We start from the raw sequence: 450,286 nt of genomic DNA, 5'->3' as shown, positions 1-450,286 counted from the left end.
GCTGGCCGCGGTGCCCGGCACCAGCGCGAGCAGCACGAGGCCCATGGTGGCCGGCACGCTGCGCGCCTGCCGCAGCGAGGGCAGGGGGCTGTCGAGGAAGCGCGGCTCGCGGCTCATGCCGCCCCCCCGCGGCCGTCGCCGCCGCCATCCTTGCCGGCATCGCCACGCCGGGCGCGGGCCTTGGCCAGGGCCCGGGCAGCGGCGCTGGAGAGCCGCTTCGTGCGGTCTTCCGCATCGGCGCGGGCCTGTGCTTCCGCCTCGCGCTCCAGCCGCGCCGTGCGTGCCTCGAAGCGCTGCTTCGCCGCCTCGGCCTGGCGCTGCCGGAAGCGGTGCTCGCGCTCGGCCTCGCGGGCGGCGCGGAAGCCGGCACTCAGCGGGATCGCGCTCGGGCACACCACGTCGCAGGCGGCGCATTCCACGCAGGCCATCAGGCCGAGCGCCAGCGCCCCGCTGCGGTCGCGGGCCTGCAGCCGGGCATGCAGCTGCTGGGGCAGCAGCCGGGCCGGGCATACCCCGGCGCAGTCGCCGCAGCGGATGCAGGGCCGGGGCGGGGACGCGGGCGGTGCCGGCCAGGCAGTGAGGGCGATGGTGGTCTTGCCGATCGCCACCTCGGCATCCGGCAGCACCGTTCCCATCATCGGCCCACCGGCCCGCAGCACCAGGGCCTCGAGCGCCCAGCCGCCGGCCGCCTTCGCGAGCCAGTGCGCCGGCGTGCCGATCGCCACCTCCCACACCCCGGCGCCGCGCAGGCCCGGGCCGCCGGCGGTGACGAGACGCGAGACCAGCGGCTCGCCATCGCGCACGGCGCGCAGGGCTGCTACCGCCGTGGCCACGTTCTGCACCAGCACGCCGTGCTGGCGCGGCAGCTCGCCCTCCGGCAGCTCGAGGCCGGCCACGGCGAGGATCAGCGAGCGCTCGGCGCCGGCCGGGTAGCGGTCGGGCAGCACCACGAGGCGGCGGGCGGCCTCCTCGCCGGCCGCGGCGAGGGCCTGCCGCGCCGCGGCGATCGCCGCCTCCATCCCGGCCTCCAGGGCCAGCACCCAGTCACCAGCACCGCAGCAGCGCGCCAGCAGATGCGCCGCCTGCACGAGGTCGCCGGCATGGTGCTGCACCAGCGCGGCATCGCTGGCCACCACCGGTTCGCACTCGGCGCCGTTGAGGATCAGCAGGCGGCGCGCGGCGGCGAGTTTGTCGGCGGCGGGAAAACCGGCGCCGCCGAGGCCCGCCACCCCGGCCTCGGCCAGGCGTTCCAGCACGGCCTCTGCCGGCGTGCCCAGCGGATCGAGCGGTGGCAGGCGCCATGCCTCATCCGTGTCCCCGGTCTCGACCTCGACCAGCACGTGCAGGGCTTCGGGCCGGCCGGGTAGGGCGGTGGGGCCGGGCTCGATGGCCCGCACCCGGCCACCGGCCGGGCTGTGCACCGCCGCGCCCAGCGCCCCTGCCGGCACCCGGCCGAGCGGCTGGAAGCGGGCCACCCGCTCGCCCACCGCCACGCAGGGCTCGCAGGGCAGGCCGGCATGCTGCAGCAGGGGCACCCGCAGCACCGGGGGCAGCGGCAGGCGCGCGATGCCCGCCGCCGCCGGCTTCCACCCGGGCAGGGAAAGGCCTCCGGGGAAGCGGGGCAGGCCCATTCGCGCTCAGCGGCCGGTGAAGTTCGGCGTGCGCTTGGCGAGGAAGGCGCCGGTGCCTTCCTTCATGTCCTCGGTGGAGAAGGCGAGGGCGAAGCCCTGGGTCTCGTAGTCGAGGCCGGTGTCGATGCCGGCCTCGCCGCCCAGCAGCACGGCGTCGAGGATGCCGCGCAGGGCCTGCGGGGCGGCCCGGGCCAGCTGCTCGGCGAGGGCGAAGGTGGTGGCCTCCAGCTCGGCCGCCGGCACCACGCGGTTGACGATGCCGAGCTGCAGCGCGCGCTCGGCGCCGATGGGCGCGCCCAGCAGGCAGAGTTCCAGGGTGGCGGCGCGGCCGGCGAGGCGCAGCAGGCGCTGGGTGCCGCCGAAGCCCGGAATCAGGCCGAGGTTGATCTCGGGCTGTCCTACCTTGGCGCTGTCGGCGGCGAGGCGCAGGTGGCAGGCCATGGCGAGTTCCAGCCCGCCGCCCAGGGCGAAGCCGTTCAACATGGCGATGACCGGCTTGCCGAGGCGCTCGATGCGCGTCATCAGGGCCTGGCCGTGGCGGGAGAAATCCCGCGCCTGCACCGGCGTGAGGCCATTCATCTCGGCGATGTCGGCGCCGGCCACGAAGGCCTTCGGGCCGGCCCCGGTCAGCACCACCGCGCGCACCGAGGCCTCCCCGGCCGCCGCGGCGAAGGCCGCGTGCAGTTCGGTGAGCGTCTCGCGGTTGAGGGCGTTGAGCTTGTCGGGGCGGTTGACCGTGATGAGGCGGACGGCGCCGCGGTCTTCGGTTAGCAGGGTGTTAAACGGCATGCTCGCTCCGCGCGGGCTGTGGATAAGGGTGCGTCCGGGCCCGGAACGTCAGTGGCGATTCAGGCCCCCCGCCGCTATTCTACGTCGCCCTCGAGGCCGGCCCACGGCCTCGAACCGTTTGTGGGGCGGTGCCCCACGCCCTACGTCCCGCTGGAGACCTTGATGATCGTGCGCGTCCTTGCCGTTGCCCTTGCTGCCGCCGTCGCCACCGCCGCGACCGCGCAGGCCCCCGCCAACGCCGGTGCCCAGCAGGCTCCGCAGCAGATCCCCCAGCCCGACAAGAACACCCTGAGCTACGCGCTCGGCTTCGATGCCGGCTACTCGATCGTCAATGCCAAGGCCGACGTCGACATCAACCAGGTCATCCGCGGCCTGCAGGATGCCTACAACAAGCGCCAGCCGGCCTATCCCGAGGAGAACATGGCCCGCGCCGTGGCCTGGCTGCAGCAGAAGGTGCAGCAGGAGGCGATGGCCGAGTTCCAGAAGGCCGCCACCGAGAACAAGGCCAAGTCGGATGCCTTCCTCGCCGCCAACCGCGCCAAGCCGGGGGTGACCGTGCTGCCCTCGGGCGTGCAGTACCGGGTGATCGACGCCGGCACCGGCGCCCGTCCCACCGCTGCCAGCGAGGTGCAGCTGCACTTCCGCTACTCGCTGCACACCGGCCAGGAGCTGGCCAACACCTACGCCTCGCCGAATGCCCAGCCGGCCACCTTCAAGGTCGAGCAGTTCCCGATCGCCGGCGTGCGCGAAGTGCTGCCGCTGATGCCGGCCGGTTCGCGCTGGGAGATCTTCGTGCCCTCCGACAAGGCCTTCGGCAACGACCCGCGCTCGCCGGTGGGCCCGGGCCAGGCCCTGGTGTTCGACCTCAAGCTGGTCAACGTCAAGTAAGCGTCCCGTCGACGCCACGAGGCAGGGCGTCGCTCGCGCGGCGCCCTGTTTTCGTTTCCGTTCCCGTCCTCTTCGCTGCGCCCATGTCCACGCCCATCCTCAGCCCCTGCATCGGCATCTGCAGCCTCGACGAGGAGGGGTACTGCGAGGGCTGTTTCCGCACCGGCGAGGAGATCGCCGGCTGGGCGGCGATGAGCGAGGCCGAGCGCTGCCGCTGGATGGACGAGGTGCTGCCCGAGCGGGAAGCCCGCCGCGGTGCCTGAGGCCCTGCTGCCGCCGGAGCCCGGGCGCTGGCGCCAGGCCCTGCACCCGCTGCGGCCGGCGCCCACGATGCCGCCCTGGAACCTGCCGGCCCTGGCCGACCTGCTGCCGCCCGCGCCACTGGTGCCCGCCGCCGTGGTGGTGGGCCTGCGCCCACGGGACGGGGAGTGGCGGGTGCTGCTCACCCGCCGGCCCGAGACCCTGCGCCAGCACGCCGGGCAGGTGAGCTTCCCCGGCGGGCGCCTCGATGCCGCCGATGCCGACCCGCTGGCCGCGGCCCTGCGTGAGACCGAGGAGGAGGTGGGTCTGCCCGCCAGCGCCATCGAACCCTTAGGCTGGCTCGATCCCTTCGCCACCATCACCGGCTTCCATGTCTGGCCCCTGGTGGCCCTGCTCGATCCGGTGCAGCCCCTGCGGCCCAACGCCGCTGAAGTGGCCGAGGCCTTCGAGGTGCCGCTCGCCTTCCTGCTCGACCCGGCCAATGCCCGCGAGGTGGTGGTGGAATGGCGTGGCCAGGGCCGCCGTCTCACCGAGTTCCACTGGGGCGGGCACCGCATCTGGGGGGCGACCGCGGCGATGCTGGTGAACCTGCGCGAGCGTTTGCAGGCGGCCGGGGCCGGCTGAATACTCCGGGCCTGCTGCTACGAGGAACCGCCATGGCCGCGCCCGCCGATCCCGAGCCCGCCCCGCTGATCGACGTAGCCGGCCTGCGCGCCAGGCTGGGCGAGCCGGGGCTGCGCCTGCTCGATGCCCGGTTCGATCTTGCCGACCCCGAGGCCGGCCTGCGCGCCTTCCTTGCCGGGCATCTGCCCGGCGCCCGCTACGTGCATCTCGAGCGCGAGCTCTCCGGCCATGGCCGGCCCGCCAGCGAGGGGCGCCATCCCCTGCCTGCGCCCGACGCCTTCGCCACCACCCTGGCCCGGCTCGGCATCACCCCGGCCACGCCGGTGGTGGTCTACGACGCGGCCGGCGGCGCCCTGGCCGCGGCCCGTGCCTGGTGGCTGCTGCGCTGGATGGGACATCCGCGGGTGCAGGTGCTGGATGGCGGCTGGCAGGCCTGGTGTGCGGCCGGCGGACCGGTGGCCAGCGGGCCGGAGCCGGCGGTGGAGCCGGCGGCCGGAACGCCGCGCTGGCGCCCCGGCAGCCTGCCGGTGCTCGGAGCCGCGGCGGTGGCCGCCCTCGCCCCCGGGCAGATACTGGTCGATGCCCGGGCCCCGGAGCGCTACCGGGGGGAAGTGGAGCCGATCGACCGCCGGGCCGGGCATATCCCGGGAGCGATCAACCGCCCCTTCGCCGACAACCTCGAGGCCGGCCGCTTCAAGTCGCCGGAGCGCCTGCGTGCGGAATGGAGGGCGCTACTGCCCGCGGGCGCGCAGCCGGTGCTCTACTGCGGGTCGGGCGTGACCGCCTGCCACAACGCGCTGGCGCTCGTGCTGGCCGGATTCCCGGCGCCGGCGCTGTTCCCGCCCTCGTGGTCGGGCTGGATCGCAGACCCGGCGCACCCGGTGGCCTGAAGGGCCTCAGAAACCCAGCACCAGGTTCGTCGTGAACAGGGTGTCGGTCTTCTTCAGGGTCTCGGGCACCTCGGTGCTGTGGCGCACCTGGTAGGCCGCCTTCAGCGCCAGACGCTCGGTCATCTTCACCGTCAGCCCGAGGTCGTTCTTGAGGAAGGCCGAGCCGCCGCCGCTTTCCACCAGCAGGTCGTTGCCCAGCGTGGTGTTGGCCCCGAGGCGCTGGCTGTAGGCAAGGGTGCCACGCAGCACGGTGTCGGTTTCGGCCGGCACTGCCTCGGCCACCGGCGGCTGGCCCACCCAGCGATCGACCGGCTGCACCCGGCGCAGACCCGGGCCGGCCTCGACCATCAGGCTCAGGTCTTCGCGGTCGAAGAAGGCATAGCCAAAGCCGCCCGAGAACACCGTCTGCCAGCGGAAGGCGGCGAAGTCATCGTCCTCGTGGCGCAGGGCGCCGAAGCTGTAGGCCTTCTCGCTGAAGCGATAGCCGAACTTGCTGCCGGCCTCGTACCGGTTGGCCGAGAGCGCATCGTTCGATTCGGCGCGCAGGGCCGCGGCCTCCAGGGTGTAGAACCAGCGCTCCATTTCCCGCTTGAAACGGAACTTGCCGTTCAGCGTCTCGCTGTCGGCATTGCCGCTGGCGATGGCGAGGCCGAGTTCGGCCGAACCCGACCAGCTCTTCGCTCCGGCAAGGCCGGGCAGGGCGAGCAGGGCGGCGGCGAAAAGCAGGCAGGGGCGGGCGGTCATGCAGGGTCTCCAGCGGCCGGGCAAACGCCCGAAACGCCCCAGCCTAGGCGGCGGGCGTGGAATCGGCGATGAACTGCCGGTATCGCGCCTGCAACCGTATGCAGGCCGGCGGCAGCGGGCGGGGGGTTCCACCGGCCCTGCAGGCGCGCTAGTCTCGCCCTGCTGTTCAGGACTCCCATGCGTATGACGCCCCGTTTCCTGACCGTGCAACGGCCTTTCCACCGGCCCTTCCACCGTCATCCCGCCACCGCTGTGCTGTTGCCCGTGCGCCGTCGCGGTGGCGCGTCTTCCGTGGGTTTCCGTCGATTCCTTCCCGTGCTGGCCGCTCTGGCCGGCCTGTCCGTTCCCGACGTTTTCCCCCACCCACGGAGTGCTCCATGCGCGTTCTCGCCTGCGACGGTATCCACGAAGACGGCCTGACCCTGCTGCGCGAGGCCGGCTGGTCGGTCAAGACCGCCGATGCCATCAAGGACCCCGGTACGCTTTCGCGTGCCCTTGCCGATGTGGACATCCTCATCGTCCGCTCGGCCACCAAGGTGCCGGCCGAGGCCCTGGTCCATGCCAGCCACCTCAAGGTGATCGGCCGTGCCGGCGCCGGCGTCGACACCATCGATGTCGAGGCTGCCACCGACCGCGGCATCGCGGTGATGAACGCGCCGGATGGCAATACCCTGGCCGCCGCCGAGCAGGCGCTGGCCCTGCTGTTCGCCCTGGCCCGCCACGTGCCGGCCGCCGATGCCGGGATGAAGGCCGGGCTGTGGCCGAAGAACGGCCTCACCGGCTTCGAGCTGGAGGGCAAGCGCCTCGGCGTGATCGGCCTTGGCCGCATCGGCAGCACGGTGGCGCGCAAGGCCCGCGGCATCGGCATGGAGGTGGCGGCCTACGACCCCTTCCTGCCGCCGGCCGCCGCCGCCAAGACCGCGGTGCCGATGATGGAGCTGGAGGCCCTGCTGGCCTGGGCCGACATCATCACCCTGCACATCCCGCGCACCCGGGAGACCACCAACCTGCTCAGTGCCGAGCGGCTGGCGAAGATGAAGCGCGGCGCCTACCTCATCAATGCCGCGCGCGGCGGCCTGGTGGACGAGGAGGCGCTGCTGCGGCTGGTGGAGGAGGGGCATCTGGCCGGCGCCGGCCTCGATACCTTCGCCACCGAGCCGCTGCCCGAGGATTCACCGCTGCGGGCCTGCAAGAAGCTGGTGCTGGCCCCGCACCTCGGCGCCAGCACCTCGGAGGCCCAGCAGGCGGTCAGCACCATCCTGGCGCGGCAGATCATCGATTTCGTCACCACCGGCGCGGTGGCGGGCTGCGTGAACCTGCCGCCGCTCTCGGCCGAGGCCGCGCGCGAGATCGGGCCCTGGATGCCGCTGATGACGGCGCTGGGCAAGCTCGCCGCGCGCCTGGTGCCGGCGCCCTCGCGGCTCGACATCACCTATGCCGGGCGCACCGAGGCGCTGGATCCCAAGCCGCTCACCCGCCTGCTCACCGCTGCCGTGCTCGGCAGCGCCTCCGGCCGGGTGACGCCGGTGAACGCGCTGGCCGAGGCCGCGGCGCGTGGCCTCACCGTGGCCGAGACGGTGGGCGGCGATGGCGATGGCTTCGACCGCCTGCTCAAGCTGCGCATCGAGGGCGCCCAGGGAGTGCGCGAGCTCGAGGCCACCCTGCACCGTGGCCCGCGCGTGGTGCGCCTCGATGGCGTGGAGCTGGATTTCGACCCGAGCGCGCACTTCCTCATCATGCGCAACGAAGACCAGCCCGGCGTGGTGGGCAAGCTCGGCACCGGGCTCGGCGAGGCCGGGGTCAACATCATCAACTTCTCGCTCGGCGCCACCGGCGGGGGGCAGGCCGTGGCGGCGATCACCGTCGATCGCGAAGTGCCCGAGGCCACGCTGGCGCGGCTGCGTGCCATTCCCGGCATCCTCAGCCTGGAGATGGTGTGATGCGCGTGCTGCTCGCCCGCCACGGGGAAACGCCGTGGAACGCCGAGGGCCGCTACCAGGGCCAGATCGACATCCCGCTCTCGCCCGTCGGCGAGAAGCAGGCGGCGCTGCTGTCGGAGCGCCTCGCCGAGGTCCGCATCACCCGCGCCGTGGCCTCGCCCCTGTCGCGGGCAAGGCGCACCGCCGAGATCGCGTTGGGGCCGGCGCGGGCCGGCCAGTTGCTGCTGGAGCCCGAGCTGATGGAGATCGCCCACGGCACCTGGGAAGGCAAGCTCGCCAGCGAGATCCGCGCCGAGGATGGCGAGCGCCTCGCCGCCTGGCGCGAGGCGCCGGAAACGGTGTTGATGCCGGGGCCCGGCGGCGAGTCGCTGCCGATGGTGCTGGAGCGGGCCTGGCGTGGTTTCACCCGCGCCTGCGAAGGGCTCGGCGACGGGGACACGCTGCTGGTGGTGGCGCATGACGCGGTGAACCGCGTGCTGCTCTGCCGCATGCTCGGCATCCCGCTGCGCCGGGTCTGGGGCTTCCGCCAGGCCCCGACCACCCTGAACCTGCTCGAGGGTCCCTCCGTCGAGGCGCTGGAGGTGGTGCGGCTCAATGACTGCGCCCACCACACCCCGCTGTTCGGCGAAGCGGTGCACCGGGCGCTGTAGCTCAGGGCAGGGCGGCGGCCACCACCGGCGCCGCCCAGCGCGGGACCTCGCGCAGGCCCTCGGGGGGCGGCCAGCGCAGGCGGCCGTCCTCGATCCGCGCCACCCGGCGCGGCGGCCGCAACGGCTCGCCCTCGGGCACCTCGGTGGAGTTGTCGAACACCTCGATCGCCACCGCGTGCGGCACCAGGCGCACGAGGTTGGCCATCGAGCGCAGCCAGCGCTCGCGGATGCGCGCGGCCGGGATGTCGTGCCCGCCGTGGCGCACCCGCAGGGCCACGCGGGCGAGATGGCGCTCGACGCTGTCGAGGCCGACGTACCAGACCAGCACGTCGTGGCTGCGGGCGGCCTCGATCAGCGTGGCGGTGACGCTGCGGCCCCCCAGCGTGGTCTCGAAGGCGAAGCTGCGCCCGAGGCGGATCGCCTCGTGCAGGCGTCGCTGCCCTTCGGCCCAGGCCTCCGCATCGGCGGCCTCGCGCGGCCGGCCGGCGGCCTGCAGGGCCCGCGACCAGTCGTCCGGGTTGAACCAGTCGAGGCCGGCTTCGCGCAGCACCTGACCGCCCAGCGAACTCTTGCCTCCGCCGTTTACTCCGGCGAGGACATAGAGCACCGGGCGCCGGCTCAGAAGCGGCTCCCTGCCGTCGGGCCGGGCTCGAAGCGGCCTTCGCGGTCGAAGGCCGCGCGCAGGCGCTGGGCCGCATCTGGGGCCGCGAGGGCCGCCAGCCGGGCATCGAACTGGCGGCTGAGGCCGTCCAGCAGGGCGCGGTCGGCGGCCTCGGCGCGGGCGACCAGGGCGGCATAGGCGGCGGGATCGAGCAGCACGGCCTCGACCCGGTCGTGGCTGGTCAACGCCAGCGCCCCGTGGGCGCGCAGCCGCGCCTTCGCCGTGGACCAGTCGCGGCGGACGGTGGTGGCCGGCAGGGGCTCGAGGCCTTCGGCCGGGCCGGCATCGCGGACCTTCAGCAGGGGCATGACACACCTTCCGAGGAGTGTGCCTGCATTCTGCGCCAGAAATGCAGAAGGCGCAAATTGCGTTGATTGCAATCCGCTGGCTGGCCCTGACGGCCCCGCCGCCGCCGCGGCTAGCATCGGCACATGGACACCCTGACCCTCACCTTCGGCATCCTCGCCGCGGTCATCCTCTTCCTCTACGGCCTGCAGGGCTTCGCCCGCGAGGTGCAGGCGCATGGCCAGGCCACCCTGCAGGCCTGGTTCGGCAAGGTCACCCGGCATCGCGTGCCGGGCTTCCTGCTGGGCGCCCTCGCCACCGCGGTGGTGCAGTCCTCCAGCGCCATCTCCTCGATCGCGGTGGCCCTGGTCGGTTCCGGCGTGATCGGCTTCCGCCAGAGCCTGCCGGTGCTGTTCGGCGCCAACGTGGGCACCACCGCCACGGCCTGGCTGGTGGCCTTCAAGCTCACCGGCCTCGGGCCCTTCTTCCTGGTGATCGGCGGCCTGCTCTCGATGCTGCCGGGGCGCATGCAGGTGGTGGGCAAGAGCCTGTTCTACTTCGGCTTCATCTTCTTCAGCCTGGGCCTGATCTCGCAGTCGCTGGCGCCGCTGCAGGCCTCGCCGGCCTTCGCCGCCTGGCTGCAGGTGGTGGAGAGCCCCTGGGCCGGGGTGCTGGCCGGCATGGTGATCACCCTCGCGGTGCAGTCCTCCAGTGTCACCACCGGGCTCATCATCGTGCTGGTGCAGCAGGGGCTGATGGGCGCCGACGTGGCGATCGCGGTGGTGATCGGCGCCAACCTCGGCTCCACCGGCACCGCCCTGCTCGCCAGCCTGCCGCTGCAGCGCGAGGCGCACCGCGCCGCGCTGGCCAACCTGCTGTTCAACGTCGGCGGGCTGCTGCTCTGGGCGCCCTTCATCCCGTGGCTGGCGCGGGCGATCACCGGGGCGATGGAAACGCCGGCGATGGCGGTGGCCATGGCCCACGTGCTGTTCAATCTCTCGACCGCCCTGCTGTTCCTCGTGCTGCTGCGGCCCTTTGCCGCGGTGGTCGACCGGCTGCTGCCGCCGCGGCCGGCCACCTCGCCGGCCTGAAGGCCATCAGGGCACGGGCCGGCCCCGCGCTACCTGCCACACGGCGTACCAGAGATCGGCCGGCAGGGGGCGCTCCACCGCGCGCACGGCGGCGGCGAGGCGCTCGGGGCGGGTGCTGCCCAGCACCACCCGGGTGCCGGGCAGGCTGGCCACCCAGCGAAGCAGCAGGCCGGCGCGGTCGAGCCCGGCCTCGGCGGCCAGCGCGTCCAGGGCCGGGCCGCGGGCCTCGTCGGCGAGCAGGGCGCCCCCGCCCAGCGGCGACCAGGCCTGCACCTCGGCCCCGAGGGCGCGGCTGGCGGCATGGCTGCCGTCCTCCAGCGCGGTCGAGGCGGCGGCGCTGAGCTCGATCTGGTGCGCGGCCACCGGCAGGTGGGCATGCACGAGGGCCAGCGCCGGAGCAGGGAAGTTGGATACGCCGAAGGCCTGCAGCCGGCCGCGGTCGCGCTCCTTTGCCACCCAGTCGGCGAGGGCGGCGGGCGCGAGGCGCGGGTCGAAGCGGTGCAGCATCAGGGTGTCGACCGAGTCGCTGCCCAGATCGCGCTGGGTCTGTTCGAAGGCCGTGGCGAGATGCGCCGGCGAGAGATCGTAGTGCTGTACGCCGCGTGGATTACCGGGGCTCGTCGGCAGCACGATGCCGAGCTTGGCGATCAGGTGCAGGCGTGGCCGCAGGCCGGGGTCGTGGGCGAGGGCGGCCCCGACCAGGGGCGTGGTGGTATGGCCGCTGTAGATGTCGGCGAGGTCGAGGGTGTCGATGCCGAGCTCCAGCGCCGCGGCGAGCAGGCGCGCCACCTCGGCGGGGGCGAGGCGGGCGCCCCACTCGCCGAAGCGCATCGAGCCGAGGATCAGGGGCGGAGGGGACATGCGGCGATAATGGCCGCCCGCACTCGCTTCGTGAACCCATGCCGCTTCCGCTCTCCGACTGGCTCCTCCGCATCCAGCAGCAGCATCCGCAGGCGATCGCCCTGGGCCTCGAGCGGGTGCGGGCGGTGGCGGATGCCCTGGGCCTTGGCCGGCCTGCGCCCTGCGTGATCACCGTGGGCGGCACCAATGGCAAGGGCAGCACGGTGGCCTTCCTCGAGGCCATCGCAAGGGCCGCCGGGCTGCGGGTGGGCACCTACACCTCGCCACACCTGTGGCGCTTCAACGAGCGCATCCGCATCGACGGCGTGGAAGCGACCGATGCGGCGATCGTCGCGGCCTTCGAGCGCATCGATGCCGCGCGCGGCGATACCCCGCTCACCTACTTCGAGTACGCCACGCTGGCGGCGCTCGAACTGTTCGGTCGCGCCGGCCTCGACCTCGTCCTGCTCGAGGTGGGCATGGGCGGGCGGCTGGATGCCACCAACCTCGTCGATGCCGACGTGGCGGTGATCACCACGGTGGACCTCGACCACATGGAATACCTCGGGCCCGACCGCGAGCGCATCGGCGAGGAGAAGGCCGGCATCCTGCGCGCCGGCCGGCCCTGCGTGCTCGGCGAGAAGGACCCGCCGAGCAGCGTGCTGCGCCGCGCCTATGCCCTGGGGGCCATCGCCATCCGCGGCCACAGCGACTACCTCATCGACCGCCACCCCGACCACTGGGTCTGGCGCGAGCCAGGCTTCGCGCTTCCCCTGCCGTACCCGGCGCTGGCCGCGCCGGCCCAGCTCGACAATGCCGCGGCGGCGGTGGCGGCCCTGCGCGCCTCGGGCCTGCCCATCGGTGAGGCAGCCTTCGCCCGCGGGGTGGCCGAGGCCCGGCTGCCGGGGCGCCTGCAGCGCCTCGGCGAGCGCCCGGAGGTGGTGGCCGACGTGGCCCACAACCCGCAGGGCGCGCGGCAGCTGGCGGCCTGGCTGGCGGCGCACCCGGCGCCGACCCGGGCGGTGTTCTCGGCGCTCGGCGACAAGGACATCGAGGGCGTCGTTGCGCCCCTGCTGCCGCACATCGTGGCCTGGCACCTCGGACCGATCACCGATGCCGGGCCGCGTGGGCTCGATGGGGCCGAACTCGAGCGCCGGGTGCGCGCCGGCGGGGCGACCGAGGTCGTGTCGCATCCCAGCCTGATGGCGGCACTGCAGGCCGCCCGCGCCGCGGCCGGCGCGGAGGGCCGGGTGCTGGTGTTCGGCAGCTTCCACACCGTGGCGGCACTCGCGGCCCCGCCTGCCGACTGAATCCCCTCGCGGGGCAGGGCGGGCCGGGGGCGGCGAACGCCTATAATCACGCGTCCCTTAAGCGCGGGTTCTCGATGGACGTCAAGCTCAAGCAGCGGTTGATCGGCGCAGTGGTGCTCGGTGCCCTTGCGGTGATCTTCGTGCCCATGATCGTGCTCGGCCCGGAGTCGAAAGGCGCCGCCGAAGCCACCCGGGTGCCGATCGAGGTGCCGCCGCAGCCGCAGGGCGAGTTCGTGACCCGCGAGATCCCGCTCGGCCCCGCCGTGCCGGTGCCGACGCCGGACGCGCAGGGCGTGAGCCGTCCCGCGGGCGATGACCCGAATGCCCTCGCCACCGTCGATGCCTCGGCCAGCGTGGCGCCGCGCGTCGATGCCCTCGATGAGGCAGCGCCGGTGGCCGTGGATGCCGCCACCGGGCAGCCGGTGGCCGGTCCGGCGGCTCCGGCGCCCGCGCCCCCGTCTTCGGGCAGCCCGGCAGCAAGGCCTGCCGAGGCCGCGACTCCGGCCCTTGCCGGGGCCGTGCCCGCGGCGCCTGCCACGCCGCCGACGCCGGTACCTGCACCGACGGCCAGCCCGGCCCCGGTGGCCGCCACGGCGCGCCCGGCACCGGCAGGCAGCTTCATGGTGGCTGCCGGCACCTTCGCCAGCGCCGCCAATGCCGAGGCCCTGGTGGCCCGCCTGGTCTCGGCCGGGCTGCCGGCCACCACCGAGCCGGCGCAGATCAACGGCCAGCCGGCCACCCGGGTCAAGGTCGGGCCCTTCGCCGACCGTGCTGCCGCCGAGGCTGCCCGGGTGCGTACCGCCGCGATCGCCGGCGCCGCGGCCTCGGTAGTGTCCGCCGATGCCCCGGCGACGCGCACGGTGTCCACGGCCCCCCGGCCGGCAGGCGAGGCGCCGCGGGCCGCGGTGGTGGACCGGGGCTTTGCCGTGCAGCTCGGCGCCTTCTCCAGCCAGGCCGATGCCCAGGCCCTGGTGGCGCGCGCCCGCGGGGCCGGCTTCGTCGCCTTCGAGCAGCGCGTGCCCACCGCCAGCGGTCCGCTCTGGCGGGTGCGCCTCGGCCCGGTGGCCGACCGGCCGGCGGCCGAGCGCCTCAAGGGCGATGCCCAAGGCCGTCTCGGCATCGCCGGCAACGTCGTTCCCCATCCGTGAACGAGGCCGATGCCCTGATCCTCGTGGTGGTGGGGCTGTCTGCCCTGCTGGGCGCGGTGCGCGGCATGCTCACCGAGGTGCTCTCCCTGCTGCTCTGGGGGGCGGCCTTCTGGCTCGCCTTCGTGGGCGGCGAGGCGCTGGCGGGCGAACTGCATGGCATCGAGTCGCCGGCCCTGCGAAGCCTGGCCGGGCATCTCGGCCTGTTCGTGCTGGTGCTGCTGGTCGGCAACATCCTCATCTGGCTGCTGCGCACCCTCGTGCACGGGGCCGGGCTCTCGGGCACCGACCGCCTGCTTGGCTTCGGCTTTGGCGTGGCCCGGGGGCTTGCCGTGGTGCTGGCCGGGGTGCTGGTGGCCGGCTTCACCCCGGCCCTGCATGGCCCGGTCTGGCAGGGCTCGGCCCTCCTGCCCCTGTTCGAAGGCCCCCGGCTCTGGCTGGCTGCGCGCCTGCCCGAGATCGAGGTGAAGGCGGCCGAGCCCGCCGCGCTCGCCGCGGCCCGGCCGGTGCTCGAGGGCGCGGTACCCAAGGCGACCTACGATTTCCTCGTTCCGGCCCCCCGGCCCGCGCCCGCGCGGGAGCCGGCGGCCCAGACCCCAGACGCTCCGGAGACCCCCTGAATGTGCGGAATCATCGGCATCGTCGGCCGCAGCGACGTGGCCGCGAGGCTCCATGACGGCCTGACGGTGCTGCAGCACCGCGGCCAGGATGCCGCCGGCATGGCCACCATCGACGGTTCGCGCTTCCGCCTGCACAAGGGCACCGGCCTGGTGGCCGACGTATTCGCCCGCAGCGGCGTGCAGGAACTCACCGGCCGCCTCGGTATCGGCCACTGCCGCTACCCCACGGCGGGCTCGGCCGGCTCCGACGAGGCCCAGCCCTTCTACACCAGCGCGCCCTACGGCATCGCGCTGGCCCACAACGGCAACCTCATCAACACCGAATCGCTGCGCCGCGAGGTGTTCGAGCAGGACCGCCGCCATGTCAACACCACCTCCGATTCCGAGGTGCTGATGCACGTGCTGGCCCATGAGCTGGCAGTGCGCGGGCCGCTCGGCCCGGAAGCGGCGCTGGCGGCGGTGGGAGCGGTGCACCGCCGTGCCCGCGGCGGGTATGCCGTGGTGGCGCTGGTGATGGGCCTCGGCCTCGTTGCCTTCCGCGACCCCAACGGCATCCGCCCGCTGGTGCTCGGCCGGCGCGAGACCCCGGAAGGCGAGGAATGGGCGCTGGCCTCGGAGTCGGTGGCGCTCGACCTGCTCGGTTTCACCCTCGTGCGCGACGTGCGTCCCGGCGAGGCCATCGTGGTCACCGAGCGCGGCGAACTGCATGCCGAGGTGGTGGCCGAACCCGGCCGCTTCGCGCCCTGCATCTTCGAGTTCGTGTACTTCGCCCGGCCCGATTCGATGATCGACACCGTCTCGGTGCACAAGGCGCGCATGCGCATGGGCCAGAAGCTCGGCGAGAAGATCCTGCGCCTCTGGCCGGAGCACGACATCGACACCGTCATCCCGATCCCCGATTCCTCCCGCGACGCGGCACTGGAACTGGCCAACACCATCGGCGTGAAGTACCGCGAGGGCTTCGTCAAGAACCGCTACGTCGGCCGTACCTTCATCATGCCGGGGCAGGCGCTGCGCACGAAGTCGGTGCGGCGCAAGCTGAACCCGATCCCGCTGGAGTTCCGCAACCGCGTGGTGCTGCTGGTGGACGATTCCATCGTGCGCGGCACCACCAGCCAGCAGATCGTGCAGATGGCGCGCGAGGCCGGGGCGAAGAAGGTCTATCTCGCCTCCGCCGCGCCGCCGGTACGCCATCCCAACATCTATGGCATCGACATGCCGGCCGCCGAGGAACTGGTGGCGCATGGCCGCAGCGAGGCGGAGATCCAGCAGTTCCTGGGCTGCGACTGGCTGGTCTACCAGGACCTGGAAGACCTCGAGGCGGCGGTGGCGGGGCCAAAGCAGCGGATCAGCGGCTTTGATACGTCCTGCTTCTCCGGCGAATACGTCACCGGGGTGGAGCCGGGCTATTTCGAGCGGCTCCGCGGCGAGCGCGGCGATGCCGCGAGGGCCGCCCGCGGCGGCTGAGGCGATGGGCATGGCGGTCAGGGCCGAAGGGCAGGGCGGGGCGCGGGAGCTTTACGCGGCCGCGGCCGAGTGCCTTGCTACGGCCGATCCGCAGGAGAAATGCGCGAAGACCCGGGCCTATGCCGCGGCCTTCTTCGAAGGCCGCCTGCCCCTCGATCCCGAGGCGCCGCCCCCCGCGCCGATCCGCTTTCCCGGCCGCCCCGAACGGCCGCGCCTCGTGCATCCCAAGCACCTGCCCAAGCGGGGGCTCGGCAGCCTTGCGGGGCGGGCGGCCTTCCTGCATGCCATCGCCCATATCGAGCTCAATGCGGTCGATCTCGCCTGGGACGCGGTGTACCGCTTCCGCGATTTTCCCCCGGGCTTCGCCGAGGACTTCGTGCGCACCGCCGACGACGAGGCCCGGCATTTCCAGCTGCTGGCCGCGCGCCTTGCCGAGCTTGGCCATGCCTACGGCGATTTCGACGCCCACAACGGCCTGTGGGAGATGGCGGAGAAGACCGCCCACAGCGCGCTGGCGCGCATGGCCCTGGTGCCGCGGGTGCTGGAAGCCCGGGGGCTCGACGTGACGCCGGGCCTGATCGCGCGCCTGCGCGACGTGGGAGACATGGAGAGCATCGCGGTGCTGGAGGTGATCCTGCGCGAGGAGGTGGCGCACGTGGCCGCCGGTTCACGCTGGTTCCGCTGGCTCTGCGAGCAGGAGGGCCGGAAGCCCTGGCCGACCTTCGCCGGCCTCGTCCGCGCCTACGGCTCGCAGGCGGTGCGCGGGCCCTTCAACCTCGAGGCCCGGCGCGCCGCCGGCTTCGACGAGGAAGAGATCGCCGCCCTGCCGGGTCTGGCCGAGGGCTGAGGCCGCCTGCGGACTTGCTCAGGCCACGCCGCCGAGGGCGAAGCCCGCGGCATCCACCCGCAGCACCGAGCCCTGTTCGTACCAGTCGCCGAGCACGATGCGCTGGCCCTCGCTGCCGTCTGGCAGGGCCACGGGGTAGACGCCCGGGCGGTGGGTATGGCCGTGGATCATCCGTCGCACGCCGTGCAGGGCCATCAGTCGTGCCACTTCCGCCGGCGTGACATCGCCGATGCTTTCCTCGCGGCCCGACTGCGCGGCGGCGCTGGCCTTCCGCGCCTGCGCGGCGAAGGCGCGGCGTGCGGCCAGCGGCTGGGCGAGGAAGCCCTGTTGCCAGGCCGGGTCGCGCACCTGGCGCCGGAAGGCCTGGTAGGCGTGGTCGTCGAGGCAGAGCAGGTCGCCGTGCAGCAGCAGGGTCGGTTCGCCGGCGAGCAGGATCACCGCCGGGTCGGGCAGCAGGGTCCAGCCGGCCTTCGCGGCGTAGTCCGGGCCGACGAGGAAATCGCGGTTGCCGCGCTGGAAGAACACCGGCACGCCGGAGTCGCGCAGCGCGCGGGTGGCCGTGGCCACCCGGGTGGCGATCTCGCCATCGTCGTCGTCGCCGATGAAGGCCTCGAACAGGTCGCCGAGCAGATACACCGCCTCGGCCCCGCGCGCCTCGGTGGCGAGGAAGCGCTCGAACAGCGCGGTGATCTGCGGGCGCTCCGGGTCGAGGTGCAGGTCGGAGAGGAAGAGCAGGCTCATGGCCTCACCTCCTCCAGCCGGCTGGCGCGCTCGATCACGACCGGCATCTTCGGCACCCGCGAGGGGAAGGGGCCGGCCGGCCCGGTCTCGACGGCCGCGATGCGGTCGAGCACCTCCATGCCTTCCACCACCTCGCCGAATACCGCGTAGCCGGCACCGGTATCGCCGGCCCCCGGCACCGGATCGAACTGCGGGTTGTCGGCAAGATTGATGAAGAACTGCAGGGTGGCCGAGCCGGCGTCGTCCGGGCGGCGTGCCGCGGCCAGGCTGCCGCGGCGGTTCGGCAGGCCATTGCCGGCCTCGTTGGGAATGGGCGCGCGCTCGGGCTTGGGCTGCAGGTCGGGCGTGTAGGCGCCGCCCTGCACCAGCACGCCGGGAATCACCCGGTGGAACACCGTGCCGTTGTAGTGGCCGGCATCGACATAGGCGAGGAAGTTGGCCACCGTCGCCGGGGCGCGCTCGGCGTCCAGGGCCAGCACGATCCGGCCGAGGCTGGTCTCGAGCGCCACCCGCAGCGGGGCCGGGCGTGGCGCCGGGGCCTCGGGAGCGGCGTCCGTGGCGGGCGGCCCGGCCGTCTGGGCCCGCAGGGCGGAGGGCAGGGGCAGGGCGGCGAGCAGGGCCGCCAGGACGAGGGCGGCGGCGGGAATACGCATCCGGGAGCCTTGGGGCAGGACAGCCCGGGGATTATGCGGTTGCCCTGGCGAAGTACACTAGCGCCCCTCCGCGCCGGCCCCGGCGCGGTTCCTGTTTCCGACGCCGCCCGCCACCATGACCTGCCGCACCCGTTTCGCTCCCAGTCCCACCGGATACCTGCACATCGGCGGGGCGCGCACCGCGCTCTACTGCTGGCTCGAGGCCCGGGCCCGCGGCGGCCAGTTCGTGCTGCGGGTGGAGGACACCGACCAGGAGCGCAGCACGCCGGAGGCGGTGCAGGCCATCCTCGAGGGCATGGCCTGGCTCGGGCTCGAGGCCGACGAAGGCCCGGTATTCCAGACCCAGCGCCTCGAGCGCTACCGCCAGGTGGCCTCGGAACTGGTGCAGGCCGGCAAGGCCTACTACGCCTACGAGACCAAGGAAGAGATCCAGGCCATGCGCGATGCCGCCATGGCCGCGGGCATCAAGCCCCGCTACTCGGGCAGGTACCGCACGGAGAACGCGCCTTACCGCGACGATCCGAACCGGGTCATCCGCTTCCGCAACCCGGAGGCGGGAAGCGTGGTGTTCCACGATGCGGTGAAGGGCCGCATCGAGTGGGCCAATGCCGAGCTCGACGACCTCGTGATCCTGCGCTCCGACGACTATCCCACCTACAACTTCGCGGTGGTGGTGGACGATCTCGACATGCGCATCACCGACGTGATCCGCGGCGACGACCACGTCAACAACACCCCGCGCCAGATCAACATCTACGAGGCCCTCGGGGCCCGGCCGCCGCGCTTTGCCCACCTGCCGATGATCCTCGGCCCCGACGGCACCAAGCTCTCGAAGCGCCACGGCGCGGTGAGCGTGATGCAGTGGCGCGACGACGGCTACCTGCCGCATGCCCTGCTGAACTATCTGGTGCGCCTCGGCTGGTCGCATGGCGACCAGGAGATCTTCTCGATCGCCGACATGATCCGCCTGTTCCGGGTGGAGGACGTGAACCACAGCGCCTCGCGCTTCGACCGCGACAAGCTCGACTGGCTGAACCAGCACTACTTCAAGACCGATGATCCGGCGGCCACCGCCGTGCACCTGGAATGGCACCTGCGCGCCCAGGGCCTCGACCCGGCGCGCGGACCGAAGCCCGCCGAAGTGGTGGTGGCCCTGGCCGAGCGCTGCAAGACCCTGAAGGAAATGGCCGAGCGCGCCCGCGTCTGGTATGCCCCGCTCGCCGCCTATGACGAGGCGGCGGTGGAGAAGCACCTGGTGGCCGCCGCCGCGGCCCCGCTTGCCGAGGCGCGCGGGCGTCTTGCCACCCAGGCCGAGTGGACCCCGGCCGCCGTGCAGCAGAGCCTCGCCGAGGCCGTGGCAGCGCTCGGCATCGGCATGGGCAAGCTGGCCCAGCCCCTGCGCGTGGCCATCACCGGCACCCAGGTCTCGCCCTCGATCGAGCACACGGTCTACCTCGCCGGCCGCGACGAGGCCCTGAGGCGCATCGATGCGGCGCTGGAAAAGATCGCCGCGCGCACGTCCTGAAGGCAGCGGCCGCGCTAGGCTGGAGGCCATGGCCAAGGACCGCTGCGCCCACCCCGAGCTGCATGCCCACGGCGCCGCCGCCTACGTGCGGGCGGTGGAGGCCGCCTGCCGCGAGCGCCGGCTGAATCTCACGCCGATCCGCGCCGAGGCCCTGCGCCGCATCGCCGAGGCCGGCAAGCCGGTGAAGGCCTACGAACTGCTGGAGCTGATGCGCGGCGGGCCCGGGGCCTCGGCCCCGCCAACGGTCTACCGGGCCCTCGAGTTCCTGCTCAGCCACGGCTTCATCCACCGGCTCGCCTCGATCAACGCTTTCCTCGCCTGCCACCACCCGGCCGCCGGCCACGTGGTGCCGATCCTGATCTGCGAACGCTGCGAGCAGGCCCAGGAGCTGGAGGACGAGAGCCTGGCCGCTGGCCTCCGGGCCATGGCCGAGGCACAGGGCTTCCAGCCGCGCTCGGCCTACCTCGAGATGCTGGGCGTCTGCGCCCGCTGCGCCGGGGGGGCGGCATGAGGCGGCACCGCCTCGCCCTGGCGCTGCTGGCCCTGCTGGCCGGCAGTGCCGTAGCCCAGGACTTCCCGGTCGATCCGCCGCGCCGCGCCACCTCCGTGGGCCAGACGCCACCGCCCCTGCTCGCCCTGCCGGCGGGCGAGCCGCCCGCCGCCGAGCTGATCACGCCCTTCCAGCTGCTCGACCACTTCGTACTGCCGGGCACCCGCCAGCGCCTGCAGTGGCGCCCGCCCGACGGCCTCGCCCGCGGCGAGATCCCGAGCCCCATCATCGTTGCCCATGGCGCCCTGCCGGGGCCGGTGCTCTGCCTGGTGGCCGGCATCCATGGCGACGAGCTCAACGGCATCGAGGTGGTGCGGCGCATCGCCGAGGAGGTCGATCCGACCCGCCTCGAGGGCACGCTGGTGGCCGCGCCCATCGTCAACGTCTTCGGCTTCAGCCGCGGCAGCCGCTACCTGCCCGACCGCCGCGACCTCAACCGCCATTTCCCGGGCAGCCGCAGCGGCAGCATCGCCTCGCGCATGGCGCATGGCTTCTTCAACGACATCGTGCGTCGCTGCGATGCCGTGGTGGATTTCCACACCGGCTCCTTCCAGCGCGCCAACCTGCCGCAGGTGCGCGCCGATCTCTCGAACCCGGACGTGCTGGAGTTCACCCGCGGCTTCGGCGGTGCCCTGGTGCTGCACAGTCAGGGCTCGCGCGGCATGCTGCGCCTCGCCGCCGTGGCGGCCGGCATCCCCGCCGTCACCTTCGAGGTAGGCGGGCCACAGTTCCTCGAGGAAGAACACATCGCCGCGGCGGCCGAGACCATCCGCGCCCTGATGCATGCCATGGGGCTCTTGCCGCAGGAGGAACGCAACGGCAAGGCCACGCCGCCGCAGGCCATCTACCAGGGCTCGCGCTGGGTGCGCACCAATGCCGGTGGTTTCTTCTTTGCCGAAGTGAAGCTGGGCGAGCGGGTGCGCCCGGGGCAGCGCCTCGGCTGGGTGGTCGATCCGCTCACCAATACGCGCACCGAAATCCTCTCGCCCTTCGACGGGCGGGTGATCGGCAAGGCGCTGGACCAGCAGGTGCTGCCGGGCTATGCCGCCTTCCACATCGGGCGGCACACCAGTGAACAGCAGGCTGCCCTCGAGGCGGCGGAAGGAGCGGGCACGGCCGAGTCGGACGAGGAGGAAGATCCCGCCGACCGGCCGGCCGCCGACGCCGACCCCGAACGCGAGTAAGGGGCCGGCGGGGCGCTGCGCGTCAGAAGAAGACGCGCAGGCCGGCGGTGAGATTGCGGCCCATCAGCGGGGCCACGTCCTTCAGGAACGAGGTGTGCAGCCGGGCCTCGCGGTCGGTGAGGTTGCTGCCCTTGAGGTAGGCTTCCCAGCCGAAGGTGCGGGTGTCCCAGTGGTAGCTGAGCTGGGCGTTCACGAGGGTGAAACCGTCGGTGGGATCCTCGCCCGCGGCCACGCGATCCTGCTCGCGGTAGTGCACCGCGCCGAGGCCGGCACGCCAGGCGTCCAGCGCCCAGCCCAGCTCGGCGCCGAAGCGGCCCGGGGCGACGCGCGGCAGGTTGCCGCCGTCCTCGAGCCTCCCGCGCACGCCGTCGGCAAAGCCGCGCAGGGTCCAGGTGCCATTGGCCCCCTCGGCCAGGGTGGCGGTGGCCTCCAGCTCCCAGCCGGTGAAGCGGGCGTCGTCCTGCACCCACAGGCGCACCGGCAGCTCGTCGATCTCGAGGCCGGTGTCGGCCAGGTAGATGAAGTCCTTGAAGCGGGTCTGGTAGACCGCGGCGCGGGCGCGCAGACGCTCGGTATGCCAGTGGGCGCCCAGCTCGGCGCGGCGGGCCGTCTCCTCGTCCAGCCACGGGTCGCCGATCTCGTAGGTCGAGGTGGCGAGGTGGGCGCCTTCCGCATACAGCTCCTCGGCCGAGGGTGCGCGCTCGGCGCGGTCGAGGTTCAGGGTGAAATGCCAAGCCTCGACCGGGGCCCAGCGCAGGCCGAGCGAGCCGCTGTTGGTGCGGAAGTCGCGGGCGGCGAGGCCATCGGTCATCTTCACGTCGATGCGATCGTGGCGGGCGCCGAGCTCGAGCTTGAAGTCGCCGAAGCTGCGCTCCTGCAGCAGGAACAGGCCGCGGTCGCGGGTGAGGGTGGAGGGCACGTAGGCCTCGTCGCCGTCAGCCACGAAGTCGCGCTCGCCATACTGCAGGCCGAAGGCGCCGTTCCAGCCGGCGAACTCCTTCTGCACCGCCTCGAGGCGCAGTTCCAGCGCATCGTTGAGGAAGCGGGTGGCGATCTCGTTCTCCTCGATTTCGGTGTGGCGGTAATCGTTGAAGGCGCCGCGCAGGCTCAGCTGCTGGAATGGCCCGAGGTCGTTCATGCCGAGGCGGAAGTCGCTGCGGGTCTGGTCGAGCTTGATCAGCACCGCTTCCTCGTGGTCGTGGCCGTGGCCGCCTTCATGGCCATGGCCGGGCACGCCGTAGTCGGTCTCGAAGGAGGACAGCGAGGCGCCCCAGAAGAAGCGCTCGCCGAGGAAGGACAGGCCACCGGCGGCGGCGCGGGTGCTGGTGGCGCTGCTCTCCAGCGTACCTTCTGGGGTCTCGATGTCGTCGGTCTCGCGCAGCAGGCCGTCGAGGTGCCAGGCGAAGGGGCCGCTGCCGCCGTCGAGGCGGAACAGGCCGGCGGATTCGTTGTTGGCGCTGCCGGCGCGCAGTTCGGCGCGGCCGGAGATGAAGCGCTCGGCGCGCTCGGTGGGCAGGCGGCGGTCGACCACGTTCACCGCGCCGCCGATCGCGCCATTGCCGAAGAACAGGTTGGCCGGGCCTTTCAGCACCTCGATGCCGTCGGCGAGGAAGGGCTCGATCGAGACCGCATGGTCGGCGCTTACCGTCGAGGCATCGAGGGCACCGAGGCCATTGGCCAGCACCTGCACGCGGGCGCCGTCGAGGCCGCGGATGATCGGGCGGCCCACGCCCGGGCCGAACCAGCTCGACTGCACGCCGGGTAGCGAGGCCACGGTCTCGCCCAGAGTGGCCTCCCGGCGCTCGTCCAGGGCGATGCCGGTGAGCACCTCGGCCGGGCGGGCCAGTTCGTCGAGCGCCGTCTTCAGCGGCGTGGCCGTGACCGTCACCTCGTCCAGAGTGCGGGCCTCCTCGCGGGCCTTGTGCGGATGGCCGTCGGCGGCGAGGGCCGGCTGGACGAGGGCGGCGAGGATGCCGAGGGCGAGGGCATTGCGGGTCAGCGGTCGGGACATGGACTCCACCGTGGGTTGGGGAACGAAGCCTGACATGTTATAGTGTTTCGCCTCTGCTTCAAGACCGGCCCTCTGCCATGGCGCATGCCGCCCCCGATCCCCATTCCCCCGTCGAACGCCGCGGCCGCTGGTACGACCGCCTCGGCGCCTTCGTCGCCACCCTCTGCGCGATCCACTGCGCCGGCCTGCCTTTCGTGATGGCCCTGCTGCCGGCCCTCGGCCTCGAGTTCCTCGCCAGCCACGCCTTCGAGGGCATCTTCTTCGTCTGGACCCTGGTGTTCGCCGTGCTCTCGGTGGGCCATAGCCTGCGCCAGCACGGCCGCTTCCATGCCTGGGGGCTGCTGCTCGCCGGCCTTGCCCTGCTGGGCCTGGAACGCCTGGTGCCGGCCATCCATGACAACGAGCTCCTGCATGCCCTGGTGATGACCGCCGCCGGCATCCTGGTGGCCTGGGCCCACCTGCGCAATCTGCGGCGTGCCCATCCGCCGGCCTGTGGTGTTAGACTCGCGCCCCTTTCCGATCCCTCGAATCAGCATCCAGGAGTGTCCCATGGGTAAGGGTGACCGCAAGACGGCCAAAGGCAAGCGCTACAACGCGTCCTACGGCAATGCGCGTCCGCGCAAGGCGCTGGCCGGCTCGGCCGTTGCGGGCAAGGCCGCCGCGCCGGCCAAGGCCGCGGTGAAGAAGGTCGCCGCCAAGAAGGCGCCGGCCAAGAAGGCCTCGGCCTGAGCCCGGCGGCGCCTTGGCGCCGCCCTCTGCTCCGAACCACGCCCCGCCCCGTGCGGGGCGTCGTCGTTCAGGGGCGCCCCGCCACCCGCCGCCCCTCCACCCAGACGCCCAAGGCCGCAGGGCCGCCCAGCCAGTAGGCGAGTTCGGCCGGGTGGCGCAGGGGCCAGAGGGCGAGGTCGGCGCGCAGGCCCGGGGCCAGCCGGCCGCGGTCGGCGAGGCCGAGCGCCTGCGCGGCGACGTGGGTGGCCCCGCGCAGGGCCTCTTCCGGGGTCAACTGGAAGTGGGTGCAAGCGAGCGACATCGCCAGCGTCAGCGATTGCAGGGGCGAAGTGCCGGGATTGAGATCCGTGCTCACCGCCATCGGTACGCCGAGGCGGCGGCAGGCCTCGATCGGCGGGCGCCGGGTCTCGCGCAGCACGTGGAAGCTGCCGGGCAGCAGCACGGCCACCGTGCCGGCCCGGGCCATGGCGGCCACGGCGGCCTCGTCGGTGTATTCCAGATGGTCGGCAGAAAGACCTCGGTACTCGGCCACCAGGGCTGCGGCGCCGGAGTCGGAGAGCTGGTCGGCGTGCAGTTTCACCGGCAGGCCGAGGGCGCGGGCGGCCTCGAACATGCGCCGGGTCTGCGCCGGGCTGAAGGCGATGCGCTCGCAGAAGGCGTCCACGGCGTCCACCAGCCCCTCGGCGTGCAGGCCAGGCAGCCAGGCGCAGGCGGCGTCCAGATAGTCGTCGGGGCGGCCGGCGTACTCGGGGGGCAGGGCGTGGGCGGCGAGATAGGTGGTGCGCACCGACAGGCCCAGCCGTTCGCCGAGGCGGCGCGCCACGCGCAGCATCTTCGCCTCGCTGCCGGCATCGAGGCCGTAGCCGGACTTGATCTCGACCGTGGTGCAGCCCCCGGCCAGCAGGGCCTGGGCGCGCGGCAGCGATTCTTCGAGCAGCCGGGCCTCGTCGGCCTCGCGGGTGGCGCGCACGGTGGAGAGGATGCCGCCGCCGGCGCGGGCGATGGCCTCGTAACTCACCCCCTGCAGGCGCTGCTCGAACTCGCCGGCGCGGTTGCCGGCGAACACGAGGTGGGTGTGGCAGTCGACGAGGCCCGGGGTGAGCAGGGCACCGCCGCCGTCCACCCGCTCGAGGCCGGCGAAGGTGGCGGGGAGGGCCGCTTCCGCGCCACACCAGGCGATGCGGCCTTCGACGACGGCCAGTGCTCCCGCCTCGACGGGCTGCCAGCCCCCGGGGCCGTCGAGGCTGACGAGGCGGACGTGGTGCAGCAGGAAGGCGGCCATCGGTGTCACGGCAGGGAGCAGGCCCGCTAGCATAGCGGGCCCGTTCCGATCGCCGCCCGCGCGGCCCGACACCTGCCGATGAACCTTCCCCTCGCCCATGCCCAGGGCCCGCACTGGCGGGTGCCCGGCATCGCCAACCTGCATTCGCATGCCTTCCAGCGGGCGATGGCAGGGATGGCCGAGCGCCAGGGCAGCGAGGCCGACAGCTTCTGGACCTGGCGCGAGCTGATGTACCGCTTCGCCGCGGCACTGACGCCGGAGGATGTGCGCGCCATTGCCACCCAGCTCTATGTCGAGATGCTGGAGGCCGGCTACACCAGCGTCTGCGAGTTCCACTACCTGCACCATGGGCCCGAAGGACGCCCCTATGCCCCTCCCACGGCGATGGCCGAGGCGGTGCTGGAGGCGGCGCGGGAGACCGGCATCCGCCTCACCCTGCTGCCGGTGCTCTACCAGCGCGGCGGCTTCGATGGCCGGCCGCTGGCGCCGCGGCAGCAGCGCTTCTTCCACGACACCGGGGCCTTCCTGCGCCTGCTGGAAGCGCTCGAGGCCCATGCCTTCCCCGGCCTGCGCCTCGGTCTTGCCTTCCACAGCCTCAGGGCGGTGGACGTGGCGACGATGCGCGAGGTGCTGGCGGCCCGCGGCGCGGCCTCCGGCCCCATCCATCTCCACATCGCCGAGCAGCAGGCCGAGGTGGCGGACTGCCTTGCCCACCATGGGCGCCGCCCGGTGGCCTACCTGCTGGACGAACTGCCGGTGGATGCGTGCTGGACCCTGGTGCATGCCACCCACCTCGATGCCGAGGAAGTGCGTGGCCTCGCCGCCAGCGGCGCCACCGTGGCCCTGTGCCCGAGCACCGAAGGCAATCTCGGCGACGGCCTGTTCCCGCTGCGCGCCTTCCTCGCGGCCGGCGGGCGTTACGGCATCGGCTCGGACAGCCATGTCTCGGTCTCGCCGGTGGAGGACCTGCGCTGGCTGGAGTACGGCCAGCGCCTGCTCGAGCAGAAGCGCAACCGCGCGGTGATGGGGCCGGGCAGCACGGCCGCGGCCATGTTGCAGGCCGTGGCCGTCTCGGCCCCGGCGGCCACCGGCTTCGCTGCCGGGACCCTGGCCGAGGACTACCTGCTACTGGACGGCGAGGCCCCGGCCCTTGCCGCGGCCTCGGCGGAGGACGTGCCCGACCGCTGGCTGTTCTGCGGCAACCGGCCGCTGGTGCGCGAGGTCTGGGTGGCGGGGCGGCAGGTGGTGGCCGAGGGCCGGCACCCACTGCGCGAGCGCGCCGCCCGCGACTACGCCGCCACGCTGAAGCGCCTGCTGGCGTAGCGGCGGTCGCGCAGCTCGCTGGCGGCGGCGATCACGTCCCCGAGTACCCCAGCGGCGGTGATGGCCGGGCCGGCGCCGGGACCGCCGAGCCAGAGCGGGCGTTCCTGCTGCAGCTCGGTTTCGATGCGCACCAGGTTCTGCCCGGCGGGCAGGGCGGCGAAGGGGTGCTGGGCCGGCAGGCGGCGCAGGCCCACCCGGGCGCCGGCGCTCCCCACCTCGGCCAGCATCACGTAGCGCTCGCCGGCGGCGAGGGCCGCCTCGATCGCCGCGCGCCAGCGGCGGTCTTCGGCGGCGAGGAAGGCCGCTTCGTTGGTTTGCGGCGGGGGCGGGGCGCAGAAAGGCTCGACCTCGAGGGCCTCGTTCTCCAGCTCGAAACCCGCCACCCGGGCCAGCACCAGCAGTTTCCGGGCGAGGTCTTCGGCGCGCAGGTCCTCGAAGGGGTCGGGCTCGGTGTATCCGAGCCGCCGCGCCTCGGCGAGCGCGGCGGAGAAGGCCTCGCCGGCGTGCAGGCGCTCCAGCAGGAAGCTCAGCGAGCCGGAGAGCACGCCCTGCACCGAATGCACGCGCTCGCCGCGCAGCACGATCTCCTGCAGCGGGCCTAGGAGCGGAATGGCCGCGCCCACCGTGGTCTCGAAGCGGTAGGGGGCGCCCTGCGCCTGGGCCAGCTGGCGCAGCCGGCGGTAGAAGGCGAGCGGCCGGGCATTGGCGCGTTTGTTGGCGGTGGCGATCCCCACCCCGGCCGCCAGCCACTCCGGGTAGCGGTCGGCGATGGCCTCGGCGGCCGTGCAGTCCACCACCACGGTGGGCGTGGCCGCGGGCTCGCGCAGGCGGGCGAACAGGGCCTCGCGCTCCGCCTCGCCGTAGGGGCGCAGCCGCGCCTCGACCTCGGCCGGGGGCAGGCCCTCGAGGTCGAAGGCGAGCCCCCGGCGGTCGAAGGTGGCCAGCAGTCGCAGGTCGAGGCCGGCGCGGGCCCCGAGGGCCGCCTGCTGGGCCGCGAGCTGCTGGCGGAAGGCGCTGCCGACCTGGCCGCGGGTGCCGATCAGCACCAGGTCGATGCGCGCGGAAGACGAGGGGGGACAGGGGGGCATGATGGGCCTCGGATCAATAAATCGCTCAATCAAGATGAAGCGATATATTAATCCGGGGAAGTGAATTTTCGGCATGAGTGCGGCCTACGCGCCCTGCCGGGGCGCGCAGCACCGCCGATACCGTGGTTCAGTCGTAGCGCTTCAGCTGCTCGCGCCCCTCGCCCTCGAGGCGTTCCGGGGCGGCGGCGCGGGCCAGCATATGCGAGGCCACCGGCAGGGTGGCCATCAGCAGGCCCATGATGGCGAGGATGCGCCACCACCATTCGATGCTTGGGTTCCACAGGCCCACGGCCAGCAGCAGGAAACCCAGCGCCAGGGTGGCGGCCTTGGTGGCGGCGTGCTGGCGCGAGAGCGCATCGGGCAGGGTGAACAGGCCGAGCGCGGCCACTGCCAGCAGGCCAAGGCCGAGCAGCAGCGAGAGCGAGGCGAGCAGGCTCATCGGCCCCCTCCGGTGCGTTCCACCACCCGCGCCCAGACCACGGTGGCGACGAAGCCCACGAGGGCGAGGCCGAGCGCGATGTCGAGGAACAGCACGCGCCCGGTGGCGAGGGCCATGGCCGCGGTGAGGGCGAGGCTGGCCGAGAACACGATGTCGAGCGCCACCACCCGGTCGGCGGGAGTGGGCCCGCGCACCAGGCGCAGCAGGGCGAGCAGCAGGGCGAAGGCGCAGGCGGCGATGATCCAGAGCGGGGCGGTGCCGGCGTCAGGCATGGCGGTCCTCCGGGAACAGGGCCAGCAGCGGGCGTTCGAAATGGTGGCGGATGCCGGCGATGGCGGCTTCCGGGTCGCGGCCGTCGAGCATGTGCAGCAGGAGCTCGCGGCGGACGGGGTCGATGTCGAGGGTGGTGGTGCCCGGTGTGAGGCTGATCAGGCTGCCGAGGATGGCCGCGCCGCGCTCGTCCATCGGGCCGTAGCCCATGCGCACGAACACCGGCACCGGGCGGCGGCGGGGGCGGACGATCTGCCAGGCGGTGTCGAAGCCGGCGACCAGCACCTGCACGAGGAAGCGCAGCAGCAGCGCGAGGGCGATGGCGAGCCGCGTCATGGGCGCTCCTCCATGGCCGCGGCGGCGGCCTGGGCGATGGCATTGAGGCCATCGGGGGCGAAGCCGATCAGCAGGGTCAGGCCGGCCAGCACCGCCACCACCGCCACGGCAGTGCGGGGCAGGGGCGCGGTGGCCACCGCGCGGCCCTCGGGCGCCGGTTTCCAGAAGCCTTCCATCCAGACCTTCATCATCGAGTACAGGGTGAGGAAGCCCACCACCAGGGCCATCGCGCCCCAGAGGTAGTGCGCGCTGGCGAAGCTCTCGCGCACCACCATGAACTTCGCCCAGAAGCCGGAGAGCGGCGGGATGCCCACCAGCGACAGGGCTGGCACCAGGAACAGCAGGCCGAGCCAGGGGTGGGTCTTCCACAGGCCGCCGCTCTGGCGCAGGTCGAAGCTGCCGGTGAGACGGAACATCAGCGCGGCGATCAGGAACAGGTTCGCCTTCACGATGATGTGGTGGACGATGTAGAAGGTCGTGGCCGCCTTGCCCTCGCGGCTGTCGAGGGCGATGGCGAGCAGCATGTAGCCGATCTGGCTGATGATGTGGAAGGTGAGGATGCGGCGGATGTCCCAGTGGAAGGCCGCGCCCAGCACGCCCACCAGCATGGTGGCCATGGCCACGAGGCCAAGGCCCTCGAAGGCGATGGCGGGAAGATCGGGGATCACCTCGCCCCAGACCCTGAGCAGGGCGTACACGCCCACCTTGGTGAGCAGGCCGGCGAACAGCGCCAGCACCGGCGTGGGCAGCACGTGGTAGCTGGCGGGCAGCCAGCCGAACAGCGGGAAGGCGCCGGCCTTCAGCAGGAAGCCGAGGGCGAGGGCGAGGCCCAGCGCCAGCCGTTCGTTGGCCGGCAGCGCGGCCAGCGCCGGCTGCAGGGCGGCGAAGTTGAGGTGCCCGGTGCGGGCGTAGAGCCAGGCGATGGCGGCGAGGAAGAGCAGGGTGCCGAAGGCATTGAGCAGGAAATACTTGAAAGCCGCTTCCTGCGCCGCTGCGCCGCGCTGGTGGATGAACAGGCCCACCGCCGCCACCAGCATCACCTCGAACCAGACGTAGAGGTTGAACAGATCGCCGGTGAGGAAAGCGCCACACACGCCCGCCAGCAACAGGTGCAGCAGCGGGTGCAGGGTGTCGGTTTCCTCGGCGGCATCCACCCCGGCCCACTGGTAGCTGAGGCAGGCCGCGCCCATCAGGGCCGAGACCGCCACCATGGCCGCGCCGAGCGGGTCAGCGACGAAGACGATGGCGAAGGGCAGGGCCCAGTCGCCGAAGGCCATGCCGAGCGGCCCCTCGGCCATCACCCGCGCCAGCAGCACGAGGGCGGCCGCGAGCAGGGCGAAGGCGCCCACAAGGCTCACCGCCGGGGCGAAGCGGCGCGGCAGTACGCCGGCCAGGAGGCCGGTGCCGAGCGGCAGCAGCAGCGGAAGCACGACGAGGGCGGCGCTCATTCCGTTGCCTCCATCGGCAGCGGCTTGCCGTCGGCGCCGACGCCGGGCTCGGTGCGCGTGAGGGCATCCACGCCGTCGGCGCCGCTGTCCTCGCGCAGGGCCACGGCCAGCACCAGCGCGAGGCAGGTGAGGGCAAAGCCGATGACGATGGCGGTCAGCACCAGGGCCTGCGGCAGCGGGTTGGCCGCGGCCTCCAGTACCTCGGCGCCGGCCGGCACCAGCGGCGGGGACACCGGGCCGATGCGGCCGCTGGCGAACAGCAGCAGGTTCACCGCCGCCCCGAGCAGGGACAGCCCCACCACCGCGCGCAGCAGGTCACGCGAGAGCAGGAGATAGATGCCGGAGGCCACGAGGCTGGCGATGCCGAGCACGAGGAGCAGGCTCATGCCGTTTCCTCCTCGAGGCCGAGGGCCTTGGCGCAGATCGCGCCCAGACCGCCCCAGACGGCGAAGTACACGCCGATGTCGAACAGCAGCACGGTGGAGAGCTTCACGCCCAGCAGGTCTCCCCAGAGGTGGGTCATGTAGGGCTCGCCCAGCAGCAGCGCCGGCACGCCGCTCAGCAGCGAGAGCAGCACGCCGAGGCAGGCGAGGCGCAGGGGCGGCAGCGGCAGACCGCGCAGGGCTGCGTCGCCGCCGCGGGTGATGGCCACCAGCGAGGTGGCGGTGACCGCCACCATGCCGCCGATGAAGCCGCCGCCCGGATTGTTGTGGCCGCGCAGCAGCAGCCATACCGAAGCGAGCAGGATCACGGGGTGGAGCAGGCGGGTGGCCTGCACCAGCAGCACGCTCTGGCGTTTCATGCCCGGCCCTCCTTCCTGGCCCGCAGCAGCCGCATCAGCAGCGGCAACAGGGCGAGGGCGGCGGCGGCCACCACGGCGATCTCGCCCAGGGTGTCCACGGCGCGGAAGTCGACGAGGATGACGTTCACCACGTTCTGGCCATGGGCCTCGGGCACGCTGGTGCGGCCGAAGTACTCGGCCAGCGCGCCGTCCTGCGGCAGGGCGGTGGTGGCGAGCAGCAGCACCGCGCAGGCGGCGCCCGAGGCCAGGGCCACGGCGGCGCGCAGGGCGCGGCGCGGGGCCGGGGTGCTGGCCGGACGGCGGGCGCGGCTGAAGCGGATGATCAGCACCGAGGCGACGACGATGAAGGCCACTTCCACCGTGAACTGGGTGAGGGCCACGTCAGGCGCGCCGGCGAACAGGAACACCAGCGCCGAGGCCAGGCCGGAGAAACCGCTGCACAGCAGCAGGAGCAGGGGCGAGCGCGGCAGCAGCACCAGCAGCGAGACCACCACCAGCAGCAGGCCGCCCAGCGCGATGCCCGGATGCTCGCCCAGCAGCGGCAGGCCGGCGGGCAGGGCCGGTGAGACCAGCCAGGCCGCGAGCAGCAGCCCGGCAGCGCAGGCGGCCGCCGTCATCAGCAGGTAGTCGTCGAGGCGGCCATTCTGCACCCGGCGGGTGAGGGCGCCGGCGGCGGCGGGGATGGCGGCAAGGCCACGGGCATACCAGGCCGGCATCGACAGCGGCTCGAGTTTCGCGAACACCCGCTCCAGTACGTCGTGCAGCCGGTCCCAGGCGAGATAGAGGCCGATGCCCGCGGCCACGGCGAAGCCCACGGTGCCGAGCATGCTGGGCTCGAAGGCATCGCCGGCCTCGTCGCCGAAGCCCGGCGGGCGCATGGCCGCGGCGGCCGGATCGAGCAGCGGGGCCGCGAGCTGGTCGGGGAAGAGACCGAGCAGGATGCCCAGCGCGGCGGCGATGATCGGCGGCCAGCGCATGGTCCAGCCGGCCTCGTGGATCTCCGGGAAGGCATTCGCCGAGCGCTGGTGCCAGAACACCCGGTAGGCGGCCACGCCGGCCACCGCCACGGCGATCGCCGAGACGCCCACACTGCTGTAGCTCACCCAGGCCCAGGCCTCGCTCTCGAATTTCGCCGCCTTGATCAGGGTCTTGGCCGCGTAGCCGAGGGAGAAGGGCATGCCGGCCATCGAGGCGGCGGCGAGCAGGGCGGCGGCGGCGGTCCAGGGCATGCGCGGAGCAAGGCCGCAGACGCGGTCGATGTTGCGCGTGCCGGTGCAGTGGTCGACGTTGCCAGCCACGAAGAACAGCGGCGCCTTGTACAGGGCGTGGGCCAGCAGGAAGGCGGCCACCGCGCCGGCCGGCGCCGGCCCGGGCAGGCCGATCAGCATCACCAGGGTGCCGAGCGCGGAGACCGTGGACCAGGCCAGGATGCGTTTCAGGTCGCGCTCGCGTAGGGCCAGCACCATCGACCAGAAAGCGGTGATGGCGCCGACCACGATCAGCGGGTTGGTCCACCAGTCGCGGTCGCCCACGGTCGGGTCGAAGCGTGCCAGCAGGTACACGCCCAGCTTCACCATGGTGGCCGAGTGCAGGTAGGCCGAGACCGGGGTGGGGGCGGCCATGGCATTCGGCAGCCAGAAGTGGAAGGGCAGCTGCGCCGACTTGGTCGCGGCGCCAAGGCCCATCAGCAGGAAGGCCCAGGGCGTGAGTGGATGGTCCTGCCAGCCGGTGTCGCTGGCCAACAGGCCGCTGATCGAGTAGCTGCCGGCCACCTCGCCCAGCAGCACCACGCCGGCCAGCAGGGCAAGCCCGCCGCCGGCCGTCACCATCAGCGCCTGCTGCGCCGATTTCCGTGCCGATTCGTACTCGTGCTTGAAGCCCACCAGCAGGAAGGAGGCGAGGCTGGTCGCTTCCCAGAACACCAGCAGGAGCAGCAGGTGGTCGGCGCTCACGGTGCCGGCCATGGCCACCATGAACACCAGCAGGGTGGCGAACAGCCGGCCGCGCTGGGCCACGCCGGCCATATAGCCGGCGGCATAGACGAAGACCAGGGTGCCGATGCCGCCGATCAGGGCCAGCATCAGCAGGGCAAGACCGTCGATCCTGAAGGCGGCGGCCACGCCGAGTCCCGGGGCCCAGTCCCAGGTCCAGGCGAGTTCCTCGCCCACGACGAGCGAGCGCCAGAGCACGAAGACGAACAGGGCGAACGGCGCCGAGGCCGTAAGGATCCAGCGGCTGGTGGCGGCGGTGTGGGTGGGGGCGTGGGCGGTTACGGGCGTCATTCCCTGGCAGGGCCGATGGCTCAAACACCCGAGTATACCGATCGATGTGAAAGCGCCCGTGTTCGCGTTCACCTGGTCTCCATCCGCGGGGCATAATGCGCGACCTTCGGATGGTGGACCCGATGCTGAGCCTGATGCTCGCCGCGCCCTTCCTCGCGGCCTTCCTCCTCGTGCTGATGCCCGGTGCCGGGCGCGCCCGTTCGGCCCTGGTCGCCGGTGTCGGCGCCCTCGTGGGCCTGACCGCTCTGACCGCCCTGGCGCCGGCGGTGTTCGCCGGCGAGGTGCTGCGGACCAGCGTGGAATGGATGCCGCAGGTGGGGCTCGCGCTCTCGCTGCGGCTCGACGGGTTTGCCTGGATGTTCGCCCTGCTGGTTCTGGGCATCGGCGCGCTGGTGGTGCTCTACGCCCACTGGTACCTCGCCGAGGACGATCCGCCGCGGCGCTTCTTCGCCACGCTCTCGCTGTTCATGGGGGCGATGCTGGGCGTGGTGGTCTCCGGCAACCTGCTGCTGATGGTGGTGTTCTGGGAGCTCACCTCGATCGCCTCCTTCCTGCTGATCGGCTTCTGGAACGGCGAGCGTGATGCCCGCCGCGGCGCACGCATGGCGCTGGCCATCACCGGGGCCGGCGGACTGGCCCTGCTGGCCGGCGTGCTGATGCTGGGCCGCATCGCCGGCAGCTTCGAGCTGGACGTGGTGCTCGCCTCCGCTGAGCGCCTGCAGGCCCATCCGCTCTACCTGCCGGCCCTGGCCTGCGTGCTGCTCGGCGCCTTCACCAAGTCGGCGCAGTTCCCCTTCCACTTCTGGCTGCCGCATGCCATGGCGGCGCCCACGCCGGTCTCGGCCTACCTGCACTCGGCCACCATGGTGAAGTGCGGCGTGTTCCTGCTGGCGCGCCTGCACCCGGCGCTGGCCGGCAGCGAGGAATGGTTCCTGGTGGTGAGCGGCATCGGGCTCGCCACCCTGCTGGTGGGCAGCTTCCTCGCCATCTTCCAGCAGGACCTGAAGGGGCTGCTGGCCTACTCGACCATCAGCCACCTCGGCCTCATCACCCTGCTGTTCGGCATGGGCACGCCGATGGCCCTGGTGGCCGGCGTGTTCCACATCCTCAACCACGCCACTTTCAAGGCCAGCCTGTTCATGGCCGCCGGCATCATCGACCATGAGACCGGCACCCGCGATTTCCGCCGCCTGCACGGGCTGGCCAAGTACATGCCCATCACTGCCGCGCTCGCCGTGGTGGCCTCGCTGGCGATGGCCGGCGTGCCGCTGTTCAACGGCTTCCTCTCGAAGGAGATGTTCCTCACCGAGACCCTGAACGTGCCCCGGGTGGCGGGCCTGCACCTGCTGATCCCGGGGCTTTCGGTGCTGGCGGCGGCCTTCTCGGTGGCCTATTCGATCCGCTTCATCAAGGTGTTCTTCGGCGGCGAGCCGAAGTGCGAGGGCGGCATGCCGCACGAGCCGCCGCGTTTCATGCGCGTGCCGGTGGAAGTGCTGGTGCTGATCGTGCTGGCGGTGGGCCTGCTGCCCAACCTCACCATCGGCGAGCTGCTCGCCGTCGGCGCGGCCGGTGCGCTCGGCGCGCCGCTGCCCGAGTACCACCTCGCCATCTGGCATGGCTTCAACCTGCCTTTCGTGATGAGCCTGCTCGGCCTCGTCGGCGGCGCGGCGCTCTGGGCGGTCCTGCATCGCGCCGGCGCCCTGCACGAGGACCCGCGCGCCTCCTATGGCAGGCGCGGCTTCGATCGCTTCGTCGCGGCCCTGGTCGCGGTCTCCCGCGCCATCACCCGGCGTCTCGCCGTCGACCGCCTGCCGGCCTATCTCGGCTGGATGGTGCTGGTACTGATCGTGGCCGCCGCGGTGGCCTTTGCCGAAGGATCGCCGGCCGGCCCGCGCTCCGGCATCGAATCCACGCCCACCGGCATCGTGCTCTGGGCGATCGGCCTCGCCGCCGCCCTGGCCGTGGCCGTGCGCTACCGGCAGCGCGTGTTCGCGGTGCTGGCCGCGGGCTTCGTCGGCCTCGTGGTCGCGCTCACCTTCCTCGTGCTCTCGGCGCCCGACCTCGCGCTCACCCAGCTGCTGGTGGAGGCGCTCTCCCTGCTGCTCCTGCTGCTGGCCCTGCGCTACCTGCCGCAGGAGGCGCCGCCCGAGCGGCGCCCCCTGCGCGCCGCCTGGCATGGCCTGCTGGCCGTGGGCTCAGGCCTCGGGGTGGGGGCGCTCGCCTACGCCCTGCTCACCCGGCCCAGCACCAGCATCTCGGAGTACTACCTGCGCACCGCGGTGCCGGAGGGCGGCGGCACCAACGTGGTCAACGTCATCCTCGTCGACTACCGCGCCCTCGATACCCTGGGCGAGATCAGCGTGGTCGGCATCGTCGGCCTGATCGTGGCGGCCCTGCTGGCCCGCGCCCGGCCGCAGGCCCTGGCACCCGAGGGCAGGGGGCGGCGCCGGCCCACCCTGATGCTGCAGGTGGCGGCGCAGTGGCTGCTGCCGCTCGGCATGGTGGTGTCGGTGTACTTCTTCCTGCGTGGCCACAACGCCCCGGGCGGCGGCTTCATCGCCGCGCTGGCCCTGGTCTCGGCGCTCTACCTGCATACCGTGGGCCATGGCTCGGCGCAGGCGGAGAAGCATTTCCCGCTCGACTGGACCGCCTGGATCGGCTGGGGCCTGCTCCTTGCCATCGCCACCGGCCTCGGCGCCTTCGCCTTCGGCCATCCCTTCCTCACCAGCAGCACCCCTCACCTCACCCTGCCGCTGATCGGCGAGCTGCATCTCGCCAGCGCCATGGCCTTCGACACCGGGGTCTACCTCGTGGTCACCGGCTCGGTGATGCTCACCCTGGTGCTGCTCACGCGCCTGCTGCGCTCGGAGCCGAACGCATGAGCATCGAATTCCTCCTCGCCTCCGGCATCGCCGTGCTCACCGCGGCGGCAGTCTGGCTGGTGCTGCGCGCCCGCACCTTCGACGTGATCCTCGGCCTCACCCTGATGACCTATGCGGTCAACCTGTTCCTGCTGGCCTCGGGGCGGGTGATGGCCGGCAAGCCGCCGATCATCCGCGACGGCGCCGCGCCGCTGCTCTCGCAGTATGCCGATCCGCTGCCGCAGGCCCTGGTGCTCACCGCCATCGTCATCAGCATGGCGATGACGGCCTTAGTGCTGGTGCTGGCCCTGCAGGGCCGCAGCCTGCTCGGCAGCGACCATGTGGACGGCAGGGAGCCGCGCCGATGAGCGGGATGGCGCAGCACATCGCCGTGCTTCCAGTGCTGGTGCCGCTGATCGCGGCGGCGGTGCTGGTGGTGCTGCACCGCTCGCCGCTCGGCTGGCGGCGCTTCCTCTCCTTCGCGGCCACGCTGGTGATGGGCCTCGTGGTGGCAGGCCTGGCGCTCGCCGTCGAGGCCCAGGGCCTGCTGGTCTACCAGGTGGGCAACTGGCCCTCGGCAGTGGGCATCGTGTTCCTGGCCGACCGGCTCTCGGTGCTGATGCTGGGCCTGCTGGTGCTGCTGGCGCTGGCAAGCCAGCTGTTCGCCGCCGGGGCCCGCGAGGATGCCGGTGGCCTGCATTTCCACGGCCTGTTCCAGCTGCAGCTCGCCGGGCTTGCGGGGGCCTTCCTCACCCACGATCTCTTCAACCTGTTCGTATTCTTCGAAGTGCTGCTGGCCGCCAGCTACGGCCTGCTGTTGCACGGCCAGGGCGGCGAGCGCCTGCGCCAGGGCTTCCACTACGTGGTGCTGAACCTCGTCGCCTCCTCGCTGTTCCTGCTGGCGGTGGGCGTGTTCTACGGCGTGCTGGGCACGGTGAACCTGAGTGATCTTTCGGCGCGCATCGCCGCCGCCCCGGCCGAAGCCGTGCCCCTGCTGCGCGCCGCGGCCCTGCTGCTGCTGGCGGTGTTCGCGCTCAAGGGGGCGATCCTGCCGCTGTACTTCTGGCTGCCGCGCACCTATGCCGCGGCCCCGGCCTCGGCGGCGATCCTGTTCGCCATCATGACCAAGCTCGGCCTCTACGCCCTGCTGCGGGTGTACGGCCTGCTGGCCGGTGACGATGCCGGCGTGCTCTCGCCGATGGTGGGGCCGGTGCTGTTCTGGGCCGGCGCCGGCACGGTGCTGCTGGCCGCGCTGGGCGCGCTGGCGGCCGCCAAGCTGAGGCCGCTGCTCGGCTACCTCGTGGTCGGCTCGGCCGGCGTGCTGGCCATGGCGCTTGGCCTCGGCAGCGTGCAGGGCGTGGCCGCCGGCCTGTTCTACCTCGTGCATTCGACCCTGGCCATGGCCGCCTTCTTCCTGCTCGCCGACTGGGTGCGCCGCACCCGCCGCGGTGGCGATGCGCTCGAGCGTGTCGCTGCGATGCCGCGCATGGCCATGATGGGCGGGCTCTTCCTGGTGCTGGCGGTGGCTGCGGCCGGCCTGCCGCCGCTGGGCGGCTTCCTCGGCAAGGCCCTGCTGCTCGCCTATGCGGAACCGGTGGGGCAGGGCGCGGTGCTCTGGACCGTGGTGCTCGTCGCCAGCTTCCTCACCCTGCTGGCCCTGGCCCGTGCCGGCAGCCGCCTGTTCTGGCAGGGGCGCGAAGCGCCGGACGGCACCCTGCCGGTGCCGCCGCCGGCCGCTGCCGAGCGGCTGGCCCTGCTCCTGCTGCTCACTGCGCTGCTGGGGGTGGCCGTGCAGGCGGCCGCGCTCACCGATTACGTCGCCGGCAGCGCGGCCCAGCTCGCCGGGGTCGAGCATTACCGTGAGGTGGTGCTCGGCCGCACGCCCCTGCCCACCACGGTGCCGAACTGAATGGATGCCGTTTACCCCTACCTCGTGCTGCGCCTCGCGATCTTCGCGGTCTGGGTGCTGCTCAACGGGTTTTCCGCCGGGCAGCTCCTGCTCGGTCTGTTCCTCGCCTGGGGCATCCCGCGGCTCCTGCCGCCGCCGGTGCTGCCCTCGCCGCGGCTCGCCGCGCCGCTCACCGCGCTCCGGCTGGCCCTGCGGGTGCTGCACGACATCGTCAAGGCCAACCTCGAGATCGCCGTGCGCATCCTCGGGCCGGAATCGCGTATCCGCCCGGCCTGGGTCTGGGTACCGCTCGACATCGAATCGCCACAGGGCATCGCCCTGTTCGCCTCGATCATCACCATGACGCCCGGCACCCTGAGCTGCGAGGTCAGCGAAGACCGCCGCTGGCTGCTGGTGCACGCCTTCCACGCCGAGGACCCGCAGGCCGTGGCGGCCGAGGTGAAGACGCGCTACGAGGCGCCGCTGATGGAGATCTTCCCGTGATCACCCTGCTCGTCCTGCCCTGGGTGGCCGGGGCCTTCGCCCTGGCCCTGCTGTTCGCCCTGCTGCGCCTGCTGCGCGGCCCCAGCCTGGTCGACTGCCTGCTGGCCCTCGACACGCTCTACATCACCGCGCTGGCGCTGCTGATCGCCGTGGGCCTGTACCGCGGCAATGCCACCTACTTCGAATCGGCCCTGCTGATCGCCCTGTTCGGCTTCGTCGGCACCGTGGCCGCGGCCCGTTACATCAAGCGTGGGAGCATCGCCGAATGACCGACATCCCGCTCTGGCTCGACCTGCTGGTGGCCGCCCTGCTGGTGGCCGGCGCCGGTTTCACCCTGGTGGGCGCCTTCGGCCTGCTCAAGCTCGGCGACCTGCTCAAGCGCCTGCACGGGCCCACCAAGGCCAGCACCCTCGGCGTCGGCCTCTCGCTGCTGGCCTCGATGCTCTGGTTCGCCTGGGAGGGCAACTGGACCGGCCGCGAGTTCCTCGTTACCGCCTTCGTCTTCGTCACCGCCCCGGTCTCGGCACACCTCATGGTGACGGCGGCGATGCGGGTGGTGCCGGGCTGCGCTCCGCCACCGCGCCCTGTGCCGCCGCAGGACTGAGCCGTAGCGCCGCGGCGGTGGCCGCGGCATCGCCGTCTCCCACCATCGGCGGCAGGCCGAGCAGGGTGAGCAACAGCGGGTGCACGTCGGTGGCGTGAATCGGCGGCAGCCGGGTGCCCGGCACGATGCGCGGCCCGCGGGCGAGGAAGACCGCCCGCATGCTCGGCAGCTCCGGCGCATAGCCATGTGCTCCACGGCTGATGCTGCCGCCCTGGGCGAGCCGGGCGGCATGGGTGAGGTGCACGCCCTCGTCGGCCTGGCAGACGATCGGCGGGATGCGCGGGTGGCGGCCGAAGCGCCATGCCGGCGGCAGGGCCTCGCGGCGCCAGCACTCGAAACCCTCGTGGCGGCCGAGCAGGGCGGCCTCGATCTCGGCCTCGCGGCCCGGGCGCGGGGCGATGCCGGCCACTTCGCCACTCGTCACCACCTCATCCTCGTGCAGCATCACCCGGGCATCGAGCCGGCGCGGATGGGCCACGTCCACCTCGGCCATGCCGTGGTCGGAGACCAGCACGATGTCCACCGAATCGAACAGGCCGCGCTCGCGCAGGCCCTGCTCCAGCCGCGCCAGCGCGGCGTCGATCGCGGCCAGCGCCGCCGCGGCCTCGTCACTGTCCGGGCCATGGGCATGGCTGGCCTCGTCGAAGGCGGCGAAATAGAGCGTGATGAAGTGCGGCCGCCGCGATTCTTTGCGGTCCAGCCAGCCGAGCACGCGGTCGACGCGCGCCTCGTGCGGCATGTCGCCGGCATAGGGCAGCCAGTCGTTCGGGCGCAGACCGCGGATGCGTGCCTCGCTGCCGGGCCAGAACAGGGTGGCGCTGCGCAGGCCGGCGCGGCGCGCGGTGACCCAGAGCGGTTCGGCGCCCTCGTACCAGCGGCCGTCGCTCACCGCCGCGCGCAGCGAGAGCCGGAAGGGCCCGAGCTCGGGATCGAGCATGCGGTTGCCGACGATGCCGTGGCGGTCCGGCACCAGGCCGGTCACCAGGGTGTAGTGGTTGGGGAAGGTGAGGGTGGGGTAGGCCGGCGTCATCCACTCCGCCCACGCGCCTTCCGCCCGCCAGCGCAGCAGGGTGGGCGGGGCGAGGCGTTCGAGGCGCTCGGGATGCAGGCCGTCGATGCCGATGAGCAGCACCGTGGGCCGTTCGACGGCCGGCTGAGCGGTGGGGGCCGCGGCCGGGTGGCGGGCCGGCAGGCCGAGCAGCAGAAGGGCGAGCAGGAAGGCGGTGGCGCGGAAGGCGGGAACGGACACGGGAACGGAGCGATGCAGCGGACAGGGGGGGGGAGGGTAGGCGAGGCGGGGTTACGGGGCCGTGTCCATGGCATCGGACTGCCGCCTTCGCAGCCGTACAATCACGCTTTCCCCGCACAGGATGCCGCCGCGTGTCTTCGCCCCGCCACGACCCCTCCCGCGTCATCCGCGCTCCGCGCGGTTCCCAGAAACGCTGCAAGAGCTGGCTCACCGAGGCCGCTTTGCGCATGCTGATGAACAACCTCGATCCGGACGTGGCCGAGGATCCGGCCTCGCTGGTGGTCTATGGCGGCATCGGCCGCGCGGCCCGCGACTGGGCGAGTTTCGACCGGATCGTCGAGGTGCTGGAACGGCTCGAGGACGACCAGACCCTGCTGGTGCAGAGCGGCAAGCCGGTGGGCGTGTTCCCCACCCATCCCGATGCGCCGCGGGTGCTGATCGCCAACTCCAACCTGGTGCCGCACTGGGCCACCTGGCAGCACTTCAATGAGCTCGATGCAAAAGGCCTTGCCATGTACGGCCAGATGACGGCCGGCTCGTGGATCTACATCGGTTCGCAGGGCATCGTGCAGGGCACTTACGAGACCTTTGCCGAGATGGGGCGCCAGCACTACGGTGGTGACCTTTCCGGCAAGTGGATCCTCACCGCGGGCCTGGGCGGCATGGGCGGTGCGCAGCCGCTGGCCGCCACCATGGCCGGTGCCTGCATGCTCGCCATCGAATGCCGGCAGAGCCGCATCGACATGCGCCTGCGCACCCGCTACGTCGATGAACAGGCCACCGACCTCGATGACGCGCTCGCCCGCATCGAGCGCTATTGCGCCGAAGGCAAGGCGCGCTCGGTCGCATTGCTCGGCAATGCGGCGGAGATCCTGCCCGAGCTGGTGCGCCGCGGCGTGCGCCCGGACGCCGTCACCGACCAGACTTCGGCCCACGACCCGCTGCACGGCTACCTGCCCGCCGGCTGGACGGTGGAACGCTGGCTCGACGAGCAGAAGCACGCCCCGGAGCGGGTGATCGAGGCCGCCAAGCATTCGATGCGCCTCCACGTGGAGGCCATGCTGCACTTCGAAGACCAGGGCATCCCGGTCTTCGACTATGGCAACAACCTGCGCCAGATGGCGAAGGAAGCCGGCTGCACCGACGCCTTCGACTTCCCCGGTTTCGTGCCGGCCTACATCCGCCCGCTGTTCTGCCGCGGCATCGGCCCCTTCCGCTGGGTGGCGCTCTCCGGCGACCCGGAGGACATCGCCAGGACCGATGCCAAGGTGAAGGAACTCATCCCGAACGACCCGCACCTGCACCGCTGGCTCGACATGGCGAAGGAGCGCATCGCCTTCCAGGGCCTGCCGGCGCGCATCTGCTGGGTGGGCCTGGGCGACCGCCACCGCCTCGGCCTTGCCTTCAATGAAATGGTGCGGAATGGCGAACTGAAGGCCCCGATCGTGATCGGCCGCGACCACCTCGATTCCGGCAGCGTGGCGAGCCCGAACCGCGAGACCGAGGCGATGCTGGACGGCTCCGATGCCGTCTCCGACTGGCCGCTGCTGAACGCCATGCTCAACGTCGCCGGCGGCGCGACCTGGGTCTCGCTGCACCACGGCGGCGGCGTGGGCATGGGCTTCTCGCAGCACAGCGGCGTGGTCATCGTCTGCGATGGCAGCGAGGCCGCCGACCGCCGCCTCGCCCGCGTGCTCTGGAACGACCCCGGCACCGGCGTGATGCGCCATGCCGACGCGGGCTACGACATCGCCAGGGCCTGCGCGAAGGAGAAGGGGTTGGACCTGCCGATGCTGTGAGCGGCGATCAGGCCGCGGCGCCCGGGCGCCGCGGCACCGCCTCGGCGTCCAGCAGCTTCTCCACCCGGGCGAAGACCTCGAAGCGCGAGAAGGGTTTCTTCATGAAGTCGTCGGCGCCGATGCGCTGGGCGTAGAACTGCTCGGTGGCCTGCTCGTTGCCGCTCATCATGATGACCGGGATGGCGCGGGTGGCCTCGTCGCGGCGGATGCGGCGCAGGGCCTCGAAGCCGTTCATGCCCGGAAGCACGATGTCGAGGAAGATGATTTCCGGCGGGTTGGCGGCGATCTTCGCCAGCCCGGTCTCGGCATCGGCGGCGGTGTCGAGCTGGTAGCGGTTCTGCAGCAGCATGCGCGCCAGCGCCGCGGTGACGGTGGCCGAGTCGTCGATGATCAGGGCGCGGGTGCCGTCGCGGGCGCAGCGGCGGTCCGACTGCCGGCGCTCGATGCCGTTCGGCGGCCCCTTGGCCTCCTGCTCGAGTTCCGAGCGGTTCACGGCGTCCTCGGGATTCCCCGAGGGGGTGGACTGGGCGAGGAAGCGCTTGAGGCGGTCGATCAGGTTCACGGGGGGCTCCCTGCAGGGCCGGGGGGGGGGGGAAGCCTCGCATGCGAGGCGGCACTTGGAAAGCGGCGGGTACACGGCCCGCCGCGAGCCGGCTCAGCGCCGCGCCTTGCTGGCCGGGGCGGCCTTCTTCACCGAAGCCTTCTTTGTTGCGGCGGTCTTCCCGGCCGCAGCCGCTTTCTTCGCCGTGGCCTTCTTTGCTGCGGCAGCGGTCTTGGCCGGCGCGGCCTTGCGGGCGGAGGCCGCCTTCTTTGCCGGAGCCTTCTTCGCCGAGGCGGCCTGCTTTTCCACCGTCTTCGCCGGCCCGGCTTTCACCCCGAGATAGGCCAGCACCTCCTCGGCATGGCCCTCCGGGCTCACCTTGGCCCACACCTTCTCGATGCGCCCTTCGGCATCCACCACGAAGGTGGCGCGGGCCACGCCCATGTAGGTCTTGCCGTACATGCTCTTCTGCACCCAGACGCCGAGCGCCTTCAGCAGGGTGAGCTCCGGGTCGGCGAGCAGGGGGAAGTTCAGCTGGTACTTCGCGGCGAACTTCTGGTGCGAGGCGTCGGTGTCGGCCGAGACGCCGAACACCGGCACCCGGATGCCGTCGAAGCGCGGCATCTGGTCGCGGAAGCCGCAGGCTTCCTTGGTGCACCCCGGAGTGTCGTCCTTGGGATAGAAGTAGAGCACGTAGCGCTGGCCGCGCAGGCCCTCGGCGGTGACCACGCGGCCATCGCTGGCCTTGAGCGAGAAGTCCGGGATCGAAGCACCAACATCGAGCATGGGTCACACCTCGGGGACGAAAGCGACTCCCGATTATGCCCTGTCATGCGCGATTCAGGGATGCCATGGCTCAGCCCGGCGGGCGGCGCACCGGCAGGGGCACGTTGCACAGGTCGATGTGGCCGGCCTGCCGCAGGTACCAGGCATCGCGGCGGTTGCGCCGGGCCTCCACCAGGGCGGCGAAGCTCGGGCCTTCGGTAGAGAGGCGCTCGATACGCGGCCGCTCCGCCTCCGGCAAGGCCGAGACGAGGGCGATGCGGCGGATCGGGGTGCGCAGGGCGGGCTGGGCGTAGAAGCCGCCCGGCGCGAGGCTGCGCGGCAGGGCGGAGAGCAGGTGCATGCCCTCCAGCACCCGGCCCACGGCCGTGATGTTGAGATCGAGCTGGCGCGGCGACTGGCCGATCACCACGTAGAGCTGGCTGCCATTGCTGGAGTCCGGAGCGTTGCCGCGCCCGGCGCCGACGGTGCCGTAGCAGTGCGCCAGCCACTGCCGGCCCGAGGCAGGATCGCGGCCCACGGGAAAGCCCTCGCTGAAGCCCACCTGCGGCGCCCAGCCGTCCACGTCGGGCAGCCGGGTGAAGGGCAGGCCGTCGATTTCGGTGCTGAACTCGGCGGGCAGCCGTTCGCGGGCGCTGCCCAGCGGACGGCGTTTTTCCGGGTCGTCCGCGTCCGCATCGCCCCACTGCACCACGAAGTTGTCCTGCACGCGGTGGATGCCAAGGCCGTCGAAATAGCCCTCGCGCGCCAGTGTGCGGAGATTGGCCACGTGCTCCGGAGCGTGCGCCGGCGAGAGCTCGATCAGCACCGTGCCGGTATCGAGGGTCAGCACCAGCAGGTTGTCCGGATCGGGGCGGACCCATTCGGCGGCGGGTGCGGCGGCGAGGATCTCGTCCATGGTGCGCGGCGGCGCCGGGTTCGCCAGACCGTGGGCGGCGATGCCGAGGGCGAGGCTGGTGACGCTGGCATTCAGTAGACGCCGGCGCGTTCGCATGGCGGAGGAGAAGGACATTGGAAGCACTCCTGGTCGACGGCCGGGCCGCGGATGCCCCGATTGGGCCGCAGGGACGGGGCCGGGGGCAAGCGCGGGGGCTCAGGCCTCCTGCATCGTCGCCAGCTGTTCCCGCCATTCGCCGAGCACCCGCTCCCAGTGCCGGCGCTCGGCGAACTGCGGGAAGGCGGCGGGGAAGGCCGGGTCGTCCCAGCGCCGCGCCACCCAGGCGTGGAAATGCACGATGCGCAGGGCACGCAGGGCCTCGATCAGCGGAAGTTCGCCGCGGTCGAACTCGCAGAAGCGCTCGTAGCCGGCCATGAGTACTTCCAGCTGGCGCTCGCGGCGGCGCGGCTCGGGATCGAGCAGCATCCACAGGTCCTGCACCGCAGGGCCGCCGCGGGCATCGTCGAAATCGACGAGATGCGGCCGGCCCTCGCGCCAGAGCACGTTGCCGGGATGCAGATCACCATGCAGGCGGCGCGCTCGCGCAGGATGGGCCTCGAAGGCGGCCTCCACGGCGTCCAGCAGGGCAGCACCGGTGTCCTCGAAGGCGGCGTGCAGGGCGGGCTCGATCCAGGGGCCGTCGAGCAGGGTATCGAGCGCGGCCCAGCCGAGCGGTTCGACCGCGATCGCCTCGCGGTGGACGAAAGGACGGCGGGCACCCACGGCATGCAGCCGTCCCAGGGTTTCGCCAAGGGCCTTCAGCACCTCCTCGCGGTCCATCTCCGGCGCATGCCCGCCCTGCAGCGGGAACAGGGCGAAGCGCAGGCCGTCGGCGCGGTGCAGGGTTGCGCCGGAAAGGCGCAGTGGCGGCACGACCGAGAGGCCTTCCTCGAAGAGTTCCTCGGTGAAGGCATGCTCCTCGAGGATCTGCGCCTCGCTCCAGCGCCCGGGGCGGTAGAACTTCGCCACCACCGGCGGGCCGTCCTCGCGGCCCACGCGGAACACCCGGTTCTCGTAGCTGTTGAGCGCCAGCACCCGGCCGTCGCAGGCCAGCCCGAGCGACTCCACCGCGTCCACCACCGCCTCCGGCGTCAGCCCGGCGAACGGCGGCATGGCCTCAGGCCCGCTCCAGCGCGGTGGCCTGGCCGGCCAGCGCCGGCGAGAGCCAGCAGTGCTGGCCGAGGGCGGTGAAGCCGGCCCGCGCCAGGGCCCTGCGGTAGAAGGCCGCCGGGCGGTGCAGGAAGCCTTCGAAATCCCCCTCCACCTCGCCGCCCGCCACGTCTTCGGCGGTGTAGGTCTCGAGGAAGGCAAGACCGCCGCACAGGGCGGCGAGGCCGGGCAGGCCGGCGCGCAGTTCGGCATCGGGCACGTAGTGCAGCACGTCGGCGCAGACCAGCAGGTCGACCGGGGGACAGGGGCGCAGGGTGGCAAGATCGCCGAAGCGGGCCTGGCGCAGGTTGCGCGTGCGACCGAAACGCTGCACGGCATAGTCGCTGGGATCGAGCCCGAGGTAGCGCAGCCGCGGTCGCAGGCGCAGCAGCGGCCCGCGCCAGGCGCCTTCGCCGCAGCCCACGTCGAGCACGCTGCGCACCGGGTGGCCGAGCATGGCCTCGGTGGCGGCCAGGGCCAGGGCCACCGTGCGTTCAAGGCGGGCGCGCGAGCGCTTGCCGGCTCCCGGGGCGCGGTACCAGCGGTCGAAATAGGCGCGGTCGTAGGACTTCATGGGGCCGGGTGGCGAACGGGGCGGGCAGTGTAGGGCAGGCGGGGCGGCCATGCGGCGTGGTGGTGCTGGCGCCGGCAACGGCCTGCTGGTCAAATCGCGGGGTGAACCCGACTCCCCTGCGGCGCCAGTACGCCGATCCCGCCATCCCGCCGGTCCGGCGCCGCGAACTCTGGGCCTGGGCCGGGTTCGATTTCGCCAACTCCGGCTACACCACGGTCGTCATCACCGCGATCTTCAATGCCTACTTCGTGGGCGTGGTGGCCGGGGGCGCGCCCTGGGCCACCTTCGCCTGGACGGTGGCGCTCTCGGTCTCCTACCTGCTGGTGATGGCCAGTGCGCCGATCCTTGGCCTGTATGCCGATGCCCATGCCCGCAAGAAGCGGCTCCTCGTCGTCTCCACCGTGGCCTGCGCGGCCGGAACGGCGGCGCTCTGGCTCGTCGGGCCGGGCGAGGTGCCGCTGGCCCTGGCGCTGGTGGTGCTCACCAACACCGCCTTTGGCATCGGCGAGAACCTGATCGCGGCCTTCCTGCCGGAACTGGCGGAGGAGGAAGGCATGGGGCGGCTCTCCGGCTATGGCTGGGGCCTGGGCTATGTGGGGGCGGTGCTGCTGCTCGGCGCCTGCCTGTGGTGGGTGCAGGGCGCGGCCGGCCGCGGCAGCGACACCGGCACGGCGGTGCGCGAGACCCTGCTGCTCACCGGCGCTACCGTGCTGCTGGCAGCCCTGCCCACCTTCCTGCTGGTGCGCGAGCGCGTGCGCGCCGCGCCGGTGGCCTTCGCGGCACTGTGGCAGGCCTCGCTGGCACGCTGGCGCGGCATGCTGGGCGGGGCCTCGGACCTGCCGCAGCTGCGGCGCTTCCTCGCCTGCCTCGTGGCCTACCAGGCCGGGGTGGGCACGGTGATCGCGATTGCCGCCATCTACACCCAGCAGGCGCTCGGCTTCAGCACCGCCGAGAGCATCCAGCTCATCCTCGTGGTGAACGTCACCGCGGCGCTGGGGGCCATTGCCTTTGGCCATCTGCAGGACCGGCTCGGCCATCGGGCCACACTCTCGCTCTCGCTCTGCGGCTGGCTGCTGGCGATCGGCCTGCTCGCCGTCTCGGAGGCCCGGCCGGTGGTGTGGGCGGCGGCGAACCTCGCCGGCATCTGCATGGGCGCGAGCCAGTCGGCCGGGCGGGCGCTGGTGGGCGCCTTCTGCCCGCGCGGCCGCGAGGCCGAGGTCTTCGGACTCTGGGGCATCGCGGTAAAGGCTTCGATGGTGCTGGGGCCGCTCGCCTATGGCGCGATCAGCTGGGCCTCGGGCGGCCGGCACACCCTGGCCCTGCTCGCCACCGCCCTGTTCTTCCTCGCCGGCCTTGTGCTGCTGGCCCGGGTCGATGTGGCCCAGGGGAGGCGGGAAGCCGGACTCCAGGGCGCAAGGTGAAGATTTCTTCATGCAACCACTGTCAATCGGCGTCAAACGCGCTAGATTGGGGTCACGTCTACTGGGGTGAGGAGGGGTGCATGAACGCTTCCGGGTCCACCCGAGCGCTGCCTGCGGGCCTCGTCCCGGCGCCGCCTGCGGCCCTGCCGCCGGCCGCGCTCGACCTGCCGCCTCCGCTCACCGCCCGTCAGCAGCGTCGCGCTCGGCTCGTGGCCCGGCTCGCCCGGCGCCGCGCCGGCTTCCTGCTGCTGCACGTCGCGCTCGGCCTCGCTGGCTGGGGGCTGGTGCTCCTCGCCACCACCGGAGCGGCGGCGCTCATCCGCTGAGCGCGACCTCCCCCTGCTGCTGCAGGGCCCACATCGCGGCGTAGCGGCCGCCTGCCGCCAGCAGGGCCTGGTGGGTACCGCGCTCGACGATGCGCCCTGCCTCCATCACCAGGATCTGGTCGGCCTCCATCACCGTCGACAGGCGGTGGGCGATCACCAGCGTGGTGCGGCCCTCGGCGATGCGCGCGAGTTCGGCCTGGATCGCCCGCTCCGAGCGTGAGTCGAGGGCCGAGGTGGCCTCGTCGAAGATCAGGATCGCCGGGTCTTTCAGTAGGGCGCGGGCGATGGCCACGCGCTGCTTCTCGCCACCACTGAGCTTCAGGCCGCGCTCGCCCACTTCGCTCTCATGGCCGTCGGGCAGGGCGCGGATGAAGGTATCGATGTGCGCTGCCCGGGCCGCGGCCTCCACTTCGGCATCGCTGGCGTCGGGGCGGCCGTAGCGGATGTTGTAGCGGATGCTGTCGTTGAACAGCACGGTGTCCTGCGGAACGATACCGATCGCCGCGCGCAGTGAAGACTGGGTGAGCGAGCGAAGGTCTTGGCCGTCGATCTCGATGGCACCGGCATCGACATCGTAGAAGCGGTAGAGCAGGCGGGCGAGGGTGGACTTGCCGCTACCAGAATGGCCGACCACCGCCACCGTCTCGCCGGGGGCGATCTCGAAGTCGATGTCGTGGAGGATGGTGCGGCGGGCGTCGTAGCCGAAGCGCACGCCACGGAAACGCACCCGCGGGCGGCGGGTGGCAAGCACCGTGGCACCGGGGCGGTCCTGCACGTCGAGCGGCTCGTCCAGCAGGCCGAACAGCTTCTCGATGTTGGTGAGCGCCTGCTTCACCTCGCGGTACATCATGCCAAGGTAGTTCAGCGGGGCCGAGAGCTGTAGCAGGTAGGCGTTCACCAGTACGAGATCGCCGAGGCTCAGACTGCCCTCCACCACCCCGGCCGCCGCGCGCCACATCAGAGCGGTGACGCCGATGGCCACGATCGCCGCCTGGCCGAGGTTGAGCCCCCCGAGAGTCTTCAGACTCTTCACCTGCGCCTCCTCCACCGTGCGCAGGCTGGCGTCGTAGCGCCGTGCCTCGTGCTCCTCGTTGTTGAAGTACTTCACCGTCTCGTAGTTGAGCAGCGCGTCCACCGCCCGGGTACTGCTCGCCGATTCGGCGTCGATGGCGGCGCGGTAGAAGCGCGTGCGCCACTCGGTGACACGGAAGGTCCAGAGCGCGTAGACGGCGATGGTGCCGAGGGTGATGGCAGCGAAGCCCCAGTCGTAGAGCCAGACCAGCACCACCGTCACCAGCAGCACCTCGAGCAGGGTGGGCAGGATGGTGTAGAGCGTCCAGTCGAGCAGGTCGGAGATGGCGCTGCCGCCGCGCTCCACGTCGCGGGCGATGCCGCCGGTCTTGCGGTCGAGATGGAAGCGCAGCGAGAGCGCGTGCAGGTGGCGGAACACCTTGAGCTGCACGGTGCGTGCCGAGCGCGCCATCACCCGGGCGAAGACGATCTGCCGCAGTTCGGTGAACAGGGTGGAGGCGAGCCGCGCACCGCCGTAGGCCAGCAGCAGGCCGGCCGGCAGGGCCAGGGCGGTGGCGGGCGCACCCAGCGCATCGACGATGCGCTTGAGCAGCATCGGCACGCCGAGCAGGGCCAGTTTGGCCAGCACCAGACAGGCCAGGGCGATGAGGATGCGTCGCCAGTAGGGCGCGAGGAAGGGAAGCAGGTCGCGCAATACGAGGGCGACAGTGCCGTCGCCGCGGGCGGAGGACGGGGTATTCATGGCCCATTCTGGCAAGGAAGCAGCCGTCATGGGGTGCCCGCGTAGAATCGGCCGATGCCTCCTGCCGCCCCGCCTTCGCGCTTGCGCCTGGCCCTCGTGCTCGGCGCCCTGGCCATGTTCGGCCCCTTCTCGATCGACACCGTGTTCCCGGCCTTCGCAGCGATGGCGAAGGACCTCGGCAGCACGCCGCTGGCGATCCAGCAGACCATCAGCAGCTACCTCGTTGGCTATGGCCTGATGTCGCTGTTCCACGGCGCCATCTCCGACGCGCTCGGGCGGCGGCCGGTGATCCTCGCCGGCATCCTGGTGTTCACCTTGGCCTCGGTGGGCTGCGCGCTGAGCCCCGACCTCCCGACCCTGCTCGCCTTCCGTTTCCTGCAAGGCCTGTCGGCGGGCGTTGGCCTGATCGTGGGCCGCGCGGTGATCCGCGATGCGGTGGACGGCGAGGACGCGCAGCGGCTGATGAGCCAGGTATCGATGATCTTCAGCATCGCCCCGGCGCTGGCGCCGATCGTGGGCGGCTGGATCCTCGGCGTCGGCGACTGGCACGCGATCTTCTGGTTCCTCGCCGGCTTCGGCGCCCTCATCGGCCTGATGGTGCGCTTCGCCCTGCCGGAGACGCACCCGCCGGAGAAACGCCTGCCCCTGCATGCCGGGCTTCTCGTCGCCAACTATGCCGCCATGCTGCGCCACCGGCGCTTTCTCTGGCTGGTGACGGTGACCACACTGAACTTCGCCGCCCTGTTCCTCTACATCAGCTCGGCGCCGGTCTTCGTGCTGCAGCACCTCGGCATGGGCGAGCGCGACTTCGGCTGGTTCTTCGTGCCGGTGATCGGCGGCATGCTGGCCGGCGCCTTTGCCACCGGCCGGGCAGCGGGCCGGTTCCGGCCGCGGCAGATGGTGCTGGCGGGTTTCGGCGTCGGTCTTGCCGGCCTGTGCCTCAATCTCGCCTATGCCGGCCTGGCCCCGGCGTTTGCCTATCCCTGGGCCGTGCTGCCGCTGGTGCTGGTGTCCTTCGGCATCGCCCTGGTGTTCCCGCAGCTCATGCTGCAGATGCTCGATCTCTATCCGGCGCAGCGCGGCAGCGCCTCCTCGATGCAGGCCTTCCTCTCGCTGATGTTCCAGGCCGGCGTGGCCGGCCTGCTCTCGCCGCTGCTGTCCGCCTCGCCGGCCCGTCTCGCCCTGGCGGCGCTGGCGCTGGGCGGCGCCGCCCTGCTGCTCTGGGCCTGGGGCGACGCGGTGCTGCTGCGCCGTGCCGCCCCTGCCGGATGAGGACTTTCCCGGCGCTCAGCGCGCCGGCCAGCCGCAGGCCTTGCCGCGGTTCTGTTCTTCCAGCCAGGCCTTGAGCGGCGCGAAGTACTCCAGCACCGCCGAGGCGTCCATCCGCTCGCCGCCGGTCAGTTCCTTCAGGGTCTTCTGCCAGGGCTGGCTGGCCCCGGCCTGCATCATCGCCCAGTAGCGGCGCCCGGCCTCCGGGTTGCCGGCGAAGCTGCACTCGTGCAGCGGCCCCGTGTGTCCGGCGGCATCGCACAGCGCCTTGTAGAACTGGAACTGCAGCACGTGGGAGAGGAAGTAGCGGGTGTAGGGCGTATTGCCCGGCACGTGGTACTTCGCCCCGGGGTCGAAGAAGTCCTCGCCGCGCGGCGTGGCCGGGGCCACGCCCTGGTACTTCGCCTTCAGCTCCCACCAGGCGCTGTTGTAGCGCTCGGGCGGGATCGAGCCGTCGAACACGCCCCAGCGCCAGCGGTCGATCAGCAGGCCGAAGGGCATGAAGGCCACCTTGGCCAGCGCCATGCGCATCTGTGCGTTGATGGTGGCCTCGCGGCTCACCTCGGCCTCGCCCACGAGGCCGACCGACTGCAGGTACTTTGGCGTCATCGAGAGCACGATGGTGTCGCCGATGGCCTCGTGGAAGCCGTCGTGGGCGCCGGTCTGGAAGGACAGCGGCTGGTCCTTGTAGGCGAGGTAGTAATAGATGTGGCCGAGCTCGTGGTAGATGGTGGTGAGGTCGGTCTCGTTCGGCTCGATGCACATCTTCATGCGCACGTCCGAGGCATCGGGGTTCATCTGCCAGGCGCTGGCATGGCAGACCACCTCGCGGTCACGCGGGCGCAGGAACTGCGATTTTTCGTAGAAGCTCTCCGGCAGGGCCGGCATGCCAAGCCCGGTGTAGAAGCTCTCGGCCAGGCGGGTCATGGCGATGGCCGTCTCCATCGCCGCCTGGCGCTCGGCCTCGGCCTGCTGTGCCGGCGTCGGGTCCTTGAGCGCGGCCAGCGCTTTTTCCACCCGTTCGCGGTGCTGGCGCTCGAGCGTGCTGGTGACATCGAGCTTCGCCGCCTTCGGATAGGGCTGCAGAAGCTCCCAGAGGTTGCTCCAGTCCTGCTGCCAGAGGTTGCCGGTGAGGTGGGCCGGGATCATGCCGTCCACCTGCCCGCGCTCGCGGCCGTAGCGTTCCACCAGCTTCTCGCGGGTGTAGCACTGCAGCTGCTCGTAGAGCGGCCGCACCTGGTCCCAGAGGCGGTCGGTCTCGGCGGCGAAGGCATCGGCCGGCATGTCGTAGCCGGAGCGCCACATGGCGCCGGTATCGGCATAGCCCATCGCCCGCGCGCCCTCGTTCGTCAGCTCGACGAAGCGCACGTAGTCGCGGCGCATCGGCACCGAAATGGTGTGCCAGCCTTCCCAGGCCTCGAGCTGGGCCTCGTAATCGCGGTTGCTGGCGAGGGTCTGGCTGATCTGGCCGATGTTCTGGCAGACCTTCGCCGGGCCCTCGCCCCGGCACCACTGCCCGGCGCCATAGGCCTGCTCGAGGCGGGTGGCGATGGTGGCGAGTTCGCGCAGCCGCGCCGGATCGCGCGGGGCCGGCATGGCGGTGGAGAGCTTGAGCAGGGCCAGGGTGCGGGCGCTGGCCGCCGACATCGGCTGGCCCTCGAAGCGCCGCGCCTCCTCCACCAGGGCATTGAGCCGCCCGAGGCCGCGCTCGCTCACCAGCGAGGCGATGCGGGCGGTGTCGTCATTGATGTAGGTCTGCGAGAGCCAGGCGGCCGAAGTCCCTTCCTCGAAGTGTTCGGCGAAGGTGGCGTTCACCCGCGCGGCGAACTGGTCGGCGGTTTCCCGGGGCGGGACGGCGGTGGCGGGCAGGGCGCAGAGGGCGGCAAGGCTGGCCGCAAGCAGGCGGGGACGCAGGCGCATGGCAGAAGGGCGGGTAGAAAGGGTGCGCCGAGGCTAGGGCAGGGCCTGCACGGCCACAAGTGTCATCCGGCGACGACGCGGTTCCGGCCTTCCGCCTTGGCACGGTACAGCGCCGCATCGGCCCGGCGCAGCAGGGCCTCCAGGCCTTCCCGGCCCGCGGCCACCCCGATGCTGAGCTGTACCGGTACCGGCTCGCCGTCGTCCGCCCGCCATGGCCGCGCCGCCGCCGTGGCGCGCAGGGTCTCGGCGAGCGCGAGGGCCTCTTCCATCCCGGCGCCGGGCAGCAGCACCGCAAATTCCTCGCCCCCGAGCCGGGCCGCCAGCCGGCCCGCGGGCAGGGCGGCCCGGAATACCTGCCCGGCATGCGCCAGGGCAGCATCGCCGCCGGCATGGCCGAAGCGGTCGTTGATGGCCTTGAAGTGGTCGATGTCGACCATCAGCAGCGCCAGCGCCGTTCCCTCGGGGATCGCGCGGGCCTGCTCGAAGAAGGCGTGCCGGCTGGCCAGCCGGGTGAGAGCATCGACCTCGAGGGCGAAGCGCAGGCGGCGGTTCACCGCATCCATGGTGGAGAGCAGCATGCCCAGGGTGCCGAGGATCAGCCCGAGCGTGGCGGCGGCAAGGAAGACCACGTTCGCCGTGGTCGGATTGTCCATCAGCAGCACGGCCCGAAGATCGCCGAAGGCCACGAGGCTGGTGCGGAAGGCCACGGCGAGCGCCTCCAGCCCGAGCCCGGCAAGCAGCAGGCCGCGGGCGAGCGGCATGCGTTTGCGCCGGTCGCTGGCCGCCCAGTAGAAGGCGAGGCAGAACATCAGCACGATGTTCGGCCAGTTGAGCAGGCGCCCGAGCCGGAGGTCGCCGCCGAGGTGCGCCGCGGCGAGGAAGGCGAGCCAGGCCGCCGCGGCCCAGGCGGCGAAGAGGCCGATGCGCGGCTGCCGGCCGCTGCCCCAGCCCACCGATACCAGCACCAGCACCACCCAGGCGAGGAAGCAGGCATTGGCCAGCGCGATGGTGAGGGCCGTGGTGGGCAGGCTGACCAGCAGCAGCTGGTTCAGGCCGGCCACCAGCATGGCCACGCCCCAGAGCCACAGGGCGCGGTCGCGCTCGCGCAGGCCGCCAGCCACGCCGATCGCCACCAGGCCGAGCAGGCTCGGGATGAAGGCGCCGAAGACGAGCAGCGTGTCGCGGTCGAGCGGCATGGGCGGGCGGGGTACTCCCTCCGGCGGCGGCCGGTATTCCCCCGCAGGCTAGCCCCGGCCGGAGCGCTTCGCCAGCAGGCTGGCGGCCGCCGAGCCGGCGATCACCAGCCCGGCGCCGGTCCAGCCGGCGAGTCCGAGGCGTTCCGGGGCGATCAGCGTGGGCCAGAGCGCGTGCGTGGCGGCCACCGCGCCGATGCACAGCACCGGCGTGGTGGCGAGGATGGCGGAGACGCGCGAGGCCTCCCAGTGCGCCAGGGCCTCGGCGAAGGCGCCGTAGGCCACCAGGGTGTTGAGCGCGCAGTAGGCGAGCAGGCTGGCATGCAGGGCATCGAGGCCGGCGAGCCGCGCAGGATCGGCGAAGGGCCAGAGCAGCAGGGCCGAGAGCACGTAGACGGCCCAGAGGATCGAGGGCGAGGAAAGCCGCAGCAGCAGCTGCTTTTGCAGCAGCGCATAGCCGGCCCAGACCACCGCCGCCAGCACCACCAGCCCGGCGCCCAGCGCGTACCGGTCGCCATGCCCGGCGTTCTGCTCGAGGAAGAAGGCGAGCAGGCCGACGACGATCAGCAGCAGGCCTACCCACTGCGCCCGCGAGAAACGTTCGCGGAACACCACGATGCCGCCCAGGGCCATCAGCAGCGGGGCGAGCTGGATCAGCAGCTGGGCATTGCCTGGCGTGGTGAACTGCACGCCGAGCAGGTAGAACACGTAGTTGCCGAGCAGCAGGAGGCCGGCGCCGAGCAGCATCGCCCAGTGCCGCCGCGACAGCGCCCGGTAGGGCGCAATGGCCTGCCCTTTCCAGGCCAGCCAGGCGCCCATCAGCAAGGCCGCCACGAGGAAGCGGAACCAGGTGAGGGTGATCGCATCCACCTGCTCCAGGGTGAGCTTGAGCGCCACCGGCAGGGTGGCCCAGCAGGCCGCGGTGACGAGGGCGAGCAGCAGGCCGAGCTTCCAGCGGCCGGAGGAGGCGTGCAGGCTCATGCTGCCTGCTGTCCGCTGGCATGCCCGGTGGGCAGCAGGCCGGCGAGGTGCGGCAGGGAGGCCAGATGGGCCGCGGCGTCCTCGGCATCGCGTTCGAACCACGCTTGCGCCGACCCCAGGCGGAAGCTGTAGCCCCAGGCATCCATGTCGGCGAAGGCCTGCGCGCGGCCGAAGCCCGGAAGCGCGTCGGCGAGCAGCAGTTGCAGGTAGCACACCGCATCCTCGTCGCGCTGGGTGTCGGCGGCGTCGGTGTGGATGGCGGCGCGACGTTCCGGCGGCATCACCATCAGGTGCCCGGCCTCGTGCAGCAGGGAATGCACCGGGGTGTCGGCGCGGGCATATACCCTGTGACCGATGATGCCGGCCTCGCTCCCGCCCCAGTAGCTGCCGGGGATGGGGTCGCCCGCGGGCACGGCCACCAGTTCCAGGCCGAAGCGGGCGAGCAGGCGGCGCGGGGCCTCCCAGCCGATGTCGGAGAGCAGGCGCACGGAGGGGGTCGGGCCAGACATGCCAGGGGGCCCGCGGTGGCCGCGGGCCTGGGGCTCAGGGCGTGCGGTCGGGCAGGGAGACGGAGATGTCGAGCACGTCGTGCTCGCCGTCCTTCACCAGATCGACCTTCACCGCATCGACGTCGACATTGACGTACTTGCGGATCACTTCCAGCAGTTCGCGCTGCAGCAGCGGCAGGTAGTCCGGCCCGCCGCGGGTGGTGCGTTCCTGCGCCACGATGATGCGCAGACGCTCCTTGGCGAGGTTGGCGCTGCTCGGCTTCTTGCTGGTGAGGAAATCGAAGAGGCCCATGTTCAGCCCCCGAAGATCTTGGCGAAGAAACCCTTCTTCTCGGCCGTGGTGAAGCGCATCGGGCGGTCCTCGCCGAGCAGGCGGGCCACCGCATCGGCATAGGCCTGGCCGGCGGCGCTCTGCTCGTCGAGGATCACCGGGTTACCGGCGTTCGAGGCCTGCAGCACGTCGGGCGATTCGGGGATGACCCCGATCACCTTGAGGCCGAGGATTTCCTCGACATCGGCGATCGAGAGCATCTCGCCCTTCTCCACGCGCTCCGGGTTGTAGCGGGTGAGCAGCAGATGCTCGGTGATGCGCTCGCCTTTCTCGGCCTTCTGGGTCTTGCTCTGCAGCAGGCCGAGGATGCGGTCGGAGTCGCGCACCGAGGACACCTCCGGGTTCACCACGACGAGCGCGCGGTCGGCGAAGTACATGGCGAGGAAGGCGCCCTTCTCGATGCCCGCCGGGCTGTCGCAGACGATGTACTCGAAGCCGTCGGCGGCGAGGTCCTTCAGCACCTTTTCCACGCCCTCCTTGGTCAGGGCGTCCTTGTCGCGGGTCTGCGAGGCCGCCAGCACGTAGAGGTTGTCGAAGCGCTTGTCCTTGATCAGCGCCTGCTTCAGCGTGGCCTCGCCGTGCACGACGTTGACGAAGTCGTACACCACGCGGCGTTCGCAGCCCATGATCAGGTCGAGGTTGCGCAGGCCGACGTCGAAGTCGATGACGGCGGTCTTCTTGCCGGCGCGGGCAAGGCCCATGGCGATGCTGGCGGACGTGGTGGTCTTGCCCACGCCGCCCTTGCCCGAGGTGATGACGAGGATTTCAGCCAAGGTCGTGTCTCCGTGTGGGGCCGGCCTTCAGGCCAGCGGCTGGATCTGCAGGATGTCGTTCTCGTCGAGCCAGACCTGCACCGGCTTGCCGTGCAGGGCCTTCGGCACGTCGTCGAGCACCTTGTAGTGCCCGGCGATGGCCACGAGTTCGGCATGGAACTCGCGGCAGAAGATGCGCGCGCCGGTGAAGCCGGAGGCCCCGGCCAGGGCGCGGCCGCGCAGGGCGCCGTAGACGTGGATCGAGCCGTCGGCCAGCAGCTCGGCCCCGGCGCCGACGCTGGACAGCACGGTGAGGTCGCGGTTCACGGCCAGCAGCTGCTGGCCGGAGCGCACCGGCAGGGCGTGCACCAGGCCGGGCTCGGCCTCGGCCACGGGCGCCGGTGCGGCCGGGGCGGGGGGCGGCGCGGGCGCGGCAGGACGGGCGGCCAGCGCGGCATCGGTCATGGCGTCGGCGCCGGCGCGCTCGTACTGGGCGCGGAACTTCGCCAGCACCGGCAGGCCGAGGCGCTCGGCGAGGGCATCGTTCTCCGGGGTGCCGTAGGCCAGGGCCACCGGGTGCACGCCGGCGGCGGCCAGGGCCTCGACCAGGGCGCGGGCCGTGGCTTCGTCGGGCAGGCGCGGCAGGGCGCCGAAATCGAGGATCACCGCGGCGCGGGCGAACAGCTTCGGCGCCCGCTCGACGCGCTCGCGCATCTCGGCGGCGAGGCGCGGCAGGTCGAGGCTGCGGATCCGCAGGTTGGCGATGCCGACCTGGCCGAACTTCAGCTCGCCGGCCGGCTCGTAGTCGGGGAGGGGGGCGGTACTCGCCATGGGCTCAGGTTCCGGTGTCTCGGGCGGGGACGCGCGAGGGACGCTGCCGCGGCGCCAGCCAGGGTTCGTCGGGCAGCCGCTCGCCATAGGTGGCGGCGATCCACTCGTGGCTGCAGAGCTCCTTCATCAGCATGCAGGCGCGCAGCCCGGTGCCGTCCATGGTCTGCTGTCCGACCTCGCGGAAGCCGAAGCTGCCGTGGAACAGCAGGGCAGGGTCGTAGCCCACGCCGAGGAAGACCTCGCAGCACAGCTTCGCCCAGCGTGGCTCGGCGAAGCTCATCACGTCGGCATAGAAGGCGCGGCCCCGGCCGCCGCCGCGGCGCGGGGCGGCGATCACGATGCGGTCGATGTAGAGGAAGTTCTCGTAGCGCTCGCGGAACCAGCGGAAATTCGGGCTGTCGTGCGGGGCCCTGTCGCTGAAGCCGACGAGGAAGCCGGTGACCACGCCGTCCTGCTCCATCACCCGGAAGTAGTCGGCCTCGTTCCAGAAGAAACGCACCTTCTCCGCGTCCATCGGCAGGATGGAGGGACCCGCCGAGTTGTTGATCGCCGTCACGAGGTCCAGCTCGTGTTCGCGCACGTCGCGGATCAGGATCGGCACGCCTCGTCCTCCGGGCAGGCAGTAGAACAAGCGCCCAGTATCGCATGGGCGCCCCGGGGGAAGGGGGCGTGACTTCCGGGGGGCGGGCGGGGCGCCGGGGGAGGCTAGGATGCCGGCATGCTGCCGCGCCTCACCCATGCCACGCTGCTGCGCTATGCCGGCCTGTTCACCTGGGCCATGGTGGGCATTGGGCTTGCCATGAACATCCTGTTCGTGGCCGAGTTCGGCCCGCCCCGCCTGCGGCTGGCGGCCGTGGTCCTGCCGGTGCTGGTCTACCTTGCCTTCGGCCTCGCCTTCTGGGCCGCCACCCGGGTGCTCGGCCCCGGGCGCGGCTACCTCCTGCCCCTGCTGCTGATGCTGGTGATGGCCGGCTCGGCCATCGGCGTGAGCGCGCTCACCGGTACCGGGCTCGGCGCCATCCTGATGATGGTGATGGCGGCGGTGGTGCCCTGGCTGCTGCCCGGCTGGCCCGGGGTGGCCTGGATGGTGCTGCAGCACCTGCCGCTGGTGTACGTGTTCATGCGCGGCATGGAGTTCTCGCTGCTCGAGGCGCTGATGCAGTCGCTGCTCTATGTCGGGGTGTCCGGCTTCGTCTACGTGGCGGGGCTCGTGGCCAAGCAGCAGGCCGAGGCCCGCGAGGAGCAGCGCCGCCTCAATGCCGAGCTGCGCGCCACCCGCTCGCTGCTGGCCGACAGCGCCCGGGTGGGCGAGCGCCTGCGGATCTCGCGCGAGCTGCACGACCTGCTCGGCCACCACCTCACGGCCCTCAGCCTCAACCTCGAGGTGGCAGGTCACCTCACCGAGGGGCGGGCGCAGGAGCACGTGCGTCAAGCCCATACCCTGGCCCGATTGCTGCTCACTGACGTGCGCGAGGCGGTGAGTGCCATGCGCGGCGATGACCGCATCGACCTCGCGGCCGCCCTGCGCACCCTGGTCGAGGGCGTGCCGGCCCTGCAGGTCGAGCTCGACATCGCCTCGCCGCTGGCCCTCGACGACCCGGAGCGCGCCCACGTGCTGCTGCGCTGCACCCAGGAAGTGCTCACCAATGCCATCCGCCACGCCAATGCCGGGCGTCTCTGGCTGCGCCTGGCGCGCGAGGGCGATGCGCTGCGGCTGGTGGCCCGCGACGATGGCATGGGCAGCGAATCCTTCACCCCGGGCAATGGCCTTTCCGGCATGCGCGAGCGGCTGCGTGCCGTGGGCGGCCAGCTGTCGGTGAGCACGGCTCCCGGCCAGGGGTTCACCATCGACATCCACATCCCTCTCGAGGCCCCCGCATGATCCGCGTGATGCTCGTCGACGACCAGACCCTGGTGCGCCAGGGCGTGCGTTCCCTGCTCGAACTGGCCGACGGCATCGCCGTGGTGGCCGAGGCCGCCGACGGCCAGCAGGCGGTGGAGAAAGTGCCCGAAGTGGCCCCGGACGTGCTACTGATGGACATGCGTATGCCGGTGATGAGCGGCCTGGACGCCCTGCGGACGCTGGCCGCCAGGGGGCAGCTGCCGCCCACCATCATCCTCACCACCTTCGACGACGACCAGCTGGTACTGGCGGGCATCAAGCTGGGGGCCAAGGGCTACCTGCTGAAGGACGTGTCGCTGGACCAGCTCGTCTCCGCCATCCAGACCGTGGCGGCGGGCGGCTCGCTGGTGCAGCCGGTGGTCACGGCCCGCCTGCTCTCCGGCCTGGAGGGCTTGCAGACCGAGTTCCACAGCCTGGAGCAGCCCGACCCGCTCACCGAGCGCGAGACCGAGATCCTGCGCCTGATGGCCGGGGGGTTCTCGAACAAGGAGATCGCCAATTCGCTCGGGGTGGCCGAGGGCACGATCAAGAACCACGTCTCCAACATCCTCTCCAAGCTCGGGGTGCGCGACCGCACCCGTGCCGTGCTCAAGGCCTTCGAGTTGAAGCTGGTGTGACGGCGTTCGCGCCGGGGGTACCTGCCGCCGCCGTGACCGCGCTGTTGCCGGCCATGCCGTGCTGCTATCCTCTGCCGCTCCCCGGGGCGGCGCAGGCCATCCCGGGCCGATCCCCGGAGAGTATGAATGGCCCGATTCCTTGAACTCGTCGTCGCGCTGGTCCTGGTCGCCATCGTCGGCGTCGTGGTGGGTTTTTCCCTGCCCAAGCACCGCAGCTTCTCGCACTCGGTCGAAACCAACCGGCCGATCAACGTCGCCTTCGACATGCTGAACGGGTTCCAGCGCTTCAATGACTGGAACACCATGAGCCTGATCGACCCGAACGTGAAGTTCACTCTGAGTGGCCCGGCCTCCGGCGTGGGCGCCCGGCTCGAGTTCGAGTCGAAGAACCCGCGCATCGGCAAGGGCAGCTGGGAGATCACCGAGAGCATCCCGGGCGAGCGCATCGTGTTCCGCGTGGAAGACGGCGCCATGGGCCACAACAAGACCATGCGCTTCACCTTCGAGCGCGCCGGCCGCCAGCAGCGCAACGTCAGGATCACCCAGCGCTACCGCGTGGAGTATGGCAACAACCTGATCGGCCGCTACGCCGGCATGTACGTGGCCGCCAACGTCGGCAAGCGCATCCAGTCGGGCCTGCGCCTGCTCTCCAACGCCCTGGCCGGCATCCCGCGCGTCGACTACACCCTCTACGACCACCCGCTGCGCGTGGTCGAGGTGCCGGCGATGAACGCCCTCAAGGTGGATGTCACCGCGCCGCTGCGCGACGATGGCGTGGCCATCTCCATGACCAACCAGCTGAAGTGGATGGACCGCGTCATGGAGGAGAGCGGCTTCGTCAAGGACGGCCCGCTGCGCATCGTCACCATCGACCGCAGCTCCGAGGCCTATACCTTCACCATGCTGCTGCCGGTGCGCGAGAAGGGCGCCGAGGAAGGGGCCTCGCGCGCCGCCACGGTGGCCGAGCTGCCGGTGCTGAAGGCCAAGGTCACCGGCGAGGGCAACCAGGTGGAGCTGGTGCAGGTGCCGCCGATGCTGGCCGCCAACACCAAGTGGGTGGGGCCCGCCCCGGGCCTGCAGCGCGTGCGCGACACCCTGCGCGCCTGGGCGATGGTGCGCGGCTACGCCCTCGAGCCGGGCCAGGGCTTCGACGACTACAAGGTCGCGATCCCCGACATGCTCAGCATGGAGGCGGAGTTCGAGTCCTACCTCCCGCTGAAGCAGGATCGCTGATGCTTCCGACCGAGGCGGGCCACGAGCCCGCCTCGGCGTTTCCGGGGGCGGGAACTCCGCGCCGCCGGGGCTGTCCATCGCGTGCCGCGGCGCGCGAGCCGCAACGGGCCAAGCAATGATCGAAGTGGAACAGTTGACCAAGCGCTTCGGTGCGCTGGTCGCCGTGGAGGGTCTCGATTTCCGGGTCTGCCCGGGCGAGGTGGTGGCGCTCCTGGGGCCGAACGGCGCCGGCAAGTCCACCACCATGAAGATGATCGCCGGCTTCCTCGCCCCTGACGGCGGGCGGGTGCGCGTGGCCGGGCATGACGTGGCCGGCGACGGCCTCGCCGCCCGCCGGGCGCTGGGCTATCTGCCCGAAGGGGCGCCCGGGTACGGCGAGATGGAAGTGCTCGATTTCCTCGGTTTCGTGGCCGACGTGCGGGGGCTTTCCGGCGAGCGGCGCCGCGAACGCACCGGATACGTGGTCGAGCGCCTGCAGCTCGGCCGCGTGCTGCGCCAGCCGCTCGACACGCTCTCCAAGGGCTTCCGCCGCCGCGTCGGTTTCGCCGCGGCCATCCTCCACGACCCGCCGGTGCTGCTGCTCGATGAGCCCACCGATGGCCTCGATCCGAACCAGAAGCACGAGGTGCGCGGCCTGATCCAGTCGCTGGCCCGCGAGCGCACCATCATGCTCTCCACCCACCTTCTGGAGGAGGTGGAAGCCATCGCCACCCGCGCCCTGGTGATCGCCGGCGGCCGCCTGCGTGCCGACCATACGCCGGCCGAGCTGCTGGCCCGTTCGCGCTATCACGGCGCGCTCTCCTTCCGCGCCCCCGACAGCGTGGCCGCGGTGGCGGCGCTGGACGGCCTGGTGGCCCCTGCCGATACCGAGGTGGAACCCCGCGAGGGCCGGGTATTCCTGCTGTCGCGGGCCCGCCCGCTGGATCCCGGGGCGGTGGCGGCACGGCTTTCCGGGCGCGGCGTGGCCTTCTCCGACCTGCGCGTGGAGCGCGGCCGCCTCGACGACGTGTTCCGTGCCCTGACCCTCGGGGAGGCCGCATGAGCCCGCTGCTTGCCGTGGCCCGCCGCGAGTTCGCGGCTTATTTCGCCTCGCCGCTGGCGGCGGTGTTCGTCGTGCTGTTCGTGGCGGTGGCCGCGGCGCTGGCCTTCTACCTTGGCGGCCTGTTCGAGCGCGGACAGGCCGACCTGCAGCCCTTCTTCGCCTTCCACCCCTGGCTCTACCTCTTTCTCGTACCCGCGGTGGGCATGCGCCTCTGGGCCGAGGAGCGCAAGTCGGGCACCCTGGAGCTGCTGCTCACCCTGCCGCTCGCGCCCTGGCAGGCGGTGCTGGGCAAGTTCCTCGCCGGCTGGGCCCTGCTCGGCGTGGCCCTGGCGCTCACCACGCCGCTGTGGTGGACCATCAGCTGGCTTGGCGACCCCGACCACGGCGTGGTGCTGGCGAGCTACCTCGGCAGCTGGCTGCTCGCCGGCGCCATGCTCGCGGTGGGCAGCGCGCTCTCGGCCGCCACCCGCAGCCAGGTCGTGGCCTTCGTGGTGACGGTGGTGGTCTGTTTCCTGATGCTGCTCGCCGGCTACCCGCTGGTGCAGGACGCGGTGCAGGGCTGGGCGCCACGGGCCGCCATCGAGGCGGTGGCGCAGCTCAGCTTCCTCACCCACTTCCAGGCCATCCAGCGCGGCGTGCTCGACCTGCGCGACGTGCTGTTCTTCCTGTTCTCGATCACGGCCTGGCTGCTGGCCACGGTCGTCATCCTCGATGCCAAGAAGGCCGGCTGACGCATGAATCCCGTTCGCTTCCGCCGATCGCTCTGGGCGCTGCCCGCCATCGCCCTCGGCTTCCTGCTGCTGGTGGCGGTGTCCACCGTGGCCCTGCGCGGTGCCCGCATCGATCTCACCCAGGCCCGCGAGCACACGCTCTCGCCTGCCACCCTGGAGCTGCTGCGCGGCATCGAGGAGCCGGTCACCCTGCGCCTGTACTTCTCGGAGCGTGCCTCGTCCGACTTCCCGCAGGTGCGCGCCTATGCCCAGCGGGTGCGCGAGCTGCTGCTGGAGATCGCCGCCCGCTCCGCGGGCAAGGTGCGGGTGGAGGTGGTCGATCCCGAGCCCTTCTCGGAGGAGGAAGACCGGGCGGTGGCGCAGGGGCTCACCGCGGTTCCGCAGCCGCGTGGTGGCAACTTCTTCTTCGGCATCGTCGGCAGCAACAGCACCGATGGCGAGCTGCCCATTCCCTTCCTGCAGGCCGAGCGCGAGGCCTTCCTCGAATACAACCTCGCCAAGCTGATCGCCGCGCTCACCGTGGAGGCGCGTCCGGTGGTGGCGCTCTACTCCGGCCTGCCCATGGCCCCGGCCTTCGATCCTGCGGCTGGCGCGCCTTCGCCGGGCTGGGTGGTGGACCAGCAGCTGCGCGAGCTGTTCGACCTGCGCCGCCTCGAGCCGGGCTTCACCAGCATCGATCCGGAGGTGCAGCTGCTGATGCTGGTGCACCCGCGCGAGCTCTCCGAGGACTCGCTCTATGCCATCGACCAGTTCGCCCTGCGCGGCGGGCGGGTGCTGCTGTTCGTCGATCCCGATGCCGAGCACCAGCCTTCCGACGATCCGCTGGGCGGCGATCCTGCCGGCAGCCGCACCTCCAGCCTCGAGCCGCTCCTGGCGGCCTGGGGCATCGACTACGATCCTGCCCGGATCGTTGCCGACCCGGGCTCCGCGCTCTCGGTGCAGACCCGCGAGGGCGGCCCGCGCGAACCGCTCATCACCCTGCTCGGGCTGGGACCGGAGGCGATGTCCGGCGAGGACATCGTGACCGCGCAGATGGACCTGGTGAACGTCTCCAGTGCCGGCGTGCTGCGGCCGCGCGAGGGGGCCAGCACCCGCTTCGAGACCCTGCTGCGTACTTCCTCGCAGAGCGGCGAGCTGCCGGTGAGCCTGCTCGGCGGCGTTACCGCCACGCCGGCCAACCTGCTGCGCGCCTTCCGCGCCGAGGGCGGGCCGCGCACGGTCGCCGCCCGGCTCTCCGGCCCCATCGCCACCGCCTTTCCCGGGCGCAAGGGCGAAGGCCATCGCGAGCGCAGCGAAGCCGATTTCCAGGCCATCGTGGTGGCCGATACCGACCTGCTCGCCGATGCCTTCTGGGTCAATACCGTGCCCGGCATGCCGGCCCTGAGCGAGCCCTTCGCCAACAACGGCGATTTCGTCTACAACGCGGTGGAGAACCTGAGTGGCAAGGCCGGCCTGATCGCCCTGCGCACCCGGGCGGTGGCCTCGCGGCCCTTCCACCGGGTCGAGGCCCTGCGCCGCAACGCGGCGCAGGAGTTCCTGCAGACCGAGCAGCAGCTGCGCGAGCGGCTCGCCGATCTCGAGCGCAAGCTCACTGCCCTGCAGCGCGGCGAGGACGGCGGCGGCCTCGGGCCGGAGCAGCAGGCCGAGCTGCTGCGCTTCCAGCAGGAGAAGGCCGACGTGCGCCTGCAGCTGCGCGAGGTGCAGCGCCAGCTCAATGCCGACATCGACGCGCTGTCCGGCACCCTGCGTTTCCTCAACATCGTGCTGGTGCCGGCCTTCGTGGCCTTCCTGTTCCTGCTGGGCGGGCTCATCCGCCTGCAGCGCCGGCGCCGCGCCCTCGGCTGAGCGAGGCGCTGCCGCATGCCGTGCTCCATTCCGCGCTCCCCGGCCTTCGCGCTGGCCCTGGCCGGGCTGCTCGCGGCCTGCACGAAGGCGCCGGAGCCCGAGCCCCTGGTGCCCGGGCTGGCCGCGGCCCTGGCCGACCTGCCGGCCGTGGTGGTGGAGCAGGGCGGCGAGACCCTGCGGATGGAGCGGGCAGGCCCGCACTGGCGCCTGCCGGAGGCGGCCTGGCGGGCCGACCGCCGCTGGCTGCAGCCCCTGCTGCTGGGCCTGGCCGAAGCGCGCTGCGACGAGCCGCGGACGGCCGATCCCGGCCGCTTCGCCCGCATCGGCGTGGACTGGCCGCCTGCGGCCGAGGCATCGCCGGGGGCAGCCTTCGCCCGTCCCACGGCGCGCATCCGCCTTGCCGTGGCAGGCCGCGAGTGGGCCGTGGTGGTGGGGCACCCGCATCCGCGCGGCGGCACCTACGTGCGGGTGGAGGGCGCGGCCCACAGCTGCCTTAGCTTCACTGACCTGCGGCTGCCGGCGCGCCCTGGCGAGTGGCTCGATCCACGGCTGTGGCAGTGGCCGCCCTCCGAACTGCGCACGCTTTCGGTGGAAGACCCCGGCCAGCCGCCGCTGCGCCTGGTGCAGCGCGAGGGCCGCTTCCTGCCCGAGGGCGCGCTGCTGGCGCTCTCGCCCCTGCCCGATGCCCTCGCCGCCGCGGCCTCGGCGCCGCGCCAGCAGGGCCTGCGGCCGCGCAGCGAGCTGGAGCCCGCCACTGGCGAGGCCGCCCCGGTGCGCCGGCTGCGGCTCGAGCATGTCGATGGCCGCCGCTACGGCCTTGCCCTGTACCGCGAGGGGGCGCGGATCTGGGCCGTGGTGGAAGAGGCCCCGGAGGCCGAGCGCGACGAGTTCGCCCGGCGTGCCTTCGAGCTGCCGCCCGACGTCGCCACGCCCCTGCTCACCGCCCTCGACGCCCTGCGCGGCTGAAGCCGATGCCGCGCGGATTCGACCTCGATGCCGCCCGCCGCCACCTCGCCCGGCGTGACCCGGCACTCGGGCGCTGGCTGCGGCGCGTGGGACCGATCGATCCCGAGGGCTGGCGCCGCCCCTTCGAGCCGGTGGACGCGCTGGCCCGCTCGATCCTCTACCAGCAGCTCTCCGGCAAGGCCGCCGCCACCATCGTCGCCCGCGTCGAGGCCGCGGCGGCTGCCCGCCGTCTCGATGCCGCGGCGCTTGGCCGGCTGGACGACGCCACGCTGCGCGCCTGCGGGGTATCGGGGAACAAGGTGCAGGCCCTGCGCGACCTCTGCCGCCACCATGCCGCCGGCACCGTGCCCAGCGCACGGCGCATGGCCAGCATGGACGATGCCGAGCTCGTGGAACGGCTCACCCAGGTGCGCGGCATTGGCCGCTGGACGGTGGAGATGCTGCTGATCTTCCGCTTGGGCCGCCCCGACGTGCTGCCGGTGGACGATCTTGGCGTGCGCAAGGGCGCGCAGGTGCTGGATGGCCTCGAGGCCCTGCCGGCGCCCAGGGCCCTGCTGGCCCGCGGCGAGGCCTGGGCGCCGTTCCGCACCCTGGCGAGCCTCGTGCTCTGGCGGATGGCCGATGGCGAGGGCGTGGTCGAACCGGCGAAGGTGAAGCGCTCGGCTGACTGAGGCGGCGAGCCGCTGTCCGGAAGGGCTCAGGCCTCGTAGCGCACCGCCACCACGATGAAGCGCGTGGGCCCGGCGGGCAGGGGCGCCTCGAACTCCTCGTCGACGCGTTTCTTCAGGGCGGCGCGGGCCAGCGGCGAGTCGATGCTGATCCAGCCCCTGGCCGCATCGATCTCGTCCGGGCCGACGATGCGATAGGTGGCCTGTGTGCCATCGTCTTCGCGCTCCAGGGTGACCCAGGCGCCGAAGAACACGGCCTCGGGGTCGGAAGGCCGCCCCTCCACCACCTTCAGCACCTCGATGCGCTTGGCGAGGTAGCGCACCCGCCGGTCGATCTCGCCGAGCTGCTTTTTCCGGTAGGTGTATTCCGCATTCTCCGAGCGGTCGCCCTCGGCGGCGGCGGCGGCCAGGGCCTTCACCACCTCGGGGCGGCGTACCCGCCACAGCTCGTCGAGTTCGGCCTTGAGGCGCTCGAAGCCCTCGCGGGTGACGAGCGCCGTGGATGGCCCCTGCGGTGGCCGCCAGCGACCCATGCCGGTGTCAGCCCGCCTGGCCGGCGCCCGCGGTGGGCAGGTAGTGGAGCGGGGAATCCGGGCCGATCGGCAGTTCCAGCCAGATCCAGACGCCGAACATCGCGCTCCAGCCGACGAGGAACACCAGCGAGTAGGGCAGCATCGTCGCCACCAGGGTGCCGATGCCGGCCTTGGGCTCGTAGCGCTGGAAGAAGGCGATGATCAGGGCGAAGTAGCTCATCATCGGCGAGATGATGTTGGTCACGCTGTCGCCGACGCGATAGGCCACCTGGGTCATCTCCGGCGAGTAGCCGAGCAGCATGAACATCGGCACGAACACCGGGGCCATCAGCGCCCACTTCGCCGAGGCCGAGCCCATGAACAGGTTCACGGTGGCGGTGAGCAGGATGAAGCAGATGAACAGCGGGATGGTGGGCAGGTTCATGGCCTTCAGGAACTCGGCGCCCTCCACCGCGAAGATCAGGCCGAGCTGGGTCCAGTTGAAGAAGGCCACGAACTGGGCGGCGAAGAACACTAGCACCAGGTAGCCGCCGAGGGTGGCCATGCTGGCCGACATGCCCTTGATCACGTCGTTGTCGGAGCGGATGGTGCCGGCGCCGATGCCGAAGGCGATGCCGGCGAGCACGCCGTAGAGGAAGATGATCACCACCACGCCGCTGAGCAGGGGCGAGCGCAGGATGTCCTGCTTGTCATCCAGCAGGAAGCCCGAGCCCGGGACCTGCGGCAGCTGTAGCACGCTGCCGAACAGCTCGAGGCTGGCGCCGTGCGCGGGGTAGCCGCCCCAGACGACGAGGGCGGTGAAGGCCAGCACGGTGACGATGGCATAGCGCATGCCACGGCGCTCGGCCGGGCTTAAGGCCTGGTCGTCCGGCCTGGCATCGGCGGCCAGGGTGAGTGAGGGCAGGTCGGCTCCGGCGAAGCGCGGGGCCACGATCTTCTCGGTGACGAACCAGCCGAGCAGGGTGATCACCGGCGTCGAGGCGATCATGAAGTACCAGTTCGCCAGCGGGCTTACGGTGTAGTCGTGGTCGACGATCCGCGCCGCTTCCTGCGAGAGGCCGGAGAGCAGCGGGTCGATGGTGCCGATCAGCAGGTTGGCCGAATAGCCGCCCGAGACGCCGGCGAACACCGCGGCCATGCCGAGGATGGGGTGGCGGCCGGCGGAGAGGAAGATCAGCGCGCCGAGCGGTACCAGCAGTACATAGCCGATCTCGCTCGCCATGTTCGACATCACGCCGGCGAAGACCAGCACCGGCGTCAACAGGAAGCGCGGGGCCGAGAGCACCAGCAGGCGCAGCGAGGCGCCGATCAGGCCGGAGTGCTCGGCCACGCCGATGCCGATCAGCGCCACCAGCACCACGCCCAGGGGGGCGAAGCCGGTGAAGTTGGTGACGGCCCCGGTGAGCATGCGGTGCAGGCCGTCGATGCTGAGCAGGTTGACCGGGGTGACGGTCGCGCCGGTGGAGGGGTGGGCCACGCTCAGTTCCGCCAGCGAGGCGAGCCAGGAGAGCAGCACCACCACGAGCGCCAGCACCGCGAACAGGGTGGCCGGGTGGGGCAGGGCGTTGCCGCCGCGCTCGACGATGGTGAGGAAGCGGTCGATCGCGCCCTTGCGCGGGGCGGCGGCGCCGGGCTCCGGCGTCGGGCTGCCGGTGGTGGTCTGGCTCATGCGGACGGTGGTCCTGTTCGGTTCAAACTCCCGATTGTGCCGCAGCCCGGGCCGCGCGGGCGGCTTCGGCGAGGCGCGGCAGGCCGGCGCGTTCGGCGGCCTCGATCAGCGGCCCCCAGTCGGCGGGATCGGGCAGGGTGAGGGTGGGATCGAGCTCGAGGCATTCCTGCAGCAGCGCGAGCGCGCCGCGGGCGTCGTTCTCCAGCACCCTCTGGTGCAGCCACTGCCGCCCGTGCGCGAGCAGGGCGGCGCGGTCGCCGCGGCGTCGCAGCAGGGTCCGGTACTGCCGGTGCAGGGTGGCCGAGACCGCGCGCTCGCGGAGCTCGGCGTCCAGCGCGGCGAAGGCCTCGTCCTGCCTGCCGGCAGCGAGCAGGGCGTCGATCTCGTCCTCCAGCCGGTGGTCCCGGCTCAGGCGCAGGCGCTCCGGCTCCTCCGGGCCTTCGGGGCTGAAGCCCAGCGCGTCGCGGTACTGGAACACCAGCCGGCCGCAGACATGCGCCGCCATGAAGAGCACCCACAGCGCCAGCGCCATCGACACCATGGCCCCGAAGAAGGGCGGCAGCATGCGGTCGAGCCAGCCGGCGCCGGAGAGGCCCAGCGCGAGGCTGGTCCACACCATCGCCACGGCGCCGAGGTAGGGCAGGCCGATCCGCAGCAGCACCTCGACCCAGAACACCGGATTGATCGCGCGTCGCATCTGCTCGTCGATGGCCAGTGACATCGCTACCAGGGGCAGCACCAGGGCCATCAGCAGGCGCCAGGCGGTGGCGGCCGCCGCTGGGGCGAAGGACTGCAGGGCGAGATGCACCACGGCGAAGACCAGCAGCAGGACGAGGAAGGCGAACACCGCCCGGTCGCCGAGGTCCATGCCGAAGCGGGGAGGCTTGCGATGGCCGTGGGCCGAGTCACGCAGGACCTCCAGCGCGTGCTTCGGCACCGCCAGCAGCAGGAACAGGCTGACGAACAGGCCGATCACCGGCAGGACCTGCATCGAGGCGAGCACCGACAGTGCGCCGATCACCACCCCATTGCTTCTCTCCAACGGGTAGCGGGCCACGGCCGGCAGGTCGCGCCACCACGGGGGCAGGTCCTCGAGGCCGCGGCGGTAGGCCTCGCCCCGTCCCTTCATCGCCGCCCGCCGATCAGGCCGCCCAGCAGGCCGCGGAGCAGCTGCCGCCCGAGCTGGTTGCCGACGGTGCGGGCGGCGGACTTCGCCATCGCCTCGACCGCGCCCTGGCGGCGGCCCGTGCCCCAGAGGAAGTCGCTCACCGCGCTGCTGCTCTTCGCAGCCGGGGGCGCCGCGGTGCCGCGTCCTGCCGGGGCGTTCGTGCTTCCTGCCGGGGCGGGCGAGGCGCTGGCCTGTGCTGCGCGGGCGGCCAGCACCTCGAAGGCCGACTCGCGGTTCAGTGGGGCGTCGTACTTGCCGCCGAGCCCGCTCTGCGCCCGCAGCGCGGCGCGTTCGGCGGGGCTGATGGCGCCAAGCCGGCAGCCGGGCGGGGCCATCCGGGTGCGTTCCACCGGCATCGGCCGCCCGCCGGCCTGCAGGGTGGAGACGAGGGCCTCGCCCACGCCCAGCTCCGAGATCACCCGCGCCACGTCGAGCGCCGGGTTGGGGACGAAGGTCTCGGCGGCGGTGCGCACGGCCTTCTGGTCGCGCGGGGTGAAGGCGCGCAGGGCGTGCTGGATGCGGTGGCCGAGCTGGGAGAGCACCACGTCGGGGATGTCGCTGGGGCTCTGGGTGCAGAAGTACACGCCCACGCCCTTGGAGCGGATGAGCCGCACCACCTGCTCGATGCGCTGCTGCAGCGAGGGCGGGCAGTCGGCGAACAGCAGGTGCGCCTCGTCGAAGACGAAGACCAGCTTCGGTTTGTCGAGGTCGCCCACCTCTGGCAGCTGCTCGAACAGCTCGGAGAGCAGCCAGAGCAGGAAGCTGGCGTAGAGCCGAGGCTTGAGCACCAGGGTCTCGGCGGCGATCACATTGACCATGCCGCGGCCGTCGGCGGCAGAGCGCATCAGGTCCGGCAGCTCGATGGCCGGCTCGCCGAGCAGGCTGCGGGCGCCTTCCTGCTCGAACTTCAGCAGGGCGCGCTGCAGGGCGGCGAGGCTCTGTGGCGAGACGAGGCCATAGGCCTTCGACACCGCCTCGCGCTGCTCGCCGATATGGGCCAGCACGGCGCGCAGGTCGTCGAGGTCGAGCAGCAGCAGGCCCTCGGCATCGGCCAGGGCGAAGGCGATGTCGAGCACGCCGGCCTGGGCCTCCGAGAGTTCGAGGATGCGCGAGAGCAGCAGGGGACCGATCTCGCTCACCGTGGTGCGCAGCGGGTGGCCCTGCTGGCCGAACAGGTCCCAGAAGGTGACCGGCAGGCCGTCGAAGGCCATGCCTTCGAGGCCGATCTCCATGAGGCGCTGCTCGATGCGCGGATTCATCGTGCCGGGCAGGCCGAGGCCCGCCACGTCGCCCTTCACGTCGGCGATGATCACCGGCACCCCGGCCTTCGAGAAGCCTTCCACGAGGCGCAGCACCGAGACGGTCTTGCCGGTGCCGGTGGCGCCGGCGATCAGTCCGTGGCGGTTGCCGAGGCGCAGCGGCAGGGTGATGGGGCCGGCATCGCAGGCGCCGAGCAGCAGGGCGTCATCGGGGAGGGCGGTCATGGTTCGCGTCCTGACGGGGGCGTTCGCGAGTGTAGGCGGCGTGGAATGGGCGCGGCCAGCGCTTGAGGCAGGGGGAGGGCGGGGCTAGGCTGCAAGGCCTTCGTTCCCTGCGGTTCTTCCCGGATGTTCCTGCGTTTCCTGCCCCTCGCCCTTGCCTCGGCCCTTCTCTTCGTTCCTGCGTCGCCCTCGGTGGCGGCTCCGGCGGGGGCCGACCCTGGCGCCGAGGCCGAGCACGAAGGCGTCTATTCGGCGTTCGAGGAGGCGGGGAAGGCCTACCGCGAGGCCATTGCGCAGGCAGCCGCGGGGGATCGCCGCGGCGGGCGGCGGGCGGCGCAGCGGGCACTCGAGCGCATGCTGGATGCGGTGGACGCCTGCGCCCGCGCCACCGGCTGCGACCGCGAGCGCCTGATGGCGCGCTTCGATGCCCTGATGGGCGGCGGCGTGCGGGTGGCCGGCGAAGAGCAGGGGCGCGAGGAGACGGTGGAAGCGATGCCGGCAGAGGCCGGATCGCCGGTGCTGGCGGCGTTCCCGGAGGCCGGAAGCACGCTCACCCAGCTCAATGGCCGCGACCTGCGCGAGCTCATCGTGCACAACGAGGCGGTGCGCGCGGCCATGGCGGAATGGCTGACCACGCTGCGTCCGCAGCTCATCAATGCCCATGAGCAGTACCAGTACCTGCGTTTCCTGATGTGGCCGGAGTACGAGCGGGCGGGCCTGCCCGAGGCCCTGCTGTTCGCCATCATGGCCCGCGAGTCCGGTGGGCGCGTGCACGCCATCTCGCCGGCCGGTGCGGCCGGCCTGATGCAGTTCATGCCGGCCACCGGACGGCGCTTCGGCCTTGGCTGGGCCGAGGGCTTCGATACCCGCTTCGACCCGCAGCTCGCCGCACGCGCCAGCGTGCAGTATCTCAACGAGCGCTTCGCCGAGCTGGGCCACGACCTCGAACTGGCGCTGGCGGCCTACAACGGCGGCGAGGGCCGGGTGGGACGCCTCGCGCGGCAGCATCCCGGCAAGGGCTTCTGGGACCGCAACGTCTACGATGCCCTGCCGAAGGAAACCCGCGATTACGTGCCCTACATCCTGGCAGCGGCCTGGCTGTTCTTGCACCCCGAGGACTACGGCCTCGAGTTTCCGCGGGTGAACGGCGCCGCCACCCTGCTGGCCCTGCGCCAGCCGGCCTCGATCAACCAGCTCACCATCTGCCTTGGCAATGGCGGCACGCGTTACGGCTGGTTCCGTGCCCTGCGCAACCTCAATCCGCGCTGGCTGCCGGAAGCGGAACTCCCGGCCGGCACCGAGCTGCGGGTGCCGGTGGACGTGGTGCCACTCTACGAACGCCACTGCCTCGAGGGCGAGCGCGCCACGCAGGCGCTTGCTCTGGTGCAGGCCCGCAAGCCCGGCCCGCCGCCCGCCCTCGCCGGCGCGGCGTCCGGCCTGCGCCCAAGCCAGCGCTACACCGTGCGTGCCGGCGATACGCTGAGCGCGATTGCCCGCCGCCACGGCTGCGACGTGGCAGCCGTGGCGCGTGCCAACGGCCTGCGCGCACCCTATGCCCTGCGGCCCGGCCAGCACCTGCGGCTGGACGGCTGCCGGGCCTGAGGCAGCGGGTGGCCGTGGCCACCGTCCGCCTTCTCCTCGCCGGTCTCGCCATCTCGGCGCTCGCCTATGCGGCGCTGCTCGGGCTGCTCTATCTCAAGCAGCGCAGCCTGCTGTTCTATCCGCAGTTCACCCGCAACCCGCCCCTGGCCCCGGATTTCGAACTGCCGGTGGAGGGCGCCGTACTGCGTGGCTGGGTGGTGAACCCCGGCTGCGGCCCGGCCCTGCTGTATTTCGGCGGCAATGGCGAGGATGTGTCGCTGGCCCGCGACGAGGTGGCGCGCTGGGCTCCCGGCCACACCGGTTACCTCGTCTCCTACCGCGGCTACGGACACAGCAGCGGCGAACCCTCCGAGGCCGCGCTGGCGGCCGATGCCAAGGCCCTGTTCGACCACGTGGCAGCCCGCCACGCGGCGGTGGACGTGTTCGGGCGCAGTCTCGGTAGCGGCGTGGCGGTGCATGTGGCCGCCGCGCGGCCGGTGCGCCGGCTTGCGTTGGTCACGCCCTTCGACAGCGTGCTTCGCGTGGGACAGGCGCATTACCCGTGGGCGCCGCTGCCCTGGCTGCTGCGCGATCCCTTCGAGAGCTGGCGCCGCGCGCCCCGGCTCATCATGCCGACCCTGGTGGTGATCGCCGGGGAGGACGACGTGATCCCGCCCCGACACAGCGAGGCCCTGGTGGCGGCCCTGCCACGCCCTCCCGAACGGCTGTACCTGCCGCGGGCCCAGCACAGCAATGTGCAGGTATTCCCGGAGTATGCGGCGGCGCTGCGGGCCTTCTTCGGAGCGGAAGCCGGATGCTGATCGCGCTGGCCGGCCTGCCGGGGGCGGGCAAGTCCACGCTGGCGCGCGGGCTGCAGGCAAGCCTGCAGGCCGAGATCGTCTCCCGCGACAGCATCCGGCTCTCGCAGTTCCCGGACTGGGAGGAGGCAGCGGCGAAGCGGGCGGCCTTCGAGATCGTGCATCTCGATGCCGCGATGCTGCTGCGTGCGGGCGCCACCGTCATCGTCGATGGCGCCACCCTGGCGCGGGCGGCCGAGCGCCAGACCCTGCGCGAGCTGGCGGCGGGCATCGGGGTGCCGTTCTGCCTCCTTTGGCTGGACCTGCCTGCCGCGCTGGCGGCGATCCGCATCGCCGGCGACCGGAACGAGGCGCCGGCCGACCGGGTGCCGGCACTCGCCCATGCCGTGGCGCAGCGCTTCGAAGCACCGCAGGCGGCGGAGGGCGCGCTGCGTCTGGACGCCCGCCAGCCCGCCGGCGCCGTACTGGAGCAGGCCCTGGCAGCGATCCGCGCCATGCGGGCTGGACACGAAATGGCCGCCGCCAAAAAAGCACGGGCCCGGCCGGGAGGCTGGAACCCTTGATTCTGCTGGTGCCGGACGTGGGACTCGAACCCACACGCTTTTGAGGGCGGCGGATTTTGAGTCCGCTGCGTCTACCGATTCCGCCAGTCCGGCTGGCAGACGAAGTATAGCCGGCCCCTGCCGGCACCGTGCCTGGCCGCAGGCATCGGTGTTCAGTGTTCGAGGAACTCCCGCACCGCGGGTCCGAAGCGGGCGAGATCGACGAGGAAGGCGTCGTGGCCCTGCGGCGAGGGCAGGGGGAGGAAGCGGCTGTCCGTGCCGCCGCGGCGGAACCCTTCGGCGATCTGCTCCTGCTGCTGCAGCGGGAACAGGATGTCGGTATGCACGCCGATCGCCAGTGCCTGCTCGAGCCGCACCGTCGAAAGCGCGGCGATCACCTTGGCATCCTCGTCGCCGCCGTCGCCGCGCACGCTGCCCGGCGCGTAGTCGGCGGCGTCGAACCAGTCCATCGAGCGCGAGAGGTAAAGGTAGCTGTTCGGGTCGAACTGGCGCACGAAGCGGCGGGCATGGCCCTCGAGGTAGCGCTCCACCTCGAACTCCGGGCCGAAAGGATCATCCTCGCGGCATTCGGCCTCGAACTTCACCCGGCCGAAGCGGCCGTCCCACTCCATGGCCGAGCGGTAGGTGATGACGCCCAGCTTGCGTGCCATGCGCATCCCGTTTTCGGGGTAGCGCGTCTCGTCGTAGCGGCCCTCGTTCCAGTTCGGGTCGAGACGGATGGCCTCGCGCTGCAGCGAGCGGATGGCGATGGAAAAGGGCAGGGAGCGGGCGCTGCCGCTGATGTTGACGTGGCGGCGGGCGATGCCGGGGTGGCGCAGCAGCAGGGCGAGCGCGCTCATGCCGCCCATCGAGTTGCCGATCACGGTGTCGAGGCGCTCGATGCCGAGGGCGCGCACGAGGTGGGCGGCGGCATCGGCGCCGTCCTCGATGCTGAGGTCGGGAAAGCGCAGGCGGTAGGGTTCGCCATCGTCGGGATGCGGCGAGGCTGCGCCGGTCGAGCCCTTGCAGCTGCCCAGCGGGTTCACGCAGATCACGAACCAGCGTCCGGTGTCGATCGGCTTGCCGGGGCCGAGCATGCCTTCCCACCAGCCCGGTTCGGGATTGCCGGCATTGCTGGCGGCATGGGCATTCGGCGAGAGCCCCGGCAGGATCAGCAGGGCGTTGTCCCGCGCCGCATTCAGCGTCCCCCAGGTCTCATAGGCGAGGCGCGCGCCATGCAGCGTGCCACCGCGCCGCATCGGGAAGGGCGAGGGCAGGGCGAAGAAGCGGGTGCCCGGCGGGATGAACTCGCTCATGGGCCGAAGGTCGGCGCGCGTGCGGCATCGGTGGGCGTCTCGCTGCGGGCGAGGCGCAGGCGGATCGGCCCCGCGCTGGCGACCTCCACCACCACCGGCGCGGCCACCAGGTCGCCGGCCTCGGGCTGCACCGCGCCGGAGCGGGCGAAGCGGGCCGAGACCTCGACCTTCGGCGTGGCCGAGAGCGTGGCCGTGGGCATCAGCCGGTCCTCGTCGCTCAGGCTCACCGTGAGCGGCAGGCGGGCCGCCGGAATCCGCTTCGCCGCCACCGGCGGGCCTGCGGCCTCGGCATTGCGGGCGAAGACGAAGAGCACGGCCTGCGGCGGCAGGGTGGCGAGGTCCGCCGGGTCGGCCTCCAGGGTGACCTGGAGCGTGCGAGAAGCGGCGGCCGGGGGCGCGGCCGGGGCCTCCGGCGCTGCCTCTGCCGGCGGCAGCCCGGCCATGCGGCGGGCGCCGTCGATCTGCTCGCGCAGGGCCTCGGCGGTGGCGGCGTCCACCTGCGGCAGCAGGGCTTCCCAGCGGGTCACGGCGCCGGCGGCGTCGCCGGACTGCAGGGCGGCGATGCCGCGGAACCACAGCGCGCGCTGGTGGTTCGGCACCTTGGCCAGCGCTTCGTCGAGCAGGGCCGTGGCTTCGGCACCGAAATGCCGCTCCTCGTTGGCGAGTGACATGGCTTCCGCCGTTTCCACCAGCAGGTCGGTCTCGTGCGGCGCGATCGCCAGGGCGCGGCGGAAGGCCTGGGCCGAGGCGGCGAAATGCGCCATGGCCTCGTCGAAGCGGCCGGCGGCGGCGGTCTCGCGGCCCTGGTTCTTGCGGGTACGGCCAAGCAGCACCCAGCCCTCGAGGCTCTCCGGCTCGCGCTGCAGGCGGCGCTCCAGCTGTGCTACGGCCTCCTCGATGGTGCGCGGCGGGGCGCGGTTGCCGGGGTCCAGTGCATCGGGCGTGCCAAAGCGCAGATAGAGCAGGCCGGCAGCGAGCGGCAGGGCGATGGCGAGCACGATGGCACTGCGCCGTGCCGTGCTCCACAGGGCGGGTAGCACGAAGGCGAGGGCAAGGGCCACGAGGGCGGCGGCGCCCAGCAGGAATGCAGTCATCGGGTCACCATTCCTGGGAATCGTCCGGGGGCGGCTGGGCGGGCGCGGTGGCGCGCTGCCGGCGCACGATGGCCACCAGTACACCCGCTCCGGCCAGGAGCAGGAGGACGGGGCCGAACCACAGGGCCCAGGTCACCGGCTTCACCTGCGGGCGGTAGAGGATGAAATCGCCGTAGCGGGCCTGGAACCAGGCCTTGATCTCGGCATCCGACTTGCCCTCGCGGATCAGCACCAGCACCTGCTGCCGCATGTCGTCGGCCACGCCGGCCGGCGAATCGGAGAGCGACTGGTTCTGGCACATCACGCAGCGCAGCTCGCGGGCGATGGCGCGGTAGCGCGCCTCCTCCTCGGCATCGCGGAAGTCCTTCGGATGCAGGGCGACGGCGCCGGCGGCGAAGGCCAGTAGCAGGGCAGCGAGCAGGGTCTGCCAGATGCGGCGGGTCATGGGCCGGTCTCCAGCGCCGAAAGCCGCGGCAGTAGCTCGCGCTGCACCACCTCGGGCGTGACCGGACCCACATGCTTCCAGCGCACGGTGCCCGTGGCATCGACGAGGAAGGTCTCCGGAGCGCCGTAGATGCCCCAGTCGATGGCGGCCCGGCCCTCCACGTCGGCGATGATGCGGTGGAAGGGGTCGCCGAACTGCGCCAGCCAGCGTGCGGCATCGGCGGGGTCGTCCTTGTAGTTGTAGCCCACCACCATGATCCGGCCGCTGCGCGCCAGCTCGGCGATCACCGGGTGTTCGATGCGGCAGCTCGCGCACCAGCTCGCCCAGATGTTGAGCAGGTAGGGCCTGCCGAGCAGGTCGGCGCGGGTGACGGTGGTATCGGGGTCACGGAAGTCCGGCAGGGCGAAATCGGGTGCCGGCCGGCCGATCAGCGGCGACTGGATCTCGGTCTGGGTCTTGCCGGCATTCATCACCACGCCCACGCCGAGCAGCGCGGCGAGCGCAGCGAACAGCAGCAGGGGCAGCCAGCGGCCCATCAGCGCAGGGCCTCCGCCCCGTCCTTCACCGGTTTGCGGAAGCGGCGGTCGAAGGCCACCACGAAGGCGCCGATGGCCATCATCAGGGCGCCGAACCAGATCCAGCGGATGAAAGGCTTCACGTAGAGCCGCAAGGCCCATTCCCCTTTCTCTGCATCGAGGGGGTCGCCGAGGGCGACGTAGACATCGCGGAACAGTCCGGCATCGTAGCTGGCCTCGGTCATCACCTGCCGGGCGGCATTGTAGAAGCGCTTCTCGGGCTTCAGCACCGCCACCTCGCGGCCCTCGCGGAACAGGCGCACGGTGGCCACGTCGGCGTCGTAGTTGGGGCCGCGCTCGGCCGCCACGCCCTCGAAGGCGAAGGTGTACTCGCGCACCTCGAAGCGCATGCCCGGGCGGGCGGCCACGTCGCGCTCCACCATGGTGCTCTCCAGCACCAGCACGCCGATCACGAACACCCCGATGCCGGCATGCGCCAGCAGCATGCCCACCATCTCGGCGGTGAGACGTTGGCGCTGCAGCGTGAGGCGCCGCCACAGGAACACCCCGGTACCGGCCAGCACCCACAGCCCGCCGCCGATGCCGGCCGCGGTCTTGAAGGTGCCGGCCGGCCAGGTCAGCGCCACCAGCACGAGGGCGATGAAGGCCAGCGCGAACCAGGGCGCCATCAGCCGCCCCAAGGCCCCGGCGTCCTCGCGGCCCCAGCGGGCCAGCGGGCCGAAGGGCAGCAGCAGCACCAGCGGCGCCATCAGCAGGGTGAACATCAGGCCGAAGTAGGGCGGGCCCACCGAGATCTGCCCCAGCTTCAGCGCATCGACCAGCAGCGGGAACAGGGTGCCGAGCAGCACCATGGCGGTGGCGGCGGTGAGCAGCAGGTTGTTGGCGAGGATCAGGGTCTCGCGCGAGCTGCCGGCGAAGGGCTGGGCCTGCAGGTTGCGCGGCGCGCGGGTGGCGTAGAGCGCCAGCGAGCCGCCGACCACGGCCACGAGGAAGCCGAGGATGTACAGGCCGCGCTCGGGATCGCTGGCGAAGGCATGCACCGAGGTGAGCACGCCGGAGCGCACCAGGAAGGTGCCGAGCAGGGAGAGCGAGAAGGCGGCGATGGCGAGCAGCAAGGTCCAGCCATGGAAGCTGCCGCGCTTCTCGGCGGTGGCCTGCGAGTGCAGCAGGGCGGCGCCGACCAGCCAGGGCATGAAGCTGGCGTTCTCCACCGGGTCCCAGAACCACCAACCGCCCCAGCCGAGCTCGTAGTAGGCCCAGTAGCTGCCGAGGCCGATGCCGAGGGTGAGGAACCCCCAGGCGACATTGGTCCAAGGCCGCGACCAACGCACCCACTGCGCGTCCACGCGGCCGTCGAGCAGGGCGGCCACCGCGAAGGCGAAGGCCACGGCGAAGCCGACGTAGCCGGTGTAGAGCAGGGGCGGGTGGAATATCAGCCCGGGGTCCTGCAGCAGGGGGTTCAGGTCCTGCCCGGTGCTGGCGGCCGGCAGCAGGCGCTCGAAGGGATTGGAGGTGAAGGCGGTGAAGCTGAGGAAGCCCACGCTCACGAGGCCCATCACCGCCAGCACGCGGGAGACCACCGGCAGCGGCAGGGAGCGCGAGAAGCGCGCCACTGCCGCGATCCAGACAGCGAGGATCAGCACCCAGAGCAGCAGGGAGCCCTCGTGCCCGCCCCACACGCCGCTGATCTGGTACATCGTCGGCAGGTCGATGTGCGAATTACGAGCGACGTAGGCCACCGACAGGTCATGGTCGATGAAGGCCCAGGTGAGCAGGGCATAGCTGATGCCGATCAGCAGGAGCTGCCCGTAGGCCAGCGGCCGGGCGATCCGCATCCAGGGCTCGATGCCCCGGTGTGCGCCCAGCAGGGGCAGCACCGCCAGCGCGGTGGCGAGCAGGAGGGAGAGCAGCAGGGCGAGGTTGCCGAGTTCGGGCAGCATCGGTCAGGCGCCCGATTCGGGTCGCGCAGCGCCGGTGTTGGCGCTGTCCGGTGCGGGGCTGGAGTCGGCGGGCGTGGCCATGTCGGCATCGACCTCGCCCTCGGCGGCCGGTGCCGACGCGGCGGCGGCTGCTTCCTTGGCCTTGGCCGCGGCGATGGCATCGGCCACTTCCTTCGGCATGTACTGCTCGTCGTGCTTGGCCAGCACCTCGTCGGCCACCAGCACGCCGTCGCGGATGCGACCGGTGGCGATCACGCTGGTGCCCTCGCGGAACATGTCCGGCAGGATGCCGTCGTAGACCACCGGGAAATCATTGAAGCGGTCGGTGACCTTGAAGCCGACGCGCAGCGAGCCGGTCTCGCGCTGCACGCTGCCCTCGAGCAGGATGCCGCCCAGGCGGAACCGTGCCTCCTCGGGCACCTTCCCGGCCAGCACCTCGGTGGGCGAATGCAGGAAAGTGATGTTGCGCTGCAGGGCCCAGACGATCAGGGCGGTGCCGGCGGCACCGGCCAGCAGCACGAGGAGGACGGTCCAGAGGCGGCGGAGGCGGACGGGATTCATGGCGTGTCGGGAGAGGCTTTGGAACGCTGCTCGCGCCGGCGGATGGCGCGCAGCAGCGCAGTGAACCGGTACCGCGGCAGCAGGGCATCGACGGCCAGCATCACGGCGAAGAAGGCGTAGGCGGCGGCCACGAACCAGCCGTGCAGGTGTTCCATCAGCGGACCTCCGCGGCCAGGGCCCGGGCCCAGGGCTGGGCGTTCTCGTGCTCGAGGTTCATGGCCCGGGCGCGCTGCAGCAGCGAGCCCACGTACCAGGCCTTGGTGGCCAGCACCCCGAGCACCAGCGGCCAGAGCATCGAGGGATGCATCTGCGACTCCCCGCGCACGATGCTGATCGTGCGGCCCTGGTGCAGGCTGTTCCACCAGTCCACCGAGAAATGCACGATCGGCACGTTCACGAGGCCGATGAGGGCGAGGAAGCAGGCGGCGCGGGCGGCGGCGCGGCGGTCCTCGATGGCACCGTGCAGCGCGATGACGCCAAGGTAGAGGAAGAACATCACCAGCATCGAGGTGAGCCTGGGGTCCCACTCCCACCAGGTGCCCCAGGTGGGGCGGCCCCAGATCGCGCCGGTGACGAGGGTGATGGCGGCGAAGATCGCGCCCACCGGCGCGCTGGAGACCGCCAGTACCTCGCAGAGCTTGATCCGCCAGACGAGGGCGATGAAGGCCTGCACCGCCATGGCGATGAAGATCGACATCGCCGCCCAGGCCGCCGGCACGTGCACGTAGAGGATGCGGAAGGCATCGCCCTGCTTGTAGTCGGTGGGCACCACGAACAGGCCGCCGTAGACCGCCGGCAGCAGCAGCGCGAGGGCGATGCCGAAGCACCATGGCACCCAGCGGGCGGCGAAGCGGTCGAAGTTCGGCGGCGAGCCGGTGCGGTGGAACCAGAGCAGCAGGGCGTTCATGCGTGGGTGATCCGGAGGGCCGCCGCCGCCGCGAGCGGCGCCAGCACCAGGGCGAGCACGAGGCCGCCGGCCAGCAGCAGCAGGGCGCCGGCCGGGTCGAAGCCTTGGGCGGCGGCCGCCACGCTGCCCGCGCCGAAGACCAGCACCGGCACGTAGAGCGGCAGGACGAGCAGGGGCAGCAGGATACCAGAGCGCCTCAGGCCCACCGTGAGCCCCGCGACGACGGCGCCGACCAGGCTGAGCAGCGGGGTGCCGAGCAGCAGCGAGCCGAGCAGCACCGGCAGCAGGCCCGGGCCGAGTTGCAGCATCTCGGCCAACAGGGGCGAGAGCAGGATCAGGGGCAGGGCGGTGGTCAGCCAGTGCACGAGGATGCGCACCGCCAGCAGCAGGGCGAGCGGCGCCGGGGAGAGCAGCATCTGCTCCAGCGTGCCGTCCTCGGCATCGCCCCGGTACAGGGCGTCGAGCCCCAGCACGCCGGCCAGCAGCACGCAGACCCAGACGATGCCGGCGGCCAGCGGGGTGAGTTTCCCCGGCTCCGAGCCGAGGGCGAGCGGGAACAGGCTGGCCACCATCAGGGCGAAGAGCAGGGGCTGCAGGGCATCGCCGCGGCGCGCCCAGACGAGCCTGAGATCGCGTCGCAGCTGGGCGGCAGCCACCGCGGCGGGGCCGGGCTGGGCCTGGAGGGGGGCATCGGCACCGTTCATCCGGTCCGCCCCGTGTCCATGTCCAGGGTCCGTACCCGGCCGGGCGGGGCGGCGTAGGCGCCGTGGGTGGTGATGAAGGCCGCGCCCCCGGCTGCGGTATGGGCCTCGACCAGACGGTCGACGAGGGCGATGCCCTCGAGGTCGAGGTTGGCATAGGGCTCGTCCATCAGCCAGAGCCGCCCGGGATGCAGCGAGAGCCGGGCCAGGGCGAGGCGCTTGTTCTGCCCGGCGCTCATCCGGCCGGGCGGGGTGTCCTCGTAGCCGGCGAGTCCGACCCGCGCCAGGGCGGCCTCCAGCGCCTGCAGAGGGACTGCCCGGCCCTGCAGCAGGGCGGCATAGCGCAGGTTCTCGAGGGCCGGAAGCTCGGCCTTGTGTCCCGGGCGGTGGGCAAGGAAGCCGCAGTGGCGGGCCAGGTGGCGGCCATCCACCGGCCGGCCGTCGAGGGCCGCGCTGCCCGCCGTGGCCTCCAGCAGCCCGGCGAGCACCCGCAGCAGGGTGGTCTTGCCGGCCCCATTGCCGCCGCGCACCAGCAGGGCCTCGCCGGCGAAGACCTCGATGTCGAGGGGGCCGAAGATCCGGTCCTGGTTGCGGTGGTAGGTGAGGCCCCGGGCGACGAGCAGGGGCGCCGCGGCGCGTGTCATGCGGCGCGATGCTATCGGCCGGGGGCGGTGGAAGTCCATGCGGGTCTCATGCCCCTGCGGCAGGATGGATTTCCGCTTCCGCGCGGATACACTCGGTCTGGTTTCCTCCCCCCCTCGGATTTTCCCCCATGCGCTACCTCGCCCTCGCCGCCGCCATCGCGCTGGCGCTCCCGCCTGCCGTCTCCGTCGATGCCCGGGGGCCCGGTCTCCCGGCCGAGGCCATGGCCAGGGCGGACTCGCGTTCGACCTACCTCGTGAGCTTCGTCGAGCCGGCGGCGCCGCAGTTCCGCGGCTTCCAGGCCAAGGACGGAAAGCGCCCGGCGCTGGCTCCGGTGTCGATCGCGGTCACCGGCCAGCCCAAGTACGATCCGGCCCGCCCCGAGGCGCAGGCCTATCTCGACTATCTTGGCGACCTGCGCGAGCAGCGCCTCGCTGCGGCTTCCTCCCTGCTGGGCCGCCCGCTCGAGCCGCTGTTCGTCTACGAGCATGCCCTGAATGGCGTCGCCCTCGAACTCACCGCCGGGGAGGCGCAGCGTCTCGCCGGCCTGCCTGGCGTGCGTGCCGTCACGCCGGATTTCGAACGCTTCGCCCTCACCGACCGCGGCCCGGCCTGGATCAAGGCGCCCGATCTCTGGTCGGGGGCGGCCGGCGTCACCAGCCGGGGCGAGAGCATCGTGGTCGGTGTGATCGACTCCGGGGTGAATGCCACCCATCCCTCCTTTGCCGCCGTCTCGGGCAGCTTCACGCATTCCAATCCGAAGGGCCGTTTCTTTGGCTGGTGCGTTGCCAACCCCGCCAGCTGCAATACCAAGCTGATCGGCCTGTACGATTTCGTTGCCGGCGGCTCCAACGGTACCGGCGCCAGCGGCGCCGACCCCGATGGCCACGGAACCCATGTCGCCAGCACCGCCGTCGGCAACCCGGTGAATTCCACCTTCAGCGGCCAGCCGGTCACCATCAGCGGCGTGGCGCCGCGCGCCAACCTGATTTCCTACCGCGGCTGCGGCTCCACCCCCGACAACCGGTCCTGCGGCTCCGGGGCCCGCCTGGTCGCCTCGATCAACCAGGCGATCGCGGACGGGGTGGATGTCATCAACTACTCGATCGGCGGCAGCGCCTACGACCCCTGGCTGACGGTGGGGGGGGCGATCAACTCGGATACCGAAGCCTTTCTCGCCGCCCGCGAGGCCGGCATCGTCGTGGCGGCCGCGGCCGGCAACGAGGGCCCCAATCCGGGCACGCTGGGTTCGCCGGCGAACTCGCCCTGGGTGCTGGGGGTGGCCTCGGTCACCCACAACCGCAGCGGGCAGGGGGATGTGCTCGCCAGCAGCAGCGGTCGGGGTCCTGTCGTGCCCAGGAACGTGATCAAGCCCGACGTGGCTGCCCCGGGTGTCCAGATCCGGGCCGCCAGCAACACCGACAACGGCGTCCGCCAGATGAGCGGCACCTCCATGGCCTCGCCGCACGTGGCCGGTGCCGCGGCCCTGCTCAAGGCTGCCCGGCCCGGCTGGAATGCCGACCAGATCATTTCGGCCCTGATGCTCACGGCCCGCCCGGACACCGTGGTCGATGCCAACTTCACGCCGTCCAATCCCCATCAGCGGGGCGCCGGCACCCTCGACCTGTCCCTGGCGGTGAATGCCTCCCTGGCGCTGCGTCATGCCGCGGATGCCTTCCGCAACGCCAATGCCGGCAATGCCTCGGCCCTGAACCTGCCCTCGCTGGCGGCGGAGAACTGCGTCGATTCCTGCACGCTCACCCGCAGCTTCTCCGCCATGCCGGGCACCAGCGGCGGGACTTACCAGGTCATCGTCAACATGCCCGCGGACGTGGTGACCACCGGCACGCCATCCAGCCTCGTGGTGCCGGCCGGCGGAGCGGGCGCGAACATCGGCTTCCGGTTCGCCGCCGCCAGCAATGCCACCCTGAACGAGTGGAAGTACGGCTCGGTGACGCTTCGCCGCTCGGGCGGCGGCACGCCCGACCTGCGCCTGCCGGTGGCGATCTACCTGTCCTCGGGTACCGTACCGCCGCTGCAGGAGCGGAACGTCAGCGGCGAGCGCGGCTATGTCGACTTCGAACTCGGTGGAATCATCTCCCTGCCCAACGCCCGTTTCGGCTCGACCGAGCTCGCGGCACCGGAGGTGCGCGAGCAGGCGCTGGCCCAGGACAGCAACCGTACAAGCCCTTACGACAACCTCTCCGACGGGGTCACCTTCCTCACCCGCACGGTCAACTTCAATGACGGCCAGACCCGGACCGTGACCGTGCAGGGGTTCCTGCGCCCTGCGGCAACGCCGGGGGCCCAGGACCTCGACCTCTTCATGGGCATCGACGCCAATGGCAATGGCCAGCCGGATGAAGCCGAGGAACAGTGCGAGAGCATCAGCCCGGGGGCGGTCGAGTCCTGCACGCTCACCTTCACCCACTTCGGCAACAACGTGCCGGTGCGGGTCTGGGCGCTGGCCCAGAACTACCAGGCCAGCGCCGCTGGAGCGAGCGACCCGGTACGGCTGGAACTGGTGGCCATCGACAGCCGCCCCTCGGCGCGTCAGAAGGCCACCGGCCCCGGCAACGTGCCTTCGAACACCGCCTTCAAGGCCCGCCTCGTCTACGACGATCCCGGCTTCCTGCCAGGGCAGTCGCGCTATGGCTTCCTGCTGGTCGACCGGGGGCCGGGCCAGAACGCGATCCGCGTGCCCTTCAAGCTCAACCGCACTTCGTCCACGCCGGCGCCCTTCGCGCTCTCGGCCGGGGTCGACCGCAACGTGGTGCTGCCGGCCAATGCCGCGCACGAATACCTGTTCATCGACGTGCCGGCCGGCGCCACCCAGCTCGTCGCCACCACCAGCAGCGCCGCCAATGTCGATCTCTACCTCGCGCGCACGCCGGCCCCGGTGCCCAGCGAGGAGCTGCCCAGCATCGCCGCCGCCCCGGCCCGTGGCAGTGCCAATGCCAGCGCCACCACGCCCGGCGGCAACGAGACGATCACGGTGAACAACCCGGCCCCGGGCCGCTGGTACATCACCCCGGTGAACACCACCGGCAGTCCGGCCGAGGTGGTGGTGCGGGCCAGTGTCAGCGGCACGGCGCCCAGCATCCGTCCCGGCGGCTATTTCAATCCAGGACGCTCCGGCCACGGCCTGTTCCTGTTCCCGGCGCCGCCGGTGCTGGCCGGCGTCTGGTACGCCTACGAGGAGGATGGCTCGCCCACCTGGTACTACATCCAGGCCGATGCCCCGGGAGCCAATGGCATCTGGCCGGGCGTGCTCTACCGCAGCGCCTGGAATGGCTCGGCGAACGTGCTGGTGGAGGTGGGCACCCTGATCGTCACCCCGACCGCCACCGACGAGTTCACCTTCACCTACAACCTCGATGGCCAGACCGGCTCCGAGGCCTTCCGCAGCATGGGCGGCGGCTGCCCCAGCTTCGCTGGCGCACCGCTGAACGTGAGCTCGCACTGGTTCAACCCGGCGCGTTCGGGCAGCGGGTACAGCGTGCTCATGTACCCGAACTACGAGTTCATCGCCTCCTTCGTGTATGACGGGCTCGGCCGTCCGCGCTTCCTGCTGATGGAGCGCAACAGCTTCGGCGGCGCCACGGCGAGCGGCGCGCTCGAGCAGCTCACCGGGTTCTGCCCGCTCTGCCCGCGCAGCGGCAATCCCAGCCGTACGCCGATCGGCACGCTCTCGCGCAGCTTCGCAAATGGCACCTTCACCAACATCACCCTCAACGGCACCTACGTGAACGGTGTCCCCGGTAGCTGGAGTGCAAACGAGTCGGTGCGGTTGCTCGATCCCAACGCATCCCCCTCCAGCCTGCGGGGTTGCCCGTAAGGAGAACGCCATGCGCCTGCCACGCCGCCACCTCCTTGCCACCGGTCTTGCGCTGGCCCTGGGGGGCGGCGCGGCGACCGTCGCCGGGGCTGAGGAACCGGCGGAGGCTGGCGGGGTGACGGCGGGCGAGCGCTGGATCGTCCGCTTCGAGGAGCCGGCGCTCGCCTCCTATGCCGGCGGCGTGGTGGCGAAGCGTGGCGGCATGGCGCTGGCGGCCACCTCGCCACTCGCCACCGGGGCGGCCCGGCTGGACGTGCAGGCGCCGGCCTCGGTGGCCTACCTCGCCGAGCTGGCGCAGCGCCGCGAGTCGCGGCTCGCCGAGGCCTCGCGGCGCCTGGGCCGCGCCCTGCAGCCGGTGTTCGTCTACGACGTGGTGCTGAATGGCGTGGCGCTCGAACTCGATGCGGCGGAAGCGGCCGTGCTTGCCCGGGTGCCCGGCGTGGTGGCGGTCGAGCGCGAGCGCATCGAGCGCCCGCAGGACGATGTCGCCACGGCCTGGATCAAGGCCCCGGAGCTGTGGTCGGGCGCGGCGGGCATCGCCGCGCGCGGCGCCGGGGTGGTGGTGGGCGTGATCGATACCGGCATCAATCCCTCGCATCCTTCCTTCGCCGCGGTCTCGCCCACGGATGGCTATGTGCACAGCAATCCGAAGGGGCGGTTCTTCGGTCTGTGCGCCAGCGGGCAGGCGGGCTGCAATGCCAAGCTGATCGGCATCTGGGACTTTTCCACCGGCAGCGGCGATGCGGAGGCCAACAATGGCCTCGACCTCGATGGCCATGGCTCGCACGTGGCCGGCACGGCGGTGGGCAATCCGGTGGACCGGGTACGCAGCTTCCCCGGCGGCGGCACGCTGAACTACCAGATCCGCGGCGTGGCGCCACGCGCCAACCTGATTTCCTACAAGGCCTGCGAGAAGGACAGCTGCGCGGGCAGCTGGACGCTCGCGGCCCTGAACCAGGCGGTGGCCGACGGCGTCGACGTCATCAACTACTCGATCGGCGGCGGCAACGTGAACCCCTGGGGCAACAGCAATGCCCTGGCCATGCTCGATGCCCGCAATGCCGGCATCGTGGTGGCGGTGGCCGCCGGCAACCGCGGGCCGGACGTGGCCACGGTGACCAGCCCGAGCGATGCGCCCTGGGTGCTTTCGGTAGCCAACACCACGCATGGGCGCCGCTTCGTCAATCGCGTGCGCTTCTCGGGCGGCGGCCTGCCGCTGCCGGGAGGCGGCGTGCTGGAAGGCGAGGGGCTCACCGGCGGCACCGGCCCGGCGCCGCTGGCCCGCGACCCCCTGCATCCGCTGTGCAGCCAGGGCAGCGGCGATACCACGCTGCCGGTGACCGGCGCGAGCAACCCTTGGGGGCCGGGGCGCTGGAATGGTGAGATCGTGGTCTGCGACCGCGGGGTCCAGGCCCGGGTGGCGAAGAGCAACAACGTCCGGCTCTCGGGTGGCAGCGGCACCCTGCTGCTCAATACCGCGGCCGAGGGCGAATCCACCGTCGCCGACGAGCACAGCATCCCCACCGTGCACCTCGGCTACGAGGCCGGGCAGGCCGTGCTGCAGTGGCTGGCTTCCGGCGCCGGGCACCGCGCCGCGATCGATGGGGTCAGCGCCGAGGTGCAGCCCGTCTTCGCCGACGTGCTCAACGGCAGCAGCGGCCGGGGACCGTCCAGTGCCGTGCCTGCGGTGCTGAAGCCGGATCTCGCCGCTCCCGGCACCAGCATCCTTTCGGCCGCCCACCAGGGCAGCGGCGATGCCACCCTGACCGGCACCTCGATGGCCTCGCCGCATGTGGCCGGCGCCGCTGCCCTGCTGCGTTCCGCCCACCCGGCCTGGCGTGCCGACCAGATCATCTCCGCCCTCGTCACCACCGCCCGTCCGGCCGTGCGGCGTGATGCCTCCGGGGCTGCCGCCCACCCCCACGAGCAGGGGGGCGGGGTGATCGATCTTTCCCGTGCCGTGCGCGCCGCGCTGGCCCTCGAGGTGCCGGCGGGACAGTTCTCCGGTGGCAGCCTGGCGCCCGCCGCCCTCAACCTGCCCTCCCTGGTCTTCGACAACTGCGAACCGGCCTGCGCGCCGCTCAGCCGCCGGGTCACCGATCTCGCGGGCGGCGGCAGCTATGCCGTGGAGTTCGAACTGCCGGCCGGGGTGAGCCTCAGCAGCTCCACCAGCGGCTTTGCCCTTGCCGCCGGCGCCTCGCAGACCCTGCAGTTCTCGGCCCGCATCGACGATCCCGGCCTCTACGGGCGCTGGGTGTACGGCGCCATCGTGCTGCGCCGTACCAGCGGCGATGGCCGCCCGGATACCCGCCTGCCCGTGGCCCTGCGCGCCCCGGTCTCGGGCCTGCCCGGGCCGCAGAGCCGCTCGCTGGCGAGCGACCAGGGCCATTTCGACGTGCTGCTGCCGGGGCTCTCCCTGCCCCTGCCGCGGGCCCGGTTCGCCGGCACGGCCCTGGTGGGCCTGACCACCACCCCCTATACGCTCGGCCCCGATCCCACCCCGACCCAGCGCTACGACAACCTCAGCAACGGTGTCGGCTGGCATCTCATCACCGTGCCCTCGCTGGGGCAGCCGGCCCGCTATCGCATCGAGATCGACCTGCAGGTGCCGGGCGGCACCCAGACCTCGCTGCTGGTGGGCAATGGCGGCAGCCCGGGGTCGCGCAACCAGCTGTGCGAGTCGGCCACGCGCTGCGTGCTCGAGGTCGAGCATCCCGGCACCGGGGGCGCGCGCAGTTACTGGGCGATGGTGTGGAACCGCAGCGGCACGGGCAGTTTCACCGTCACCCACAGCGTGCTGCCGCTGGTGCCGGCCGCCGGGGATGCGCCGGCGCGGCTGGTGCTCACCGGGCCGGGCACTGCAGCCCCGAACGAGGCGTCGGCCCTGCGTGTCGGCTGGATCGATCCTCATGCCCAGCCGGGGGAGGTGCGCCGGGGGGCGCTGCTGGTGTATGCCGCCCCGGGCGAGCAGCCGATGGGCGTGGTGCCCTACACCTTCACCCGCGTGGCCGGCCCAATGGCGCCGCTGGCCCTGGCGAACGACCGGCCGCAGGCCTTCACCCTGCCGCCGGGAGGCAGCCACGAACTGCTGTTCATCGATGTGCCGTCTGGCAGCAGCGAGCTCGTGGTCGAAACCTCGGCGGCGGCCAGCCATGACCTGTTCCTTGCCCTGCGCCCCTGGGCGGCCCTGCCGGACACCGATTCCGGCATCCTGCCGGCCCCGCCGCGCAGCGAGGCCCTGCGCAGCGCCACCGGTCCCGGGGGCAGCAAGCGCATCAGCATCTCCCAGCCCACGCCGGGGCGCTGGTATCTCACCCCGGTGAACACCAGCGGCCAGCCCCTGACGCTGGAGGTGCGGGCCAGGATCCAGGCCGTGGCCCCGGAAGTGCGCCCTGGCGGGTACTTCAACACCGGTCGCTCCGGGCACGGGCTGTTCCTCTATCCGGCCGGCAGCGAGATCGCCGGGGTCTGGTTCACCTACCTGCAGGACGGCACGCCGACCTGGTACTACCTGCAGGGGCCGCAGCCCGGCGCGGATGGGCTCTGGCGCACCCCGATCTACCGCAGCGCCTGGGACGGGACACGCAATCACCTGAGCATCGTCGGCGAGGGCAGGCTCACCCCGGTGCAGCGTGACCGCTTCCGCTGGACCTATACCCTCGATGGGCAGACCGGCTCGGAGCCTTTCCTGCCCTTCGGCCGCGGCTGTCCGACGGTGGCGGGCGGCACGCCGGATGCCAGCGGCAACTGGTTCGACCCGGTGCGCGCCGGCACCGGCTACAGCGTGCAGCTCTTCCCGGTGGCCGAGTTCTATGCGGCCTTCATCTACGATGCCCGAGGCGTGCCGCGGTTCATCGCCGCACAGATCGACAGCGGCAGCAATGCCGCCGTCGAGACCCTGCCGGCCCTGCAGTACAACGGTTTCTGCCCGCTCTGCCCGCGCCTTGGCGAACCCGTGAAGCGGGCCTTCGGCAGCCTCGTGCGCACCTATGAGGGCGGAGTGCTGCGCCGCATCCGCCTGCAGGGCAGCTTCGGCGCCGGAGTGGCCGGCAGCTGGGACGTGGACGACGCCGTGATCCCGCTCGGCGGCCTGCAGGGCTGCGCCATCGACTGAGGCGGCGCGCGCTGCGTTTATCATCGCCGGCCGGCCTCGTGCCGGCCCCTTCGTTTCCGGGCATCCGCATGCAGATCGACACCAAGTTGCCGAAGGTCGGCACCACCATCTTCACCGTGATGAGCGTGCTCGCCGCCGAGCACGGGGCCGTGAACCTCGGCCAGGGCTTCCCCGATTTCGAGGTGCCATCGCCGCTGCGCGAGGCCCTGGCCCGCGCCATGGCGGAAGGCAGGAACCAGTACGCCCATATGGCCGGGGTGCCGGCCCTGCGCCAGGCCATCGCCGACAAGACCCTGCGCTGCTACGGCTACCGGCCGGACCCGGAGACCGAGATCACCGTGACATCCGGCGCCAGCGAGGCGATCTTCGATGCCATCGCCGCCGTCGTCCGCCCCGGCGAGGAGGTGATCGTCCTCGACCCCTGCTACGACTGCTACGAGCCGGCCATCGATCTTGCCGGCGGCCGTGCGGTGCATGTCCCGCTCGATCCGGCCACCTTCGCCGTGGACTGGCCCGCGGTGCGTGCCGCGGTGACGCCGAAGACCCGGCTGTTCCTGTTCAACACGCCGCACAATCCCTCGGGGGCGATGTTCGACGCCGGCGACATCGCCGAGCTGAAGCGCTTCGTGGCCGATTTCCCGCAGGTGCTGCTGCTCTCCGACGAGGTCTACGAGCACATCGTGTTCGACGGCCGCATCCACGAGAGCGTGCTGCGCCATCCCGAGCTTGCCGCGCGCGCCTTCGTCATCAGCAGTTTTGGCAAGACCTATCACTGCACCGGCTGGAAGGTCGGCTACTGCGTGGCGCCGCCCGCGCTCACCGCCGAGTTCCGCAAGGTGCACCAGTACAACACCTTCTGCACCTTCACCCCGGCGCAGTGGGCCTTTGCCGAGATGATCGAGAAGTTCCCTGAGCACTACGAGGAACTGGGCGCCTTCTACCAGGCCAAGCGCGACCGCTTCGCGGCCCAGCTCTCCACGACCAGGCTGAAGCCCCTGCCGGTGCCGGGGGGCTACTTCCAGCTCGTCGATTACTCGGCGGTGAGCGATCTCGACGATCTCGCGTTCTGCCGCTGGCTCACCATCGAGAAGGGCGTCACCGCCATCCCGTTGTCGCCGTTCTACGAGCGGCCCCCCGCGGGCCAGCGCCTGGCGCGCCTGTGCTTCGCCAAGAACGAGGCCACGCTGGATGCCGCCATCGAGCGGCTGGCGAAGCTTTGAGGCCGCGCTGATGAGCGAAGCCGCGTCCTCGAACGGGCCGGACCGTGACCTGCGCGTCGCCCTGGTGCAGGGCGACACCCGCTGGCACGACCCGGCGGGCAACCGCGCCTACTACGGCGGGCTGATCGCGCCGCTCGCCGGCCGCAGCGATCTTGTGGTGCTGCCGGAGACCTTCACCTCGGGCTTCAGCAACGAGGCGCTGGCGAGCGCCGAGGACATGCAGGGCCCGACCGTGGTCTGGATCCGGGAGCAGGCGAGGGCGCTCGATGCCGCCGTCTGCGGCAGCGTGCAGCTGCGGGTGGAGGGCGCGCAGGCCGAAGCGGAAGGCATCGCGCCGGGTGTCTACAACCGCCTGCTGTTCGCCACGCCGGAGGGCGGCCTCGTGCACTACGACAAGCGCCACCTGTTCCGCATGGCGAAGGAACACGAGCGCTATGCGGCCGGTGGCCGGCGCGTGTTCGTCGACTGGCGCGGCTGGCGGATCTTCCTGCAGGTCTGCTACGACCTGCGCTTCCCGGTGTACCTCCGCAACCGCTTCGACGCCACCCGCCCGGGCGCCTTCGACTACGACCTCGCGCTCTTCGTGGCGAACTGGCCGGCGGCCCGGGCATACGCCTGGACGACCCTGCTGCGCGCCCGCGCCATCGAGAACCTGGCCTGCGTGGTCGGCGTGAACCGTGTGGGCACCGACGGCAATGGCATTGCCTACCGCGGCGATTCCGCCGCGCTGGATCCGCTCGGTCAGCCGCTGGTCGAGGGCGATGCCGGGGAGCGCGTGCTGGAAGCGGTGCTCAGCGCCGAACAGCTCCGCGGACACCGCGAGCGCTTCCCGGCGCAGCTCGATGCCGACGACTTCGTGTTGCGCGACTGACGATGCGGCCGGGCTTCCAGATCCGCCACTGGGCCGCGCTCGCCCCGGGCCTGCGCGAGGCCGGGGACTGGCAGGCCTGGGCGCGTCATCCCGTGCCCCCCGCGGGGGCGCTGGAGGCGCCGCTGGCAGCGATGCCGGCGATGCAGCGCCGGCGCGTGGAGCGCGTCGGCCGTCTCGCTCTGGAAGTGGCCTATGCGGTGGACGGGCAGGGCGAGGCTCCCGATTTCGCCCGCCGCCCCATGGTCTTCGCCTCCCGCCATGGCGATGTGCTGCGCAGCGTGGGCCTGCTCGAGGCCCTGGACCGGGGCGAGCCGCTCTCGCCCACCCAGTTCGGGCTCTCGGTGCACAACGCCGTGGCCGCGCAGTACGGCATCGCCCGCGGCAGCACGGCCCCCTACAGCGCCGTGGCGGGGGGGCGCTGCAGTGCCGAAGCCGGACTCTGGGAGGCGCTGGCCTACCTCGACGAAGGCCATGACGAGGTGCTGCTGGTGGTTTTCGACGAGCCGCCGCCGGCCCTGTTCGCCCGCGATGCCGACGAGCCCGCCATCCCCTTCGCCTGGGCGCTGCGGATCGCGCCGGCCGCCGCCGGCGGGTTCCAGCTCCAGCCCGGGGCAGGGGCGGGGGAGATCGCTGCCCCCGAGGGGGCGGACCTGCCGCACGGGCTGGCCGTGCTGGCCTACCTGCTCGCCCCGACGGCGGCCTGGGCGGTCGAGGCCGATGACGGGGGCTGGTGCTGGCGGCATGCGGGCTGAGCTCGACCGGGCCTGGCGCATTCTCGCCACGGGCTTCAGTTTCCTGAGCTTCGGCCTCGGCGGGCTGCTGCTCTGGGCCTTCGTCTTTCCCTGGATCCGCTGGCGCCATCGCCACGATCCGCTGACCCGCCGCCTGGCCGCCCGGCGGGTGGTGCAGCGCAGCTTCGCCGCCTTCATCGAGGGCATGCGCCGCTTGGGCGTGCTCACCTACGAGTTCCACGGCGAGGAGAAGCTGGCCCGGCCGGGCCTGCTGGTGCTGGCCAACCACCCGACCCTGATCGACGTGGTGTTCCTGATCTCGCGCCTGCCGAACGCCGACTGCGTGGTGCGCGCCGGGCTCTTCTCCAATCCCTTCACCCGCGGGCCGGTGCGCGCCACCGACTACATCAGCAATGCCGGCGGCCCGGAACTGGTGGAGGACTGCATCCGCTCGGTCCGGGCCGGCAGCTGCCTCGTCATCTTTCCCGAGGGCACCCGCACCCGTCCCGGACAGCCGCCGGTGCTCCAGCGGGGTGCGGCCAACATCGCCGTACGTGGGGGGATCGACATCACTCCGGTGACGATCCGCTGCGATCCGCCCACCCTGAGCAAGGGCCTGCCCTGGTATCGGGTGCCAACACGCCGTTTTCACGTTACGATTCGGGTGCATGACGACATTTCCGTCACGTCCCTGACCGATCCGGGACGGGGAGAGGCCGTGCAGGCCCGGGATGTCACGGACTGGCTGAAGCGGTTTTTCTTCGAGGGTGGAGCGGATGGACGCACTGGTACGGGAGATCAAGGAACTGATCATCGAGTCGCTGGCGCTGGAGGACCTTCGGGTGGAGGACATCGATAGCAGCGCTCCTCTGTTCGTGGACGGCCTCGGGCTGGACTCGATCGACGCCCTCGAACTCGGCCTCGCCCTGCAGAAGCGCTTCGGGGTGCAGCTCTCCGCCGACGCCGCCGACAACCGCCGGCATTTCGCCTCGGTCGACAGCCTGGCGGCCTTCATCACCGCCCAGCGCGCCGCCTGATTCCGCAGGGAGCCCCGGCCATGACCCAGGACCAGATCTTCGAGCGGATCGTGCAGATCCTCGGCGAGACCTTCGGCATCGAGGCCGAGCGCGTCAGCCGCAGCGCGCGGCTCGGCGACGACCTCGACATCGACAGCATCGACGCGGTGGACCTCATCGTGCAGCTAAAGCCGATGATCGGCAGCAACCTCCGCCCGGAGGCCTTCAAGTCGGTGCGGACGGTCGGCGATGTCGTCGACGTGGTGCATTCGATGATGCACGCCACGGCCTGAGCCGCGTTCCCGTGTGGGTGGCGCTCACGGCGCTGGTGACCCTGGCCTATCCGCTGGTGGTCTACTGGGGCCTCGGCCATTGGGAACCGCGCGTGCTGGCCGGCCTCCTGGTGCTGGTGGCCCTGCTGCGCGCCTTTGCCAGCCGCGACCGGCTGTGGCGGGTGGCGGCGCTGGGGGCTGCCGCGCTGGCGCTCGTCTCGATGCTCGGCAATGCCCTGCTGCCGCTGAAGCTCTACCCGGTGCTGGTGAACGCGGTGCTGCTCGCGGTCTTCCTCTACAGCCTGCGGCATCCGCCGACGGTGATCGAGCGCCTGGCGCGCCTGCGCGAGCCGGCACTGCCCGAGCGCGGCGTGCGCTACACCCGCGGCGTGACCCGGGTCTGGGCGGGCTTCTTCGCCTTCAACGGCAGTATCGCGCTCGGCACCGCCCTGTTCGCCAGCGAGGCGGTGTGGGCCCTGTACAACGGTCTCGTCGCCTACGGGCTGATGGGCCTGCTGTTCGCCGGCGAATGGCTGGTGCGGCAGCGGGTGCGACGGGGGATCGGGGCATGAGCCGCCCGCGCCCCCTCGCCGACGTGGTCCGTGGCAGCGACGGGGCCTTCGGGCAGGCGGTGGCGCGCTCGGCCAGCGAGGCTGCCCGCGGGCCGATGGACCTCGCCCTGTTCGAGCCCGATCCCCTGCGTTTTGCCGCCGCCCTGCTCGGGGCCTGGCGGGCCGGCCGGCGGGTCTGGCTGGCCCCGGACCGGCAGCCGGCCACGCTGGCCGCCCTGCGGGCCGCGGGCGTGGCCCTCTGGGAACCCGGCGAGGCGGGAATCGATGCCGCCGGGCCGGCGCCGGCCTCGCCGATGGCGGACGCGGCCCTCGATCCGCAGCGCGAGTGCCTGGTGCTCTTCACCTCCGGCTCCACCGGGGCTCCCGAGCCCATCGGCAAGTCCCTGCGCCAGTTGGATGCCGAGATCGTGGCCCTCGAGGCCGTGTTCGGCCCCCGGATGGGAGGCGCGCGGGTGCTGGGCAGCGTCTCGCACCAGCACATCTACGGGCTGCTGTTCCGGGTGCTCTGGCCGCTGGCCTGCGGCCGCGACTTCGCCACGCCCCGGCTCGAGTTCCCCAGCCAGTGGCCGGCGCTGGCCGGGGCAGGGGAGGTACTGGTGACCACGCCCTCGGTGCTGGCGCAGTGGCCGGAGGCCGCTGCCCGCCCGGCGCCCCGGCGGGTGTTCTCGTCCGGCGGCCCCCTGCCGCCCGAGGTGGCCGAACGCGCTGCCCGGCACTTCGGCGCCCCGGTGCTGGAAGTGTTCGGCAGCACCGAGACCGGCGGCATCGCCTGGCGTGAGGCCAGCCCCGGCGCGGCCTGGCAGGCCCTGCCCGGGGTGGAGTGGCGGATCGAGGATGGGCGGCTCTGGCTGCGTTCGCCGCATCTGCCGGATCCGGCCGTCTGGCGCGACACCGCCGACCGCGCCGCCCCGGGCCCGGAGGGCGGTTTCCGCCTGCTCGGACGCGCCGACCGCATCGCCAAGATCGGCGAGAAGCGGGTCTCGCTGGACGGGCTGGAGCGGCAGCTTCTCGGCACCGGCCTGCTCGCCGAGGCGCGGGCCCTGCTGGTGCCGGGCCTGAAGCGGGCGCTGGCGGTGGTGGCGGTGCCCGATGCCGCGGGCCGCGCCCTGTGGCAGGCCGGCGGGCGGCGGCGCCTCGCCGCGGAGCTTCGGCATCGCCTGCTGGCCGAACGCGAGCCGGCCCAGGTGCCGCGGCACTGGCGCTTCGTGGCGACCCTGCCGCGCAATGCCCAGGGCAAGGTCACCGAGGCGGCACTGGCCGCCCTGTTCCGGCCCGGCGAACCGGAGCGCCTCGCGCGCTCGCGGGAGGGGAACGTGGCTTGCCTCAGCCTGCGCGTGCCCGAGGACCTGCGCTTCTTCGACGGCCACTTCGATGCCGCGCCGGTGGTGCCCGGGGTGGTGCTGCTCGACTGGGCGATCGCCAGCGCGGCCGAGGCCTTCGGCCATGTCCCGGCGCTCGGCGGGCTCGAGGTGCTGAAGTTCCAGCAGCTGGTGACGCCCGGCGCCATCCTGCAGCTGCGATTGGAGGCCGGGCCGGTGCCGGGCCTGGTCACGTTCCGCTACGAATCGGCGCTGGGCAGCCATGCCAGCGGCCGGTTGCGCTTCGCCGTGGGGGGCGAGGCATGAGCGGCATCCGGCCGATGGTGGTGATCCCGGTCTACGACCACGAGCATGCGATCGGCCATATGGTGGCGGCCGTGCGCCGCCACGGGCTGCCCTGCCTGCTGGTGGACGACGGCTCCTCGCCGCCCTGTGCCCGCGTGCTCGATGCCCTGGCCGCGGGCGACGAGGGGGTGCACCTCGAGCGCCTGCCGCAGAACCGCGGCAAGGGCGGGGCGGTGATGGCCGGCCTGCGCGCGGCGGCCCGCCTCGGGGCCAGCCATGCGGTGCAGATCGACGCCGACGGCCAGCACGATCCGGCGGATCTCCCGGCCTTCCTCGCCCTCGCCGAACGCCATCCGGAAGCCATCGTCTGCGGCGTGCCGCGCTACGACGCCTCGGTGCCGAAGGCGCGGCTCTATGGCCGCTACCTCACCCATGTCTGGGTGTGGATCAACACACTGAGCCTCGACATCCGCGATTCGATGTGCGGCTTCCGTGTCTATCCCCTGGCGTCGGTGCTGCCGCTCATCGAGGCCGAGGCGCCGGGCGAACGCATGGATTTCGACCCCGAGGTGCTGGTGCGCGCGCACTGGCGCGGCATCCCGGTGGTGAACCGCGAGACGCGGGTGACCTATCCGCTGGACGGCGTCTCGCACTTCGACGTGCTGCGCGACAACCTGCGCATCTCGGCCATGCATGCCCGGCTGTTCCTCGGCATGCTCCTGCGTCTGCCGCGCCTGCTCTGGCGCCGGGTGGCCGGATGAGCCTGGCCGCATCGCCACCGGCGCGGCCGGCCCCGCACTGGGCGCGGCTCGGCGAGAGCACCTTCGTGGCCGGGGTGTGGTTCCTCTACGGCTGTTACCGGCTGTTCGGGCGCTGGCCCTTCCGCCTGCTGCTGCTGCCGGTGGTGGCCTGGTACTGGGCCACGCGGCGGCTGGCGCGCAGGGCCTCGGCGGACTATCTCGGCCGCCTCGCCGCGGCCACCGGCCAGCCGCGCGCGGCGGGCAGCTTCGCCCACCTGTTCCGCTTCGCCGACACCCTGCTCGACAAGCTGGTGGCCACCAGCGGCCGCCTGCCGCGCGGCGCGGTGCGCTTCGAGGGCGCCGGCCATGTCGAGGCCCTGCTCGAGGCCGGCCGCGGCGGGCTCTTCCTCACCGCCCACATGGGCTGCCTCGAGGCCATGCAGGCGGCGGCCGGCTGGCGGCGCGGCCTGCGCATCACCATCCTCGTGCATACCGCGCATGCCGAACGCTTCAACCGGGTGCTGGAACGGCTGAACCCGGGTGGCCAGGTGCGGCTCCTGCAGGTCACGGCCCTGGGCCCGGAGCTGGCCCTCGATCTCGCCCGGCGGGTGGAGGCGGGCGAGTTCCTCGCCATCGCCGCCGACCGGGTGCCGCTGCAGGGCGATCGCGTGGTGCGGGTGCCCTTCCTCGGCCAGCCGGCGCCGTTCCCGGCCGGGCCCTACCTCGTGGCCTCGCTGCTGCAGTGCCCGGTGTTCACCCTCACCTGTACACGCGCCGCCGATGGGCGGGCCTACGAGGCCCGCATCGCGCCCTTCGCCGAACGCATCGTGCTGCCGCGGGCGCGCCGCGAGGCCGCACTCGCGGAACAGGCCGCCCGCTTCGCCGCCACGCTCGAGGCCGCCTGCCGGCGCTCGCCGCTCGACTGGTTCAACTTCTATCCGTTCTGGGATCAAGCCACCGATGGACGCCCGCCCGCGCCCTGACCTTCCCGCCATTCCCGTCGGCGAGCGCCCGCTCGCCATCGGCGAGGTGGCCGCCATCGCCGGGGGCCATGCCCGCGTCCGGCTCTCGGACGATGCCGCCTTCACCGCGCGCATCGAGCGCGGCGCCGCCTTCGTCGAGCGCCTGATCGCCGAGGATGGCGTGATCTACGGCGTCACCACCGGCTACGGCGACAGCTGCACCGTGGCCATCCCGCCGGCCCTGGTGAACGAGCTGCCGCACCACCTCTTCACCTACCACGGCTGCGGCGCCGGCCGCCTGCTCACGCCGGAGGAGACGCGCGCGGTGCTGGTGGCGCGGCTGGTCTCGCTGGCCCGCGGGATGTCCGGCGTCAGCCTCGGCCTCCTCCGGCAGATCGAGGCCTTCCTGCACCACGACCTGCTGCCGCGGATTCCCGCCGAGGGCTCGGTGGGGGCGAGCGGCGACCTCACGCCCCTGTCCTACCTCGCCGCCGCCCTCTGCGGCGAGCGCGAGGTGTGGCTGGCCGGCGAGGTGCTGCCCGCGGCCGAGGCCCTGCGCCGCGTCGGCCTTGCGCCGCTGCGCCTCAGGCCCAAGGAAGGCCTGGCGCTGATGAACGGCACCGCGGTGATGACCGGGCTGGCCTGCCTCGCCTTCGAGCGCGCCCGCTACCTCGCCGCGCTCGCCACCCGGATCACGGCGCTGAACGTGTTCGCCAGCGCCGGCAACGCTCACCACTTCGACGAGGGACTGTTCGCCGCCAAGCCGCACCCGGGGCAGGGCCGGGTGGCGGCGCGCCTGCGCGAGGACCTGGCCTCCGACCGCCCGCCGCGCAACGAACAGCGGCTGCAGGACCGCTACTCGCTGCGCTGCGCCCCGCACGTGATCGGCGTGCTCGAGGACGCGCTCGATCTCGTGCGCGGCCTGATCGAGACCGAGCTCAACAGCGCCAACGACAACCCGCTGATCGACCCCGACCGCGAGACCGTGCTGCATGGCGGGCACTTCTACGGCGGGCACATCGCCTTCGCGATGGACAGCCTGAAGAACGCCATCGCCAACGTCGCCGACCTGCTCGACCGCCAGCTCGCCCTGCTGGTCGATGCCCGCTACAGCCATGGCCTGCCGGCGAACCTCTCGGCCTCGACGGGCCCGCGGGCGGCGATCAACCATGGCCTGAAGGCGGTGCAGATCAGCGTCTCGGCCTGGACCGCGGAGGCCCTGAAGCAGACGATGCCGGCCTCGGTGTTCTCGCGCTCCACCGAGTGCCACAACCAGGACAAGGTGAGCATGGGTACCATCGCCGCCCGCGACTGCCTGCGCGTGCTCGAGCTTTCCGAGCAGGTGGCCGCGGCCCTGCTGCTGGCCGCCCGCCAGGGCGTGGCGCTCCGCCAGCGCCTCGAGCCCGGCCATGCCCTGCCGGCGCCGCTGGCCGCCATGCAGGCCGAGCTCGAGGAACGCATTCCCCTGATCGAAGAGGACCGCGCGCTCGATGGCGAACTGTCCGCCCTCGTCGCCGCCATCCGCCAGCGTGCCTGGAGGCTGTATGCGTCCTGAGTGGAGCCATGTGGTCGAGTTGAGCCCGGCCTTCCACGACCTCGACCCGATGGGCATCGTCTGGCACGGCCATTACTTCAAGTACTTCGAGATCGCCCGCTGCGCCCTGCTGCAGCGCCTCGACTACGACTACGAGCAGATGCGCGACAGCGGCTATGCCTGGCCGGTGGTGGACCTGCGCACCAAGTACATCCGCCCGCTGCGGTACGGGCAGGCCCTGCAGGTGGAGGCGCGCATCACCGAATGGGAGAACCGCCTGCGGGTGGACTACCTGATCCGCGACCGCGCAAGCGGCCTCGTGCACACCCGGGCGCATACCCTGCAGGTGGCGGTGGAACTCGCCAGCGGCGAGCTGCAACTCGTGACACCGGCGGTGTTCCGCGAGCGGCTGGGGGTGGCGGGATGAGCCGTCGTGCGTCGGCGCTGCTCGCCGCGCTCCTGCTCTGCCCGCTGGCAGGGGCGGCCGCGTCGCCGCCGGTCACGGAGCCGGTGGCGTCCGCCTTGCCGGTATCGCCGGCCGCCGTGCTTCGCGCCGGCTTCGTGCAGGAGCGCCGGCTGCCGGGCTTCCGCCAGCCGCTGCGCTCGGAGGGCGAACTGCTGCTGGTGCGCGGGGAGGGCCTGCGCTGGGAGGTGCGGGCGCCTTTCCCCAGCACCACGATCCTGCAGCGCGGCCGGCTGCGCCTGCGTGATGCCGAGGGGCGGGAGCAGGCCCCGGGGGCAGAAGCCGGGGCGGGCCTGGCGCGGCTGCTGCAGTCGCTGCTGGAGGCCCTGCTCTCGGCCGACCGCAAGGCCCTGGCGGAGCATTTCGTGGTGGAGGAGGCCCCTGCGCCGCGCGAGGGCGCCTGGGCCCTCGTGCTGACACCGAGCGACCCCCTGCTGGCCGCGGCCTTCCGCCGCATCGCGGTGGAGGGCGCTGCGCAGGTGGAGCGCCTCCGCCTCGAGGAACGCGAGGGCGCCGAAGTGCGCCTGCGCTTCCACGACACCCGCACCCTGCCGGTGGCAGGGGACGCCGAGCGCCGCGCCCTTGACTGAGGCCGGGCGCCACCGCTGGCAGCAGGGGCTGGCCGCCGCCTGGGGCCTGGCCGTGCTGGCGCTGGCCGTCGGGCTTTGGCAGTTCCTGCGCGCGCCGGCGCTCGACACCGACGTACTGGCGCTGCTGCCCACGGAGCAGCGCGATGCCCGCATCGCCCAGGCCGCCGAGGCGGTGGCCGGGCAGGGCACGGGCGAGCTGTTGTTCCTGCTGCGCTCCTCCGATGCAGCGGCGGCGCGGCAGGCGGCTGCGGTCCTGCGCGGGGTGCTGCACGAGCGCCACCTGCCGCTCGAGGAGCTCGTCGCGGCCCTGCCGGCGGCCGGGGCCCTCGATGTGTTGCGCCCCTGGCAGCGCGGGCTGGTGGCCGAGGCCCTGCGCGAGCCTTTGCGTTCGCGGCCGGCGGAGGACTGGGCCGAGGCCGCCCTGGCGCGGCTCTATTCGCCGCTCGCGTTCGCGCCGGGGCCGGGCGTGCTCGAAGACCCGCTGGGCCTCGCCTCGGCCTGGTGGCAGGCGCGGGCGCGCGGGCTCTCGTTCACCCAGGGCGAGTGGCAGCGGTCGTTCGCGGACGGGAGCGAGGCCGTGCTGCTGCGCTTCCGCCATGCCGGGGGCGCGTTCCGGGTGGATGGGGGAAGCCCGCTGGCCGGGGCGGTCAAGGAGGCGCGGGAGCGGATCGCCGCCCTCGATGGCGCGCCGGTGGCCCTGCTGGCGGCGGGCGTGCCCCTGATCGCCGAGGCCGCCGCCGCGCAGGCGGCCGCCGAGATGAACACCATCGGCCTTGGCTCCCTGCTGGCCGTGGTGCTGCTCGTCGCCCTGTGCTTCCGCAGCCCGCTTCCGGTGCTGCTGGTGGGCAGCTCCCTACTGGTCGGCGTGGGCGCCGCCCTGGTGGTCACCGGCTGGGTGTTCGGCGAGGTGCATGTGCTCACCCTGGTCTTCGGCGCCAGCCTCGTCGGCGTGGCCGAGGACTACGGCATCCATTACTTTGCTGCCCGGCAGGGCGACCCCGCGCGCCCGGGCATCGCCCAGCTCGACCACCTGCTGCCGGGCCTGCTGCTCGCTCTTGCCACCAGCGTGCTCGCCTATGCCGCGATCGGCCTCGCGCCTTTTCCGGGCCTGCGGCAGATGGCGCTGTTCTCGGCGGTGGGCCTACTGGCGGCCTTCCTCACCGTGGCCTGCTGGTTCCCGCTGTGGCCGAAGCGGGCCCCGGCGCCGTCCGGGCTCTCGCGCCGGGTGTCGCAAAGCCTCGCCGCCTGGCCGCGGCTTGGCGGAGGGGGCTGGGCTTCGCGCCGGTTCGCCCCGGCGCTGCTGCTGGGCACGCTGGCCATCGCCATCGCCGGCCTGTTCCAGCTGCGGGCCGACGACCAGCTGCGCGCGCTGCAGGGCGTGCCGGCGGGCGTGCTGGAGGAGCAGCAGGCGCTGGCCCGGCTGCTCGACCTGCCGAGCCCGGCGCAGTTCTTCCTCGTCGAGGCCGCGGACACCGAAGCCCTGCTGCAGCGCGAGGAGGCGCTCATCGAGGGGCTACGCCGGCTTCGCCATGAGGGCCTGCTGAGTGGCTGGCAGGCGCTGGCCGAGGCCGTGCCTTCGGCGCAGCGCCAGCGCGAGGACCGGGAGGTGGTGGCCGCACTCGAATCGGCCGTGCGCCAGCGCCTGGGCGAAGCCCTGGGCCAGCCGCTGCCGGCCCCCGCCGCCGATGCCGCGGACGGCCCCGAGGCCGCGCTCGGGCTCCATGACTGGCTGGCCTCGCCGCTGTCGCAGGCGGAGCGCCCCCTGTGGCTCGGCGAGCAGGAGGGCCGCGTGGCCAGCCTGGTGCGGGTCTCCGGCATCGGCCCCGAAAGCCTGCCGGCGCTCGCGGCGCTCGCCGGCGAGGGCGTGCGCTGGGTCGACCGCAGCGCCGAGTACTCAGAGCTGCTCGCCCGCTACCGCGTGCAGATCCAGGGCTGGCTGGCGCTGGGCGTGGCCGGCGTGGCCCTGCTGCTGTGGCTGCGCTTCGGCCGCCGCGCCTGGCGGGCGCTCCTGCCGACCCTGCTCGCCGGGGCGCTGGCGCTCGGCGTGCAGGGCCTGCTCGGCGAGCCCCTGCAGCTGTTCAACGTGCTGGCCCTGATGCTGCTGCTCGGCGTCGGCATCGACTACGGCATCTTCCTGCTCGAGCATCAGGACGATGGTGCCAGCTGGCTTGCCGTGTCGCTGGGCGCGGCGAGCACGCTGCTCGCCTTCGGCCTGCTCGCGCTTTCGCAGACCCCGGCCCTGCACGGCTTCGGCCTGACCATGCTGGTCGGCGTCGGGGCGGTCTGGGCGCTCTCCCCGCTGTTCCGTCCACCGCCGCGGGATGCGGCGCTCCTCCTCCGTTCCAGGGATCCTTTCCATGCGTCATGAAACCGCCGACATCCTGATCATCGGCGCCGGTCCGGCCGGCGCCGTGGCCGCCGGCCTGCTGCGCAAGCAGGGCCGCGAGGTGCTGATCCTCGAGCGCGAGCAGTTCCCGCGCTTCTCCATCGGCGAGAGCCTGCTGCCGCAGAGCATGCAGTTCATCGAGGCTGCCGGCATGCTGCAGGACGTGGTGGAGGCCGGCTTCCAGTACAAGAACGGCGCCGCCTTCGTGCGTGGCGACCAGCGCACCTTCTTCGATTTCCGCGACAAGTTCAGCCCCGGCTGGGGCACCACCTACCAGGTGCAGCGCGCCGATTTCGACAAGGTGCTGGCCGATGCCGCCGAGCGCGCCGGGGCCCGGGTGCGCTACCGCCACGAGGTGATGGCGGTCGACCTGAACGGTGGCTCGCCCATCGTCACCGTGCGTGACAACAGCGAGGGCGCAACGCAGGGCGAGGTCTACCAGGTGCAGGCCCGCTTCCTGCTCGATGCCAGCGGCTTCGGGCGCATCCTGCCGCGGCTGCTGAAGCTCGAGACGCCCTCGCGCTTCCCCGCGCGCGGGGCGATCTTCACCCACGTCGCCGACGGCACCGCGCCGGGCAGCTGGGACCGCAACAAGATCCTGATCAGCGTGCATCCCGAGCACTGCGACATCTGGTACTGGACCATTCCCTTCTCGAACGGGCGCTGCTCGCTCGGCGTGGTGGCCGAGACCCAGGTGCTGGAACGCTATGCCGGCACCGAGACCGAGCGCCTCAAGGCCATCGTCGCCGAAGAGCCCGGGCTGCGTGCCCTGCTCGCCAACGCCACCTGGGATACGCCGGCACGCTCGATCATCGGCTACTCGGCCAACGTCAGTTCGCTGTGGGGCCCGGGCTTCGCCCTGCTCGGCAATGCCGGCGAGTTCCTCGACCCGGTGTTCTCCTCCGGCGTCACCATCGCCTTCAAGTCGGCGCATCTCGCGGCCACCTGCCTCGAGCGCCAGGCGCGCGGCGAGGCGGTGGACTGGCAGGCCGACTATGCCGACCCGCTGCGCCGCGGCGTGGATACGTTCCGCGCCTTCGTCGAGTCGTGGTACGCGGGCGGCTTCCAGAACATCATCTTCCACCCCACGCCCTCGCCCGACATCCGCCGCATGATCAGCGCCATCCTCGCCGGCTACGCCTGGGACCCGTCGAATCCCTACGTCGCCGACACCAAGCGCCGCCTTGCCGTGCTGGAGGAGCTGTGCAGCCGCTGAAGCCTCCGGCCGCCAGCGCCCCCTGCCGCCTGCCGGCCTCCGCCCTGCTGGCGGGCCTGTGCGCGCTGCTGCTGGCGGCCTGTGCCAGTGCGCCGCGGGGCGGGGCGCCATGGCCGCTCTCGCCGCGCGAGCTGCCGGCCCCCCTGCACCTGCAGCAGCAGCTGCGGATCGAGCGGGGCGGCGAGTCGCGCCAGTTCGAGGCCCTGCTGGAGGCCGATGCCGAGGCCGTGCAGCTTGCCGTGCTGGCGCTGGGGCAGGTGGCCCTGCGCCTGCGCTGGGATGGCGAGCGGCTCGAGGAATGGCGCGCCGCCTGGCTGCCGCCGCAGCCCGGGGGCCGGGACGTGCTGCAGGACCTGCAGTTCGCGCTCTGGCCGCTCGCCGCCCTTCGGCGTGCCGCCCCGCAGGGCTGGCGCGTGGAGGAGCAGGAGGGGCAGCGCACGGTGTGGCAGGGCAGGGCACTGGTGGCGCGGATCGGGGCCGGCGAGCCCGGGCACTGGCGCATCGAGCGGCCTCGGGCCGGCTACGTGCTGGAGATCCGCTCGGTGGCGGCGGAGGGCGCGCCATGAGCGGAAACGCCGCGGCCCGGGCGCCGGTCTACCTCAATGCCCTCGGCCTGTGCTGCGCGCTCGGTCCCCGGGCCGAGGTGGTGGCGGCACGCCTCTTCCGTGACGCGCCCGAGCCGGGCGTGCAGCCCTCCACGGCCTTCCTCGGGCGTCGGCTCATGGTGGGCGAGGTGCCCGGCGAACTGCCCACGCTCGACGAATACCCGCTGCCCCTGCGCGGCCGGAACAATGCCCTGCTGCGGCTGGCGCTGGACGATCTCGGCGCGGCCCTGCCGGCGGCGCTGGAGGGCGTGGCGCCGGAGCGCGTCGCCATCGTGCTCGGCAGCAGCACCTCGGGCATCGGCGAGACCGAGCGCGCCTTCCGGCAGCGGGACCTCCACGGCGGCCTGCCCGCCGACTTCCATTACGCGATGCAGGAGATGGGCATGCCGGCGCGCTTCCTCGCCCATGTGCTTGGATTGCCGCAGGCGGCGCAGAGCGTGATCTCCACCGCCTGCTCCTCGAGCGCCAAGGCGCTGGCTACCGCGGCCCGGTTGGTGCAGGGCGGGCGGGCCGACCTGGTGATCGCCGGCGGCGCCGATTCGCTCTGCGGCTTCACCCTGGCCGGGTTCTCGGCGCTGGAGGCGGTGTCGGAGGAGCGCTGCAATCCGTTCTCGGCGAACCGCCGCGGCATCAACATCGGCGAGGGCGCGGCGCTGTTCCTGGTCTCGCGCCGGCCCGGCCCGGTGCGACTCTGCGGCTGGGGCGAGAGCGCCGATGCCCACCACATGTCGGCGCCCGATCCGGCGGGGCGGGGCGCACGCCTCGCCATCGAGGCCGCCCTGCACGGCGCCGGCCTCGATGGCAAAGCCATCGACTACGTCAACCTGCATGGCACGGCTACGGCGCAGAACGATGCGATGGAGGCGCCGGTCAGCGCGGCGCTCTACGGCGCGCAGGTGCCGATGAGCTCCACGAAGCCACTCACCGGGCATGCCTTGGGCGCTGCAGGGGCGATCGAGGCGGGCTTGTGCTGGCTGATGCTGGCGCGCAACCCGGACGCCTGGCTGCTGCCCCAGCTCTGGGATGGCCACCCGGATCCGGCCCTGCCGCCGCTGCGCTTCGTCGCGCCCGGCGAGCGCGCCACGCGGCCGCTGCGCCATGTCGCCAGCCACAGCTTCGCCTTCGGCGGCAGCAATGCCGCGCTGGTTCTGGGGGCGGCATGAGCGAGCCGATCGCCCCGCTGATGCCCCATGCCCGCGGCATGTGCTGGCTGCATACCCTGCACGAGGCCAGCGAGGAGCATGTGCTGGCCGAGGCCTTGCCCGGCTTCGACCATCCCTTCGCGAGGCCGGAGGGCATCGCCATCTGGCATGGCCTCGAATACATGGCCCAGGCCGTGGCCGCCTGGGCCGGCTGGCAGGCCCGCCGGCGCGGCGAGCCGCCGGCCATCGGCTTCCTGCTCGGTACCCGGCGCTATGCCTTCGGGCCCTCGCATATCGCGCTCGACCGCCCGCTGCTCATCCGCGTGCGGCGCGAATTCTTCTCCGACAACGGCCTCGGGCAGTTCCGCTGCGAGCTGGAGCAAGGAGGGCAGGGTATCGCCAGTGCCTCGCTCTCCGTGTTCGAGCCGCCCGATGCCCAGGCCTTCCTGCAAGGAACCCCCAGCCCATGAGCTCCACCGACTCCCGGCGCACGGTGCTCGTCACCGGCGCCAGCCGCGGCATCGGCCGCGCCATTGCCGAACGCCTCGGCCGCGAAGGCTATGCCGTGGTCGTGCACTACCGCCGCGGCCAGGCCGAGGCCGAGGCCGTGGCCGGCCGCATCCGCGAGATGGGCGGCGAGGCGCGCCTGCTCGGCTTCGACGTGGCCGACCGCGCCGCGGCCGCGGCCGCCCTCACAGCCGACATCGAGGCCCACGGCGCCTACTACGGCGTGGTCTGCAATGCCGGCATCGCCCGCGACAACGCCTTCCCGGCCATGAGCGGCGAGGACTGGGATGCCGTCATCCACACCAATCTCGATGCCTTCTACAACGTGCTGAACCCGCTGGTGATGCCGATGGTGCGCCGGCGCGCCCCGGGGCGGATCATCACCCTCGCCTCGGTGTCCGGCCTCGTTGGCAACCGCGGGCAGGCCAACTACAGCGCGGCCAAGGCCGGCATCATCGGCGCCACCAAGGCACTGGCGGTCGAACTCGCCAAGCGCGCCATCACCGTGAACTGCATCGCGCCGGGCCTGATCGATACCGAGATGCTGAGTCCGGAGATCGTCGAGGAGGCCCTGGCCATGGTGCCGGCCCGCCGCCTCGGGCGCCCCGAGGAAGTGGCGGCGCTGGCGGCCTTCCTGCTCTCCGACGAGGCGGGCTACATCACCCGGCAGGTGATCTCGGTGAACGGAGGCATGGTCGGATGAAGCGGGTCGTCATCACCGGGGCAGGCGTGCTCTCGCCCCTGGGCCACGACTGGGCCAGCGTGCGCGCCCGCCTCGAAGCCCGCCGCAATGCGGTGCGGGTCTTCCCCGACTGGGCGCAGTACCACGGCCTCAATACCCGCATGGGCGTGCCTTGCGAGCCCTTCGAACTGCCGCCGCACTACAACCGCAAGACCACCCGCAGCATGGGGCGCGTGGCCCTGATGGCGGTGCGCGCCAGCGAGCTCGCGCTGGCCGATGCCGGCCTGCTCGACTCGCCCCTGCTGCGTTCCGGCAAGCTCGGCATCAGCTACGGCTCCTCGGCCGGAACGCCGGCCTCGATGAGCGATTTCGGCCGCATGGTGCTGGAGAAGACCACCGACACCATCAATGCCACCACCTACATCAAGATGATGGCGCACACCGCGCCGGTGAACATCGGGGTGTTCTTTGGCATCACCGGCCGCATCATCACCACCAGCAGCGCCTGCACCTCCGGCAGCCAGGGCATCGGCTATGCCTACGAGGCGATCCGATCGGGGCGGCAGGTGGCAATGCTCGCCGGAGGGGCGGAAGAGCTCGACGTCACCGACGCCGCGGTGTTCGACGTGCTGTTCGCCACCAGCTGCCGCAACGAGGCCCCGGAGGCCACGCCGCGGCCCTTCGACGCCAAGCGCGATGGCCTCGTGATCGGCGAGGGCGCCTGCACCCTGGTGCTGGAGGAGCTGGAGCATGCCCGGGCGCGCGGCGCCCGCATCCTCGCCGAGGTCGTCGGCTACGGCACCAATTCCGACGGCCAGCACGTGACCCAGCCGAACGCCGCCACCATGGCGCAGGCCATGCGCCTCGCCCTCGAGGATGCCGGCCTGCCGCCCGAGGCCATCGGCTACGTGGCAGCGCACGGCACCGCCACCGAGCATGGCGACATCGCCGAGAGCCTGGCCACGCAGGACGTCTTCGGGCCGCGCCTGCCGGTGAGCGCCCTGAAGAGCTATACCGGCCATACCCTCGGCGCCTGTGGCGCCCTCGAGAGCTGGGTGGCCGTGCAGATGATGCGCGAGGGCTGGTTCCATCCCACCCTGAACCTCACCGAGCCCGACCCGCGCTGCGGCGAGCTCGACTACCTCGTGGGCGAGGGGCGTCGCATCGATACCGAGTACGTCGTCAACAACAACTTCGCCTTCGGCGGCATCAACACCTCGCTGGTGTTCCGCCGCTGGCCCTGATCCCCCCGCCCCGGGGCGTCCAGGGCATCCACCACCCAACGGAGTGACCGATGCGTTCCATCCTGCTTCCTGCCCTCGTTCTCGCCGCCTGCGCCAGCAGCAGCGCCGATGCCCGCAACACCCGCCACGAGATCGATTTCGCCGCCACCGTGGAGCGTGGCCTGCGCGAGGGCGTGCTCGATGGCAGCGTGCGCTTCTTCCTCGCCGGGCAGGCGCATCCGGCGGTGCGACAGGCGCTCGGCAACGGCGCCAGCAGCCGCAAGACCAATGCCGCCAACAAGAGCGACGAGGAAGCCTGCCAGTGGGCCGCGCTCACCGTGCTCAAGGCCTTCCAGCAGCAGGCGAAGACCCGGGGGGCGAACGCGGTGGTGAACCTCGTGAGCAACTACGACCGCGTCGAGTTCCGCGGCGAGGGCACCTACGAGTGCCGCGCCGGCGCGATCATGGCCGGCGTGGCCCTGAAGGGCGAGTACGCCCTGCTCGCCGACTGAAGGCCTCAGTCGACGTCCGGGGCGCCTTCGGGCAGGCGCGGACCACGTCCGCCCCGGCCCGGACGGCGCTGGCCGCCACGCGGCCCTTCCTGTCCGGCCTTGCCGAAGGGGCGTTCGCCGCGCGGCCTGCGCGGCGGCGCCACCCGGGAGACGGTGTCCACGCCTTCCGGCACATACCAGCTGCGGAAGGCTCCCGAGGCGCTGTCGACGCCGCCGGCCACGGCCTTCGGTCCGCGGCCCTTGCCACCGAAGGGCTTGGCGCCGGGCCCAGCCTTGCCGGCCCCGGGCTTGCCCGGGCCGGCTTTCTTGCCAAAGGCCTTCTTGCCTGCCGACTTCCCGGCGTTCCGGGGAGCGCGGCCATCCACCGGCAGGTCGGCGCCCATCGGGCCGACGAAGGCCTTGGCCCCCTTCTTGCCGTAGACCTTGCCTCCGGGACGCCCGCGCCCCCGAGTCGGGCGCTCCTCGCGGAGGTGGTCGAAGCGGCGCAGTTCGCGCTCTTCCTGGTCGAGAGCGCCATTCACGTAGGCCGGGCCGCGCTGCTCGCGGCGCACCTCGATCGCCTGTTTCGCGGCCCGGCGCTGGCCGATCACCGGCTGCAGGGTGAGCACCGGGGCCTGGTCCGTCAGCCCGAACTGGCGGCGCAGGGCCTCCACCTGCCCGGCCGGCATCTCCATGCTCTGGCCGCGCAGCAGTTCGCGCGGCAGCACCACGCTGCCGTAGCGCACGCGCTTGAGGCGGCTCACGGTGAAGCCCTGGCTGTCCCAGAGGCGGCGCACCTCGCGGTTGCGGCCCTCCTTGATGACCACGCGGAACCAGGCGTGCGATTCACTGGCGCCGATGGCCTCGATCTCGTCGAACTTCGCCGGGCCGTCGTCGAGCTGCACACCTCGCTTCAGGCGCTCGATCACCGCTTCCGGCACTTCGCCGTGGATGCGGCAGACGTACTCGCGCTCGACGCCATTCGAGGGGTGCATCAGGGCATTGGCCAGCTCGCCATCGGTGGTGAGCAGGAGCAGGCCGGTGGTATTGATGTCGAGCCGGCCCACGGCGATCCAGCGCGCGCCCTTCAGCCGCGGCAGCGATTCGAAGATGGTCGGTCGGCCCTCGGGGTCCTCGCGGGTGGTCACCTGGCCTTCGGGCTTGTTGTAGAGCAGCACCGCCGGCGGCTCGGTGAGGGCGGTGGCCACGAAGGCCTTGCCGTCCAGCTCGATGCGGTCGCCGCCGCGCACGGTACGGCCCAGCTCGGCCACTTCGCCATTCACCCGCACGTCGCCGCGGGCGATGCGTTCCTCGAGCGAGCGGCGCGAGCCGAGGCCGGCCTGCGCCAGCACCTTGTGCAGGCGTTCTTCGATGGCCGGCGTGGCCGGCGGGGTCCCGCGCTTCAGCGAGAGGGTCTTGCGTTGGGTCTGGTCGTTCATCGGGATCAGGGCGCGTCATCGCCAAGGGCGGGCGCGCGTTCTTCGGGGAGGGGCTCGGACGCCGTCACGACGTCGTTGGTATCGCCCGCGTCATCGGCGACGGGGGCGGCTTCCCCGGCCGGAGAGCCGGGGGCGGAAGGGGCGGGCGCGGCTGTGCCGTCCGCCGGCATCGCCGCGGCGAGGGCCTGCACCGGCAGGGGCGCCTCGAGCGGCAGCTGCGGTTCCAGCTCGCCGATGTCGCGGATCTCCGACAGCGGCGGCAGTTCGTCCAGGGACTTCAGGTTGAAGTAGTCGAGGAAGGCGCGGGTGGTGCCGAACAGCGCCGGCCGGCCCGGCACGTCGCGGTGGCCGACCACCCGGATCCACTCGCGTTCCTCGAGCATCTTGATGATGTTGGCATTCACCGCCACGCCGCGGATCTGCTCGATCTCGCCGCGGGTGATCGGCTGGCGGTAGGCGATCAGGGCGAGCGTCTCGAGGGTGGCGCGGGTGTAGCGCTGCGGCCGCTCGGCGAACAGCCGCGAGACCCAGGGCTGCAGTTCGCGCTGCACCTGGAAGCGGAAGCCGGAGGCCACCTCGACCAGGGCCACGCCGCGCTGGGCGCAGGCCTCCTGCAGGGCGGCGATGGCCTGCTCGATGCTGCCGCGCGGCGCCGGCTCGTCCTCCGGGAACAGGGCGTAGAGCTGGGCCAGCGTGAGCGGCTGCGGCGAAGCCAGCAGGGCGGCCTCGACGATGCGCTCCACCAGGCGTCCGTCGGCGAGCGGTACTTCCTTCGGCGGCGGCTCGAGGGCGAAGTCGGCAGGGAGGTCTTCGGTACTCATCGTCACGCAGGAAAGAGGATCAGGCCGTGGCGAGGCCATCGTCGCCATCGGCGGGGAGGGCGGGCCCGGCATCTCCGTCGCCGGTTTCCATGCCGGCGGCCGGGCCGCCGTCCTTGTCGAGGCGCTCGGAGAGCGCCCGCACGTAGATCGGGGAGAGCGGCGCCTCCTGCACGATCTCGATCAGACGCTCCTTGGCCAGTTCGAGGATCGCGAGGAAGGTCACCACCACGCCCAGCCGCCCTTCCGCCGGCTCGAACAGGGTGGTGAAGCCGGTGAAGGCATCCGCCGAGAGCCGCCCCAGCACCTCGCCCATGCGCTGGCGCACGCTCAGGGCCTCGCGCTTGATGGCGTGGCGGCTGAACAGCTCGGCGCGCTTCAGGACGTCGCGCAGGGCCAGCAGCATCTCGCGCAGTTCCACCCGGGGCGGTTCGCTGCGCAGCGAGCGCTCGCCAGGATCGGCATGCGCCACCACGGTGTCGCGCTCCAGCCGGGGCAGGGCGTCGAGATCCTCGGCCGCCTTCTTGAAACGCTCGTATTCCTGCAGCCGGCGCACCAGCTCGGCGCGCGGGTCGGCCTCCACGCCTTCCTCGGCCGGCGGGCGCGGCAGCAGCATCCGCGACTTGATCTCGGCGAGGATGGCGGCCATCACCAGGTACTCGGCGGCGAGTTCGAAGCGCAGTTCCCGCATCACCTCGATGTAGCCGATGTACTGGCGGGTGATCTCGGCCACCGGGATGTCGAGGATGTCGAGGTTCTGCCGGCGGATCAGGTAGAGCAGCAGGTCGAGCGGGCCCTCGAAGGCCTCGAGGATCACCTCGAGCGCATCCGGCGGGATGTAGAGATCCTGCGGCATCTGCAGGATCGGCTGGCCGTGGACGATGGCCAGCGGCATTTCCTGCTGCTGCGGCGGCGTCGGGAAGACGTCGGCGGTGCTCGGCACGCTGTCGCTGGGGACCACGGGCCCTCCGGGGCACTGGGTGGCGGGAATGGGGCCGGGGTCAGCCGGCGTCCACGGCTTGGAATCCTTGGCGGACCACCTCGGGGGTGGGGCCGGTGCAGTCGATGATGCTGGTCGGCCCGGGCTCGCAGTGGCCGGCATCCAGCATCACGTCCACCGCCTGCAGCCAGTGCCCGGCGACTTCCTCGGCCTCGTGTCCGAGGAAGGCGGCCTCGTCGGCGTCCATCCCGGGCGGCCTTGGCGTGGCGGACAGCAGCACGCCGCCCGAGGCCTCCAGCAGCGCCTGCGCGACGGGATGGCCGGGGATACGGATGCCGATGTCGCGCCGCTTGCTTCGGCTGCCCTGCTTCAAGCGGTTCGGAAGCTGGCCGGAAGCCGGCAGGACGAAAGTGACCGGCCCGGGGCTCAGGCGGCGCAGCAGGCGGAAGGCCGGATCATCGAGCCTTGCAAACCGGCTGGCGTCGCTGATGGACCGGCAGCATAGGGTGAAGGGATGGTGCTTGTCCAGTTGCCGCAGGCGGCGCACCCGTTCCTCCGCCGCGAGGCCGTCCAGGGCCCAGACGAGGGCATAGCCGGCATCGGTGGGGCAGAGCACCAGGCCGCCGCCCTCCAGCGCGCGGGCGGCGCGGTCGATGTGGCGGGCATGCGGCGTGGCGGGATGGACCTCCAGCCGCTGGGCATCGCCGCGGACCACCTAGGGCCGCGTCCCGGGCATCGCCAGTGCCTGCATGCCGCTCAACGGCGGGGCGCGGCCGGCTTCTTGGCCAGTTCGTCCACCATCGGGCCGAACTCGATCGGCTCGGGCGGCGCGAGCGAGCGCACCCGGTCGCGGGCCTGCGGACGGCCGCCACTGCTCACCGAGGCGATGCTGAAGCGCTCCTGCACCGAGATCACCTGCACCTCGCCCACCGGGGTCTCGGTGGCGCCGAGCGAGATGCCGGTCTCGGGGTCGATCAGGGCCTCGCCGGGGCGGACCACGGCGAGGCGGTCGCCGACGTCGACCGTGCCGGTGCCGAGGTTGAGGTAGGCCTGGTTGCCCTCGACCTTGATGATGCTGCCGGTGGCCGGCTTGGCGCCGATCTGCTTGGCCAGCTCGAACACCGCCTCGTTGATCGAGGCCATCACCGCCTGGCCGATCGGGGTGCGCGAGTAGGCGCCGACGAAGCCCCCCAGGGCGCCACCGCCGCCGAGGGCAAGACCGCCGAAGGCGATGCCCGATTCCGTCACCGTGCGCTCGATCTGCTTGGTGAACACCACCTCGCTGGTGGTGGCGTCGATCAGGCGGATGTTCATGCCGAGCGAGGCCGAGCCGGATTTCACGTTGACGCCGCTGGCGAGCGCCCCGAGCCCACCCAGGCGGCTGCCGCCGAAGGCGTTCGCCAGGCCGCCCAGGTTGGTGGTCTGGGCGTTGGTGCCCGGGTCGTAGGCGGTGATCACCGCCTCCACGAGGTACTCGGCGCCGAGGATCTGGCCCATGCCGGCCGCCGAGGGCGTGGCCACCCGGCCGCTGGCGCCGAAGTCCTGCTCCTGCAGCACGTTGCCGATGGCCTGGCGCTCGACGAGGCGGAAGCGGCCGCTCTGGTTGAGGGCATCGGTGATCATGGCCTCGATGCCGTTCACCGGCACCGTGCGGTAGGCCCATTCGATGTTGCTCGAGCCGTACTGGTCCATGGCGGTGTAGCTCGCCACGGTCGAGGTGTTGTCGATCTTGCTCACCGCCACGCGGGCCTTGCGCCCGGCATAGGGCGACCAGCGCAGCTGCACGAGGCGCAGGGTGTTCACCGGGCCGAGGTCGCGGGGCAGGGCGATCTCCTGGCCGCCCACCGCGGAGTAGGCAAGCGGTTCGGCGGCCACGCCGGAGGCGGCGAGGCTTGCCAGGAAGGCGAGGAGCAGGGGGCGGAGCGGGGTGCGGAAGGACGGCATTCGGAGGCTCCCGGCAGGAGGCAGGGCAGGGGGGAAGACGTCTTCCGGCCAGTCTAGCCCAAGGCCTGCCGCCCGCTACACTGGACGGATGCCGACGAGCGCAATTCCTACCCGCCACTACCTCATCCTCGGACGCGATGCCGCGGGGACGGCCGAGCGCCGTGCCGTGGCCCGTCCGGCCCATCTCGCCCGCCTCGAGGCCCTGCGTGCCGAGGGGCGGCTCGTGCTGGCCGGTCCGCTGCCGGCCCGGGACGGCGTACCGCCGGCCGAGGGCGGGGCCCAGGGCAGCCTGATCGTGGCCGCCTTCGAGGACCTGGCCGCCGCCCGGGCCTGGGCCGAGGCCGATCCCTACGTGGCCGCCGGGGTCTATGCCGCGGTCGAGGTGCTGCCTTTCCAGCCGGTGCTGCCATGAGGCCGGAGGAGCGCGTGGCGGCCATCGAGGCGCGGCTGCGGGCCGCCCTGGCCCCGCTCGAGCTCGAGGTGCAGGACGAGAGCCACCGCCACCGCGGCCATGCCGGGGCGGCTGACGGGCGGGGGCATTTCGCCGTCCGCCTCGTCAGCGAGGCCTTCCGCGGCCAGCGGCCGCTGGCCCGCCACCGCCTGGTCTACGCGGCGCTCGGAAGCCTGATGGAGACGGACATCCATGCCCTCGCCATCCGGGCGTTCGCCCCCGGCGAGGGCGAGCCGCTAGACTGACCGGCCGTCCGATCCGGCCCCCGCCCCGCGCATGCGCCTGTCCACCATCAAGCTCGCCGGCTTCAAGAGCTTCGTCGACCCGACCACGCTGCACCTGCCCACCAACATGACCGGCATCGTCGGTCCGAACGGCTGCGGCAAGTCGAACATCATCGACGCGGTGCGCTGGGTGATGGGCGAGAGCTCGGCCAGCCGCCTGCGCGGCGATTCCCTGACCGACGTGATCTTCTCCGGCTCCTCCTCCCGGAAGCCGGTCTCGCAGGCCACGGTCGAGCTGATCTTCGACAACAGCGACCAGGCGATCGGCGGCGAGTTCGCCAAGTACAACGAGATCTCGGTGAAGCGCAGCGTCTCGCGCGACGGCCAGAGCAGCTACTTCCTCAATGGCGCGCGCTGCCGCCGCCGCGACATCACCGATCTCTTCCTCGGCACCGGCCTCGGGCCGCGCAGCTACTCGATCATCGAGCAAGGCATGATCTCGCAGGTGATCGAGGCCAAGCCCGAGGAGCTGCGGCTGTTCCTCGAGGAGGCGGCCGGCATCTCCAAGTACAAGGAGCGGCGCCGGGAGACCGAGAACCGGATCAAGAGCACGCGCGACAACCTCGACCGCCTGAACGACCTGCGCGAGGAGATCGACAAGCAGCTTGAGCACCTGAAGCGCCAGGCCCGTGCCGCCGAGCAGTACCAGGCCCTGCAGGCCGAACACCGCGAGAAGGACGCCCAGATGAAGGCGCTCGAGTACCGCCGCCTGCAGCGCGAGGCCGAGGCCCTGCACGCCGCCCTGCTGGAGGACGAGACGGCGCTGCAGGGGCTGCTGGCCGAGCAGCGCGCCGCCGAGGAGCAGGGCGAGCTCACCCGCGAGCAGCATGCCGAGGCCAGCCAGGCGCTCGGCCGGGCGCAGGCCGAGAGCTATCGCATCGGTGGCGAGCTGGCCCGCGTCGAACAGCAGATCCAGCACCAGCGCGAGCTGAAGCGCCGCCTCGAGACCGCCCGCGCCGAGGCCGACGAGGCACTGGCCGAAGTGTTACGCCACATCGAGGGCGATGCCGCCCAACTCGCGCAGCTCGAGGCGCAGGTGGCAGAGGCCGAGCCGCGGCTGGAGGCCCTGCGCGAAGGCGACGCCGAGCGCCAGGAGGTGCTGCGCGAGGCCGAGGCGCGGCTCGCCGACTGGCAGCGCCGCTGGGACGACTATGCCCGGGCCTATGCCGAGGCTTCGCGGGCGGCCGAGGTCGAGCGCACCAAGATCGAGTTTCTCGAGCGCCAGTCGCTGGAGGCCAACCGCCGCCGCGAGGCCCTGGCCACCGAGCGCGCTGGTCTCGACGTGACGGCCCTGCGTGAGGCCATGGACGCCCTGGCCCTCGAGCACGAGACCCGGCGTGCCCAGCTCGATACCCTCGCCGAGCAGCTGGAGGCGAAGAAGGCTGCCCTGCTGGAACTGCAGGAACGGCAGCGCCAGCAGCAGGCCGAACTGGCCGAAGTGCGCAAGGCGGCCCAGGCCGCGAAGGGGCGCATGGCCTCGCTGGAGGCCCTGCAGCATGCCGCGCTCGGGCAGGAGAAGAACGGGGCGCTGGACTGGCTGAAGGCGCAGGGCCTCGCCGACCTGCCGCGCCTCGGCGAGGTGCTCGAGGTCGAGCCGGGCTGGGAGACCGCGGTGGAGGCCGTGCTCGGCCACCTGCTGGAAGCGGTGGTGCACGACGACGTGGGCCGCCTGCGCGAGGCCCTGCCCGGGTTGGCGCAGGGCCGGGTCGCCCTGGTCGATGGCGATGCTTCCGGGCTCGTGGTGCCGGAGCACAGCCTGGCCGCCCGGGTGAAGGGGCCGCGTGCCATCCGCGCCCTGCTGGCCCCGCTGCGGGCCGTCGAGTCCCTCGGCGCGCCCGAGGCCGCGGCATTCCGCGCCAGTCTCGGCGAGGGCGAGTCGCTGATCGACCGTGCCGGGCTCTGGGAAGGCCGCGGTTGGCTGCGCTTCACCAAGAGCGGCGAAGCCCAGCAGGGCGCGCTGGCCCGTGAGCGCGAGATCCAGGAACTGCGCCAGCGCATCGCCGAGCTCGCCGCCCGCGAACAGAGCCTGGTCGAGGGACAGCATGCCCAGCGCGATGCCCTGCTGGTGGCCGAGCAGGCCCGCGAGGATGCCCAGCGCAGCCTCTACCTCGCCCATCGCAGCGTCTCCGAGATGGGCGGGCAGCTGCAGAGCCAGAAGGGGCGGCTGGAGAACGCCCAGGGGCGCCTGGCAGCCCTCGAGGCCGAGCTCGCCGAACTCGCCGCCGCGATGGAGGCCGCCCAGGCCGAGGTGCGCGAGGCGCGCGGGCGGCTCGAGGTGGCGACCGAGCGCATGGGCGAGCTCGAGGTCCAGCGCGGCATGCTGGAGAACGAGCGGCGGCTGTTCACCGAGCAGCGCGAGGCAGCCCGGGCCGCCGCCCGCGAAGCCCGCGAGGCCACCCACCAGCTGGCGCTGGCGCTCGAGGCCCAGCGCACCCGCATCAATGCCCTGAACCAGTCGCTCTCCCGCCTGCGCGCCCAGCAGGGGCAGCTCGCCAGCCGCCGCGACGAGCTCGCCGCGCAGCTGCAGGAGGGCGATACCCCGATCCATACCCTCGACGGCGAGCGCCAGCTGCTGCTCGAGCAGCGCCTGATCGCCGAGAAGGATCTCGCCGCCGCCCGCGCCGCCCTCGATGGCATCGAGCAGGAACTGCGCGGCTACGAGCACAGGCGCCAGCAGCGCGACCAGGCCGCGCTGGCCCAGCGCGAGCGCATCGCCCAGCGGCGCATGGAGGCGCAGGCCCTGGAGCTCAAGGCGCAGCAGCAGGCCGAAGCGATCGCCCATGCCGGCCTGGAACTCGAGGCGGTGCTGGCCGGCCTGCCGGACGGCGCCGATGCCGCCGCCTGGGCGCGTAGCCTCACCGAGCTGGAAGGGCGGATGCGCCGCCTGGAGCCGGTGAACCTCGCCGCCATCCAGGAATACGCCGAGCAGAGCGAGCGCAAGGCCTATCTCGATACCCAGAACGCCGACCTCGTGGCGGCGCTGGAGCAGCTCGAGGAGGCGATCCGCAAGATCGACCGCGAGACCCGCGGCCGCTTCAAGGAGACCTTCGACCGCGTCAATGCCGGCGTGCAGGAGCTGTTCCCGCGCCTGTTCGGCGGCGGCCACGCCTATCTCGAGCTCACCGGCGAGGACCTGCTCGACACCGGCGTGGCGATCATGGCCCGCCCGCCGGGCAAGCGCGTCTCCAACATCACCCTGCTCTCGGGCGGCGAGAAGGCGCTCACCGCGGTCTCGCTGGTATTCGCCATCTTCCGCCTGAACCCGGCGCCGTTCTGCCTGCTCGACGAGGTGGACGCGCCGCTCGACGAGGCGAACGTGGGCCGCTTCTGCGCCATGGTGAGCGAGATGAGCGAGAAGGTGCAGTTCCTTTTCGTCAGCCACAACAAGGCCACGATGGAAGCCGCCAAGCAGCTTGCCGGCGTCACCATGCGCGAGCCGGGCGTGTCGCGCCTCGTCTCGGTGGATCTGGCCGAGGCCACCCGCCTCGCCGGTGCGGCATAATCCGCGGCATCCCCGACCCAGCGACCCTGCCACGGAGCACCGCGGATGGACCTGTCCAGCCTGAGTGAAGCCACCATCCTGCGCCTCGCCATCGCTGGCGCCTTCCTCGTGCTGATCGTGGTCATCCTGCTCACCGGCCGCCGCAGGCCCGACCAGGGCGTGCGCCGCGAGCCGGAGGCCGCCAGCGAGCGCACCCGCGAGCTCGCCTCGGGCTTTCCCGGCGCCCTGCGCGAGGCCGCACGGCGCGAGCCCACGTTCGGCGAGGCCCTGGCCGTGGCCGACGGCGAGGGCCCGGAACTGGAGGCCGAGCGCGGCATCGCCATCGACGACCCGGCGCCTGCACCGCCCACCCGTTCGACCCTGGGGGCGCGGCCCGAGGCCGATTTCGACCGCATCGTCACCCTCTACCTCGCGGCCCGCGCCGGCGAGGTGCTGCATGGCAGCGACATCGTGGTGGCCTGCGAGAAGGCCGGCCTCGCCTATGGCCACATGGGCATCTTCCACCGGCTCGACGACAACCATCCGGAGCGCGGCCCGATCTTCAGCCTCGCCAATCTCGTCAAGCCCGGCTCCTTCGACCTTTCGCGCCTGGGCGAGATCCGCACGCCGGGCGTCAGCCTGTTCATGACCCTGCCGGGCCCGCTGCCGGCGCTGGATGCCTGGGAGACCCTGCTGCCGGCCGCCCAGCGCATGGCCGAGCTGCTGGATGCGGTGCTGCTCGACGAGGAGCGTAATGCGCTCGGCCGCCAGCGCATCGCCCACATCCGTGAAGAGATGCGCGCCTACGACCGCCGGCGCGAAGCCCAGAACCTCCGCCTCTGAAGGCCACGGGCGCTGCCCGCCAGGCCGCAACCCGCATGAGCGCCCCTGATCGCATCGACGAACTGCGCCGGCTGATCGCCGAGGCCGATCACGCCTACTACCAGCTCGACGCCCCGCTCGTCCCCGACGCCGAATACGACCGCTGGATGCGCGAGCTGCAGGCGCTCGAGGCCGCGCATCCGGAGTGTGTCACGCCGGATTCGCCGACCCAGCGGGTGGCCGGCGCGCCTGCCCCGGCCTTTGCCGAGGTGCGGCATGCCGTGCCGATGCTGAGCCTCGCCAACGCCTTCAGCGACGGGGAAGTGGCCGACTTCGTGCGCCGCGTCGTCGAAGCCACCGGCGAGACCGCGCCCGCCTTCTCGGTGGAGCCGAAGATCGATGGCCTTGCCATCAGCCTGCGCTACGAGCAGGGCCGGCTGGTACAGGGCGCCACCCGCGGCGATGGTGCCACCGGCGAGGACGTAGTGGCCAACCTGCGCACCATCCGGGTGATTCCGCTCGTCCTGCGCCGCACGCCCGGCCTGCCGCTGCCCGAGGTGCTGGAAGTGCGGGGCGAGGTCTACATGCCGAAGGCCGCCTTCGAACGCTTCAATGCCGAGGCCCTGGCGCGTGGCGAGAAGCCGCTCGCCAACCCGCGCAATGGTGCGGCGGGCTCGCTGCGCCAGCTCGATCCGCGCATCACCGCGAAGCGTCCGCTGGCCTTCTTCGCCTATGGCGTGGGCGAAGTGCGCGGCCTCGAGCTGCCGCCCACCCACTCGGCCCTGTTGCACCTGCTGGGCCGCTACGGCCTGCCGCTCTCGCCGGAGATCGACGTGGCCCTGGGCCTCGAGGGGCTGCTGGCCTATTACCGGCGCATCGGCGCGGCCCGCGATGCACTGCCCTACGACATCGATGGCGTGGTCTACAAGCTCGACCGCCGGGATCTCCAGGAGCGCATGGGCTTCGTCGCCCGGGCGCCGCGCTGGGCCATCGCCCACAAGTTCCCGGCGCAGGAGGAGCTCACCGTGCTGGAGGGCATCGACCTGCAGGTGGGCCGTACCGGCGCCATCACCCCGGTGGCACGGCTGCGGCCGGTGCGGGTGGGCGGGGTCACCGTCACCAATGCCACCCTGCACAATGCCGACCAGATCGCCAGGCTCGATGCCCGGGTGGGCGACACCGTGGTGGTGCGCCGCGCCGGCGACGTGATCCCGGAAGTGCTGCGGGTGCTGCACGAACGCCGCCCGCTCGCCGGTGACGGCACGCCGCTCTCGCCGCCCTTCGTGATGCCGGCGGCCTGCCCGGAGTGCGGCTCGGCCATCGAGCGTGCCGAGGGCGAGGCGGTGGCGCGCTGCACCGGCGGGCTTTACTGCCCGGCCCAGCGCAAGCAGGCGCTGATCCACTTCGCCTCGCGCCGGGCCATGGACATCGAGGGCCTGGGCGAGCGTCTCGTCGAGGATCTCGTCGACTTCGGCTATGTGCAGACGGTGGCCGACCTCTACCGCCTCGGCCTCGACGATCTCATCGCCATGAAGCGCCGCGCCGACGCGCGCGACGGCGTGACGCCGGAGACGGTGAAGCAGGGCAGGATCGCCACCCGCTGGGCCGAGAACCTGCTCGGCGGCATCGACCAGAGCCGTCGCACCACGCTGGAGCGCCTGCTCTTCGCACTCGGTATCCGCGATGTCGGCGAGGCCACGGCCAAGCAGCTGGCGCGCTGGTTCGGCAGCCTCGATGCGCTGATGGCCGCCAGCCTCGAGGAACTGCAGGCGGTGCCCGACGTCGGGCCGGTGGTCTCGCAGCGCCTCCACGGCTTTTTCGCCGAGCCGCACAATCGCGAGGTGATCGCCGCCCTGCGCGCCGCCGGCGTGCACTGGCCGGAAGGCCCGCCGCAGCGGGCCGCAGAGGGGCCATTGGCAGGCCGGACCGTGGTGCTCACCGGAGCGCTGGCCGCGCTGACCCGCGACGAGGCGGGCGCCCATCTCGAGGCCCTGGGCGCCAGGGTGGCGGGCAGCGTGTCGAAGAAGACCCATCTGGTGGTGGCGGGCGAGGCGGCCGGCGCCAAGCTCGACAAGGCCCGCGAGCTCGGCATCGAGATCTGGGACGAGGCCGCGCTGCTCGATTTCCTGCGCGTCCACGGGCGCTGGCCGCCGGCATGAGCGGGCAGGGCGGCGAGGACCTGGGGCGGCGCCACGCCGCGCTGCGGCTGCGGGCGCGGCTCTATGCCCTGCTGCGCGGCTTCTTCGCCGAGCGTGGCGTCACCGAGGTCGAGACCCCGATGCTGAGCCGCTTTGGCAACACCGATCCCAACATCGCCAGCTTCCATCTCGAGTTCAGCGGACCTTCGCAGGCCGGGCCGCGCCGGCGCTGGCTGCGCACCTCGCCGGAGTTTCCGCTCAAGCGTCTGCTCGCCGAGGGTTTCGGCGACTGCTACGAGCTGGGGCGGGTGTTCCGCGATGGCGAGGCCGGCGGCCGGCACAATCCGGAGTTCACCCTGCTCGAGTGGTACCGCGTGGGCTGGGACCACCACCGGCTGGCCGCCGAGACCGTCGAGCTGGTGCGCCAGGCCCTGGCCCTCGTGGGGCGTGCGCCGGCCTCGGTACGGGTGCTCGATTTCGCCAGCCTCTATCGCGAGGCCTTCGGCTTCGATCCGCACAGCGCCGATCCTGCCACCCTGCGGGCGGCGCTGGGTCCGGTGGAGATCGATCCTGCCGGCCTCGAGCGCGAGGACTGGCTGGACCTGCTGATGACCCACCGCCTGCAGCCCGGATTCGCCCGCGATGCCATTACCGTGGTGCACGACTGGCCGGCCGCGCAGTGCGCGCTGGCGCGGATCCGCCCGGGCTCCCCGCCGCTCGCCGAGCGCTTCGAGCTCTACCTGGGGCCGCTGGAACTCGCCAATGGCTACCACGAACTCACCGATGCCGCCGAGCAGCGCGCCCGCTTCGAACGCGACCTGGCGCGGCGGGCCGCGCGCGGTGCTCCGCTGCCGCCGATGGACGAGGCCCTGCTCGCCGCCCTGCCGGCCATGCCGGCCTGTGCCGGCGTGGCACTGGGCGTAGACCGGCTGATGATGGGCCTGCTCGGCACCGAGCGCATCGCCGAGGTGCTGGCCTTCGACTTCGCCCGGGCCTGAGCCGGCGCGCCGGCTGAACGGCCGGCATCGGCCCGCTTCGCCTGCCTCCGGGTTGCCTGGCGGTTCAGACCGTGCGCCCGAAGCTGTCGTGGCCCATCCCCTCATCGCCCGCCGCTCCGGAGGAATCGCCATGGCCCTGCTTCCTTCCCCGTCCGTCTTCCCGGTACTGGCCCTCGCGCTCCTGTCGGCCGGCGCCGTTGCCGCGCAGTACCGGAGCTATCCGGAACCCGACCATGTGCGCTGCGAAAGCCACGAGGGGCGGGTGGCGTTCTGCCCGCTCGATACCCGTGGCGGGGTCATGCTGGTGCGCCAGCACTCGCGGGCGCCCTGCATCGAGGGGCAGAGCTGGGGTGTGGACCGTCGCGGGGTGTGGGTGGCCGAAGGCTGCCGGGCCGAGTTCGAGAGTGCCGGCTGGCGCTCCTGGCCCGGCGACGGCGGGTATGGCGATGGGCGTGGTCCGCGCCATGGCCGGGGCTGGGGCGGGGGATACGGCTACGGCGAGGGTTACTGGTATGGCGCCAGCCCCTCGCGGGTGGTGCGTTGCGAATCGCACGAGGGCCGGCTGGCCTGGTGCCCGGTCGGCAGGGTGCGCGACATCCGCGTGCACCGGCAGCTCTCCCGGGCCGCCTGCCACGAGGGCCATAGCTGGGGCTGGGACCGCGGGAATCTCTGGGTCGACCGTGGCTGCCGCGCCGAATTCGCGCTCTGGTGAGCCTGCGCGACTGCCTAGCGTGTGCGTTTCCGTGCCGGCTTTCGTGGCGCGGCAGGAGGGGATGAGCGTGCCGCCTTCGCCGCCGCCGAGGCCACGCGCCCGGAGGCGCGCAGCACCTGCCCGCCCCAGGCGGCGGCCAGCTTCAGCGGCGGCAGGGCCATGGTCAGGGCCTCGGCGCTGAAGTCACGCAGCTTCGAGGGCGCGATCTCCAGCGCCTCGCCGAGCGGTGCGGGCAGCCAGTCCATGCCGGCCTTGCGCACCCGGCATACGGCATCGGCGTAGCGCCCGGCCGCCCAGGTGGTGGCCACCGCGCGCGCGGTCTCCAAGACCAGCGGCTCTACTGGCGTGTAGCGCAGCAGGGGCTGGATGAGCGGTGCGGGCAGCCATTCGCGCAGCAGCCCGCGCAGGCCGTCCTTGCGGGTGAGCGGGCTCAGCTTCGCCTGCGTCTCGGCCACCGCCAGCACGCTCTCCACCTCCCAGCGCGCCGGCTTCAGCCCGTGGCGCTCATAGACCGTGCGCACCAGGGCGCGCCGCACCGTGCCGGGTTCCATGGCATCGGCGGCGTCCATCAGGCGCTTCGGGATGAAGGGTCGCAGCAGCGGTAGGGTGTGCAGGGCCACGCCGATGGCGGCCCCGGCGCCGGCACGTACCGAGGCGGCATGCAGGCGGGCTTCGGTGCCTGCCGTGCTGGCAGGGGCGCGGGTCGCTCGCGTCGGGGTGCGGGGCATGCGGGTAGCATAGCCGCATGAGCCTCCACATCGATTACGACCGCTACGACCGCATCCGCCCGATCGACTGGCAGGGCGACCACCTGCGCCTGCTCGACCAGCGCCGGCTGCCCTTCGAGATGAGCTACCTGCGTTGCGACAGCGCCGCCGAGGTGGCACTGGCCATCCGCGAACTTGTGGTGCGCGGCGCTCCGGCCATCGGCATTGCCGCGGCCTGGGGCGTGGTGCTGGCCGGGCAGGGCATCGAGTCTGCCGACGGCGCCGAGGCAGAGCGGAGGCTGGCCCCGCAGCTCGAAGCCCTGAACGCCTCGCGGCCCACGGCGGTGAACCTGATGTGGGCGATCCGCCGCATGCGCGGCGCGCTGCGCGCCGCCGGCGCGGACTGGCTCGCCGTGATCGCCGCCGAGGCGGCGGCCATCGCCCGCGAGGACCTGGCGGCGAACCGCCACATGGGGCGGCTCGGGGCCGCCCTGATCGCCCCGGGCAGCGGCGTGCTCACCCATTGCAATACCGGCTCGCTGGCCACTGCCGGCTTCGGCACCGCGCTCGGCGTCATCCGTGCCGGCGTGGCCGAAGGGCGCATCGCCAGGGTGTACGCCGGCGAGACCCGGCCCTGGGGGCAGGGCGCCCGGCTCACCGCCTGGGAGCTGCAGCAGGACGGCATCCCGCCCACCCTGATCGCCGATTCCGCCGCCGCCCACCTGATGAAGACCGGCGCCGTGCAGTGGCTGATCGTCGGCGCCGACCGCATCTGCGCCAATGGCGACACCGCCAACAAGATCGGCACCTATGCCCACGCCATCGCCGCGAAACACCACGGGGTGAAGGTGATGGTGGTGGCCCCGGCCTCCACCGTGGACATGGCCACGCCGCAGGGCGAGGCCATCGAGATCGAGCTGCGCGAGGCCCGCGAGCTGCTGTACGCCGGCGGGCAGCGGGTGGTGGCCGAGGGCGTGGCGGCCTGGAACCCGGTGTTCGACGTGACCCCGGCCGGGCTGATCGACGTGATCGTGACCGAGAAGGGCCTGATCGAGCGGCCCGACGAGGCCCGGATGCGGGCCGTTTTCGCCTCGTAAGTGATTGATTTTCTGGAAAAACGGGCCGGCATCGCGGCCCCCGTTCTGGTACACTCGGGACTTTCGCCCAGCGCCTGAGTCCGATGTCCGATCTCGCCAAGGAAATCATCCCGGTCAACCTCGAAGACGAGATGCGCAAGAGCTACCTCGATTACGCCATGAGCGTGATCGTAGGCCGCGCGCTCCCCGACGTCCGGGACGGCCTGAAGCCGGTCCACCGCCGCGTGCTGTTCGCCATGGACGAGCTCGGCGCGCACAGCAACAAGCCTTACTACAAGTCGGCGCGCATCGTCGGCGACGTGATCGGCAAGTACCACCCGCACGGCGACACCGCGGTGTACGACACCCTGGTGCGCATGGCCCAGCCCTTCTCGCTGCGCTACATGCTGGTGGACGGCCAGGGCAACTTCGGCTCGGTGGACGGCGATGCACCTGCGGCCATGCGCTACACCGAGGCGCGCATGTCGCGCATCGCCCACCAGATGCTGGCCGACATCGACAAGGACACGGTCGATTTCCAGCCCAACTACGACGAGAAGGAACTCGAACCCACGGTGCTGCCGACGCGCTTCCCGAACCTGCTGGTGAACGGTTCGGCGGGCATCGCGGTGGGCATGGCGACCAACATCCCGCCGCACAACCTCGGTGAGGTGGTGGATGCCACCATCGCCCTGATCGACGATCCCGAGGCCAGCATCGCCGATCTGATGCAGTACATCCCGGGCCCGGATTTCCCCACCGGCGGCATCATCAATGGCGCCGCCGGCATCCACGCCGCCTACCACACCGGCCGCGGCCGGGTGCGGGTGCGCGCCAGGGCCGAGATCGAGGTGGCGGCGAACGACCGCGAGGCCATCGTGGTCACCGAACTGCCCTACCAGGTGAACAAGGCCCGGCTGATCGAGAAGATCGCCGAGCTGGTGAAGGAAAAGAAGATCGAGGGCATCTCGGAGCTGCGCGACGAGTCCGACAAGGACGGCATGCGCGTCTACATCGAGGTCAAGCGCGGCGAGTCGGCCGAGGTGGTGCTGAACAACCTCTACGCCCAGACGCCGATGGAGTCGGTGTTCGGCATCAACATGGTGGCCCTGGTCGATGGCCGGCCGCAGACCCTCAACCTCAAGCAGCTGCTCGAGGCCTTCGTGCGCCACCGCCGCGAGGTGGTGACCCGGCGCACCCTGTTCGAGCTGCGTAAGGCCCGCGAGCGCGCCCACATCCTCGAAGGCCTGACCGTCGCGCTGGCCAACATCGACGAGATGATCGAGCTCATCAAGACCTCGGAAAGCCCGGTGGTGGCGAAGGAGCGCATGCTCGCCCGCACCTGGGCGCCGGGCCTGGTCTCGGCCCTGCTGGCCGCCGCCGGCGCCGAGGCCTCGCGCCCCGAGGACCTGCTGCCGGGCTTCGGCCTGGTCGAGGGCGGCTACCGGCTCTCCGAGGCGCAGGCCAAGGAGATCCTCGAGATGCGCCTCTCGAAGCTCACCGGCCTCGAGCAGGACAAGCTCACCGACGAGTACAAGGCGCTTTTGGAGACCATCCGAGGTCTTATCGAGATCCTCGAGGATCCGCAGGTCCTGCTGCGGGTGATCCGCGACGAGCTGCTCGCGGTGAAGGAGGAGTTCAACGACCCCCGCCGCACCGAGATCCGCGCCAGCGAGGAGGACCTCGACGTCCTCGACCTGATCGCCCCCGAGGACGTGGTGGTCACGCTCTCCCATACCGGCTACATCAAGCGCCAGCCGGTCTCGGCCTACCGGGCGCAGCGCCGTGGCGGCAAGGGCCGCTCGGCCACGGCGGTGAAGGACGAGGACTTCGTCGAGCGGCTGTGGGTGGTGAACACCCACGATACCCTGCTCGCCTTCACCAGCGCCGGGCGGGTGTTCTGGCTCTCGGTGTACCAGCTCCCCGAGGCCGGCCCGAACGCCCGTGGCCGGCCGATCGTCAACTGGATCGCGCTGGAGGACGGCGAGAAGGTGCAGGCGGTGCTGCCGGTGCACGAGTACCGCGAGGACCGCTTCGCCTTCTTCGCCACCCGCAGCGGCACGGTGAAGAAGACCCCGCTCTCGGAGTTCGCCTTCCGCCTCGCCAAGGGCAAGATCGCCATCAACCTCGAGGAGGGCGATGCCCTGGTGGACGTGCAGGTCACCGATGGCAGCCGCGACGTGATGCTGTTCGCCAGCGGCGGCAAGGCGGTGCGCTTCTCCGAGGAGGAAGTGCGGCCGATGGGCCGCACCGCCACCGGCGTGCGCGGCATGAAGCTGGCCGAGGGCGACCGCGTGGTGGCCATGGTGGTGGTGGACGGCGAGGGCGACATCCTCACCGCCTCCGAGAACGGCTTCGGCAAGCGCACCGACGTGGCCGAGTACCCGCGCAAGGGCCGCGGCACCATGGGCGTGATCGCCCTGCAGACCAGCGAGCGCAATGGCGCGCTGGTGGGCGCCCTGCAGCTCTCCGAGAAGCATGACGTGATGCTGATCTCCGATCAGGGCACGATGGTGCGCACGCGTGCCGCCGAGATCGCCCAGGTGGGCCGCAACACCCAGGGCGTGACCCTGATGAAGGTGGCCCCCGGCGAGCGCCTGATCGCGCTCGAGTCGATCGAGGTGGTGGAGGGCGAGGGCGGCGAGCCGGGCGAGGGCGCCGAGGCCGTGACCACGCCGGATTCCGCCGTATGAGTCGTGCGCGCTGCCTGCTGCTGGGAGTGACATTGCTGCTGGGCGGCACGCTGGCAGCCCGGCCGACCGAGGGCGAAACCCTACCTGAGGCCGCGTCCGTCGGTCGCGGCGAGCCTGCCGATGCCCTCGTCGCCCGTGCCCGCGACGCGGTGATGCCGCACGTGGTCAGCATCCTCGTGGTGCGCGAGGACTTCGAGAACGGCGAGCCCAAGCTCAGTGTCTCGAGCGGCAGCGGCACGGTGATCAGCGCCGATGGGCATGTGCTCACCAATGCCCATGTCACCGACCGCGGCCGCAGCTTCCGCGTGGTATTCGGCGATGGCCGCGAGCGCGAGGCGCGGCTCGTCGGTCAGGATGCCGCCACCGATCTTGCCGTGCTGGAAGTGCAGGGCGAGCCGCGGCCGATGCCGCATGCCCGCTTCTCGCCGCGCCAGACCCTGCGGCCGGGCGAGACGGTGCTGGCGATGGGCGCGCCCTGGGGGCTGTCGAACTCGCTCAGCGTGGGGGTCGTGAACAATCCGCGGCGCCTGCTCGTCTCGCTGTTCGGCGACGAGGCCGAGTACGAGGATCGCATCGACCAGGACCTGCCCACCGGCCGCTACTACGCCTGGATCCAGCACGATGCCGCGATCGCGCCGGGCAATTCCGGCGGACCGCTTGTCGATCTCGAGGGCGGTATCGTCGGCGTGAATACCCGCGGCATGCTGTTCGGGGGCGATCTGGCCTTCGCCATCCCGGCCGTGGAGGCCGAAGCCGTCAGCCGCCAGCTCATCGCCGAGGGGCGCGTGCGCCGCAGCAGCCTCGGCCTGCGCCTGCGTTCTCTGCGTGGCAGCGGTGAGACGCGCGGCGTCTTCGTCAATGCCGTGGAGGCCGACGGTCCGGCGGCCCGCGCCGGGCTGCAGCCGGGCGAGCGCCTGCTCGCCATCGACGGCGTGGCGGTCGATGCCCCGCAGGGGGTGGACGTGCCCGCCATCCAGCGCAGACTCGCCGAGCTGCCGCCGGGGCGCGCGGTGGAGCTCCATCTCGCCGGCAGCCGTGGCGAGCGCCGCCTGCGGCTGGTGCCGGAGCCGGTGTCGGAGCCGCGCGGACAGAGCGCGGCCTTCGCTCCCTTCGGCATCGCCGTGCAGGCGCTCACTCCGGCCATGGGCCGCCAGCGCCGCCTGCCGGTATCGAGCGGGCTTCTGGTCACGAGCCTGCGGCCCGGCGGCCCGGCGGCCACGGCGCGCCCGCCGCTGCCGGCCGGTGCGGTGATCCTCTCGGTGGACGGTACGGCGGTGGCCACGCCGGCCGATCTCGCGCCCTGGGCCCGCTCCCGGCGCCCGGCGAAGCCGGTGGTGCTCGAATACCTCGCCGGCGGCGAACGGCGGCTGTCGGCGCTCACGCCGAACTGGCAGGACCGCCAGCGCGACCCGCTGCCGGAGCTGCCCAAGGCCTGGGCCGGGGTGGAGGTACAGCCCGTGCCTGCCTCCCTGGCCACCCTGCTCGGTCTTCCGGCGCCCGGCTTCCGCATCACCCGGCTCTATCCGGGCAGCGCCCTTGGCAAGGCCGGCGCCCGGGTGGGCGATCTGCTCACGGCGCTCGACGGCGCCCCGCTGGAGGCCCTGAACGACACCCGGGCCGAGCTCTTCGAGCAGCGGGTGCGCGAATCGGCCATCGGCGATGCCGTGCTGTTCGAGGGCTACCGTGACGGCCAGCCGCGGCAGTGGCGGGTCACCCTCGGGCCCTCGCCGGTGCCCGAGGCCGGATTGCGCAGCCTCGAACTCTCCCTGCTGCGGGCGCAGTTCCGCGAGCTCGGGTTCCACGACCGCGTGGAGCGCGAACTGCCGATGGACCAGGCCGGCGTGGTGGTGCAGGGCGTGGAAGCCGGCGGCGCCGCCGGCCTTGCCCACCTGCAGGCCGGCGACGTGCTGCTGCGGGTCGGTGGGCGGCGCGTCGATGGCCTCGATGCCCTGCGCCCGGCGCTGGAGGCCGCCCTGGCCGAGGGCGAGCGCGTGCCCCTCGAGATCCTCCGCCGGGGCGACCGGCGTATCGTCCACCTTGAACGCCGCTGGATCCCGGAGTCTCCCCGATGAAGCCCTTCGCCCTTCTCCTCGCCGCCTCGGTCCTCGTCTCGCCGCTTGCCCGCGCCGCCGAGACCGAGCCCCGCAGCGACTACACCGCGGCCTACCGCACCCTGGTCGAGCAGCGCGCCGCCAGCGTGGTGCCGGTGAAGTACGTGGTCACCGTTTCCGCCGGCGGGCAGGAACAGCGCAACGAGGACCGCACCCAGGGCGTGCTGGTGAGCGCCGACGGCCTGGTGCTGGTATCCGGCCGCGCAGTGAGCCTCGACCTCAGCGCCCTTGCCGGTGGCCGCGGGCCGGCCGGCGCGATCGTGGCCAATGCCAGCGAGTTCCGCGTGCGCCTGCCGGGCTCGGACGAGTGGCGGGTGGCCGACCTCGTGACCCGCGATACCGAGCTCGGCCTTGCCTGGCTGCGGGTGCGCGGGGCGAGCGGCCAGCCCTACATCGATTTTGGCAGCCTCTCGCAGCCGGCTCCCGGCCGGGTGTTCTACACCCTGCTGCGCACCTCCGACGAGTGGGGGGCGGTGCCGCTGGTGCGCCCCGGCATGATCCTCGGCGAGACCCGGGTGCCGCGCAGCTCGCTGCTGGTGGATGGCATGCCGGGCCTGGCCTTCGACGCCGAGGGCCGGCCCATGGGCTACGTCGATCTCGATCTCGCCGCCATGGCCCGCTCCCAGGGCCGGGGCTTCGGCTTCGACATGGCCGACATGGTGATGCACATGCTGCCGGCCCGCCGGGTGGCCGCCGCCACCCGGCTGGCGGCCAGCCTGCCGGTCGCGCCGGCGGAGGCGGCCGCTCCCCAGCCCTGAGCGCCCGGCCATGCCCGCGCTCTCGGTCTTCGTCACCACGTTCAACAACGCCCGTACCCTCGAGGCCTGCCTGGCCTCGGTGGCCTTCGCCGACGAGATCGTGGTGCTGGACTCCGGCAGCCGCGACGAGACGCTGGAGATCGCCCGGCGCCACGGAGCGCGCATCGAGCACCAGCCCTTCCTCGGCTATGGCCGGCAGAAGCAGCGGGCGCTTGAACTCTGCCGCCACCCCTGGGTGCTGCTGCTCGACGCTGACGAGGCGCTCTCGCCCCGGGCCCAGGCCGAGGTGCGGGCGCTGATGGCGGGCGCCCCGGAAGCTGCGGGCTACCGGTTCCCGCGTCATGAGCAGCGCTTCTGGCGCATGTGCCACCCCGGGGTGCGGCACAACCGCTTCCTGCGCCTGTTCGAGGCCGCCCGGGGCCGCATCAGCGAGGAGCCGGTGCATGCCGCTCCGGTGGTGGAGGGCAAGGTCGCCAGCCTGTCCGGCCCGCTCTACCACTTCGGCGAGACCAGCGTGCGGGTGAAGCTCGCCAAGGTCTCGGCCTATGCCGCCGGGCTGGTGCCGGCGAAGCGGGCCAGCGGCCGGCGCGCACGGCCCTGGATGATGCTGCTCTATCCGCCCTTCGTCTTCCTGCGGGCCTTCCTGTTCAAGCGCCTGTTCCTCGACGGCTGGGCCGGCTTCATCGCCGCCGTGGTGATGGCGCAGTACGCCTTCCTCAAGCACGCCCTGTGGTACGAGGCGGAATCCTTCGAACGCGAGGCGGGGCGCGGGATGCCCGAGGGCGCCCCTCCACCCCCGCCTCCGGAGCACGGCCGCGGCTGAGGGACCGGCCTCAGGCCGGCAGGTGCTCCAGCACGTACTCGGCGGAAGACACCCGGAACTCGCCGGGGGCCTCGACGTGCAGCTGGCGCACGATGCCATCCTCGGCATAGAGCGCGAAGCGCTTGGCGCGGATGCCCATGCCAAAGGCGCTGGCATCCAGTTCCAGCCCGAGGGCGCGGGCGAAGCTGCCATTGCCGTCCGAGAGCATGGCGATGCCCTCGGGCACGCAGGCGCTCCTGGCCCAGGCGTCCATCACGAAGGCATCGTTCACCGCCAGGCAGGCCACGTCGATGCCACGGGCGCGGAAGGCGTCGAGATGCTCGATGAAGCCCGGCAGGTGCTTTGCCGAGCAGGTCGGGGTGAAGGCCCCGGGCACCGCGAACAGCACCACCTTGCGGCCGGCGAAGAACTCGCGGGTGTCGATGGCCTGGATGCCGTCCTTGACGAGGTTGAGGGTGGCCTGGGGGATGGCGTCGCCGATCGCGATGGTCATGGGGGTGATCCGTGGGAAGGGGAGGGGCAGTGTAGCCGCCGGCGGTGATGCCGGTGTCCGCGCCGGCCCGGTGCGGCTGCTTGTTTCCTGCCGGCCCCGGCCCCATTAAGGTGCCGCCATGGAATTCAAGGATTACTACGCCGTATTGGGGGTCGACCCGGGAGCGGGCGATGCCGAGATCAAGCAGGCCTTCCGCCGGCTGGCGCGCAAGTACCATCCGGATGTCAGCAAGGAGGCCGGGGCCGAGGAGCGCTTCAAGGCCATCAACGAGGCCTACGAGGTGCTGCGCGACCGCGAGAAGCGCGCGCAGTACGACGCCCTGCGCGCCAGCGGCTTCCGCCCGGGCCAGGACTTCCGGCCGCCGCCCGGCTTCGAGGGCATGGGCGCCGGAGGCTTCGATTTCGGCGGGCCTTCGGCCTTCAGCGAGTTCTTCGAGGCCTTTTTCGGCGCCCGGGCGCGGCAGCGCCAGCCCCGTGGCACGGGCAAGGCCCGCGTCCGCGAGGACCTGCGGCTGTCCCTCGCAGTGCCGCTGGAGACGGCCTATGCCGGCGGCAGCCGGCGGATCGAGATCGAGGGGCGCACCCTCGAGGTCAAGATCCCGGCCGGCATCCGCGCCGGGCAGGTGATCCGGCTGGCCGGGCAGGGCCCCGGGGGCGGCGATGTGCTGCTCGAGGTGGAGTATGCCCCGCACCCGCAGTTCGAGGTGGATGGCCGCAACATCCTCTACGTGCTGCCCGTGGCGCCATGGGACGCGGTGCTGGGCACCACGGTGACGGTGCCCACCCTGGGCGGGCCGGTGGAACTCAAGGTGCCCAAGGATTCCGATGCCGGACGCAAGCTGCGGCTGAAGGGGCGGGGCCTTCCCGGCACGCCGCCCGGCGACCAGATCGTGGAGCTCGAGATCACCGCGCCGAAGCCCGAGACCGAGGCCCAGCGTTCGCTTTACCGGCAGATGGCGCTGGCCTTCGGCGGCGTGGCCTGAGAGCCGCCTACCCCACGGCGCCCGGAACGAAAGAAGCCCCGCGCGGGGCGGGGCTTCGGCAGGGCGGATCAGGGCGGCGGTCAGCCGCCGAGGGCGCCGTTGATCGCCTCGGTGAGCTGGGCGTCGGTGAAGGGCTTGGTGATGTAGGCCTTCGCGCCCTGGCGCATGCCCCAGACCTTGTCGGTCTCCTGGTCCTTGGTGGTGACCAGGATGATCGGGATGTGCCCGGTTTCCGGGTCCTTCGAGATCGCGCGGGTGGCCTGGAAGCCGTTGAGGTTCGGCATCACCACGTCCATCAGGATCAGGTCGGGACGCTGGGCCTTCGCGACTTCGACGCCGCTGGCGCCGTCCTCGGCGGTGATCGCTTCGTGCCCGAGCTTCTCGACGATGCGCTTCATGCTGACGAGCTGCGACGGCGAATCGTCGACGATCAGGATACGTGCCATGGAGGTCTCCAAGAGTGCTCCGGCGATTGTATGCCCCCTTGCGCCCGCGTGGGCAAGACGGCGGTCACAGGCCCGGCGCGCCTTCCGGGGCCGGGCGGTGGGCTCAGGGCAGGCGTACCAGGGTCCGCCCCCGCGAGTTGCCGGCCAGCATGTCCTCGAACACCGCCGGCAGCCCCTCCAGCCCCACCTCGCGGGTGGCCAGGGCCTCCAGATGGGCGGGCTTCCAGTCGGACGAAAGGCGGCGCCAGACCTCGTCGCGCTGGCCGCGGGCAGTGCCCGCCGAGGCCACGCCGATCAACGAGACCCCGCGGATGATGAAGGGCATCACCGAAGTGGCGAGCTCGGGGCTGGCGGCCAGCCCGGCCGTGGCGACATTGCCGTAGGGCGCGGTCTGGGCGAGCAGGGCGTGCAGCATCGGCCCGCCCACGTTGTCGAGGCCGCCGCCGAAGCGGGCGGAATCCATGGGCCGGGGGGTCGACAGGGCTTCCCGCCCCAGCACCTCGGCGGCCCCCAGCGAGCGCAGCCAGCCGGCCTGGTCGGCCTTGCCGCTGACCGCATGCACCGTATAGCCGGCGCGCGAGAAGATGGCGACGGCAAGACTGCCCACGCCGCCGCTGGCGCCGGTGACGGCCAGCGGGCCCAGGTCCGGATGCTGGTGGTTGTCCTGCATGCGCAGCAGGGCGAGCCCGGCGGTGAAGCCGGCGGTGCCGAGCACCATGGCCTCGCGCAGGCCGAGGCCGGCAGGCAGCGGGATGGCCCAGCGCGATTCCAGCCGTGCGTAGGCGGCATAGCCGCCGTCGCGGGTCTCTGAGAGCCCGCAGCCGGTGCACAGCACGGCATCACCCTCCCGGAAGGCCGGGTCGCGGCTCTGCACCACGTGGCCGGCCACGTCGATGCCGCCGACCAGCGGGAAGCGGCGCAGGATCTTGCCGCGTCCGGTACCGGCCAGTGCGTCCTTGTAGTTCACCGAGGAGTAGGCGGCCTTGATGACGATCTCACCCGGTGCGAGTTCGTCGATGGACAGCGACTCGATGCCGCTGCGGTAGCCGGCAGCGTCGCTGTGGATGCGGAAGGCGGGGAAGGTGGCGGGGATCGACATTGGGAGCTCGGCAGGCGGAAAACGACGGGGGCGCCCCGAAGGCGCCCCCGAAGTATCGCCGATCCTGGCGGATGCGCTTTTCAGTTCACCTTGTGGATCGCCCGCTTGTGCACGGCCATGGCGGCATCGTGCACGGCCTCGCTCATCGAGGGGTGGGCGTGGCAGATGCGCGCGAGGTCGTCGGCGCTGCCCTTGAACTCCATGGTCAGCACGCCCTCGTGCACCAGCTCCGAGACGTTGGCGCCGACGAGGTGCATGCCGAGCACGGTGTCGGTCTCCTCGTGGGCGATCACCTTCACGAAGCCGGCCAGCTCGGCCATGGCCACGGCGCGGCCCACGGCGGCGAAGGGGAAGGTGCCCACCTTGTAGGGGATGCCTTCGGCCTTGAGCTGCTCCTCGGTCTTGCCCACCCAGGCGATTTCCGGCTCGGTGTAGATCACCCAGGGGATGGTCTCGAAGTTGACGTGGCCCGGCAGGCCGGCGATCAGCTCGGCCACCGCGATGCCTTCCTCGAAGCCCTTGTGCGCCAGCATCGGGCCGCGCACGCAGTCGCCGATCGCCCAGACACCCTCCACGCCGGTGTGGCAGTGCTCGTCCACCACGATACGGCCGCGCTCGTCGAGCTGCACGCCGGTGCCTTCGGCCAGGAGGCCTCGGCTCGCAGCCTTGCGGCCCACGGCCACCAGCAGCCTGTCGAACACCAGGGTCTGCTCGCCCTTGGCGTCGGTGTAGGTGAGGCGTACCTCGCCCTTCTTCACTTCCGCCTTGGTGCACTTGGCGCCGAGGCGGATGTCGAGCCCCTGCTTCTGGAATTCCTTGAGTGCCACCCGGGCCACGTCGCGGTCGGCGGCGGCGAGGAAGTCGGGCAGGCCTTCGAGAATGGTGACCTGGGCGCCGAGGCGGTTCCACACGCTGCCGAGCTCGAGGCCGATCACGCCGGCGCCGATCACGCCGAGCCGCTTCGGCACTTCGGTGAAGTCGAGCGCGCCCACGTTGTCGACGATGTGGGTGCCGTCGAACCTGGCGAAGGGCAGTTCGATGGATTCGGAGCCGGCGGCGAGGATCACGTGCCTGCCTTCCAGCGTGACTTCGCTGCCATCGTGCTGCCTGACCAGCACCTTCCTGCCCGGTTGCAGCTGGCCGAAGCCGTAGAAGGCCGACACTTTGTTGGCCTTGAACAGCTGGGCGATGCCGCCGGTGAACTGCTTCACGATCTTGTCCTTGCGGCCGATCATGGTCGGGATGTCGATCGCAGCACCCTGGGTGCTGATGCCGTGCTCGCCGAAGAGATGGCCCAGGTTCCACCACTGGCGCGAGCTGTCGAGCAGGGCCTTGGACGGGATGCAGCCCACGCGCAGGCAGGTGCCGCCGAGCGCCGGCTTGCCGTCCTTGCCGAGGGCGGCGTCGATGCAGGCGGTCTTCAGGCCGAGCTGGGCGGCGCGGATGGCCGCGTGGTAGCCGGCCGGGCCGGCCCCGATCACGACGACATCGAATTGTTCGGACATGCGGAGAACCTCAGGAGAGAGTGGGGGAGGAGTGAGTAAAGGGTGGGGGTGCGAGGACCATGACTCGGCCCTCTCTACTCCCCACCCGTTTCTCCGTTACAGGCCCAGCAGCATCCGGTGCGGGTTCTCGAGCTGGTTCTTGATGTCGACCAGGAACTGCACCGCGTCCTTGCCGTCGATGATGCGGTGGTCGTAGCTGAGCGCGATGTACATCATCGGCGCGATCACCACCTGGCCGTTCTCGGCGATCGGCCGATCCTTGATGGCGTGCATGCCGAGGATGGCGCTCTGCGGCGGGTTCACGATCGGCGTGCTCATCAGCGAGCCGAAGGTGCCGCCATTGGTGATGGTGAAGGTGCCGCCCTGCAGGTCCTCGAGGCCCAGCTTGCCCTCGCGCGCCTTCTTGGCGTAGCCGGCGATGGCGGCCTCGATGTCGGCGAAGCCCATGCGCTCGACGTTGCGCAGCACCGGGGTTACCAGGCCCTTGTCGGTGGCCACGGCGATCGAGATGTCGGCATAGCCGTGATAGATGATGTCGTCGCCGTCGACCGAGGCATTGATGATCGGGAAGCGCTGCAGCGCGTTGGCGGCGGCCTTGGCGAAGAAGCTCATGAAGCCGAGCTTGATGCCGTGGGTCTTCTCGAACTGCTCGCCCATGGCCTTGCGCATGGCCATCACCTCGCGCAGGTTCACCTCGTTGAAGGAGGTGAGCATGGCGATGGAGTTCTTCGATTCCATCATCCGCTCGGCGATGCGCTTGCGCATGCGGGTCATCGGCACGCGCTCCTCGGGGCGCGCGCCGCCGCCCTTGGCGAAGTTCACCAGGTCTTCCTTAGTGACCATGCCGCGGCGGCCGGTACCGGCCACTTCGGCAGGATTGAGGTTGTTCTGCGCGGCGTAGAAGGCAGCCCCCGGCGGCAGGTCGGTCTCGGCCTTCGCGGCGGGCGCCGGGGCGGCGGCCTTCGCCGGCGCGGCGGCAGGGGGTTCCGCCTTGGCGGGGGCGGCCTCGGCCTTGGCCGGCGCCGCCTCGGGCTTGGCGGCCGGGGTGGCACCTTCCTCGACCAGGATCAGCAGCTGGTCGGAGGTGACGGTATCGCCCACCTTCACCTTCAGTTCCTTGACCACACCGTCGACGGTGGAAGGCACTTCCAGCACGACCTTGTCGGTCTCGAGGTCGACCAGGTTCTCGTCGCGGCGCACGGCCTCGCCCACCTTCTTGTGCAGGGCGGCGATCACGGCATCGGAGACGGATTCGGGCAGCGGCGGAACCTTGATTTCAGTGGCCATGGCGGGCGTTCTCGGTCGGGGTTCGGAAGGGATGATGTGAAGATCACTCGGCCACGGCGTGGACCTGCGGGCCGACGAGCGCGGCTTCGAGCAGGGCGGCCTGTTCGGCGTTGTGCTGGTTGAGGTGGCCGCAGGCCGGGGCGGCCGAGCGGGCGCGGCCGGCGTAGCTCAGGGTCTGGCCCTTGGCGAGGCAGGCCTCGATGTGGTGGCGGATCTGGTACCAGGCGCCCTGGTTCATCGGCTCTTCCTGACACCACACCACTTCCGCTGCCTTGCCGAAGCGCTTCAGCTCGGCGGCGAGCTCGGCACGCGGGAAGGGATAGAGCTGCTCGACGCGGACCAGGGCCACGTCCTCGATGCCGCGCTTCGTCGCCTCCTCGACGAGGTCGTAGTAGACCTTGCCGCCGCAGACCACCACGCGCCGGGTCTTCTTCGGGTCCCGGGCGGTGCTGTCGGGGATCAGGGTCTGGAAGCCGCCCTTGGCGAGGTCGTCGAGCGTGCTCACCGAGAGCTTGTGGCGCAGCATCGACTTTGGCGTCATCACCACCAGCGGCTTGCGGGTGCCGCGCAGCATCTGCCGGCGCAGCATGTGGAAGCTCTGGGCCGGGGTGGTGGGCGTGACCACCGAGATGTTCTGGTGGGCGCACAGCTGCAGGAAGCGCTCGAGGCGGGCCGAGCTGTGCTCGGGGCCCTGGCCTTCGTAGCCGTGCGGGAGGAACAGCACGAGGCCGCAGAGCCGGCCCCACTTCGCCTCGCCGGAGGTGATGAACTGGTCGATCACCACCTGTGCGCCATTGGCGAAATCGCCGAACTGGCCTTCCCAGATGTTGAGGGTGGTGGGCTCGGCGGTGCTGTAGCCGTACTCGAAGGCCATCACCGCTTCCTCGCTCAGCAGCGAGTCGACGACGAGCGCGTGCTCGGGGTTCGAGACCAGCTCACGCAGCGGCATGTAGGCCTCGCCCGTCACCTGGTCGTGCAGCACGGCATGGCGGTGGAAGAAGGTGCCGCGGCCGGCGTCCTGGCCCACGAGGCGCAGCTTGAAGCCCTCCTTCAGCAGGGTGGCGTAGGCGAGGTTTTCGGCGAAGCCCCAGTCCATCGGCAGCTCGCCCGCGGCCATCTTGCGGCGGTCCTCGTAGATCTTGGCCACGCGCGGGTGCAGGCTGAGCCCTTCGGGCAGGGTGTTGATCTGCTTTGCCAGCGATTCCAGGGTCTTGCGTGGCACTGCGGTCTTGACCACGTCGTCCAGCGAGCCCTTGAAGTAGGGCGACCAGTCGACGCTGACGCTGTCCTTGGCGGCGCTGGTGACATCGGCGGTGACCTCGCCCTTGTCGAGCCGGGCGCGGTAGGCATCGACCATTGCCTGTGCTTCCTCGGCGCTGAGCACACCGGCCTCGACGAGGCGGGCGGCATAAAGCTCGCGGGTGGTCTTGCGGGCGCGGATGTTCTTGTACATCAGCGGCTGCGTCGCCGCCGGCTCGTCGGCCTCGTTGTGGCCGTGGCGGCGGTAGCAGACGAGATCGATGACGACGTCACGCTTGAACTCCTGGCGGAAGTCGAAAGCGAGCTGGGCGCAGAAGGCCACGGCCTCCGGGTCATCGCCGTTCACGTGCAGCACCGGGGCGCCGACGATCTTCGCCGGGTCGGTGCAGTACAGGGTAGAGCGGGTGTCGTCCGGACGGCTGGTGGTGAAGCCGACCTGGTTGTTGACCACGATGTGTACCGTGCCGCCGACGGTGAAACCGCGCGCCTGCGACATCTGGAACAGTTCCATCACCACGCCCTGGCCGGCGAAGGCCGAGTCGCCGTGGATCAGTACCGGCACCACCTTGGCGCGCTCCCGGTCCTCGCGGCGCATCTGCCGGGCGCGCACCGAGCCGGCCACCACCGGGTCGACGATCTCGAGGTGCGAGGGGTTGAAGGCGAGCGCGATGTGCACCGGGCCGCCCTCGGTGGCGATGTCGGCGGAGAAGCCCATGTGGTACTTCACGTCGCCGGAATGCGCCGGGTCGTCCGGGTGGTCGAAGCGGCCTTCGAACTCGTCGAACAGCTTGGAGGGCGGCTTGCCGAGCGTGTTCACCAGCACGTTCAGGCGGCCGCGGTGGGCCATGCCGATCACCATGTCCTTGACGCCGGCGGCGCCGGCGCGGCGCACCAGTACGTCCATGGCCGGGATCAGGCTCTCGCCGCCCTCCAGCGAGAAGCGCTTCTGGCCCACGTAGCGGGTGTGCAGATAGCGCTCGAGTCCTTCGGCGGCGGTGGTGCGCTCGAGGATGCGGCGCTTCTGCTCGGCGCTGAAGCCGAAATTGCCGGCGGCCTTCTCCAGCCGCTCCTGCATCCAGTGGCGCTGCCGGGCGTCGCTGATGTGCATGAACTCGGCGCCGATCGGGCCGCAGTAGGTGGCGCGCAGCCTGGCGAGCAGGTCGCGCAGGCGGAACTTCGGCGCGCCGAAATAGGTATTCACCGGAAACTCGGTGTCGAGGTCAGCCTTCGACAGGCCGTGGAACTCGAGCTCGAGGTCGGGCGCCTCGGGCTTCTCGGCCATGCCGAGCGGGTCGAGGTTGGCGCCGAGATGGCCGCGCGAGCGGTAGGCGGTGACGAGCTTGCTCGCCGCCATCTGCTTTTTCGCAGTCTCCTCGTCGACGCCGCCGGCCAGCCCCCTGGCCGCCAGCATGCCGGCCACCTGCACGCGGGCGATGGCATCGGAGTGCGGCACGTCGCCGCTGCCACCGAAGCCGTCGAAATACGCCTTCCATTTCGGATCGACCGAAGCCGGGTCGCGCAGGTACTGCTCGTAGAGGTCTTCGACGAAGGCGGCATTGCCGCCGGAGAGTTGCGAGGACTGGGCGAAGGTCTTGAGCAGGCTGGCCACGACGATCCCTTGGCGTCCGCGCAGGCGGACGGATTTAAGTGCTTGATTGGAATGGAAATGCCCGGGGGCAACGGCGAAACGCGCGGCGATTATAGACGCTTGCCGGGGAAATGGGGCTTGACGCCGGCCTTCTGTATTGGGCTATTGATACACATGGACATGACGCAGTGGCAGATCGATCCGGCCTCGCCAACCCCGCTGTTCCGGCAGATCGCCGCCCAGGTGGCAAGGCTCGTCGCCTCCGGCCAGTTGCACGAGGGCGAGCGCCTGCCCTCGGTGCGCACCATGGCGGCACGGCTGGGGGTGAACCCGATGACGGTGAGCCGGGCCTATGCCGGCCTGGTCGAGGATGGCGTGCTGCTGCGCCGCCGCGGCGCCGGCATGGTGGTGGCCCCGCGCCCGGCCAGGGCCGGGCTCACTGCCGAGGCGCGGATGCGGCTCCTGGAGTCGCGGATGCGCGAGCTGATCCGCGAGGCGAACGATCTCGGACTGGCCGCCGGCCCGGTCTGCGAACGCCTGCACGCCCTGTTCCTGACGCCCCGCGCAGGAGGCGTTCCGGCGAAGGGCCTCAAAGCCCGAGGGCGCGCAGCTCGCTGAGTTCCCGGGCGCGCTCCCAGCGGCGGTCGAAGCTCTCCGCGAGCTGCCGCGCCCGCGCCGGGCCGTCGAGGCAGGCCACGCCCTCCGGCCGGGTGGCGAGGGCGCGGAACACGTAGGCCGTTTCATCGGCCAGGAGGAAGCTTTCGGCCGCCTGCCGGTCCTCGGGGTCGACCGGGGTGCGCAGGGCGAAGACCGAACTCAGGCGCTGGGCCAGCGGCAGCAGGGCATGTCCGCTCGCCGCCAGCCCTTCCGGCTCGACCACGAGCAGGCGTACCGAAGGCTGGCGGCCGCGGGTGGCGAAGTGCCGGAAGGCCTCGACGAGCGCGGCCTGGGCGTAGAGGCCGGCTTCGAGATCGCGGGTGAAGACGCGGATCTCGCGCCGGGCCCGGGCGATCACGGCAAGGCTGGCCTCGCGCAGTCCGGCCTCGCTGGCGAGTTCCTGCAGCGCGGCATCGCCGCCGGGGGCCGGCCGCGGCCGCCGGCCCGGATCGGGGGCGCCGAGCAGCCGGCGCATCTTGCGGTGCGGGATGCCGGCTTCCATGAACTCCTCGCCGAAGGCCTCGAAGCCATGGCGGGCGTAGAAGGGAATGGCGTGGGTCTGGGCATGCAGCGTGACCTCCGGCCAGCCCAGGCGCCGCGCCTCGTCCAGCAGGGCCTCCAGCAGGGCGCCGCCCACGCCCTTGCCGCGCCACTCGGGCAGCACCGCCATGCGGCCGATCTTGCGCTCCGGCGTCAGCCGGCCCGTGCCGATGGGACGGTTCGCGCTGTCGCGCGCGATGACGTGCCGGCACTTCGGGTCGAGTTCGTCCCACTCCTCCTCGATCGGCACCTGCTGCTCGACGACGAACACCGGCTCGCGCACGGCGCGCAGGTCGGCGAAGTCGGTGCGGTAGTCGGCGGGCTCGACGCGGAAATCGGGAGTCATCAGGGTCTCCGTGGCCATGCGCGAAGCCTAGCGTCCGAGGGGGACGACGGTCAGCCCTTGGGCCTTCTCGTGCGCGCTTTTCCTGCGGGTACCGCCCGGTAGTGGCCAAGGGCGGCGAGTGCGACCACCGCTTCGCGGGCCTGCTCGTCGAGGCGGGCCCAGGCCGCGGCATCGAGCGTGTCCCGACGGCAGAGATGGGCGGCATCCGCGGGACGCAGGCCGTCGATATCACTGCCGCTCACGAACCACAGGGCCTTCGTGCGCCCTTCGCGCAGCCAGGCCACGCGCGAGAAGGGATGGCGCTGCAGCAGGCCGCCGGCCGCCAGCGCGGCCTCGAAGCCGGCACGGGTCGGGGCGCGGCGCGGCGGGCGGATGTCGCCCGAGGCGCGGTAGCGGGTGATGAAGCGGCCGAACCAGCGGCGCAGCAGGGCCTCGTCGCCCGCCTCCGCCATGCCGCCCAGGGCCTGGCGCACCCGGGCGAGGGCACGGGCATCGATCTCGAAGGCATCCGCCGGCACGGTGAGGTCCGGATCGGCATAGCGCGCTTTCTCGTCAATGCGGCTGGCCAGTTCCAGCGCGAAGTCCTCGATCAGCTCGGCCCGGGCCGGAGCGCGCATGCCGAGCGAGAAAGTGAGGCAGGGATCGAGCGCCACGCCGTGGTGGCCGAGCCCGGGCGGCAGGTAGAGCATGTCGCCGGGGGCGAGCACCCACTCGTGGCTGGGGGTGAAGTGCTTCAGCAGCTTGATCGGCGCGTCGTCGCGGAAATCGACGGGCTGGTCCGGATTGGCATCGATCTGCCAGCGGCGATGGCCCATGCCCTGCAGCAGGAATACGTCGTACTGGTCGATGTGCGCGCCCACCGAGCCGCCCTCGACGGCGAAGCTGATCATCACGTCATCGATGCGCCAGCGCGGCAGGAAGGGGAAGGCCTCGACCAGTTGGCGGACATCGGCATCCCACTTGTCCACGTCCTGCACCAGCAGGGTCCAGTCGCGTGCCGGCACGCGATCGAAGCGGTCCTCCGGCAGTGGGCCGGTCTCCACCGTCCAGCGGTCCTTCCTGCGGTCCCAGAGGATCAGCCGCGAGAGCGCGGCAGGCTGCAGCGAGAGCGCGCCGAGGTCGTCTGGGCTGATCGGGCTTGCGAAGCCGGGGAAGGCGTTGCGGATCAGCAGGGGGCGCTTCTGCCAGTAATCGCGCAGGAAGGTTTCGGCCGGCATGCCGAGCGGGCCTTTGCCGCGGGCATCGATCTCGATCGGCAGGCGGGGGGCGGCAGGGCGGCGGGGCGGACGCGGCATGGCAGGACGATCGCGGCGCGGCAGGCGTCAGACCGACTTCGCCAGGGCTTCGGCGCGGCCGGTGTAGCTGGCTGGCGTCAGCGCGAGCAGGGCGCGTTTCGGCTCGTCGGGCAGATCGAGGCCGGCAATGAAGGCACGGATCGATTCCCGGGTGATGGCCTGGCCGCGGGTGAGCGCCTTGAGCTGCTCGTAGGGGTTCGGCAGGCCATGGCGGCGCATCACCGTCTGCACCGCCTCGGCCAGCACTTCCCAGCTGGCATCGAGGTCTTCGGCCAGCCGCGCCGGGTTCACCTTCAGCTTGCCAATGCCCCGGCCCAGGGCCTCGTAGGCAACCAGCGTATGGCCCCAGGCGGTGCCCAGGGCGCGCAGCACGGTGGAATCGGTGAGGTCGCGCTGCCAGCGGCTGATCGGCAGCTTGGCGCTGAAATGCTCGAACAGGGCATTGGCGATGCCGAGGTTGCCTTCGGCGTTCTCGAAATCGATCGGGTTGACCTTGTGCGGCATGGTCGAGCTGCCGACCTCGCCTTCCTTCAGGGCCTGCGAGAAATAGCCGAGCGAGATGTAGCCCCAGGTATCGCGGGCGAAGTCGATCAGGATGGTGTTGATGCGGCGCTGCACGTCGCCGAGCTCGGCGATGAAGTCGTGCGGTTCGATCTGCGTCGTCCAGGCATTGAACCGCAGGCCCAGCGACTCGACGAAGCCCTGTGCGAGGCGCGGCCAGTCCACGTCCGGATAGGCGGCGAAATGGGCGTTGTAGTTGCCCACCGCGCCATTGATCTTGCCCAGGATCTCCACCTGGACGAGCTGCTGGCGCTGGCGTTTCAGCCGCGCCACCACGTTGGCCAGCTCCTTGCCCAGGGTGGTGGGGCTGGCGGTCTGGCCGTGGGTGCGCGAGAGCATCGGCTCGTCGGCATATTCGTAAGCGAGCTTCTTCAGGGTTTCGATGAGGACATCGAGCTGCGGCAGCATCACCTCGTCGCGGGCCTGCTTCAGCATCAAGGCATAGCTGAGATTGTTGATGTCCTCGGAGGTGCAGGCGAAGTGCACGAACTCCAGGGCGGCCTTGAGCTCGGCGTTCTCCGAAAGCCGCTCCTTCAGGAAATACTCGACGGCCTTGACGTCATGGTTGGTGGTGCCCTCGATCGCCTTGACCCGCGCGGCGTCTTCCACCGAGAAGCCATCGGCGAGGCGTTGCAGCAGCGAGGCGGCGGTCTCCGAGAAGGGCGGCAGCTCGCGCACGCCCGGCTCGGCCGAGAGGGCGAGCAGCCAGGCGATCTCCACGCAGACGCGGGCGCGGATCAGGCCGTACTCGGAGAAGATCGGCCTCAGGGCATCGACCTTGCCGGCATAGCGGCCATCGAGCGGCGAGAGGGCGGTGAGGGCGTGGGACATGGCGGGGCCGGAAGACGGGCGGCAGGGCCGCGGAAGCCCGCCATTCTACCTGCCGGGTAGGATGGACGCCCCGTCTAGGAGGCCTTCCGATGTCCGCCACCCGCATCGAACGCGACAGCATGGGCGAGCTTGCCGTGCCCGCCGAGGCCCTGTGGGGCGCCCAGACCCAGCGTGCCATCGAGAACTTCCCGATCTCCGGCTGGCGGATGCCGCGCGGCTTCCTGCGCGCCCTCGGCCTCATCAAGGCCGCCGCCGCCGAAGCCAATGCCGGGCTTGGCCTGCTCGACCCCGGGCGTGGGGCGGCGATCCGTGAGGCCGCCCTGAAGGTGGCCGCCGGCGAGTTCGATGCCGAGTTCCCGGTGGACGTGTTCCAGACCGGCTCGGGTACTTCCAGCAATATGAATGCCAACGAGGTGATCGCCCGCGTGGCACACTCGCTGGGCGGCATGGCCGTGCACCCGAACGACCACGTCAACCTCGGGCAGAGCTCGAACGACGTGGTGCCCACGGCCATCCAGGTGGGTGCCTGCCTGGGTCTGCGCGAACGTCTGCTGCCGGCGCTGGCGCACCTGCGCGAGACCATCGCCCGCCGCGCGCATGAACATCGCGGCACGGTGAAGACCGGGCGCACCCACCTGATGGATGCCATGCCGCTCACGCTGGGGCAGGAGCTGTCCGCCTGGGCAAGCCAGGTGGAGCAGGTCGAGGAGCGTCTGGGAGATGCCGGACGCCGCCTGCGCGCGCTGCCGCTCGGCGGCACGGCAGTGGGCACCGGCATCAATGCGCATCCCCAGTTCGCCGAGCGCGCCTGTGCCGGGCTTGCGCGTCTTTCCGGGCTGCCCTTCACGCCGGCGGCCAATCCCTTCGCCGGCATCGCCGCACAGGATGGTGCGGTGGAACTCTCCGGCCAGTTGAACGGCCTTGCCGTGGTGCTGATGAAACTCAGCAACGATCTGCGCTGGATGAATTCCGGGCCGCTGGCGGGCCTGGGCGAGATCGAACTGCCGGCCCTGCAGCCGGGCAGCTCGATCATGCCGGGCAAGGTGAACCCGGTGATTCCGGAGGCCGTGGCGATGGTGGCCGCACAAATGATGGGCATGCACGCGACCATTTCGGTAGCGGGGCAGAGCGGTAATTTCCAGCTCAATGTGATGCTGCCGCTGATCGCCCACACCCTGCTCTGGGCCATCGAGCTCGGCGCCAGTGCCGCGCGCCTGCTCGCCGACCGCGCGATCGCCGGTTTTGCCGTGCGCGAGGATCGGCTGCGGGCGGCGCTCGCCCGCAACCCCATTCTGGTGACCGCCCTGAACCCGCTGATCGGCTACGAGAAGGCCGCCGCGATCGCCAAGAAGGCCTATGCGAGCGGGCGGCCGATCCTCGAGGTGGCGGTGGAAGAAACCGGGCTCGACCGCGAGCGGCTCGAAAAGGCGCTCGACCCGCTGGCCCTGACCCGGGGGGGCATCGTCGAGGGCCTGCCGGGCGGCGGCTGAGCCCTTACTCCGTGGTGCTCGGCGCCCAGAAGGCCTGCCGTACCCCGGGCCGGGCGGCGATGCGCCGGACCACGGCGTCGAGTTCGTCGCCATCCACGGAAGTAGCGGCCAGGGTGGCCTCGATCTCGATCTCGGCCTCGCCGAAGGCGCGCACGTCGAGATCCCGGATGGGATAGCTGGAGCGCTCGAGTTCGGCCTCCACGGCGGTGCGCTGGCGGTACTGCCGCTCGAGGCCGATGGCCGTGCCGAGCACGAAGGCCATCACCAGGCTGGTGAGGGTATTGGCCGAGGCAGCGAGGCTGAAATGCTCGACGAGGTGCATGGAGAAGCCCGGGCAGGTGGGAGAGGGGCCCCGGAGGATACCGGGGCCCGGTGGCAGGCGTTCGCGTCAGTTCGTCAGCAGGTCGCCGAGGAACAGATAGGCGAAGCCGAAGTAGATGAACACGCCGAGCAGGTCCATGATCGAGGTGATCAGGGGCGAGGACAGGGTGGCAGGATCGGTGCCGATCCGCCGGGCGGCGAAGGGCAGCAGGGCGCCGATCACCCCGCCCAGGGCGGTGCAGGCCAGCATGGAGAGGCCCACCACCATCAGCACGTCCCAGCCGATGCCCTTGGAGAACCAGGCCAGCACCATCTCCAGCACGGCGATGCTGAGGCCGAGGGCGCCGGCGACGGGCAGTTCGCGCTTGATGATGAACCAGACGTCGGACCAGCGCAGCCTGAGCTCGCCCAGCGCCATGGCGCGGATCACCAGGGTGGCCGACTGGCTGCCGGTATTGCCGCCCATGTCGACGATCGGGGCGATGAAGGCCGCGAGCACGATGACCTCGGAGAGGATCTCCTCCTGGCTGGCGACGAAGGTGCTGGTGAGTACGCCGAAGAAGGTCAGGATGGCGAGCCAGAACACCCGCACCCCGAACATCTTGCGGAAGGGCGAGCTGATCACGTCGAGGTCCGGGCCGCCGAGCGCGCTGGTGCCACCGAAGCGGGCCAGCTGGGTGGCGTCTTCCTGCTTCTCGATGTCCATGGCGTCATCGACGGTGACGATGCCGATCATCCGCTCGCCGCCGTTCACTACCGGCAGGGCCAGCAGGTCGTAGCGGCGGATCAGCTCGGCAGCCTGGGCACGCGGCCACTGGGCGCGCGCGAACACCGGATCGCCCTGCATGATCTCGCGGATGCGCGTGCCTTCCTGCGCCACCACGAGGTCGCGCAGGGAGACCGTGCCCACCAGCCGGGCATTCCCGTCGAGCACATAGATGACGTAGACGCTCTCGCCGTCCGGCGCCGTGGTGCGGATGTGGGTCAAGGCCTCGGCGACCGTCATCTCGGGGCCGACATAGACGTAGTCCGAGCTGGTCACCGAGCCGACCGAGCCCTCCGGGTAGGCGGCGAGCTTGAGGATGTCCTCGCGCTCGACCTTGGCCATGGCCGGCAGCAGGCTGCGCTTCACTTCCTCGCCGAGGCGGTTGAACACGTCGGCGCGGTCGTCGGAGGGCATGGCCTCGAACAGGCGCACCACCGCCTCGCGCGGCAGGGCGCGCAGCAGGATGTCCTGGCGGGTGGGGCTGAAGTAGGCGAACAGGTCGGCCCGTGCCTGGGGATCGAGCAGCATCAGCAGGGAGACCACTTCCGCCGCGGTCAGGGCGTCGAGCGCCTCGGCAAGATCGGCGGGCTGGGTCTGGCGGAACAGCAGCTTCAGGGCCTCGGCGTCCTGCGAGAGGGCGAGGTGGCGGACGGCGAAGAGCAGGTTCTCGCGGTTCATCGGGGTTTCCTCGTCGATTGGGGGCGCATCAGCGCAGGAAGGGAAGGCCGGCGATCACGAAGCCGACGGAGAACTGGCGGGTGTCGTTCCAGCGCCCGAAGCGGCTTCCGCCACTGGCATCGAGCTGCACGCGCCCGGAGGCGAGTTCACGGCGCAGGCCGAGCTGCCAGCCGGCGCGCTCGCCTTCGCTGGCGAAGGCCTCGGCCGACAGCCAGGTCGTGTCGCCAATGGACTGGTCGAGGGCCACGGCGCCGCGCACTCCGGTCTGGAAGGCCTCGTCCTCGCGCTCGCGGAAAAGGCCGAGGTTCAGATGGAGGAAGCGGCGCCCCTCGGCGAGGGGCAGCGAGGCGATGCCGGTGGCGAACCATTCCCGGGCCGGGAGTCCGCGTGCCTGTCCTCCGCCGAGGGCGAAGGCGAAATGGGGAAGGCCCTCATCCCCTTCGATGAGCAGGGTCTTGAGCTGCCAGGCAAGCTCGGTGCGCCGTGGGGCGTCCTGGGCAAAGCCGCGCCCGATGCCGATGGCGAGTTCCGTGGTTCTGGGCAGGGCGCAGCCGGGCGAGAGCCAGCGGGTGGAATCCCCGCGCCGGCCCTCGATCCAGGCTTCGATCTGGCAGGTGCCGGCCTCGACGACGGCGGCATCGTCGGTGATGAGTGGGCGGGCGGCATGCGCCGTGGCCGAGAACAGGACAAGGCCGGCCAGCAGGCTGCGGACGAGGGGCGGGGCCGGGCGGAGGCCGGAGATGAGCGTTTTCATGGGCGTGCTCCAGTGCGGCCGCGCAAGGCCACCGGCACGCCCCGGCGCTCAGGTCGGGGGCGGGCCGCGGTGGGGGCGGGCCGGGAAAGCGGAATGGGCGCGGCCGTGACGCCGCGTGGGGGGCATGTGCAATCGCAATCGACCTGGATCCGGGTCCATGGGACACCTCCTCGCGTTCGCGGAGAGCCTGCGTGCGGCCGGGATTCGGAGCACGACGGGCACGCAGGTGCACGCGCCCCGGAGCCTGTGGGCAAAGCCTCAGGCAAACGAAGACGCGGCCCATGCGGGCCGAAGCAGGGAAGGGACTGGGATCACCCCGTGGGGTGCCAAGGCCGCTTCACGCTCGAGGCGCGATAGCGGCGGAGCGCGCGCGCTATCGAGCCAGGATGCCGACGGTCAGCGCCGCCGGACTGCAACTGTCGCTCGAATCCTGACCCACGCGCAGGGCCTCCAGAAATAAAGACCCGGAATTATAGTCCGCCCCGCTGCATCGGGGGCAAGTCCGGCGATGCGCTCCGGGGCCTGTGTTCAGCCGGCATCGCGCAGCTCGAGCGCCCCTGCCGGCGAGGCGCCCCCGAGGGCCGCGGCGATGAGGTCCTGCTGCGCGGCGCTGGGGGCAAGGCCCTGCGCCGTCAGCCAGGCATCGTCGTAGTAGGTGTCGAGATAGCGTTCACCGCCATCGCAGATCAGGGTGACGACGGCGCCGGTCTCGCCCTTTGCCTTCATCTCGCTCATCACCTGCAGGGCGCCGACGAAATTGGTCCCCGTGGAGCCGCCGACCTTGCGCCCCAGCAAGCCCTCCAGCGCGCGCATGGCGGCGAGGCTCAGGGCATCGGGCACTTTGATCATGCGGTCGATGGTGTCGGGCAGGAAGCTGGGCTCGACGATGGGCCGGCCGATGCCCTCGATACGCGAACCGCGGTCGAGGCGGTGGCAGCGCTTGTGGTCCTTGAAGGCATCGAAGAACACCGAGTGCTCGGGATCGACCACGGCGAGCCGGGTGCAGGCGTTGCGGGCGGGCTGGTAGCGGATGTAGCGCCCGATGGTGGCGGCCGTACCGCCGGTGCCGGCCGAGACCACGATCCAGCGCGGGCAGGGATGGGGCTCGAGCCGCAGCTGCTGGAAGATCGATTCGGCGATGTTGTTGTTGCCGCGCCAGTCGGTGGCCCGTTCGGCGTAGGTGAACTGGTCCATGAAGTGGCCGCCGAGCTCGGCGGCCAGCGCGCGCGAGGCGGCGCTCACGTCGGCGCCTTCGATCATGTGGCAGCGCCCGCCGTAGAACTCGATGCGCGCCACCTTCTCGCGCGAGGTGGTGTCCGGCATCACGGCGATGAAGGGCAGGCCGATCAGGCGGGCGAAATAGGCTTCGGAGACGGCCGTGCTGCCGCTGCTGGCCTCGATCACGGTCTGGCCCTCGCGCAGCCAGCCGTTGCACAAGGCGTACAGGAACAGCGAGCGTGCGAGGCGGTGCTTGAGGCTGCCGGTGGGGTGCGAGCTCTCGTCCTTGAAGTACAGCGGGATGCCCGGATAGGCCGGCAGGTCGAGGCGGATCAGGTGGGTGTCGGCCGAGCGCTGGAAGTCGGCTTCGAGGGCCGCGATCGCGGCATTGACCCAGTGGCGTGACATGGCGGCGGGGCGGGCCCATCGGGAGACAGGCCCGCATTCTCGCCGATGTGGCGCCCGGTGGAACCCGGGCGCCGGGGCTCAGATCACCGTCCCGGGGGCCGGCTTGCAGTCGGTGTCGACCTGGATTTTCTTGGCATAAGGGCGGAATTCCGGCACGAGTTCGGCAAACCGTGCCTGCGCCGGCTCCAGGCCTTCGAGGTCCTTGCACAGGGCCAGGGCGGCCTCCTCGATCTTCTTCGCTTCGGCCTCGATGCGGGCCGCGGCCTCCTCGGCTTTGCCGGTGAACAGGCCGCCGAGCACCTGCGTCACCGCCTGCCCGGCGATGGCGGCACCCTGCTGCCCGAGGACCATGCCCGCCTCGGCCACCTTCAGCAGCTCGGCGCGGTAGGCCAGGGCGGCCTCGCGCTGTGCCTCGTCCATGGGCACCGCGGTGCCGCCGATCAGCAGATCGCCCTGCGGGGTGAGTTTGGCCTTGGGCAGCCCTTCGCCATCGAGCCCGAGGTTTTCCTCGTGCAGCTTTCGACGGGCTTCGGCGATAGCCCGGGCGACCGTGCCGCCCTCGGCGGTGGCCGTCTCCACGGTTTGCCGAGCCTCGGAAAGACTGCGCTCGATCTCGGCACGGTCCTGGCCGGTGCAGGCGCTGGTGGCGGCGAGGGTGACGAGAAGCCATGCCGTGGCGAACGGATGGCGAGGCACGACAGCAAGGGAATGCATGGTGGGCTCCGGGGCGGAAGGAAATGCGGTCGGTGCGGCTCAGCTGGCGTCCTCGCGCCAGCGGCGCAGGCGGATGGCAAGGGCGACGAAGACCACCCCCACGGCCAGGCCGATCCACAGCGCCGGCGAGGCCAGGCTGGCATAGCTCTGGGCCACGAGTTCCAGCACGCTGGACTCGCCCGGTGTAAAGCCATCCAGCCCCCCCTCACGGGTGTCGAAGGCGAACCACAGTCCGGGGATGAAGCTGCCAAAGAAACGGCCGACCACATGCTTCCAGAAGCCACCGGCACCCAGCGCGACATCGAACATGGCCTCCTGCCAGGAAAGCAGCATGCCGGCGCCGAGCGGGAGTCCCACGGCCCAGAGGAAGGGCGCACGCCGTGCCCAGGCGGAGACCGCCATGCACCAGGCGATGCTGGGAAGCACCCAGAGGGCATACACCGGCACCAGGGCCACGATGGCGAGGGGGGTGAGATAGAGGTCGGGCGTGGCGAGGACCCGGCCGAGAATGCCGGTCCCGAGCATGTTCGCCGCGAGGGCGATGGCGAGCACCAGCACCACACCGAGCAGGCCGCCGATGAGCGCCGTGATGAGCGGCGCGACCACCAGCATCGAAGCCAGCTTCGAGAGTACCGTGGCAGTGTCGGAGACCGGCATCGACTTCCAGAACAGCACGCTGCGGTCCTTGCGCTCGTCGTAGAGCGAGCCTAAGGCATAGAAGAACAGCACCAGAGCCAGCACCCCGGCCAGCGGTGCCATCGAGGGAAGGGCAGCGAACACCATGCCGCCGGCGATCTTCGCCTGCGCCGTCGCGTCGATGAGCTGGCCGTCGACGACGATGCGCTCGCCATTCATTGTGAAGGCACCGCCTTTGAACGCCAGGCCGAGCAGCAGGCTGCCGAGGGCGAACAGCAGCAGCAGGCCGCCGACCACGGCCGGCGCCCAGAGCATGCCGCCCTTGTGTTCCCAGAACTCACGCTTCAGCAGGGTGGGGAAGGTGTTCATGCATAGGTTCCTTTCATCGTGGCGACGAACAGGTCGGCGATGCCGGGAGTGCGCAGCTCGCCCAGGGCGGCGAGGCGTTCGCGCGGCTGGCCGTCGAACAGGAAGACGCTCTTGCCGAATACGCTGCGCTCGTCGATGGGCCCGAGTGCCCGGGCCTCTTCGGCGCGGTCGCTGGCGACCATCACCTCGAAGAAGCGCTGCTCGATCTCGTCCATGCTGGCGCGCAGCACCAGTTTTCCGTCACGGATGAACAGGAGATCGGTGAGGATGTGCTCGATCTCCTCTACCTGGTGGGTGGTGACGATGATCGTCTTCTCCTCGTCGAAATAGCGCTCCAGCAGATCCTTGTAGAACTGCTTGCGGTAGAGGATGTCGAGGCCAAGGGTGGGCTCGTCCAGTACCAGCAGTTTGGCGTCGATGGCCATGACGAGGGCGAGGTGCAGTTGCACGATCATGCCCTTCGACATCTGCTTGACCTTCATCTTCCGGTCGAGCTTGGTGTGCGAGAGGAAGTCCTCGCACTTGCGGCGGTCGAAGCGCGGGTGCACGCCGGCCACGTAGTCGATGGCCTGGCCGACGCTGATCCAGCGCGGCAGCACGGCCACGTCGGCGATGAAGCAGACTTCGCGCATCAAGGCGTCGCGTTGGGTGCGTGGGTCGTGGCCCAGCACGTGCAGCTCGCCCTCGAAGCCGGTCAGGCCGAGCAGGGCCTTCAGCGTGGTGGTCTTGCCCGAGCCGTTCGGGCCGATCAGGCCGACGATGCGCCCAGGCGCGATATCGAAGTCGATGCCGGCGACGGCCGTGGTCTTGCCGTAGCGTTTCTCGAGGCCGCGGGCGGAAATGGTGGGGGTGCTCATGCCGATGCTCCGTTCTTCGGCCGGGTGGCCAGTAGTTCCTGCGGCGTGAGGCCGAGGCGCTCGATGCGCGCCAGGACCTGCGGCCATTCCTCCTTCAGGAAGCGTTCGCGCTCCGAGGCGAGCAGGCGCTGCCGCGCGCCCTCGACGACGTACATGCCAAGTCCACGCCGTTTTTCCACCAGGGCCTCGTCGGCCAGTTCCTGGTAGGCGCGCGAGACGGTGATCGGGTTGAGCTGGAATTCGGCGGCCACCTGCCGTACCGAGGGCAGGGCATCGCCTTCCTTCAGCTCGCCATCGAGCACCATGGCCACCACACGCTCCTTCAGTTGCCGGTAGATCGGCGTGCTGTCGCTCCAGGCGATGCTCATGACCGGGCCTCGCGGCTGCGCTTGCCGAAGGAGAAGTAGGGCATGGCAAGACCGATCTGGGCCCGGGAGCGTTCCAGTCCCGGGTCGGTTCCTTCGGCGGGTGCCGGGCCGGGGGCGGCGGGGGGGGCGCTGCCGAGCGCGAGGGCCAGGGCCAGGCTGGCCAGCCCGAGGGCCAGCAGGCCGGCGCGGGGGCGGAGTCGGAAGGACATGGCGGGCCTCGGTGAGGTAACGGACTGGTGTTGTAGTCAACTATAACACCAATCTTCCCGGGGTCAACACCTCCTGCACGCCCGCACGACCAGACTGACGGCAGGTGCCGGCCTGCCGCCGGCGTTCGGGAGAGACGAGGGATGAAGGCGTGGATCGCGGCCCTGTTCGTGGGCCTGGGCGTGGGGCTGGCGGCCCGGCCGGTGGCCGCCGCGGGCGTGCTGCAGCATGAATACCGCCGGCTGGCGAGCCAGGAGCGGGTGAACCTGGCCGAGGCCTATGGCGGAAAGGTGCTGCTGGTGGTGAATACCGCCAGCAAATGCGGGTTCACCCCGCAGTACGAGGGGCTCGAGGCCCTGAATGCCACCTACGGGCCACAGGGCTTTGCCGTGCTCGGCTTTCCTTCCAACGATTTCATGGGCCAGGAGCCGGGCAGCGAGGAGCAGATCCAGGAGTTCTGCACCCTTACCTATGGGGTGAAGTTCCCGATGTTCGAGAAGGTGGTGGTGCGCGGCCGCGATGCCACGCCGCTCTACCGTGAGCTTGCCGCCGCCACCGGCGAGCAGCCGGGCTGGAATTTCCACAAGTACCTGATCGGCCGGGATGGCCGGGTGCTGGGCAGCTTCGGCAGCCGGGTGAAGCCGGAGGCCCCGGAACTGCGGGCGGCGATCGAGAAGGCGCTGGCGGCGCCAGTGCCGGCCGCTGCTCCCGCCACCTCGCGCTGAGCGCTTTACCGGCAGTGGGCGGGCGGCGGATGATCGCCGGCTCGCGCGAACGGATCGTCAGGGGATGCGATGGGGCATGGGGAGACCGGCCTGCGCCGGGAATGGATGAAACTGCAGGACCTCCACCAGCCGCCCCTGCCGCGGGCGGCCCACTGGCTGACCTGGGCCGGGCTGCTGCCCTTCCTCGGCGCGCTTCTCGCCTGGGGAATCGCCCTGTGGCTCGCCGAGCCCCGGGGTGTAGCCATCGCCGCCCGGGCCTTCCTCGTCTACTCGGCGGTGATCCTGAGCTTCCTTGGCGGGCTGCGCTGGGGTCGGGCGATGAGCGCCGGAGCCCCGCCCTCGGCCTATGTGCTGGCCGTGCTGCCGAGCCTCTGGGCCTATCCGGCGCTGTTCCTGCCGCGGCCCTGGGCCGTGCTGGCCCTGGGCGTGGGCTTTGCCCTCGCCCTCTGGTTCGACACCCGGGCCGACCACCTGCCGGCAACGCCGGGTTTCCGCGTCCTGCGCTCGAGGATCTCGGCCGCCGTGATCGCGGCGCACGGGCTGGCCCTGGGGCTTGCGCTCGGCAGCGCCTGATTGCCGAACCGGGGCCGGGGGGCGACAATCGGCGGCCCGCCGCGCCGCGGCGGTCCTGACCGACGGAGTGCTTGCCCCCATGCTGAATCCCCGCCCCCTGACGAGTGCCGTGCTGCTCGGCCTGAGCCTGATCGCCGGTAGCGCCTTCGCGCAGGCTCCGGAAGCCGCCCCGGCCGCTCCGGCCACCCTCGAGCTTCCGGCCATCGAGGGCCTGAAGACCGACAACGAGAAGATCAGCTACATGATCGGTCTGCAGATGGCCAACAGCCTGCAGCAGGTGAAGGAGTACGTCGATGCCGACGCGCTCGCCAAGGCCGTCAAGGCCGGGCTCTCCGGCCAGGGCCGGCTGATGACCGACCAGCAGGCGCAGGAAGTGGGCATGGCCTTCGGCATGTTCCTGCAGCAGAAGGAAATGGCGCGCCGTGCCGAGCAGGGCGCGAAGAACCTTGCCGAGGGCGAGGCCTTCCTGGCCGCCAACAAGGGCAAGCCCGGCGTGCGTACCACCGAGAGCGGCCTGCAGTACCAGGTGCTGCGCGCCGGCTCCGGGGCCCGCCCGAGCGCCGCTGATACCGTGAAGGTGCACTACCGCGGCACCCTGCTCGATGGCAAGGAGTTCGACAGCTCCTATGCCCGTGGCGAGCCGGCCACCTTCCCGCTGGCCGGCGTGATCCCGGGCTGGACGGAGGGCGTGCAGCTGATGCCGGTGGGGTCGAAGTACGTGTTCTGGATCCCGGCGGCGCTTGCGTACGGCCAGAACGGCGCCGGCGCGGAGATCCCGCCGAATGCCACCCTCAAGTTCGAGGTCGAACTGCTGGAGATCGTCTCCTCCGCCGCCACGGAGTGAGTTCCGGCGCGGCTGTCATGCAAGGGTCGCGGGATGCCGCGACCCTTGCGCGTTTCCAACCCCTGGGAGGACGCGCATGCGCGTCAGCGTTTTTGGCACCGGCTATGTCGGCCTGGTGACCGGCACCTGCCTCGCGGAAGTGGGGCACCAAGTGACCTGCGTCGATGTCGATGCCGCCAAGATCGAGGGCCTGCGCCGTGGCGTGGTGCCGATCTTCGAGCCGGGCCTGGAAGACATGGTGCGCGCCAATCACGCCGCCGGCCGGCTGCACTTCACCACCGATGCCGCGGAGGCCATCGCCTCGGCGCGCATCGTCTTCATCGCCGTGGGCACGCCGCCCGACGAGGATGGCAGCGCCGACCTGCGCCATGTGCTGGCCGTGGCCCGCACGCTCGGCGAGCACCTTGCCGAGCCCACCGTGGTGGTGAACAAGAGCACGGTGCCGGTGGGCACCGCCGACCGGGTGCGCGAGGTCATCGCCGAGGGCCTGGCGGCGCGTGGCGTGGCGGTGGAGTTCCAGGTGGTCTCCAACCCCGAGTTCCTGAAGGAGGGCGCGGCGGTGGCCGACTGCATGCGCCCCGACCGCATCATCCTTGGCAGCCGCGACGCCCGCGCCATCGAGCTGATGAAGCGCCTGTACGCGCCGTTCAACCGCAATCACGAGCGGGTGATCGTGATGGACGAGCGCTCGGCCGAGCTCACCAAGTACGCGGCCAATGCCATGCTGGCCACCAAGATCAGCTTCATGAACGAGATGGCGGGCATCGCCGAGCGGGTGGGGGCCGATATCGAGGCCGTGCGCCACGGCATCGGCTCCGACCCGCGCATCGGCTGGCACTTCATCTACCCTGGCGCCGGCTACGGCGGCAGCTGCTTTCCCAAGGACGTGCAGGCGCTGGAGCGCACCGCCCGCCAGCATGGCATGCAGGCCGAGATCCTCGCCGCCGTCGAGCGGGTGAACGGCCGGCAGAAGCAGAAGCTCTTCGAGCTGATCCAGCGCCACTTCGGCGGCGAGCTGGCCGGCCGCACCTTCGCGCTCTGGGGGCTTGCCTTCAAGCCCAATACCGACGACATGCGCGAGGCGCCGAGCCGCGCCCTGCTCGCCAGCCTGTGGGCGGCGGGCGCCCGGGTCCGGGCCCATGATCCCGAGGCCATGGGGGAGGCGCGGCGGATCTTCGGCGAGCGCGGGGACCTCGTGCTTTGCGACACCCCGGAGGCGGCCCTGGAAGGCGCCGACGCGCTCGTCCTCATCACCGAGTGGAAGGCCTTCTGGAGTCCGGATTTCGAGGTCCTGAAGCGCGAGCTGCGCGCCGGCGTGGTGTTCGACGGCCGCAACATCTACGATCCTGCCGAAGTCGAGGAAGCGGGGCTGGCCTATTACGGCATCGGCCGCGGCCGCAGCCTCGCCCGGAACTGCCATGCCAAGCCCTGACCGCGATCTCCGCGCCGAACGCAGGCTCACCGAGCTCGAGACCCGCCTCGCCTTCCAGGAGCAGGCGATGCAGGAGCTCTCGGAAGCGCTGGCCGAGGCCCGCATCGAAGGCCAGAAGAACCGCGAGCTGCTCTCCCGCGTGCTCGAAGACCTAAAGCAGCTGCGCCGGGCCCTGATGGCCGATCCCGCCTCGGAACCCCCGCCGCCGCATTACTGAGCCGCCCCGCGTTCGTCCCTGTTCCCGATCAATGAGCGACAGCCTGAAAGACCAGCTCCTCGGCCTTGGCTTCAAGCCGCTGCCGAAGGCCCCGAAGCCTGCCAAGCCGGCCCCCGGCGCACGCCCCGGCGGCGGGGCCGGGCGGGGCAGGGGCGGAGACAGGCCCGGGCGCTCGCAGGAGGAGATCGATCTCGCCAGGGCCTACGCGCTGCGCGCCGAGGCCGAGAAGCGTGAGCGCGAGGCCGCCCAGCGTGCCCGCCAGGAGGCCGCCCGCGCCCGCCGCGAGGCCAGGGCGAAGCTGGATGCCTTCCTCGCCGACAAGGCGCTCAACGATCCCGCCGCCGAGCATGTCCGCCACTTCCCCTATGGCGGCAAGATCAAGCGCGTCCACGTCACGGCCGAGCAGCTGCGCGCGCTCAATGCCGGCGAGCTCGGCGTGGTGCAGAGCAATGGCCGCTACCTGCTGGTGACGGCGGCCGTGCTGGCCGAAGCAAAAGCGATCTGCCCCGAGGCGATCGCCCTCGAGGTCGATCCCGCGGCCCCGGCGCCGGAGGATGACTACAGCGATCCTCGCTACCAGGTGCCCGACGATCTGATCTGGTGAACCACGTCGCTTGCCCGCTGCCCTGAACCGGCGCAACATCTCTCGGGGAATGATTCCGGTTTCCGCTGGAAAGCCGTGATCCCTGAGGAGGCGACGAGCATGGCGGCACAGGCGCGCGTGATGGACCGGGAAAGCCTGCGGCAGCGTCCGGTCACCGGAGTCGAGGTGCCTTTCCGCGACGGCGAGACCATCGTCTCCGCCACCGATCCGGAAGGCAGGATCACCTACGTCAACGGCTATTTCATCGAGATCAGCGGCTATGCCGAGGCCGAACTGCTCGGCCAGCCGCACCGCATCATCCGCCACCCCGACATGCCGGCTGCGGCCTTCGCCGACATGTGGGCCACCCTCAAGCAGGGGCGCCCCTGGGTGGGGATGGTGAAGAACCGCTGCAAGAACGGCGACCACTACTGGGTCGAGGCCAATGTCACCCCGGTCTACGATGCCGGCGGCCGGCTCGAGGGCTATGTCTCGGTACGCCGCAAGCCGAGCCGGGCGCAGGTGGCCGAAGCCGAGCGGGTCTACCGCGAGATCCGCGAGGGCCGGCTCACCCGCTTCGAGATCGAGAACGGGGTGGTGCACCCGCCCAGCCTCGGGCGGGCCCTGAACCCGCTGTGGCGGCTGTCGCTCACGGTTCGCCTGTTCCTGCTCGCCCTGTTCGGCATCGGCCTCGCCGCCGGCCTCCTCCTGCTGCAGGTTCGCGGGGCCGGCGTGGGGCTGCTCGCCGGCCTGCTGGCGGCGGGGGCGGCCTTCGCCGCCTATTCGGCCTGGTGGCTGTCGCGCGACGTGGTCGGGCGGCTGTCGCGGGCCCGGGAGCTGTTCCGCGAGATCGCCGCCGAGAAGCACGACGGCCCGGTGGACATCTCGCGGGCCGACGAGGTCGGTGCGGTGCTGCTCGGCCTGAAGTCGATGCAGGTGCGGCTGGAGTTCAGCACCCAGCGCCTGCGCCGCCGGGCGGCCGAGGCCTCGCGCATCAACCAGGCCCTGGACCGGGCCGAGACCAACATCATGGTGGCCGACCGCCGTTTCACCGTGGTCTTCGCCAACCGCGCGGTGCTCGAGACCTTCCGTCGCCACGAGGCGCGTATCGCCTCGGTCATTCCCGGCTTCCGGGCCGATGACATCGTCGGCTCCCCCATCGACCGCTTCCACCGCGATCCGGCGCACCAGCGCGCCATGCTCGAGGGCATGACCGAGCCCCACCATGCCCGGATCGAGATCGCCGGCCTCATCTTCGACCTCACCGTGACCCCGGCCTTCGGCCATGAGGGGCGGCTCATCGGCTACGTGGTGGAATGGAAGGACCGCACCCTCGAACTCGCCATCGAGCGCGAGGTGCAGGACGTGGTGGAGGCCGCCACCCGCGGCGAACTCGGCCACCGCATCGATACCGCCAGCAAGGAAGGCTATGTGCGTGAGCTCGGTCAGGGCATCAACCGCGTGCTGGAGATCTTCGAGGACATCACGGCCAGTCTGCAGGGCTTCATGGCCGGGCTCGCCCGGGGCGACCTGCGGGTGCGGATGGACGAGAGCCGCTATGCCGGCAGCTTCGCGCGCATGGCCGCCGATGCCAACCGCACGGTGGCGGAGCTGGCCGACATCGTGGGCCGCATCCAGCAGGCCGTGGAGGTGTTCCGCACCGTCTCCGCCGAGCTGGCGGCCGGCAACAACGACCTGCAGGCACGCACCGAACAGCAGGCGGCCAGCCTCGAGGAAACCGCCTCCTCGATGGAGGAGCTCACCAGCACCGTGCAGCAGAACGCCGAGAATGCCCGCAGCGCCCGACGCCTCTCCGAGGGCGTGGGCCGCATCGCCCAGGAAGGCGGCGCGGTGGCGGAGGAAGCGGTGGCCGCCATGCACGAGGTGGCGGAGGCCTCGACGAAGATCGAGGACATCATCACCGTCATCGACGGTATTGCCTTCCAGACCAACATCCTCGCCCTCAATGCCGCGGTGGAGGCGGCGCGCGCCGGCGAGCAGGGCCGCGGCTTTGCCGTGGTGGCGGCCGAGGTACGGGCGCTGGCGCAGCGCTCGGCGGCCTCGGCGCGCGAGATCAAGGCGCTGATCGGCCATTCGGTGGAGGCCGTGCGTTCCGGCACGGCCAAGGTCTCGCAGGCCGGCGAGGCGATCCGCAGCCTGGTGGGCGAGGTGGAGAAGATGGGCCGGCTGGTGGCCGAGATCAGCGCCGCCAGCGAGGAGCAGGCCCAGGGCATCGTCACCGTGAACCAGACGGTGAGCCAGCTCGACACCGCCACCCAGCAGAATGCCGCCCTGGTGGAGGAGGCCAGCGCCTCGGCGCGGGCGCTGGAGGAGCAGAGCAACCAGCTCGCCGAGGCAGCGTCGAGCTTCCGGCTTCCCTGAGCGCCGCTGTCTTCAGTCGGGGTCGTAGTCGAGGTTGGCGGCCAGCCAGCGTTCGGCCTGTGCCAGCGGGATGCCCTTGCGCCGGGCATAGTCGGCCACCTGCTCGCGCGAGAGCCGCCCCACCACGAAGTACTGGCTGTCTGGATGGCTGAAGTACAGGCCGCTCACCGAGGAGGCCGGGTGCATGGCGAAGTTTTCGGTGAGTGAAAGCCCGATCGCCGTTTCGGCGCCGAGCAGGTCGAAGATCGTGCGCTTCTCGCTGTGCTCCGGGCAGGCCGGATAGCCGGGGGCGGGGCGGATGCCACGGTAGTCCTCGCGGATCAGGGCCTCGTTGTCGAGGGTTTCGTCGGGGGCGTAGCCCCAGAGGCGCGTTCGCACCTCGCGGTGCAGCCATTCGGCCGCGGCCTCGGCGAAGCGGTCGGCGAGCGCCTTGAGCAGGATGGCGGAATAGTCGTCGTTGGCCGCCTCGAAGCGGGCGACCCGCGGCTCGAGCCCGAGCCCGGCGTTCACCGCGAAGGCACCCACCCAGTCCCGGTGGCCGGCCGGCGCGATGAAATCAGCCAGGGCGAGGTTGGGGCGGGCATCGGGCTTGTCGGCCTGCTGCCGCAGGGTGTGGAAGGTGGCGATGCGATGCGCCGGCCGTCCGGGGTCGAAGACGGCGATGTCATCGCCCTCCTGGGCGGCAGGCCAGAGCCCGGCCACCGCCCGCACGCCCAGCCAGCGCTCTTCCACCAGCCGTTCCAGCATGGCCTGGGCATCGCGCCACAGCTCGCGGGCCTGGGCGCCGACGACGGGGTCGTCGAGGATGGCCGGGAAGCGGCCGGCCAGTTCCCAGGTCTGGAAGAAGGGCGTCCAGTCGATGAAGCTGCGCAGGGTGGCGAGCGGGACATCCCCGAAGACCGTGACGCCGGGCACGCGTGGCTGCGGCGGTGCATAGCGGCTCCAGTCCGGCATGAAACGCTTGGCACGGGCGCGCTCCAGCGGCAGCAGGGGCCTGGCATCGCCGCGGCTGGCATGGCGCTGGCGCACCTCCGCGTAGTCGGCCTCGATCGCCGCCACGAAAGGCTCGCGCAGGTCTTTCGAGAGCAGCGACTGCGCCACGCCCACCGCGCGCGAGGCATCCTTCACCCAGACCACCGGCGCATCGTAGTGCGGGTCGATCTTCAGCGCGGTATGGGCGCGGCTGGTGGTGGCGCCGCCGATCAGCAGCGGGATGGAGAAGCCCTGACGCTTCATCTCCTTCGCTACGTGGCTCATTTCCTCGAGCGAGGGCGTGATGAGGCCGGAAAGCCCGACCAGGTCGACCTTCTCCTCCCTCGCCCGGTCGAGGATCGTCTGCGCCGGCACCATCACCCCGAGGTCGATCACCTCGAAGTTGTTGCAGCCGAGCACCACGCCGACGATGTTCTTGCCGATGTCGTGCACATCGCCCTTCACCGTGGCCATGAGGATCCTGCCGCGGGTCTTCGCTTCCCCGCCGGCAGCCGCCTTCTCCGCCTCGAGGTGCGGCAGCAGCACCGCCACGGCCTTCTTCATCACCCGGGCCGACTTCACCACCTGGGGCAGGAACATCTTGCCGGCCCCGAACAGGTCGCCTACCACGTTCATGCCGGCCATCAGCGGGCCTTCGATCACCTCGAGGGGGCGGCCGAGATGGCGCAGCGCCTCTTCGGTGTCGGTCTCGATGAAGGCGTCGATGCCATGCACCAGTGCGTGCTTGAGGCGCTCCATCACCGCAAGCTCGCGCCAGCCCGTGTCCTCGGGCCGGGCCTCGCCCTTCTTCGCCCGGTAGCGATCGGCGATGGCGAGCAGGCGCTCGGTGGCATCCGGGCGGCGGTTCAGCACCACGTCCTCGACCCGTTCGCGCAGCTCCGGCTCGAGATCGTCCACCAGCACCAGAGCGCCGGCATTGACGATGCCGAAGTCCATGCCGGCGCGGATGGCGTGGTACAGGAATACGGCGTGGATCGCCTCGCGCACCGCGGTGTTGCCGCGGAAGGCGAAGCTGACGTTGGAGACGCCGCCCGAGACATGCGCCAGTGGGAAGCGGGCCTTGAGCGCGCGGGTGGCCTCGATGAAGGCCACGGCATAGCCGGCATGCTCCTCGATGCCGGTGGCGATGGCGAAGATGTTGGGGTCGAAGACGATGTCCTCGGGGGCGATGCCGGCCTCCTCCGTGAGCAGCGCATAGGCCCGCGAGCAGATCTCGACCTTGCGCTCGAAGGTGTCGGCCTGGCCCTGCTCGTCGAAGGCCATCACCACCACGGCGGCGCCGTAACGGCGCAGCAGGCGGGCCTGGCGCAGGAACTCGGCCTCGCCTTCTTTCAGGGAGATCGAGTTGACGATGGGCCTGCCCTGCACGTTCTTCAGCCCGGCCTCGATCACGCTCCATTTCGAGGAGTCGATCATCACCGGCACCCGGGCGATGTCCGGCTCGCCGGCGATCAGGCGCAGGAAGCGCGCCATCGCCGCCTCGGCATCGAGCATGCCCTCGTCCATGTTGATGTCGATGAGCTGGGCGCCGTTCTCCACCTGCTGCCGGGCCACGGCGAGCGCCTCGTCGTAGCGGCCTTCGAGGATCAGCTTCTTGAACTGCGCCGAGCCGGTGACATTGGTGCGCTCGCCGACATTGACGAAGTTGCTCTCCGGCGTGATGACCGTGGCTTCCAGTCCGGCAAGACGCATGTGCGGGGCCAGGGCGGGCAGGGGGCGCGGAGGCAGGCCGGCCACGGCCTCGGCGATCGCGGCGATGTGCTCCGGGGTGGTACCGCAGCAGCCACCAACGATGTTGAGCAGCCCCGCTTCGGCGAACTCGCGCAGCACCGCCGCGGTTTCCGCCGGCTGCTCGTCGTAGCCGCCGAAGGCGTTCGGCAGCCCGGCGTTCGGATGGCAGCTGATGGCGCAGTCGGCCACCGAGGACAGGACATCGATATGGGCGCGCAGGTCGCGGGCCCCGAGCGCGCAGTTGAGGCCCACCGACAGGGGCCGCGCATGCCGCAGCGAGTACCAGAAGGCCTCGGCCGTCTGGCCCGAGAGCGTGCGGCCGGAGCGGTCGGTGATGGTGCCGGAGAGCATCACCGGCCAGCGGGCGCCCTGTTCCTCGAACAGGGTTTCGAGCGCGAACACCGCCGCCTTGGCGTTCAGGGTATCGAAGATGGTTTCGACCATCAGGATGTCCGCGCCGCCCTCCACCAGCGCCTCCGCGGCCTCGCGGTACTGGGCCACCAGGGTGTCGAAGTCGATGTTGCGCAAGGCCGGATCGTTGACATCGGGCGAGATCGAGGCGGTGCGCGGCGTGGGTCCGAGGACCCCGACCACGAAGCGGGGCTTGCCGGGATCGCGGGCTTCGAACTCGGCGCAGGCCGCCCGTGCCAGCCGCGCGGCCTCCCGGTTCAGTTCCGGCACCAGGTGTTCGAGCCGGTAGTCGCCCTGCGCCACCCGGGTGCCGTTGAAGGTATTGGTCTCGATCAGGTCGGCCCCGGCCTCGAGATAGGCGCGATGGATGCCGGCGATGAGGTCCGGCCGGGTCAGCACCAGGAGATCGTTGTTGCCCTTGAGGTCGGTGCCGCAGCCGCAGCCCTCGCCGTGCACGTGGCCGGCGGCGAGCGGGGCGCGTTCATGGCCCGACGGCACATCGGCGGCCCGCGGCGCGGACGCCGGCGCGAACTGCAGGCCATCGTAGCCATGCCTGAAGCGATCCCCCCGGTAATCGGCCTCGGTGAGCCCGTGCTTCTGCACCATGGTGCCCATGGCGCCATCGAGCACCAGGATGCGGCTGGCCATCGCATCCCGCAGCTGCCGGACACGGTCGGGGTGCTTCCAGGGCAGGGCGCTCATCCGCGCTTGCGCTCCTGCGGCACCGGGCCGGGTTTGTGGGCGATCAGGCTGATGACCTCGAAGTGCGGGGGGCGCTTCTCCTTCGCCACCACTTCGCAGACCCGCACCTCCAGCCCGGCCTTCTCGGCGAGCTTGCGCAGTTCCTTCTCGGTGAAGCCGAGATTGAGATGGCCGTAGGGCTCGACCACCGCCTTGTGCTCATGCTTTGCAAGGCAGGTGGCGAGCAGCCGGCCGCCCGGGCGCAGGGCCCGGGCAGCCTCGGCGAGCGCCTTGGCCGGCCGTTCGGCATAGGTGAGGGCGTGCATCAGCAGCACCAGGTCGAAGGCGGCGTCCGGGCAGTCGATGGCGTGCATGTCGCCTTCGCGCAGTTCCACGTGGGCATACTTCGACAGGCGCTCGCGGGCGGCGGCGATCACCTTGGGGCTCGCATCCACGCAGAGGTAGCGGCGGGCGTGCGGGGCCAGCATCTCGGCCATCAGGCCATCGCCCGAGGCGATGTCGAGCACGTCCACCGGCTCCAGCAGCGGCAGGGCGCTGCGCGCCAGCGCCTCCCAGGTGCGGCCCGGCGAGTAGTGCCGTTCCATGTCGCCGGCCACCGAATCGGCCCAGTTCTGGTCGGCGGCACGGGCCGCCAGTACCTGCGGCAGGCGTTCGGCGTCCTGGCGCAGCAGCGGGTCCTTCGCCCCGTCGCGCAGGGTGCGCCAGAGCGCGGCCTCGGCCTCTTCCATGGCGTCGTTGAAGCGGTAATAGGCCGAGACCCCGGCGCGGCGGTCCACCACCAGGCCCGCCTCGCGCAGCTTGGCGAGATGGGTGGAGACCCGCGGCTGGGCGAGATGGGTGATGGTGGCGAGTTCCGCCACCGTGAGCTCCTCGCGCTCGACGAGGGCCAGGAGGCGGACGCGGGTGGGGTCGGCGAGCACCTTGAGGCAATCCGACCAGGCTTGCAGGTCCATGTGTATCTTTGTATCCGAATCCAGCGATGAATCAGTCTGGGGGCTGGCCGGCGGCCGGTCAAGGCAGGTCTTCACCCCGGCACCATGCCGTGGGGTATGGCCAAGCGGTTACACTCGGCGCTTTCCCTAAATCCGACCCGGGGTGTGCTGTGGATTTCGCTTTCACCGAAGAGCAGTTGATGATCCAGGACGTGGCCCGCCGCATCGCGCAGGAGAAGATCGCGCCGAGCGCCGAGCACTACGACCGTACCGGCGAGTTCCCGCTGGAGAACATCCGCCTGCTCGGCGAGAACGGCCTGATGGGTATCGAGGTGCCCACCGAATACGGTGGCGCCGGCATGGATCCGATCAGCTACGTGCTCGCCATGATCGAGGTGGCGGCGGGCGACTGCGCGCACTCCACCATCATGTCGGTGAACAACTCGCTGTTCTGCAACGGCATCCTGAAGTTCGGCACCGAGGCGCAGAAGCAGAAGTACGTGCGGGCCATCGCCGAGGGGCGCGAGATCGGCGCCTTCGCGCTCACCGAGCCGCAGTCCGGCTCCGATGCCACGGCCATGCGCTGCCGCGCGGTGAAGCAGGCCGACGGCACCTTCCTGATCAACGGCAAGAAGAGCTGGATCACCTCCGGCCCGGTGGCGAAGTACATCATCCTGTTCGCCATGACCGATCCGGCGAAGGGCGCCAAGGGCATCACCGCCTTCATGGTCGATACCGCCAAGCCGGGGTTCTTCCGTGGCAAGACCGAGCCCAAGCTCGGCATCCGCGCCTCGGCCACCTGCGAGATCGAGTTCCAGGACTACGTGGCCACGCCGGACGAGGTGGTGGGCGTGGAGGGCGAGGGCTTCAAGATCGCCATGGGTGTGCTGGACGCCGGCCGCATCGGTATCGCCTCGCAGGCCGTGGGTCTGGCCCGTGCCGCCTACGAGGCCAGCGTGGCCTATGTGAAGGAACGCAAGAGCTTCGGCCAGCCGATCGGCTCCTTCCAGATGATCCAGCAGAAGATCGCCGACATGAAGTGCAAGCTGGACGCTGCCTACCTGCTCACTCTGCGCGCGGCCTGGGCCAAGGCGCAGGCCGACCGGCATGGCGGCCGCTTCAGCACCGAGGCCTCGGTGGCCAAGCTCACTGCCTCGGAGGCGGCGATGTGGATCACCCACCAGGCGGTGCAGATCCACGGCGGCATGGGCTATTCGAAGGAGATGCCGCTCGAGCGCTATTTCCGTGATGCCAAGATCACCGAGATCTACGAGGGCACCAGTGAGGTGCAGCGCATGGTGATCGCCCGCAACGAGACCGGACTGCGCTGAGCGGGCACGTCGCTGCGGGCGGTGGCCCGAATGACGAAGGCCCGCTCGCGCGGGCCTTCGTATTTCCGCCGGGCGGGGCGCCCGCGGCTCAGCCGAAGTCGTAGTTCATCGCCGGCCCGGCGGCGGCGAGGAAGTCGCCCTCCACGTAGTCCACGCCGATGCCGAACAGGATGGTCATGCTGGCGGCATCCTGCACGTAGTGCACCACGCAGGTCTTGCCGAGCTCGCGGGCCTTCTCGGCGAACTCGCGCACCTTGGCCTGATTGTCGGGGTTCTTCGCCAGGTCGGTGATGTAGCTGCGGTCGACCTTGATGATGTCGGCATCGACGTGCTGCAGCAGCTGGAAGGAATTGAGGCCGGTGCCGAAGTGCTCCAGCGCCAGCCGCACGCCCGCGGCATGCAGGGTCTGGGCGAAGCCCTGGATGGCCTTGAGATGGGTGAACACCGAGGGTTCATGCAGCTCCAGCACCAGACGCTCGCCCGGGACTCCGGCCCTGCGGATGGCCTCCACGATCTCGGCGCCCAGCCGGTCGTTGGCGGCGATGGTCTCCGGGGTGAGCTTCACGTAGAGCGTGGTGGCCTTGCCGGCGGCATGGCGTTCGGCGATCACGGCGATGGCGCGGTGGATCACCCAGCGGTCGATCTCCGGGCCGAGGCCCTGTTCGATGGCCAGCGGCAGGAAGGTGGCCGGGGAGACGATCTCGCCGGCGTTGCCCTTGAGCCGCAGGTAGGCCTCGTAGGTTTCGCCGGGCTCGCCATTGAGCGAGATGATGGGCTGGTAGTGCAGGGTGAAGCCGTCGCTGGCCAGCGCCTCGCGCAGGCGCTGCACCCAGGCCTGGATGCGTTCCTCCTCGGCGCGGTCGCGGGCGGCGGGGTCGTAGATCTCGACGCGGTCGCCGCCCACGCCCATGGCCGACTGCAGGTTGGCCTCGGCGCGGCTCAGCACCTGGCCGATCTGCGCGTTGCGCTCGCCGATCTGCACGCCGCCGATGCTCACGGTGAGTGTGAGCGAGCGGTCGCCGACTTCGAGGATGCGGCCGCGGAAGGCCGCCAGCAGACGCTCGGCGCGTTCCTGGGTGGCCTTGTGGTCGTGCAGGCGGCAGATCACCGCGAAGCGGTGGTCGGAGAGCCGGCCGGCGAGGGTGCGCTCGTCCAGACATTCGCCCATCCGCGCCGCAAAGGCCTTCAGCAGCTCGTCGGCCTGGGCAAGCCCGATCGAGCTCACCATGGCGTCGTAGTTGTCGGGCTCCACGAGCAGCAGGGACTGGTGGTGGCGGCCACCGGCCGCGGCGGCCACTGCCTGCTCGAGCTCGCCCATGAAGTGGGCGCGGTTGGCAAGGCCGGTGAGCGGATCCCGCACCTTGAGCTGCTCCAGCTCGGCGGCGATGGCGGCATCCACCATCTGCGGCCGGAACACGATCTGCAGGCAGGGCTCGCCCTCGTAGGAGGCGGCGGCGAATTCCATCAGGGCGTCGAAGTCATTGCCATCGGCGCCCATGGCGCGGATCTCGAGCTGCTTGGGTGGCGCCTCGCCCTTGGAGAGGCGCTTCAGCAGCTGCTTGAACTCGTCGGCATGCGAGGGGGCGATGAGGTCGAGCACCGACAGCCCCTCGATGTCCTCGAAGCTCTCATAGCCGAACATCTCGAGGTAGGCCTCGTTGGCGCGGATGTGCATGCCCTCGTGGATGTAGGCGATGGGGTCGCGCGAGGAGGCGATCAGGGCGTCGCAGCGGCGCTCGGTCTCGCGTAGCTGGGCCTCCAGCACCCGCACCTCGCGGCGGGTACGCACGCCCTCGGCCTCGATGCGCACGATAGCCTGGGCCTGGGCCGGCTGGTGGCGCAGCACCACGTCGCGGGCCCCGGCCTTCAGGGCCTCGACCACCGCAGCTTCGCTGAGCGAATCGAGCAGGGCCAGCACCGGCACGTCCTTGCCCGAGGCCTCGACCTCGGCCACGGCGGAGGCGAAGGGGATGAGCCGCCCGGCATGGGCCGCCACCAGCATGTCCACGGCCTGGGTGGCGAGCAGTTCGCGCAGGGCCTCGAGGCTCTCCGGGCGCTGCGGGCGCACGGCCATGCCGCCATTGCGCAGCATGCTGGTGAACTGCTCGGCGTCCTCGAGGCGGTCGTCGACGAGGATCAGGCGCAGGACGGCATCGTTGGTGGACATTCAGGCCGGGATCAGGGGGATGTCCGCGGCAGTATACGGGCCATGGCGCGGCGCACCAGCCGCCGCTGCGGTCAGAGCGGGGTCTTGGCGGGCTCGCCGGCCACTTCGCGCACCAGCTTCGGCACCAGGAAGCCGGGCAGCCGCGCCCGCAGGGCCGCGAGCAGGGCCAGCGACTCGGCCTCCGGCACCTCGAAATGCGCCGCGCCCTGCACCCGGTCGAGCTGGTGCAGGTAGTAGGGCAGCACGCCGGCGTCGAACAGGGCTTCCGAGAGGGCTTCCAGCGCCTCCACGCTGTCGTTCACTCCGCGCAGCAGCACCGCCTGGTTCAGCAGGTGCACGCCGCGGGCGCGCAGGGCGGCACAGGCTTCGCGAACCGCGGCATCGATCTCGTTGGCATGGTTGGCATGCAGCACCAGGACCACGGGCCAGGGCAGGGCGCCGATCCAGTCAAGGAAATCCGCATCGATGCGCTCCGGCAGCACCACGGGCAGGCGGCTATGGATCCGCAGCCGGCGTACCTGGGGGAGGGTCCGCAGGCCGTCGCCGAGCTCGGCGAGCTTGGCGGTGGCAAGGCTCAGGGGGTCGCCGCCGGAGAGGATCACCTCGCCCACCGAGGGGTGCGCCCGAAGGTAGTCGAGGGCCGGTTTCCAGCCTCCGGCGGCGGCGTTCTCCTCGGCATAGGGGAAGTGGCGGCGGAAGCAGTAGCGGCAGTGGATGGCGCAGCTGCCGGTGGCCACCAGCAGGGCGCGGCCGTGGTACTTGTGCAGCAGCCCGCTGCTGCCCCGGGCGGCAGCGTCGCCCACGGCATCGAGGCTGAAGCCCGGCACCACCCGGTCCTCCTCGTCGAGCGGCAGCACCTGGCGCAGCAGCGGGTCGGCAGGATCGCCAGGGCGCATCCGTGCCACGTAGCCGCGCGGCACCCGCAGCGGGAACTGCGCCTGCGCCGTGGCGGAGACGCGTGAGGCGAGGGCGGGGAGGCCGAGGGCCTCCAGCAGTTCCCTGGGGTCGCGGATGGCCTCGCGCCACAGGGCCTGCCAGCGGGCAGGCTGCCGGGCGGGGGCGGGAAGGGGTATCATCTCGGGTCTTTCACCGCGGCCCGGGCCGGGCCGTGAACCCCGCATTGTAAAGGTCCAGGAGCACCCGCATGGCCAGCTACGGCATGAATGACGTCAAGAACGGCATGAAGATCATCGTCAACAACGAGCCGTGCGTCATCACCGAGACGGAGTACATCAAGCCAGGCAAGGGCCAGGCCTTCACCCGCGTGAAGTACCGCTTCATCAAGACCGGCCGGGTGGTGGAAATGACCATGAAGGCCACCGACAGCGTCGAGGCCGCCGACGTGGTCGACACCGACATGCAGTACCTCTACAACGACGGCGAGTTCTGGCACTTCATGCAGCAGGAGACCTTCGAGCAGGTGCAGGCCGACGCCGCCAGCGTGGGCGATGCGGCCAAGTGGCTGAAGGGCGAGGAACCCTGCGTGGTCACGCTCTGGAACGGCAGCCCGATCGCCGTGCAGCCGCCGAACTTCGTCGAGCTGAAGATCGTCGAGACCGATCCCGGCGTGCGCGGCGACACCTCGGGCGGCGGCGGCAAGCCGGCCAAGCTGGAGACCGGCGCGGTGGTCCGCGTGCCGCTGTTCGTGGCCCAGGACGAGGTCATCCGCGTCGATACCCGCACCGGTGAGTACGTCAGCCGGGTCAAGTGAGCGCCGCCCGGCGGCGGGGCCGTCCCGACCGCCGGAACTGCCGTCGCCGGCCCGCCGCCACGGGCTGGCCATCCTCGCGGCGCGCCCCTTCCGGCGCGCCGCGTCCATGTCCGGGGAGCGAACGTGCTGCAAGCCTGCGACCTGTTGATCGAAGCCGGCTGGGTGGTGCCGGTGGCGCCGAAAGGGGCCGTGCTCGCCGACCATGCGGTGGCAGTGGCGGGGGGGCGCATCCTCGCCGTGCTGCCGCGCGCCGAGGCCCGAGCCCGCTTCCTGCCGGCCGAGGTGGTATCGCGCCCGGAGGGCGTCCTGATCCCGGGCCTCGTCAATCTCCACACCCACAACCCGATGACCCTGCTGCGCGGGGTGGCCGACGACCTGCCGCTGATGCCCTGGCTGCAGGAACACATCTGGCCGATCGAGGGGGCGGTGATGGCGCCGGACTTCATCGCCGACGGCATCGAGCTTGCCGTGGCCGAGATGCTGCGCGGCGGCACCACTGCCTGCAACGAGAACTACTTCTTCCCCGACGTGCAGGCCCAGACCTACGCCCGGCTCGGCTTCCGCGCCACCGTCGGCCTGCCGGTGATCGAATTCCCCTCGCCCTGGGCGCGGACGACCGCCGAGTACTTCGACAAGGCGCTGGAGACCTTCGACGCCTGGCGCGGCCATCCGCTGCTGCGTTTCGCCTTCGCCCCGCACGCCCCCTACACCGTCTCGGATGCCAGCTTCGAGCGCATCGCCATGCTCGCCGCCCAGCTCGATCTGCCGGTGCACTGCCATGTGCACGAGACGGCGCAGGAGATCGAGGATTCGCGCCGCGAGCATGGCCAGCGCCCGCTGGCCCGCCTCGACCGCCTCGGCCTCCTCGATGCCCGGCTGATCGCCGTGCACATGACCCAGCTCACCGAGGGCGAGATCCGCCTCTGCGCCGAGCGTGGCGTGCACATCGCCCACTGTCCGCAGTCGAACCTCAAGCTGGCCTCCGGCTTCTGCCCGGTGGAGGCCCTGCGCCGGGCCGGGGCCAATGTGGGCATCGGCACCGATGGCTGTGCCAGCAACAACGACCTCGACATGGTGGAGGAGATGCGCCATGCCGCCCTGCTGGCCAAGGCCGTGGCCGGCGATGCCCGGGCGCTGGACGCGGCCTCGGCGCTGGAGGCCGCCACCCTGGGTGGCGCCCGCGCCCTCGGGCTCGAGGAGGAGATCGGCTCGATCGAGCCGGGCAAGCAGGCCGACCTCGCCTGCATCGAACTCTCGCCGCTCGAACTGCAGCCCTGCTACCACGTGATCTCGCATCTGGTATACGCCGCCAGCCGCCGTGACGTGCGCGACGTCTGGATCGCTGGCCGGCCGCGGCTGCGCGACCACCGCCTGGTCGATGTCGATGCCGAGGCGCTCGGCGCCAAGGCCCGGGCCTGGGCCCGGCGCATCGCCAGCCTTCCCCGTCCCGGAGCTCCGGCATGAACCCCGTCATTCCCGCGGACCGCGCCCGGCCCAATGCCGACCCCGCCGAGATCGCGAAGTTCTCGGCACTGGCCCACCGCTGGTGGGATCCGCAGGGGCCGCAGGCACCCCTGCATGCCCTGAATCCGGCACGGCTCGCCTACGTGGCCGCGCGCCAGCCCCTGCGCGGCGCCCGGGTGCTCGACCTCGGCTGTGGCGGCGGTCTTCTGAGCGAGGCCCTGGCCCGGGCCGGGGCCTCGGTGCTGGGTATCGACCTCTCGCCGGAACTGATCGACATCGCCCGCCTGCACCTGCTCGAGCGCCGCCAGGCGGGCGAGTCCCTGGCCGTGGAATACCGCGTGGCCGATGTCGAGGCGCTGGCCGAGGCCATGCCGGGCAGTTTCGATGCCATCACCTGCATGGAAATGCTCGAGCACGTGCCCGACCCGCGCCGGGTGCTCGCCGCCTCGGCCCGCCTGCTCAAACCCGGCGGCCGGCTGTTCCTCTCCACTCTCAACCGCACGCCGGCCGCCTTTGCCCTTGCCATCGTCGGCGCCGAGTACCTGGCCGGCCTGCTGCCCCGCGGCACCCACGACTACCGCCAGTTCATCCGTCCCGCGGAGCTGGCCGCCGGGCTGCGTGAAGCCGGCCTCGAACCCGAGGAGGTGAGCGGTCTTCGCTACGACCCGCTGCGGCGCAGCGCCCGGGTCGGCGGGGCGCCCTCGGTGAACTACCTGTGCGTCGCCCGGAAGCCGGAATGAGTGGCCGGGCCTGCCGGGCGGTGCTGTTCGATCTCGACGGTACCCTTGCCGACACCGCCCCTGACCTGATCGCGGCCGTGAACCGGCTGCGGGCCGAGGCGGGCAGGGCGGCCCTGCCCGAAGCCGCCCTGCGTCCGCTGGTGTCCAAGGGCGGGCGGGCGCTGCTGGCCCGCGCTTTCGAGGATCTCGGGGAGGCGGCCCGCGAGGCCCTGCTGCCGCGTTTCCTCACCCACTACGCCGCGGCGCTGGCGGTGCATACCCGGCCGTTTGCCGGCATTGAGCCGCTGCTGGCGGCGATCGAGGCACGCGGCCTGCGCTGGGGCATCGTCACCAACAAGCCCGAGGCGCTCGCCCGCGCCGTGGTGCAGGGCCTGGGCTGGGCCGGCCGCAGCGCTGCCCTGGTCGGCGGCGATACCCTGCCGGTGCGCAAGCCGGCTCCCGATCCGCTGTGGCTGGCGGCGCGCCAGCTGGGGCTGGCGCCGGGCGACTGCCTGTACGTGGGCGACGATGCGCGGGACATCGAGGCCGCCGTCGCCGCCGGCATGCCGGGCATCGCCGCACTCTGGGGCTACCGCGAGGCCCACGAGGATCCGCAGGCCTGGCCCGCCACGGCCTGGATCGCGGCGCCCGCCGAACTCCTCCCGCACCTCGGGAACGCCAGCGCATGAGCCGTGCCGTGCCGGGCAGCGAGGGCCTCGAAGAGGGGCTGCGCGCCAGCTTTGCCAAGGCCGCGGCACGCGAGCCGCTGCTCGGCGCCGGCCTCGGCTTCGTGCCGCCGGAGTCGCGTCCGGCCTACGCGGCCTGGTGTGCCCTGCTGGGCGAGCTGCGCGAGTGCCTGTTCGAGCGCAGCGACCCCAGGGTCTCGGGGCTCAAGGCCGGCTGGTGGGCGGAGGAACTGCGGGGCTGGGGGCAGGGCGCCTGGCGCCATCCGGTGGGGCGCCCGCTGGCCGCCCTCTCCGGGCTGGGACCGGCCTTCCCGCGCATCGCCGCGCATCTCGCCGCGGTGGCCGCCGATTCCGATCCGCCGGCCGACGAATCGGCGGCCTTCGCCGCCCTGCGCCCGCTGGCCGAGGCCCTCGTGCAGGGCGAAGCCCGGCTGTTCGGGGCGGCCTGCGATGCCGCCACGGTCGATGCACTCGCCACCCACTGGCTGCGGCAGCGTCTCGAACATGGCCTCGAGGCGGCCGACCGTGCCCGGGTGCCGCTGGTGTTCTTCGCCCGCCACGGCCTGCGCCGCGAGCAGCTACCCGCCCCGGAGGCCGCGGCCCTGCGCCGCGACTGGGCCCTGCGCCTGCGCGACCGCCTGCCCACCGGTGCCGTCGCGGGGCTTGCCTACCCGCGCCAGCTCAGCCTGCGCGGCGACCGTATCGCCCTCGAGGCACTCGCGGCGGGGCGGAAGGCGCCGGGAACCTACGCCCTGGGCCTCGTCTGGCAGGCCTGGCGCCTCGCCCGGCGCAGCGCCATTGCGACACAGCGTTCCACTGGCTTGACATCCACTGCACCGCCACCCACCTAGGGTGGTGCCATCTCCCCCGAGGACCTTCCATGTCCCCCACCCGCGAGAACGTCGTCCGCATCATGCCGGACATCGCCAACGAAGCCCGTCCCGTCGCCGCCGGCCAGCTGGCCTGGGTGGGCATGGGCGAGATCGAGGCGCCGGTCCGCATCGCCTCGCCCGAAGGCGGCGAGACCGTGGCGGCGGCGCGCGTCAATGCCTTCGTCAACCTGCACCGTCCCGATGTGCGTGGCATCCACATGTCGCGGCTGTACCTGCACATCGACCGCCACCTTGGCGCCGAGCCCCTGAGCGCCGCCTCGCTGCGCCGCCTGCTGCGCGACTTCCTCGACTCGCATGCCGAGCTCTCGGACCGGGCGATGGTGGAGCTGCGCTTCGACTACCTCGTGCGCCGCAAGGCCCTCATCAGCGACAACACCGGCTGGAAAGCCTATCCGGTGACGGTGGCCGCCACCCTCGACCGCACGGGCTTCGAGCTCGAGCTCGGGGTCCGCGTGGCCTATTCCAGCACCTGCCCCTGCTCGGCAGCGCTGGCCCGCCAGCTCATCCAGGAACAGTTCCGCCAGGATTTCGGCACCGACCGTCCGCTGGATCCGGACGCGGTGCTGCGCTGGCTCGGTTCCGAGCAGGGCATCGTCGCCACCCCGCACAGCCAGCGCAGCCATGCCGACGTGAAGGTGCGGCTCTCGCCCCATGCCGCCGAACTGCCGGTGATCGATCTCGTGGACACCATCGAGGGCGCGCTCAAGACCCCGGTGCAGACGGCGGTGAAGCGCGAGGACGAGCAGGCCTTCGCCCGGCTCAACGGCCAGAACCTGATGTTCTGCGAAGATGCCGCCCGGCGCATGCAGGCGGCACTCAATGCCGACGAGCGCGTGACCGATTTCTGGATCCGCGCCTCGCACTTCGAGAGCCTGCACCCGCACGACGCCGTGGCGGTGGCGGTCAAGGGTGTCGAGGGCGGCTACGGCCCGCGCGGCTGAGCCCTTTCAGGGCACCGGATCGTAGCCACCCGGGTGCAGCGGGTGGCAGCGGCACAGCCGCTTCGTTCCCAGCCACACGCCGTGCAGCGTGCCGTGCTTCTGCACCGCCTCGTACATGTACATCGAGCAGCTGGGGTGGAAGCGGCAGTGCTGGCCGAGCAGCGGGCTGACGAAGCGCTTGTAGCCACGCAGGCTGGCGAGGATCAGGCGTTGCACGGAAGCGGGCGAGGGCGGCGGAAGGCGGGTTGCCCCGCGGGTGCCGACAGGCTATAACACGCCGCCCGAACGGCTCAACGACTCCAGAGGACACTCGTGGCTGCCAAGAAACCCGCGAAGAAGGCCGCCAAGGCACCGGCGAAGAAGGCCAGTGCCGTTGGCAAGGTGGCGAAGGCCGTAGGCAAGGTGGCCCGCGCGGTGAAGAAGGCGGTCTCCGCCCCGGTGAAGAAGGCCGCGGCCAAGTCCGCCGCCAAGCCCGCGGCGAAGCCGGCCGCGAAGGCCGCGAAGCCGGCAGCGAAGAAGGCGGCGAAGCCCGCTGCCAGGCCCGGCAAGGCCCCCGCGGCGAAGCCGGCCGCGAAGGCTGCGAAGCCGGTGGCGAAGAAGGCGGCGAAGCCCGCCGCCAGCCCTGCCAAGGCCCCTGTGGCGAAGCCGGCCGCGAAGGTCACGAAACCGGCCACGCCCAAGGCGCCCCCGGCAAAGCCCGAAGCGGCAGGCAGTCCGGCCGCCGCCGCGCCGAAGCCGCCGCTCGTCCGGGCCCCCGAATCCACGTCGCCGCCCTCCAGGGCGCCGGCCCGTTCCACCGACTCCCGTGCCACGGGTGCCCGCGCCGGCTACGTCAAGCCGGAGCGGCCCCGCGAAGAACCCAAGCGACCCGCCCCCGTGATCGAACGCGTCACCCTCCCGGCCGGCTACAAGCCCTCGCCGACCGAGGAGTACATGAATCCCTACCAGCTCGAATACTTCCGCCAGAAGCTCCTGGCCTGGCGCCAGGAACTGGTGGAGGAGTCGCAGCAGACCATCGAGAACCTCAAGGACGAGGTGCGCGACGTCGGCGACGAGGCCGAGCGTGCCACCCGCGAGACCGAGAACGCGCTGGAGCTCCGCACCCGCGACCGCTACCGCAAGCTGATCAACAAGATCGACAGCACCCTGCGCCGGCTGGAGGAGGGTGACTACGGCTACTGCGTGGACACCGGCGAGCCGATCGGCCTCGAACGCCTCGAGGCCCGGCCCACCGCCGAGCGCACCCTGGATGCCCAGGAGCGCTGGGAGCACATGCAAAGGCAGATGGGCGACTGAAACGCCCCGGCCGGCGCTCGTCAGCGGGCGCTGGCGTTCGCCGCCGAGTCGAGGAAGCGCCACGCCTGCCGTGGCGCTTCGTTTTCCACCCGGTCGAACAGCCGCTCGCGCAGCAGGTGGATGGGCATCGAGCCCTCGCGCAGCACGCGGTCGTGGAACTCGCGCTCGCTCCAGCCGCCCTGCCGCACCCGTTCCTCGTGCAGGGCACGGAACTGCCAGCCACCCACCAGATAGGCCACCTGGTAGAGCGGGCCATAGTCGCCGGCGATCGAGCGGCGCACCTCGGCGCGGGCGTTCTCCGGCTCGTGGCCCACGCGTTCCACCAGCAGGCGCACTGCCTCTTCCGGGCTCATGCGGCCAGACTGGATTCCCAGCGAAAAGAGGATGCGGGCGGCGCGGTGGCTGCGCCAGAACAGCATGCCCACGCGGTCCTCGGGTGTTGTGGCGAAGCCGAGATCGTAGAGCCGGAGCTCCCAGTACAGCGCCCAGCCCTCGTCCCAGAACGGCGAGCCGAAGCCCTCGCGGTGGCGGGCATGGCGCTGGGCATGCCAGTACTGCAGGTGGTGGCCGGGGACGAGTTCGTGGTGCACTACGGCCCGGGAGAAATGCCGGTTGTTGCCGCGGATGGCATTGAGCTTGCGTTCGTGCGGCATGCCGGCGGCCGGGTAGGCCACCCAGACGTCGCGGCCGCCGAGGAAGAAGGGCGCCTGCAGCTGCCACTCCGGCGAGAGCATGTTCATGCGCCAGCCGCGGCGGGTGCCGGGCGGCACGCTCACGAGGTCGTGCGCCTCGAGGAAGGCCATCGCCTCGTCGGCGAGTTCCACCACCAGGGCGGGCTGGCCGCCGGGGGGCAGCTGCACCTGCTTCACCCGCTCGATGGCCTCGCGCCAGTCGCGGGCGCCCATCTCGCGGGCCGCCTTCTCCAGTTCGGCGCGGCACCAGGCCAGTTCGCGCTCGGCCGCGGCCATCAGCTCGGCGGGCGAGTAGGGAATGCCCTCGGCGCGCAGGGCGCGGACGATGGCCGCATCGCCGATCGGATCGGCGCTCAGGGCCTCGGCGCCGCTGCCGCCGCCCAGGGTCTCGCGCAGCAGGCTGATGTGCTTGCCGAGCTGTTCGTCCAGGGCCTTGTAGGGCGCGTCCACCCACCAGCCGAACTCCGGGTCGAAGCCGGCCTGGTGGGCCTGCCAGTCGGCCAGGGCGCGCTTCAGCGCCTCGGCATGCTGGGCGGCGCGCAGGGCGAGGGTGGGCGAGGGCGGCGTCTTGGCCTGCGACAGGGCGGCATGGGCCTCGGCCAGCTGGAGGCGGGCCGCTTCGAGGGTGTCGGCGGCGGCGCGCCCCTCGGCCTGTCGGAGGTCGCGCCGCGCTTCGAGCAGGGCCACGAGGGCCTCATAGCCGGGCAGCAGGGGGCGGATGGCCTCGAAGCGCTCGCGCTCGAAGGTCTCGGCCTCGAGGGCGAGGGCGATGTCGCGTTGCAGCAGCAGGCGGTCGAGGCGGTCGTCCTGCGAGAGCCCGTCGCTGGGGAGAGCCTCGAGCGTGCGCTGCCAGGAGATGAGCAGCGCGTGGCGCAGGGCATTCCGGCGCGGGGCGAAGAGCGGATCGCTGGCGGCGTCGGCCAGGGCCCGCACGTGTTCGAGCGTGCGGCGGTCGGCGCGGTAGCGTTCCACCAGTGGCCGCAGCCGCGATCCGGCCTCCATGGGCAGGGCCTCGAGCGGCGGCGCGGCGAAGCCCGCCTGCGTGCCCTCGGCGGCCTCCGGTATCGCGGCGAGCAGGGGGCCGGCCAGCGGCAGCAGGGCGGCGAGTGTGAGCGGCAGCCGGGCGCGGCGCGGGAGGGTGGGTTTCTGGGAAGGGCTCACGTGGGCTCCATGGCCCGCCGGGCCTGGTCCTGGATGAAGGCGAGCAGGGCGGCGAGCCCGTTGCTGCGGGTGGGCGAGAGGTGCCTGGAAAGCCCGATGGCAGCGATGTAGTCGGGCGTGGTGGCGAGGATCTCGGCGGCGCTGCGCCCCGAGTAGACGCGCAGGGCGAGGAACACCAGCCCGGAAACGATCGCAGAATCGCTGATGGCATGGAAATCGAGCCGCGCCGCATCACCGCGGGCCACGATCCAGACCCGGGACTGGCAGCCCTGCAGGCGGTGCTCCTCGGTCTTCCAGGCCTCCGGCAGGTCGGGCAGCTTGCGCCCGAGGTCGATCAGGTACTGGTAGCGCTCCGACCAGTCGCCAAAGAAGCCGAACTCCTCGGCGATGGCGGCCTGGGCCTCGGCAGCCGAGGCCTCCATCGGGAAGGGCGAGGCGGGGATCGGCGGGCAATCCGTGCTCATGCCCGCTTCCTCGACCAGCGCACGCCCTGCGGGGTGTCCTCGAGCACGATGCCGGCCGCGGCGAGTTCCGCGCGGATGGCATCGGCCCGGGCGAAATCGCGGGCCTGCTTCGCCGCCGTGCGTTCCGCCACCAGGGCCTCGATCCGGGCCTCGTCCCCGTCCCCGGCGCCGTGGCCGAACCAGGCGGCCGGCGCCTGCTGCAGAAGGCCGAGGGCGGCGCCGGCGCCCAGCAGCCGGGCCTTGGCCGTGCGCGCCCGGGCGGCGGCCTCGGCCCTGGCCAGGCCTTCCGGAGCCTGCGCCCAGTCGCGCTGGGCGGCCCTGGCCTCGCCGGCCAGCCGCGAGAGCTCGGCGAGTGCTGCCGGGGTGTTGAGGTCGTCGGCCAGCGCCAGTTCTACGCTCTCCGGCAGTTCCGGGGCGGCGGCGATGGCCTCGAGGTCACGCAGGGTGCCGTAGAGCCGGTCGAGGGTGTGGATGCTCTGCTCGATCAGCGCCGCCGACCAGTCCAGCGGCTGGCGGTAGTGCGCCGAGAGCAGGGCATAGCGCAGGGCCTCGGCCGGATACTCGCGCAGCAGCTCGTGCACGGTACGGATGTTGCCCACCGACTTCGACATCTTGCTGCCATCGAAGGTCAGCATGCCGTTGTGCAGCCACCAGCGGGCGAAGGTGGCGCCGTTCGCACACTGACTCTGGGCGATCTCGTTCTCGTGGTGCGGGAACTGCAGGTCCACGCCGCCGGCATGGATGTCGATGGTGTCGCCGAAATGGGCATGGCACATCGCCGAGCATTCGATGTGCCAGCCCGGCCGGCCGCGGCCCCAGGGCGAGTCCCAGCCCGGCAGTTCCGGCGGCGAGGGCTTCCAGAGCACGAAATCGCCCGGCTCGCGCTTGTAGGGCGCCACTTCGACCCGGGCCCCGGCCAGCATCTCGTCCGGGCTGCGGCGGGAGAGGGCGCCGTACTGCGGGAAGGTGGAGACCTGGAACAGCACGTGGCCTTCGGCGGCATAGGCATGGCCGCGGGCGATCAGGCGCTCGATCATCGCGATGATGTCGGCGATGTGGTGGGTGGCATGCGGCTCGAGATCCGGCAGCTTCACCCCGAGGGCGCCCATGTCCTCGCGGTAGATCCGGGCGTACTTCTCGGTGATGGCGCTGATCGGCACGCCCTGTTCCAGCGCCGACTGGTTGATCTTGTCGTCGATGTCGGTGATGTTCCGGGCATAGACGAGCTTCGGGAAGTGCCGCCGCAGCAGGTCGGCCAGCACGCCGAACACCACCGGGCCGCGGGCATTGCCGATGTGGGCGTAGTGGTAGACCGTGGGGCCGCAGACGTACATGGTCACGCGGTCCGGATGGGCGGGCTTGAACTCCTCGACCTGGCGCGAGAGGCTGTTGAAAAGGCGGATCGGCACGGGCGCGGCCCCTGTCTGAACAGGCCGTGGAGTGTAGCAACGCACCCGGTGCGCTTAACGGAAATCTTAGGCCGGGGTTCAGGCGCCCGGTGCTGCAATCGAGGCCATCCGATCCCCGTGGAGCCTCCGATGATCCGACGCCCGATCCATGGCCTCGCCCTCCTCGCGCTCGCCGCCGCCGGCTCCGTTCCGGCGCAGTACCGGGGCGAGGCGGTTCCGGTGGCCGCTTCCGGATCCGAGAACGTCACCTATGCCTACGCCCAGGTCACCCGCGTCGATCCGGTCTACGAGACCGTCCGCACCCGGGTGCCGGAAGAGCGCTGCGATGGCGAACCCGTGCGTGATGGCGGCGACCCCACCGGCGGCACGGTGATCGGCGCGATCGCCGGCGCCGCCCTCGGCAACCAGGTGGGCAAGGGCGACGGGCGCAAGGCCGCCACCGTGGCCGGCGCCATCGTCGGCGGCGCCATCGGCCGCAATATCGACCGCAATGACGGCTCGGCGAGCCGTGGCGGCTGCCGCATCGTCGAGGTCGAGCGCGAATCCCGCCGCGTGGCCTCCTACGACGTGGAATACGTGCACCAGGGCAAGACCTACATGTCGCGCCTGCCCTACGACCCGGGCGACCGCCTGCGGGTACGGGTGTCCGTCACTCCGGTGGACGAGGGCATCGGCTACCGCTGATGCCGGGTGCCCGCCCGGGCAGTCCCGGCGCGGGCCGGTTCCCGGCGCTTGCATGAGCGGCCCGGCTCTGCGACCCTAGACCCCATGACGACTTTCCTGCCCGCCTCCGGCGTCCTGACCTCGGCCTATATGGCCGCGGGCATGACCTCGCGCGCGCGCCGACCGGAAGCCCACGTTCCCGCTGGGTAACCGGTCCGTTTCGTTTTCCTGAAACCACCAACGCCCAGCCTCGTGCTGGGCGTTGGTGTTTTGCGTTCCTGCATTCTTGCCCCTCGATCCGATACCCCTGGAGCCCCACCCGATGAAGCACTTCCTGAACACCCAGGACTGGTCCCGCGCCGAGCTCGATGCCCTGCTCGACGAGGCCGCGGCCTTCAAGGCCTCGAAGTTCGGCCAGCAGATGGCCGGCAAGAGCATCGCCCTGGTGTTCTTCAACCCCTCGCTGCGCACCCGCACCAGCTTCGAGATCGGGGCCCGCCAGCTGGGGGGGCATGCCGTGGTGCTGGCGCCGGGCAAGGATGCCTGGCCGATCGAGTTCGAGCTGGGCACGGTGATGGACGGGGAGGCCGAGGAGCACATCGCCGAGGTGGCGCGGGTGCTCTCCCGCTACGTCGACCTGATCGGCGTGCGCGCCTTCCCGAAGTTCGTCGACTGGTCGGTGGACCGGCAGGACCGGGTGCTGATGGGCTTCGCGAAGTACGCCACGGTGCCGGTGATCAACCTCGAGACCATCACCCACCCCTGCCAGGAACTGGCGCATGCCCTGGCCTTGCGCGAGCGCTTCGGCAAGGACCTGCGCGGCCGCAAGTACGTGCTGACCTGGACCTACCACCCCAAGGCCCTGAACACCGCCGTGGCCAACTCGGCCCTCACCATCGCCACGCGGCTCGGCATGGACGTGACCCTGCTGTGCCCGAACCAGCAGTACCTGCTCGACGAGCGCTACATGGACTGGGCGAGGCAGAACGTGGCCGAGAGCGGCGGTTCGCTCACGGTCTCGCATGACATCGACGCGGCCTACCGGGATGCCGACGTGGTCTATGCCAAGAGCTGGGGCGCCCTGCCTTTCTTCGGTAACTGGGAGGCGGAGAAACCCCTGCGCGACCAGTACAAGCACTTCATCGTCGATGAGCGGAAGATGGCGCTCACCCGCGATGGCGGAAAAGGCCTCTTCTCGCACTGCCTGCCGTTGCGCCGCAACGTCAAGGCCACCGACGGGGTGATGGATTCGCCGAACTGCATCGCCATCGATGAGGCAGAGAACCGACTGCACGTGCAGAAAGCGGTGATGGCCCGTCTCTTGCGGGGCTGATCCGCGGGGGCAGGCGTCGGCGTAGGCCGCCGGCCTGCGATACGTGCCCCCACTCCCCTCACTCTCTCCTTTCCCCTCTTTTCTCTCTCCTCTCCACTTTTTCCTCCCCACGCCCATGACCAAGAAAATCGTCCTCGCCTTTTCCGGCGGCCTCGATACCAGCTTCTGTGTGCCCTACCTGCAGGAACGCGGCTGGGAAGTGCATACCGTGTTCGCCGATACCGGCGGCGTGGATGCCAAGGAGAAGGCCTGGATCGAGGCGCGCGCCCACGAGCTGAAGGTGGCGAGTCACGTCACCGTCGATGGCGGTCCGGCCATCTGGGCCGGCTTCGTCAAGCCCTTCATCTGGGCCGGCGAGCCCTATCAGGGCCAGTACCCGCTGCTGGTCTCCGACCGTTATCTGATCGTCGAGGCGGCGCTGAAGCGTTGCGCCGAGCTGGGCACCCGGGCCATCGCGCATGGTTGCACCGGCATGGGCAATGACCAGGTGCGCTTCGATCTCGCGATCAAGGCGCTGGGCGATTACGAGATCGTGGCGCCGATCCGCGAGATCCAGAAGGAGCACAAGGAGGTTCGCGCTTACGAGCAGGCGTATCTGGAGGCCCGCGGCTTTGGCGTGCGCGCCAAGCAGAAGAGCTACACGATCAATGAGAACCTGCTGGGCGTGACCATGAGCGGCGGCGAGATCGACCGCTGGGAAGCGCCGGGCCCGGGCGCCAGGGGCTGGTGCGCGCCGCGCAGCGAGTGGCCGACCACGCCATTGGCGCTGACGCTGGGCTTCGAGAAGGGCGAGGCGGTCTCGCTGAACGGCGAGGCCCTGCCGGGCCATGTGATCCTGGCCCGGCTCAATGCGGCGCTGGCGCCCTATGGCGTGGGCCGGGGGCTCTACACCGGCGATACGACCATCGGACTCAAGGGCCGGATCATCTACGAGGCTCCGGGCCTCGTGGCCCTGCTCACCGCGCACCGGGCGCTGGAGGAGGCCGTGCTGACCAAGCAGCAGAACCGCTTCAAGCCGGAGATCGGCCGCAAGTGGACCGAGCTGGTCTACGAGGGCTTCTTCCACGACCCGCTGAAGACCGATCTCGAGGCCTTCCTCGCCTCCTCGCAGCGCATGGTCAACGGCACCGTGACCCTGCGCACCGAGGGCGGCCGGGTGGATGCGGTGGCCATCCAGTCGCCGCACATTCTCAATGCCAAGGGCGCGACCTATGCGCAGGCCGCCGACTGGGGCGTGGCCGAGGCCGAGGGCTTCATCCGCCTTTATGGCATGAGCAGCACGCTGTGGGCCGAGGTGAACCGGTGAGCGAGGCCCTTGCCAGCACGCTGACACACCTCGAGGCCCTGGTCGGCTTCGATACCCGCAATCCGCCGCGGGCCATCGGCACGGGGGGAATGTTCGACTACCTCAAGGCGAACCTGCCGGGCTTCCGCTTCGAGCTCACCGACTTCGGCGCCGGCGCAGTGGCCCTGCTGGCCGTGCGCAGCAGCCCGCGCCGTCTGTTCAACGTGCACATGGACACCGTGCCGGACTCCCCGGCCTGGACGGCCAGCCCGCATGTCTTGCGCGTGACGCCCGACCGCGCCATCGGCCTTGGCGCCTGCGACATCAAGGGCGCCGCGGCGGCCATGCTGACGGCGGCGGCCTGCACCACCGGGGATGCGGCCTTTCTGTTCACCACCGACGAGGAGGCCAATGATGCCCGCTGCATCGCCGGCTTCCTTGCCCAGGGGCACGGATTTTCCGAAGCCATCGTGGCCGAACCGACGCACTGCGAGGCGGTGCTGGCGCACCGCGGCATCGCCTCGGTGCTGATGAAGTTTCAGGGCCAGGCCGGCCATGCCTCGGCGGCGAATGCGCTGAAACTCTCGGCCCTGCACCAGGCCATCCACTGGGGCGAAGCCGCGCTGGCCTTCGTGGAATCGCAGGCGCACCAGCGCTTTGGCGGTCTTACCGGCCTGCGCTTCAACATCGGCCGCATCGAGGGCGGCATCAAGGCGAACATGATCGCGCCGAGCGCCGAGCTGCGCTTCGGCTTCCGGCCGCTGCCCTCGATGGACACGGCGCATCTGCATGCGCACTTCCGGAGCCTTGCCGATCCGGCCGCACTGGCGCACTACGAGCCGACCTTCTTCGGCCCTCCGCTGCCGGCCGGCGACGTGGCCGCGGCCGAATCGAAGCGGCTTGCCGCCCGCGATCTCGCCGATGGGCTCGGCCTGCCCATCGGCAATGCCGTGGACTTCTGGACCGAGGCCAGCCTGTTCTCGCAGGCCGGCATGACGGCCTTCGTGTTCGGCCCCGGCGACATCGCCCAGGCCCACACCGCCGACGAGTGGGTCGCCCTCGACCAGCTCGCTACCTACACCGACCACCTGATCCGCCTGCTTTCCCGCCATGACTGACCTGCGCACCACCATCGTCCGCCTGCTGTCCAACATGGCGAGCGCGAAGGAAATCCAGCAGTACCTGAAGCGTTTCAGCGCCGTGGACGCCACCCGCTTCGCCGTGGTGAAGGTGGGCGGCGCCATTCTGCGTGACGACCTGGAGTCGCTCGTATCCTCGCTGTCCTTCCTCCAGCAGGTAGGACTGACGCCGGTGGTGATCCACGGCGCCGGTCCACAGCTCGACGAGGAGATGGCGGCGGCGGGCATCCCGAAGCAGGTGGTGGATGGTCTGCGGGTGACTCCGCCGGAGGTGCTGGCCGTGGTGCGCCGCGTGCTGGTGCGCGAGAACCTGCGCCTCGTCGATGCCCTGCAGGAGGCCGGCGTGCGCGCCACCTCGATCCAGACCGGCGTGTTCGAGGCCGAACTCGTCGACCGCGAGCGCCTGGGCCTGGTCGGCGAGGTGGTGCGGGTCGAGCGCGAAGGCGTGGTGGCGGCGATCCACGCCAACTCCATCCCGGTGATCTGCTCGCTCGGCGAGACGAAGGACGGCCAGATCGTCAACATCAATGCCGACTGGGCCGCCAACGAGCTGGTGAAGACCCTGCAGCCCTACAAGATCATCTTCCTCACCGGCACCGGCGGCCTCCTGGACGGGGAGGGCAGGCTGATCGACTCGATCAACCTCAGTACCGAGCGCGAACGCCTGATGGCCGCGCCCTGGCTCACCGGCGGGATGCGGGTGAAGATCGAGCAGATCGCCGATCTCCTCGATGCCCTGCCGCCGTCTTCGTCGGTGTCGATCACCCGGCCGGACGAGCTCGCCAAGGAGCTGTTCACGCACCGCGGCTCGGGCACCCTGGTGCGTCGCGGCGAGGCGATCCATGTCTACCGGTGCTGGGAAGCGCTCGATCTTCCACGGCTTCGCGCCCTGATCGAATCCGGCTTTGGCCGGGCGCTGACCGCGGATTACTTCGAGCGCACCCGGCCATGGCGGGTCTATGTCTCGGCGAACTACCGCGCGGCCCTCGTGCTGACCGAGGAGGAGGGCATTCCGCATCTCGACAAGTTCGCCGTGGCCGAGGACGCCAAGGGAGAGGGCCTCGGCCGTGCCGCCTGGGAGGTGATGCGGGCGGAGACGCCACGCCTGTTCTGGCGTTCGCGCAGCACCAATCCGATCAACGAGTTCTATTTCGAGCAGAGCGATGGTGCGCTGAAGGGCGATCCGTGGACGGTGTTCTGGTACGGGCTGGAGCATTTCGACGAAATCCGCTTCGCCGTCGAGCATTGCCGCACCCGCCCCGCCACCCTGAAGCTGGGGGCGGCGGCATGAGCCGGATCCGGATCGGCCTCATCGGCGCACGGGGCCATGTGGGCAGCGAACTGATCCGCCTGCTGGCCCGGCACCCGGCCTTCGAGATCGCTTTCGTCTCCTCGCGCGAGCGTGCCGGGCAACCCCTGTCCGGGCACGAGCCGGCCTACCGTGGGGACCTGTGCTATTCCGCCCTCGATGCCGGGGCGGTGGCGGCGAGCGGCGTCGATGCGGTGGTGCTCGGGCTTCCCAATGGCCTGGCGGCTCCCTATGTCGCCGCGGTCGAGGCCATGGCCCCGGGCATGGTCCTCGTCGATCTCTCGGCCGATTTCCGTTTCGATGCGGGCTGGGCCTATGGCCTGCCGGAGCGGAACCGGGCCGCACTCGCCGGCGCAAGGCGCATCAGCAACCCGGGCTGCTACGCCACGGCCATGCAGCTGGCGCTGGCGCCGGTGCTCGATCTCCTCGATGGACCGGCCCAGTGCTTCGGTGTCTCCGGCTACAGCGGTGCTGGCACCACGCCCAGCGAGCGGAACGATCCGGCCAGATTGCGCGACAACCTCATGCCCTATTCGCTGGTGGGCCACGTGCATGAGCGCGAGGTGACACGCCACCTCGGGCATGCCGTGGAGTTCCTGCCGCACGTGGCGCCGCATTTCCGCGGCATCACGATGACGGTCAACGCGCATCTGCACACCTCCATCGGCCTCGATGCCCTGCGGGCGCGCTATGCCGCGGCCTATGCCGGCGAGCCCCTGGTCCGGCTGGTGGACGAGGCGCCCTGGGTCTCGCGGATCGCTGGCCGCCACGGCGTGGAGATCGGTGGCCTGGCACTCTCGGCGGATGGACGGCGGATGGTGGTGGTGGCTACCCTCGACAACCTGTTGAAGGGCGCAGCCACGCAGGCCCTGCAGAACCTCAACCTGGCCTTCGGCCAGCCGGAGACCTCGGGTATCCCGCAGGAGGACGCATGAGCGGCGTGCTATGGGCCAAGCCGGGCATCGACATCGATGCCGACATCCAGCGCTTCTGTGCTGGCGACGACGTGGTGCTCGACCGCGAGTTCATCCGTTACGACATCCGCGCCAGCGCCGCCCATGCCGAGGGCCTGCGCAACATCGGCGTGCTCGACGAGCGGGAATGCGCCTCCCTGCTGGCCGAACTGGAGCGCCTGGATGCCGACGTGGCCGAAGGCCGCTTCCTGCTCGATGCGCCCTTCGAGGACATGCACTCGGCCATCGAGGCGCGGCTGATCGAGCGCCTGGGTGATGTCGGCAAGAAGATCCACACCGGGCGCAGCCGCAATGACCAGGTGCTGGTGGCCTCGCGGCTGTGGCTGCGCGACCGCCTGCGGCATGCCGAGGCGCTCTGCCTCGAGGTGGTGGAAGTGGCCCTGCTGCGCGCCGAGCGCGAGCAGCACCTGCCGCTGCCGGGCTATACGCATCTGCAGCGGGCCATGGTGAGCAGCGCGGCGATGTGGTGGGCGGGCTTCGCCGAGGCCTTCCTCGATGATGCCGAGCGCCTGCGCGCCACCACCCGCTGGATCGATGCCAATCCGCTCGGCTCGGCCGCGGGCTACGGGGTGAACCTGCCGCTCGACCGCGACCACACCACCGCGGCGCTCGGCTTCGGCCGCCTGCAGGTGGCCGCCACCTACGCCCAGCTCTCGCGCGGCAAGTTCGAACTGGCGGCGCTGGAGGCCCTGGGCTCGGCCCTGCTCGACCTGCGCCGCCTGGCCTGGGACCTCTCGCTGTTCACCAGCGCCGAGTTCCGTTTCGTCAGCCTGCCGGCGAAGTACACCACCGGCAGCTCGCTGATGCCGAACAAGCGCAATCCCGACGTGGTGGAACTGATGCGCGGCGCTTACGCCTCGGTGGCCGCGGCCAAGATCGAGGTAGAACAGCTGCTCAGCCTGCCGTCGGGCTACCACCGCGACCTGCAGTTCTCCAAGGGCGCACTGGTGCATGGCTTCGGCCGCGGGCTGGCGGCGCTTGGCCTGCTGCCCGGCCTGCTGCGCGAGCTGCTGTGGATCGAGGACCGCATGCGCGCGGCCATCGAGCCGTCGATGTACGCCACCGATCTCGCCGTGGAGCTGGCGGCCTCGGGCCAGCCCTTCCGCGACGCCTACCGCGAGGCGGCGAACCCGGCGCGCTGGGCCGAGCGCGACCCGCAGGCCAGCCTGAGGGCACGCACCTCGCCGGGCGCGGCGGGCGACCTGCAGCTCGGCGTGCTGGCCGCCCGCTGGGAAGCGATGAAGCAGGGCTGAAGGCCAGCGCTGCTTCCATTGCCCTGGACTGCCCCTGCCCGTGCTCAGGCACGGGGCAGGGGGGATGGCTCAGGGACGCGGCGGCGTGGTTTCGCCGGAGGTTTCGGGAGTGGCGGCCGGCGTTTCCGGCAGCGGTGCCGGGGGCGCTTCGGCGGCGGCCTGGGCTGCCGGTGCGGGCGCGGGTTCCGGCAGGGGGGCGAGGGCGCCGAGCAGGTCGGCCTGCCGCGGCAGCGCCGCAGGGGCCGCGGCCTCCAGGCTGGCCGGGGCGGTGGCCGCCTCCTCCGTGGCAGGGGCCGGCGGTTCCGCGGGAATGGCGGCCGGGGCCGGTTCCGCCGGAGCAGGGGCCACCACGGGAGCCGGAGCCGGTTCCACCGGGGCCGCGGTGGCCGCAGGCGGCGGCAGGTCCTCGAAATCGCTCTCGGCCACCGTCAGCACGGCGGCAGCGGCCGCCGGCAGGCTGGCCGGACGCAGCGCCTCGGCCTGGCCTTCGTCTTCCTCGGCGCCGTCCTCGTCCTCGTGCAGCGCGGTCGCCAGCGCCCCCTCGGCCGTGGCGCCTTCGCCATTGCCGCGGCGACGGCGGCGGCCGCCCCGGCGGCCACGCCGGCGCTTGCCGCTGGCCTGGGCTTCGCTGCTGCCCTCCGCCGTCCCGGCCTCGCCGGCCATGGCCTCGGCCGCCGCCGTGGTGCTGGCCTGGGGAGGCATGCCCTCGGCTTCCGGGCTGGCGGCCGGAGACGGGGCCGGGGAGGCTGCGGTTTCACCCGCCGGGGTGGAGGCCGCGGTGGCTGCCGGTGCGGCAGCGGCGCGCTCGCGCGCCTCCTGCTGGCGGCGGGCCTGTTCGGCCTTGCGCGCCTCGGCCTTCTCGGCCTCGCGGCGCTGCTGCTCTTCACGGCGCTGCTGCTTTTCCAGCCGGCGCTGTTCTTCCAGACGGCGCTGCTCCTCGATGCGCTTCTGCTCTTCCGGGCTGCGTTCGGGCTTGCCGTTGCGCTCCTTGCGGCCGCGTTCACCGCGTTCCTGGCGCGGGCCGCGCTCGGTCCGGCTGCCACGCTCCTCGCGCTTGGGCCGCCCGGTCTGGGACTCGCCGGCTGGCGGGGCCGCCGGCGTGGCGGGGGCTTCGCCGGCATCGCCGGTGAAGACCGAGAGCAGGCGGCTCCAGAAGCCCCGCTTTGCCGAGGCCGGGGCCGGGGCTGCGGACGGCGGCGCCGCGGCCGGAGCGGGGGCAGCGGCCTCCTCGCCCTCGAAGGTCTGCACCGGGCGGCTCGGCATCGGCTGCGCCGGCTGCACCTTGGTCACTGCCGGCGCGGGCGGGATGTTGAGCTGGTTCTTGGTGAGGGCATGCACCTCGAGGCGGCGCGGCACGGTGCGCTGGTAGCTGGGGCGCGAGCTCTCCTCGCCCAGCTCGCTCTCGCGGATGCGTACCACGTTGTAATGCGGCGTCTCCAGCGAGGGATCGGCGACGATGACGATCGGGGCGTCGTGGCGCTGCTCGATCTCGATCAGGGCGCGGCGCTTCTCGTTCGAGAGGTAGTTGGCGATCTGCGCGGGCACCTGCACCAGCACCTGGCCGGTGTTCTCCTTCATCGCATGCTCTTCCACCACGCGCAGGATGGAGAGCGACAGCGATTCGACGCTGCGCACCCGGCCATGGCCGCTGCAGCGCGGGCAGACCATCTGGCTGCTCTCCCCGAGGCTGGGGCGCAGGCGCTGGCGGCTCATCTCCAGCAGGCCGAAGCGCGAGATGCGGCCGATCTGCACCCGGGCGCGGTCGTGCTTCAGGGCCTGGGCGAGGCGCTCCTCGACCTGGCGCTGGGCCTTGCTCGAGCCCATGTCGATGAAGTCGATGACCACGAGGCCGCCGAGGTCGCGCAGGCGCAGCTGCCTTGCCACCTCGTCGGCCGCCTCGAGGTTGGTCTGCAGGGCCGTCTCCTCGATGTCGCCGCCCTTGGTGGCACGGGCCGAGTTCACGTCGATGGCGGTGAGGGCCTCGGTCTGGTCGATCACCAGGGCGCCGCCCGAGGGCAGGCGCACGTTACGCTCGTAGGCGTTCTCGATCTGCGACTCGATCTGGAAGCGGTTGAACAGCGGGATCGGGTCTTTGTAGAGCTTGAGCTTGCGCAGGGCGTTCGGCATCACCTGCTGCATGAACTCACGCGCTTCTTCGTACATCGGCTCGGTATCGACGAGGATCTCGCCGATGTCGTTGCGCAGGTAGTCGCGCAGGGCGCGCACGATCAGCCGCGATTCCTGGTAGATCAGGAAGGGCGCCGGCTTCGAGAGCGCGGCCTCGCAGATGGCGCGCCAGACCTGCAGCAGGTAGTTGAGGTCCCACTGCAGTTCCTCGGCATCGCGGCCGACACCGGCGGTGCGGATGATGACCCCCATGTCCTCGGGGATGCTGATGGCATCGAGGGCCTCCTTCAGGGCCTGCCGGTCCTCGCCCTCGATGCGGCGCGACACCCCGCCGGCGTTCGGCGAGTTCGGCATCAGCACCATGTAGCGGCCGGCCAGCGAGATGAAGGTGGTGAGGGCGGCGCCCTTGTTGCCGCGCTCCTCCTTGTCCACCTGCACCACCACCTCCTGGCCCTCGCGCAGGCATTCCCTGATCGAGTTCTTGTCGGGGTGGGTGCCGGGCTGGAAGTACTCGCGGGCGATCTCCTTCAGCGGCAGGAAGCCGTGGCGCTCGACGCCGTACTCGACGAAGGCGGCCTCGAGGGAGGGTTCGAGGCGGGTGATGCGGCCCTTGTAGATGTTGGACTTGCGCTGTTCCTTGGCCGACTGCTCGATGTCGATGTCGTACAGGGTCTGCCCGTCCACGATCGCCACGCGCAGTTCTTCGGCCTGCGTGGCATTGATCAGCATCCGCTTCATTGTTCAGGTTCCTCACGCGCTCTACCGCGAGGAACGCCGGCTCGGGGCCCGTCATCCGGCGCTGCGGGGCAGCGCCTGGCACCTTGTCCAGCGCGTCGGACCGTCGGGCCGGGCCCGCGGGAGCGCTACTTGGTATTCCATGGTTCCGGCCCCCGCCCCCGCGGGGACGGCACCGGTGCTAGCCGCCTGGCCGTCGGGCTGACCCTCGGGGCAGATGGGCAGGGGCGGGTTTGCCCGCGCGAAAGTCGCTAACATGATCGCCCCCGTGGGGCGTGGTCGCGTTTCGGCGGGAACTCCCGGGAGGGGGCTTTCGGCCAACTCCCAAGCGAATCAGAACCTTAGCCTGCGCGCGGACTTTAACAGATGCGCCCCGGCCCGCCCAGCCCATCGGTTTCGCCCATGAATGAGCCTTCAGGCGGCGTGCGTCTCGTCCGGGTTCCGGACGACCGCGACGGCCAGCGTCTCGACAACTTCCTGCTCGGCCAGCTCAAGGGGGCGCCGCGTTCGGTCGTCTACAAGATCGTGCGCTCGGGCCAGGTGCGGGTGAACGGGGGCCGCGCCAGGCCCGAGACCCGGCTGAGCGGCGGCGACGAGGTGCGCATCCCGCCGGTGCGGCTCGCCCCGGAGGGCGAGGCCAAGGCGCCCCCCCGCGGCCTTTTGGACCGGCTGGCGGCCAGCATCGTCTTCGAGGACCGGGCCATCCTCGTCCTCAACAAGCCCGCCGGGATTGCCGCGCACGGTGGATCGGGGGTGGGCTTCGGGGTGATCGAGGGCCTGCGCGCCCTGCGGCCGGGGCAGACGCTCGAACTCGTGCACCGCCTCGACCGCGATACCTCGGGCGTCATCGTGCTGGCGAAGAAGCGCTCGGCCCTGCTGGAACTGCAGGCCCTGATGCGCGGCGGGGAGGACGACGAAGGCCCGGGCAAGCGCTACCTCGCCCTGCTGGTCGGTCGGGTGCCGGATGGCACGCTCACCGTCGATGCCCCGCTCAGGAAGTCGGTGCTGCAGGGGGGCGAGCGCATGGTGCGGGTCGATCCGGCGGGCAAGCCCTCGGTGAGCCACATCCGGGTGCTGGAGCGACGCGGCGGCCACAGCTTCTGCGAGATCCGCATCGAGACCGGGCGCACCCACCAGATCCGCGTGCATGCGGCCCATATCGGGCATCCGGTGGCGGGCGATCCGAAGTACGGCGACCGGGAGGCCAACAGGCGGCTGGCCGAGCAGGCCGGGCTGAAGCGCCTGTTCCTGCATGCCGCCTCGATGGAGTTCGCGCTCGAGGGGGGGGCGAAACCCTATCTCGTGACGGCGCCGCTGGGCGAGGAACTGCGGACGGTGCTCGACCGCCTGGCCTGAACCTCCGGATGCCCGCCGCGCCGGGGCCCTGGCTCAGCCGCCCTGCAGCAGGGCCTCGGCCTTGGCCGCGCAGATGAAGTCGTTGAGCGAGAGCCCGCCCACGTCGTGGGTGGAGTAGCGCACCACGCAGCGGTTGTAGTGCACGCCGAGGTCGGGATGGTGGTCCTCGGCATGGGCCACGAAGGCCAGGGCGTTCACGAAGGCCATCGTCCGGTAGTAGTCGTCGAAGCGGAAGGTCTTGTGGATGGCCTTGCCGTCCTCGATGCGCATCCAGCCCTCGGGCAGCAGGGCGAGCAGCTCGGCCACGCGTTCGTTCGGCAACTGGTGCTCGAGGCCGCGGAGCGGGGTGCAGCGGGCGCGGCAGAGGTCGTCGAAGGTCTTCATGTCGGTCTCCGGTCGAGGGCGCCTAGAATAGCGGCCATGATCCAGATCACCGAATCCGCCCAGACCCATTTCCGCCATTTGCTGCAGACCCAGGGGGGCGATGCCATCGGCATCCGGCTCTCGGCCCTGCATGCCGGCACGCCGCGTGCCGATGTGCGGCTCGAGTTCGCCGAGCGGGGCGACCTCGATGGCAACGAATGGGCGGTGGACTGCGAGGGCTTCACCCTGTTCGTGGACGGCGACAGCGCCCGTTACCTCGAGGGCGCGGAGATCGATTACCGCCGCCATGCCACCGGGGGCGAACTCAACATCCGTGCGCCGCGGCTCAAGGGGCAGGCCCCGGCCGAGGGCGCCAGCCTGCCGGAGCGGGTGCGCTGGCTGCTGGACAACGAGATCAACCCGCAGCTCGCGGCACACAAGGGCCATGTCCGGCTCGATTCCATCACCGCCGACAATGTGGTGCTGCTGCGCTTCGGCGGTGGCTGCCATGGCTGCGGCATGGCCGATGTCACGCTCAAGCAGGGCATCGAGAAGACGCTGATGGCCAGGCTGCCGGAGATCCGCGCGGTGCGCGACGCCACCGACCACAGCACCGGTGATGCCCCCTACATCCCCCGCTGAGCAGCCATCCGCCCGCTGAACGGGCGGCGCGGCGGGGCAGGGACTTTAACCCGGGCTTACGAGGCGGCTCGCCAGCATCGCCGCTTTCGAATCACGGCGAGGCGGCATGCGGGACGAGGGCAGGACGTTCTCTTTCAGGCGCAGCATTGCCCTGGCCGTGACACTCGGCCTGCATGCCGGTGCGCTGCTGCTGCTCACCCGCCCCCTGCCGCCGGAGCCTGCGGGGCAGGCGGTGGTCGATCCGGTCCCGGGGGACGACTGGGTGGCCGTCGAGATCGGGCCATGGGACGAGCCGCCACCGCGCAGTGCTCCAGCCCTTCCGGTGGTCAGCACCGGCGCGGGCCGTCCTGCGGCCCGTTCGCGGCCAGAGCGACGCACGCGCGTGCCGGCGGCACTGGTGCGCAGCGTCGCATCGCCGCCAGTGCAGGCCCCCGGGACCGCCGACGCCGCGGGAGATCCTGGTGCCCTGCGTCCCGGGCAGGGACTGCGGGCGCACGACGGCATGGCGCGGCCGCAGCTGCCCTACGAGCCGCTCTACGGCGGCGGGCCCAAGGCCGCGACGGCGGACTTCCACACCCCGGGCGACGGCAGCGAGGACGACGTGTTCTACCGCCCGCCTGCCCTGGAACCTCGGACGACACGTTTCGCCAAGGCCTGGCGGGGCGATGCCACTCTCCTGGACGAATGGCTGGGGACATTGATCGAGGCCACCTCGGGCGAGGTGAGCGTGCCGCTCAATCCGAAGTTCAACCTGGTATGCCGCGGCAGTCTCGCCGGCCTGGGCGGCGAATGCCGGATCCTCCGCAATGCCGGCAGCGGCGTGATCGTCGAGCGTCCTCCACCCGCGCCCTGGGAGCGCTCCACCCGGGTGCAGTGCGCGGAACTTCGGGCGCAGCTCGCCAATGCCGCCGACGAGGAGTCCCTGCTGCACCTGCTGGAGCGTCTCTCGGCGCTGTGCACCGGAAACGGAGAAGCCCGGCGCGAGGCCGGGCTTCCCGTCGAGCGCTGAGGGCCTGTACGGCCGGATCAGCGCGAGTACTTGTAGACCTGCACCGCCTCGCGCTGCGCCGCAAGATAGGCGGCGATGTTGGCGATGTCGGCATCGCTCAGCTGGTTGGTGCCCTCGGGACCGACCTGGGCATTCATCAGCACGTTGACGCGGGCGCCGGAACGGTAGTCCTTCAGCGCTTTTTCGAGATAGTCGGCGTACTGGCCGGCGAGCAGGGGCGTGTTGCCGTCGATCGACTTGCTGCCCCCCTCGAGATGGCAGCTGGCGCAGCTCTGGCCGCCTTCCGGGGTGGCCTCGAAACGCTGCTGGCCGGCGGCGGCATTGCCGCGCGGGCCGCCCACGGCGAGCGCGCTGCCGGCGAACAGGGTGGCGAGGGCGAGGACGAGGATCTTCTGGCTCATGGGGCGCGGTTCCTTGCTCACTGGGCCTTGCGGGAGGCGAGGTAGGCCGCGAGGTCGGCCAGATCCTGCTCGGAGAAGCTGCTGGCCTGCGCCGACATGGTCGGGTGCTGGCGGTCGCCGTTGCGGTAGGCCTTGAGGGCGTTCAGCAGATAGCCTTCGTTCTGGCCGGCGATCTTCGGCACGCGGTAGCTCGGGTAGGCATTCTTGTAGTCGGGAATGCCATGGCAGCCCGCGCAGGTGTAGGCGAGGGTCTTGCCGTTCTCGGCATTGCCGGCGGCCTGGGCCGGGGACAGCAGCAGCGCAAGCGCGGCGCCGGTGAAGGCGGGCAGGAGTCGACGCATCAGACGATCCAGGGAAAGGGTGGGAAGTCGCGGCGGGAGTATAGCCGCCGCCCGCCGCGCTGCGACAGCCTGCGTTCCTCACGGCCCCGGCACGAGGTCATGCTGACTCTTGGCATATGCGGCCCGGGCAGGGTGGGGATTAGTGTTGTATCAAACCAGCACACCTGACCCGATCATGAACCGTTCCGTCCGTCCTGCCACGTCTTCCCGCCTGCTGCTCGCTGCCGCACTGGGCCTCTCCCTGGTGCTCGCGGCCTGCGCGAAGGGGGGGAAGGAGGAAGCCGCGGGCGAGGCGGCAGGCGAGACCCGCTCCGGGCGCCCGGGAGGGAAGCCGGGGGCGGCCGATCCGGTGCCGGTCGAGGTGGTGCCCGCCACCACGCGCCGCATCGCTGCCCGTTACACCGGCACGGCCAACCTCGAGGTGCCGGCCGATGCCCAGGTGGTCGCCAAGACCAGCGGCGTGCTGCTGCGCGTGTTCGTGGAAGAGGGCGACCCGGTGCGGGCCGGGCAGGTGCTGGCCCAGCTCGACCCCGAGCGGCCGCGGCTGGAGCTGGCGCGTGCCGAGGCCACGTTGCGCCGGCTGGAAAGCAACTTTGCCCGTTCGAAGGAACTGTTCGAGCGCAAGCTGGTGAGCGCCGAGGCCAACGAACAGCTGCGCTACGAGTATGAGTCGGCCAAGGCGGCCTATGAGCTGGCGAAACTGGAGCTGAGCTACACCACCATCACCGCGCCGATCTCCGGCGTGGTGGCGCAGCGCCTGGCCAAGCCGGGCAACCTGATCACGGTGAATGCGCCGCTCTACCGCATCGTCGACAACTCGCGGCTCGAGGCCGTGCTCAACGTGCCGGAGCGTGAGCTCGCCACCATGCGCCCGGGGCTGCCGATCCGCATGGCGGTGGACGCCCTGCCCGGACAGGCCTTCGAGGGTGTGGTGGACCGGGTGAGCCCGGTGGTCGATTCGCAGACCGGCACCTTCCGTGTGGTCGGGGTGTTCCGCGACCAGCCGCAGCTGCGCCCCGGCATGTTCGGCCGGCTTGCCATCGTCTATGACGAGCGCGAGGCCGCGCTGACGGTGCCGCGCGAGGCGCTGGCGGAATCGGCCGGTGAATCGGCGGTGTTCGTGGTGAAGGACGGCAGGGCCGAGCGGCGCGTGCTGCGCCTCGGCTACGTGAATGGCGAGTATGCCGAGGTGCTGGAAGGCCTGGCGCCGGGCGAGCCGGTGGTCACCCAGGGCCGCATCGCGGTACGCGACGGAGTGCCGGTGGAGGTGCTGAACGCCGCGGCACTGGCGGCCAAGGGGGCCGTGGCCGGCAGCGACGCCACCACGCCCTGAGGCCCTTGCCATGAGCCTGATCGAACTCGCGACCCGCCGCCGCGTGACGGTGGCGATGGCCATGCTGACCCTGGTGCTCTTCGGCCTGATCGCGCTGAAGGACCTGAAGGTCAACCTGCTGCCGGACCTGAGCTACCCCACGCTCACCGTGCGCACCGAGTACACCGGCGCCGCGCCGAGCGAGGTGGAGGCGCTGATCACCGAGCCGATCGAGCAGGCGGTGGGCGTGGTGAAGGGCCTGCGCAAGCTGCGCTCGGTCTCGCGCACCGGGCAGAGTGACGTGGTGCTGGAGTTCGCCTGGGGCACCGACATGGACCAGGCCAGCCTCGAGACCCGCGACAAGATCGAGCTGCTGCGCCTGCCGCTGGAGGCCAAGGCCCCGGTGCTGCTGCGCTTCAACCCGAGTACCCAGCCGATCCTGCGGCTGGCCCTGGCCTCCTCGGGGGCGCAGGCCAGCGAGGCGGAGCTGATGGCCCTTCGGCGCTACGCCGAGGAGACGCTCAAGCGCCGGCTGGAGCCGGTGCCCGGCGTGGCGGCAGTCAAGGTGGGCGGCGGCCTCGAGGACGAGGTGCAGGTGCTGATCGACCAGGAGAAGCTCTCCCAGCTCAACCTCGACGTGAATGCGGTGATCCAGCGCCTCGCGCAGGAGAACGTGAACCTCTCCGGCGGCCGCATCGAGGAAGGGACGCAGCGCTACCTGGTGCGGACGGTGAACCAGTTCGCCACCGTGGCGCAGATGCGCGAGCTTCTGGTGGCCACTGTCAATGGCGTTCCGGTGCGCCTGGGCGACATCGCCACCGTGGAGCAGGGGCACAAGGAGCGCGAGGCGGTGATCCGCATCGGCTCGGCCGAAGCGGTGGAACTCGCCGTCTACAAGGAAGGCGACGCCAACACCGTGGCGGTGGCCGAGGCCGTGCGCAAGGCGCTGCGTGCCATGGAGCAGGATGCGGCCCCGAAGCCGCCGGGGAGCCGCCGGCCGGCATCGGGCCGGGCCGATGCCGACCCGAATGTCTACGTGATCGACGGCATCTCCCTGCGGATGGTGGAGGACCAGTCGGTATTCATCCGCGCTGCCCTGGCCGAGGTGCGCACCGAGGCGGTGCTGGGCGGCTTCTTCGCCATCCTCGTCATCTTCTTCTTCCTGCGCGATCCGTGGAGCACCTTCGTCATCGCGCTCTCGCTGCCGGTATCGATCATCGCCACCTTCTTCTTCATGGGGCAGCTCGGACTGTCGCTGAACGTGATGTCGCTGGCCGGGCTGGCGCTCGCCACCGGCATGGTGGTGGACGATTCCATCGTGGTGCTGGAGAACATCGCCAAGGCCCGTGAGCGCGGCCTGGGCCTGCTGGAGGCGGCCATCACCGGCACCCGCGAGGTCGGCATGCCGGTGGTCGCCACTACCCTCACCACGGTGGCGGTGTTCCTGCCGCTGGTGTTCGTGGAAGGGGTGGCCGGCCAGCTGTTCCGCGACCAGGCGCTCACCGTCTCGATCGCCCTGCTGATCTCGATGGTGGTGGCGCTCACCCTGATCCCGATGCTGAGCTCGCTCAAGGCCACGGCGCCGATGGGGTTTCCGCTGGAGCGCGAGCCCGGCGTGCTCGCCCTGCCACGCGACCGGGCGGCCTTCCTGGCCTACCTGCGTGCTCCCTTCGTCGCGGTGGCGGGCCGCCTGCCGCGCCCCTGGGGCGCGCTGCCGGGCGCGCTGGCCTTCCTGGCCGCGCTGCCCTGGCTGCTGCTGCGCTGGGGGCTCATCGCCCTCGGCACCGCGCTGGTACGCGCCGCCCTGCTGGCCTGGCGGGCCTTCCTGCAAGGCCTGCTGCCGCTGCTCGGCCGCCTCGGCGCCTGGCTGCTCCAGCCCTATGAGCGGCTGGCACGGCTCTATACCCAGCGCCTGCTGCCAGGCGCACTGCAGCGCCCCGGCCTGGTGCTGGGCTCGGCCGGGGCCGCCTTCGCCCTCTCGCTGCTGCTCGCCACCACGCTCGGCACCGACCTGATCCCGCAGCTGGCGCAGGACCGCTTCGAGATGACGGCGCGCCTGCCGCCCGGCACCCCGCTGCGCGACACCGACCGCCTGCTCTCCGTGGTGCAGGGGCGCTTCGAGGGCGATCCGCGCATCCAGGCCCTGTTCGGGGTCAGTGGCACCGGAACCCGGCTGGACGCCAATCCCACGGAGTCGGGCGAGAACATCGCGCGGATGTCGGTGGTGCTGGGCCGGGGGTACAGCCGGGCCACCGAGGAGGCGCTCACCGAGGAGATCCGGGCCTTCATGGCCCAGTATCCCGGTGTGGACGTGAAGTTCAGCCGCCCGGAGCTGGTGAGCCTGTCCACGCCGCTGGAGATCGAGGTGCGCGGCAGCGATCTTGCCGCGATCGAGGCCGCGGGGCGCCGGGTGGCCGCCATGCTCGAGGCCTCGCCGCATTTCGCCGACGTGAAGTCCAGCGTGGAGCAGGGCTTCCCCGAAGTACAGATCCGCTTCGACCAGGAGCGCGCCGCCGCCCTTGGCCTCACCACCCGGCAGATCGCCGACGAGGTGGTGCGCAAGGTGCGCGGCGAGGTGGCCACCCGCTACAGCTTCCGCGACCGCAAGATCGACGTGCTGGTGCGCTCGCGCGAGGCCGACCGCGCCTCGGTGGAGGCCATCCGTGACCTGATCGTGAACCCGCAGAGCGAGCGCCCGGTGCCGCTCTCGGCGGTGGCCGAGGTGGTGCAGACGGTGGGGCCGGGCGAGATCAACCGCGTCGACCAGACCCGGGCCGCCATCATCTCGGCCAACCTGCGCGGCATCGACCTCGGCACGGCGGTGGCCGAGGTGCAGCGGATGGTGGCCGAGCAGCCGCTGGGGGCCGACCTGCGGCTGGCCTTCGGCGGCCAGAGCGAGGAACTGGGACGTTCGATCCAGTCGCTGCTGTTCGCCTTCGGGCTGGCCATCTTCCTCGTCTACCTGGTGATGGCCTCGCAGTTCGAATCGCTGCTGCACCCCTTCGTCATCCTGTTCACCATCCCGCTCGCCATCGTCGGCGCCGTGCTGGCCCTGGTGCTGAGCGGCTCCACGCTCTCGGTGGTGGTGTTCATCGGTCTGATCCTGCTGGTCGGCATCGTGGTGAAGAACGCCATCGTGCTGATCGACAAGGTGAACCAGCTGAGGCTCTCCGGCCTCTCCAAGCGCGAGGCCCTGGTCGAGGGCGCCAGCACCCGCCTGCGGCCGATCATCATGACCACCCTCACCACCCTGTTCGGCTTCGCCCCGCTGGCCTTCTTCGGTGGCGAGGGGGCCGAGGTGAAGGCGCCGATGGCGATCACGGTGATCGGTGGCCTGCTCGTCTCCACCCTGCTCACCCTGGTGGTGATCCCGGTGGTCTACCTGCTGCTCGACCGCAGCACCGACGAGGCCTGGACCCGCGAGGGCGAGCGTCTGCGCGCCATCGCCGGCGCCGGCCGCGAGGCGGAGGCGGCGCCATGACCCTGGCCGAGCTCAGCCTGCGCCGGCCGGTCTCGGCCATCATGTTCTACGTCTCGCTGCTGGTGCTGGGGCTCATCGCCGCCTGGAAGCTGCCGCTCGAGCGCTTTCCGGCGGTGACCGCCCCCTTCCTCTACATCGACCTTCCCTATCCCGGCTCGACGCCGGAGGAAGTGGAGCGCACCGTGGTGCGCCCGGTGGAAGAGGCGCTCGCCACCCTGCCGGGCATCAAGAACCTGTATTCCCGCGCCGGACCGGATGGTGGTGGCGTGTTCATGGAGTTCAGCGACTGGAGCCGCAACACCAACATCGCCGCTTCCGAGGCCCGCGACCGGCTCGACGCGATCCGCAGTGAACTGCCCGACGACTTCCAGCGCTGGTTCGTGCTCAAGTTCTCCACCACCGACGAGCCGGTACTGCGCCTGCGCTTTTCCAGCGAGCGCGACCTGCGTGGCGAGTACCCGATGCTGGAGCGGGTGTTCAAGCGCCGGATCGAGCGCATCCCCGGGGTGGCCCGGGTGGACATCGTCGGCGTCGAGCCGCCGGAGGTGGAGATCGGCATCGACCCGGTCCGCCTCGGCGCCCACAACGTGGCGCTCAACGAACTGGCGGCGAAGCTGCAGGCCATCAACTTCTCGGTTTCGGCCGGCGAGATCGACGATGCCGGGAAGCGCATCCGGGTGCAGCCGGTGGGCGAGATCCGTGATCTCGACGAACTGCGCAACCTGGTGCTGAACCCGCAGGGGCTCAGGCTCTCCGACATCGCCTCGGTGGAACTGAAACCGCGCCGGACCACGGTGGGGCGACGGCTCGATGGCCGGCCCGCGGTGGGCATCGACATCCAGCGCGAGGCCGATGCCAACCTGGTGGAGATGGCCGCGGCGGTGCTGGCGGAGATGCGCGAGATCGAGAAGCTGCCGGAGCTGCACGGCATCCGGCTGTTCATCGCCGACAACCAGGCCGACAGCGTGAAGAGCTCGCTGCGCGAGCTGGTGAATGCCGGCATCGTCGGCTGCCTGCTCTCGGTACTGGTGCTGTTCTATTTCCTGCGCCACTGGCCGAGCACCCTGATGGTGGCGCTGGCCATCCCGATCTGCATCGTGATGACCCTGGGGGTGATGTACTTCCTCGGCATGACCCTCAACGTGCTGACCATGATGGGCCTGCTGCTCGGGCTTGGCATGCTGGTGGACAATGCCGTGGTGGTGGTGGAGAGCATCCACCAGTACCGCGAGAAATATCCCGGCGACCCCTACCGCTGCGCCATCGAAGGCACCCGCAGCGTGCAGCTGGCGATCAGTGCCGGCACGCTCACCAGCATCATCGTCTTCGTGCCGAACCTGTTCGGCGCAGTGAACCAGATCAGCATCTTCCTCGGCCAGGTGGCGCTCGCCATCACCATCGCCCTGCTGGCCTCCTGGCTGGTGGCGGTGAGCCTGATCCCGATGCTCTCGGCGCGCATCCAGAGCCCCGCCGATTTCGAACGCCGCCAGGGCTTCATCCACCGCCTGCAGGAGCGCTACGCGAAGGGGCTGCGCTGGTCGCTGCAGCACCGCGCCGCCTCGGTGGCAGGGATCGTGCTGATCGTGGCGGCCAGCCTGGTGCCGGTCGTCACCGGGATGATGAAGGTCGACATGTTCAAGAACGATCCGGGGCGCGAGCTCAGGATCTTCTTCAACTGGAACGGCGCCTATCGCCTGGAGCAGATGATGGAGGAGATGCTCAAGGTCGAGGCCATCTTCGACGCCGAGCGCGAGGCCCTGCAGATCGAGCAGATCTTCACCGTCTGGAGCGAGCAGGGCTGGGGCGGCATCACCCTCACCCTGCGTTCGGAGGGCCCCGGCCTGCTGCCGGTGGAGGAACTGGAGAAGCGGGTGCGCGAGAAGCTGCCGAAATCGGCGCTCGCCGAGATCGGGTTGCGCGGCAGTGGCCCCGGTGGCGGCGGTGCCGGCGGCGGGCAGGGCCAGGGCATCCGGGTGAGCCTGCGCGGCGATTCCAGCGAGGAGCTGCAGGCTCTGGCCGGCGAGATCGTGCCCCTGCTCGCACGGCGCCCGGAACTGCGCGACGTGCGCATCGACGAGGGCGACGAGAGCAGCGAGATCCGGGTGCGGGTGGACCGCGAGCGGGCCGCGGCTTATGGCTTCAGCACCCGCGAGGTGGCGCAGTACCTCGCCATCGCCCTGCGCGGCCTGCCGCTGCGCGAGTTCCGCCGCCCGGGGCAGGAGGTGCCGATGACGGTGCGCTTCGCCGGCAGCGAGCAGTTCCGCACCGAAGACCTGGCCTCGCTCTCGCTCACCCGCCGCGATGGCAGCCGGGTGCCGCTGATGTCGATGGTGGACGTGGAGGTGCTGCGGGGCAGCGGCCAGATCAACCGCGAGAACCGCCGCACCTCGCTCGGCATCGTGGCCAATCTCGCCGAGGGCAGGACCACCGAGGACGCACGCAAGGCGATGGAGGAGGTGCTCTCGCGGGTGACGTTCCCGCCGGGCTACGGCTATGGCTATGGCGGCGATTTCAGCCGCAACGAGGAAGCCGCGCAGCAGATGGCCTTCAATACCGTGGTGGCCATCGTGATGATCTTCATCGTGATGGCGGCGCTGTTCGAATCGCTGCTCTATCCGCTCGCCATCATGAGCAGCATCGTGTTCTCGGCCTTCGGCGTGTTCTGGTTTTTCGTGTTCACCGATACCACCTTCACCATCATGTCGGCCATTGGCATCCTGGTGCTGATGGGCGTGGTGGTGAACAACGGCATCGTGATGATCGAGCACATCAACAATCTGCGGCGCGCCGGCATGAACCGCCTCGATGCCCTGGTGGAGGGCAGCCGTGAGCGCCTGCGGCCGATCCTGATGACCATGGGTACCACCATCCTCGGCATGCTGCCGCTCACGCTCGCCGGGGCGCAGATCGGCGGCGATGGGCCGGCCTACTACCCGATGGCCCGCGCCATCGTCGGCGGCCTCCTCTTCTCCACCGTGGTGAGCCTGCTGTTCCTGCCCACCATCTACGCCCTCCTCGACGATCTGGGCAACTGGGCCGGCGCGGCCTTCCGCCGCGCTCAGGTGGCGACCGGCGTGCGGGTGTGACCCTCGCCCTCGACCACCCACTTCCGGGTGGTCAGGGCCTCGAGGCCCATCGGGCCGTAGGCGTGCAGCTTGGTGGTGGAGATGCCGATCTCGGCGCCGAGGCCGAGCTCGCCGCCGTCGTTGAAGCGGGTGGAGGCATTCACCATCACCGCCGAGGCATCGACCTCGCGGCGGAAGCGTGCGGCGAGCCCCGGGTCGCGGGTGGCGATGGCCTCGGTATGCAGCGAGCCGTGGCGGGCGATGTGGGCGAGTGCGGCATCGAAACTCTCCACCACGCGCACTGACAGCACGAGGTCGAGGTATTCGCGGTCCCAGTCCTCCGCGCTGGCGGGCTCGGCACCCGGCAACAGCGGCAGGGCGGCGGGACAGGCGCGCAGGCGCACGCCGCGGGCGGCGAGCGCGGCGGCGGCGCGGGACAGGAAGCTGGCGGCGATCGGGGCATCGACCAGCAGGGTCTCGAGTGCATTGCAGGCGGAAGGGCGGGCGCACTTGCCATCGATGAGCAGGCGCAGCGCGGCCTCGGGATCGGCGCTGCGTTCCACGAACAGGTGGCAGACGCCCTTGTAGTGGCGGATCACCGGCACCCGGCTCACCGCCGCCACCTGGCGGATCAGGCCCTCGCCGCCGCGCGGGATCACGAGGTCGAGGCAGTCGTCGTGACGCAGCAGTTCGGCCACCGCCTCGCGCCCCGGCACCGGCACGCCGCTCGCGGCCTCCGGCGGCAGCCCGAGGCCTTCCAGCGCGGCTTGCACGCAGGCGAGCAGGGCGGCATTGCTGTGCCGGGCCTCGGAACCGCCGCGCAGCACGCAGGCATTGCCGGCCTTGAGACAGAGCACGGCGGCATCCACGGTCACGTTCGGCCGCGACTCGTAGACCATGGCGATGGCGCCGAGCGGGGCGCGCAGGCGGCCGATCCGCAGGCCGTCGGGGCGGGTGCGTTCCCAGGCCACTTCGCCCAGCGGATCGGGCAGGGCATTCACCGCCCGCACGGCGGCGATCAGGGCCTCGAGCCGCACAGGGTCGAGGGCGAGGCGGTCGAGCATGGCGGCACCGAGGCCGGCGGCGCGGCCGGCCTCGAGGTCGCGGGCATTGGCGGCGAGGATGGCCTCGCGCCCGGCCTCGAGTTCGCGGGCCACGGCCTCCAGCAGGGCCTCGCGGGTGGCGGCATCGGTGGCGGCCATGCGCCGCGCGGCGGCACGCGCGGCCTCGGCGCAGCGGCGGATCAGCAGGGTCTCGTCGGGGCTCACAGCAGCACCAGGTCGTCGCGATGGATGGCGGTTTCGGGGCCCTCGTAGCCGAGCAGGGCGGGGAACTCGGTACTGGGGCGGCCGGCGATGCGCCTAAGATCGCTGGCATCGTACTGGGCGATGCCCTTGGCGAAGGGGCGTTCCTCGCCTTCCGCCAGCACCTCGACGGCATCGCCGGCGCGGAAGCTGCCCTGCACCTCGCGCACCCCGGCAGGCAGCAACGAGGCCCCGCGCTCGCGCAGTGCGCGCACGGCGCCGGCATCGATGCGCAGCCGGCCCTCGCAGCCGAGCGCGTGGTGCATCCAGTGGCGCTTGGCGCTCACCCGTGAGGCGGTGGCGGCGAACAGGGTGCCCGGGCATTCACCGCGGGCCAGCGCCTCCAGCGCCATGGGGCAGCTGCCGCGCGCCACCACCGTGGCGATGCCGCGGGCGGCGGCCTTGGCCGCGGCCTCCAGCTTGGTCCGCATGCCGCCGGTGCCCACCGCCGAGCCGGCCCCGCCCGCGAGGGCCATCACCGCCTCGTCGATGGCCTCGACGCGGGCGATGCGGCCTGCCCCGGGGTGGCGGCGCGGATCGGCCTCGTAGAGCGCATCGACATCGGAGAGGATCAGCAGCAGGTCGGCATCCACCAGCACTGCCACATGGGCGGCGAGGTTGTCGTTGTCGCCCACCCGGAGCTCGTCCACCGCCACCGAGTCGTTCTCGTTGACGATCGGCAGCACGCCGAGCCGCAGCAGCTCGCGCAGGGTGTTCTTGGCATTGACGAAGCGGCGGCGGTTGCGCAGGTCGTCGTAGGCCAGCAGCACCTGGGCGCTGGGGCCGTCGAAGAGCCGTGCCCAGGCCTCGAACATGCGCGGCTGGCCGAGGGCGGCCAGGGCCTGCTTGGCCGGGATGGCGCGGCCCTCGTGGCCGCCGAGCAGGGCGCGGCCGGCCGCCACGGCGCCGGAGGACACCAGCACCACCTCGCGCCCGCCCTCGCGCAGGCCGGCGATGAGGCGGGCGATGCCGAGCAGGTGGCGGGTGGACAGCCGCCCGCCCTCCGGGGCGATCAGGTTGCTGCCCACCTTCACCACCGCCCGGTTCCAGCGCGGCAGCGCCACGCGCTCTCCGGACGGGGCGTGGGAGGCGGCGGGCAGGGGCGGGGGCGTCGAGGCCACGGGACGGGCTTCCAGCAGGCGGGCGCCCGAGTTCACCCCAGTGCGCTGGAGCCGTCAAATCACCGCGGGTTCTTTGCCGGTGCTCAGAGCAGTTTCGCCAGCATGCCGGCGCCGGCCACCCACACCGCCAGCGCCGTGCCGAGCGAGGTAAGGAAGAAGTTGAGCAGGGTGCGGGCCACGCGGTTGCGCCACCAGCCGCCGAGCCGGCGCGTGTCCTCGCGCAGGGCGAGGAAATCGGCGTAGCCCGGGCTGCGCACCCAGGCCTCGACGAGGGCGCTCACCGTGCCCGAGCCGAGGGCCGGGTGCAGGGGCGTGAGCGGCGAGGCGGCCGCCGCGGCGAGGATGCTCAAGGGGTGCCCGCCCGCAGCGAGGCAGCCCAGCGCCCCGCCGGCGGCGGTGACCAGCACCCAGTGCAGCAGCACCGCGCCGCCGGTCTCGATCCCGCCCTGTTGCCAGCCCCAGGCAAAGCCGCCGAGCAGCAAGGCGGCGAGCAGCAGGGTGAACCAGGGGATGCGGCTGCCTTGCGGCAGAGCCTCGAGCGACGCGATCTCGGCCTCCGGTGTGCCTTCCCCGTGCTCCAGGGCCTGGGCGAGGCCAGCGAGATGCCCGGCCCCCACCACCGCCAGCACGCGGCTTCCGGCGGGCAGGGCGGCGGCACGCAGCTTGGCCGCCATGTAGCGGTCGCGTTCGGCGATCACGGATTCATAGAGCTCGGGGCTCGTGCCGGCGAACTCGGCGAAGCTGGCCTCCAGCACGTCGCCCTGCTTGAGCTTCTCGATCGCGGTGTCGTCCACCCTCTCGTCCACCACGAGGCCGGTGGCGATGCCCGCCCCGAGCATGGCCCGCTTCCAGAAGCCCAGCCGGGCCCAGGCGCGCCGGAAGGTGGTGCCGATGTCGCGGTCGACCAGCAGCAGGCGCAGGCCTCGGGCCGTGGCCCCCACGGCAGCGGCCTTGAGCTCGGCGCCGGGCTCGATGCCGAGCTGCTCGGAGAGCCGGCGCTGGTAGGCGGCGAGCGCGAGGTTGGCGGCCAGCAGTCCGGCCTTGCCAGATTTGATCGCCGCCACCAGGTCGATCGAGGCGAGGGCCTCGGGCGCCACGAGGGCGCGGTGCCGTGCCGGATCCAGCTCCACCGCCACCACGTCGAAGGCCCCGCTTTCCAGCGCGGCCTGCACCGCCTCCACGCTCTCCTTCGAGACATGCGCGGTGCCGAGCAGGGTGTAGTGCACGCCCTCGCGTTCCACGCGGGCGAGGGGTTGGCCGGCCAGCGCGGCCGGGAGGGAGTGCGCGTCCATGGCGGCCGGCGCTCAGTCGCGGAAGCGCTTCACGAGATCGCCGTAGGCGTCGATCCTGCGGTCGCGCAGGAAGGGCCAGATGCGGCGCACCGCCTCGCCGCGGGCGAGGTCGACCTCGCAGAACAGCACCTCGGCCGCATCGCGCGAGGCCTCGGCCAGCACCTCGCCTTGCGGGCCGAACACGGCGCTGGAGCCCCAGAACTGGATGCCCGGGCCGCCCGCGGGCGAGGCCTCGAAGCCGGTCCGGTTGCAGGTGAGCACCGGCAGGCCGTTCGCGACCGCGTGGCCGCGGTGCGAGAGGATCCAGGCCATGCGCTGACGCTCCTTCTCGGCCTCGGCATCGCGCGGGTCCCAACCGATCGCGGTCGGGTAGAGCAGCAGGTCGGCGCCGGCCAGGGCCATCAGCCGGGCGGCTTCCGGGTACCACTGGTCCCAGCAGACGAGCACACCAAGACGCCCCACCGAGGTATCGATCGGGGTGAAGCCAAGATCGCCCGGGGTGAAGTAGAACTTCTCGTTGAAGCCCGGGTCGTCGGGGATGTGCATCTTCCGGTACTTGCCGGCGAAGCGGCCGTCGGTGTCGAAGACCACCGCCGTGTTGTGGGCGAGGCCCGGCGCCCGGCGTTCGAACAGCGATCCGATCAGCACCACGCCGTGCCGCTTCGCGAGCGCGGACAGGCGCGCAGTGCTGGGGCCCGGGATGGGTTCGGCGCGGTCGAACTCGTCGACACTCTGGTGCTGGCAGAAATAGGGGCCGTTGTGCAGTTCCTGCAGCAGCACCAGCTTCGCGCCGCCGGCAGCCGCCTCCGCCACGCGCTGCTCGATGCAGGCGAGGTTGGCTTCGGCATCCCCCCGGTTCATTTCCTGGACGAGGGCGACTTTCAGCATCCGGTTCATGGGCTTGCTCGCGGGAGAGGAGGAGTGTCTTGCGGAATCAGGCCAGCAGTCCGGCGGGCAGCTGCATGGTGATGCAGTGCAGGCTGCCGTTCTGCCAGATCAGCGGGCGGCAGGGGACGGGCACGATGGCATGGTTCGGGAAGGCATTGCCCAGCATTACGGCCGCGGCGGCATCCGCCCTGTCGCCATAGGCCGGCATCAGCACCGCGCCATTGATGATCAGGAAGTTCGCGTAGGAGGCGGCGAGGCGGCGGCCTTCGTCGATGATCGGCCGTGCCCAGGGCAGCGGGTAGAGGCGATAGGGCCGGTTGTCGGTGGTGCGCAGGGCAGCGAGTTCCGCCGCCATGGCCTTGAGGCCGGCATAGTGCGAGTCGGCAGGATCGTCGCAGTCCTGGAACACGATGGCGTCGCGCGCGGCGAAGCGGGCGAGGGTGTCGATGTGGGCGTCGGTGTCGTCGCCATCGAGGGCGCCATGGTCGAGCCAGAGCACGCGCTGCTGCTGCAGGGCATTCTCCAGCTGCCAGGCGATCTCCTGGCGGGTGAGCCCCGGGTGGCGCTCGTGCAGGCACTGCCAGGTGGTGAGCAGGGTGCCCGCGCCATCGGTCTCGATGCCGCCGCCCTCGAGGGCGAAGTCGATGCGTTGGTGCTTCGCGCGCGTGAACAGGCCGGCTGCGACGAGCTGTGAAATGAGCGCGTCGTCCCGGGCCGCGCCGTACTTGCCGCCCCAGCCGGTGAAACGGAAATCGAGCAGGCGGAAGGCCTCGCCCTCGCGCAGCGTGATCGGACCGGAATCGCGCAGCCAGGTGTCGTCGTAGGCCGCGTGAACGAAGCGCAGGCGGGCGGGGTCGGCGCCCGCCGCGGCGAGCAGACCGCGCGCATGGGCCTCGAGTGCGGCGTCGGCCACGATGATGACGAGGCGCTGGAAGCGCGTGATGGCCACGCCGAGCGCCACGTAGGTCGATTCGACCTCCGCGAGGCGTTCGGCCCAGTCGGTGCCGGCATGTGGCCAGGCAATCAGGACGGCGTCCTGGGGTTCCCATTCGGCGGGAAAGCGGAGGCTCATCGGCATCACCAAGAAAAAGGCGCGGCGTCGGGCCGCGCCTCGCAGGACATCATCAGGCGATCAGCGGGCGCCGACGGGGGCCGGGCCGGTCTCGTTGGGGGAGGCGCGGTTCAGCACCGCGTTCACCACGCGGTCGCGCTCGAAGTAGACGGTGAACTGCGGGTAGACCCAGCGGTGGATCACCGGCCACTGCGGGCGCTGGCCGCCGCGCGGTTCCAGTTTCTGTGCCGGCGCGCCGAACCGGGCCTCGACCTGGGCCATGGTCATGCCCCGGGCCGGCAGGTTGGCAGCCTCGGCGGCGCGGGTGCGCTCGATCAGCAGACGGTCGGCATGGGCCGGGGCGGCGGCCCCGAGCAGCAGCAGGGTGGCGATGAGGGCGGTACGCATCATGGAATCGGTCTCCGTGGCCGAGGGGCGGGCCGATTGTGGCACTGCGGCGCGGCTTCGCCAAACCCCGGAAACGGCGACGCCGGCACGGGGCCGGCGTCGCAGGCGCAGGGCGGGGCGTAGCTCAGCGCTGACGGGCCTTGAAGCGCGGGTTCGACTTGCAGATCACGAAGACCTTGCCACGGCGACGCACGACCTTGCAGTCGCGGTGACGGGCCTTCGCGGACTTCAGGGACGAAAGGACTTTCATGCGGCACCTGTGGGCGAGAGGGAGGATTGCGGAAAGCACCCGAGTATGCGGCATCGGCGGCGGGATGTTCAAGGCGCGGGGCGGCGGGCGTTCAGGAAACCTGCGGGCTGTTCCCGGTTATCTGCAGCCGGCCGGCGTTTTCACACCCGGTAGAAATCCCGGTACCACTCGACGAAGCGCCTCACCCCCACCTCCACCGGCGTGCCGGGCGAGTAGCCGGTGTCGCGCATCAGGGCGGAGACATCGGCCTCGGTGTCGGGCACGTCGCCCGGCTGCAGCGGCAGCAGGCGCTTCTCGGCGCGGCGGCCGGTGGCCTCCTCGATCAGCTCGATGTAGCGCGAGAGCTTCACCGGGGTGTGGTTGCCGATGTTGTAGACGCGGTAGGGCGCGCTGCTGCTGGCCGGCGTGGGCTGCATCGGGTCGAAGGCGGGGTCCGGGCCGGGCACGCGGTCGAGCGTGCGCACCACGCCCTCGACGATGTCGTCGATGTAGGTGAAGTCGCGGCTGTGGTTGCCGTAGTTGAAGACGTCGATCGGCTCGCCGGCGAGGATCTTCCTCGTGAACAGGAACAGCGCCATGTCCGGGCGACCCCAGGGGCCGTAGACGGTGAAGAAGCGCAGGCCGGTGGTGGGCAGGCCGAAGAGGTGGCTGTAGGTGTGCGCCATCAGCTCGTTGGCCTTCTTGCTGGCGGCGTACAGGCTCACCGGGTGGTCCACACTGTCCTCCACCGCGAAGGGCAGCTTGCGGTTGCTGCCGTAGACCGAGCTCGAGGAGGCGTAGACGAGGTGCTCGACGCCCTTGTGCCGGCAGGCCTCGAGGATGTTGAGAAAACCGACGATGTTGGCATCGACGTAGGCGCGCGGGTTTTCCAGCGAGTAGCGCACCCCGGCCTGGGCCGCCAGGTTCACCACCCGCTGCGGCCTGAACGTGTCGAAGGCGGCTTCGAGCGCCGCGCGGTCCTCGAGCGCCGCCTTCACGAAGGAGAAGCCCGGGCGTGGTGTCAGGCGGTCGAGCCGCGCCTGTTTCAGGCGCACGTCGTAGTAGTCGTTGAGGTTGTCGTAGCCGAGCACCTCGTCGCCGCGGTCGAGCAGGCGGTGGGCCAGCGTCGAGCCGATGAAGCCGGCGGCGCCGGTGATGAGGATGCGCATCGGGAACTCCAGGGGGCCGCGTCATGCGACCGGGCGGGGGCGTTGGAGGGTCAGCCGGGACACGATACCCCGGCCGCAGGACATTTTGATGATTCCGTCACACTTTTTGACGGGTGGTTCACAGGCGATCGTCGACGGCCGCGCGGGGCAGGACGCATTTCACGTCGAACAGCACGCCCCCGGGGCGGGTCAGGGCACGGACCGCCTCCGCCCCCAGGGCCTGGAACTCGCGGTGGGCCACCGCCAGCACCACGGCATCGTAGCGGCCCGGTTCCGGTGTGCCGGCCAACAGCTCGAGCCCGTACTCGGCCCGGGCCTCGGCCGCGTCCACCCAGGGGTCCCAGACCTCCACGGCCATGCCGAAGCCCGAGAGTTCGTGGATCACGTCGATCACCCGGGTGTTGCGCAGGTCCGGGCAGTTCTCCTTGAAGGCGAGGCCCATCACCAGCACCCGCGCGCCGACGAGGTGCAGGCCGCGGCGGCTCATCAGCTTCACCACCCGGTGCGCCACATGGGCGCCCATGCCGTCGTTGATGCGCCGGCCGGCGAGGATCACCTCGGGGTGGTAGCCCACTTCCTGGGCCTTGTGGGTGAGGTAGTAGGGGTCGACGCCGATGCAGTGGCCGCCCACCAGCCCGGGACGGAAGGGCAGGAAGTTCCATTTGGTGCCGGCGGCCTGCAGGACTTCGTGGGTGTCGATGCCGAGGCGCGAGAACAGCTTGGCCAGCTCGTTCATCAGCGCGATGTTGAGGTCGCGCTGGGTGTTTTCGATCACCTTCGCGGCCTCGGCCACCCGGATGCTGGAGGCCTTGTGGGTGCCGGCGCGGATGATCCGGCGGTAGAGCGCGTCCACGGTTTCCGCCACTTCGGGGGTGGAGCCGGAGGTCACCTTCACGATGTCCGGCAGGCGGTGCTGCTTGTCGCCGGGGTTGATGCGCTCGGGGCTGTAGCCGCAGAAGAAATCGATGTTGTAGCGCAGGCCGGACTCGCGCTCGATCACCGGCACGCAGACCTCCTCGGTGGCCCCGGGGTACACGGTGGACTCGAAGACCACGATGTCGCCGCGCTTCAGGGTGCGGCCCACGGTGCGGCTGGCGCCGAGCAGGGGGCCGAAGTCCGGGCGGCGGGCCGCATCGATCGGGGTGGGGACGGTGACGATGTAGACGTTGCAGGCCTCGAGATCGGTCATCTCCGTCGAAAACCGCAGGTTCGTCGCCGAACGCAGCTCTTCCGGGTCGACCTCCAGGGTGTGGTCGACGCCCTCGCGCAGTGCCGCGATGCGCCGGGCATCGATGTCGAAGCCCAGGGTGGGCAGCTGCTTGCCGAACTCGACGGCGAGGGGGAGGCCGACATAGCCAAGGCCGATGATGCCAAGGCGCAGCGAGGCAATGTCCGATGCCGTCATTCGATCAGCCCGGCGGCATGGCGGGCATCCAGCCATTCCATGGCATCGCGCGGTTTCAGCGAGGCGGCCTTCTCGTAGGCCGCGGCGGCCGCGTCCTCGCCTTTCCCGCCCTGCAGCAGCAGGATGACGTTGCCCTTCTCCAGCCAGGCCACCGGTGCTTCCGGCATCCGCCCGAGTGCGGCCTCCAGCTGCTTTTCCGCCTCGCTGGCCTTCGCCCCGTAGGTCAGGCCGGCGATCATGGCCCCCACCTTCGACACGATCTCGGCGTGGTACACCGCCAGTGCCAGCCGTGCCTCGGCATGCCCGGGCTCGAGGGACAGCGTGCGGTCCAGGCATTCGCGCACCTTGCCCGCCAGCCCCTGCTTGAGCGCGGAAAGGATGCTGATGCCCTGGCTGTAGCGGCCAAGGCCGAAGGCCTTGCGGTAATGGCTGTTGGCTTCGTCGGGCAGGGCGGCGATGGCGGCGTCCGCCAGCGCGGCCACCTGCTCGAAGCGCGCCAGGCGTTCCTTGTCGTCGTCGACGAGATAGGCGGCATGGATGCCCATGGCCTTGGTCGCCAGCGAGGCGCCCACCGGCCCGAGGGCGACGCCGGCCTCGTAGGCGGCCTCGAACCTGCCTTCGTGGAAGGCGCGCCAGCCTTCCTGCAGGGCCGCGGCGAGAGCGTCGGCATCGAGTCCTTTCGGGGCGGCCTTGCCGGCGGCCTTCAGCAAGACCGCGGCGCGCTTCGCATCGGGGAAGGGCTCGGCATCGCCGGCGTGCAGCGCCTTCCAGTGCTTCTTCAGCGCCTCGCCGCCGAAATCGAACCTCGGTGCCTTCGCCGGCAGGGCCGCCCAGCCGCCTTTCTTCTTCGCCGCCATCGCCGCTCTCTCCTCCGGAACGATGCGCGAAGCCTGCGTCGAGATTGCGTTCGCGTCTAGTGTGAAAGCTCGGCGGGTGGATTCGAGACTCGCCCTGCTGCCAATCCCGGCGCGATGTCCCACGGTGTCCCCATGGCCACGAACCGCACCCGCACCTCCCCGGCGCGCCGCCGCGCTCCCGAAGCCGTCACGCCCCGCACCCTGTTCCTCGCCGGTCTCGGGGCGGCCATCGTCACCCGCCGCGAAGCCGGCCGTCTCGCGGCCCAGGCCGTCGCCCTGCCGCAGCGCCTGAAGGCCGGGGCCGAGGCCGCCGTCGCCACCGCCCAGAAGGAAGCCTGCAAGCTGCGCCGGGAGGCCGAGGGCCGCCTCGCCCCGGTGCGCCGCGAACTCGCCGCCATCGGCGATCGGGCCGGCAGGATCGCGGGGCAGGGCATCGACGCGCTGGGCCAGCGTCTCAACCCGCTGCTTGCCCGTGCCGGCCTGCCCACCTTCGCCCGGCCGGCGAAGCCGAAGGCCCCGCGCAAAGCGGCCAAGACGGGCCGGACCCGCCGCCCGGCGGCGAAGAAGGCGGCTCCTGCCCGCCGGCGTGCCGCGTAAGCCGGCACACGGCCGCCGCCGCAGTCCCGGCGGCGGTCAGTCGGCGTAGGCCTGGCTCAGCGTGTTGAGGTGGACACGCTCGGCGTCGCGCAGGAAGGGCGAGATCAGCATCATCACCTGGACGATGCCCTGGCGGATCGACCTGGCCTCGTCCTGGTCGCCGCGCGCCGCAGCGTAGTTCAGCCAGAAGGTGGCCAGCACCAGGAGGTTGGTGGCGAGAGCCTCCATCTCCGCCACCGAGGCGCGGAGGATGCCGGCCTGGGCAAGGCCGCGGATCACCGTCGTGGCATTCTCGGTGGCGCGCTTGAGGATCCGGGCGAAGCGCAGGCGCAGGCGCCGGTTGCGGCTCAGGATGTCCACGAGATCACGGTAGAGGAAGCGGTAGTCCCAGATGCACTCGAACACGAGGTGCATCTGCAGCCAGATGTCCTCGAGATCGGGCAGGCGCCCGTCCGGCACCGTCATCGCCGCGCCGATCCGCTCCTCGTAGCGGCCGAACAGCTGCTCGATGATGTCGTCCTTGTTGCGGAAGTGGTAGTACAGGTTGCCCGGGCTGATCTCCAGCTCGTCGGCGATGTGGTTGGTGGTCACGTTCGGCTCGCCCTGGGCGTTGAACATCGCCAGGGCACAGTCGAGGATCCGTTGCCGGGTCTGGGGAGCCATCCGCGGGAGCCCGCCGCCGTCAGGCGGTCAGCTTCTTCACGAGGTCGACGTACTTCTGCATCGCCTCCTCGCGGCTCATGCCCTTGAGCTTCTCCCAGGCCTCGTACTTGGCATTGCCGACGAAATCGAAGAAGCCGGGGCGGGCGCCATTGACGTCGCCCTCCGAGCCCTGCTTGTAGAGGGCGTACAGGCGCAGCAGGGTGTCGTTGTCGGGGCGCTCGGCCAGGGCCATCACGGCTTCCTTGGCCTGTTCGAACTGGGTCTTGAGGTCGGCCATCGCGGGCATCCTGGAAGAACGTCGCGCTCTGGATAGCATGTGCCTCCGGGGCGGTCAACGCGCGGATGCGATTGTCAGTGCCGTGGGCCTCTGGCACCGTAGCCACGAGGCCGCGCGGCTCGTGGCGAAGCGGCCGTCCAACGTCGATCTGGGGAGACTGCGACATGACCTACTTCGTGACCGGCGGCACCGGTTTCATCGGCCGATTCCTGGTCAGCAAGCTGCTGCAGCGCCGGGGCACCGTGCACGTGCTGGTGCGCAAGGGCTCGCAGAAGAAGTTCAACGAGACGGCGGCGCGCATGGGCTGGGACCCGAAGCGGGTGCTCCCGGTGGTCGGCGACCTTGCCAGGCCGAAGCTCGGCCTCACGGCCGCCCAGCTCAAGGCGCTTACCGGCAAGGTGAAGCACGTCTTCCACCTCGCCGCCATCTACGACCTCACCGCCGATGCCGAATCGCAGCGCATCGCCAATGTCGAGGGCACGAGGTACGCGATGGAGTTCGCCGGCGCGGTGAAGGCGCAGTGCTTCCACCACACCAGCTCGATTGCCGCGGCCGGCCTCTACCCCGGTGTATTCCGCGAGGACATGTTCGAGGAGGCAGAGGGGCTGAACGACCCCTATTTCCGCACCAAGCACGAGTCGGAAGGGCTGGTGCGCACGGGCTGCCCGGTGCCCTTCCGCATCTACCGCCCGGGCGTGGTCATCGGCCACAGCAAGACCGGCGAGATCGACAAGATCGACGGCCCCTACTATCTCTTCACCCTGATCAAGAAGATCCGCAAGACCCTGCCGCAGTGGATGCCCACCCTGGGCATCGAGGGCGGCAGGATCAACCTGGTGCCGGTGGACTTCGTGGTCGATGCCATGGACCACATCGCCCACAAGCGGGGGCTGGACGGCAAATGCTTCCACCTCGTCGACCCGGAGCCGATGCGCATCGGCGAGGTGATGAACCTGTTCGCCCGCGCCGCCCATGCCCCCGAGATGAGCATGCGCATCGACGCCAGGATGTTCGCCGTGGTGCCGGGCTACATCCGCAGCGCGATCAGGAACCTGCCGCCGGTGCAGCGCTTCACCCGCGCGGTGCTGCGCGACCTGCGGATCCCGGAGCAGGCGCTGGGCTACATCACCTATCCCACCCGCTTCGATACCCGCGAGGTGGAGCGCGCCCTGAAGGGCAGCGGCATTGCCGTGCCGAAACTCGAGGACTACGCCTGGCGCCTGTGGGACTACTGGGAACGCCATCTCGACCCCGACCTGTTCGTCGACCGCTCGCTGCGCGGCAAGGTCGAGGGCCGGGTGGTGCTCATCACCGGCGGTTCCTCGGGCATCGGGCTTGCCGCCGCGCACAAGATCGCCGAGGCCGGCGCCCGGGTGGTGATCTGCGCCCGCGGCGAGGAAGAGCTGTTCAAGGCCCGCGACGAGATCCGGGCCAAGGGCGGGCAGTGCTTCGCCTACACCGCCGACCTCACCGACTACGCCAGCTGCGACCAGCTCATCCAGACCATCCAGGCCGAGATCGGCCCGGTGGACATCCTCGTCAACAACGCCGGCCGTTCGATCCGCCGCTCGATCGAGCTCAGCTTCGACCGCTTCCACGACTTCGAGCGGACCATGCAGCTCAACTACTTCGGCAGCCTGCGCCTGATCATGAACGTGCTGCCGTCGATGATCGAGCGCCGCGGCGGGCACATCATCAACATCTCCTCGATCGGCGTGCTGGCGAACTCGCCGCGCTTCTCTGCCTACGTGGCCTCGAAGGCGGCGCTCGATGCCTTCAGCCGCTGTGCCCAGGGCGAGCTGTCGAACAAGAACATCGCTTTCACCACCATCAACATGCCGCTGGTGAAGACCCCGATGATCGCGCCGACCAAGGTATACGACTCGGTGCCGACGCTCTCGCCGGAGGAGGCTGCCGACCTCATCGTCCAGGCCATCATCGATCGGCCCAGCCGGGTAGCCACGCGGCTCGGCATCTTCGCCGCGGTGCTCAATGCCGTGGCGCCCAAGGCCTATGAGATCGTGATGAATACCGCCTACGAGCTGTTCCCGGACTCGGCGGCGGCCAAGGGCATCAAGGGCGTGCGCGAGGGCGAGAAGCCGACCAACGAACAGATTGCCTTCGCTGCACTGATGCGCGGCGTGCACTGGTAAGGCATTCGCGGCGAGTGCCGCCGTGCGGTCTTCAGCCGCAGCGGCGCCAGCGTACGTCCTGTCCGGCCTCGATCTGCAGCCGCACCTCGCGCAGCTCGGGGTAGCGCTCGGCGAGAGTGCAGGCGCGGGCCACCGCCTCCTCGGCATCGACGCGGGCCTTGAGTGTCAGCACCAGGGTGGTGTTGCTGGACCACACTGCGGTGCCGAACTCGGGCAGGGCGATCAGGGCCGTGGCCAGGGCAGCGCGGCGCGTTGCCGGGTCTTCGCTCCGGGCCGTTTTTTCCGGGGTCGCCACTCCGGCGCCGGCTTCCGCCAGCGCGGACGGCGCCGGGCGAGCGGTGGCCGGAAGCGGCGATGATGCGACCGGGGTTCCCTCCGGAGACGGGGCCGGAAGCTCGGAGAGCAGGCCGCCGCCGCCCACCACGATCGCCAGGCCGGCGACGGCCGCGCCCAGGGTGGCCAGTTGGCGCGGCCGGGTGACCTTGGTCTCGGCCTCGGCCTGGATGCCTTCGCGGGTGGGGCCGTCGAGCAACGGCTCCACCCGGCGCCAGACCTCGGCGCCGTCCAGGCAGCGCACCGGCAGGCGCGCGGCCTGGGCCAGGGTCTCGGGCTCGATGCTGCCCAGGGTGGCGAGCAGCACATCGTCGGCCTCGGTCTCCTGGCGCCGCCGCTCGACCTCGCGCAGGACGGCAGGGGCGAGGCTGTAGGCGGTGCCATGCTTGTAGACGAACAGGGTGCTGCCGCCTGCGCGGCGCAGCAGTTTCTCGCCAGTGGGAGCGCCGGCCGGGGCATCGGCCTCGGCGTGGTAGCCCTCGGCCTCGAGAGCGCGCAGGAGCAGGCCCATGCCATCGCGCCAGTGGCGGGCAGCCAGTACCTCGATGCCGATCTGTCCGACGAGGCGCCGCCGTTGCACGCGGTCGAACCACAGGCGGCTGGCGGCGATCAGGCCGGCGACGACGAGCAGGGCGAGGAGCAGGGGGAGGAAGACACTCATCCGGTCAAAACCACGTACGGCGGGGGGAGCGAAGGGTAGCCCAAAAGCCACGCGGCGCCCTATGGGCGCCGCGGCGGGAACCAGCCCGGCCCGAGGCCGCCGGGGAGGGCGGCAGCCGGAAGGCGCGGGTGGAAAACGGGATCAGCCCTGCGGGGCCTCGGGAGCGGCGACGCTGGCCAGCGCGGCCTTGCGGGCCCGGGCCGGAGCCTTGGGGGCCGCCGGCTTCGCCGCGCGCGGAGCGGGCTTGGCCTTCTTCACCGCGGCCTTCTTCGCCACGGCCTTGCCGGCCGGCTTCGCGGCCGGGGCGCTGCCGCGCTGCTTCACCGCGCGGGTCAGGGCATCGACGCGGGTGCTGAGCTCGGCGAGATCCTCGCGCGTGGGCACGCCAAGCCGGGTGAGGGCGCGCTGCACGCGCTCCTCGAACACCTTCTCGAGGCGGTCCCAGGTATCGACGGCCCGCTCACGCACCGAACCGACGCGCTCCTCGACGGCATCGCGCACGGCATCGACGCGGCCGGTGGCGAGCTTGCGGGTCACGGCCTCGAAGGAGGCGCCTTCCTTCACCAGGGCGTCGAACAGCTTGCTGCCCTCCTGCTGGGCGCGCTGGAATGCCCCGATGCCGGCCAGCCAGACCTGCTGGGCGGAATCGGCGAGGCTGCGGGAGAGCTGCTCGGCCTTGGCCTGCAGATCCGCGGGGGCGGCGGATTTCTTGGCGGTGCGGGTCGACTTCTTCAGCTTGGCCATGGGCCTCGGTCCTGTGCAGGGGGAGGGGGTACGGTGATGGCAGTCTCGGTACGGGGGCTAGAGCATTCACACCAGCCCCGGGCTAGCCGTCCAGGGCTCTCGCCGCCTTGCGCGGCCGTGGCCGGCGGCCGCCGCGCGGGCGGCTTTCTTCGCGCAGGCGCGCCTCCAGCTCGTCGAGCGAACGGGCGAGGCGCGCCGTGGTCTCGGTGCGGTGGCGGCGAGGTCCCACGCCATCGAGGATCGACGGATTGGGAGCACCGAGCACCTCGTCGCGCAGGCGCAGGCCGTGGCGGGCAAACAGCGGAGCCAGGGTTTCGCGGCGCTCGCGCAGATCCTTGAGGGTGGCGCGGAAGGCGTATTCGCAGACCCGCAGACGGTGGTCATAACTGAACACGCTGGTGAAGAACATCTCGCCGTCGTCCTCGTCGGGCTCCATCACCAGCTGGTCGGTGTGCGGGTACTGCCGGGCGTATTTCTCCAGCCCCACCTGCATCCGGCTCTGCAGCAGGGTGCGGAAGGTCTGCGAGAGCACCACCGGCAGGCCGCCCTGCTCGAGCCGGTCGAGCCCGGCCGGACGCTTACCGCCGCGGCTGGCATTGAAGGGCACGAACGGGTTCACGCCGAGTAGCAGGTCGATGCCCTTGTCCAGCGCGACGGAGGCATGCATGGTGCGACGCAGCGCGCCGTCCACGAAATGGTGGCCGCGGATGCACACCGGCGGATAGAGGCCGGGTAGGGCGGCGCTGGCCTGTACGGCACGGGAGATCGGCACGTCCTCCCAGTGCGGACCGCCGAAGCGCACGGCCTTGCCGCTGTCGAGATCCACCGCCACCACATACAGGGCGGCGGCGAGCTCGCGGAAATCGTTGCTGCGTCCGCCCGAGGTGAACAGCCGGCGCAGGAACAGCTCGACCTCGTCATTGTCGAACAGGCCGTTCGGCACCACGCCGCCGAGCCGCGTCAGCAGTTCGCCGAGCGAGGCTCGCGCCGGGTCGGCCACGGCCTCGCGCGCCCAGCGCAGCAGCAGCCGTGGCGCGTTCGCGGCCCGCCGCAGGTATTCGCCGAAGGCCGGCTTGAGGAACATCTCGGGGCGGAACTGCACCTCGGCATCGCCGGTGAGGAAGATGCGGCACATCTCCTCGGTGCTGAGGCGGTTGGCCAGCCCTGCGGCGAGGAAGGCCCCGGAACTCACGCCCACATAGACCTCGAGGCGGGTGAGGTCGAGGCCTTCGATGGCACGGTCGAGGGCGCGCAGCGCGCCGAGCTCGTACATGCCCCCGGTAGGGCCGCCGCCGGCGATGGCAAGGCCGATCCGGCCTTGGCTTGGCGTGCGGGGAGCGGCGGGCTGGACGACGAGCATGGGCACTGCCTTGTCGGGAGAGCGCCCGGATTCTAGCCCCAAGCCCGGGCGGCGGTTCATGATGGCCCCGGTATTCCCTCCGATACGACCATGGCCGACGACAGCTCCCGGCGCCCGCTTCTCAAGGCTGCCATCGCCCGGCGGCTGCGCTGGCGCGCCGAGGTGTTCGCGCCCGACGATCCGAGGAACCGCTCGCCGGCCCTGTCGGTGCTCCGCGCCTGGCAGGCCGCCCGGCTCGAGCGCAGCTTCACCGACGTCCTGGCCGACCCGGCAATGGCGCCGGCCGGACGCTTCTTCCTGTCCGACCTCTACGGCGATCGCGACTACAGCGCCCGCGACCGTGACGTGGACCGGATCATGCCGGTGATGGTGCACCTGCTGCCGGAAAGCTTGCTGGCGGCGGCCCGGGATGCGATCGAATTGCATGCCTTGAGCCATGCCTTCGACCTGAGGCTGGTGGATGCGATGCGCCGGCGCCGTTATCAGCGGCTCGACGTGCGGCGCTATGCCGAGATCTACCGCGATGCCGGCTTCCCGCGGCTGCGCCGGCGGCAGATCCGCCTGGTGGTGGCGGTGGGCCAGAGCCTCGATGCCGCAGTGCGGCGCCACGGGGTGTACCGGCTGCTGCGGGCTGCCCGCCTGCCGGCGAAGGCGGCCGGGCTCTCCGAACTGCAGTCCTTCCTCGAGCGCGGCTTCCAGGCCTTCGACGCCCTGGGCGGGGCCGGGCCCTTCCTCGCCCGTGTCGAGCGCGGCGAGAGCGAAGTCAGCCGGCGCCTGTTCGCCGGCCATCCGGAGCCCTTCGGCGCGGGCTTCGGCGAGCCCTGAGGCCAGGGCCTCGGCCTCGCCTTCAGGACTCGAACTGCTCGACGAAGGTGCGCTCGATCTCGCGCTCGATCGCCGGCCGCAGGGCGAACAGCAGGAAGCCGAGCCGCACCAGCACGTGCACTTCCTTCGCCGTTACCGTGATCTCGCCTTCCACCCCGCTGCGCGAGAAGGCGAGGGTGTTGCCGCGCCAGCCATAGTCGAGGTCGAAGCGCCCGGCGATGTGTTCGGCGATGCGCTCCACCCGCGCCTTGGCGTCCTTGAGCGGGAGGGCATGCCTGCGGCGGAAATCGATGTCGGCCATCCGCCGATTCTGCGCCAGCCGGCGGCCGGCGGCCAGCGCGCCGGGGCTTGTGCTACCTTTCGGCCGGCAGGAGGCCCCATGCGACTGACGTTCCCCAACGGCGAGCACGCCGCGATCAACATCGAGCAGGGTCAGGTGGGTGTCGGCAGCGCGGCCGGCGGCGGCACGTCGGTCATCATTCCCGGACTCTCGCCGCTGCATGCGGTCTTCGCCGCCGGGCGTCGTGGCCAGTGGCTCACGGTGCCGCAGGAGGCCCCGGTGGTGGTGAATGCCCGCCCGGTGAAACGCATCGCCCACCTGCGCCCGGGCGACCTCGTCTGCCTCTCCGGCGTGCAGGTGCGCATCGAATCCGACCAGCCGCCCCCCGAGGCCGCCGAGAACGGCCAGGGCCGGCGCAGCGGCGGCGACTGGGCCAGTGCCGCGCCCCGAGCCGTGCTGCGCGGCATGGCCGGAATCTGGTTCGGCCGCAGCCTGCCGCTGCAGGGGCCGCGGGTGCTGGGCAGCGGCAGCGGCTGCGATCCGCGGGTCGAGGGGGAGGGCGTGCTGGAGCGCCACGCCCTGATCGACCTCGAGGACGGCCGGCTGGTCATCCGCGCGGTCGCTCCGGGAGCCAGCCTGCGGGTGAATGGCCATGCCGTGCGCTCCGCCGTGCTTGCCGCCGGCGACCAGATCGAGATCGGCACCGTCCGCTTCGTGCTCGAAGTGCCGGTTCTCAACCGGGCGCCGCAGACCGCCGCCGCCCGCGCCCGCGAAGCCAAGACCGTGGCCTCGATGCAGGCCATCCGGGTGCCGGTGCAGGGCAGCACGCCCGCGCCGGCGAAACGCCGCGACCCCACCGGCATCTACCTTCTGATCGCCGCCGCCGCCGCGCTCGCCGCGGCGCTCACCGCCTTCTTCGTCTACGCGCCGAAAGGCTGAGCCTCCGGCCGGCCACGGTGGAGGCCGGGCCATGCCCAACGGGCATTTCGAGATTCGGCTCTAGGCATCTTGCCTACTGTCGGCACGATGCCGGCGCGTGCTAGCGTCGGCGCTTCGTCCATGGGAGGTGGAAAGATGTCGCGGGGATTCAACTTCAGTGCCGGTCCGGCGGTGCTTCCGGAGCCGGTGCTGCGCCGGGCGCAGGCCGAGCTGCTCGAATGGGGCGGCGAGCGTGCCTCGGTGATGGAGGTCTCGCACCGCGGCAAGGCCTTCATCGCCCTTGCGGAGAAGGCCGAGGCCGACCTCCGCGCCCTGATGGGCATCCCCGGAGACTACGCCGTGCTCTTCCTCCAGGGCGGCGCGACCACCCACTTCGCCCTGCTGCCGATGAACCTCGCCAGCCCCGGGCAGCGCGCCGACTACCTCGTCACCGGCGCCTGGAGCAAGAAGGCCGCCAGCGAGGGCAAGGCGCACTGCGCGGTGAACGTCGTCGCCGACACCGCCGCCAGCCAGTACACCACGCTGCCGGCCGCCGGCAGCTACACCATCGATCCCGGAGCCGCCTTCGTCCACCTCGCGGCCAATGAAACCATCCACGGCGTCGAGTTCCCCGAGGCCATCGACACCGGCGGCGTACCGCTGGTGGCGGACTTCAGTTCCTCGATCCTCTCGCGCCCGATCGACGTGACGAAGTATGGCGTCATCTATGCGGGCGCGCAGAAGAACATCGGGCCCTCCGGGCTCGTGGTGATGGTGATCCGCAAGGACCTGCTGGAGCGCCCCGGCCAGCCGCGGGCCAAGATCCTCAGCTACAAGGAGCATGCGGCCCAGGGCTCGATGCTCAATACGCCCCCCACCTTTGCCTGGTACCTCGCCGGCCTGGTCTTCGAGTGGATGCGCGAGCAGGGCGGGGTGGCCGAGTTCGCCGCCCGCAACCGCCGCAAGGCCGAGGCCCTGTACGCGGCCATCGACGGCAGCGGGGGCTTCTACCGCAACCCGGTGACGAAGGAAGCGCGCTCGCTGATGAACGTACCCTTCATGCTGCACGATCCAGCCCTCGATGCCGCCTTCCTCAGGGAATCGGAGGCTGCCGGCCTGCTGGCGCTGAAAGGCCACCGCGATCTCGGCGGCATGCGCGCCTCGCTCTACAACGCCCTGCCGTACGAAGCGGTGGCGGCCCTGGTCGATTTCATGGGCGATTTCGCCCGCCGCCACGGGTGAGGGCATGAGCGACGAGTCGCAGGCCAGTCCGCCCTCCGGCGAGGCGGCTCCCCTGGATCTCGCCGCGGTGCGCGCCCGCATCGACGGCATCGACGAGCAGATCCAGCGGCTGATTGCCGAGCGCGCCCGCTGGGCGCAGCAGGTAGGGCGTGCGAAAGGCCCGCTGAAGGCCGCGGTCGACTATTACCGCCCGGAGCGCGAGGCGCAGATCCTGCGCCGGGTGGTCGACCGCAACGAGGGCCCGCTGGCCGACGAGGTGCTGGTGCGCCTGTTCCGCGAGATCATGTCGGCCTGCCTCGCCCAGCAAGAACCGCTCAAGGTGGGCTACCTCGGCCCCGAGGGCACCTTCTCGCAGCAGGCGGTGCACAAGCACTTCGGCCATTCGGCACGAGGCCTGCCGCTCGCCAGCATCGAGGAGGTGTTCCAGGAAGTGGAGGCCGGCAACGCCGACTTCGGCGTGGTCCCGGTCGAGAACTCGGGGCAGGGCACCATCCAGTCCACGCTCGACATGTTCCTCACCTCTTCGCTGAAGATCTGCGGCGAGGTCGAACTCGGCATCCACCAGTACCTGCTGGGCCGCACCGGCCGCATCGAGGACATCGAGCGCGTCTACGCCCACCCGCAGTCGCTGGCACAGTGCAAGGCCTGGCTGCGCGCCAACCTGCCGAAGGCCGAGCTGGTGCCGACCCCCAGCAATGCCGATGCCGCCCGCCGCGCCCGCAACGCCGATGATGCGGCCGCGCTGGCCGGCGAGAGCGCGGCCCATGTCTATGGCCTCAAGACCATCGCCGGGCCGGTGAACGACCGGGCCGACAACACCACCCGCTTCCTGGTGCTGGGCCGCGAGCTGCTGCCGCCCTGCGGCCACGACCGCACCTCGCTGCTGGTATTCGTCAACGACCAGCCGGGCGCCCTGTTCGGCGTGCTCAAGCCCTTCGCCGAGAACGGCCTGTCGCTGAACCGCATCGAGTCGCGCCCGGCCCATACCCGGCGCTGGGAATACGCCTTCTTCATCGATGTCTCGGGCCATGTGGAACAGCCGGAGATGCGTGCCGCCCTGGACCAGCTCGGCGCCTTCGCCTCCTCGGTGAAGATCCTCGGCGCCTATCCGGTGGCGGTGCTCTGATGGCCGGCTTCGCCCGTCTCGCGGCCCCCGGCATCCGGGGCCTCGCCAGCTACGACCCCGGCCATGACATCGTGGCCCTGCGGAACCGGGCCGGCGGGCAGGGCCTGCTCGAGCTCGGCGGCAACGAGAGCGCCTGGGGCCCCAGCCCGCGCGCGCTCGCCGCCCTGCGCAGCGAACTGGACCGCCTCGAGCTGTACCCCGATCCGCGCGGGGGCCTTCTCAAGCAGGCCCTGTCCGGGGCCTTCGGCCTTTCCGCTGAACACCTGCTGCTCGGCAACGGCACCCACGAGCTGCTGATGCAGCTCGCCCAGGTCTTCGCCGGCCCGGAGCGGCCGGTGCTGGTCTCGCGCTACTGCTTTGCCGTGTACCCGCTCGCCGCCCAGGCCGCGAATGCCCGGCTCGAGGTGGTGGAGGCCCTGCCGCCGGAGCATCCGGAGCAGCCGCGCGGCCACGACATCGAGGCCATGATCGCCGCCCTGCGTCCCGATCACGGCCTGGTGATGCTGGCCAATCCGAACAATCCCACCGGCACCTGGCTGCCGCTGTCTGCCATCGAGCGCCTGCTGCAGGCCGCCGGCCCGGACACCCTGGTGGTGGTGGACGAGGCCTATGGCGAGTTCCTCGACCAGCCGGGCTGTGGCAGCGCGCTTTCGCTGCTTTCCACGTACCCGAACCTGCTGGTCACCCGCACGTTCTCCAAGCTCCACGGGCTCGCCGCCCTGCGGATCGGGGTGCTGGTCGGCCATCCCGAGGCGATCGCGGTGATGGAGCGGGTGCGCGAGAGCTTCAACGTCAACAGCCTGGGCCTTGCCGCCGCGGCGGCCGCCCTCGGCGATGTCCGGCACATCGCCCATGTGCTGCGCGAGACCGCGGCGAGTCGCGAGGCGCTGGCGACCGAGCTGAAGGCCCGTGGCTGGTTCGTACATCCCTCGCAGACCAACTTCCTGCTGGTGGATTTCGGCACGCCGGAAGCCGCGGCCGCGATCGACCGCGGCCTGCTGGCGCGCGACATCGTGGTGCGGCCGATGCGCGGCTATGGCCTGCCGCAGTGCTTGCGGATCACGGTGGGGCGGCTCGAGCAGAACGCCCGCCTGCTCACGGCCCTCGATGCCGTGGTGGGCGAGGCCGACTTGCACGCGGGGGCAGGGGCATGAGCGGGGCGGCGCCGGGCCTCGATTGGATCGCCGCGCCAGGCGGCCCGCTCCTCGGTCGGGTTCGGGTGCCGGGCGACAAGTCGGTCTCCCACCGCGCGGTGATGCTGGGCGCCATTGCCGAGGGCCGCACCCGCATCACCGGTTTCCTCGAGGGCGAGGACACCCGCGCCACCGCGGCCATCCTGCAGCGCCTCGGGGTACGCATCGAGGCCCCCGCCGGGGGCGAACGCCTCGTGCATGGCGTGGGCCTGCGCGGCCTGCGACCGGCCGGCAGCCCGCTCGACTGCGGCAATGCCGGCACCGGCATGCGCCTGCTCGCCGGCCTGCTGGCCGGGCAGGGCTTCGAGAGCGTGCTGGTGGGCGATGCCTCGCTGTCGAAGCGGCCGATGCGCCGGGTGATCGAACCGCTCTCGCGCATGGGGGCGGTGATCGACAGCGCCGAGGGCGGGCTTCCCCCCTTGCGAATCCACGCGAAGAATGTTCTTCAAGGCATTGATTATGAATGCCCGGTGGCCAGTGCGCAGGTGAAGTCCGCCCTGTTGCTGGCCGGCCTCTACGCCGAGGGGCCGACCTCCGTGCGCGAGCCGCATCCCACCCGGGATTACACCGAACGCATGCTGGCCGCCTTCGGGGCCGACATCGACTTCGCGCCGGGGCGGGCCACGCTCCGCCCCGGTCGCCCGCTCCTCGCCGGCGAGGTCGAGGTGCCGGCCGATTTCAGCTCCGCGGCCTTCTTCCTGGTGGCCGCCAGCCTCGTGCCCGGTTCGCAGCTGGTGCTCGAGCGGGTCGGGGTGAATCCGCGCCGCACCGGCCTGCTGGACGCCCTGCGCCTGATGGGCGCGGACATCCGCGTGCGGCCGGCGGGCGAGCAGGGCGGGGAGCCCGTGGCCGACCTCGAGGTACGCCATGCGCCCCTGCGCGGGGCGCGCATCCCCGAGGCGTTGGTGCCGGACATGATCGACGAGTTCCCGGTCCTGTTCGCCGCCGCCGCGCTGGCCGAGGGCGAGACCGTGGTGAGCGGTGCGGCCGAGCTGCGGGTCAAGGAGTCCGACCGCATCGCCGTGATGGCCGAGGGCCTGCGGGTCCTGGGGGCCGACATCGAGGAACGCCCGGATGGCGCCCTGATCCGCGGTGGCCGCCTGCACGGTGGCCGGGCCGACAGCCGCGGCGACCATCGCATCGCCATGGCCCTCGCCGTGGCGGCGCAATGCGCTTCCGGCGAGGTCAGGATCGGCGATGTGGCGAATGTCGCCACCTCCTTCCCCGGCTTCGATGGGCTGGCGCGCGGGGTCGGGTTCGGGCTGCGGATCGCGTAGACTGCGATCCTGCATGCCGTCCTCCATCCCCGTCCTCACCATCGACGGCCCTTCCGGTTCCGGCAAGGGCACCGTCAGTCGTCTCGTCGCCCAAGCCCTGGGCTGGCACTACCTCGACTCCGGCGCGCTGTACCGGGCCGTGGGCCTCGCCGCCGCCTGGGAGCAGATCGACCTCTCGGACGCCGAGGCCGTGGCCGCCTGCGCCGCCCGCACCCGGATCCGCTTCGACGGCGACGGGGAAGGGGAGCCGAAGGTCTGGGTGAACGGCAAGGACGCCACCCACCAGCTGCGCATGGAAACGGCGGGCGCGGCCGCCTCGGCGATTGCCGCCCATTCGCAGGTTCGCAGTGCGTTGACCGAACTTCAGCGCAGTTTCCGCAGACTTCCCGGCCTGGTGGCCGATGGCCGCGACATGGGCACGGTGATCTTCCCCGACGCCCCGTACAAGGTCTTCCTCACCGCCAGCGCCGAGGAGCGCGCCCGGCGCCGGCATAAGCAGTTGAAGGAAAAGGGGGTTTCTGTTAATTTCGACAGCCTCCTGCACGAGATCGCGGCCCGCGACGAGCGCGATGCCAGCCGTGCGGTGGCGCCCCTGAAACCCGCAGACGATGCGCTTTTCCTGGATTCCACCGGCCGGTCGATCGGCGAGGTGGTCCAGCAGGTGCTGGCCATCGTCCCGGCATCGCTGCGCCGGCCCTGAGGGCCTGCGCCAGCGGCCCGTCCGGCCACCGCGCGATCGCGCAGGAGATCCGCCCCGCGAGGCATTCCGCCACGCGGGTTTCCAACCCATGCGCATGCAAGGCGCAACAGCAGGTGGGCGCGTGCCCGGAAAGCCGGGGCGTTGCCTGGTGTCCAACCAGAGAAACTCCAATGACTGAATCCTTTGCCGAACTGTTTGAACAGAGCCAGACCGCGATCGCCAAGCTCAAGCCCGGCGCCATCGTCACCGGCACCGTCGTCGACATCCGCAACGACGTGGTCGTCGTCAATGCTGGCCTGAAGTCCGAGGGCATCGTCCCGATCGAACAGTTCCGGAACGACGCCGGCGAGATCGAAGTGTCCATCGGCGACACCGTCAAGGTGGCGCTGGACGCGCTCGAGAACGGCTTCGGCGAGACCGTGCTCTCGCGCGAGAAGGCCAAGCGCGCGATGGTGTGGGACGAACTCGAGGAGGCGATGGAGAAGTCCGAGACCGTGACCGGCCGCATCAGCGGCAAGGTCAAGGGCGGCTTCACCGTCGACATCCGCGACGTGCGCGCCTTCCTTCCGGGCTCGCTGGTCGACGTGCGCCCGGTGCGCGACCCGGTCTACCTCGAGGGCAAGGAGCTCGAGTTCAAGATCATCAAGCTCGACCGCAAGCGCAACAACGTGGTCGTGTCGCGCCGCGCCGTGGTCGAGTCGGAGCACTCGGAGGAGCGCGAGCAGCTGCTCGAGCGCCTGCAGGAAGGCGCGATCGTCACCGGCGTGGTCAAGAACCTCACCGACTACGGCGCGTTCGTGGACCTCGGCGGCATCGACGGCCTGCTGCACATCACCGACATGGCGTGGAAGCGCGTCCGCCATCCGTCGGAAGTCGTCAACGTCGGCGACGAGCTGCAGGTGCGCGTGCTGAAGTTCGACCGCGAGCGCAACCGCGTCTCGCTCGGCCTGAAGCAGCTCGGCGAGGATCCGTGGGACAACATCACCCGCCGCTACCCGAACGGCGCCCGCGTGTTCGGCAAGGTCTCGAACGTCACCGACTACGGCGCCTTCGTCGAGATCGAGCCGGGCGTCGAGGGCCTGGTGCACGTCTCCGAGATGGACTGGACCAACAAGAACGTCAACCCGTCGAAGGTGGTGCAGCTCGGTGACGAGGTGCAGGTGATGATCCTCGACGTGGACGCCGAGCGCCGCCGCATCTCGCTCGGCATGAAGCAGTGCATGCCGAACCCGTGGGAAGCCTTCGCCGCCATGCACAAGAAGGGCGACAAGGTCTCCGGCCAGGTCAAGTCGATCACCGACTTCGGCATCTTCATCGGTCTTGAAGGCGGCATCGACGGCCTCGTGCACCTGTCCGACATCAGCTGGAACACCACCGGCGAGGACGTGGTCCGCAACTTCAAGAAGGGCGACACCGTCGAGGCCGTGGTGCTGGCCGTGGACCCGGAGCGTGAGCGCATCTCGCTCGGCATCAAGCAGCTCGAGCAGGATCCGTTCGGTTCCTTCGTGGCCCAGCGCCAGAAGGGCGCCATCGTCTCCGGCACGGTGAAGGAAGTGGACGCCCGCGGCGCCACGGTGGACCTGGGGGACGGCGTGGAGGGCTACATCCGCGCCTCCGACATCGCCAAGGAGCGCATCGACGACGCCAGCCAGCACCTGAAGGTGGGTGACACCGTCGAGGCCAAGATCGTCGGCACCGACCGCAAGAGCCGCGTGCTGCAGCTCTCGATCCGCGCCAAGGACGAGGCCGAGGTGCAGGAGACCCTCGCCGAGTACAACAAGGCGGCGGCCGAGGCCTCGAGCGGCACCACCAAGCTGGGCGCGCTGCTGCGCGAGCAGCTCGGCAACCGCGAGTAAGCCCCTCGCACCCCACGGCGGCCCGGGCCTTCCCGGGCCGCTGCCCCTGAACGTGGCCGTCGAAGGGATCGATGACCAAGTCCGAACTGATCGAAGCGCTGGCCCTGCGCCAGCCCCACCTCAAGCCCGAGGACGTCGAGCTGGCCGTGAAGAGCCTGCTCGAGATGATGGGGGACGCCCTGGCCTCCGGCCAGCGCATCGAGGTGCGCGGCTTCGGCAGTTTCTCCCTGCATTACCGCCCCCCGCGCATCGGCCGCAATCCCAAGACCGGCGAATCGGTCGACCTGCCCGGCAAGTACGTTCCGCACTTCAAGCCCGGCAAGGAACTGCGGGAGCGGGTCAATCCCGTGATTCCCGAAGCCGGCTGAAGCAGGGGATAATCCCGGCGTCCCCCGACCCCGCCGGCCGAATGCCCTTCCTCCGCCTCCTGCTCGCCCTTGCCTGCATCGCCTTCGGCATCGCCTTCGTCGCCCTGAACGGCGGCGCGGTGCGGCTCGACCTGCTGTGGATCGAGTTCGAACTGCCGCTTGGCCTGCTGCTGCTCTCCACGCTGCTGCTCGGCGCTCTCGCGGGCGGGCTTGCCATGGTGCTCTCCGGCCTGCTGGCACGGCTGCGGCCGACCGCCGGTGATGACGAGGCGAGGGAAGGATGATCGAGGCCTGGTGGCTGCTCCTGCTCGTCCCCGCGGTCGGGACGCTGGGGTGGTTCATGGGCCGCAGGGCCAGCGAGCGGCGCGGCGGCGCCCGCCTCTCGAGGCTCTCGGCCACCTATTTCCGGGGCCTGAACTACCTGCTCAACGAACAGCAGGACAAGGCCATCGAGGTCTTCCTGCAGATCGCCGAGCGCGACCGCGAGACCCTCGAAACCCAGTTCACCCTGGGCACCCTGTTCCGCCGCCGTGGCGAAGTGGACCGCGCCATCCGCCTGCACCAGAGCGTGATCTCGCGCCCCGGGCTCAGTGACGAGCAGAAGACCCGGGCCATCCTTGCCCTCGGCGAGGACTACATGCGGGCCGGCCTGCTCGACCGCGCCGAGACCCTGTTCACCGATCTCGTGAAACTGGGCGCTGCAGCGCCCCAGGCCCTGCGCCACCTGATGTCGATCTACCAGGCCGAGCGCGACTGGCAGCAGGCCATCGACCACGCCCGCCGCTACGAGCAGGCCACCGGCGAGCCGATGGGCCGGCTCATCGCCCAGTTCGAATGCGAGCTGGCGGAGAAGGCGCGGCTGCAGAACGATCTGGCCGCAGCCCGTGAGCACCTCGGCCGGGCCAATGCCGCCGATGCCAACTCGGTGCGGGCGGCCCTGCTGGAAGGCCAGCTGGAGCTGGCGGCCGGCAACGACCTGGCGGCCATCCGCGCCTATGAGCGGGCGGCCCGGCAGGACATCGAATTCTTGCCCGAGGTGCTGGCGCCGCTGCTGGCGGCCTACGACCGCGCCGGCGACCCTTCGCGGGCGCGCAGCTTCCTGCTCGAGATGGTGGAACGCTATCCCGGCGTCTCGCCGGCCCTGGCCCTGTGCCGCCGGCTGGAACAGGAGGCCGGACCGAAGGCTGCCCTCGACTTCCTGCGCAACCATCTGCGCGAACGCCCCTCGATCCGCGGCGAGGCGGCCCTGATCGAACTCGCCCTGCGCACCGAGGGGGAAGACCCGCGAGGCCTGCTGCTCACCCTGCGCGAGATCAACGAGCAGCTGATCGTCCGCAGCCCCGGCTACCGCTGCCAGGGCTGCGGCTTCGGCGCCCGGGCGCACCACTGGCAGTGCCCGAGCTGCAAGCAGTGGGCCACCATCAAGCCCCTGCCGCACGTCGCCGTGGAGTAAGCCGGATGAGCGGAGGATGGGAGGCCTCGCTGCCCTGGGCCGTGCGGTTCGCCGGCCTCGCGGGGGTGCTGCTGCTGGCCGCGGCCGGTACCGCCCTGTGGCGCCGCTGGGCCCTGCGCCGCGGCATCCTCGACCTGCCGGTGGCGCGCAGCAGCCATGCCGAGCCGGTGCCGCGCGGTGCGGGCGTGGCCATGGCCTCGGCCATGCTGCTGGGCCTTGCCCTGCTGGGCGAGGATTCCGACCGGCGGGCCGGGCTGCTGGCCAGCATCGCGCTCGCCGCCATGCTCGGCCTGATGGACGATCTGCGCCCGCTGCCCGTGGCACGCAAGCTGGCGGGGCAGGGCCTGGCCGCCCTGCCGCTGGCCCTCGCCTTCCCGCTGCCCGCCGCCCTGCTGCCCTTCGACCTGCCGCCCGGGCTGGCAGTGCTGGGCAGTCTCGGCCTGGGCGTGCTGTTCATGAATGTCTGGAACTTCATGGACGGCATCAATGGCATCGCCGCCGGCGCGGCCTCGGCCGTGGCCCTCGCCGGCCTCGGGGCGGCAGCCCTGGGGCTTGCCGCGCCGGGCCTGCTGGCCGGGGTGCTGCTGGCCGCCTGCCTGGGCTTCCTGCCTTTCAACGCCCCACGGGCCCGGGTCTTCATGGGCGACTGCGGCAGCCATGCACTCGGCATCGCCCTGGCCGCCCTGCTGCTGCAGTCCCGCACGCCGGCCGAGGCCGGGGTGCTGCTGGCCGCGGCCGCCCCCTTCCTGGTCGACGTGCTCGGCACCCTGGTGCAGCGCGCCCGCGACCGTGAACCGTTGGGCACTGCCCATCGCCGGCATCTCTACCAGCGGCTGGTGCGCAGCGGGTACAGTCATGCCTCGGTCGCGGCAGCCTATGCCGCGTGGATGGCCGGAAATGGACTGGTGGTGGCGATGATCGAGGCAGGGACCGGGCAGGGCATCGCGGCAGCCGTCGGCGTGGGCCTGCTCACCCTGCTGGCCTGGGTCTGGCTGTCGTCCTGGACGGGACGCCGGCTGGCGGGGCAGGGGGGCGGCTGATGCGCCACTGGCTGGCAAGGCTCTCCTGGAGCCGCCTCCTCGTCGTGCTGCACGATCTCGTGATGGTGCTCGCCGCCTGGCAGGGCCTGCTCGCCCTGCGCTATCTCTCCGTCGGCGCCGTCCTGCCGGCGCACGGCTTCCTCGTCGAGACCCTGCTGGTCGCCGCGGTGCAGCTCACCGTGTTCTGGCGCATGGGGCTCTACCGCGGTCTCTGGCGATTCGCCAGCCTGCCCGACCTGCGCAACATCCTCATGAGCAGCCTGCTCGGCGGCGGCGTGGTGGCGCTCGCCCTGTTCCTGTTCCGGGACCGCGCCGAGGGCGTGCCGCGCCTCGCCCTCGTGGCCTATCCCTTCGTGCTGATGCTGCTGCTGGGCGCGCCGCGCCTGCTCTACCGGGCCTGGAAGGACCATCAGGCGCAGCGCTCCGCCCGCGGCCAGCGCGAGCGCCTGCTGATCCTCGGTGCCGGCCCCACGGCCGAGAGCCTGGCGCGCGACCTGATGCGCAGCGATGGCTACCGGGTGGTGGGCTTCCTCGACGACGACCGCAGCCTGCAGGGGGCGAAGATCTACGGCCTGCCGGTGCTGGGGCGCCTCAACCAGCTGCCGCGCATCGCCGAGGAGGCGGCGGTGAGCCATGTCGCCATCGCCCTGCCGCCGGGCCAGAGCGAGGCCCTGGGGCGGATCGCCGCCCAGTGCGAGCGCCTCAAGCTGCGCTTCAGCCGCGTGCCGACCCCGGAAGAGCTGCTGCAGGAACAGTGGATGCACGGCGGGCTCAAGGACGTCTCGATCGAGGACCTGCTCGGCCGCGAACCGGTGGTGCCCGACTGGACCGCGATCCGCGCCTCGCTGGCCGGGCGCACGATCCTCGTCACCGGCGCCGGCGGCTCGATCGGCAGCGAGCTCGTCCGGCAGTGCGCCCGCCTCGGCGCGGCGCGGCTGGTGCTGCTGGAGCGCTCGGAGGTGGCCCTGCACGAGCTGCGGCTGGATCTGCGCGCCCGCTTCCCGGCCGTCGAGGCGGAGTATGTCCTCGGCGACTGCGCCGACGAGCTGCTGCTGCGCCGCCTGCTCGCCGAATGGCGGCCCGACGAAGTGTTCCATGCCGCGGCCTACAAGCACGTGCCGCTCCTGGAGGCGCACCCGCGCGAGGCCATCCGCAACAATTTCCTCGTCACCGAGACACTGGCGCGGCTGGTGGTGGAGGCCGGGGTGGGCACCCTGGTGCTCATCTCCACCGACAAGGCGGTGAACCCGGCGAACATGCTGGGGGCGAGCAAGCGGCTGGCCGAGCTGGCCTGCCTGGCGCGCTGCGAGGGCAGCGCCACCCGGCTGGTGACGGTGCGCTTCGGCAATGTGCTCGATTCCGCCGGCAGCGTGGTGCCGCTGTTCCGCGAGCAGATCCGCCGCGGCGGCCCGGTGACCGTGACCCACCCCGACGTAACCCGCTACTTCATGACCATCCCCGAGGCCTGCCAGCTGATCCTGCAGGCCACCACCCTGCGCGAGGCCTCGGGCGTGTTCACCCTCGACATGGGCCAGCCGGTGCGCATCCGCGAGCTCGCAGAACAGATGATCCGGCTGGCCGGCTTCGCGCCCTACCGCGACATCGCCATCCAGTACACCGGCCTGCGTCCCGGCGAGAAGCTGCACGAGGAGCTCTTCCACGCCGACGAGCCCTACACCCAGACCGAGCATCCGAAGATCTTCATGGCCGAACCCCGCCCCGTGGACATCCTGCAGTTCGAAAAAACCCTGAAGGCCCTGCGCCTTGCCATCCAGCGCGACGACGAGCTCGAGCTCCGCCGCCTGGTCGGCGAGGCCATCCCCGAGTTCGCCCAGCCACAGGGCCGCAGCAGCGGCTCCTTCCGGCCGCAGGTGATCAGCGGAGGACGCACGCCGTGAGGGGCCGGGTGCGCTGCGCGGTGTTCCCGGTCGCCGGCCTCGGAACCCGCTTCCTTCCCGCCACCAAGACCGTGCCCAAGGAGATGCTGCCGGTGGTCGACCGGCCGCTGATCCAGTACGCGGTGGACGAGGCCATCGACGCCGGCTGCGACACCCTGGTCTTCGTCACCAACCGCTACAAGCACGCGGTGGCCGACTACTTCGACAAGGCCTACGAGCTCGAGCAGAAGCTGGAGCGGGCGGGCAAGTCGGAGCTGCTGGCGATGATCCGCGACGTGCTGCCGCGCCATGTGCGGGCGGTGTTCGTCACCCAGGCGGAGGCCCTGGGCCTGGGGCATGCCGTGCTCTGCGCCCGGCCGGTGGTAGGAGAGCAGCCCTTCGCCGTGCTGCTGCCCGACGACCTGATCTGGAACCGCGGCAAGGGCGCGACCCGGCAGCTCGTGGAACTGGCCGAGCGCGAGTCGGCCAGCGTCATCGCGGTGCAGGACGTGCCGATCGAGCAGACCCGCAGCTACGGCATCGTGGCCACCCGCGGCGGCGGCACCTCGTCGGAGATCGGCGCCATCGTCGAGAAGCCGAAGCCAGAGGATGCGCCGAGCACGCTCGCCGTGGTCGGCCGCTACGTGCTCTCGCCGCGCATCTTCGAGCTGCTGGCCCACACCCGGCCGGGAGCAGGCGGCGAGATCCAGCTCACCGACGGCATTGCCGCCCTGCTCGCCGAGGATCGGGTGCTGGCGCACCGCTTCGAGGGCCGGCGCTTCGACTGCGGCAGCCGCATCGGCCTGATCGAGGCCACCCTGCGCTACGCCCTCGAAGACCCTGGCCTGCGCGAGGCCGCGAAGGCCCTGATGCGCGAGGCCCTGGCCGAAGGCTGAGCGGCGCGCCCCGGCACCGGCGCGCGCCGTCTCAGGCAGGCAGGGCGTGAAGCGCCGCGCCCAGCGCCAGTGTGCCCAAGACGAATGCCGCCACCGCGGCGACGAGCAGGCCGGCGCGCAGGCGGCGCAGGGACTGCGCGCCGAGCGGGCGGGGAACCGGCCAGGGGCCGCCCGGCGGCCAGTGGCGCGTCGCGCCGACGCGCGCCCGCAGGCGCAGCAGGCTGGCCGCCAGCCCGAGCGCCGTCAGCCCCAGAGCCGCCCGCAGTGCCAGATTCCACTGCTGCATCAGCGCCAGCGCGGCCTGCGGCGAGCGGTGCCCCGACAGGACCCGGCCCTCCAGCCACCACTGCAGGGCCCAGGCTGCGCCCACCAGCACGCAGGCCCAGGCGAGAAAGGCGAGAAGGAGGCGGGAGCGGTGTCGTGGCGGCATGGCTCGTCGGCGGCAGGGGGAGGCGGCATCCTAGCCGGATCCGATCTCCGGGGAACGTCGTGCCGGCACCCTCCAGCTACTACCGCGCCAGCCTCCCGCCACCGCCCGGCCTGCCGCGCCTGCAGGGCCGCCATGCGGCCCGGGTCTGCATCGTCGGCGCCGGGTTCGCCGGTCTGGGCACGGCCTGTTCGCTGCTCGAGCGCGGCGTTCGCGAGGTGCTGGTGCTGGAAGCGGAGACGGTGGCCCACGGGGCCTCGGGCCGCAACGGCGGTTTCGTCTTCGCCGGCTATTCGCTGGGCGAGGCCGCCCTGCTCGCCAGGCTCGGCCCGGAGCAGGCCCGGGCCCTCTACCGCCGCACCCGCGAGGCCGTGGCCCGGGTGCGCGAGCGGACGCGGCGGTACACCATCGACTGCGACCGGGTGGAAGGTGGCGTGCTATGGGCCAACTGGTTCCGCGACCCGGCAGTGCTCGAGGCGCGCCGTTGCCTGCTTGCCGAGCACTTCGATACCCGCTGGGAACCGGTGCCGCGGGAGGAACTCGCCGCCCTGCTTGGTACGACACGCTATTCCGGCGCGCTCTTCGAGCGCGAGGCTTTCCACTTCCACCCCCTGAAATACGCCCTCGGCCTGGCCTCGGCCATCGGTCAGGCAGGCGGGCGCTGCTTCGAGCACAGCCCGGCCCTGGCGCTGGAGCGCCGGGGCGCCGGCTGGCGGGTGCGCACGCCGGAAGGGGAGGTCGAAGCCGAGCACGTGCTGCTGGCCTGCGGCGGCTACCTTGCCGGACTCGTACCGCGCATCGACGCGGCCGTGCTGCCGATCGCCACCTACATCATCGTCACCGAACCGCTCGGAGACGAGGCCGCGGCCTTCATCCGCACGCGGGCCGCGGTCTACGACACCCGGTTTGCCTTCGACTACTACCGCCTGCTGCCCGATACCCGCCTGCTCTGGGGCGGGCGCATCTCGGTGCGCGACCGCCCGCCTGCCGCCGTGGAACGCCTGCTGCGCCGCGACCTCGCCCGGGTCTTTCCGGGGCTGGCCGGCGTGCGCATCGACTACGCCTGGTCGGGACTCATGAGCTACGCCCGCCATGAAATGCCGCAGCTCGGCCAGCTCGCGCCGGGGCTCTGGTACGCCCAGGCTTTCGGCGGCCATGGCGTGGCCCCGACCACGGTGGCGGGCGAGATGCTGGCCGCCGCCATCGCCGAGGGCGACCCGGCCTGGCAGGACTTCGCCCCCTTCGGCCTCGACTCTGCGCTGAAGCCCTTGGGCTACCTCGGCGCCCAGGCCACCTACTGGTGGCTGCAGGCCAGGGACGCGTGGAAGGACTGGCGTGAGCGCCTTGCCGGCTAGACGGCGGGTGGCCCGCGGCCGGAGGGCAGGGGGCCGCAGACGGAAAGGCCCGGCAGTGCCGGGCCTTTCCATGCCATGCCGGCGGCCGCGGGCCGGACTGCGGCACGCGCCAGGGCCGGATTTCAGAGGGCTTCGAAGATGCCCGCCGCGCCCATGCCGGTGCCGATGCACATGGTCACCATGCCGTACTTCTGCTTCCGGCGGCGCAGGCCATGCACCAGGGTGGCGGTACGGATCGCGCCGGTGGCACCCAGCGGGTGGCCGAGCGCGATGGCGCCGCCCAGCGGATTGACCTTCGCCGGGTCGAGCCCGCAGGTACGGATCACCGCCAGGGCCTGGGCGGCGAAGGCTTCGTTGAGCTCGATCCAGTCCAGCTGGTCCTGCGTGAGGCCGGCCTGCTTCAGGGCCTTCGGGATCGCCTCGACCGGGCCGATGCCCATCACCTCCGGGCGCACGCCGGCCACCGAGAAGCTGACGAAACGGGCGAGCGGGGTCAGGCCGTAGTCCTTGATGGCCTGTTCCGAGGCCAGCAGCACCGCGCCAGCGCCATCGCTCATCTGCGAGCTGTTGCCGGCGGTCACCGAACCGCCCATGCGGAACACCGGCCGCAGTTTGGCCAGGCCCTCCAGCGAGGTGTCGGCGCGCGGCCCCTCGTCGGTATCCACCAGCTTCTCGACGACCCGGACGGTATTGCCGCCCGGCACCGGCTGGCGGGAGCGCACCGTGTAGGGGCTGATCTCCTCACGGAACTCGCCGGCGGCGATCGCGGCGAGCGCCTTCTGGTGCGAGGCAAGCGCGAAGGCATCCTGGTCCTCGCGGCCCACCTTCCACTCCTCGGCCACCTTCTCGGCGGTGATGCCCATGCCATAGGCGATCGCGACGTGGTCGTTGTCGAACACGGAGGGAGCCATGGCCACCTTGTTGCCCATCATCGGCACCATGCTCATGGATTCGGTGCCGCCGGCCAGCATCAGGTCGGCATTGCCGAGGCGGATCTGGTCGGCCGCCAGCGCCACGGCCTGCAGGCCCGAGGAGCAGAAGCGGTTGATGGTCTGCGCGGCCACGGTGTTCGGCAGGCCGGCCAGCAGCACGCCGATGCGCGCCACGTTCATGCCCTGCTCGGCCTCTGGCATGGCGCAGCCGATGATGGCGTCGTCGATGCGTGAGACATCGATGCCCGGCGCCTGGGCCACCACGCGCTTCAGCACGTGGGCGAGCAGGTCGTCGGGGCGGGTGTTGCGGAAGAAGCCACGCGGAGCCTTGCCCACCGGAGTGCGGGTGGCGGCGACGATGTAGGCGTCTTGAACTTGCTTGCTCATGGGAGTGTCCTCGTCGTCCGTCAGTTACGCAGCGGCTTGCCGGTCTTCAGCATGTGGGCGATGCGCTCCTGGGTCTTCGGCATCTGGGCAAGCGCGACGAAATGCTCGCGCTCGAGGCGGATCAGCCAGTCCTCGTCCACGGTGGCGCCGCGGTCGATCTCGCCGCCCGAGAGCACGGTGGCGATACGGGTGGCGATCTCCATGTCGTGCGGGCTGATCATCCGCCCCTCGAGCATGTTCACCAGCATCATCTTGAAGGTGGCGATGCCAACATCGCCGGCGGCGGTGATCTGGCGGTTCGGCAGCGGCGGGCGGTAGCCGGCCTCGGCCATGGCCAGCGCGGTCTGGCGCGCCACGTGCAGCAGCTCATGCTCGTGGAAGACCACGATGTCGGACTCGCGCAGCAGGCCGAGTTCCTTCGCCTCGAGCGCCGAGGACGACACCTTGCCCATGGCCACGGTCTCGAACATCGGCCTGAGCTCAGCGAACACATCACCGTTCTTCGCCCGGGCCGAGGCCCGGGCGGCGATCTCCTTCAGGCCGCCGCCCGCCGGCAGCAGGCCCACACCGGCCTCGACAAGACCGATGTAGCTCTCGAGATGGGCCACGGTGCGGGCCGCATGCATCTGGAACTCGCAGCCACCGCCGAGGGCGAGGCCGCGCACCGCCGCCACCACCGGCACCAGCGCGTACTTGATGCGCTGGCTGGTGGCCTGGAAGGTGGCCACCATCGCGGTGAAGTCGTCGAGGCGGCCGGCCTGCAGCGCCGCCAGCGCACCGGCGAGATCGGCACCGGCCGAGAACGGGGCCTTCGGCTGCCAGATGACCAGGCCGCGGAAGTCCTTCTCGGCGATGTCGATGGCCTGCTGAATGCCGGCCAGTACGCCGTCCGAGACGGTGTGCATCTTGGTCTTGAAACCGAGCACGGCAATGCCGTCGCCATCGGTCCACAGGCGCACCGCGTCGGTCTCGAATACCGTGGCGCCCGGGTTGGCCGGGGCCTCGCCGATCACGGTTTCCGGGAAGCGCTGGCGGGCATAGACGGGCAGGGTGGAGCGGGGCAGGGCGGCATTGCGGGCCGGGCTGAAGCTGCCCTCGGCCGAGTGCACCCCGGCACGGCCATCGCTCACCCAGGCCGGCAGCGGCGCGCTGGCCATGGCCCTGCCGGCGGCGATGTCCTCGGCGATCCAGGCGGCCACCTGCTGCCAGCCGGCGGCCTGCCAGGTCTCGAAGGGGCCGAGACTCCAGCCATAGCCCCAGCGCATGGCGAAGTCGACGTCACGCGCAGTGTCGGCGATGGAATGCAGGTGGAAGGCGGCGTAGTGGAAGAGATCGCGGAAGATCGCCCACAGGAACTGCGCCTGCGGATGCGAATGCGCACGCAGCTTGGCGAACTTCTCGGCCGGGTTCTTGATCTTCAGGATCTCGACGACCTCGGCATTCGCCTCGGCGCCGCTCGGGCGGTAGTCCTGCTTGGCGAGGTCGAGGACGAGGATGTCTTTGCCCTGCTTCCGGTAGATGCCGGCGCCGGCCTTCTGGCCCAGCGCGCCCCTGGCGATCAGCGCCTGCAGCCAGTCGGGGGCCTTGAAGTACGCGTGCCAAGGGTCATCCGGCAGGGTGTCGGCCATGGTCTTGATGACGTGGGCCATAGTGTCGAGGCCGACCACGTCCGAGGTGCGGTAGGTCGCCGACTTCGGGCGGCCGATCAGCGGGCCGGTGATGGCATCGACCTCATCGAAACCGAGGCCCAGGCGCTCGGTGTGGTGCATGCCGGCGAGGATCGAGAACACGCCGATGCGGTTGCCGATGAAGTTCGGCGTGTCCTTGGCATAGACCACGCCCTTGCCCAGCGTGGTGGTGAGGAAGGTCTCGAGCCCCTGCAGCACCGCCGGCTCGGTGCCGGCGCAGGGAATCAGCTCGGCAAGGTGCATGTAGCGCGGCGGGTTGAAGAAGTGCACGCCGCAGAAGCGCGGGCGCACCGCCGCCGGCATGGCCTCGGCCAGCGCGTTGATCGAGAGCCCGGAGGTGTTCGAGGCGACGATGGCATGCGGCGCCACGTGCGGGGCGATCTTCTCGTAGAGCGCCTTCTTCCACTCCATCTTCTCGGCGATGGCCTCGATGATGAGGTCGCAGTCCGCGAGTTGGGGGAGGTGTTGCTCGTAGTTGGCCGGGATGATCGCAGCGGCCTTGGCCTTGCTGGCGAGCGGGGCCGGCGAGAGCTTGCCCAGGTTGGCGATGGCCTTCTGGACGATGCCGTTCTTGTCGCCTTCCTGGGCCGGAAGGTCGAAGAGCAGGGTGTCGACGTCGGCATTGACGAGGTGGGCGGCGATCTGCGCGCCCATCACGCCGGCGCCGAGCACCGCCACTTTGCGGATTCGAAGCTGGGACATGGGGACTCCGTTGGGGGAGGGAGGGCCGGTTCGGGCCGGGCGGGGCAGGGCCTCGCCCGGCAAAGCATACGCCAGCGTATGGGTCCTTCGTAAAGAGGGGGCGTCTCAGGCCGCCCGCAGGCCGGCGGCGGCGAAGCGCACCAGCTGCCGCGCCGCCTGCTCGCAGTGCTGCTTCTCGCTGGTGCCGGCCGGCCGTTTGATCAGGCCGAAGTCGGCCATGGCATAGGTGAGCGCCCCGGCCACGAAGTCGAGGCGCCAGTAGAGGTCCTCTTTCGCCAGGCCCGGCACGCACTCGGCGATGGCCTTGGCGAACTCGCGCAGCACGTGGCCGTAGTTGTCGGACAGGAACTTGCGCAGGCCGTCGTTCTTCTCGGCGAAGGCGCGGGCCAGCACGCGGACGAAGGCGGCCCCGCCGTGCTGGCGGTCGAGGGTGAGCGCGAGCGGCGGCCCGATGAAGGCCTCGAGCACCGCCTCGAGGTCCCCGGGTCTTGCCTGGCGGGCCTCGGCGAGCTGCCTCAGGCGCCTCTCGCTCATGTCGTCCATGCGCCGCCGGAATACTTCGTTGATGAGGTTTTCCTTCGATCCGAAGTGGTAGTTCACCGCGGCGATGTTGACATCGGCCCGGCTGGTGACCTGCCGCAGCGAGGTGCCGGCGAAACCGTGGATGGCGAACAGTTCCTCCGCGGCTCCGAGGATGCGTTCCTTGGTGTTGAAGTGGGTGCTGCTCATGGCGGGCCTCGTTCAAACGCTTGCTGCAAGCCTGCGCTGGAGAGCCGCCTTGGTCAAGCACTTGATTGAATCGATGTGGCGGGCGGCGCGGCCGCGCCGCCTGCCGTTCCGTGAACCGGCCTCCACAATGCACCGTAAGCGCTTGTCTCGGAAAAAAAAGTCCGCCTATACTGGCAGTCTTACCCGCTTTTCCTATTGACAAAGGTTTGCAAACATGGCCATCGAGCGCACCATTTCGATCATCAAGCCGGATGCCGTCGCGAAGAACGTGATCGGCAAGATCTACTCCCGTTTCGAGGAGGCCGGCCTGAAGATCGTGGCGGCGAAGATGAAGCAACTCTCCCGCAAGGAGGCCGAAGGCTTCTACGCGGTGCACAAGGAGCGCCCGTTCTTCAATGCCCTGGTCGAATTCATGACCTCGGGGCCGGTGATGATCCAGGTGCTGGAAGGCGAGAACGCGGTGGCCAAGAACCGCGAGCTGATGGGCGCCACCAATCCGAAGGATGCCGCCCCGGGCACCATCCGCGCCGATTTCGCGCAGTCGATCGATGCCAATGCCGTGCACGGCTCGGACAGCCTCGAGAACGCGGCGATCGAGATCGCCTACTTCTTCAGCGCCACCGAGCTCTGCCCGCGCTGATCCATCGAACCCCGCCGGCCGTGCCGCGGTGAACACGCCAGTCATCCCGCCCCAAGCCTCTCCTGCGCCGGACGACGCCCCGGCGCCCGGGTCGCTGCGCGCACTGGCGATGGCGGCACCGAAGGACGGCCGGGTGAACCTGCTGGGTCTCGACCGCTCCGCGCTCGAAGACTTCTTCGAGCGCGAGCTGGGCGAGAAGCGCTACCGCGCCCATCAGGTCATGAAGTGGATGTACCACCGCCATGTCACCGACTTCGGCGGCATGACCGATCTCGGCAAGGCCCTGCGCGGCAAGCTCGAGGAGCGCTGCGAGGTGCGGCCGCCGGCGGTGGTGTTCGACAAGCCCTCGGCCGACGGCACCCACAAGTGGCTGCTCGGGATGGACGCCGGCAATGCCATCGAGACCGTGTTCATCCCGGACAAGGGCCGGGGCACGCTCTGCGTCTCGAGCCAGGTGGGCTGCGGCCTGAACTGCCAGTTCTGCTCCACTGCCACCCAGGGCTTCAACCGCAACCTGTCCGCCGCCGAGGTCATCGGCCAGGTGTTCGTGGCGGCGCGCCACCTCGGCAACGTGCCACACCGCGAGCGCAAGCTCACCAACGTGGTGATGATGGGCATGGGCGAGCCCCTGCTCAACTTCGAGAACGTGGTGACGGCGATGAGCCTGATGCGCGACGACCTCGGTTTCGGTCTCGCCGGCAAGCGCGTCACCCTGAGCACCGCCGGCCTCGTGCCGATGATCGATGCGCTCGCCGCCCGTGCCGACGTGGCGCTGGCCGTCTCGCTGCACGCGCCGAACGACGAGCTGCGCACCCGCCTGGTGCCGCTCAACAAGAAGCATCCGATCGCCGAGCTGATGGCAGCGTGCCTGCGTTACCTGCGCTCGACGAAGATCGATTCGATCACCTTCGAATACACCCTGATGCGCGGGGTGAACGACCAGCCCGAGCATGCCCGCGAACTGGCGGCGCTGATGCGCCAGTTCTGCCGCCAGGCCCAGGATGCCCACGCGGCGAAGGTGAACCTGATCCCCTTCAATCCCTTCCCCGGCACGCGCTTCGAGCGCAGCGGCGAGGCCGAGATCCGCGCCTTCCAAAAGCAGCTGCTCGATGCCGGCGTGCTGACGATGGTGCGCCGCACCCGCGGTGATGACATCGATGCCGCCTGCGGGCAGCTCAAGGGGCAGGTGATGGACCGGACACGGCGGCAGGCGGAGTTCCGCCGCCGGCTCGAGGGAGGCGCCGATGCGGCGGCCTGAGCCCCGGCTCACCGTCGTGCTCCTCGCCCTCCTGCCGCTGGCGCTGGCCGGCTGCGCCTCGACCCCGGCTCCCGCCCAGGCCAGCGGCTCGGCGGTGGCGCAGCGCTCGATCAATGCCGCCCAGGGCCTGCTCGACCAGGGCGATGCGGAGGCAGCGCTCGCCGAGGCATCGGCCGCCGTGCGCGCCGATCCGCGCAATGCCCTGGCATACCTGGCGCGCTCCCAGGCGCTGGAGGCCCTGGGCCGCGGCGAGGAGGCGGCGCGCGACCTGCAGCGGGCCTTCGCGCTGGCGCCGAAGAGCGGCCCGGTGCTGAATGCCTACGGCGCCTGGCTGTGCCGCAACGGGCGGGCCGAGGAGGCCATGCAGCGCTTCGTCGAGGCACTCGCCGACGAGGCCTATGCCCGTCCGGCCCAGGCCATGGCCAATGCCGGCAGCTGCGCGGCATCGGCCGGCTGGATGGAGCGGGCCGAACTGAACTTCCGCGCCGCGCTCACGCTGGTGCCCAACGACGCGCAGTCGCTGGTGGGCATGGCCAAGCTCGAGCACGACCGCGGCGACCACCTGCGCGCCCGCGCCTTCCTGCAGCGCCGCGAGGCCCTGGCCCCGCTGACCGCGCCGGAACTGGTGCTGGCCATCGCCATCGAGGAGGCGGCCGGGGATGCCCGGGCCGCGGAGCGTTATCGCAAGCAGTTGTCCGGCCTCGGGGGAGTCCCGGGGGCGGGGTCATCCACGTTCGACCAGGGGGGTTCGAAGCGGTGAGCATGGCGGAAGAGAACCAGGACATCGGCGGGCGCCTGCGCTCGGCTCGGCTCCGGCAGGGGCTGGAGATCGACGCGCTGGCCCGCGAGCTGAAGTACACGCGGGCGATCCTGCAGGCGATCGAAGCCGGTGACTGGGAGCGCCTCGGCGCCCCGGTGTTCGCCCGCAACCTGGTGGGGCGCTATGCCGCCCGGCTCGGCGTGCCGGTGGATCTCGACGCGGTGGCGCAGCGCCTCCATGCCCCCGTCCTGCGCTCGCAGGTGCCGGTCTCGCGCTTCGGCCGCTTCGCCGAGTTCTCCGCCCGCCACGCGGCCTATGCCGGCGGCTCGCTGCTGGTGCTGTCGATGGTGTACGGCGCGCTGAGCCTCGTGCCTTCCGGCCCGGTGCAGGTGCGCTCGCTCGACCCCGCACTCGACCAGCCCCTGGCCCAGGCCATCCTCGCCAGCCCCGGAGCGGAAGCGCCGGCCGGGGAGCCGGCACAGCTTCCGGCAGACGCGCCGGCGGCGCCGGTCCCGGAGGAAACGCCGGAGCGCATGGCGGCGGCCGCGGGCGTCGCGCCGCCTCCTGCCACTTCGGAGACCGAAGCCGCGGCAGGACCGGCCGCCACGCCGCGCCCGGTGGCCGCCAGCTTCACCGGTGGCGTGCTGCCGCGCCAGCTCGAGATGCGTTTCAGCGGCGAGAGCTGGATCGAGGTGATGCGCCGCGACGGCAGCGCCATCGAGCGCGTGCTCGCGCGTGCCGGCGAGGTGCGCCGTTACCCGTCGGCCGAGGTGGGGCGCGTCACGGTGGGCAATGTCGATGCCACCGAGGTCATCGTGGATGGCTCGCGGGTGAATCTCGATGGCGTGCGCGCGGCGAACGTGGCCCGCTTTGCGCTATCCTCGGACGGTTCCATCGAGGCCATCGCGCGCTGAAGGCGCCGGGGCCTCGCCCTTTCCCCGAACCGGCCGCGGGCACCGCGGCGATGGCCCATGTCCACCGACCAGATCGACGAATACGAACAGGGCGAACGCGTCCGCAAGTGGCTGCGAGACAACGGTGTCTCCATCATCGGCGGCATCGGCATCGGTTTCGCCGCCATCCTCGGCTTCCAGGCCTGGCAGGCCAGCAAGGCCGGCCACCGCGAGGAGGCCGCCCGCCAGTACGGCAGCTTCCTGCAGGCCCAGGAGGGCGGCAATGCCGACCAGGCCGCGGCGCTCGCCGAGTCGCTGCGCGCCAACTACGCCGACACCGCCTATCCGGCCCTGGCGGCGCTGCGCCGTGCCGCGGCCCTGGTCGAGGCGGGCAGCCCGGAAGAGGCCGTGCCCCTGCTCGATGCCACCTTGCCCGGGGTGAAGGACCCGGCGCTTGCCGAACTGCTGGCCCTGCGCGCCGCCCGCGCCGAGCTGCTGCTGGGTCGCCATGACGCCGCACTGGCCCGCCTCTCGGCGCTGCGCCTGCCGGCCTATGCCGCGGTGCGCGAGGAACTCATGGGCGATGCCCATGCCGCACAAGGGCGGCGCGACGAGGCGCATGCGGCCTACCAGCGCGCCCTGACCCATACCGACACCGCCACGCCGACCCGCGTGCTGCTCGAACTCAAGCTCGCCGATGCCGGCGGCACCACGACCCCGGAAGCCTGATCCATGCGAAAGCTCCTCGGCATCGCGCTCGTCGCGGCCCTCGTCGTCCTTCCCGGCTGCGGCACGATGCGCGACTGGTTCCGCAGCGACAAGAGCAAGGCCACCGATCCCGCGCCCCTGCAGAAGATCGAGGGCGCGGCCCGCGTGCAGCGCCTCTGGTCGGTATCCCTGGGCGAGGGCGAGGGCCGGCTCGGCCTGCGCCAGCGCCCGGGCATCGACGGCAGCAGCGTGTATGCCGTGACCGACAAAGGCCGGCTGCGCGCCATCGACATCGAGACCGGCAAGCGCCGCTGGGAGGTCGAACTGGAGCCGCTCTCGAGCGGTCGCGGCTGGCGGGTATGGCGCAACAAGGTGCGCGAGGGCGGCCTGATGTCCTCGGTGGGCGTGGGCGAGGGCCTCGTGGTGGTGGCCGGCCGCAGCGGCCAGGTCTACGCCGTCTCGGCCGAGGATGGCAGCCCGCGCTGGCAGTACCAGGCCAGCGCCGAGGTGCTGGCCGCGCCGCTGGTGCTGCCGCGTCTCGTGGTGCTGCGCTCGCAGGATGGCCGGGTGGTGGGCCTCGACCGCAATGACGGCAGCCGCCGCTGGAGCTTCGAAAGCCCGATCCCGACCCTGAGTTCGCGCGGGGCCAGCACCCCGGCCTTCGCCGCCGGCCTCGTGCTGGTGGGCAACGACGACGGCACCGTGGTGGCCCTGCGCGCCGATGACGGCGCCCCGATCTGGGAGGCTGCGGTGGCCGAGCCCGAGGGTCGCAGCGAGCTCGAACGCCTGGTGGACATCGACGGCGATCTCGCCCTGGGCGCCGATGCCGTCTATGCCAGCAGCGTGCGCGGCATCACCGCGGCGATCGCGCTGGCGAGCGGCCAGGTCGTCTGGACCCGCGACAACGGCGGCAGCAACCGCCTCGACCTGACCGCCGACGGCGTGCTGCTGACCGACCGCGACGGTGTGCTCTGGTCGCTGGACCGGGCCAGCGGCAGTGCCCTGTGGAAGCAGGACGCCCTGCTGCGCCGCCAGCCCACCGGCCCGGTGCTGGCAGGCTCGCTGGCGGTGGTGGGCGACCTCGAAGGCTACCTGCACTGGTTCGATCCCTTCACTGGTGTGCTGCGCGCCCGCGAGCGCGTGGGCCGGGCCCGGGTCCTCGCCACGCCGCTCGCCACGCCTTCCGGCACCGTCATCGCCGTCACCGACGAAGGCCGTCTCGCGGCCTTCCGCATCGCCGAGTAAGCCCGTATGCTGCCGCTGGTCGCGCTGGTCGGTCGACCGAACGTCGGCAAGAGCACCCTGTTCAACGCGCTCACGCGCAGCCGGGACGCTCTGGTACACGACCAGCCGGGCGTGACCCGTGACCGCCACTACGGCGTCTGCCGTCTCGATCCGGCACGGCCTTTCGCGGTGGTCGATACCGGCGGCCTTTCCGGTGAAGAAGAAGGTCTGGCCGGAGCCACCGCCCGCCAGGCCCGCGCCGGGGTGGAGGAGGCCGATCTGGTGGTCTTCGTGGTCGATGCCCGCGATGGCCTGACCCCGCTCGACCGCGAGATCGTCGGCTGGCTGCGCAAGCTCGGCAAGCCACTGGTGCTGGCAGTGAACAAGACCGACGGCCTCGTCGAGGCCGACTGCCTTGCCGAGTTCGCCCGCTTCGGCATCGCCGACACCCTGCCGCTTGCCGCCTCGCACCAGCGCGGCGTACCGGCCCTGCTGGAGCTCGTGCAGCGGCGGCTGCCGCCCGACCGCGATCTTTCGGTGCTGGAAGACGACCCGGCGCGCATCCGCGTGGCCTTCGTCGGCCGCCCGAACGTCGGCAAGAGCACCCTGGTGAACCGCATGCTCGGCGAGGAACGGATGATCGCCTCCGACGTGCCGGGCACCACCCGCGATTCCATCGCCGTCGACCTCGAACGCGACGGCCGCCGCTACCGGCTGATCGACACCGCCGGCCTGCGCCGCCGCAGCCGGGTGGAGGAAGCGGTGGAGAAGTTCAGTGCCTTCAAGACCTTGGCCTCGATCGAGCACTGCCAGGTGGCCGTGGTGCTGGTGGATGGCACCGAGGGCATCACCGATCAGGATGCCACCGTGCTCGGCCACGTGCTGGAGGCGGGCCGCGGCCTGGTGGTGGCGGTGAACAAATGGGACGGCCTTTCCGCCTACGAACGCGAGCAGAACCGGGTGATGCTGGAGCGCCGCCTGGCCTTCGTGCCCTGGGCCGAGCGCGTCACCATCTCCGCCCTGCACGGCAGCGGGCTGCGCGAGCTGTTCCGGGCGGTGAACCGTGCCCATGCCTCGGTGACCCGGAGCTTCAGCACCAGCGAGATCAACCGGGCGCTGGAAGTGGCCTACGAGAGCAATCCGCCGCCGGCGGTGCGCGGCCACGCGCCGAAGATGCGCTACGCCCATTCCGGGGGCAACACGCCGCCCACCTTCGTCATCCATGGCACCCGGCTGCGTGGCCTGCCGGAGAGCTACCGGCGCTATCTCGAGAATTTCTTCCGCAAGCGCTTCAAGCTGGTGGGCACGCCGCTGCGCTTCGAGTTCCGTGAGGGCGAGAACCCCTTCGAGGGGCGGAAGAACGAACTCACCGAGCGCCAGATCGCCAAGCGCCGGCGCCTGCTGCGCTTCGCCAAGAAGCGCTGAGGCATGCCGGTGGTGCCGGCCACGCTCACTCTGGGAAAGGCCCTGCCGCTGCTGCGGCGTTTCGGTGCCGCCCGGCGCCGCGATGCCGAGCGCGTGCCGCTCGCCCGCGCCGCGGGGCGGGTGCTGGCCGAGGCCTGCCAGGACGGGGAGGGTGCGCTGCCGGCAGGACATCGCCTCGGGGTGTTCGATCTCGGCAGGCTGGCGGCCGCCGGTCATGCCGAACTGCCATGCGTGCGCCGGCCCACGGTGGCCCTGTTCACCCTGGGCGCCGACCGCATTCCGCCCGGCCAGGCCCTGCCCCCCGGGGGGCGCCACGATGCCGCACGCCCGGTGCTGATGGCCTGGCTCCAGGCCCAGGGCCTGGAGCCGGTGGCCTGGCCAGTCCTGCCGGTACTCGGCAGTGCGCTGGACGATGCCGCCCAGGCCTTCGACCTGGTGCTGATCGCCGCCGCCCCAGGGCCAGACGGGCTACCCGTCGGTCTGCCGCCGGTGGCAGGCCATCCTTCGGCGCTGCGGATCGACCTTGGGCTGACGGCCCCGGCCGTAGCCCTGCTCATCCCGCTCGAGGCCGGACCACGGCAGCCCCTGTGCCTGTTCCTGCCCGATGCGCCGGAAGCCCTGCGCCGGGCCTGCGAACAGGTGCTGCCGCCCCTGCTGGCCGGGCTGCTGGGCGAACGTGAACCGGCCTCCATCGCGGACACGGCCGTGGGAGACGGGGCGGACGGCGGCTGGCCGCTCGAGATCGAGGCTGCTGCCGTGCCACGGGCGCTGGCTGCGGGAGCCCGGCTGATCGACCTGCGGGAGGCGGAGGAGACCGCCTCCGGCCTGCCCGCGGGAGCCGAGGCCGTGCCCCGGGCCCGCCTGCTCGCCGAACCCGATGCCTTCGGGGCGGGGCAGGGCCCCCTGCTGCTGCTCTGTGCCAGCGGCGTGCGCTCTCTGGCCGCGGCGCGGGCGCTGCGCGAGGCGGGGCACGCCCGCGTGGCCAGTGTGCGCGGCGGCCTCGTGGCCTGGCGGGCCGCAGGGCTGGCGATGCAGGGCGAGGCGGCCGGCGAGCCCCGCCTGGATGCCGATGCCCGCGAACGCTATGCCCGGCATCTGCTGCTGCCGCAGGTGGGCGTGGAAGGCCAGGCCCGGCTGCTGGCCTCACGGGTGCTGCTGGTGGGGGCGGGCGGACTCGGCTCCCCGGCGGCCTTCTATCTCGCCGCGGCCGGGGTGGGCCGGCTGCGCCTCGTCGATGACGACCAAGTGGAGCGCAGCAACCTGCAGCGCCAGATCCTGCACGTCGATGCCGGGGTCGGCCAGCCGAAGGTGGCCTCGGCCCGTGAGCGCCTGCTTGCCTTGAACCCGCGATTGCAGCTGGAGACGGTGCAGGCCAGGCTCGACGAGGGGAATGTCGATGCGCTGCTCGCCGGCATCGACGTGGTGCTCGATGGCAGCGACAACTTCCGTGCACGCCATTGCCTCAACCGCGCCTGCCTGCGCCTCGGCATCCCGCTGGTGTACGGGGCGGTGGAGCGCTTCCAGGGCCAGGTGTCGGTGTTCGATGCCGGCCGCCGGCGTGGGGAACGGCCCTGCTACCAGTGCCTGTTCCCGGAACCCGAAGGCGCGGGCGGGGCGCCGAACTGCGCCGAGGCCGGCGTGCTCGGCGTGCTGCCCGGCGTGATCGGGCTCTTGCAGGCCACCGAGGTGCTGAAGCTGCTCTTGGGGCAGGGAGAGTCGCTGGCGGGGCGCCTGCTGATCTTCGATGCGCTGGCGATGCGCTTCCGCGAACTGCCCGTGCCGGTCGATCCGGCCTGCCCGGCGTGCGGGGGAGGCGGCGAGCGGCGATAATGCGCGGCTTTCCCGCCCAGGAGCCCCTCCGCCCCATGACCGCCCGCCTGCTCGACGGCAAAGGCATCGCCGACCGGCTCCTCGAGGACCTTGCCGCCCGCGTCCAGGCGCGGATCGCCGCCGGCCGGCCCCGTCCCGGCCTCGCCGTGGTGCTGGTGGGCGACGACCCGGCTTCGGCGGTGTACGTGCGCAACAAGCGCCGGGCCTGCCTGAAGGTGGGCATCGAAGCCCGCGATTTCGACCTGCCGGCGTCTACCAGCGACGCCGAGCTGCTGGCACTGATCGAGCGCCTGAACGCCGATCCGGCGATCCACGGCATCCTGCTGCAGCTGCCGCTGCCCGGTGGCCGCGACGGCCGCGAGATCATCCAGCGCATCGACCCGCGCAAGGACGTGGACGGCTTCCACCCGGAGAACGTCGGCCGCCTGGCGCTGCGGCAGTTCGGCCTCAGGCCCTGCACGCCGCGGGGCATCACCACCCTGCTGGGCTACACCGACCGCCCGGTGCGCGGCGCCAATGCCGTAGTGGTGGGGGTGAGCAACCACGTCGGCCGGCCGATGGTGCTGGAACTGCTGATCGCCGGCTGCACCGTCACCGCCTGCCACAAGTTCACCCCGCGCGAGGTGCTGCAGCGGCAGGTGGAGCAGGCCGACATCGTGGTGGTGGCCGTGGGCCGCCCCGGCATCGTGCCCGGCGAGTGGATCAAGCCCGGCGCGGTGGTGATCGATGTGGGCATCAACCGCATGGAGGATGGCCGGCTGGTGGGCGATGTCGGCTTCGAGGCCGCCCGCGAGCGGGCGAGCTGGATCACCCCGGTGCCGGGCGGCGTGGGCCCGATGACCGTGGCCACCCTGATGCAGAACACCCTCGAAGCGGCCGACGCCGCCGACCTGCCCGGTCACGAGGCCTACACCTACGCCCGCTAGGCTGGCGCGATGCTTGCCATGCCACCCCGCCGCCCTCCTGCCGTGACGCTCCGGACGCCCGCGCTCGCCCTCTGCCTCGTTCTCGGCCTGTCGGGCTGCGCCTCGCTGGTGGGAAACGCCACCGCGCGGCTGGCCGACAACCTCGGCAAGGCGGTGCTCGATGCCGAGGACCCAGCCACGGTGCGCGACGGCCTGCCGGCCTACCTGCTGCTGCTCGATGGCCTGATCGAGGGCGATCCCGGGAACGTGGATACCCTGCTGGCGGCAGCCCGGCTCAATGGCGCCTATGCCGGCAACTTCACCGGCGCGGATAGCGCCCGCGCCCAGCGCCTCGCCCGCAAGGCCCTCGCGCTCGCGCAGCGCGCCACCTGCCTGCAGGAGCCGCGGCTCTGCGAGCGCCTCGAGGGCAACCCGGACGACTTCGCCAGCGCCCTCGCCGCGGTGAGCGACCGCCGCCTGCCGCTCTTCTACACCCTCGGCACCGCCTGGGCCGGCCACATCCAGGCCCACCGCGAGGACTGGGCTGCGGTGGCCGACCTGCCGAAGGTGGAGGCCCTGCTGCAGCGCGTGGTGGCGGTGGACCCCGGGCATGACGGCGGGCTTGCCCTGGTCTACCTCGGGGTGCTGCACTCGCTGCGCCCCGAGGCCGTGGGCGGGCAGCCCGAGCGGGGGCGGGCTTACTTCGAGCAGGCGATCGAGGCCTCGGGTGGGCGCAATCTCTACGCCAAGACCCTGATGGCCGAATTCCATGCCCGGCTGGTCTTCGATCAGGCCCTGCATGACCGGCTGCTGCGGGAAGTGCTGGAGGCCGATCCGCGTGCCCGGGGCTACACCCTGATGAACACCCTCGCCCAGGAGCGCGCCCGCGCCCTGCTGGAGAGCGGCAAGGACTACTTCTGAGCACCGCATGATGCCAAGCCCCTTCCTCCGTCTTCTCGGTCTGCTCGCCCTGCTGCTGGCCGCCCCCCTCGTCCTCGCCCAGACCCAGACCCTGCGCCTTGCCACCCTCGCGCCGGACGGCTCGCCCTGGATGCGCGAGCTGCGCGCCGCCGCCGAAGCGGTGAAGGCCGAGACGAAGGGGCGGGTGGAGATCCGCTACTTCCCCGGCGGCGTGATGGGCAATGACCAGGCCGTGCTCCGACGCATCCGCCAGGGCGGACAGCTGCAGGGTGGGGTGCTCACCTCGAGCGAGCTCTCGCTGGTCTACCCGGATGCCCCGGTCTACACCCTGCCGTTCCTGTTCGAGGACTGGGCGGCGGTGGACCGTGTGCGGCCCCGGGTCGATCCGCTGCTGGCCAAGGGCTTCGCCGAGCGCGGCTTCCACATGCTCGGAGCCTCGGGCGTGGGTTTCGCCTACCTGATGAGCACCCGGCCCCTGCGCGGCCCCGACGACGTGCGCCGCGCCAAGCTCTGGGTGCCGCAGAACGACCGCATCGCCGAGCTGACCTTCCGCGAAGGCGGCGCCAGCCCGATCCCGTTGCCGATCGGCGACGTGTTCACCGGCCTGCAGACCGGCATGGTGGACATGGTGGCCAACACGCCGGCAGGTGCCGTCGCCCTGCAGTGGCATGGGCGCCTGCGCTACCTCTACGACCTGCCGCTGGCCTATGTGGTGGGCTACATCATCGTCGATACCCGCGCCTGGAACCGCATCGCGCCCGCCGACCAGGCGGTGGTGGACCGCATCTTCAAGGCGGCGGCCGCCCGCGTCGATGCGAGCATCCGCCGCGATGATGCCGCCGCACTGGAGGCGATGAAGAAGCAGGGGCTCACGGTGGTGACGCCCAGCGCCGCGGACGCCGCCTATTTCCGCCAAATCGGCGAAACCGTGGTGCGCCGCCTCTACGAGGAAGGGCGGATGGATGCCTCCCTGCTGACTGCCATCCGCGAGGCCAAGGCCGCTTCGGGCAGCGCGGATTGAGTACCGCTGCCGCCCGCCTGCTGGCCCTGCTGCACCGGCTCGAGGACGGTCTCCTCGCGCTGGCGGCCTTGTTGCTGCTCCTGCTCGCCCTGGCGCAGATCGTGCTGCGGGCGGGCTTCGACGCCGGCTGGAGCTGGGCCGAGCCGGTGAGCCGCGCCGGCGTGCTGTGGCTTGCCATGCTGGGCGCGCTGGGGGCGGCACGCCAGCAGCGGCACATCGCCATCGATGCTTTGCCGCGCCTGCTTCCCGGCCCCTGGCGCCGGCTCGTGCATGCGCTCTCGACCCTGGCCGCCGCCGCGGTCTGCGGCTGGGCGGCCTGGATCGGCGCCGGGCTGGTGGCCGCCGAGCGCGAGTTCCCGCTGGTCTTCGCGCTGGGCATCCCGAGCTGGATGCCGATGCTGGTGCTGCCGGCGGGCTTCGGCCTGCTGGCCCTGCGGCTGGCGATCGGCGCCTTCTCGGCGCCCCCGCCGCCCGGTGCCGAGGGCGGGGAAGGGCAGGGCACATGAGCCTGGAACTGCAGCTCGGCCTGCTGCTCCTGCTCGCCGCGCTGGGCATGCCGCTGTTCGCGGTGATCCTCGGCATCGCCCTGGTCGGCCTGCAGGCTGCCGGCTACGGGGAGGCGGCGCTCACCGAGTTCTACGGCCTTGGCGACATGCCGGGCCTGATCGCCATCCCGCTGTTCACCCTGGCCGGCTACCTGCTGAGCGAAAGCCAGGCCCCGCGCCGGCTGGTGCGTCTGTCGAATGCGCTGCTCGGCGGCCTGCCCGGCGGGCTGGCCATCGTCGCCATCGTCGCCTGCGCCTTCTTCACCGCCTTCACCGGCGCCTCGGGGGTCACCGTGGTGGCCATGGGCGCCCTGCTGTTCCCGGCCCTGGTGGCGGCAGGCTATCCGAAGGCCTACAGCCTCGGCCTCGTGACCGCAGGCGGCAGCCTCGGCCTGCTGTTCGCCCCCTCGCTGCCGCTCATCCTCTATGGCTTCGTGGCCGGGCCGATCGCTGGCGATCCCGGGGTCAGCATCCCTGATCTCTTCCTCGCCGGCCTGCTGCCAGGCTTGCTGATGCTGCTCGTGCTCTCGGCCCATGCCATGTGGGTGGGGCGCTCGGTACCGGCACCGCCGCAGGGCTTCGATGCCGGCGAGCTCCGGGCCGCCCTGTGGGAAGCGCGCTGGGAACTGCCCCTGCCGCTGATCGTGCTCACCGCGGTCTACCAGGGCGTGCTGGCGGTGAGCGAGGTGGCCGCGCTCACCGCGGCCTACGTGCTCGTGGTGACGGTGCTCGTGCGCCGGGAGATCGGTTTCCACCAGCTGCCCGGGGTGATGGCCGAGGCCATGCGCATGGTCGGCGCCATCCTGCTCATCCTCGGCGCCGCCCGGGCGCTGTCGAACTGGTTCATCGACCAGGACGTGCCCGGGCGCCTGTACGCCTTCGTTAGCGCCTACGTCGACAGCCCGCTGGAGTTCCTGCTGCTGCTCAACCTGTTTCTGCTGGTGGTCGGCATGCTGGTGGACATCTTCTCCGCCATCGTCATCCTGACCCCGCTGCTGATGCCCCTTGCCGCCCAGTTCGGGGTGCACCCGGCCCACCTCGGGGTGGTCATGCTGGCCAACCTGCAGATCGGCTATTTCACCCCCCCGGTGGGCATGAACCTGTTCATCGCCGCCTACCGCTTCCAGCAGCCGGTCACCACCCTAGTCCGTGCCACGCTGCCCTTCCTGCTGCTGCTGGGGGCCACGGTGCTGCTCATCACCTGGTGGCCCGGCCTCTCGCTCGCCCTGCTGGCGGGCTGAAGCCCGGGCAACCCGTCCGCCGCGGCCGTCCCGCCGGCGGCCAGCGGGGCAGGGCAGGGAACGGGTAGAATGTCGCGCTCCCCAGTTCCGGAGCAGTCCATGCTGCGCATCCAGGCGGAAGCCCTCACCTTCGACGACGTCTCCCTGATCCCGGCCCATTCTGCGGTACTGCCGAAGGACGTCTCCCTCAAGACCCGCCTCACCCGGGGCCTCGAGCTGAACCTGCCGATCGTCGCCGCCGCCATGGACACCGTGTCCGAGGCCAGGCTGGCCATCGCCATGGCCCAGCTCGGCGGCATCGCCATCATCCACAAGAATATGAGCCTCGAACGCCAGGCCGCTGAGGTGGCCGAGGTGAAGAAGTTCGAGGCCGGAGTGATCCGCGAGCCCTTCACCGTCTCGCCCGATACTTCGGTGGGCGAGGTGCTCAAGCTCACCCGGGCCCGACGCATCTCCGGCGTGCCGGTGGTGGCCGACGGCCAGCTGGTGGGCATCGTCACCGGACGCGACATGCGCTTCGAGAAGCACCTCGACGCCCCGGTGAGCAGCATCATGACCGGCCGCGACCGTCTGGTGACGGTGCGCGAGGGCGCCAGCGACGAGGAAGTACTGGCCAAGCTGCACCAGCACCGCATCGAGAAGGTGTTGGTGGTCGACGACCAGTTCGCCCTGCGCGGACTGATCACCGTCAAGGACATTCAGAAAGCGCGTGACAACCCGGATGCCGCCAAGGACAGCAGCGAGCGCCTGGTGGTCGGTGCCGCGGTGGGCGTGGGCGGGGACACCGAGGCGCGGGTCGAAGCCCTGGTCGCCGCCGGCGTGGACGTGATCGTGGTCGATACCGCGCATGGCCATTCCCAGGGCGTGCTCGACCGCGTGGCCTGGGTGAAGAAGCACTTCCCGAACCTGCAGGTCATCGGCGGCAACATCGTCACCGGCGAGGCGGCGCTGGCCCTCGAGGCCGCGGGCGCCGATGCGGTGAAGGTGGGCGTGGGCCCGGGCTCGATCTGCACCACCCGCATCGTCGCCGGCGTGGGCGTGCCGCAGGTGACCGCGGTGGGCATGGTGGCCGATGCGCTCAAGGGCCGCATCCCGCTGATCGCCGATGGCGGCATCCGCTATTCGGGCGACATCGCCAAGGCCATCGCCGCCGGCGCCTCCAGCGTGATGATCGGCGGCCTGTTCGCCGGCACCGAGGAATCGCCGGGCGAGATCGAGCTGTTCCAGGGCCGCAGCTACAAGAGCTACCGCGGCATGGGCAGCCTCGGCGCCATGCAGCAGGGCAGCAAGGACCGTTACTTCCAGGATGCCTCCGATGCCGACAAGCTGGTGCCGGAAGGCATCGAGGGCCGCGTGCCCTACCGCGGCCCACTGGCCAACGTGGTGCACCAGCTCGCTGGCGGTCTGCGCGCCTCGATGGGCTATGTCGGCTGCGCCAGCATCGAGGAGATGCGCACCCGGCCGAGCTTCGTGCGCGTGACCAATGCCGGCACCCGCGAAGCTCACGTGCACGACGTGCAGATCACCAAGGAACCGCCGAATTACCGGCAGTGATCCCCCGAGCCCCGCTGCCGAGCCGCCCTCCGCATGACCGACATCCACAGCGACAAGATCCTCATCCTTGACTTCGGCGCGCAGTACACCCAGCTGATCGCCCGCCGGGTGCGCGAACTCGGCGTGTACTGCGAGATCTGGGCCTGGGACCACGACCCGGCCGACATCGCCCGCTTCGCCCCGAAGGGCATCATCCTCTCCGGCGGCCCGGAATCGACCACCGAGGCCGGCTCGCCGCGCGCCCCGCGCGAGGTGTTCGAACTCGGCGCACCGCTGCTCGGCATCTGCTATGGCATGCAGACCATGGCCGTGCAGCTCGGCGGCACCGTGGAAGGCGGGCATGATCGCGAGTTCGGCTATGCCGAGGTGGAGGTGGTTTCGGCCTGCCGCCTGCTCGACGAACAGAAGGACCATCCCGGCACGCCACCGCGCATCGACGTGTGGATGAGCCATGGCGACCGCGTCACCGCACTGCCGCCGGGCTTCAAGACCACCGCCCGCACCATCAGCGTCCCCATCGTGGGCATGGCCGACGAGGCCCGCCGCTACTACGGCGTGCAGTGGCACCCGGAAGTGACGCACACGAAGCAGGGCACCGAGCAGCTGCGCCGCTTCGTGGTGGAGATCTGCGGCTGCGCCACCCTGTGGACGGCGGCCAACATCATCGAGGACCAGATCGCGCGCGTGCGCGCCCAGGTGGGCGAGGACGAAGTGCTGCTCGGGCTCTCGGGTGGCGTCGATTCCTCGGTAGTGGCCGCCCTGCTGCACCGGGCCATCGGCGAGCGGCTCACCTGCGTGTTCGTCGACACCGGCCTGCTGCGCTGGAACGAGGGCGACCAGGTGATGGCGATGTTCGCCGAGCACATGGGCGTGCGGGTGATCCGCGTCGATGCCTCGGAACGCTTCTACCGCGAACTGGCCGGGGTGCAGGACCCGGAGGCCAAGCGCAAGATCATCGGCCGGCTGTTCATCGAGGTCTTCGAGGAGGAAGCCGGAAAACTGCCGAACGTGAAGTGGCTGGCGCAGGGCACCATCTACCCCGACGTGATCGAGTCGGCCGGCAGCAAGACCGGCAAGGCGCACGTCATCAAGAGCCATCACAACGTGGGCGGCCTGCCGGAACGCATGCAGCTCAGGCTGGTCGAGCCGCTGCGCGAGCTGTTCAAGGACGAGGTGCGGCGCATCGGCCTCGAACTCGGCTTGCCGCGCGAAATGGTGTTCCGCCATCCCTTCCCTGGCCCGGGCCTCGGCGTGCGCATCCTCGGCGAAGTGAAGCGCGAGTACGCCGAGATCCTCGCCCGAGCCGATGCCATCTTCATCGAGGAACTGCGCAAGGCCGGCTGGTACGACCGGACCTCACAGGCTTTCGCCGTCTTCTTGCCGGTGAAGTCGGTGGGGGTGGTGGGCGATGCCCGCGCCTACGAGTGGGTGATTGCCCTGCGGGCAGTCGAGACGGTCGACTTCATGACCGCGCACTGGGCGCACCTGCCCTACGAGCTGCTGGACGTGGTAGCGCGCCGCATCGTCAATGAGCTGCGCGGCGTGAGCCGCGTGGTCTACGACATCTCCGGCAAGCCGCCGGCGACCATCGAGTGGGAGTGAGCGACACCGACTGGCACTGGATGCGCCATGCCCTCGCGCTCGCCCGCGAGGCCGCCGATGTGCACGGCGAGGTGCCGGTGGCGGCCGTGCTGGTGGGGGCCGATGGCCGGCGACTCGCCGAGGGGTGGAACCGCAACATCGCCGAGCACGACCCCAGCGCGCATGCCGAGATCGTGGCCCTACGCGAAGGCGGGCGGGCGCTCGGCAACCACCGCCTGCTCGGCACCACGCTCTACGTCACCCTGGAACCCTGCGCGATGTGCGCCATGGCCATGGTGCATGCCCGCATCACCCGTCTGGTGTTCGCGGCCCGTGATCCCAAGACCGGGGCCTGCGGCAGCGTCTTCGACCTGCTCGCCGACCCGCGCCACAACCATCGCGTGCAGGTGGAGGCGGGCGTGCTGGCCGAAGAGGCCTCGGCGATGCTCAGCAACTACTTCCGCGCCAAGCGCGGCAAGCCGCCGGTCGGCGGCTGAAACCGGGAGCGCGCCGGCTCAGGGCGCCCGCCGCCGCGCCTCGGCCTCGTCGAGTTCGGCATCCAGGCTGCGCACGGCAAGGCTCACTTCCAGGCCCATCGCCGCGCTGGCGAGCAGCAGGCAGAGCGTGCCGAGCAGGGCCACGGCCGTGGCGAGGATGCCGAAACGGCCGGCGAACAGGGCATCGGCCGCCAGGGCCAGGCTGGTGCCGACGAAGCAGCCCAGCGCCAGGTAGAGCAGGCGACAGGCCCGCAGCACCAGCGCGGCACGGCGGCGATGCTCGGCGAGGGCGCGCTCGCGGGCCGCGTCCCAGCCGGTCGTACCCTCGATGGCGAGCAAGGCCCGCAGACGGTCCACTACCCGCGCCAGCCGGGCATTGGCCGAGATCAGCAGCGAACCGGTGGCCGCCATCAGCAGGGCCGGAGCGAGCATGGCGCTGATCACGCCGGGGTGGGCGAGGGGGTGGGGCATGCAGCCGTCCTCGGAAGTGGCACGGCCCGCATCATCGCCGCTCGCCGCCTCGGCGGGAAAGCCGGCCTGCCCGGGAAGCGCCGACGGGCGGCGGGAACCGGCCCGCCTGCGGCAGAGCGCCGGCCACCCCGGCACCGGGCAGGACCGCTACACTGCCGCGATGACCAGCGCCCCTGCCGACGACGCCCGACTCATCTGGGTCGATCTCGAGATGACCGGCCTCGACCCGGCCACCGACTCGATCCTCGAGATCGCCACCGTGGTGACCGACCACGACCTCAACATCCTCGCCGAGGGGCCGGAACTCGCCATCCACCACCCGCTTACCGTGCTCGAGGCGATGGACGAGTGGAACCGCAATACCCACCGCAAGTCCGGGCTGTGGCAGCGGGTGCTGGAAAGCCGGGTATCGCTCGCCGAGGCCGAGGCTCTGACCTGTGACTTCCTCTCGCGCTGGGTGCCGGCCGGCAAGTCGCCGATCTGCGGCAATTCCATCTGCCAAGACCGCCGTTTCCTGGCCCGTCTGATGCCACGGCTGGAGCGCTGGTTCCATTACCGCAACCTCGACGTCTCCACGGTCAAGGAACTGGCCCGGCGCTGGGCGCCGGCGGTGGTGGAAGGCGTGAAGAAGCAGGGCGCGCACACGGCGCTCGCCGACGTGCGCGAATCCATCGAGGAACTCAGGCACTATCGGCGTCACATGGGCGCATTGGGCGGCCACCCCGACTGAAGGGAACGACATCGGCATGGCACGGCGCTCCGCTCGCTTTTCCGCGTTCCTGCTCCTGCTGCTCCTCGCCCTGCCGGCCGTCGCGCTCGAGACCAAGCCGCTCGCCTCGCACGCCCGCGACGTCTGGACCACCCGCAACGGCCTACCGCACAACCAGGTCAACGACATCACCCAGTCCGATGAGGGCTATCTCTGGCTCGCTACCTGGGAAGGCCTGGTGCGCCACAACGGCCAGGACTTCGATCTGTTCGGGCCGCACAACGTCGAGGCCTTCACCGACCAAGGCATCCGCGCGGTCTCGGCGCGTCAGCCGGGCAGCCTGGTGGTGGCCACCTCCCGGGGCGGAGTGATGCTACTGCGCGAAGGCCGCTGGAGCCGCGTCGGCGTAGCCCAGGGCCTGGCGCAAGAAGAGACCATGCGCGCCGAGCTCGACCGTAACGGTCGGCTATGGGTAGCGCACGAAACCCAGGGACTGGTGCGGATCGATGCCGACGGGGCCGTGCGCCGCTTCACCGAGGCCGATGGCCTGCCCTCGAACCAGATGTTCGCGCTCCACATCGATGTCGATGACGTGGTGTGGGCCGGCAGCAGCCGGGGACTGGTACGGATCGAGAACGACCGGGTGCGTACCTTCGACGACGCGGACGGCATGCCGTCCGGCGCTGTGTACGCCATCCTCGGTGCCCGCGACGGCGGGCTGGTGATCGGCACCCACCGCGGAGTGTTCCGCGGCCGCAATGCCGAGTTCCGTCCGCACGAAGCCGGCTTCCCAGACGATGCGGTGGCCAGCCTGGCCTTCGATCCGCAAGGCAACTTGATCGTGGGCACGGTGAACCGCGGCCTGTTCCGCGCCACCCCGCAGGGCCTCGAGCGCTTCAGCCGGGCAGGCGGCCTGCCCAATAACCGCGTGCCAGCCCTGTTCGTCGACCGCGAAGGCTCGATCTGGGTGGGCACCAATGCCGGCCTACTGCGTTTCGCCGACACCCCGTTCGGCAGCTACGACACCTACCAGGGCCTGGCCGACAACTACGTGCGCGCCCTGCTGCAGCTGCCCGACGGCAGCATCCTGATCGGCAACAGCGGCGGGCTCGACCGCTGGCAGGACGGGCGCATCACCCCGGTGACGCGTGAACCGGGCGGCATCGGCACCGAGGCGGTGCTGAGCCTTGCCCATGGCAAGGCCGGCGAGGTCTGGGTGGGCATGTATTCCCGGGGCCTCTACCGGCTGCGCGACGGCGTGGTGACGGAGCACCTGGGCGAACGCGAAGGCCTGAGCGGCCTGCAGGTGCGTGCCATCCACGAGGCCGACAACGGCGACCTGTGGATCGGCACCAGCACCGGCCTGTTCCGCCGCCGCCCCGGCGAGCCGGTCCGCCGCTTCGGCGAGGAGGAGGGCCTGCCCAGCGCCTTCATCGTCAGCCTGCTGCAGTCGCGCGATGGCCGGCTCTGGGTGGGCACTTCGAACGGCCTCGCGGTACGCGAGGGCGAGGGCTTCCGTCCGATCCCGGTGCGCAGCCTGTTCGATGCCGAGGACGTGTTCGGCCTGCACGAGGACGCCGAGGGCGCCCTGTGGCTGGCCACCGACCGCGGGCTTCTGCGCCTGAAGGACGGCCGGCTCGCCGGCGTGGGCGTGCGCAATGGCCTGCCGGTGGCCACGGTCTTCCAGGTGGTGGAAGACGGCTACGGCAACCTCTGGCTCACCTCGAACCGCGGGGTCATCCGCCTGCAGCGCCAGCAGGTGGAGCAGGTGCTGGCCGGCAGCCTCGAACGCCTGGAAGCGCTGAGCTTCGCCGAGGCCGACGGCCTTGCCAGCGCGCAGTGCAACGGCGGCGCCGGCCCAGCCGCGCTGCGGGCCTTCGATGGCAGCCTGTGGGTGGCCACCGCACGCGGCGTCTCGGTGGTGCAGCCCGACCAGCTCGCCCGCTACCAGCGGGCGCCGCCGCCGGTGATCCTGGAGCGCCTGCGCGTCGATGGCCGCGAGCGTCCGCCCGGGGAGCGGGTGGTACTGGCGCCGGGCGAGAGCCGGCTGGACGTGGAGTTCGCCAGCCTGAGCTACCGCATGCCGGAGCAGATCCGTTACCGCTACCGGCTGCTCGGCTTCGACGATGCCTGGACCGACAGCGGTGCTGTGCGCCTGGCGCGCTTCAACCGCCTGCCACCCGGCAAGTACCGGTTCGAGGTGGGCGCCGAGACGCGCGGCAGCGGCACCGCCAGCGAGATCGTCGGCTTCGACCTGGAGGTGAAGCCCCGCTTCTGGCAGCAGCCCCTGTTCCTGGTGCTCTCGGCCATCCTCGCCGCCCTCGCCCTGTACGCCCTGTACGCGATGCGGGTGGACGCCCTGCGGGCCCGCGAGCAGCAGCTACGCCGCCTGGTGGACGAGCGCACCCAGGCGCTGGTGGAAAAGAACCTCGAACTCGAGCGTCTGGCCGAGCAGGTGCGGCGGCAGAGCAGCGCCTATGAGCTGCAGGCCCGTACCGATGCCCTGACCGGACTGCCGAACCGCCGGCACATGGAGGAACGCCTCGCCGATGCCTTTGCCGAGGCCTGCCGCGACGGCAAGCCCCTCTGCCTCGGCCTGCTCGATCTCGACCACTTCAAGACCGTCAACGACAGCTTCTCGCATGCCGCCGGCGACCGCCTGCTGCAGGAGGTGGCGAAGGTGATGGTCGAGGTGATGGGGGGCGAACATCCTCTGGCCCGCTGGGGCGGCGAGGAATTCGCCCTGCTGTTCGTGGATGCCACGCTGGAGCAGGCCACCGATACCGCCGAACGCATCCGCCGGCGGATCGAGGCCATCGACACCTCGGACTTCGCCCCCGGCTACCGGCCCTCGGCCAGCATCGGGCTGGCGAGCCGCACCGGCTACACCCACCACGAACGCATGATCTACCGGGCCGACGAACGCCTGTACGCCGCGAAGCGCGGCGGGCGCAACCGCGTCGAGAGTTGAGGCAGGAGCGCTTCCGGCCGGCCCGCGGCCTGCTATCCTGCGGCGCATGTCCTCCGGTGCGTCCCGCTGCCTGCCGCTTTTCACGGCCCTGCTCGCCGTGTGGCTGGCCCTCGTGCCCGCCCTGACCGCACTGGCCGACTCCCATGCCGCGCTCCATGCGCTCGATGCCGCAGGGCAGGGCAGGGCTGCGGTGGAAACGCCGGAACATGCCCACGCTGCCGAGGCGGCGCCGGTCCATCCCTCCGGCTTCGACCACTGGGTGCATGAACTCGCCCATGGCCTCCAGGCCTGCGGCCTCGTCTTCGCCTGGCTGCCGTCCCGCATGCCGGCGCTGGCCAGCGCCCTGCCGGCTCCGGCCTTCCCCGAGCACTCCGGCCGCGCCCTGCCGCACCGCGCCTCCTCGCCGTTCCGCCCGCCGATCCGCTGATCCTCGAGAGCACGCCGCTTCCGCGGCCCTTCCTGTCTCCCGGATCATCGGAGTCTCCCCATGCCTTTCCGTCTGGCTGTGCTCGCAGCCGGGGCCCTGGCCCTGGCCGCCATTCCCTGCCTGGCCACCCCGCAACGCCCCTTTCTCACCCTCGCCGAGGCGCAGGCGCGCGTCGCCGCGGATCATCCCGACCTGCAACGTTTCCTGCCGCAGCAGGATGCCCTGGCGGCCGAGGCCCGCGCCGCCGACCTGGTGCCGCCGCTGACGGTGCGGGCGGAACTCGCCGACTTCCTCGGCAGTGGCCGCCTGCAGGCCGGCCGCTCCGCCGAGCTGACCCTCAGCCTCGAGGGGCTGCTGGAACGTGGCGGCAAGCGCGAAGCACGCCGCGCGCTCGCCGCCGCCCGCCTCGATGCCCTGAGCCCCCGGCGCGCTGCGGCCCAGCTCGACCTGTTCGCCGAAACCACCCGCCGCTACCTCGAACTGGCTGCCCTGCAAGCCCGCCAGCCCCTGATGGCAGCCGATCTGGAAGAACGCCGGCGCATCGCCCGCGCAGCCCGCCAGCGCTTTCTTGCCGGTGCCGGCCCCGAAGCCTCGGCCCTGGCCGCCGAGGCCGAGGTGGCCCGGGCCGAGGCGGAACTCGCCGCCTCGGCACAGCGGCAGCGGGCGGCCTGGCATCGGCTCTCCCTGCTCTGGGGCGGGAACACCACCGACGGGGCGATGCCGGTCCTGGAAGCCGTCCCGGCCACTCGCCCAACCCTGCCTTCGCTCGAATCGCTACGGGCCGAGATCGGTCGGCACCCTAGCCTGCTCGCCTTCGCCGACGAGGCCCGGGTGCAGGATGCCCGCCACCGGCTCGCTGCCAGCAGCGCCCGGGCGGATCTGGCCTGGAGCCTCGGTCTCCGGCATCTGCGTGCCGAGGGAGATACCGGGCTGGTGGCCACGCTGAGCCTCCCGCTGGGCAGCCCACGCCGGGCCGAGCCGGCCATCGCCGAGGCCCGGGCCCTGCAGGCGGAGCTGGTCCTGGCCCGAGAGTCGGCCGCGCGGGCGCTGGAGGCGGCCGCCACCGAAGCCTGGTGGCAGGTCGAGGCCCAGGGCCTGCGCGCCGAGCGCCTGGAAGGCGCCGTGCTGCCGAGGCTCGAGCGTGCCGCGGCCGGTGCCGAGCGGGCCTACCGGGCCGGAGCCCTCGGCTATCTGGAATGGGCCGCCCTGCAAAGCGAGGTCACGGCCGCCCGGCTTGCCCTGCTCGAGGCCCGGGTGGCCCTGCAGCAGGCCCTCATCGAACTGCAACGCCTGACCGCGGAGAGCTGGGTGGTCCCGGTCATGGCGCACGGAGAGCACGAATGAACCGTCGATACATCCTCCTGCCATGGTTGCTTTCCCTCGCCCTGCTCACGGCCTGTGGCGAGGGCGATCCCCAGAGGCAGGCACCGGACCACGGGCATGACCCGGCCGTGGAGCAGGAACGCGGGCCGCATGGCGGCGCCTGCACCGCGAACATGACTTCAGCGTGGAACTGGCGATCGAGGAACAGGGACAGCCGCCGCGCTATGCCGCCTGGGTGAGCGTGGGCGGCACACCGGTGCCGCCAGCCGAGGCCCGGGTCACGGTTCGGCTGGAACGTCTGGGCGGCAGGGTCGAGACCCATGTCCTGAAGCCTGCCGAAGACCGCCTGGTGGGCCCTGAAACCGTGCCGGAGCCGCACAGCTTCATCGTCACCCTCGAGGCCTCCGCCCGCGGCCGCACGGCCCGCTGGCAGTACGAAAGCTTCGAGGGTCGCACCCGCATCCCGGCGGCCCTGGCCGAGGAGGCCGGCATCCGGGTGCAGGCGGTCGGTCCGGGCGTGGTGGCCGGCCTGCTCGACAGTGCCGGGCGCGTGGAACTCCTGCCGGAGCGCCGCGCCATCGTGGCAGCCCCGTATCCGGGCACGCTCCGTTCCCTCGCAGCCGCTCCGGGCGACCGGGTACGCCGCGGCGCCGTGCTGGCCCAGGTGGACAGTGCGGCCAGCCTCTCCACCTATGCCGTACGGAGCCCGATCGCGGGGACAGTGCTTGCGCGCATGGCCGAACGCGGCCAGCAGACCGACGGCCAGCCCCTGTTCGAGATCGCCGATCTTGGCCGGCTGGCGGTCGATCTGCCCCTGCATGGCGCCGATGCCCTCGCGGTGGCGCCGGGCATGCCGGTGCGTTTGCGCCGCCTGCTCGACGGCCATGCCGTGGAAGCCCGCATCGAACGCCTGCTGCCGGCCACCGATGCCCTCTCGCAGGGGCTGGTCGCCCGCGTGGCCTTCGACAATGACGATGCACGCTGGCGGCCCGGCATGGCGGTGGAGGCCCGCATCACCACCCGTCTCGACGAAGTGGGCCTGCGGCTCCCGCGCACGGCCCTGCAACGCTTCCGCGACTGGACGGTGGCCTTCGTGCGGGTAGGCGAGACCTACGAGGTCCGGCCGCTGCTTCTGGGCCGGAGCGATGGCGAGTGGGTCGAAGTGCTGGAGGGGCTGGAAACAGGCGACGAGGTCGTCGTCGCCCAGAGCTTCCTCGTCAAGGCCGACATCGAGAAGTCCGGCGCCAGCCACGATCACTGAGGCCCCCATGATCGATCTCATCGTCCGGACCACCATCAAGCACCGCTGGCCGGTGCTCGTGCTGGTGCTCCTCTTCGCCCTGTGGGGCGCGTCGAACCTCGCCCGCCTGCCGATCGATGCCGTCCCCGACATCACCAACGTGCAGGTGCAGATCAACACCACCGCGCCGGGCTATTCGCCCCTCGAGGCCGAGCAGCGGGTCACCTATCCCGTCGAGACGGCGCTGGCCGGCATCCCCGGCCTGCGCTATACGCGCTCGCTGTCGCGCTACGGGCTCTCGCAGGTCACCGCCGTGTTCGAGGACGGTACCGACATCTACTGGGCACGGCAGCAGGTGGGAGAACGCCTGCTGCAGGTCCGTGGTCAGCTGCCGCCGGGCCTGGTGCCGGCGCTCGGTCCGGTGGCCACCGGGCTGGGCGAGATCTACCTCTACACCCTCGAGGCCGAGCCCGGCGCCCGGCGTGCCGATGGGCGGCCCTGGACCACCACCGACCTGCGCGGCGTGCAGGACTGGGTGGTCAGGCCACAGCTGCGCACCGTGCCCGGCGTGGTCGAGGTCAACAGTATCGGCGGCCATGTGCGCGAGATCCGGGTGGCTCCCGACCTGGCGCGGCTGGCCGCGAGCCGGCTCGGCCTCGACGACCTCGTCGCAGCACTGGAACGCGGCAATGCCAGTGTCGGCGCCGGCTACATCGAGTCGAACGGCGAACAGGTGCTGGTGCGCGTTCCCGGCCAGTTCGACGGCCCCGAGGCAATCGCCGGACTGGTGGTTGCCCGGCGTGGTGCCTCGGTGCTGCGCGTGCGCGATCTCGCAACGGTGTCCGAGAGCCATGAGCTGCGCACCGGTGCCGCCACCGAGAATGGGGCCGAGGTGGTGCTCGGCACCGTGTTCATGCGCATGGGCGCGAACAGCCGCGAAGTGGCGCGGGCGGTGGGCGAGCGGATCGAGGCGATCCGTGCCTCGCTTCCCGAAGGCGTGCGGCTGCGCCCGGTCTACGACCGCACCACCCTGGTCGAGCGCACCATCGCCACGGTCTCGGGCTCGCTGGCCGAGGGTGCCCTGCTGGTGGTGCTGGTGCTGTTCCTGCTGCTCGGCAACCTGCGGGCGGCACTGATCACGGCCATGGTGATCCCGCTCTCCATGCTCGCGACCGCCAGCGGCATGCGCTTCGCCGGCGTCTCGGGGAACCTGATGAGCCTGGGCGCCCTCGACTTCGGGCTGATCGTCGATGGCGCAGTCATCATCATGGAGAACTGCATCCGCCGCTTCGGCGAGGCCCAGCAGCAGCTTGGGCGGGCGCTGGAGCGCGCCGAACGCGAGGCCCTGGCGGTCTCGGCCACCACCGAGGTGATCCGTCCCAGCCTGTTCGGCGTCGGCATCATCACCGCCGTCTATCTGCCTGTCTTCGCCCTCGAGGGAGTCGAGGGAAAGATGTTCCACCCCATGGCCTTCACCGTGGTACTCGCCCTGACCGCAGCGATGCTGCTCTGCCTGAGCTTCGTGCCGGCCATGGTGGCGGTAGCGCTGGGAGGGCGGATCGAAGAACGCGAAAACCGCGTACTGCGCTGGCTGAAGCATGCGTATGCTCCGGTACTGGAACGGGTGCTGACCCTGCGCTGGCGGGTGGTGCTGGTGGCCCTGCTGCTGGTCGCCGGAGCCGGGATCGCCACCGGCCGCATGGGCCGGGAGTTCATCCCCAGCCTCGACGAGGGCGACATCGCCCTGCATGCGATGCGCATCCCGGGCACCTCCCTCTCGCAGGCGGTCCAGATGCAGGCCCAGCTGGAGCGGAGGATCGCCGCCCTGCCCGAAGTGGCGCGGGTAGTCTCGAAGATCGGCACCGCCGAGGTGGCCACCGATCCCATGCCGCCCTCGGTGGCCGATACCTATGTGCTCCTGAAGCCGCGCCGGGAATGGCCCGATCCGCGCACCCCCAAGGCCGAGGTGCTGGCGCGCCTGGAGGCCGCCGTGGCCGATGTTCCGGGGAACAACTACGAGTTCACCCAGCCAATCCAGATGCGCTTCAACGAGCTGATCTCCGGCGTCCGTGCCGACGTGGCGGTGAAGGTGTTCGGCGACGACCTCGACACCCTCGCGGCCCTGGCGCGGCGGATCGAAGGCATCGTTTCGGAGATCGGAGGCGCCGCCGACGTCGCCATCGAACAGACCACCGGCCTGCCCATGCTGGTAGTGGAACCAGACCGCGAGGCCCTGGCGCGATACGGCCTGGACGTGGCTGGACTCCAGTCGCTGGTGGCCACCGCCGTCGGCGGGCGCGAGGCCGGCCTGCTCTATGAAGGCGACCGTCGCACCCCGATCGTGGTCCGGCTGGACGAAGCGATACGCAACGATCCCGGGCGCCTTGCCCGCCTACCGGTCCCCCTGCCCGGTGAGGGCGGGGCAGGGACGGGAAGCGTGCCGCTCGGCGAACTGGCCCGCCTTGCCATCGAGACCGGGCCGAACCAGGTCAACCGCGAGAACGGCAAGCGGCGGGTGGTGGTGACGGCCAATGTCCGTGGCCGCGATCTCGGTTCCTTCGTCGCCGAACTGCAGCGCCGCGTGGCGGCCGAGGCCGGCATTCCGGCCGGCTACTGGGTGGATTACGGCGGCACCTTCGAGCAGCTGCTCTCGGCCTCGAGGCGCCTTGCCCTGGTGGTGCCGCTCACCCTGCTGCTGATCCTCGGCCTGCTGCTGCTCGCCTTCGGCTCGGGCCGCGATGCCCTGGTGGTGTTCTCCGGCGTACCGCTGGCGCTCACCGGCGGCGTGGCCGCCCTGCTGCTGCGCGGGCTACCGCTGTCGATCTCGGCCGGCGTGGGCTTCATCGCCCTGAGCGGCATTGCCGTGCTCAACGGCATCGTGATGCTGAGCTTCATCCGCCAGCTGCGTGCCGGCGGCATGGCACTGGAACCGGCGATCCGCGAGGGTGCCCTGACGCGCCTGCGCCCGGTGCTGATGACCGCCCTCGTGGCCAGCCTGGGCTTCCTGCCCATGGCCCTGGCCACCGGTGCCGGCGCCGAGGTGCAGCGGCCACTCGCCACCGTGGTGGTGGGGGGCGTTCTGTCCTCGACCCTGCTCACCCTGTTCGTCCTGCCGGCCCTGTACCGCCTGGTGCATTCCCCCGGGCGGAAGCGGGGATGCGGCTGAGCCGGTGCCTCAGGCCGGGGCATCGCCCCCGGCCTGGGGATGGGTGTACAGATGCACGTCGCGCTGCGGAAAGGGGATGCTGATGCCGCGGCGGTTGAACTCGGCATGGATCGCCTCGATCAGCTCGCTGCGGGCGATGATCACGTCCGGCGTCGGCACCCAGGCCCGCAGCAAGAGGTTGATGCTGCTGTCGGCAAAGGCGGTGAACACCACGTCGGCCGGCGGCTCCTTCGCCACCCTCGGGCTGGCCGCCGCGACCGCCAGCAGGGCCTCGCGGGCCTTGCCGAGCTCGGAGCCGTAGGCCACGCCCACCGGGATGTCGAGGCGGCGCACCGGGCGGGCGGTGAAGTTGATGATCGGCGCCGTGGTGATCTGGCTGTTCGGCAGCACGATGATGCGGTTGTCCACCGTGCGCATGCGGGTCTGGAACACATTCACCTGCTCGATCACGCCCTCCAGCCCGGCGATCTGCACGAAATCGCCGGCGCGGAAGGGGCGCAGCAGGATCAGCATCACGCCCGAGGCGAAGTTCGACAGCGAGTCCTTGAGGGCGAGGCCGACGGCGAGACCGGCGGCGCCGAGCACGGCGATCAGCGAGGCCGGCGGCACCCCGAGCTGGGTCAGCGCGGCCACGCCGATCACGATGGAGCCGGCGAAGCGGGCAATGTTGTGCAGGAACTTGCGCAACATCGGATCGACATTCGCCCGGCCCAGGGCCCGCTCCATGGCATTGGCCAGCAGGCGCACCACCCACAGGCCGAGGACCAGGATCAGCGCGGCGGTGAACAGCCGCAGGCCCCAGGTCTCGAGCAGGCGCACCCAGTCAATGCCGCCCATGAGCTCGCCGAGGCGGGCCCAGATGCCCAGCGCATCCGCCACCTCGGGCGGCAGCGGGGCAGGGGAGGGCGGCGTGCCCGGCGGCGTGGCGGCCATCCCGCTCACCGCCCCTTGTGCTGCGCCAGCCGCAGCCAGGTATCGACCACGGTGTCCGGGTTCAACGACACCGATTCGATGCCCTGGTCCATCAGCCATTCGGCGAGATCCGGGTGGTCGCTGGGTCCCTGGCCGCAGATGCCGACGTACTTGCCCTTGGCGCGGGCCGCGGCGATGGCCATCGACAGCATCTTCTTCACTGCCGGGTTCCGCTCGTCGAACAGGCTGGCGACGATGCCGGAATCGCGGTCGAGGCCGAGCGTGAGCTGGGTGAGGTCGTTCGAGCCGATCGAGAAGCCGTCGAAGATCTCGAGGAATTCATCCGCCAGCAGGGCGTTCGAAGGCACCTCGCACATCATGATCACCTTGAGGCCTTCGGGATCCCCGTGGCGGCTGCCCTGCTTCAGCCCATTGGCCTCCAGCACCTCGATCACCGCGCGGCCCTCTTCCAGCGTCCGCACGAAGGGAATCATCACCCAGAGGTTGGTGAGGCCCATCTCCTCGCGCACCTTGCGCACCGCACGGCACTCGAGGGCGAAGCACTCGCGGAAGTCCGGGTGGATGTAGCGCGAGGCGCCGCGGAACCCGATCATCGGGTTCTCCTCGTGCGGCTCGTAGGCCGCGCCGGCGATCAGGTTGGCGTATTCGTTCGACTTGAAGTCGGACAGGCGCACGATCACCGGGTGCGGAGCGAAGGCCGCCGAGAGCGTGGCGATGCCCTCGGCAAGGCGCTCGACATAGAAGCCGACAGGGTCGCTGTAGCCCGCCATCAGCGGCTCGATCTGGGCGCGGATGTTGGCCGGCTGCCGGTCGTACTCGAGCAGGGCGCGCGGGTGCACGCCGATCTGGCGGGCGATGATGAACTCGAGGCGGGCAAGGCCGATGCCCTGGTGCGGCAGCTGGGCGAAGTCGAAGGCCCGCTCCGGGTTGCCCACGTTCATCATGATCTTGAGCGGGGCGGGCGGCATCTTGTCGAGGTCGGCCACCACCTTCTCGAAGGGCAGCTGCCCGGCGTAGATGAAGCCGGTATCGCCCTCGGCGCAGCTCACCGTCACCGGCGTGCCGTCCGGAATCACCTTCAGCGCGTCGCCGGTGCCCACCACTGCCGGCACGCCGAGCTCGCGGGCGATGATGGCGGCATGGCAGGTGCGGCCACCGCGGTTGGTGACGATGGCGGCGGCACGCTTCATCACCGGCTCCCAGTCGGGGTCGGTCATGTCGGCGATCAGCACGTCGCCGGGCTGTACCCGGTTCATCTCGGCCACGCTGCGGATCACCCGGGCGATGCCGGTGCCGATCTTCTGGCCGATGGCCCGGCCCTGGGCCAGCACCTCGCCGCGCTGCTTGAGGCGGAAGCGCTCGACCTGGGTGGCGCGGGCGCGCGACTTCACGGTCTCCGGGCGGGCCTGCACGATGTAGAGCTTGCCGGTGATGCCGTCCTTCGCCCACTCCACGTCCATCGGCCGGCCATAGTGCTTCTCGATGACGAGCGCCTGGCGCGCCAGTTCCTCCACGTCATGGTCGCTGATCGAGAAGCGCGCCCGCAGCTCGGCCGGCGTGTCCTCGTTGCGCACCCGCTCGCCGGGCCGGTCGGAGTACACCATGCGGATCTGCTTGGCGCCGAGCGTGCGGCGCAGGATGGCCGGGCGGCCGGCCAGCAGGTTCGGCTTGTAGGCGTAGAACTCGTCCGGGTTCACCGCGCCCTGCACCACGTTCTCGCCAAGGCCATAGCTGGCGGTCACGAACACCACATCGCGGAAACCGGATTCGGTGTCGAGGGTGAACAGCACGCCGGAGGCGCCGACATCGGAGCGCACCATCAGCTGCACGCCGGCCGAGAGGAACACGTCCTCGTGCTTGAAGCCGTGGTGCACGCGGTAGGCGATGGCGCGGTCGTTGTAGAGCGAGGCGAAGACCTCCTTCACCTTGTGCACCACCTCGTCGGCGCCGCGCACGTTGAGGAAGGTCTCCTGCTGGCCGGCGAAGCTGGCATCCGGCAGGTCCTCGGCGGTGGCCGAGGAGCGCACGGCCACCGAGACCTCGGCGGCCCCGGCCTCGGTGCACATCCGGGCATAGGCCTCGCGGATGGCGGCATCCAGCGCCTTGGGCAGCGGGGCATCGATGACCCAGCCGCGGATCTCGCGGCCGGCGGCGGCAAGCGCATCGACGTCGTCCACGTCGAGGGTGGCGAGCTTCGAATAGATGCGCTCGTGCAGGTGGTTCTCGGCGATGAACTCGCGGAAGGCATCGGCCGTGGTGGCGAAGCCGCCGGGCACGGAAACGCCCAGCTGGGCGAGGTTGCCGATCATCTCGCCGAGGGAGGCGTTCTTGCCCCCCACCTGCGCCAGATCGGTCAAACGAAGGTCCTGCAGCCAAAGCACATGGGCGTTCAAGGGCAACTCCGGCATACCGCGTGGGGGAAACCGGTATTTTCCGGGCTGGGCCGCGCATGGACAAGTTCGCCATCCAGGCGAGACCATCCGGGGGAGGATCGCCCTTCGTCCAGCCAAACCGTCCGCCCATGCCCCTGCGCCCCGTGTATTTCGTCTCCGATGGCACCGGCATCACCGCCGAGACCATCGGCAACAGCCTGCTCACCCAGTTCTCCGGCCTCGAGTTCGAACGCCACCGCCTGCCCTTCGTCGATACCCTCGAGAAGGCACGGCAGGCCGCCGCCAGCATCCGCGAGGGCGGCGAGCGCCTGGGGGTGCGGCCCATCGTCATCAACACCGTGGTGGACGAGGCGCAGATGAAGGTGCTCGCCGAGAGCGGGGCGCTGATCCTCGATGTCTTCGCTCCCTTCATCAGCCCGCTCGAGCAGGAACTGGGCCAGGCCCGCCAGCCGCGGGTGGGGCAGGCCCATGCGCTGGTGGACTTCGATGCCTATGAACGGCGCATGGATGCCACCAACTTCGCGCTCACCCACGATGACGGCACCGACCTCGACTACGACGAGGCCGACGTGCTGCTGGTCGGCGTATCGCGTTCGGGCAAGACCCCGACCTGCCTCTACCTGGCGCTCCACTACAGCATCCGCGCCGCGAACTACCCGCTCACCCCCGAGGATCTCGAGGCCGACCGCCTGCCGGAAAAGCTGCGCCGCCACCGCCGCAAGCTGTTCGGCCTGACCATCGACCCTGCGCGCCTGCAGAAGATCCGCGAGGAGCGCAAGCCCGGCTCGCGCTATGCCACGCTGGACGTCTGCCGCCGCGAGGTGGCCATCGCCGAGGCCATGTTCCGCCGCGAGCAGATCCCGGTGCTGAGCACCACCCATACCTCGATCGAGGAGATCGCCTCGAAGATCGTGGTGCACTTCGGCTTCCAGCGCAGCCATTTCTGAAGCCGTCGGGAAATGCGGTTGCCGCCGAGGCAGGGCACCCCTACAGTGGCCCGATGCGCCAGAACCGCGCCAATCTGCCGTATCCCGCCCTCGGCCGCTTCGCCTGGCTGATGGGCCTGTACGGCGAGAATTACGAACGCCTGCTGCGCCTCGCTGACCTGCGCGCGATGGCGCCGGGGCATTACCTGTCCAGCGTGGGCGACGGCCTCGACCTGCACCTCGAGGTGCTGGAACGGCACGCGCACACCGTGGAACTGCGGCTTTCCTACGCCATCCTCGATCCGCTCACCGGGCGCCCCGACCCCTCGGCCGTGCTGCGCGCCTACACCGATTCACGGCAGGCCGAGGCGCTGACCTGCCACATCGGCCGGCACTGGCAGGACGTGCTGGGCCTGCGCCCCTCGCCGCGGGTGATGATGGGCCACCGGCTGCGGATGAACGGCTTCCTCGGCAAGTGGCTCGGCTACCTCGAAGGGCTGGGGCATGGCCGGGGAACGCTGCGCAGCGCCCGCGAAGACGAACGCCCGCAGAACCTTTCGATGACAGACGCTTGACGGGCGCGAAATGGCTGACTATGATGCGCGCCTCTCCTGAATCGGTGGGGCTATAGCTCAGCTGGGAGAGCGCTACAATGGCATTGTAGAGGTCATCGGTTCGATCCCGATTAGCTCCACCAACTTCTTCTCCTGCGTCACCTCTGTTCGTCCCCATCGTCTAGAGGCCTAGGACACCTCCCTTTCACGGAGGCGACCGGGGTTCGAATCCCCGTGGGGACGCCAAAGGCCAGGCCACGCACGAAAGCCACCTCCGGGTGGCTTTCGGCGTTTCGGGGCAGGGAATCCCCATGAGCCGGATTCGGGCCGGCGATTCTAGAGCACGAAACACTGCAGGAAGGTGCCCACGAGCAGCAACGCGCAGAGCACCAGCAGGAACCGGTCCCGCCGCCTCCGGGAGTCGGTGGCCCCGGGTGCTGGCAGGCGTGTCTTCGTGGCAGGCGCAGGCCGCGGCGGAAAGACACGCCGGGCGACCGGGCGCAGAACCCCGTGCAGCACCGAGTGGATGCCAGCCAGCAGTGCCATGGCGAGAAGGATCAGCAGAACGTCCATGCCATGCGCTCAGGCGGGAAAGGCTGCGTCCAGCCAGCCGGGAAGCGGCAGGCCGGCGGGCAGGGTACCCAGCGCCCGGCCGCCCTCGCCGCCGAGCCGGCTGCGGCAGAAGGCCTCGGCGCCCGGCGCCCCGGCCTCGAACAGCAGGGCGGCCTGCCACAGCAGCGCCAGCCGCTCGACGAGCCAGCGGGCCCGCGCCTCGAGTTCCTGCGGCGGCAGCCCAAGCAGCCGTTCCAGTCCATCGAGGGCGGCGGCATAGGCCGGATGCGCCCCGCGCTGCGACCCGAGTACCGCCAGCAGGGCCTCGCGGGCATCCGGCTCGCGTGCCAGGGCACGCAGGACATCGAGACACTGGATGTTGCCGCAGCCTTCCCAGATCGAGTTGAGGGGCGCCTCGCGGTAGAGGCGGGCGAGCAGCGACTCCTCGATGTAGCCGGCGCCGCCCAGGCACTCCTGGGCCTCGTTCACCACGGCCGGCGCGCGGCGGCAGATCCAGTACTTGCCAATGCCGGTGCCGATGCGGGCGAGGGCGGCCTCCACCGGATCGTTGCCGGCGCGGTCGATGGCCGAGGCGATGCGGAAGGCCAGCCGGGTAGCGGCCTCCGATTCCAGTGCCAGATCGGCCAGTACCTGCTGCATCAGGGCATGGTCCACGAGCCGGCGGCCGAAGGCCTGGCGGTGGCGGGCATGGTGCAGGGCCTCGATGAAGGCGCGGCGCATTTCGGCGGCGGAACCGAGCATGCAGTCGAGGCGGGTGAGCGCCACCATCTCGATGATGGTGGCCACCCCGCGCCCCGGCTCGCCGATGCGCCGCGCCCAGGCGCCCTGGAACTCGACCTCGCTCGAGGCATTCGCCCAGTTGCCGAGCTTGTCCTTCAGGCGTTGCAGGCGCAGGGCATTGCGGCTGCCATCGGGCAGCACCCGCGGCAGCAGGAAGCAGGAGAGCCCGGCCGCCTCCTGCGCCAGCACCAGGAAGGCATCGCTCATCGGCGCCGAGAAGAACCATTTGTGGCCGACCAGCGCCACCTCCGCGCCGCCGCAGGGATGGGCCACGGTGGTGTTCGCACGCACGTCGGAGCCGCCCTGTTTCTCCGTCATGCCCATGCCGAGGCCCAGCCCCGGTTTGTCGGCCGGCACGGCCAGTTCCGGGGCGTAGCAGCGGCTGGTGAGCCCGGCCAGCCAGTAAGGCTCCAGGTCCGGCTCGCGGCGCAGTACCGCGATGCCGGCATGGGTCATGGTCAGCGGGCAGGACGTGCCGGCCTCGGCCTGGTGGTGCAGGTAGCTCAGGGCGGCCCGGGCGACATGGCGGCCGGGCGCCTCGCTTTCCCAGCTCAGGGAATGCACGCCATGGGCGTAGGCCGTGGCCATCAGCCGGTGGTAGGCCGGATGGAAGTGCACCTCGTCGATGCGGTGCCCGAAGCGGTCGTAGGGCTCGAAGCGCGGGCGGTTCCGGTTGGCCTCCTCGCCGAGCGCGATGAGCTCGCCCCCCACCAGCCGGCCATACGCCGAAAGGGCTGCCGCGAAGCCATCGGCGCCGCCCGCGGCCACGCACTGGCGCAGCACCGGGTCGCTGGCATAGGCGTCGAAATCCTGCAGGGACGGCGGCTGGTTGAAGACGCGATGGGTGGCGAAGTCGGCGGGAGATGGCATGGGCGTGCCGGGGCTGGGGCCGGAAGACCGAGTGTCGGCACGCCGGGCCAGGCCGGCAAGCCGGACTGGGCCGCCATGCCGGGCATCGACCTGCCTCGGGGTCATCCATGGAATGACATAATATTCATTATGCGAACTCTTGGGCATGGTCCGCACGGGTTGATACAGGTCAACGCCCGGTGAGGACGGCCTGCCTAGAGTTCCGGCCATGCCGCCCACGCCGCTGCCCTTCGATGCCGAACTGATCGCCCGCCACGACCGGCCCGGGCCACGCTACACCTCGTATCCGCCCGCGCCGCGCTTCCACGAGGGCTTTGGCCGGCGCGAGTTCGAGGCCGCGATCGCCCGCAGCAACGAAGAGCCGCTGCCGCGGCGGCTCTCGCTCTACGTGCATGTGCCGTTCTGCCACAGCCCCTGCTTCTACTGCGGCTGCAACCGGGTGATCACCCGCGACGCAGCGCGCGGCCCGGCCTACCGGCAGCGCCTGCAGCACGAGATCGACCGCATCGCGCCGCTGTTCGCCCCGGACCGCGAGGTGGTGCAGCTGCATTTCGGCGGCGGCACGCCGAACTTCCTTCCGGTGCCGGAACTGGCCGCGATCGTCGGCCACCTGCGGCGGCATTTCGTCTTTGCCGACGAGCGCCAGGCCGACCTCTCGCTCGAGGTGGACCCGCGCACCCTGGGCCCGGATGCCATGCCCGGCCTGCGCGCCATCGGCTTCAACCGAATCAGCCTCGGCATCCAGGATTTCGACCCGGCGGTGCAGGCGGCGGTGAACCGCCGGCAGGGCTTCGAGGCCACCCATGCCCTGGTGGAAGCCGCCCGGGCCGTGGGCATGCGTTCGGTGAACGTCGATCTCATCTACGGCCTGCCGCGGCAGAGCGCGGCGGGCTTCGCCCGCACCCTGGAGCAGGTGCTCGCCCTGCGGCCAGACCGCATCGCGGTCTACAGCTACGCCCACCTGCCGCAGATGTTCCGCGCGCAGCGCCGGATCGATGCCGCCGAGCTGCCCGATCCGGCGCAGAAGATCGCCTTGCTCGGCCAGGCCATCGCCGCGCTCACCGCGGCCGGCTACGTCTACATCGGCATGGACCACTTCGCCCTGCCCTTCGACGAGCTGGCCGTGGCCCAGCGCCGGGGCGGTCTGCATCGCAACTTCATGGGCTACACCACCCATGCCGACACCGATCTCGTGGGCTTCGGCGCCAGCGCCATCAGCCGCATCGCCGATGCCTATGCCCAGAACCAGCGCGAACTGGCGGCCTGGGAGGCCGCGATCGATGCCGGCGGCCTTGCCATCTGGCGCGGGCTGGTGCTGGAAACCGAGGATCTGATCCGCGCCGACCTGATCCAGTCGCTGATGTGCCACGGCGAGGTGGATTTCCTGGAACTGGGACGGCGCTGGGACGTGGAGGCCATACGCCTGCTCGACGAAGCCCGGCCGCGGCTCGCGGCCCTGCTCGCCGACGGTCTGGTGGCGCTGGAGGGCGACAGGCTGCGGGTGCTGCCCCGGGGGCGCCTGCTGCTGCGCGTGGTGGCGGCCTGTTTCGACCCCGCCGCTCCACCCGCAGTGGCCGCCTGAGTGCGGACGGCCGCGTCTTCAGGAAGCAAGCAGGCAAAGGGCGGCGCAATAGCCTGCCGGAATGTCGGCAACGAGATCGTGGCCGAGGCATTCCCGGCCCTCGAAGCGGCAGACCCATGCCCTTCCCTCGCCGTCCCCGCCTCCAAGCTCGAGACGCCCCGGAGCGATCCGCAGTCCCTCACCAAAGGCTTTCAGCACCGCCTCCTTGCGGCACCAGGCACGGGTGAGCCAGGCCTGGCGCATGGCCTCGGGCTGCGATTGCCAGGCCCCGAACTCGGCGGGCGTGAGGATCTCCCGGCCCAGGGCTTCGCCGGGCCGGGCGATCAGGGCCTCGATGTCCACCCCCAGTTCTCCCGGCCCCCAGGCAAGCAGGCCGATGCCTTCGCTGTGGCTGAGATTGAAGCCCAGCGCCTGCCCGGGCAGATAGGGCTTGCCGCCCTCGCGGCGGGCGACCGTCAGGCCGGCCGGAGGCAGGCCGAGCACCGCGCCCAGGGTCTCGCGCAGGCACTGGAAGGAGGCCGCCTGGCGCTGGCGCAGCAGCGGCGTGCGCTTGCGTTCGACGCGGGCACGTTCCTCCGCCGAGAGCAGGCCCATGTCGACCGCGACCGCATCGAGATCGAACACGCGGTACTGGATGGCGGAAGGCAGCATCGCGGCAGCTTAACGCGGCCCCGGAAACGAAAACCCCGGCACGGGGCCGGGGTTTCGGAGCGTGGTGGGCGGTGTAGGGTTCGAACCTACGACCCCTGCCGTGTGAAAGCAGTGCTCTACCGCTGAGCTAACCGCCCGGAACCAGAGAAGAAGAACCGAGGCGCGAGAGAATAGCGGCGAGGCCGGGCGGCGTCAATGGCGGCCTGCCGGCAGCGCGAACTGCGGCGGCCTTGGCAGTTCGCGCAGGCCGCGCCCGGACTGTCGCCTGCCTGTCATCGCGGCATTCCAGTGTGCCGGCATGGCTGCTGCCGTTTCCGATCCCCTGCTCTCGCCCAAGGCCATCGTCGAGGCTGCCCTGGCTCCTGGGGGCCTGTTCCCGGTCTACCAGCCGGTGGTGCGTCTTGCCGACATGGTGGTGACGGGGCACGAGGGCCTGGTGCGCAGCGCCCTTGGCGTTCCGCCACCGCGGATATTCGATGCGGCCCGGCAGCTCGGGCGGCTGGTGGAGATCGAACTGCAGGCCGCGCGCACCGTCATTGGCGGCTATGGCTTCGCCGCCGGAGCCGGACGCCTGCTGGTCAACCTCAGCAGCAGCGCGCTCATGGACCCGGAGCTGCGGGCCTCGCAGGTGGTCGAGCTGATCGACCGCGCCGGCGTGGATGGCTCGCGGCTGATCGTCGAGATTTCCGAGCGTGACGTGGTGGAGGACATCGATGCGCTGGCCGGGCCCCTGCGCCAGCTGCGCGCCCGCGGCGTGCGGATCGCCCTCGACGACTTCGGCAGCGGCCATTCCAACTTCAGCCTCTGGCAGGCACTTGGTCCGGAGTACGTGAAGCTGGACCGCAGCATCGTCCATGGCGTGTCGCAAAGCTCGCGGCAGCTCGCCATCATCCGCGCCCTGATGCAGGTGGCCGAGGAGTTCAGCACCGATCTGGTGGCCGAGGGCATCGAAGACGAGGCCGACCTCGCCCTGCTGCGCGATCTCGGCATCCGCTGCGGCCAGGGCTATGCCCTGGCCCGGCCGGCCCGCGAACCGCGCCATGACGTGCCCGAGGCCCGGGAGCGCATGCGCGCCTGGCCGGTGCCGGTACTGCCCAGTTCCTCGCCCTCGATCGTGGCCCGCGAGGTGCTGGTCGCGAACCTGCTGATCGACTCGCCGGCCGTGGGGCTCGATACCCGCAACCTCGAGGTGAATGCCCTGTTCCGCAAGCACGGCGGCCTGCATGCGCTGGCGGTACTGGACGGAGAGCGGCCGGTGGGACTCATCAACCGGCGGGTATTCATGGAGCGCTTCGGCCAGCCCTTTGCCCAGGAGATCTTCGGCGCCAAGCCCTGCACCGAGTTCATGCACGCCAATCCGGTGGTATGCGAGGCCGACACGCCGGTCTCGGCGCTGCTCGACGTGCTGCGCGGCGAAGACCAGCGCTACCTGTCCGATGGCTTCGTCATCACCCGCAATGGCCGCTATGCCGGGCTCGGCACCGGCGAGGCCCTGGTGCGGCGGGTGAGCGAACTGCGCATCGAGGCGGCGCGCTATGCCAACCCGCTCACCTTCCTGCCGGGCAACATCCCCATCACCGTGCACCTGGAACGGCTGGTGGCCGGCGCCCTGCCCTTCGCCGCCTGCTACGCCGATCTCAACCATTTCAAGCCCTTCAACGACCAGTACGGCTACTTCCGGGGCGATGCCATGATCAAGCTGCTGGCCGAGGTGCTGAAGCGCCATGTCGATCCGCGCTTCGATTTCCTCGGCCATGTCGGGGGCGACGACTTCGTGCTGCTGTTCCAGAGCCAGGACTGGCGCGAGCGCTGCCTCGCGATCATCGCCGAATTCGATCGTGCGGCCCGGGGGCTGTTCGATGCCGAGGACCTGGCGCGCGGTGGCATCGAGGCCGAGGACCGCCTCGGCAATCCCTGTTTCTTCCCCATCACCACCCTGGTCATCGGCGCGGTGGTGGTGGTCCCCGGCGTGGCGCATGGCCCGGAGGCCATCGCCACCGCCTCGGCGCTGGCCAAGCGCAAGGCAAAATCGCGGCAGCAGGCCTTCTTCGAGATGCGCCTCGAGGCCTGAAAGCCGGCCTCCATGGCCGCCATCGCCGACGCGCCGCAAGGCGGATACGGACCGCGCGGGCGAGAAGATTTCAGGAGGATCGACGCACGAGGTGGGGGAAGTGCTGCTCGAGCTTCGCCACCTTCGGCAGTGCGACGCCAGCGACATAGGGCTGTGCCGGATTCCGCCCGGCATAGTCGTGGTGGTAGGCCTCGGCGGGATGGAAGGTCGAGAAAGGCTCGAGCGTGGTGGCGATGGGCGCGGCGAAGATGCCCGCGGCATCGAGCTCGGCGATGTAGGCGGCGGCCATGTCGCGCTGGCGGGCATCGACCGGAAAGATCGCCGAGCGGTACTGCGGGCCGATGTCATGGCCCTGGCGGTTGCGCTGGGTGGGGTCATGGGCCACGGTGAAGAACACCCTAAGTAGCTCGCCAAAACCGATGCGGTCGGGGTGATAGCGGATCCGGATGGCCTCGGCATGACCGCTGCGACCGCTGCATACCGCCTCGTAGTGGGCCAGGGCCGGATCGCCCCCCACATAGCCCGGCATCACGTTCAGCACCCCGGCCAGCCGGGCGAACACCGCCTCGGTGCACCAGAAGCAGCCCCCCGCCAGCACGGCAAGGCCGACATCGTCCCCGGCCGCCATCGCCTGCGTGGGCAGCGGCACGCGCTCGGGCGGCACCTTCAGGCCCTGCCCGGGGAGGGGGCAGAAGGCCGCCATCTCAGCTCTCCTCCGCCAATGCCGGCAGCAAGGCCTCGGCATCCTCCGGCGCCAGCTCGCGATCCCAGCCGGCCATCAGGGCGAGGTAGAGCAGCTTGTCGAACTCCGGCTCGAAACGGCGGATCACCGAATCCGGGTCGGGCATCAGCTTGGCATCGGCGATCAGGCCGAAATGCACCTGGCCGTTGTAGCTGAGGATGGACACGCCGATGCCGATGCCGCCGGTCTGCGGCACCCAGAACATCATGTCCTTGATCCGGCAGCCGGCGAGGTAGAGCGGGCTCTGCGGCCCCGGCACGTTGGTGGCCACCGCCGTGGCCTTGCGCGAGAACAGCTCGAGCGCCAGCCGCTGCACCGCGGTGGGCGCCATGCCGAGCGCGGCGAGCAGACCGAAGGCCATCACCGCCTGCCGCGACTTCCTGAGCTGGCGCATGTTGGCGGCCACTGCCTGCAGGCGGGCCACCGGATTCGGCTCGCCCACCGGCAGTTCGAGGAAGACGAGGCCGAAGTGGTTGCCGAGCTGCCTGGCATGTTCCAGCGGCCGCAGGTTCACCGGCACGGTGACGCGGATGTTGCGGCCATCCAGCACTTCGCCGCGCTCGATGAGATAGCTGCGCAGGGCGCCGGCCACCGAGGCCAGCAGCACGTCGTTCACCGTACAGTGGAAGGCCCGGCCCACTGCCTTCACGTCGGAGAGCGCCAGCGGTTCGGCCCAGGCGCAGCGTTTGCTCACCCCCAGCGGCATCTTCAGCACCGTGGGCGGGTCGTCCTCCAGCGCCAGCGCGTAGGCGAGCTCCTTGGCCAGTTCCAGCCCCTCGTTGGCCAGCACCCCGGCCAGCGAGGGATCTCGGGCGAAGTCCATGCCCTTCTCCAGCATTTTCTCGCCCATCTGCACGTAGCGGCCGATGGCCCCCACGCGCTGCGCCACCTTGGCGTGCTCCTCCTTCTTCAGCCAGCGCCGGGTGAGCGGTTCGGCCTTGGCGGGACGGGCCTCGACATCGGTCATCGAGAGCAGCACCTGCACCAGGGCGATGCCATCGGCATAGCAGTGGTGGATGCGGCAGACCAGGGCCGAGCCGCCGCCATAGCGCTCGACGAGATGGAACTGCCAGAGCGGCTTGGTCTGGTCGAGCGGCGTGCTCGCCATCTGGCTGACGAAGCGCTCGAGCTCGCGCTTGCCGCCCCGCCCCGGCAGGGCGGAGAGCCGCACATGCCAGTCGATGTCGAAGTCGGCATCGGTTTCCCAGGCCGGGCCCATCGCCGTCTCCACCACCTTCTGGCGGAAGCGCGGATAGGCGAGGAAGCGTTCGCGGACGACCTTCTTGAGCCGTTCCAGCGACATCGGCTCCTCGAACATCATCACCGCCGAGATCATCATCAGGTTGGTGCTGCGCTCCATGCGCAGCCAGGCGGTATCGACCCGCGACATCGGCTCGCGCCGGCGCCGGCGCAGCGGTGCCGCGCCCTCGGCGGACGGCGCTGCCGGAGGCGCCGGTGCCGGCCTGGCTCCGCCCCGCTTCTCTCTGGGTTTCCGCGCCTTCGCCTGCTTCGACATCACGCCCTCCCCGGCTTCTGCGGCAGGATGCCGCGCCGCTTCTCGGGGCGTCAACGCGCGTCGTCGGGCGGCAGGGTCTTCGGCCCCGAATAGGCCGCCAGGGCTTCGGCGCGGCTGGCCTTGAGATCGACGATGGGCGTGCGCGGGTAGCCGGGAGCCAGGCGCCGCAGCAGCTCGCCGTGCGTCCAGGGCTCTGCCAGTGCTGCTGCGGGCAGTGCCGCGAGTTCGGGCACCCACTGCCTGATGTAGGCCCCGTCCGGATCGAACTTCTGGGCCTGCGAGACCGGGCTGAAGATCCGGAAGTACGGCGCGGCATCGGCCCCGGTGCCGGCGGTCCACTGCCAGCCCTGGGTGTTGTTGGCCAGGTCGGCATCGAGCAGGGTGTCCCAGAACCAGCGCGCCCCGTGCTGCCAGTGGTAGCGCAGGTTCTTGGTGAGGAAGCTCGCCACGACCATGCGCACGCGGTTGTGCATCCAGCCCGTGGCCCAGAGCTCGCGCATGCCGGCATCGACGATCGGCACGCCGGTGCGGCCGCGCTGCCAGGCCGCCAGCCGGGTCTCGTCCACCTCGGCCCAGCGGAAGTCCTCGAAGCGTGGGTTGAGGTTCTGCTCCGGGGTATGCGGGAAGTGGAACAGCAGGTGGTGGCTGAACTCGCGCCAGCCCAGTTCCGACAGATAGTGGTCGAGGTCGGGCCGGGAGGCCGCCGGGACGCGGGCCGTCTGCAGGGCCGAGACGATGCGCCGCGGCGAGATTTCGCCGAAGTGCAGGTGCGGCGAGAGCTTCGAGGTGCCGGTGCGGTCGGGGAAGTTGCGCTGCGCCTTGTAGCCGTGCAGCGCGCCCTCGAGGAAGGCCTCCAGCAGATCGGCGGCTCCGGCCTCGCCGGGCTGCCAGTACCGCCAGAAGCCGAGATCCCAGCCCCCTTCGCGGGCCGGCGGGCGCAGGTCCAGGGCCTCGGGCTCGAGCGAGGCCAGAGGCGGCAGCGGCGGCAGGGATGCCGGCGCCGGCAGGGGGGAAAGCCCCTCGAGGCGCTGCCGGGCGTTCTTCCAGAACGGGGTGAACACGCGGTAGGGCTCGCCGCTGCCGGTCTTCACCTCCCAGGGCTCCGCCAGCAGGCTGCCGTTGAGGCTTTCGACGTGCAGGCCGCGCGCCTTCAGCGCCGCCTTGGTGGCGGTGTCGCGGGCGATGCTGGCCGGCTCGTAGAGGCGATGCCAGTACACCGCCTCGGCCCCGCATTCGGCCGCGAGCGCGAGCAGGGTCTCGGTGCTCGGGCCGCGGCGGAGGATGAGGTCGCTGCCGAGGCCACGCAGCGACGCGCGAAGCGAGTGCAGCGAACGCTCCAGCCAGACCCTCGAGGCAGCCCCCGGCGCCCAGGGCGCCTCCTCCTCCGGAGCATGGATGTAGACCGGCACGGGTGCATGCCCGGCCTCGATCGCCGCCTGCAGGGCCGGATGGTCGTCGAGCCGCAGGTCGCGGCGGAACCAGACGAGGGCGCGGCTCATGCGCCGGCCCTCAGCAGCGGGCGGACGGCAGTGAAGCCGCCATCGAGGGCGATCACCTGCCCGGTGATCCAGTCGCCGCCCGGGCCGAGCAGGAAGGCGGCCAGCCGCGCCGCATCCGCGGCCTCGCCATGCCGGCCGAGCGGATACTGCGCGGTGATGGCCTTCCTCGCCGCCTCGTTGGACAGCAGCCTGGCGGTGAGCGGGGTTTCCATGAGACCGGGGGCGATGGCGTTGACGCGCAGGCCCATGGCCGAGTGGTCGGCCGCCAGCGAGCGCACCAAGGCCTCGATGGCGCCCTTGGCCATGGCGATCGCGGCATGGTTGCCCACGCCGATGCCGGCCGCCACCGAGGAGAACAGCAGCAGCCGCCCTGCCCCGCTGCCCCCGGCCTTCTGCGCCTGCTGCAGCGCGCCCACGTAGGCCTTGGCGGTGAAGAAGGCGGTGTCGAGGTTGGCGGCCAGGCACTCGCGGTACTGTGCCTCGCTGGTGCGGGTGAGCGGCGCGAGCAGCAGGGCGCCGGCGGCATTCACCACCGCCGTGGGGGGCGCCCCGAAGCGCGTGCTGGCCTCGGCCACCGCCAGCAGCGCGCCGGCTTCCGTCGAGACATCGGCTTCGATCAGCAGGTCGCCCTCGTCGGGCTGCAGGGTCTCGTGGCGGCGGCCGGCGCGGGCCAGCTGCCAGCCCTCGGCGCGGAGGAGCGCGGCCAGGGCGCGCGCCAGCCCGCCAGAGCCGCCGGTGATGAGGCAGGTATTCGTCATGGCATCGTGTCCTCGAAAGGATCGTTCATCGGCACCGTGGAATGCGGATTCGGGCGCGCGGCCGGCGTGACGGGCTCCGTGCCGCCGCCCAGCCGGGCACGCAGCGCGGCGGCGGCCCCGCGGATGGCGGCGAGTTCCGCCTCCGGCTTGCGGGCGAGGTGCTTCCACTGCAGGGCGGTGCGCGGGTGGCGCTCGAAGCGCGCCCGGTGGCGGTCGAGGAAGTCCCAGTACAGCGTGGTAAAGGGGCAGGCCTCGGGGCCGGTGGCCCTGGCGGGGTCGTAGGGACAGTGCGCGCAGTAGTTCGACATGCGCTCGATGTACCTGCCGCTCGCCACGTAGGGCTTGCTGGTCATGCGCCCACCGTCGGCGTACTGGCTCATGCCCAGCACGTTCGGCAGCTCCACCCATTCCACCGCATCGACGTAGACCGCGAGGTACCAGGCGTGGACCTGCTTCGGCGCCACCCCGAGCAGCTGGGCGAACAGGCCGGTCACCATCAGGCGCTGGATGTGGTGGGCGTAGCCGTACTCCAGCGTCTGCCCGATCGCCTCCTTCAGGCAGCGCATCTCGGTCTCGCCGGTCCAGTAGAAGGCCGGCAGCGGGGCATGGGCGTCGAGGGCGTTGTCCTCGAGGAAGGCCGGCATGCGCAGCCAGTACAGGCCGCGCACGAACTCGCGCCAGCCGAGCACCTGGCGCACGAAGCCCTTCACCGCCGGCAGCGGGGCCTCGCCGGCCTGCCAGGCCTGCACCGCCGCCGCGATCACCCGGCGCGGATCGAGCAGCTTGAGGTTGAGCGCGGCGCTGATCCGCGAGTGGTAGAGCCAGGGCTCGCCGGTCCACATCGCGTCCTGCCAGCGCCCGAACAGCGGCAGGCGGTGGGCGATGAAGTCCTGCAGCGCCGCCTCGGCCTGCGCGGGGTCGAGCGGCCAGTCGAACTGCGCCAGCGAGCCCGGGTGGCCGGGGAAGCGGCGCTCCACGAGGGCCAGCACCTCGCGGGTGGAATCATCCGGCAAGAAGCGCCGCGGGGCCGGCAGGAAACCGGGCCCCCGGGCATCGAAGGCCTCGCGGTTCTCGGCATCGAAGTTCCAGCGCCCGCCCACCGGCTGCTCGCCATCCATCAACACACCGTGCCAGCGCCGCATCTCGCGGTAGAAGAACTCCATGCGGTACTCGCGCCGCCCCCGGGCCCAGCGGGCGAAGGTCTCGCGGCTGCAGAGGAAATGGGTGTCGTCGCGCTCGATCCAGGGGACGCCGGCGCGGGCGCAGGCGGCCGGCAGCGAGCGCGAGAGCCGCCACTCGCCCGGTGTCAGGGCCAGCACCGCCTGCGGGCGTAGCCGGCCAAGATCCTCCTCCAGCGCCGCCTCCAGGGTCGGGGCCGCATGGGCATCGAGCGCCCGGTAATGCACGGTGATGCCGCGGGCCCGCAGGGCATCGCGGAACCGCCGCATGGCGGCGAGGAAGAGGGCGATGCGCGGCTTGCTCGACCAGACCTGGGTGGCCTCGTGCGCCACCTCGGCCATCCACACCGCGTCGCGCTCGGGGTCGAAGCCCTCGAAGGCCGGCGAGCCGGGATCGAGCTGGTCGCCGAGCACGACGACGAGATGGCGAAGAGGGGGCGGCATCGCGGCAGTCTGGGGGCGGCGGCGTGCAAGGCGCGTCGCCGGAGGCCCCGGGCTGCCTACAATCGGCGGATGAGTGATCCTTTGAGCCAGCGCCCCACCCGCATCCGGGTAGACCTCGGGGCCATCGGCCACAACCTCGACGCCATCCGTGCCCATACCGGCCGGCCGGTGATGGGCATCGTCAAGGCCAATGCCTACGGCCACGGACTGGTGCCGGTGGCCCGGCACCTGGAAGCCCGGGGCGTCGAGCAGCTCGGGGTGGCCTTCGTCGAGGAGGGCATCGCCCTGCGCCGTGCCGGCATCCGGGTGCCGATCCTGGTGATGGGCGGCATCTTCGGCCGCCAGGCCCCGGAGTTCATCGCCCACGAGCTCGAGATCACCGTCTCCTCGATCGACAAGCTGCGGCAGGTGGAGGCCGCGGCCGAGCAGCTCGGACGACCGGCCACGGTGCACCTGAAGATCGATACCGGCATGGAGCGCATCGGGGTGCACAGCTATTCCGCCGCCCCCTTCATCGAGGCCGCGCTGGCCTCGCGCTGGTGCCGGATCAAGGGGATCTACTCGCACCTGGCCTGCGCCGACGACCCCGGCCACCCGATGACGGCCCGGCAGCTGGAGCGCTTCCTCGAGGCCTGCGCCCATTTCGAGCGCCTCGGTGCCCCCATGCCGCTGCGCCACCTGGCGAACTCCGGGGGCGTGCTGCATTTCCCCGAGACCTGGCTCGACCTGGTGCGACCGGGCATCGCGCTCTATGGCGTGCTGCCCGACCCGGCCTCGCGCCCTGCCCTGCCCCTGCGCCCGGCCCTCGCCCTGCACTCGCGGGTGGTCTACTTCAAGGTGGTACGGGCCGGGGCCTCGGTGAGCTATGGCGCCTCCTGGCATGCCGCGACCGACACCCGCGTGGTCACCATCCCGATCGGCTATGGCGATGGCTGGCCGCGGGCCCTGTCCTCGCGCGGCGAGGTGCTGGTGCGCGGCATCCGCCGCCCCATCGTCGGACGCATCTGCATGGACCAGTTCATGGTGGACCTGGGGCCGCAGGGCACGGCCTACAACGAGGACGAGGTGGTGCTGATCGGGACGCAGGGCGGAGAGTCGATCCGCGTCGAGGCGGTGGCAAAGGCCGCCGGCACCATCCCCTACGAGATCCTGACCGGCCTGAACGAACGCATCCCGCGGGAATACACCGGTGGCGAGCCGGCCATGGCCGGCTGAGCCGCAGCCCGCGGCTACTCGAAGCGGCCCTCCGCGTCGCGGGCCAGGTTGTCGAAGCGGGTGTACTCGCCGAAGAACTTCAGCTTCACCGTGCCGGTGGCGCCGTTTCGGTGCTTGCTGATGATGACCTCGGCCAGCCCCTTGTCCGGGCTGTCCTTGTGGTAGTACTCGTCGCGGTAGATGAACAGGATGATGTCGGCGTCCTGCTCGATGGCGCCCGACTCGCGCAGGTCGGACATCACCGGGCGCTTGTCGGTGCGCGATTCGAGACCGCGGTTGAGCTGCGAGAGCGCGATCACCGGCACGTTCAGCTCCTTGGCCATGGCCTTGAGCGAGCGGCTGATCTCCGAGATCTCGGTGGCGCGGTTCTCGCTGTTGCCGGGCACCTGCATCAGCTGCAGGTAGTCCACCACCACGAGGCCGAGGTCGTGCTCGCGCTTGATGCGACGGGCCTTGGACATCAGCTTGGCCGGCGAGAGCGCCGGCTCGTCGTCGATGAAGATCTTGCTCTCCGAGAGCAGCCGCATCGCCATGGTGACGCGCGACCAGTCCTCGTCCTCGAGCTGGCCGGTCTTGAGCCGCCCGGCGTTGATGCGGCCGATCGAGGAGATCAGGCGGAAGGCGAGCTGGCTCGCCGACATCTCCATCGAGAACACCACCACCGCCTTCTTGCTCTTGAGCGCGGCGTACTCGGCCATGTTGAGCGCCAGGGTGGTCTTGCCCATGGCCGGGCGCGCCGCCAGCACGATCAGGTCGGAGGGTTGCAGGCCAGCGGTCATCTCGTCGAAATCGTGGAAGCCGGTGGGCAGGCCGGTGACGGTGCCCTGGGTCTCGTAGCGGACCTGCAGGATCTCGAAAGCCTCCTTCATCGCCTCCTTGAGCGGGATGATGTCCTTGCGCCCGGTGCGGTTCTGGTCGGCGATGCGGAACACCCGCTGCTCGGCCTCGGCCAGCAGCTCGGGCGTCTCGCGGTCGCCCGGGGCGAAGCCGTCCTCGGCGATCTGGGTGCCCACCTCGATCAGGCTGCGCAGCACCGACTTGTCGCGCACGATGTCGGCATAGGCGCGGACGTTGGCGGCCGAGGGCGTGGTCTGGGCCAGTTCGACGAGATACGCGGTGCCGCCCACCTGGTCGGCGAGCGCATGGGCCTCGAACCACTCGCCCAGGGTCACGGCGTCATAGGGTCTGTTCTTCTCCGCGAGCTCGGAGATCGCCTTGAAGATGAGCTGGTGGTCGCGGCGGTAGAAATCGGTGTGGGAGAGCACGCCCACCACCTTCTCCAGGGCCTGCGGATCCAGCATCAGGGCGCCCAGCACCGCCTGCTCGGCATCGATCGAATGCGGCGGGACGCGCAGGGCTTCGACGCGGGGATCGACGGGGCGGGAAGGAAGACGTGCGGCCATGGAGAGTGAACCAGTGCATCCGGGCGGTCGCACAGGGTAGGCCCTGGCAGGCCGCGGGAGTTGCAGACAAGTCTGTGGATAAGCGGTGCGTATCGGGTGGGAAACACCGGTCTACCCGAGTCCCGTCTCAGGTGGCGAGACGGAGCACGCCGCAGCGGCCCCGCTGCCGGAGCGCGGGGGCGATGGGGGCCTGAAACGGCGACGGGCGCCTTGCGGCGCCCGTCGCGGAAGCCTTGCGGGCAGGCCGGATCAGGCTTCGGCCTTGACCACCAGCTTGATGGTGACCTCGACGTCGGCGTGCAGGTGCAGCAGCACCTCGTACTCGCCCACGGCGCGGATCGGACCGGCGAGGATCACCTCCGACTTCGCCACCTTGTGGCCGGCGGCGGTCAGGGCCTCGGCGATGTCGCGGGCGCTGATCGAGCCGTAGAGCTTGCCTTCCGGCGAGGCATTGGCAGCGATGGCGATCTCGACGCCCTCGAGGCCGGCCTTGCGCGACTCGGCCTCGGCGAGCACGGCCTTGGCCTTGGCCTCGTACTCGGCGCGCTTGGCCTCGAAGGCGGCGATGTTCTCGGCGGTGGCCGGAACGGCCTTGCCATAGGGAATGAGGTAGTTGCGGCCGTAGCCCGGCTTGACGCGGACCTTGTCGCCGAGGCCGCCCAGGTTGACGACCTTCTGCAGGAGGATCAGTTCCATTTCTTCGGTTCCTGAACGTTAGCGGGCGCAGGGGCCCGCAGCGGGTGCTGTCCGTTGGGACGCGGGATGGAGGGACGCCGCGCGGGCGCCGCCTCCGGGCTTTCATCAGTTGCGGTGGCTGTCGCTGTAGGGCAGCAGGGCCAGGAAGCGGGCACGCTTCACGGCGGTGGCCAGCTGGCGCTGGTACTTCGACTTGGTGCCGGTGATGCGGGCCGGCACGATCTTGCCGGTCTCGGTGAGGTACTGGCGCAGGGTGTTGAGGTCCTTGTAGTCGACCTCGGTGACGCCCTCGGCGGTGAACTTGCAGAACTTGCGGCGGCGGAAGAACTTGGACATGGGGTCGCTCCGGTTCGTGATTCGCGGGGTCTGGGGCGTCGTCAGGCGGCTTCGGCGCCTTCGGCCTCGACGTTGCCCTCGGCCTCGTCGTCGCGACGGCGGCGCTCGCCGCGGTCACCCTTCTCGTCCTTGCTCTTGAGGATCGGCGACTGCTCGGTGATGGCCTCGTCGCGGGCGATCACGAGGTGGCGCAGCACCGCGTCGTTGAAGCGGAACAGCTCGACCAGCTCGTTCAGCGTGGCCTGGCCGCACTCGATGTTCATCAGGGCGTAGTGGGCCTTGACCAGGTTGTTGATCGGGTAGGCGAGCTGGCGGCGGCCCCAGTCCTCGAGGCGGTGGATCCGGCCGCCGGCGGCCTCGATCGAGCTCTTGTAGCGCTCGATCATCGCCGGGACCTGCTCGCTTTGGTCCGGGTGGACCATGAACACGATTTCGTAATGGCGCATGTGATGCTTCCTTGTGGATGGCGGCCGGAAGGCCGGACAGCCCCCGGCCGGGCCGTGGGGCAAGGGCTGCCCGAATGCAGGGCAGCACGTGATTATGGCAGGAAGCGACGCCTGGTTCAAGCCAGCCCAGCACCGGGCGGGCTCAGGCCGGCAGGTCGCTGCGGGTGGTGAAGCTCTCGCCGCAGCCGCAGGCGCCGGTGGCCTGCGGATTGCGGAACACGAACTCCTGGTTCAGGCCGCGGCGCTGGAAATCGATCTCGGTGCCCTCGACATGCGGCAGGCTGGCAGGATCGATGAAGACCTTGAGTCCTCCGGCCTCGACCACGGTATCGCCAGGCAGGTTCTCCGCCGCCACCTCGACCACGTAGGCAAGGCCCGAGCAGCCGGTGCGGCGCACGCCGAAGCGCAGCCCCAGGGCCTGCGGCTCGCGGGCGAGGAACTGGCGGGCGCGTTCGAGGGCGGCGGGGGTCAGGGTGACGGCCATGCCGCGATTGTATGCCGGGCCGCGCGGAAGCGGCGGAAGGCTGCGTGAACCGCCCCGCGCAGGCTATCCTCGGCGGCTTGTCCGCACGACCTCCTTCCCGCAATGAGCGCCATCCGCATCCAGCAGGCCCTCGCCGGCGAACCCGCCCCCGGCAGCACCGTCACCGTCCGCGGCTGGGTCCGCACCCGGCGCGACGCCAAGGCCGGCCTGAGCTTCATCCATCTCTCCGACGGCTCCTGCTTCGCCCCGATCCAGGTGGTCTGCACCGATGCCCTGCCGAACTACGCCTCCGAGGTCACGCGGCTCGGCAGCGGCTGCGCGGTGGTGGCCACCGGTACCCTGGTGCCCTCGCAGGGCAAGGGCCAGGCCTACGAGATCCAGGCCACGAAGATCGAGGTGTTGGGCTGGGTGGACGACCCCGAGACCTACCCGATCCAGCCGAAAGCCCATTCGCTGGAGTTCCTGCGCGAGGTGGCGCACCTGCGCCCGCGCACCAATCTGTTCGGCGCCATCAGCCGCATCCGCCACTGCCTCGCCCAGGCCATCCACCGCTTCTTCCACGAGGAAGGCTTCTTCTGGGTCAACACCCCGATCATCTCCACCTCCGACGCCGAGGGCGCGGGGCAGATGTTCCGCGTCTCCACCCTGGATTTCGCCAACTTGCCGCGCCGGCCCGACGGCAGCGTCGATTTCTCCCGCGACTTCTTCGGCAAGGAAGCCTTCCTCACCGTCTCCGGCCAGCTCAACGTCGAGGGCTACTGCCTCGCGCTCAGTAAGGTCTACACCTTCGGCCCGACCTTCCGCGCCGAGAACTCGAATACTGCGCGCCACCTGGCCGAGTTCTGGATGGTGGAGCCGGAGATCGCCTTCGCCGACCTCGATGACGATGCCGCCCTCGCCGAGCGCTTCCTGAAATCCGTGTTCAAAGCCGTGCTCGAGGAACGCGGCGACGACATGGCCTTCATCGCCGAGCGGGGGCAGAAAGACGCCATCAGCCGCCTGCAGGCCTTCATCGACCAGCCCTTCGAGCGCATCGACTACACCGAGGCCGTCCGCCTGCTGCAGAAGGCGCCACACACGTTCGAGTTCCCGGTGGAATGGGGCCTCGACTTGCAGACCGAGCACGAGCGCTGGCTCACCGAGACCCATGTCGGCCGTCCGGTGGTGGTGATGAACTACCCGGAACAGATCAAGGCCTTCTACATGCGCCTGAACGACGACGGCAGGACCGTGGCGGCCATGGACGTGCTGGCGCCGGGCATCGGCGAGATCATCGGCGGCAGCCAGCGCGAGGAGCGGCTCGAGGTGCTCGACGCGCGCATGGCGCAGTTCGGCCTGGACCCGGCGAACTACCAGTGGTACCGCGACTTCCGCCGCTACGGCACGGTGCCGCATGCCGGCTTCGGCCTCGGCTTCGAGCGGCTCGTGGTGTACGTCTGCGGGCTGTCGAACATCCGCGATGCCATCCCCTACCCGCGCGCGCCGGGGCTGGCGACGTTCTGAGGCGGGCGGCAGCGGTGGAGGATTTCCTGCTCTTCCTGATGCTGGGGCTGGTGGGCTCGGCCGGGCCGGCGCATTTCGGTTTCCGCCTGCTGGCCCACCGCCACCACCGCGACCGCGGGTGGCCGTTCGCCGCGGGCACCGAGGAGGGCGGCTTTTCCTACAGTGCATGGCTGATGCGGCGGGGGTATCGTGCCTTCGCCGACCGCGACATGGCCTTCTTCGGCTTCTGGGGCATGCTGAGTGGCTGGATCGCCAGCCTCGCCCTGGCCGCCGCCACGGTCATGATCGCGCTGCGCGCCTGATCCACGTCGTCCACGAGGGGGAACGTCCATGAACAGCGGCATCGAAGGCGGGCTCGACGCGGCACCCGACGAGCGCAGTCCGGTGGTGGCCAGCGAATGGTGGGTGGCCTGCCCGGCCCGCATGCTGGTGTGGGCGCGGCTGCAAGTCCGCGAGTCCGGGGTGGCCGACATCCTCGACTGCGACGGTCAGGTGCTGGTCTACGACAGCGAGGACTCGGCGCGTGCCGCGCTGATGGACGCCGAGTTCCGGGCGCTGGACGGCCTCGATGATGATGACGTGGCCGGCTGGGGCATCCTGCTCGAGGATCTCGTGCCGCCCGAGGGCGAGTTCGACGACGACCTCGTGCCGCAAATGATGCGGGCGCTCGAGGTGCCGCGCCGATGAGCGCCGCCCCGCTCGCCGGCCATCTCGCCCTGGTCTGCGGCGGCTCGGCCGGCATCGGCCTTGCCTCGGCCCAGGCCCTCGCCGGCATGGGCGCCGAGGTCTGGCTCCTGGCGCGCACGCCGGCCACGCTGGAGGCCGCCCTGCGCCGCCTGCCCGGGAGCGCCCCGCACCGGGCGCTGGTGGCCGACCTGGCACGCCCCGAGACCGCCGTGGCCACCCTGCGCGAGGCCCTGGCCGGCCGTGCGGCCTCGGTGCTGGTGAACAACTCCGCCGGCCCGCCGCCGGGGCCGATCGCCGAGGCCGGGGCCGCGGCCTTCCGCAGCACCTTCGAGCAGCAGCTGCTGGCGGCGCACGCACTCGTGCAGTGCCTGCTGCCCGGCATGCGCGCCCGGCGCTTCGGGCGCATCGTCAACATCATCTCCACCTCGGTACGCGAGCCGCTGGCCGGGCTCGGGGTCTCCAACACCGTGCGCGCCGCGGTGGCCGCCTGGGCCAAGACCCTGGCCGGCGAGCTGGCGGCCGAGGGCATCACCGTGAACAGCGTGCTGCCGGGCTATACCCGAACCGCGCGACTGGACCAGATCATCGAGGCGCGCATGGCCGCCACCGGCCAGAGCCGCGCCGAAGTCGAAGCGGCGATGCTCTCGCAGGTGCCCGCGGGCCGCTTCGCAGAGCCGGAGGAGGTGGCGGCCGCGGTAGCCTTCTACGCCTCGCCGGCAGCCGGCTATGTCACCGGCACCACCCTAGCCGTGGACGGCGGCCGCACCCGAGCCCTCTGACCCCCGGAGCGCCATGCCCATGGACGAGACCGAACGCCGCGACGAGCCCCGCCTGCCCTTCGCCGCCGAAGTGCTGGTGGCCCGCGAGGACCGTGGCTGGCGCAGTGCCGTGCTCGATCTTTCCAGCGGCGGCTGCGCCCTGCTGCGCCCGGCCGGTTTCGACCTGCACGTGGGCGCCGTGGTAACCCTCTATTTCCTCACCCGCAACGGGCCCGGTCCGGCGGTGGGCGCGCGGGTGGCGCGGGTTGGCGCACGCGACCTCGGTTTCGAGTATCACGAGCCACAGGCCGTGCCTCCCGCCCTGGCGGGCCCGGTGCGTGTCCCCTCGGCCGGCTGAAGCATCCCGAACCTGTCCGTACGGCGGGACGAACCGCTACCCTTGCGCGATGACCACGCGCTACCGGCTGCACATCGACGGCGAGGATCGCGATGCCCACGACGGGGGCGTGCTGCCGGTCTTCGATCCCTGCCGCGGCCTCGCCGTGGCCGAGGTGGCGGCGGCCACGCCGGGCGACGTGGAGGACGCGGTGGCCGCGGCGCACCGCGCCTTCCCGGCCTGGGCCGCGCTCCGCCCCTCCGAACGCGGCCGCTGGCTGCAGCGCCTCGCCGATGCGCTGGAGGCCGAAGCCGCGGCTTTCGCCGCCCTCGAATCGGCCGATACCGGCAAGCCGCTCGCGCTCTGCCGCGAGATCGAGATCCCGCGCGCCGTGGCCAACCTGCGCTTCTTCGCTGCCGCGGCCAGCACCTTCGCCAGCGAGGCCCACCACGGCGAGGCCGGGCTCAACCTCACCCTGCGCCTGCCGCTGGGCGTGGTGGCCACGATCAGCCCCTGGAACCTGCCGCTCTACCTCTTCACCTGGAAACTGGCGCCGGCACTCGCCGCAGGCAATACGGTGGTGGCCAAGCCCTCGGAGATCACCCCGGCCAGTGCCAGCGCCTTCGTGCAGCTCGCTCGGCGCATCGGCCTGCCGCGCGGGGTGCTGAACCTCGTGCAGGGCGCGGGGCCGGTGGCCGGCGAGGCCCTGGTGCGCCACCCCGGCGTGAAGGCGGTGAGCTTCACCGGCAGTACGGCGGTGGGGCGGCGCATCGGCGCCCTGTGCGGCGAGCAGCTGAAGAAGTGCTCGCTGGAACTCGGCGGCAAGAACGCCCTGCTGGCCGGCGAGGACGTGGACGCCGCCCCGGTGGCCGAGCTGGTGCTGCGCTCGGCCTTCCAGAACGCCGGGCAAATCTGCCTGTGCAACTCGCGCCTGCTGGTGCCGCGGGGGCGCCTCGAGGAATGGCGTTTCGCGCTGGCCACGGCCATCGGCGACTGGGTGGCCGGGCCGCCCTCCGACGCCTCGGCACGCTTAGGACCGCTGGCCTCGCAGGCGCAGTTCGACAAGGTACGGGGCTACCTCGCGCTGGCCCGGGCCGAGGGCGGGCGCGTGGTGGCCGAGGGCAGGATCGCCGCCAGCGCCGATCCCGCGGGCTGGTTCGTGGCCCCGGTACTGCTGGAAGGACTCGGGGCCGCCAGCCGCTGCGCCAGCGAGGAGATCTTCGGCCCGGTGCTGAGCCTGCACCCCTACGACGACGAGGCGGAGGCCGTGGCCTTGGCCAATGCCACGCCCTACGGGCTCGCCGCCACCGTGCTCACCCACGACCTCGGGCGGGCGCAGCGCCTCGCCGCCGCGCTCGACGTGGGGCTGGTATGGGTGAACACCTGGATGCAGCGCGACCTGCGCACGCCCTTCGGCGGCGCCCGGCAGTCCGGCCTCGGCCGCGAGGGCGGCTGGGAGGCGATGCGCTTCTTCACCGAGGCGAGGAACGTATGCCTCGGTACCTGACCCGGCTCGATGCCGCGGGGATGCCGGCATGAGCGGCATCGAGGCCAGGGGCGCGCCGCGGGCCGTGGGCCGCTACCCGCATGCCCGGCGGGTGGGGAACCTGCTCTTCCTCTCCGGCATCGGCCCGCGCAACCCCACCGACGATTCGGTGCCCGGCAACGTGCTCGATGCCGGGGGACGCCTGGTCTCCTACGACATCGTGGCGCAATGCCATTCGGTGTTCGCCAATGTGCGGGCGGTGCTGGAGGCCAGCGGCGCTCGCTGGGAGGACCTCGTCGACGTCACCGTCTACCTCACCGACATGGCCCGCGACTTCCCGGCCTACAACGCGGTCTGGGCCGAGTACTTCCCCGACCCCGCCCTTGCGCCCTGCCGCACCACGCTCGGCATCCACGCCCTGCCCACCCCCATCGCCATCGAACTCAAGTGCATCGCGCAGCTGCGCGACTGACCCGGAGCCCTCCCATGCTCGGCCATGCCTTCAACCTCCAGCAGTGGATCGAAGAACACCGCCATCTGCTCAAGCCGCCGGTGGGCAACAAGTGCATCGTCGCCGGCGACTACATCGTGATGGTGGTGGGCGGCCCCAACGAGCGCGACGACTACCACGTCGAGGAAGGCCCCGAGTGGTTCCAGCAGCTCGAGGGCGAGATGGTGCTGCGGGTGCAGGAGGAAGGCGGCCCGCGCGACATCCCGATCCGCGCCGGGGAATGCTTCTACCTGCCACCGCGGGTGCCGCACTCGCCGCAGCGCCGGCCCGGCTCGGTGGGCCTGGTGATCGAACGCAGGCGCCTGCCGCAGGAGCTCGATGCCCTGCGCTGGTACTGCCCGGCCTGCAACCACCTGCTCTACGAGGAGCGCTTCCCGCTCGTGGACATCGAGACCCAGTTCGGCGCGGTGTTCGACCGCTTCTACCGCTCTGAGGCCCACCGCACCTGCCCCGCCTGCGGCACCCTGCATCCGGCGCCGGCGCGCTACGCGGAGGGCGCGGCGTGACCCTCTCACCGGAGCTGCTGGTCAGCAACCTGCTCTCCCCGGTGGTGCTGGCCTTCGTGCTGGGCCTGGTGGCCCGCGGCCTGCGCAGCGATCTTGCGATCCCGCCGGCGATCCAGGGCTACCTGTCGATCTTCCTGCTGCTCGCCATCGGCCTCAAGGGCGGCGTGGCCCTGCGCAGCACCCACTTCGGCGAGGTGGCCCTGCTGGTCGCCGTCACCCTGCTGGCCGGCCTCGCCACCTGCGCCTCGGCCTACGCCCTCGCCCGCCTGTGGCTGCGCGACAGCCGGCTGGAGGCCGGGGCCATTGCCGCGCACTTCGGTTCCGTCTCGGCGGTGACCTTCATCGCCGCCCAGCAGTTCGGTGAACGCACCGGGCAGGCGCCGGAGGGCGTGCTGGTGGCCCTGGTGGTGGCGCTGGAGATCCCGGCCATCCTGCTCGGCCTGTCGCTGGCCAGGCGCGGCGGCGGGCTGCAGTGGCACAGCGTACGCGAGGTGCTGGTGGGCAAGACCGCCCTGCTGCTGATCGGCGGCATGGTGATCGGCGCCGTGGCCACCAAGGAAGGCACCGATGCGGTGAACCTGATGTATGGCCAGCTGTTCCAGGGCATGCTGATGCTGTTCATGCTCGACATGGGCATGGTGGCCGCCGGGCAGCTGCGCGGCATCGGCCGCGGCGGGCTGCGGCTCGTGGCCTATGGCATCGCCCTGCCGCTGCTGCATGGCGTGGGTGGCACCGCGCTCGGCTTCGTCGCCGGACTCTCGCCGGCCGGCGCCGCGGTGTTCGGCACCATGACCGCCAGCGCCTCCTACATCGCCGCCCCGGCCTCGGTGCGCGCCTCGCTGCCCGAGGCCAACGTGGGGCGCTGCATCAGCGCCGCGCTCGGCATCACCTTCCCCTTCAACCTCGCGCTCGGCATCCCGGTCTACTTCGCCTTTTCCGCCTGGCTGGCCCGCTGACATGCTGAAGATCGACACCCACGCGCACTTCCTGCCCGACCGCTGGCCCGATCTGGCGGCCAAGTACGGCGACCCGCGCTTCCCGGTGATCCACCACGGCGACGACGGCCGCTGCCGCATCTACAAGGACGGCAAGTTCTTCCGCGAGATCTGGCCCAAGACCTGGGACCCGGCGATCCGCATCGCCGACTACGCCCGCTTCGGCGTGCAGGTGCAGGTGATCAGCACCGTGCCGGTGATGTTCAGCTACTGGGCGAAGGGCCACCAGGCACTGGAGCTGCATGCCGCCCTGAACGACCACATCGCCGAGGCCTGCCGCGCCCACCCGCGCCACTACGCCGGCCTCGGCACCGTGCCGCTGCAGGCCCCGAGCCTGGCAGTGCGCGAGCTGGAGCGCTGCATGGACGGCCTCGACCTGCAGGGCGTGCAGATCGGCTCGCACGTGAACCAGTGGAACCTCGACGCCCCGGAGCTGGAGCCCTTCTGGGAGGCCGCGCAGGATCTCGGCGCCGCCATCCTCGTCCACCCCTGGGACATGATGGGTGCGGAATCGATGCCGAAGTACTGGATGCCCTGGCTGGTCGGCATGCCGGCCGAGCAGGCGCGCGCCGCCTGCGCCCTGATCTTCGGCGGCGTGCTGGAGCGCTTCCCGAAGCTGCGCGTCTGCCTCGCCCATGGCGGCGGCAGCTTCCCTTACACCATCGGTCGCATCGAGCACGGCTTCCGCATGCGCCCCGACCTCGTGGCCACCGACAACCCGCGCAATCCACGCGAGTACTTCGGCCGGCTGTACTTCGATTCCTGCGTGCACGACCCGCGCGCCCTGCGCTACCTGCTCGACGTGGCCGGCGTCGCCACCGTGATGCTCGGCACCGACTATCCCTTCCCGCTCGGCGAGCAGGAGCCGGGGGCCGGCATCGCCGCGCTCGGCCTGCCCGAAGCCGACCAGGCCCGGCTGTTCCACGGCACCGCCCTCGAATGGCTGGGCCTGCCGGCCTCGCGCTTCGCCTGAGCTCCCGCATCTTCATCCCGACCGTGCTTTTCCCTGCTCCTCGCCTGCCGATGGATCTCTCGCTCGACCACGATGCCTGGGCCCTGGCCCAGGATGCCGCCGACCCGCTGGCCCGCTTCCGCAGCCAGTTCCACATTCCGCGGCACGACGGCCGGGAGATGCACTACTTCGTCGGCAACTCCCTCGGCCTGCAGCCCCTGGGCGCCGCCACCGCCATCACCGAGGAGCTGCAGCGCTGGGCCGAGATCGCGGTGGAGGGGCATTTCCGTGGCGAGCGGCCCTGGATGCACTACCACGCCACGCTGCGCGAGCCGATGGCGCGGGTGGTGGGCGCCCTGCCCTCGGAAGTGGTGGTGATGAACAGCCTCACCGCCAACCTGCACCTGCTGATGGCGAGCTTCTACCGGCCCAGCCGCGAGCGGCCGGCGATCCTGATCGAGGCCGGCGCCTTCCCCTCCGACCGCCACGCGGTGGAATCGCAGATCCGCTTCCATGGCTTCGACCCGGCCCGCGACCTGATCGAACTGGAGGCCGACCTGCCCAACGGCCTCATCAGCCTCGAGGCCATCGAGCGGGTGCTGGCAGAACAGGGCGAGCGCATCGCCCTCGTGCTCTGGCCCGGCGTGCAGTACCGCACCGGCCAGGCCTTCGATCTCGCCGCCATCACCCGGCTGGCAAAGGCCCGGGGCTGCACGGTGGGCTTCGACCTTGCCCATGCCGCCGGCAACCTCGAACTCGCCCTGCACGACAGCGGGGCCGACTTCGCCGCCTGGTGCACCTACAAGTACCTCAACAGCGGGCCTGGCGCGGTGGCCGCGGCCTTCGTCCACGAGCGCCACGCGAACCGCCCCGAGCTGCCGCGGCTGGCCGGCTGGTGGGGCCACCGCCCGGAGACCCGCTTCCTGATGGGCCCCGCCTTCGAGCCGGCTCCCGGCGCCGACGGCTGGCAGCTCAGCAACCCGCCAGTGCTGGCCATGGCCCCGATCCGCGCTTCGCTCGAACTCTTCGATGCCGCCACCCTGCCTGCCCTGCGCAGGAAGTCGGTGGCGCTCACCGGCTACCTCGAGGCCCTGGTGAAGACCCACCTCGCCGACTGCATCGAGGTGCTCACCCCGGCCGATCCGGCGCAGCGCGGCGCCCAGCTCTCGCTGCGGGTGACGGGCGGGCGCGAGCGTGGCCGCGCCCTGTTCGAGCATCTCGCCGCCCGCGGCGTGCTCGGCGACTGGCGCGAGCCGGACGTGATCCGCATCAGCCCGGCGCCGCTCTACAACCGCTTCACTGACGTGCTGGCCTTCGCCCGCGCCGTGCGCGACTGGCATCCAGCCTGAGGAGGCATCGCATGGCCCGTTCCCATGCCATCGTCGGCGGCGGCCTGGCCGGCGCCCTGCTCGCCCTCCTGCTGGCCCGCCGCGGCCATGCAGTGGACGTGTTCGAACGCCGCCCCGATCCGCGCCTGCGCGGCTACGAGGGGGGGCGCTCGATCAATCTCGCCCTCGCCGCCCGCGGGCTTGCCGTGCTGCAGGAAGCCGGACTGGGCGAGGCCGTGCTGCAGCAGGCGGTGGCGATGCGCGGCCGCATGGTGCACCCGCGCGAAGGCGCAACGAGCTTCCTGCCCTATGGCCGGGTGGACCGCGAATGCATCTGGTCGGTGCACCGCGGCCGCCTCAACCTGCTGCTGCTGGAGGCCGCCGAACGCGCCGGCGCCCGCCTGCATTTCCACCAGCGCCTGAACTACGTGGATTTCTTCGCCCGTCGCGCCGAACTGGTGGACGACCACGAACGCCGCGTGCGCTGGATCGACTTCGAATCGCTGATCGGCGCCGATGGCGCCGGCAGCGCCCTGCGCGCCGCCATGCAGCGCCACATCGACCTTGGCGAGCGCTTCGAACCGCTGGGCCACGGCTACAAGGAACTGGAGATTCCGCCGGAAGCCGACGGCAGCTTCCGCATCGCCCGCGATGCCCTGCACATCTGGCCGCGCGGCGGCTACATGCTGATCGCCCTGCCGAACACCGAGGGCACCTTCACCGCCACCCTGTTCCTCGCCCACCGCGGCAGCTCGCCCTGCTTCGACGAACTGGCCGATGCCGCCGCCGCCCGCGCCTTCTTCGAGCGCGAGTTCCCCGACGCGCTTGCTCTGATGCCCGGCCTCGCCGACGACTGGGCCGAGCACCCCACCAGCGGCCTTGCCACCCTGCGCCTGCAACACTGGCATTTCGAGGGCCGCGCCGTGCTGCTGGGCGATGCCGCCCACGCCATGGTGCCCTTCCACGGCCAGGGCATGAACTGTGCCTTCGAGGACGTGGCCGCCCTCGACCGGCTGATGCAGGAACACACCGACACCCATGCCGCCTTCGCTGCCTTCGAGGCCGAGCGCCGGCCCAATGCCGAGGCCATCCAGGCCATGGCGCTGGAGAACTACGTGGAGATGCGCGATTCGGTGGACGACCCCGACTGGCGGCGCCAGCGCGCCCTCGAACTGCGGCTGGCCGAACGCCACCCCGGCCGCTTCGTGCCGCGTTACTCCATGGTGAGCTTCACCCGCACGCCCTATGCCGTGGCCTTCGAGCGCGGCCGGGTGCAGCGCGCCCTGCTGGTGGAGGCCACCCGCGGCGTGGAGGACATCGACACCCTCGACCTCGCCGCGCTCGACGGCCGGGTGCATGCCCTGCTGGAGCCCCTGCCCGCGCACTGGCTGGCCGGCGCCGCATGAACTTCCTCTGGTACGACCTCGAGACCTTCGGCCGCGACCCGAGGCGCAGCCGCATCGCCCAGTTCGCCGCCCTCCGCACCGACGAGGACCTGCGCGAGATCGAGGCCCCCGTCTCCCTGTTCTGCAAGCCGGCGGGCGACCTGCTGCCCTCGCCCCTGGCCGCGCTGGTCACCGGTATCAGCCCGCAGCGCGCCGAGCGCGAGGGCCTCGTCGAAGCCGAGCTGTTCGCCCGCATCGCCGAGCTGATGGCGGTGCCCGGCACCTGCAGCCTCGGCTACAACAGCCTGCGCTTCGACGACGAGTTCATCCGCTTCGGCCTGTACCGCAACTTCTTCGATCCCTACGAACGCGAGTGGCGCCACGGCAACCGCCGCTGGGACCTGCTCGACGTACTTCGTCTCGCCCATGCCCTGCGCCCCGAGGGCCTCGTCTGGCCGAAGCGCGAGGATGGCCATACCAGCTTCCGGCTCGAGGACCTCGCCACCGCCAACGGCGTGCGCGAGGGCATGGCCCACGAGGCCCTGAGCGACGTGCGCGCCCTGGTGGCCCTGGCCCGCCGCCTGCGCGAGGCCCAGCCTCGGCTCTGGGACTACGCCCTCACCCTGCGTGACAAGCACGCCGTACTGGCACTCTGCGACGTGGCCGGCCATACCCCGCTGCTGCATGTCTCCGGCCGCTTCCCGGCCGAACGCCGCCACGCCGCTCTGGTGGCCCCGCTGACCTTCCACCCGGCCCTGCCCGGGCGCGTGCTGGCCTACGACCTCGATACCGACCCGCGCCACTTCGAGGCCCTCGACGAGACCGAACTCGCCACCCGCCTCTACACCCCGCGCAGCGCCCTGCCCGAGGGCCAGCCGCGCCTGCCGCTCAAGGCCATCCATGCCAACCGCTGCCCGGTGCTGCTGCCGCTCGCGCATGTGCGCCCCGCCGAGCTCGCCGCCCTCGGCCTCGATGCCCGCCTCGCCGCCGAGCGGGCCGCCTGGCTTAGCACCCACCCCGGCTTCGTGGCGCGCCTCGTCGACGTGATGGCCGCCGAGCGGCCCTTCCCGCCCGGCGATGCCGACGGCGCGCTCTACGACGGTTTTCCCCCGGAGGCCGACAAGCGCCTGTTCCCGCGCATCCGCAGCGCCGCCCCGGCCGACCTGCCGGGCCTCGCCACGCGCCTTACCGACCCGCGCTATCGCGAACTGCTGTTCCGCTACCAGGCCCGCAACTGGCCGGAAAGCCTCGATCCCGCGCAGCGCGAGGCCTGGGACGCCTGGCGGCGCGAGCGCTTCGCCGACCCCGAAGGCCAGGAAGGCAGCCTGGCCGCCTTCCGCAGCGAACTGGCCGAGGCGCGGGCGCGCGCCGCCACTGCCGAGGCGCAGGCCCTGCTCGATGCACTGGAGGACTGGACGCGGGCGCGCTGCGCCGAGGTGGGGCTGGTGCCCGGGTAAGTCTGGCGAGAAGGTTGGCTAGCCATGACCCCATCGGCCAAGGGCGAGGCTGGGGAATTACTCAACTTGTACACTACGCCGGTAACACGGGTCACGCCATGGCGGCGTGACTCAGATGGAATGGCCTCCGGAGAAGCTGGGGTGATTCAGGGCGATTCAAACCGAACATGCTGACCGAACTGCACATTCAAAACTTCAAAGCTTGGCAGGACACCGGCTCCGTGCGAATGGCGCCACTAACCGTCATCTTTGGGGCCAACAGCGCGGGCAAGAGCAGTATCGGCCATTTACTGCTGGCTTTGAAACAGACTGCTCGGCTCGCCGACCGCAAACGCGCGCTGCATCTGGGTGATCTGCAGTCTGATATTGATCTGGGCACCTTTGACGACTGCCTGCATGGTCATGACCGCAAGGCCAGGCTTAGCTTCACGCTGGGCTGGAGGCCGCCCGAGCCGGTCACGATCCGGGATCCGTTGACCAAATCGGGCTACGCAGGTGATGTGCTGAGGCTGCAATCGAACCTCAAGGCCGACGCAAGGGGGCTGCCCGAAATCGAATCGTTCCACTACGAATTGCTGGCGCAAGGCAGCCGCACGCTCAGCGTGAGACATGGGCTCGATGAAGGCGGCAAACCCTTGTTGGATGTGGATCCGATACGCCTGGTGCACGCGCCGGGGCGAAAATGGGGGATCGAGCGCCCGGAAAAGTTTTATCGGTTCTCCGACGTGACGCTGGCGCGCTACCAGAACGCCGATGCGCTGGCACTGCTGCCGTTGGAGGTCGAGCGTCTGCTCGACGCCCTGATTTATCTGGGACCGCTGCGTGAACCGCCGCGCCGCACCTACCACTGGGCGGGCGACACCGTGCCGAACGTGGGCGTACGCGGCGAGCTGGCCATCGCTGCCATCTTGGCTGCCACCGATGCCGGGCGCGAACTCAATCGCGGCTACAAACAGCGCCGCCAGCGTTTTGACGCCTTCATCGCTGCCTGGCTCCAAGATCTGGGTGTGATTCACAGCTTCAACGTGCGTCCCATCGCCAAGGGACGCAAAGAATACGAAGTGGTGCTGCGCACGCGCGCGCAGTCGCCCGAGGTGAAGCTCACGGATGTCGGCTTTGGCGTCTCGCAGGTGCTGCCGGCGTTGGTGCAAGCGTTCTACGCGCCACGGCATGCCACCGTGTGGATGGAGCAACCGGAGATCCACCTGCACCCGCGCGTGCAGGCCGAGCTGGCTGACGCGTTCATCAGTGCCGTGCAGTCCTATGAGGACGGTCAGCCGCGCCGCGTCCAGTTGGTCATCGAGAGCCACTCCGAACACTTCCTGCTGCGCCTGCAGCGCCGGGTCGCTGAGGGGCTTCTCAAACCCGAGGAAGTGGCCATCTACTTCGTGCGCGATGGCAAGACCGGTGCGCAGTTCGAGGAACTCAAGCTGGACATCTTTGGAGAAATCGAAAACTGGCCGGAAGGGTTCTTCGGAGACGATCTGGGTGAAATCACTGCCCGCACCAAAGCGGCCATGCAACGGCGCATCCAGGGTGAAGGACAGACGCATGCCTGAGGTGGTGATCGACACCAATGTGCTGCTGGTGGCCAGCCAGCGTCATCCCGAGGTTTCGCCCGAGTGCGTTCTGGCGTGCGTACAGCGGCTCGAGGAAGTTGAAAAGCGTGAAAGAGTCGTCATTGATGATGCGCACCGAATCCTGGGCGAGTATCAGAACAAGCTGGACGCCAATAAGGGCAAAGGCGTTGGGGAAGCGTTTCTCAAGTGGGTCCTGCAGAATCAGGCCAACCCGAAGCGTGTGGCCTTGGTCGCTCTTACTGAGCGTGCTCCCAACGATTTCGCCGAGTTTCCCGACAAGGCGTTGGCCACAGAGTTCGATCCGCCCGACCGCAAGTTCGTGGCTGTGGCGCATGCGCACCCAAGTAAGCCTGCGGTGCTTCAGGCCACCGACAGCAAATGGCTGCGCTGGCATGGGCGTCTTGCCGCTCATGGCATGAGGGTCGAGTTTCTCTGCAGGCGTGACATCTGCCGCTTTTTTAGCGGCAGATACCCTGACGACCCTATCCCGCCGATCCCATGAGCGAGGAGTTTTTCCGCTTTCCGCACACGCCCCACCTCGTCTGGCTGGGAACGGGGCGTCCGCGCGATGACAAGGTGCTTTCCCCTCCAGAGGCCAGCGAGTTCCTCAGTGGCGAGATTGTTGTGGAGGAGAAGCTCGATGGCGCCAACCTGGGCCTCTCGATTGGCCCGGAAGCCAGCCTGCGCGTGCAGCACCGTGGCGGCTGGTTGTTGCCGCCGTATCATGGCCAGTTCGGCCGGCTGCCAGCTTGGCTGGATCAGCACCAGGAGCGTCTGTTCGATGCGCTCGAGCCGCATTTGATTGTCTTTGGGGAATGGTGCGCTGCCCGCCACTCATTGGATTACGACCAGCTGCCGGACTGGTGGGTGGTGTTTGATGTGTGGGACCGCAACGCGCAGTGCTTCTGGAGCACGACGCGGCGCAATGCCTGGGCGTTGGCGGCCGGCGTGCCCCACATGGCTCGGCTGAATCAGGGCCGCTTCACGCTGCAGCAGTTGCAGGATGCCGCCATCAAAAGTGCCAGCCAATACCGCTTAGGTCCTCCGGAGGGTCTCATCCTGCGTCGGGAAGACGATGCGTGGTTACGTGCGCGAGCCAAACTCGTGCGTCCCGACTTTGTTCAGGGCATCATCACTCACTGGCGCCGTCAACCGCTGCAATGGAACCGGCTTCAGGCAAGTGCGACCTACTGACCCCCAATCACCGCACCTCCGATCACCGGGAGAGTCCTGGCTTGGGGACTTGGTGTTGCGGGCTTTGGTAACGCCCCCTACTCGTTCGACACCCCGTGCGGCACATGCCCGGCGGCCACGTGCTGCAGGGCGCTCTCGATGTTGTGCATGGAATCGTCGAAGAAGATGTCGGCGCCGAAGGTGTCGAGGAAGGGGCCCTTGGGCCGGCCGCCGAGGAACAGGGCCTCGTCGAGGCGGATGCCCCACTCGCGCAGGGTGAGGATCACGCGCTTGTGCGCCGGGGCGGAACGGGCGGTGACGAGGGCGATGCGGATCGGCGGGTCGTCGGCCGGCAGGGCCTGCTGCAGGGTGTGCAGGGCCGAAAGAAAGCCCCGGAACGGGCCGCCCGAGAGCGGTTCCTCGGCGCGTTCGGCCTCGTGCTCGTGGAAGGCGGCCAAGCCCGCCTCCTGCGAGACGCGCTCGCTCTCGTCACCGAAGATCACCGCGTCACCGTCGAAGGCGATGCGCAGCTGCGGATGGCGCTCCACCACCGGGCGGCCGGTGGGCAGGATGGTGGCGGCAGCCACGCCATGCTCCAGCGCGCTGCGCACACTGGCCGGGTTGGCGCTCAGGAAGAGCTGGGCGCCGAAGGGCCGAATGTAGGGATGGGTGTCGGCGCCGGCGGTGAACACGGCGCGCACGATGCCGAGGCGGTAATGCTCGATGGCATTGAAGATGCGCAGGCCGGTGTCGGCCGAGTTGCGCGAGAGCAGGATCACCTCGACCGGCGGCACGCCCTCGGGCAGCAGGTCGTTCAGGGCCAGCAGTTTGCGCACCAGCGGGAAGGCGATGCCGGGCTGCAGCGGTTCGTTCTCGTGCTCGCGCTGGTAGGCGGCATAGGCATCGAGGCCCTCGCGCTGGAACAGGGCATGGCCGTCCTCGAGATCGAACAGGGCCCGGGCGGTGATGGCGACGACGAGCGGCTTCATCAGCTCTCGAACTGTTCGTTGAGGATGCGGTCGGCGAGGTCGTGCTCGGGGTCGAACAGCAGGGTGACGGTGCGGTGACGGGACTCGCGGATGCGCACTTCCACCACGTCGCGCACTTCATGCGAATCGGCAGTGGCGCTGACCGGGCGCTTGTGAGGTTCCAGCACCTCGATGCCGACCTCGGCATCGGAGCGCAGCAGGGCGCCGCGCCAGCGCCGCGGGCGGAAGGCCGCCAGCGGCGTCAGGGCGATCACGTCGGTGCCGAGCGGCAGGATCGGCCCGTGCGCGGAATAGTTGTAGGCGGTGGAACCGGCCGGGGTGGCCACCAGCACGCCGTCGCAGACGAGTTCCGGCAGCTTGCACTGGCCGTTCACGCGGATGCGCAGATGCGCGGCCTGGCGGGTCTGGCGCAGCAGCGAGACCTCGTTGTAGGCAAGCGAACCGATGGTGGCGCCGCCCTCGGTCACCGCCTCCATCTCCAGCGGGCGCAGCACCGTGGGCCGGGCCTGCTCGAGACGTTCGAGCAGACCTTCGGGGCGGTACTGGTTCATCAGGAAGCCCACGCTGCCGAGCTTCATGCCGTACACCGGCACGCCGAGCTGGCCGTGCCGGTGCAGGGTCTGCAGCATGAAGCCATCGCCGCCGAGGGCCACCAGTACGTCGGCCTCGGCCGGCGGGCAAGGCCCCACCTCGGCCTCCAGCCGGCGCCGGGCGGCCTCCGCCTCGGGCGTGGGGCTGGCGAGGAAGGCGATGCGCGCGGTCATCAGCAGGCGGCGTCGGCGCAGGCCGCGATCTGGCCGAGACGGCGCACCGCCACCAGCAGGGTGGCGTAGTCCATGCCGCGCAGATTGCGCATGTCGGCGAACATGGCCAGCGTGTAGCGCAGGGTCTGGTCGTCGCGCGAGAGCCACTGTTCCACCGCCTCGGCCGGGCCCTGCCCCTTGCCGGCGCCGGCCAGCACCTGGCCCACCAGCACGCTCTGCTGCGACTGCAGTTCGTCGCGCAGGGCGCCGCGGGCCTGGGCATGCCAGCGGCCTTCCACCGGCAGCTGCTCCACCTGGTCCATCAGCCACTTGGTGTGCAGGGCGTCGGAGAGGGTGAAGTAGACCGCCGCCACGTCGGCCACCGGCAGACCGCGGGCCAGGGCCACCTCGACGATGTCGAGGCCGTAGGCAAGGAAGGGCAGCGCGGCGAAATCAGCGGCGAGATGGGCAGCGAAGCCCTGGCGGGTCCAGGTCTCGACGCTGGCCTCGTACTGCGCCCGGGCCTCGCCCGGCAGCACCTCCGCCAGCACCCGGCGCAGCTCGCCGAGCGGCGCGGCATAGCGCTCGACCATGGCGGCGATCTGCAGGTTGCCGCCGGGGCGGTTGAGCATCCAGCGGGTGTACTGGCGCAGCAGGTGCCAGATCGCCATCAGGGCATCGATCTGGGCCGGCTCGGGCACCTTGAGGTCGGCGGCATCGATGGCCGCCCACCAGTCGCGGGCGCTCAGGATCTCGCGGGCGATGGTGTAGGCCTTGGCGATCTGCGCCGGCTGCTCGCCGGTGTCCTCCTGCATGCGCAGCACGAAGGTGGCGCCCATGCGGTTGACCATGGAGTTGGTCACCGCGGTGGCGATGATCTCGCGGCGCAGGCGGTGCTGCTCCATGTCGGCGGCGTAGCGCTCCTGCAGCGGCCTTGGGAAATAGCGCTGCAGCTCGCGCGAGAGGTAGGGGTCCTCCGGCACGTCCGACTCGAGCATCTGGTTGTAGATGACGATCTTGTCGTAGCTCAGCAGGATCGACAGTTCGGGGCGGGTCAGGCCGATGCCGCGCGAGCGCCGGTCGCTGAACTCGGCATCCGAGGGCAGGAACTCCAGCGCGCGGTCGAGCAGACCCTGCGATTCCAGGGTGCGGATCAGGTGCTGGAAGCTGCCGAGGCGCGGCACGCTCATGCGCTCCATCAGGCTGATGGCCTGGTTCTGGCGGTAGTTGTCGTTGAGCACCAGCTCGGCCACCTCGTCGGTCATCTCGGCCAGCAGGGCGTTGCGCTGCTCGAGGGTGAGGCCGCCGCGGGCCATCACGCCGCCGAGCAGGATCTTGATGTTCACCTCGTGGTCGGAGGTATCGACGCCGGCCGAGTTGTCGATGAAGTCGGTGTTCAGCAGCACGCCGTTGAAGGCGGCCTCGATGCGACCCTTTTGGGTCATGCCGAGGTTGCCGCCCTCGCCCACCACCCGGCAGCGCAGTTCGCAGCCATCCACGCGCAGGGCGTTGTTGGCGCGGTCGCCGGCATCGGCATGGCTCTCGCTGCTGGCCTTGACATAGGTGCCGATGCCGCCGTTCCAGAGCAGATCCACCGGCGCCTTGAGGATGGCGTTCATGAGTTGCGCCGGGGTCATCTGCTCGACTTCGCCCTCGATGCCGAGTGCGGCGCGCACCTCGGGGCTCACCGGGATGTGCTTGGCCGAGCGCGGGAACACGCCGCCGCCCTTCGAGATCAGGGCCTTGTCGTAGTCCTCCCAGCTCGAGCGCGGCAGGCGGAACAGACGCTCGCGCTCGGCATAGGAACGGGCGGCGTCCGGGTTCGGGTCGAGGAAGATGTGGCGGTGGTCGAAGGCGGCCACGAGGCGGATGTGGCGCGAGAGCAGCATGCCGTTGCCGAACACGTCGCCGCTCATGTCGCCGATGCCGACGCAGGTGAAGTCCTGGTTCTGGCAGTCGATGCCAAGGGCCCGGAAGTGGCGCTTCACCGACTCCCAGGCGCCACGCGCGGTGATGCCCATGCCCTTGTGGTCGTAGCCCACCGAGCCGCCGGAGGCGAAGGCGTCGCCCAGCCAGAAGCCGTGCTCGGCGGAGATGCCGTTGGCGATGTCGGAGAAGGTGGCGGTGCCCTTGTCGGCCGCCACCACCAGGTAGGGGTCGTCGGCGTCGTGGCGCACCACGTCGACGGGCGGCACGATGGCGCCATCGACGATGTTGTCGGTGATGTCGAGCAGGCCGTTGATGAAGCGCTTGTAGCTGGCGATGCCCTCGGCCATCCAGGCGTCGCGGTCGCCGGGCGGCGGCAGGCGCTTGGCGAAGAAGCCGCCCTTCGAGCCCACCGGCACGATCACGGTGTTCTTCACCATCTGCGCCTTGACGAGGCCCAGCACCTCGGTGCGGAAGTCCTCGCGACGGTCGGACCAGCGCAGGCCGCCGCGGGCCACCGGGCCGAAGCGCAGGTGCACGCCCTCCACCCAGGGCGAGTAGACGAAGATCTCGCGGTAGGGGCGCGGCTTCGGCAGGTCGGGGATCTGCGCCGGGTCGAACTTGAAGCTGATGTAGTCGCGATGCGTGCCGCCCTTCTTCTGGAAGAAGCTGGTGCGCAGGGTGGCGCGGATCACGCCCTTGATGGCGCGCAGGATGCGGTCCTCGTCGAGGCTGGAGACGCGCTCCAGCGCCGCGTTCAGGGCCTCTTCCACCGCGGCCATCTGCTGCTCGCGGTCACCGCCGGCCGCCGCGGCCAGGGCCTCGGCCACCGGGCCGAGGGCATGGCGCTCGGCCTCCGGCAGCGGGGCCAGCACGCGGGCCAGGGCGGCGCGCAGGGCCGCGCCGCGGGTGCCGTCGGCCGCGCCACGGGCCGGATCGAAGCGGGCCTCGAACAGCTCCACCAGCAGCCGCGCCACCAGCGGATAGCGCACCAGGGCCTCTTCCATGTAGGGCTGGGAGAAGGGCACGCCGGTCTGCAGCAGGTACTTGGCGTAGCCGCGCAGCATGGCCACCTGCCGCCAGTCGAGGCCGGCGGCCAGCACCAGGCGGTTGAAGCCGTCGTTCTCGGCCTCGCCCGACCAGGTGCGGGCGAAGGCTTCCTCGAAGGTGGCGCGCACCGCCCCGAGGTCGGCGATCGGCCACTGCGGCTGCACCACGAAGTCCTGCACGGCGATGCTGCGCCCCTCGGCCTCGAGCTCGAAGGGATGCTCGGAGAGGATGCGCAGGCCCAGGTTCTCGAGCATGGGCAGGGCATCGGAGAGGGCGATGACGCGCTCGAGGCGGATGGCCTTGAAGCGCAGGCCCTCCTCGTCGAGGTAGAGGTTGAGTCCGAGGTCCTCGGGGCCCTGGAGGCGCTCGGCGCGGATCAGGTCCTGGGCGGCGCTCTCGGGACTCACGCTGTCGATGTAGCCGGGCGGCAGGCCGCGGGCATAGCGGCGGGCCAGGCGCAGGCCTTCCGATTCCCCCAGCTCGCGCACCAGGGCCTCGCGCAGGCCGTCGTGCCAGTTGCGCACGATGGCCGCCACCCGCTGCTCGATGCGTGCGGCATCGGCCGTGCCCACCACGCCGGACTTCGGCCGCACCACGAGGTACATCTGCGCCAGCGGCGATTCGCCCATGGCGATGCTGGAATCGATGCGCTCGCCCTCCAGTTCCTCGCGCAGCACGGCCTCGATGCGGTTGCGCACCTCGCCGCTGAAGCGGTCGCGGGGAATGTAGACCAGGGCCGAATAGAAGCGGCCGAAGCGGTCACGGCGCAGGAACAGCCGGCTGCGGGCCCGCTCCTGCAGGGCGAGGATGCCCATCGCCGTGGCGAAGAGCTCGTCGGTGGAGCTCTGGAACAGCTCGTCGCGCGGCAGGGTGTCGAGGATGTGGCGCAGGGCCTTGCCGCTGTGGCTGCCGGGGGCGAGGCCGGAGCGTTCCATGATCTGGTCGTGGCGGCGCCGCACCAGCGGGATCTCCCAGGGACGGCGGTTGTAGGCGCCCGAGGTGTAGAGACCGAGGAAGCGCTGCTCGCCCACGGCGATGCCGTTCTCGTCGTAGACGAGGATGCCGATGTAGTCCATGTAGCCCGGCCGGTGCACGGTGGAACGGGCATTGGTCTTGGTCAGGATCAGCACGTCGCGCTCGCCGCCCTGGCGGGTGAGGGCGAAATCGGCCACCGCCCGCGGGCTGTGGCCCGGCGCCGTGCGCATCAGGCCAAGGCCGCTGCCCTCCACCGGGGCCAGGCGGCGTTCGCCCCCGACCTCCACCACGCGGTACTCGCGGTAGCCGAGCAGGGTGAAATGGTTGTCGGCGGCCCAGCGCAGGAAATCCTGCGATTCGGCGCGGACCACGTCGTTCACCGGCAGCGGGCGGGTGGCGAGCTCATCGGCGATCCGCAGCATGGCGCTGCGCATCGCCGTCCAGTCGGCCACGCACACCCGCACATCGGCCAGGGCGCTGGCGATGGCCTGCTCGACCGCGGCGAACTCCTCCTGCGGCAGGCGGTCCACCTCGATGTGCATCAGCGATTCGGCGCCGATTACCGGGTGGATGAGCAGGTGCACGCCGATGCCGCGCTCGGCGAGCGCCATGCTCACCGAGTCGACCAGGAAGGGCATGTCGTCATTGGCGATCTGCAGCACGGTATGGCTGCACTCGTAGCCATGCCGGGCCGGATCGGGATTGAACAGCCTGAGCCGCGGCTGGCCTGCCGCGCGGCCCTCGGCGAAGGCCCGCAGGTCGGCGGCCAGCGCCACCCAGGCCGGGGCCGGACGCAGGGCCAGGTCCTCGGCCGGCAGCCGGGCGTAGAACTGGCCGATGAACCCGGAGAGCGCCGCGCCCCCCTGTTTTTCTGCGGCCTCGGCCAGGGCGGAAAGCTCGGGGAAGACGGGAGTGGGGGCGCTCATGGGGGTCGTCGATCCAGCGACTGAGTGAAAGCTCGAAGTGTACGCCGGGTGGATGGCCTTCGGCCTCCCCTGCGGCCCGCCTTACCGTGCCGCGGTTCACGACAGGACGCCCTGCGCCGGGGTATGGTGTAGGCGACCGACTGCGCGGCGGACTGCCCATGGTCCTCGGCCCGTCCATCGTCCCCACCGCACCTGCGGCCGCCCCGGCCCGCACGGAGACGGCTGCGCCGATGCTGCCTTCGGTAGCCCTCCCCCCCGGCTCCTCGCAGCCCCAGACCCTGCGCGCCGCGGTGCCGGTGACGCCGGGCGCCCCGCGCAATCCGCTGGAGGACGTGCGTACCCGGGTGGCGATCCAGCAGCTGCAGGCCCGCGACCGCGAGGTGCGGCAACACGAGCAGGCCCATATGGCCGCCGCCGGCCCCCTGCTGAAGGGCGGGCCCTGGTACAGCTACGTCATCGGCCCCGATGGCCGGCGCTACGCCATCGGCGGCAGCGTGGAGATCGACACCAGCGAGTCTGGCGACGACCCGGAGGCCAATGCCGAGAAAGGGCGCCGGATCCAGAGCGCCGCCCTGGCGCCGGGCAATCCCTCGGCGGCCGACCTCGCCGTGGCGGCCAAGGGGGCGCGGATGGAGCAGCGGGCGCGGGCCGAGATCGCCCGCCGCGAATCGGCGGCGAGCGCCTATGCGCAGCAGGCGAGCCTCGCGGCCCAGCTGCGCGAGCGGGGCGAGGTGCCGAAGAGCCTGGGCGCGGTGCTCGAGAAAGTCGCCTGAGGCGCCGGGGCGCCGCGCTGCTCAGCCCTCGAGCTCGGTCCAGCGGGCATAGGCGCCGTCCAACTCGGCCTGCAGCTCGGCCATCCGCGCGTGATGCGCCGCCTGCGCCGCAGCCCCGCGGCTGTAGAACCCGGCCTCGGACAACTCGGCCGCCAGCGCCGCCAGCGCCGTTTCCAGGGCCTCGATGCGGGCCGGCAGGGCCTCCAGCTCGCGCTGTTCCTTGTAGCCGAGCCTGCGTTTGGCCGGGGCCGCGGGCGGGGACACGGCCAGGGCCGCGGGAGCCGCAGGCGCGGGCTTCGTCACCGCCGGGGCGGTCGTCGCCACGGCGGGCGCCGGGCGCTGCCGCAGCCAGTCGCTGTAGCCGCCCACGTACTCGCCCACCCGTCCATCGCCCTCCATCACCAGGGTCGAGGTCACCACGGCATCGAGGAAGTCGCGGTCGTGGCTCACCAGCAGCAGGGTGCCGGGATAGTCCGAGAGCAGTTCCTCCAGCAACTCCAGGGTCTCGACATCGAGGTCGTTGGTGGGCTCGTCCATCACCAGCAGGTTCGAGGGCTGGGCGAACAGCCGGGCCAGCAGCAGGCGGTTGCGCTCGCCGCCGCTCAGCTTGTGGATCGGCGCCCGGGCCCGCTCCGGGGTGAACAGGAAGTCCTGCAGATAGCCCATCACATGCTTGCGCTGGCCGCCGACCTCCACGAACTCGGCGCCCTGCGAGACGTTGTCCAGCGCGTTCCAGTCCTCGCGCAGGGCCTGGCGGTACTGGTCGAAGTAGGCCACCTGCAGGCCGGTGCCCCGCCTCACCTCGCCGGCCTGCGGGGCGAGTTCGCCGAGCAGCAGCCTGATCAGCGTGGTCTTGCCGCTGCCATTGGGGCCGACAAGACCGATGCGATCGCCGCGCATCACCGTGAGGTCGAGCCCGCGCACCAGGCAGCGCCCGCCGTGGGAAAAGCCGAGCCCTCGCGCCTCGATCACCTTGCGCCCGCTCTGCTGCCCCTCGGCCAGGGCCATCCGCACGTTGCCGGTGCGCTCGCGGCGCTCGGCACGCTCGCGGCGCATCGCCTCCAGCCGGCGCACCCGGCCCTCGTCGCGGGTGCGGCGGGCCTTGATGCCCTGGCGGATCCAGACCTCCTCCTGGGCGAGCAGCCTGTCGAAGCGGGCGTTCTCCTGCGCCTCGGCATGCGCCCGCTCCTCCTGCCGGCGCCGGTAGTTGGCCCAGTCGCCGGGCCAGCTGGTCAGGCGGCCGCGATCGATCTCGACGATGCGGGTGGCCAGGGCCTTGAGGAAACGCCGGTCGTGGGTCACGAAGACGATCGCCCCCTTCCAGTCGAGCAGGGTGGCCTCGAGCGCCTCGATGGCGGCGATGTCGAGGTGGTTGGTGGGCTCGTCGAGCAGCAGCACCTGGGGTTCGGCCACGAAGGCACGGGCCAGCAGCACGCGGCGCTTGAGGCCGCCCGACTGCGAATCGAAGGGCAGTTCCCCGTCGAGGCCGAGCCGGGTCAGCGTGGCCGCCACCCGCGCCTCCAGCCGCCAGCCGTCGGCGGCGTCGATCCGCGCCTGCACCCGCCCGAGCGCCTCCATGTCGAGCGGCTCGGCGTGGCTCAGGCGGTGGAACTCGGCGATATCGCGACCGATCGCGCCGAGGCCGTCGGCCACTACGTCGTAGATCGAGCCCCCGAGCCCGGAAGGCACCTCCTGCTCGAGCCGCGCCACCTGCACCCCGGCGGCAAGCCGGCGCTCGCCATCGTCGGGCACGATCTCCCCGGCGATCAGTTTCAGCAGGGTGGATTTGCCGGCGCCATTGCGGCCGATGAGGGCGATGCGTTCGCCGGCCTCGATGGCGAGATCGACGCCCTCGAGCAGGCGCGGGCCGCCGACGCCATAGTCGACGCGATTCAGGGTGAGCAGGGGCATGGGCGCATTCTACGGGGTACACTGCGCGCCGTTCCCGACCGGCCGTGCGCCGGCGCATCGAGGCCGCCATGAGCGCCGAATCCCAGAGCCCCAACGAGGCGCCGCTGCGCTTCTCCGACCTCGCTTTGCCCGAGCCCCTGCTGCAGGCCCTGGCGGAAGTCGGCTATGAATCGCCCTCCCCCATCCAGGCCGCCACCATCCCGCCCCTGCTGGAAGGCCGCGACGTGCTGGGCATGGCCCAGACCGGCACCGGCAAGACCGCGGCCTTCGCCCTGCCGGTGCTGGCCCGCATCGCCCGCCGTCCGCCGGGCGCGCCCGGCGCCCTGGTGCTGGCCCCCACCCGCGAGCTCGCCATCCAGGTGGCCGAGGCCTTCCACAAGTACGCCGCCCACCTGCCCGGCTTCCAGGTGCTGCCGGTCTACGGCGGCCAGGCCTATGGGCCGCAGCTCGGCGCGCTCAAGCGCGGGGTACACGTGGTGGTGGGAACGCCGGGGCGGATCATCGACCATCTCGAGCGCGGCTCGCTGGATCTTTCCTCGCTCGAGGTGCTGGTGCTCGACGAGGCCGACGAGATGCTGCGCATGGGCTTCATCGACGATGTCGAGGCGGTGCTGAAGAAGACCCCGCCGGAGCGCCAGGTGGCGCTGTTCTCGGCCACCATGCCGCCGCCGGTCAGGCGCATCGCCCAGACCTACCTGCGCGAGCCGGTGGAGGTCTCGATCAGGGCCAGCACCACCACCGCCACCACCATCCGCCAGCGCCTGTGGATGGTGAGCGGCCTGCACAAGCTGGATGCCCTGACCCGCATCCTCGAGGCCGAGCCTTTCGACGCCATGATCGTGTTCGCCCGCACCAAGCAGGCCACCGAGGAACTGGCGGAGAAGCTGGCCGCCCGCGGCTTCGCCGCCGCCGCGCTCAATGGCGACGTGGCCCAGGCCCAGCGCGAGCGCACCATCCAGGCCCTCAAGGACGGCAGGATCGACATCCTCGTGGCCACCGACGTGGCCGCCCGCGGCCTCGACGTGGAGCGCATCAGCCACGTCCTGAACTACGACATCCCCTACGACACCGAGAGCTACGTCCACCGCATCGGCCGTACCGGCCGGGCGGGTCGCAGCGGCGAGGCCATCCTCTTCGTCACCCCGCGCGAGCGCGGCATGCTGAAGGCCATCGAGCGCGCCACCCGGCAGCCGATCGAGCCGATGGCCCTGCCCACCGTGCAGGCGGTGAACGACCGCCGGGTGCAGCGCTTCCTCGACCGCATCACCGAGGCGCGGCAGAAGGAAGGCCTCGGGGTGTTCCGCGAACTGGTGGAGCGCTACGAGCGCGAGAACGACGTGCCGGCGGTCGAGATCGCCGCCGCGCTGGCGAAGCTGCTGCATGGCGATACGCCCCTGCTACTGGAGCCGCCGGCCCGTGCCGAGCGCGAGGAGCGGCGGGAGCGTGTCGATTTCGACAGGCTGCCGCGCCAGCCGCGTGGCGAGCCGATGAGCTGGCGGCCGGAGCCGCGCCCCCGCGAGGACGGCCCGCCCAGGCCGCGGCCGCCGAAACCCGGCGCCCCGCGCACGCCCGAGCCCGGCTTTGCTACCTACTGGATCGCCGTGGGCCACCAGCACCGGGTGAAGCCCGGCAACATCGTTGGCGCCATCGCCAACGAGGCCGGCCTGGAGGCGGCGCACATCGGGCGCATCGACATCCGTGGCCACGACACCCTGGTCGATCTGCCGGAAGGCATGCCCAAGGCCCTGATGCAGCATCTGAAGAAGGTGCGGGTGGCCGGCCAGAAGCTCGAGATCAGGCCCTACGACCCGGACAAGGACGATGCGGCGGCCTTCGAGGCCCCGCCGCGCGTTCCGAAAAAGGGCGGCTACAGGGGAAAGAACTTCCAGCCGGGTTTCAGGGGCAAGCCGAAGCGCGGCGCCTGAGTCCTGCCCGGAAACACGCCCATGCCTGCCGATCCCCTGGTCTGCCCGGGCATCGCCATCCTCGGCGGCGGCCCTGCCGGCCTGATGGCCGCCGAAGCGGCGCGGGCACGGGGCGTGGAGGTGGACCTGTTCGAGGCCAAGCCCTCGGTGGGCCGCAAGTTCCTGATCGCCGGGCGCGGCGGGCTCAACCTCACGCATGGCGAGGCCCGCCCCGGCTTCGACACCCGCTACAGCCGCGGCACTGCGCAGGTGTCCCGCTGGCTCGACGGCTTCGATGCCGGGGCGCTGCGCGCCTGGGCACGCGGGCTCGGCATCGACACCTTCGTCGGCAGCTCTGGGCGGGTCTTCCCCACCGACATGAAAGCGGCACCCCTGCTTCGCGCCTGGGTGGCGCGCCTGCGCGAGCAGGGCGTGCGCCTGCACATGCGCCACCGCTGGCGCGGCTTCGATAGCGAAGGCCGGGCGCTACTCGAGACCCCGGCGGGCGAGCGCCGCCTCGAGGCCCGCGCCGTGGTGCTGGCCCTGGGCGGCGGCAGCTGGCCGCAGCTCGGCTCCGACGGCGCCTGGCTGCCCTGGCTCGCCGCCCGCGGGGTGGCGGTGCGGCCGCTGGAGGCCTCGAACTGCGGCTTTGCCGTGCCGTGGACGCCCTTCTTCGCCGAACGCTTCGCCGGGGCCCCGCTCAAGCCGGTGCGGGCCCACTGGCAGGCCGCCGACGGCCAGCCGCGGCAGCGCCAGGGCGAATGCGTGGTGAGCGAGTACGGGCTGGAGGGCAGCCTGCTCTACGCCATCGGCGCCGACCTGCGCGAGGCCCTGCGCAGCACCGGCCAGGCCGGACTGGCCCTCGACCTGCTGCCGGCCACGCCCGAGGCCGTGGTGCTCGAGGCGCTCAGTCGCGAGCGCCGCGGCCGCAGCCTGAGCGAGGTGCTGCGCCGCCGCCTGCGGCTGGAAGGCGTAAAGGCCGCCCTGCTGCGCGAATGCCTGCCCGCCGCGGCGCTGGCCGACCCGGCGCGGCTGGCCGCCACCATCAAGCGCCTGCCGATCCCGCTCGGCGCGCCACGGCCGGTCGCCGAGGCCATCAGCAGCGCCGGCGGCATCGCGCTGGAGGCGCTGGACGACGATCTCGCCCTGCGCGCCCTGCCCGGCTGGTTCGCCTGCGGCGAGATGCTGGACTGGGACGCCCCTACCGGCGGCTACCTGCTCACCGCCTGCTTCGCCAGCGGCCGGCTCGCCGGCGAGGCCGCCGCGGCCCATGCCGCCGCCTCTCCCGCCCCCGCCTGACGCAGCGCAACAACACGGGCTTCACCCCGGCGCCCTGCCGCGGCGCTAGGCTCGTGCTCCCCCCCGAAAGGATCGCCGCCATGCCCCTCGCCATGCCGCGTCCGTTCCGCGCCCTCGCGCTCGCCCTTACCGGCCTGCCTGCGCTGCTCGCCGCGCAGGCCAACGTCCAGAACACCCCCAGCGCGCTCGGTACGGTGCGGGTCACCACGGTGGCCACCGGCCTCGAGCACCCCTGGGGGCTTGCCTTCCTGCCCGATGGCCGCCTGCTGGTCACCGAGCGCCCCGGGCGGCTGCGCCTCGTCACCCCGCAGGGCGGGGTCTCCAGCCCGCTGACCGGCGTGCCGGCGGTCTTCGCCCGCGGCCAGGGCGGCCTGCTCGACATCGCCCTCGACCCGGCCTTCGAGAGCAACCGCCGGGTCTACCTCAGCTATGCCGAGGAAGGCAGCGGCGGCACGGCGGGCACCGCGGTGTACCGGGCCAGCCTGAATGCCGCAGCCACCGGGCTGGAGGCGGGCAGCGTGATCTTCCGCGTGGCACCGAAGCTCAGCACCCAGGGGCATTTCGGCTCGCGCCTCGCCTTCGGGCCGGACGGGCGGCTCTACATCACCTCGGGCGACAACCAGCACAACGCCACGGCCCAGCGGCAGGACCAGCACCAGGGCAAGATCCTGCGCCTGAACCCCGACGGCAGCGTGCCGGCCGACAACCCCTTCGCCGGCAACGCCGCGTGGCGGCCGGAGATCTTCAGCACCGGCCATCGCAGTCCGCAGGGCCTGGCCTTCCACCCGCGCACCGGCGCGCTGTGGATGACCGAGCACGGCCCCAAGGGCGGCGACGAGCTCAACCGCGTCGAGGCCGGCCGCAACTATGGCTGGCCCACCATCACCCACGGCATCGGCTACGACGACCGGCCCATCCCCGAATCGGTCGGCACCCATGCCCCGGGACTGGAACAGCCGCGGCATTTCTGGACGCCCTCGATCGGCACCAGCGGGCTCGCCTTCTACGAACACCCGCGCTCGCCCGAGTGGATGGGTAGCGTATTCGTCGGCGGCCTGGTCAGCCGCGCCCTGCACCGCCTGCGGCTCGATGCCGCAGGCGCGGTGGTGTTCGAGGAACGCCTGCTCGAAGGGCTGGGCTGGCGCATCCGCGATGTGCGGGTGGCCCCCGATGGCGCGCTCTACGTGCTGGTGGACGCCGCGAACGGCCGCCTGCTGAGGCTCGACCCACCCACCGTGACGCCGCGCGGCAAGCGTCCGGCCAACGCCCCGCCTGCCGTGCCCGCGAAACCGGGGCCGATGCCCGCGCCGACCGCGCCGCCCACGGAACGGCGGGGCCTTCCGCGCACTGCGGACGCGGATGTGGTGGCCGTGTGACGTCGTCTTGACCCGATGGCGGGAACACTCGGGGTTTCCTCATCTGTACCGAGTGCCCCGATGCCCGCCCTGCCCCTGCGCCGCCTGCGCCCCCTCGCCCTTGCCGCCCTGCTCGCCGCCACCAGCGTGGCCGCCGAGGTGCGCGAGTTCCCCAGCCAGCACGGCACGGTGCGGGTCACGACGCTGGTCTCGGGCCTCGAACACCCCTGGGGCCTCGCCTTCCTGCCCGATGGCCGCATGCTGGTCACCGAGCGCCCCGGGCGGCTGCGCCTCGTGGCGGCGGACGGCACGCTCTCTCGGCCGCTGGCCGGCGTGCCGCGGGTCTTCGCCCGGGGCCAGGGCGGCCTGCTCGACGTGGCCCTGCATCCGAAGTTCGCCGAGAACGGCCTCGTCTATCTCAGTTTCGCCGAGCCGGGCAGCGGCGGCGCCGGCACGGCGGTGGCGCGTGGGCGGCTGGAGGGCGAGGCATTGCAGGACGTGGAAGTGATCTTCCGCCAGTCGCCCAAGGTGGACACCGGCTTTCACTTCGGCTCGCGCCTGGTGTTCGACCGCGAGGGCCGGCTGTTCGTGAGCAGCGGCGACCGCGGCCTGCAGGACATGGCCCAGGGCCTCGACAAGGGCCAGGGCAAGGTCTTCCGCCTCAACGACGACGGCAGCCCGGCCACCGGCAATCCCTTCGCCGGCCGCAGCGACGTGCATCCGGGCGTCTGGAGCTACGGCCACCGCAACATCCAGGGCATGGCCCTGCATCCGCAGAGCGGCCTGCTCTGGACCCACGAGCATGGCCCGCGCGGCGGCGACGAGATCAACATCGCCCGCGCCGGCCGTAACTACGGCTGGCCGGTGATCACCTACGGCATCAACTACAACGGCACCAAGGTGGGTGAAGGCATCACCGAGAAGGCCGGCATGGAGCAGCCGCTGCACCAGTGGACGCCCTCGATCGGCCCCTCGGGCCTCGCCTTCGCCACCCGCGACCGCTTCCCCGCCTGGCAAGGCAATGCCTTCGTCGGCGCGCTGGCGCTCACCCACCTGCAGCGCCTGGTGCTGGACGGAGAGAAGGTGGTGGCGAGCGAGGAACTGCTGAGAGACTGGGGCCAGCGCATCCGCGACGTGCGCGAGGGGCCGGATGGCGCGCTCTACGTGCTCACCGACGCCCGCAACGGCCAGCTCGCCCGGGTCGAGCTGCTGGCACGCTGAGGCAGGGCCTCAGCGGTTGCACCGGGGCCGGGCCGGCCTCGCCGACCGCCGGCCTCAGGAGCCGGCGATCCAGTCCTCGACGAAGCGCACCGCCTCGGCCACGTCGCGATCCAGCGCACGGTCGCGGTCGATGAAGGCCACGCGCCGGCGGAAGGCCGCGTGCAGGGCCGCGATCGCCGGGCCGGGGCCGAACTCCGGCGCCGAGGCCAGCTCGGCGCGCAGGGCATCGCATTCGGCGAGGAAACGCGGGCGCAGCGGATGCGGGTCCGGCGGCGCATTGCCGATCTTGGCGGCGAAGGTGCCGAGGTCGGCCTCGCGGGCGAGGCGCCGGGCGGCATTGATGGTGTCGCGGCGGAAATCCAGCGCCTGGGCCGCCGTCATCAGCTCCAGCGCCAGTACCCGGGCGAGGTCCTGCGTCATGTCGAGCACGTGGCGGCCCTCGTTGGCGCCCATCGACACGTGGTCCTCGGCATTGGCGCTGGTGGGCACCGAGAACACCGTGGCCGGGTGCGCGCGCGAGGCGAGATCGTTGACGATGGCGGCCGCGGTGTACTGCACGATCATGCAGCCGGAGTCGGTGCCGTCCTCGTTGCCGACCAGGAAGGCCGGCAGCCCGTCATTGGTGGCCGGGTCCACCAGCTTGGCGAGGCGGCGCTCGGAGATCGCGGCCAGCACCGGGATGGCAGCCTTCACATAGCTCATCGCCAGGGCGATTGGCATGCCGTGGAAGTGCCCGGCGGACACCACCTGTTCCTCGACATGGCGCGCGCCGGGAAGATCGGGGAAGAGCAGCGGATTGTCGGTGACGGCATTGAGCTCGATGTCGATCACCCGCTCCAGCTGCGCTATGGCATCACGCACCGCACCATGCACCTGCGGCACGCAGCGCAGGCTGTAGCTGTCCTGCGGCTGGTGCTTCTTGCCGCCGCGGAAGGGCCGGAAGCGCTCATAGAAGCGCTCGCGGCCATGGCGCTGGTCGGCCGGCACCCAGTCCCAGCCGATGTCGAAGCGGAAGGCGGCGAGCGCCGCGTTCGGCCAGCTGCCGGGCAGCCAGGGCTTGGCCCGCGGCACCAGGTGATAGGGAATGTCGGCGAGCGTGGAGCCGGCGAGCAACTCGCGCAGGCGCGCGGCACTGGCCACCTGCCCGGGGTGCGGGCGCAGGGCGTGCACGTGCTCGTCGAAGGCGCGCAGGCGGCCGGCGAAGGCCTCGAGGCTCATCGCCGCGCAGTGCTCGGCAAGCTCGATGAGCTTCGACAGGCGCCCGGCGGCCAGCACCGCGGTGGCGAGCATCTGCGCCGTGCCATTGTTCAGCGCCAGGCCCTCCTTGTACGAGAGCCGGATCGGCGCCAGCCCGGCCCGCGCCAGGGCCTCGCCGCCGGGCAGGCGCTCTCCACGGTAGAAGGCCTCGCCCTTGCCGAGCAGCACGATGGCGAGATGCGAGAGCGGGGCAAGGTCGCCGCTCGCGCCCACCGAGCCGAGTTTCGGCACGACCGGCACCACGCCGGCATTCAGCATCGCGGCATAGGCCTCGAGGGTGGAGGCGCGCACCCCGGAATGCCCCTTCATCAGGGTATTGATGCGGATCACCAGCATGGCCCGCACCACCTCCTCGGGGAAGGGCTCGCCCACGCAGACCGCATGGCTGGTGATCAGGTTCTCCTGCAGCTCCTCGTTGAGCGACGGATCGCCTTCGGCGTCGCCACGCAGGCGGTGCGCTCCGAGCAGGCGGTCGGCATTGCTGCCAAAGCCGGTGGAGACGCCGTAGAGCGGCTCCTGCCGCCGCACCTGCTCGACCAGGAAATCGGCAGTGCGCTGCACCGCCCGCAGCTGCGCGGCATCCAGTTCCACCCGCGCCCCGCGCGCCACCGCCAGCACGTCGGCACGGGTGAGCGAGCGGCCATCGAGCCGCACCACCGCCCCCCCTGCCGCTTTCTCCGCCCCCGCGCCCGCCATCTCAGCGCCCCGCCAGAGCGCGCTGCTGCGCCAGTTCCACCTTCAGGGCCGCCACCACCTCGCCCTCGGGCAGTTCGAACTGCTCGTTGCGGCGCAGGTCCTTCACCGCCACCGTGGCCCTGGCCCGCTCGTCCTCGCCCTGCAGCAGCACGAAGCGGATGCCGGCGCGGTCGGCGTACTGGAACTGCTTGGCGAGCTTCTTCGGCTCGAGCTGCACCTCGGTATTGATGCCCCCGGCGCGCAGGCGGTTGCCGAGCGCCAGGGCCGCCGGCAGGCCGGCCTCGTCCATCAGCGCGACGAGGCATTCGACACTGCTCTCGGCGCTGGAGATCAACCCGGCCTCGCGCAGCTGCCAGAACAGACGGGTCACGCCGATCGAGATACCCACACCGGGCAGGTGCGACCTGGTGTAGTGGCTGGCGAGGTTGTCGTAGCGGCCGCCTGAGCAGATCGAGCCGATCTGCGGATGGTCGTCCAGCGTGGTCTCGTAGACCGTGCCGGTGTAGTAGTCGAGGCCGCGGGCAATCGAGAAGTTGAGCGCGTAGTCGGCCTCGGGCACGCCCAGCGCCCGCACCAGCTCCAGCACCTCGCGCAGCTCGGCCACGCCCTGCTCGAGGGTGGCATTGCCGCCGCCCAGCGCCTCGAGCTTCGCCAGCGCATCGGCATGACCGTTCGAGCGCACGGACACGAAGGCGAGGATCTGCGCCACCGCCTCGGCGGACAGCCCGAAGCCTTCACCGGTCAGGGTGTCGCGCACATAGTCGGCGCCGCGCTTGTCGAGCTTGTCCACCTCACGCAGCACCGCCATCTGCAGGGCGCCGTCGGCCACCCCGAGGCGCTCGAAGAAGCCGCGCATCAGCTTGCGGTTGTTCATCTGGATGGTGAACTTGCCGATGCCGAGCTCAGAGAAGATGGCATGGATCACCGCCGGCATCTCGGCATCGTGGCGCACGGACAGCGCGTCCTTGCCGATCACGTCGATGTCGCACTGGTAGAACTCGCGGAAGCGGCCGCGCTGCTGGCGCTCGCCGCGGTAGACGCGCTGCATCTGGTAGCGGCGGAACGGGAAGGCGAGCTCGTGCTCGTGCTCGGCCACGTAGCGCGCCAGCGGCACGGTGAGGTCGAAGCGCAGGGCGAGTTCCGGCAGGCCGGGTTCCTTCTTCTCCAGCGCTCCGGTGGACTGGGCGAAATAGACCTGGCGCTCGGTCTCGCCGCCGCTCTTGGTCAGCAGCACCTCGGTGAGTTCGAACACCGGCGTTTCCACCGGCAGGAAGCCGAAGCGCTCGTAGGTGCGGCGGATCACGTCGAGCACGCGCTGGAAGGCGATCTGGTCGCGGGGCAGCAGCTCCAGGACGCCGGGCGGGGTGCGGGGCTTGATCACGCGCAGGATCTCCGGGAATCACGAAAGCGGCGATTGTCGCAAATCGGCCGCCGGCCCGTGGCAGGCCCGCATCCTCCGGGTGACGGCGCGTGGGACTGTCCCGGGGGCTTGCGATGCCAAGTCCGCGGCACTAGGATATGCGGCTCCCGTCGGGGTGTAGCTCAGCCTGGTAGAGCGCTACGTTCGGGACGTAGAAGTCGCAGGTTCAAATCCTGTCTCCCCGACCATCCGAATGCTTTTCGCGAAGGCCCGCCCATGGCGGGCCTTCGTCGTTCATGGCGCACACGCCACGCGACCGCCGGATTCCGGGGCCCGGAAACGGCTTCGGGCAGTTTCCCGATTGACGGGCCGGCGGGCATCGTGATGATGGAGCCTCCCCCCAAGGACCGGATGTCCCATGCCCTTCCCCCTTGCGATGGTCGCGGCCATCGTCGCGGCCATCGCCGGTGCGTTCCTCGCCACGGAATCGCGCGCCCTGTTCGGCGCCATCGCCGGCGCTACGCTGGCCGCCCTGTTCGCCTCGCAGCGCCGGCTCGCGCAGCGCCTCGCGGCCCTCGAAGCCCGGCCTGCGTCTTCCGCCGCGCCCCGGGCAGCACCCGTGGCGGGCGCCGATCCCGCCCCGGCCGGTCCGACCGCCTCACCCTCACCGGCCGCCGCAACACCGCCCCCGCTGCCCGACCTGCCCCCCGCCGCCTCCGCCCCGGCCAGCCGCACGGCGGTTCCCGGCCGCGCCGGCCCGGGCGTCGCGCAACCCTCCCCTGCGCCCGCCGGGGCCGCGCCGGCCGCAGCGCCCTCGCCGCTGGAGACGGCTCTCGGCGTGCTGCGCCGCTTCCTGTTCGAAGGCAATGTGCCAGTGAAGCTCGGCCTGGTGGTGTCGCTGTTCGGCATCGGCGCCCTGCTGCGCTACGCCGCCAGTACCGGCTGGCTGGAAGTGCCGGTGGCCCTGCGCTATGCCGGCGTGGCTGCTGCTGGTCTCGCCCTGCTCGGCTATGGCCTGCGGCAGGCAGGGCATCGTCCGGCCTTCGGCCTCAGCCTGCAGGGCGGCGGCATCGCCGTGCTGCTGCTCACGGTGTTCGCGGCCTTCCGTGTGCCCGGGCTGCTGCCCGCCCCGGTGGCCTTCACGCTGGTCGTCGTGCTGGTGGCCGGGGCCGCCGTGCTCGCCCTGCGCCAGAACGCGGTCTGGCTGGCCGCCATCGGCCTTCTGGGCGGCTACCTCGCCCCGGTGCTGCTCTCCACCGGCGGCGGCAGCCATGTGGCCCTGTTCAGCTGGTATGCGGTGCTCAACCTCGCCGTCTTCGGGCTCGCCTGGGTCCGGCCCTGGCGTGCCCTGAACCTGCTGGGCTTCGCCTTCACCTTCGGCATCGGCGCGGCCTGGGGCGCGCGCCACTTCCGGCCGGAGCTGTTCGCCAGCACCGAGCCCTTCCTCGTCGGCTTCTTCCTGCTCTACGTCGCCATCCCGGTGCTCTACGCCCTGCGTGGCCGGGAACCGGGCAAGGTCGATGCCACCCTGCTCTTCGGCACGCCGCTGCTGGCCTTCCCGATGCAGGTGGCCCTGCTCGAGGGCGAGCGCCTGCCGCTGGCGTTCTCGGCGCTCGGCGTGGGCCTCGTGTATGCCGCGGTGGCCTGGCTTGCCCGCCGCCGGCCGGCTCTCAGGGTGCTGGGCCAGGGCGCGGCCGCGCTGGGCCTCGCCTTCGCCACGCTCGCCGTTCCGCTGGCACTCTCGGCCCAGTGGACGGCGGTGACCTGGGCCCTGCAGGGCGTGGCCCTGCTCTGGCTGGGCCAGGTGCAGCAGCGCCGCTGGCCGCGGGTGGGAGGCGTGCTGCTGCAGGGCCTCGCCGGCCTCGCCTTCCTCGCCAGCGATCCCTGGAGCTGGTTCGGGCCGGGGGGCGATGCCCGGCCCAGCCTGCCGCTCGCCCTGCTGGCCCTCGCCGCGGCGGCCTGCGCCCGCCTGCTCGACCGCCAGCGGGGATCGAGCCGGGGCCTTACCGGGGGGCTGCTCACGGCCGCGGCCCTGGGCTGGTGGGCGCTGCTCGGGATCGATCTCACCGACCTGGGCGTGGAACACGGCATGGCGACCGGCACCTGGGAGGAGCGGCTGGCCGGCATGGCCGCGCTCTGGCTCGGCTTCATCGCTGCCAGCAGCGCGCTCGCCGCCCTCGCCCTGCGCCGCCTGCCATGGCAGCGGCCTGCCTGGTGGCCCGCCCTGTTCGTGCCCACGGCCCTGCCGGCCCTCGGCCTCGCCTTCTCCCTGCAGCCCGGCTGGTGGCGCAGCCCGGTGGGCCTCGTGCTGCCGGTATTCGCCTCCGGCCTGCTGCTCGCCCTGCCTGCGCTGCGCCAGACCCCGCGCCGCCTCGCGCTCACCCACCTGGCCGGCCTCGCCGCCCTCGTCCTCGCCCTCGGGCTTGCCATCCGCGAAGGCCTGCAGGCCCTGAATCCCGAGCCACTGGGGGAGGGCTGGCACTGGGTGCTGCCCTGGCTGCCGCTGGTGGCGCTCACCGCGCTGCTCGCCACCCATCCGGCCCGGGCCACCTGGCCGGTGGCCGAGGCAGCGGCGCGCTACCGCCCGCTCGCCCTCTGGCTCGCCGGCCTGCTGCTCGGCGCCGTCTGGTGGGCCACGCAGGGCCTTGCCGGCTCGGCGGCGCCGTTGCCCTGGCTGCCCTTGCTCAATCCGTTGGAACTGTTCCATCTCGCCGGCCTGCTCGGGCTGCTCGCGGCCCTGCGACGGGCCAGGCCGGGCAGTCCGCCCAGGCAGGCCGGCATCCTGCTGCTGGGCGGCGCGGCGCTCGTGTTCCTCTCGATGGCCGCCCTGCGCGGCACCTGGCACGCGCTGTCGCCCGAGGCCATGCCCTGGGCCTATCACTGGCCGTCGGTACTGCGCTGGCCGCAGGCGCAGACCGCGCTTTCGGTGGTGTGGTCCCTGGCCGGCGTGACCTGCTGGGTGCTGGGCTCGCGCCGCGGCAGCCGCCCGCTGTGGACGGCCGGCGCCCTGCTGCTTGGCCTCGTGCTGCTGAAGCTCGTGGCCATCGACCGCCAGCACCTCGGCGACCTGATGGGCATCGTGTCTTTCCTCGCCGTCGGCGGCCTGCTGGTGCTGGTCGGGCGGCTCGCCCCACGCCCGCCCCGGCATGCCCCTCCCTCCACGGATCTGCCATGAGCCTTCCACGTCCTGCCGCGTCTTCCGCCTCCCGCTCCCGCCCGCATCCGGCCTCCGCTCCATGCCGGTGGCTGCCGCTCCTGCTGCTGGCCGCCGGCAGCCTCAATGCCGAGGACGGCCAGCGCTTCGCCCGCGCCTTCCCGGTGGAGGACGTGGGCGAGGCCCCGGTGTTCGCCATCGAGCTCACCCCCGAGGTGTACGCCACCCTGACCCGCCCCGACCGCAGCGATCTTGCGGTACTGGATGCCACCGGCCGACGCCTTGCCATCAGCCTCGGCAGCCCACCGCCGGTACCGCCCGAAGCACAGCGCTTCGCCCTGCCCCTGCCGCAGGCGCTTGCCCCCTCTGGCACGGCGCCCCTCGGGGAACGGCTGGCGGTCCAGGTCCGCGACGGCGGGCGCCGCTCGGTGGATGTCAGGATCGATGCCGCGCCGCCCGCCCCGGCGATGCAGTGGCTGGTGGATGCCGGCGAGACCGGCCGGGGTGGCATCGACGCCCTGGTGTTCTCGGTGCCCGAGTCGGCCGGAGACTTCCGCCTGAGCCTCGCCGTGCACGGTTCGGACGATCTCCTGCGCTGGCAGCCTCTCGAACCCGCCGCCCCCCTGCTCCGGGTCGGGCAAGGGGAAGGACGCATCCAGCGCCTTGAGGTGACCCTCCCGCACAGCCGCTACCGCCATCTGGCCCTGCAGCCCCTCGGAGGCGCCACCCTGCCTCCGATCGAGGCCCTGCACGCCCTGCGGCACGACCCGGCGAGCCCGCCACGCCGCCTGCACCTGCTCGATGCCGTGGCGGGTTCGGAGGATGGCCGCCGCCTGCAGTATCCGGCGCCGGGCCCGCTGCCCGTGGTCGCCGTCGAACCACGCCTCGAGGAGCGCAATGCCGTCAATGGCTTCCGCCTCGAACAGGGACAGGGAGCGCAGGCCTACCCGCTGCTGCAGGGAAGTGCGTGGCGGCTCGAGCTCGAAGAAGGCCCGCTGTACTCCGGGCCCTTCCCGGCCGTGCTTGGCGGCGAAGGGCCGCTCACCCTGGTCTTCGATGCCCCGGCCCGCGCGCCGCGGCTCGGCCTCTGGTACCACCCGGAACGCCTGCTGGTGCTGGCCTCGGGGGCGCCGCCCTACCGGCTGCTGGCCGGATCGGGCAGCGAGCGCAGCCGTTTCGAGGGCACGGAAGAGGCGCTGGCCATGCTCAAGGCCGCCCAGGCGCCGGGCTGGGAACCGCCGCTTGCCCGCCTCGGGCCCGGCGTGGAAGCCGGGGGCAGCGCTGCCCTGACGCCACCCGCACCCGACACCGGCGGGCGCTGGGTGCTGTGGGCCGTGCTGGTGCTGGGCGCCGTGGCAGTGGCGGGCGCCAGCTGGCGGGTGCTGCGGCAGCCGCCGTCCTGAGGCGGTGGTTGCAGTCGCAACGTTCACCTTCCCGGCGGCAAGACGTGCCAGACTTCACGCATTGACACGTTTTGACATCCCGCCAGGTCCATGGACGCGATCGACCCGATCCCACGCATCGAAGCCACCGACATCTCGGCCCGCGGCCGCATCGCCAGCCGCAGCGGCTGGCATGCCGCCGAGCGGCGGGTGAACACCCTGGCCCTGCGGCTCGATCCCGAGGGGCTGCCCCCGCCTCCGCAGCCGGCCTTCCCGGTCCTGCTGAAGGCCCTCGGCGGCAGCCTTGCGCTGGCCAACCGCAGCGTGGCCGAACTCGCCCCCACGGTCGCGGCAGTGAACCGCATCATCGAGGCACTGAACGCCCTGCCCCGTGATGCCAGCTACGCCGATCTCGAGCGCGCGCTCGGCCTGCGCCCGCCACGCGAAGCCCACGACCGCATCGGCGATGCCATGGCCCGGGTGCTGCGCACCCTGGCCCAGCGCCGCCACGATGCCAACCGCCTGCGCGAAGCCTGAGCTCAGGGCGGAGCGAGGTTGGCGTCGTGCACGCCGTACTGGGTCGCGAGCCGCGCCAGCGACACCGTGTCCTTGATCGCCAGCTTGTCGAGCAGGCGGTACTTGTGGGTGGCCACGGTCTTGCCGCTCAGGTGCAGCCGCCGCCCGATCTCCTCGAGCTTGAGGCCCTGGCAGAGCAGCTTGGCCACCTCCATTTCCCGCGGGGACAGGGCCTCGAAGGGCGATTCGCCCTGCGCCCCGGCCAGCGCCATGTGCTGCGCCACCTCACTGGCGAGGTAGCGCTTGCCGCGCGCTGCCTCGCGGATCGCCCTCAGCAGCTCGGCGGCATCGCAGCCCTTGCCGACATAGGCATGGGCACCGGCCGCCATCAGCCGGCGCGGCATCGGGCCGTCCTGCTGCACTGAACAGATCACCACCTTCGGCCCGCCCTCCACCTTGGCGAGGCGCTCGGTGATCTCGAGCCCGCTCACCCCGGGCAGGTGCAGGTCGCAGAGCACCACATGAGGCTTGAGCTGCCGGATCAGCGGCAGGCCGGTCTCGCCGTCTTCGGCCTCGCCCACCACCACCATGTCGGTCTCGCGCTCGAGGATCAGGCGGTAGCCCGTCCTCACCAGGGCATGGTCGTCCAGCAGGAACACCTTGATCATGGGAACGCCTCCGTCCACGGGGGTTGGGTGGGGGGAGAACACAGCCTAGGAGCGGCGGCGCGGCAGCGGCAAGGGGCGATGCTTCGGGGCCTGTAGGAAATCGTCCCACGCTACGCCTCCCAAGTCCCGGCGGGAGGAGTACGCTCCCTGCCATCGCCCCATCGCCGATGGCCGCCATGCCTGCCCTCTCCGCGCGCTGGACGTCGCTGCTCTGCCTGCTCGCCTTCCTCGGGCCGGAGCCGGCAATCGCCCAGGGAGCACGGGCGGAACGCGACCTGCTCGAACTCGAGCTGGAAGAACTGATGGATCTCGTGGTCGTCGCGCCCTCGCGCCAGGCCGAGCGGGCGCGGGATGCCCCGGCCACGATCCTCGTGCTCACCCGGCAGGATCTCGCACTGCGCGGCTACCGTGACCTGTCGGAGGTGTATGACGATCTTCCGGGCATGGACCTCGCGCGCGCCTACGGCGATTCCTGGCTGCGCAACCAGTGGCGCGGCCTGCGCCGGACCATGTCGGTGCCCTATCTCCTGCTGCTCGATGGCCAGCCGCTCAACCATCTCTACTTCAACCAGGACGAGATCATCACCGCCCTGCCGATGGCGCAGGTGGAGCGCGTCGAGGTGGTCTATGGCCCCTCGGCGGTGATCTACGGCGCGAACGCCTTCGTCGGCGTGGTGAACATCGTCACCGCTCCCGGCGCCGGGGTCGATCGCGCGTTTTCCGGCCGGATCAGCGCCGGCAGCTTCGGTCGCCGCCTCATCGACCTGCACCTCGCCCGGGGCTGGGGAGAACACCGCCTCTCCCTGGCCCTGCGCCACGACGAAGGCCGTCTCGACGACGGAGCACGGGGCGGGCTCGCGCCCTTCTCGGAGGCCTACTACGCCGACCGCCGGCTCTGGGGCGCCTTCGCCGATGGCCGATTCGGCGGGCGCTACGCCTCACGGCACCGCCACCAGGGCCTCGACCTGCGCTGGCGTTGGAACGCCTGGAGCGCCTATGCCCAGGCCTTCACCCTGTCGAGCGGCTATGGCAATGCCTATGCCGGCGATGCCGTGCAGAACGATGCCGTGTGGCGCGAGCCGGACCGCGTGCTCGGGATCGCCCACGAACTCGTCCTCGGGCGCTGGCATGGCGAGACCCACCTGCGCTGGCGCGAGAGCGGCGTGGCCGACGGCTCCTACTTCGTCGAGGGATACCCGGCCCTGCAGCCGGATGGCAGCCTGCGCCGGGTGGTGGATTTCAGCTACTGGGGCTCGGAGAACCGCAGCCTTACGCTCTCGCACGACGGCGAGCTGGCGATCGCGCCCGGCCTGTCGCTGGTGGCCGGTCTGCGCCGGGAGCACAAGGACCTGCAGAAGGCCTACCGCACGAACTACGGGCCTTCCGTTTTCCCGGAGGAATTCGACTCGCTCGAGGCCTACCCCTTCCCGCCCCGCGCCGGCTTCGACACCCTGCCCGGCAACCGCATCCGCACCCGGCAATGGAGCGCCTACGCCCAGCTACGGCGGCAGTGGGACGGGCGCTTCGGCGAGGGCGACCGCCATGTGCTGACCCTCGGCCTGCGGCATGACGACTTCAGCGCCATCGGCCCAGCCACCACCCTGCGCGGCGGCTACTCGGGCAACTGGGGCCCCTGGACGCTCAAGCTGCTGTATGGCGAATCGTTCAACGAACCCGCCCCGCGCGAGCTGTACGGCGGCTGGCAGGGCAGCGGCAGCGATCCTGCGCTGAAACCGGAGAGCGGGGCCACGCGGGAGTTGCACCTGGGCTGGCAGGGAAGGCAAGCTGGGGCCTGGATCTCGGCCTGGCGGCTGGCGACGCGCAATGACATCGTCACCGTGGCGGGCGGCGCGACCAACCTCGGACGCCGCGACGCGCGGGGAATCGACCTCGGCCTCCGGGCGCGCTGGGCGGATGGCCGCCACGAGGCCTGGATCTTCGCCAGCTGGATCGACGCCGAAGAACAGCGCGACGAAGGCAGCGGCATGCGCCGCCGGCCGGTGGGTGATGCGGCGGAACACAAGTTCTATGCCGGCTGGACCTGGCAGCCCACCCCGCGCTGGACGGCCACCCTGCGCGGCCGCTGGATGGCGGCGCGCGACACCGTCGCCAGCAACCCGGTCGGCCGGCTGCCCGCCTATGCCGTGGCGGATCTCAACCTGCGCTGGCAGGCCCTGCCGCGGCAGGGCCTCGTGCTCGCCCTGGGCATCACCAACCTCACCGACCGTCGCTACGCCCACCCCGGCCTCAACGACGCCTCTGCCGGCATCGAGCCCGGGCGCTTCGGCCCCGACGGGCAGTGGACCGGCAGCGCCGGTTTCTACAGCTCGCTGCTGCCGCAGCCCGGACGCGCCGTCCAGCTCTCGCTGGAATGGAACCAGTGACCGGGGCGAAGTGGCGGAGAGAGTGGGATTCGAACCCACGGTGGTGTCGCCACCACGGCGGTTTTCAAGACCGCTGCCTTAAACCACTCGGCCATCTCTCCGTGCGGGGGATTCTACAGCCGCGCCTCGTTCATCAGCCGCGGGAAGGCCTCGACCATGTGGTCGAGGAAGGCGCGCACCGCGGGAAGCTGGCCGCGGCGCGAGGGAAAGACGGCGTGGAAGATGCCGCGCTGCAGGCTCCAGTCGGGCATCACCACCTCCAGCCGTCCGGCGCGCACCGCATCGACGCAGGCAGCTTCCGGCAGCAGGGCGATGCCGATGCCGGCCATGGCCGACTCCAGCAGCAGGGGAAAATCCAGCGCCATCAGGCGCGGCTTGATCTCGACCTTGCGCGTCTCGCCGTTCGGCCCATGCAGTTCCCAGACCTGGCGGGCCTCGTCCTCGCTCATGCTCAGGGTGACATGGTCGGCGAGCACGGCGGGATCGACCGGCCGGCCATGGCGGGCGAGGTAGATCGGGCTCGCTACCAGGAGCTCGCGGAACTCGCCGAAGCGGCGCATGGCGAGCTCACCGTCGGTATCGAGCCGGGTGCGCACGCGCAGGGCCACGTCGAAGCCCTCCTCGATCACATCGACGCGGCGGTTCGAGACATGCACCTGCAGGCGCACCTTCGGATGCTCGACGAGGAAGCCGGGCACCACCCGCGAGAGCAGGCGCTGCGAGAGCGAGACCGGGCAGCTCACCCGGACGATGCCACGCGGCTCGGCGCTCAGCAGCTGCACGGCCTCCTCGGCGGCCTGGGCCTGGGCCAGCATCGCCTGGGCGTGGCGGAACACGTTCTGCCCCACCTCGGTGACGGCGAACTTGCGGGTGGAGCGCTGGATCAGCCGCACCCCGAGGTCCTGCTCGAGCTGGGCGATACGCCGCGACAGCCGCGACTTCGGCACGCCCGAGGCCCGCTCGGCGGCCGCATAGCCGCCATGCTCCACCACGAGGGCGAAGAGCTTCAGGTCGTTGAGGTCGAGGCTGCTGCCGGTCAAAGGCGCTCCGTGCCGCCGAGGTAGGGGCGGAGCACCTCGGGCACCGTGATGCTGCCGTCGGCCTCCTGGTAGTTCTCCATCACCGCGATCAGGGCGCGTCCCACGGCCACGCCGGAGCCGTTCAGCGTATGCAGCAGCTCGGGCTTGCCGGTATCCGGGTTGCGGAAGCGGGCCTGCATGCGCCGGGCCTGGAAATCGCCGCAGTTCGAGCAGGAGCTGATCTCGCGGTAGGTGTTCTGCGAGGGCAGCCAGACCTCGAGGTCATAGGTCTTCATGGCCGAGAAGCCCATGTCGCCGGTGCACAGCAGCACGCGGCGGTAAGGCAGGCCGAGCCGCTCCAGCACCACTTCGGCGGCCCGGGTCATGCGCTCATGCTCGGCGGCGCTCTGCGCCGGCGTGGCGATCGTCACCAGCTCGACCTTCTCGAACTGGTGCTGGCGGATCATGCCGCGCACATCGCGGCCACCGCTGCCGGCCTCGGCGCGGAAGCACAGGGAGTGGGCGGTGAGCCGCATCGGCAGGCGCGCAGCATCGACGATCTCCTCGCGCACGAGATTGGTGAGCGAAACCTCGGAGGTCGGGATCAGGTAGCGCTTTGCCTCGCCCACCATGGTCGAGAACAGGTCTTCCTCGAACTTCGGCAGCTGGCCGGTGCCGCGCATGCTCTCGGGATTGACGATCAGCGGCACATTGACCTCGAGGCAGCCGTGCTCCGCCACGTGCAGGTCGAGCATGAACTGCGCCAGCGCCCGGTGCAGGCGGGCGATGCCACCGCGCAGCACGGTGAAACGCGAGCCGCTGAGCCTGGCTCCGGCCTCGCCATCGAGCATGCCCTCGCGGGCGCCGAGCTCGACATGGTCCTTCACCGGGAAATCGAAGCGGCGCGGCGTGCCCCAGCGGTGCTGCTCGACATTGCCGGACTCGTCCGCCCCGAGCGGCACCGAGGCGTCGGGCAGGTTGGGGATGCCGAGCGCGATCGCCTCGATCCCGGCACGGATGGCCTCGAGACGGACCTCGGAGGCCTTCAGCTCATCGCCGATCGAGGCCACTTCGGCCATCAGCGGCGTCACGTCCTCGCCCCGGGCCTTGGCCATGCCGATGGCCTTGCTGCGGGTATTGCGCAGGTTCTGCAGTTCCTGGGTGCGCACCTGCAGCTGCTTTCGCTCGGCCTCCAGGGCCTGCAGGGCCGCCACGTCGAGCGTGAAGCCGCGGGTGGCAGCGAGGCGTTCGGCGGTGGCGGCAAGCTCGCTGCGCAGCAGGGTCGGATCCAGCATCGTGTTCTCCGGGGCGCGGCCCCTCGTTGCAAAGCTGGGATTATCGCCGCTGGGCCGGGGCGCTGTCCCGCCCGGACAGGCTCAGGCCAGCGGTCCGCGCAGCCAGGCGCCGAGGCGCATCCCGGCCCAGACCAGCAGCAGGCCGCCGGCCAGGGTGAGCGCGTAATAGACCACCGCGCGCTCGGCCTGGCCGGTCCGGCCGAAGGCCATCAGTTCCAGCATCAGCGAGGAATAGGTGGTGAGCCCCCCCATCACCCCCACGATCAGCAGGGCACGCAGGGCGGTGCCGGCGGTGCCGCGCCCTTCCAGCCACTCGAACAGCAGGCCGGCGAGGAAGGAGCCGAGGAAGTTGGCGGCCAGCGTGCCCCAGGGCAGGCGGTCGCCGAGGTGCAGCAGGGCGAAGTGGCCGAGGCTGTAGCGCAGGCCGGCTCCGAAGGCACCGCCCAGCATCACGAGGCCGAGGTAGGTCCAGTTCATGGCACAACGCTAGCACGCCCGGCAGGCGCGCTCAGCCTCCGCCCTGCCCGCCACGCCGGCCGGCCCGGGCCTGGGTCCGCGCCTCGCGCAGGGCGTCGAGCTTCTCCTTCAGCCGCAGCTCGAGCCCCCGTTCCAGGGGGCGGTAGTACACCCGCCCTTCCAGCGCCTCGGGCAGGCAGGTCTGGTCGAGGGCCACGCCGCCTTCCACGTCGTGGTCGTACTGGTAGCCCTTGCCATAGCCGAGCCCCTTCATGAGCTTCGTCGGGGCATTGCGCAGGTGCATGGGCACCGCCAGCGTGCCCTGCGCCGCCACGTCGGCGCGGGCCGCCTTCCAGGCCACATAGCCGGCATTGCTCTTGGCGCAGCTGGCGAGGTAGAGCACGAGCTGGGCGAGGGCGAGCTCGCCCTCGGGCGAGCCCAGCCGGTCGTAGGCCTCCCAGGCGCTGATCGCCATGTCGAGGGCGCGCGGGTCGGCCAGCCCGATGTCCTCCACCGCCATGCGGGTGAGGCGACGGGCGAGATAGGCAGGATCGCAGCCGCCATCGAGCATGCGCGCCAGCCAGTAGAGCGCGGCATCCGGGTCGGAGCTGCGCACCGATTTGTGCAGGGCCGAGATCTGGTCGTAGAACTGCTCGCCCTGCTTGTCGAAGCGCCGGGTGCGGTCGGCCAGCACCTGGGCCAGGGTGGCCTCGTCGATGCGTCCGTCCGTGGCCAGTTCGGCGGCGATCTCGAGCAAGGTCAGGGCGCGCCGCACGTCGCCATCGGCAGCCTCGGCGAGGCTCTCCAGCGCGCCATCGTCGATGGTGATGCCCTGCCCGCCCAGGCCCTGCTCCGCATCGTCGAGGGCGCGACGCAGGGCGGCGACGATGTCCTCGGCGGCCACCGCCTCCAGCACGTGCACCCGGCAGCGCGAGAGCAGGGCCGAGTTGAGCTCGAAGCTCGGGTTCTCGGTGGTGGCGCCGACGAACACGATGTGCCCGGCCTCGATATGCGGCAGGAAGGCATCCTGCTGGGCCTTGTTGAAACGGTGCACCTCGTCGACGAAGAGCACGGTGCGCTCGCCCCGGGCGAAGGCCTCGGCCGCCTCGGCCAGCACCCGGCGCACCTCGGGCAGGCCGCTCATCACCGCCGAGATCACATGGAACCGGGCCTGCGCACGCTCGGCGACGAGCCGGGCAAGCGTGGTCTTGCCACAGCCGGGCGGCCCCCAGAGGATCATCGAATGCACCCGCCCCGCCTCGAGGGCGCGGCGCAACGCGGCGCCGGGGCCGAGCAGGCGGCGCTGGCCGACGATGGCATCGAGCGAACGCGGGCGCATCCGCTCGGCGAGCGGCGCCAGCGCGTTCATGGCGTGCGCTCCTGCGGGCTCATTCCTGCAGCGGGCGGACGTCGGCGCCCTCACGCCGTTCGCCCACCACATCCACGCCCGGCGGCGGCTCGAAGCGGAACAGATCGGCCGGCAGCGCCCCGTTGCGGGTCCAGCCGTGGAAGCGCACCTCGGTGCGCTGGCCGAGCTGGTCCTCGAACACCATGCGCGCCAGGGTCTGGCCGGCGAAGCCGAGCCGCGCCGAGGCAAGGCCGGACTCGGCCGGCCTGCGGGCCTCGAGCCGCACCCAGGTGAGGCCCTCGGCCTGGCCGCCCTCGCGCACCAGGAACTGCCGGTCGAGCTCGCCAGGATCGATCAGCGCGGCCAGCGGGCTCGACTGCTCCTCGTAACTCTGCACCCGCACCGTGACCTGCTCGAGGTCCGGGTCGTAGAGCCAGAGATGGTCGCCATCGGCCACGATGAGCTGCGGGAACGGCGTCTGGTACTCCCAGCGGAACTGCCGCGGGGCTTTCAGCGAAATGCGCCCCGTGCTGCGCTCGCCGGCCTGGCCGCTGGCGTCGAACACCTGCTGCTCGAAACGGCCATCGAGGCTCTGCAGGCCCTTCGAGAAGGCCTCGATCGCCGCCCGGCCCGGCCCGCTGGCCGCCGCGGGCAGCGGCAGGCCCGGCAGCAGCAGCAGGGCGGCCAGCAGGGAGCGCAGCGGCGGAGAGCGGCGGGGAACGGAGGAGGAGACGGACATGGGCATGGCCTCGGGGGCGCGGGGCGATGGCGGGAAGTCTCTCCCGCCCCGCCTGAACGGTGGAATCAACGCGGCGGCGGCGGGGCGATGACCGTGCGGTCGCCGTTGTGTTCGGCAGCCGAGACGATACCGGCCTGCTCCATCGCCTCGACGAGGCGCGCGGCGCGGTTGTAGCCAATCTTGAGCCGGCGCTGCACCGCGGAGATGGAGGCCTTGCGGCTCTCGGTGACGAAGGCCACCGCCTGGTCGTAGAGCGGGTCGTTCTCGCTGTCCTCGGGGCCGGCGGCCTCGGGGAGTCCCGTGGCCCCCACCACGGTGCCGTCGCCCAGCGTCTGCACTTCGGCCAGCACGCCCTCGACGTAATCCGCGCCACCGCCGTGCTGCTTCAGGAACTCCACCACCCGGTGCACTTCCTCGTCGGAGACGAAGGCGCCATGCACGCGCTCCGGCAGGGCCGTGCCGGGCGGCAGGTAGAGCATGTCGCCGTGGCCGAGCAGCGTTTCTGCGCCAGACTGGTCGAGAATCGTGCGCGAGTCGATCTTGCTCGAGACCTGGAAGGCGATGCGGGTCGGGATGTTGGCCTTGATGAGGCCGGTGATCACGTCCACCGAAGGGCGCTGGGTGGCGAGGATGAGGTGGATGCCGGCGGCGCGGGCCTTCTGCGCCAGACGGGCGATCAACTCCTCCACCTTCTTGCCGACGATCATCATCATGTCGGCGAACTCGTCGATGAAGACGACGATGTAGGGCAGCGGCTCCAGCGGCCGTGGGGCCTCGCCCAGCTCCGGATTGGGCTTGAACAGCGGGTCCATCAGGGGCTGGCCGGCGTCGCTGGCCTCCTTCACCTTGCGGTTGAAACCGGCCAGGTTGCGCACGCCCACCGCGCTCATCAGCCTGTAGCGGCGCTCCATCTCGGCCACGCACCAGCGCAGGCCATTGGCCGCCTCCTTCATGTCGGTGACCACCGGCGCCAGCAGGTGCGGGATGCCCTGGTACACCGAAAGCTCGAGCATCTTGGGATCGATCATCAGCATCCGCACGTCCTTGGCGGAGGCCTTGTACAGCAGCGAGAGCACCATGGCGTTCACCGCCACCGACTTGCCCGAGCCGGTGGTGCCGGCCACCAGCAGGTGCGGCATGCGGGCGAGGTCGGCCACCGTGGGCCGGCCGGCGATGTCCTTGCCCAGTGCCAGGGTGAGCGGGCTTGGCGACTTGTCGTACTCCTTCGAGCGCAGCAGCTCGGAGAGGAAGATCATCTCGCGCTTGCCGTTCGGGATCTCGAGGCCGATCACCGACTTGCCGGGGATCACATCGACCACGCGCACCGACTTCACCGACAGGCCGCGGGCGATGTCCTTGTCCAGCGAGCTGATCTGGCTGCCCTTCACGCCGGGCGCCGGCTCCATCTCGAAGCGGGTGATCACCGGGCCGGGATAGGCCCCCACCACCTGCACCTCGATGCGGAAGTCCTTGAGCTTGAACTCGATCTGCCGCGAGAGCGCTTCCAGCGTTTCCTCGGAATAGCCCTTCTCCTGCACCCTGGGCTCGTCGAGCAGGGACAGCGGCGGCAGCCCGCCCTCGGGCACGGCATTGAACAGCGGGATCTGCTGCTCGCGCCTGGCGCGCTCGCTCTTCTCCACCACCGCCGGGGCCGGGGCCTCGATCCTGACCGGCTCGCGGCGGGCGCGCTTCTGCGTCTCGGCCTTGCGCACCTCCTCGCGCTCCTCTCGCAGGGCCCGGGTGCGCTGCCACTCGGCGGCCCGGGTGCGTCCGGCGCGAAGGCGCTCGAAGAGGCGCAGCACCGTCGCCCCGATCCACTCCATCACCGCGAACCAGGACAGGCCGGTGGCAAGGGTGACCGACACCAGGGCCAGGGCCAGCAGGAGGAGATGCCCGCCGGCAAGGCCGAACAGGGTGGACACGGAATGGCCGACGAGCCCGCCGAGCATGCCGCCGGCACCGGCGGGCAGCTCACCGCCGGTGGCGAACCACAGGGCCATCAGGCCGGTGCCGGCCACCAGCACGCCGGCGATGCCGACGAGGCGCAGGGCCGGGCCGAGGTCGAGATGGCCGTCGCCGTCCTCGTCCATGCCGAACAGGGCCACCCAGGCCACGCCGCCCAGGATCAGGGGAAGGGTGTAGGCCATCCAGCCGAACAGCCAGAAGGCGAGGTCGGCGATGTGCGCGCCGGCCACGCCGCCGAAGTTCTGCGTGCTGCCGGTGACACTGCCGGTGCGCGACCAGCCGGGATCGGCCGAGGAATAGCTGACGAGGCTGGCCAAAAGGTAGAGGAGGGCCGGCGCCGCCACCACCAGCGCCACTTCGCGCCACAGCTTCTGTCGACGATCCAGTGCCCTGCCCTCCAACGGCCATCATCGCCCGGTGGCCGCTCCCTGCGGCACCGGGCCGCAGGGAGTGTAGCGCGATGGCGTCAGAGCGCCATGTCCTTCAGGGCGGGGTGCACGATCTTCCCGGCCTCGACGTTGATGCCGCGAACCAGGGCCGGGTTGTCGCGCCACTGGCCCGAGGCGAGCTTCTGCACCCAGGGCAGGATGGCGGCGCAGATCGCCTGCGAGGAGGTCTGCGGCACCGCGCCCGGCATGTTGGTGACGGCGAAGTGGGTGATGCCCTCCTCGACGTAGGTCGGCTCCTTCCAGGTGGTGGCGCGGGTGGTCTCGAAGCAGCCGCCCTGGTCGACCGAGATATCGACCAGCACGCTGCCCTTCTCCATGCCCTGGATCATCTTGCGGGTGACCACGTGCGGCGCCTTGGCGCCGGTGACCAGCACCGCGCCGACCACGATGTCGGCGGTCTCCAGCTCGCGCGCCACCACGTCCTCGTAGGGATAGAGGGCGGTGACGTTGGGACCGAGGCGCATCATCTCGGCCATGCGGTCCTGGCGCTTCTCGAACACCACCACGTTGGCGCCGCCCGCGGCGGCCAGCGCCGCCGAGTTGCCGCCGGCCATGCCGGCGCCGAACACCACCACCTTGCCGCGCTCGGTGGAGGGCAGGCCGCCCAGCAGCTTGCCCTTGCCGCCCATCGGCTGGTGCAGGAGATGGGTGCCCACCTGCACGCCGATGCGGCCGGCGATGATCGACATCGGCGCCAGCAGCGGCAGGTCGCCGTTCTCCAGCTCCACCGTCTCGAAGGCCACGCCGGTCAGCCCGATGTCGAGCAGGCGGCGGGTGAGCACCGGCTCGGCGGCCAGATGCAGGTAGCAGAACAGCAGATGGTCCTTGCGGAGATGCTTCAAGTCGCCCTCGATCGGCTCCTTCACCTTCACCACCAGTTCGGCCTTCTCGTAGAGCGCCGCGGCATCCGGCGCCACCTTCACGCCGAGCGCGGTGTACTGGTCGTCGGTAAAACCGCTCTTGATGCCGGCATCCTTCTCGATCCACACCTCATGGCCTCGGCGCACGAGGTCGGCGCAGGCGGCGGGCACGAGGGCGACGCGACCTTCGAGGGTCTTGGTTTCGCGGGGGATACCGATACGCATGGTGCTTGGGCTCCAGGGGGCGACGAATCGCGCGTTGAACGAACGGAGCCGCCCTTGGGGCGGCTCGGGATGGGAACGGTGCAGCCTTGATTTGCGGGGGCGCGGCCCCCAAGCTTTGCAGCCCGCATGCCGCGCCTTTGTTGCGCCGCACCGACCGCCACGAAGCCGCGAAAGTATAGCCCCATGACCGCCACCAAGCATTCCCGCCTGCTCATCCTCGGTTCCGGCCCGGCCGGCTACACCGCCGCCGTGTACGCGGCCCGGGCCAACCTGAAGCCGGTGCTCGTGACCGGCCTGCAGCAGGGCGGCCAGCTGATGACCACCACCGAGGTGGACAACTGGCCGGGCGATGCCCATGGCCTCACCGGCCCCGACCTGATGGCGCGCATGCAGGCCCATGCCGAGCGCTTCGAGACCGAGATCGTGTTCGACCACATCCATACGGCGGAGTTGGGTTCGCGACCCTTCCGGCTGAAGGGCGATGCCGGCGAATACACCTGCGATGCACTCATCATCGCCACCGGCGCCAGCGCCAAGTACCTCGGCCTGCCCTCCGAGGAGGCCTTCAAGGGCCGCGGCGTCTCGGCCTGCGCCACCTGCGACGGCTTTTTCTTCCGCGGCCAGGACGTGGCGGTGATCGGCGGTGGCAATACCGCCGTGGAGGAGGCGCTCTACCTCGCCAACCTCGCCAACAAGGTCTACCTGGTGCACCGCCGCGACAAGCTGCGCGCCGAGAAGATCCTGCAGGACAAGCTCTTTGCCAAGGCCGCGGCCGGAAAGATCGAGATCCTCTGGGACCACGCCGTGGACGAGGTGCTGGGCGACGAGTCCGGCGTCACCGGCGCCCGGCTGCGCTCCACCCGCGATGGCAGCACCCGGCAGATCGCCGTCACCGGCTTCTTCGTGGCCATCGGCCACAGCCCGAACACCTCGCTGTTCGAGGGCCAGCTGGAGATGCGCGACGGCTACATCAAGGTGAGGAGCGGCCTCGACGGCATGGCCACCGCCACCAGCATCCCCGGCGTGTTCGCCGCCGGCGACGTGGCCGACCACGTCTACCGCCAGGCCATCACCTCGGCCGGCTCGGGCTGCATGGCGGCACTCGACGCCGACCGCTTCCTCGACCAGCAGGGATGAGCCGGCCCGGCCGATGCCCCAGTTCCGCCTCCACGCCTCGCTGGCCGGCATCCCGGCCGCCGCGTGGGATGCGCTGAACCGCGGCGGCCATCCCTTCACCCGCCATGCCTTCCTCGAGGGCCTGGAACGCCACGGCTGCCTCGATCCCGCCCATGGCTGGAGCCCCCTGCACGCCACGCTGTGGGAAGGTGGGGAACTGGTGGCGGCGGCCCCGGCCTACGTCAAGGGCAACTCCCATGGCGAGTTCGTGTTCGACCGGGCCTGGGCCGAGGCCTATGCCCGGCACGGCCTCGCCTACTACCCCAAGTGGCTGATCGGCGTGCCCTACACCCCGGTCACCGGCCCGCGCCTGCTGGCCGTGGATGAGGCGGCGAAACAGGCCCTGCTGGCAGCCATGCGCGAGGCCGCGCCGAGGCTCGGCCTGCACTCGATCCATGCCAACTTCCTCGACGCCGAGGACCTCCCCGCCTTCGATGACGACTGGCTGGCGCGCGAGGACGTGCAGTTCCACTGGCAGCGCCATCCCGACTGGCGGCACTTCGACGATTTCCTCGCCGCCCTCGACCACAAGCACCGCAAGAACCTGAAGGCCGACCGGCGCAAGGTGGAACAGGCCGGCATCCGCCTGCGCCTGCTCGACGGCCGGGCTGCGGCAGGCGCGCCGATGGCGGCCATGCACGGCTTCTATGCCGCCACCTTCGCCGGCAAATGGAACCACGCCGCCCTCACCCCGGCCTTCTTCCAGCACCTGTGCACGGCCATGCCCGAGACGGTGCTGCTGGCGCTGGCCGAGCGCGCGGGCGAAGCCGTGGCCGGGGCCCTGTTCCTGCACTCCCCCGGCACCCTGTACGGCCGCTACTGGGGCGCCCACGGATTCCACCCCGGGCTGCACTTCGAGACCTGTTACCACCAGGGCATTGCCTGGTGCCTCGAGCAGGGCCGGAACCGCTTCGAACCCGGCGCCCAGGGCGAGCACAAGCTGGCCCGCGGCTTCCTGCCCACCACCACCCACAGCCGGCACTGGCTGGCAGAGCCCCGGGTGCGCCCGGCGCTGGCCCGCTGGTGCGCCGCCGAACGCGAGGCCGTGGCCCGCTACCGCGCCGAAGCCGCGGCCCATGGCCCGTTCCGGCAGGGCAGCGGCCCGTTGCCCGCCGCGGAGGAAGTGCGCCGGTGAGCCGCCCCTTCCTGCTCGGCCCCGATCCCGAGGCCCCGTTCCCGCCCGCCGAATGGGCCCTCGCCGAACCCGACGGCCTGCTCTGCGTGGGCGGCGATCTTTCGCCCCCGCGCCTGGTCCGCGCCTACGCGGCCGGGCTGTTCCCCTGGTTCAACGAAGGCCAGCCCATCCTCTGGTGGTCGCCTTCGAGGCGCCTCGTGTTTGCAAGCAACGGCGTGCACCTCTCGCGGCGCTTCCGCCGCACGCTGCGCCGCAGTGCCTGGGAAGTGCGCTTCAACACCGCCTTCGAGGCGGTGGTGGCGGCCTGCGCCGAGACCCCGCGACCCGGTCAGCACGGCACCTGGATCACCCGCGACATGCGCCGGGCCTATGCCCGGCTGCATGCCCTGGGCCATGCCCACAGCGTCGAGGTCTGGCACGGCCCCCGGCTGGTGGGGGGGCTCTACGGCGTGAGCGTGGGCCGCGGCTTCCATGCCGAGAGCATGGTCAGCCTCGAGAGCGGCGGCTCGAAGGTGGCCCTGGCGGCCCTGGGGCGGCACCTGCAGGCCCTGGGCTGGCCGCAGTTCGACGCCCAGGTCGAGAACCCGCACTTGCGCTTCATGGGGGGCGAGGTCTGGCCGCGCGCGCGTTTCCTCGCCTGCTTCCGGCCGCTCACGGCCTCCCTCGCCCCCTGCCCGGACTGGGCCGGAGCCCCGTTCCCGGCCGCCTGGCTGGCCGATCCCCCGCCCCCGGCCGGCTGAACCCGCCTGCCCGCTTAACCGGATTTTTGCAAGCCCGCCCGGGCCGTGGCAGACTTCGCGCCTTCGCCGAACCCCCGCCCGTCCAGAGAAACCGCCCGCTGCATGTCCAAAGACGATTCCATCGAGTTCGAAGGCACCGTGACCGAAACCCTGCCGAACACCATGTTCCGCGTGAAACTGGAGAACGGCCACGTCATCACGGCGCACATCTCGGGGCGCATGCGCAAGAACTACATCCGCATCCTCACGGGCGACAAGGTAAAGGTGGAGATGACCCCCTACGACCTCACCAAGGGGCGCATCACCTACCGCATGAAGTAAGGGCCAAGGCCCGCTTCGCGCCAGACGGAAACGGCAGCCTCGCGGCTGCCGTTTCGCCTTCCGGGCCCGGGCGCCGGCCGTCCTCACTCCACGGTGGCGGGGAGCAGCTTCTCCGGCTCGGCGAAGGCCTCGACGGTGAGCTGGCCATCGGCCACGCCCACGGTCACCCGGCCACCATTGACCAGCTTGCCGAACAGCAGCTCGTCGGCCAGCGGGCGCTTGATCCGGTCCTGCAGCAGCCGGGCCATCGGCCGGGCGCCCATCTGCGGATCGAAGCCGTGCTCGGCCAGCCACTGCCGCGCCTCCGGGGTGGCCGTCAGGGCCACGTGCTTCTCCTGCAGCTGCGCTTCGAGCTCGATCAGGAACTTGTCCACCACCCGCAGGATGTGGTCGAAGCCGAGCGCGCTGAACTGCACCACGGCATCGAGGCGGTTGCGGAACTCCGGGGTGAAGGTCTTGCGGATCACCTCCATCGCATCGGTGGCGTGGTTCTGCTCGACGAAACCGATCGAGCGCCGCGCCGCCTGGGCCGCGCCGGCATTGGTGGTCATCACCAGGATCACGTTGCGGAAGTTCGCCTCGCGGCCGTTGGTGTCGGTGAGGATGCCGCGGTCCATCACCTGCAGCAGGATGTTGAAGACATCCGGGTGCGCCTTCTCGATCTCGTCGAGCAGCAGCACGCAGTGCGGGGTCTTGACGATCTTCTCGGTGAGCAGGCCGCCCTGGTCGAAACCGACGTAGCCCGGGGGCGCGCCGATCAGGCGGGAGACCGAGTGCGGCTCCATGTACTCCGACATGTCGAAGCGCACCAGCTCGATGCCGAGCTGCAGGGCGAGCTGGCGGGTGACCTCGGTCTTGCCCACGCCGGTGGGACCGGCGAACAGGAAGCTGCCGATCGGCTTGTCCGGGTTGCCGAGGCCGGAGCGGGCGAGCTTGATCGAGGCCACCAGCGATTCGATCGCCGGGTCCTGGCCGAAGATCACCATCTTCAGGTTGCGCTCGAGGTTCTGCAGCACGTCCTTGTCGGAGGCCGAGACCTGCTTGGGCGGGATGCGCGCCATCTTGGCGACGATGAGCTCGATCTCCTCGACGTCGACCAGGGTCTTGCGCTGCCCTTCCGGCAGCAGGCGCTGCCTGGCCCCGGCCTCGTCGATCACGTCGATGGCCTTGTCCGGCAGCAGCCGGTCGCCGATGTGCTTGACCGAGAGGTCCACGGCGGCCTGCAGCGCATCGGCGCTGTAGGTCACCTCGTGGTGGGCCTCGAACTTGGCCTTCAGGCCGTTGAGGATGGCCACGGCCTCGGCCACGGTGGGCTCGACCACGTCGATCTTCTGGAAGCGGCGCGCCAGGGCGCGGTCCTTCTCGAAGACCCCGCGGTACTCCTGGAAGGTGGTGGAGCCGATGCAGCGCAGCTCGCCGGTCTGCAGGGCCGGCTTGATCAGGTTGCTCGCATCCATGGTGCCGCCCGAGGCCGAGCCGGCGCCGATGATGGTGTGGATCTCGTCGATGAACAGGATGGCATCGGGCTCCTTGCGGATCTGCCCGATCACCGCCTTGAGGCGCTTCTCGAAATCGCCGCGGTACTTGGTGCCGGCCACCAGCGCGCCGAGGTCGAGCGAGTAGACGGTGGCCGACTTCAGCACATCCGGCACCTTCCCCTCGACGATGCGCCAGGCCAGGCCTTCGGCCAGCGCGGTCTTGCCCACGCCGGCCTCGCCCACGTAGAGCGGGTTGTTCTTGCGGCGACGGCAGAGCACCTGGATGGTGCGCTCGATCTCGGCCTCGCGGCCGATCAGCGGGTCGATCCTGCCCTCGCGCGCCAGCTGGTTGAGGTTGGTGGCGAACTCCTCGAGCGGGTTCTGCCGCGCCTGCCCCTCCTCGCCGCCCTCGCCCTCCTGCTTCGAGGACTCGGGCGCCTTCGGCTCCGGCGCCTCGCCGGACTTGGTGATGCCGTGCGAGATGTAGTTCACCACGTCGAGCCGGGTGATGTCCTGCTGCTGCAGGTGGTAGACGGCATGGCTGTCCTTCTCGCCGAAGATCGCCACCAGCACGTTGGCCCCGGTCACTTCCTTCCGGCCGCTGCTCTGCACGTGGTAGACGGCGCGCTGCAGCACGCGCTGGAAACCCAGCGTGGGCTGGGTGTCGCGGGTGTCGTCCTCCGGCAGGATCGGCACCGTCTCGGCGATCACGTTGCGCAGGTCCTGCGCCAGCCGGGCGTTGTCCGAGCCGCAGGCCTTCAGCACCTGCGCGGCGGAGGCGTTGTCGAGCAGGGCCAGCAGCAGGTGCTCGACCGTCATGAACTCATGGCGGGCTTCGCGGGCCTGCTTGTAGCACTGGCCGATGGTGTACTCGAGGTCTTTGCTGAACATCGTCGAAGCCTCCAGGGGATGACCCGGATATGGGGGCGGCTCAGGCCTTTTCCATGGTGCACATGAGCGGATGCTGGTGGGTGCGGGAGAAATCGTTCACCTGCGACACCTTGGTTTCTGCCACTTCCCGCGTGTAGACGCCGCACACGCCCCGTCCCCGGGTATGCACGTGCAGCATCACCTGCGTCGCCTTCTCGCGGTTCATGCCGAAGAACAGCTGCAGGACCTCGACCACGAAGTCCATCGGCGTGTAGTCGTCGTTCAGCAAAAGCACGCGGAACAGCGGCGGCCGCTCCAGTTCGGGCTTCGCCGTCTCCACGACGAGGCCGCGTTCGTGCTCGGATTCCGGGCGTTCGCGTTGGCTCATGCGGCCAGTATATGAGGCCCTGCCCGCGGCGCCACAAGGGCTTGCGGCCCTTGGACGGCACGCGTGCCGGGCGTCACAATCGGGGCTTCGTGCCCTGCCTTTCCGTGCCGGGCTGGAGACTGCGTTGAGCTATCGTGAAGGCCGCTTCTGGCAACCCGACGTCACCGTCGCCACCGTGGTGCTGCGCGAGGGCCGCCTGCTGATGGTGGAGGAGGAAGTGGGCGGGCGGCGGGTGCTGAACCAGCCGGCGGGCCACCTCGAACCAGACGAGGCGATCGTCGCGGCGGCGGTGCGCGAGACCCTGGAGGAGACCGGCTGGACGGTACGGCTCACCGGCTTCGTCGGCGCCTACCAGTGGCAGGCGCCGGAGACCGGCCGCAGCTACCTGCGGCTCGCCTTCACCGCCGAGGCGCTCTCCCACGACCCCATGCGGCCGCTGGATGCCGGCATCGTCCGCGCCCTCTGGCTCCCCCCCTCGGAGCTGGAAGCCCGGGCCGCCGAGCACCGCAGCCCGCTGGTCTGGCGGGTGGCCCGCGACGTGCTGCAGGGCCGTTGCCTGCCGCTGGAGGCGGTGGCCGCGCTGTGAACGGGAGCGCCCGCGTCATCGTGGGCATGTCCGGCGGCGTCGATTCCTCGGTGGCCGCCTGGCTGCTGCGCGAGCAAGGCATTCCCCTCGCCGGCCTGTTCATGCAGAACTGGAACGAGGACGGCGGTGGCGAATGCCGGGCCGAGGCCGACCGCCGCGACGCGCTCCGGGTCTGCGGCCAGCTCGGCATCCCCTTCCTCGCCCGCAACTTCGCCGCCGAGTACTGGCGCGGGGTGTTCGAAACCTTCCTCGCCGAGTACCGCGCCGGCCGCACGCCGAATCCCGACGTGCTCTGCAACCGCGAGGTGAAGTTCAAGACCTTCCTCGACGAGGCCCGTGCCCTCGGCGCGGAGCAGGTCGCCACCGGCCACTACGCCCGCATCGACCGCCACGAGGGGCGCTGGCGCCTGCTGCGCGGCCGCGACCCGGGCAAGGACCAGAGCTACTTCCTGCACCAGCTCGGCCAGGCCCAGCTCGCCGCCACCCGCTTCCCGGTGGGGGAGTTGCCGAAGACCGAGGTGCGGGCGATCGCCACCCGGCTGGGGCTCGCCACCGCGAGGAAGAAGGACTCCACCGGCATCTGCTTCATCGGTGAACGCGACTTCCGCGACTTCCTTTCCCGCTACATCGCCATCACCCCGGGCGAGATCGTCGATCCTGCCGGCGTGGTGCTGGGCCGGCACCCGGGCATCGCCTTCTTCACCCTCGGCCAGCGCGAGGGTCTCGGGCTCGGCGGCATGCGCGGCCGCCCGCAGGCCCCATGGTTCGTGGTGGGCAAGGACCCGGAGGGCAACCGGCTGATCGTCGACCAGGGCGACAGCCCCCTGCTCGCCTCGACCCGCCTGCGCACCGAGGCCATGCACTGGGTGGCCGGCGAAGCCCCGCCGCTGCCGCTGCGCTGCGAGGCTCAGGTGCGCTACCGGCAGGCGGCGCAAGCGTGTACCGTGCAGGCCCGCGACGACGGCGGCGTGGACGTGCGCTTCGACCAGCCGCAGCGCGCCGTCACGCCGGGCCAGTCGCTCGTCCTTTACCGTGGCGAGGAATGCCTCGGCGGCGCAGTGATCGCCGCCACCGATGCCCCCCTCGACCCGCTCCGCCACACCTGCCCATGATCGACCGCGTCATCGCCCTCTCCGCCCTCGCCCAGTCGCTGCGCCTCGTCCACCAGCTCGCCACCCTGGGGCAGACCGAGCAGGCGGCGGAATCGGTGCTGCTCGACAGCCTGTTCCGCTTCGAGGCCGAGGACGTGGAGGACATCTATGGCGGCCGCGGCGATCTTGCGCGCAACCTCGACCGTGGCCTGCGCGAGCTGCTGGCCCTGCTCGGCCATGGCCGCCGCGACCCGGCGGTGGCCAGCATGGGCGCCACCCTGCTCGCCGTGGAGCGTGCCTTCATGCGCCATCCGCAGGCCGGCGAACGGGTGCAGGCGGTGCTGCGCGACGTCGAACGCCAGCGCCAGCACCTAGGCCCTCAGCATCCCACCGTCTTCAAGCGCCTCGCCGACCTCTACAGCGAGGTCATCAGCCCGCTCGGCCCCCGGGTGCTGGTGCGCGGCAACCCGGTGTACCTCGGCCAGCCACAGGTGATCGCCGAGGTGCGCAGCCTGCTGCTCTGCGGCCTGCGGGCCGCCGTGCTGTGGCGCCAGGTGGGAGGCAGCCGCTGGGACTTCCTGCTGCGCCGGCGGGCCATGGTCGAGGCCGCCCACGGTCTGCTCTCGCCGCTCGACTGACCTCATCCATACCGCCCCGTACGGGGGCGGTTTGCGGCATAATGCGGGGCTGTCCGTGCCCGCGCCCTGCGAAGCGCGCAGGGCCGGCCCCTCCCCGCATCCCCAGCCTGGAGCCACCCATGAGCGACTCCTTCGCCACCCGCGACACGCTTGCCGTCAACGGCAAGACCTACGCCTACTACAGCCTGCCGAAGCTGGGCCAGCGCTTCGACATCAAGCGCCTGCCCTACTCGATGAAGATCCTCCTCGAGAACCTGCTGCGCTGCGAGGACGGCGTCACCGTCAACGCGGGCCACATCGAGGCGGTGGCGAAGTGGGAGCCGAAGAAGGAGCCGGACACCGAGATCGCGTTCATGCCGGCGCGCGTGGTGCTGCAGGACTTCACCGGCGTGCCCTGCGTGGTCGACCTCGCCGCCATGCGTGATGCGGTGAAGAAGCTGGGCGGCGACCCGAAGCGCATCAACCCCTTGATCCCCTCCGAGCTCGTGATCGATCACTCGGTGCAGGTCGACGTGTTCGGCAAGCCCACGGCCGCCGACGAGAACGGCGCCATCGAGTTCTCGCGCAACAAGGAGCGCTACAGCTTCCTGCGCTGGGGCCAGAAGGCCTTCGACAACTTCAAGGTGGTGCCGCCGAACACCGGCATCGTCCACCAGGTGAACCTCGAGCACCTGGCGCGCGTGGTCATGACCCGCACCATCGACGGCGTCGAGCATGCCTTCCCGGATACCGTGTACGGCACCGACTCGCACACCACCATGATCAATGGTATCGGTGTGCTGGGCTGGGGCGTGGGCGGCATCGAGGCCGAGGCGGCGATGCTCGGTCAGCCCTCCTCGATGCTGATCCCGCAGGTGGTGGGCTTCAAGCTCACCGGCAGGCTGCCGGAGGGCGCCACCGCCACCGACCTCGTGCTCACCGTCACCCAGATGCTGCGCAAGCACGGCGTGGTGGGCAAGTTCGTCGAGTTCTACGGCGAGGGCCTCGACCAGCTGCCGCTGGCCGACCGCGCCACGATCGCCAACATGGCCCCGGAGTACGGCGCCACCTGCGGCATCTTCCCGATCGACGCCGAGGCCCTGAACTACCTGCGCCTCTCGGGCCGCCCCGCCGAGCAGATCGCGCTCGTCGAGGCCTATGCCAAGGCCCAGGGCCTGTGGCGCGACCCGGCCGTGGAGGCCGAGTACAGCTCCACCCTGCACCTCGACATGGGCGACGTGAAGCCCTCGCTGGCCGGCCCGAAGCGCCCGCAGGACCGCGTGCTGCTCTCCGACATGCGATCGGTCTACCGCGAGGCCCTGAAGCCGATGGCCGAGGCGCGCGCCGCCAGGACCACCGCCAAGACCCCGGGCGAGGCCGAGTTCCAGGGCGGCAAGCTGAAGGACGGCGCAGTGGTGATCGCCGCCATCACCTCCTGCACCAACACCTCGAACCCGGCGGTGATGCTGGGCGCCGGCCTGCTGGCGCGCAATGCCGTGGCCAAGGGGCTGAAGACCGCCCCCTGGGTGAAGACCTCGCTCGGCCCGGGCTCGCTCGTCGTCACCGACTACCTCAAGAAGGCCGGCGTGATGGGCGATCTCGAAGCCCTCGGCTTCCACGTCGTCGGCTACGGCTGCACCACCTGCATCGGCAACTCCGGCCCGCTGCCGGAGGCCGTCTCGAAGGCGATCGCCGAAGGCGACCTGATCGTGACCTCGGTGCTCTCGGGCAACCGCAACTTCGAGGGCCGCGTGCACGCCGAGGTGAAGATGAACTACCTCGCCTCGCCGCCGCTGGTGGTGGCCTACGCCATCGCCGGCACCACCGACATCGACCTTGCCACCCAGCCGCTCGGCACCGGCAAGGATGGCCAGCCGGTCTACCTCAAGGACATCTGGCCCTCGAACAAGGAGATCGGCAACGCCATCGCCGCCACCATCGGGCCGGAGATGTTCGCCAAGAACTACGCCGACGTGTTCCGCGGCGACAGCCGCTGGAACGCCGTGGAATCGCCGGATGGCGAGAGCTACCAGTGGGACGAGTCCTCCACCTACATCAAGCACCCGCCCTACTTCGAGGGCATGACGATGCAGGTGGGCTCGATCGAGGACATCCACGGCGCCCGTGTCATGGGCATCTTCGGCGACTCGATCACCACCGACCACATCTCGCCCGCCGGCAACATCAAGCCGAGCTCGCCGGCCGGCAAGTTCCTGCAGTCGCGCGGCGTGGCTCCGGCCGACTTCAACAGCTACGGCTCGCGCCGCGGCAATGACGACGTGATGGTGCGCGGCACCTTCGCCAACATCCGTATCAAGAACCTGATGCTGGGGGGCGAGGAAGGCGGCAACACCATCCACTACCCCTCGGGCGAGAAGATGCCGATCTACGACGCGGCCATGAAGTACAAGGCCGAGGGCGTGGGCACCGTGGTGTTCGCCGGCAAGGAATACGGCACTGGCTCCTCGCGCGACTGGGCGGCCAAGGGCACCAAGCTGCTCGGCATCCGGGCCGTGATCGCCGAGAGCTTCGAGCGCATCCACCGCTCGAACCTGGTGGGCATGGGCGTGCTGCCGCTGCAGTTCATGGATGGCCAGAACGCCCAGAGCCTGGGCCTGAAGGGCGACGAGGTGGTCTCGATCACCGGTCTCGAGGACGGCGCCGGCAAGGTGGCCGACGTCACCGCCACCCGCCCCGACGGCTCGAGCATCACGTTCAAGGTGCAGGTGCTGCTGCTGACTCCGAAGGAGGTCGAGTACTTCCGCCACGGCGGCCTGCTGCACTACGTGCTGCGCCAGCTCGCCGCCGCGCCGAAGGCGGCCTGAGCCGGCGAGGCCCGGACACGGGCCTCCCGGGCCAGTGCGAAGGCCGCCTGCAGGCGGCCTTCGCCGTTTCAGTGGCCACCTGCGGGCTGCGACCAGTCGGCGGCCACCAGCCGCCATTCGCCTCCCTCGCGGCGCCAGACCGTCTCCACCCGCAGGACCTCGGCACTCCGCGGCAGCAGGCCGTCGGCCCCGGTGACGAGGGCGTCGAAGCGCGCGGCGGCACGGTCGCCATGGATGTCCACGGCCACCGGGCCGAGCACCACGCCGACCCGCTGCCGGCGCAGGAGCAGCAGCGTCACGTAGCGGCGCAGGCCCTCGCGGTCCATCCCCTCGGGGCCGGCGAAGTCCTCGGCCACGGCCTCGAGCAGGCGGCCGGCATCACGGGCTTCCACCGCCGCCTGCATCCCGGCCACGGTATCGCGCAGGGCCGCCTCGTCGGCAGGCCGCGCACAGGCCACCAGCAGGGCGAGCAGCGGAAGCAGGAGCCCGCCCGTCAGCAGTGCGCGAAGGCTGCGGCATTCCGGCTTGCCGCCGCCATCCCCCTGTGCTGCAATCGAGTGAATACTCGAAGAACTGCCGCGCGTCGCGCCGTGCGCCTGGCCCGTGGTCCTCGCAATGGGAGTGGAATCGATGAGCATTGAGCGTCCCTGGTTGTCCAGCTACCCGAAGGGCGTGCCCGCGACCATCGACGTGGACGAATTCCCGTCCATCGTCTCGGTGCTCGAGAACGCGATCGCCAAGTTCCGCGACCGCCCGGCCTTCCGCAACCTCGGCAAGACCATCACCTATGCCGAGGTCGACCGCCTCTCCGCCCAGTTCGCGAGCTTCCTCCTCAACGACCTCAAGCTCAAGAAGGGCGACCGCGTCGCCCTGATGATGCCCAACGTGCTGCAGTACCCGATCGCCATCTTCGGCGTGCTGCGCGCCGGGCTCACGGTGGTGAACACCAACCCGCTCTATACGCCGCGCGAACTGAAGCACCAGCTGGTCGATTCCGGCGCCAGCGTGCTGGTGGTGCTCTCCAACGTGGCGCACACCGCCGCCGAGGTGGTGGCCGAGACACCGGTGAAGCAGGTCATCGTCACCTCCATCGGCGAGATGCTGGGCTTCCCCAAGGGCGCCATCGTCGACTTCATGGTGAAGTACGTGAAGAAGATGGTGCCCGACTACGACATCCCTGGCGCCATCGACTTCCGCACCGCGCTGGCGCGGGGCGCGAAGCACGAACTGCCGGCAGTGTCGCTGCACCATGGCGACATCGCCTTCCTGCAGTACACCGGTGGCACCACCGGCGTGGCCAAGGGCGCCATGCTCACCCACCGCAACCTGGTGGCAAACATGCAGCAGGCCTCGGCCTGGATCGGCACCAATGCCAAGCCCGGCGAGGAAGTCATCATCACCGCACTGCCGCTCTACCACATCTTCGCGCTGACGGCGAACTGCCTCGTCTTCATGAAGTTCGGCGGCCTCAACCACCTGATCACCAATCCGCGCGACATGCCGGGTTTCGTCAGGGAACTGAAGTCCACGCGCTTCACCGCCATCACCGGCGTCAACACCCTGTTCAACGGCCTGCTCAATACCCCGGGCTTCGACACCGTGGATTTCTCCGCCCTGCACCTCACGCTCGGCGGCGGCATGGCGGTGCAGCGCGCCGTGGCCGAGCGCTGGAAGCAGGTCACCGGCTGCACTCTGGTGGAGGCCTACGGGCTCACCGAAACCTCGCCGGCGGCCTGCATCAATCCGATGGACCTCAAGGAGTTCAACGGCGCCATCGGCCTGCCGATCTCCTCCACCGACGCCTGCATCAAGGACGACGAGGGGCGGATGCTGCCAGTGGGCGAGGTGGGCGAGCTGTGCATCAAGGGCCCGCAGGTGATGCAGGGCTACTGGCAGCGCCCGGAGGAGACCGCCAAGGTGATCGACGCCGAGGGCTGGCTGCATACCGGCGACATGGCGAAGATGGACGCCGCCGGCTACTTCTATATCGTCGACCGCAAGAAGGACATGATCCTGGTCTCGGGCTTCAACGTGTACCCGAACGAGATCGAGGACGTGGTAGCCACCATGCCCGGCGTGCTCGAGGTGGCGGCGGTGGGCGTGCCCGACGACAAATCGGGCGAGGCGGTGAAGGTGGTGATCGTGCGCAAGGATCCGAACCTCACCGCCGAGCAGGTGAAGGCCTTCTGCAAGGACAAGCTCACCGGCTACAAGCTGCCACGCTACGTCGAATTCCGCAGCGAGCTGCCGAAGACCAACGTCGGCAAGATCCTGCGCCGCGAGCTGCGCGATTCGGCCGGTAAGGCGACGGCCTGACGGCGCCCAATGGCCGTCGAGGAAGTCAGGCTCAGCGTCAACGAGCTGCAGCCCGGCATGTTCGTGTGCCGGCTGGAGAACCGCCCCTGGGAAGGCACCCCCTTCCCGCTGCAGGGCGTGATGGTGCGCACGGTGGACGACATCATCGCCGTGCGCCGCTTCAGCGACTACGTCTACGTCGACCGCGTGCGCAGCGTGGACGGCACGCCCGAGGCGGTGCTGATGAGCCTGGATGTCGGGGGCGCCGGCAGCCGCCTGCGCTTCTCCGGCAGCCCCACGCGCTATACGGTGAGCGCCACGGTCGAGGAGGAACTGCCGCGCATCCGCTTCGCCGCCAATGAGGCGCAGCGGCTCTCGAAACGGCTCATCGACGACCTGCGCGAGGGGCGGAAGCTCTCGATCGACGAGATCGGCACCGTGGTCGAACCGGTGGTGGCCAGCATCATCCGCAACCCCGACGCCTACTTCTGGCTGGCCAGCCTGAAGGAGCGTGATCCCTACGCCTACAGCCATGCCGTGAACTGCGCCGCGCTGATGTCGGCCTTCGGCCGCCATCTCGGCTTCCCCGGCAGCACCCTGGTGGAGCTGGCCAGTGCCGGCATGCTGATGGACCTCGGCATGGTGGAGCTGCCCGAGGGCACGGTGAATCATCCCCACCCGCTCACCGAGGCGCAGCGTACCCTGGCGCAAAGCCATGTCGAACGCAGCCTGGCCCAGCTCGATGCCGCGCCCGGCACCACGCCACTGATCCGCAGCGCCATCGCCCATCACCACGAACGCCATGACGGCAGCGGGTATCCGGCTGGCCGCCGGGGGTTCGAGATCCCGCTGGAAGCCCGGATGCTGGGCATCGTCGACACCTTCGACGCCATGGGCAGCCACCGCCCGCACCAGCCGGCGGCGGCCCGCCACCACGTGCTACAGGTGCTCTACCGCGAGCGTGACCGGTTGTTCCAGGCAGAACTGGTCGAGCAGTTCAGCCAGAGCATCGGCGTCTACCCCACCGGCTCGCTGGTCGAGCTCAGCAGTGGCGAGGTGGCGGTGGTGACGGCGCAGAACAGCGCCCGCCGCCTGCTGCCGAAGGTCACCGTGCTCACCTGGCCGGACAAGACGGTGAATCCCGCCTTCCGCCAGATCGACCTGTGGCAGCAGGCCGGAGACGGCCCGCGGCTCTCGATCCAGCGCGCCCTGCAGCCGGGGGCCTATGGCCTCGACCTTGCCGAATTCTTCCTCTGAGCCTGCGCACGGCGATAGGCTGGCCGCAGCCACCGCCCCCCTGCTGGCGGCGGCCAGCGCCACCGCGCCGCTGGCCTGCGCGCATCTGCATTTCCGCCACCGGCTGGCGGTAGCGGCGGCGCATGGGCAGGCGGTGGCCGATGCCGCGCTCGACGAAGCCGAGCGGCGCATCGCCGGCCTGCTGCGCCCGGGCGACCACCTGCTGCGCTCGGCGCAGGGCGATTTCTTCCTGCTGCTGCCGCGCCTGCTCGGACTGGGGCATGCGGAACTGGCCGTGCAGCGCATCGTCCGCGAGTTCGATGCCCCCCTGGACATCGAGGGGCGCCTGCTGTTCCTCGGCCCGACCCTCGGCCTGGCACTGGCCACCGATCCTGCCGAAGCCCCGGAGGCCCTGCAGCGGCGGGCCAGCAGCGCCGTGCTCGAAGCCCTGCGCGCCGGCCTGCCCCATGCCCTCGCCCAGGATCTCGCCCACGCCGCCATCGCTGCCGAACTGCGCGAGGCCCTGGCCCGTAACGCCCTGGAACTCGTCTACCAGCCCATCGTCACCCTGCCCGAACGCCAGGTGGTGGGCTACGAGGCGCTGGCGCGCTGGCGGCGTCCGGAAGGCGGCAGCGTGGCGCCCTCGGTCTTCATCCCGATGGCCGAGGACGCCGGCCTGGCCGCCGAACTCACCCGCTGGACCCTGCAGGTGGCCCTGCGCGAGTTCGCCCCGCTGCATGCCCGGCAACCGGACAGCTACTGCGCGGTGAATCTCTCGGCCCGCGCCTTCGAGGACCCGGCCCTGTGCGAACAGGTGCTCTCGGCCCTGGCCATCTGGGGCCTGCCGCCGGAGGCCCTGATGGTGGAAGTCACCGAGACCGCGGTGCTGCACGACGTGGGCCGCAATGCCGGTGCCCTGGCCCGCCTGGCCGCCGCGGGGGTACGCCTCGCCATCGACGATTTCGGCCAGGGCTACTCCTCGCTGGGCTATCTGCGCCACCTGCCGGCGGCAGTGCTGAAGATCGACCAGGGCTTCGTGGCCGATGCCGCCACCCCGCGCACCCGGGCCCTGCTGGAGGCCATCACCCGCATGGCACACCGTCTCGGCATGCGCGCAGTGGCCGAGGGCGTCGAGGACGAGGCCAGGCTCGGGGCGGTGCTGGAGGCCGGCTGTGATTTCGCCCAGGGCTTCCTGTTCGCCCGCCCGGCCCCACTCGGCTACTGGCTGGAGACTCCCCCGCAGGCCTGAAAGCCCCTAAGGCAGACAGCCCTGGGTGGTTCCGGCCCCGCCGAGCAGCTGCACGCTCTCCGACTGCTGCCAGCGTCCCGGTACGCCAGCGATGAAGCTGGCATCGAGGCTCAGGCTGGCAAGCCGTCCCGCGGCGTAGGTCCGCCCCAGCACGCCCACCGGCTGGCGCAGCGGCGGGCCGCTGCGCGTGCACAGCGGGCAGAAGCCGGTGAGCTGTTCCAGGGTGAGGCTGGCGCTGGCCCCGCCAAAGCCGCTGCGCTCGGCCACCAGGAAGCGCGGCACGCCGGCGGCGTCGTAGACGAAAGCGGCATAGAACTCGTAGTCCGGGTAAAGCTGCACGCTGTAGCCGGTGCCGGAACGCGCCGGGTTGTACCAGTGACTGCTGGCATCGAGGGCTGTGCCGCCCAGGCTGGGGCAGCCCCGGCCGAAGCTGACGAAGGGTTCGTTGCCGGCCTGGCCGTCCAGGCGGTAGGCGAAACGGAAAGCGTCCGGCCCGGTGGGCGTGGTCACGGCCTCGCCGATCGCGGTGAGCACGTTGCGGCTGCCGTCCCAGGCCGAGCGATAGATGCGCCCCACCCACTGCCCGTTGGCACCGGGAGCCGGGCCCTGGAGGTAGTACCAGGTGCTGCGGCCATCCTGCAGGTAGGTGTACCAGAGCCCCGCCCACTGGTCGGCCGCCGGGTAGAGGAACAGGCCGTGGCCGGAACGCGCCGGGGCGAAATAGCCGCCCGGGCGCACCCGGGGGGCGCTGCCGCCGATGGTGGCGAGCAGGGCCACGTCGGCGGCGCGCGGGCCGGGATTGCTCGCCACCACGTACCAGCGCCCGGGACTCAGGGCCGTTCCCGAAACACTGAGCACCTGGCTCGGGGCCGCCGAGGCCGTGGACGGATGGGAGGCGGTCCGCGCCGGAGCCGGCGCCACTTCGGGCGGCGCACTGCCCGCCGCGGGCGGGTCGATCCGCGCCAGATAGAGCTGCAAGGGCTCGCTGCCACGGGCGCTGACGGAGAGCGAGGTGGCGCCGGCCGGCACGTCTACGTAAAGCCGCTCCGAGGCGCTGCCGGGCAGCAGGCGCAGCCGCTGCTCGCGGCCGCTGGCGAGCGCCAGCCCGGTCTCGTTGCGCCCCGAACGGGTGAGCCGCACCGGGAAGGCCCCGACCGGCACCTCGGCCCCCGCCCGCACCTCGACATAGGCCACCCGGCTCTGGCCATCGGCGAACTCGGGCGCATCCCAGGCAAGGCGCAGGGGGAAGGCGGCACGCGCAGGTACCTGGCCCGGGCCGGTGGCGACGAAGCTGCCGTCGCCCCCGGCCACTGGCACCTCGAAGGTCTCCACCCGGGCGGTATGGGCGCTGCTGCCGGCATTCTTCAACAGCATCCACCAGCCGAGGTTGCCGCAGGCCGGCACCAGCAATTCCATCTCGCAGCGCTCGATGCTGGTCGACATGCCGGCGGCACAACGCAGCTCGTCGGCCGAAGCCCTGCCATCGCCATTGGCATCGACGCCGAGGTAGACATCGACGTTGCCGCCGGAGAGCGAGCGGGCATCGACGAGGATGCGCCAGGTGCGCGCCTCGCCGCTGCTGGGGATGACCCGCAGCGAAAACGCGCCATTGCCGGCAAAGGGATTGGCCGGACTGGCGTCCACCGCCAGCGGGAACTCCGACACCTGCGCCTCGACCAGCGGCGAGGCCTGGAAACGCGCCGATGGCAGGGCCCGCAGCCCCCCGGCCTCGAGATCGAGGAACCCGCTGCCGCCGGGGACGGTGAGCGCCAGCCCCTCGCTGATGGGCCGCAGCACGATCGCCACCTCGGCCTCGGCGCAGGTGCCGCCACTGCAGATGCGGTAGCGCAGGGAATCCTGGCCGCTGCGGTCGGCCTGCGGGGTGTAGCGGATGACGTCATCGGCCGCCGAGGCGGTGTTGAAGGTCTCGACCGAGGCAGTGCCGAGGGCGGGGGGACGCAGCAGGGTGAGCACGCCATTCGCCAGTTCGGTGCCGGTGAGCCCGTCGTTCTGGAGCACCCGAAGGTCCGTGGCCGGGGCGTTCTCCTTCAGCACATAGCGGTCGGCGATGGGCCGGACCGCGGCCGGGAGGGCACCGGCCGCCAGCAGGGCCGCAGAGGCGAGGAGGACACGCAGGCAGTGGGGCATGGCGGAAACGGCGGGGGGGGATGCCGCATCCTATCGCCCGCTCCGGCATGGGAAGGCCCAGGGCGGACCGGATTGTCAAGCGATGTCAAAAAGCGTGATGGGATTCACGCTTTCATGCCTCGGGCCGCATGTAGGGGAACAGCAGCACGTCGCGGATCGAGGCCTGGCCGGTGAGCAGCATGACGAGGCGGTCGATGCCGATGCCAAGACCGCCGGTGGGCGGCAGCCCCACCTCGAGGGCGCGGATATAGTCGGCATCGAAGTGCATGGCCTCGTCGTCGCCGGCCTCCTTGGCCGCCACCTGGGCGAGGAAACGGGCCGCCTGGTCCTCCGGGTCATTGAGCTCGGAGAACCCATTGGCGATCTCCTTGCCGCCGATGAAGAGCTCGAAGCGGTCGGTGATGCCAGGCTCGGTGTCGCTCTCGCGGGCCAGCGGACTCACCTCCACCGGGTAATGGGTGATGAAGGTCGGTTGCACCAGACTGCCCTCGACGAGCGTCTCGAAGAGCTCCAGCAGCAGCTTGCCCCAGCCGTAGGACGGCTTCACGTGGATGCCGTGGCGGGCGCAGTGGCACGCCAGCGCCTCGCGGTCGCGGCAGTCGGCGGCGGTGATGGCAGGGTCGGCCTCGCGCACGGCCTCGTCCATGCGCCGGCGGCGGAAGGCAGGCCCGAGGTCGATCGCCCTGCCCTCCCATTCCAGCGCGGTGCGGCCCAGCACCTCCTGTGCCACGTCGCGGATGAGGCCTTCCGTCAGGTCCATGATCCCGGTGTAGGTGGCATAGGCCTCGTACAGCTCGAGCATGGTGAACTCGGGGTTGTGCCGGGTGGACACGCCCTCGTTGCGGAAGTTGCGGTTGATCTCGTAGACGCGCTCGAAACCGCCGACCACGAGGCGCTTGAGGTACAGCTCGGGCGCCACGCGCAGGTAAAGATCGATGTCGAGCGCATTGTGGTGGGTGACGAAGGGCCGCGCCGTGGCACCGCCAGGGATGTAATGCATCATCGGCGTCTCGACCTCGAGGAAGCGTCGGGCGTCCAGCCAGCGGCGGATGGCGCCGACGATGCGCGAGCGGGTCTCGAACACCGCCTTCGATTCGGGGCTGACGATGGTGTCGACATAGCGCATGCGGTAGCGCTGCTCGACGTCGGCAAGGCCATGGAACTTGTCGGGCAGCGGCCGCAGGGCCTTGGTCAGCAGGCGGATCGCCGAAACCTTCACCGAGAGCTCGCCGGTGCGGGTGCGGGTGAGCCCGCCCTCCACCGCCACGATGTCGCCGATGTCCCAGCCCTTGAAGGCCTCGTAGGCCTCGCCGAGGTCGGCGCCCACGAGATAGAGCTGGATGCGCCCGCTCATGTCCTGTACCTGGGCGAAGGCGGCCTTGCCCATCACCCGCTTGGCCATCAGCCGCCCGGCGATGCGCACCACCCGGCCCGAGGACTCGAGCGCCTCGGCGGTCCAGCGCTCCTTGTCGGCGTATTCGGCCTGCAGGTCGCCGGCGTAGTGCTCGCGCCGGGCATCGTTCGGAAAGGCCACGCCACGCGCACGCAGGGCCGCCAGTTTCGCCCGGCGCTCGGCGATGAGGCGGTTCTCGTCGAGGGCGGGCAAAGCAGTGTTCGGCTGGTCGGACATGGCGGGCGGTGGAGGGGAGATGCGGGAAAGGAGAGAGGGGAAAGGAGAGAGGGGAGAGGAGAGAGGAAAGAGGAAAGAGGGCGGGTGGCGGTCGCCTCAGGCCGCGTCGCTGCGCTTGGCGCCGGCCTCGAGCCCCATCTTCAGGCTGGCCTCGACGAACTCGTCGAGATCGCCATCCAGCACCTTCTGGGTATCGGAGCGCTCGACGCCGGTACGCAGATCCTTGATACGGCTCTGGTCGAGCACGTAGTTGCGGATCTGGCTGCCCCAGCCGATGTCGGACTTGGTGGCTTCCACCGCGTCCTTCTCGGCATTGCGCTTCTGCATCTCCAGCTCGTAGAGCTTGGCGGCCAGCATCTGCATCGCCATGTCGCGGTTCTGGTGCTGGCTGCGGCCGTTCTGGCAGGCCACCACGATGCCCGTCGGCACGTGGGTGATGCGCACCGCCGACTCGGTCTTGTTGACGTGCTGGCCGCCGGCGCCGGAGGAGCGGTAGACATCGACCTTGAGGTCGGCGGGATTGATCGCGATGTCGATCTTGTCGTCCACCTCGGGCGAGACGAACACCGAGGTGAAGCTGGTGTGGCGGCGGTTGTCGGAATCGAAGGGCGACTTGCGCACCAGGCGGTGCACGCCAGTCTCGGTCTTGAGCCAGCCATAGGCGTAGTCGCCCTCGACGCGCACGGTGGCCGACTTGATGCCGGCCACTTCGCCGCCGCTGACTTCCATCAGCTCGGTCTTCCAGCCGCGCGACTCGCACCAGCGCAGGTACATGCGCAGCAGCATCTCGGCCCAGTCCTGGGCTTCGGTGCCGCCGGCGCCGGCCTGGATGTCGAGGTAGGCATTGGCGGCATCCATCTTGCCGCTGAACATGCGCTGGAACTCGAGCTTCTCGAGCTTGGCCTGGCTGGCATCGACATCGGCCACCACGGCCTCGAAGGTCTCGAGGTCGTTCTCCATCTCCACGAGCTCGAGCAGCTCGAGTCCGCCGCTCAGCGCCTCGTCCAGCGACCTGATGCCGTGTACCACCTTTTCCAGCGAGGCCCGTTCGCGGCCGAGGGCCTGCGCCCGCTCCGGCTCGTTCCAGACCGTCGGGCTCTCCAGCTCGCGGCTGACTTCCTCAAGACGCTCGACCTTCCGGTCGTAGTCAAAGATACCCCCTCAGCGCATCCAGCCGGCCCTTGAGCTCGGCGATGCGCTGGCGCACGGGATTGGTTTCCATGGCGCGTTCCCGGTGATTCGAAAGACCGCGGATTCTAGCAGGCCCGGCCACATCAGGCCGGCCACCAGTGGCGCACCAGCAGCTGCACGTCGCGCCGGCCGGCAAAATCGTCGAGGTCGAGACCGAAGGCCAGACGCACGCGGGATGGCGGCGCGCCGAGGGCCGCGCCGCCGAAGTGGATCGCCGCCACCGGCCCGGGCCTGCCCGGCATGCCGAGTTCGAACTTCAGGTGCCGACCGGCCAGGACCCGCCAGTGCCGCACCTCGAACTCGCCGTCGAACAGCGGCTCGGGAAAGCCCTGCCCCCAGGGACCGGCAAGGCGCAGGGCCTCGGCGGTGGGGCGGTTGAGCTCCTGGGGAGCGAGTTCACCATCGCTCCAGAGCTCGGCCTCGCGCAGCTCGTCGGTGAGGTGGCGGGCCACGGCGGCTTCGAAGGCCCGCCGGAAGGACTCGAGGCGCGCCTGTTCGAGCGCCAGCCCTGCGGCCATGGCATGGCCGCCGTAGCGCAGGATCAGGCCGGGATGGGCGGCATCGACCTCGGCCAGCACATCGCGGATGTGCAGGCCGGGAATCGAGCGCGCCGAGCCGCGCAGGGTGGCCGCGCCGGGCTCGGCCGGAGCGAAGGCGATCACCGGGCGGTGCAGCTTCTCCTTCAGCCGGGAGGCCACGAGACCGACCACGCCGGGATGCCAGCCGGGATCGAACAGGCAGTAGGCATCATGCCCTCCTTCCGGCAGCGGCAGGGCCAGCGCCGCCGCCTCGGCCTCCTCCACCATCTGCTGCTGCAGCTCGCGGCGCTCGGCATTGATGGCATCGAGCTGGCGCGCCAGGATCTCGGCACGACCGGCATCGTCGGTGAGCAGGCATTCGATGCCGAGGGTCATGTCTTCCAGCCGCCCCGCGGCATTGATCCGCGGCCCGATGCCAAAGCCGATGTCGCTGGCGGTGAGCAGTGGCAGGCGGCGCTGCGCCACCGCGGCCAGGGCGAGCAGCCCGGGCTGCCCCTGACCGGCGCGCAGGCGCCTGAGGCCGGCGGCCACCAGCAGGCGGTTGTTGTAGTCGAGCGGCACGAGGTCGGCGACGGTGCCCACGGCCACCAGGTCGAGCAGGCTGGCGAGATCGGCCTCGCCGCCGGGCTCGCCCAGGGCGCGCAGGCGTGCCCGTAGGGCGAGCAGGAGGTAGAACACCACGCCCACCCCCGCCAGCGCCTTGCTCGGGAAGCCGTCGCCGCGCAGGTTGGGATTGACGATGGCATCGGCCCTGGGCAGCACCTCGCCAGGCAGGTGATGGTCGGTGACCAGCACCCGCCAGCCGCGGGCCCGGGCGGCCTCCACCCCGGCAAGGCAGGCGATGCCGGAATCGACGGTGATGACGAGGTCGGGCGCGATCGGCGCCAGCTCCTCCTCCACCAGGGCTGGAGAGAGCCCATAGCCATGGGCGATGCGGTGCGGCACGCGGTAGGAGACACGGCGCGCCCCGAGCAGGCGCAGGCCACGCACCGCCACCGCCGTGCCGGTGGCGCCATCGCAGTCGAAATCGCCCACCACCACGATGTGGGCATCATGGCGCAGGGCCTCGTGCAGCAGCGCCACGGCCGCCTCGATGCCGCCCAGTGCGGCCGGCGAGAGCAGCCGGGCGAGGCGCAGCTCCGCCTCCCCGGCCGAAGTGATGCCGCGCGCGGCATAGAGCCGGCGCAGCAGCGGCGGCGTGTCGGCGGGCCAGTCGCCCAGTGCCGGCACCGGCCGGCGGCGCAGGACCGGACCGGGACTCACGCCGGGAATCCCGGATAAGGTGGCTTCCAGACGTGCCAGCGCTGCGAGCGCATGAGATGCAGCACTTCGCCATCGGCGAAATCGAGCACGAGGCGGGCGAGCGCGCCCTGCCCCAGCGCCGACCGGCCGAGCGCCACCAGCGCCTCCACTGCCGCCCAGCGCCGCTCCGCCCGAAGATCGATGAGCCCGGGGCGCGTGGCATCGATCCCGGTCCCGACTTCGGCGCCCGCGGCGCGGGCATAGGCGGCGAGCTCGGGATCGGCCGTGGCCACCCGTCCCGCCGGGCCTTCCACCCGGTCGGGCAGCCGCCCCCCGCCCCAGAACCACAGGCTGTTGGCCGGTGGCAGACCGCGGCGCTGGCGCTCTGCATTCACCGGATGCTGGTGCAGCAGCATCTGGGCCTCGCCCAGCAGGCTGCGCCAACGGCGGGCCTCCGGCCCCTGCGGCAGGTGGGGGAAGGCATCGTCGCCGAGCGCCGCCAGTGGGTGCGGGAACCCGGGCAGGCGGGTCTCCGGCGGGCATTGCAGCACCCACGCCTCCGGGCCGCGCAGCACCAGGGCATGGCCGAACTCTCCGAACAGGGGCCGCAGCGGGGCGGCGAGCGCGTCCGCCTCCTCGGCAGCAAGCCCGAGATTGGCCCAGGCCATCAGCCGCGCGGTGCCGAGATCGGGACGCAGCCAGACCGGATCGGCCCGCAGCCAGAGGAAGGGCTGCAGATCCTGCTCCGGGCGCTCCAATGCCTCGATCAGTACGGCGCTCGGCCAGTGCCCGGCGGGCAGAGGCTGGAAGGTGCGGCGCAGCTGGGCCAGTTCCCCCGCCTCGGCCCGGACCGTGACGGCACGCCCCAGGGCCCGGGCGATGGCCGGGGAAACCGCCTGCCCGGCGAAATGGCGGCGGGCGGGCAACAGCAGCACCAGGGTCTGTGCCGCCTCGCCGGGAGTGCGCGCAGAAGGCGCCATCCGCGCCCCGTCAGCCGATATAGCGGACGGCGGTGATCTCGTACTCGCGCTGCCCGCCCGGAGCGTCGATGGTCACGGTATCGCCCTCGTGCTTGCCGATCAGCGCCCGCGCCACCGGCGAGGACACCGAGATCAGGCGCTGCCTGATGTCGCTCTCCAGATCGCCGACGATCGTGTAGGTCACCCGCTCGTCGGTATCGACATCGGCCAGTTCCACGGTGGCGCCGAAAACGATGCGCGAGCCGGCATTGAGCGAGCCGATGTCGATCACCTGGGCATGCGAAAGGGTGTATTCGAGTTCCTTGATGCGGCCCTCGATGAAGCCCTGCTGCTCGCGGGCGGCATGGTACTCGGCGTTCTCCTTGAGATCGCCATGGGCGCGGGCCTCGGCGATCGCCTCGATCACCTTCGGCCGGTCGACGGTCTTCAGGCGCTCGAGCTCCTCGCGCAGCCGTGCCGCGCCCTTGCTGGTGAGGGGGGCCCTCATGCGGAAATCTCCCTGTGCAGTTCCTGCAGCGAGCTGACGCGCGGGTTGTTGCGCGCATCGATGGCATTCACCAGGGCCCGGGCACCGGCAACGGTGGTCGAGTAGGTGATGCGGTGCTGCAGCGCCTCGCGGCGGATCGAGAAGGAATCGGCGATGGCCAGCTTCCCCTCGGTCGTATTGATGACGTAGCTGATCTCGCCGTTCTTGATCAGATCGACGATGTGCGGCCGTCCTTCGGCCACCTTGTTGACGCGCTCGACCGGCAGCCCCTGGGCGGCAAGGAACTTCGCCGTGCCATCGGTGGCCACCAGGGTGTAGCCGCGGGCCAGGAGGTCGCGGGCGATCGGGGTGAGCCGGGGCTTGTCGGCATCACGCACCGAGCAGAACACCTTACCCGGCGGGGGTGCCTTGATGTTGGCCGCCTCCTCGGCGCGGGCGAAGGCATCCTCGAAGGTCGGCCCGATGCCCATGATCTCGCCGGTGGAGCGCATCTCGGGGCCGAGGATCGGATCGACGTTCTGGAACTTGGCGAAGGGGAAGATCGCCTCCTTCACCGAGAAATACGGCGGAATGATCTCCTTCGTGGCGCCCTGCCCCGCCAGCGTCTGGCCGGCCATGCAGCGTGCCGCGATCTTCGCCAGCGGCCGGCCGATGGCCTTGGAGACGAAGGGCACGGTGCGCGAGGCACGCGGGTTCACCTCCAGCAGGTAGATGGTCTCCCCCTGGATGGCGAACTGGGTATTCATCAGGCCGACGACCTTCAGGGCACGGGCCAGCTTCACCACCTGCTCGCGCAGCCGGTCCTGGAGTTCCTTCGACAGGGAATACGGCGGCAGCGAGCAGGAGCTGTCGCCCGAGTGCACGCCAGCCTCCTCGATGTGCTCCATGATGCCGCCCACCAGCACGTCGCCGTCCCGGTCGGCGATCACGTCGACATCCACCTCGACGGCATTGTCGAGGAAGCGGTCGAGCAGCACCGGCGAGTCGTTCGAGACCTGCACCGCCTCGCGGATGTAGCGCGAGAGGTCCTCGTCGGAATACACGACCTCCATCGCCCGGCCGCCCAGCACGTAGCTCGGGCGCACCACCAGCGGATAGCCGATCTCGCGGGCCATGGCCAGGGCCTGCTCGGCATTGCGGGCCGTGCGGTTCGGCGGCTGCAGCAGGCCGAGGTCTTCCACCAGCTTCTGGAAACGCTCGCGATCCTCGGCAAGATCGATGCTGTCCGGCGAGGTGCCGATGATCGGCACGCCATTGGCCTCCAGCGCGCGGGCGAGCTTCAGCGGGGTCTGGCCGCCGTACTGCACGATCACGCCCTTCGGCTTCTCCAGATCGACGATCTCCAGCACGTCCTCGAGCGTCAGCGGCTCGAAGTACAGGCGGTCCGAGGTGTCGTAGTCGGTCGAGACCGTCTCCGGGTTGCAGTTGACCATGATGGTCTCGAACCCGTCCTCGCGCAGGGCGAGTGCCGCGTGCACGCAGCAGTAGTCGAACTCGATGCCCTGGCCGATGCGGTTCGGGCCGCCGCCGAGCACCATGATCTTCTCGCGGTCCGTCGGCTGCGCCTCGCACTCGTCCTCGTAGGTCGAGTACATGTAGGCGGTCGAGGTGGCGAATTCGGCGGCGCAGGAATCCACCCGCTTGTACACCGGGCGCACGCCGAAGGCCCGGCGCAGGGCGCGCACGGCCGACTCGTCGGTGCCAACGAGCTGGGCAAGGCGCGCATCGGAGAAGCCGGCGCGCTTGAGCGCGCGCAGGCGCGGCCCGTCGAGGCCGGAAAGGCCTGCGGCTGCCACCTCGCGCTCCATGGCGACGAGTTCCTCGATCTGGTCGAGGAACCAAGGATCGATGTACGAGAGCCGGTAGACCTCCTCCACCGACAGCCCGGCACGGAAGGCCTCGGCGACATGGAACAGCCGCTCCGGACGGGCCTCCTTGAGCTCGCGCTTGATCCGCGCCAGCCCCTCCTCGCCGCGCTCGGCATCGCCGGTCGGATCGAGGCCGACCTTGCCGATCTCGAGGCCCCGCAGGGCCTTCTGCAGCGATTCCTGGAAGGTGCGGCCCATGGCCATCACCTCGCCCACCGACTTCATCTGGGTCGTCAGGCGGGCGTCGGCGGCGGCGAACTTCTCGAAGGCGAAGCGCGGGATCTTGGTGACGACGTAGTCGATCGAGGGCTCGAACGAGGCCGGGGTCAGGCCGCCGGTGATGTCGTTCTTCAGCTCGTCCAGCGTATAGCCGACGGCCAGCTTCGCTGCGATCTTGGCGATCGGGAAGCCGGTGGCCTTGGAGGCCAGCGCCGAGGAGCGCGAGACGCGCGGATTCATCTCGATGACCACCATGCGGCCGGTCTGCGAGTTGATGCCGAACTGCACGTTCGAGCCGCCGGTATCGACGCCGATCTTGCGCAGCACGGCGATCGAGGCATCACGCAGGCGCTGGTATTCCTTGTCGGTCAGCGTCTGCGCCGGCGCCACGGTGATCGAGTCACCGGTATGCACGCCCATCGGATCGAGGTTCTCGATCGAGCAGACGATGATGCAGTTGTCCGCCTTGTCGCGGACGACCTCCATCTCGAATTCCTTCCAGCCGAGCACCGACTCCTCGACCAGGACCTCCCCCACCGGCGAGAGGTCGAGACCACGCTTGACGATCTCCTCGAACTCCTCGCGGTTGTAGGCAATCCCGCCGCCCGAGCCGCCGAGCGTGAAGCTCGGACGGATGATCGTGGGGTAACCGACCTTGGCCTGGATCTCGACCGCCTCCTCGAAGCTCCTGGCCACCGCGGCCTTCGGGCATTCGAGGCCGATCTCCTGCATCGCCACGCGGAACAGCTCGCGGTCCTCGGCCATGCGGATGGCCTCGCGCGAGGCGCCGATCAGCTCGACGCCGTGCGCCTCGAGCACACCGCTGTCGGCGAGCTCGAGGGCGCAGTTGAGCGCCGTCTGCCCGCCCATCGTCGGCAGCAGGGCATCCGGCTTTTCCTTGGCGATGATCCGCTCCACCGTGGCCGGGTTGATCGGCTCGATGTACACGGCATCCGCCATGTCCGGGTCGGTCATGATCGTCGCCGGATTCGAGTTCACCAGGATCACCCGGTAGCCCTCGGCCTTCAGCGCCTTGCAGGCCTGGGCGCCGGAGTAGTCGAACTCGCAGGCCTGGCCGATGACGATCGGGCCGGCGCCGATGATCAGGATCGATTGGAGATCGGTGCGCTTTGGCATCTCAGCGGGCTCCCTGCGGATGGGCCTGCATCAGCCCGATGAAACGGTCGAACAGGCCAGCCACGTCGTGCGGGCCAGGGCTGGCCTCGGGGTGGCCCTGGAAGCTGAAGGCCGGGACGTCGGTGCGGGCGATGCCCTGGTTGCTGCCATCGAACAGCGAGCGATGGGTGACGCGCAGGGTGGGCGGCAGCGTGGCCTCGTCGACGGCGAAGCCATGGTTCTGGCTGGTGATCATCACCCGGCCGGAGTCGAGGTCCTGCACCGGGTGGTTGGCGCCATGGTGGCCGAACTTCATCTTCAGCGTCTTCGCCCCGCTGGCCAGGGCCAGGAGCTGGTGACCAAGGCAGATCCCGAAGGTCGGGATCTTCGCCTCGAGGATCTCGACAATCGCGGCGATGGCGTAATCGCAGGGCGCCGGGTCGCCGGGGCCATTGGACAGGAACACGCCGTCGGGCTTCATCGCCAGCACCTCGGCCGCCGGGGTCTTGGCGGGCACCACCGCCAGGCGGCAGCCGCGGTCGGCCAGCAGGCGCAGGATATTGGTCTTGATGCCGAAGTCGTAGGCGACGACGTGGAAGCGCCCATCGGCCTTCGCAAAGGCGCCGCGGTCGAGGTCCAGCGAGCCTTCCGTCCACTCGTAGGCGCGGTCGGTGGTGACCACCTGCGCGAGGTCCAGCCCCTTCAGGCCTGGGAACTTGCGGGCCGCTTCGATGGCCGCCTCGGCGTCGATGTCGCCCGCCATCAGCGCCCCGTTCTGGGCACCGCGCTCGCGCAACAAGCGGGTGAGCTTGCGGGTGTCGATGCCGGCGATCGCCAGCACGCCACGCTTTTCCAGCCAGGCCGGCAGCGCCTCGCGGCTGCGCCAGTTGCTGGGGCGGCGCGGCACGTCGCGCACGATCAGGCCAGCGCACCAGACCTTCGCTGCCTCGTCGTCTTCCGGCGTGCAGCCGGTATTGCCGATGTGCGGATAGGTCAGGGTGACCATCTGCCGCGCATAGGAAGGGTCGGTGAGGATTTCCTGGTAACCGGTGAGCGCGGTGTTGAACACCACCTCGCCCACGGAGAGGCCAGGCGCACCGACGGAAACGCCCTCGAACACGGTTCCGTCTTCGAGTGCGAGGATGGCGGGTTGGGTCACTTCGATCGCCCTTGTGGTGGGGAGACTCGCGCGGCGTGCGCATCTCCTGCACCCGCCAGGGACGGGCGCAAGGGAGAGGAGTCAGGCGAGCCGGGATTGTAGCCGTGAAGCCAGGCGGGCGCCAGCGGAAACAGGCGCGGTGGAAGGCCGATGTCCGCTCGCCAGGTTCAGGCCCGTCGCTTGCCGGCCACCCAGTCACGCATGGTGTAGCAGCCGGGCGGACGGCCCGCCAGCCAGGCGCCCACGGCAAGGGCGCCGCGGGCGAAGATGTCGCGCGAGGTGGCGCGGTGCGCCAGTTCCAGCCGCTCGCCGGCCGAGGCGAACTGCAGCCAGTGCTCGCCCACGATGTCGCCCGCGCGCAGGCTGGCATAGCGCGGCCGGGCACCCCCGGCCTCGGCCGCGGCGCCGAGTGCCAGCGCCGTGCCCGAGGGCGCATCCTGCTTGTGTACGTGATGGCTCTCCACGATGTCGAGGTCCCAGCCCGGCAGGGCGCGCGCCGCCTGCTCGACGAGTTCGGAGAGCACAGCCACCCCGAGGCTGAAGTTGGCCGCCCACAGTACCGGCACCTGCCGGGCCGCGGCTTCGAGCGCCTCACGCTGGCGCGGGACAAGCCCGGTGGTGCCACTGACGAAGGCCGCCCGTCGCGCCACCGCCAGGGCCAGCGCGGCATCGAAGGCCTCGGGCAGGCTGAAGTCGATCATCAGGCCGAACGCCGGCGCCTCGGCAAGCCGTTCGGCCGGCAGCGCCAGTCCTTCCGGCAAGCCAAGACCGCTGGTACGACGTGCCACCGCGGCCACGAGGTGCAGCGCCGGGAATTCCGGCAGCAGGGCGAGAAGGCGCTGGCCCATGCGGCCGGAAGCGCCGTGGACCAGAAGATCGACGGGAGTGCTCATGCCGCCAAGGCTACGCGCCGCGGCACGGAGGCCGCAACGCGAATCAGCCGGTCATGCGGTCCCAGAACGCCCTCACGCCATCGAAGAAGGTGCTCGACTTCGGCGAGTGCCGCGCCGCGTCCTCGCCCTCGAAGGTCTGCTCGAATTCCTCGAGCAGCTGGCGCTGGCGCGCCGTGAGGTTCACCGGGGTTTCCACCACGACCCGGGCATGCAGATCGCCGGGCTGGCGCGAGCGTACCGAGCGCACACCCTTGCCGCGCAGACGGAACAGCCTGCCGGTCTGGGTTTCGGCGGGGATCTTGATCTCCACCTCGCCATCGAGGGTGGGCACCACGATGCTGGCGCCCAGCGCCGCCTGCGAGAAGCGGATCGGGATCTCGCAGTAGAGGTCGTCGCCGTCGCGCTCGAACACCGGATGCGGTCGCACCTGGATGTCGACATAGAGATCACCGTTCGGCGCCCCGGGCTGGCCGGCCTCGCCTTCGCCCTGCAGGCGGATGCGGTCGCCGGTATCGACGCCGGCTGGGATCTTCACCGACAGCGTCTTCTCGCGGCGCACCCGGCCAGTGCCATGGCAGGCGCGGCAGGGCTTGGGGATCAGCCGGCCGCTGCCACCGCACGCCGGGCAAGGCTGCTGCATTTGGAAGATGCCGCGCTGGATGCGCACATGGCCCATGCCACGGCAAGTGCCGCAGGTTTCGGTCCTGCGGTCCTCGGCTCCCGTGCCGTCGCAGGCCTCGCAGGCCGCCATGGTCGGCACTTCGATGCGCTTCTCGACGCCGGCCACGGCTTCCTCGAGATCGAGCTCCATCACATAGCGCAGGTCCGAGCCACGGCGCGGCCCACGTGGCCGGCCACCCCCGAAGATGTCGCCGAAAATATCGCCGAAGATGTCGCCCATGTCGGCATAGCCGCCATGACCGCTACCGCCCATGCCCTGCTCGAAGGCGGCATGGCCGTGCTGGTCGTAGATGCGGCGCTTGCTGGCGTCGGAGAGCACGTCGTAGGCCTCCTTGGCCTCCTTGAACGCCTCCTCCGCCGCTTTGTCGCCGGGATTGCGGTCAGGGTGGTATTTCATCGCCAGGCGGCGATAGGCCTTCTTGAGCTCGTCCTCCGACGCGCTCTTCGAAACGCCCAGCACCTCGTAGTAGTCCCGCTTGCTCATCGCCGCCCCGTTCCCGACGCAAAACACCTTCGCGCAAAACCCGCGACGAGCGTTCTTGCCGCTCGATCGCGGGCTGCCCTGACCCGACAGCGCATGCGCTGCCGGACCCGCATCACTTGTCCTTCTTCACCTCGGTGAACTCGGCATCCACCACGTCCTCGGCCTTGCCGGCCGGGGTACTGGGAGCCTCCTCCGAAGCCCCCGGAGCAGCGGCGGCCGCGGCATACAGCGACTGCGCGGCTTGGGCCAGAGCATTGGTCTTGGCCTCGATCTGCGCCTTGTCGTCGCCCTTCACCGCCGACTCCAGCTCTGAGAGCGCCGCCTCGACCGCGGCCAGCTGCTCGCCCGGCACCTTGCTGCCATGCTCCTTGATAGCGGTGCGGGTCTGGTGCACCAGGGCATCGGCCTGGTTACGGGCGGTCACCAGCTCGTGGAACTTCCTGTCCTCCTCGCGGTGCGCCTCGGCGTCCTGCACCATGCGCTGAATCTCCTCCTCGGACAGGCCCGAGCCGGCCTTGATCTCGATCTTCTGCTCCTTGCCGGTCTTCTTGTCCTTGGCCGAGACATGCAGGATGCCGTTGGCGTCGATGTCGAAGGTCACCTCGATCTGTGGCATGCCGCGCGGCGCCGGCTCGATGCCGGCGAGATCGAACTTCGCCAGCGACTTGTTGTAGCGGGCCTGCTCGCGCTCACCCTGCAGCACGTGCACGGTGACGGCGCTCTGGTTGTCCTCGGCGGTACTGAACACCTGCGAGGCGCGGGTCGGGATGGTGGTGTTCTTCTCGATGATCTTGGTCATCACGCCGCCCAGGGTCTCGATGCCCAGCGAGAGCGGAGTCACGTCGAGCAGCAGCACGTCCTTCACCGAGCCGCCCAGCACGCCGCCCTGGATGGCGGCACCCACGGCCACGGCCTCGTCCGGGTTCACGTCCTTGCGCGGCTCCTTGCCGAAGAACTCGGCCACCGCCTGCTGCACCTTCGGCATGCGGGTCATGCCGCCCACCAGGATCACCTCGGTGATGTCGGAGGGACGCAGGCCGGCATCGTTGAGGGCAATCCGGCAGGGCTCGATCGACTTCTTGATGAGATCGTCGACCAGCGCCTCGAGCTTGGCACGGGTGAGCTTGATGTTGAGGTGCTTCGGCCCCGAGGCATCGGCCGTGATGTAGGGCAGGTTCACCTCGGTCTGCTGCGAGCTGGAAAGCTCGATCTTGGCGCGTTCGGCGGCATCCTTCAGGCGCTGCAGGGCGAGCGGGTCCTTGCGCAGGTCGATGCCCTGCTCCTTCTGGAATTCCTCGACGAGGTAGTCGATGACGCGCTTGTCGAAGTCCTCGCCGCCGAGGAAGGTATCGCCGTTGGTGGCCAGCACTTCGAACTGCTTCTCGCCGTCGACGTTGGCGATCTCGATGATCGAGACGTCGAAGGTACCGCCGCCGAGGTCGTATACGGCGATCTTGCGGTCCTTGGCATCGCCCTTGTCGAGACCGTAGGCCAGGGCCGCCGCGGTCGGCTCGTTGATGATGCGCTTGACCTCGAGGCCGGCGATGCGACCGGCGTCCTTGGTGGCCTGGCGCTGGCTATCGTTGAAGTAGGCCGGCACGGTGATCACCGCCTCGGTGACCGGCTCGCCCAGGTAGGCCTCGGCGGTCTTCTTCATCTTCGCCAGCACTTCGGCCGAAATCTGCTGCGGCGCCATCTTCTTGCCGTCGGCCGTGACCACCCAGGCATCGCCGTTGTCATGGGCGACGATGCCGTAGGGCACGAGGTCGATGTCCTTCTTCACCTCCGGATCGGTGAACTTGCGGCCGATCAGGCGCTTCACCGCATAGAAGGTGTTCTTCGGATTGGTGACGGCCTGACGCTTGGCCGAGGCGCCGACGATGGTCTCGCCATCCTTGGTGAAAGCGACGATGGACGGCGTGGTGCGATCGCCTTCCGCGTTCTCGATCACCTTGACGTTGCCGCCTTCCATCACGGCCACGCAGCTGTTGGTGGTGCCGAGGTCGATACCGATGATCTTGCCCATGTGGGGTCTCCTCAAAAGGGGGTCGTAGCCAGTTCCGGGGGCGGCGCGGGACGCCGCGGTCTGCGTTCGGAGGTGGGTGCGGCGGCGGGGATTTCAAGCCCGCTTCACGCCACGGGGCGAAGCCATTCAGTTCGCGCCCTCGCTCTCGGCCGCGACGACGACCAGGGCCGGGCGCAGCAGGCGTTCGTTGAGCACGTAGCCGCGCTGCAGCACATCCACCACGGTCCCGGGCGCGGCGCCGGTGCCGGGCACCTGGGTCACGGCCTGGTGCCATTCCGGATTGAAGGCCTCGCCCTTGGGATGCAGCTCCGAGAGGCCGTTGTCGGAAGCAGCCTTGAGCAGCTGGCGCAGGGTCAGCTCCAACCCTTCCTTCAGCGGATGCGGTTCCTCGCCCGCGGCCTTGAGGCCGGCATGCAGGCTGTCGAACACCGGTAAAAGCTCGCCGAGCAGGCGCTCGTTGGCAAACCGGCGCGCCATCTCGATCTCGCGAGCCATGCGACGGCGCTGGTTCTCCAGTTCCGCCCGCTCGCGCAGGCTCTCCTCGCGCAGGCTGGCGAGCTGCATCCTGAGTTCGGCGTTCTCGGCTTCCAGCGCCGTCTCCGGGCGCTGCTCGCCGAGTGGCGCGCCGCCAGCGGCGGCCTCGGTCGATTCGACCGGGTCGTGTTCCTGGTTCATCGTGGTGCTTCCCCGCCGCAGGCGCGGCTGTTGACGGACGGATGAGACGGGTTATGGAGGCGGGGTATCGGTTTTCAAGGCCCGCCCCACGAGCTCGGCGGTGGCCTGCACCATCGGGATGACCTGCTCGTAGGCCATGCGGGTGGGACCGATCACCCCTAGCACCCCGAGTACCCGGCCGTTCACGGCATAGGGCGCGGTGACCACGGTGCAGCCGCCCAGCGGCGCCAGGCCGGTCTCCTCGCCAATGAAGATGCGCACCCCCTGGGCCCGGGCGCAGCGCTCCAGCAGACCGAGCAGCTCGCGCTTCTGGGCGAAGGCCTCGAACAGGCCGCGCAGGCGCTCGACATCGGCGAGATCGGGGCTGTCCATCAGCCGGGTCTGGCCGCTCACCAGCACGTCCTCGCTGCCCTCGGGCAGGGCCTGCTCGCTCAGGTCCACCGCCGCCGCCAGGGTACGCTCCAGCGCCGAGCGGGCCTCCTTCAGCTCGCGCAGCAGCGAGGCGCGGATCTCCGGCCAGGTGCGGCCGGCGTAGTGGCGGTTGAGGTAGTTCGAGGCCTGCTCCAGTTCCTCCGGCGTGTAGGGGCGGCGGGTCTGGATGATGCGGTTCTGCACCTCGTGATCCATGAACACGATCACCACCAGCACCCGCTGGGCATCGATCGACACGAACTCGATGTGGCGGAAGGCGAAGGCGGCGCGCTGCGGCACCGTGACCACGCCCACCGAATGGCTCATCGAGGACAGCAGCTCGGTGGCTCCGGCAAGCAAGCCCTGGGTGCCCTGTCCCTGCGGCAGCTGGCGGCCAAGCGCGCTGAGCAGGGCCTCGTCAGGGGCGGGCCACTCGATCAGGCTGTCCACGAACACCCGGTACCCCTGCACCGTGGGCACCCGTCCGGCACTGGTATGCGGCGCCGCCACCAGGCCCAGCTCTTCCAGGTCGGCCATGATGTTGCGAATGGTGGCCGCGCTCACGTCCAGCCCGGACTGCCGCGCCAGGGTGCGCGAGCCCACCGGCTCGCCATGCTCGATGTATTGCTGCACCAGGGAGCGCAGCAAGTGCCGGGCGCGGGGATCGAGACGGTCGGTGACGGGCGGCATGGGGCGGTACGGGGGTGGATGTCGCATAGATAAGACCGCCCCCTGCCGATGGCAAGCGTTGGCGTGCCGGTGGCTGGATGCTAGCGTTCGCGCTCGCTCGCGGCCGCTGGCCGGCCGCCGGACCCCGGATGCCATGCTCACCCTGCTCTCCTTGCGTGATTTCGCCGTCGTCCATGCCGCCGAACTGCGTCTCGGCCCCGGCATGACGGTGATCTCCGGCGAGACCGGCGCCGGCAAGTCGCTGCTGGTCGATGCCCTGCTCTGGCTTTCCGGTGCCCGCGCAGACGCCGGCATGGTCCGCGCCGGCGCCGCCCGCGCCGAACTGGCGGCCGAGTTCGAGCTCGCCGATGCCCCAGCCGCCGCCGCCTGGCTGGCCGAGAACGCGCTCGACGAAGATGGTCACTGCCAGCTGCGCCGGGTCGTGAAAGCCGACGGCGGCTCCAGGGCCTGGATCAATGGCCGGCCGGTGACTCTCTCCCAGCTCTCCCAACTCGCCACCCGGCTGGTGGGCATCCACGGCCAGCATGAACACCAGGCCCTGCTCGAGCGCCCGCGCCAACTGGCCCTGCTGGATGCCTTCGGCCGCCACGAGGCCCTGCTGGCGCCGGTGGTCGAGGCCGCCCGCGACTGGACCGAGGCCGACCGCGCCCTGCAGCAGCTGGAGGAACGTGGCGATGTCGGCGAGCGGGCCGCCTTCCTGCGCCACCAGTTGCAGGAACTGGAGGCCGAGGCCCTCGAGCCCGAGGCCCTCGACACCCTGCTCGCCCGGCACCGACGCGCCAGCCACGCCGGCGCCCTGCTGGAAGCCCTGGGCCGCGCGGCGGCCCTGCTCTCCGACGAGGACGGCGCGGCCGCAGCCATCGGCCCGGCGCTCTCGCAGCTTTCGCGCTGGACCGAGGCCGAGCCACGGCTCGGCGAGGTGCTGGAACTGCTGGAATCGGCCCGGCTGCAGCTGGGCGAGGCCAGCCAGCGGCTGGATGCCCTGCGCGAGGGCCTCGACCTCGATCCCGAGGCCCTGGCCGAGCTCGACCGCCGGCTCTCGCGCCTGCACGACCTGGCACGCAAGCACCGCACCGACCTGCCCGGCCTGGCCGGCCGCCGCAGCGCCCTGGCCGCCGAACTCGCCGGGCTCGAGAACGCCGGGGAGCGGCTGGCCGCCCTCGCCGACGCCCGCGAGGCCGCCGCCCGCCGCTGGCGCGAGGCCGCGGCGCGGCTCTCGGCGGCACGCCGCGAACAGGCCGCGCGGCTGGCCGAGGCCGTCACCGCCCTGATGCAGGAACTCGGCATGGCCGGCGGCCGCTTCGACGTGGCGCTCGAGCCGCTGGACGATCCCCGGCCCCAGCCCGGCGGGGCCGAGCGCGCCGAGTTCATGGTCAGCGCCAATCCTGGCCAGCCGCCGCGCCCCCTGCGCCGGGTGGCCTCGGGCGGCGAGCTGGCACGCCTGTCGCTGGCCATCGAGGTCGCCACCCTCGGCCTCGACGACACTCCCACCATGGTGTTCGACGAGGTGGATTCCGGCATCGGCGGCGCCGTGGCCGAGATCGTCGGCCGGCTGCTGCGCCGTCTCGGCAGCTCGCGCCAGGTGCTCTGCGTCACCCACCTGCCGCAGGTGGCGGCGCAGGGCCACACCCACTACCGGGTGAGCAAGGCGAGCGCCGACGGCGAGACCCGCAGCGCCCCGGAGAAGCTCGATGCCGCCGCGCGGGTGGAGGAGATCGCCCGCATGCTGGGCGGCGTGGACATCACCGCCGCGGTGCGCACCAGCGCCCGGCAGATGATCGAGCGCGCCGCCCGCGAGGCGGCATAAGACCGGCCTATTTCCGCTTCTTACGGACGTACAGCACCAGCGAGTGGTCCTCGATCTCGTAGCCGTGCTTGGCGGCGATGGCCTGCTGCAGGGCCTCGATCTCCGGGCTGTGGAACTCCACCACCTTGCCGCTGTCGAGATCGACCATGTGGTCGTGGTGGCCGCCCTGGTTCAGTTCGTACACCGCCTGGCCGCCCTCGAAGTGGTGCTTCAGCACCAGACCTGCGGCCTCGAACTGGGTGAGCACGCGGTACACGGTGGCAAGGCCGATGTCGTCGCCCTGCTCGAGAAGGACGCGGTAGATGTCCTCGGCGGTCATGTGCTTGGCCGCCGGCTGGCGCTCCAGGATCGAGAGGATCCGCATGCGCGGGATGGTGACCTTGAGGCCGGCCTTGCGCAGGTCCTGGGATTCCATCGGCATTCCTCGCGCGCTCCTGAACGGCGCCGCCGCAGCCGCGGCAGGCGATGGCTTCGAGTGTATCATCGCGGGATTCCCTGCCCAACGAGTTCCCATGCGCCGACTCCTGCTCGCCCTGGCCATCGCCGCTCCGGTCCTGCTCACCGGGTGCCTGTACCGGCAGCCGGTCTTCCAGGGCAACCTGCTCGAGGAACGCAACGTGGCGCAGCTCGAGGCCGGCATGAGCAAGCGCCAGGTATTCCTGCTGCTCGGCTCGCCCTCGGTGGCCGACCCCTTCCGCCAGAACCGCTGGGACTACGTCTCCAGCGAGCAGCGCGGACATGGCAAGCCCGAGGTCAAGGTCTTCACCGTGCACTTCGAGGGTGACCAGCTGGTGCGCTGGGAGGGCGAGTTCTTCCCCGAGGCCGACAGCGCCATCGCCCGCGAGCAGGTGCAGCGCTTCGGCCCCAACCTCGCCCGGGACAAGGACAAGCGCCGCGGCCGCTGAAGACCGCCCTGCTCTACCAAGTCCTGTCTGCCAGCGCTCGACGCCCCGCCCTTCAGCGGGGCGTTTTCGTTGCTGCCGCCCGCTCGCGGCGTGCCCGTTTCGGGTCGGTGGGCAGGGGGCGCAGCAGCTCCAGCCGGTCGCCATGACGCAATGGCGTCTCCGGCAGGACCGGACGGCCATACACCGCGCAGGCCGCCGGCGCCAGCGCCGCAGCGGGCCAGCCCGGGCAGGCCCGGCGCAGGGCCGCAAGCGCGTCTGCCACCGTGGGGGTTCCCTCCAGCCACAATGCCTGCCGCCAGGCCCGCCCGGCCTCGGCATAGACCACCTCGATCCCGGCAAGCGCCGTCACGGGCGCGCCCGGTCCTCGGCCCGCGCAATGCGGCAGAAGTCGTCGACCAGCCTGTCGGCCAGCCCCTGAAAGCCGATGGCAAGGGCATTGCCCACCAGGGCTCCGGCCACGTCGAAACCGAGATCGAGCGACACCTTGCAGGCCTCCTCGTCGAGCGCATGGAAGGCCCAGTGCCCCTCGAGGCGGCGGAACGGGCCATCCACGAGTTCGAGATCGAGGCGTACCGGCTCCACCCAGCGGTTGCGGGTGGTGAAGCTGGTGCGCAGCCCCGCCAGCTTCAGGTGCAGCCGCGCCACCATGCCTCCGGCATCGCGCTTCAGCACCTCGGCCCCCTCGCACCAGGCGAAATGCCGCGGGTAGTGCTCCACCTCGTTCACCAGGTGGAACATGCGGCTCGCCGAATGCATCACGAGGGCGTGGCGCTGGATGCGGGTCATCGTCCGGGGCTGCCCGTGCGACAATGACGGGCTATGGCGGGAAAAAAGAAAGCGAAGGATACCGAATCCGCGGGCGGCACCATCGCCCTCAACAAGCGTGCGCGCCACGAATACACGCTGGGCGACCGCTACGAGGCCGGGCTCGCCCTGCAGGGCTGGGAGCTCAAGGCGATCCGCGCCGGCCGGGCCAACATCGGCGATGCCTACGCCCTGGTGAAGGACGGCGAACTGTTCCTGTTCGGCGCCCAGATCACCCCGCTGGTACAGGCCAGCAGCCATGTGCTGGCCGACGACCGCCGCACCCGCAAGCTGCTGCTGCACCGGCACGAGATCGACCGGCTGGTGGGGCGGATCGAACGCGATGGCTACACCCTGGTACCCGTCGCCCTTTACTGGAAGCGGAACAAGGTGAAGCTGGAACTGGCCCTGGCCAAGGGCAAGCGCGAGCACGACAAGCGCGAGGCCAGCCGCGACCGTGACTGGCAGCGCGAGAAGCAGCGCGCCCTGCGCGCACGCAACAAGGACGCCTGAGCGCCTGAACACCGGCCGGCCGCGGGCTTGTGCCGCGGGCGGTGCGTCCCCATACTGCCGGGGTCAGTCATCACGACGACCGTCTCATCCGGGGGTGTCCTGGCTTCGACGGGGGTTGCGAAATGACCTGGCGCATGCCGAGGGGGCTGCTTTCCTCGTAAATCCAGCGGCAAACCATCAGACGCCAACGACGACGTCTACGCTCTGGCCGCCTAAGGCCTGGCCCCGAACCCACTTGTGTCCGTGCTCGTGGATGTAGGGTCACTATCACGGAATGGCCGGTGGCGGCGACCCGCCAACCGCCGGCGAGACCAAGCGGGTGTGTCCTGCGGCGTGCTTCGCACACCGTGTTGCCGCAGGCCGAGAACCAACGGTGAGCTAAGCATGTAGGGCCGGGCATGGAGTGCCTTCGGACGGGGGTTCAACTCCCCCCACCTCCACCAACACCCCAAGGCCAACCGATCTCGGTTGGCCTTTTTTCTGCCCGCAACGCCAGTATTGGCGCGGTTTCCGGGCGGCGCCTTGCGGACGCGCACGCCGTCCGAGCGCCGTTCCCGCCCCGACAGGGCCTCTCTGTTCTCGGTTTTTCTCTGCGGCCCGTGGTAGGAACCGAAGGCCACCTCCTTGCCTGACAAGGACTTAGAGACCCCGGGTTGCGGTCGGAGACTGCCTTGCAACGGCGACCGAAGTAAGTGGGTGAGCCCGACGTGAAAAAGACCCCTTCCGCGCTCAAGTGGCTCGCCGAGAGGCGCGCCCGCACGGCCCGCGACTTGGCGCAAAACCTGCGCTTTCTGCAGCGCGTGCAACACGAGATCAAGACGCTCGAACTCGGCCTCGAGAGTTTCTTCCCCAACTCTTCCCGTCATTGACGAACGCACGTCTTCAGGGCAATACTTTTGCAACACCGAATGGGACCAAAGCGATGCCGCGAGTCAGACGCAAGACCGAAGTCGCGACCATCAAACTCACGCCTGAAGTCAGGCGTGCATGGGTGGCCGCCGCCGAGGCCGAGCGCCGCTCGTTGGCCAACGTGTTCGAGGTCGCCATCCTCGAGTACGTCAAGCGCCACCACATAGCCGTGCCCGCTGCCGTCAAAGAAGAACAGCCCAGGGAAGACTGATGCCGACGACCCCGCAACACGGTTTGCTTACACGCCTGCTCGATTACATCGTCGAGCAGGGCAAGGAGATCGACCCCAGGGCCTACGTTCTCACAGGCGCCTCCGACTTCAGGCGCTTCCCAAAAGACCTGGCCGGGCTGCCCGGCGTCGACCTTGATCGCAAGGTCGAAGGCGACCACATCTGGCTGCAGGTTGCGCGCCTCGCGTCCACCTCGCCACCTGCTCCTGACGAGGAGGCGCGGCCCTATATCACCTATTCCGACGATCCGAGCGGGCCCGTGCCGACCCTCAACGAGCAGGCGCTGCAACATCGATTCGCAGCCGACAGACGCTCGATGAGTGAGGAGGTCGCGGCCACTCGCGACAAGCATCGCCGCGAGCGCGTCACGAGAGCCTTGACGGACTACATACCGCTTTGGCAGGCCTGGGCCGAAGGGGAGAAACCCCGGCGCCGCACCATCGCACTCTATGGCGATCTCTTCATGCTCAAGGGTCGGCTCGAAGCCGAGGAGACCTCCAACCCATCGGAACTGGTTTGGGGCATGGGCGTGTCGGCCTGGAAGTTCACCGGCACGCGCACGGAGGACGGAAACGGCAAGGGCGTCAGCGTCGACTACCAGTACCCGCTGCTGACACAAGTCGTCGAGATTGACCTCGACCCCCAGACGCACACGATTTCGGTGCGCCCCCGGGCCGTGGCCCCGCGCCTGGAGTTCGACGCCTTTGACGCCTGTCAAGTCATGGGAGCGGCCGAAGTCGAGAAGCAGGCCAAGGTGCTCCTGGAGAGCGACTCGGAACGCACGCTCACGCCGTTCGACATCGGCAGCTTCGAGCCCATCTTGAAGCTCGCCGCCGGAAGCCTCGACAAGGCAGGGCGCTACGACCCAGCCCATCAGGGACTGCCCACTCCGTCCGACCAACTGCTCGTCACGGCCGGATGGGTGTTGTTCGTTCGTCCGCGTTCGGCCAATTTCCTGGTCGAGGACATCCGTCGTTTGAAGGCACGCCTGCAAGCAGGCGATGCGATACCTGCCGGCCCTGCTTGCCTCGTGACGCCGCCCTCTGATGAGGTCGTCAAGTACGAAGCCATCTCGTTTCGAGGCCTGTGCAGCGGCAGCAGGGCCAAGGGTGAGCCGCGCGAACTCTACTTCCCGCTGCCCTATAACCAAGAGCAGGAGACCATCGTCGAGATGCTCGAGCGCGCTCCTGGCGTCTGCGTCCAAGGGCCGCCAGGCACCGGCAAAACGCACACGATCGCCAACATCATCTGTCACTACCTCGCCACTGGGCGCAAGGTGCTGGTGACCTCCAAGGGCGAGCATGCGTTGTCCGTGCTGCAGGAGAAGATCCCGGAGGACGTGCGGCCACTGACAGTGGCGCTGCTTTCAGGCGACAAGGAAGGGATGCGGCAGTTCCAGTCCTCCATCGAGGCCATCATCCACAACCTGTCGCAGCTCAACACACGCGCCATACAAGACGAGATTGAGCGCTGCAAGCAGCTGATCGACGCCGCACACGCCGAGATCGCCCGTATCGACAAGCGCGTTGACCAGATTGCCGTTCAGCAGTTGGCGGGCATCGAGGTCGATGGCGTGCAGATGCGCGCGCAGAAGATGGCCGAGCTGGTCGTCTGCGGCCAACAACAGCACGACTGGTTCGACGACGATCTGACGCTATTGCCGGAGCACGTCCCGCCCCTGAGCGACGCCGAGGCACAGACGCTCAGAGATGCCCGCCGCCGACTGGGAACCGACCTCATCTACGTCTCTTCACGGCTGCCCTCGAGCTTCGGGCTCTTGCCTACCGAAGAGGTGGCCAAGCTGCACGACGCTCTCGTGGGTATTCGCGAAATCGATGGTGCTGAGGCAGACGGCGAATTGCTGGCGCTGCGTGCCTTGACGCCCGAGGTGCTCGATGAAGCCCGCCGCATGCTCGCGGCAGTCGACCAGGTGCTCAAGATCGTGCACCACCTGGAAGAATTGGAGAGCCCCTGGGTCTTCGATCTGCGAACCAAGTGCCGACGCCCGGACTTCGCCAGCGAACAGGAGGCGCTGAAGGCACTGCTGGCCGAGGTCGACGAACTGGTGCAGGCTCGCGCGGCATTCCTGCAGCGGCCTGTGGCGTTGCCCGCCGAAGCATTGGGCAACCCGAAGGTCGTCCAAGCCATCGAGCGGGCGCGCGAGACGGGCAAGCCCTTCGGGTTGATGAGCTTTGGCAACGGTGATGCGAAGGAACAGGTGGGTGCCATCCGCGTGTCCGGACTACCGCCCCAAGCAGTCGAGGATTGGGTACATGTGCATCGCTATGTGCGATTGCACGAGAGGGTACTGTCGTTCTCCGTGCGATGGAATCAGTTCGCGCAGGAACTCTCGGTGCCTGAGGTCAAGGCTGACGTAGAGGCGCTGCGCTCGACCGAGCGGATTGCGCTCGCGGCTAAACTGGCGCACGAACTGGCGATCGCCCACGACGCCAATCTGCCTCGCATGGCCGAGAAGGTGTTTCGCGAGCCGCCGAAGAACGAACTCCTTGGCGGCTCGTCTCAACTGCAGACGGTGCGCGAACAGCTACGCCGCCACCTCACGCGCGCCGAGCTCGCGACTGCCGCCGCGCAGCTCGCCATTCTCCAGGAGAAGCTCGCCGGCACTTCGGGGCCGGTGGTCGAGCGGCTGCGCGCGTTCATCGACTCGCAGCTCGGCAATCCCGAAGTCGCCACCGAGCGCATCGTGGCGCAGTATGCGGAGATCATCGGTGAGATCAAGCGCGTCGAGTCGCTGTCGTCGAGCCTGGCAACCGTCAACGACCTGTGCGCGCGCATCGAGCGCGCCGGGGCGATGAAGTGGGCAGCCCGCCTGCGTTCTCAAGTACTCCCGCCCACCGGCGACGACGAGGTGTTGCCTGTCTCATGGCGCGATGCCTGGAACTGGGCGCGCATCAAGAACCACCTCGCAACCATCGAAGCCCGCGATGAACTCCTGACGCTCGCACAACGCCGCCGCGACCTCGAGAGAGTGCTCGCTCAGCAGTACGAGCAGTTGGTGGCCAAGTCGGCGTGGCTTGAGACAAAGGCCCAGGCATCAGCCAGGGTGCTATCGGCCCTGGAGAGCTACCGTGTGGCCATCCGGAGGATCGGCCAAGGCACCGGGCCCAACGCCACCCGCTATCGACGCGACGCACAAAAGGCGATGCTCGACGCTCAAGGCGCCATTCCCTGCTGGATCATGAGTCATGCCAAGGTCTCCGAGAGCATGCCGGCCCAGCTCGGTGTCTTTGACCTGGTCATCGTGGACGAAGCCAGCCAGTCCGACCTCTGGGCATTGCCAGCAGTGCTACGTGGCAAGAAGATCCTGGTGGTGGGCGACGATAAGCAAGTATCACCGAGCGGTGGCTTCATCTCGGCAGCCAAGATCGCAGTGCTCCGAGAGCGCTTCCTCTCTGACCAACCTTACGGGCGGGACCTGACTCCCGAGAAGTCGCTGTACGACATCGCGTCCACCGTCTTTGCGGCCGAGCGCGTGATGCTCGCGGAGCACTTCCGTTGCGTGCAGCCCATCATCGCCTACAGCAACAAGACCTTCTACAAGAACCAGATTCGACCCCTTCGCGTGCCCAAGGCCTCTGAGCGCATCGACCCACCGCTCGTGGACGTATTCATTGAGCATGGGGTGCGGGACAACCGGGACGTCAACCGGATGGAGGCCGAGTTCATCGCAGCTGAGATCGAGGCCATCCTGCGTAACCCCAAGCTGCGCAATCGCACGATCGGGGTCGTGTCGCTCTTGGGGCCTGAGCAGGCCAAGTTCATCCACAACTTGGTGGTCAGCCGGGTGGACCTGGCCGAACTCGAGCGCCGAAAGTTCGCCTGCGGCGACGCCTACGTGTTCCAGGGCAGCGAGCGCGACATCATGTTCCTGAGCATGGTGGCCGACGCCACCCGCCATCACGCGCTCTCCGGACAAATCTTCGAGCAGCGATTCAACGTCGCCGCCAGCCGTGCCCGCGACCGAATGTACCTCGTACGCTCAGTCAAGCTCGGTGAGCTGTCGATGACGGACGTCCGGCGCACGCTCGTCGAACACTTCACCATGCCGCTGGAGGGCGGCGAGGAGGAAAGGAGCCTCGTCGACCTGTGTGAGTCTGGTTTCGAGCGCGACGTGTATTCGTCGCTCGTCGATCTCGGCTATCGCGTCACGCCTCAGGTCAAGGTTGGTGCCTACCGCATCGACATGGTGGTGGAGGGAGCGAACGACACGCGCCTTGCTATCGAATGTGACGGCGACGAGTTCCACGGGCCGGACCGCTGGCCGGCAGACATGCAGCGCCAGCGCATACTCGAGCGCGCTGGCTGGGTCTTTTGGCGGTGCTTTGCGTCGACGTGGTCGCTGCGTAAGGACGAGGTGCTAGCCGAACTCAAGGCACGGCTACATGCAATGGGCATCGAGCCGCTTGGGGCTCTGGAGCGCATACCGTCGGTTGTCGAGAGTCGCGTGTGGTCGATGCCGAGTGCAGTTGCCGGCAGTTCGGTTGCAGATGAGGCTGGCGACGCGGTTGCGGTGTAGCGATGACTGGGCTTTCTCGCAATGCTCGCTGCCCTTGCTAAACAGGCAAGAAGTACGCACTGCTGCTGGGCAAACTCGATTGGGATGTTCGTCCCGCCGACTGGTTCAAGATCGCCTCAGTCAAGCAACCGCACCTGCTCGCGCCAGCCGTAAGGCCAAGGGCGGCCCAGCACCTTCTCGACGGCGAGGTCGGGCGATCCGACCAGCCGCTCGATCACCTCGGGCGCGAGCAGCGTCAGCCGCATCAGGCGATGCACTTTGGATACATCCAGCCCTTCGGCCTGGGCGATCTCGGCCGCCGACGCCACCCGCCCCTCATGGAGCAGCCGTTGCCAGTGGTGCGCCAGCCCGAGCGCGCGTATCAACGCCGTGTCCTTGGCCTCGGTGCGCGCCGGGCCGGCCCACGTCGAGTGAACCTCCACACCTTTCGGTGCGCCGGGCGGCGCGATCACCGCGCGCCGGATGCCGCGCTGCACCAGCCGCCAAGGCACGAAGGTTTCCAGTTTCACGCCGCCCGCCGGCGTCGGCAGTTTCTGGGTGACCGGCGCTCCCTCGATGCGTCCCCGGTGCTTCGTGCTCACGCTTTCTCCTCGAAGCGCCGCACGATCTCGCGCTGGGCCGCCCAGTCCACCGGCAGCGGGTGGCGCTGGAACCAGATCAGGCTCATCCGGCGTGGCTGCCGCCCGGCCATCAGCATCTCGACGATGTCGGGCGCGAGCAGCGTCAGGCGCAGCAGCTCGTTGACCACCGAGTGGTGCAGCCCTTCGGCACGCGCGATGGCCGAGCCGCTGGGCATCGCGCCGCTGTCCAGCAGCCGTTGCCAGTGGAAGGCCCGTGCCATCCCTTCGATGAGCGTGCTGTCGTGCGCGTCCCGGTCCTCGGCCTGGTGCTGAACCAGCCGGCGCACGCCGCGCCGCCGCAGGGTCAGCGGCACGAAGGTCTCGAGCGTCCCGTCCTTCATGCCTCGACCTCCAGCAGCTCGGCGCCGATGCTCCTGGGCGCGAACTCGCCGATCAAGGCGTCCCAGCCCAGTTCGCGCCACTTCACCCGGATGCCCTGCATCTCGTCGGTGTGGACGAGATCGATGCGCTCGATCATCAGGTTGGCGATGCGGTGCTGCTCAACCGGGAAGAGCTGATCCCACACGTCGTTGAGGCGCCCCATCGCCATCACGACCGTGGCCTCGTCGATCGGTGCGCCCTGGCGTTGGATGTGACGCACGACGGCGGCGATGGATTCGGGGCTGGTCAGCACGGTGCGGATCTGGGCCACGACCGCCGCCTCGATCTCGCGGGCGGGCAGGCGCTCGTAGCTCTTGCCCGGCGCGCCGAAGCGGCTCTCGGACTTGGAGACGTAGTACTGGTACTTGCGGCCGTTCTTGCGCGAGTACGTGGGGTACATGCGTTCGCCCGTCGGCGCGTACAGCAGCCCCCGCAGCAGCGCGTCGTTGCGCGAGCGGATCTTGGTCTCCACCCCGCGCGCGTGGCTGTCGCGGGCCAGCACGGCGTGGACCTGGTCCCACAGCTCGCGCTTGATGATCGGCTCGTGCACGCCGGGGTACCACTGGCCGCGGTTGGAGATCTCGCCGAGGTAGATGCGGTTGCGCAGCACGTGGTGAAGGTACTTCTTGTCGATGCGTGCGCCGGTGCGCACCCGGCCGTCCTGGGTCGTCCAGGCCTTGGTGGTGATGCCGTCGACCGTCAGTCGCGCGGCGATCTGCGTGGGTGAGCCGATGGTGAGCATTTCTTCGAAGATGCGGCGCACCACCGCCGCCTCGGCCGGGTTGACCACGAGTTGGCGGTCGTGCACGTCGTAGCCCAGGGGCGGCAGACCGCCCATCCACAGCCCCTTCTTCTTGGCCGCGGCGATCTTGTCGCGGATGCGCTCGCCCGTGACCTCGCGCTCGAACTGGGCGAAGGACAGCAGGATGTTGAGCGTGAGCCGCCCCATCGAGGTCGTGGTGTTGAACTGCTGCGTGACCGAGACGAAGGACACGCCGTGGCGCTCGAACACCTCGACCATCTTGGAGAAGTCGGCCAGGCTCCTCGTCAGGCGGTCGATCTTGTAGACCACCACGATGTCGATCAGCCCGCGCTGGATATCGGCCATCAGGCGCTTCAAGGCCGGGCGCTCGGTGTTGCCGCCGGAGTAGCCGGGGTCGTCGTAGTCGTCGGCCACCGCAATCCATCCCTCGGCGCGCTGGCTGGCGATGAAGGCGTGCCCGGCTTCCTTTTGCGCATCGATGGAGTTGAACTCCTGGTCGAGCCGCTCGTCCGACGACACCCGGCAGTAGACCGCACAGCGCTTGCGCGCCTTGGTGGAGGCGATTTCCGTCATCAGGCGCCTCCCTTCAGGCCGAAGAACAGCGGGCCGCTCCAATGCTGGCCGGTGATGTGCCGCGCCACGGCGGTCAGGCTCTTGAAGCGGCGGCCTTCGTATTCGAAGTGACCATCGGCGTCAACCGTCACCCGGTGCTCGCGCTCGCCCCATTCGCGTAGCAGCACGGTGCCCGGTGCGAAGTCGAACTTACGCGGGCGCGCGCGCAGTTTGATCTTGGAGTGCTTCGCGCCGATGGCCTCAAGGCGCTGGCGCGTTTCGGGTGCGAGTCCGCCGAAGGCTTCTTCCTGCAGCTTGTAGGCGATACGGGATTCGACATGGGTGCGGTTCGGAAACTCCGGGCGCCGCTCGAAGTACCGATCCCAGAGCACCCAGAGTTCGGCCATCGGCAGGTGACTCAGCTCGGCGATCCGCGCCGCGACGGAAGCTTGTTTCTCGTTCATCACAACTTCTCCTGTTGAGAGGGGGTTGTATGAACGCGCTGGTCGGGCAAGAAGCCAAGGCGAACCGCGCTCTGTTCCAGCCCGGAAGACCCGAGGGTACGGACGATGGCGGCCGCAAGGATGGTGGTGATTTCGCCAGCACGGGCGCTGGCGCTCATCTCTGCCGGAGATGCAAGTTCGAGGTTTCTCATGACGGCTCCAGGGAATCGAAACCGCCAGGGATGATGTGCGCAGATTTCCGAAGCGGATCGCAACGCCGATCAATCGGCGCGGCGCGCTGACGCCTCAACGGCGGTCAGACGTCTTCGGTGACTGCTTCGATCGCAGCGCTGCGCGTGTCGCTGTCATCGACGATCACTCGATCGAGTGGGGTCAGCGTCAGCTGCCACGCCCGCGTGCCTGGGACCCTTTCGAGATAGTCGCGCCAGGGCGAGTGCTTGCCGGTGAAGAGGTTGGCCGGAGACGTGCAGCCCGTGCCGGCCATCAGCGCCTTCGTGTTGACGTGGGGCGTTCCTGCGGCCCAGGCCTCCACCAGCCGCTGCAAGACGGCGATCCTTGCTTTGCCCGTGACCCGCCACGGCGCCTTGCCCGGAAGGTACAGCGTCGCCGCGTGACCATCGGGGGCGACCTTGAGCGTCACCGTCGACCCGCCCATGGCCGCCAGTTGCCCGTGGCGATAGGCCACCTTCAGCCGGTCCAGGTCGATGGCGCTGCCGTTGCCCGCATCGGCGAGCACATCCTCGATGGGAATGACGACATTGGTGCCGGCGAATGGCAGCGGCGTCGAGGTCGTCGTCAACACCACGCCCGCCACCGGGCGCGGACGAAGCCTCAGCGCAGCGTCGACTTTCGCGTACGCGCGCTCGTGGGACATCCTGGAGGCGAAGTACAGCGCCACGGCATGGCCGTCGATGTCGATCTCGCCAAGGAACACCGGCTCGTCGTCGAAGTGCCGACTGCGGGGTCCTTTCAAGGCCGATCCCAGCGCCGTGATCAATTCCTCGCGCAACCAGTCCAGCTGCACCTTCCAGCGCCGGGCGAGACGGGCCGGCATGACCACGTCGTTGCCCGTCAGAGGATCGCGGTAGCGCACGGTGTCGGCATCGGCGCAGCGTTCGAGCACCACCTTCATCGGCTCGCCTTCGTCGACGGGGACCGACAGCTCGGCGATGCGCTCGCCTTCGATGAGGATGCCTTCGTCCTGCAGCCGCTCGATGTCGATGCCGAGCTTATGCAGTGCGAAGCCGTCCATCGGGCTGCTGGCGCTCTCCAGAAGCCGGGCCACCTGCGCGATCAGGCTCGGATCGTCCCGCCCGCAGCCCGGGTGCAGCGGTTTGCGCACCCCCAGGGCCTCGAGCAGTTGCATCCCGGCGCGGCGCAGGCGTTGGTCTTTCTCGCCAGCCAGGCTGCAGCGACCGGGCTCGGCCAGCACGATGGCCAGCGGGGTGGCCGCCGTCTCCCCCTCGAACACCAGTTCGGCCACCAGGGTCACACCGAGCAAGGCACCAGGCTGCGCGAAGGGGTGGTTGCCCCAGCGCTCGTCGATCACCTCGTGCAGTTCTGCGCCGCTGTCGATGTGCAGCGTGACGGCGTCCGTGGCATGCCCAAGCAAAGCCTTGGCTTCGGTCAGATACAGCCGCTCGATGCGACCCCCGTCGATGCGCGGCTTGGTGTCCTTCAGTGGCCGCGCAAAGCGCGACAGGTCGTAGCGCGAGCGGTCCAGCGGACGGTTCGACAAGGGGGCTTTGAAGCCGTGACGGGACAGCACGTTGGCCAGCGGCGCACGGGTGCCCAGCGTCGGGGCAAAGACTTCGACGAGCCCACGATGAGGCGCGTAGATGAGGGTGGCGTCGCGCGCCGGGAAGTAGAAGAAGCTCTTGCGCTGGCGGTTGCGCATCTCCACCGCGGCCACCTGATCGCCGGCGAAACGCACCACGAGGTAGTGTGTCGCCTGGGTCTGGCCTTGCCGGTTCGGCTCCTCCATGGCCACGTGGATGACCTCGCAGGGCTCGGCCAGCCGCATCGCCTCGGTGAGTTGCGCTTCCAGCCGGTCCTTGACCGCATCGTTCCACAGGAAGGGCGGCGCCTCGCCAGGCACGTCGAACGCGTCGTGCAGGCGTTTGAGCCCCTTCAGGTCCTGGGTGTTGACGATGGACTCGGCAGTGTCGAAGAGCTTGATCGAGGCCTCGCTGTGCGTTCGCATCCACACCGCGCGACCGACCTCGCCGCCTTCTTGCGCACGAAACCGTGCGAGCAGGTCCTCGTCGTAGAGCTGCTCGGCGACGGTGGCGAGGATGGCGGCCCCGCGCACGGTGCTCAGGCGCAGCACCCGCAAAGCTTCGCGCTCGGCCGGATCGCGCTGCTCCTTGCGCAGGTGCTTGATGTGCTCGATGAGGGCAGCGCTCAGCCCCTCGTCGGGCTGCGTCCAATCAAACCCGCGCTGCAGTCCCAGGCACTCGGGCAGGCCGGCGAACAGCTTGAGGACTGATGCCGGCACGCGCTCGACCAGCTCCAGCAGACAGTGTGCGTTGGTCAGGGTCTTCTTGCCCATGCTCCCTCCGATACAGCGCGGTGCCTCACATGGCCATGACCCATGGGCGCATCACCGCCACCGATTGCGTCAGCCCCTGCGCCAGCAGGGTGTCCAGGTAGTCGTCCGCCGACTTGGGCGGGTTCTTCAGACTGCGGCGGTGGCGGGCGACTGCTTCGAGCACGCCGGCCGGGTGCAGATCCAGCAGATCGACGATGAAGTCGTCCGGATGCTGCGCCGCGAGGTTGTAGGGCTTGAGCGCCTCGGGCGGGAAGTCCTTGAGGTTGAAGGTCACGATGAGGCTGGCGCCGGCGTGGATGGCGGCCGCCACCACATGGCGGTCGCTGGGGTCGGGCAACTCGATCGAGGGAATCAGGTACTCGAAGCCGGTGACCAGGCAGTCGCGGACGTGGGCGTTCATCAGCCGCCGCGTGCGCTCGAGTTGCTCGGCAGTCAGATCGGGACGGCTGGCCAGCACGTTGCGCATCCACTCGTCGTGAATCCTGTCGCTCCAGCGCGCCCGGTACAGGTCCGACAGCGCCAGATGCATCAACAGATCGCGCAGGGGCGCGGGATAGAGCACGCAGGCGTCGTAGACGACGGTGAAGTGCGAGCTCATCCGCTCAGTACCCCATGCCGAGTTCCTGGGCCTGCGCGGCCAGTTCGTCGAGGGCCTTGCGGCGCTCGGCATCGATCCGGTGCTTGTAGGCGATCACGTCCTGGTAACGCACCCGACGATGCGTGCCGATCTTGTGGAACGGGATCTCGCCTTTTTCCAGCAACTGCACGAGGAAGGGCCGCGAGACGTTGAGCAGGTCCGCCGCTTCCTGCGTGGTCAGCTCGGCGTGGATGGGGATGACGGTGACGGCATTGCCCTGGCCGATCTCGGTCAGCACGTCCAGCAGCAACCGCAGCGCCGTGGTCGGCAGCGTCACTGAGCGCACCGCGCCCTTGTCGTCGTGGAAGTCGATCTGCTGGGTCTCGGCGCGCGTTTGCAGCACCGTCGAGAGCACGCGCCCGGACTCCCGGGCGAGCGCGACGTCCTCGGCCGAGGGCAGCGCCTTGGGGATGGCGGGGGTCGTCATGGGGCTCTCCAGGCAGGGGGTGATTCGCAGCAAGGGGCAGTATAACCGAAACAAACGAAATCGCAATAAACGAAATGTGCAGCGGATATTCTGTTGCATCAATGACTTAGGCGAGCGACTACCGGCCGGGCGGGGGCGGCCCATCGGCGCCATCGCCTAAAAGACTCGCGCCCAAGCCCAAAGCCCCGGCCCATGGAATAGAGGCTCCCAAACACAAGGAGCCTCGCCATGCAAATCCTCGCTGCACCTGTTCAATCCGGTGTTCAATCCGGCCGGGACGCCCGCCCGGCATCGGCACCGGATGCGACCCCCATCGCTCTGAACGAGTTCGAACTCGCCGCTCGCTGGCGGTTGTCCGTCCACACCCTGCGCCGTTGGCGCCAGGAACAACTCGGCCCGGTCTTCTGCAAGCTCGGCTCGCGCGTCACCTACCTGATCAGTGACGTCGAGGCCTTCGAGCGGCGCGTCTCGCGCTACTCGACCTTCGCACGGGCATACCAGTGAGGCGGCGGCCATGAGCGACCTCACCCTCTACCCCGCCGACATCGCCGCGATGTCCGTCGGCCAGCTGGCCGCGCTGCCGCCTGCCCAGAAGGCGGAGATCAGCCGCAACCTGGACGAAGCGCTCGCCTGGCTCAAGCAGGCCCGCGCGAAGTTCGACGCCGCGCTGGAGGCCGCCTACGGCGAGCAGGCCCGCGCCGCGCGCTTCGAGGCCGGCAAGGACTTCGGCGTCATCCATCTCCAGGACGGCCCGCTGCGCGTGACCGTCGACCAACCCAAGCGCGTGTCCTGGGACCAGGCGCAACTGGCCGCCATCGCCCGGCGCATCGCCGCCGCCGGCGAGAAGGTCGAGGACTACCTGGACGTCGAGTACTCCGTCTCGGAATCGCGCTTCTCCAACTGGCCGCCGGCACTGCGCGCCGGGTTCGAGGCCGCCCGCACCGTCAAGCCCGGCAAGCCCACGTTCCGGCTGGCCCTCGTCTCGGAGGAGTGATCCATGAGCACCGAACTGATCCCGTTTGATTTCGAAGGCCGTCCGGTCCGGGTCGTCACGGATGCCCAAGGCGAACCGTGGTTCGTCGCGGCGGATGTGTGCGCGGTTCTTGAACTGCCGAACACCACCCGCGCCCTGGCGCGACTGGACCCTGACGAGCAAGCCCTGATCTCAATTCAGGGCATCTCGCGCGGCAATGACCAGGTCAACGTCGTCAACGAGCCCGGCCTCTACAGCCTGGTGCTGGGTAGCCGCAAGCGCGAGGCCAAGCACTTCAAGCGCTGGGTGACACACGAGGTGCTGCCGGCGATCCGCAAGACGGGCAGCTACACGGCGCCAAGTGCACGCCCGACCCTGCCGGCACCCACCCAGGACCGCGTCGCCGCTCTGCTGCTGATCGGCGAGGCCGTGGCCAAGGTGCCGGGGGTCAAACCCGGCATCGCGATGGCGGCCACGCTCACCTGCATCCAGGAGAACACGGGCTTGGCGGTCGAGACGCTGCGCCGCGCCCTTCCTGCCCGGGACACTGCGGCGAACGAGGCGATCTGCTCGCTCAACGCCACCCGGCTCGGCAGGCTGCTCGGCCTGTCGGCCAAGGCCACCAACCAGCGTCTGGCCGCGCACGGCCTGCAGTTGCGCAACGAACGCGACGAGTGGGAACTGACCGAGGCCGGCGAGGCCTGGGCCGAGGCGATGCCGTACTCCCGCAACGGGCACAGCGGCTACCAGATCCTCTGGAACCCGGCGGTCGCGGAGCGGCTGAAGGAGGTGGCGTGATGGCCCTTCCCATCATCACCGCCGACCAGCGGCTGCGCGAGAAGCAGGGCGTCAAGCTGGTGCTGCTCGGCAAGAGCGGCATCGGCAAGACCAGCCAGCTCAAGACGCTGCCGGAAGGATCGACCCTGTTCGTCGACCTCGAGGCCGGGGATCTGGCCGTCAAGGACTGGCGCGGCGACTGCGTGCGCCCGACCACCTGGCCGGAGTTTCGCGACCTGGTGGTGTTCCTCGCCGGCCCGAACCCGGCGCTGCCCGCGGATGCGCCGTTCTCCGAGGCGCACTACCGGCACGTCTGCGAGCGCTACGGCGACCCGGCGCAACTGGCCAAGTACGACACCTACTTCGTCGACAGCATCACCGTGCTCGCGCGCCTGGCGCTCGTCTGGGCCAAGACCCAGCCGCAGGCCTACAGCGAGCGCACCGGCAAGCCCGACACCCGGGGCGCCTACGGCCTGCTCGGCTCGGAACTCATCGGGGCGCTGACCCACCTGCAGCACGCGCGCGGCAAGCACGTCGTGTTCGTCGCCATCCTCGACGAGCGCCTGGACGACTTCAACCGCAAGGTCTTCGTGCCGCAGATCGAGGGCGCCAAGACCGCGGCGGAACTGCCCGGCATCGTCGACGAGGTGGTCACCTTGGCCGAGATCAAGGCCGAGGACGGATCGTCCTACCGCGCCTTCGTCTGCCACACGGTGAACCCCTACGGCGTCCCGGCCAAGGACCGCTCCGGCCAGCTCGAGTTGCTGGAGCCGCCGAACCTGCGCGCGCTGATCGACAAGTGCGCCGCCGCCACCCGCCTTCCGCCATCCGCTACCGCCTTCGAGGAGTGAGCCATGACCGCCTGGAACGATTTCAACGACGCGCAGCAGCAGCAAAGCTTCGACCTCATCCCCAAGGGCACGCTCGCCCGCGTGCGCATGACGCTCAAGCCCGGGGGCTTTGATGATCCGGCGCAGGGCTGGACCGGGGGCTACGCCACGCAGAGCAACGAGTCCGGCTCGGTGTATCTGGCGGCCGAGTTCGTGGTGCTGGAGGGCGAGTACGCCCGGCGCAAGCTCTGGAGCAACATCGGCCTGCATTCCCCGAAGGGCCCGGCCTGGGGTCAGATGGGCCGCAGCTTCGTGCGCGCGATCCTCAACAGCGCCCGCAACGTCCATCCGCAGGACAATAGGCCGCAGGCCGCCGCCGCGCGGCGCATCCAGGGCTTCCACGAGCTCGACGGTATCGAGTTCCTCGCCCGCATCGACGTCGAGAAGGACGGCCGCGGGGAACTGAAGAACGTCGTCAAGAGCGCCGTCGAGCCCGACCACCCGGACTACGCCCGCCTGATGGGCGTGCCGCCGAAGAACCCTGGCACCGGTAACGAAGGCGCGCCGGCGGCGGCGACTCCGCCCCGTGCGATGCCTGCGCCGGTCGCCCTGCAACGCCCCGCCGTGCCGGGCAAGCCGGCCTGGGCGCGGTGAGAGGAGGGCCGGTGAAGTGTTGGGTCTGCAAACGACAGGCGCGCGGCTACGGCCACTCGGACATGCGGTATCCGGCGGGCGACGCGAGGCGCTATCCGATCGACTGGGTGTTCTGCTCACGGCGCTGCCAGGACGCGTTTCACACGCTCTACGGCCAGTGGCTGCGCGTGCAGGAGGGCCGCACGCCCAAGACGGAGGTGAGCATGATCGATCCGTCTGACGTCGAACTCGCCGCGATGAGGACGTGCCTCAAGGCCTTCGGCGCGGCGGCAGAGGGCATCGGCTTCGACAAGCCGCTGGGCGACTACTCCGAGGCCGAGGCGCTCCAGGTGATCGACGCCATCGTCACTTGTTACACGGAGGCGATGGTCGAGCACCACGAGGCGACCAAGTACCCGCCGGTGCGCGGGCTGAAGCGCCCGGTGTCCGATCCCTTCGCCGATCTGGAAGACGACCTGCCGTGGGAGGTGACGTCATGATGGACTTCAACGCCACCGCGAGCCTGTCGGGTCAGCTCACGGCGCTGATCGACGCCGGGATGCAGCGTGCCCGCGCCGAACAGGGTAAGCGCGGCTACCTGGGTGCCTCGCGCCTCGGGGCCGCGTGCGAGCGCGCGCTGCAGTACGAGGTCGCCGACGCCCCGGTCGATCCGGGTCGCGAGATCGACGGTCGCATGCTGCGCGTCTTCGAGCGCGGCCACGTCATCGAGGACTGCATGGTCGTGTGGCTGCGTGCCGCGGGCTTCGATCTGCGCACGCGTAACGACGCGGGGGAGCAATTCGGCTTCTCGGCGCTGGACGGGCGCCTGCAGGGCCACGTCGATGGCGTCATCGTCGCGGGGCCGGATCTCGGCCACGGCAGCGGCTATCCCGCGCTGTGGGAGAACAAGTGCCTGGGCGCCAAATCGTGGCGCGAGTTGGAGAGACATCGCCTCGCGGTCGCCAAGCCCGTCTACGCCGCGCAAGTGGCGCTCTACCAGGCCTACCTCGAACTGCACGCGCACCCGGCCCTGTTCACGGCGGTGAACGCCGACACCATGGAGATCCACGCCGAGCTGGTGCCGTTCGATGCGGCGTTGGCGCAGCGCATGTCCGACCGGGCGGTCAAGGTCATCACGGCCACCGAGGCGGGCGAACTGCTGCCGCGTGCCTTCGCCGATCCCACCCATGTCGAGTGCCGGATGTGCCCGTGGCAGGACCGGTGCTGGAGGAGTCAGGCATGAGCACCAGGCCCGATGCCGTCTCGGCCGTCGAACCGATGATCGACGCCAAGCAGGCGGCCGCCTCGCTTCGGCTTCCGTACTACTGGTTTGCCGACCCGGCGATGCGCAGCAAGTACCGCATCCCGCATTACCTCCTGGGCGGGCTGGTGCGCTACCGGCTGTCGGAACTGCAGGCTTGGGCCTCGCACCACGCGTCAGCCGTCGCCCGCCGCGCGTCGGATGGCAGCGAGGAGGGCGACGCATGATCGATTTCAACGATCGCCCGGCCCCGCCCACCGACGCCGACCCCACCGCGCGCCGCGAGGCGATTCGCGCCGCCCTGCTCGCGAGGCTGGAGTCGGTGCTGGCCACGCTGTTTCCCGCCGGTCGGACGCGCCGCGGCAAGTTCGTCATCGGCGACGTGCTCGGCAGCCCGGGCGACAGCCTGGAGGTCGTGCTCGACGGCGACAAGGCGGGACTGTGGACCGACCGCGCCACCGGCGACGGCGGCGATGTGTTCCACCTGATCGGCGCTCACTTCGGCGTGGACGTGCAGGGCGACTTCGCCCGCGTCCTCGATCTGGCCGAGGACCTCGTCGGCCGTGCGCTCACGGCGCCGGCGCGCAAGGCGGCCAAGAAGGCCCCGATCGACGACCTGGGTCCGGCCACCGCCAAGTGGGACTACCTCGACGCACAAGGGCGGCTCATCGCCGTCGTCTACCGCTACGACCCGCCTGGGCGCAAGAAGGAGTTCCGGCCCTGGGACGCGCGCCGCCGCAAGATGGCTCCGCCCGAGCCGCGGCCGCTCTACAACCAGCCGGGGATCCACAACGCCGCCCAGGTCGTGCTGGTCGAGGGCGAGAAGTGCGCCCAGGCCTTGATCGAGCTCGGGATCGTGGCCACCACCGCGATGCACGGGGCCAACGCCCCGGTGGACAAGACCGACTGGTCGCCGCTCGCCGGCAAGGCCGTCCTCCTCTGGCCCGATCGCGACAAACCCGGCTGGGACTACGCGATGGCCGCCGCGCAGGCCGTGTTGGCCGCCGGCGCCGCCTCCTGCGACGTGCTGCTGCCGCCCGACGACAAACCCGAGGGGTGGGATGCGGCCGATGCGGTCGCCGAGGGCTTCGACGTCGCCGCCTTCATCGCCTCGGGTCCGCGGATGAGCATCAAGCCCGCGCAGGGGCTGCCGATGCAGGAGCCTTCCGTCTGGGCCACCGACGACGCGCTGGCGCTGACCTTCACGGCCCGCTACAGCGAAGACTGGCGCTACTGCGCCGCCTGGGGCAAGTGGCTGGTGTGGGACGGCCGGCGCTGGCAGGCGGACGAGACGCTGTTGGTGCACCACCTCATCCGGGCGATCTGCCGCGAGGCCGCGCTCAAGGCCGATTCGCATCGGTTGGCGGCCAAGCTCGCCGCGAGCAGCACGGTGGGCGGCGTGGAGCGTCTGGCGCGCACCGACCGGCGGCACGCCTCCACCTCGCAGGAGTGGGACGCGGATCTGTTCGCGCTCAACACGCCGGGCGGCGTGGTCGACCTGCGCAGCGGGCGGCTGCGCCTGCACGACCGCGCCGACCGCATGACCAAGCTCGCCACCGCCACGCCCCGCGGCGACTGTCCCCGCTGGCGGGCGTTCCTGGCCGACGTCACCGGGGGCGATGCCGACCTGCAGGCCTACCTTCAGCGCATGGTGGGCTATTGCCTCACCGGCTCGACGGCGGCGCACGCGCTGTTCTTCCTCTACGGCACCGGCGCCAACGGCAAGTCGGTGTTCGTGAACACCTTGGCCACGATCCTCGGCGACTACGCCACCAGCGCGCCGATGGACACCTTCATGGAGGCGCGCGGTGACCGCCATCCGACCGATCTGGCGGGCCTGCGCGGGGCGCGCTTCGTCTCTTCCATCGAGACCGAGCAGGGCCGGCGCTGGAACGAGTCCAAGGTCAAGGCGATCACCGGCGGCGACAAGGTCTCGGCGCGCTTCATGCGCCAGGACTTCTTCGAGTACACGCCCCAGTTCAAGCTGGTCATCGCCGGCAACCACAAGCCTGCGATCCGCAACGTGGACGAGGCGATGAAACGCCGGCTGCACCTGATCCCCTTCACCGTGACCATCCCGCCCGAGCGGCGCGACGCTGTGTTTACCGACAAGCTCCTGGCCGAGCGCGACGGGATCCTCGCCTGGGCGGTGGAGGGGTGTCTGGCCTGGCAGCGCGAGGGGCTCCAGCCCCCGGCCAGCGTGGTGTCGGCCACCGCCGAGTACTTCGACGAGGAGGACGCCGTCGGCGACTTCCTGGACGAGGAGGCGCAGCGCCACCCGCAGGCCCGCGTGGCCGTGGCCGACGTGTTCCAGCGCTGGCAGGACTGGGCCGGCCGGCGCGGCGAGTACGTGGGCACGAGCCGCTGGCTCGCGCAGCAACTGGCCAACCGCGGCTTCGAGCGCACGCGCATCCACGGCGGCGTCAAGGCCCTGGCGGGCCTGTCGCTCAAGCCCAAGGACTACGGCGTACGGCTCCCGTACCGAGACGACTGAACCCCGAGGGTGACCGAAGGTGACCCGCCCAGGGATTGAGTCTCGTTACGCGCGTACGCGCGCGCAGGCGGAAGGACGATTCCCCACGGCGGTCACCTTCGGTCACCGGCACGAGAACATGAACGAAGGACTGCAACCATGACAGCGACGATTCTTGCCCTCGACCTGGGCACCTCCACCGGCTGGGCGCTGCGCGACCGCACGGGCCGAATCACCAGCGGCGCCGAGCAATTCAAGCCGCGACGCTTCGAAGGCGGCGGCATGCGTTTCCTGCGCTTCAAGCGCTGGCTGACCGAACTGAAGGCCCACGCCGACGGGATCGACGCGCTGGTCTTCGAGGAAGTGCGCCGCCACGTCTCGACCGACGCGGCGCACGCCTACGGCGGCTTCCTGGCCACGCTCACGGCCTGGTGCGAGCACCACGGCATCCCCTACCAGGGCGTGCCGGTGGGCACGATCAAGAAGCACGCCACCGGCTCTGGCCGCGCCGGCAAGGACGCGGTGATGGCGGCCGTGCGTGCGCAGGGTCACGCCCCGGCGGACGACGACGAGGCCGACGCCTTGGCGCTGTTGCACTGGGCCCTCCCGCTTCACGACGCGGCGCAGGAGGACTGAGATGATTGTTCCGACCCCTCGCTACCGCTGCCCGCTCGGTCGGTTGCAGCCCGAGCCGATGGACGTGGAAGCCGTCAAACTCCGCGGCTGGCGCGAGCAACGCCTGCTCGTCGTCTCCCTCGACGACGCCCGGCTCGACTGGGTGGAACGCGAGCTGATCCGCCGAATCGGCGAGCGGCTCTACGGTGCACGGGAGGCGCGCCATGGCTGAGTGGACCGTCGAGCGTGTGGCCGAACGCTTCCGGGAGGCGGCCATCACCGCCCACCGCCTGCCGCCCGTGCGGGTGCAGGGCTACTTCAACACCTGGCCCGCGATTCCTCGCATGCCCTGGGAGACGCTGGGGGCCGAGCCCACGATCCGGCGCTTCCCGCCCGCGCCCGAGACGGTCGAACGGATGCTCGAGACCATGCGCTGGGTGTTGTGGCTGGAGGAAGAAGAACGGCATCTCGTGTGGATGCGCGCCGAGCGCCACCGCTGGCGCGACATCTGCGCCCGCTTCGGCTGCGATCGGACCACAGCGTGGCGGCGCTGGCAGCGGGCGTTGCAGATCGTGGCCGACCGTCTGAACGGGTGAGTTCCACCCAGCGTCATGTATCAATAGGTGATAAAATGCGGTTCTCGGCGGAGCGGGTTTGAGCCGGGCGATCCGGATCGAGCGGAGGACATGTGATGAAACAGACCGTGGAAGCCATCATCGACGAACAGGGGCATGTCCGTCTGGCCGAGCCCGTCAAGATCAAAGGCCTGCATCGCGCCTTGGTGACCATCCTCGACGAGGCGCCGGTGGAGATCGACGAGGTCACTCAGCTGGCTGAAACGGCCCTCGCGGAGGATTGGCTGAAACCGGAAGAGGATGAGGCATGGACGCACCTGCAATAGGCGACGTGGTCCTCGTGCCTTTCCCGTTCTCCGATTTGTCGACATCCAAGCTGCGGCCGGCACTCGTTCTTGCCCATGCAGGACGGGAGGACTGGCTGTGCCTGCAGATCACCAGCCGGCCCTACGCCGACCCCTTCGCGATCGAATTGGCGGATGGGGACTTCTCCCGGGGCTCACTACAGCGGACCAGCTTCATCCGTCCCGGAAAACTGTTTACCGCGCATCAAGGCCTGTTCCAACGCGTGGCAGGACGAATCAGGGACGAGAAGCTGGAGCAGGTGCGAAACCGGGTCGTCGAGCTGGTACGCAAAGGCCGACTGTCCGAGTGATGGGCGATCGGAAGGATCGCCTTCCGCAGCAGGGTGGAATGACGATGAAACCGATCGTGATCGGGATCATGCCGCAGGACAAGATCCGCGAGCGTGTGCTCGCGATCGCGCGAGGCGAGCACAAGCCCAAGCCGGGCGAGCCGAAGATCTGGTTCACTTCGATGAAGTCGCTGGCCGAGGTGCTCAGCGACGACAACCGGGCATTGATCCGGGTGATCGCCGAGACCCGGCCCGGCTCGATCTCGGAACTGGCCGAGGCCACCGGGCGCAAGCCGAGCAACCTCTCGCGCACGCTCAAGACGATGTCGCGCTATGGCATCGTCGAGCTCAAGCGCGAGAAGAACCACGTCCGTCCTGTGGCCAAGGCGACGGAGTTTCGGATCGTCGCGGCTTGAGCGCTTTTTGTCGGCACACAACGAAGAATCGACCATGGCCGTGAAGAGAGGCAAGAGTCGCATCCTGCAAGAGGTTCATGAGACGGCCTCCGATCTGCATCGCCTGGGCTTCATCGACAAGCGCAAGATGCGCAAGTACGACGTGCTGTGCCTGGAGCCGGTGCATGAATACGACGCTGAGAAAGTGCGCGCCTTGCGCGAACGCCTGCACTTGAGTCAGGCCGTGCTGGCATCGGTCCTCAACACCAGCGTCTCGACCGTGCGCAAGTGGGAAGTGGGCGACAAGAAGCCCAGCGGTCCCTCGCAGAAGCTGCTCGACCTCATCGAACGCAAGGGGCTGGAGGCCGTGCTCTGAAGTCGCTGGGCACGAGCGCATGCCACCGCGCCTGCGTGTTTTGGCGTGATTTGGCGGGTGGGATCGTGCATCCGCGTGCGTCTGCGGCGAAATGCGGCTTTGGCCGCTGCAACAGATCCGCCGGTCCGGGGGTAGTATTTCCGCTAACTTCTGGACAGCGGTGACGGTCGAGGAAGCCGCCCGGACATCCACGGGTCCTTCCTGGCCAATAGCCCATGCGGGGGGCGCGAGCGCGGCGCTTGCCTAGCGTCTGACCGCGAATCGAGGTTACCGGGTTACCGGTTACCACCCGGGCGACCGGCCGCTTCCCGTCACCACCGCCACCCGAATCCACTCCACCCGCCCCGGGCCTCGGCGCTCGCGGCGGGTTTCGTTTTGCCCATGCGCAAAGGACTCAGCCTCGAATACCGCGACCTTGCCACGCTGATCCCCTACGCCCGCAACCCGCGCACGCATTCCGACGCGCAGATCGCCAAGATCGCCGCCTCCATCGTCGAGTTCGGCTGGACCAATCCGATCCTGGTCGATGGCGCAAACGGCATCATCGCCGGCCACGGGCGTCTGGCGGCAGCGCGCCGGCTCGGGCTCGAGAAGGTGCCGGTCATCGAACTCGCGCACCTGACCCCGGCGCAGAAGCGCGCGCTGGTGCTCGCCGACAACCGGCTGGCGCTGGACGCCGGCTGGGACGAGGAGATGCTCGCGCTGGAACTGACCGAACTCGCCGAGGCCGGCTACGACCTGGGGCTCACCGGCTTCATGGATGCCGAGATCGGGCGCTTGCTGGACGCGCTCGGGATGGAGGCCACGACCGAGGAGGCCGGCGCCGACGAGGACGCGGCCGAGGAAGACCTCCCCACCCCACCCGCGGTCCCGGTCACTCGGCCGGGCGATCTGTGGTGGCTGGGCGAGCACCGGCTGCTGTGCGCCGATGCCTCCGACCACAAAGCCGTGCAGCGCCTGATGGCCGGCGACCGGGCGCACCTGGTCTTCACCAGTCCCCCGTATGCCAACCAGCGCGACTACACCACCGGCGGGATCAAAGACTGGGGTGCCCTGATGCAGGGCGTGTTCGGCGCGGCTCAAACGGCCTTGCGCAAGGACGCGCAGGTGCTGGTCAACCTGGGGCTGGTGCACCGCGACGGCGAGTGGCAGCCGTACTGGGACGGCTGGATCGCATGGATGCGCACGCAGGGCTTTCGGCGCTTCGGCTGGTACGTGTGGGACCAGGCGGTGACCGTGCCCGGCGACTGGGCCGGGCGGCTGGCGCCCCGGCACGAGTTCGTCTTCCACTTCAACCGCCAGGCGCGCAAGCCGAACAAGATCGTGCCCTGCAAGTGGGCCGGGCAGGAAACCCACCTGCGCGCCGACGGATCGTCCACCGCGATGCGCGGCAAAGACGGCACGGTCGGCGCCTGGTGCCACGCGGGGCTGCCGACGCAGGACTTCCGCATCCCGGACTCGGTCATCGAGGTGACGCGCCAGCGCGGCCGCATCGGTGAGGGTATCGACCATCCGGCGGTGTTCCCGGTGGGGTTGCCCCGGTTCTTCATCGAGGCCTACACCGACGCGGGCGAGATCGTCCTGGAGCCGTTTGCAGGCTCGGGCACCACGATCCTCGCCGGTGAACTCACGGGTCGCCGGGTGCGCGCGGTCGAACTCGCTCCCGAGTACGTGGACGTGGCCCTGCGCCGCTGGAGGCAGCACCACCCGGACCGCGTGCCGGTGCTGGAGGGCAGCGGCCGGACCTTCGGCGAGGTGGCGGCCGAGCGCGAGGCGGAGGTGCCGGCATGACCGCCTCGTGGCTCGCCGAGAGAATCGAGCACTGGCCGACGACCAAGCTCGCGCCCTACGCGCGCAACGCCCGCACGCACTCGGACGCCCAGATCGCGAGCATCGCCGCCAGCATCGCCGAGTTCGGCTTCACCAATCCCATCCTCGCGGGGGCGGACGGTGTGATCGTCGCCGGGCACGGGCGGCTCGCCGCCGCGCAGAGGCTGGGGCTTTCCACCGTGCCGGTGGTGGTGCTCGATCATCTGACGCCCACCCAGCGCCGGGCGTTGGGTGTAGCCGACAACCGCATCGCCGAAGCCGCGGGGTGGGACGAGGAACTGCTGCGCCTGGAACTGCAAGACCTGCAGGCCGAGGGCTTCGATCTGGACCTGACCGGGTTCGACGCCGACGCGCTGGCCGATTTGCTGGCGGGAGACGGGCCCGACAACGAGGGCCAGACCGACGACGATGCGGTGCCCGAGACCCCCGAAGCGCCGGTGTCTCGGCCCGGCGACGTGTGGTTGCTCGGCCCCCATCGGCTGGTGTGCGGGGATGCGACCACGGCGGAGACCTACGCGCGCCTGTTCCCGGACGGCGAGCGGGCGGACATGGTCTTCACCGACCCGCCCTACAACGTCGACTACGGGAGCAGCGCGAAGGACAAGCTGCGCGGCAGGCACCGCCCGATCCTCAACGATGCGCTGGGCGACGGGTTCCACGACTTCCTGCGGGATGCGCTGACGCTCTTGATCGCCCACACCCAGGGCGCGATCTACGTGGCCATGTCCTCCAGCGAGCTCGACACCCTGCAGGCGGCCTTCCGCGCCGCCGGGGGCCACTGGTCGACGTTCATCATCTGGGCCAAGAACACCTTCACGCTGGGCCGCTCGGACTACCAGCGTCAGTACGAGCCGATCCTCTACGGCTGGCCGGAGGGGGCGACTCGCCACTGGTGCGGCGACCGCGACCAGGGCGACGTGTGGTACTTCAACAAGCCGCAGAAGAACGACCTGCACCCGACGATGAAGCCGGTCGAACTGGTCGAGCGTGCGATCCGCAACTCCAGCCGCCCGGGCCACAAAGTGCTCGACCCCTTCGGCGGCTCGGGCACGACGCTGATCGCCGCCGAGAAGTCGGGGCGCGTGGCGCGGCTGATCGAGCTCGATCCGAAGTACGTCGACGTGATCGTGCAGCGATGGCAGGAGTGGACGGGCCGGCAGGCCACCCGCGAGGCAGATGGCGTGGCCTTCGATCAGGCGGCGAGCGCCTCCTCTGCGATCGCGCAGTGAATCACGAAGCCGTCAGCTACGGCATCCCGTGCGGGATGCGCTGCCCCATCGCGACTCAGGCGAGCCGGTAGATGCGCTCGCCGCTCGGTACCTTCTCGGAGACGATGGTCAGGCCCAGCTTCTTCTTCAGCGCCCCGACCAAGGTGCCGCGCACCGTGTGCGGCTGCCAGCCGGTGGCCTCGACGATCTGGCGAACGGTGGCGCCCTCTGGGCGGCGCAGCATCGCGATGACCCGGGCCTGCTTGCTGTTCTGCCGGGTGCTGCGCACCCTCTCGGCTTCGCCTCGCGAAACTTCGCTGCGCTCGTTTTCGCGGGTGCGCGGGCGCGTGCGCGCAGCCTTGTCCTGGGACCACCCGGCTTCGGCGGCCGTCACCGCCGCCTCGATCTCGGGGTCCGCCTCCGGCGGCGCGGGTTCGGCGGTGGGACGGGGGCGGTTCATCGCCTCAAAACCCTCGTCGGCGACGACCCAGCCGTCTCCTTGGCGGACGATCAGGGCGCGGTTGGCGAGGCCTGCCAGCACCTTCTGGCGCGCGCCGCCTTTGATGTGGTCGGGGAACCATTCGATCCTGCCGCCGGTGTGTTCGAGGGCGTAGGCCAGGATCGCGTGCTGGGCCGGGGTCAGTGGGGTGGTGCTCATGTGCTGCTCCTTCGCGGTGGTGGGTCGGGTGATGGGATGAACGCGCTGTTCGCGGGTGAAGCCAAGCGCTTTCTGCTGGGCTTGTCCGATTCAGCGCGGGCGCAACACGGCAATCCCGGCCCGCGCGAGTTCGAGCGCGGCGGCGTGGAAGGCGGCCTCGGCCACCCAGGGCGCGGCGCGGGCGTCGTCGAGCAAGCGGTCGATCACGGGGCGCGCCTGGGCTCGCATCGCGGCGCAGGCGGCCTCCAGGTCGTCGCGGCTCGCGGCGGCCACCTCCTGGCGGCAGGTGCGGACCAGCACGGTCAGGGCGGCCTCGGCGAGCTTGGTGGCGAGAAGGTCGGGGGCGGCGGTGTTCATCATTCGTCCTTCCGAGGGAGTGGTCGGGTGAGGTGATGAACGCGCTGTTCCGGAAAGAAGCCAAGCCTCCTTTGCAAGAAATCTGAATCCGCATGGGCCTTTCGATCCGCGCCTACGCGCGTCACCGGGGCGTGTCCCACGTGGCGGTCAAGAAGGCGATCGACACCGGGCGCATCACGCCCCTGCCCGACGGCACCATCGACCCCGAGCAGGCCGATGCGCAGTGGGCGAAGAACACCGTCCATCCGCGCACCGCCGTCCCCCCGAAGGCCTCGCCCCGCGCCCGCGCGCCCGAGGAGGGTGGCGCGAGCCTGCCCGCGGGGCTGGGCACGGGCGGCGCCACCTTGCTGCAGGCGCGCACCGTCAACGAGGTGCTCAAGGCCAAGATCCGACAGGTGGAGCTGGCCGAGAAGAAGGACGAACTGGTCGACCGGGCGCGGGCGATCGCCCACGTCTTCAAGCTCGCGCGCGCCGAGCGCGATGCGTGGCTGAACTGGCCGGGTCGCGCCGCGCCGATGCTGGCCGCCCGGTTCGGCCTCGACGAGCACGCGCTGCACGTGGCGCTCGACGCCGCGGTACGCGAGCACCTGGCCGAACTCGGCGAGATCGCCCCGAGGATCGACGCATGAGGGACGACTACGAGGGCGCGGCCGAGATCGAGCGCGCCTGGCGGGAGGGGCTCACGCCCGACCCGCTGCTGACCGTCTCCGCGTGGGCGGATCGCTACCGGATGCTCTCGACCAAGGAGTCGGCCGAGCCGGGGCGCTGGCGCACCGCGCGCACGCCGTACCTGCGCGAGATCATGGACTGCCTCTCGCCCACCTCGCCCATCGAGCGGGTGGTGTTCATGAAGGGCGCCCAGGTGGGTGGCACGGAACTCGGCCTGAACTGGGTCGGCTACGCGATCCACCACGCGCCAGGGCCGATGATGATCGTCTGGCCCACCACCGAGATGGCGCAGCGCAACTCCAAGCACCGCATCGACCCCTTGGTCGAGGAGTCGCCGGTGCTGCGCGAGATCATCGCGCCGGCGCGAAGCCGCGACTCGGGCAACACCGTACTGATGAAGGAGTTTCGCGGCGGGGTGCTGGTGATGACCGGGGCCAACTCGGCCGTGGGCCTGCGCTCGATGCCGGTGCGCTATCTCTTCCTGGACGAGGTGGACGCCTATCCGCTGGACGTCGATGGCGAAGGCGATGCGATCCACTTGGCCGAAGCTCGGACCCGCACCTTTGCCCGGCGCAAGATCCTGCTGGTCTCCACCCCGACCATCGCCGGGGCCTCGATCATCGAGCGCGAGTACGAGGCGTCCGATCAGCGCCGCTACTTCGTGCCCTGCCCGCATTGCGCGCACCGCCAGTGGCTGCGCTTCGAGCAGCTGCGTTGGGAGCCCGGGCGGCCGGAGACGGCGGCCTACGTGTGCGAGGCCTGCGAGGAGCCCATCGCCGAGCACCACAAGCCGCGCATGCTCGAACTCGGCCAGTGGCAGGCGCAGGCCGAGAGCCGCACCGCGGGCTTCCACCTGTCCTCGCTCTACAGCCCCTGGCGCCGCTGGCGCGAGATCGCGGAGTCCTGGGAGAAGGCCACCCGCGCCGAAGGCCGGTCGGTGGCGATGATCAAGACCTTCAAGAACAACGAGCTCGGCGAGACCTGGGTCGAGGAGGGCGAGGCGCCGGACTGGCAGCGCCTGCTGGAGCGGCGCGAGGAGTACCCGATCGGCACCGTCCCCGCCGGAGGGCTCTTGCTCACCGCCGGCGCCGACGTGCAGAAGGACCGCATCGAGGTGTCGGTGTGGGCCTTCGGGCGCGGCAAGACGTGTTGGCTCGTCGAGCACCGGGTGCTGATGGGGGACACGGCGCGCGAAGCGGTCTGGCAGCGGCTGGCCGACCTGCTCGCCGAGACCTGGACGCACGAGAGCGGCGCGCCGCTGCCGCTGGCCCGCCTGGCGGTGGACACGGGCTTTGCGACGCAGGAGGCCTACGCCTTCGTGCGCCGGGTGCATGACGGCCGGGTGATGGCGGTCAAGGGCGCGGCCAAAGGCGCGGCGCTGATCGGCACCCCCACCGCGGTGGACGTGACTCAGGGCGGCAAGCGGCTGCGCCGTGGCGTTAAGGTGTACTCGGTGGCTGTTGGCATCGCCAAGCGCGAGCTCTACGACCACCTGCGCCTCGCCCCCGATGTGGCCGAGGACGGCACCGCCGCGGTCTACCCCGCCGGCTACGTGCACCTGCCGAAGATCGACGCCGAGTTCCTGCAGCAACTGTGCGCCGAGCAGCTCGTCACCCGGCGTGATCGCCACGGCTTTGCGGTGCGCGAGTGGCAGAAGATGCGCGAGCGCAACGAGGCCCTCGACTGCTACGTCTACGCCCGCGCCGCGGCCAGTGCCGCGGGGCTGGATCGTTTCGAGGAACGCCACTGGCGCGAACTGGAGCGGCAACTGGGGCTGCCACCGCCTGGCGAGTCCATGCCGTCGAACGAAATGCCCATCGAACGACCTCCCGAGGCCACCCATCGAGGTGGCATCAAGGTTTCTGCAACCCGCCACCCCGGCCGGCGTGTCATCCGCAGCCCCTGGCTGCGCTGATCCCCGCCGGCCGTCCCGAACCCCGAAGGAGAACCCATGTCCCTGGCCACCCGCATCGAGAGCCTCGTCCTCCGCGTCGCGCAGGAGTTCAACGACGTCCGCGCGAAGGCCGGGAATCTCGCCAACCTCACCACCACCGACAAGTCGAGCCTGGTGGCGGCCATCAACGAGCTGAAGGCCGCGGTGGTGGCCTCGGGAGCGATCGACGACGCCCAGGTCGCCACCACCAGCACCTACTCGTCGAGCAAGATCGTCACGCTGCTCGACACGCTCAAGGCCGAGATCCTGGGCGGGGCCGATGCCGCCTACGACACGCTGCTGGAGATCCAGCAGTTGCTGCAGGACGGCACCAGCGGCCTGGACGCCTTGCTCACTGCGGTGAACCACCGCGTGCGCTTCGACGCGGCGCAGACCCTGACGGCTGCCGAGCAGGCCCAGGCGCGCAGCAACATCGGTGCCGTGGCCGCGGCTGAGGTGGGCGACACCGACACCGACTTCGTTGCGATCTTCGAAGGGGCGCTGGTCTGATGAGCCTGGTCTCGCGCATCGGCGTCTTGGTCGGCCGCATCGGGCGGGAGGTCAAGTCCAAGGTCGATGCCGGCCACCCGGGGCTGGCGCGGGCCTGGGTGTGTTTCGGCTATGTCGGCAACCAGGTCGTCGTGCGTGCTGCGCACAACGTCGCTTCGGTCACGCGGCTGGCCGCAGGGCGCTACCGCGTGCACTTCGCCAGCCCGCTGCCGGACGCGAACTATGCCTGGGTGGGCGTGGCCCGCAGCAGCACCAACAGCGGCACGCAGCGGCTGCTGATCGTACGTGCGACCGCCGACGAGAAGGCGCCGATGCACGTCGATGTGGGCTGCGCGACCACCGCGGCGTCCTTCGCCGACTCCCCCGAGATCGACCTCGTGGTCTACCGCTGATGGCCTACACCCAAGCCGACCTCGAGGCCCTGCAAACCGCGCTCGCCAAGGGCGAGAAGCGCGTGACCTTCGGCGACAAGACCGTCGAGTACCGCAGCGTCGATGAACTCCAGGCCGCCATTGCGGCGGTCAAACGTGACCTCTTCGAGCAGGCCGTGGACACCGGACTGTGGCCGGGCGTTCCACGGCAGATCCGCCTTCACACGACCAAGGGGACGTGATGGGTTGGCTGCACACCCTCAAGCGCCGGCTGCTCGGCGCGAGCCCCACCTACGACGGCGTGGGCAGCGGCCGCAGGGCCGTGGCCTGGCAGGTCGGCAACCCCGGGGCGGTCGCGGCGCTCGCCTCCACCCAGGGCGAGCTGCGCGCCAAGAGCCGCGATCTCGCCCGGCGCAACGCCTGGGCGGCCGCGGGCATCGAGGCGTTCGTGGCCAACGCCATCGGCACCGGCATCAAGCCGCAGAGCATGGTGACTGATGCGGCCGTGCGCGAGGCCATCCACGCGCTGTGGTGGGACTGGGTGGAGGAGGCCGACGCCGCAGGACTCACCGACTTCTACGGCCTGCAGGCGCTCGCCTGCCGCGCGATGCTCGAAGGCGGCGAGGCGCTGGTGCGCCTGCGCTGGCGCCGTCCCGAGGACGGTCTGCCGGTGGGTCTGCAGCTGCAGGTGCTGGAGCCCGAGCACCTGCCGACCACCCTGAACCGGGACCTGCCCTCGGGCCACGTCATCCGTGCCGGCATCGAGTTCGACCGGCTCGGTCGGCGCGTGGCCTACCACCTGCACCGCTCGCACCCGGGCGACGGGAATCTGGCGCCGATGTCGGGCACGGGCGCCTCCGCGGGAGGTCTCGACACCGTGCGCGTGGGTGCATCCGAGGTCATCCACCTGTTCCGCCCGCTGCGCCCGGGGCAGATCCGCGGCGAGCCGTGGCTCGCGCGGGCGCTGGTGAAGCTGCACGAGCTCGACCAGTACGACGACGCGGAACTGGTGCGCAAGAAGACCGCGGCGATGTTCGCCGGCTTCATCACGCGGCTCGCCCCCGAGGACACCCTGATGGGCGAAGGGCTGCCGGACGCCCAGGGCGCGGCGCTCGCGGGGCTGGAACCCGGCACCTTGCAGATCCTGGAGCCCGGCGAGGACATCAAGTTCTCGGCGCCGGCCGACGTGGGCGCGAGCTACGGCGAGTTCATGCGCCAGCAGTTCCGGGCGGTGGCCGCCGCCATGGGCATCACCTACGAGATGCTCACCGGTGATCTCACCCAGGTGAACTACTCCAGCATCCGCGCGGGGCTGCTGGAGTTTCGCCGCCGCTGCGAGGCCATCCAGCACGGGGTGATCGTGCACCAGCTGTGTCGCCCGGTGTGGCGGGCCTGGATGGAACAGGCCGTGCTCGAAGGGGCGCTGAGCCTGCCCGGCTACGCGCGGCGCCCTCGCGCGTACCAGGCCGCCAAGTGGATCCCGCAGGGCTGGCAGTGGGTCGATCCGCTCAAGGAGTTCAACGCGCTCAAGCTCGCGATCCGCGCAGGACTGATGAGCCGCTCGGAGGCGATCTCGGCCTACGGCTACGACGCCGAGGACATCGACCGCGAGATCGCCGCGGACAATCGGCGCGCCGATGAACTGGGGCTTGTGTTCGACTCCGACCCTCGTCATGACCAAGGCCCCGCGCCGATTGCGGCGCAGGCTCACGTGAGCGAGAGCGAACGTGAAGCCGCGTAGCGGCGGCCGTAGCCACAACGCGCGAGCGGACGACCTCGGGCTGGTCTTCGACTCGGATCCGCGGCACGACCAACCGACGCCGCCGGTGCCGACACCTGCGCCCGACACCGAACTTCAGGACTGAACCGATGCTGCCCCATCTCGCCTCCCGGCTCTTTGGCACGCCCTTGCTCGTCCAGCGCGCCAAGCTCGACGTGATCCTCGCGGTGCTCTCCGACCGCCTGAATCTCGCCGCGCCGGACGTCGAACTCGCGCCGCCGCGGCCGAAGGCTTCGAACCCTCCGGCATTTCCGGACGGTTCGATCGCCGTGATCCCCATCCACGGCACCCTGGTCAAGCGCACGCTGGGGCTGGAGGCGGCCTCGGGGCTGATGAGCTACGCCGACATCGGCGCGCGGCTGGAGGCGGCACTGGCCGACCCTCTGGTGGCCGGCATCGTGCTCGACATCGACTCGCCCGGCGGCGAGACCGGCGGCTGCTTCGAGCTCGCACGCCGTGTGCGCGAGGCGGCAGCCGTGAAGCCCGTCTGGGCCGTGGCCAACGACGCCGCCTTCTCCGCGGCCTACGCCATCGGCTGCGCCGCCGAGCGGCTCTTCGTCACCGAGACCGGCGGCGTGGGCTCGATCGGCGTGATCGCGCTGCACGTCGACCAGTCGGTCAAGGACGCCCAGGAGGGCTACCGCTACACCGCGATCACCGCGGGCGCGCGCAAGAACGACTACTCGCCGCACGAGCCGCTTCACGACGCCGCGCGCGCGGCGCTGCAGGCCGAGGTGGACCGGCTCCACGGCCTCTTCGTCGCGCACGTGGCGGCGATGCGCGGCCTGTCCGAGGACGCGGTGCGCGCGACCGAGGCCGCGCTCTTCTTCGGCCCGCAGGCCGTCGATGCGGGTCTGGCCGATGGCGTGGCCACGCTGCCTGCGGTGCTCGCCGAACTCGACCGACAGCTTGCCACCCCGCGGCGTTTGCCTTCCCCGCCGCGCCAGAGATCGACCGGGAAGGCGAACACCTTGCGAGGAACCCCCGCGATGACCGACATCCCCACCCATCCCCCAACCACCCCACCAACCCACACCCCAGCCGATGCGTCACCCGACAGCACGTTCGAGCACACCCCCGAGGCGCTCGGCCCGGACACCGTCGCAGCGCTGGCCGCTGAGGCCCGCCGCGAGGTGGCGCAGTCCGCGAAAGTGATCGCCGAGCTGTGCCTGATCGCCGGCTGCCCCGAGCGCGCCGCCGAGTTCATCGCCGCCGGCCGCACCGAAGCCGAGGTGCGCCGCGCCCTGATCGAAGCGCGTGCTGAGCGCAGCACGGAGTCTGCCGTGCGCTCGACCCACGGCCCCAAGGACTGGGCCGCCCCTGGCGCCGACCCGGCCGCCTCACCCGTGGTCGCCGCCGTGAAGAAGCTCGTCCGTCGAGAACCCCTTGCCACGGAGTAAGCCATGCCCACGCTCACCCAAGCCCCCAACCTCGGCGACCTGCTGAAGTACGAGGCGCCGAATCTGTACTCGCGCGAGCAGGCGACCGTGGCCGCCGGGCAGAACCTGCCGCTCGGCGCCGTGGTCGGCCGCGAGACGGCCACCGGCAAGCTCAAGGCCCTCGACCCCGCGGCCGGCGACGGCAGCGAAGTTGCCGCGGGCGTGCTCGCGCTGGCCGTCGATGCGACGCTGATCGACCGCGACGACGCGATCCTGATCGCCCGCCACGCCATCGTCGCTCGAGACGCGCTCGTCTGGCCCGCGGGGATCACCACCGCGCAGCAGCTCGCTGCGATCGCACAGCTCGAAGCGCGCGGCATCGTGGTGCGCGACAGCGCCTGATTCCGCCCCTCCCCACACCTCGGACGACCCGCCATTCGGCGGGTTCGTCGTTTCTGGAGTCTCCCGATGCTCAACCCCTTCGATTCCCCCGGCTTCTCGATGGCGAGCCTGACCGCCGCCATCAACCTGATCCCCAACCGCTACGGGCGGCTGGAAGCCTTGAACCTGTTTCCGGCCAAGCCCGTGCGCACGCGCCAGGTCGTCATCGAGGAGTACGCCGGGCGCCTGAACCTGCTGCCCACCCGGCCGCCCGGCTCGCCGGGCACGGTGGGCGAGCGCGGCCAGCGCTGGTTGCGTTCCTTCGTCGTCCCGCACATCCCGCACGACGACGTGGTCCTGCCCGAGGAGGTCCAGGGCATCCGGGCCTTCGGCTCGGAGACGGAAATGGAGGCCGTGGCGGGCGTGCTGGCGCGGCACCTGGAGACCATGCGCAACAAGCACGCGATCACCCTCGAACACCTGCGCATGGGCGCGCTCAAGGGCCAGATCCTGGACGCCGACGGCAGCACGATCTACGACCTGTTCGACGAGTTCGATCTCAGGCCGACCACTATCGCCTTCGATCTGGCCAATGCCGCGAGCGACGTCAAGGGCCACTGCTACGAGGTGTTGGCCCACATCGAGGAGAACCTGAAGGGCGAGTTCATGACCGGCGTGCACGTCCTGTGTTCGCCCGAGTTCTTCCGTCAGCTCGCCGGCCACAAGTCGGTCAAGGAAGCCTACGCGCAGTGGCAACAGGGCGCGATCCTGATCAACGACGTGCGCGCGGGCTTCGTCTTCGCCGGCATCACCTTCGAGGAGTACCGGGGCCAGGCGACCGACGCCAACGGCAACGCGCGCCGCTTCATCTCCGCGGGCGAGGCCCACGCCTTCCCCCTGGGGACGGTGGACACCTTCGCCACCTACTTCGCCCCGGCCGACTTCAACGAGACGGTGGGCACCCTCGGCCAGCCGCTCTACGCCAAGCAGGAGCCGCGCAAGTTCGACCGCGGCACCGATCTGCACACCCAGAGCAACCCGCTGCCGATGTGCCACCGGCCCGGTGTGCTGGTGAAGCTGACGGCAGCGTGATGACGCAGGTGACGGATCTTTACGAGGCCGCCGGCCGCGCCGGGCTGCTCACCGACGTCATGGTGGGTTCGCTCACGGTGCAGTGCGTCTTCAGCGCCCCGGATGAGCTGGCGCTCGACGGGCTCGCACTGAACCGCGACTACCACCTCGAGTACCCGAGCGCCTGGCTCACCCTCGCCGCCGGCGACACGGTGGAGATCGCAGGAAGCCCGTATCGGGTGCGCGAGGTCCGCCAGCTGCGCGACGGCTCCGAGATGCAGGCCAAGCTGACCCGGCTATGACGTCCTCCGTCCGCGAGCGTCTGGTCCGGGCGGTCGTGGCGCGTATCGGTCCCGCGATCGCACCGACGCCGCTGCATCGCCAGCCCACCGTGCCGCTCCCGCGCGAGGCGAGCCCCGCGCTCCTGCTGTTCATCGAAGGCGATCAGGTCCTCACGCAGGCGAACAACCGGCTCGACCGCGCCCTGACGCTGAGGCTGGTCGCGCTCGCGCGCGAAGACGACGCCTTCGACGTGGCCGACGCGCTCATCGTCGCGGCGCACGGCGCGCTCATGGCCGAGCCGAGCCTCGGCGGGCTGGCCCTGGGCGTGCGCGAGATCGACTGCGAGTGGGACACGGAGGACGCCGACAGCCAAGCACTGGCCGTGCCCGCGCGCTACGAGATCCGCTACCGCACCCTGGCCTCCGACCTCACCCAAAAAGGATAGTCACCATGCACATCGAACTCATCGAACCGCACACCCACGCCGGCCGACTCCACGCCCCCGGCGAGATCCTCGATCTCGACGAGGCAGCGGCGGAATGGTTGATCGAGCGCGGGACCGCGCGGGGGCTGATCGAGCGCGGAGCTGCACGGCCGGCCGATTCCCAACCCCAGCCCCCGATCAAGACCCGTAAAGGAGACTGACCATGCCGTACTTTTCCGGACAGGGGCGCGTCTACATCGGCGCCCGCGACGCACTCGGCAACCCGCAGGGGTTGGCCTACGTGGGCAACGTGCCCGAGCTCAAGGTCTCCCTCTCGGTGGAGACCCTGGAGCACCAGGAGTCGGTGAGCGGCCAGCGCCTCACCGATCTGCAGCTCATCAAGACCAAGAAGGGCGAGTTCGCCTGCACGCTGGAGGAGCTCATCGCGACCAACCTGGCGCTCGCCCTCTACGGCGCCACCACCGCCCAGACCCCGGGCACGGTCACCGCCGAGGCGCTGCCGAACCCGGTCACCCCCGGCAGCCTCTACCTGCTCGCCAAGCAGGACGTCTCGTCGGTGGTGGTGAAGGACTCCAGCGCCACCCCGAAGACCCTGCCGGCCGCGCAGTACTCGGTGAACGCCAAACACGGCTCGCTCACGATCCTGGACGCCACCACCGGCGGACCCTATGTCGAGCCCTTCAAGGTCGACTACGCCTACGGCACGGCCTCGGTCACCGCGATGTTCACCCAGCCGCTGCCCGAGCGCTGGGTGCGCTTCGAGGGGCTCAACACCGCCGACGGCAACCGCGAGGTGGTGATCGATCTCTACCGCGTGGCCATCAACCCGGCCAAGGAGCTCTCGGTCATCACCGACGAGCTGCTGAAGTTCGAGCTTTCGGGCCAGGTGCTGGCCGACACGCTCAAGCCCGCCGCCGGCGACCTCGGCCAGTTCGGCCGCGTCGTGCTGCTGTGAGGGGGATGACGATGAGTGGCTCCGATCTGGATGTTCTCGTGCCGCAGCCTCAAGTTGTGGATCTGGCCGGCCAACGCCTCGCGATCAGCCCGCTGGTGCTCGGCGAGCTGCCGGCGATGCTCAAGGCCGTGCAGCCTTTCGCGCAACGACTGGCGGGCGAACCGGACTGGCTCGCCTTGCTCTCGGACCACGGCGATGCGTTGCTCACCGCGTTGGCGATCGCCAGTCGCCAACCGCGCGAGTGGGTGGACGCGCTGGCTCTCGACGATGCCATCACCCTGGCGGCGACCGTGTTCGAGGTGAACGCGGATTTTTTCGTGCGCCGGATCGCGCCGAAAGTCGGCGATCTGGCGCAGCGTCTGAACGGCCGTCTGGCTGGGCTGACGCCATCGCCCGCCTGATTCGGGGCGGTCACCGCTATCCGGACATCCTCGGCTACACGTTGGGCCAGCTGAACGCCTTCCTCGCCGCCGATCGCCGCCTCGAACACGAACGGCTCGCCACCCGGCTTGCCGTCATGACCGCTGCCGCTCAGGGCAGTCGCGACGGCATCCGTGAACTCCAGACCGAACTCCATCGGGGCATGCGTGATGAAGATCGATCTGGTCGCTGAGGGCTTGCTGGATCGCCGGCGCTTCAGCGCCTGGCAGGGCGACACCCGCAAGGCGATCCACACCGCCGTGGCCCGCGCGATGCGCGACACCGGCAAGGAGATGGCCGAGCGGGCGCGGAGCGACATGCGCGCCGGTTTCAAGGTCGTGAAGCCGAAGTTCCTCCGCTCGATGCACGCCAAGGTGTTCGATCGCAAGGCCGAGGAATTCCCGGCCCTCTACATCGGCTCGAAGGTGCCCTGGCTGGGTATCCACGAACAGGGCGGAACGATCCGGGGGCGGATGCTCATCCCGCTGCTGCCGCAGCACCGGCGCATCGGGCGCAAGGCGTTCGCCCGGGTGATCGATGCTTTGATGCGCTCCGGCAATGCCTTCTTCATCGAGAAGAACGGCCGGCAGATCCTGATGGCCGAGAACATCGCCGAGAACGCCCGGCCGCTCGCGCGCTTTCGTCGTGCCGAGCGGGAGCGCACCGGCGCCAGGCGCGTGCGGCGCGGCCAGGAGATTCCCATCGCCGTGCTCGTGCGACGTGTGAGCTTGAGAAAACGGTTCGACCTCGCCCGCTCGGTGCGAGGCGATCTTCCCCGCCTGACGGCGGCCATCCGTAAAGCAATGTCGAAGGTTTGAGATGAATCAGCCCCCACGCTCACTCCGTTCGCTGCCCCCCGAGGGGGCGCAGGCCTCCTTTGGGGCGGCCCGGCAGGAGGCCTGATGGCCGGTAACCGTGCCCAGATCCTCATCACCGCCGTCGATGAGACGCGACGGGCCTTCCAGTCCGTACAGGGAAATCTCGCCCGCCTGCGCGGCGAAGCCGCCCAGGTCGGCCAGGTACTCTCACGCATCGGCGGCGCGATCGGCCTTGGGCTGGGGGTGCGCGAACTGGTCGAGGTCGCCGACCAGTACAAGAACCTGCAGGCGCGCCTCAAGCTCGCGGTCACCTCGCAAGAGGAGTTCAACCGCGCCGACGCGGCCCTCTTCGAGATCGCCCAGAAAAACCGCGCGCCCCTGGCAGAGACCATCACCCTCTATGCGCGGCTCGCACCCTCGGTGCAGGCGTTGGGGCGTTCGCAGGCGGACGTGCTGGCGGCTACCGACGCCATCGGGCAGGCCGTGTCGCTCTCCGGCGCATCCAGCGACGCGGCGGCCGGTGCCCTGCTGCAGCTGGGGCAGGCCTTCGCCTCGGGCCAGCTGCGCGGTGAGGAGTTCAATTCCGTCATCGAGCAGACGCCGCGCCTGGCGCAGGCCATCGCCGACGGCATGGGCGTGCCGCTCGGCTCACTGCGAGCCCTGGCCCAGGAAGGCAAGATCACCTCGAAGGCCGTGCTCGACGCCTTGCTGAAGGAGCGGGCGCGCCTCGCCGAGGAGTACGCGAGCCTCCCCGATACGGTGTCGGGTGCGCTCACCCGCCTGAAGAACGCCTTCCAGCGGGCCTTTGGCGAACGCGACGCGAGCTCGGGTCTGACGGCGGGACTGGCGCAGGCGATCCAGTTCGTCGCCCGGCATCTCGAGCTGCTGATCGACCTGGCCGGTGTCGTGCTGGTCGCCGCCTTCGGGCGGATGGCAGGCGCCTTCGCGACCAGTGTTGCCGCCGCCCGGGCGGAAGCGGCCGCGCGCCTGGCCAACCTGCGCACGCTGGAAGCCGAGGCGCTCGCTCGGGTGCGGCTCGCCGATGCCGCCCTGGCTCAGGCACGTGCGCAAGGGCTTGCCACCGGCGCGCTGGTCGCGGATGCGGCCAAGGCCCGGCTGCAAGCCACCGCTGCTTCCGGTGCCGTGGCTCAGGCAGTAGCGTCCACGTCCCTGCTCGGTCGCGCCGCGGGTCTGTTGCGCGGGGTGCTCGCGCTCCTGGGCGGGCCCATCGGCGTCATCGTGACCGCCGCGGGGCTGCTCGCGGGCGCACTCTATTCGGCGCGCGACGCCGTGGTCGAGTTCGGCGGCAGGACCGCCTCGATCAAGCAGATCGTCGCCGCCGCCTGGGACCTGGTCGTCGAGAAGGTCGGCGAAGTCGTCAGAGCCTTAGGAAGGCTGGTCGGCACCAACGATCTCTCCTGGGTCCGCGTGCGCGCGGCGATGGTCGGCGCGCTGAACGCCATCGGCACGGCCGTCCGCGCGATGGTGAACGTCGTCATCGGCGCGTTCAACGCCATCGGCAGCGTCGTGGGCATCACGGCCGCCTTCCTGGTCGAGCGCTTTCGTAACGCCTTCTCCGACATCGGAGAGCTGGCGAAGGCCTTGGGCCAGGACGTGGCCGCGGCCTTCAGCGGCGACTTTTCGCTGCAGGCGCTGCGCGCAGCACTCGGCCGCCAGCTCGGCGAGGTGCGGGATTTCGGGAAGGAGCTGGCCGGAGCCGTGCGCGACGCCGTCACGCGTGACTACGTCGGGGAGGCCGCGCAAGCCCTCGCCCGGCGCATCCGCCCCGAGCAAACCCAGCCGGGCGTCTTCGGCCGTCCGCAGCCGCAGGCCTTGTCCGCCCCCGACAAGGGAGGCGAAGCAGCGAAGCTCGCCCTCGTGCAGGCCCAGGCCGAGACCGAATTCAAGCTCCTCAAGGACGCGTTGGACCGTCAGGCGCGGGCATTGGATGCCTCCCTCGAAGACCGGCTGATCTCGCTCAAGGACTACTACGCCGCCAAGACCCGGATCGAGCAGCAGGAGATCGATGCGGAGATCCGGCGCGTGCAGGTCTCGCTCGCGGAGCAGCAGCGCCTGCAAGAGACCGGCAAGGACGAACCGGCACGCCTCAAGGCGAAAGCCGAGGTCGCCAAGCTCGAAGCGGAGCTCACCGTCCTCAACAACAAGCGCGCGGACGTCGAGGTCGCCAATGCCCGCAAGGCCGCCCAGGCCGAGCGCGAGCTGCGCGAGGAGCTTGCCAAGGTGCGCGACGAACTGCTCGACCTCACCGGGGCGGCGACCAGCCAGGATCGACGCGCGGCGATCGAGCGGCAGTACCAGACGCTGATCGAGCGGCTGCGTGCCGAGGGCGACACCGAAGGCGTGGCCACGGTCGGGCGCCTCATCGACGTCAAGTCGGCGGCCGCCGATCTCGCCGACTACGAGCGCCAGTTCAACGACGCGCTCGCCCGGATGCGTGCATCCGAGGAGTCGATCAACCTGCAGCGCCAGTCGGGGCTGCTCACGGAATCCCAGGCCCGCCAGCAGATCCTCGCGCTGCATCGGGAAACCGGGGCGGCGCTGGAAGGACTACTGCCACAACTGGAGGCCGCCGCCGCGGCCATCGGCCCCGAGGCGGCGGCGCGCGTGCAGGCCTGGAAGAACGAGATCGCGCAGGTGAAGCTCGTGGTGGACGACGTGGCGGTCGCCATCGACGGGGCGGTGCAGGACGGCTTCGCGCAGATGTTCGAGGCCATCGGCAGCGGCGCCAAATCGGCCAAGGACGCCTTCGCCGACTTCGCCCGCTCGGTACTCGCCGCCATCAACCGCATCGCCTCGCAGAAGCTCGCCGAGGCGCTGTTCGGCAGCCTGTTCGGGGGCGGCGGCGCGGGCGGGTTCAGCCTGGGATCGCTGGTCTCGTCGTTGTTTCAGGGCTTCGCCGGCGGCGGCTACGTCACCGGCCCGGGCACCTCCACCAGCGACTCGATCCCGGCACGACTCTCCGCCGGCGAGTACGTAGTCAATGCCGCCGCCGTGAAGCGCGTGGGCGTGGCATTCCTGGAGGCGATCAACGGCATCGAAGGCGGACCGCGCATCCAGGGGCCCCGGCTCGCCTTCGCCGCCGGCGGGCTGGTGCCCGAGGCGCCGCCACCGCAACCGCAGGGCCAGGCGGTGCGCATCGTCAACGTGATCGACCCGGCGATGGCCGCCGACTACCTCAACTCGTCCGCGGGCGAGAAGACCATCCTCAACATCCTGCAACGCAATGCGGGAGCCGTCAGACAGGTGCTTGCGTAAATGGCGTTCGAAATCGGCACGGCCAGCGATTACCGCGATCTGCTGGACCGCTTCCATGCCTTCCTCACCACTCACCCGAATCTGGTCGCCGCGGGCCAGCAGTGGCAGGCGCTGCACTGGACGACGGACGCCGCCACGAAAGAGCTCATCCTCAAGGCGCCCGGCCTGGCCGGTGCCGAGGAGATCTACTGCGGCATCCGGGCCTACGAGAACGCCACGGCCGGCTACTACATGTGGGACCTGAACGGCTTCATCGGCTTCAACCCGGCCAACGACTTCTATACGCAACCGGGCGCGATCAGCGGCTGGCTGCCGATGATGTCGCTCTGGAACACAGCGATCCCGTACTGGTTCGTGGCCAACGGCCGGCGTGCCGTGGTGGTGGCGAAGATCTCGACCGTCTACCAGGCGGCGCACCTGGGCTTCGTCCTGCCCTACGCGACGCCGGGTCAGTACCCGTACCCGCTGCTCGTCGGCGGTTCGATGACCGGCCAGCGGGGCCGCAACTACAGCGTGACCTCGCCCAACCACCGCCATTTCGTCGACCCGGGCGAGGATGGACAGAACAACGCCAACACCGCCTGCATGCTGCGCGGCCCCTCGGGCGCTTGGCTGCCGTTCCAGAACGTCGCCTACTCGTCGTCCGAGTATCGCTACGACGGGCCGCGCCCGGTCTGGCCGACGAACTACACCTACCTCGGCAACCTGCGCGAGGCGCCGGACGGCACCTACGTGCTCTCGCCCGTGGTGCTCACGCAATACAACTCCGGCACCGATCACGACCTCTTCGGCGAGCTGGAAGGCGTCTATCACGTCTCCGGGTTCAACAACGCCGCCGAGAACCTGATCACGGTGGGCGGCGTGGACCACCTCGTGGTGCAGAACGTGTATCGCACCAGCGTGCGCGACTACTGGGCGCTGCGCCTTTCGTGACCGACCATGGCCTACCAGACTGGTACCTCCGCCAACGCCGATCAGCTGCTCGACGCCCTGCGCGTGTTCGCGGTGGCCAACGGCTGGACCCAGCTGCGCTGGGCCCCCGACGGCACCGGGCAGACCCTGTCGCTCGCCAAGGGCGGGCTCTACGTCCATCTGCGCTCCGCGGTGAATGAGCGCCTCTCCACACGCTACAACACCATCACCGGCATCTGGCTGATCGGCTCGACGGGATTCGATGCCGGCAAGCCCTGGTGGGATCAACCCGGATCGATCGTCAACGCCAGCTACGTGAGCAACACCACGAGCTACCGCGCCGAAGCCTGCGGCCTGTTCGAGGTGGGCACCGCCAACACCTACCACCTACTCTCGGCCGCCACGCCCGAACTGATCATGCTCGTCGCCGAGGTCTCGCCCGGCGTCTATCACCATCTCGCCTTCGGGGAACTCACGAAGTTCGGCAGCTACGGCGGCGGGGCGTTCGTGTCGGGCGCGTTCGGCCCGGACGCCTACACCTATACGTACAGCGGCTTCAACGACTATGTCTTCGGCTACGACCACGACCGGCACTTCGGCCTGCCGTTCAACGATTACAAGTACTACGGCGGCGCGAACTTCGTCCTCGCCGAGGTGGACGGCGCCACCGACTGGCACTCGGTCTGCAAGGACTGGGCGCTCACCGGCAAGCGCGCCAAGGCGCTGTGGGAACGGGGCACGGGCACGCCGCGCGACAGTCTGGCGCGCTACTGGTGGGGGCACGTGCCCAACACCTTGAACGGCGTGACGCCGATGCTGCCGTTCTACCTGTTCGTGGCGCGGCCTTCCGGCTTCTTCTCGCCCTTCGGCCACACCGCTCACCTGCGTTACCTCAACATCACCCACTACGCGCCGGCGGAGGCCTTCGCGTTGGGCGCCGAGCAGTGGATGGCCTTTCCGGCCCACTCCAAGAACGGCAAGAGCGGCCTGCACGGCTATGCCGTGAGACTCATCCCCTGAGCGGATCATGCCGACCTTTCCCGGTTCCATCCTGCCTGGTGCCGCCCGCCAGGAGCCGCCGACCTGGTCGCGCTCGCCGGAGGTCTCCGAGCGCGTGCCGGTCGCCTTTCCGTTCGACCCGAGTGCGAGCTCGGTCATGCGTCCGGGCGCGCGACTCGACACCCAGCCCGTCGACGAGCTGCGACTCGGCGTCAACGGCGCTCTGCTGCCCACCTTTGGGGCCGACTGGTATCACCGCATCCACGTCATCCCTTCGACCATCGATCTCGGCAACCTGGTGAGTCCGGTCGAGCGGGTGCTGGAGGTGTGGAACGCTCGGTTCGACGCGCAGACGCTCGATGCCATCGACGAGACCGGAACGGACGGGCTGCTGCTCTCGGGCCAGCCGGCGCCGCCGCTCGCCTTCGGGCCGCTGCAATCGCGCCTCTACACCTTCGCAGCGGGCACGCGCGGGGCGCCGGTGATCGACGCCGCCTACCGCTTCGTCTTTTCCGGCGGACTCACCGCGTTGCTGGTGGTCACCGGCCGCCGCGTGGTGGTCTTCGGCATGCGTCCGGACTGGTCGCAAGGGATCACCGAGCGGCTGGAATGGCTCACCGAGGTGCTGGAGTCCTACGACGGCACCGAGCAGCGGGTGCGCCTGCGGCAGCTGCCGCGACGCGGTTTCGAGTATGGATTCCTGATCGAGGGTCGAGACGCCCAGGTGCTGGATCACCTGCTGTTCGCCTGGGGCGCACGCATCTACTGCCTGCCGGTGTGGACCGACGTCTCCACCCTTGCGGGCGAGGCAGCCATCGGCAGCACCGCGCTCACCGTGCAGGATGTCGCCAACAGCGACTACCACGCGGGCGGCCTGGCGGTGCTGTGGCGCTCCAACACGCGGCACGAGGCGGTGGAGATCCTCTCCATCGCCGGCAACACGCTGACCCTCAAGCTCCCCCTGGCCGGGAGCTGGCCGGCCGGCACGCGGGTGTTCCCGGCGCGGCTCGCCCGCCTCGAGGGCGAGGTGGCCGTGGCGCGTCCCACCGACACCATCGCCGTCGGCCGCTGCCGTTTCGGCATCGAGGACATCACGGCGCCCGCGGTCGCCGACTATGGCCCGGCCTATCAGGGCTACCGGGTGTTCGACTGGCGGCCCAACCGGAGCACCGACCTCGAGGACAGGTGGCTTCGGCGCCTCTCCATCATCGACTACGGGACGGGACTGCCGACCTTCGACGACGAGTCGGGCTCCCCGCTCATCGGACGCACGCTGACCTGGCTGCTCACCGACCGGAGCAAGGCGACCGCCTTCCGGGGCTGGCTCGCCGCACGCGCGGGACGGGCGAATCCCTGCTGGTTGCCGACCTTCGAGTCCGACCTCGAAGTCAGCCGCACGGTGGCGGCCACGGATGCCGGCCTCGTCGTCCGCAACGTCGGCTACGCCCGCTTCGTCGCCGCCGATCCCTTGCGGCGCGACCTGCGGCTCCTCACCACGGCCGGCACCTTCCATCGCCGTATCACCGGGGCGAACGAGATCTCCGAGGACGAGGAGCTGCTCTCCCTGGACGCGCCGCTGGGCGTGACCCTCGATCCCCAGCAGTTCCTGCAGGTCTCGTACCTGGAGTTGGCCCGGCTCGACCAGGACGCGGTCGAGCTGCATTGGGAGACGGACGCCACGGCGCGCGTGCAGCTCTCCACCCGGACGTTGAGATCATGAGCTAAGACCATGAGCTATCTGGGCATCGAACAGTCCGCCCACGGCGGACAACCGCAGGAGCTCTACCGCTTCTCCCAGGGCGCGCAGCGCTGGCTCTACACCTCGGGGCAGGTGGCGGTGGACTACCAATCCGAGACCTATCAGCCGGCGACGATCTCGCGCGGCGGCCTCGAGCAGAGCAACGAGCTCGCGCGGCTGGGGCTGGAGATCCGCATGCCGCGCGACCTGGCCGTGGCGAGTCTGTTTCTCGCCGCCCCGCCCGAGGGTGTGGTGAGCGTGACCATCTACCGGCGCCATGTCGGCGACGCCGAGTTCATCACCTACTGGAAGGGGCGCATCACCGGCGCGCGGCTGTCCGGCGCCGAGGCCACCCTCAAGTGCGAGCCCATCGCCTCGAGCCTGAAGCGGCCGGGCTTGCGTGCCCGCTACCAGCTGCTGTGCCGCCACGTGCTGTACTCCAGCGGCTGCGGCGCATTGAAAGACAGCTTTCGGGTGGACGGCACCGTAGCGGCAGTGAGCGGCGTGACCGTCCAGGTCGCCGTCGCCGCCAGCCGGCCGGACGGCTACTTCGTGGGCGGCATGCTCGCCACCACCGCCGGCGCGCGCATGATCGTCGGTCACGCCGGGATCGACCTCACCCTGGTCGCTCCCATGGTCGGCCTCACGGCGGGCGATGCGGTCCAGCTCTATGCCGGCTGCGACCACACCATGGCGCATTGCAAGGACAGGTTCGGCAACCTCGACAACTTCGGCGGCTTCCCCTTCATCCCGGTGAAGAACCCCTTCACCGGCGACGCCATCGTGTGAGGCTTTCCTATGTGGCAGCAGATCATCATTTGGGTCGTCACCACGGTACTGTCCGCGCTGCTCGCGCCGCGCCCCAAGGTGCAGGACGCCCAGCCCGGCCAGATCGGCGACAAGGATGTGCCCATCGCCTCCCAGGATGCGCCCATCCCGGTGCTGTTCGGTACGCGGGTGATCTCCGGGCCCAACGTGGTCTGGTACGGCGACGTCCAGGTGCGGCCGATCCGCAAGTCCTCCGGGGGCAAGAAGTGACCGAGGTCATCGCTCGGCTGGAGCATGCCCGTGCCCTGGGCTACTGCGCCCGCGGCATGCGTCGCTGGTTCGAGGGGCGCAGCCACACCTGGGCCGAATTCGTGGAGCGAGGGGTCCCGGCCGATTGGCTGCGCGCCACGGGTGACGCGATGGCGATCCGCGTCGCCGAGGAAGCCGACAAGGCCCAAAGGGCCGCAGGACAGCACGAAGTGCTGGTCCCGAGCGCAGCGAGGGATGCGCGAAGCGCACAGAAGGAGCAGGCAGGATGAGCGGCGGCGGCAAAGGCAGTCAGGAGTACACGGTTGGCTATTGGTACGGCCTCGGCGCCCACCTCGCCCTGTGCCACGGCCCGCTGGACGCCATCACCGAGATCCGGGTGGGCGAGCGCGTCGCCTGGTCTGGCAACGTCACCGGCAACACCACCATCACCATCGACAACCCCAACCTCTTCGGCGGGGAGGAACGCGAGGGCGGCGTGCAGGGGCCGGTGGACATCCTGATGGGCGGGCCGACCCAGGGACGCAACGCCTACCTGCAGGAGCGCCTCGGCGCCGACATCCCGGCCTTCCGCGGCGTGGTGTCGCTGATCCTGCGCCGGGTGTGGGTGGCGGCCATGAACCCCTACATCAAGCCATGGTCGGTGCGCGCCAAGCGGGTGCCGAGGCAGTGGTACGCGGCCAAGGCCGAGATCTCCGGCGACGCCAACCCGGCCCACATCGTGCGCGAGTGCCTCACCAACGGCGAGTGGGGCATGGGTTACCCGACGAGCGACATCGACGATGCCAGCTTCATGGCGGCTGCCGACACGCTCCATGCCGAGGGCTTCGGGCTGTCGCTGCTGTGGAACAAGGAAGAGACCATCGAGGACTTCATCCTGTCGGTGCTCAGGCACGTGGACGGGCTGCTCTACGTCCATCCGCGCACCGGGCTCTTCACCCTCAAGCTCGCGCGCGCCGATTACACGCTCTCCAGCCTGCCGACCTTCGATCCGGGCAACATCCTGCGCATCGAGGAGTTCACGCGGCCCTCCTGGGGCGAGATCACCAACCAGGTGACCGTCGTCTACCGCGACGGCGCCACAGACAAGGACGGCAGCGTCACGGTGCAGGACATCGCCGCCGTGCAGCTCAACGGCGGCGTGGTGGCGACCACGGTCAACTACCCCGGCATCAGCCGAGCGGAGCTGGCCAACCGGGTGGCCATGCGCGAGTTGAAGCAACTCGTAAGCCCCCTCGCCAAATGCACCTTCGTCGCCAATCGCCAGGCCTCCGGCCTCAACATCGGCGACGTGGTGAAGCTCTCCTGGCCGCCCTACGGCATCGACCAGATGGTGATGCGCGTCGCCCGCATTGCCTACGGGGAACTGGCGAACGGGGCGGTGCGGGTGGAGTGCGTGCAGGACATCTTCGGCCTGCCGCAGTCGGTCTATTCGGCGCCGCCCCCCTCGGGCTGGACGGAGCCGACCAGCCTGCCGGCGCCGTGCCCCCACCAGACCCTGTTCGAGGTGCCGTACTGGTCGGTGGTCAAGGACTTCACCGGCGAGTCCCAGAGCCTGCTCGGCGACATCGACGATCTCGACGGCCTGGTGGCAGCCTGCGGTTCGCGCCCCTCGTCGGACGCCTTCGGCTTCAAGGCGCTGGCCCGCGTCAGCGGCAGTTTCGCCGACAAGGGCTTCGGCATCTTCACGCCCACGGCGCTCCTCACCGCAATGCTGCCGCAGTCGGCCGCGCAGGTGAGCGTGGGGCTGACCTCCGGCATCGACCTCGAGGAGGTGACTGCCGGAGGACTCACGGTGATCGACGGCGAATGGCTCAAGGTGGTGTCGCTCAACCTCGCGACCCAGACCGTCACCTTGGAGCGCGGGATGCTCGATACGGTGCCGGCGAGCCACCCCGCAGGCAGCCGCATCTGGTTCGTCGACGGCTTCCGCCACTACCTCACGCCCGAGTACGTCGCCGGCGAGACGGTGCGCGTGAAGCTCCTCACCCGCACGGCACGCGGCACGCTGCCCGAGGCGGCGGCCACAGAGATGAGCCTGCCACTCGACAAGCGCTTCATCCGTCCGTACTGCCCCGGCAACGCCCAGATCAACGGCAAGCGCTATCCGACCGTGGTGGCCGGCGAGATCAACGTAAGCTGGGCCACGCGCAACCGCCAGTCCCAGACCGCCTACCTCGTCCTGCAGACCGAGGGGGCGATCACGCCGGAGGCGGGCCAGACCACAACCGTGCGCTTCTACAACGAGAACGGCTCGCTGCGCCGCACGGTGAGCGGCATCACCGGCAACGGTACCACCTGGCCGCTGGCGCAGGAGCTCGCCGACTCCGGCCTCGGGCGCGTCAACGCGCACGTCAAGGTGGAGATCGAGGCGAGCCGCGACGGCCACGTGTCCTGGCAGAAACACGTCATCGAATTCGACCGTACCGGCTACGGCCTGCGTTACGGCGACTACTACGGAGGTGTCTGATGGCCTTGAATGACCCGAACCTCGGCCTCGCCTACGGCTGGGCCCAGGGCGAACACAACTGGAACGGCGGCATGGACGCCAACCTGAAGCGGCTCGGCGCCGTGGTGGGCCTGTCGGTCAAGGACCGCGATCTCGCCACCCCACCCGCGACACCCGTGGACGGCGATCGCTACATCGTCCCGGCAACCGCCACCGGCGCCTGGGCGGGTCGCACCGACCAGATCGCGGTGCGCATCGCCGGTGCGTGGGAGTACCACGCCCCCAAGATCGGCTGGACCTGCTTCGTCGAGGACGAGGGCGTGCTCTCCGTCTACAAAGCGACCGGCTGGAGCCCCGGCATCGCCGTCTGATCGCATTCTCTTTACTGCATCCACCGAACCCGCCGCCCGGCGGGTTCTTCGTTTCTGGAGACCAGCAATGAGCCCACCCACTCTGCAAGACGGCATGGTCGTCATGCCGCGCGACGAGTTCGAGGAGCTGCTCGCACGCGCAGCCGAACGCGGCGCGAGGCGCGCCCTTGCCGACGTCGGCCTTGACGGCGAGGACGCCGCCCACGATATCCGCGAGCTGCGCGGCCTGCTCGAAGCCTTCAACGCCGCCAAGCACACCGCCTGGCAGACCGTGATCCGGCTCGTCACCACCGGCTTCCTCCTGGCGCTAGTCGCGGGCGCCGTCATCAAGCTCAAGGTGTTCGGAGGTGGCCAATGATCGAGACCCTGCTCGGCGGCCTCCTCGGCGGGGCCTTCCGCCTCGCGCCCGAGATCCTCAAGTGGCTGGACCGCAAGGGCGAGCGCGGCCATGAGCTCGCCATGCAGGACAAGGCCTTGGAGTTCGAGAAGCTGCGCGGCGCCCAGCGCATGGCCGAGATCGGCGCCGCCGGCGAGGCTGCCTGGAACAGCGGTGCAGTCGAGGCGCTGCGGGAAGCCGTCGCCGCCCAGGGCCAACGGTCCGGCGTCCGCTGGGCCGATGCGCTGTCCAGCAGCGTCCGTCCGGTGATCACCTACTGGTTCATGGCGCTGTACTGCGCGGCCAAGACCGCCGCCTTCGCCGGCGCGGTCGATGCGGGTGTGGAATGGATTCCGGCCATCCAGGCCGCCTGGACCGACGCCGACCAGGCCCTCTGGGCCGGCGTGCTGAACTTCTGGTTCTTGGGCCGCGTGTTTGACCGGGTGCGCCCGTGATCGAAGTACCAACGGCCGCGGTCGACCTGGCCAAGCGCTTCGAGGGCTTCCATCGTGTTCCCAAGCACGACCCCGGCCGCGCGCACCCGTACCTCTGCCCGGCCGGCTACTGGACCATCGGCTACGGGCATCTGTGCGATCCGAAGCACCCGTCGATCACGAAAGGCGAGGCCGAGGCCTACCTCACCCAGGATCTGAAGGTGGCGCTCGCCGCCACGCTGCGCTACTGCCCGGTGCTGGCTACGGAGCCCGAGAACCGGCTCGCGGCCATCGTGGACTTCACCTTCAACCTTGGCGCGGGGCGGCTGCAGACCTCGACGCTGCGGCGGCGGGTCAATCAGCGGGATTGGGCTGCGACTGGTGACGAGCTGCGCCGGTGGGTCTATGGCGGCGGCCGAGTTTTGCCAGGGCTTGTCGCTCGTAGGAATGCGGAACGCTTGTTGTTGGAGGGGAGGACCTGAATCCATGCCTCCGAAACGTTCCCTACACGGTCATAGCCGTGTAAACTTTCACTTATATCCAAAAACGACGCCAAGCACAAGTACCAAGAACGTGGCCCTTGCTTACAGCAAAGAAAATGCACTGAACGCGATTTGCCCTTACTTTACGATGTTTCCGTTGGAGTACCCAATAAAGGTGCTCAAAAAACATCGAAAAGAGCGGCCTGTCGTTCTCGACCCATTCTGCGGTCGAGGCACGACATTATTCGCTGCACGGAGCTTCGAATTGAGTGCTTGGGGTATTGATTCATCCCCCGTTGCCGTTGCAATCGCGAAGGCGAAGCTCGCCAGTTGCGACGCCAACGAGCCGCTCGAAATGGCTGCCAGGTTAATTGCTGAAACGGCTCCGCAGCAGATACCAGAATCCGATTTTTTCCGCGCCGCGTATCATCCTCACACGCTTAGAGACATTTGTGCTCTGCGCGAAGCTCTTTTGCAACTCGACACGGAGAGCGATGCATCAGTAATTCTGCGTGCGGCCATGTTAGGATGCCTACACGGCCCTCTCCCCAAGAATACAGAGAAGGCCGGCTACTTCTCTAATCAAATGCCTCGAACCTATGCATCCAAGCCCGATTATGCAGTTCGGTATTGGAAAATCCGAGGCTTAAAAGCGCCTCGAATTGACGTTCTCCGAGTTTTACGGCGAAAGATTGAGCGCCTCACAGGATTAGCGACCAAGTCGCCAAACTCTTTCTCTCAAGTTGTACATGGAGATGCTCAATCAGACGATACCTTCCAAGCTATTGGTGCGGCACCGTCGATCGTTATTACATCTCCTCCGTACTATGGAATGCGTACCTACGTCCAAGACCAGTGGCTGAGGAACTGGTTTCTTGGAGGCCCCGATCACGTTGACTATTCGGCCGGCCCACAACTCGACCATGGCGGCAAAGATGCATTTGCCCGATCGCTAGGAACCGTCTGGCGGAACGTTGACAGGCTTGCGTCTAGCACCGAGTCCCTGCATATGTACGTTCGTTTCGGGATCATTCCTTCAGCCGCGGTAGATGCTAAGGAGATCTTCAGGAACTCACTGGAAGAATCCGGAACCACTTGGCGCTTAGTCTCAGTCCGGGCTGCCGATTCTGCGGATGCCGGCAAGCGGCAAGCAGATCAGATGAAGGCCGATTCTGCTGCCGCTGTGGAGTTTGATTTTCACGTCGAACGCGTCTAGCTCGACAGTCGCTATTGGTGGTAGCGCAGCTTCGCTTGCCTTGACGTTGGCCCGTAGCTGATTTGGTCCGCAATCTCCTGATTGCAGAATTCATCAACATAGTCTTTGATAGCGTGCGCTGTCTCTAGCGCCTTTTTGTCGTGGGGAACATGCCCGGCGAGAGTCATCGGCATAATCACCAGGCATTTAGCCATTGCTCGTGAGATCGCGACATTGGTGCGCTCAAGCTGCATGAGGAATGCTTCCTCCCCCATGATCACGTCGGCATCGCCAACCCCGAAAGTCACGATTACGGTGTGTCGCTGACCACCCTGGAACTTTTCAACAGTATCGACCGCAGAGTCGATCAGATCAGGTGGGTCGGCAGGGAAAATCGCTCTTAGCTCGCGAATCACCAGCGCGCGCTGCGCACGATGTGGAGTTACAATTCCAATGCAATGCCTCCAGAACTGATCAGGAGTTGGAGCGACATGCGTTACGACGCCTCGACCGCCCAATTCCGCACTCACTGTCTGCCGGAGGCACCAGGTCAACGCAGCGACAACCTTCGCCTCAAAGAAATTGCTTTGGGACGACAGGTCATCGTCATGGAGCAACGTCAGCACCTTCTTCTCGGGGTCCAGGATATGCGGCCACAGAGGCGACCAAGGCAAGCCCCCTGGAAAGCCGGATGCGGGAGTCGGCACCGGCGCCAAGACATGAAGTGCTGTCGCGGGGTTTGACGCCTTCAACGTCGCTCGGTAGCCAATAGTCCGAGCATAGGCAACGATGTCCTCCGCTGAACGGTAGTTCTCTTCGAGCGGACATGGAACGATTCGTCCGCCAAAAGGACGTTCGAGCAGGTATTTCTGGATGCTGCCCACCAAGTATTCGGCGCCCTTGGGTGGTTCAAGCGCCATTATTGGCGGCATTTGAAGATGGTCGCCAGCAACGATCAGTCTCGCGTCCTCTTTCAAGGTGGCCAGCGGCGAGATCGCATGCGTGACCTGAACCTGAGAGCTTTCATCGACAATCACGACGTCAAAAATCGGCGCGACGTGGCGGCCAAAGGTCCACTCGGCGAGCTTGTATGCCTGCATCGTCGTCGTGGCGACAATCGTTACGGCGTCTGTTCTCGCCAAGCTGATGAGACAGTCTTGAGTCTGTTGGTCACCCTGATGCAAATTGAATGATTCGACGCGCAGGTGGAAGTTTGCCGCGGCAAATGTTTTCGGGGTCTGCGATGAAGAGTACCCGACGAAGATTTCCGCCGGACAGGTCGTGTCGGTGTCCAACCACTCAATAACGCGACCGACTATTTCTTCCACGGCTTTGTAGGTTGGCCCCGAGATCAATACTTTCAGCGGTTGACTTCTATGTACGGCCTCATGGACGAGGCCATGAATGCATCCGGCAAGGGTTTGCGTTTTCCCCGTCCCTGGTGGCCCCCAAATGATCGTCAACCCTTTTTCTGCCGCATGCGCGACGGCATCCGTCTGGCTGACGTTCAAGTTATGCTTGGCCTGGGCATATGCAGCGACCGATGCTGCTTGCGTTGCGGCCACGACCGATGTTGCATGTACAGCGTCAGCCTCCCAAAGAATACGGGATAGCGGTGTGATGGGGTCTGAGCCAACCCTCGGCGGCGTTGCGCCCATTGCGGTGGCTGCATTGCTATCGGCTGTTGCAATCGGGGGATTGCCGACAGCCGTCAGAATTTCCCGGACTGTCTCGTACCACTTGAACGAACTCTGGCCTTTGGTAATAAAGACATCGTTCAGCAGGTCAACAGTCGAGTTGGCAAGCAAATACGGGACAAACGCCGTATCACGCCGGTTGGTTAGTTTCAAGACAGCCTTTCGCGTCCCTCTATCAAACGACACAAGTGTGACGGAAAGTGCGGACCACAATGGGGTGACCAGAGTATCAGCCTGACCAGGGTATGGTGATGCGGTGGCGGGGATCAGGTCCCTGCCGCGCTGCAAAGGAAGTCCGGGATGCCCGTCTTTGCCGAGAGCAAGGTAGCCTTCGTTGTCATCGAGTTTGGCTTCGGTTGAGCCTGGCAAGACATCAAAAACGTACTCGTTCGGCACCCCCGTTTGTTGTCCGTTGGTGAGTCGAACGCCCTCATAACTGGCCTCCAACGCTTCGGCATCGAGCGCCAAGCGCTGGTGAGCTTCAAGCTTCCTGGTCTGATACTGCAGCTCCTCCCACCAAACCCATAGCTTGCTGTCAAAAGCCATATGGGCAGCAAACCTCCATGCCGAAGGAATGGCTAAATCGAGCTTTGGCGCGTTGGCCTTAAGTTGGCCTCGGAAATCGGTGCGTAACCGCTCGACGACACTATTCAGCGCTCGGCATTGTTTCTCCAGCGCGTTGCCATATTCCTGAATAACAGTATTTCGTGGAACAGTAACCGAACCACGCTTGATTGTCGTGACGTTGCTCCAGATCTCGTAAATACGTTCCCTCGGGATACCGTTAGTCAGGAATTCACGATAGAACGCGTCCCCCATCCGTACTGGTCCCGGCCCGGAATAGTAGGATTCAGCAGTGTCAAACAGCGTGATCACATGGGGGGTCGGCGCAAAAACTACGCGCCGGACAATTTCATCGATGAAGACAATGCATGGGCTAACTGCTCCAACGGGCTTCTCGATAAGTTCATCAGCAGGGAATAGCCAAGCGAGCGCCTTTGTCTTCCGGTTGGTAAGACTCAACACCTTGGGCAGGTGGCGTCCCATCGCCGCACACAGCTCCTCGAACTGGCGCTTTTCCCAAAATGCGATCTGTGCGGTGAGAGGTGTTTTGCCCGCTGCACGAACGAACGCCTCAGCCTGATCCACCATGTCGGACAGGGTCGATAGAAGTCCTTCAAGAGCGACCCACTCATCGGCAAGACTCTTCTGATCGACGACAAAGCATTTGGTCGCGAACTGTCGCGGAGTTTGCCCGCTTACGTAAGCCGTTGCCCTGCCGAATATTGATAGGCCCGTAAGCAGGCCGGCACTGGGGTCGAAGTTAACTGTTATCGCCACGTGCAATTGCGGCCATGGAGCCAGGCTTGCCAGTACGGCTGAACTGTCCACACTGGTCGTCGACGAGATCAGAGCTTGGGCGCGGACAGGGATACGACTTCGTTCCTTCTTAAGATGGCTATGTTGCTGGAAAGCAGGATGTGCCGAAGAGGCTGCCGCGGCGCCCGCTGTGTCTTGAATGGCATTGATCTGAAGCGTCTTTCTTGCGCCTCGAGTCATGCCCGCAATTCGACTCAGGTGTCCAGTCAGCTTCGCTGCCGGATAACAGTAATGTGTTGGTTTTGCTGCAATTCGCGTCTTGTCCTTCGAATTCGCCCACTTCTCATGCCCCAGCCAGTCGCAGGCGCTACAGCGACCGTCGACGTGCCATTCGAGATTCTCCCAGCCATTGGCTGAAGCATCACCAATAGCGATGACCCGGAGCAAGTCTTCCCGAAAGAAGTGGAGTACGGTAGGGAGGTAGAAACGAAGATTGGCATCTTCGCTGTCGGCAATCAGCGCGCCGAGATACTGGTTTGGCGTTGCCGGGGCGGAGCCAGACATCAGAGCATCGAGCGCAGATTGGCCTTGCTTGAATCGGGTCCACAAGTAGCTACGTGTGGTTACAAAGTAGTTGTCCTGCAACCCTTGATCGACAATCCAATTGGCGAGAAAAACCGCGTAAAGCGCAACCTCAGCAGAGTAGCTGGGGTTGGCTTCACTGGTGTGCTTGACGTCAATAATACTCAGGGCACTACGGGTTTCCGTTGTTGGATCAATTGGTCGCCGGCATCCATCGGGACCAATTTCTTCGTCATCGATCGTGGCCCGACGCACAACAATAATGTCAGGAATGAGTCCTGCGATCGGTGGTACCTGGGTGACTTGCCCTGGTTGCAGCCCAATATTCGCCATGACTGCATTCTGAAAAGCTGAAGGTTCAAACTTCCCTTGCAAAATGATCGATGGCAAAGTCGTGACTTTGCCGAGCAAGGAAGCAAGCGGCGCCTTGACCGGCTTGTTTGCTCCACCTTTGTCGGGCTGATAGATGACCAGGCTGCCGAAGGCCTGGATCAATTGATCATTCCGCTCATCCTCAAAATCACGACCTGCGGTTTGCAGAACTCCAATTCCAGGCCGCGCCTGCAGCGGAACAGGCATGCCATTGGCCTCGAGCTCCGAGTCCTCGTGTAGTGACAGATATAGCTCGCGGTCGCACTTTGTTCGCAAGAACATTGAGAGTGTGCTTTTTGAGATTCTTTTTCTGGCCATAAAGCTCCCCTTCGCCCAAGAATACGAAATCAACTGCCGAAGGACTGCGTTACAACAAGGCCCGGAATAGTCGTTTATCCGCATCCGACGACTTAAGGATGCGGTATTCCATCCCACTGGCCACCGCGATCTGCTGAGCGAACTCCTTCTTGGCCTGCACCACGGCGTCCTCGATCTGGTTATCGGCCTTCACCTCGACGATCACGTACTTCAGGCTGCCATCCGGCTCTTCGCGCTGGAAGATGAAGTCGGGGTAGTAGCTGCGCACGGTGCGCGAATCGGGGTCGATGTACTGGATGAAGAAGTCGGACTGGCCGTGGGTCAGCATCCCGGTGAAGTAGATCTTCTTCACCCGCTGCTCGCGCAGCAGATCCCAGAACAACCAGTTCTCAGACTTCGAGTCGAAACAGTAGGTATCGAGGTGGAAGCTCTTGGCGCGCTCCTCGTCCTTGATTTGCGGGTCATTCATCCGGACGATCTTGTCCTTCGCCGCCGATACCTCGTAGTAGCCGTTCGGAGGCATCTTGATCAACTCGACCTCGTGCTCCTCGGTTTGCTGCGACTCGTCCAGGTCGTAGAGCTGGCGGAACAGGCGCGGGATGATCTCGTCGTAGAGCAGCTCGTTGAACTCATTGGTGATGGCCACCAGTTCGTCGGTACCTTCCTTGGTCGCGTCGAGTAGATCCTCGATTTCCAAAGGGCTGCGATTGAGATAGCGTGACACCTCGGCCACCAGCGATAGCCGCGAGAACACCCGCTTTTCCCGGCGCGCCGTCAGATCGAAGGTGCGACTTGCAGAAGCGCGCGCCGCGTCGGCGGCGGTCAGGCCGTCCTGCTGGGTTTCGATGAGGCGGTACTTCTCGACCAACTCCCCCCACTTCTGCGGGTCAGCGCGTTCGGGCATCAACGCTTGCCCGGTCACCAACTGCTTCTCGCGCATCTGGTACTGCTTACGCACGCGAACCAGCTTGATCTTGACCGGCGGCTCGACCACGCGCACCTCGACGCGCTCTTTGTCCTTGCCGGTCTTTTGCAGCTCGTCGGCGCTGATGCGGAAGTTCTGCTGCAGCTCGTCGTTCAGCGTGTTGAGGTTGTCGTCCGAGAGGAAGACGTGGCCGGTGTGCTGGGCCTGGCCGATGGCGCGCAGGCAGCGCATCGTGGCCTGCAGCACAAACACCTTGGACTTGGGCTCGCGGAACAAGCCAACGCCGAACAGCGAGCGGCAGTTCCAGCCCTCGCGGCCTTTGTTGACCAGCAGGATGAACTGCTTTTCCGATCCTTCGGTGTCCAGGCGGTTGAACTCGCGGATGTCGTCGTTGGTGGTGAGCTTGTCGTCGCCCACGTTGACCAGGATGCGCGAGGTCGGAATGCCGTGCTTGAGCAGCGCACGCTCCACCGCTGGGCGCAGTTCGCCGGTCAGCTCGTCGATGGTGGCTGCAAAGAAGGCCAGCTTGGGAAGCAGCCCTTCCGGTCGCAAGTCACCCGTTTCCTTCAGGAAGGTTTCGATGGCGATGTCGACAAACTCGTCGGTGCGGGTGTTGGCGTAGCCGTGCAGGGTCACCTTCTTGAGGAAACCCTTGTCGATGGCCTCCTTGAGGCCGTAGGCGTAGACCACCTCGGGCAACACCTCGCGCCCCACGTAGGGCGTGCCGGTGTAGTTGTAGCAGGCCACCACCCGCGTGCCCGCCGCGTTCAGGCTGGCGGCGAGGATGTCGATGGTGGTGCGCAGGCTGGTGTCGGTTTCCTTGGTGCCCAGGCCCATGTCCTTGGCCAGCGCCTTGCCGAAGGCGTGGTGCGCCTCGTCCACGTAGATACCCAGCTGCTCCAAGCGACGCAGTTTCTCAAAGCGCTGGTTGGTGGTCAGCTCGCCTTCCTCTTCCGGCTGGTCGAAGTTGTAGAGGTCGGCGGCTTCGGCATAGACACCGGTGGCGGCCAGGGTTTCGCCGGTCGCGCCGAACAGCTTGTCGACGGAGGTCTTTTCCTTGTGCTGGCGCTTGAGGATGATCTTCTGCGTGTTCGAGACGATGATGTTGAAGCGCGAGCGATCCAGCGTGTCGAGTGAGGTGCCCGCCTCCTCGAGGTAGTGGAAGCGCAGGTGGGTGGTGAGGAAGTTGACGTACTCCGGCGGCACCACGCGGGTCAGGTCGAACGACTCGATCTCCTTCAGCGACTGCAGCACGGTCTTGTCCGGGGCGAACACCAGCGCGTTGTGGCAGTAGCGCGGATCTTTCTCGAACTTGTTGCCCAGCAGGAACTCGTAGAAGATGCAGGTGGCCATGAGGATGGTTTTGCCCGTCCCCATCGTCAGCGCGAAGATGTAGTTCGGGTAGGCGCGCGAGTTTTTGCGCATCTTCTCGAACAGCCGCTTGTACGAATCCAGTTCCAGCTCGTCCGTTTCGCCGAACTGGAACATCTCCTGACCGGCGGTGCCGAGGAAGGAGCCGAACTTGCGGCCCTCGAACTTGCCGCTGCGCTCGTACCACGCCTTGAAGATCTCCTCGACCTTGGCGTTGCCGAGGAACTCCTTGAGGAAGACGTAGGTTTCCAGTGCCTCGAACTGCGGCTGGCGCAGGAAGGCCTTGGGGTTCTTTTCCGGGTTGTTGAAGTCGAGGAACTTGCGGGTCAGCTCTTTGTAGTGCGAGCGGATCGCTCCCCGGTTGTCCTGGTGGAACTGCCACAGGAAGCGGAAGAAGGCGAAGTCCAGCGACGCGCCGGACGAGCTGGCCTTGACAGCGGCGGTTGCGCGCTTGGTGGTGGGCTTAGTCGCCATGGGCCACGCTCCCTTCCCAAGACTCCGACAGCAGGTCGGTGATCTTCACGCGGATGGTGCCTGCATCCTCCGGCACCTTGTACCTGCCCTTGACCATCTCGTTCTTGCCAGGGATGTCCACCACCGCCGGTTGCAGCACCGCGCCGTCGTAGTTCCAGTCAATCAGCACCGACTCGACAAGCTCCTTCCAGTCCTCGACCGACTCCTTCTGCAAGGAGAGCTTTTGCAGCAGGTTCATCGGGTAGAAGCGCTCGATGACCAGCTCGCCGTTCTTCACCACGACCTTGGCCTCGGAGTCGCGCTTGAACTCCAGATTGGCCTTGTCGCGCAGGATGTCCACCACCTCCACGTCGATCTTGAAGGGCTTGGCGGCCAGCTCCAGCTGCGCGGCCAAGTCCGGCTCATGGCCCATGCAGACGAGGGTGATCCTCTCGACGGGGCGGTTCGGGCTCTCGTTCTGCTTGCGCTCCCAGGCCTTGTAGTCGAAGCCCGCGATCAGCTCGTTCAGGTCGGCGCGCGTGGCGATGCGGTTGACCGGCATGATCTTGATCATGCGGCCGTCCTTCTCGCCGTCGAACACGGTGTTGAATTCCAGCTTCTGCACCTCCAGCGCCTCCAGCAGCAGCTCCTTGGCCTGCACCGGGTTGCGGAAGATATCGTAGTGGTTGACGTTGTAGACCTCGAAGCCGGTGTAGTGCTTGGAGTCGGGGTCGAGCGGCTTCTGACGCAGTTCCTCGGCCGCCTTGATCAGCCGCTTGGTAGTCGTCTGGATCGCGCCGAGGTTGATATCCGCGCCGATGAAACGGCGGCCGAGTTTCATTGCTGCTGCCTGTGTTGTGCCTGCGCCCATGAAGCAGTCAAAAACGAGCGCGCCCTTTTCAGTTGAGGCATTGATGATTCGCTCCACAAGGGCCTCGGGCTTCTGCGTGGGATAGTCTTGGCGCTCTTTTGCCACCGGGTTTACCGGCGGAATGTCGTCCCACACAGAGTCGATGATGTCGCCTTCTATTTCATCCAGATAGATCACCCGCGTCCCGCCGCCTGTAGGGTTTACGTCATCGCGGTAAAGACGGCCATTCGCATCCTTTTTGAAACGCTTGATGTAGTCCTCACCATGAGGGCGGTATTGAACCTTCCAGTAGTAATCCTCTGATCTCACGTACGACAAAATGGTGTCGTGCTTCTGCGGAAACTTGCGAGATGTAGAACGTTTGAATCCGAAATAGCTCCAGATGATCTCGTTCCTGAAGTTCGCTGGTCCAAAAACTTCATCAAGAATCATTCGTATGAAGTGATTCTTGTGCCAGTCGCAGTGAACGTAGATGCTGCCTCTTTCCGAAAGTAGCTCACGGGCGAGGACAAGTCGTTCGTACATGAATTGGAGATACTCATCGTTCGTCCAGATGTCGGTGTACTGCTTTTCTTCAAAGACCGTCTGCTCCGACTCTGCTTGCTTGCCTTGCAGTTTGATCTTCTTCTTGTAGTCGGCCTTGGAGTCAAAAGGCGGGTCGATGTAGATCAGATCGACCTTCCCCCTGAACTCCTTCAGCAAGTGACTCATCACCTGCAGGTTGTCACCCCAAAAGATCTTGTTGCGCCAGCCATCCACCTCTTCGCCGTGGACTTCCTTCAGCTGCGCCGGGAAATACTGCGTCGAGGTGAACGGGCGCTTGCCGCGCCAGTTGAGCATCGGGTAGCCCTTGATCGGCGAGAACTCGTATTTTTCGACGTTGGTCTTGCCGACATCAGCAGCGGCTAGTGGCAGGGGTGCCTGCGAAGGTTGTTGGTCGCTCATGGTTGTTCTCTTTGGCGAATGGTTGAATGTCTTGGGGCTGGCAATTGACTGGCGGGTTGGCGTTGGCGTCGGCGTTGGCGTCGGCGACGCGGCTTCCAGCAGTCGAGCGATCAAGGCTTTCCTCCGCCCCCTCGGCTCTACGCCTGCGGCTTCGCAGACCTGCTTGACCTCCGGCTCGCCGAGGTAGCCAAGCAGGTCCTCCGGCCGGCAGCGCCGCGCCGACGAGATCGCGTCGACCAGGGCCTGGCGCCTGCGCTTGTCGGAGACCGAGAGCTCGAAGTCCTCGGCGATCTGCCGAAGGGTCGCGGTGCTGGCGACGGTCAGGATGTGCGGTTTGAGTCTCATCGTGCTTTGGAAAACTTCCAGTTCTTGTTGTCGCAGTAGGCGCGCATGTCGCAGCTCTGGCACAGCTTGGCCGGGCGTGCGGCCATCTGATAGTCCTGCCGCTCGATGCGCGCCACGATGTCGTCGAAGCGGGCGATGGTTTTGCCGATGGCGCGGTCGTCCTTGGTGAAGGAGACGTAAGGGTTGCCGCCGTCTTCGCCGGTGTAGTAGAGGTGCATGCGGCTGACCTTCTGGCCGGTGCGCTCTTCCACCAGGTGGGCGTACACCTCCAGCTGGTGCTGGTACTGGCGCAGCCGCTCCCGGTCCTTCTCCATGTCGGGCTTCTTCTCCGACTTGAAGTCGATGATCTCGACCGTGTCGTTCTCGCCCCGGATCAGGTCGACGCTGCCCTTGAGGATGTACTGATCCTTGACCAGCGAGATCTCGACCTCGGCCTCCTTGATGCGGTCCCAGTTGCCGTTCTCGCGCTCGTAGTAGCGCAGCACGTGCAGCAGCGCCGCCTGCTGTGAGGAGGGCGCGAGGTAGACGCGCTCTTTCTTGGAAAGCATCGCGTAGTTGGCCGAGAACCAGCCCCGGATGGCGTCCAGGGTGATGGTGTGCTCTTCGCCGCGCAGGACGGTCTTGTGGATGTCCTCGATGGTCTGGTGCACCAGAGTACCGAAGAGCATCGGGCTCTCGCGGATGGGCGCGAACTCCAGCTCCTTGAAAAAACGGTACTGCTCGGCGCAGTTCTCGAACACCGTGATGTGCGAGGTGAACGAGTACTCGCGCTTGAGGTTGATCTGCTTGACGGCCTCGAAGGTCAGCGCCGACAGATCGATGTCGCGCCAGCTGGGCAGCTCGTAGAACAAGCGCTCGAAATACTTCGATGGCGACTTGCCCAGGCCTCGGCCATTGCGTTCCTGCGCGGCCAGCACCAGCAGGTTCTGGGCGCGGGAGAAGGCTGTATAGAAGAGCCGCCGGAAATCGAAGTGCTTGATGTGCTCCAGCGGCTCGAAGCGGGGTTTCGACAAGTACCCGCCATCTTCCAGCAGCTCGTCGAGCGCGGTGTGCTGCTTGCGCGGCACCGCCTCCAGCGAGCCGCACACCACCACCGGGAACTCCAGCCCCTTGGACTGGTGGATGGTCAGGAACGAGACGCAGCCCTTGGGCGCGTACTCGGCCTCATCCTCGTACTCGCCGATACCGCCCTCCTGCAGGAAGCGCAGGAACTGGTTGAACAGGTCACGGAGGTTCTTTTCTAGAAAGTCCGGGTTGAGCACGCTGACGTAGTGCAGGTACTCGAACTTGGTGAGCAGCCTGGAGAAGGTGCCAAGATTGCGCGCCGCACGACCCTTGTCCACGCCTTGCACGGCCTCTTCGGTGAGGAAGCGCGAGAACAGCGGGAATTGCAACAGCTGGTAGAACAGGCCGGAGAAGGCGTAGTCGGTGTTCTGCGCAAGCACGGCGTGGCGCTTGGCCAGCGGGCGGGCCCAATCCAGCAGGGGCTTGTTTTCCGGCTTGCGCAGCTCGTCGGTGAAGGGCTTGAAGCACTGGTGGTCGTAGTAGTCCCAGATGTCCAGATGCACGCCTTCAGCCCACGCCCGCACCTTGGGAAACTGCGGGAACAGGAAAATCAGCGCGCCGATCATCAGGCGGATCTCCTCCCGCTCGAAAAACATGTTCGAGCGGGGCGAGAACACGGGCACGCCCTGCGCTTCGAGGAAGCGCGCCAGCGCCACTACCTTGTCATTCTTGACGGAGCGGAAGAGGAAGGCTACCTGGTTCCAGTCCGCGAGCTGACCGGATGCCTTCAACCCATTGAGGAAGGCCAGCACCTCCGCGTGCCAGTTGGTGGTGTCGTCCTTGTCGTCACTGGCCGCCAACCGCACCACCGTCGGCACGTCGGGGAAGACGTCGGCGCGTGGGACGATCTGCTTGGCGAAACGGAAGACGCGCGTGCCGTCGTCCCAGGTTTGTTCGCGCATCCACTCGTTGTAAAAGCGGATGATGTCCGGGTGCGAGCGATAGTTGACGGTCAACTTGACCTGCTTGCACTGGCCGTCGTCGAACAGCGCAGGGAACTCCAGGATGTTGCGGATGGTGGCCCCGCGAAAGCGATACAAGCCCTGGTCGTCGTCACCCACCACGCAGAGATTGCAGCGCTCGCCGGCGAGCAGGAGGAGGATGCGCTCCTGGATGGTGTTGGTGTCCTGATACTCGTCCACCATCAGGTAGGTGAGCTTGTCGCGCAGCTGCGCCAGCACCTCGGGGCGCTTTTCCAGCAGTTGCAGCGCCTCGTACTGGATGCCGGAGAAATCCAGCGCGTTGTGCTCATGAAGCAGCTCTTGGTACTTCACAAAGCAGGTAGCCAGGGCACGGATTTCGGGCTCGGGGGCAGCCGCTAGCGTGGAGGCATCGAGCGCCTCCTCGCTGACCTTGTTGAGCCACTTGAGCAGGTTCTCCGACTGCGCCCAGCGCCCCGTCTGGTCGTCGCCCATGACAAGCTGGGCGTCGGGCAGTTCACGGAAATCCTTGATGTGCTGGTAGAGGAAGTACTGCTGGTCGAACTGGTCGAACAGCGTGAAGCTGCGCTTGAGCCGGGTGAACTCGCGGAAGTCCTCCAGCAGCCGCAGGCAGATGGAGTGGAAGGTACCCAGGTACATCTCGTTCAAGTTGAACTTGATGCCGAGCTCGCTGAGACGGTTGGAGATGCGCGTGGTCAGCTCACGCGCGGCCTTGTCGGTGAATGTGACGACAAACAGCGACTCGGGCGCGACGCCTTTGTGGGTGATGAGGTAGACGATGCGCTCGACCAGCGTGAAGGTCTTGCCGGAACCGGGGCCCGCGATGATGAGCACCGGCCCCTCGGTGGCCAGAATGGCTTCCAGCTGCTGGGGGTTGGCCTTGGACTGGAGGGCGGTGGCGCTGGATGTCATTCCGCCCCCTCGCCGTCATCCACCGTCGCCTTGCCGATGCGGCTGGCGATCCACTCGTCCAGATCGCGGCGGCGGAAGCGCCACGTGCCACCCAGCTTGAAGGCGGGGAGCTTGCCGCTCGCTGCGAGGCGGTAGACCGTGCGCTTGCCAGCCTTGAGGTAGGCAGCAACCTCGTCAATGGTGAGGATTTCGTCCGGCTGGTCGCTCATCGGCTTTCCCGTGTCATCTGTGCTGTGCTTGGTTTACGGCCATGTCTCGTCATAATATTCCACAAGTGTGCAAACTTGGGCAAACCTGGCATCAAACAGGTTCCATGACACGGAGAGGGAGCGGCAGTGGCGTCCAACTACGAGGCAATTTGTAAGGAGAACCGGGAAAGCTACGGCACCAAGGGCGCCCAGAAATCCGGCAGCCTAGCCGCGGGGCTGTATGACGACCGCACGCACTTCATCTTTGAACTGCTGCAAAACGCGGAGGACGCGCTCGGCCGGCGTGGCGAGTGGCACGGATCACGCAAGGTTTCGTTCACCCTGAGCGCGACTCGCCTGACGCTCTCGCACTTCGGCAAGCCTTTTGATGAGGCCGATGTCCGCAGCGTCTGCGACATCGCCGAGAGCACCAAGAACGAGTCCTCCATTGGCCGCTTCGGCCTTGGCTTCAAGTCCGTCTACACCGTCACCGATCTCCCGGAGATCCACTCCGGCGATGAGGACTTCGCCATTGAGAACTACGTCTTCCCCAAGCGGCTGGAACGCTCCGCACGCGCCCCGGATGAGACGCAGATCATCCTGCCCCTGAAACCGCAGGACACGACGGCGGCGCAGGAGATCACGGCAGGGTTCCGACACTTGGGCCCGGGCGCGCTGCTGTTCCTGCGTCACATCGACGAAATCAACTGGAGCGTCGAAGGTGGCGCGTCCGGGTTCTATCTGCGCAACACCCCAGAAACGCTGGGGCCCAACGTGCAGCGCGTCACGGTGATCGGCCAAGAGAGTGGGCAACCCGAGGTCGATCAGAACTGGCTGGTGTTCCACCGTGACGTGTTCTCCGCCGAGGGAAAAAAGGTCGGACGGGTGGAGATTGCCTTCTCGCTGGTTGCGGTCAAGGACGCCCCGGGTCGCTGGGCTGTGCAGCCGCTGGCCAAGTCGCCGCTGGTGGTTTTTTTCCCGACGGTGGTTGAGAGCCACCTCGGTTTTCTCGTGCAGGGGCCGTATCGCACCACACCGAGCCGCGACAACATTCCTCCCGGCGACCCGTGGAACCAGCATCTGGTCAAGGAGACATCCAGCCTGCTGGTCGAAGCGATGCGCTGGATGCGAGACAACGCAATGCTGGATGTCGCGGCGCTGCGCTGCCTGCCGCTCGACCGCGAGAAGTTCCCAAAGGGCTCCCGGTTTGCACCAATGTTCGATGCCGTCCGGCAGGCGTTTCAGGACGAGGCGCTGCTTCCAACCTTCGACGGAGGGCATGTCACCGCCCAGCAGGCCAAGTTGGCGCGAACACAAGAGTTGCGCGAACTGTTCCGCCCGGAACAGGTTGCGGCGCTGTTCGGTTCGGAGGTCGCCGCTTGGTTGTCAGGCGACATTACCCAGGACAAGGCACCCGAGATTCGCCAGTACCTGATGCGCGAACTCGACATCGACGAGATCACGCCAACAAAACTGGTACCGAACCTGACGAAGGCGTTCCTTGAGGCGCAATCGGACGAGTGGGTGTTGCGGCTGTACGAGTTCCTGAGCGGCCAGGAGAAGGCGTTGCGTCGCCATCTGGACACTGTCCCGCTCATCCGCCTGGATGACGGGACGCACGTCGTTGCTCGCGAAAACGGGAAAGCCAAGGCCTTTCTTCCCAGCGCCATCGCCACCAGCTTTCCGACCGTTCGCCGCGCGGTATGTACGACGCCCGAGGTACGCCTGTTCCTGAGCTCGCTGGGCATCACCGAACCCGACCCGGTAGACGATGTGATCTGGAACATCCTGCCGAAGTACCAGCAGGCAGAGGTGGACGTGGACGACGATGTCTACGCAGCCGACATCGAGCGCATCCGTGCCGCTTTCAGTACCGATTCCACCGCGCAGAGGGAAAAGCTCCGGTCAGCCTTGCGCGACACCACCTTTGTGATGGTGGTCGATACCGGCGACGGCAAAACGTATGTCGCCAAGCCTGGCGAGGCCTACATCGCCACCGACCGCCTACAGCAGCTCTTCGCGGGCGTGCCCGATATCTTGATCGTCGACAATGAGTACGACTGCCTGCGGGGCGAGGAGATTCGTGACCTGCTGGTGTCGTGCGGGGCAAGCCGCTACCTCATTCCGGAAGCAGTACCGTCGAGTCTGGGGCATTCGGAGAAAGAGCGAATCCGCAGAGAAGCTGGTCTTGAGCGCGCAAGCTGGGAAAACCCGCCAGAAGATTTCACCCTTCGCGGACTGACAGCGCTGCTGGAGTTCTTACCAAAACTACCACCCAAGGATGCTGCCGCCCGAGCCAAGGTGCTATGGGAAGCCTTGGCCGATCTGGAGGCGCGTGGTACTGCCGCCTTCTACGGCTCCTACAAGTGGGGTTACTTCCACGAGACAAAGACCGCTCGGTTCGATGCCGCTTTCGTCCGGACGCTCAATCAGGTTGCCTGGGTGCCGAATGCCGACGGCGAGCTTGTACCGCCTGGGCTCGTCGTGTTCGACACCCTCGGCTGGAAGCCCAACCCGTTCCTGCAGACCAAGATCGTCTTCAAACCACCGGTCATCGATCAGCTTGCCAAGGAGGCAGGCATCGACCCGGCCATTCTCGATCTGCTACGAAGAGACCCTACTATCGTCGCCGAGCTGACGTCCCGACTGAGCGCGAGCTCAGCGCCCCAGACTGAGCCATCGGCAGAGTCCGAACAGGAGACCGACGAGCCGTCCGATGGCGACGTGTACGACGGTGCGAAAGATCTTTACGGCGATGACATGCCGGATATCCCGCCCGGCACCCCTGATCCGGACGGCGGTGATGGCGTGGGCACGGTGGCAGGAGGTGGTGGCCAAGGGCGCACTGGTACTGGGACTTCGCGCGGCGGCAGCCAGGGCAATGGGGGTGGCCACGGTGGCTCAGGCGGCCACGGCACTCCCGGAGACAAGGGCAGTGGCAAAGGCGGCGGGCAAGGAAAGAGGACACCCGGCCACGCCGGGGGGCGACCGTTCATCTCCTACGTCGGCACGCACCCCGATGAGGAAGGCCCAGACCCCGATGGCCTCGATCAGGCGGAACGGATGCAGATCGAGGAGCGAGCAATCGATCTGATCATTCGTCTTGAGCCAGGACTACGCCGTACTCCGGAAGGCAACCCAGGTTTTGACCTCTTCGAGGCCGACAGTAGTGGCAGGCAGATTCGATGGGTCGAAGTGAAGTCGATGACGGGCACCTTGCATGATCGCCCCGTGGGACTGTCACACACGCAGTTCGACTGCGCGCGCGAAAAGGGCGATGCGTACTGGCTATACGTGGTCGAGCGCGCAACCGATCCAGCTCAAGCCCGCGTGCTCAGAATTCAGAACCCCGTCGGCCATGCCCGGACCTTTACGTTCGACCACGGCTGGAGCGAGATAGCACGAACTGATCCTCCTCGTTGATGACCAGTCGGCCAATCGTCGAATCCACGCCCTCAAGGCCAAGGCGTTGCTATCTGGCTCGGGTATGGAGCGCGGGTTCGGTTCCGTGTTCCGCCACCATACACAAGGGCCCGGAAAGTCTCCGGGCCCTTTCCTTTTGACGCCGGCCCCGCGCCACGCGGGATTCTGGCCATCCGCCCTGCGGGTGGGGGCCAGCCAAAACACCCAAAATCGGCCATTGTCTCGGCCAGAGCCGTCTCTGTTCTCCGGCTGGCTTGCGGGTAGCCGCAGCGCCTGATTCATCAAAATCAACGACTTACGCGCGGCGGTTCATCGTCAACCAGGGCGGCGATCGCCCCAGCGAACTGGACCGCGTGCGTCGGTTGTACTAACATGGCGTCCATTGATCGAACAAGAAAGGCGCCGCCATGACCGCCATCGCATCCTCGCCTGCTGCCCGTACTGCCCGCCTGGGGCTGCGCGCCACGCCCGAACAGGAGGCCGTGCTGCGCCGTGCCGCCGAGGTGGCCCACAAGTCGCTGACCGACTTCATCCTCGACAGCGCCTGCCTGGCCGCCGAGCAGACCCTGCTGGACCAACGATTGTTCATGGTCTCGGGCAGCCAGTACCAGGCCCTGATGGAGTTGCTCGAGCGCTCCGAGCAGGCCAACGACGGCTTGGCCGACCTGTTCGCCCGCAAGGCCCCTTGGGACGCCAAGTGACGCTGCGGGCACCGGCGCCTCTGGCCGCACAGCATCGGCTGGAAGGCTTCGACTGCGGCAAGCCTGCGCTGAACGATTGGCTGCTGCGCCACGCCCGCCAGGCGCAGGGCAGTGGCTCGGCCAAGACCTTCGTCGTGGCCGCCGATGGTGACGACCGCGTCGCAGGCTACTTCAGCCTGACCGTAGGCCAGGTCGACACGCTGGAAGCGCCGGAGCGTATCCGCAAGGGCATGGGACAGTACCCGGTGCCGGTGGTGATCTTGGCCCGGCTCGCCGTGTCACGCGAGCACCAGGGCCGCGGGATCGGCATCGGGATGCTTCAGGATGCGATCCGCCGCACGCTGGTGATCGCCGAGCAGGCCGGTGTGCGGGCCATGCTGACCCATCCGATTGATGAAGACGCGACCAGGTTCTACACCCGATTTGGGTTCATCGCCTCGCCGCTGCGCGAGCAGCAGTTGCTACTGCTCTTGAAGGACGCCCGTCGCTGGGTTCGTTGAGTCACACCCTCACGCATCGAACCTCGCGAGCACCTCCCGCTGCGCCACCCAGTCGGTTGGCAGCGGATTGCGCTGGAACCACAGCAGGCTCATGCAGCGCGGCTGCTTGCCTGCCAGGATGGCCTGGATGATGGCGGGCTGCAGTAGCGTCAGACGCAGCAGTTCGTTGACCGTCGAATGATGCAGGCCTTCACGTCGGGCGATCTCGCTGCCGCTGGCGACCACGCCGTCGTCGAGCAGTTGCTGCCAGTAGAAGGCCCGCGTCAGTGCCACCAGCAAGGGTTGGTCGATCTGGCTGGCGACCTTGCCCGGCGACTCGACCTGGCCATCCGGGCGCAGCACCACCTTGCTGGCGCCGCGCTTCCTGATCTTCAGCGGGATGAAGGTGGACAGCTTGACCTGGCCGCCGTCCCGGCGCTCGCGCGCAACGGGTCCGCCCAAAGCCTGCACTTTGGGCTTCATACGGTTTCCTCCATCTCCTGCAGTTCCGCGCCGATGGTGCCGGGCAGCAGTTCCCCGGCCAGTTCCTGCCAGCCCTGATCGCGCCAGATGATTTCCAGCCCACCGTCGGCAATCACCACGCGCTCGATCAGCAACTGCGCCAGTCGACACTGTTCGGCGGGGAACAGCTGTTGCCACAGGCCCGCCAGATTTCGCATCGGAAGCACGACCTCAGGCTCCGACAAGTCTGGGCGGGCTGTCCGAATCCGATCCCACACCGATTGCACGATGTGCGGGGCCGAGAGCGCCGCCACGATTTGCTGCGTCACCAATTCCTCGATGGGTGCCGCTGGCAACGGTCCGTGGCTGCTGGCCCACGCGCCAAAGCGCCGGTGTCTGATCGGCGTGTAGTAGCGGTAGGTCTTGCCCTTCTTCCTGGTGTAGCTGGGCACCAGCCGTTCACCATCGGGCGTAAACAGCAGGCCACGCAACAACGCTGGCTCACGCTGGCGGTCGTTGGTCTCGCGCCGCCGTTCGATGCCATCGGTGGCGATCAGTGCGTGCACGGCATCCCACTGCGCCTGCGTCACGATGGCCTGATGCTGGCCAGGGAAACTCTGCCCCTTGTGGACGATCTCGCCCAGGTACATCCGGTTGTTCAGCATCTTGTAGATCGTCTGCTTGGTGAAGGGCTTGCCCCCCTTGGTGACCACGCCTTCTGCACCGTAGGCCTTGGCCATCAGCGTGGCTGACCGCATGGTCACGAAATCGTCGAAGATCCGGCGTACCAGCTTGGCCTCTACCTCATTGATCACCAGCAGACGATCCCGAACGTCGTAGCCGAGCGGCACCGGCCCGCCCATCCACATGCCCTTGCGCTTGCTGGCGGCGATCTTGTCGCGGATGCGCTCGCCGGTCACTTCCCGTTCGAACTGCGCAAAGGACAGCAGGACGTTGAGTATCAACCTGCCCATCGAGGTGGCCGAGTTGATCTGCTGCGTGACGGCGCTGAAGCTGACACGGTGGCGGTCGAACACATCGACCATCCGCGCGAAATCGGCCAACGAGCGCGACAGGCGGTCGATCTTGTAGACCACCACGATGTCGATCTTGCCGGCCTCGATGTCGGCCATCAGGCGGCGCAGGGCGGGCCGGTCCATGTTGCCGCCGGAGTAGCCGGGATCATCGTAGTCGTCGGCCACGGCGATCCAGCCCTCGTGGCTCTGGCTCTTGATGAAAGCGTGCCCGGCTTCTTTCTGGGCGTCGATGGAGTTGAACGACTGGTCCAAGCGCTCGTCGCTGGAGACGCGGCAGTACACCGCGCAGCGCTTCGGCGGCGCCAGCAGCGGCGCACTCATTGATCATCCCCCTTACGATCACGCAAACCGAAGAACTTCGGTCCGTTCCAGCGCGTGCCGGTGATGTGGCGTGCTGCCGCCGACAGGCTCTTGAACACCTGGCCATCCAGGGCATACAGACCATCGGGCGTGACCGTCACGCGGTACTCGCGCTCATCCCATTCCCTGATCAGCGTGGTGCCGGGCATGAGCAGTGTCTGGGCGCTGCGCCCGGCGGCCGACTTGATCTTGGAATGCTTGGCACCGGCCTCGACCAGCATCTTGCGGATGTTGGTCGGCAGCGCGCCGTATGCCTTCTCCTGGATGCGGTAGGCCAGACGCGACTCCACGTATTGGCGATTGGGATGACTGGGCCGCCGGGGAAAGTACTGATCCCACAGCGCCCAGAGGTCGGACATTGGCAGGGAGGGCAGTGCCGCCAACTGCGCCGAGATGCTGCCGTTGGGGGAGCCAGTCATTTCGAACTTCTCCTGTGGTTGAGACAGGTCCATGAACGCGCTGTGGCGACCAGAAGCCAAGTCAAACCGCGCTCTGGTCAACGTCATCGACCTGACCTGTCGCCACATCGATACGCTCGCCCAGCAGCGTCTGCGGCCGGCCGGTGCGCCGGTCCTTGATGCCCAGGATGTAGATCTCTCCGTTCCAAACGCCGCAGGCCACGTCAGTATCTTCAGCATCGGCAGGCAGCAGCCACCCGGTGATGCCATCAGGCAAATCGAGCAAGTCCTCCGGGCGTTGGATGGGCCAGCGCATCGCCGCCTGGAATCGGTCGGCAAACCGCAAGACCTGCGGCGGGACGTCTGGGAAGTTCTGCTGGCTGAGGATGGGAATCCAGACCAGCGGCTGGCCGCTGGCAAACCACTGCTGCACGCGCTGGTGGACTTCCGGGTCGTAGTGCTGCAGTCGTTCAACAGGCAACTGGCTGGCGCGGTTGCGGGCTTGGGGTTCTATCGTGTGGTTCATCAAAGACTCCTTGAGTGGTAACCCGGCGCATCGCCAGGTGGTAACCGGGGTGGTAACTGGTAACCCCGTTTCGGGGTCTGTCGGTAGCGGGGTAGCGCGGCTGCGCCCCCCGTATCGGTTCTTGTGAGGGAAGGACCCATTTCACCGGCGGCGACGCCAACGCGACGGGCGCTGGAAATGGCGCTGCCACCAATGCCAGAGGCGGCGTTCAATACGCGCGGCTGCACACAACCAACGCCACCACCACGGCAGCTTGATCCGGGCGCAGCGTGGTCTGCGCACGATACTTGTCGCCCCCTTGCCGGGTACGGTGAATGGGGACTCGCCCCATGCGGTTTGCGGCACAGAAGGCAATACACCGATGCCGTCATCACGCGCGATGGCGGCATGCGCTGCCGGTGGCAATACCCGCTGCAGGATGGGCTGGTGCTCCAGCCCCTCTGGCCCGGAGGCGATACGCGGCGACAGCGGCCCGAAACGATCAGGTTGGTGCCGGCGCGATGGCTGGATGTCCATAGCAGCCGCCCTCACACGTCCACGCGCACGACGGTCGACAGGCCCGTGCCATGACCGAGATGCTTCTTCGGCGGATTGGGATCGGGCGCGTAGATACGGCGCTCATCACCTTTGGCCCTCGGGTGATAGACCTTCAGCCCCCAGCCGTCGAATCCTGCACTGCGCAGGGCGGTGTCCAGCGCCTCGACCAGTTCGTTGTCGGTGCGGGTGAACTGGTCGTTCAGGTCACGCAGCTCTTCATACGGGATACCCGCGATCAAAGTTGGCAGCAGCTCGCCAGCGCGCGTTGGTCCGATCAGCTCGTGGTCGAAGTGAGTGCAGGTGTCGCCCGTCACGCGGGTGTGCGTCAGACGCACGCGCTGCAACAGCACTGCCTCCACGCTTTGCATCTCGCGCCAGGCCTGCACGAAGATCTTGGCGGCCTCCAGCATCCGCTGTGCGCTGGGCTGGAAGATGCGGCGGATTTCCTGATCGATGAGGGACTCATCTACCCCGGCCACCATCTGCCCAGCCAGATCGTTGAGGTACTGCTCCAGTGCCTTGACGCGGGTGGGCGCCTCCAGCACCTGCTGCGTGGCTTTCACGCGGGCGGCGTGTTCCTGTGCCAATGCCTGCTGGTGTTCCTGATCGAACTTGGCCAGTGCTTCGGTATCACCCAAGGCCAGCAGCACTTCGCGCTGGATGGTCAGCGTCATCTCCGGCTCGGCAGGTTTGTCCCAGCCGTTGCTGATACGGTTGGCCGCGATCAATGCGGCAATGGCCTGGTCGTATTGGGCGTTCTGCTGGCGCAGGCGCTCAAACATCTGCGCCACAGCGCTGACGTCCCCGATTTCATTCAGGGGTGATGCGCCCTCGGCGGATCTCGGGCTGACCGCTGTTGCGGCTTTCTTGGTGAAAGGGTTCATCTTCATTTGTGTTCTCCATATCGAATGCCGCCCACAGAGGTGCGGGAGACGCCGGGCGGCGTGGCGTACTGTTTTTGGGTGGTGATGCGCCAGCGCGCCCCCTCCCGGCTGTGGCCGAGGTGGGTGATGTCGATGCCTTTGGCGCGATAGGCTGGGGCGATGCGGCGCAACTGGTCCGACAGGCCCTTGGGCGAGCGCGGCCAAGTGCTCCGGTCCGGGGTGCTGTAGGTGTTGAGCAGTTCGTAGAGCTGACCGGCGGTGCCTTGCCAGTTGATGGGCAGCACGCGCTCGGCAAGGTACTTGTCGAGCGCCTGCGCGACGGCATTGCTCTCCAGCGCACGGTCGATGCCCGCGCGCACGAGATCAGCGTATTGCTGCTGGAATTCGCCAGCCTCGAAACCGAGAGCACGGGCTACCGCTTCGCCCAGCCGTTCGTAATCAGCCATGCGCTGCTTCTGGGTGAGCTTGACCGTCGGCAAAATGGCCAAGGCCGCTGAGAACAGATCGAGCAAGCCCGCGAACACCTTCGGCTGATCGCGTTCCCAGCCCGCGTGGGTGTCGGCATCGTCGCGCCGGGCATCCGCTGGGATGGTGGGCAGATCGACGTGAATCACTCGGTCGATCAAGTCGGGGCGTGTGGCGACCACGGCGATGCCGTTCAACACTACCGGCCGCTTGGTTTCCATGACGTGCTCTTCGCCGTTGGTGTAAAGCTGGCGCGAGGCAAAGCCACCGCCGGTGGCCAGGGTGCAGAACGCGTCTTGCTGCTCGGGCGTCAGGCCGGAGAGGTTCTCGTAGCTGACCAGCCAGTTGTTGGCGGCGGCGACGAAGATGTCCTCCACCGTCTTGGGACGGCCGCGCAAGCCCACCTTGTTGGGATCAACCAGGCTGCGCAGCACGGATTGCGTAGTGGACTTGGCCGAGCCTTGTTCGCCCACCAGTTCCAGCACCGGGAAGGGGGTGTCGGGGCGAAAGCAGTCCAGCAGCCACGCCAGCACCATCACGCGGCTGTGTGCCGGGATGTTGGTGTGCTGCCAGAGCAACCCGATATCGCCATGGGCCGCCGGCATCGGCAGCGGGCGCATCGAGGGCGTGCGGGTGAAGTACACCGGCGACCCGCTCACCACCCGCCAGCCCTGGGGGGTGACGTGAATGGCCTGCCACTGCGCATCGGCCAGATCGATCAGGTAGCCATCGCCATACCGGGCGGCGCGGACGTGAAGCTCGATCTGCTCGCCATCGTTGATGCCGGCAGCAGCGAGCGTGGCCAGGGCCGACTTCATCGTCGTTTCCGGCACGCCCATTTCCTTGGCACGCCAGTACGCCGCCCGCAGCCAGTCCTCGAAGCCGGACGAATACACGCGCCACACTTCGCGCCTGACCTGCCGGCTTTTTTCGGACCACCGATTAGTTGAGGACGGCTCGGTGGGTTGATGCGGGTTGCTGCTTCTGGAACTCGTCCTTGAACTGCTTGGGTGTCCGGTAGCCGAGGCTCGAGTGTGGCCGATCCTCGTTGTAATGGCGTCGCCACGTCTCGATGATCGCCCGGGCCTCGACCCGGTTCCGGAACCATTCCATGCTGAGGCACTCGTCTCGGAACTTCCCGTTCAAGCTCTCGGCGGTGCCATTCTGCCAAGGCTTGCCTGGATCGATCAGCGCGGTCTCGATGCCCGCCTGCTGCAGCCACTTCAGGATGGCATGGCTGACGAACTCGGGGCCATTGTCCGA

412 protein-coding genes, 6 tRNA genes, 1 other RNA gene and 3 pseudogenes (1 of these 422 cut by a window edge) are annotated in these 450,286 nt (G+C 70.4%); 244 read left to right on the top strand and 178 right to left on the bottom strand.

Annotated features, from left to right (window positions below; translation table 11 throughout):
- The 3 genes in view from G408_RS0102125 to G408_RS0102115 are tightly spaced (at most 6 nt apart) and all read right to left on the bottom strand, a layout consistent with a single transcriptional unit that may run on beyond the window.
- On the bottom strand, positions 1-117 hold the beginning of the coding sequence (locus G408_RS0102125; RefSeq protein WP_051282508.1) for an RnfABCDGE type electron transport complex subunit D. 846 nt of this gene lie to the left of the window's left edge; 117 of the gene's 963 nt are visible here — the first part of the coding sequence; the start codon lies at positions 115-117; its stop codon lies beyond the left edge, outside the window.
- Positions 114-1,631, bottom strand: a complete 1,518-nt coding sequence (gene rsxC / locus G408_RS12710) for an electron transport complex subunit RsxC (RefSeq protein WP_051282507.1) — start codon at positions 1,629-1,631, stop codon at positions 114-116. Before rsxC ends, G408_RS0102125 begins: the two co-directional genes overlap by 4 nt.
- A gap of 6 nt (positions 1,632-1,637) precedes the next feature.
- Positions 1,638-2,420, bottom strand: coding sequence for an enoyl-CoA hydratase/isomerase family protein (locus tag G408_RS0102115; protein ID WP_028769743.1), 783 nt, complete (start codon positions 2,418-2,420; stop codon positions 1,638-1,640).
- Positions 2,421-2,582: 162 nt separating this feature from the next.
- Here G408_RS0102115 and G408_RS0102110 point away from each other — a divergent pair, with 162 nt between their 5' ends.
- The 3 genes and pseudogenes from G408_RS0102110 (at position 2,583) to G408_RS0102095 (ending at position 5,083) form a co-directional block, all read left to right on the top strand.
- Complete coding sequence (locus G408_RS0102110) at positions 2,583-3,308, top strand: FKBP-type peptidyl-prolyl cis-trans isomerase N-terminal domain-containing protein (protein ID WP_028769742.1); 726 nt, start codon at positions 2,583-2,585, stop codon at positions 3,306-3,308.
- An 83-nt stretch (positions 3,309-3,391) separates the two neighbouring features.
- Positions 3,392-4,193, top strand: a pseudogene (locus G408_RS0102100) (NUDIX hydrolase).
- A 32-nt stretch (positions 4,194-4,225) separates the two neighbouring features.
- Positions 4,226-5,083 (top strand): sulfurtransferase, encoded by an 858-nt coding sequence (locus G408_RS0102095; protein ID WP_028769739.1) that lies wholly within the window; start codon positions 4,226-4,228, stop codon positions 5,081-5,083.
- 6 nt (positions 5,084-5,089) lie between these two features.
- Here the strand turns inward: G408_RS0102095 and G408_RS0102090 are convergent, their stop codons facing one another.
- Complete coding sequence (locus tag G408_RS0102090; protein WP_028769738.1) at positions 5,090-5,827, bottom strand: DUF481 domain-containing protein; 738 nt, start codon at positions 5,825-5,827, stop codon at positions 5,090-5,092.
- Between the two features lie 377 nt (positions 5,828-6,204).
- Here G408_RS0102090 and serA point away from each other — a divergent pair, with 377 nt between their 5' ends.
- Both serA and G408_RS0102080 read left to right on the top strand, forming a co-directional pair.
- Positions 6,205-7,767, top strand: a complete 1,563-nt coding sequence (gene serA / locus G408_RS0102085; RefSeq protein WP_028769737.1) for a phosphoglycerate dehydrogenase — start codon at positions 6,205-6,207, stop codon at positions 7,765-7,767.
- Positions 7,767-8,417: a histidine phosphatase family protein gene (locus G408_RS0102080; protein ID WP_028769736.1), complete on the top strand. Its 651-nt coding sequence runs from the start codon at positions 7,767-7,769 to the stop codon at positions 8,415-8,417. The genes serA and G408_RS0102080 overlap by 1 nt, the downstream gene beginning before the upstream one ends.
- A gap of 1 nt (position 8,418) precedes the next feature.
- On the opposite strand, the gene G408_RS0102075 is transcribed toward G408_RS0102080, so the two are convergent.
- Both G408_RS0102075 and G408_RS15380 read right to left on the bottom strand, forming a co-directional pair.
- Positions 8,419-9,024, bottom strand: coding sequence for an ATPase (locus G408_RS0102075; RefSeq protein ID WP_245584241.1), 606 nt, complete (start codon positions 9,022-9,024; stop codon positions 8,419-8,421).
- Positions 9,025-9,035: 11 nt separating this feature from the next.
- Complete coding sequence (locus tag G408_RS15380; RefSeq protein ID WP_169719193.1) at positions 9,036-9,386, bottom strand: hypothetical protein; 351 nt, start codon at positions 9,384-9,386, stop codon at positions 9,036-9,038.
- A 123-nt stretch (positions 9,387-9,509) separates the two neighbouring features.
- On the opposite strand from G408_RS15380, the gene G408_RS12700 reads away from it, so the two are divergent.
- Entirely contained in the window at positions 9,510-10,454 is a 945-nt protein-coding gene (locus G408_RS12700) for a Na/Pi cotransporter family protein (RefSeq protein WP_051282506.1), read from the top strand.
- A gap of 6 nt (positions 10,455-10,460) precedes the next feature.
- Here the strand turns inward: G408_RS12700 and G408_RS12695 are convergent, their stop codons facing one another.
- Positions 10,461-11,315, bottom strand: coding sequence for an aldo/keto reductase (locus G408_RS12695; RefSeq protein WP_037411764.1), 855 nt, complete (start codon positions 11,313-11,315; stop codon positions 10,461-10,463).
- Positions 11,316-11,353: 38 nt separating this feature from the next.
- Between G408_RS12695 and folC the strand changes: the two genes are divergently transcribed.
- From folC to G408_RS0102025, 5 genes are all read left to right on the top strand, one after another.
- Positions 11,354-12,604, top strand: coding sequence for a bifunctional tetrahydrofolate synthase/dihydrofolate synthase (gene folC / locus G408_RS0102050; RefSeq protein ID WP_028769734.1), 1,251 nt, complete (start codon positions 11,354-11,356; stop codon positions 12,602-12,604).
- 74 nt (positions 12,605-12,678) lie between these two features.
- Positions 12,679-13,752 carry an SPOR domain-containing protein gene (locus G408_RS12690; protein WP_037411762.1) on the top strand — a complete coding sequence of 358 codons (1,074 nt, stop codon included), beginning with the start codon at positions 12,679-12,681 and terminating at the stop codon, positions 13,750-13,752.
- The gene (locus G408_RS12685; RefSeq protein ID WP_051282505.1) at positions 13,749-14,369 is read left to right on the top strand and encodes a CvpA family protein; all 621 of its coding nucleotides are present in this window, start codon (positions 13,749-13,751) and stop codon (positions 14,367-14,369) included. The genes G408_RS12690 and G408_RS12685 overlap by 4 nt, the downstream gene beginning before the upstream one ends.
- A complete protein-coding gene (gene purF, locus G408_RS0102030) occupies positions 14,370-15,836 on the top strand; it encodes an amidophosphoribosyltransferase (RefSeq protein ID WP_028769733.1) in 1,467 nt (488 codons plus the stop codon).
- Positions 15,837-15,846: 10 nt separating this feature from the next.
- A complete protein-coding gene (locus G408_RS0102025; protein ID WP_028769732.1) occupies positions 15,847-16,683 on the top strand; it encodes a ferritin-like domain-containing protein in 837 nt (278 codons plus the stop codon).
- An 18-nt stretch (positions 16,684-16,701) separates the two neighbouring features.
- Here G408_RS0102025 and lpxH read toward each other — a convergent pair whose 3' ends face one another.
- Together lpxH and G408_RS0102015 are read right to left on the bottom strand one after the other, a co-directional pair.
- A complete protein-coding gene (gene lpxH / locus G408_RS0102020; protein ID WP_028769731.1) occupies positions 16,702-17,424 on the bottom strand; it encodes a UDP-2,3-diacylglucosamine diphosphatase in 723 nt (240 codons plus the stop codon).
- Positions 17,421-18,077: a peptidylprolyl isomerase gene (locus G408_RS0102015; protein WP_084628017.1), complete on the bottom strand. Its 657-nt coding sequence runs from the start codon at positions 18,075-18,077 to the stop codon at positions 17,421-17,423. The genes lpxH and G408_RS0102015 overlap by 4 nt, the downstream gene beginning before the upstream one ends.
- 115 nt (positions 18,078-18,192) lie before the next feature.
- Here G408_RS0102015 and gltX point away from each other — a divergent pair, with 115 nt between their 5' ends.
- From gltX to G408_RS12680, 3 genes are read left to right on the top strand one after another with little or no spacing between them, the layout of a single operon-like run.
- Positions 18,193-19,602, top strand: a complete 1,410-nt coding sequence (gltX, locus tag G408_RS0102010) for a glutamate--tRNA ligase (protein WP_028769729.1) — start codon at positions 18,193-18,195, stop codon at positions 19,600-19,602.
- Between the two features lie 28 nt (positions 19,603-19,630).
- Complete coding sequence (locus tag G408_RS0102005; protein WP_028769728.1) at positions 19,631-20,113, top strand: transcriptional repressor; 483 nt, start codon at positions 19,631-19,633, stop codon at positions 20,111-20,113.
- Positions 20,110-21,336, top strand: a complete 1,227-nt coding sequence (locus tag G408_RS12680) for a succinylglutamate desuccinylase/aspartoacylase family protein (RefSeq protein ID WP_051282503.1) — start codon at positions 20,110-20,112, stop codon at positions 21,334-21,336. Before G408_RS0102005 ends, G408_RS12680 begins: the two co-directional genes overlap by 4 nt.
- A 22-nt stretch (positions 21,337-21,358) precedes the next feature.
- Here the strand turns inward: G408_RS12680 and G408_RS0101995 are convergent, their stop codons facing one another.
- Positions 21,359-23,347 (bottom strand): TonB-dependent receptor, encoded by a 1,989-nt coding sequence (locus G408_RS0101995; RefSeq protein ID WP_051282502.1) that lies wholly within the window; start codon positions 23,345-23,347, stop codon positions 21,359-21,361.
- 77 nt (positions 23,348-23,424) lie between these two features.
- Between G408_RS0101995 and G408_RS12675 the strand changes: the two genes are divergently transcribed.
- Together G408_RS12675 and G408_RS0101985 are read left to right on the top strand one after the other, a co-directional pair.
- Positions 23,425-23,904, top strand: coding sequence for a MerC domain-containing protein (locus tag G408_RS12675; protein ID WP_084628016.1), 480 nt, complete (start codon positions 23,425-23,427; stop codon positions 23,902-23,904).
- On the top strand, positions 23,897-24,076 hold the full coding sequence (locus G408_RS0101985) for a 30S ribosomal protein THX (protein WP_028769726.1): 180 nt from the start codon (positions 23,897-23,899) through the stop codon (positions 24,074-24,076). Before G408_RS12675 ends, G408_RS0101985 begins: the two co-directional genes overlap by 8 nt.
- A 67-nt stretch (positions 24,077-24,143) precedes the next feature.
- On the opposite strand, the gene hutI is transcribed toward G408_RS0101985, so the two are convergent.
- Complete coding sequence (gene hutI / locus G408_RS0101980; RefSeq protein WP_028769725.1) at positions 24,144-25,358, bottom strand: imidazolonepropionase; 1,215 nt, start codon at positions 25,356-25,358, stop codon at positions 24,144-24,146.
- 78 nt (positions 25,359-25,436) lie between these two features.
- Between hutI and G408_RS12670 the strand changes: the two genes are divergently transcribed.
- The gene (locus G408_RS12670) at positions 25,437-26,681 is read left to right on the top strand and encodes a formimidoylglutamate deiminase (RefSeq protein ID WP_051282501.1); all 1,245 of its coding nucleotides are present in this window, start codon (positions 25,437-25,439) and stop codon (positions 26,679-26,681) included.
- Here G408_RS12670 and G408_RS0101970 read toward each other — a convergent pair.
- The 8 genes from G408_RS0101970 to mbhE all read right to left on the bottom strand — a co-directional run bounded on the left by G408_RS0101970 (position 26,648) and on the right by mbhE (position 33,346).
- On the bottom strand, positions 26,648-27,769 hold the full coding sequence (locus G408_RS0101970; protein ID WP_028769724.1) for a homoserine dehydrogenase family protein: 1,122 nt from the start codon (positions 27,767-27,769) through the stop codon (positions 26,648-26,650). The genes G408_RS12670 and G408_RS0101970 overlap by 34 nt on opposite strands.
- A 127-nt stretch (positions 27,770-27,896) precedes the next feature.
- Positions 27,897-28,208: a cation:proton antiporter gene (locus G408_RS0101965; RefSeq protein ID WP_028769723.1), complete on the bottom strand. Its 312-nt coding sequence runs from the start codon at positions 28,206-28,208 to the stop codon at positions 27,897-27,899.
- Positions 28,205-28,480 (bottom strand): MrpF/PhaF family protein, encoded by a 276-nt coding sequence (locus tag G408_RS0101960; RefSeq protein WP_037411760.1) that lies wholly within the window; start codon positions 28,478-28,480, stop codon positions 28,205-28,207. Before G408_RS0101960 ends, G408_RS0101965 begins: the two co-directional genes overlap by 4 nt.
- The gene (locus G408_RS12665) at positions 28,473-28,814 is read right to left on the bottom strand and encodes a Na+/H+ antiporter subunit E (RefSeq protein WP_051282500.1); all 342 of its coding nucleotides are present in this window, start codon (positions 28,812-28,814) and stop codon (positions 28,473-28,475) included. Before G408_RS12665 ends, G408_RS0101960 begins: the two co-directional genes overlap by 8 nt.
- A complete protein-coding gene (locus G408_RS12660; RefSeq protein WP_051282499.1) occupies positions 28,811-30,262 on the bottom strand; it encodes a complex I subunit 5 family protein in 1,452 nt (483 codons plus the stop codon). Before G408_RS12660 ends, G408_RS12665 begins: the two co-directional genes overlap by 4 nt.
- Positions 30,259-30,648, bottom strand: coding sequence for a sodium:proton antiporter (locus tag G408_RS0101945; protein ID WP_028769721.1), 390 nt, complete (start codon positions 30,646-30,648; stop codon positions 30,259-30,261). The genes G408_RS12660 and G408_RS0101945 overlap by 4 nt, the downstream gene beginning before the upstream one ends.
- Positions 30,645-31,064, bottom strand: coding sequence for an MnhB domain-containing protein (locus tag G408_RS0101940; protein ID WP_037411758.1), 420 nt, complete (start codon positions 31,062-31,064; stop codon positions 30,645-30,647). Before G408_RS0101940 ends, G408_RS0101945 begins: the two co-directional genes overlap by 4 nt.
- Complete coding sequence (mbhE, locus tag G408_RS12655) at positions 31,061-33,346, bottom strand: hydrogen gas-evolving membrane-bound hydrogenase subunit E (RefSeq protein ID WP_037411756.1); 2,286 nt, start codon at positions 33,344-33,346, stop codon at positions 31,061-31,063. Before mbhE ends, G408_RS0101940 begins: the two co-directional genes overlap by 4 nt.
- Positions 33,347-33,441: 95 nt before the next feature.
- Here mbhE and G408_RS12650 point away from each other — a divergent pair, with 95 nt between their 5' ends.
- From G408_RS12650 to mnhG, 6 genes are read left to right on the top strand one after another with little or no spacing between them, the layout of a single operon-like run.
- On the top strand, positions 33,442-36,228 hold the full coding sequence (locus G408_RS12650) for a monovalent cation/H+ antiporter subunit A (protein WP_156890026.1): 2,787 nt from the start codon (positions 33,442-33,444) through the stop codon (positions 36,226-36,228).
- Between the two features lie 2 nt (positions 36,229-36,230).
- Positions 36,231-36,575, top strand: coding sequence for a Na+/H+ antiporter subunit C (locus G408_RS0101925; protein WP_028769719.1), 345 nt, complete (start codon positions 36,231-36,233; stop codon positions 36,573-36,575).
- On the top strand, positions 36,572-38,116 hold the full coding sequence (locus G408_RS0101920; protein WP_028769718.1) for a monovalent cation/H+ antiporter subunit D: 1,545 nt from the start codon (positions 36,572-36,574) through the stop codon (positions 38,114-38,116). The genes G408_RS0101925 and G408_RS0101920 overlap by 4 nt, the downstream gene beginning before the upstream one ends.
- Positions 38,117-38,599, top strand: coding sequence for a Na+/H+ antiporter subunit E (locus G408_RS0101915; protein ID WP_028769717.1), 483 nt, complete (start codon positions 38,117-38,119; stop codon positions 38,597-38,599).
- Positions 38,596-38,868, top strand: coding sequence for a K+/H+ antiporter subunit F (locus G408_RS0101910; RefSeq protein WP_211226631.1), 273 nt, complete (start codon positions 38,596-38,598; stop codon positions 38,866-38,868). Before G408_RS0101915 ends, G408_RS0101910 begins: the two co-directional genes overlap by 4 nt.
- Positions 38,865-39,203, top strand: coding sequence for a monovalent cation/H(+) antiporter subunit G (mnhG, locus tag G408_RS0101905; protein WP_245584240.1), 339 nt, complete (start codon positions 38,865-38,867; stop codon positions 39,201-39,203). Before G408_RS0101910 ends, mnhG begins: the two co-directional genes overlap by 4 nt.
- Here the strand turns inward: mnhG and G408_RS12645 are convergent.
- Positions 39,130-40,452, bottom strand: coding sequence for an alkaline phosphatase family protein (locus tag G408_RS12645; RefSeq protein ID WP_084628014.1), 1,323 nt, complete (start codon positions 40,450-40,452; stop codon positions 39,130-39,132). The genes mnhG and G408_RS12645 overlap by 74 nt on opposite strands.
- A 131-nt stretch (positions 40,453-40,583) precedes the next feature.
- Here G408_RS12645 and hutU point away from each other — a divergent pair, with 131 nt between their 5' ends.
- Complete coding sequence (gene hutU / locus G408_RS0101895) at positions 40,584-42,251, top strand: urocanate hydratase (protein ID WP_028769714.1); 1,668 nt, start codon at positions 40,584-40,586, stop codon at positions 42,249-42,251.
- A gap of 7 nt (positions 42,252-42,258) precedes the next feature.
- Here the strand turns inward: hutU and G408_RS0101890 are convergent, their stop codons facing one another.
- From G408_RS0101890 to G408_RS0101870, 5 genes are all read right to left on the bottom strand, one after another.
- Positions 42,259-42,813: a response regulator gene (locus G408_RS0101890; RefSeq protein ID WP_028769713.1), complete on the bottom strand. Its 555-nt coding sequence runs from the start codon at positions 42,811-42,813 to the stop codon at positions 42,259-42,261.
- Between the two features lie 93 nt (positions 42,814-42,906).
- The gene (bcp, locus tag G408_RS14670) at positions 42,907-43,578 is read right to left on the bottom strand and encodes a thioredoxin-dependent thiol peroxidase (protein WP_084628013.1); all 672 of its coding nucleotides are present in this window, start codon (positions 43,576-43,578) and stop codon (positions 42,907-42,909) included.
- Positions 43,579-43,648: 70 nt separating this feature from the next.
- The gene (locus tag G408_RS0101880) at positions 43,649-44,587 is read right to left on the bottom strand and encodes a peptidylprolyl isomerase (protein WP_245584239.1); all 939 of its coding nucleotides are present in this window, start codon (positions 44,585-44,587) and stop codon (positions 43,649-43,651) included.
- Positions 44,588-44,668: 81 nt separating this feature from the next.
- On the bottom strand, positions 44,669-45,625 hold the full coding sequence (locus G408_RS0101875) for a serine/threonine protein kinase (protein WP_028769711.1): 957 nt from the start codon (positions 45,623-45,625) through the stop codon (positions 44,669-44,671).
- A 4-nt stretch (positions 45,626-45,629) separates the two neighbouring features.
- Positions 45,630-46,235: a methyltransferase gene (locus tag G408_RS0101870; RefSeq protein WP_028769710.1), complete on the bottom strand. Its 606-nt coding sequence runs from the start codon at positions 46,233-46,235 to the stop codon at positions 45,630-45,632.
- 101 nt (positions 46,236-46,336) lie between these two features.
- Between G408_RS0101870 and G408_RS0101865 the strand changes: the two genes are divergently transcribed.
- Both G408_RS0101865 and G408_RS0101860 read left to right on the top strand, forming a co-directional pair.
- The gene (locus G408_RS0101865) at positions 46,337-47,656 is read left to right on the top strand and encodes an MFS transporter (RefSeq protein ID WP_211226630.1); all 1,320 of its coding nucleotides are present in this window, start codon (positions 46,337-46,339) and stop codon (positions 47,654-47,656) included.
- Positions 47,657-47,736: 80 nt separating this feature from the next.
- Complete coding sequence (locus tag G408_RS0101860) at positions 47,737-47,982, top strand: hypothetical protein (RefSeq protein ID WP_028769708.1); 246 nt, start codon at positions 47,737-47,739, stop codon at positions 47,980-47,982.
- Here the strand turns inward: G408_RS0101860 and G408_RS12635 are convergent.
- A complete protein-coding gene (locus G408_RS12635; protein ID WP_245584238.1) occupies positions 47,972-49,756 on the bottom strand; it encodes an ABCB family ABC transporter ATP-binding protein/permease in 1,785 nt (594 codons plus the stop codon). The genes G408_RS0101860 and G408_RS12635 overlap by 11 nt on opposite strands.
- Positions 49,757-49,810: 54 nt before the next feature.
- Here G408_RS12635 and G408_RS12630 point away from each other — a divergent pair, with 54 nt between their 5' ends.
- Positions 49,811-51,028, top strand: a complete 1,218-nt coding sequence (locus tag G408_RS12630; protein ID WP_051282497.1) for a multidrug effflux MFS transporter — start codon at positions 49,811-49,813, stop codon at positions 51,026-51,028.
- Positions 51,029-51,043: 15 nt separating this feature from the next.
- Here G408_RS12630 and G408_RS12625 read toward each other — a convergent pair whose 3' ends face one another.
- The 8 genes from G408_RS12625 to G408_RS0101810 all read right to left on the bottom strand — a co-directional run bounded on the left by G408_RS12625 (position 51,044) and on the right by G408_RS0101810 (position 58,143).
- Positions 51,044-52,945: a M2 family metallopeptidase gene (locus G408_RS12625; RefSeq protein ID WP_156890025.1), complete on the bottom strand. Its 1,902-nt coding sequence runs from the start codon at positions 52,943-52,945 to the stop codon at positions 51,044-51,046.
- A 62-nt stretch (positions 52,946-53,007) separates the two neighbouring features.
- Positions 53,008-54,141 (bottom strand): GGDEF domain-containing protein, encoded by a 1,134-nt coding sequence (locus G408_RS14665; protein ID WP_051282496.1) that lies wholly within the window; start codon positions 54,139-54,141, stop codon positions 53,008-53,010.
- Between the two features lie 48 nt (positions 54,142-54,189).
- A complete protein-coding gene (locus G408_RS0101835) occupies positions 54,190-55,119 on the bottom strand; it encodes a DMT family transporter (protein ID WP_028769707.1) in 930 nt (309 codons plus the stop codon).
- Entirely contained in the window at positions 55,116-55,628 is a 513-nt protein-coding gene (locus G408_RS12615) for a hypothetical protein (RefSeq protein ID WP_037411750.1), read from the bottom strand. The genes G408_RS0101835 and G408_RS12615 overlap by 4 nt, the downstream gene beginning before the upstream one ends.
- Positions 55,629-55,662: 34 nt before the next feature.
- On the bottom strand, positions 55,663-55,920 hold the full coding sequence (minE, locus tag G408_RS0101825) for a cell division topological specificity factor MinE (protein ID WP_028769706.1): 258 nt from the start codon (positions 55,918-55,920) through the stop codon (positions 55,663-55,665).
- Between the two features lie 2 nt (positions 55,921-55,922).
- Entirely contained in the window at positions 55,923-56,732 is an 810-nt protein-coding gene (gene minD / locus G408_RS0101820; RefSeq protein ID WP_028769705.1) for a septum site-determining protein MinD, read from the bottom strand.
- Positions 56,733-56,759: 27 nt separating this feature from the next.
- On the bottom strand, positions 56,760-57,542 hold the full coding sequence (gene minC, locus G408_RS0101815; RefSeq protein WP_028769704.1) for a septum site-determining protein MinC: 783 nt from the start codon (positions 57,540-57,542) through the stop codon (positions 56,760-56,762).
- A gap of 4 nt (positions 57,543-57,546) precedes the next feature.
- On the bottom strand, positions 57,547-58,143 hold the full coding sequence (locus G408_RS0101810; RefSeq protein ID WP_028769703.1) for a GNAT family N-acetyltransferase: 597 nt from the start codon (positions 58,141-58,143) through the stop codon (positions 57,547-57,549).
- A 117-nt stretch (positions 58,144-58,260) separates the two neighbouring features.
- Between G408_RS0101810 and G408_RS0101805 the strand changes: the two genes are divergently transcribed.
- The 8 genes from G408_RS0101805 to G408_RS0101770 all read left to right on the top strand — a co-directional run bounded on the left by G408_RS0101805 (position 58,261) and on the right by G408_RS0101770 (position 66,550).
- Complete coding sequence (locus G408_RS0101805) at positions 58,261-59,424, top strand: sensor histidine kinase (protein WP_028769702.1); 1,164 nt, start codon at positions 58,261-58,263, stop codon at positions 59,422-59,424.
- Complete coding sequence (locus tag G408_RS0101800) at positions 59,421-60,062, top strand: response regulator (RefSeq protein WP_028769701.1); 642 nt, start codon at positions 59,421-59,423, stop codon at positions 60,060-60,062. The genes G408_RS0101805 and G408_RS0101800 overlap by 4 nt, the downstream gene beginning before the upstream one ends.
- 126 nt (positions 60,063-60,188) lie before the next feature.
- Positions 60,189-61,295, top strand: a complete 1,107-nt coding sequence (locus tag G408_RS12610) for an SRPBCC family protein (protein WP_051282495.1) — start codon at positions 60,189-60,191, stop codon at positions 61,293-61,295.
- 115 nt (positions 61,296-61,410) lie between these two features.
- Positions 61,411-62,337 carry an ABC transporter ATP-binding protein gene (locus tag G408_RS0101790; RefSeq protein WP_028769700.1) on the top strand — a complete coding sequence of 309 codons (927 nt, stop codon included), beginning with the start codon at positions 61,411-61,413 and terminating at the stop codon, positions 62,335-62,337.
- Positions 62,334-63,068: an ABC transporter permease subunit gene (locus G408_RS0101785; RefSeq protein ID WP_028769699.1), complete on the top strand. Its 735-nt coding sequence runs from the start codon at positions 62,334-62,336 to the stop codon at positions 63,066-63,068. The genes G408_RS0101790 and G408_RS0101785 overlap by 4 nt, the downstream gene beginning before the upstream one ends.
- A 3-nt stretch (positions 63,069-63,071) precedes the next feature.
- Positions 63,072-64,913 carry a Gldg family protein gene (locus G408_RS0101780; RefSeq protein ID WP_037411747.1) on the top strand — a complete coding sequence of 614 codons (1,842 nt, stop codon included), beginning with the start codon at positions 63,072-63,074 and terminating at the stop codon, positions 64,911-64,913.
- 15 nt (positions 64,914-64,928) lie between these two features.
- Positions 64,929-65,879, top strand: coding sequence for a hypothetical protein (locus G408_RS0101775; protein ID WP_028769697.1), 951 nt, complete (start codon positions 64,929-64,931; stop codon positions 65,877-65,879).
- Positions 65,876-66,550 carry a DNA-3-methyladenine glycosylase family protein gene (locus G408_RS0101770; protein WP_425423333.1) on the top strand — a complete coding sequence of 225 codons (675 nt, stop codon included), beginning with the start codon at positions 65,876-65,878 and terminating at the stop codon, positions 66,548-66,550. The genes G408_RS0101775 and G408_RS0101770 overlap by 4 nt, the downstream gene beginning before the upstream one ends.
- 26 nt (positions 66,551-66,576) lie before the next feature.
- On the opposite strand, the gene greB is transcribed toward G408_RS0101770, so the two are convergent.
- From greB to G408_RS0101750, 4 genes are read right to left on the bottom strand one after another with little or no spacing between them, the layout of a single operon-like run.
- Positions 66,577-67,080 (bottom strand): transcription elongation factor GreB, encoded by a 504-nt coding sequence (gene greB, locus G408_RS0101765; RefSeq protein ID WP_028769695.1) that lies wholly within the window; start codon positions 67,078-67,080, stop codon positions 66,577-66,579.
- Between the two features lie 7 nt (positions 67,081-67,087).
- Positions 67,088-68,749: an AbgT family transporter gene (locus tag G408_RS0101760; protein WP_051282494.1), complete on the bottom strand. Its 1,662-nt coding sequence runs from the start codon at positions 68,747-68,749 to the stop codon at positions 67,088-67,090.
- A gap of 22 nt (positions 68,750-68,771) precedes the next feature.
- The gene (locus tag G408_RS14660) at positions 68,772-69,878 is read right to left on the bottom strand and encodes an AfsR/SARP family transcriptional regulator (protein ID WP_028769693.1); all 1,107 of its coding nucleotides are present in this window, start codon (positions 69,876-69,878) and stop codon (positions 68,772-68,774) included.
- On the bottom strand, positions 69,875-71,401 hold the full coding sequence (locus G408_RS0101750; protein ID WP_037411743.1) for a helicase HerA-like domain-containing protein: 1,527 nt from the start codon (positions 71,399-71,401) through the stop codon (positions 69,875-69,877). Before G408_RS0101750 ends, G408_RS14660 begins: the two co-directional genes overlap by 4 nt.
- Before the next feature lie 123 nt (positions 71,402-71,524).
- On the opposite strand from G408_RS0101750, the gene G408_RS0101745 reads away from it, so the two are divergent.
- From G408_RS0101745 to G408_RS0101735, 3 genes are read left to right on the top strand one after another with little or no spacing between them, the layout of a single operon-like run.
- Positions 71,525-73,000: a lytic transglycosylase domain-containing protein gene (locus tag G408_RS0101745; RefSeq protein ID WP_028769691.1), complete on the top strand. Its 1,476-nt coding sequence runs from the start codon at positions 71,525-71,527 to the stop codon at positions 72,998-73,000.
- Between the two features lie 14 nt (positions 73,001-73,014).
- Positions 73,015-73,800 carry an alpha/beta hydrolase gene (locus G408_RS0101740; protein WP_028769690.1) on the top strand — a complete coding sequence of 262 codons (786 nt, stop codon included), beginning with the start codon at positions 73,015-73,017 and terminating at the stop codon, positions 73,798-73,800.
- Complete coding sequence (locus G408_RS0101735; RefSeq protein WP_028769689.1) at positions 73,794-74,360, top strand: P-loop nucleotide/nucleoside kinase family protein; 567 nt, start codon at positions 73,794-73,796, stop codon at positions 74,358-74,360. Before G408_RS0101740 ends, G408_RS0101735 begins: the two co-directional genes overlap by 7 nt.
- 6 nt (positions 74,361-74,366) lie before the next feature.
- On the opposite strand, the gene G408_RS0101730 is transcribed toward G408_RS0101735, so the two are convergent.
- The 11 genes and pseudogenes from G408_RS0101730 to ccmA form a co-directional block, all read right to left on the bottom strand.
- Positions 74,367-74,453, bottom strand: a tRNA-Leu gene (locus G408_RS0101730).
- Positions 74,454-74,512: 59 nt separating this feature from the next.
- Entirely contained in the window at positions 74,513-75,655 is a 1,143-nt protein-coding gene (gene metX / locus G408_RS0101725) for a homoserine O-acetyltransferase MetX (protein ID WP_028769688.1), read from the bottom strand.
- A complete protein-coding gene (locus tag G408_RS12600; protein WP_051282493.1) occupies positions 75,652-76,749 on the bottom strand; it encodes a tetratricopeptide repeat protein in 1,098 nt (365 codons plus the stop codon). The genes metX and G408_RS12600 overlap by 4 nt, the downstream gene beginning before the upstream one ends.
- Before the next feature lie 4 nt (positions 76,750-76,753).
- Positions 76,754-77,194, bottom strand: a complete 441-nt coding sequence (locus tag G408_RS0101715) for a cytochrome c-type biogenesis protein (protein ID WP_028769687.1) — start codon at positions 77,192-77,194, stop codon at positions 76,754-76,756.
- The gene (locus G408_RS0101710; protein ID WP_028769686.1) at positions 77,191-77,730 is read right to left on the bottom strand and encodes a DsbE family thiol:disulfide interchange protein; all 540 of its coding nucleotides are present in this window, start codon (positions 77,728-77,730) and stop codon (positions 77,191-77,193) included. Before G408_RS0101710 ends, G408_RS0101715 begins: the two co-directional genes overlap by 4 nt.
- Positions 77,730-79,670 (bottom strand): heme lyase CcmF/NrfE family subunit, encoded by a 1,941-nt coding sequence (locus G408_RS0101705; protein WP_028769685.1) that lies wholly within the window; start codon positions 79,668-79,670, stop codon positions 77,730-77,732. Before G408_RS0101705 ends, G408_RS0101710 begins: the two co-directional genes overlap by 1 nt.
- Before the next feature lie 99 nt (positions 79,671-79,769).
- Positions 79,770-80,231 (bottom strand): annotated as a pseudogene (locus tag G408_RS12595) (cytochrome c maturation protein CcmE); the annotation flags it as partial.
- Positions 80,228-80,386: a heme exporter protein CcmD gene (ccmD, locus tag G408_RS14985; protein WP_084628011.1), complete on the bottom strand. Its 159-nt coding sequence runs from the start codon at positions 80,384-80,386 to the stop codon at positions 80,228-80,230. The pseudogene G408_RS12595 and the gene ccmD, both read right to left, overlap by 4 nt.
- A complete protein-coding gene (gene ccmC, locus G408_RS0101690) occupies positions 80,386-81,138 on the bottom strand; it encodes a heme ABC transporter permease CcmC (RefSeq protein WP_028769684.1) in 753 nt (250 codons plus the stop codon). Before ccmC ends, ccmD begins: the two co-directional genes overlap by 1 nt.
- Entirely contained in the window at positions 81,135-81,842 is a 708-nt protein-coding gene (gene ccmB, locus G408_RS0101685) for a heme exporter protein CcmB (protein WP_028769683.1), read from the bottom strand. The genes ccmC and ccmB overlap by 4 nt, the downstream gene beginning before the upstream one ends.
- Positions 81,839-82,483, bottom strand: a complete 645-nt coding sequence (gene ccmA / locus G408_RS0101680) for a heme ABC exporter ATP-binding protein CcmA (RefSeq protein ID WP_028769682.1) — start codon at positions 82,481-82,483, stop codon at positions 81,839-81,841. Before ccmA ends, ccmB begins: the two co-directional genes overlap by 4 nt.
- A gap of 128 nt (positions 82,484-82,611) precedes the next feature.
- Here ccmA and G408_RS15655 point away from each other — a divergent pair, with 128 nt between their 5' ends.
- From G408_RS15655 to G408_RS0101565, 23 genes are all read left to right on the top strand, one after another.
- Positions 82,612-86,319, top strand: a complete 3,708-nt coding sequence (locus G408_RS15655) for a S8 family serine peptidase (protein ID WP_028769681.1) — start codon at positions 82,612-82,614, stop codon at positions 86,317-86,319.
- Positions 86,320-86,329: 10 nt separating this feature from the next.
- Positions 86,330-90,433, top strand: a complete 4,104-nt coding sequence (locus G408_RS15650) for a S8 family serine peptidase (protein WP_028769680.1) — start codon at positions 86,330-86,332, stop codon at positions 90,431-90,433.
- A gap of 68 nt (positions 90,434-90,501) precedes the next feature.
- On the top strand, positions 90,502-91,653 hold the full coding sequence (locus G408_RS0101665) for a pyridoxal phosphate-dependent aminotransferase (protein ID WP_028769679.1): 1,152 nt from the start codon (positions 90,502-90,504) through the stop codon (positions 91,651-91,653).
- Between the two features lie 10 nt (positions 91,654-91,663).
- Complete coding sequence (locus G408_RS0101660; protein WP_051282492.1) at positions 91,664-92,524, top strand: amidohydrolase; 861 nt, start codon at positions 91,664-91,666, stop codon at positions 92,522-92,524.
- A 2-nt stretch (positions 92,525-92,526) separates the two neighbouring features.
- Positions 92,527-93,276 (top strand): beta-ketoacyl synthase chain length factor, encoded by a 750-nt coding sequence (locus tag G408_RS0101655; RefSeq protein WP_028769677.1) that lies wholly within the window; start codon positions 92,527-92,529, stop codon positions 93,274-93,276.
- Entirely contained in the window at positions 93,266-94,114 is an 849-nt protein-coding gene (locus G408_RS12590; RefSeq protein WP_084628009.1) for a lysophospholipid acyltransferase family protein, read from the top strand. Before G408_RS0101655 ends, G408_RS12590 begins: the two co-directional genes overlap by 11 nt.
- Positions 94,032-94,292: a phosphopantetheine-binding protein gene (locus G408_RS0101645; RefSeq protein ID WP_028769676.1), complete on the top strand. Its 261-nt coding sequence runs from the start codon at positions 94,032-94,034 to the stop codon at positions 94,290-94,292. Before G408_RS12590 ends, G408_RS0101645 begins: the two co-directional genes overlap by 83 nt.
- Before the next feature lie 20 nt (positions 94,293-94,312).
- The gene (locus G408_RS0101640) at positions 94,313-94,564 is read left to right on the top strand and encodes an acyl carrier protein (RefSeq protein ID WP_028769675.1); all 252 of its coding nucleotides are present in this window, start codon (positions 94,313-94,315) and stop codon (positions 94,562-94,564) included.
- 11 nt (positions 94,565-94,575) lie between these two features.
- Positions 94,576-95,115, top strand: coding sequence for a COG4648 family protein (locus tag G408_RS0101635; RefSeq protein ID WP_028769674.1), 540 nt, complete (start codon positions 94,576-94,578; stop codon positions 95,113-95,115).
- Positions 95,112-96,740: an ApeI family dehydratase gene (locus G408_RS12585; RefSeq protein ID WP_051282491.1), complete on the top strand. Its 1,629-nt coding sequence runs from the start codon at positions 95,112-95,114 to the stop codon at positions 96,738-96,740. The genes G408_RS0101635 and G408_RS12585 overlap by 4 nt, the downstream gene beginning before the upstream one ends.
- On the top strand, positions 96,737-97,480 hold the full coding sequence (locus G408_RS0101625; RefSeq protein ID WP_037411736.1) for a glycosyltransferase family 2 protein: 744 nt from the start codon (positions 96,737-96,739) through the stop codon (positions 97,478-97,480). The genes G408_RS12585 and G408_RS0101625 overlap by 4 nt, the downstream gene beginning before the upstream one ends.
- A complete protein-coding gene (locus G408_RS0101620; RefSeq protein ID WP_028769672.1) occupies positions 97,477-98,442 on the top strand; it encodes a lysophospholipid acyltransferase family protein in 966 nt (321 codons plus the stop codon). Before G408_RS0101625 ends, G408_RS0101620 begins: the two co-directional genes overlap by 4 nt.
- A complete protein-coding gene (locus G408_RS0101615; protein WP_037411733.1) occupies positions 98,420-99,976 on the top strand; it encodes an HAL/PAL/TAL family ammonia-lyase in 1,557 nt (518 codons plus the stop codon). The genes G408_RS0101620 and G408_RS0101615 overlap by 23 nt, the downstream gene beginning before the upstream one ends.
- Complete coding sequence (locus G408_RS0101610) at positions 99,966-100,382, top strand: acyl-CoA thioesterase (protein ID WP_028769670.1); 417 nt, start codon at positions 99,966-99,968, stop codon at positions 100,380-100,382. The genes G408_RS0101615 and G408_RS0101610 overlap by 11 nt, the downstream gene beginning before the upstream one ends.
- Complete coding sequence (locus G408_RS14655) at positions 100,379-101,008, top strand: outer membrane lipoprotein carrier protein LolA (RefSeq protein ID WP_051282490.1); 630 nt, start codon at positions 100,379-100,381, stop codon at positions 101,006-101,008. Before G408_RS0101610 ends, G408_RS14655 begins: the two co-directional genes overlap by 4 nt.
- The gene (locus tag G408_RS15455) at positions 101,001-103,376 is read left to right on the top strand and encodes an MMPL family transporter (protein WP_051282489.1); all 2,376 of its coding nucleotides are present in this window, start codon (positions 101,001-101,003) and stop codon (positions 103,374-103,376) included. Before G408_RS14655 ends, G408_RS15455 begins: the two co-directional genes overlap by 8 nt.
- Positions 103,366-104,610: an NAD(P)/FAD-dependent oxidoreductase gene (locus G408_RS0101595; RefSeq protein WP_028769669.1), complete on the top strand. Its 1,245-nt coding sequence runs from the start codon at positions 103,366-103,368 to the stop codon at positions 104,608-104,610. The genes G408_RS15455 and G408_RS0101595 overlap by 11 nt, the downstream gene beginning before the upstream one ends.
- A complete protein-coding gene (locus G408_RS0101590; RefSeq protein WP_051282488.1) occupies positions 104,598-105,176 on the top strand; it encodes a DUF3261 domain-containing protein in 579 nt (192 codons plus the stop codon). The genes G408_RS0101595 and G408_RS0101590 overlap by 13 nt, the downstream gene beginning before the upstream one ends.
- On the top strand, positions 105,173-106,378 hold the full coding sequence (locus G408_RS0101585; RefSeq protein ID WP_028769667.1) for a beta-ketoacyl-ACP synthase: 1,206 nt from the start codon (positions 105,173-105,175) through the stop codon (positions 106,376-106,378). The genes G408_RS0101590 and G408_RS0101585 overlap by 4 nt, the downstream gene beginning before the upstream one ends.
- Positions 106,375-106,827: a hotdog family protein gene (locus G408_RS12570; RefSeq protein ID WP_037411731.1), complete on the top strand. Its 453-nt coding sequence runs from the start codon at positions 106,375-106,377 to the stop codon at positions 106,825-106,827. The genes G408_RS0101585 and G408_RS12570 overlap by 4 nt, the downstream gene beginning before the upstream one ends.
- Positions 106,824-107,567 carry a 3-ketoacyl-ACP reductase FabG2 gene (locus G408_RS0101575; RefSeq protein WP_037411728.1) on the top strand — a complete coding sequence of 248 codons (744 nt, stop codon included), beginning with the start codon at positions 106,824-106,826 and terminating at the stop codon, positions 107,565-107,567. Before G408_RS12570 ends, G408_RS0101575 begins: the two co-directional genes overlap by 4 nt.
- Positions 107,564-108,790, top strand: coding sequence for a beta-ketoacyl-ACP synthase (locus G408_RS0101570; RefSeq protein WP_028769665.1), 1,227 nt, complete (start codon positions 107,564-107,566; stop codon positions 108,788-108,790). Before G408_RS0101575 ends, G408_RS0101570 begins: the two co-directional genes overlap by 4 nt.
- A gap of 50 nt (positions 108,791-108,840) precedes the next feature.
- Entirely contained in the window at positions 108,841-109,281 is a 441-nt protein-coding gene (locus tag G408_RS0101565) for a hypothetical protein (protein ID WP_028769664.1), read from the top strand.
- Between the two features lie 5 nt (positions 109,282-109,286).
- Here G408_RS0101565 and G408_RS0101560 read toward each other — a convergent pair whose 3' ends face one another.
- The 5 genes and pseudogenes from G408_RS0101560 to G408_RS0101540 all read right to left on the bottom strand — a co-directional run bounded on the left by G408_RS0101560 (position 109,287) and on the right by G408_RS0101540 (position 114,401).
- Positions 109,287-110,699 carry a pseudouridine synthase gene (locus tag G408_RS0101560; protein ID WP_028769663.1) on the bottom strand — a complete coding sequence of 471 codons (1,413 nt, stop codon included), beginning with the start codon at positions 110,697-110,699 and terminating at the stop codon, positions 109,287-109,289.
- Positions 110,700-110,713: 14 nt separating this feature from the next.
- Positions 110,714-111,520: pseudogene (scpB, locus tag G408_RS12565) on the bottom strand (SMC-Scp complex subunit ScpB); the annotation flags it as partial.
- Positions 111,521-111,539: 19 nt separating this feature from the next.
- Positions 111,540-112,478 carry a segregation and condensation protein A gene (locus tag G408_RS12560; protein WP_425423330.1) on the bottom strand — a complete coding sequence of 313 codons (939 nt, stop codon included), beginning with the start codon at positions 112,476-112,478 and terminating at the stop codon, positions 111,540-111,542.
- 40 nt (positions 112,479-112,518) lie between these two features.
- Positions 112,519-113,172, bottom strand: coding sequence for an L-threonylcarbamoyladenylate synthase (locus tag G408_RS0101545; protein WP_028769662.1), 654 nt, complete (start codon positions 113,170-113,172; stop codon positions 112,519-112,521).
- Positions 113,173-113,213: 41 nt separating this feature from the next.
- Positions 113,214-114,401 carry a CsgG/HfaB family protein gene (locus G408_RS0101540; RefSeq protein WP_028769661.1) on the bottom strand — a complete coding sequence of 396 codons (1,188 nt, stop codon included), beginning with the start codon at positions 114,399-114,401 and terminating at the stop codon, positions 113,214-113,216.
- Between the two features lie 88 nt (positions 114,402-114,489).
- Between G408_RS0101540 and G408_RS0101535 the strand changes: the two genes are divergently transcribed.
- From G408_RS0101535 to G408_RS12555, 7 genes are all read left to right on the top strand, one after another.
- Positions 114,490-114,813, top strand: a complete 324-nt coding sequence (locus G408_RS0101535) for a YciI family protein (RefSeq protein ID WP_037411725.1) — start codon at positions 114,490-114,492, stop codon at positions 114,811-114,813.
- Positions 114,810-115,097 (top strand): BolA family protein, encoded by a 288-nt coding sequence (locus G408_RS0101530; protein ID WP_037411722.1) that lies wholly within the window; start codon positions 114,810-114,812, stop codon positions 115,095-115,097. The genes G408_RS0101535 and G408_RS0101530 overlap by 4 nt, the downstream gene beginning before the upstream one ends.
- Before the next feature lie 31 nt (positions 115,098-115,128).
- On the top strand, positions 115,129-118,638 hold the full coding sequence (gene smc / locus G408_RS0101525) for a chromosome segregation protein SMC (RefSeq protein WP_028769658.1): 3,510 nt from the start codon (positions 115,129-115,131) through the stop codon (positions 118,636-118,638).
- Between the two features lie 60 nt (positions 118,639-118,698).
- Complete coding sequence (gene zipA / locus G408_RS0101520) at positions 118,699-119,460, top strand: cell division protein ZipA (protein WP_028769657.1); 762 nt, start codon at positions 118,699-118,701, stop codon at positions 119,458-119,460.
- A 35-nt stretch (positions 119,461-119,495) separates the two neighbouring features.
- The gene (gene ligA, locus G408_RS0101515; protein ID WP_028769656.1) at positions 119,496-121,598 is read left to right on the top strand and encodes an NAD-dependent DNA ligase LigA; all 2,103 of its coding nucleotides are present in this window, start codon (positions 119,496-119,498) and stop codon (positions 121,596-121,598) included.
- On the top strand, positions 121,595-122,575 hold the full coding sequence (gene epmA / locus G408_RS0101510; protein WP_051282487.1) for an EF-P lysine aminoacylase EpmA: 981 nt from the start codon (positions 121,595-121,597) through the stop codon (positions 122,573-122,575). Before ligA ends, epmA begins: the two co-directional genes overlap by 4 nt.
- 130 nt (positions 122,576-122,705) lie before the next feature.
- Positions 122,706-123,287: a DUF3011 domain-containing protein gene (locus tag G408_RS12555; RefSeq protein WP_156890023.1), complete on the top strand. Its 582-nt coding sequence runs from the start codon at positions 122,706-122,708 to the stop codon at positions 123,285-123,287.
- A 14-nt stretch (positions 123,288-123,301) separates the two neighbouring features.
- Here G408_RS12555 and G408_RS0101500 read toward each other — a convergent pair whose 3' ends face one another.
- The gene (locus G408_RS0101500; protein ID WP_028769654.1) at positions 123,302-124,015 is read right to left on the bottom strand and encodes a hypothetical protein; all 714 of its coding nucleotides are present in this window, start codon (positions 124,013-124,015) and stop codon (positions 123,302-123,304) included.
- A gap of 17 nt (positions 124,016-124,032) precedes the next feature.
- Between G408_RS0101500 and mtnA the strand changes: the two genes are divergently transcribed.
- From mtnA to G408_RS12545, 5 genes are all read left to right on the top strand, one after another.
- Complete coding sequence (mtnA, locus tag G408_RS0101495) at positions 124,033-125,091, top strand: S-methyl-5-thioribose-1-phosphate isomerase (RefSeq protein ID WP_028769653.1); 1,059 nt, start codon at positions 124,033-124,035, stop codon at positions 125,089-125,091.
- Positions 125,092-125,174: 83 nt separating this feature from the next.
- Positions 125,175-127,763, top strand: a complete 2,589-nt coding sequence (gene gyrA, locus G408_RS0101490; RefSeq protein WP_028769652.1) for a DNA gyrase subunit A — start codon at positions 125,175-125,177, stop codon at positions 127,761-127,763.
- On the top strand, positions 127,760-129,835 hold the full coding sequence (locus G408_RS14650; protein ID WP_084628005.1) for a trypsin-like peptidase domain-containing protein: 2,076 nt from the start codon (positions 127,760-127,762) through the stop codon (positions 129,833-129,835). The genes gyrA and G408_RS14650 overlap by 4 nt, the downstream gene beginning before the upstream one ends.
- Positions 129,832-130,632, top strand: coding sequence for a hypothetical protein (locus G408_RS0101480; protein WP_028769651.1), 801 nt, complete (start codon positions 129,832-129,834; stop codon positions 130,630-130,632). Before G408_RS14650 ends, G408_RS0101480 begins: the two co-directional genes overlap by 4 nt.
- 10 nt (positions 130,633-130,642) lie before the next feature.
- Positions 130,643-131,455 (top strand): glycosyltransferase family 2 protein, encoded by an 813-nt coding sequence (locus G408_RS12545; protein ID WP_051282484.1) that lies wholly within the window; start codon positions 130,643-130,645, stop codon positions 131,453-131,455.
- A gap of 10 nt (positions 131,456-131,465) precedes the next feature.
- On the opposite strand, the gene G408_RS0101470 is transcribed toward G408_RS12545, so the two are convergent.
- The gene (locus G408_RS0101470; RefSeq protein ID WP_028769650.1) at positions 131,466-131,948 is read right to left on the bottom strand and encodes a peroxiredoxin; all 483 of its coding nucleotides are present in this window, start codon (positions 131,946-131,948) and stop codon (positions 131,466-131,468) included.
- A 118-nt stretch (positions 131,949-132,066) separates the two neighbouring features.
- On the opposite strand from G408_RS0101470, the gene G408_RS0101465 reads away from it, so the two are divergent.
- Positions 132,067-132,930, top strand: a complete 864-nt coding sequence (locus G408_RS0101465; protein WP_028769649.1) for a DnaJ C-terminal domain-containing protein — start codon at positions 132,067-132,069, stop codon at positions 132,928-132,930.
- A gap of 80 nt (positions 132,931-133,010) precedes the next feature.
- Here G408_RS0101465 and G408_RS0101460 read toward each other — a convergent pair whose 3' ends face one another.
- The 5 genes from G408_RS0101460 to G408_RS0101440 form a co-directional block, all read right to left on the bottom strand.
- Positions 133,011-133,376, bottom strand: coding sequence for a response regulator (locus tag G408_RS0101460; RefSeq protein WP_028769648.1), 366 nt, complete (start codon positions 133,374-133,376; stop codon positions 133,011-133,013).
- Between the two features lie 103 nt (positions 133,377-133,479).
- Entirely contained in the window at positions 133,480-134,475 is a 996-nt protein-coding gene (locus G408_RS0101455; protein ID WP_028769647.1) for a YhdH/YhfP family quinone oxidoreductase, read from the bottom strand.
- A gap of 80 nt (positions 134,476-134,555) precedes the next feature.
- Complete coding sequence (lpdA, locus tag G408_RS0101450; RefSeq protein ID WP_028769646.1) at positions 134,556-135,980, bottom strand: dihydrolipoyl dehydrogenase; 1,425 nt, start codon at positions 135,978-135,980, stop codon at positions 134,556-134,558.
- A gap of 96 nt (positions 135,981-136,076) precedes the next feature.
- Positions 136,077-137,267, bottom strand: coding sequence for a dihydrolipoyllysine-residue succinyltransferase (gene sucB, locus G408_RS0101445; protein ID WP_028769645.1), 1,191 nt, complete (start codon positions 137,265-137,267; stop codon positions 136,077-136,079).
- A gap of 43 nt (positions 137,268-137,310) precedes the next feature.
- Positions 137,311-140,136 carry a 2-oxoglutarate dehydrogenase E1 component gene (locus tag G408_RS0101440; protein WP_028769644.1) on the bottom strand — a complete coding sequence of 942 codons (2,826 nt, stop codon included), beginning with the start codon at positions 140,134-140,136 and terminating at the stop codon, positions 137,311-137,313.
- 153 nt (positions 140,137-140,289) lie between these two features.
- Here G408_RS0101440 and G408_RS12540 point away from each other — a divergent pair, with 153 nt between their 5' ends.
- Positions 140,290-140,733: a GntR family transcriptional regulator gene (locus tag G408_RS12540; RefSeq protein WP_051282483.1), complete on the top strand. Its 444-nt coding sequence runs from the start codon at positions 140,290-140,292 to the stop codon at positions 140,731-140,733.
- Here the strand turns inward: G408_RS12540 and G408_RS0101430 are convergent.
- The 3 genes from G408_RS0101430 to purB are packed head-to-tail and all read right to left on the bottom strand — an operon-like array spanning position 140,705 to position 144,345.
- Positions 140,705-141,676, bottom strand: a complete 972-nt coding sequence (locus G408_RS0101430; protein ID WP_051282482.1) for a GNAT family N-acetyltransferase — start codon at positions 141,674-141,676, stop codon at positions 140,705-140,707. The two genes, G408_RS12540 and G408_RS0101430, sit on opposite strands and share 29 nt — an antisense overlap.
- Positions 141,677-141,708: 32 nt before the next feature.
- Complete coding sequence (locus G408_RS0101425; protein ID WP_037411719.1) at positions 141,709-142,953, bottom strand: cupin domain-containing protein; 1,245 nt, start codon at positions 142,951-142,953, stop codon at positions 141,709-141,711.
- A gap of 27 nt (positions 142,954-142,980) precedes the next feature.
- Positions 142,981-144,345, bottom strand: a complete 1,365-nt coding sequence (purB, locus tag G408_RS0101420) for an adenylosuccinate lyase (RefSeq protein WP_028769641.1) — start codon at positions 144,343-144,345, stop codon at positions 142,981-142,983.
- 89 nt (positions 144,346-144,434) lie between these two features.
- Here purB and G408_RS0101415 point away from each other — a divergent pair, with 89 nt between their 5' ends.
- Positions 144,435-145,835: a class II fumarate hydratase gene (locus tag G408_RS0101415; protein ID WP_028769640.1), complete on the top strand. Its 1,401-nt coding sequence runs from the start codon at positions 144,435-144,437 to the stop codon at positions 145,833-145,835.
- Positions 145,836-145,839: 4 nt separating this feature from the next.
- On the opposite strand, the gene G408_RS12535 is transcribed toward G408_RS0101415, so the two are convergent.
- From G408_RS12535 to G408_RS0101370, 9 genes are all read right to left on the bottom strand, one after another.
- On the bottom strand, positions 145,840-146,157 hold the full coding sequence (locus G408_RS12535; RefSeq protein ID WP_028769639.1) for an MgtC/SapB family protein: 318 nt from the start codon (positions 146,155-146,157) through the stop codon (positions 145,840-145,842).
- Between the two features lie 66 nt (positions 146,158-146,223).
- Positions 146,224-147,600: a magnesium transporter gene (gene mgtE / locus G408_RS0101405; protein WP_028769638.1), complete on the bottom strand. Its 1,377-nt coding sequence runs from the start codon at positions 147,598-147,600 to the stop codon at positions 146,224-146,226.
- Between the two features lie 28 nt (positions 147,601-147,628).
- Positions 147,629-148,354 (bottom strand): hypothetical protein, encoded by a 726-nt coding sequence (locus G408_RS0101400; protein WP_028769637.1) that lies wholly within the window; start codon positions 148,352-148,354, stop codon positions 147,629-147,631.
- 528 nt (positions 148,355-148,882) lie between these two features.
- A complete protein-coding gene (locus tag G408_RS12530) occupies positions 148,883-149,980 on the bottom strand; it encodes a PLP-dependent cysteine synthase family protein (protein WP_084628004.1) in 1,098 nt (365 codons plus the stop codon).
- A 78-nt stretch (positions 149,981-150,058) separates the two neighbouring features.
- Positions 150,059-150,694: a YggN family protein gene (locus tag G408_RS14645; protein ID WP_051282481.1), complete on the bottom strand. Its 636-nt coding sequence runs from the start codon at positions 150,692-150,694 to the stop codon at positions 150,059-150,061.
- 39 nt (positions 150,695-150,733) lie between these two features.
- Positions 150,734-151,699: a hypothetical protein gene (locus G408_RS0101385; protein WP_028769636.1), complete on the bottom strand. Its 966-nt coding sequence runs from the start codon at positions 151,697-151,699 to the stop codon at positions 150,734-150,736.
- Positions 151,696-152,556 (bottom strand): ABC transporter ATP-binding protein, encoded by an 861-nt coding sequence (locus G408_RS0101380; RefSeq protein WP_037411716.1) that lies wholly within the window; start codon positions 152,554-152,556, stop codon positions 151,696-151,698. The genes G408_RS0101385 and G408_RS0101380 overlap by 4 nt, the downstream gene beginning before the upstream one ends.
- On the bottom strand, positions 152,553-152,924 hold the full coding sequence (locus G408_RS0101375) for a GntR family transcriptional regulator (RefSeq protein ID WP_028769634.1): 372 nt from the start codon (positions 152,922-152,924) through the stop codon (positions 152,553-152,555). The genes G408_RS0101380 and G408_RS0101375 overlap by 4 nt, the downstream gene beginning before the upstream one ends.
- The gene (locus G408_RS0101370; RefSeq protein ID WP_028769633.1) at positions 152,921-153,133 is read right to left on the bottom strand and encodes a hypothetical protein; all 213 of its coding nucleotides are present in this window, start codon (positions 153,131-153,133) and stop codon (positions 152,921-152,923) included. The genes G408_RS0101375 and G408_RS0101370 overlap by 4 nt, the downstream gene beginning before the upstream one ends.
- A 141-nt stretch (positions 153,134-153,274) precedes the next feature.
- On the opposite strand from G408_RS0101370, the gene G408_RS0101365 reads away from it, so the two are divergent.
- From G408_RS0101365 to G408_RS12520, 7 genes are all read left to right on the top strand, one after another.
- Positions 153,275-153,856 (top strand): glutathione peroxidase, encoded by a 582-nt coding sequence (locus G408_RS0101365; RefSeq protein WP_084628003.1) that lies wholly within the window; start codon positions 153,275-153,277, stop codon positions 153,854-153,856.
- A 105-nt stretch (positions 153,857-153,961) separates the two neighbouring features.
- On the top strand, positions 153,962-154,429 hold the full coding sequence (locus G408_RS0101360; RefSeq protein WP_169719198.1) for a DUF3429 domain-containing protein: 468 nt from the start codon (positions 153,962-153,964) through the stop codon (positions 154,427-154,429).
- Positions 154,430-154,508: 79 nt separating this feature from the next.
- On the top strand, positions 154,509-155,273 hold the full coding sequence (locus tag G408_RS15645) for an FKBP-type peptidyl-prolyl cis-trans isomerase (protein ID WP_051282479.1): 765 nt from the start codon (positions 154,509-154,511) through the stop codon (positions 155,271-155,273).
- Between the two features lie 76 nt (positions 155,274-155,349).
- Entirely contained in the window at positions 155,350-156,705 is a 1,356-nt protein-coding gene (locus tag G408_RS0101350) for a UDP-glucose dehydrogenase family protein (protein ID WP_028769629.1), read from the top strand.
- A complete protein-coding gene (locus G408_RS0101345) occupies positions 156,692-156,922 on the top strand; it encodes a SlyX family protein (RefSeq protein ID WP_028769628.1) in 231 nt (76 codons plus the stop codon). The genes G408_RS0101350 and G408_RS0101345 overlap by 14 nt, the downstream gene beginning before the upstream one ends.
- 31 nt (positions 156,923-156,953) lie before the next feature.
- Complete coding sequence (locus G408_RS0101340; protein WP_028769627.1) at positions 156,954-157,526, top strand: DUF2058 family protein; 573 nt, start codon at positions 156,954-156,956, stop codon at positions 157,524-157,526.
- A 99-nt stretch (positions 157,527-157,625) separates the two neighbouring features.
- Positions 157,626-159,887: a methyl-accepting chemotaxis protein gene (locus G408_RS12520; RefSeq protein ID WP_051282478.1), complete on the top strand. Its 2,262-nt coding sequence runs from the start codon at positions 157,626-157,628 to the stop codon at positions 159,885-159,887.
- A 12-nt stretch (positions 159,888-159,899) separates the two neighbouring features.
- Here G408_RS12520 and metH read toward each other — a convergent pair whose 3' ends face one another.
- On the bottom strand, positions 159,900-163,637 hold the full coding sequence (metH, locus tag G408_RS0101330; protein ID WP_245584245.1) for a methionine synthase: 3,738 nt from the start codon (positions 163,635-163,637) through the stop codon (positions 159,900-159,902).
- An 83-nt stretch (positions 163,638-163,720) separates the two neighbouring features.
- Entirely contained in the window at positions 163,721-164,677 is a 957-nt protein-coding gene (locus tag G408_RS0101325) for a metalloregulator ArsR/SmtB family transcription factor (protein WP_028769625.1), read from the bottom strand.
- A gap of 26 nt (positions 164,678-164,703) precedes the next feature.
- On the opposite strand from G408_RS0101325, the gene G408_RS0101320 reads away from it, so the two are divergent.
- The gene (locus G408_RS0101320; protein WP_334131918.1) at positions 164,704-165,987 is read left to right on the top strand and encodes an acyl-CoA dehydrogenase family protein; all 1,284 of its coding nucleotides are present in this window, start codon (positions 164,704-164,706) and stop codon (positions 165,985-165,987) included.
- Between the two features lie 88 nt (positions 165,988-166,075).
- Here the strand turns inward: G408_RS0101320 and G408_RS0101315 are convergent, their stop codons facing one another.
- Positions 166,076-168,154, bottom strand: coding sequence for an EAL domain-containing protein (locus G408_RS0101315; protein ID WP_028769623.1), 2,079 nt, complete (start codon positions 168,152-168,154; stop codon positions 166,076-166,078).
- 71 nt (positions 168,155-168,225) lie between these two features.
- On the bottom strand, positions 168,226-169,230 hold the full coding sequence (gene epmB, locus G408_RS0101310) for an EF-P beta-lysylation protein EpmB (protein WP_028769622.1): 1,005 nt from the start codon (positions 169,228-169,230) through the stop codon (positions 168,226-168,228).
- A 68-nt stretch (positions 169,231-169,298) separates the two neighbouring features.
- Between epmB and efp the strand changes: the two genes are divergently transcribed.
- The 6 genes from efp to folE2 all read left to right on the top strand — a co-directional run bounded on the left by efp (position 169,299) and on the right by folE2 (position 174,568).
- Positions 169,299-169,865 (top strand): elongation factor P, encoded by a 567-nt coding sequence (gene efp, locus G408_RS0101305; RefSeq protein ID WP_028769621.1) that lies wholly within the window; start codon positions 169,299-169,301, stop codon positions 169,863-169,865.
- A gap of 123 nt (positions 169,866-169,988) precedes the next feature.
- Positions 169,989-171,329, top strand: a complete 1,341-nt coding sequence (locus G408_RS0101300) for a TRZ/ATZ family hydrolase (protein WP_028769620.1) — start codon at positions 169,989-169,991, stop codon at positions 171,327-171,329.
- Positions 171,326-172,069, top strand: coding sequence for a bifunctional 2-polyprenyl-6-hydroxyphenol methylase/3-demethylubiquinol 3-O-methyltransferase UbiG (gene ubiG, locus G408_RS0101295; protein WP_028769619.1), 744 nt, complete (start codon positions 171,326-171,328; stop codon positions 172,067-172,069). The genes G408_RS0101300 and ubiG overlap by 4 nt, the downstream gene beginning before the upstream one ends.
- Positions 172,066-172,737 (top strand): phosphoglycolate phosphatase, encoded by a 672-nt coding sequence (gph, locus tag G408_RS0101290; RefSeq protein ID WP_028769618.1) that lies wholly within the window; start codon positions 172,066-172,068, stop codon positions 172,735-172,737. Before ubiG ends, gph begins: the two co-directional genes overlap by 4 nt.
- The gene (locus G408_RS0101285; RefSeq protein ID WP_028769617.1) at positions 172,734-173,585 is read left to right on the top strand and encodes a hypothetical protein; all 852 of its coding nucleotides are present in this window, start codon (positions 172,734-172,736) and stop codon (positions 173,583-173,585) included. The genes gph and G408_RS0101285 overlap by 4 nt, the downstream gene beginning before the upstream one ends.
- 29 nt (positions 173,586-173,614) lie before the next feature.
- Positions 173,615-174,568, top strand: coding sequence for a GTP cyclohydrolase FolE2 (gene folE2, locus G408_RS0101280; protein WP_037411712.1), 954 nt, complete (start codon positions 173,615-173,617; stop codon positions 174,566-174,568).
- A 6-nt stretch (positions 174,569-174,574) separates the two neighbouring features.
- Here the strand turns inward: folE2 and yidD are convergent, their stop codons facing one another.
- Entirely contained in the window at positions 174,575-174,784 is a 210-nt protein-coding gene (gene yidD / locus G408_RS0101275; protein ID WP_028769615.1) for a membrane protein insertion efficiency factor YidD, read from the bottom strand.
- Positions 174,785-174,949: 165 nt separating this feature from the next.
- Here yidD and dksA point away from each other — a divergent pair, with 165 nt between their 5' ends.
- Entirely contained in the window at positions 174,950-175,864 is a 915-nt protein-coding gene (gene dksA, locus G408_RS14980) for an RNA polymerase-binding protein DksA (RefSeq protein ID WP_425423332.1), read from the top strand.
- Positions 175,865-175,884: 20 nt separating this feature from the next.
- Here the strand turns inward: dksA and G408_RS12510 are convergent, their stop codons facing one another.
- The 3 genes from G408_RS12510 to cysS are packed head-to-tail and all read right to left on the bottom strand — an operon-like array spanning position 175,885 to position 179,590.
- Positions 175,885-177,717, bottom strand: a complete 1,833-nt coding sequence (locus G408_RS12510; protein ID WP_051282476.1) for a DUF885 family protein — start codon at positions 177,715-177,717, stop codon at positions 175,885-175,887.
- A complete protein-coding gene (locus G408_RS0101255) occupies positions 177,714-178,181 on the bottom strand; it encodes a SufE family protein (protein ID WP_028769613.1) in 468 nt (155 codons plus the stop codon). The genes G408_RS12510 and G408_RS0101255 overlap by 4 nt, the downstream gene beginning before the upstream one ends.
- Positions 178,178-179,590 carry a cysteine--tRNA ligase gene (gene cysS, locus G408_RS0101250; protein ID WP_028769612.1) on the bottom strand — a complete coding sequence of 471 codons (1,413 nt, stop codon included), beginning with the start codon at positions 179,588-179,590 and terminating at the stop codon, positions 178,178-178,180. Before cysS ends, G408_RS0101255 begins: the two co-directional genes overlap by 4 nt.
- Positions 179,591-179,719: 129 nt before the next feature.
- Between cysS and G408_RS0101245 the strand changes: the two genes are divergently transcribed.
- From G408_RS0101245 to argH, 7 genes are all read left to right on the top strand, one after another.
- Positions 179,720-180,274, top strand: coding sequence for a glycine zipper 2TM domain-containing protein (locus G408_RS0101245; RefSeq protein WP_028769611.1), 555 nt, complete (start codon positions 179,720-179,722; stop codon positions 180,272-180,274).
- Between the two features lie 301 nt (positions 180,275-180,575).
- Positions 180,576-181,586 carry an N-acetylornithine carbamoyltransferase gene (locus G408_RS0101235; RefSeq protein WP_037411709.1) on the top strand — a complete coding sequence of 337 codons (1,011 nt, stop codon included), beginning with the start codon at positions 180,576-180,578 and terminating at the stop codon, positions 181,584-181,586.
- Between the two features lie 115 nt (positions 181,587-181,701).
- Positions 181,702-182,892, top strand: a complete 1,191-nt coding sequence (locus tag G408_RS0101230; protein ID WP_028769609.1) for an argininosuccinate synthase — start codon at positions 181,702-181,704, stop codon at positions 182,890-182,892.
- Positions 182,889-183,989, top strand: a complete 1,101-nt coding sequence (locus G408_RS0101225; RefSeq protein WP_028769608.1) for an acetylornithine deacetylase — start codon at positions 182,889-182,891, stop codon at positions 183,987-183,989. The genes G408_RS0101230 and G408_RS0101225 overlap by 4 nt, the downstream gene beginning before the upstream one ends.
- Positions 183,982-185,301 carry an acetylglutamate kinase gene (locus G408_RS0101220; protein WP_028769607.1) on the top strand — a complete coding sequence of 440 codons (1,320 nt, stop codon included), beginning with the start codon at positions 183,982-183,984 and terminating at the stop codon, positions 185,299-185,301. Before G408_RS0101225 ends, G408_RS0101220 begins: the two co-directional genes overlap by 8 nt.
- The gene (argC, locus tag G408_RS0101215; protein WP_028769606.1) at positions 185,298-186,254 is read left to right on the top strand and encodes an N-acetyl-gamma-glutamyl-phosphate reductase; all 957 of its coding nucleotides are present in this window, start codon (positions 185,298-185,300) and stop codon (positions 186,252-186,254) included. Before G408_RS0101220 ends, argC begins: the two co-directional genes overlap by 4 nt.
- On the top strand, positions 186,251-187,546 hold the full coding sequence (gene argH / locus G408_RS0101210; RefSeq protein WP_028769605.1) for an argininosuccinate lyase: 1,296 nt from the start codon (positions 186,251-186,253) through the stop codon (positions 187,544-187,546). The genes argC and argH overlap by 4 nt, the downstream gene beginning before the upstream one ends.
- 69 nt (positions 187,547-187,615) lie before the next feature.
- On the opposite strand, the gene G408_RS12505 is transcribed toward argH, so the two are convergent.
- Positions 187,616-190,411, bottom strand: a complete 2,796-nt coding sequence (locus tag G408_RS12505) for an Rne/Rng family ribonuclease (RefSeq protein ID WP_084628001.1) — start codon at positions 190,409-190,411, stop codon at positions 187,616-187,618.
- Between the two features lie 363 nt (positions 190,412-190,774).
- On the opposite strand from G408_RS12505, the gene G408_RS0101200 reads away from it, so the two are divergent.
- Positions 190,775-191,764 (top strand): RluA family pseudouridine synthase, encoded by a 990-nt coding sequence (locus tag G408_RS0101200; protein WP_425423329.1) that lies wholly within the window; start codon positions 190,775-190,777, stop codon positions 191,762-191,764.
- Positions 191,765-191,797: 33 nt separating this feature from the next.
- Here the strand turns inward: G408_RS0101200 and G408_RS0101195 are convergent, their stop codons facing one another.
- On the bottom strand, positions 191,798-192,148 hold the full coding sequence (locus G408_RS0101195; protein WP_028769603.1) for a 4a-hydroxytetrahydrobiopterin dehydratase: 351 nt from the start codon (positions 192,146-192,148) through the stop codon (positions 191,798-191,800).
- A 36-nt stretch (positions 192,149-192,184) separates the two neighbouring features.
- Between G408_RS0101195 and G408_RS0101190 the strand changes: the two genes are divergently transcribed.
- Positions 192,185-192,769, top strand: coding sequence for an NfuA family Fe-S biogenesis protein (locus G408_RS0101190; protein ID WP_028769602.1), 585 nt, complete (start codon positions 192,185-192,187; stop codon positions 192,767-192,769).
- 157 nt (positions 192,770-192,926) lie between these two features.
- The gene (locus G408_RS0101185; RefSeq protein ID WP_156890022.1) at positions 192,927-193,778 is read left to right on the top strand and encodes a hypothetical protein; all 852 of its coding nucleotides are present in this window, start codon (positions 192,927-192,929) and stop codon (positions 193,776-193,778) included.
- Between the two features lie 17 nt (positions 193,779-193,795).
- Here G408_RS0101185 and G408_RS0101180 read toward each other — a convergent pair whose 3' ends face one another.
- Together G408_RS0101180 and G408_RS0101175 are read right to left on the bottom strand one after the other, a co-directional pair.
- The gene (locus G408_RS0101180) at positions 193,796-194,179 is read right to left on the bottom strand and encodes a c-type cytochrome (protein ID WP_028769600.1); all 384 of its coding nucleotides are present in this window, start codon (positions 194,177-194,179) and stop codon (positions 193,796-193,798) included.
- 17 nt (positions 194,180-194,196) lie between these two features.
- Positions 194,197-194,475, bottom strand: a complete 279-nt coding sequence (locus G408_RS0101175) for a c-type cytochrome (RefSeq protein ID WP_028769599.1) — start codon at positions 194,473-194,475, stop codon at positions 194,197-194,199.
- Between the two features lie 220 nt (positions 194,476-194,695).
- On the opposite strand from G408_RS0101175, the gene G408_RS0101170 reads away from it, so the two are divergent.
- From G408_RS0101170 to G408_RS0101160, 3 genes are read left to right on the top strand one after another with little or no spacing between them, the layout of a single operon-like run.
- Positions 194,696-195,853 (top strand): efflux RND transporter periplasmic adaptor subunit, encoded by a 1,158-nt coding sequence (locus G408_RS0101170; RefSeq protein ID WP_028769598.1) that lies wholly within the window; start codon positions 194,696-194,698, stop codon positions 195,851-195,853.
- Between the two features lie 10 nt (positions 195,854-195,863).
- Positions 195,864-199,313 carry an efflux RND transporter permease subunit gene (locus G408_RS12500; protein ID WP_037411706.1) on the top strand — a complete coding sequence of 1,150 codons (3,450 nt, stop codon included), beginning with the start codon at positions 195,864-195,866 and terminating at the stop codon, positions 199,311-199,313.
- Positions 199,310-202,399, top strand: a complete 3,090-nt coding sequence (locus G408_RS0101160) for an efflux RND transporter permease subunit (RefSeq protein ID WP_028769597.1) — start codon at positions 199,310-199,312, stop codon at positions 202,397-202,399. The genes G408_RS12500 and G408_RS0101160 overlap by 4 nt, the downstream gene beginning before the upstream one ends.
- On the opposite strand, the gene G408_RS0101155 is transcribed toward G408_RS0101160, so the two are convergent.
- The 10 genes from G408_RS0101155 to G408_RS0101110 all read right to left on the bottom strand — a co-directional run bounded on the left by G408_RS0101155 (position 202,372) and on the right by G408_RS0101110 (position 212,102).
- A complete protein-coding gene (locus G408_RS0101155) occupies positions 202,372-203,646 on the bottom strand; it encodes a glutamate-5-semialdehyde dehydrogenase (RefSeq protein WP_051282474.1) in 1,275 nt (424 codons plus the stop codon). The two genes, G408_RS0101160 and G408_RS0101155, sit on opposite strands and share 28 nt — an antisense overlap.
- Positions 203,643-204,746, bottom strand: coding sequence for a glutamate 5-kinase (proB, locus tag G408_RS0101150; protein ID WP_245584237.1), 1,104 nt, complete (start codon positions 204,744-204,746; stop codon positions 203,643-203,645). Before proB ends, G408_RS0101155 begins: the two co-directional genes overlap by 4 nt.
- A 140-nt stretch (positions 204,747-204,886) precedes the next feature.
- Positions 204,887-206,095, bottom strand: a complete 1,209-nt coding sequence (locus tag G408_RS0101145) for a TraB/GumN family protein (RefSeq protein ID WP_028769594.1) — start codon at positions 206,093-206,095, stop codon at positions 204,887-204,889.
- Between the two features lie 12 nt (positions 206,096-206,107).
- A complete protein-coding gene (locus G408_RS0101140) occupies positions 206,108-206,992 on the bottom strand; it encodes a carbon-nitrogen hydrolase (RefSeq protein ID WP_028769593.1) in 885 nt (294 codons plus the stop codon).
- A 37-nt stretch (positions 206,993-207,029) separates the two neighbouring features.
- The gene (locus G408_RS0101135; RefSeq protein WP_028769592.1) at positions 207,030-208,061 is read right to left on the bottom strand and encodes an agmatine deiminase family protein; all 1,032 of its coding nucleotides are present in this window, start codon (positions 208,059-208,061) and stop codon (positions 207,030-207,032) included.
- A gap of 54 nt (positions 208,062-208,115) precedes the next feature.
- The gene (locus G408_RS0101130) at positions 208,116-208,445 is read right to left on the bottom strand and encodes a hypothetical protein (RefSeq protein WP_037411704.1); all 330 of its coding nucleotides are present in this window, start codon (positions 208,443-208,445) and stop codon (positions 208,116-208,118) included.
- A gap of 121 nt (positions 208,446-208,566) precedes the next feature.
- Complete coding sequence (gene ykgO / locus G408_RS0101125; RefSeq protein WP_010342887.1) at positions 208,567-208,692, bottom strand: type B 50S ribosomal protein L36; 126 nt, start codon at positions 208,690-208,692, stop codon at positions 208,567-208,569.
- 140 nt (positions 208,693-208,832) lie between these two features.
- Positions 208,833-209,840 (bottom strand): NAD-dependent epimerase, encoded by a 1,008-nt coding sequence (locus G408_RS0101120; protein WP_028769590.1) that lies wholly within the window; start codon positions 209,838-209,840, stop codon positions 208,833-208,835.
- A gap of 118 nt (positions 209,841-209,958) precedes the next feature.
- Positions 209,959-211,245: a nucleotide sugar dehydrogenase gene (locus G408_RS0101115; protein ID WP_028769589.1), complete on the bottom strand. Its 1,287-nt coding sequence runs from the start codon at positions 211,243-211,245 to the stop codon at positions 209,959-209,961.
- Positions 211,242-212,102, bottom strand: coding sequence for a hypothetical protein (locus G408_RS0101110; protein WP_028769588.1), 861 nt, complete (start codon positions 212,100-212,102; stop codon positions 211,242-211,244). Before G408_RS0101110 ends, G408_RS0101115 begins: the two co-directional genes overlap by 4 nt.
- Before the next feature lie 132 nt (positions 212,103-212,234).
- Here G408_RS0101110 and G408_RS0101105 point away from each other — a divergent pair, with 132 nt between their 5' ends.
- The gene (locus tag G408_RS0101105; protein WP_028769587.1) at positions 212,235-212,699 is read left to right on the top strand and encodes a hypothetical protein; all 465 of its coding nucleotides are present in this window, start codon (positions 212,235-212,237) and stop codon (positions 212,697-212,699) included.
- Positions 212,700-212,735: 36 nt separating this feature from the next.
- Here the strand turns inward: G408_RS0101105 and G408_RS0101100 are convergent, their stop codons facing one another.
- Together G408_RS0101100 and G408_RS0101095 are read right to left on the bottom strand one after the other, a co-directional pair.
- Positions 212,736-213,362 (bottom strand): TetR/AcrR family transcriptional regulator, encoded by a 627-nt coding sequence (locus tag G408_RS0101100; RefSeq protein ID WP_028769586.1) that lies wholly within the window; start codon positions 213,360-213,362, stop codon positions 212,736-212,738.
- Positions 213,363-213,381: 19 nt separating this feature from the next.
- On the bottom strand, positions 213,382-213,639 hold the full coding sequence (locus G408_RS0101095) for an acyl-CoA-binding protein (RefSeq protein WP_028769585.1): 258 nt from the start codon (positions 213,637-213,639) through the stop codon (positions 213,382-213,384).
- Positions 213,640-213,803: 164 nt separating this feature from the next.
- Between G408_RS0101095 and G408_RS0101090 the strand changes: the two genes are divergently transcribed.
- Positions 213,804-215,792, top strand: coding sequence for an SDR family oxidoreductase (locus tag G408_RS0101090; protein WP_028769584.1), 1,989 nt, complete (start codon positions 213,804-213,806; stop codon positions 215,790-215,792).
- A 31-nt stretch (positions 215,793-215,823) separates the two neighbouring features.
- Here G408_RS0101090 and G408_RS0101085 read toward each other — a convergent pair whose 3' ends face one another.
- From G408_RS0101085 to G408_RS0101075, 3 genes are all read right to left on the bottom strand, one after another.
- Complete coding sequence (locus tag G408_RS0101085) at positions 215,824-216,786, bottom strand: hypothetical protein (RefSeq protein WP_028769583.1); 963 nt, start codon at positions 216,784-216,786, stop codon at positions 215,824-215,826.
- Positions 216,787-216,927: 141 nt separating this feature from the next.
- Positions 216,928-217,530, bottom strand: coding sequence for a phasin family protein (locus tag G408_RS0101080; RefSeq protein WP_028769582.1), 603 nt, complete (start codon positions 217,528-217,530; stop codon positions 216,928-216,930).
- An 82-nt stretch (positions 217,531-217,612) separates the two neighbouring features.
- Positions 217,613-218,890 (bottom strand): patatin-like phospholipase family protein, encoded by a 1,278-nt coding sequence (locus G408_RS0101075; RefSeq protein WP_051282473.1) that lies wholly within the window; start codon positions 218,888-218,890, stop codon positions 217,613-217,615.
- A 90-nt stretch (positions 218,891-218,980) separates the two neighbouring features.
- Here G408_RS0101075 and G408_RS0101070 point away from each other — a divergent pair, with 90 nt between their 5' ends.
- Positions 218,981-219,715: a DUF8198 family protein gene (locus tag G408_RS0101070; RefSeq protein WP_051282472.1), complete on the top strand. Its 735-nt coding sequence runs from the start codon at positions 218,981-218,983 to the stop codon at positions 219,713-219,715.
- A 22-nt stretch (positions 219,716-219,737) separates the two neighbouring features.
- Here the strand turns inward: G408_RS0101070 and G408_RS0101065 are convergent, their stop codons facing one another.
- The gene (locus tag G408_RS0101065) at positions 219,738-220,016 is read right to left on the bottom strand and encodes a polyhydroxyalkanoic acid system family protein (protein WP_028769579.1); all 279 of its coding nucleotides are present in this window, start codon (positions 220,014-220,016) and stop codon (positions 219,738-219,740) included.
- Between the two features lie 78 nt (positions 220,017-220,094).
- On the opposite strand from G408_RS0101065, the gene G408_RS14640 reads away from it, so the two are divergent.
- The 13 genes from G408_RS14640 to galU all read left to right on the top strand — a co-directional run bounded on the left by G408_RS14640 (position 220,095) and on the right by galU (position 233,941).
- On the top strand, positions 220,095-220,934 hold the full coding sequence (locus G408_RS14640) for an FHA domain-containing protein (protein WP_051282471.1): 840 nt from the start codon (positions 220,095-220,097) through the stop codon (positions 220,932-220,934).
- A gap of 135 nt (positions 220,935-221,069) precedes the next feature.
- Entirely contained in the window at positions 221,070-222,155 is a 1,086-nt protein-coding gene (serC, locus tag G408_RS0101055) for a 3-phosphoserine/phosphohydroxythreonine transaminase (RefSeq protein WP_028769578.1), read from the top strand.
- Positions 222,156-222,159: 4 nt separating this feature from the next.
- The gene (gene pheA / locus G408_RS0101050) at positions 222,160-223,281 is read left to right on the top strand and encodes a prephenate dehydratase (protein WP_028769577.1); all 1,122 of its coding nucleotides are present in this window, start codon (positions 222,160-222,162) and stop codon (positions 223,279-223,281) included.
- Positions 223,281-224,435 carry a histidinol-phosphate transaminase gene (gene hisC, locus G408_RS0101045; protein ID WP_028769576.1) on the top strand — a complete coding sequence of 385 codons (1,155 nt, stop codon included), beginning with the start codon at positions 223,281-223,283 and terminating at the stop codon, positions 224,433-224,435. Before pheA ends, hisC begins: the two co-directional genes overlap by 1 nt.
- Positions 224,432-225,751: a 3-phosphoshikimate 1-carboxyvinyltransferase gene (gene aroA / locus G408_RS0101040; RefSeq protein ID WP_028769575.1), complete on the top strand. Its 1,320-nt coding sequence runs from the start codon at positions 224,432-224,434 to the stop codon at positions 225,749-225,751. Before hisC ends, aroA begins: the two co-directional genes overlap by 4 nt.
- Before the next feature lie 13 nt (positions 225,752-225,764).
- Positions 225,765-226,451, top strand: coding sequence for a (d)CMP kinase (gene cmk / locus G408_RS0101035; protein ID WP_028769574.1), 687 nt, complete (start codon positions 225,765-225,767; stop codon positions 226,449-226,451).
- A 170-nt stretch (positions 226,452-226,621) separates the two neighbouring features.
- Positions 226,622-228,307 carry a 30S ribosomal protein S1 gene (rpsA, locus tag G408_RS0101030; RefSeq protein ID WP_028769573.1) on the top strand — a complete coding sequence of 562 codons (1,686 nt, stop codon included), beginning with the start codon at positions 226,622-226,624 and terminating at the stop codon, positions 228,305-228,307.
- A 71-nt stretch (positions 228,308-228,378) separates the two neighbouring features.
- Positions 228,379-228,675, top strand: a complete 297-nt coding sequence (locus G408_RS0101025) for an integration host factor subunit beta (RefSeq protein ID WP_028769572.1) — start codon at positions 228,379-228,381, stop codon at positions 228,673-228,675.
- Between the two features lie 41 nt (positions 228,676-228,716).
- Positions 228,717-228,959: a lipopolysaccharide assembly protein LapA domain-containing protein gene (locus G408_RS12490; RefSeq protein ID WP_037411698.1), complete on the top strand. Its 243-nt coding sequence runs from the start codon at positions 228,717-228,719 to the stop codon at positions 228,957-228,959.
- Positions 228,956-230,128, top strand: a complete 1,173-nt coding sequence (gene lapB / locus G408_RS0101015; protein ID WP_037411697.1) for a lipopolysaccharide assembly protein LapB — start codon at positions 228,956-228,958, stop codon at positions 230,126-230,128. The genes G408_RS12490 and lapB overlap by 4 nt, the downstream gene beginning before the upstream one ends.
- Before the next feature lie 5 nt (positions 230,129-230,133).
- On the top strand, positions 230,134-231,168 hold the full coding sequence (locus tag G408_RS12485; RefSeq protein WP_051282469.1) for an MraY family glycosyltransferase: 1,035 nt from the start codon (positions 230,134-230,136) through the stop codon (positions 231,166-231,168).
- Positions 231,168-233,066, top strand: coding sequence for a polysaccharide biosynthesis protein (locus tag G408_RS12480; RefSeq protein ID WP_051282468.1), 1,899 nt, complete (start codon positions 231,168-231,170; stop codon positions 233,064-233,066). Before G408_RS12485 ends, G408_RS12480 begins: the two co-directional genes overlap by 1 nt.
- Positions 233,063-233,941 (top strand): UTP--glucose-1-phosphate uridylyltransferase GalU, encoded by an 879-nt coding sequence (gene galU, locus G408_RS0101000; RefSeq protein WP_028769570.1) that lies wholly within the window; start codon positions 233,063-233,065, stop codon positions 233,939-233,941. Before G408_RS12480 ends, galU begins: the two co-directional genes overlap by 4 nt.
- A gap of 31 nt (positions 233,942-233,972) precedes the next feature.
- Here galU and G408_RS0100995 read toward each other — a convergent pair whose 3' ends face one another.
- Entirely contained in the window at positions 233,973-234,371 is a 399-nt protein-coding gene (locus G408_RS0100995; protein WP_028769569.1) for a hypothetical protein, read from the bottom strand.
- A gap of 59 nt (positions 234,372-234,430) precedes the next feature.
- Between G408_RS0100995 and G408_RS0100990 the strand changes: the two genes are divergently transcribed.
- On the top strand, positions 234,431-235,723 hold the full coding sequence (locus G408_RS0100990; protein WP_028769568.1) for an NAD(P)/FAD-dependent oxidoreductase: 1,293 nt from the start codon (positions 234,431-234,433) through the stop codon (positions 235,721-235,723).
- Between the two features lie 122 nt (positions 235,724-235,845).
- Here G408_RS0100990 and G408_RS0100985 read toward each other — a convergent pair whose 3' ends face one another.
- The 3 genes from G408_RS0100985 to G408_RS0100975 all read right to left on the bottom strand — a co-directional run bounded on the left by G408_RS0100985 (position 235,846) and on the right by G408_RS0100975 (position 240,161).
- Positions 235,846-237,042, bottom strand: a complete 1,197-nt coding sequence (locus tag G408_RS0100985; RefSeq protein ID WP_028769567.1) for an acetyl-CoA C-acyltransferase — start codon at positions 237,040-237,042, stop codon at positions 235,846-235,848.
- 20 nt (positions 237,043-237,062) lie between these two features.
- Positions 237,063-239,432 carry a 3-hydroxyacyl-CoA dehydrogenase/enoyl-CoA hydratase family protein gene (locus G408_RS0100980; RefSeq protein WP_028769566.1) on the bottom strand — a complete coding sequence of 790 codons (2,370 nt, stop codon included), beginning with the start codon at positions 239,430-239,432 and terminating at the stop codon, positions 237,063-237,065.
- A gap of 105 nt (positions 239,433-239,537) precedes the next feature.
- Positions 239,538-240,161, bottom strand: a complete 624-nt coding sequence (locus tag G408_RS0100975; RefSeq protein ID WP_028769565.1) for a TetR/AcrR family transcriptional regulator — start codon at positions 240,159-240,161, stop codon at positions 239,538-239,540.
- A 214-nt stretch (positions 240,162-240,375) separates the two neighbouring features.
- Here G408_RS0100975 and ndk point away from each other — a divergent pair, with 214 nt between their 5' ends.
- The 16 genes from ndk (at position 240,376) to tadA (ending at position 257,164) form a co-directional block, all read left to right on the top strand.
- Complete coding sequence (gene ndk, locus G408_RS0100970) at positions 240,376-240,801, top strand: nucleoside-diphosphate kinase (RefSeq protein ID WP_028769564.1); 426 nt, start codon at positions 240,376-240,378, stop codon at positions 240,799-240,801.
- Positions 240,802-240,910: 109 nt separating this feature from the next.
- Entirely contained in the window at positions 240,911-242,059 is a 1,149-nt protein-coding gene (gene rlmN / locus G408_RS0100965) for a dual-specificity RNA methyltransferase RlmN (protein WP_051282467.1), read from the top strand.
- A complete protein-coding gene (pilW, locus tag G408_RS12475; protein WP_051282466.1) occupies positions 242,046-242,819 on the top strand; it encodes a type IV pilus biogenesis/stability protein PilW in 774 nt (257 codons plus the stop codon). Before rlmN ends, pilW begins: the two co-directional genes overlap by 14 nt.
- Before the next feature lie 2 nt (positions 242,820-242,821).
- Entirely contained in the window at positions 242,822-243,733 is a 912-nt protein-coding gene (locus G408_RS0100955) for a helix-turn-helix domain-containing protein (protein WP_028769562.1), read from the top strand.
- 57 nt (positions 243,734-243,790) lie between these two features.
- Positions 243,791-244,441: a YfgM family protein gene (locus G408_RS0100950; protein WP_028769561.1), complete on the top strand. Its 651-nt coding sequence runs from the start codon at positions 243,791-243,793 to the stop codon at positions 244,439-244,441.
- Positions 244,442-244,444: 3 nt separating this feature from the next.
- Positions 244,445-245,665 carry an outer membrane protein assembly factor BamB gene (gene bamB / locus G408_RS0100945; protein WP_028769560.1) on the top strand — a complete coding sequence of 407 codons (1,221 nt, stop codon included), beginning with the start codon at positions 244,445-244,447 and terminating at the stop codon, positions 245,663-245,665.
- A gap of 6 nt (positions 245,666-245,671) precedes the next feature.
- A complete protein-coding gene (der, locus tag G408_RS0100940) occupies positions 245,672-247,069 on the top strand; it encodes a ribosome biogenesis GTPase Der (protein WP_028769559.1) in 1,398 nt (465 codons plus the stop codon).
- 741 nt (positions 247,070-247,810) lie between these two features.
- Positions 247,811-248,899, top strand: a complete 1,089-nt coding sequence (gene moeB / locus G408_RS15725) for a molybdopterin-synthase adenylyltransferase MoeB (RefSeq protein ID WP_051282533.1) — start codon at positions 247,811-247,813, stop codon at positions 248,897-248,899.
- 35 nt (positions 248,900-248,934) lie between these two features.
- A complete protein-coding gene (folD, locus tag G408_RS0100930; protein ID WP_028769558.1) occupies positions 248,935-249,825 on the top strand; it encodes a bifunctional methylenetetrahydrofolate dehydrogenase/methenyltetrahydrofolate cyclohydrolase FolD in 891 nt (296 codons plus the stop codon).
- A gap of 42 nt (positions 249,826-249,867) precedes the next feature.
- Positions 249,868-250,725, top strand: a complete 858-nt coding sequence (locus G408_RS0100925) for a TRAP transporter TatT component family protein (RefSeq protein WP_028769557.1) — start codon at positions 249,868-249,870, stop codon at positions 250,723-250,725.
- Between the two features lie 10 nt (positions 250,726-250,735).
- A complete protein-coding gene (gene dctP / locus G408_RS0100920) occupies positions 250,736-251,746 on the top strand; it encodes a TRAP transporter substrate-binding protein DctP (RefSeq protein WP_037411853.1) in 1,011 nt (336 codons plus the stop codon).
- Positions 251,743-252,252: a TRAP transporter small permease gene (locus G408_RS12465; protein ID WP_051282464.1), complete on the top strand. Its 510-nt coding sequence runs from the start codon at positions 251,743-251,745 to the stop codon at positions 252,250-252,252. Before dctP ends, G408_RS12465 begins: the two co-directional genes overlap by 4 nt.
- Positions 252,249-253,532: a TRAP transporter large permease gene (locus G408_RS0100910; protein WP_028769555.1), complete on the top strand. Its 1,284-nt coding sequence runs from the start codon at positions 252,249-252,251 to the stop codon at positions 253,530-253,532. The genes G408_RS12465 and G408_RS0100910 overlap by 4 nt, the downstream gene beginning before the upstream one ends.
- A 99-nt stretch (positions 253,533-253,631) precedes the next feature.
- Positions 253,632-255,086 carry an IMP dehydrogenase gene (gene guaB / locus G408_RS0100905; RefSeq protein ID WP_028769554.1) on the top strand — a complete coding sequence of 485 codons (1,455 nt, stop codon included), beginning with the start codon at positions 253,632-253,634 and terminating at the stop codon, positions 255,084-255,086.
- A gap of 33 nt (positions 255,087-255,119) precedes the next feature.
- Complete coding sequence (gene guaA / locus G408_RS0100900) at positions 255,120-256,688, top strand: glutamine-hydrolyzing GMP synthase (RefSeq protein ID WP_028769553.1); 1,569 nt, start codon at positions 255,120-255,122, stop codon at positions 256,686-256,688.
- Positions 256,689-256,708: 20 nt separating this feature from the next.
- Positions 256,709-257,164 (top strand): tRNA adenosine(34) deaminase TadA, encoded by a 456-nt coding sequence (gene tadA, locus G408_RS0100895; protein ID WP_051282531.1) that lies wholly within the window; start codon positions 256,709-256,711, stop codon positions 257,162-257,164.
- 18 nt (positions 257,165-257,182) lie between these two features.
- Here the strand turns inward: tadA and G408_RS0100890 are convergent, their stop codons facing one another.
- A complete protein-coding gene (locus G408_RS0100890) occupies positions 257,183-257,635 on the bottom strand; it encodes a DUF2721 domain-containing protein (protein ID WP_028769551.1) in 453 nt (150 codons plus the stop codon).
- A 160-nt stretch (positions 257,636-257,795) separates the two neighbouring features.
- Here G408_RS0100890 and orn point away from each other — a divergent pair, with 160 nt between their 5' ends.
- The 6 genes from orn (at position 257,796) to G408_RS0100860 (ending at position 267,471) form a co-directional block, all read left to right on the top strand.
- Entirely contained in the window at positions 257,796-258,365 is a 570-nt protein-coding gene (orn, locus tag G408_RS0100885; protein ID WP_028769550.1) for an oligoribonuclease, read from the top strand.
- 16 nt (positions 258,366-258,381) lie between these two features.
- Positions 258,382-261,315, top strand: coding sequence for a ligand-binding sensor domain-containing diguanylate cyclase (locus tag G408_RS0100880; protein ID WP_028769549.1), 2,934 nt, complete (start codon positions 258,382-258,384; stop codon positions 261,313-261,315).
- 46 nt (positions 261,316-261,361) lie between these two features.
- Positions 261,362-261,742: a hypothetical protein gene (locus tag G408_RS0100875; protein ID WP_028769548.1), complete on the top strand. Its 381-nt coding sequence runs from the start codon at positions 261,362-261,364 to the stop codon at positions 261,740-261,742.
- 60 nt (positions 261,743-261,802) lie between these two features.
- Positions 261,803-263,086 carry a TolC family protein gene (locus G408_RS0100870; RefSeq protein WP_028769547.1) on the top strand — a complete coding sequence of 428 codons (1,284 nt, stop codon included), beginning with the start codon at positions 261,803-261,805 and terminating at the stop codon, positions 263,084-263,086.
- Between the two features lie 163 nt (positions 263,087-263,249).
- Positions 263,250-264,326 carry an efflux RND transporter periplasmic adaptor subunit gene (locus G408_RS12460; RefSeq protein WP_051282463.1) on the top strand — a complete coding sequence of 359 codons (1,077 nt, stop codon included), beginning with the start codon at positions 263,250-263,252 and terminating at the stop codon, positions 264,324-264,326.
- Positions 264,327-264,333: 7 nt separating this feature from the next.
- Positions 264,334-267,471 carry an efflux RND transporter permease subunit gene (locus tag G408_RS0100860; RefSeq protein WP_028769546.1) on the top strand — a complete coding sequence of 1,046 codons (3,138 nt, stop codon included), beginning with the start codon at positions 264,334-264,336 and terminating at the stop codon, positions 267,469-267,471.
- Between the two features lie 9 nt (positions 267,472-267,480).
- Here G408_RS0100860 and G408_RS0100855 read toward each other — a convergent pair whose 3' ends face one another.
- Together G408_RS0100855 and ppsA are read right to left on the bottom strand one after the other, a co-directional pair.
- Positions 267,481-268,404, bottom strand: a complete 924-nt coding sequence (locus G408_RS0100855; RefSeq protein ID WP_051282462.1) for a mechanosensitive ion channel family protein — start codon at positions 268,402-268,404, stop codon at positions 267,481-267,483.
- A gap of 5 nt (positions 268,405-268,409) precedes the next feature.
- Positions 268,410-270,797 (bottom strand): phosphoenolpyruvate synthase, encoded by a 2,388-nt coding sequence (ppsA, locus tag G408_RS0100850; RefSeq protein WP_028769544.1) that lies wholly within the window; start codon positions 270,795-270,797, stop codon positions 268,410-268,412.
- Positions 270,798-270,925: 128 nt separating this feature from the next.
- On the opposite strand from ppsA, the gene ppsR reads away from it, so the two are divergent.
- From ppsR to G408_RS0100830, 4 genes are all read left to right on the top strand, one after another.
- The gene (gene ppsR / locus G408_RS0100845; protein ID WP_028769543.1) at positions 270,926-271,744 is read left to right on the top strand and encodes a posphoenolpyruvate synthetase regulatory kinase/phosphorylase PpsR; all 819 of its coding nucleotides are present in this window, start codon (positions 270,926-270,928) and stop codon (positions 271,742-271,744) included.
- A gap of 53 nt (positions 271,745-271,797) precedes the next feature.
- Entirely contained in the window at positions 271,798-272,298 is a 501-nt protein-coding gene (locus G408_RS12455) for a DUF1249 domain-containing protein (RefSeq protein WP_051282461.1), read from the top strand.
- A gap of 46 nt (positions 272,299-272,344) precedes the next feature.
- Positions 272,345-272,420, top strand: a tRNA-Ala gene (locus tag G408_RS0100835).
- Positions 272,421-272,447: 27 nt separating this feature from the next.
- Positions 272,448-272,523, top strand: a tRNA-Glu gene (locus tag G408_RS0100830).
- A 90-nt stretch (positions 272,524-272,613) separates the two neighbouring features.
- On the opposite strand, the gene G408_RS0100825 is transcribed toward G408_RS0100830, so the two are convergent.
- Complete coding sequence (locus G408_RS0100825; protein ID WP_028769542.1) at positions 272,614-272,850, bottom strand: hypothetical protein; 237 nt, start codon at positions 272,848-272,850, stop codon at positions 272,614-272,616.
- Between the two features lie 9 nt (positions 272,851-272,859).
- A complete protein-coding gene (locus G408_RS0100820) occupies positions 272,860-274,500 on the bottom strand; it encodes an acyl-CoA dehydrogenase family protein (protein WP_028769541.1) in 1,641 nt (546 codons plus the stop codon).
- A gap of 208 nt (positions 274,501-274,708) precedes the next feature.
- Between G408_RS0100820 and hemN the strand changes: the two genes are divergently transcribed.
- Positions 274,709-276,082, top strand: coding sequence for an oxygen-independent coproporphyrinogen III oxidase (gene hemN / locus G408_RS0100810; protein WP_028769540.1), 1,374 nt, complete (start codon positions 274,709-274,711; stop codon positions 276,080-276,082).
- Positions 276,083-276,100: 18 nt separating this feature from the next.
- Here the strand turns inward: hemN and G408_RS14635 are convergent, their stop codons facing one another.
- Entirely contained in the window at positions 276,101-276,733 is a 633-nt protein-coding gene (locus G408_RS14635) for a 4'-phosphopantetheinyl transferase family protein (RefSeq protein WP_051282460.1), read from the bottom strand.
- A gap of 62 nt (positions 276,734-276,795) precedes the next feature.
- A tRNA-Val gene (locus G408_RS0100800) sits at positions 276,796-276,870 on the bottom strand.
- A 161-nt stretch (positions 276,871-277,031) separates the two neighbouring features.
- Here G408_RS0100800 and G408_RS12445 point away from each other — a divergent pair.
- The gene (locus tag G408_RS12445) at positions 277,032-278,804 is read left to right on the top strand and encodes an EAL domain-containing protein (RefSeq protein WP_051282459.1); all 1,773 of its coding nucleotides are present in this window, start codon (positions 277,032-277,034) and stop codon (positions 278,802-278,804) included.
- A gap of 70 nt (positions 278,805-278,874) precedes the next feature.
- Here the strand turns inward: G408_RS12445 and msrA are convergent, their stop codons facing one another.
- The 5 genes from msrA to G408_RS12440 all read right to left on the bottom strand — a co-directional run bounded on the left by msrA (position 278,875) and on the right by G408_RS12440 (position 284,941).
- Positions 278,875-279,507, bottom strand: coding sequence for a peptide-methionine (S)-S-oxide reductase MsrA (gene msrA, locus G408_RS0100790; protein ID WP_028769539.1), 633 nt, complete (start codon positions 279,505-279,507; stop codon positions 278,875-278,877).
- A gap of 1 nt (position 279,508) precedes the next feature.
- A complete protein-coding gene (locus G408_RS0100785) occupies positions 279,509-280,936 on the bottom strand; it encodes a WS/DGAT/MGAT family O-acyltransferase (RefSeq protein ID WP_051282458.1) in 1,428 nt (475 codons plus the stop codon).
- Positions 280,937-281,112: 176 nt separating this feature from the next.
- Positions 281,113-282,561 carry a cryptochrome/photolyase family protein gene (locus G408_RS0100780; protein ID WP_028769537.1) on the bottom strand — a complete coding sequence of 483 codons (1,449 nt, stop codon included), beginning with the start codon at positions 282,559-282,561 and terminating at the stop codon, positions 281,113-281,115.
- Complete coding sequence (locus G408_RS0100775; RefSeq protein WP_028769536.1) at positions 282,558-283,319, bottom strand: SDR family NAD(P)-dependent oxidoreductase; 762 nt, start codon at positions 283,317-283,319, stop codon at positions 282,558-282,560. The genes G408_RS0100780 and G408_RS0100775 overlap by 4 nt, the downstream gene beginning before the upstream one ends.
- Positions 283,316-284,941 carry a cryptochrome/photolyase family protein gene (locus tag G408_RS12440; protein ID WP_084627996.1) on the bottom strand — a complete coding sequence of 542 codons (1,626 nt, stop codon included), beginning with the start codon at positions 284,939-284,941 and terminating at the stop codon, positions 283,316-283,318. Before G408_RS12440 ends, G408_RS0100775 begins: the two co-directional genes overlap by 4 nt.
- 69 nt (positions 284,942-285,010) lie before the next feature.
- Between G408_RS12440 and alr the strand changes: the two genes are divergently transcribed.
- Positions 285,011-286,156 (top strand): alanine racemase, encoded by a 1,146-nt coding sequence (gene alr / locus G408_RS0100765; RefSeq protein WP_028769535.1) that lies wholly within the window; start codon positions 285,011-285,013, stop codon positions 286,154-286,156.
- 14 nt (positions 286,157-286,170) lie between these two features.
- Here the strand turns inward: alr and G408_RS0100760 are convergent, their stop codons facing one another.
- From G408_RS0100760 to G408_RS0100740, 5 genes are all read right to left on the bottom strand, one after another.
- Entirely contained in the window at positions 286,171-287,559 is a 1,389-nt protein-coding gene (locus tag G408_RS0100760) for a replicative DNA helicase (protein ID WP_028769534.1), read from the bottom strand.
- A 249-nt stretch (positions 287,560-287,808) separates the two neighbouring features.
- Entirely contained in the window at positions 287,809-288,255 is a 447-nt protein-coding gene (rplI, locus tag G408_RS0100755; RefSeq protein ID WP_028769533.1) for a 50S ribosomal protein L9, read from the bottom strand.
- Positions 288,256-288,360: 105 nt separating this feature from the next.
- Positions 288,361-288,591 (bottom strand): 30S ribosomal protein S18, encoded by a 231-nt coding sequence (rpsR, locus tag G408_RS0100750; RefSeq protein WP_028769532.1) that lies wholly within the window; start codon positions 288,589-288,591, stop codon positions 288,361-288,363.
- A gap of 41 nt (positions 288,592-288,632) precedes the next feature.
- Positions 288,633-289,037 carry a 30S ribosomal protein S6 gene (gene rpsF, locus G408_RS0100745; protein ID WP_028769531.1) on the bottom strand — a complete coding sequence of 135 codons (405 nt, stop codon included), beginning with the start codon at positions 289,035-289,037 and terminating at the stop codon, positions 288,633-288,635.
- Between the two features lie 142 nt (positions 289,038-289,179).
- Positions 289,180-289,521, bottom strand: coding sequence for a HesB/IscA family protein (locus G408_RS0100740; protein WP_028769530.1), 342 nt, complete (start codon positions 289,519-289,521; stop codon positions 289,180-289,182).
- 102 nt (positions 289,522-289,623) lie between these two features.
- Here G408_RS0100740 and asnS point away from each other — a divergent pair, with 102 nt between their 5' ends.
- The 16 genes from asnS to G408_RS0100660 all read left to right on the top strand — a co-directional run bounded on the left by asnS (position 289,624) and on the right by G408_RS0100660 (position 304,200).
- The gene (asnS, locus tag G408_RS0100735; RefSeq protein ID WP_028769529.1) at positions 289,624-291,024 is read left to right on the top strand and encodes an asparagine--tRNA ligase; all 1,401 of its coding nucleotides are present in this window, start codon (positions 289,624-289,626) and stop codon (positions 291,022-291,024) included.
- Between the two features lie 14 nt (positions 291,025-291,038).
- Positions 291,039-291,326, top strand: a complete 288-nt coding sequence (locus G408_RS0100730; protein ID WP_028769528.1) for a hypothetical protein — start codon at positions 291,039-291,041, stop codon at positions 291,324-291,326.
- A 121-nt stretch (positions 291,327-291,447) separates the two neighbouring features.
- Positions 291,448-291,711 (top strand): hypothetical protein, encoded by a 264-nt coding sequence (locus G408_RS0100725; protein ID WP_245584244.1) that lies wholly within the window; start codon positions 291,448-291,450, stop codon positions 291,709-291,711.
- Positions 291,708-292,490, top strand: a complete 783-nt coding sequence (locus G408_RS0100720; protein WP_028769526.1) for an SDR family oxidoreductase — start codon at positions 291,708-291,710, stop codon at positions 292,488-292,490. Before G408_RS0100725 ends, G408_RS0100720 begins: the two co-directional genes overlap by 4 nt.
- 19 nt (positions 292,491-292,509) lie before the next feature.
- On the top strand, positions 292,510-292,827 hold the full coding sequence (locus G408_RS0100715) for a PilZ domain-containing protein (protein ID WP_028769525.1): 318 nt from the start codon (positions 292,510-292,512) through the stop codon (positions 292,825-292,827).
- Positions 292,828-292,876: 49 nt separating this feature from the next.
- A complete protein-coding gene (locus G408_RS0100710) occupies positions 292,877-294,313 on the top strand; it encodes an aldehyde dehydrogenase family protein (RefSeq protein WP_084627993.1) in 1,437 nt (478 codons plus the stop codon).
- 28 nt (positions 294,314-294,341) lie between these two features.
- Complete coding sequence (locus G408_RS0100705) at positions 294,342-294,764, top strand: RidA family protein (protein ID WP_028769523.1); 423 nt, start codon at positions 294,342-294,344, stop codon at positions 294,762-294,764.
- A 14-nt stretch (positions 294,765-294,778) separates the two neighbouring features.
- Positions 294,779-295,309, top strand: coding sequence for a 3-hydroxyanthranilate 3,4-dioxygenase (locus G408_RS0100700; protein WP_028769522.1), 531 nt, complete (start codon positions 294,779-294,781; stop codon positions 295,307-295,309).
- Positions 295,306-296,265: a sodium-dependent bicarbonate transport family permease gene (locus tag G408_RS0100695; RefSeq protein WP_028769521.1), complete on the top strand. Its 960-nt coding sequence runs from the start codon at positions 295,306-295,308 to the stop codon at positions 296,263-296,265. Before G408_RS0100700 ends, G408_RS0100695 begins: the two co-directional genes overlap by 4 nt.
- A gap of 1 nt (position 296,266) precedes the next feature.
- Positions 296,267-297,277, top strand: coding sequence for an amidohydrolase family protein (locus G408_RS0100690; RefSeq protein WP_028769520.1), 1,011 nt, complete (start codon positions 296,267-296,269; stop codon positions 297,275-297,277).
- Positions 297,278-297,327: 50 nt separating this feature from the next.
- The gene (kynU, locus tag G408_RS0100685; RefSeq protein WP_028769519.1) at positions 297,328-298,605 is read left to right on the top strand and encodes a kynureninase; all 1,278 of its coding nucleotides are present in this window, start codon (positions 297,328-297,330) and stop codon (positions 298,603-298,605) included.
- Positions 298,606-298,616: 11 nt separating this feature from the next.
- Complete coding sequence (locus tag G408_RS0100680) at positions 298,617-299,990, top strand: FAD-dependent oxidoreductase (RefSeq protein ID WP_028769518.1); 1,374 nt, start codon at positions 298,617-298,619, stop codon at positions 299,988-299,990.
- Entirely contained in the window at positions 299,987-301,426 is a 1,440-nt protein-coding gene (gene sbcB, locus G408_RS0100675; protein ID WP_037411692.1) for an exodeoxyribonuclease I, read from the top strand. Before G408_RS0100680 ends, sbcB begins: the two co-directional genes overlap by 4 nt.
- A gap of 167 nt (positions 301,427-301,593) precedes the next feature.
- A complete protein-coding gene (locus tag G408_RS0100670; protein WP_028769517.1) occupies positions 301,594-302,985 on the top strand; it encodes an AAA family ATPase in 1,392 nt (463 codons plus the stop codon).
- A complete protein-coding gene (locus G408_RS0100665; protein ID WP_028769516.1) occupies positions 302,978-303,508 on the top strand; it encodes a hypothetical protein in 531 nt (176 codons plus the stop codon). Before G408_RS0100670 ends, G408_RS0100665 begins: the two co-directional genes overlap by 8 nt.
- Positions 303,505-304,200 (top strand): RNA ligase family protein, encoded by a 696-nt coding sequence (locus tag G408_RS0100660; RefSeq protein WP_028769515.1) that lies wholly within the window; start codon positions 303,505-303,507, stop codon positions 304,198-304,200. The genes G408_RS0100665 and G408_RS0100660 overlap by 4 nt, the downstream gene beginning before the upstream one ends.
- A 77-nt stretch (positions 304,201-304,277) precedes the next feature.
- Here G408_RS0100660 and G408_RS0100655 read toward each other — a convergent pair whose 3' ends face one another.
- Genes G408_RS0100655 through G408_RS0100645 form a run of 3 tightly spaced genes read right to left on the bottom strand, consistent with a single transcriptional unit; the run spans position 304,278 to position 310,788 of the window.
- Positions 304,278-305,168 (bottom strand): 5'-nucleotidase, encoded by an 891-nt coding sequence (locus G408_RS0100655; RefSeq protein WP_037411689.1) that lies wholly within the window; start codon positions 305,166-305,168, stop codon positions 304,278-304,280.
- Complete coding sequence (locus G408_RS0100650) at positions 305,168-305,932, bottom strand: NAD kinase (protein WP_028769513.1); 765 nt, start codon at positions 305,930-305,932, stop codon at positions 305,168-305,170. Before G408_RS0100650 ends, G408_RS0100655 begins: the two co-directional genes overlap by 1 nt.
- A complete protein-coding gene (locus tag G408_RS0100645) occupies positions 305,932-310,788 on the bottom strand; it encodes an NAD-glutamate dehydrogenase (protein WP_084627992.1) in 4,857 nt (1,618 codons plus the stop codon). The genes G408_RS0100650 and G408_RS0100645 overlap by 1 nt, the downstream gene beginning before the upstream one ends.
- A gap of 230 nt (positions 310,789-311,018) precedes the next feature.
- On the opposite strand from G408_RS0100645, the gene G408_RS12435 reads away from it, so the two are divergent.
- Positions 311,019-311,561, top strand: a complete 543-nt coding sequence (locus G408_RS12435; protein WP_051282457.1) for a putative metalloprotease CJM1_0395 family protein — start codon at positions 311,019-311,021, stop codon at positions 311,559-311,561.
- Between the two features lie 21 nt (positions 311,562-311,582).
- Here G408_RS12435 and G408_RS0100635 read toward each other — a convergent pair whose 3' ends face one another.
- Positions 311,583-313,472, bottom strand: a complete 1,890-nt coding sequence (locus G408_RS0100635; protein WP_028769511.1) for an ATP-binding cassette domain-containing protein — start codon at positions 313,470-313,472, stop codon at positions 311,583-311,585.
- Positions 313,473-313,540: 68 nt separating this feature from the next.
- Here G408_RS0100635 and G408_RS0100630 point away from each other — a divergent pair, with 68 nt between their 5' ends.
- The 4 genes from G408_RS0100630 to G408_RS0100615 all read left to right on the top strand — a co-directional run bounded on the left by G408_RS0100630 (position 313,541) and on the right by G408_RS0100615 (position 319,251).
- The gene (locus tag G408_RS0100630; RefSeq protein WP_028769510.1) at positions 313,541-315,397 is read left to right on the top strand and encodes a DEAD/DEAH box helicase; all 1,857 of its coding nucleotides are present in this window, start codon (positions 313,541-313,543) and stop codon (positions 315,395-315,397) included.
- Positions 315,398-315,418: 21 nt separating this feature from the next.
- On the top strand, positions 315,419-316,675 hold the full coding sequence (locus tag G408_RS0100625) for a TIGR03862 family flavoprotein (protein ID WP_028769509.1): 1,257 nt from the start codon (positions 315,419-315,421) through the stop codon (positions 316,673-316,675).
- 80 nt (positions 316,676-316,755) lie between these two features.
- Positions 316,756-318,051 (top strand): PQQ-dependent sugar dehydrogenase, encoded by a 1,296-nt coding sequence (locus G408_RS12430; protein ID WP_037411687.1) that lies wholly within the window; start codon positions 316,756-316,758, stop codon positions 318,049-318,051.
- Positions 318,052-318,111: 60 nt separating this feature from the next.
- Positions 318,112-319,251, top strand: coding sequence for a PQQ-dependent sugar dehydrogenase (locus G408_RS0100615; RefSeq protein WP_051282456.1), 1,140 nt, complete (start codon positions 318,112-318,114; stop codon positions 319,249-319,251).
- A 54-nt stretch (positions 319,252-319,305) separates the two neighbouring features.
- Here G408_RS0100615 and G408_RS12425 read toward each other — a convergent pair whose 3' ends face one another.
- Positions 319,306-321,204, bottom strand: coding sequence for an HAL/PAL/TAL family ammonia-lyase (locus tag G408_RS12425; protein ID WP_051282455.1), 1,899 nt, complete (start codon positions 321,202-321,204; stop codon positions 319,306-319,308).
- A gap of 1 nt (position 321,205) precedes the next feature.
- The gene (gene hisS / locus G408_RS0100605; RefSeq protein ID WP_028769507.1) at positions 321,206-322,585 is read right to left on the bottom strand and encodes a histidine--tRNA ligase; all 1,380 of its coding nucleotides are present in this window, start codon (positions 322,583-322,585) and stop codon (positions 321,206-321,208) included.
- 150 nt (positions 322,586-322,735) lie between these two features.
- On the opposite strand from hisS, the gene G408_RS0100600 reads away from it, so the two are divergent.
- From G408_RS0100600 to G408_RS0100585, 4 genes are all read left to right on the top strand, one after another.
- Positions 322,736-322,812: transfer RNA gene (locus G408_RS0100600), tRNA-Pro, on the top strand.
- A 170-nt stretch (positions 322,813-322,982) separates the two neighbouring features.
- The gene (locus G408_RS0100595) at positions 322,983-325,739 is read left to right on the top strand and encodes a DUF2339 domain-containing protein (RefSeq protein WP_051282454.1); all 2,757 of its coding nucleotides are present in this window, start codon (positions 322,983-322,985) and stop codon (positions 325,737-325,739) included.
- Positions 325,736-327,121: a DUF3999 family protein gene (locus G408_RS12420; protein WP_037411683.1), complete on the top strand. Its 1,386-nt coding sequence runs from the start codon at positions 325,736-325,738 to the stop codon at positions 327,119-327,121. Before G408_RS0100595 ends, G408_RS12420 begins: the two co-directional genes overlap by 4 nt.
- Positions 327,122-327,211: 90 nt before the next feature.
- Positions 327,212-327,637, top strand: a complete 426-nt coding sequence (locus G408_RS0100585) for a hypothetical protein (protein WP_028769505.1) — start codon at positions 327,212-327,214, stop codon at positions 327,635-327,637.
- 2 nt (positions 327,638-327,639) lie between these two features.
- Here the strand turns inward: G408_RS0100585 and G408_RS0100580 are convergent, their stop codons facing one another.
- Positions 327,640-328,284 carry a response regulator gene (locus tag G408_RS0100580; protein WP_037411679.1) on the bottom strand — a complete coding sequence of 215 codons (645 nt, stop codon included), beginning with the start codon at positions 328,282-328,284 and terminating at the stop codon, positions 327,640-327,642.
- Positions 328,285-328,460: 176 nt separating this feature from the next.
- On the opposite strand from G408_RS0100580, the gene G408_RS0100575 reads away from it, so the two are divergent.
- Entirely contained in the window at positions 328,461-330,668 is a 2,208-nt protein-coding gene (locus G408_RS0100575; protein ID WP_169719196.1) for a TonB-dependent receptor, read from the top strand.
- An 11-nt stretch (positions 330,669-330,679) separates the two neighbouring features.
- On the opposite strand, the gene G408_RS0100570 is transcribed toward G408_RS0100575, so the two are convergent.
- From G408_RS0100570 to G408_RS0100535, 8 genes are all read right to left on the bottom strand, one after another.
- Positions 330,680-330,769, bottom strand: a tRNA-Ser gene (locus G408_RS0100570).
- 12 nt (positions 330,770-330,781) lie between these two features.
- Positions 330,782-331,708 (bottom strand): LysR family transcriptional regulator, encoded by a 927-nt coding sequence (locus G408_RS12415; RefSeq protein WP_037411837.1) that lies wholly within the window; start codon positions 331,706-331,708, stop codon positions 330,782-330,784.
- Positions 331,705-332,982 (bottom strand): serine--tRNA ligase, encoded by a 1,278-nt coding sequence (serS, locus tag G408_RS0100560; protein ID WP_028769502.1) that lies wholly within the window; start codon positions 332,980-332,982, stop codon positions 331,705-331,707. Before serS ends, G408_RS12415 begins: the two co-directional genes overlap by 4 nt.
- A gap of 81 nt (positions 332,983-333,063) precedes the next feature.
- The gene (locus tag G408_RS0100555) at positions 333,064-333,459 is read right to left on the bottom strand and encodes a CrcB family protein (RefSeq protein ID WP_028769501.1); all 396 of its coding nucleotides are present in this window, start codon (positions 333,457-333,459) and stop codon (positions 333,064-333,066) included.
- 31 nt (positions 333,460-333,490) lie between these two features.
- Entirely contained in the window at positions 333,491-334,807 is a 1,317-nt protein-coding gene (locus tag G408_RS12410) for a replication-associated recombination protein A (RefSeq protein WP_051282453.1), read from the bottom strand.
- Between the two features lie 19 nt (positions 334,808-334,826).
- Complete coding sequence (gene lolA, locus G408_RS0100545; protein WP_084628029.1) at positions 334,827-335,525, bottom strand: outer membrane lipoprotein periplasmic chaperone LolA; 699 nt, start codon at positions 335,523-335,525, stop codon at positions 334,827-334,829.
- Positions 335,526-335,590: 65 nt separating this feature from the next.
- Positions 335,591-337,891, bottom strand: coding sequence for a DNA translocase FtsK (locus tag G408_RS12405; protein ID WP_051282452.1), 2,301 nt, complete (start codon positions 337,889-337,891; stop codon positions 335,591-335,593).
- 65 nt (positions 337,892-337,956) lie between these two features.
- Positions 337,957-339,024: an alanine dehydrogenase gene (locus tag G408_RS0100535; protein WP_028769499.1), complete on the bottom strand. Its 1,068-nt coding sequence runs from the start codon at positions 339,022-339,024 to the stop codon at positions 337,957-337,959.
- A 183-nt stretch (positions 339,025-339,207) separates the two neighbouring features.
- Here G408_RS0100535 and trxB point away from each other — a divergent pair, with 183 nt between their 5' ends.
- From trxB to infA, 4 genes are all read left to right on the top strand, one after another.
- Positions 339,208-340,161 carry a thioredoxin-disulfide reductase gene (gene trxB, locus G408_RS0100530; RefSeq protein ID WP_028769498.1) on the top strand — a complete coding sequence of 318 codons (954 nt, stop codon included), beginning with the start codon at positions 339,208-339,210 and terminating at the stop codon, positions 340,159-340,161.
- A 13-nt stretch (positions 340,162-340,174) separates the two neighbouring features.
- A complete protein-coding gene (locus G408_RS12400) occupies positions 340,175-341,335 on the top strand; it encodes a GNAT family N-acetyltransferase (protein ID WP_051282451.1) in 1,161 nt (386 codons plus the stop codon).
- Complete coding sequence (aat, locus tag G408_RS0100515) at positions 341,332-342,075, top strand: leucyl/phenylalanyl-tRNA--protein transferase (protein WP_028769497.1); 744 nt, start codon at positions 341,332-341,334, stop codon at positions 342,073-342,075. The genes G408_RS12400 and aat overlap by 4 nt, the downstream gene beginning before the upstream one ends.
- Positions 342,076-342,177: 102 nt before the next feature.
- Positions 342,178-342,396: a translation initiation factor IF-1 gene (gene infA, locus G408_RS0100510; protein WP_028769496.1), complete on the top strand. Its 219-nt coding sequence runs from the start codon at positions 342,178-342,180 to the stop codon at positions 342,394-342,396.
- 83 nt (positions 342,397-342,479) lie between these two features.
- On the opposite strand, the gene clpA is transcribed toward infA, so the two are convergent.
- Both clpA and clpS read right to left on the bottom strand, forming a co-directional pair.
- A complete protein-coding gene (gene clpA / locus G408_RS0100505; RefSeq protein WP_028769495.1) occupies positions 342,480-344,765 on the bottom strand; it encodes an ATP-dependent Clp protease ATP-binding subunit ClpA in 2,286 nt (761 codons plus the stop codon).
- A 40-nt stretch (positions 344,766-344,805) separates the two neighbouring features.
- Positions 344,806-345,132 (bottom strand): ATP-dependent Clp protease adapter ClpS, encoded by a 327-nt coding sequence (gene clpS / locus G408_RS0100500; protein WP_028769494.1) that lies wholly within the window; start codon positions 345,130-345,132, stop codon positions 344,806-344,808.
- Between the two features lie 124 nt (positions 345,133-345,256).
- On the opposite strand from clpS, the gene G408_RS0100495 reads away from it, so the two are divergent.
- The 4 genes from G408_RS0100495 (at position 345,257) to acnA (ending at position 350,251) form a co-directional block, all read left to right on the top strand.
- On the top strand, positions 345,257-345,718 hold the full coding sequence (locus G408_RS0100495) for an NUDIX hydrolase (RefSeq protein WP_028769493.1): 462 nt from the start codon (positions 345,257-345,259) through the stop codon (positions 345,716-345,718).
- On the top strand, positions 345,715-346,830 hold the full coding sequence (mnmA, locus tag G408_RS0100490; protein WP_028769492.1) for a tRNA 2-thiouridine(34) synthase MnmA: 1,116 nt from the start codon (positions 345,715-345,717) through the stop codon (positions 346,828-346,830). Before G408_RS0100495 ends, mnmA begins: the two co-directional genes overlap by 4 nt.
- Positions 346,827-347,447, top strand: a complete 621-nt coding sequence (gene hflD / locus G408_RS0100485) for a high frequency lysogenization protein HflD (protein ID WP_028769491.1) — start codon at positions 346,827-346,829, stop codon at positions 347,445-347,447. The genes mnmA and hflD overlap by 4 nt, the downstream gene beginning before the upstream one ends.
- A 119-nt stretch (positions 347,448-347,566) precedes the next feature.
- Entirely contained in the window at positions 347,567-350,251 is a 2,685-nt protein-coding gene (gene acnA, locus G408_RS0100480; protein ID WP_028769490.1) for an aconitate hydratase AcnA, read from the top strand.
- Between the two features lie 68 nt (positions 350,252-350,319).
- Here acnA and G408_RS0100475 read toward each other — a convergent pair whose 3' ends face one another.
- Positions 350,320-350,889, bottom strand: a complete 570-nt coding sequence (locus tag G408_RS0100475; RefSeq protein ID WP_051282450.1) for a YybH family protein — start codon at positions 350,887-350,889, stop codon at positions 350,320-350,322.
- Between G408_RS0100475 and G408_RS0100470 the strand changes: the two genes are divergently transcribed.
- From G408_RS0100470 to G408_RS12395, 3 genes are read left to right on the top strand one after another with little or no spacing between them, the layout of a single operon-like run.
- On the top strand, positions 350,882-352,567 hold the full coding sequence (locus G408_RS0100470; protein ID WP_028769488.1) for a long-chain fatty acid--CoA ligase: 1,686 nt from the start codon (positions 350,882-350,884) through the stop codon (positions 352,565-352,567). The genes G408_RS0100475 and G408_RS0100470 overlap by 8 nt on opposite strands.
- Positions 352,568-352,576: 9 nt before the next feature.
- Positions 352,577-353,803, top strand: a complete 1,227-nt coding sequence (locus G408_RS0100465) for an HD-GYP domain-containing protein (RefSeq protein ID WP_028769487.1) — start codon at positions 352,577-352,579, stop codon at positions 353,801-353,803.
- Positions 353,784-355,031: a GGDEF domain-containing phosphodiesterase gene (locus G408_RS12395; protein ID WP_169719195.1), complete on the top strand. Its 1,248-nt coding sequence runs from the start codon at positions 353,784-353,786 to the stop codon at positions 355,029-355,031. Before G408_RS0100465 ends, G408_RS12395 begins: the two co-directional genes overlap by 20 nt.
- A 6-nt stretch (positions 355,032-355,037) precedes the next feature.
- Here the strand turns inward: G408_RS12395 and G408_RS0100455 are convergent, their stop codons facing one another.
- The 13 genes from G408_RS0100455 to hrcA form a co-directional block, all read right to left on the bottom strand.
- The gene (locus tag G408_RS0100455; RefSeq protein WP_028769486.1) at positions 355,038-357,179 is read right to left on the bottom strand and encodes an Ig-like domain-containing protein; all 2,142 of its coding nucleotides are present in this window, start codon (positions 357,177-357,179) and stop codon (positions 355,038-355,040) included.
- Between the two features lie 112 nt (positions 357,180-357,291).
- On the bottom strand, positions 357,292-358,809 hold the full coding sequence (gene lysS / locus G408_RS0100450) for a lysine--tRNA ligase (protein WP_028769485.1): 1,518 nt from the start codon (positions 358,807-358,809) through the stop codon (positions 357,292-357,294).
- A gap of 96 nt (positions 358,810-358,905) precedes the next feature.
- A protein-coding gene (prfB, locus tag G408_RS0100445; protein ID WP_156890020.1) for a peptide chain release factor 2 occupies positions 358,906-360,031 on the bottom strand; the annotation gives its coding sequence in 2 pieces (ribosomal slippage) (positions 358,906-359,958 and positions 359,960-360,031; 1,125 coding nt in all).
- A gap of 52 nt (positions 360,032-360,083) precedes the next feature.
- Complete coding sequence (gene recJ, locus G408_RS0100440) at positions 360,084-361,802, bottom strand: single-stranded-DNA-specific exonuclease RecJ (RefSeq protein WP_028769483.1); 1,719 nt, start codon at positions 361,800-361,802, stop codon at positions 360,084-360,086.
- Positions 361,799-362,761 carry a hypothetical protein gene (locus G408_RS15500; RefSeq protein ID WP_051282448.1) on the bottom strand — a complete coding sequence of 321 codons (963 nt, stop codon included), beginning with the start codon at positions 362,759-362,761 and terminating at the stop codon, positions 361,799-361,801. Before G408_RS15500 ends, recJ begins: the two co-directional genes overlap by 4 nt.
- Before the next feature lie 10 nt (positions 362,762-362,771).
- A complete protein-coding gene (greA, locus tag G408_RS0100430) occupies positions 362,772-363,248 on the bottom strand; it encodes a transcription elongation factor GreA (RefSeq protein ID WP_028769481.1) in 477 nt (158 codons plus the stop codon).
- Entirely contained in the window at positions 363,245-366,472 is a 3,228-nt protein-coding gene (gene carB, locus G408_RS0100425) for a carbamoyl-phosphate synthase large subunit (RefSeq protein ID WP_028769480.1), read from the bottom strand. The genes greA and carB overlap by 4 nt, the downstream gene beginning before the upstream one ends.
- Position 366,473: 1 nt before the next feature.
- Positions 366,474-367,610 carry a glutamine-hydrolyzing carbamoyl-phosphate synthase small subunit gene (gene carA, locus G408_RS0100420; RefSeq protein WP_028769479.1) on the bottom strand — a complete coding sequence of 379 codons (1,137 nt, stop codon included), beginning with the start codon at positions 367,608-367,610 and terminating at the stop codon, positions 366,474-366,476.
- A 167-nt stretch (positions 367,611-367,777) separates the two neighbouring features.
- Entirely contained in the window at positions 367,778-368,503 is a 726-nt protein-coding gene (locus tag G408_RS0100415; protein ID WP_028769478.1) for a 4-hydroxy-tetrahydrodipicolinate reductase, read from the bottom strand.
- Between the two features lie 43 nt (positions 368,504-368,546).
- Positions 368,547-369,668, bottom strand: a complete 1,122-nt coding sequence (dnaJ, locus tag G408_RS0100410) for a molecular chaperone DnaJ (protein ID WP_028769477.1) — start codon at positions 369,666-369,668, stop codon at positions 368,547-368,549.
- Positions 369,669-369,780: 112 nt separating this feature from the next.
- The gene (gene dnaK / locus G408_RS0100405) at positions 369,781-371,694 is read right to left on the bottom strand and encodes a molecular chaperone DnaK (protein WP_028769476.1); all 1,914 of its coding nucleotides are present in this window, start codon (positions 371,692-371,694) and stop codon (positions 369,781-369,783) included.
- Between the two features lie 126 nt (positions 371,695-371,820).
- Positions 371,821-372,369, bottom strand: a complete 549-nt coding sequence (gene grpE / locus G408_RS0100400) for a nucleotide exchange factor GrpE (protein WP_028769475.1) — start codon at positions 372,367-372,369, stop codon at positions 371,821-371,823.
- A gap of 51 nt (positions 372,370-372,420) precedes the next feature.
- Positions 372,421-373,470 (bottom strand): heat-inducible transcriptional repressor HrcA, encoded by a 1,050-nt coding sequence (gene hrcA, locus G408_RS0100395; protein WP_028769474.1) that lies wholly within the window; start codon positions 373,468-373,470, stop codon positions 372,421-372,423.
- Positions 373,471-373,603: 133 nt separating this feature from the next.
- Here hrcA and recN point away from each other — a divergent pair, with 133 nt between their 5' ends.
- On the top strand, positions 373,604-375,277 hold the full coding sequence (recN, locus tag G408_RS0100390) for a DNA repair protein RecN (RefSeq protein WP_028769473.1): 1,674 nt from the start codon (positions 373,604-373,606) through the stop codon (positions 375,275-375,277).
- Positions 375,278-375,284: 7 nt separating this feature from the next.
- Here recN and fur read toward each other — a convergent pair whose 3' ends face one another.
- On the bottom strand, positions 375,285-375,692 hold the full coding sequence (gene fur / locus G408_RS0100385) for a ferric iron uptake transcriptional regulator (RefSeq protein WP_028769472.1): 408 nt from the start codon (positions 375,690-375,692) through the stop codon (positions 375,285-375,287).
- Between the two features lie 97 nt (positions 375,693-375,789).
- On the opposite strand from fur, the gene G408_RS0100380 reads away from it, so the two are divergent.
- Positions 375,790-376,182, top strand: coding sequence for an outer membrane protein assembly factor BamE (locus G408_RS0100380; RefSeq protein ID WP_028769471.1), 393 nt, complete (start codon positions 375,790-375,792; stop codon positions 376,180-376,182).
- A 52-nt stretch (positions 376,183-376,234) separates the two neighbouring features.
- Here the strand turns inward: G408_RS0100380 and G408_RS14975 are convergent, their stop codons facing one another.
- Positions 376,235-376,531, bottom strand: coding sequence for an RnfH family protein (locus G408_RS14975; RefSeq protein ID WP_245584236.1), 297 nt, complete (start codon positions 376,529-376,531; stop codon positions 376,235-376,237).
- The gene (locus G408_RS0100375; protein ID WP_028769470.1) at positions 376,528-376,968 is read right to left on the bottom strand and encodes a type II toxin-antitoxin system RatA family toxin; all 441 of its coding nucleotides are present in this window, start codon (positions 376,966-376,968) and stop codon (positions 376,528-376,530) included. The genes G408_RS14975 and G408_RS0100375 overlap by 4 nt, the downstream gene beginning before the upstream one ends.
- A gap of 33 nt (positions 376,969-377,001) precedes the next feature.
- Between G408_RS0100375 and smpB the strand changes: the two genes are divergently transcribed.
- The 5 genes from smpB (at position 377,002) to G408_RS0100355 (ending at position 383,175) form a co-directional block, all read left to right on the top strand.
- On the top strand, positions 377,002-377,499 hold the full coding sequence (gene smpB, locus G408_RS0100370) for an SsrA-binding protein SmpB (protein ID WP_028769469.1): 498 nt from the start codon (positions 377,002-377,004) through the stop codon (positions 377,497-377,499).
- A 90-nt stretch (positions 377,500-377,589) separates the two neighbouring features.
- Positions 377,590-377,942, top strand: a transfer-messenger RNA (tmRNA) gene (gene ssrA, locus G408_RS14970).
- A 249-nt stretch (positions 377,943-378,191) separates the two neighbouring features.
- On the top strand, positions 378,192-378,368 hold the full coding sequence (locus tag G408_RS15200) for a hypothetical protein (protein ID WP_169719194.1): 177 nt from the start codon (positions 378,192-378,194) through the stop codon (positions 378,366-378,368).
- A gap of 53 nt (positions 378,369-378,421) precedes the next feature.
- Positions 378,422-378,619 carry a hypothetical protein gene (locus tag G408_RS12390; RefSeq protein WP_037411672.1) on the top strand — a complete coding sequence of 66 codons (198 nt, stop codon included), beginning with the start codon at positions 378,422-378,424 and terminating at the stop codon, positions 378,617-378,619.
- On the top strand, positions 378,619-383,175 hold the full coding sequence (locus G408_RS0100355) for an AAA domain-containing protein (protein ID WP_028769468.1): 4,557 nt from the start codon (positions 378,619-378,621) through the stop codon (positions 383,173-383,175). Before G408_RS12390 ends, G408_RS0100355 begins: the two co-directional genes overlap by 1 nt.
- Positions 383,176-383,291: 116 nt before the next feature.
- Here G408_RS0100355 and G408_RS0100350 read toward each other — a convergent pair whose 3' ends face one another.
- The 8 genes from G408_RS0100350 to G408_RS0100315 form a co-directional block, all read right to left on the bottom strand.
- Positions 383,292-383,756 (bottom strand): hypothetical protein, encoded by a 465-nt coding sequence (locus G408_RS0100350; RefSeq protein ID WP_028769467.1) that lies wholly within the window; start codon positions 383,754-383,756, stop codon positions 383,292-383,294.
- Positions 383,753-384,136: a hypothetical protein gene (locus G408_RS0100345; RefSeq protein WP_004869841.1), complete on the bottom strand. Its 384-nt coding sequence runs from the start codon at positions 384,134-384,136 to the stop codon at positions 383,753-383,755. The genes G408_RS0100350 and G408_RS0100345 overlap by 4 nt, the downstream gene beginning before the upstream one ends.
- Complete coding sequence (locus tag G408_RS0100340) at positions 384,133-385,512, bottom strand: recombinase family protein (protein WP_028769466.1); 1,380 nt, start codon at positions 385,510-385,512, stop codon at positions 384,133-384,135. Before G408_RS0100340 ends, G408_RS0100345 begins: the two co-directional genes overlap by 4 nt.
- Entirely contained in the window at positions 385,512-385,955 is a 444-nt protein-coding gene (locus G408_RS0100335) for a DUF2924 domain-containing protein (protein ID WP_019562251.1), read from the bottom strand. Before G408_RS0100335 ends, G408_RS0100340 begins: the two co-directional genes overlap by 1 nt.
- Complete coding sequence (locus G408_RS0100330; protein ID WP_024890398.1) at positions 385,955-386,146, bottom strand: hypothetical protein; 192 nt, start codon at positions 386,144-386,146, stop codon at positions 385,955-385,957. The genes G408_RS0100335 and G408_RS0100330 overlap by 1 nt, the downstream gene beginning before the upstream one ends.
- Before the next feature lie 104 nt (positions 386,147-386,250).
- A complete protein-coding gene (locus G408_RS0100325; protein WP_028769465.1) occupies positions 386,251-388,506 on the bottom strand; it encodes a hypothetical protein in 2,256 nt (751 codons plus the stop codon).
- 25 nt (positions 388,507-388,531) lie between these two features.
- A complete protein-coding gene (locus G408_RS0100320) occupies positions 388,532-389,104 on the bottom strand; it encodes a PIN domain-containing protein (RefSeq protein WP_024890400.1) in 573 nt (190 codons plus the stop codon).
- A 4-nt stretch (positions 389,105-389,108) separates the two neighbouring features.
- The gene (locus G408_RS0100315; protein ID WP_024890401.1) at positions 389,109-389,570 is read right to left on the bottom strand and encodes a helix-turn-helix domain-containing protein; all 462 of its coding nucleotides are present in this window, start codon (positions 389,568-389,570) and stop codon (positions 389,109-389,111) included.
- 228 nt (positions 389,571-389,798) lie between these two features.
- Here G408_RS0100315 and G408_RS0100310 point away from each other — a divergent pair, with 228 nt between their 5' ends.
- The 18 genes from G408_RS0100310 to G408_RS0100225 all read left to right on the top strand — a co-directional run bounded on the left by G408_RS0100310 (position 389,799) and on the right by G408_RS0100225 (position 402,171).
- Positions 389,799-390,074: a MerR family transcriptional regulator gene (locus G408_RS0100310; protein ID WP_024890402.1), complete on the top strand. Its 276-nt coding sequence runs from the start codon at positions 389,799-389,801 to the stop codon at positions 390,072-390,074.
- 10 nt (positions 390,075-390,084) lie between these two features.
- Positions 390,085-390,564 (top strand): hypothetical protein, encoded by a 480-nt coding sequence (locus G408_RS0100305; RefSeq protein WP_028769464.1) that lies wholly within the window; start codon positions 390,085-390,087, stop codon positions 390,562-390,564.
- Between the two features lie 3 nt (positions 390,565-390,567).
- A complete protein-coding gene (locus G408_RS0100300; protein ID WP_028769463.1) occupies positions 390,568-391,341 on the top strand; it encodes a BRO-N domain-containing protein in 774 nt (257 codons plus the stop codon).
- Positions 391,341-392,171 carry an ATP-binding protein gene (locus tag G408_RS0100295; RefSeq protein ID WP_028769462.1) on the top strand — a complete coding sequence of 277 codons (831 nt, stop codon included), beginning with the start codon at positions 391,341-391,343 and terminating at the stop codon, positions 392,169-392,171. Before G408_RS0100300 ends, G408_RS0100295 begins: the two co-directional genes overlap by 1 nt.
- Positions 392,172-392,174: 3 nt before the next feature.
- On the top strand, positions 392,175-392,804 hold the full coding sequence (locus tag G408_RS0100290; protein ID WP_028769461.1) for a hypothetical protein: 630 nt from the start codon (positions 392,175-392,177) through the stop codon (positions 392,802-392,804).
- Between the two features lie 203 nt (positions 392,805-393,007).
- Positions 393,008-393,283, top strand: a complete 276-nt coding sequence (locus G408_RS15450) for a DUF6511 domain-containing protein (RefSeq protein ID WP_211226627.1) — start codon at positions 393,008-393,010, stop codon at positions 393,281-393,283.
- Positions 393,280-394,026 carry a PD-(D/E)XK nuclease family protein gene (locus tag G408_RS0100280; protein WP_028769459.1) on the top strand — a complete coding sequence of 249 codons (747 nt, stop codon included), beginning with the start codon at positions 393,280-393,282 and terminating at the stop codon, positions 394,024-394,026. The genes G408_RS15450 and G408_RS0100280 overlap by 4 nt, the downstream gene beginning before the upstream one ends.
- Complete coding sequence (locus G408_RS0100275) at positions 394,023-394,271, top strand: hypothetical protein (protein WP_028769458.1); 249 nt, start codon at positions 394,023-394,025, stop codon at positions 394,269-394,271. The genes G408_RS0100280 and G408_RS0100275 overlap by 4 nt, the downstream gene beginning before the upstream one ends.
- On the top strand, positions 394,268-396,538 hold the full coding sequence (locus G408_RS0100270) for a phage/plasmid primase, P4 family (protein WP_028769457.1): 2,271 nt from the start codon (positions 394,268-394,270) through the stop codon (positions 396,536-396,538). The genes G408_RS0100275 and G408_RS0100270 overlap by 4 nt, the downstream gene beginning before the upstream one ends.
- Before the next feature lie 138 nt (positions 396,539-396,676).
- Positions 396,677-397,153, top strand: a complete 477-nt coding sequence (locus G408_RS0100265; RefSeq protein WP_028769456.1) for a crossover junction endodeoxyribonuclease RuvC — start codon at positions 396,677-396,679, stop codon at positions 397,151-397,153.
- A gap of 1 nt (position 397,154) precedes the next feature.
- Positions 397,155-397,364 (top strand): hypothetical protein, encoded by a 210-nt coding sequence (locus tag G408_RS0100260; RefSeq protein WP_028769455.1) that lies wholly within the window; start codon positions 397,155-397,157, stop codon positions 397,362-397,364.
- Positions 397,357-397,728 (top strand): DUF6362 family protein, encoded by a 372-nt coding sequence (locus G408_RS0100255; RefSeq protein WP_028769454.1) that lies wholly within the window; start codon positions 397,357-397,359, stop codon positions 397,726-397,728. Before G408_RS0100260 ends, G408_RS0100255 begins: the two co-directional genes overlap by 8 nt.
- Positions 397,729-397,823: 95 nt before the next feature.
- The gene (locus G408_RS0100250) at positions 397,824-398,033 is read left to right on the top strand and encodes a hypothetical protein (RefSeq protein ID WP_019561410.1); all 210 of its coding nucleotides are present in this window, start codon (positions 397,824-397,826) and stop codon (positions 398,031-398,033) included.
- Complete coding sequence (locus tag G408_RS0100245; protein WP_028769453.1) at positions 398,015-398,362, top strand: type II toxin-antitoxin system PemK/MazF family toxin; 348 nt, start codon at positions 398,015-398,017, stop codon at positions 398,360-398,362. The genes G408_RS0100250 and G408_RS0100245 overlap by 19 nt, the downstream gene beginning before the upstream one ends.
- A gap of 38 nt (positions 398,363-398,400) precedes the next feature.
- Positions 398,401-398,757, top strand: a complete 357-nt coding sequence (locus tag G408_RS0100240; RefSeq protein ID WP_245584235.1) for an HVO_A0114 family putative DNA-binding protein — start codon at positions 398,401-398,403, stop codon at positions 398,755-398,757.
- A gap of 34 nt (positions 398,758-398,791) precedes the next feature.
- Positions 398,792-399,112: a helix-turn-helix domain-containing protein gene (locus G408_RS0100235; protein ID WP_028769451.1), complete on the top strand. Its 321-nt coding sequence runs from the start codon at positions 398,792-398,794 to the stop codon at positions 399,110-399,112.
- A gap of 381 nt (positions 399,113-399,493) precedes the next feature.
- The gene (locus G408_RS0100230) at positions 399,494-400,903 is read left to right on the top strand and encodes a site-specific DNA-methyltransferase (protein WP_037411663.1); all 1,410 of its coding nucleotides are present in this window, start codon (positions 399,494-399,496) and stop codon (positions 400,901-400,903) included.
- Complete coding sequence (locus G408_RS0100225; protein ID WP_028769449.1) at positions 400,900-402,171, top strand: site-specific DNA-methyltransferase; 1,272 nt, start codon at positions 400,900-400,902, stop codon at positions 402,169-402,171. Before G408_RS0100230 ends, G408_RS0100225 begins: the two co-directional genes overlap by 4 nt.
- 55 nt (positions 402,172-402,226) lie before the next feature.
- Here the strand turns inward: G408_RS0100225 and G408_RS0100220 are convergent, their stop codons facing one another.
- Both G408_RS0100220 and G408_RS0100215 read right to left on the bottom strand, forming a co-directional pair.
- Entirely contained in the window at positions 402,227-402,808 is a 582-nt protein-coding gene (locus G408_RS0100220) for a DUF3489 domain-containing protein (RefSeq protein ID WP_028769448.1), read from the bottom strand.
- Positions 402,809-402,898: 90 nt separating this feature from the next.
- Positions 402,899-403,165 (bottom strand): hypothetical protein, encoded by a 267-nt coding sequence (locus G408_RS0100215; RefSeq protein WP_028769447.1) that lies wholly within the window; start codon positions 403,163-403,165, stop codon positions 402,899-402,901.
- 92 nt (positions 403,166-403,257) lie between these two features.
- Between G408_RS0100215 and G408_RS0100210 the strand changes: the two genes are divergently transcribed.
- The 29 genes from G408_RS0100210 (at position 403,258) to G408_RS14960 (ending at position 427,467) form a co-directional block, all read left to right on the top strand.
- Positions 403,258-403,794 (top strand): hypothetical protein, encoded by a 537-nt coding sequence (locus tag G408_RS0100210; RefSeq protein ID WP_028769446.1) that lies wholly within the window; start codon positions 403,258-403,260, stop codon positions 403,792-403,794.
- Complete coding sequence (locus G408_RS0100205; protein WP_028769445.1) at positions 403,791-405,749, top strand: phage terminase large subunit family protein; 1,959 nt, start codon at positions 403,791-403,793, stop codon at positions 405,747-405,749. Before G408_RS0100210 ends, G408_RS0100205 begins: the two co-directional genes overlap by 4 nt.
- Positions 405,750-405,785: 36 nt before the next feature.
- Positions 405,786-406,277, top strand: coding sequence for a hypothetical protein (locus G408_RS0100200; RefSeq protein ID WP_028769444.1), 492 nt, complete (start codon positions 405,786-405,788; stop codon positions 406,275-406,277).
- Complete coding sequence (locus tag G408_RS0100195; protein WP_028769443.1) at positions 406,277-406,669, top strand: hypothetical protein; 393 nt, start codon at positions 406,277-406,279, stop codon at positions 406,667-406,669. Before G408_RS0100200 ends, G408_RS0100195 begins: the two co-directional genes overlap by 1 nt.
- Positions 406,669-406,890, top strand: a complete 222-nt coding sequence (locus G408_RS0100190) for a phage head-tail joining protein (RefSeq protein ID WP_028769442.1) — start codon at positions 406,669-406,671, stop codon at positions 406,888-406,890. The genes G408_RS0100195 and G408_RS0100190 overlap by 1 nt, the downstream gene beginning before the upstream one ends.
- Entirely contained in the window at positions 406,890-408,389 is a 1,500-nt protein-coding gene (locus tag G408_RS0100185) for a phage portal protein (protein ID WP_028769441.1), read from the top strand. Before G408_RS0100190 ends, G408_RS0100185 begins: the two co-directional genes overlap by 1 nt.
- Positions 408,390-408,517: 128 nt before the next feature.
- A complete protein-coding gene (locus tag G408_RS0100180; protein WP_028769440.1) occupies positions 408,518-409,828 on the top strand; it encodes a S49 family peptidase in 1,311 nt (436 codons plus the stop codon).
- Between the two features lie 3 nt (positions 409,829-409,831).
- Positions 409,832-410,209 carry a head decoration protein gene (locus G408_RS0100175; protein ID WP_028769439.1) on the top strand — a complete coding sequence of 126 codons (378 nt, stop codon included), beginning with the start codon at positions 409,832-409,834 and terminating at the stop codon, positions 410,207-410,209.
- A 66-nt stretch (positions 410,210-410,275) separates the two neighbouring features.
- Positions 410,276-411,280, top strand: coding sequence for a major capsid protein (locus G408_RS0100170; RefSeq protein ID WP_028769438.1), 1,005 nt, complete (start codon positions 410,276-410,278; stop codon positions 411,278-411,280).
- Positions 411,280-411,561 carry a head-tail joining protein gene (locus G408_RS12385; RefSeq protein ID WP_037411660.1) on the top strand — a complete coding sequence of 94 codons (282 nt, stop codon included), beginning with the start codon at positions 411,280-411,282 and terminating at the stop codon, positions 411,559-411,561. The genes G408_RS0100170 and G408_RS12385 overlap by 1 nt, the downstream gene beginning before the upstream one ends.
- On the top strand, positions 411,558-411,986 hold the full coding sequence (locus G408_RS0100160; protein ID WP_024892219.1) for a hypothetical protein: 429 nt from the start codon (positions 411,558-411,560) through the stop codon (positions 411,984-411,986). Before G408_RS12385 ends, G408_RS0100160 begins: the two co-directional genes overlap by 4 nt.
- Before the next feature lie 5 nt (positions 411,987-411,991).
- Entirely contained in the window at positions 411,992-412,186 is a 195-nt protein-coding gene (locus G408_RS0100155) for a DUF7210 family protein (RefSeq protein WP_028769437.1), read from the top strand.
- A gap of 2 nt (positions 412,187-412,188) precedes the next feature.
- On the top strand, positions 412,189-412,941 hold the full coding sequence (locus G408_RS0100150; RefSeq protein WP_028769436.1) for a phage tail tube protein: 753 nt from the start codon (positions 412,189-412,191) through the stop codon (positions 412,939-412,941).
- An 11-nt stretch (positions 412,942-412,952) separates the two neighbouring features.
- Positions 412,953-413,342 (top strand): DUF6631 family protein, encoded by a 390-nt coding sequence (locus G408_RS0100145; RefSeq protein WP_037411656.1) that lies wholly within the window; start codon positions 412,953-412,955, stop codon positions 413,340-413,342.
- A 41-nt stretch (positions 413,343-413,383) separates the two neighbouring features.
- A complete protein-coding gene (locus G408_RS14965; protein ID WP_197722810.1) occupies positions 413,384-413,554 on the top strand; it encodes a hypothetical protein in 171 nt (56 codons plus the stop codon).
- Positions 413,532-414,179 (top strand): DUF6441 family protein, encoded by a 648-nt coding sequence (locus tag G408_RS0100140; protein ID WP_028769434.1) that lies wholly within the window; start codon positions 413,532-413,534, stop codon positions 414,177-414,179. The genes G408_RS14965 and G408_RS0100140 overlap by 23 nt, the downstream gene beginning before the upstream one ends.
- Positions 414,180-414,263: 84 nt before the next feature.
- Complete coding sequence (locus G408_RS0100135) at positions 414,264-417,455, top strand: tape measure protein (protein WP_028769433.1); 3,192 nt, start codon at positions 414,264-414,266, stop codon at positions 417,453-417,455.
- Entirely contained in the window at positions 417,456-418,388 is a 933-nt protein-coding gene (locus tag G408_RS14630; protein WP_051282447.1) for a hypothetical protein, read from the top strand. It abuts the gene before it with no gap.
- A 6-nt stretch (positions 418,389-418,394) separates the two neighbouring features.
- The gene (locus G408_RS0100125; RefSeq protein WP_028769432.1) at positions 418,395-419,387 is read left to right on the top strand and encodes a hypothetical protein; all 993 of its coding nucleotides are present in this window, start codon (positions 418,395-418,397) and stop codon (positions 419,385-419,387) included.
- A 7-nt stretch (positions 419,388-419,394) separates the two neighbouring features.
- Positions 419,395-421,086 (top strand): hypothetical protein, encoded by a 1,692-nt coding sequence (locus G408_RS12375; protein ID WP_051282446.1) that lies wholly within the window; start codon positions 419,395-419,397, stop codon positions 421,084-421,086.
- A gap of 9 nt (positions 421,087-421,095) precedes the next feature.
- A complete protein-coding gene (locus G408_RS0100115; protein ID WP_028769431.1) occupies positions 421,096-421,893 on the top strand; it encodes a phage BR0599 family protein in 798 nt (265 codons plus the stop codon).
- Positions 421,894-421,902: 9 nt separating this feature from the next.
- Positions 421,903-422,142, top strand: a complete 240-nt coding sequence (locus G408_RS0100110; RefSeq protein ID WP_017365809.1) for a hypothetical protein — start codon at positions 421,903-421,905, stop codon at positions 422,140-422,142.
- On the top strand, positions 422,139-422,411 hold the full coding sequence (locus G408_RS12370; RefSeq protein ID WP_211226626.1) for a hypothetical protein: 273 nt from the start codon (positions 422,139-422,141) through the stop codon (positions 422,409-422,411). The genes G408_RS0100110 and G408_RS12370 overlap by 4 nt, the downstream gene beginning before the upstream one ends.
- Entirely contained in the window at positions 422,408-424,609 is a 2,202-nt protein-coding gene (locus G408_RS0100100) for a phage tail protein (RefSeq protein WP_028769430.1), read from the top strand. The genes G408_RS12370 and G408_RS0100100 overlap by 4 nt, the downstream gene beginning before the upstream one ends.
- On the top strand, positions 424,609-424,959 hold the full coding sequence (locus G408_RS0100095; RefSeq protein WP_024892232.1) for a DUF2793 domain-containing protein: 351 nt from the start codon (positions 424,609-424,611) through the stop codon (positions 424,957-424,959). The genes G408_RS0100100 and G408_RS0100095 overlap by 1 nt, the downstream gene beginning before the upstream one ends.
- A gap of 67 nt (positions 424,960-425,026) precedes the next feature.
- On the top strand, positions 425,027-425,317 hold the full coding sequence (locus G408_RS0100090) for a DUF6127 family protein (protein ID WP_024892233.1): 291 nt from the start codon (positions 425,027-425,029) through the stop codon (positions 425,315-425,317).
- Complete coding sequence (locus G408_RS0100085; RefSeq protein WP_028769429.1) at positions 425,314-425,790, top strand: hypothetical protein; 477 nt, start codon at positions 425,314-425,316, stop codon at positions 425,788-425,790. Before G408_RS0100090 ends, G408_RS0100085 begins: the two co-directional genes overlap by 4 nt.
- The gene (locus G408_RS0100080) at positions 425,787-426,251 is read left to right on the top strand and encodes a lysozyme (RefSeq protein WP_028769428.1); all 465 of its coding nucleotides are present in this window, start codon (positions 425,787-425,789) and stop codon (positions 426,249-426,251) included. The genes G408_RS0100085 and G408_RS0100080 overlap by 4 nt, the downstream gene beginning before the upstream one ends.
- A 4-nt stretch (positions 426,252-426,255) precedes the next feature.
- Positions 426,256-427,467 (top strand): DNA methyltransferase, encoded by a 1,212-nt coding sequence (locus G408_RS14960; protein ID WP_084627987.1) that lies wholly within the window; start codon positions 426,256-426,258, stop codon positions 427,465-427,467.
- 11 nt (positions 427,468-427,478) lie between these two features.
- On the opposite strand, the gene G408_RS12365 is transcribed toward G408_RS14960, so the two are convergent.
- The 5 genes from G408_RS12365 to mads1 all read right to left on the bottom strand — a co-directional run bounded on the left by G408_RS12365 (position 427,479) and on the right by mads1 (position 439,772).
- Positions 427,479-431,624: a DEAD/DEAH box helicase gene (locus G408_RS12365; protein WP_211226625.1), complete on the bottom strand. Its 4,146-nt coding sequence runs from the start codon at positions 431,622-431,624 to the stop codon at positions 427,479-427,481.
- A gap of 160 nt (positions 431,625-431,784) precedes the next feature.
- Positions 431,785-434,505: a TnsA endonuclease N-terminal domain-containing protein gene (locus G408_RS0100070; protein WP_028769426.1), complete on the bottom strand. Its 2,721-nt coding sequence runs from the start codon at positions 434,503-434,505 to the stop codon at positions 431,785-431,787.
- On the bottom strand, positions 434,495-436,645 hold the full coding sequence (locus G408_RS0100065) for a site-specific DNA-methyltransferase (RefSeq protein ID WP_211226624.1): 2,151 nt from the start codon (positions 436,643-436,645) through the stop codon (positions 434,495-434,497). The genes G408_RS0100070 and G408_RS0100065 overlap by 11 nt, the downstream gene beginning before the upstream one ends.
- Complete coding sequence (locus tag G408_RS0100060) at positions 436,642-439,563, bottom strand: ATP-dependent helicase (protein ID WP_028769424.1); 2,922 nt, start codon at positions 439,561-439,563, stop codon at positions 436,642-436,644. The genes G408_RS0100065 and G408_RS0100060 overlap by 4 nt, the downstream gene beginning before the upstream one ends.
- Positions 439,560-439,772: a methylation-associated defense system helix-turn-helix domain-containing protein MAD1 gene (gene mads1, locus G408_RS0100055; RefSeq protein ID WP_028769423.1), complete on the bottom strand. Its 213-nt coding sequence runs from the start codon at positions 439,770-439,772 to the stop codon at positions 439,560-439,562. Before mads1 ends, G408_RS0100060 begins: the two co-directional genes overlap by 4 nt.
- 126 nt (positions 439,773-439,898) lie before the next feature.
- On the opposite strand from mads1, the gene G408_RS0100050 reads away from it, so the two are divergent.
- From G408_RS0100050 to G408_RS0100040, 3 genes are all read left to right on the top strand, one after another.
- A complete protein-coding gene (locus tag G408_RS0100050) occupies positions 439,899-443,174 on the top strand; it encodes a sacsin N-terminal ATP-binding-like domain-containing protein (protein WP_028769422.1) in 3,276 nt (1,091 codons plus the stop codon).
- 407 nt (positions 443,175-443,581) lie between these two features.
- On the top strand, positions 443,582-443,875 hold the full coding sequence (locus G408_RS0100045; protein WP_019562034.1) for a type II toxin-antitoxin system TacA family antitoxin: 294 nt from the start codon (positions 443,582-443,584) through the stop codon (positions 443,873-443,875).
- Positions 443,872-444,375 (top strand): GNAT family N-acetyltransferase, encoded by a 504-nt coding sequence (locus tag G408_RS0100040; protein WP_019562035.1) that lies wholly within the window; start codon positions 443,872-443,874, stop codon positions 444,373-444,375. The genes G408_RS0100045 and G408_RS0100040 overlap by 4 nt, the downstream gene beginning before the upstream one ends.
- A gap of 9 nt (positions 444,376-444,384) precedes the next feature.
- Here G408_RS0100040 and G408_RS0100035 read toward each other — a convergent pair whose 3' ends face one another.
- The 7 genes from G408_RS0100035 to G408_RS12355 all read right to left on the bottom strand — a co-directional run.
- Positions 444,385-444,837 (bottom strand): hypothetical protein, encoded by a 453-nt coding sequence (locus tag G408_RS0100035; RefSeq protein ID WP_028769421.1) that lies wholly within the window; start codon positions 444,835-444,837, stop codon positions 444,385-444,387.
- Complete coding sequence (locus tag G408_RS0100030; protein WP_028769420.1) at positions 444,834-446,174, bottom strand: recombinase family protein; 1,341 nt, start codon at positions 446,172-446,174, stop codon at positions 444,834-444,836. The genes G408_RS0100035 and G408_RS0100030 overlap by 4 nt, the downstream gene beginning before the upstream one ends.
- A complete protein-coding gene (locus tag G408_RS0100025) occupies positions 446,171-446,632 on the bottom strand; it encodes a DUF2924 domain-containing protein (RefSeq protein ID WP_028769419.1) in 462 nt (153 codons plus the stop codon). Before G408_RS0100025 ends, G408_RS0100030 begins: the two co-directional genes overlap by 4 nt.
- 61 nt (positions 446,633-446,693) lie before the next feature.
- Positions 446,694-447,137 carry a hypothetical protein gene (locus G408_RS0100020; RefSeq protein WP_051282445.1) on the bottom strand — a complete coding sequence of 148 codons (444 nt, stop codon included), beginning with the start codon at positions 447,135-447,137 and terminating at the stop codon, positions 446,694-446,696.
- A gap of 527 nt (positions 447,138-447,664) precedes the next feature.
- A complete protein-coding gene (locus G408_RS0100015) occupies positions 447,665-448,564 on the bottom strand; it encodes a hypothetical protein (RefSeq protein WP_019562040.1) in 900 nt (299 codons plus the stop codon).
- On the bottom strand, positions 448,561-449,919 hold the full coding sequence (locus G408_RS12360; RefSeq protein WP_211226623.1) for a hypothetical protein: 1,359 nt from the start codon (positions 449,917-449,919) through the stop codon (positions 448,561-448,563). The genes G408_RS0100015 and G408_RS12360 overlap by 4 nt, the downstream gene beginning before the upstream one ends.
- A gap of 46 nt (positions 449,920-449,965) precedes the next feature.
- The coding region (locus tag G408_RS12355) for an integrase core domain-containing protein (RefSeq protein WP_037411647.1) at positions 449,966-450,286 on the bottom strand (321 nt) is incomplete at its 5' end.

Source organism: Silanimonas lenta DSM 16282, from assembly GCF_000429065.1.
GTDB lineage: Bacteria > Pseudomonadota > Gammaproteobacteria > Xanthomonadales > Xanthomonadaceae > Silanimonas > Silanimonas lenta.
Note: the sequence above shows the minus strand (reverse complement) of the source record. Positions and strands in the feature narration are given on the sequence as shown.

Excerpts from the sequence above, each read along its gene's own strand:
- rsxC (WP_051282507.1), bottom strand. The coding sequence starts at position 1,631 with ATGGGCCTGCCCCGCTTCCCCGGAGGCCTTTCCCTGCCCGGGTGGAAG.
- G408_RS0102115 (WP_028769743.1), bottom strand. The coding sequence starts at position 2,420 with ATGCCGTTTAACACCCTGCTAACCGAAGACCGCGGCGCCGTCCGCCTC.
- G408_RS0102110 (WP_028769742.1), top strand. The coding sequence starts at position 2,583 with ATGATCGTGCGCGTCCTTGCCGTTGCCCTTGCTGCCGCCGTCGCCACC.
- G408_RS0102095 (WP_028769739.1), top strand. The coding sequence starts at position 4,226 with ATGGCCGCGCCCGCCGATCCCGAGCCCGCCCCGCTGATCGACGTAGCC.
- G408_RS0102090 (WP_028769738.1), bottom strand. The coding sequence starts at position 5,827 with ATGACCGCCCGCCCCTGCCTGCTTTTCGCCGCCGCCCTGCTCGCCCTG.
- serA (WP_028769737.1), top strand. The coding sequence starts at position 6,205 with ATGCGCGTTCTCGCCTGCGACGGTATCCACGAAGACGGCCTGACCCTG.
- G408_RS0102080 (WP_028769736.1), top strand. The coding sequence starts at position 7,767 with ATGCGCGTGCTGCTCGCCCGCCACGGGGAAACGCCGTGGAACGCCGAG.
- G408_RS15380 (WP_169719193.1), bottom strand. The coding sequence starts at position 9,386 with ATGCCCCTGCTGAAGGTCCGCGATGCCGGCCCGGCCGAAGGCCTCGAG.
- G408_RS12700 (WP_051282506.1), top strand. The coding sequence starts at position 9,510 with ATGGACACCCTGACCCTCACCTTCGGCATCCTCGCCGCGGTCATCCTC.
- G408_RS12695 (WP_037411764.1), bottom strand. The coding sequence starts at position 11,315 with ATGTCCCCTCCGCCCCTGATCCTCGGCTCGATGCGCTTCGGCGAGTGG.
- folC (WP_028769734.1), top strand. The coding sequence starts at position 11,354 with ATGCCGCTTCCGCTCTCCGACTGGCTCCTCCGCATCCAGCAGCAGCAT.
- G408_RS12690 (WP_037411762.1), top strand. The coding sequence starts at position 12,679 with ATGGACGTCAAGCTCAAGCAGCGGTTGATCGGCGCAGTGGTGCTCGGT.
- purF (WP_028769733.1), top strand. The coding sequence starts at position 14,370 with ATGTGCGGAATCATCGGCATCGTCGGCCGCAGCGACGTGGCCGCGAGG.
- G408_RS0102025 (WP_028769732.1), top strand. The coding sequence starts at position 15,847 with ATGGCGGTCAGGGCCGAAGGGCAGGGCGGGGCGCGGGAGCTTTACGCG.
- lpxH (WP_028769731.1), bottom strand. The coding sequence starts at position 17,424 with ATGAGCCTGCTCTTCCTCTCCGACCTGCACCTCGACCCGGAGCGCCCG.
- G408_RS0102015 (WP_084628017.1), bottom strand. The coding sequence starts at position 18,077 with ATGCGTATTCCCGCCGCCGCCCTCGTCCTGGCGGCCCTGCTCGCCGCC.
- gltX (WP_028769729.1), top strand. The coding sequence starts at position 18,193 with ATGACCTGCCGCACCCGTTTCGCTCCCAGTCCCACCGGATACCTGCAC.
- G408_RS0102005 (WP_028769728.1), top strand. The coding sequence starts at position 19,631 with ATGGCCAAGGACCGCTGCGCCCACCCCGAGCTGCATGCCCACGGCGCC.
- G408_RS12680 (WP_051282503.1), top strand. The coding sequence starts at position 20,110 with ATGAGGCGGCACCGCCTCGCCCTGGCGCTGCTGGCCCTGCTGGCCGGC.
- G408_RS0101995 (WP_051282502.1), bottom strand. The coding sequence starts at position 23,347 with ATGTCCCGACCGCTGACCCGCAATGCCCTCGCCCTCGGCATCCTCGCC.
- G408_RS12675 (WP_084628016.1), top strand. The coding sequence starts at position 23,425 with ATGGCGCATGCCGCCCCCGATCCCCATTCCCCCGTCGAACGCCGCGGC.
- G408_RS0101985 (WP_028769726.1), top strand. The coding sequence starts at position 23,897 with ATGGGTAAGGGTGACCGCAAGACGGCCAAAGGCAAGCGCTACAACGCG.
- hutI (WP_028769725.1), bottom strand. The coding sequence starts at position 25,358 with ATGGCCGCCTTCCTGCTGCACCACGTCCGCCTCGTCAGCCTCGACGGC.
- G408_RS12670 (WP_051282501.1), top strand. The coding sequence starts at position 25,437 with ATGAACCTTCCCCTCGCCCATGCCCAGGGCCCGCACTGGCGGGTGCCC.
- G408_RS0101970 (WP_028769724.1), bottom strand. The coding sequence starts at position 27,769 with ATGCCCCCCTGTCCCCCCTCGTCTTCCGCGCGCATCGACCTGGTGCTG.
- G408_RS0101965 (WP_028769723.1), bottom strand. The coding sequence starts at position 28,208 with ATGAGCCTGCTCGCCTCGCTCTCGCTGCTGCTCGGCCTTGGCCTGCTG.
- G408_RS0101960 (WP_037411760.1), bottom strand. The coding sequence starts at position 28,480 with ATGCCTGACGCCGGCACCGCCCCGCTCTGGATCATCGCCGCCTGCGCC.
- G408_RS12665 (WP_051282500.1), bottom strand. The coding sequence starts at position 28,814 with ATGACGCGGCTCGCCATCGCCCTCGCGCTGCTGCTGCGCTTCCTCGTG.
- G408_RS12660 (WP_051282499.1), bottom strand. The coding sequence starts at position 30,262 with ATGAGCGCCGCCCTCGTCGTGCTTCCGCTGCTGCTGCCGCTCGGCACC.
- G408_RS0101945 (WP_028769721.1), bottom strand. The coding sequence starts at position 30,648 with ATGAGCCTGCTCCTCGTGCTCGGCATCGCCAGCCTCGTGGCCTCCGGC.
- G408_RS0101940 (WP_037411758.1), bottom strand. The coding sequence starts at position 31,064 with ATGAAACGCCAGAGCGTGCTGCTGGTGCAGGCCACCCGCCTGCTCCAC.
- mbhE (WP_037411756.1), bottom strand. The coding sequence starts at position 33,346 with ATGACGCCCGTAACCGCCCACGCCCCCACCCACACCGCCGCCACCAGC.
- G408_RS12650 (WP_156890026.1), top strand. The coding sequence starts at position 33,442 with ATGCGCGACCTTCGGATGGTGGACCCGATGCTGAGCCTGATGCTCGCC.
- G408_RS0101920 (WP_028769718.1), top strand. The coding sequence starts at position 36,572 with ATGAGCGGGATGGCGCAGCACATCGCCGTGCTTCCAGTGCTGGTGCCG.
- G408_RS0101915 (WP_028769717.1), top strand. The coding sequence starts at position 38,117 with ATGGATGCCGTTTACCCCTACCTCGTGCTGCGCCTCGCGATCTTCGCG.
- mnhG (WP_245584240.1), top strand. The coding sequence starts at position 38,865 with ATGACCGACATCCCGCTCTGGCTCGACCTGCTGGTGGCCGCCCTGCTG.
- bcp (WP_084628013.1), bottom strand. The coding sequence starts at position 43,578 with ATGCTCGATGTTGGTGCTTCGATCCCGGACTTCTCGCTCAAGGCCAGC.
- G408_RS0101880 (WP_245584239.1), bottom strand. The coding sequence starts at position 44,587 with ATGTCCTTCTCCTCCGCCATGCGAACGCGCCGGCGTCTACTGAATGCC.
- G408_RS0101875 (WP_028769711.1), bottom strand. The coding sequence starts at position 45,625 with ATGCCGCCGTTCGCCGGGCTGACGCCGGAGGCGGTGGTGGACGCGGTG.
- G408_RS0101870 (WP_028769710.1), bottom strand. The coding sequence starts at position 46,235 with ATGAAGTCCTACGACCGCGCCTATTTCGACCGCTGGTACCGCGCCCCG.
- G408_RS0101860 (WP_028769708.1), top strand. The coding sequence starts at position 47,737 with ATGAACGCTTCCGGGTCCACCCGAGCGCTGCCTGCGGGCCTCGTCCCG.
- G408_RS12635 (WP_245584238.1), bottom strand. The coding sequence starts at position 49,756 with ATGAATACCCCGTCCTCCGCCCGCGGCGACGGCACTGTCGCCCTCGTA.
- G408_RS12630 (WP_051282497.1), top strand. The coding sequence starts at position 49,811 with ATGCCTCCTGCCGCCCCGCCTTCGCGCTTGCGCCTGGCCCTCGTGCTC.
- G408_RS12625 (WP_156890025.1), bottom strand. The coding sequence starts at position 52,945 with ATGCGCCTGCGTCCCCGCCTGCTTGCGGCCAGCCTTGCCGCCCTCTGC.
- G408_RS14665 (WP_051282496.1), bottom strand. The coding sequence starts at position 54,141 with ATGCCGCTCGACCGCGACACGCTGCTCGTCTTCGGCGCCTTCATCCCG.
- G408_RS0101835 (WP_028769707.1), bottom strand. The coding sequence starts at position 55,119 with ATGAGCCTGCACGCCTCCTCCGGCCGCTGGAAGCTCGGCCTGCTGCTC.
- G408_RS12615 (WP_037411750.1), bottom strand. The coding sequence starts at position 55,628 with ATGTCTGGCCCGACCCCCTCCGTGCGCCTGCTCTCCGACATCGGCTGG.
- minE (WP_028769706.1), bottom strand. The coding sequence starts at position 55,920 with ATGGGCCTCTTCGATTTCCTCACCAGCAAGAAGCCGAGCAGCGCCAAC.
- minC (WP_028769704.1), bottom strand. The coding sequence starts at position 57,542 with ATGGCGAGTACCGCCCCCCTCCCCGACTACGAGCCGGCCGGCGAGCTG.
- G408_RS0101805 (WP_028769702.1), top strand. The coding sequence starts at position 58,261 with ATGCTGCCGCGCCTCACCCATGCCACGCTGCTGCGCTATGCCGGCCTG.
- G408_RS0101800 (WP_028769701.1), top strand. The coding sequence starts at position 59,421 with ATGATCCGCGTGATGCTCGTCGACGACCAGACCCTGGTGCGCCAGGGC.
- G408_RS12610 (WP_051282495.1), top strand. The coding sequence starts at position 60,189 with ATGGCCCGATTCCTTGAACTCGTCGTCGCGCTGGTCCTGGTCGCCATC.
- G408_RS0101790 (WP_028769700.1), top strand. The coding sequence starts at position 61,411 with ATGATCGAAGTGGAACAGTTGACCAAGCGCTTCGGTGCGCTGGTCGCC.
- G408_RS0101785 (WP_028769699.1), top strand. The coding sequence starts at position 62,334 with ATGAGCCCGCTGCTTGCCGTGGCCCGCCGCGAGTTCGCGGCTTATTTC.
- G408_RS0101780 (WP_037411747.1), top strand. The coding sequence starts at position 63,072 with ATGAATCCCGTTCGCTTCCGCCGATCGCTCTGGGCGCTGCCCGCCATC.
- G408_RS0101775 (WP_028769697.1), top strand. The coding sequence starts at position 64,929 with ATGCCGTGCTCCATTCCGCGCTCCCCGGCCTTCGCGCTGGCCCTGGCC.
- greB (WP_028769695.1), bottom strand. The coding sequence starts at position 67,080 with ATGGGTCGCTGGCGGCCACCGCAGGGGCCATCCACGGCGCTCGTCACC.
- G408_RS0101760 (WP_051282494.1), bottom strand. The coding sequence starts at position 68,749 with ATGAGCCAGACCACCACCGGCAGCCCGACGCCGGAGCCCGGCGCCGCC.
- G408_RS14660 (WP_028769693.1), bottom strand. The coding sequence starts at position 69,878 with ATGAAGGGACGGGGCGAGGCCTACCGCCGCGGCCTCGAGGACCTGCCC.
- G408_RS0101750 (WP_037411743.1), bottom strand. The coding sequence starts at position 71,401 with ATGACCGCCCTCCCCGATGACGCCCTGCTGCTCGGCGCCTGCGATGCC.
- G408_RS0101745 (WP_028769691.1), top strand. The coding sequence starts at position 71,525 with ATGTTCCTGCGTTTCCTGCCCCTCGCCCTTGCCTCGGCCCTTCTCTTC.
- G408_RS0101735 (WP_028769689.1), top strand. The coding sequence starts at position 73,794 with ATGCTGATCGCGCTGGCCGGCCTGCCGGGGGCGGGCAAGTCCACGCTG.
- metX (WP_028769688.1), bottom strand. The coding sequence starts at position 75,655 with ATGAGCGAGTTCATCCCGCCGGGCACCCGCTTCTTCGCCCTGCCCTCG.
- G408_RS12600 (WP_051282493.1), bottom strand. The coding sequence starts at position 76,749 with ATGACTGCATTCCTGCTGGGCGCCGCCGCCCTCGTGGCCCTTGCCCTC.
- G408_RS0101715 (WP_028769687.1), bottom strand. The coding sequence starts at position 77,194 with ATGACCCGCCGCATCTGGCAGACCCTGCTCGCTGCCCTGCTACTGGCC.
- G408_RS0101710 (WP_028769686.1), bottom strand. The coding sequence starts at position 77,730 with ATGGGCCGCTGGCTGCCCCTGCTGCTGTTCGCTGCGCTCGCCGCGCTG.
- G408_RS0101705 (WP_028769685.1), bottom strand. The coding sequence starts at position 79,670 with ATGCTGCCCGAACTCGGCAACCTCGCCCTGCTGCTCTCCCTCCTGCTC.
- ccmD (WP_084628011.1), bottom strand. The coding sequence starts at position 80,386 with ATGGAACACCTGCACGGCTGGTTCGTGGCCGCCGCCTACGCCTTCTTC.
- ccmC (WP_028769684.1), bottom strand. The coding sequence starts at position 81,138 with ATGAACGCCCTGCTGCTCTGGTTCCACCGCACCGGCTCGCCGCCGAAC.
- ccmB (WP_028769683.1), bottom strand. The coding sequence starts at position 81,842 with ATGAACGGTGCCGATGCCCCCCTCCAGGCCCAGCCCGGCCCCGCCGCG.
- ccmA (WP_028769682.1), bottom strand. The coding sequence starts at position 82,483 with ATGACACGCGCCGCGGCGCCCCTGCTCGTCGCCCGGGGCCTCACCTAC.
- G408_RS15655 (WP_028769681.1), top strand. The coding sequence starts at position 82,612 with ATGCGCTACCTCGCCCTCGCCGCCGCCATCGCGCTGGCGCTCCCGCCT.
- G408_RS15650 (WP_028769680.1), top strand. The coding sequence starts at position 86,330 with ATGCGCCTGCCACGCCGCCACCTCCTTGCCACCGGTCTTGCGCTGGCC.
- G408_RS0101665 (WP_028769679.1), top strand. The coding sequence starts at position 90,502 with ATGCAGATCGACACCAAGTTGCCGAAGGTCGGCACCACCATCTTCACC.
- G408_RS0101660 (WP_051282492.1), top strand. The coding sequence starts at position 91,664 with ATGAGCGAAGCCGCGTCCTCGAACGGGCCGGACCGTGACCTGCGCGTC.
- G408_RS0101655 (WP_028769677.1), top strand. The coding sequence starts at position 92,527 with ATGCGGCCGGGCTTCCAGATCCGCCACTGGGCCGCGCTCGCCCCGGGC.
- G408_RS12590 (WP_084628009.1), top strand. The coding sequence starts at position 93,266 with ATGCGGGCTGAGCTCGACCGGGCCTGGCGCATTCTCGCCACGGGCTTC.
- G408_RS0101645 (WP_028769676.1), top strand. The coding sequence starts at position 94,032 with ATGGACGCACTGGTACGGGAGATCAAGGAACTGATCATCGAGTCGCTG.
- G408_RS0101640 (WP_028769675.1), top strand. The coding sequence starts at position 94,313 with ATGACCCAGGACCAGATCTTCGAGCGGATCGTGCAGATCCTCGGCGAG.
- G408_RS12585 (WP_051282491.1), top strand. The coding sequence starts at position 95,112 with ATGAGCCGCCCGCGCCCCCTCGCCGACGTGGTCCGTGGCAGCGACGGG.
- G408_RS0101625 (WP_037411736.1), top strand. The coding sequence starts at position 96,737 with ATGAGCGGCATCCGGCCGATGGTGGTGATCCCGGTCTACGACCACGAG.
- G408_RS0101620 (WP_028769672.1), top strand. The coding sequence starts at position 97,477 with ATGAGCCTGGCCGCATCGCCACCGGCGCGGCCGGCCCCGCACTGGGCG.
- G408_RS0101615 (WP_037411733.1), top strand. The coding sequence starts at position 98,420 with ATGGACGCCCGCCCGCGCCCTGACCTTCCCGCCATTCCCGTCGGCGAG.
- G408_RS0101610 (WP_028769670.1), top strand. The coding sequence starts at position 99,966 with ATGCGTCCTGAGTGGAGCCATGTGGTCGAGTTGAGCCCGGCCTTCCAC.
- G408_RS14655 (WP_051282490.1), top strand. The coding sequence starts at position 100,379 with ATGAGCCGTCGTGCGTCGGCGCTGCTCGCCGCGCTCCTGCTCTGCCCG.
- G408_RS0101595 (WP_028769669.1), top strand. The coding sequence starts at position 103,366 with ATGCGTCATGAAACCGCCGACATCCTGATCATCGGCGCCGGTCCGGCC.
- G408_RS0101585 (WP_028769667.1), top strand. The coding sequence starts at position 105,173 with ATGAGCGGAAACGCCGCGGCCCGGGCGCCGGTCTACCTCAATGCCCTC.
- G408_RS12570 (WP_037411731.1), top strand. The coding sequence starts at position 106,375 with ATGAGCGAGCCGATCGCCCCGCTGATGCCCCATGCCCGCGGCATGTGC.
- G408_RS0101575 (WP_037411728.1), top strand. The coding sequence starts at position 106,824 with ATGAGCTCCACCGACTCCCGGCGCACGGTGCTCGTCACCGGCGCCAGC.
- G408_RS0101570 (WP_028769665.1), top strand. The coding sequence starts at position 107,564 with ATGAAGCGGGTCGTCATCACCGGGGCAGGCGTGCTCTCGCCCCTGGGC.
- G408_RS0101565 (WP_028769664.1), top strand. The coding sequence starts at position 108,841 with ATGCGTTCCATCCTGCTTCCTGCCCTCGTTCTCGCCGCCTGCGCCAGC.
- G408_RS0101560 (WP_028769663.1), bottom strand. The coding sequence starts at position 110,699 with ATGAACGACCAGACCCAACGCAAGACCCTCTCGCTGAAGCGCGGGACC.
- G408_RS0101540 (WP_028769661.1), bottom strand. The coding sequence starts at position 114,401 with ATGCCGTCCTTCCGCACCCCGCTCCGCCCCCTGCTCCTCGCCTTCCTG.
- G408_RS0101535 (WP_037411725.1), top strand. The coding sequence starts at position 114,490 with ATGCCGACGAGCGCAATTCCTACCCGCCACTACCTCATCCTCGGACGC.
- G408_RS0101530 (WP_037411722.1), top strand. The coding sequence starts at position 114,810 with ATGAGGCCGGAGGAGCGCGTGGCGGCCATCGAGGCGCGGCTGCGGGCC.
- smc (WP_028769658.1), top strand. The coding sequence starts at position 115,129 with ATGCGCCTGTCCACCATCAAGCTCGCCGGCTTCAAGAGCTTCGTCGAC.
- ligA (WP_028769656.1), top strand. The coding sequence starts at position 119,496 with ATGAGCGCCCCTGATCGCATCGACGAACTGCGCCGGCTGATCGCCGAG.
- epmA (WP_051282487.1), top strand. The coding sequence starts at position 121,595 with ATGAGCGGGCAGGGCGGCGAGGACCTGGGGCGGCGCCACGCCGCGCTG.
- G408_RS12555 (WP_156890023.1), top strand. The coding sequence starts at position 122,706 with ATGGCCCTGCTTCCTTCCCCGTCCGTCTTCCCGGTACTGGCCCTCGCG.
- G408_RS0101500 (WP_028769654.1), bottom strand. The coding sequence starts at position 124,015 with ATGCCCCGCACCCCGACGCGAGCGACCCGCGCCCCTGCCAGCACGGCA.
- mtnA (WP_028769653.1), top strand. The coding sequence starts at position 124,033 with ATGAGCCTCCACATCGATTACGACCGCTACGACCGCATCCGCCCGATC.
- gyrA (WP_028769652.1), top strand. The coding sequence starts at position 125,175 with ATGTCCGATCTCGCCAAGGAAATCATCCCGGTCAACCTCGAAGACGAG.
- G408_RS14650 (WP_084628005.1), top strand. The coding sequence starts at position 127,760 with ATGAGTCGTGCGCGCTGCCTGCTGCTGGGAGTGACATTGCTGCTGGGC.
- G408_RS0101480 (WP_028769651.1), top strand. The coding sequence starts at position 129,832 with ATGAAGCCCTTCGCCCTTCTCCTCGCCGCCTCGGTCCTCGTCTCGCCG.
- G408_RS12545 (WP_051282484.1), top strand. The coding sequence starts at position 130,643 with ATGCCCGCGCTCTCGGTCTTCGTCACCACGTTCAACAACGCCCGTACC.
- G408_RS0101470 (WP_028769650.1), bottom strand. The coding sequence starts at position 131,948 with ATGACCATCGCGATCGGCGACGCCATCCCCCAGGCCACCCTCAACCTC.
- G408_RS0101465 (WP_028769649.1), top strand. The coding sequence starts at position 132,067 with ATGGAATTCAAGGATTACTACGCCGTATTGGGGGTCGACCCGGGAGCG.
- G408_RS0101460 (WP_028769648.1), bottom strand. The coding sequence starts at position 133,376 with ATGGCACGTATCCTGATCGTCGACGATTCGCCGTCGCAGCTCGTCAGC.
- G408_RS0101455 (WP_028769647.1), bottom strand. The coding sequence starts at position 134,475 with ATGTCGATCCCCGCCACCTTCCCCGCCTTCCGCATCCACAGCGACGCT.
- lpdA (WP_028769646.1), bottom strand. The coding sequence starts at position 135,980 with ATGTCCGAACAATTCGATGTCGTCGTGATCGGGGCCGGCCCGGCCGGC.
- sucB (WP_028769645.1), bottom strand. The coding sequence starts at position 137,267 with ATGGCCACTGAAATCAAGGTTCCGCCGCTGCCCGAATCCGTCTCCGAT.
- G408_RS12540 (WP_051282483.1), top strand. The coding sequence starts at position 140,290 with ATGGACATGACGCAGTGGCAGATCGATCCGGCCTCGCCAACCCCGCTG.
- G408_RS0101430 (WP_051282482.1), bottom strand. The coding sequence starts at position 141,676 with ATGGCCACGGAGACCCTGATGACTCCCGATTTCCGCGTCGAGCCCGCC.
- G408_RS0101425 (WP_037411719.1), bottom strand. The coding sequence starts at position 142,953 with ATGCCGCGTCCGCCCCGCCGCCCTGCCGCCCCCCGCCTGCCGATCGAG.
- purB (WP_028769641.1), bottom strand. The coding sequence starts at position 144,345 with ATGTCCCACGCCCTCACCGCCCTCTCGCCGCTCGATGGCCGCTATGCC.
- G408_RS0101415 (WP_028769640.1), top strand. The coding sequence starts at position 144,435 with ATGTCCGCCACCCGCATCGAACGCGACAGCATGGGCGAGCTTGCCGTG.
- G408_RS12535 (WP_028769639.1), bottom strand. The coding sequence starts at position 146,157 with ATGCACCTCGTCGAGCATTTCAGCCTCGCTGCCTCGGCCAATACCCTC.
- mgtE (WP_028769638.1), bottom strand. The coding sequence starts at position 147,600 with ATGAACCGCGAGAACCTGCTCTTCGCCGTCCGCCACCTCGCCCTCTCG.
- G408_RS0101400 (WP_028769637.1), bottom strand. The coding sequence starts at position 148,354 with ATGAAAACGCTCATCTCCGGCCTCCGCCCGGCCCCGCCCCTCGTCCGC.
- G408_RS12530 (WP_084628004.1), bottom strand. The coding sequence starts at position 149,980 with ATGTCACGCCACTGGGTCAATGCCGCGATCGCGGCCCTCGAAGCCGAC.
- G408_RS14645 (WP_051282481.1), bottom strand. The coding sequence starts at position 150,694 with ATGCATTCCCTTGCTGTCGTGCCTCGCCATCCGTTCGCCACGGCATGG.
- G408_RS0101385 (WP_028769636.1), bottom strand. The coding sequence starts at position 151,699 with ATGAACACCTTCCCCACCCTGCTGAAGCGTGAGTTCTGGGAACACAAG.
- G408_RS0101380 (WP_037411716.1), bottom strand. The coding sequence starts at position 152,556 with ATGAGCACCCCCACCATTTCCGCCCGCGGCCTCGAGAAACGCTACGGC.
- G408_RS0101375 (WP_028769634.1), bottom strand. The coding sequence starts at position 152,924 with ATGAGCATCGCCTGGAGCGACAGCACGCCGATCTACCGGCAACTGAAG.
- G408_RS0101370 (WP_028769633.1), bottom strand. The coding sequence starts at position 153,133 with ATGTCCTTCCGACTCCGCCCCCGCGCCGGCCTGCTGGCCCTCGGGCTG.
- G408_RS0101365 (WP_084628003.1), top strand. The coding sequence starts at position 153,275 with ATGAAGGCGTGGATCGCGGCCCTGTTCGTGGGCCTGGGCGTGGGGCTG.
- G408_RS0101360 (WP_169719198.1), top strand. The coding sequence starts at position 153,962 with ATGAAACTGCAGGACCTCCACCAGCCGCCCCTGCCGCGGGCGGCCCAC.
- G408_RS15645 (WP_051282479.1), top strand. The coding sequence starts at position 154,509 with ATGCTGAATCCCCGCCCCCTGACGAGTGCCGTGCTGCTCGGCCTGAGC.
- G408_RS0101350 (WP_028769629.1), top strand. The coding sequence starts at position 155,350 with ATGCGCGTCAGCGTTTTTGGCACCGGCTATGTCGGCCTGGTGACCGGC.
- G408_RS0101345 (WP_028769628.1), top strand. The coding sequence starts at position 156,692 with ATGCCAAGCCCTGACCGCGATCTCCGCGCCGAACGCAGGCTCACCGAG.
- G408_RS0101340 (WP_028769627.1), top strand. The coding sequence starts at position 156,954 with ATGAGCGACAGCCTGAAAGACCAGCTCCTCGGCCTTGGCTTCAAGCCG.
- G408_RS12520 (WP_051282478.1), top strand. The coding sequence starts at position 157,626 with ATGGCGGCACAGGCGCGCGTGATGGACCGGGAAAGCCTGCGGCAGCGT.
- metH (WP_245584245.1), bottom strand. The coding sequence starts at position 163,637 with ATGGGCACCATGGTGCAGAAGCACGGGCTCACCGAGGCCGATTACCGG.
- G408_RS0101325 (WP_028769625.1), bottom strand. The coding sequence starts at position 164,677 with ATGGACCTGCAAGCCTGGTCGGATTGCCTCAAGGTGCTCGCCGACCCC.
- G408_RS0101320 (WP_334131918.1), top strand. The coding sequence starts at position 164,704 with ATGAATCAGTCTGGGGGCTGGCCGGCGGCCGGTCAAGGCAGGTCTTCA.
- G408_RS0101315 (WP_028769623.1), bottom strand. The coding sequence starts at position 168,154 with ATGTCCACCAACGATGCCGTCCTGCGCCTGATCCTCGTCGACGACCGC.
- epmB (WP_028769622.1), bottom strand. The coding sequence starts at position 169,230 with ATGATACCCCTTCCCGCCCCCGCCCGGCAGCCTGCCCGCTGGCAGGCC.
- efp (WP_028769621.1), top strand. The coding sequence starts at position 169,299 with ATGGCCAGCTACGGCATGAATGACGTCAAGAACGGCATGAAGATCATC.
- ubiG (WP_028769619.1), top strand. The coding sequence starts at position 171,326 with ATGAACCCCGTCATTCCCGCGGACCGCGCCCGGCCCAATGCCGACCCC.
- gph (WP_028769618.1), top strand. The coding sequence starts at position 172,066 with ATGAGTGGCCGGGCCTGCCGGGCGGTGCTGTTCGATCTCGACGGTACC.
- G408_RS0101285 (WP_028769617.1), top strand. The coding sequence starts at position 172,734 with ATGAGCCGTGCCGTGCCGGGCAGCGAGGGCCTCGAAGAGGGGCTGCGC.
- folE2 (WP_037411712.1), top strand. The coding sequence starts at position 173,615 with ATGTCCCCCACCCGCGAGAACGTCGTCCGCATCATGCCGGACATCGCC.
- G408_RS0101255 (WP_028769613.1), bottom strand. The coding sequence starts at position 178,181 with ATGAGCACGGATTGCCCGCCGATCCCCGCCTCGCCCTTCCCGATGGAG.
- G408_RS0101245 (WP_028769611.1), top strand. The coding sequence starts at position 179,720 with ATGATCCGACGCCCGATCCATGGCCTCGCCCTCCTCGCGCTCGCCGCC.
- G408_RS0101235 (WP_037411709.1), top strand. The coding sequence starts at position 180,576 with ATGAAGCACTTCCTGAACACCCAGGACTGGTCCCGCGCCGAGCTCGAT.
- G408_RS0101230 (WP_028769609.1), top strand. The coding sequence starts at position 181,702 with ATGACCAAGAAAATCGTCCTCGCCTTTTCCGGCGGCCTCGATACCAGC.
- G408_RS0101220 (WP_028769607.1), top strand. The coding sequence starts at position 183,982 with ATGACTGACCTGCGCACCACCATCGTCCGCCTGCTGTCCAACATGGCG.
- argC (WP_028769606.1), top strand. The coding sequence starts at position 185,298 with ATGAGCCGGATCCGGATCGGCCTCATCGGCGCACGGGGCCATGTGGGC.
- argH (WP_028769605.1), top strand. The coding sequence starts at position 186,251 with ATGAGCGGCGTGCTATGGGCCAAGCCGGGCATCGACATCGATGCCGAC.
- G408_RS12505 (WP_084628001.1), bottom strand. The coding sequence starts at position 190,411 with ATGAAGCGGATGCTGATCAATGCCACGCAGGCCGAAGAACTGCGCGTG.
- G408_RS0101200 (WP_425423329.1), top strand. The coding sequence starts at position 190,775 with ATGCGCCCCGGCCCGCCCAGCCCATCGGTTTCGCCCATGAATGAGCCT.
- G408_RS0101195 (WP_028769603.1), bottom strand. The coding sequence starts at position 192,148 with ATGAAGACCTTCGACGACCTCTGCCGCGCCCGCTGCACCCCGCTCCGC.
- G408_RS0101190 (WP_028769602.1), top strand. The coding sequence starts at position 192,185 with ATGATCCAGATCACCGAATCCGCCCAGACCCATTTCCGCCATTTGCTG.
- G408_RS0101180 (WP_028769600.1), bottom strand. The coding sequence starts at position 194,179 with ATGAGCCAGAAGATCCTCGTCCTCGCCCTCGCCACCCTGTTCGCCGGC.
- G408_RS0101170 (WP_028769598.1), top strand. The coding sequence starts at position 194,696 with ATGAACCGTTCCGTCCGTCCTGCCACGTCTTCCCGCCTGCTGCTCGCT.
- G408_RS12500 (WP_037411706.1), top strand. The coding sequence starts at position 195,864 with ATGAGCCTGATCGAACTCGCGACCCGCCGCCGCGTGACGGTGGCGATG.
- G408_RS0101160 (WP_028769597.1), top strand. The coding sequence starts at position 199,310 with ATGACCCTGGCCGAGCTCAGCCTGCGCCGGCCGGTCTCGGCCATCATG.
- G408_RS0101145 (WP_028769594.1), bottom strand. The coding sequence starts at position 206,095 with ATGGACGCGCACTCCCTCCCGGCCGCGCTGGCCGGCCAACCCCTCGCC.
- G408_RS0101140 (WP_028769593.1), bottom strand. The coding sequence starts at position 206,992 with ATGAACCGGATGCTGAAAGTCGCCCTCGTCCAGGAAATGAACCGGGGG.
- G408_RS0101135 (WP_028769592.1), bottom strand. The coding sequence starts at position 208,061 with ATGCCGATGAGCCTCCGCTTTCCCGCCGAATGGGAACCCCAGGACGCC.
- G408_RS0101130 (WP_037411704.1), bottom strand. The coding sequence starts at position 208,445 with ATGATGCGTACCGCCCTCATCGCCACCCTGCTGCTGCTCGGGGCCGCC.
- ykgO (WP_010342887.1), bottom strand. The coding sequence starts at position 208,692 with ATGAAAGTCCTTTCGTCCCTGAAGTCCGCGAAGGCCCGTCACCGCGAC.
- G408_RS0101120 (WP_028769590.1), bottom strand. The coding sequence starts at position 209,840 with ATGCGCATCCTCATCACCGGCGCCGCCGGCTTCATCGGCTCGACGCTG.
- G408_RS0101115 (WP_028769589.1), bottom strand. The coding sequence starts at position 211,245 with ATGACGGCATCGGACATTGCCTCGCTGCGCCTTGGCATCATCGGCCTT.
- G408_RS0101110 (WP_028769588.1), bottom strand. The coding sequence starts at position 212,102 with ATGGCGGCGAAGAAGAAAGGCGGCTGGGCGGCCCTGCCGGCGAAGGCA.
- G408_RS0101105 (WP_028769587.1), top strand. The coding sequence starts at position 212,235 with ATGGCCACGAACCGCACCCGCACCTCCCCGGCGCGCCGCCGCGCTCCC.
- G408_RS0101100 (WP_028769586.1), bottom strand. The coding sequence starts at position 213,362 with ATGGCTCCCCAGACCCGGCAACGGATCCTCGACTGTGCCCTGGCGATG.
- G408_RS0101095 (WP_028769585.1), bottom strand. The coding sequence starts at position 213,639 with ATGGCCGACCTCAAGACCCAGTTCGAACAGGCCAAGGAAGCCGTGATG.
- G408_RS0101090 (WP_028769584.1), top strand. The coding sequence starts at position 213,804 with ATGACCTACTTCGTGACCGGCGGCACCGGTTTCATCGGCCGATTCCTG.
- G408_RS0101085 (WP_028769583.1), bottom strand. The coding sequence starts at position 216,786 with ATGAGTGTCTTCCTCCCCCTGCTCCTCGCCCTGCTCGTCGTCGCCGGC.
- G408_RS0101080 (WP_028769582.1), bottom strand. The coding sequence starts at position 217,530 with ATGGCCAAGCTGAAGAAGTCGACCCGCACCGCCAAGAAATCCGCCGCC.
- G408_RS0101075 (WP_051282473.1), bottom strand. The coding sequence starts at position 218,890 with ATGCTCGTCGTCCAGCCCGCCGCTCCCCGCACGCCAAGCCAAGGCCGG.
- G408_RS0101070 (WP_051282472.1), top strand. The coding sequence starts at position 218,981 with ATGGCCGACGACAGCTCCCGGCGCCCGCTTCTCAAGGCTGCCATCGCC.
- G408_RS0101065 (WP_028769579.1), bottom strand. The coding sequence starts at position 220,016 with ATGGCCGACATCGATTTCCGCCGCAGGCATGCCCTCCCGCTCAAGGAC.
- G408_RS14640 (WP_051282471.1), top strand. The coding sequence starts at position 220,095 with ATGCGACTGACGTTCCCCAACGGCGAGCACGCCGCGATCAACATCGAG.
- serC (WP_028769578.1), top strand. The coding sequence starts at position 221,070 with ATGTCGCGGGGATTCAACTTCAGTGCCGGTCCGGCGGTGCTTCCGGAG.
- pheA (WP_028769577.1), top strand. The coding sequence starts at position 222,160 with ATGAGCGACGAGTCGCAGGCCAGTCCGCCCTCCGGCGAGGCGGCTCCC.
- hisC (WP_028769576.1), top strand. The coding sequence starts at position 223,281 with ATGGCCGGCTTCGCCCGTCTCGCGGCCCCCGGCATCCGGGGCCTCGCC.
- aroA (WP_028769575.1), top strand. The coding sequence starts at position 224,432 with ATGAGCGGGGCGGCGCCGGGCCTCGATTGGATCGCCGCGCCAGGCGGC.
- cmk (WP_028769574.1), top strand. The coding sequence starts at position 225,765 with ATGCCGTCCTCCATCCCCGTCCTCACCATCGACGGCCCTTCCGGTTCC.
- rpsA (WP_028769573.1), top strand. The coding sequence starts at position 226,622 with ATGACTGAATCCTTTGCCGAACTGTTTGAACAGAGCCAGACCGCGATC.
- G408_RS0101025 (WP_028769572.1), top strand. The coding sequence starts at position 228,379 with ATGACCAAGTCCGAACTGATCGAAGCGCTGGCCCTGCGCCAGCCCCAC.
- G408_RS12490 (WP_037411698.1), top strand. The coding sequence starts at position 228,717 with ATGCCCTTCCTCCGCCTCCTGCTCGCCCTTGCCTGCATCGCCTTCGGC.
- lapB (WP_037411697.1), top strand. The coding sequence starts at position 228,956 with ATGATCGAGGCCTGGTGGCTGCTCCTGCTCGTCCCCGCGGTCGGGACG.
- G408_RS12485 (WP_051282469.1), top strand. The coding sequence starts at position 230,134 with ATGAGCGGAGGATGGGAGGCCTCGCTGCCCTGGGCCGTGCGGTTCGCC.
- G408_RS12480 (WP_051282468.1), top strand. The coding sequence starts at position 231,168 with ATGCGCCACTGGCTGGCAAGGCTCTCCTGGAGCCGCCTCCTCGTCGTG.
- G408_RS0100995 (WP_028769569.1), bottom strand. The coding sequence starts at position 234,371 with ATGCCGCCACGACACCGCTCCCGCCTCCTTCTCGCCTTTCTCGCCTGG.
- G408_RS0100985 (WP_028769567.1), bottom strand. The coding sequence starts at position 237,042 with ATGAGCAAGCAAGTTCAAGACGCCTACATCGTCGCCGCCACCCGCACT.
- G408_RS0100980 (WP_028769566.1), bottom strand. The coding sequence starts at position 239,432 with ATGTCCCAGCTTCGAATCCGCAAAGTGGCGGTGCTCGGCGCCGGCGTG.
- G408_RS0100975 (WP_028769565.1), bottom strand. The coding sequence starts at position 240,161 with ATGAGCAGCACCCACTTCAACACCAAGGAACGCATCCTCGGAGCCGCG.
- ndk (WP_028769564.1), top strand. The coding sequence starts at position 240,376 with ATGGCCATCGAGCGCACCATTTCGATCATCAAGCCGGATGCCGTCGCG.
- rlmN (WP_051282467.1), top strand. The coding sequence starts at position 240,911 with ATGGCGGCACCGAAGGACGGCCGGGTGAACCTGCTGGGTCTCGACCGC.
- pilW (WP_051282466.1), top strand. The coding sequence starts at position 242,046 with ATGCGGCGGCCTGAGCCCCGGCTCACCGTCGTGCTCCTCGCCCTCCTG.
- G408_RS0100955 (WP_028769562.1), top strand. The coding sequence starts at position 242,822 with ATGGCGGAAGAGAACCAGGACATCGGCGGGCGCCTGCGCTCGGCTCGG.
- G408_RS0100950 (WP_028769561.1), top strand. The coding sequence starts at position 243,791 with ATGTCCACCGACCAGATCGACGAATACGAACAGGGCGAACGCGTCCGC.
- bamB (WP_028769560.1), top strand. The coding sequence starts at position 244,445 with ATGCGAAAGCTCCTCGGCATCGCGCTCGTCGCGGCCCTCGTCGTCCTT.
- der (WP_028769559.1), top strand. The coding sequence starts at position 245,672 with ATGCTGCCGCTGGTCGCGCTGGTCGGTCGACCGAACGTCGGCAAGAGC.
- folD (WP_028769558.1), top strand. The coding sequence starts at position 248,935 with ATGACCGCCCGCCTGCTCGACGGCAAAGGCATCGCCGACCGGCTCCTC.
- dctP (WP_037411853.1), top strand. The coding sequence starts at position 250,736 with ATGCCAAGCCCCTTCCTCCGTCTTCTCGGTCTGCTCGCCCTGCTGCTG.
- G408_RS0100910 (WP_028769555.1), top strand. The coding sequence starts at position 252,249 with ATGAGCCTGGAACTGCAGCTCGGCCTGCTGCTCCTGCTCGCCGCGCTG.
- guaB (WP_028769554.1), top strand. The coding sequence starts at position 253,632 with ATGCTGCGCATCCAGGCGGAAGCCCTCACCTTCGACGACGTCTCCCTG.
- guaA (WP_028769553.1), top strand. The coding sequence starts at position 255,120 with ATGACCGACATCCACAGCGACAAGATCCTCATCCTTGACTTCGGCGCG.
- tadA (WP_051282531.1), top strand. The coding sequence starts at position 256,709 with ATGCGCCATGCCCTCGCGCTCGCCCGCGAGGCCGCCGATGTGCACGGC.
- G408_RS0100890 (WP_028769551.1), bottom strand. The coding sequence starts at position 257,635 with ATGCCCCACCCCCTCGCCCACCCCGGCGTGATCAGCGCCATGCTCGCT.
- orn (WP_028769550.1), top strand. The coding sequence starts at position 257,796 with ATGACCAGCGCCCCTGCCGACGACGCCCGACTCATCTGGGTCGATCTC.
- G408_RS0100880 (WP_028769549.1), top strand. The coding sequence starts at position 258,382 with ATGGCACGGCGCTCCGCTCGCTTTTCCGCGTTCCTGCTCCTGCTGCTC.
- G408_RS0100875 (WP_028769548.1), top strand. The coding sequence starts at position 261,362 with ATGTCCTCCGGTGCGTCCCGCTGCCTGCCGCTTTTCACGGCCCTGCTC.
- G408_RS0100870 (WP_028769547.1), top strand. The coding sequence starts at position 261,803 with ATGCCTTTCCGTCTGGCTGTGCTCGCAGCCGGGGCCCTGGCCCTGGCC.
- G408_RS0100860 (WP_028769546.1), top strand. The coding sequence starts at position 264,334 with ATGATCGATCTCATCGTCCGGACCACCATCAAGCACCGCTGGCCGGTG.
- G408_RS0100855 (WP_051282462.1), bottom strand. The coding sequence starts at position 268,404 with ATGGCCGCCACGCCGCCGGGCACGCCGCCCTCCCCTGCCCCGCTGCCG.
- ppsR (WP_028769543.1), top strand. The coding sequence starts at position 270,926 with ATGCCCCTGCGCCCCGTGTATTTCGTCTCCGATGGCACCGGCATCACC.
- G408_RS12455 (WP_051282461.1), top strand. The coding sequence starts at position 271,798 with ATGCGCCAGAACCGCGCCAATCTGCCGTATCCCGCCCTCGGCCGCTTC.
- G408_RS0100825 (WP_028769542.1), bottom strand. The coding sequence starts at position 272,850 with ATGGACGTTCTGCTGATCCTTCTCGCCATGGCACTGCTGGCTGGCATC.
- G408_RS0100820 (WP_028769541.1), bottom strand. The coding sequence starts at position 274,500 with ATGCCATCTCCCGCCGACTTCGCCACCCATCGCGTCTTCAACCAGCCG.
- hemN (WP_028769540.1), top strand. The coding sequence starts at position 274,709 with ATGCCGCCCACGCCGCTGCCCTTCGATGCCGAACTGATCGCCCGCCAC.
- G408_RS14635 (WP_051282460.1), bottom strand. The coding sequence starts at position 276,733 with ATGCTGCCTTCCGCCATCCAGTACCGCGTGTTCGATCTCGATGCGGTC.
- G408_RS12445 (WP_051282459.1), top strand. The coding sequence starts at position 277,032 with ATGGCTGCTGCCGTTTCCGATCCCCTGCTCTCGCCCAAGGCCATCGTC.
- msrA (WP_028769539.1), bottom strand. The coding sequence starts at position 279,507 with ATGGCGGCCTTCTGCCCCCTCCCCGGGCAGGGCCTGAAGGTGCCGCCC.
- G408_RS0100785 (WP_051282458.1), bottom strand. The coding sequence starts at position 280,936 with ATGTCGCGGGTCGATACCGCCTGGCTGCGCATGGAGCGCAGCACCAAC.
- G408_RS0100780 (WP_028769537.1), bottom strand. The coding sequence starts at position 282,561 with ATGAGCCGCGCCCTCGTCTGGTTCCGCCGCGACCTGCGGCTCGACGAC.
- G408_RS0100775 (WP_028769536.1), bottom strand. The coding sequence starts at position 283,319 with ATGACGAATACCTGCCTCATCACCGGCGGCTCTGGCGGGCTGGCGCGC.
- G408_RS12440 (WP_084627996.1), bottom strand. The coding sequence starts at position 284,941 with ATGCCGCCCCCTCTTCGCCATCTCGTCGTCGTGCTCGGCGACCAGCTC.
- alr (WP_028769535.1), top strand. The coding sequence starts at position 285,011 with ATGAGTGATCCTTTGAGCCAGCGCCCCACCCGCATCCGGGTAGACCTC.
- G408_RS0100760 (WP_028769534.1), bottom strand. The coding sequence starts at position 287,559 with ATGGCCGCACGTCTTCCTTCCCGCCCCGTCGATCCCCGCGTCGAAGCC.
- rplI (WP_028769533.1), bottom strand. The coding sequence starts at position 288,255 with ATGGAACTGATCCTCCTGCAGAAGGTCGTCAACCTGGGCGGCCTCGGC.
- rpsR (WP_028769532.1), bottom strand. The coding sequence starts at position 288,591 with ATGTCCAAGTTCTTCCGCCGCCGCAAGTTCTGCAAGTTCACCGCCGAG.
- rpsF (WP_028769531.1), bottom strand. The coding sequence starts at position 289,037 with ATGCGCCATTACGAAATCGTGTTCATGGTCCACCCGGACCAAAGCGAG.
- G408_RS0100740 (WP_028769530.1), bottom strand. The coding sequence starts at position 289,521 with ATGGCCGTCACCCTGACCCCCGCCGCCCTCGAACGCGCCCGCCAGTTC.
- asnS (WP_028769529.1), top strand. The coding sequence starts at position 289,624 with ATGAGCGCCATCCGCATCCAGCAGGCCCTCGCCGGCGAACCCGCCCCC.
- G408_RS0100725 (WP_245584244.1), top strand. The coding sequence starts at position 291,448 with ATGCTGGTGTGGGCGCGGCTGCAAGTCCGCGAGTCCGGGGTGGCCGAC.
- G408_RS0100720 (WP_028769526.1), top strand. The coding sequence starts at position 291,708 with ATGAGCGCCGCCCCGCTCGCCGGCCATCTCGCCCTGGTCTGCGGCGGC.
- G408_RS0100715 (WP_028769525.1), top strand. The coding sequence starts at position 292,510 with ATGGACGAGACCGAACGCCGCGACGAGCCCCGCCTGCCCTTCGCCGCC.
- G408_RS0100710 (WP_084627993.1), top strand. The coding sequence starts at position 292,877 with ATGACCACGCGCTACCGGCTGCACATCGACGGCGAGGATCGCGATGCC.
- G408_RS0100705 (WP_028769523.1), top strand. The coding sequence starts at position 294,342 with ATGAGCGGCATCGAGGCCAGGGGCGCGCCGCGGGCCGTGGGCCGCTAC.
- G408_RS0100700 (WP_028769522.1), top strand. The coding sequence starts at position 294,779 with ATGCTCGGCCATGCCTTCAACCTCCAGCAGTGGATCGAAGAACACCGC.
- G408_RS0100690 (WP_028769520.1), top strand. The coding sequence starts at position 296,267 with ATGCTGAAGATCGACACCCACGCGCACTTCCTGCCCGACCGCTGGCCC.
- kynU (WP_028769519.1), top strand. The coding sequence starts at position 297,328 with ATGGATCTCTCGCTCGACCACGATGCCTGGGCCCTGGCCCAGGATGCC.
- G408_RS0100680 (WP_028769518.1), top strand. The coding sequence starts at position 298,617 with ATGGCCCGTTCCCATGCCATCGTCGGCGGCGGCCTGGCCGGCGCCCTG.
- sbcB (WP_037411692.1), top strand. The coding sequence starts at position 299,987 with ATGAACTTCCTCTGGTACGACCTCGAGACCTTCGGCCGCGACCCGAGG.
- G408_RS0100670 (WP_028769517.1), top strand. The coding sequence starts at position 301,594 with ATGCTGACCGAACTGCACATTCAAAACTTCAAAGCTTGGCAGGACACC.
- G408_RS0100665 (WP_028769516.1), top strand. The coding sequence starts at position 302,978 with ATGCCTGAGGTGGTGATCGACACCAATGTGCTGCTGGTGGCCAGCCAG.
- G408_RS0100660 (WP_028769515.1), top strand. The coding sequence starts at position 303,505 with ATGAGCGAGGAGTTTTTCCGCTTTCCGCACACGCCCCACCTCGTCTGG.
- G408_RS0100655 (WP_037411689.1), bottom strand. The coding sequence starts at position 305,168 with ATGAAGCCGCTCGTCGTCGCCATCACCGCCCGGGCCCTGTTCGATCTC.
- G408_RS0100650 (WP_028769513.1), bottom strand. The coding sequence starts at position 305,932 with ATGACCGCGCGCATCGCCTTCCTCGCCAGCCCCACGCCCGAGGCGGAG.
- G408_RS0100645 (WP_084627992.1), bottom strand. The coding sequence starts at position 310,788 with ATGAGCGCCCCCACTCCCGTCTTCCCCGAGCTTTCCGCCCTGGCCGAG.
- G408_RS12435 (WP_051282457.1), top strand. The coding sequence starts at position 311,019 with ATGCTGCCTTCGGTAGCCCTCCCCCCCGGCTCCTCGCAGCCCCAGACC.
- G408_RS0100635 (WP_028769511.1), bottom strand. The coding sequence starts at position 313,472 with ATGCCCCTGCTCACCCTGAATCGCGTCGACTATGGCGTCGGCGGCCCG.
- G408_RS0100630 (WP_028769510.1), top strand. The coding sequence starts at position 313,541 with ATGAGCGCCGAATCCCAGAGCCCCAACGAGGCGCCGCTGCGCTTCTCC.
- G408_RS0100625 (WP_028769509.1), top strand. The coding sequence starts at position 315,419 with ATGCCTGCCGATCCCCTGGTCTGCCCGGGCATCGCCATCCTCGGCGGC.
- G408_RS12430 (WP_037411687.1), top strand. The coding sequence starts at position 316,756 with ATGCCCCTCGCCATGCCGCGTCCGTTCCGCGCCCTCGCGCTCGCCCTT.
- G408_RS0100615 (WP_051282456.1), top strand. The coding sequence starts at position 318,112 with ATGCCCGCCCTGCCCCTGCGCCGCCTGCGCCCCCTCGCCCTTGCCGCC.
- G408_RS12425 (WP_051282455.1), bottom strand. The coding sequence starts at position 321,204 with ATGGCGGGCGCGGGGGCGGAGAAAGCGGCAGGGGGGGCGGTGGTGCGG.
- G408_RS0100595 (WP_051282454.1), top strand. The coding sequence starts at position 322,983 with ATGCCCTTCCCCCTTGCGATGGTCGCGGCCATCGTCGCGGCCATCGCC.
- G408_RS12420 (WP_037411683.1), top strand. The coding sequence starts at position 325,736 with ATGAGCCTTCCACGTCCTGCCGCGTCTTCCGCCTCCCGCTCCCGCCCG.
- G408_RS0100585 (WP_028769505.1), top strand. The coding sequence starts at position 327,212 with ATGGACGCGATCGACCCGATCCCACGCATCGAAGCCACCGACATCTCG.
- G408_RS0100580 (WP_037411679.1), bottom strand. The coding sequence starts at position 328,284 with ATGATCAAGGTGTTCCTGCTGGACGACCATGCCCTGGTGAGGACGGGC.
- G408_RS0100575 (WP_169719196.1), top strand. The coding sequence starts at position 328,461 with ATGCCTGCCCTCTCCGCGCGCTGGACGTCGCTGCTCTGCCTGCTCGCC.
- serS (WP_028769502.1), bottom strand. The coding sequence starts at position 332,982 with ATGCTGGATCCGACCCTGCTGCGCAGCGAGCTTGCCGCCACCGCCGAA.
- G408_RS0100555 (WP_028769501.1), bottom strand. The coding sequence starts at position 333,459 with ATGAACTGGACCTACCTCGGCCTCGTGATGCTGGGCGGTGCCTTCGGA.
- G408_RS12410 (WP_051282453.1), bottom strand. The coding sequence starts at position 334,807 with ATGAACGCGCTGGCGCCGCTCGCCGAGCGGATGCGCCCGCGTTCGCTC.
- lolA (WP_084628029.1), bottom strand. The coding sequence starts at position 335,525 with ATGTCCGTCTCCTCCTCCGTTCCCCGCCGCTCTCCGCCGCTGCGCTCC.
- G408_RS0100535 (WP_028769499.1), bottom strand. The coding sequence starts at position 339,024 with ATGCGTATCGGTATCCCCCGCGAAACCAAGACCCTCGAAGGTCGCGTC.
- trxB (WP_028769498.1), top strand. The coding sequence starts at position 339,208 with ATGACCGCCACCAAGCATTCCCGCCTGCTCATCCTCGGTTCCGGCCCG.
- G408_RS12400 (WP_051282451.1), top strand. The coding sequence starts at position 340,175 with ATGCCCCAGTTCCGCCTCCACGCCTCGCTGGCCGGCATCCCGGCCGCC.
- infA (WP_028769496.1), top strand. The coding sequence starts at position 342,178 with ATGTCCAAAGACGATTCCATCGAGTTCGAAGGCACCGTGACCGAAACC.
- clpA (WP_028769495.1), bottom strand. The coding sequence starts at position 344,765 with ATGTTCAGCAAAGACCTCGAGTACACCATCGGCCAGTGCTACAAGCAG.
- clpS (WP_028769494.1), bottom strand. The coding sequence starts at position 345,132 with ATGAGCCAACGCGAACGCCCGGAATCCGAGCACGAACGCGGCCTCGTC.
- hflD (WP_028769491.1), top strand. The coding sequence starts at position 346,827 with ATGATCGACCGCGTCATCGCCCTCTCCGCCCTCGCCCAGTCGCTGCGC.
- acnA (WP_028769490.1), top strand. The coding sequence starts at position 347,567 with ATGAGCGACTCCTTCGCCACCCGCGACACGCTTGCCGTCAACGGCAAG.
- G408_RS0100470 (WP_028769488.1), top strand. The coding sequence starts at position 350,882 with ATGAGCATTGAGCGTCCCTGGTTGTCCAGCTACCCGAAGGGCGTGCCC.
- G408_RS0100475 (WP_051282450.1), bottom strand. The coding sequence starts at position 350,889 with ATGCTCATCGATTCCACTCCCATTGCGAGGACCACGGGCCAGGCGCAC.
- G408_RS0100465 (WP_028769487.1), top strand. The coding sequence starts at position 352,577 with ATGGCCGTCGAGGAAGTCAGGCTCAGCGTCAACGAGCTGCAGCCCGGC.
- G408_RS0100455 (WP_028769486.1), bottom strand. The coding sequence starts at position 357,179 with ATGCCCCACTGCCTGCGTGTCCTCCTCGCCTCTGCGGCCCTGCTGGCG.
- lysS (WP_028769485.1), bottom strand. The coding sequence starts at position 358,809 with ATGTCCGACCAGCCGAACACTGCTTTGCCCGCCCTCGACGAGAACCGC.
- G408_RS15500 (WP_051282448.1), bottom strand. The coding sequence starts at position 362,761 with ATGGCGCCTTCTGCGCGCACTCCCGGCGAGGCGGCACAGACCCTGGTG.
- greA (WP_028769481.1), bottom strand. The coding sequence starts at position 363,248 with ATGAGGGCCCCCCTCACCAGCAAGGGCGCGGCACGGCTGCGCGAGGAG.
- carB (WP_028769480.1), bottom strand. The coding sequence starts at position 366,472 with ATGCCAAAGCGCACCGATCTCCAATCGATCCTGATCATCGGCGCCGGC.
- G408_RS0100415 (WP_028769478.1), bottom strand. The coding sequence starts at position 368,503 with ATGAGCACTCCCGTCGATCTTCTGGTCCACGGCGCTTCCGGCCGCATG.
- dnaJ (WP_028769477.1), bottom strand. The coding sequence starts at position 369,668 with ATGAGCAAGCGGGACTACTACGAGGTGCTGGGCGTTTCGAAGAGCGCG.
- dnaK (WP_028769476.1), bottom strand. The coding sequence starts at position 371,694 with ATGGGCAAGATCATCGGTATCGACCTCGGCACCACCAACAGCTGCGTG.
- grpE (WP_028769475.1), bottom strand. The coding sequence starts at position 372,369 with ATGAACCAGGAACACGACCCGGTCGAATCGACCGAGGCCGCCGCTGGC.
- hrcA (WP_028769474.1), bottom strand. The coding sequence starts at position 373,470 with ATGCCGCCCGTCACCGACCGTCTCGATCCCCGCGCCCGGCACTTGCTG.
- recN (WP_028769473.1), top strand. The coding sequence starts at position 373,604 with ATGCTCACCCTGCTCTCCTTGCGTGATTTCGCCGTCGTCCATGCCGCC.
- fur (WP_028769472.1), bottom strand. The coding sequence starts at position 375,692 with ATGGAATCCCAGGACCTGCGCAAGGCCGGCCTCAAGGTCACCATCCCG.
- G408_RS0100380 (WP_028769471.1), top strand. The coding sequence starts at position 375,790 with ATGCGCCGACTCCTGCTCGCCCTGGCCATCGCCGCTCCGGTCCTGCTC.
- G408_RS0100375 (WP_028769470.1), bottom strand. The coding sequence starts at position 376,968 with ATGACCCGCATCCAGCGCCACGCCCTCGTGATGCATTCGGCGAGCCGC.
- smpB (WP_028769469.1), top strand. The coding sequence starts at position 377,002 with ATGGCGGGAAAAAAGAAAGCGAAGGATACCGAATCCGCGGGCGGCACC.
- G408_RS12390 (WP_037411672.1), top strand. The coding sequence starts at position 378,422 with ATGCCGCGAGTCAGACGCAAGACCGAAGTCGCGACCATCAAACTCACG.
- G408_RS0100355 (WP_028769468.1), top strand. The coding sequence starts at position 378,619 with ATGCCGACGACCCCGCAACACGGTTTGCTTACACGCCTGCTCGATTAC.
- G408_RS0100345 (WP_004869841.1), bottom strand. The coding sequence starts at position 384,136 with ATGAAGGACGGGACGCTCGAGACCTTCGTGCCGCTGACCCTGCGGCGG.
- G408_RS0100340 (WP_028769466.1), bottom strand. The coding sequence starts at position 385,512 with ATGACGGAAATCGCCTCCACCAAGGCGCGCAAGCGCTGTGCGGTCTAC.
- G408_RS0100335 (WP_019562251.1), bottom strand. The coding sequence starts at position 385,955 with ATGAACGAGAAACAAGCTTCCGTCGCGGCGCGGATCGCCGAGCTGAGT.
- G408_RS0100330 (WP_024890398.1), bottom strand. The coding sequence starts at position 386,146 with ATGAGAAACCTCGAACTTGCATCTCCGGCAGAGATGAGCGCCAGCGCC.
- G408_RS0100325 (WP_028769465.1), bottom strand. The coding sequence starts at position 388,506 with ATGGGCAAGAAGACCCTGACCAACGCACACTGTCTGCTGGAGCTGGTC.
- G408_RS0100320 (WP_024890400.1), bottom strand. The coding sequence starts at position 389,104 with ATGAGCTCGCACTTCACCGTCGTCTACGACGCCTGCGTGCTCTATCCC.
- G408_RS0100315 (WP_024890401.1), bottom strand. The coding sequence starts at position 389,570 with ATGACGACCCCCGCCATCCCCAAGGCGCTGCCCTCGGCCGAGGACGTC.
- G408_RS0100310 (WP_024890402.1), top strand. The coding sequence starts at position 389,799 with ATGCAAATCCTCGCTGCACCTGTTCAATCCGGTGTTCAATCCGGCCGG.
- G408_RS0100305 (WP_028769464.1), top strand. The coding sequence starts at position 390,085 with ATGAGCGACCTCACCCTCTACCCCGCCGACATCGCCGCGATGTCCGTC.
- G408_RS0100300 (WP_028769463.1), top strand. The coding sequence starts at position 390,568 with ATGAGCACCGAACTGATCCCGTTTGATTTCGAAGGCCGTCCGGTCCGG.
- G408_RS0100295 (WP_028769462.1), top strand. The coding sequence starts at position 391,341 with ATGGCCCTTCCCATCATCACCGCCGACCAGCGGCTGCGCGAGAAGCAG.
- G408_RS0100290 (WP_028769461.1), top strand. The coding sequence starts at position 392,175 with ATGACCGCCTGGAACGATTTCAACGACGCGCAGCAGCAGCAAAGCTTC.
- G408_RS15450 (WP_211226627.1), top strand. The coding sequence starts at position 393,008 with ATGATCGATCCGTCTGACGTCGAACTCGCCGCGATGAGGACGTGCCTC.
- G408_RS0100280 (WP_028769459.1), top strand. The coding sequence starts at position 393,280 with ATGATGGACTTCAACGCCACCGCGAGCCTGTCGGGTCAGCTCACGGCG.
- G408_RS0100275 (WP_028769458.1), top strand. The coding sequence starts at position 394,023 with ATGAGCACCAGGCCCGATGCCGTCTCGGCCGTCGAACCGATGATCGAC.
- G408_RS0100270 (WP_028769457.1), top strand. The coding sequence starts at position 394,268 with ATGATCGATTTCAACGATCGCCCGGCCCCGCCCACCGACGCCGACCCC.
- G408_RS0100265 (WP_028769456.1), top strand. The coding sequence starts at position 396,677 with ATGACAGCGACGATTCTTGCCCTCGACCTGGGCACCTCCACCGGCTGG.
- G408_RS0100260 (WP_028769455.1), top strand. The coding sequence starts at position 397,155 with ATGATTGTTCCGACCCCTCGCTACCGCTGCCCGCTCGGTCGGTTGCAG.
- G408_RS0100255 (WP_028769454.1), top strand. The coding sequence starts at position 397,357 with ATGGCTGAGTGGACCGTCGAGCGTGTGGCCGAACGCTTCCGGGAGGCG.
- G408_RS0100250 (WP_019561410.1), top strand. The coding sequence starts at position 397,824 with ATGAAACAGACCGTGGAAGCCATCATCGACGAACAGGGGCATGTCCGT.
- G408_RS0100245 (WP_028769453.1), top strand. The coding sequence starts at position 398,015 with ATGGACGCACCTGCAATAGGCGACGTGGTCCTCGTGCCTTTCCCGTTC.
- G408_RS0100240 (WP_245584235.1), top strand. The coding sequence starts at position 398,401 with ATGACGATGAAACCGATCGTGATCGGGATCATGCCGCAGGACAAGATC.
- G408_RS0100235 (WP_028769451.1), top strand. The coding sequence starts at position 398,792 with ATGGCCGTGAAGAGAGGCAAGAGTCGCATCCTGCAAGAGGTTCATGAG.
- G408_RS0100230 (WP_037411663.1), top strand. The coding sequence starts at position 399,494 with ATGCGCAAAGGACTCAGCCTCGAATACCGCGACCTTGCCACGCTGATC.
- G408_RS0100225 (WP_028769449.1), top strand. The coding sequence starts at position 400,900 with ATGACCGCCTCGTGGCTCGCCGAGAGAATCGAGCACTGGCCGACGACC.
- G408_RS0100220 (WP_028769448.1), bottom strand. The coding sequence starts at position 402,808 with ATGAGCACCACCCCACTGACCCCGGCCCAGCACGCGATCCTGGCCTAC.
- G408_RS0100215 (WP_028769447.1), bottom strand. The coding sequence starts at position 403,165 with ATGAACACCGCCGCCCCCGACCTTCTCGCCACCAAGCTCGCCGAGGCC.
- G408_RS0100210 (WP_028769446.1), top strand. The coding sequence starts at position 403,258 with ATGGGCCTTTCGATCCGCGCCTACGCGCGTCACCGGGGCGTGTCCCAC.
- G408_RS0100205 (WP_028769445.1), top strand. The coding sequence starts at position 403,791 with ATGAGGGACGACTACGAGGGCGCGGCCGAGATCGAGCGCGCCTGGCGG.
- G408_RS0100200 (WP_028769444.1), top strand. The coding sequence starts at position 405,786 with ATGTCCCTGGCCACCCGCATCGAGAGCCTCGTCCTCCGCGTCGCGCAG.
- G408_RS0100195 (WP_028769443.1), top strand. The coding sequence starts at position 406,277 with ATGAGCCTGGTCTCGCGCATCGGCGTCTTGGTCGGCCGCATCGGGCGG.
- G408_RS0100190 (WP_028769442.1), top strand. The coding sequence starts at position 406,669 with ATGGCCTACACCCAAGCCGACCTCGAGGCCCTGCAAACCGCGCTCGCC.
- G408_RS0100185 (WP_028769441.1), top strand. The coding sequence starts at position 406,890 with ATGGGTTGGCTGCACACCCTCAAGCGCCGGCTGCTCGGCGCGAGCCCC.
- G408_RS0100180 (WP_028769440.1), top strand. The coding sequence starts at position 408,518 with ATGCTGCCCCATCTCGCCTCCCGGCTCTTTGGCACGCCCTTGCTCGTC.
- G408_RS0100175 (WP_028769439.1), top strand. The coding sequence starts at position 409,832 with ATGCCCACGCTCACCCAAGCCCCCAACCTCGGCGACCTGCTGAAGTAC.
- G408_RS0100170 (WP_028769438.1), top strand. The coding sequence starts at position 410,276 with ATGCTCAACCCCTTCGATTCCCCCGGCTTCTCGATGGCGAGCCTGACC.
- G408_RS12385 (WP_037411660.1), top strand. The coding sequence starts at position 411,280 with ATGACGCAGGTGACGGATCTTTACGAGGCCGCCGGCCGCGCCGGGCTG.
- G408_RS0100160 (WP_024892219.1), top strand. The coding sequence starts at position 411,558 with ATGACGTCCTCCGTCCGCGAGCGTCTGGTCCGGGCGGTCGTGGCGCGT.
- G408_RS0100155 (WP_028769437.1), top strand. The coding sequence starts at position 411,992 with ATGCACATCGAACTCATCGAACCGCACACCCACGCCGGCCGACTCCAC.
- G408_RS0100150 (WP_028769436.1), top strand. The coding sequence starts at position 412,189 with ATGCCGTACTTTTCCGGACAGGGGCGCGTCTACATCGGCGCCCGCGAC.
- G408_RS0100145 (WP_037411656.1), top strand. The coding sequence starts at position 412,953 with ATGAGTGGCTCCGATCTGGATGTTCTCGTGCCGCAGCCTCAAGTTGTG.
- G408_RS0100140 (WP_028769434.1), top strand. The coding sequence starts at position 413,532 with ATGAAGATCGATCTGGTCGCTGAGGGCTTGCTGGATCGCCGGCGCTTC.
- G408_RS0100135 (WP_028769433.1), top strand. The coding sequence starts at position 414,264 with ATGGCCGGTAACCGTGCCCAGATCCTCATCACCGCCGTCGATGAGACG.
- G408_RS14630 (WP_051282447.1), top strand. The coding sequence starts at position 417,456 with ATGGCGTTCGAAATCGGCACGGCCAGCGATTACCGCGATCTGCTGGAC.
- G408_RS0100125 (WP_028769432.1), top strand. The coding sequence starts at position 418,395 with ATGGCCTACCAGACTGGTACCTCCGCCAACGCCGATCAGCTGCTCGAC.
- G408_RS12375 (WP_051282446.1), top strand. The coding sequence starts at position 419,395 with ATGCCGACCTTTCCCGGTTCCATCCTGCCTGGTGCCGCCCGCCAGGAG.
- G408_RS0100115 (WP_028769431.1), top strand. The coding sequence starts at position 421,096 with ATGAGCTATCTGGGCATCGAACAGTCCGCCCACGGCGGACAACCGCAG.
- G408_RS0100110 (WP_017365809.1), top strand. The coding sequence starts at position 421,903 with ATGTGGCAGCAGATCATCATTTGGGTCGTCACCACGGTACTGTCCGCG.
- G408_RS0100100 (WP_028769430.1), top strand. The coding sequence starts at position 422,408 with ATGAGCGGCGGCGGCAAAGGCAGTCAGGAGTACACGGTTGGCTATTGG.
- G408_RS0100095 (WP_024892232.1), top strand. The coding sequence starts at position 424,609 with ATGGCCTTGAATGACCCGAACCTCGGCCTCGCCTACGGCTGGGCCCAG.
- G408_RS0100090 (WP_024892233.1), top strand. The coding sequence starts at position 425,027 with ATGAGCCCACCCACTCTGCAAGACGGCATGGTCGTCATGCCGCGCGAC.
- G408_RS0100085 (WP_028769429.1), top strand. The coding sequence starts at position 425,314 with ATGATCGAGACCCTGCTCGGCGGCCTCCTCGGCGGGGCCTTCCGCCTC.
- G408_RS14960 (WP_084627987.1), top strand. The coding sequence starts at position 426,256 with ATGCCTCCGAAACGTTCCCTACACGGTCATAGCCGTGTAAACTTTCAC.
- G408_RS12365 (WP_211226625.1), bottom strand. The coding sequence starts at position 431,624 with ATGCCTGTTCCGCTGCAGGCGCGGCCTGGAATTGGAGTTCTGCAAACC.
- G408_RS0100070 (WP_028769426.1), bottom strand. The coding sequence starts at position 434,505 with ATGGCGACTAAGCCCACCACCAAGCGCGCAACCGCCGCTGTCAAGGCC.
- G408_RS0100065 (WP_211226624.1), bottom strand. The coding sequence starts at position 436,645 with ATGAGACTCAAACCGCACATCCTGACCGTCGCCAGCACCGCGACCCTT.
- G408_RS0100060 (WP_028769424.1), bottom strand. The coding sequence starts at position 439,563 with ATGACATCCAGCGCCACCGCCCTCCAGTCCAAGGCCAACCCCCAGCAG.
- mads1 (WP_028769423.1), bottom strand. The coding sequence starts at position 439,772 with ATGAGCGACCAGCCGGACGAAATCCTCACCATTGACGAGGTTGCTGCC.
- G408_RS0100045 (WP_019562034.1), top strand. The coding sequence starts at position 443,582 with ATGACCGCCATCGCATCCTCGCCTGCTGCCCGTACTGCCCGCCTGGGG.
- G408_RS0100035 (WP_028769421.1), bottom strand. The coding sequence starts at position 444,837 with ATGAAGCCCAAAGTGCAGGCTTTGGGCGGACCCGTTGCGCGCGAGCGC.
- G408_RS0100030 (WP_028769420.1), bottom strand. The coding sequence starts at position 446,174 with ATGAGTGCGCCGCTGCTGGCGCCGCCGAAGCGCTGCGCGGTGTACTGC.
- G408_RS0100025 (WP_028769419.1), bottom strand. The coding sequence starts at position 446,632 with ATGACTGGCTCCCCCAACGGCAGCATCTCGGCGCAGTTGGCGGCACTG.
- G408_RS0100020 (WP_051282445.1), bottom strand. The coding sequence starts at position 447,137 with ATGAACCACACGATAGAACCCCAAGCCCGCAACCGCGCCAGCCAGTTG.
- G408_RS0100015 (WP_019562040.1), bottom strand. The coding sequence starts at position 448,564 with ATGAAGATGAACCCTTTCACCAAGAAAGCCGCAACAGCGGTCAGCCCG.